The 450,980-nt window shown below is 69.9% G+C and carries 410 protein-coding genes, 3 tRNA genes, 36 pseudogenes and 1 riboswitch (2 of these 450 running past the window's edge); of the genes and pseudogenes, 235 read left to right on the top strand and 214 right to left on the bottom strand.

Annotated features, from left to right (window positions below):
* The 7 genes from M6G65_RS12940 to M6G65_RS12910 all read left to right on the top strand — a co-directional run.
* Nucleotides 1–378 carry the 3' portion of an AtzE family amidohydrolase gene (locus tag M6G65_RS12940; protein WP_238195477.1) on the top strand. 1,020 nt of this gene lie to the left of the window's left edge, so only the last 378 of its 1,398 coding nucleotides appear in the window; the start codon falls outside the window, past its left edge; the stop codon is at nt 376–378.
* Complete coding sequence (gene hpxZ, locus M6G65_RS12935; protein ID WP_250104019.1) at nt 378–761, top strand: oxalurate catabolism protein HpxZ; 384 nt, start codon at nt 378–380, stop codon at nt 759–761. Before M6G65_RS12940 ends, hpxZ begins: the two co-directional genes overlap by 1 nt.
* 110 nt (nt 762–871) lie before the next feature.
* Nucleotides 872–2,494 carry an ABC transporter substrate-binding protein gene (locus M6G65_RS12930; RefSeq protein WP_238195479.1) on the top strand — a complete coding sequence of 541 codons (1,623 nt, stop codon included), beginning with the start codon at nt 872–874 and terminating at the stop codon, nt 2,492–2,494.
* A 190-nt stretch (nt 2,495–2,684) separates the two neighbouring features.
* Nucleotides 2,685–3,638 (top strand): ABC transporter permease, encoded by a 954-nt coding sequence (locus M6G65_RS12925; protein ID WP_250104018.1) that lies wholly within the window; start codon nt 2,685–2,687, stop codon nt 3,636–3,638.
* Between the two features lie 14 nt (nt 3,639–3,652).
* Nucleotides 3,653–4,588: an ABC transporter permease gene (locus M6G65_RS12920; RefSeq protein ID WP_238195611.1), complete on the top strand. Its 936-nt coding sequence runs from the start codon at nt 3,653–3,655 to the stop codon at nt 4,586–4,588.
* On the top strand, nt 4,585–5,640 hold the full coding sequence (locus M6G65_RS12915) for an ABC transporter ATP-binding protein (protein WP_238195480.1): 1,056 nt from the start codon (nt 4,585–4,587) through the stop codon (nt 5,638–5,640). The genes M6G65_RS12920 and M6G65_RS12915 overlap by 4 nt, the downstream gene beginning before the upstream one ends.
* An 8-nt stretch (nt 5,641–5,648) precedes the next feature.
* On the top strand, nt 5,649–6,674 hold the full coding sequence (locus M6G65_RS12910; protein ID WP_250104017.1) for an ABC transporter ATP-binding protein: 1,026 nt from the start codon (nt 5,649–5,651) through the stop codon (nt 6,672–6,674).
* A 126-nt stretch (nt 6,675–6,800) separates the two neighbouring features.
* On the opposite strand, the gene speG is transcribed toward M6G65_RS12910, so the two are convergent.
* The 3 genes from speG to apaG are packed head-to-tail and all read right to left on the bottom strand — an operon-like array spanning nt 6,801 to nt 8,963.
* Nucleotides 6,801–7,370, bottom strand: a complete 570-nt coding sequence (speG, locus tag M6G65_RS12905; RefSeq protein ID WP_192708944.1) for a spermidine N1-acetyltransferase — start codon at nt 7,368–7,370, stop codon at nt 6,801–6,803.
* Nucleotides 7,367–8,536, bottom strand: coding sequence for an acetylornithine deacetylase (argE, locus tag M6G65_RS12900; protein WP_238195482.1), 1,170 nt, complete (start codon nt 8,534–8,536; stop codon nt 7,367–7,369). Before argE ends, speG begins: the two co-directional genes overlap by 4 nt.
* A gap of 34 nt (nt 8,537–8,570) precedes the next feature.
* Nucleotides 8,571–8,963 (bottom strand): Co2+/Mg2+ efflux protein ApaG, encoded by a 393-nt coding sequence (apaG, locus tag M6G65_RS12895; RefSeq protein ID WP_250104016.1) that lies wholly within the window; start codon nt 8,961–8,963, stop codon nt 8,571–8,573.
* Between the two features lie 270 nt (nt 8,964–9,233).
* Here apaG and M6G65_RS12890 point away from each other — a divergent pair, with 270 nt between their 5' ends.
* Both M6G65_RS12890 and M6G65_RS12885 read left to right on the top strand, forming a co-directional pair.
* Nucleotides 9,234–10,358, top strand: coding sequence for a 2'-deoxycytidine 5'-triphosphate deaminase (locus M6G65_RS12890; protein WP_238195483.1), 1,125 nt, complete (start codon nt 9,234–9,236; stop codon nt 10,356–10,358).
* 36 nt (nt 10,359–10,394) lie between these two features.
* The gene (locus M6G65_RS12885; RefSeq protein ID WP_192708940.1) at nt 10,395–10,856 is read left to right on the top strand and encodes an Lrp/AsnC family transcriptional regulator; all 462 of its coding nucleotides are present in this window, start codon (nt 10,395–10,397) and stop codon (nt 10,854–10,856) included.
* Nucleotides 10,857–10,908: 52 nt separating this feature from the next.
* Here the strand turns inward: M6G65_RS12885 and M6G65_RS12880 are convergent, their stop codons facing one another.
* The 8 genes from M6G65_RS12880 to M6G65_RS12845 all read right to left on the bottom strand — a co-directional run bounded on the left by M6G65_RS12880 (nt 10,909) and on the right by M6G65_RS12845 (nt 22,424).
* Complete coding sequence (locus M6G65_RS12880; RefSeq protein WP_250104015.1) at nt 10,909–11,430, bottom strand: cysteine dioxygenase family protein; 522 nt, start codon at nt 11,428–11,430, stop codon at nt 10,909–10,911.
* Nucleotides 11,431–11,658: 228 nt separating this feature from the next.
* On the bottom strand, nt 11,659–12,768 hold the full coding sequence (locus M6G65_RS12875; RefSeq protein WP_238195485.1) for an HD-GYP domain-containing protein: 1,110 nt from the start codon (nt 12,766–12,768) through the stop codon (nt 11,659–11,661).
* Nucleotides 12,769–12,822: 54 nt separating this feature from the next.
* On the bottom strand, nt 12,823–13,548 hold the full coding sequence (pgl, locus tag M6G65_RS12870; protein WP_238195486.1) for a 6-phosphogluconolactonase: 726 nt from the start codon (nt 13,546–13,548) through the stop codon (nt 12,823–12,825).
* A gap of 10 nt (nt 13,549–13,558) precedes the next feature.
* Complete coding sequence (gene gnd, locus M6G65_RS12865; RefSeq protein ID WP_238195487.1) at nt 13,559–14,536, bottom strand: phosphogluconate dehydrogenase (NAD(+)-dependent, decarboxylating); 978 nt, start codon at nt 14,534–14,536, stop codon at nt 13,559–13,561.
* Between the two features lie 291 nt (nt 14,537–14,827).
* On the bottom strand, nt 14,828–17,674 hold the full coding sequence (locus M6G65_RS12860) for a bifunctional transaldolase/phosoglucose isomerase (RefSeq protein WP_238195488.1): 2,847 nt from the start codon (nt 17,672–17,674) through the stop codon (nt 14,828–14,830).
* Between the two features lie 183 nt (nt 17,675–17,857).
* Nucleotides 17,858–19,933, bottom strand: a complete 2,076-nt coding sequence (tkt, locus tag M6G65_RS12855) for a transketolase (RefSeq protein WP_238195489.1) — start codon at nt 19,931–19,933, stop codon at nt 17,858–17,860.
* Nucleotides 19,930–21,819, bottom strand: coding sequence for a glycoside hydrolase family 15 protein (locus tag M6G65_RS12850; protein WP_238195490.1), 1,890 nt, complete (start codon nt 21,817–21,819; stop codon nt 19,930–19,932). The genes tkt and M6G65_RS12850 overlap by 4 nt, the downstream gene beginning before the upstream one ends.
* Before the next feature lie 221 nt (nt 21,820–22,040).
* On the bottom strand, nt 22,041–22,424 hold the full coding sequence (locus M6G65_RS12845) for a hypothetical protein (RefSeq protein WP_250104014.1): 384 nt from the start codon (nt 22,422–22,424) through the stop codon (nt 22,041–22,043).
* Nucleotides 22,425–23,091: 667 nt separating this feature from the next.
* On the opposite strand from M6G65_RS12845, the gene M6G65_RS12840 reads away from it, so the two are divergent.
* The 8 genes from M6G65_RS12840 to cysG all read left to right on the top strand — a co-directional run bounded on the left by M6G65_RS12840 (nt 23,092) and on the right by cysG (nt 34,709).
* Nucleotides 23,092–23,679, top strand: coding sequence for an ANTAR domain-containing response regulator (locus M6G65_RS12840; RefSeq protein WP_238195492.1), 588 nt, complete (start codon nt 23,092–23,094; stop codon nt 23,677–23,679).
* Entirely contained in the window at nt 23,676–24,671 is a 996-nt protein-coding gene (locus M6G65_RS12835) for a CmpA/NrtA family ABC transporter substrate-binding protein (RefSeq protein WP_250104013.1), read from the top strand. Before M6G65_RS12840 ends, M6G65_RS12835 begins: the two co-directional genes overlap by 4 nt.
* 145 nt (nt 24,672–24,816) lie before the next feature.
* A complete protein-coding gene (locus M6G65_RS12830) occupies nt 24,817–24,978 on the top strand; it encodes a hypothetical protein (protein ID WP_238195494.1) in 162 nt (53 codons plus the stop codon).
* A gap of 484 nt (nt 24,979–25,462) precedes the next feature.
* Nucleotides 25,463–26,731, top strand: a complete 1,269-nt coding sequence (locus tag M6G65_RS12825) for an NAD(P)/FAD-dependent oxidoreductase (RefSeq protein ID WP_238195495.1) — start codon at nt 25,463–25,465, stop codon at nt 26,729–26,731.
* Nucleotides 26,732–26,741: 10 nt separating this feature from the next.
* Nucleotides 26,742–28,559, top strand: coding sequence for a NirA family protein (locus tag M6G65_RS12820; protein WP_238195496.1), 1,818 nt, complete (start codon nt 26,742–26,744; stop codon nt 28,557–28,559).
* Nucleotides 28,556–30,160, top strand: a complete 1,605-nt coding sequence (locus M6G65_RS12815; protein ID WP_238195497.1) for a sulfite reductase subunit alpha — start codon at nt 28,556–28,558, stop codon at nt 30,158–30,160. Before M6G65_RS12820 ends, M6G65_RS12815 begins: the two co-directional genes overlap by 4 nt.
* A 176-nt stretch (nt 30,161–30,336) precedes the next feature.
* Nucleotides 30,337–33,033, top strand: a complete 2,697-nt coding sequence (locus M6G65_RS12810; protein ID WP_238195498.1) for a nitrate reductase — start codon at nt 30,337–30,339, stop codon at nt 33,031–33,033.
* Nucleotides 33,034–33,236: 203 nt separating this feature from the next.
* Nucleotides 33,237–34,709, top strand: coding sequence for a siroheme synthase CysG (gene cysG / locus M6G65_RS12805; protein ID WP_250104012.1), 1,473 nt, complete (start codon nt 33,237–33,239; stop codon nt 34,707–34,709).
* A 74-nt stretch (nt 34,710–34,783) separates the two neighbouring features.
* On the opposite strand, the gene nudC is transcribed toward cysG, so the two are convergent.
* The 5 genes from nudC to M6G65_RS12780 form a co-directional block, all read right to left on the bottom strand.
* Nucleotides 34,784–35,686 carry an NAD(+) diphosphatase gene (gene nudC, locus M6G65_RS12800; RefSeq protein WP_238195500.1) on the bottom strand — a complete coding sequence of 301 codons (903 nt, stop codon included), beginning with the start codon at nt 35,684–35,686 and terminating at the stop codon, nt 34,784–34,786.
* A 9-nt stretch (nt 35,687–35,695) separates the two neighbouring features.
* Entirely contained in the window at nt 35,696–36,115 is a 420-nt protein-coding gene (locus M6G65_RS12795) for an HIT domain-containing protein (RefSeq protein WP_250104011.1), read from the bottom strand.
* Nucleotides 36,116–36,206: 91 nt separating this feature from the next.
* Nucleotides 36,207–36,800, bottom strand: coding sequence for a hypothetical protein (locus tag M6G65_RS12790; RefSeq protein ID WP_238195502.1), 594 nt, complete (start codon nt 36,798–36,800; stop codon nt 36,207–36,209).
* Nucleotides 36,801–36,912: 112 nt separating this feature from the next.
* On the bottom strand, nt 36,913–37,776 hold the full coding sequence (locus M6G65_RS12785; RefSeq protein WP_238195503.1) for a universal stress protein: 864 nt from the start codon (nt 37,774–37,776) through the stop codon (nt 36,913–36,915).
* A 26-nt stretch (nt 37,777–37,802) separates the two neighbouring features.
* On the bottom strand, nt 37,803–38,951 hold the full coding sequence (locus M6G65_RS12780; protein ID WP_238195504.1) for an acyltransferase family protein: 1,149 nt from the start codon (nt 38,949–38,951) through the stop codon (nt 37,803–37,805).
* A gap of 295 nt (nt 38,952–39,246) precedes the next feature.
* On the opposite strand from M6G65_RS12780, the gene M6G65_RS12775 reads away from it, so the two are divergent.
* Nucleotides 39,247–39,951 carry a DUF4142 domain-containing protein gene (locus M6G65_RS12775; protein WP_238195505.1) on the top strand — a complete coding sequence of 235 codons (705 nt, stop codon included), beginning with the start codon at nt 39,247–39,249 and terminating at the stop codon, nt 39,949–39,951.
* Nucleotides 39,952–40,038: 87 nt separating this feature from the next.
* On the opposite strand, the gene M6G65_RS12770 is transcribed toward M6G65_RS12775, so the two are convergent.
* From M6G65_RS12770 to M6G65_RS12760, 3 genes are read right to left on the bottom strand one after another with little or no spacing between them, the layout of a single operon-like run.
* Nucleotides 40,039–40,704, bottom strand: a complete 666-nt coding sequence (locus M6G65_RS12770; protein ID WP_250104010.1) for a carbonic anhydrase — start codon at nt 40,702–40,704, stop codon at nt 40,039–40,041.
* 45 nt (nt 40,705–40,749) lie between these two features.
* Nucleotides 40,750–41,265: an NUDIX hydrolase gene (locus M6G65_RS12765; RefSeq protein ID WP_238195506.1), complete on the bottom strand. Its 516-nt coding sequence runs from the start codon at nt 41,263–41,265 to the stop codon at nt 40,750–40,752.
* A 54-nt stretch (nt 41,266–41,319) separates the two neighbouring features.
* A complete protein-coding gene (locus tag M6G65_RS12760; RefSeq protein WP_250104009.1) occupies nt 41,320–42,081 on the bottom strand; it encodes a DUF429 domain-containing protein in 762 nt (253 codons plus the stop codon).
* Nucleotides 42,082–42,218: 137 nt separating this feature from the next.
* Here M6G65_RS12760 and M6G65_RS12755 point away from each other — a divergent pair, with 137 nt between their 5' ends.
* Nucleotides 42,219–43,100 (top strand): HpcH/HpaI aldolase/citrate lyase family protein, encoded by an 882-nt coding sequence (locus M6G65_RS12755; RefSeq protein ID WP_238195508.1) that lies wholly within the window; start codon nt 42,219–42,221, stop codon nt 43,098–43,100.
* Nucleotides 43,097–43,566, top strand: a pseudogene (gene dut / locus M6G65_RS12750) (dUTP diphosphatase). The gene M6G65_RS12755 and the pseudogene dut overlap by 4 nt, the downstream one beginning before the upstream one ends.
* 8 nt (nt 43,567–43,574) lie before the next feature.
* On the opposite strand, the gene M6G65_RS12745 reads toward dut, so the two are convergent.
* Nucleotides 43,575–44,450 carry an ATP-binding protein gene (locus M6G65_RS12745; RefSeq protein ID WP_238195510.1) on the bottom strand — a complete coding sequence of 292 codons (876 nt, stop codon included), beginning with the start codon at nt 44,448–44,450 and terminating at the stop codon, nt 43,575–43,577.
* Between the two features lie 164 nt (nt 44,451–44,614).
* On the opposite strand from M6G65_RS12745, the gene M6G65_RS12740 reads away from it, so the two are divergent.
* From M6G65_RS12740 to M6G65_RS12720, 5 genes are all read left to right on the top strand, one after another.
* Entirely contained in the window at nt 44,615–45,058 is a 444-nt protein-coding gene (locus M6G65_RS12740; protein WP_238195511.1) for an OsmC family protein, read from the top strand.
* A gap of 78 nt (nt 45,059–45,136) precedes the next feature.
* Nucleotides 45,137–45,502: a nuclear transport factor 2 family protein gene (locus tag M6G65_RS12735; protein WP_238195512.1), complete on the top strand. Its 366-nt coding sequence runs from the start codon at nt 45,137–45,139 to the stop codon at nt 45,500–45,502.
* 252 nt (nt 45,503–45,754) lie between these two features.
* A complete protein-coding gene (gene serS, locus M6G65_RS12730; protein ID WP_238195612.1) occupies nt 45,755–47,101 on the top strand; it encodes a serine--tRNA ligase in 1,347 nt (448 codons plus the stop codon).
* A complete protein-coding gene (gene surE, locus M6G65_RS12725) occupies nt 47,101–47,865 on the top strand; it encodes a 5'/3'-nucleotidase SurE (protein ID WP_238195513.1) in 765 nt (254 codons plus the stop codon). The genes serS and surE overlap by 1 nt, the downstream gene beginning before the upstream one ends.
* Nucleotides 47,866–47,927: 62 nt before the next feature.
* Nucleotides 47,928–48,524 (top strand): protein-L-isoaspartate O-methyltransferase family protein, encoded by a 597-nt coding sequence (locus M6G65_RS12720; RefSeq protein ID WP_238195613.1) that lies wholly within the window; start codon nt 47,928–47,930, stop codon nt 48,522–48,524.
* A 110-nt stretch (nt 48,525–48,634) separates the two neighbouring features.
* Here M6G65_RS12720 and M6G65_RS12715 read toward each other — a convergent pair whose 3' ends face one another.
* The 6 genes from M6G65_RS12715 to M6G65_RS12690 form a co-directional block, all read right to left on the bottom strand.
* Complete coding sequence (locus tag M6G65_RS12715) at nt 48,635–49,513, bottom strand: phytoene/squalene synthase family protein (RefSeq protein WP_238195514.1); 879 nt, start codon at nt 49,511–49,513, stop codon at nt 48,635–48,637.
* Nucleotides 49,513–49,911: an Mth938-like domain-containing protein gene (locus M6G65_RS12710; protein WP_238195515.1), complete on the bottom strand. Its 399-nt coding sequence runs from the start codon at nt 49,909–49,911 to the stop codon at nt 49,513–49,515. Before M6G65_RS12710 ends, M6G65_RS12715 begins: the two co-directional genes overlap by 1 nt.
* Nucleotides 49,912–49,923: 12 nt before the next feature.
* The gene (gene secF, locus M6G65_RS12705) at nt 49,924–50,865 is read right to left on the bottom strand and encodes a protein translocase subunit SecF (protein ID WP_238195516.1); all 942 of its coding nucleotides are present in this window, start codon (nt 50,863–50,865) and stop codon (nt 49,924–49,926) included.
* A gap of 245 nt (nt 50,866–51,110) precedes the next feature.
* On the bottom strand, nt 51,111–52,715 hold the full coding sequence (secD, locus tag M6G65_RS12700) for a protein translocase subunit SecD (protein ID WP_192708906.1): 1,605 nt from the start codon (nt 52,713–52,715) through the stop codon (nt 51,111–51,113).
* 57 nt (nt 52,716–52,772) lie between these two features.
* Entirely contained in the window at nt 52,773–53,120 is a 348-nt protein-coding gene (yajC, locus tag M6G65_RS12695; RefSeq protein ID WP_250104008.1) for a preprotein translocase subunit YajC, read from the bottom strand.
* Nucleotides 53,121–53,236: 116 nt separating this feature from the next.
* On the bottom strand, nt 53,237–54,115 hold the full coding sequence (locus M6G65_RS12690; protein WP_238195517.1) for an alpha/beta fold hydrolase: 879 nt from the start codon (nt 54,113–54,115) through the stop codon (nt 53,237–53,239).
* A gap of 125 nt (nt 54,116–54,240) precedes the next feature.
* On the opposite strand from M6G65_RS12690, the gene M6G65_RS12685 reads away from it, so the two are divergent.
* Both M6G65_RS12685 and M6G65_RS12675 read left to right on the top strand, forming a co-directional pair.
* On the top strand, nt 54,241–54,663 hold the full coding sequence (locus M6G65_RS12685; RefSeq protein WP_238195518.1) for a YidB family protein: 423 nt from the start codon (nt 54,241–54,243) through the stop codon (nt 54,661–54,663).
* Between the two features lie 429 nt (nt 54,664–55,092).
* Nucleotides 55,093–55,422 (top strand): YidB family protein, encoded by a 330-nt coding sequence (locus tag M6G65_RS12675; RefSeq protein WP_238195520.1) that lies wholly within the window; start codon nt 55,093–55,095, stop codon nt 55,420–55,422.
* 346 nt (nt 55,423–55,768) lie between these two features.
* On the opposite strand, the gene M6G65_RS12670 is transcribed toward M6G65_RS12675, so the two are convergent.
* A complete protein-coding gene (locus M6G65_RS12670; RefSeq protein ID WP_238195521.1) occupies nt 55,769–57,256 on the bottom strand; it encodes a peptidoglycan DD-metalloendopeptidase family protein in 1,488 nt (495 codons plus the stop codon).
* Between the two features lie 190 nt (nt 57,257–57,446).
* Here M6G65_RS12670 and M6G65_RS12665 point away from each other — a divergent pair, with 190 nt between their 5' ends.
* Nucleotides 57,447–58,001 (top strand): GNAT family N-acetyltransferase, encoded by a 555-nt coding sequence (locus M6G65_RS12665; RefSeq protein WP_238195614.1) that lies wholly within the window; start codon nt 57,447–57,449, stop codon nt 57,999–58,001.
* A gap of 154 nt (nt 58,002–58,155) precedes the next feature.
* Here the strand turns inward: M6G65_RS12665 and M6G65_RS12660 are convergent.
* The 7 genes and pseudogenes from M6G65_RS12660 to M6G65_RS12625 all read right to left on the bottom strand — a co-directional run bounded on the left by M6G65_RS12660 (nt 58,156) and on the right by M6G65_RS12625 (nt 64,039).
* Nucleotides 58,156–59,432 (bottom strand): annotated as a pseudogene (locus M6G65_RS12660) (porin).
* Between the two features lie 223 nt (nt 59,433–59,655).
* Complete coding sequence (locus tag M6G65_RS12650; RefSeq protein WP_238195523.1) at nt 59,656–60,504, bottom strand: 23S rRNA (adenine(2030)-N(6))-methyltransferase RlmJ; 849 nt, start codon at nt 60,502–60,504, stop codon at nt 59,656–59,658.
* 66 nt (nt 60,505–60,570) lie between these two features.
* Complete coding sequence (locus M6G65_RS12645) at nt 60,571–61,233, bottom strand: ribonuclease T2 family protein (RefSeq protein ID WP_238195524.1); 663 nt, start codon at nt 61,231–61,233, stop codon at nt 60,571–60,573.
* Between the two features lie 2 nt (nt 61,234–61,235).
* Nucleotides 61,236–61,697: a hypothetical protein gene (locus M6G65_RS12640; protein WP_250104005.1), complete on the bottom strand. Its 462-nt coding sequence runs from the start codon at nt 61,695–61,697 to the stop codon at nt 61,236–61,238.
* Nucleotides 61,698–61,875: 178 nt separating this feature from the next.
* Nucleotides 61,876–62,133, bottom strand: coding sequence for a hypothetical protein (locus M6G65_RS12635; protein ID WP_192708896.1), 258 nt, complete (start codon nt 62,131–62,133; stop codon nt 61,876–61,878).
* A gap of 190 nt (nt 62,134–62,323) precedes the next feature.
* Nucleotides 62,324–63,616: an App1 family protein phosphatidate phosphatase gene (locus M6G65_RS12630; RefSeq protein ID WP_238195526.1), complete on the bottom strand. Its 1,293-nt coding sequence runs from the start codon at nt 63,614–63,616 to the stop codon at nt 62,324–62,326.
* A gap of 24 nt (nt 63,617–63,640) precedes the next feature.
* Nucleotides 63,641–64,039 carry a DUF3775 domain-containing protein gene (locus tag M6G65_RS12625; protein WP_250104004.1) on the bottom strand — a complete coding sequence of 133 codons (399 nt, stop codon included), beginning with the start codon at nt 64,037–64,039 and terminating at the stop codon, nt 63,641–63,643.
* 194 nt (nt 64,040–64,233) lie between these two features.
* On the opposite strand from M6G65_RS12625, the gene M6G65_RS12620 reads away from it, so the two are divergent.
* From M6G65_RS12620 to M6G65_RS12610, 3 genes are all read left to right on the top strand, one after another.
* The gene (locus M6G65_RS12620) at nt 64,234–65,517 is read left to right on the top strand and encodes a hypothetical protein (RefSeq protein WP_250104003.1); all 1,284 of its coding nucleotides are present in this window, start codon (nt 64,234–64,236) and stop codon (nt 65,515–65,517) included.
* The gene (locus M6G65_RS12615; RefSeq protein ID WP_250104002.1) at nt 65,514–65,819 is read left to right on the top strand and encodes a hypothetical protein; all 306 of its coding nucleotides are present in this window, start codon (nt 65,514–65,516) and stop codon (nt 65,817–65,819) included. Before M6G65_RS12620 ends, M6G65_RS12615 begins: the two co-directional genes overlap by 4 nt.
* 62 nt (nt 65,820–65,881) lie before the next feature.
* Nucleotides 65,882–67,204: an HlyC/CorC family transporter gene (locus M6G65_RS12610; RefSeq protein WP_238195529.1), complete on the top strand. Its 1,323-nt coding sequence runs from the start codon at nt 65,882–65,884 to the stop codon at nt 67,202–67,204.
* A 132-nt stretch (nt 67,205–67,336) separates the two neighbouring features.
* On the opposite strand, the gene M6G65_RS12605 is transcribed toward M6G65_RS12610, so the two are convergent.
* Nucleotides 67,337–68,725 (bottom strand): aminotransferase, encoded by a 1,389-nt coding sequence (locus M6G65_RS12605; RefSeq protein WP_238195530.1) that lies wholly within the window; start codon nt 68,723–68,725, stop codon nt 67,337–67,339.
* Between the two features lie 139 nt (nt 68,726–68,864).
* Between M6G65_RS12605 and M6G65_RS12600 the strand changes: the two genes are divergently transcribed.
* Entirely contained in the window at nt 68,865–69,398 is a 534-nt protein-coding gene (locus M6G65_RS12600) for a hypothetical protein (protein WP_238195531.1), read from the top strand.
* Between the two features lie 111 nt (nt 69,399–69,509).
* Here the strand turns inward: M6G65_RS12600 and M6G65_RS12595 are convergent, their stop codons facing one another.
* A complete protein-coding gene (locus M6G65_RS12595; protein WP_238195532.1) occupies nt 69,510–69,779 on the bottom strand; it encodes a DUF6894 family protein in 270 nt (89 codons plus the stop codon).
* A 246-nt stretch (nt 69,780–70,025) separates the two neighbouring features.
* On the opposite strand from M6G65_RS12595, the gene M6G65_RS12590 reads away from it, so the two are divergent.
* Entirely contained in the window at nt 70,026–70,517 is a 492-nt protein-coding gene (locus tag M6G65_RS12590) for a glutathione peroxidase (RefSeq protein ID WP_238195533.1), read from the top strand.
* A 14-nt stretch (nt 70,518–70,531) separates the two neighbouring features.
* On the opposite strand, the gene M6G65_RS12585 is transcribed toward M6G65_RS12590, so the two are convergent.
* The 4 genes from M6G65_RS12585 to M6G65_RS12570 form a co-directional block, all read right to left on the bottom strand.
* Nucleotides 70,532–70,741: a hypothetical protein gene (locus M6G65_RS12585; protein ID WP_238195534.1), complete on the bottom strand. Its 210-nt coding sequence runs from the start codon at nt 70,739–70,741 to the stop codon at nt 70,532–70,534.
* A gap of 251 nt (nt 70,742–70,992) precedes the next feature.
* Nucleotides 70,993–71,784, bottom strand: a complete 792-nt coding sequence (locus M6G65_RS12580) for an ATP12 family chaperone protein (protein WP_250104240.1) — start codon at nt 71,782–71,784, stop codon at nt 70,993–70,995.
* 66 nt (nt 71,785–71,850) lie between these two features.
* Nucleotides 71,851–72,516, bottom strand: coding sequence for an HAD-IA family hydrolase (locus M6G65_RS12575; protein WP_250104001.1), 666 nt, complete (start codon nt 72,514–72,516; stop codon nt 71,851–71,853).
* Between the two features lie 52 nt (nt 72,517–72,568).
* Nucleotides 72,569–72,952 (bottom strand): hypothetical protein, encoded by a 384-nt coding sequence (locus M6G65_RS12570; protein ID WP_238195536.1) that lies wholly within the window; start codon nt 72,950–72,952, stop codon nt 72,569–72,571.
* Between the two features lie 201 nt (nt 72,953–73,153).
* On the opposite strand from M6G65_RS12570, the gene M6G65_RS12565 reads away from it, so the two are divergent.
* Nucleotides 73,154–73,867: an alpha/beta fold hydrolase gene (locus M6G65_RS12565; protein ID WP_238195537.1), complete on the top strand. Its 714-nt coding sequence runs from the start codon at nt 73,154–73,156 to the stop codon at nt 73,865–73,867.
* On the opposite strand, the gene M6G65_RS12560 is transcribed toward M6G65_RS12565, so the two are convergent.
* Complete coding sequence (locus M6G65_RS12560) at nt 73,834–75,213, bottom strand: RluA family pseudouridine synthase (protein WP_238195538.1); 1,380 nt, start codon at nt 75,211–75,213, stop codon at nt 73,834–73,836. The genes M6G65_RS12565 and M6G65_RS12560 overlap by 34 nt on opposite strands.
* Before the next feature lie 225 nt (nt 75,214–75,438).
* The gene (locus M6G65_RS12555; protein ID WP_238195539.1) at nt 75,439–75,813 is read right to left on the bottom strand and encodes a HigA family addiction module antitoxin; all 375 of its coding nucleotides are present in this window, start codon (nt 75,811–75,813) and stop codon (nt 75,439–75,441) included.
* Between the two features lie 386 nt (nt 75,814–76,199).
* A riboswitch (cobalamin riboswitch) is annotated at nt 76,200–76,395 on the top strand.
* Between the two features lie 277 nt (nt 76,396–76,672).
* Here M6G65_RS12555 and M6G65_RS12550 point away from each other — a divergent pair.
* Nucleotides 76,673–78,859 (top strand): TonB-dependent receptor, encoded by a 2,187-nt coding sequence (locus M6G65_RS12550; protein ID WP_238195540.1) that lies wholly within the window; start codon nt 76,673–76,675, stop codon nt 78,857–78,859.
* Nucleotides 78,853–80,313 (top strand): PepSY domain-containing protein, encoded by a 1,461-nt coding sequence (locus tag M6G65_RS12545; protein ID WP_238195541.1) that lies wholly within the window; start codon nt 78,853–78,855, stop codon nt 80,311–80,313. Before M6G65_RS12550 ends, M6G65_RS12545 begins: the two co-directional genes overlap by 7 nt.
* A 216-nt stretch (nt 80,314–80,529) precedes the next feature.
* Here M6G65_RS12545 and M6G65_RS12540 read toward each other — a convergent pair whose 3' ends face one another.
* From M6G65_RS12540 to M6G65_RS12515, 6 genes are all read right to left on the bottom strand, one after another.
* Nucleotides 80,530–81,591: an HD-GYP domain-containing protein gene (locus M6G65_RS12540; protein WP_250104000.1), complete on the bottom strand. Its 1,062-nt coding sequence runs from the start codon at nt 81,589–81,591 to the stop codon at nt 80,530–80,532.
* 63 nt (nt 81,592–81,654) lie between these two features.
* The gene (locus tag M6G65_RS12535) at nt 81,655–83,382 is read right to left on the bottom strand and encodes a sensor domain-containing diguanylate cyclase (protein WP_238195543.1); all 1,728 of its coding nucleotides are present in this window, start codon (nt 83,380–83,382) and stop codon (nt 81,655–81,657) included.
* A gap of 295 nt (nt 83,383–83,677) precedes the next feature.
* A complete protein-coding gene (locus M6G65_RS12530) occupies nt 83,678–85,822 on the bottom strand; it encodes a TonB-dependent receptor (RefSeq protein WP_238195544.1) in 2,145 nt (714 codons plus the stop codon).
* A 419-nt stretch (nt 85,823–86,241) separates the two neighbouring features.
* A complete protein-coding gene (locus M6G65_RS12525; protein WP_238195545.1) occupies nt 86,242–86,868 on the bottom strand; it encodes a MarR family winged helix-turn-helix transcriptional regulator in 627 nt (208 codons plus the stop codon).
* An 83-nt stretch (nt 86,869–86,951) separates the two neighbouring features.
* Nucleotides 86,952–87,341 carry a response regulator gene (locus M6G65_RS12520; RefSeq protein ID WP_192708877.1) on the bottom strand — a complete coding sequence of 130 codons (390 nt, stop codon included), beginning with the start codon at nt 87,339–87,341 and terminating at the stop codon, nt 86,952–86,954.
* A gap of 133 nt (nt 87,342–87,474) precedes the next feature.
* Nucleotides 87,475–88,740 carry an adenosylmethionine--8-amino-7-oxononanoate transaminase gene (locus M6G65_RS12515; RefSeq protein ID WP_250104239.1) on the bottom strand — a complete coding sequence of 422 codons (1,266 nt, stop codon included), beginning with the start codon at nt 88,738–88,740 and terminating at the stop codon, nt 87,475–87,477.
* A gap of 163 nt (nt 88,741–88,903) precedes the next feature.
* On the opposite strand from M6G65_RS12515, the gene M6G65_RS12510 reads away from it, so the two are divergent.
* The 5 genes from M6G65_RS12510 (at nt 88,904) to M6G65_RS12490 (ending at nt 91,948) form a co-directional block, all read left to right on the top strand.
* On the top strand, nt 88,904–89,092 hold the full coding sequence (locus M6G65_RS12510; RefSeq protein ID WP_250103999.1) for a hypothetical protein: 189 nt from the start codon (nt 88,904–88,906) through the stop codon (nt 89,090–89,092).
* Entirely contained in the window at nt 89,089–89,256 is a 168-nt protein-coding gene (locus M6G65_RS12505; RefSeq protein ID WP_238195547.1) for a hypothetical protein, read from the top strand. The genes M6G65_RS12510 and M6G65_RS12505 overlap by 4 nt, the downstream gene beginning before the upstream one ends.
* Before the next feature lie 72 nt (nt 89,257–89,328).
* Entirely contained in the window at nt 89,329–90,453 is a 1,125-nt protein-coding gene (locus tag M6G65_RS12500) for an aminotransferase class I/II-fold pyridoxal phosphate-dependent enzyme (RefSeq protein WP_238195548.1), read from the top strand.
* A gap of 113 nt (nt 90,454–90,566) precedes the next feature.
* Nucleotides 90,567–91,076, top strand: a complete 510-nt coding sequence (locus M6G65_RS12495) for an OsmC family protein (protein ID WP_238195549.1) — start codon at nt 90,567–90,569, stop codon at nt 91,074–91,076.
* A 14-nt stretch (nt 91,077–91,090) separates the two neighbouring features.
* Nucleotides 91,091–91,948, top strand: coding sequence for a class I SAM-dependent methyltransferase (locus M6G65_RS12490; protein ID WP_238195550.1), 858 nt, complete (start codon nt 91,091–91,093; stop codon nt 91,946–91,948).
* A 119-nt stretch (nt 91,949–92,067) separates the two neighbouring features.
* On the opposite strand, the gene M6G65_RS12485 is transcribed toward M6G65_RS12490, so the two are convergent.
* Nucleotides 92,068–93,666 carry a gamma-glutamyltransferase family protein gene (locus M6G65_RS12485; protein WP_250103998.1) on the bottom strand — a complete coding sequence of 533 codons (1,599 nt, stop codon included), beginning with the start codon at nt 93,664–93,666 and terminating at the stop codon, nt 92,068–92,070.
* Between the two features lie 400 nt (nt 93,667–94,066).
* On the opposite strand from M6G65_RS12485, the pseudogene M6G65_RS12480 reads away from it, so the two are divergent.
* Nucleotides 94,067–95,456: pseudogene (locus M6G65_RS12480) on the top strand (carbohydrate porin).
* A 57-nt stretch (nt 95,457–95,513) separates the two neighbouring features.
* Nucleotides 95,514–97,049, top strand: coding sequence for a cation:proton antiporter (locus tag M6G65_RS12475; protein WP_238195553.1), 1,536 nt, complete (start codon nt 95,514–95,516; stop codon nt 97,047–97,049).
* Nucleotides 97,050–97,083: 34 nt separating this feature from the next.
* On the opposite strand, the gene gshB is transcribed toward M6G65_RS12475, so the two are convergent.
* Complete coding sequence (gene gshB, locus M6G65_RS12470; RefSeq protein ID WP_238195554.1) at nt 97,084–98,040, bottom strand: glutathione synthase; 957 nt, start codon at nt 98,038–98,040, stop codon at nt 97,084–97,086.
* Nucleotides 98,041–98,086: 46 nt separating this feature from the next.
* Nucleotides 98,087–98,377: a hypothetical protein gene (locus M6G65_RS12465; protein WP_192708869.1), complete on the bottom strand. Its 291-nt coding sequence runs from the start codon at nt 98,375–98,377 to the stop codon at nt 98,087–98,089.
* 439 nt (nt 98,378–98,816) lie between these two features.
* On the opposite strand from M6G65_RS12465, the gene M6G65_RS12460 reads away from it, so the two are divergent.
* Both M6G65_RS12460 and M6G65_RS12455 read left to right on the top strand, forming a co-directional pair.
* Nucleotides 98,817–99,029, top strand: a complete 213-nt coding sequence (locus M6G65_RS12460) for a hypothetical protein (RefSeq protein WP_238195555.1) — start codon at nt 98,817–98,819, stop codon at nt 99,027–99,029.
* A gap of 47 nt (nt 99,030–99,076) precedes the next feature.
* Nucleotides 99,077–99,895, top strand: a complete 819-nt coding sequence (locus tag M6G65_RS12455; protein ID WP_238195556.1) for a hypothetical protein — start codon at nt 99,077–99,079, stop codon at nt 99,893–99,895.
* Nucleotides 99,896–99,903: 8 nt separating this feature from the next.
* On the opposite strand, the gene M6G65_RS12450 is transcribed toward M6G65_RS12455, so the two are convergent.
* From M6G65_RS12450 to M6G65_RS12440, 3 genes are read right to left on the bottom strand one after another with little or no spacing between them, the layout of a single operon-like run.
* Nucleotides 99,904–100,527 (bottom strand): DUF1254 domain-containing protein, encoded by a 624-nt coding sequence (locus M6G65_RS12450; RefSeq protein WP_238195557.1) that lies wholly within the window; start codon nt 100,525–100,527, stop codon nt 99,904–99,906.
* The gene (locus M6G65_RS12445; protein ID WP_238195558.1) at nt 100,515–101,198 is read right to left on the bottom strand and encodes a DUF1214 domain-containing protein; all 684 of its coding nucleotides are present in this window, start codon (nt 101,196–101,198) and stop codon (nt 100,515–100,517) included. The genes M6G65_RS12450 and M6G65_RS12445 overlap by 13 nt, the downstream gene beginning before the upstream one ends.
* Nucleotides 101,199–101,202: 4 nt before the next feature.
* Nucleotides 101,203–103,497, bottom strand: a complete 2,295-nt coding sequence (locus M6G65_RS12440; protein WP_250103997.1) for a transglycosylase domain-containing protein — start codon at nt 103,495–103,497, stop codon at nt 101,203–101,205.
* Between the two features lie 478 nt (nt 103,498–103,975).
* Between M6G65_RS12440 and M6G65_RS12435 the strand changes: the two genes are divergently transcribed.
* Nucleotides 103,976–104,467, top strand: a complete 492-nt coding sequence (locus M6G65_RS12435) for a YcgN family cysteine cluster protein (RefSeq protein WP_192708863.1) — start codon at nt 103,976–103,978, stop codon at nt 104,465–104,467.
* Between the two features lie 15 nt (nt 104,468–104,482).
* On the opposite strand, the gene M6G65_RS12430 is transcribed toward M6G65_RS12435, so the two are convergent.
* From M6G65_RS12430 to M6G65_RS12405, 6 genes are all read right to left on the bottom strand, one after another.
* Nucleotides 104,483–105,163 (bottom strand): NrsF family protein, encoded by a 681-nt coding sequence (locus M6G65_RS12430; RefSeq protein ID WP_238195560.1) that lies wholly within the window; start codon nt 105,161–105,163, stop codon nt 104,483–104,485.
* On the bottom strand, nt 105,160–105,717 hold the full coding sequence (locus M6G65_RS12425) for a sigma-70 family RNA polymerase sigma factor (RefSeq protein WP_238195617.1): 558 nt from the start codon (nt 105,715–105,717) through the stop codon (nt 105,160–105,162). The genes M6G65_RS12430 and M6G65_RS12425 overlap by 4 nt, the downstream gene beginning before the upstream one ends.
* Nucleotides 105,718–105,821: 104 nt before the next feature.
* Nucleotides 105,822–106,562: a DUF1223 domain-containing protein gene (locus tag M6G65_RS12420; RefSeq protein ID WP_238195561.1), complete on the bottom strand. Its 741-nt coding sequence runs from the start codon at nt 106,560–106,562 to the stop codon at nt 105,822–105,824.
* Between the two features lie 67 nt (nt 106,563–106,629).
* Nucleotides 106,630–107,424, bottom strand: coding sequence for a creatininase family protein (locus tag M6G65_RS12415; RefSeq protein WP_238195562.1), 795 nt, complete (start codon nt 107,422–107,424; stop codon nt 106,630–106,632).
* Between the two features lie 110 nt (nt 107,425–107,534).
* Nucleotides 107,535–108,068 carry a protein phosphatase CheZ gene (locus tag M6G65_RS12410; protein ID WP_238195563.1) on the bottom strand — a complete coding sequence of 178 codons (534 nt, stop codon included), beginning with the start codon at nt 108,066–108,068 and terminating at the stop codon, nt 107,535–107,537.
* A gap of 109 nt (nt 108,069–108,177) precedes the next feature.
* Nucleotides 108,178–108,561 (bottom strand): response regulator, encoded by a 384-nt coding sequence (locus tag M6G65_RS12405; protein WP_250103996.1) that lies wholly within the window; start codon nt 108,559–108,561, stop codon nt 108,178–108,180.
* A 312-nt stretch (nt 108,562–108,873) separates the two neighbouring features.
* Here M6G65_RS12405 and M6G65_RS12400 point away from each other — a divergent pair, with 312 nt between their 5' ends.
* Entirely contained in the window at nt 108,874–109,860 is a 987-nt protein-coding gene (locus M6G65_RS12400) for a bifunctional riboflavin kinase/FAD synthetase (protein WP_250103995.1), read from the top strand.
* Between the two features lie 64 nt (nt 109,861–109,924).
* The gene (locus tag M6G65_RS12395; RefSeq protein ID WP_250103994.1) at nt 109,925–110,143 is read left to right on the top strand and encodes a DUF2093 domain-containing protein; all 219 of its coding nucleotides are present in this window, start codon (nt 109,925–109,927) and stop codon (nt 110,141–110,143) included.
* A gap of 3 nt (nt 110,144–110,146) precedes the next feature.
* On the opposite strand, the gene lpxK is transcribed toward M6G65_RS12395, so the two are convergent.
* Genes lpxK through M6G65_RS12380 form a run of 3 tightly spaced genes read right to left on the bottom strand, consistent with a single transcriptional unit; the run spans nt 110,147 to nt 113,243 of the window.
* Nucleotides 110,147–111,130 carry a tetraacyldisaccharide 4'-kinase gene (gene lpxK / locus M6G65_RS12390; protein WP_250103993.1) on the bottom strand — a complete coding sequence of 328 codons (984 nt, stop codon included), beginning with the start codon at nt 111,128–111,130 and terminating at the stop codon, nt 110,147–110,149.
* Nucleotides 111,130–112,461, bottom strand: a complete 1,332-nt coding sequence (locus M6G65_RS12385) for a 3-deoxy-D-manno-octulosonic acid transferase (protein ID WP_238195566.1) — start codon at nt 112,459–112,461, stop codon at nt 111,130–111,132. The genes lpxK and M6G65_RS12385 overlap by 1 nt, the downstream gene beginning before the upstream one ends.
* Entirely contained in the window at nt 112,458–113,243 is a 786-nt protein-coding gene (locus tag M6G65_RS12380; RefSeq protein WP_238195567.1) for a lysophospholipid acyltransferase family protein, read from the bottom strand. Before M6G65_RS12380 ends, M6G65_RS12385 begins: the two co-directional genes overlap by 4 nt.
* Before the next feature lie 300 nt (nt 113,244–113,543).
* Here M6G65_RS12380 and M6G65_RS12375 point away from each other — a divergent pair.
* Together M6G65_RS12375 and M6G65_RS12370 are read left to right on the top strand one after the other, a co-directional pair.
* Nucleotides 113,544–114,032 (top strand): annotated as a pseudogene (locus M6G65_RS12375) (VIT1/CCC1 transporter family protein); the annotation flags it as partial.
* Between the two features lie 64 nt (nt 114,033–114,096).
* Nucleotides 114,097–115,005: a metallophosphoesterase family protein gene (locus M6G65_RS12370; RefSeq protein WP_238195568.1), complete on the top strand. Its 909-nt coding sequence runs from the start codon at nt 114,097–114,099 to the stop codon at nt 115,003–115,005.
* 72 nt (nt 115,006–115,077) lie between these two features.
* Here the strand turns inward: M6G65_RS12370 and M6G65_RS12365 are convergent, their stop codons facing one another.
* Nucleotides 115,078–115,239, bottom strand: a complete 162-nt coding sequence (locus M6G65_RS12365) for a hypothetical protein (protein WP_192708853.1) — start codon at nt 115,237–115,239, stop codon at nt 115,078–115,080.
* A 307-nt stretch (nt 115,240–115,546) separates the two neighbouring features.
* Between M6G65_RS12365 and M6G65_RS12360 the strand changes: the two genes are divergently transcribed.
* Entirely contained in the window at nt 115,547–116,941 is a 1,395-nt protein-coding gene (locus M6G65_RS12360; RefSeq protein WP_250103992.1) for an amidase family protein, read from the top strand.
* A gap of 27 nt (nt 116,942–116,968) precedes the next feature.
* Here the strand turns inward: M6G65_RS12360 and M6G65_RS12355 are convergent.
* From M6G65_RS12355 to M6G65_RS12340, 4 genes and pseudogenes are all read right to left on the bottom strand, one after another.
* A pseudogene (locus tag M6G65_RS12355) lies at nt 116,969–118,110 on the bottom strand (M20/M25/M40 family metallo-hydrolase).
* On the bottom strand, nt 118,107–119,579 hold the full coding sequence (locus M6G65_RS12350; RefSeq protein WP_250103991.1) for a M81 family metallopeptidase: 1,473 nt from the start codon (nt 119,577–119,579) through the stop codon (nt 118,107–118,109). The pseudogene M6G65_RS12355 and the gene M6G65_RS12350 overlap by 4 nt, the downstream one beginning before the upstream one ends.
* A gap of 31 nt (nt 119,580–119,610) precedes the next feature.
* Nucleotides 119,611–122,067: a penicillin acylase family protein gene (locus M6G65_RS12345; protein ID WP_250103990.1), complete on the bottom strand. Its 2,457-nt coding sequence runs from the start codon at nt 122,065–122,067 to the stop codon at nt 119,611–119,613.
* Nucleotides 122,064–123,608 (bottom strand): acetolactate synthase large subunit, encoded by a 1,545-nt coding sequence (locus tag M6G65_RS12340; RefSeq protein WP_238195618.1) that lies wholly within the window; start codon nt 123,606–123,608, stop codon nt 122,064–122,066. The genes M6G65_RS12345 and M6G65_RS12340 overlap by 4 nt, the downstream gene beginning before the upstream one ends.
* A 175-nt stretch (nt 123,609–123,783) precedes the next feature.
* Between M6G65_RS12340 and M6G65_RS12335 the strand changes: the two genes are divergently transcribed.
* From M6G65_RS12335 to M6G65_RS12325, 3 genes are all read left to right on the top strand, one after another.
* Nucleotides 123,784–125,418: an ABC transporter substrate-binding protein gene (locus M6G65_RS12335; RefSeq protein ID WP_250103989.1), complete on the top strand. Its 1,635-nt coding sequence runs from the start codon at nt 123,784–123,786 to the stop codon at nt 125,416–125,418.
* Nucleotides 125,419–125,423: 5 nt separating this feature from the next.
* Nucleotides 125,424–126,818, top strand: a complete 1,395-nt coding sequence (locus M6G65_RS12330) for an amidase (RefSeq protein WP_238195574.1) — start codon at nt 125,424–125,426, stop codon at nt 126,816–126,818.
* 254 nt (nt 126,819–127,072) lie between these two features.
* Nucleotides 127,073–127,462 carry a hypothetical protein gene (locus M6G65_RS12325; protein WP_238195575.1) on the top strand — a complete coding sequence of 130 codons (390 nt, stop codon included), beginning with the start codon at nt 127,073–127,075 and terminating at the stop codon, nt 127,460–127,462.
* Between the two features lie 6 nt (nt 127,463–127,468).
* On the opposite strand, the pseudogene M6G65_RS12320 reads toward M6G65_RS12325, so the two are convergent.
* The 4 genes and pseudogenes from M6G65_RS12320 to M6G65_RS12305 all read right to left on the bottom strand — a co-directional run bounded on the left by M6G65_RS12320 (nt 127,469) and on the right by M6G65_RS12305 (nt 132,769).
* Nucleotides 127,469–127,830 (bottom strand): annotated as a pseudogene (locus M6G65_RS12320) (SpoIIAA family protein).
* Between the two features lie 175 nt (nt 127,831–128,005).
* Entirely contained in the window at nt 128,006–130,210 is a 2,205-nt protein-coding gene (locus M6G65_RS12315; protein ID WP_250103988.1) for a primosomal protein N', read from the bottom strand.
* A gap of 64 nt (nt 130,211–130,274) precedes the next feature.
* Nucleotides 130,275–131,443: pseudogene (locus M6G65_RS33975) on the bottom strand (MFS transporter).
* A gap of 339 nt (nt 131,444–131,782) precedes the next feature.
* Entirely contained in the window at nt 131,783–132,769 is a 987-nt protein-coding gene (locus M6G65_RS12305) for an extensin-like domain-containing protein (protein ID WP_238195619.1), read from the bottom strand.
* A gap of 111 nt (nt 132,770–132,880) precedes the next feature.
* On the opposite strand from M6G65_RS12305, the gene M6G65_RS12300 reads away from it, so the two are divergent.
* Complete coding sequence (locus tag M6G65_RS12300; protein ID WP_238195579.1) at nt 132,881–134,113, top strand: amidase; 1,233 nt, start codon at nt 132,881–132,883, stop codon at nt 134,111–134,113.
* A gap of 128 nt (nt 134,114–134,241) precedes the next feature.
* Here the strand turns inward: M6G65_RS12300 and M6G65_RS12295 are convergent, their stop codons facing one another.
* Nucleotides 134,242–135,390 (bottom strand): AI-2E family transporter, encoded by a 1,149-nt coding sequence (locus M6G65_RS12295; RefSeq protein ID WP_373323694.1) that lies wholly within the window; start codon nt 135,388–135,390, stop codon nt 134,242–134,244.
* Nucleotides 135,391–135,553: 163 nt separating this feature from the next.
* Here M6G65_RS12295 and M6G65_RS12290 point away from each other — a divergent pair, with 163 nt between their 5' ends.
* Nucleotides 135,554–135,703, top strand: a complete 150-nt coding sequence (locus tag M6G65_RS12290) for a hypothetical protein (RefSeq protein WP_192708839.1) — start codon at nt 135,554–135,556, stop codon at nt 135,701–135,703.
* Nucleotides 135,704–135,709: 6 nt separating this feature from the next.
* Here M6G65_RS12290 and M6G65_RS12285 read toward each other — a convergent pair whose 3' ends face one another.
* On the bottom strand, nt 135,710–136,177 hold the full coding sequence (locus tag M6G65_RS12285; protein ID WP_238195581.1) for a molybdenum cofactor biosynthesis protein MoaE: 468 nt from the start codon (nt 136,175–136,177) through the stop codon (nt 135,710–135,712).
* 201 nt (nt 136,178–136,378) lie between these two features.
* On the opposite strand from M6G65_RS12285, the gene M6G65_RS12280 reads away from it, so the two are divergent.
* Nucleotides 136,379–137,398 (top strand): gamma carbonic anhydrase family protein, encoded by a 1,020-nt coding sequence (locus tag M6G65_RS12280; RefSeq protein ID WP_238195620.1) that lies wholly within the window; start codon nt 136,379–136,381, stop codon nt 137,396–137,398.
* Nucleotides 137,399–137,431: 33 nt separating this feature from the next.
* On the opposite strand, the gene M6G65_RS12275 is transcribed toward M6G65_RS12280, so the two are convergent.
* From M6G65_RS12275 to M6G65_RS12230, 10 genes are all read right to left on the bottom strand, one after another.
* A complete protein-coding gene (locus tag M6G65_RS12275) occupies nt 137,432–138,160 on the bottom strand; it encodes an amino acid ABC transporter ATP-binding protein (protein WP_250104238.1) in 729 nt (242 codons plus the stop codon).
* Between the two features lie 152 nt (nt 138,161–138,312).
* Nucleotides 138,313–139,005: an amino acid ABC transporter permease gene (locus tag M6G65_RS12270; RefSeq protein ID WP_250103987.1), complete on the bottom strand. Its 693-nt coding sequence runs from the start codon at nt 139,003–139,005 to the stop codon at nt 138,313–138,315.
* 56 nt (nt 139,006–139,061) lie between these two features.
* Complete coding sequence (locus M6G65_RS12265) at nt 139,062–139,784, bottom strand: amino acid ABC transporter permease (protein ID WP_238195583.1); 723 nt, start codon at nt 139,782–139,784, stop codon at nt 139,062–139,064.
* An 89-nt stretch (nt 139,785–139,873) separates the two neighbouring features.
* A complete protein-coding gene (locus M6G65_RS12260) occupies nt 139,874–140,797 on the bottom strand; it encodes an amino acid ABC transporter substrate-binding protein (RefSeq protein WP_250103986.1) in 924 nt (307 codons plus the stop codon).
* A 589-nt stretch (nt 140,798–141,386) separates the two neighbouring features.
* A complete protein-coding gene (locus M6G65_RS12255) occupies nt 141,387–142,508 on the bottom strand; it encodes a branched-chain amino acid ABC transporter substrate-binding protein (RefSeq protein WP_238195585.1) in 1,122 nt (373 codons plus the stop codon).
* 49 nt (nt 142,509–142,557) lie between these two features.
* Nucleotides 142,558–142,926, bottom strand: coding sequence for a DUF6867 family protein (locus M6G65_RS12250; RefSeq protein WP_238195622.1), 369 nt, complete (start codon nt 142,924–142,926; stop codon nt 142,558–142,560).
* A gap of 5 nt (nt 142,927–142,931) precedes the next feature.
* A complete protein-coding gene (locus tag M6G65_RS12245) occupies nt 142,932–143,651 on the bottom strand; it encodes an ABC transporter ATP-binding protein (protein WP_250103985.1) in 720 nt (239 codons plus the stop codon).
* Nucleotides 143,652–143,724: 73 nt separating this feature from the next.
* On the bottom strand, nt 143,725–144,633 hold the full coding sequence (locus tag M6G65_RS12240) for an ABC transporter ATP-binding protein (RefSeq protein WP_250103984.1): 909 nt from the start codon (nt 144,631–144,633) through the stop codon (nt 143,725–143,727).
* Entirely contained in the window at nt 144,611–146,005 is a 1,395-nt protein-coding gene (gene livM / locus M6G65_RS12235) for a high-affinity branched-chain amino acid ABC transporter permease LivM (protein WP_250103983.1), read from the bottom strand. Before livM ends, M6G65_RS12240 begins: the two co-directional genes overlap by 23 nt.
* The gene (locus tag M6G65_RS12230) at nt 146,005–146,922 is read right to left on the bottom strand and encodes a branched-chain amino acid ABC transporter permease (protein ID WP_012319217.1); all 918 of its coding nucleotides are present in this window, start codon (nt 146,920–146,922) and stop codon (nt 146,005–146,007) included. Before M6G65_RS12230 ends, livM begins: the two co-directional genes overlap by 1 nt.
* A gap of 244 nt (nt 146,923–147,166) precedes the next feature.
* On the opposite strand from M6G65_RS12230, the gene M6G65_RS12225 reads away from it, so the two are divergent.
* The 5 genes from M6G65_RS12225 (at nt 147,167) to M6G65_RS12205 (ending at nt 152,306) form a co-directional block, all read left to right on the top strand.
* A complete protein-coding gene (locus M6G65_RS12225) occupies nt 147,167–148,447 on the top strand; it encodes a dicarboxylate/amino acid:cation symporter (protein ID WP_238195589.1) in 1,281 nt (426 codons plus the stop codon).
* Between the two features lie 264 nt (nt 148,448–148,711).
* Nucleotides 148,712–149,620 carry an amino acid ABC transporter substrate-binding protein gene (locus tag M6G65_RS12220; protein ID WP_238195590.1) on the top strand — a complete coding sequence of 303 codons (909 nt, stop codon included), beginning with the start codon at nt 148,712–148,714 and terminating at the stop codon, nt 149,618–149,620.
* Nucleotides 149,621–149,869: 249 nt separating this feature from the next.
* Nucleotides 149,870–150,544, top strand: coding sequence for a DUF1007 family protein (locus M6G65_RS12215; RefSeq protein ID WP_238195591.1), 675 nt, complete (start codon nt 149,870–149,872; stop codon nt 150,542–150,544).
* Complete coding sequence (locus M6G65_RS12210) at nt 150,535–151,527, top strand: nickel/cobalt transporter (protein WP_238195592.1); 993 nt, start codon at nt 150,535–150,537, stop codon at nt 151,525–151,527. The genes M6G65_RS12215 and M6G65_RS12210 overlap by 10 nt, the downstream gene beginning before the upstream one ends.
* Before the next feature lie 62 nt (nt 151,528–151,589).
* Nucleotides 151,590–152,306 carry a hypothetical protein gene (locus M6G65_RS12205; protein WP_238195593.1) on the top strand — a complete coding sequence of 239 codons (717 nt, stop codon included), beginning with the start codon at nt 151,590–151,592 and terminating at the stop codon, nt 152,304–152,306.
* Here M6G65_RS12205 and M6G65_RS12200 read toward each other — a convergent pair whose 3' ends face one another.
* A complete protein-coding gene (locus tag M6G65_RS12200) occupies nt 152,307–152,894 on the bottom strand; it encodes a histidine phosphatase family protein (RefSeq protein ID WP_250103982.1) in 588 nt (195 codons plus the stop codon). It lies immediately after the preceding gene.
* A gap of 50 nt (nt 152,895–152,944) precedes the next feature.
* Nucleotides 152,945–153,340, bottom strand: coding sequence for a VOC family protein (locus M6G65_RS12195; protein ID WP_238195595.1), 396 nt, complete (start codon nt 153,338–153,340; stop codon nt 152,945–152,947).
* 414 nt (nt 153,341–153,754) lie between these two features.
* Between M6G65_RS12195 and M6G65_RS12190 the strand changes: the two are divergent.
* A pseudogene (locus tag M6G65_RS12190) lies at nt 153,755–155,453 on the top strand (methyl-accepting chemotaxis protein).
* 113 nt (nt 155,454–155,566) lie between these two features.
* On the opposite strand, the pseudogene recF reads toward M6G65_RS12190, so the two are convergent.
* Together recF and dnaN are read right to left on the bottom strand one after the other, a co-directional pair.
* Nucleotides 155,567–156,720, bottom strand: a pseudogene (gene recF / locus M6G65_RS12185) (DNA replication/repair protein RecF).
* A gap of 209 nt (nt 156,721–156,929) precedes the next feature.
* Nucleotides 156,930–158,051: a DNA polymerase III subunit beta gene (dnaN, locus tag M6G65_RS12180; protein WP_250103981.1), complete on the bottom strand. Its 1,122-nt coding sequence runs from the start codon at nt 158,049–158,051 to the stop codon at nt 156,930–156,932.
* 219 nt (nt 158,052–158,270) lie between these two features.
* Between dnaN and M6G65_RS12175 the strand changes: the two genes are divergently transcribed.
* Nucleotides 158,271–159,575 carry an MFS transporter gene (locus M6G65_RS12175; protein WP_238195597.1) on the top strand — a complete coding sequence of 435 codons (1,305 nt, stop codon included), beginning with the start codon at nt 158,271–158,273 and terminating at the stop codon, nt 159,573–159,575.
* A gap of 284 nt (nt 159,576–159,859) precedes the next feature.
* On the opposite strand, the gene M6G65_RS12170 is transcribed toward M6G65_RS12175, so the two are convergent.
* Nucleotides 159,860–160,078, bottom strand: coding sequence for a hypothetical protein (locus tag M6G65_RS12170; protein ID WP_250103980.1), 219 nt, complete (start codon nt 160,076–160,078; stop codon nt 159,860–159,862).
* Between the two features lie 132 nt (nt 160,079–160,210).
* Nucleotides 160,211–161,431 (bottom strand): hypothetical protein, encoded by a 1,221-nt coding sequence (locus M6G65_RS12165; RefSeq protein ID WP_250103979.1) that lies wholly within the window; start codon nt 161,429–161,431, stop codon nt 160,211–160,213.
* A gap of 388 nt (nt 161,432–161,819) precedes the next feature.
* On the opposite strand from M6G65_RS12165, the gene flgB reads away from it, so the two are divergent.
* From flgB to cckA, 7 genes and pseudogenes are all read left to right on the top strand, one after another.
* Entirely contained in the window at nt 161,820–162,224 is a 405-nt protein-coding gene (gene flgB / locus M6G65_RS12160; protein ID WP_238195623.1) for a flagellar basal body rod protein FlgB, read from the top strand.
* Between the two features lie 47 nt (nt 162,225–162,271).
* Entirely contained in the window at nt 162,272–162,679 is a 408-nt protein-coding gene (gene flgC, locus M6G65_RS12155) for a flagellar basal body rod protein FlgC (RefSeq protein WP_192708815.1), read from the top strand.
* A 32-nt stretch (nt 162,680–162,711) separates the two neighbouring features.
* Nucleotides 162,712–163,025: pseudogene (fliE, locus tag M6G65_RS12150) on the top strand (flagellar hook-basal body complex protein FliE).
* Nucleotides 163,026–163,145: 120 nt separating this feature from the next.
* Nucleotides 163,146–163,412 (top strand): flagellar biosynthesis protein FliQ, encoded by a 267-nt coding sequence (fliQ, locus tag M6G65_RS12145; protein ID WP_192708813.1) that lies wholly within the window; start codon nt 163,146–163,148, stop codon nt 163,410–163,412.
* 51 nt (nt 163,413–163,463) lie between these two features.
* A complete protein-coding gene (fliR, locus tag M6G65_RS12140) occupies nt 163,464–164,225 on the top strand; it encodes a flagellar biosynthetic protein FliR (protein WP_192708812.1) in 762 nt (253 codons plus the stop codon).
* A gap of 47 nt (nt 164,226–164,272) precedes the next feature.
* Nucleotides 164,273–165,340 carry a flagellar biosynthesis protein FlhB gene (gene flhB, locus M6G65_RS12135; protein ID WP_238195600.1) on the top strand — a complete coding sequence of 356 codons (1,068 nt, stop codon included), beginning with the start codon at nt 164,273–164,275 and terminating at the stop codon, nt 165,338–165,340.
* Between the two features lie 166 nt (nt 165,341–165,506).
* Nucleotides 165,507–168,301, top strand: a pseudogene (cckA, locus tag M6G65_RS12130) (cell cycle histidine kinase CckA).
* A gap of 197 nt (nt 168,302–168,498) precedes the next feature.
* Here the strand turns inward: cckA and recA are convergent.
* The 16 genes and pseudogenes from recA to rpsL form a co-directional block, all read right to left on the bottom strand.
* Nucleotides 168,499–169,560: a recombinase RecA gene (gene recA / locus M6G65_RS12125; protein WP_430929571.1), complete on the bottom strand. Its 1,062-nt coding sequence runs from the start codon at nt 169,558–169,560 to the stop codon at nt 168,499–168,501.
* 729 nt (nt 169,561–170,289) lie between these two features.
* On the bottom strand, nt 170,290–170,556 hold the full coding sequence (rpsQ, locus tag M6G65_RS12120; RefSeq protein ID WP_238195603.1) for a 30S ribosomal protein S17: 267 nt from the start codon (nt 170,554–170,556) through the stop codon (nt 170,290–170,292).
* Between the two features lie 21 nt (nt 170,557–170,577).
* Nucleotides 170,578–170,793, bottom strand: coding sequence for a 50S ribosomal protein L29 (gene rpmC, locus M6G65_RS12115; protein WP_158169164.1), 216 nt, complete (start codon nt 170,791–170,793; stop codon nt 170,578–170,580).
* A 12-nt stretch (nt 170,794–170,805) separates the two neighbouring features.
* Nucleotides 170,806–171,219, bottom strand: coding sequence for a 50S ribosomal protein L16 (rplP, locus tag M6G65_RS12110; RefSeq protein ID WP_250103976.1), 414 nt, complete (start codon nt 171,217–171,219; stop codon nt 170,806–170,808).
* An 11-nt stretch (nt 171,220–171,230) separates the two neighbouring features.
* Nucleotides 171,231–171,977 carry a 30S ribosomal protein S3 gene (gene rpsC, locus M6G65_RS12105; protein WP_012319192.1) on the bottom strand — a complete coding sequence of 249 codons (747 nt, stop codon included), beginning with the start codon at nt 171,975–171,977 and terminating at the stop codon, nt 171,231–171,233.
* A 10-nt stretch (nt 171,978–171,987) separates the two neighbouring features.
* A complete protein-coding gene (rplV, locus tag M6G65_RS12100) occupies nt 171,988–172,374 on the bottom strand; it encodes a 50S ribosomal protein L22 (RefSeq protein WP_250103975.1) in 387 nt (128 codons plus the stop codon).
* Nucleotide 172,375: 1 nt separating this feature from the next.
* Nucleotides 172,376–172,654 carry a 30S ribosomal protein S19 gene (gene rpsS / locus M6G65_RS12095; protein WP_192708807.1) on the bottom strand — a complete coding sequence of 93 codons (279 nt, stop codon included), beginning with the start codon at nt 172,652–172,654 and terminating at the stop codon, nt 172,376–172,378.
* Nucleotides 172,655–172,659: 5 nt separating this feature from the next.
* A complete protein-coding gene (gene rplB, locus M6G65_RS12090; RefSeq protein ID WP_250103974.1) occupies nt 172,660–173,496 on the bottom strand; it encodes a 50S ribosomal protein L2 in 837 nt (278 codons plus the stop codon).
* A 25-nt stretch (nt 173,497–173,521) separates the two neighbouring features.
* Nucleotides 173,522–173,818 (bottom strand): 50S ribosomal protein L23, encoded by a 297-nt coding sequence (locus M6G65_RS12085; RefSeq protein ID WP_020094257.1) that lies wholly within the window; start codon nt 173,816–173,818, stop codon nt 173,522–173,524.
* Nucleotides 173,815–174,435, bottom strand: a complete 621-nt coding sequence (gene rplD, locus M6G65_RS12080; protein ID WP_160536267.1) for a 50S ribosomal protein L4 — start codon at nt 174,433–174,435, stop codon at nt 173,815–173,817. Before rplD ends, M6G65_RS12085 begins: the two co-directional genes overlap by 4 nt.
* The gene (gene rplC, locus M6G65_RS12075; protein ID WP_043351246.1) at nt 174,435–175,160 is read right to left on the bottom strand and encodes a 50S ribosomal protein L3; all 726 of its coding nucleotides are present in this window, start codon (nt 175,158–175,160) and stop codon (nt 174,435–174,437) included. The genes rplD and rplC overlap by 1 nt, the downstream gene beginning before the upstream one ends.
* Before the next feature lie 51 nt (nt 175,161–175,211).
* Entirely contained in the window at nt 175,212–175,520 is a 309-nt protein-coding gene (gene rpsJ / locus M6G65_RS12070) for a 30S ribosomal protein S10 (protein ID WP_043351245.1), read from the bottom strand.
* An 81-nt stretch (nt 175,521–175,601) separates the two neighbouring features.
* Nucleotides 175,602–176,791, bottom strand: a pseudogene (gene tuf / locus M6G65_RS12065) (elongation factor Tu).
* A 42-nt stretch (nt 176,792–176,833) separates the two neighbouring features.
* Nucleotides 176,834–178,909: an elongation factor G gene (gene fusA, locus M6G65_RS12060; RefSeq protein ID WP_250103973.1), complete on the bottom strand. Its 2,076-nt coding sequence runs from the start codon at nt 178,907–178,909 to the stop codon at nt 176,834–176,836.
* A 30-nt stretch (nt 178,910–178,939) separates the two neighbouring features.
* Nucleotides 178,940–179,410 (bottom strand): 30S ribosomal protein S7, encoded by a 471-nt coding sequence (gene rpsG, locus M6G65_RS12055; protein WP_250103972.1) that lies wholly within the window; start codon nt 179,408–179,410, stop codon nt 178,940–178,942.
* 110 nt (nt 179,411–179,520) lie between these two features.
* Complete coding sequence (gene rpsL, locus M6G65_RS12050) at nt 179,521–179,892, bottom strand: 30S ribosomal protein S12 (protein WP_007557568.1); 372 nt, start codon at nt 179,890–179,892, stop codon at nt 179,521–179,523.
* Nucleotides 179,893–180,708: 816 nt separating this feature from the next.
* On the opposite strand from rpsL, the gene M6G65_RS12045 reads away from it, so the two are divergent.
* The 17 genes and pseudogenes from M6G65_RS12045 to M6G65_RS11965 all read left to right on the top strand — a co-directional run bounded on the left by M6G65_RS12045 (nt 180,709) and on the right by M6G65_RS11965 (nt 191,019).
* Nucleotides 180,709–181,512 (top strand): ABC transporter substrate-binding protein, encoded by an 804-nt coding sequence (locus tag M6G65_RS12045; RefSeq protein WP_250103971.1) that lies wholly within the window; start codon nt 180,709–180,711, stop codon nt 181,510–181,512.
* Nucleotides 181,513–181,529: 17 nt separating this feature from the next.
* Nucleotides 181,530–182,279, top strand: coding sequence for an amino acid ABC transporter permease (locus M6G65_RS12040; RefSeq protein WP_238199901.1), 750 nt, complete (start codon nt 181,530–181,532; stop codon nt 182,277–182,279).
* Entirely contained in the window at nt 182,276–182,965 is a 690-nt protein-coding gene (locus M6G65_RS12035) for an amino acid ABC transporter permease (protein ID WP_238199899.1), read from the top strand. Before M6G65_RS12040 ends, M6G65_RS12035 begins: the two co-directional genes overlap by 4 nt.
* 171 nt (nt 182,966–183,136) lie before the next feature.
* Nucleotides 183,137–183,514 carry a hypothetical protein gene (locus M6G65_RS12030; protein ID WP_238199897.1) on the top strand — a complete coding sequence of 126 codons (378 nt, stop codon included), beginning with the start codon at nt 183,137–183,139 and terminating at the stop codon, nt 183,512–183,514.
* Nucleotides 183,515–183,874: 360 nt separating this feature from the next.
* Entirely contained in the window at nt 183,875–184,243 is a 369-nt protein-coding gene (gene rplN / locus M6G65_RS12025) for a 50S ribosomal protein L14 (RefSeq protein WP_010686182.1), read from the top strand.
* A pseudogene (gene rplX / locus M6G65_RS12020) lies at nt 184,243–184,556 on the top strand (50S ribosomal protein L24). The gene rplN and the pseudogene rplX overlap by 1 nt, the downstream one beginning before the upstream one ends.
* Nucleotides 184,549–185,115 carry a 50S ribosomal protein L5 gene (gene rplE, locus M6G65_RS12015; protein WP_192711551.1) on the top strand — a complete coding sequence of 189 codons (567 nt, stop codon included), beginning with the start codon at nt 184,549–184,551 and terminating at the stop codon, nt 185,113–185,115. The pseudogene rplX and the gene rplE overlap by 8 nt, the downstream one beginning before the upstream one ends.
* A gap of 40 nt (nt 185,116–185,155) precedes the next feature.
* Complete coding sequence (gene rpsN, locus M6G65_RS12010; RefSeq protein WP_010686179.1) at nt 185,156–185,461, top strand: 30S ribosomal protein S14; 306 nt, start codon at nt 185,156–185,158, stop codon at nt 185,459–185,461.
* Nucleotides 185,462–185,471: 10 nt separating this feature from the next.
* On the top strand, nt 185,472–185,867 hold the full coding sequence (gene rpsH, locus M6G65_RS12005) for a 30S ribosomal protein S8 (protein ID WP_010686178.1): 396 nt from the start codon (nt 185,472–185,474) through the stop codon (nt 185,865–185,867).
* A 22-nt stretch (nt 185,868–185,889) separates the two neighbouring features.
* On the top strand, nt 185,890–186,423 hold the full coding sequence (gene rplF, locus M6G65_RS12000) for a 50S ribosomal protein L6 (RefSeq protein ID WP_250103970.1): 534 nt from the start codon (nt 185,890–185,892) through the stop codon (nt 186,421–186,423).
* Nucleotides 186,424–186,433: 10 nt separating this feature from the next.
* Nucleotides 186,434–186,796, top strand: coding sequence for a 50S ribosomal protein L18 (gene rplR / locus M6G65_RS11995; protein WP_250103969.1), 363 nt, complete (start codon nt 186,434–186,436; stop codon nt 186,794–186,796).
* A gap of 225 nt (nt 186,797–187,021) precedes the next feature.
* Complete coding sequence (gene rpsE, locus M6G65_RS11990) at nt 187,022–187,609, top strand: 30S ribosomal protein S5 (RefSeq protein WP_012319173.1); 588 nt, start codon at nt 187,022–187,024, stop codon at nt 187,607–187,609.
* A 12-nt stretch (nt 187,610–187,621) separates the two neighbouring features.
* Entirely contained in the window at nt 187,622–187,813 is a 192-nt protein-coding gene (gene rpmD / locus M6G65_RS11985) for a 50S ribosomal protein L30 (RefSeq protein ID WP_020096280.1), read from the top strand.
* Nucleotides 187,814–187,823: 10 nt separating this feature from the next.
* Nucleotides 187,824–188,327, top strand: coding sequence for a 50S ribosomal protein L15 (gene rplO, locus M6G65_RS11980; RefSeq protein WP_238199893.1), 504 nt, complete (start codon nt 187,824–187,826; stop codon nt 188,325–188,327).
* A 156-nt stretch (nt 188,328–188,483) separates the two neighbouring features.
* Nucleotides 188,484–189,830 carry a preprotein translocase subunit SecY gene (gene secY / locus M6G65_RS11975; RefSeq protein ID WP_043387379.1) on the top strand — a complete coding sequence of 449 codons (1,347 nt, stop codon included), beginning with the start codon at nt 188,484–188,486 and terminating at the stop codon, nt 189,828–189,830.
* 168 nt (nt 189,831–189,998) lie between these two features.
* On the top strand, nt 189,999–190,601 hold the full coding sequence (locus M6G65_RS11970) for an adenylate kinase (protein ID WP_238199892.1): 603 nt from the start codon (nt 189,999–190,001) through the stop codon (nt 190,599–190,601).
* 184 nt (nt 190,602–190,785) lie between these two features.
* Nucleotides 190,786–191,019, top strand: a complete 234-nt coding sequence (locus M6G65_RS11965; protein ID WP_238199891.1) for a hypothetical protein — start codon at nt 190,786–190,788, stop codon at nt 191,017–191,019.
* 10 nt (nt 191,020–191,029) lie between these two features.
* Here the strand turns inward: M6G65_RS11965 and M6G65_RS11960 are convergent, their stop codons facing one another.
* Nucleotides 191,030–191,386 (bottom strand): hypothetical protein, encoded by a 357-nt coding sequence (locus tag M6G65_RS11960; RefSeq protein WP_238199890.1) that lies wholly within the window; start codon nt 191,384–191,386, stop codon nt 191,030–191,032.
* Nucleotides 191,387–191,638: 252 nt separating this feature from the next.
* On the opposite strand from M6G65_RS11960, the gene rpsM reads away from it, so the two are divergent.
* The 5 genes from rpsM to rplQ all read left to right on the top strand — a co-directional run bounded on the left by rpsM (nt 191,639) and on the right by rplQ (nt 195,251).
* A complete protein-coding gene (gene rpsM / locus M6G65_RS11955; protein ID WP_250103968.1) occupies nt 191,639–192,007 on the top strand; it encodes a 30S ribosomal protein S13 in 369 nt (122 codons plus the stop codon).
* 171 nt (nt 192,008–192,178) lie between these two features.
* On the top strand, nt 192,179–192,568 hold the full coding sequence (rpsK, locus tag M6G65_RS11950) for a 30S ribosomal protein S11 (RefSeq protein WP_007557606.1): 390 nt from the start codon (nt 192,179–192,181) through the stop codon (nt 192,566–192,568).
* Between the two features lie 25 nt (nt 192,569–192,593).
* Nucleotides 192,594–193,466 (top strand): MBL fold metallo-hydrolase, encoded by an 873-nt coding sequence (locus tag M6G65_RS11945; RefSeq protein ID WP_238199888.1) that lies wholly within the window; start codon nt 192,594–192,596, stop codon nt 193,464–193,466.
* A 108-nt stretch (nt 193,467–193,574) separates the two neighbouring features.
* Nucleotides 193,575–194,594, top strand: coding sequence for a DNA-directed RNA polymerase subunit alpha (locus M6G65_RS11940; protein WP_010686165.1), 1,020 nt, complete (start codon nt 193,575–193,577; stop codon nt 194,592–194,594).
* A 246-nt stretch (nt 194,595–194,840) separates the two neighbouring features.
* The gene (rplQ, locus tag M6G65_RS11935) at nt 194,841–195,251 is read left to right on the top strand and encodes a 50S ribosomal protein L17 (protein WP_250103967.1); all 411 of its coding nucleotides are present in this window, start codon (nt 194,841–194,843) and stop codon (nt 195,249–195,251) included.
* A 482-nt stretch (nt 195,252–195,733) separates the two neighbouring features.
* Here the strand turns inward: rplQ and M6G65_RS11930 are convergent, their stop codons facing one another.
* From M6G65_RS11930 to M6G65_RS11885, 10 genes and pseudogenes are all read right to left on the bottom strand, one after another.
* Nucleotides 195,734–197,620 (bottom strand): response regulator, encoded by a 1,887-nt coding sequence (locus M6G65_RS11930; protein ID WP_250103966.1) that lies wholly within the window; start codon nt 197,618–197,620, stop codon nt 195,734–195,736.
* Nucleotides 197,617–199,341 (bottom strand): response regulator, encoded by a 1,725-nt coding sequence (locus M6G65_RS11925; protein ID WP_238199885.1) that lies wholly within the window; start codon nt 199,339–199,341, stop codon nt 197,617–197,619. The genes M6G65_RS11930 and M6G65_RS11925 overlap by 4 nt, the downstream gene beginning before the upstream one ends.
* Entirely contained in the window at nt 199,338–200,405 is a 1,068-nt protein-coding gene (gene cheB, locus M6G65_RS11920) for a chemotaxis-specific protein-glutamate methyltransferase CheB (RefSeq protein ID WP_238199884.1), read from the bottom strand. The genes M6G65_RS11925 and cheB overlap by 4 nt, the downstream gene beginning before the upstream one ends.
* The gene (locus M6G65_RS11915; RefSeq protein WP_250103965.1) at nt 200,402–201,028 is read right to left on the bottom strand and encodes a response regulator; all 627 of its coding nucleotides are present in this window, start codon (nt 201,026–201,028) and stop codon (nt 200,402–200,404) included. Before M6G65_RS11915 ends, cheB begins: the two co-directional genes overlap by 4 nt.
* 293 nt (nt 201,029–201,321) lie before the next feature.
* Nucleotides 201,322–201,684, bottom strand: a pseudogene (locus M6G65_RS11910) (ATP-binding protein); the annotation flags it as partial.
* Nucleotides 201,678–202,637 (bottom strand): Hpt domain-containing protein, encoded by a 960-nt coding sequence (locus tag M6G65_RS11905; RefSeq protein WP_250103964.1) that lies wholly within the window; start codon nt 202,635–202,637, stop codon nt 201,678–201,680. The pseudogene M6G65_RS11910 and the gene M6G65_RS11905, both read right to left, overlap by 7 nt.
* A 13-nt stretch (nt 202,638–202,650) precedes the next feature.
* Nucleotides 202,651–204,342 carry a methyl-accepting chemotaxis protein gene (locus M6G65_RS11900; RefSeq protein ID WP_250103963.1) on the bottom strand — a complete coding sequence of 564 codons (1,692 nt, stop codon included), beginning with the start codon at nt 204,340–204,342 and terminating at the stop codon, nt 202,651–202,653.
* A 33-nt stretch (nt 204,343–204,375) separates the two neighbouring features.
* A complete protein-coding gene (locus M6G65_RS11895; protein WP_250103962.1) occupies nt 204,376–204,978 on the bottom strand; it encodes a chemotaxis protein CheW in 603 nt (200 codons plus the stop codon).
* Nucleotides 204,978–206,510, bottom strand: a complete 1,533-nt coding sequence (locus tag M6G65_RS11890) for a CheR family methyltransferase (protein WP_238197127.1) — start codon at nt 206,508–206,510, stop codon at nt 204,978–204,980. Before M6G65_RS11890 ends, M6G65_RS11895 begins: the two co-directional genes overlap by 1 nt.
* Before the next feature lie 7 nt (nt 206,511–206,517).
* Entirely contained in the window at nt 206,518–207,012 is a 495-nt protein-coding gene (locus tag M6G65_RS11885) for a chemotaxis protein CheW (RefSeq protein WP_238197126.1), read from the bottom strand.
* A 208-nt stretch (nt 207,013–207,220) separates the two neighbouring features.
* Here M6G65_RS11885 and M6G65_RS11880 point away from each other — a divergent pair, with 208 nt between their 5' ends.
* From M6G65_RS11880 to M6G65_RS11850, 7 genes are all read left to right on the top strand, one after another.
* On the top strand, nt 207,221–207,466 hold the full coding sequence (locus tag M6G65_RS11880) for a hypothetical protein (RefSeq protein ID WP_238197125.1): 246 nt from the start codon (nt 207,221–207,223) through the stop codon (nt 207,464–207,466).
* Between the two features lie 264 nt (nt 207,467–207,730).
* A complete protein-coding gene (locus tag M6G65_RS11875; RefSeq protein ID WP_238197124.1) occupies nt 207,731–208,552 on the top strand; it encodes a DeoR/GlpR family DNA-binding transcription regulator in 822 nt (273 codons plus the stop codon).
* Between the two features lie 84 nt (nt 208,553–208,636).
* Nucleotides 208,637–210,169 carry a glycerol-3-phosphate dehydrogenase gene (gene glpD, locus M6G65_RS11870; protein ID WP_250103961.1) on the top strand — a complete coding sequence of 511 codons (1,533 nt, stop codon included), beginning with the start codon at nt 208,637–208,639 and terminating at the stop codon, nt 210,167–210,169.
* Between the two features lie 54 nt (nt 210,170–210,223).
* Nucleotides 210,224–211,729, top strand: a complete 1,506-nt coding sequence (gene glpK / locus M6G65_RS11865) for a glycerol kinase GlpK (RefSeq protein WP_250103960.1) — start codon at nt 210,224–210,226, stop codon at nt 211,727–211,729.
* Nucleotides 211,730–212,018: 289 nt separating this feature from the next.
* On the top strand, nt 212,019–212,750 hold the full coding sequence (locus M6G65_RS11860) for an MIP/aquaporin family protein (protein WP_238197121.1): 732 nt from the start codon (nt 212,019–212,021) through the stop codon (nt 212,748–212,750).
* 125 nt (nt 212,751–212,875) lie between these two features.
* Nucleotides 212,876–213,859 (top strand): lipoyl synthase, encoded by a 984-nt coding sequence (gene lipA, locus M6G65_RS11855; protein WP_238197120.1) that lies wholly within the window; start codon nt 212,876–212,878, stop codon nt 213,857–213,859.
* 15 nt (nt 213,860–213,874) lie between these two features.
* Nucleotides 213,875–214,333, top strand: coding sequence for a type II toxin-antitoxin system RatA family toxin (locus M6G65_RS11850; protein ID WP_238197119.1), 459 nt, complete (start codon nt 213,875–213,877; stop codon nt 214,331–214,333).
* Between the two features lie 30 nt (nt 214,334–214,363).
* Here M6G65_RS11850 and M6G65_RS11845 read toward each other — a convergent pair.
* Nucleotides 214,364–215,580, bottom strand: a pseudogene (locus tag M6G65_RS11845) (FAD-dependent oxidoreductase).
* A gap of 24 nt (nt 215,581–215,604) precedes the next feature.
* A complete protein-coding gene (locus M6G65_RS11840; protein ID WP_250103959.1) occupies nt 215,605–216,102 on the bottom strand; it encodes a CinA family protein in 498 nt (165 codons plus the stop codon).
* A gap of 103 nt (nt 216,103–216,205) precedes the next feature.
* Here M6G65_RS11840 and M6G65_RS11835 point away from each other — a divergent pair, with 103 nt between their 5' ends.
* A complete protein-coding gene (locus tag M6G65_RS11835; protein WP_238197116.1) occupies nt 216,206–216,604 on the top strand; it encodes an MAPEG family protein in 399 nt (132 codons plus the stop codon).
* 27 nt (nt 216,605–216,631) lie between these two features.
* Here the strand turns inward: M6G65_RS11835 and M6G65_RS11830 are convergent, their stop codons facing one another.
* On the bottom strand, nt 216,632–217,963 hold the full coding sequence (locus tag M6G65_RS11830) for a bifunctional 2-C-methyl-D-erythritol 4-phosphate cytidylyltransferase/2-C-methyl-D-erythritol 2,4-cyclodiphosphate synthase (RefSeq protein WP_238197115.1): 1,332 nt from the start codon (nt 217,961–217,963) through the stop codon (nt 216,632–216,634).
* 168 nt (nt 217,964–218,131) lie between these two features.
* On the opposite strand from M6G65_RS11830, the gene dusB reads away from it, so the two are divergent.
* Genes dusB through ntrC form a run of 3 tightly spaced genes read left to right on the top strand, consistent with a single transcriptional unit; the run spans nt 218,132 to nt 221,810 of the window.
* Complete coding sequence (dusB, locus tag M6G65_RS11825; protein WP_238197114.1) at nt 218,132–219,157, top strand: tRNA dihydrouridine synthase DusB; 1,026 nt, start codon at nt 218,132–218,134, stop codon at nt 219,155–219,157.
* Nucleotides 219,154–220,296 (top strand): two-component system sensor histidine kinase NtrB, encoded by a 1,143-nt coding sequence (locus M6G65_RS11820; protein ID WP_250103958.1) that lies wholly within the window; start codon nt 219,154–219,156, stop codon nt 220,294–220,296. Before dusB ends, M6G65_RS11820 begins: the two co-directional genes overlap by 4 nt.
* A gap of 47 nt (nt 220,297–220,343) precedes the next feature.
* Nucleotides 220,344–221,810: a nitrogen regulation protein NR(I) gene (ntrC, locus tag M6G65_RS11815; RefSeq protein WP_238197113.1), complete on the top strand. Its 1,467-nt coding sequence runs from the start codon at nt 220,344–220,346 to the stop codon at nt 221,808–221,810.
* A gap of 174 nt (nt 221,811–221,984) precedes the next feature.
* Here ntrC and M6G65_RS11810 read toward each other — a convergent pair whose 3' ends face one another.
* Complete coding sequence (locus tag M6G65_RS11810) at nt 221,985–222,254, bottom strand: hypothetical protein (RefSeq protein ID WP_238197112.1); 270 nt, start codon at nt 222,252–222,254, stop codon at nt 221,985–221,987.
* Nucleotides 222,255–222,342: 88 nt separating this feature from the next.
* Here M6G65_RS11810 and M6G65_RS11805 point away from each other — a divergent pair, with 88 nt between their 5' ends.
* From M6G65_RS11805 to M6G65_RS11755, 11 genes and pseudogenes are all read left to right on the top strand, one after another.
* A complete protein-coding gene (locus tag M6G65_RS11805) occupies nt 222,343–222,516 on the top strand; it encodes a ribosome modulation factor (RefSeq protein ID WP_238197111.1) in 174 nt (57 codons plus the stop codon).
* 107 nt (nt 222,517–222,623) lie between these two features.
* The gene (metC, locus tag M6G65_RS11800) at nt 222,624–223,814 is read left to right on the top strand and encodes a cystathionine beta-lyase (protein WP_238197110.1); all 1,191 of its coding nucleotides are present in this window, start codon (nt 222,624–222,626) and stop codon (nt 223,812–223,814) included.
* Complete coding sequence (locus M6G65_RS11795; RefSeq protein ID WP_238197109.1) at nt 223,811–225,244, top strand: MmgE/PrpD family protein; 1,434 nt, start codon at nt 223,811–223,813, stop codon at nt 225,242–225,244. The genes metC and M6G65_RS11795 overlap by 4 nt, the downstream gene beginning before the upstream one ends.
* A 63-nt stretch (nt 225,245–225,307) precedes the next feature.
* Complete coding sequence (locus tag M6G65_RS11790) at nt 225,308–227,041, top strand: ArnT family glycosyltransferase (RefSeq protein ID WP_250103957.1); 1,734 nt, start codon at nt 225,308–225,310, stop codon at nt 227,039–227,041.
* Entirely contained in the window at nt 227,038–227,805 is a 768-nt protein-coding gene (locus M6G65_RS11785) for a glycosyltransferase (protein ID WP_238197107.1), read from the top strand. Before M6G65_RS11790 ends, M6G65_RS11785 begins: the two co-directional genes overlap by 4 nt.
* Entirely contained in the window at nt 227,799–228,131 is a 333-nt protein-coding gene (locus tag M6G65_RS11780) for a lipid-A-disaccharide synthase N-terminal domain-containing protein (RefSeq protein WP_192710524.1), read from the top strand. The genes M6G65_RS11785 and M6G65_RS11780 overlap by 7 nt, the downstream gene beginning before the upstream one ends.
* Nucleotides 228,128–228,730, top strand: coding sequence for a pyridoxamine 5'-phosphate oxidase family protein (locus M6G65_RS11775; RefSeq protein WP_238197106.1), 603 nt, complete (start codon nt 228,128–228,130; stop codon nt 228,728–228,730). Before M6G65_RS11780 ends, M6G65_RS11775 begins: the two co-directional genes overlap by 4 nt.
* A 143-nt stretch (nt 228,731–228,873) precedes the next feature.
* A complete protein-coding gene (gene rarD, locus M6G65_RS11770; protein ID WP_238197105.1) occupies nt 228,874–229,770 on the top strand; it encodes an EamA family transporter RarD in 897 nt (298 codons plus the stop codon).
* Nucleotides 229,771–229,822: 52 nt separating this feature from the next.
* Nucleotides 229,823–230,689 (top strand): annotated as a pseudogene (locus M6G65_RS11765) (PAS domain-containing protein); the annotation flags it as partial.
* Nucleotides 230,690–230,819: 130 nt separating this feature from the next.
* Complete coding sequence (locus M6G65_RS11760; RefSeq protein ID WP_250103956.1) at nt 230,820–232,214, top strand: NepR family anti-sigma factor; 1,395 nt, start codon at nt 230,820–230,822, stop codon at nt 232,212–232,214.
* Nucleotides 232,211–232,492, top strand: coding sequence for a hypothetical protein (locus tag M6G65_RS11755; protein WP_238197103.1), 282 nt, complete (start codon nt 232,211–232,213; stop codon nt 232,490–232,492). The genes M6G65_RS11760 and M6G65_RS11755 overlap by 4 nt, the downstream gene beginning before the upstream one ends.
* A 148-nt stretch (nt 232,493–232,640) precedes the next feature.
* Here M6G65_RS11755 and M6G65_RS11750 read toward each other — a convergent pair whose 3' ends face one another.
* Nucleotides 232,641–233,666 (bottom strand): P1 family peptidase, encoded by a 1,026-nt coding sequence (locus M6G65_RS11750; RefSeq protein WP_238197102.1) that lies wholly within the window; start codon nt 233,664–233,666, stop codon nt 232,641–232,643.
* Between the two features lie 109 nt (nt 233,667–233,775).
* Here M6G65_RS11750 and M6G65_RS11745 point away from each other — a divergent pair, with 109 nt between their 5' ends.
* A complete protein-coding gene (locus M6G65_RS11745) occupies nt 233,776–234,645 on the top strand; it encodes an NAD(P)-dependent oxidoreductase (RefSeq protein WP_238197101.1) in 870 nt (289 codons plus the stop codon).
* A 97-nt stretch (nt 234,646–234,742) separates the two neighbouring features.
* Nucleotides 234,743–236,461 (top strand): methyl-accepting chemotaxis protein, encoded by a 1,719-nt coding sequence (locus M6G65_RS11740; protein WP_238197100.1) that lies wholly within the window; start codon nt 234,743–234,745, stop codon nt 236,459–236,461.
* A 13-nt stretch (nt 236,462–236,474) separates the two neighbouring features.
* On the opposite strand, the gene M6G65_RS11735 is transcribed toward M6G65_RS11740, so the two are convergent.
* Entirely contained in the window at nt 236,475–237,338 is an 864-nt protein-coding gene (locus M6G65_RS11735) for a S49 family peptidase (protein WP_238197099.1), read from the bottom strand.
* A 244-nt stretch (nt 237,339–237,582) separates the two neighbouring features.
* On the opposite strand from M6G65_RS11735, the gene M6G65_RS11730 reads away from it, so the two are divergent.
* The 6 genes from M6G65_RS11730 to M6G65_RS11705 all read left to right on the top strand — a co-directional run bounded on the left by M6G65_RS11730 (nt 237,583) and on the right by M6G65_RS11705 (nt 243,057).
* The gene (locus tag M6G65_RS11730; protein WP_238197098.1) at nt 237,583–237,930 is read left to right on the top strand and encodes a hypothetical protein; all 348 of its coding nucleotides are present in this window, start codon (nt 237,583–237,585) and stop codon (nt 237,928–237,930) included.
* 213 nt (nt 237,931–238,143) lie between these two features.
* The gene (gene gyrA / locus M6G65_RS11725) at nt 238,144–240,876 is read left to right on the top strand and encodes a DNA gyrase subunit A (protein WP_250104237.1); all 2,733 of its coding nucleotides are present in this window, start codon (nt 238,144–238,146) and stop codon (nt 240,874–240,876) included.
* A gap of 71 nt (nt 240,877–240,947) precedes the next feature.
* Entirely contained in the window at nt 240,948–241,451 is a 504-nt protein-coding gene (gene coaD, locus M6G65_RS11720) for a pantetheine-phosphate adenylyltransferase (protein WP_238197097.1), read from the top strand.
* Nucleotides 241,452–241,466: 15 nt separating this feature from the next.
* On the top strand, nt 241,467–242,015 hold the full coding sequence (locus M6G65_RS11715) for a peptidylprolyl isomerase (protein WP_238197096.1): 549 nt from the start codon (nt 241,467–241,469) through the stop codon (nt 242,013–242,015).
* 7 nt (nt 242,016–242,022) lie between these two features.
* On the top strand, nt 242,023–242,520 hold the full coding sequence (locus tag M6G65_RS11710) for a hypothetical protein (RefSeq protein ID WP_238197095.1): 498 nt from the start codon (nt 242,023–242,025) through the stop codon (nt 242,518–242,520).
* A gap of 78 nt (nt 242,521–242,598) precedes the next feature.
* Nucleotides 242,599–243,057, top strand: coding sequence for a peptidylprolyl isomerase (locus M6G65_RS11705; RefSeq protein WP_091715579.1), 459 nt, complete (start codon nt 242,599–242,601; stop codon nt 243,055–243,057).
* Nucleotides 243,058–243,208: 151 nt separating this feature from the next.
* On the opposite strand, the gene mobA is transcribed toward M6G65_RS11705, so the two are convergent.
* From mobA to M6G65_RS11690, 3 genes are all read right to left on the bottom strand, one after another.
* On the bottom strand, nt 243,209–243,757 hold the full coding sequence (gene mobA, locus M6G65_RS11700; RefSeq protein WP_238197131.1) for a molybdenum cofactor guanylyltransferase MobA: 549 nt from the start codon (nt 243,755–243,757) through the stop codon (nt 243,209–243,211).
* Nucleotides 243,758–243,824: 67 nt separating this feature from the next.
* Nucleotides 243,825–244,973, bottom strand: coding sequence for an iron-sulfur cluster carrier protein ApbC (gene apbC / locus M6G65_RS11695; protein ID WP_250103955.1), 1,149 nt, complete (start codon nt 244,971–244,973; stop codon nt 243,825–243,827).
* A 136-nt stretch (nt 244,974–245,109) separates the two neighbouring features.
* Entirely contained in the window at nt 245,110–245,391 is a 282-nt protein-coding gene (locus M6G65_RS11690; RefSeq protein ID WP_238197093.1) for a hypothetical protein, read from the bottom strand.
* A gap of 129 nt (nt 245,392–245,520) precedes the next feature.
* Between M6G65_RS11690 and M6G65_RS11685 the strand changes: the two genes are divergently transcribed.
* The 8 genes and pseudogenes from M6G65_RS11685 (at nt 245,521) to M6G65_RS11650 (ending at nt 256,126) form a co-directional block, all read left to right on the top strand.
* Nucleotides 245,521–246,024: a pyridoxamine 5'-phosphate oxidase family protein gene (locus M6G65_RS11685; protein ID WP_024830124.1), complete on the top strand. Its 504-nt coding sequence runs from the start codon at nt 245,521–245,523 to the stop codon at nt 246,022–246,024.
* 388 nt (nt 246,025–246,412) lie between these two features.
* Nucleotides 246,413–247,705: a nicotinate phosphoribosyltransferase gene (gene pncB / locus M6G65_RS11680; RefSeq protein WP_238197092.1), complete on the top strand. Its 1,293-nt coding sequence runs from the start codon at nt 246,413–246,415 to the stop codon at nt 247,703–247,705.
* A 112-nt stretch (nt 247,706–247,817) separates the two neighbouring features.
* A pseudogene (locus tag M6G65_RS11675) lies at nt 247,818–249,274 on the top strand (MmgE/PrpD family protein).
* Nucleotides 249,275–249,384: 110 nt separating this feature from the next.
* Nucleotides 249,385–251,436, top strand: coding sequence for an AI-2E family transporter (locus M6G65_RS11670; protein ID WP_250103954.1), 2,052 nt, complete (start codon nt 249,385–249,387; stop codon nt 251,434–251,436).
* Between the two features lie 95 nt (nt 251,437–251,531).
* Nucleotides 251,532–252,320, top strand: coding sequence for a histidinol-phosphatase (gene hisN, locus M6G65_RS11665; protein ID WP_250103953.1), 789 nt, complete (start codon nt 251,532–251,534; stop codon nt 252,318–252,320).
* Between the two features lie 64 nt (nt 252,321–252,384).
* Nucleotides 252,385–253,535 (top strand): annotated as a pseudogene (locus tag M6G65_RS11660) (hypothetical protein).
* Between the two features lie 86 nt (nt 253,536–253,621).
* The gene (locus tag M6G65_RS11655; RefSeq protein ID WP_238197087.1) at nt 253,622–255,067 is read left to right on the top strand and encodes a YcjX family GTP-binding protein; all 1,446 of its coding nucleotides are present in this window, start codon (nt 253,622–253,624) and stop codon (nt 255,065–255,067) included.
* A 31-nt stretch (nt 255,068–255,098) separates the two neighbouring features.
* Nucleotides 255,099–256,126, top strand: a pseudogene (locus M6G65_RS11650) (YcjF family protein).
* Between the two features lie 25 nt (nt 256,127–256,151).
* On the opposite strand, the gene M6G65_RS11645 reads toward M6G65_RS11650, so the two are convergent.
* The 3 genes from M6G65_RS11645 to M6G65_RS11635 all read right to left on the bottom strand — a co-directional run bounded on the left by M6G65_RS11645 (nt 256,152) and on the right by M6G65_RS11635 (nt 258,293).
* Nucleotides 256,152–256,379, bottom strand: a complete 228-nt coding sequence (locus M6G65_RS11645; protein WP_192710546.1) for a hypothetical protein — start codon at nt 256,377–256,379, stop codon at nt 256,152–256,154.
* A 242-nt stretch (nt 256,380–256,621) separates the two neighbouring features.
* Nucleotides 256,622–257,173 (bottom strand): RBBP9/YdeN family alpha/beta hydrolase, encoded by a 552-nt coding sequence (locus M6G65_RS11640; protein ID WP_238197085.1) that lies wholly within the window; start codon nt 257,171–257,173, stop codon nt 256,622–256,624.
* Nucleotides 257,174–257,219: 46 nt separating this feature from the next.
* Nucleotides 257,220–258,293, bottom strand: coding sequence for an apurinic/apyrimidinic endonuclease family protein (locus tag M6G65_RS11635; protein ID WP_238197084.1), 1,074 nt, complete (start codon nt 258,291–258,293; stop codon nt 257,220–257,222).
* 118 nt (nt 258,294–258,411) lie between these two features.
* On the opposite strand from M6G65_RS11635, the gene M6G65_RS11630 reads away from it, so the two are divergent.
* The 3 genes from M6G65_RS11630 to M6G65_RS11620 all read left to right on the top strand — a co-directional run bounded on the left by M6G65_RS11630 (nt 258,412) and on the right by M6G65_RS11620 (nt 261,381).
* A complete protein-coding gene (locus M6G65_RS11630) occupies nt 258,412–259,602 on the top strand; it encodes a YihY/virulence factor BrkB family protein (protein ID WP_238197083.1) in 1,191 nt (396 codons plus the stop codon).
* A 62-nt stretch (nt 259,603–259,664) separates the two neighbouring features.
* Nucleotides 259,665–260,075 (top strand): peptide-methionine (R)-S-oxide reductase MsrB, encoded by a 411-nt coding sequence (gene msrB / locus M6G65_RS11625; protein WP_238197082.1) that lies wholly within the window; start codon nt 259,665–259,667, stop codon nt 260,073–260,075.
* 319 nt (nt 260,076–260,394) lie between these two features.
* Nucleotides 260,395–261,381 (top strand): hypothetical protein, encoded by a 987-nt coding sequence (locus M6G65_RS11620; RefSeq protein WP_238197081.1) that lies wholly within the window; start codon nt 260,395–260,397, stop codon nt 261,379–261,381.
* A gap of 152 nt (nt 261,382–261,533) precedes the next feature.
* On the opposite strand, the gene M6G65_RS11615 is transcribed toward M6G65_RS11620, so the two are convergent.
* Nucleotides 261,534–261,962: a L,D-transpeptidase gene (locus M6G65_RS11615; protein WP_238197080.1), complete on the bottom strand. Its 429-nt coding sequence runs from the start codon at nt 261,960–261,962 to the stop codon at nt 261,534–261,536.
* Between the two features lie 244 nt (nt 261,963–262,206).
* Between M6G65_RS11615 and M6G65_RS11610 the strand changes: the two genes are divergently transcribed.
* From M6G65_RS11610 to M6G65_RS11600, 3 genes are all read left to right on the top strand, one after another.
* Nucleotides 262,207–263,580, top strand: coding sequence for a dicarboxylate/amino acid:cation symporter (locus M6G65_RS11610; RefSeq protein ID WP_238197079.1), 1,374 nt, complete (start codon nt 262,207–262,209; stop codon nt 263,578–263,580).
* Nucleotides 263,580–264,503, top strand: a complete 924-nt coding sequence (locus tag M6G65_RS11605; RefSeq protein WP_238197078.1) for an ROK family protein — start codon at nt 263,580–263,582, stop codon at nt 264,501–264,503. The genes M6G65_RS11610 and M6G65_RS11605 overlap by 1 nt, the downstream gene beginning before the upstream one ends.
* A 94-nt stretch (nt 264,504–264,597) precedes the next feature.
* Nucleotides 264,598–265,494 carry a bestrophin family protein gene (locus tag M6G65_RS11600; RefSeq protein ID WP_238197077.1) on the top strand — a complete coding sequence of 299 codons (897 nt, stop codon included), beginning with the start codon at nt 264,598–264,600 and terminating at the stop codon, nt 265,492–265,494.
* A gap of 8 nt (nt 265,495–265,502) precedes the next feature.
* On the opposite strand, the gene M6G65_RS11595 is transcribed toward M6G65_RS11600, so the two are convergent.
* Nucleotides 265,503–266,084 (bottom strand): histidine phosphatase family protein, encoded by a 582-nt coding sequence (locus M6G65_RS11595; RefSeq protein WP_238197076.1) that lies wholly within the window; start codon nt 266,082–266,084, stop codon nt 265,503–265,505.
* A 116-nt stretch (nt 266,085–266,200) separates the two neighbouring features.
* On the opposite strand from M6G65_RS11595, the gene M6G65_RS11590 reads away from it, so the two are divergent.
* The 3 genes from M6G65_RS11590 (at nt 266,201) to metH (ending at nt 272,235) form a co-directional block, all read left to right on the top strand.
* A complete protein-coding gene (locus M6G65_RS11590) occupies nt 266,201–267,211 on the top strand; it encodes an ArsR/SmtB family transcription factor (protein ID WP_250103952.1) in 1,011 nt (336 codons plus the stop codon).
* 48 nt (nt 267,212–267,259) lie between these two features.
* On the top strand, nt 267,260–268,180 hold the full coding sequence (gene metF, locus M6G65_RS11585; protein ID WP_192710557.1) for a methylenetetrahydrofolate reductase [NAD(P)H]: 921 nt from the start codon (nt 267,260–267,262) through the stop codon (nt 268,178–268,180).
* 302 nt (nt 268,181–268,482) lie between these two features.
* Nucleotides 268,483–272,235, top strand: coding sequence for a methionine synthase (gene metH, locus M6G65_RS11580; RefSeq protein WP_238197074.1), 3,753 nt, complete (start codon nt 268,483–268,485; stop codon nt 272,233–272,235).
* 140 nt (nt 272,236–272,375) lie between these two features.
* Here metH and M6G65_RS11575 read toward each other — a convergent pair.
* The 4 genes and pseudogenes from M6G65_RS11575 to M6G65_RS11560 form a co-directional block, all read right to left on the bottom strand.
* Nucleotides 272,376–273,379: pseudogene (locus M6G65_RS11575) on the bottom strand (SMP-30/gluconolactonase/LRE family protein).
* A gap of 51 nt (nt 273,380–273,430) precedes the next feature.
* The gene (gene araD / locus M6G65_RS11570) at nt 273,431–275,161 is read right to left on the bottom strand and encodes an L-arabinonate dehydratase (protein WP_238197072.1); all 1,731 of its coding nucleotides are present in this window, start codon (nt 275,159–275,161) and stop codon (nt 273,431–273,433) included.
* Between the two features lie 16 nt (nt 275,162–275,177).
* Nucleotides 275,178–276,536 (bottom strand): MFS transporter, encoded by a 1,359-nt coding sequence (locus M6G65_RS11565; protein WP_238197071.1) that lies wholly within the window; start codon nt 276,534–276,536, stop codon nt 275,178–275,180.
* Nucleotides 276,537–276,617: 81 nt separating this feature from the next.
* Nucleotides 276,618–277,337, bottom strand: coding sequence for a ribonuclease activity regulator RraA (locus tag M6G65_RS11560; protein ID WP_238197070.1), 720 nt, complete (start codon nt 277,335–277,337; stop codon nt 276,618–276,620).
* Between the two features lie 190 nt (nt 277,338–277,527).
* Here M6G65_RS11560 and M6G65_RS11555 point away from each other — a divergent pair, with 190 nt between their 5' ends.
* The 6 genes and pseudogenes from M6G65_RS11555 to M6G65_RS11530 all read left to right on the top strand — a co-directional run bounded on the left by M6G65_RS11555 (nt 277,528) and on the right by M6G65_RS11530 (nt 284,236).
* Entirely contained in the window at nt 277,528–278,229 is a 702-nt protein-coding gene (locus M6G65_RS11555; protein WP_238197069.1) for a GntR family transcriptional regulator, read from the top strand.
* Between the two features lie 123 nt (nt 278,230–278,352).
* Entirely contained in the window at nt 278,353–280,023 is a 1,671-nt protein-coding gene (locus M6G65_RS11550) for a thiamine pyrophosphate-binding protein (protein WP_250103951.1), read from the top strand.
* A 61-nt stretch (nt 280,024–280,084) separates the two neighbouring features.
* Complete coding sequence (locus M6G65_RS11545) at nt 280,085–281,662, top strand: aldehyde dehydrogenase (NADP(+)) (RefSeq protein WP_238197067.1); 1,578 nt, start codon at nt 280,085–280,087, stop codon at nt 281,660–281,662.
* A 110-nt stretch (nt 281,663–281,772) separates the two neighbouring features.
* A tRNA-Gln gene (locus tag M6G65_RS11540) sits at nt 281,773–281,847 on the top strand.
* Nucleotides 281,848–281,967: 120 nt separating this feature from the next.
* Nucleotides 281,968–282,381, top strand: coding sequence for a DUF6538 domain-containing protein (locus M6G65_RS11535; protein WP_238197066.1), 414 nt, complete (start codon nt 281,968–281,970; stop codon nt 282,379–282,381).
* A gap of 225 nt (nt 282,382–282,606) precedes the next feature.
* Nucleotides 282,607–284,236, top strand: a pseudogene (locus M6G65_RS11530) (long-chain-fatty-acid--CoA ligase).
* Nucleotides 284,237–284,315: 79 nt separating this feature from the next.
* Here the strand turns inward: M6G65_RS11530 and M6G65_RS11525 are convergent.
* Entirely contained in the window at nt 284,316–285,014 is a 699-nt protein-coding gene (locus M6G65_RS11525; protein ID WP_238197064.1) for a glutathione S-transferase family protein, read from the bottom strand.
* A gap of 114 nt (nt 285,015–285,128) precedes the next feature.
* On the opposite strand from M6G65_RS11525, the gene M6G65_RS11520 reads away from it, so the two are divergent.
* On the top strand, nt 285,129–285,704 hold the full coding sequence (locus M6G65_RS11520; protein ID WP_250103950.1) for a TetR/AcrR family transcriptional regulator: 576 nt from the start codon (nt 285,129–285,131) through the stop codon (nt 285,702–285,704).
* Between the two features lie 202 nt (nt 285,705–285,906).
* Here the strand turns inward: M6G65_RS11520 and M6G65_RS11515 are convergent, their stop codons facing one another.
* Together M6G65_RS11515 and M6G65_RS11510 are read right to left on the bottom strand one after the other, a co-directional pair.
* Nucleotides 285,907–286,335, bottom strand: coding sequence for a GNAT family N-acetyltransferase (locus tag M6G65_RS11515; protein ID WP_238197062.1), 429 nt, complete (start codon nt 286,333–286,335; stop codon nt 285,907–285,909).
* Nucleotides 286,332–286,817, bottom strand: coding sequence for a hypothetical protein (locus tag M6G65_RS11510; RefSeq protein ID WP_238197061.1), 486 nt, complete (start codon nt 286,815–286,817; stop codon nt 286,332–286,334). The genes M6G65_RS11515 and M6G65_RS11510 overlap by 4 nt, the downstream gene beginning before the upstream one ends.
* 419 nt (nt 286,818–287,236) lie before the next feature.
* On the opposite strand from M6G65_RS11510, the gene M6G65_RS11505 reads away from it, so the two are divergent.
* The 4 genes and pseudogenes from M6G65_RS11505 (at nt 287,237) to M6G65_RS11490 (ending at nt 293,110) form a co-directional block, all read left to right on the top strand.
* Entirely contained in the window at nt 287,237–289,621 is a 2,385-nt protein-coding gene (locus M6G65_RS11505) for a sensor domain-containing protein (protein ID WP_238197060.1), read from the top strand.
* A gap of 517 nt (nt 289,622–290,138) precedes the next feature.
* Entirely contained in the window at nt 290,139–291,311 is a 1,173-nt protein-coding gene (locus M6G65_RS11500; protein WP_250103949.1) for a zinc-dependent alcohol dehydrogenase, read from the top strand.
* 74 nt (nt 291,312–291,385) lie between these two features.
* Nucleotides 291,386–291,990: pseudogene (locus tag M6G65_RS11495) on the top strand (cyclase dehydrase).
* A 22-nt stretch (nt 291,991–292,012) separates the two neighbouring features.
* A complete protein-coding gene (locus M6G65_RS11490; RefSeq protein ID WP_308445199.1) occupies nt 292,013–293,110 on the top strand; it encodes a two pore domain potassium channel family protein in 1,098 nt (365 codons plus the stop codon).
* Nucleotides 293,111–293,643: 533 nt separating this feature from the next.
* On the opposite strand, the gene M6G65_RS11485 is transcribed toward M6G65_RS11490, so the two are convergent.
* Both M6G65_RS11485 and M6G65_RS11480 read right to left on the bottom strand, forming a co-directional pair.
* A complete protein-coding gene (locus M6G65_RS11485) occupies nt 293,644–294,129 on the bottom strand; it encodes a PAS domain-containing protein (protein ID WP_250103948.1) in 486 nt (161 codons plus the stop codon).
* A 343-nt stretch (nt 294,130–294,472) separates the two neighbouring features.
* On the bottom strand, nt 294,473–295,480 hold the full coding sequence (locus tag M6G65_RS11480; RefSeq protein WP_238197055.1) for an HWE histidine kinase domain-containing protein: 1,008 nt from the start codon (nt 295,478–295,480) through the stop codon (nt 294,473–294,475).
* 241 nt (nt 295,481–295,721) lie between these two features.
* On the opposite strand from M6G65_RS11480, the gene M6G65_RS11475 reads away from it, so the two are divergent.
* Together M6G65_RS11475 and M6G65_RS11470 are read left to right on the top strand one after the other, a co-directional pair.
* Nucleotides 295,722–297,245, top strand: coding sequence for an ATPase domain-containing protein (locus tag M6G65_RS11475; RefSeq protein WP_238197054.1), 1,524 nt, complete (start codon nt 295,722–295,724; stop codon nt 297,243–297,245).
* Nucleotides 297,242–299,296: pseudogene (locus tag M6G65_RS11470) on the top strand (ATP-binding protein). Before M6G65_RS11475 ends, M6G65_RS11470 begins: the two are co-directional and overlap by 4 nt.
* Nucleotides 299,297–299,619: 323 nt before the next feature.
* Here the strand turns inward: M6G65_RS11470 and M6G65_RS11465 are convergent.
* Nucleotides 299,620–301,605, bottom strand: a complete 1,986-nt coding sequence (locus M6G65_RS11465; RefSeq protein WP_250103947.1) for a hybrid sensor histidine kinase/response regulator — start codon at nt 301,603–301,605, stop codon at nt 299,620–299,622.
* A gap of 594 nt (nt 301,606–302,199) precedes the next feature.
* Here M6G65_RS11465 and M6G65_RS11460 point away from each other — a divergent pair.
* The 3 genes from M6G65_RS11460 (at nt 302,200) to M6G65_RS11455 (ending at nt 303,210) form a co-directional block, all read left to right on the top strand.
* Complete coding sequence (locus M6G65_RS11460; RefSeq protein WP_238197051.1) at nt 302,200–302,475, top strand: hypothetical protein; 276 nt, start codon at nt 302,200–302,202, stop codon at nt 302,473–302,475.
* 43 nt (nt 302,476–302,518) lie between these two features.
* Entirely contained in the window at nt 302,519–302,650 is a 132-nt protein-coding gene (locus tag M6G65_RS33465) for a hypothetical protein (RefSeq protein WP_283214871.1), read from the top strand.
* A 308-nt stretch (nt 302,651–302,958) separates the two neighbouring features.
* Nucleotides 302,959–303,210, top strand: coding sequence for a hypothetical protein (locus M6G65_RS11455; RefSeq protein WP_238197049.1), 252 nt, complete (start codon nt 302,959–302,961; stop codon nt 303,208–303,210).
* 72 nt (nt 303,211–303,282) lie between these two features.
* On the opposite strand, the gene M6G65_RS11450 is transcribed toward M6G65_RS11455, so the two are convergent.
* The 8 genes from M6G65_RS11450 to M6G65_RS11415 form a co-directional block, all read right to left on the bottom strand.
* The gene (locus M6G65_RS11450; RefSeq protein ID WP_250103946.1) at nt 303,283–303,525 is read right to left on the bottom strand and encodes a DUF6522 family protein; all 243 of its coding nucleotides are present in this window, start codon (nt 303,523–303,525) and stop codon (nt 303,283–303,285) included.
* Between the two features lie 136 nt (nt 303,526–303,661).
* Entirely contained in the window at nt 303,662–304,030 is a 369-nt protein-coding gene (locus M6G65_RS11445; protein ID WP_238197047.1) for a hypothetical protein, read from the bottom strand.
* 164 nt (nt 304,031–304,194) lie between these two features.
* Nucleotides 304,195–304,395: a hypothetical protein gene (locus M6G65_RS11440; RefSeq protein ID WP_250103945.1), complete on the bottom strand. Its 201-nt coding sequence runs from the start codon at nt 304,393–304,395 to the stop codon at nt 304,195–304,197.
* Nucleotides 304,396–305,168: 773 nt separating this feature from the next.
* Nucleotides 305,169–305,387, bottom strand: coding sequence for a hypothetical protein (locus M6G65_RS11435; protein WP_238197045.1), 219 nt, complete (start codon nt 305,385–305,387; stop codon nt 305,169–305,171).
* 194 nt (nt 305,388–305,581) lie between these two features.
* Complete coding sequence (locus M6G65_RS11430; RefSeq protein ID WP_238197044.1) at nt 305,582–305,854, bottom strand: hypothetical protein; 273 nt, start codon at nt 305,852–305,854, stop codon at nt 305,582–305,584.
* A 121-nt stretch (nt 305,855–305,975) separates the two neighbouring features.
* The gene (locus M6G65_RS11425; protein WP_250103944.1) at nt 305,976–306,173 is read right to left on the bottom strand and encodes a hypothetical protein; all 198 of its coding nucleotides are present in this window, start codon (nt 306,171–306,173) and stop codon (nt 305,976–305,978) included.
* 43 nt (nt 306,174–306,216) lie between these two features.
* Nucleotides 306,217–306,579 (bottom strand): DUF6481 family protein, encoded by a 363-nt coding sequence (locus M6G65_RS11420; protein ID WP_238197043.1) that lies wholly within the window; start codon nt 306,577–306,579, stop codon nt 306,217–306,219.
* A gap of 106 nt (nt 306,580–306,685) precedes the next feature.
* Nucleotides 306,686–306,895 carry a cold-shock protein gene (locus M6G65_RS11415; RefSeq protein WP_091715344.1) on the bottom strand — a complete coding sequence of 70 codons (210 nt, stop codon included), beginning with the start codon at nt 306,893–306,895 and terminating at the stop codon, nt 306,686–306,688.
* A gap of 376 nt (nt 306,896–307,271) precedes the next feature.
* Between M6G65_RS11415 and M6G65_RS11410 the strand changes: the two are divergent.
* From M6G65_RS11410 to M6G65_RS11380, 7 genes and pseudogenes are all read left to right on the top strand, one after another.
* Nucleotides 307,272–307,631, top strand: a pseudogene (locus tag M6G65_RS11410) (transposase); the annotation flags it as partial.
* A 408-nt stretch (nt 307,632–308,039) separates the two neighbouring features.
* Entirely contained in the window at nt 308,040–309,098 is a 1,059-nt protein-coding gene (locus M6G65_RS11405; protein WP_238197042.1) for an HAD family hydrolase, read from the top strand.
* Nucleotides 309,099–309,486: 388 nt separating this feature from the next.
* Complete coding sequence (locus tag M6G65_RS11400) at nt 309,487–309,729, top strand: hypothetical protein (RefSeq protein WP_238197041.1); 243 nt, start codon at nt 309,487–309,489, stop codon at nt 309,727–309,729.
* Nucleotides 309,730–310,023: 294 nt separating this feature from the next.
* Nucleotides 310,024–311,115 (top strand): pilus assembly protein TadG-related protein, encoded by a 1,092-nt coding sequence (locus tag M6G65_RS11395; protein ID WP_250103943.1) that lies wholly within the window; start codon nt 310,024–310,026, stop codon nt 311,113–311,115.
* Between the two features lie 151 nt (nt 311,116–311,266).
* Nucleotides 311,267–311,779, top strand: coding sequence for a pilus assembly protein (locus tag M6G65_RS11390; RefSeq protein ID WP_238197039.1), 513 nt, complete (start codon nt 311,267–311,269; stop codon nt 311,777–311,779).
* 16 nt (nt 311,780–311,795) lie between these two features.
* Nucleotides 311,796–312,431 (top strand): TadE/TadG family type IV pilus assembly protein, encoded by a 636-nt coding sequence (locus M6G65_RS11385; protein ID WP_238197038.1) that lies wholly within the window; start codon nt 311,796–311,798, stop codon nt 312,429–312,431.
* A 94-nt stretch (nt 312,432–312,525) separates the two neighbouring features.
* A complete protein-coding gene (locus M6G65_RS11380) occupies nt 312,526–312,672 on the top strand; it encodes a hypothetical protein (RefSeq protein WP_238197037.1) in 147 nt (48 codons plus the stop codon).
* Nucleotides 312,673–312,758: 86 nt separating this feature from the next.
* Here the strand turns inward: M6G65_RS11380 and M6G65_RS11375 are convergent, their stop codons facing one another.
* Nucleotides 312,759–313,538 carry an alpha/beta fold hydrolase gene (locus M6G65_RS11375; protein WP_238197036.1) on the bottom strand — a complete coding sequence of 260 codons (780 nt, stop codon included), beginning with the start codon at nt 313,536–313,538 and terminating at the stop codon, nt 312,759–312,761.
* Nucleotides 313,539–313,781: 243 nt separating this feature from the next.
* Here M6G65_RS11375 and modA point away from each other — a divergent pair, with 243 nt between their 5' ends.
* On the top strand, nt 313,782–314,720 hold the full coding sequence (gene modA, locus M6G65_RS11370; protein WP_238197035.1) for a molybdate ABC transporter substrate-binding protein: 939 nt from the start codon (nt 313,782–313,784) through the stop codon (nt 314,718–314,720).
* A gap of 156 nt (nt 314,721–314,876) precedes the next feature.
* Here modA and M6G65_RS11365 read toward each other — a convergent pair whose 3' ends face one another.
* Nucleotides 314,877–315,425 carry a sugar O-acetyltransferase gene (locus M6G65_RS11365; RefSeq protein ID WP_238197034.1) on the bottom strand — a complete coding sequence of 183 codons (549 nt, stop codon included), beginning with the start codon at nt 315,423–315,425 and terminating at the stop codon, nt 314,877–314,879.
* Between the two features lie 167 nt (nt 315,426–315,592).
* On the opposite strand from M6G65_RS11365, the gene M6G65_RS11360 reads away from it, so the two are divergent.
* Nucleotides 315,593–316,138: a TetR/AcrR family transcriptional regulator gene (locus M6G65_RS11360; RefSeq protein WP_238197033.1), complete on the top strand. Its 546-nt coding sequence runs from the start codon at nt 315,593–315,595 to the stop codon at nt 316,136–316,138.
* Nucleotides 316,139–316,266: 128 nt separating this feature from the next.
* Here M6G65_RS11360 and M6G65_RS11355 read toward each other — a convergent pair whose 3' ends face one another.
* The 6 genes from M6G65_RS11355 to M6G65_RS11330 all read right to left on the bottom strand — a co-directional run bounded on the left by M6G65_RS11355 (nt 316,267) and on the right by M6G65_RS11330 (nt 322,558).
* Nucleotides 316,267–317,241, bottom strand: coding sequence for a helix-turn-helix domain-containing protein (locus tag M6G65_RS11355; protein WP_250103942.1), 975 nt, complete (start codon nt 317,239–317,241; stop codon nt 316,267–316,269).
* Between the two features lie 171 nt (nt 317,242–317,412).
* Entirely contained in the window at nt 317,413–318,594 is a 1,182-nt protein-coding gene (locus tag M6G65_RS11350; protein WP_238197031.1) for a DUF3095 domain-containing protein, read from the bottom strand.
* 408 nt (nt 318,595–319,002) lie between these two features.
* Nucleotides 319,003–319,347 (bottom strand): hypothetical protein, encoded by a 345-nt coding sequence (locus tag M6G65_RS11345; RefSeq protein ID WP_238197030.1) that lies wholly within the window; start codon nt 319,345–319,347, stop codon nt 319,003–319,005.
* A gap of 100 nt (nt 319,348–319,447) precedes the next feature.
* Complete coding sequence (locus tag M6G65_RS11340) at nt 319,448–321,337, bottom strand: CHASE2 domain-containing protein (RefSeq protein WP_238197029.1); 1,890 nt, start codon at nt 321,335–321,337, stop codon at nt 319,448–319,450.
* Entirely contained in the window at nt 321,334–321,855 is a 522-nt protein-coding gene (locus tag M6G65_RS11335; RefSeq protein ID WP_238197028.1) for a FecR domain-containing protein, read from the bottom strand. The genes M6G65_RS11340 and M6G65_RS11335 overlap by 4 nt, the downstream gene beginning before the upstream one ends.
* A gap of 22 nt (nt 321,856–321,877) precedes the next feature.
* The gene (locus M6G65_RS11330) at nt 321,878–322,558 is read right to left on the bottom strand and encodes a Crp/Fnr family transcriptional regulator (protein WP_238197027.1); all 681 of its coding nucleotides are present in this window, start codon (nt 322,556–322,558) and stop codon (nt 321,878–321,880) included.
* A gap of 636 nt (nt 322,559–323,194) precedes the next feature.
* On the opposite strand from M6G65_RS11330, the pseudogene M6G65_RS11325 reads away from it, so the two are divergent.
* Both M6G65_RS11325 and M6G65_RS11320 read left to right on the top strand, forming a co-directional pair.
* Nucleotides 323,195–323,881: pseudogene (locus M6G65_RS11325) on the top strand (GMC family oxidoreductase N-terminal domain-containing protein); the annotation flags it as partial.
* 914 nt (nt 323,882–324,795) lie between these two features.
* Entirely contained in the window at nt 324,796–325,473 is a 678-nt protein-coding gene (locus M6G65_RS11320; RefSeq protein ID WP_238197026.1) for an O-methyltransferase, read from the top strand.
* Between the two features lie 62 nt (nt 325,474–325,535).
* On the opposite strand, the gene M6G65_RS11315 is transcribed toward M6G65_RS11320, so the two are convergent.
* Complete coding sequence (locus M6G65_RS11315) at nt 325,536–325,886, bottom strand: hypothetical protein (RefSeq protein ID WP_250103941.1); 351 nt, start codon at nt 325,884–325,886, stop codon at nt 325,536–325,538.
* Between the two features lie 312 nt (nt 325,887–326,198).
* Here M6G65_RS11315 and M6G65_RS11310 point away from each other — a divergent pair, with 312 nt between their 5' ends.
* The 3 genes from M6G65_RS11310 (at nt 326,199) to M6G65_RS11300 (ending at nt 327,264) form a co-directional block, all read left to right on the top strand.
* The gene (locus M6G65_RS11310) at nt 326,199–326,453 is read left to right on the top strand and encodes a hypothetical protein (protein WP_238197024.1); all 255 of its coding nucleotides are present in this window, start codon (nt 326,199–326,201) and stop codon (nt 326,451–326,453) included.
* 32 nt (nt 326,454–326,485) lie between these two features.
* Nucleotides 326,486–326,725, top strand: a complete 240-nt coding sequence (locus M6G65_RS11305) for a hypothetical protein (protein WP_238197023.1) — start codon at nt 326,486–326,488, stop codon at nt 326,723–326,725.
* A gap of 215 nt (nt 326,726–326,940) precedes the next feature.
* On the top strand, nt 326,941–327,264 hold the full coding sequence (locus tag M6G65_RS11300; protein WP_250103940.1) for a hypothetical protein: 324 nt from the start codon (nt 326,941–326,943) through the stop codon (nt 327,262–327,264).
* Nucleotides 327,265–327,588: 324 nt separating this feature from the next.
* Here the strand turns inward: M6G65_RS11300 and M6G65_RS11295 are convergent, their stop codons facing one another.
* The 6 genes from M6G65_RS11295 to soxC all read right to left on the bottom strand — a co-directional run bounded on the left by M6G65_RS11295 (nt 327,589) and on the right by soxC (nt 331,221).
* Nucleotides 327,589–327,798: a CVNH domain-containing protein gene (locus M6G65_RS11295; RefSeq protein WP_238197021.1), complete on the bottom strand. Its 210-nt coding sequence runs from the start codon at nt 327,796–327,798 to the stop codon at nt 327,589–327,591.
* Between the two features lie 289 nt (nt 327,799–328,087).
* On the bottom strand, nt 328,088–328,366 hold the full coding sequence (locus M6G65_RS11290) for a hypothetical protein (protein WP_238197020.1): 279 nt from the start codon (nt 328,364–328,366) through the stop codon (nt 328,088–328,090).
* Between the two features lie 259 nt (nt 328,367–328,625).
* A complete protein-coding gene (locus tag M6G65_RS11285) occupies nt 328,626–328,796 on the bottom strand; it encodes a hypothetical protein (RefSeq protein WP_238197019.1) in 171 nt (56 codons plus the stop codon).
* Between the two features lie 230 nt (nt 328,797–329,026).
* Nucleotides 329,027–329,278, bottom strand: a complete 252-nt coding sequence (locus M6G65_RS11280) for a hypothetical protein (protein ID WP_238197018.1) — start codon at nt 329,276–329,278, stop codon at nt 329,027–329,029.
* 172 nt (nt 329,279–329,450) lie between these two features.
* Nucleotides 329,451–329,990 (bottom strand): c-type cytochrome, encoded by a 540-nt coding sequence (locus M6G65_RS11275; RefSeq protein ID WP_238197017.1) that lies wholly within the window; start codon nt 329,988–329,990, stop codon nt 329,451–329,453.
* The gene (gene soxC / locus M6G65_RS11270; RefSeq protein WP_250103939.1) at nt 329,977–331,221 is read right to left on the bottom strand and encodes a sulfite dehydrogenase; all 1,245 of its coding nucleotides are present in this window, start codon (nt 331,219–331,221) and stop codon (nt 329,977–329,979) included. The genes M6G65_RS11275 and soxC overlap by 14 nt, the downstream gene beginning before the upstream one ends.
* A gap of 443 nt (nt 331,222–331,664) precedes the next feature.
* On the opposite strand from soxC, the gene M6G65_RS11265 reads away from it, so the two are divergent.
* The 14 genes and pseudogenes from M6G65_RS11265 (at nt 331,665) to M6G65_RS11200 (ending at nt 345,870) form a co-directional block, all read left to right on the top strand.
* The gene (locus tag M6G65_RS11265; RefSeq protein WP_238197015.1) at nt 331,665–332,771 is read left to right on the top strand and encodes an ABC transporter substrate-binding protein; all 1,107 of its coding nucleotides are present in this window, start codon (nt 331,665–331,667) and stop codon (nt 332,769–332,771) included.
* A complete protein-coding gene (locus M6G65_RS11260; RefSeq protein WP_250103938.1) occupies nt 332,768–333,562 on the top strand; it encodes an ABC transporter ATP-binding protein in 795 nt (264 codons plus the stop codon). The genes M6G65_RS11265 and M6G65_RS11260 overlap by 4 nt, the downstream gene beginning before the upstream one ends.
* On the top strand, nt 333,559–334,344 hold the full coding sequence (locus tag M6G65_RS11255; RefSeq protein WP_238197013.1) for an ABC transporter permease: 786 nt from the start codon (nt 333,559–333,561) through the stop codon (nt 334,342–334,344). The genes M6G65_RS11260 and M6G65_RS11255 overlap by 4 nt, the downstream gene beginning before the upstream one ends.
* Entirely contained in the window at nt 334,341–335,825 is a 1,485-nt protein-coding gene (locus tag M6G65_RS11250; RefSeq protein ID WP_250103937.1) for an amidase, read from the top strand. The genes M6G65_RS11255 and M6G65_RS11250 overlap by 4 nt, the downstream gene beginning before the upstream one ends.
* Nucleotides 335,826–336,284: 459 nt before the next feature.
* The gene (locus M6G65_RS11245) at nt 336,285–337,001 is read left to right on the top strand and encodes a GntR family transcriptional regulator (RefSeq protein ID WP_430929559.1); all 717 of its coding nucleotides are present in this window, start codon (nt 336,285–336,287) and stop codon (nt 336,999–337,001) included.
* Nucleotides 336,998–337,765 carry an ABC transporter ATP-binding protein gene (locus M6G65_RS11240; protein WP_238197010.1) on the top strand — a complete coding sequence of 256 codons (768 nt, stop codon included), beginning with the start codon at nt 336,998–337,000 and terminating at the stop codon, nt 337,763–337,765. Before M6G65_RS11245 ends, M6G65_RS11240 begins: the two co-directional genes overlap by 4 nt.
* Nucleotides 337,759–338,574: an ABC transporter permease gene (locus M6G65_RS11235; protein ID WP_238197009.1), complete on the top strand. Its 816-nt coding sequence runs from the start codon at nt 337,759–337,761 to the stop codon at nt 338,572–338,574. Before M6G65_RS11240 ends, M6G65_RS11235 begins: the two co-directional genes overlap by 7 nt.
* Before the next feature lie 53 nt (nt 338,575–338,627).
* Nucleotides 338,628–339,608, top strand: coding sequence for an ABC transporter substrate-binding protein (locus M6G65_RS11230; protein WP_238197008.1), 981 nt, complete (start codon nt 338,628–338,630; stop codon nt 339,606–339,608).
* A gap of 112 nt (nt 339,609–339,720) precedes the next feature.
* Nucleotides 339,721–340,723 (top strand): annotated as a pseudogene (locus M6G65_RS11225) (zinc-binding dehydrogenase).
* A gap of 11 nt (nt 340,724–340,734) precedes the next feature.
* Nucleotides 340,735–341,166, top strand: a complete 432-nt coding sequence (locus tag M6G65_RS11220; RefSeq protein WP_192708180.1) for a PaaI family thioesterase — start codon at nt 340,735–340,737, stop codon at nt 341,164–341,166.
* A complete protein-coding gene (locus M6G65_RS11215) occupies nt 341,163–341,987 on the top strand; it encodes a VOC family protein (protein ID WP_238197007.1) in 825 nt (274 codons plus the stop codon). The genes M6G65_RS11220 and M6G65_RS11215 overlap by 4 nt, the downstream gene beginning before the upstream one ends.
* Entirely contained in the window at nt 341,975–343,489 is a 1,515-nt protein-coding gene (locus M6G65_RS11210) for a class I adenylate-forming enzyme family protein (RefSeq protein ID WP_238197006.1), read from the top strand. Before M6G65_RS11215 ends, M6G65_RS11210 begins: the two co-directional genes overlap by 13 nt.
* A 405-nt stretch (nt 343,490–343,894) precedes the next feature.
* Complete coding sequence (locus tag M6G65_RS11205) at nt 343,895–345,406, top strand: SUMF1/EgtB/PvdO family nonheme iron enzyme (RefSeq protein ID WP_238197005.1); 1,512 nt, start codon at nt 343,895–343,897, stop codon at nt 345,404–345,406.
* 38 nt (nt 345,407–345,444) lie between these two features.
* The gene (locus M6G65_RS11200) at nt 345,445–345,870 is read left to right on the top strand and encodes a DUF4399 domain-containing protein (protein WP_238197130.1); all 426 of its coding nucleotides are present in this window, start codon (nt 345,445–345,447) and stop codon (nt 345,868–345,870) included.
* Nucleotides 345,871–346,652: 782 nt separating this feature from the next.
* On the opposite strand, the gene M6G65_RS11195 is transcribed toward M6G65_RS11200, so the two are convergent.
* Nucleotides 346,653–347,012 carry a hypothetical protein gene (locus tag M6G65_RS11195; protein WP_238197004.1) on the bottom strand — a complete coding sequence of 120 codons (360 nt, stop codon included), beginning with the start codon at nt 347,010–347,012 and terminating at the stop codon, nt 346,653–346,655.
* A gap of 8 nt (nt 347,013–347,020) precedes the next feature.
* Nucleotides 347,021–347,242 carry a hypothetical protein gene (locus M6G65_RS11190; protein ID WP_192708186.1) on the bottom strand — a complete coding sequence of 74 codons (222 nt, stop codon included), beginning with the start codon at nt 347,240–347,242 and terminating at the stop codon, nt 347,021–347,023.
* Nucleotides 347,243–347,761: 519 nt separating this feature from the next.
* On the opposite strand from M6G65_RS11190, the gene M6G65_RS11185 reads away from it, so the two are divergent.
* On the top strand, nt 347,762–347,998 hold the full coding sequence (locus M6G65_RS11185) for a hypothetical protein (RefSeq protein ID WP_192708187.1): 237 nt from the start codon (nt 347,762–347,764) through the stop codon (nt 347,996–347,998).
* Between the two features lie 37 nt (nt 347,999–348,035).
* On the opposite strand, the gene cyoD is transcribed toward M6G65_RS11185, so the two are convergent.
* From cyoD to M6G65_RS11155, 6 genes are all read right to left on the bottom strand, one after another.
* Nucleotides 348,036–348,488 carry a cytochrome o ubiquinol oxidase subunit IV gene (cyoD, locus tag M6G65_RS11180; protein WP_238197003.1) on the bottom strand — a complete coding sequence of 151 codons (453 nt, stop codon included), beginning with the start codon at nt 348,486–348,488 and terminating at the stop codon, nt 348,036–348,038.
* A complete protein-coding gene (locus M6G65_RS11175) occupies nt 348,485–349,168 on the bottom strand; it encodes a cytochrome (ubi)quinol oxidase subunit III (protein WP_238197002.1) in 684 nt (227 codons plus the stop codon). Before M6G65_RS11175 ends, cyoD begins: the two co-directional genes overlap by 4 nt.
* A complete protein-coding gene (locus M6G65_RS11170) occupies nt 349,165–351,174 on the bottom strand; it encodes a cbb3-type cytochrome c oxidase subunit I (RefSeq protein ID WP_238197001.1) in 2,010 nt (669 codons plus the stop codon). Before M6G65_RS11170 ends, M6G65_RS11175 begins: the two co-directional genes overlap by 4 nt.
* 68 nt (nt 351,175–351,242) lie before the next feature.
* Nucleotides 351,243–352,145 carry a ubiquinol oxidase subunit II gene (gene cyoA, locus M6G65_RS11165; protein ID WP_192708191.1) on the bottom strand — a complete coding sequence of 301 codons (903 nt, stop codon included), beginning with the start codon at nt 352,143–352,145 and terminating at the stop codon, nt 351,243–351,245.
* Between the two features lie 657 nt (nt 352,146–352,802).
* A complete protein-coding gene (locus M6G65_RS11160; RefSeq protein WP_238197000.1) occupies nt 352,803–353,219 on the bottom strand; it encodes an energy transducer TonB in 417 nt (138 codons plus the stop codon).
* 80 nt (nt 353,220–353,299) lie between these two features.
* Nucleotides 353,300–354,049 (bottom strand): sigma-70 family RNA polymerase sigma factor, encoded by a 750-nt coding sequence (locus tag M6G65_RS11155; RefSeq protein ID WP_238196999.1) that lies wholly within the window; start codon nt 354,047–354,049, stop codon nt 353,300–353,302.
* 296 nt (nt 354,050–354,345) lie between these two features.
* Here M6G65_RS11155 and M6G65_RS11150 point away from each other — a divergent pair, with 296 nt between their 5' ends.
* Nucleotides 354,346–354,591 carry a hypothetical protein gene (locus M6G65_RS11150; RefSeq protein WP_192708194.1) on the top strand — a complete coding sequence of 82 codons (246 nt, stop codon included), beginning with the start codon at nt 354,346–354,348 and terminating at the stop codon, nt 354,589–354,591.
* A gap of 18 nt (nt 354,592–354,609) precedes the next feature.
* Here the strand turns inward: M6G65_RS11150 and M6G65_RS11145 are convergent, their stop codons facing one another.
* Both M6G65_RS11145 and M6G65_RS11140 read right to left on the bottom strand, forming a co-directional pair.
* A complete protein-coding gene (locus M6G65_RS11145) occupies nt 354,610–354,927 on the bottom strand; it encodes a metal-sensitive transcriptional regulator (protein WP_238196998.1) in 318 nt (105 codons plus the stop codon).
* 91 nt (nt 354,928–355,018) lie between these two features.
* The gene (locus tag M6G65_RS11140; protein WP_250103936.1) at nt 355,019–355,876 is read right to left on the bottom strand and encodes a manganese catalase family protein; all 858 of its coding nucleotides are present in this window, start codon (nt 355,874–355,876) and stop codon (nt 355,019–355,021) included.
* Between the two features lie 701 nt (nt 355,877–356,577).
* On the opposite strand from M6G65_RS11140, the gene M6G65_RS11135 reads away from it, so the two are divergent.
* On the top strand, nt 356,578–357,210 hold the full coding sequence (locus M6G65_RS11135) for a Crp/Fnr family transcriptional regulator (RefSeq protein ID WP_238196724.1): 633 nt from the start codon (nt 356,578–356,580) through the stop codon (nt 357,208–357,210).
* 27 nt (nt 357,211–357,237) lie between these two features.
* Here the strand turns inward: M6G65_RS11135 and M6G65_RS11130 are convergent, their stop codons facing one another.
* From M6G65_RS11130 to M6G65_RS11085, 10 genes are all read right to left on the bottom strand, one after another.
* Complete coding sequence (locus M6G65_RS11130; RefSeq protein WP_192708198.1) at nt 357,238–357,519, bottom strand: hypothetical protein; 282 nt, start codon at nt 357,517–357,519, stop codon at nt 357,238–357,240.
* 123 nt (nt 357,520–357,642) lie between these two features.
* Nucleotides 357,643–357,717 (bottom strand) — tRNA-Thr (locus tag M6G65_RS11125).
* 101 nt (nt 357,718–357,818) lie between these two features.
* Nucleotides 357,819–358,253 carry an NUDIX hydrolase gene (locus M6G65_RS11120; RefSeq protein ID WP_192708282.1) on the bottom strand — a complete coding sequence of 145 codons (435 nt, stop codon included), beginning with the start codon at nt 358,251–358,253 and terminating at the stop codon, nt 357,819–357,821.
* 216 nt (nt 358,254–358,469) lie between these two features.
* Nucleotides 358,470–360,026 (bottom strand): heme biosynthesis protein HemY, encoded by a 1,557-nt coding sequence (locus M6G65_RS11115; protein WP_250103935.1) that lies wholly within the window; start codon nt 360,024–360,026, stop codon nt 358,470–358,472.
* A gap of 125 nt (nt 360,027–360,151) precedes the next feature.
* Complete coding sequence (locus tag M6G65_RS11110) at nt 360,152–362,353, bottom strand: translation initiation factor 2 (RefSeq protein ID WP_238196721.1); 2,202 nt, start codon at nt 362,351–362,353, stop codon at nt 360,152–360,154.
* A gap of 105 nt (nt 362,354–362,458) precedes the next feature.
* Nucleotides 362,459–363,166, bottom strand: coding sequence for a uroporphyrinogen-III synthase (locus M6G65_RS11105; protein WP_238196720.1), 708 nt, complete (start codon nt 363,164–363,166; stop codon nt 362,459–362,461).
* 3 nt (nt 363,167–363,169) lie between these two features.
* Nucleotides 363,170–364,045, bottom strand: a complete 876-nt coding sequence (locus M6G65_RS11100) for an aldose 1-epimerase family protein (protein WP_238196719.1) — start codon at nt 364,043–364,045, stop codon at nt 363,170–363,172.
* Nucleotides 364,046–364,127: 82 nt separating this feature from the next.
* Nucleotides 364,128–365,879 (bottom strand): ABC transporter ATP-binding protein, encoded by a 1,752-nt coding sequence (locus tag M6G65_RS11095; RefSeq protein WP_250103934.1) that lies wholly within the window; start codon nt 365,877–365,879, stop codon nt 364,128–364,130.
* A 79-nt stretch (nt 365,880–365,958) separates the two neighbouring features.
* The gene (locus M6G65_RS11090) at nt 365,959–366,231 is read right to left on the bottom strand and encodes a hypothetical protein (RefSeq protein ID WP_238196716.1); all 273 of its coding nucleotides are present in this window, start codon (nt 366,229–366,231) and stop codon (nt 365,959–365,961) included.
* 109 nt (nt 366,232–366,340) lie between these two features.
* Nucleotides 366,341–367,021 carry a DNA-binding protein gene (locus M6G65_RS11085; RefSeq protein ID WP_238196714.1) on the bottom strand — a complete coding sequence of 227 codons (681 nt, stop codon included), beginning with the start codon at nt 367,019–367,021 and terminating at the stop codon, nt 366,341–366,343.
* A 472-nt stretch (nt 367,022–367,493) separates the two neighbouring features.
* On the opposite strand from M6G65_RS11085, the gene M6G65_RS11080 reads away from it, so the two are divergent.
* Together M6G65_RS11080 and M6G65_RS11075 are read left to right on the top strand one after the other, a co-directional pair.
* Entirely contained in the window at nt 367,494–368,159 is a 666-nt protein-coding gene (locus M6G65_RS11080; protein ID WP_238196712.1) for a response regulator transcription factor, read from the top strand.
* On the top strand, nt 368,159–369,484 hold the full coding sequence (locus tag M6G65_RS11075) for a sensor histidine kinase (protein WP_238196711.1): 1,326 nt from the start codon (nt 368,159–368,161) through the stop codon (nt 369,482–369,484). The genes M6G65_RS11080 and M6G65_RS11075 overlap by 1 nt, the downstream gene beginning before the upstream one ends.
* 223 nt (nt 369,485–369,707) lie before the next feature.
* On the opposite strand, the gene M6G65_RS11070 is transcribed toward M6G65_RS11075, so the two are convergent.
* On the bottom strand, nt 369,708–371,099 hold the full coding sequence (locus M6G65_RS11070; protein ID WP_238196710.1) for an aminotransferase-like domain-containing protein: 1,392 nt from the start codon (nt 371,097–371,099) through the stop codon (nt 369,708–369,710).
* 113 nt (nt 371,100–371,212) lie between these two features.
* Here M6G65_RS11070 and M6G65_RS11065 point away from each other — a divergent pair, with 113 nt between their 5' ends.
* Nucleotides 371,213–371,503 carry a DUF1127 domain-containing protein gene (locus tag M6G65_RS11065; RefSeq protein WP_238196708.1) on the top strand — a complete coding sequence of 97 codons (291 nt, stop codon included), beginning with the start codon at nt 371,213–371,215 and terminating at the stop codon, nt 371,501–371,503.
* A gap of 29 nt (nt 371,504–371,532) precedes the next feature.
* Nucleotides 371,533–372,441: an EamA family transporter gene (locus M6G65_RS11060; protein WP_238196707.1), complete on the top strand. Its 909-nt coding sequence runs from the start codon at nt 371,533–371,535 to the stop codon at nt 372,439–372,441.
* Between the two features lie 98 nt (nt 372,442–372,539).
* Here M6G65_RS11060 and M6G65_RS11055 read toward each other — a convergent pair.
* A tRNA-Asp gene (locus tag M6G65_RS11055) sits at nt 372,540–372,616 on the bottom strand.
* 327 nt (nt 372,617–372,943) lie between these two features.
* Here M6G65_RS11055 and M6G65_RS11050 point away from each other — a divergent pair.
* From M6G65_RS11050 to M6G65_RS10945, 22 genes and pseudogenes are all read left to right on the top strand, one after another.
* On the top strand, nt 372,944–373,309 hold the full coding sequence (locus M6G65_RS11050; protein ID WP_007560754.1) for an NADH-quinone oxidoreductase subunit A: 366 nt from the start codon (nt 372,944–372,946) through the stop codon (nt 373,307–373,309).
* Between the two features lie 42 nt (nt 373,310–373,351).
* Complete coding sequence (locus M6G65_RS11045; protein ID WP_010686017.1) at nt 373,352–373,939, top strand: NuoB/complex I 20 kDa subunit family protein; 588 nt, start codon at nt 373,352–373,354, stop codon at nt 373,937–373,939.
* Nucleotides 373,940–373,948: 9 nt separating this feature from the next.
* A complete protein-coding gene (locus M6G65_RS11040) occupies nt 373,949–374,596 on the top strand; it encodes an NADH-quinone oxidoreductase subunit C (protein WP_250103933.1) in 648 nt (215 codons plus the stop codon).
* A gap of 15 nt (nt 374,597–374,611) precedes the next feature.
* Nucleotides 374,612–375,802, top strand: coding sequence for an NADH-quinone oxidoreductase subunit D (locus M6G65_RS11035; protein ID WP_192708296.1), 1,191 nt, complete (start codon nt 374,612–374,614; stop codon nt 375,800–375,802).
* Nucleotides 375,803–375,812: 10 nt separating this feature from the next.
* Nucleotides 375,813–377,173, top strand: a pseudogene (gene nuoE / locus M6G65_RS11030) (NADH-quinone oxidoreductase subunit NuoE).
* A gap of 9 nt (nt 377,174–377,182) precedes the next feature.
* A complete protein-coding gene (gene nuoF, locus M6G65_RS11025) occupies nt 377,183–378,484 on the top strand; it encodes an NADH-quinone oxidoreductase subunit NuoF (RefSeq protein WP_192708298.1) in 1,302 nt (433 codons plus the stop codon).
* A 192-nt stretch (nt 378,485–378,676) separates the two neighbouring features.
* Nucleotides 378,677–380,773 (top strand): NADH-quinone oxidoreductase subunit NuoG, encoded by a 2,097-nt coding sequence (nuoG, locus tag M6G65_RS11020; protein ID WP_250103932.1) that lies wholly within the window; start codon nt 378,677–378,679, stop codon nt 380,771–380,773.
* Nucleotides 380,770–381,798 carry an NADH-quinone oxidoreductase subunit NuoH gene (gene nuoH, locus M6G65_RS11015; protein ID WP_250103931.1) on the top strand — a complete coding sequence of 343 codons (1,029 nt, stop codon included), beginning with the start codon at nt 380,770–380,772 and terminating at the stop codon, nt 381,796–381,798. The genes nuoG and nuoH overlap by 4 nt, the downstream gene beginning before the upstream one ends.
* Before the next feature lie 16 nt (nt 381,799–381,814).
* Nucleotides 381,815–382,303, top strand: a complete 489-nt coding sequence (nuoI, locus tag M6G65_RS11010) for an NADH-quinone oxidoreductase subunit NuoI (RefSeq protein WP_250103930.1) — start codon at nt 381,815–381,817, stop codon at nt 382,301–382,303.
* Between the two features lie 119 nt (nt 382,304–382,422).
* The gene (locus M6G65_RS11005; protein WP_192708302.1) at nt 382,423–383,043 is read left to right on the top strand and encodes an NADH-quinone oxidoreductase subunit J; all 621 of its coding nucleotides are present in this window, start codon (nt 382,423–382,425) and stop codon (nt 383,041–383,043) included.
* Between the two features lie 22 nt (nt 383,044–383,065).
* Entirely contained in the window at nt 383,066–383,371 is a 306-nt protein-coding gene (nuoK, locus tag M6G65_RS11000; protein ID WP_010686008.1) for an NADH-quinone oxidoreductase subunit NuoK, read from the top strand.
* An 82-nt stretch (nt 383,372–383,453) separates the two neighbouring features.
* Nucleotides 383,454–385,568: pseudogene (gene nuoL, locus M6G65_RS10995) on the top strand (NADH-quinone oxidoreductase subunit L); the annotation flags it as partial.
* 9 nt (nt 385,569–385,577) lie between these two features.
* Entirely contained in the window at nt 385,578–387,098 is a 1,521-nt protein-coding gene (locus tag M6G65_RS10990) for an NADH-quinone oxidoreductase subunit M (RefSeq protein ID WP_250104235.1), read from the top strand.
* 10 nt (nt 387,099–387,108) lie between these two features.
* Nucleotides 387,109–388,557 (top strand): NADH-quinone oxidoreductase subunit NuoN, encoded by a 1,449-nt coding sequence (nuoN, locus tag M6G65_RS10985; protein WP_250103929.1) that lies wholly within the window; start codon nt 387,109–387,111, stop codon nt 388,555–388,557.
* A 7-nt stretch (nt 388,558–388,564) separates the two neighbouring features.
* Nucleotides 388,565–389,367 (top strand): annotated as a pseudogene (locus M6G65_RS10980) (biotin--[acetyl-CoA-carboxylase] ligase).
* 16 nt (nt 389,368–389,383) lie between these two features.
* Nucleotides 389,384–391,057 carry a ribonuclease J gene (locus M6G65_RS10975; RefSeq protein WP_250103928.1) on the top strand — a complete coding sequence of 558 codons (1,674 nt, stop codon included), beginning with the start codon at nt 389,384–389,386 and terminating at the stop codon, nt 391,055–391,057.
* Between the two features lie 214 nt (nt 391,058–391,271).
* Nucleotides 391,272–391,676: a methylmalonyl-CoA epimerase gene (mce, locus tag M6G65_RS10970; protein WP_250103927.1), complete on the top strand. Its 405-nt coding sequence runs from the start codon at nt 391,272–391,274 to the stop codon at nt 391,674–391,676.
* A gap of 5 nt (nt 391,677–391,681) precedes the next feature.
* Complete coding sequence (locus M6G65_RS10965) at nt 391,682–392,008, top strand: DUF1467 family protein (protein ID WP_238196697.1); 327 nt, start codon at nt 391,682–391,684, stop codon at nt 392,006–392,008.
* 571 nt (nt 392,009–392,579) lie between these two features.
* Nucleotides 392,580–393,904, top strand: a pseudogene (gene proS / locus M6G65_RS10960) (proline--tRNA ligase).
* A gap of 9 nt (nt 393,905–393,913) precedes the next feature.
* The gene (locus tag M6G65_RS10955; RefSeq protein ID WP_250103926.1) at nt 393,914–395,209 is read left to right on the top strand and encodes a lipoprotein-releasing ABC transporter permease subunit; all 1,296 of its coding nucleotides are present in this window, start codon (nt 393,914–393,916) and stop codon (nt 395,207–395,209) included.
* A gap of 14 nt (nt 395,210–395,223) precedes the next feature.
* The gene (locus M6G65_RS10950; RefSeq protein WP_192708311.1) at nt 395,224–395,937 is read left to right on the top strand and encodes an ABC transporter ATP-binding protein; all 714 of its coding nucleotides are present in this window, start codon (nt 395,224–395,226) and stop codon (nt 395,935–395,937) included.
* Between the two features lie 258 nt (nt 395,938–396,195).
* Entirely contained in the window at nt 396,196–396,456 is a 261-nt protein-coding gene (locus M6G65_RS10945) for a hypothetical protein (RefSeq protein ID WP_238196695.1), read from the top strand.
* A gap of 161 nt (nt 396,457–396,617) precedes the next feature.
* On the opposite strand, the gene M6G65_RS10940 is transcribed toward M6G65_RS10945, so the two are convergent.
* Entirely contained in the window at nt 396,618–397,886 is a 1,269-nt protein-coding gene (locus M6G65_RS10940) for a glycosyltransferase (protein WP_238196694.1), read from the bottom strand.
* 537 nt (nt 397,887–398,423) lie between these two features.
* Here M6G65_RS10940 and dnaE point away from each other — a divergent pair.
* Together dnaE and M6G65_RS10930 are read left to right on the top strand one after the other, a co-directional pair.
* The gene (gene dnaE / locus M6G65_RS10935) at nt 398,424–401,930 is read left to right on the top strand and encodes a DNA polymerase III subunit alpha (RefSeq protein WP_250103925.1); all 3,507 of its coding nucleotides are present in this window, start codon (nt 398,424–398,426) and stop codon (nt 401,928–401,930) included.
* Nucleotides 401,931–402,173: 243 nt separating this feature from the next.
* Nucleotides 402,174–403,475 carry an Nramp family divalent metal transporter gene (locus tag M6G65_RS10930; protein WP_238196692.1) on the top strand — a complete coding sequence of 434 codons (1,302 nt, stop codon included), beginning with the start codon at nt 402,174–402,176 and terminating at the stop codon, nt 403,473–403,475.
* Between the two features lie 6 nt (nt 403,476–403,481).
* Here M6G65_RS10930 and M6G65_RS10925 read toward each other — a convergent pair whose 3' ends face one another.
* On the bottom strand, nt 403,482–404,102 hold the full coding sequence (locus M6G65_RS10925; RefSeq protein WP_238196691.1) for a hypothetical protein: 621 nt from the start codon (nt 404,100–404,102) through the stop codon (nt 403,482–403,484).
* 175 nt (nt 404,103–404,277) lie between these two features.
* Here M6G65_RS10925 and M6G65_RS10920 point away from each other — a divergent pair, with 175 nt between their 5' ends.
* A complete protein-coding gene (locus tag M6G65_RS10920; RefSeq protein WP_192708317.1) occupies nt 404,278–404,421 on the top strand; it encodes a hypothetical protein in 144 nt (47 codons plus the stop codon).
* A 52-nt stretch (nt 404,422–404,473) separates the two neighbouring features.
* Here the strand turns inward: M6G65_RS10920 and M6G65_RS10915 are convergent, their stop codons facing one another.
* Nucleotides 404,474–405,169, bottom strand: a complete 696-nt coding sequence (locus M6G65_RS10915; RefSeq protein ID WP_238196690.1) for a gamma-glutamylcyclotransferase — start codon at nt 405,167–405,169, stop codon at nt 404,474–404,476.
* A gap of 19 nt (nt 405,170–405,188) precedes the next feature.
* The gene (locus tag M6G65_RS10910) at nt 405,189–405,587 is read right to left on the bottom strand and encodes a hypothetical protein (RefSeq protein ID WP_238196689.1); all 399 of its coding nucleotides are present in this window, start codon (nt 405,585–405,587) and stop codon (nt 405,189–405,191) included.
* A 141-nt stretch (nt 405,588–405,728) separates the two neighbouring features.
* Here M6G65_RS10910 and recO point away from each other — a divergent pair, with 141 nt between their 5' ends.
* Both recO and parC read left to right on the top strand, forming a co-directional pair.
* Entirely contained in the window at nt 405,729–406,448 is a 720-nt protein-coding gene (recO, locus tag M6G65_RS10905; RefSeq protein WP_250103924.1) for a DNA repair protein RecO, read from the top strand.
* Nucleotides 406,449–406,698: 250 nt separating this feature from the next.
* Nucleotides 406,699–408,945, top strand: a complete 2,247-nt coding sequence (gene parC / locus M6G65_RS10900; RefSeq protein ID WP_250103923.1) for a DNA topoisomerase IV subunit A — start codon at nt 406,699–406,701, stop codon at nt 408,943–408,945.
* A gap of 265 nt (nt 408,946–409,210) precedes the next feature.
* On the opposite strand, the gene M6G65_RS10895 is transcribed toward parC, so the two are convergent.
* From M6G65_RS10895 to gltX, 4 genes are all read right to left on the bottom strand, one after another.
* The gene (locus M6G65_RS10895; protein WP_238196686.1) at nt 409,211–409,459 is read right to left on the bottom strand and encodes an amino acid transporter protein; all 249 of its coding nucleotides are present in this window, start codon (nt 409,457–409,459) and stop codon (nt 409,211–409,213) included.
* A gap of 73 nt (nt 409,460–409,532) precedes the next feature.
* Complete coding sequence (locus tag M6G65_RS10890; protein ID WP_238196734.1) at nt 409,533–410,366, bottom strand: DNA-3-methyladenine glycosylase family protein; 834 nt, start codon at nt 410,364–410,366, stop codon at nt 409,533–409,535.
* Nucleotides 410,367–410,479: 113 nt separating this feature from the next.
* Entirely contained in the window at nt 410,480–411,769 is a 1,290-nt protein-coding gene (gltA, locus tag M6G65_RS10885; protein WP_192708322.1) for a citrate synthase, read from the bottom strand.
* A gap of 388 nt (nt 411,770–412,157) precedes the next feature.
* On the bottom strand, nt 412,158–413,585 hold the full coding sequence (gene gltX / locus M6G65_RS10880; protein ID WP_250103922.1) for a glutamate--tRNA ligase: 1,428 nt from the start codon (nt 413,583–413,585) through the stop codon (nt 412,158–412,160).
* A 173-nt stretch (nt 413,586–413,758) separates the two neighbouring features.
* On the opposite strand from gltX, the gene M6G65_RS10875 reads away from it, so the two are divergent.
* Nucleotides 413,759–416,041: a ComEC/Rec2 family competence protein gene (locus tag M6G65_RS10875; RefSeq protein WP_238196684.1), complete on the top strand. Its 2,283-nt coding sequence runs from the start codon at nt 413,759–413,761 to the stop codon at nt 416,039–416,041.
* Here the strand turns inward: M6G65_RS10875 and lexA are convergent.
* Nucleotides 416,035–416,756: pseudogene (gene lexA, locus M6G65_RS10870) on the bottom strand (transcriptional repressor LexA). The gene M6G65_RS10875 and the pseudogene lexA overlap by 7 nt on opposite strands.
* Nucleotides 416,757–416,992: 236 nt before the next feature.
* On the opposite strand from lexA, the gene M6G65_RS10865 reads away from it, so the two are divergent.
* Nucleotides 416,993–417,463 carry a hypothetical protein gene (locus tag M6G65_RS10865; RefSeq protein ID WP_238196682.1) on the top strand — a complete coding sequence of 157 codons (471 nt, stop codon included), beginning with the start codon at nt 416,993–416,995 and terminating at the stop codon, nt 417,461–417,463.
* 18 nt (nt 417,464–417,481) lie between these two features.
* On the opposite strand, the gene M6G65_RS10860 is transcribed toward M6G65_RS10865, so the two are convergent.
* Nucleotides 417,482–417,697 (bottom strand): hypothetical protein, encoded by a 216-nt coding sequence (locus M6G65_RS10860; protein ID WP_238196681.1) that lies wholly within the window; start codon nt 417,695–417,697, stop codon nt 417,482–417,484.
* Between the two features lie 79 nt (nt 417,698–417,776).
* Between M6G65_RS10860 and M6G65_RS10855 the strand changes: the two genes are divergently transcribed.
* A complete protein-coding gene (locus tag M6G65_RS10855) occupies nt 417,777–419,018 on the top strand; it encodes an NRAMP family divalent metal transporter (RefSeq protein ID WP_250103921.1) in 1,242 nt (413 codons plus the stop codon).
* Between the two features lie 62 nt (nt 419,019–419,080).
* Entirely contained in the window at nt 419,081–419,620 is a 540-nt protein-coding gene (fae, locus tag M6G65_RS10850) for a formaldehyde-activating enzyme (RefSeq protein ID WP_012318995.1), read from the top strand.
* A gap of 39 nt (nt 419,621–419,659) precedes the next feature.
* On the opposite strand, the gene M6G65_RS10845 is transcribed toward fae, so the two are convergent.
* From M6G65_RS10845 to M6G65_RS10830, 5 genes and pseudogenes are all read right to left on the bottom strand, one after another.
* Nucleotides 419,660–420,124: a hypothetical protein gene (locus M6G65_RS10845; RefSeq protein WP_192708329.1), complete on the bottom strand. Its 465-nt coding sequence runs from the start codon at nt 420,122–420,124 to the stop codon at nt 419,660–419,662.
* 44 nt (nt 420,125–420,168) lie between these two features.
* Nucleotides 420,169–423,462 carry an error-prone DNA polymerase gene (locus tag M6G65_RS10840; protein WP_238196679.1) on the bottom strand — a complete coding sequence of 1,098 codons (3,294 nt, stop codon included), beginning with the start codon at nt 423,460–423,462 and terminating at the stop codon, nt 420,169–420,171.
* Entirely contained in the window at nt 423,459–423,731 is a 273-nt protein-coding gene (locus M6G65_RS10835) for a DUF6504 family protein (RefSeq protein ID WP_250103920.1), read from the bottom strand. Before M6G65_RS10835 ends, M6G65_RS10840 begins: the two co-directional genes overlap by 4 nt.
* Before the next feature lie 1,205 nt (nt 423,732–424,936).
* Nucleotides 424,937–425,335: pseudogene (locus tag M6G65_RS33720) on the bottom strand (Y-family DNA polymerase); the annotation flags it as partial.
* Nucleotides 425,262–426,041 carry an ImuA family protein gene (locus M6G65_RS10830; RefSeq protein WP_192708331.1) on the bottom strand — a complete coding sequence of 260 codons (780 nt, stop codon included), beginning with the start codon at nt 426,039–426,041 and terminating at the stop codon, nt 425,262–425,264. The pseudogene M6G65_RS33720 and the gene M6G65_RS10830, both read right to left, overlap by 74 nt.
* A 231-nt stretch (nt 426,042–426,272) precedes the next feature.
* Between M6G65_RS10830 and M6G65_RS10825 the strand changes: the two genes are divergently transcribed.
* On the top strand, nt 426,273–427,121 hold the full coding sequence (locus M6G65_RS10825; RefSeq protein ID WP_238196677.1) for a collagen-like protein: 849 nt from the start codon (nt 426,273–426,275) through the stop codon (nt 427,119–427,121).
* A gap of 9 nt (nt 427,122–427,130) precedes the next feature.
* Here M6G65_RS10825 and M6G65_RS10820 read toward each other — a convergent pair whose 3' ends face one another.
* Complete coding sequence (locus M6G65_RS10820) at nt 427,131–428,348, bottom strand: TIGR03862 family flavoprotein (RefSeq protein WP_238196733.1); 1,218 nt, start codon at nt 428,346–428,348, stop codon at nt 427,131–427,133.
* Between the two features lie 350 nt (nt 428,349–428,698).
* On the opposite strand from M6G65_RS10820, the gene M6G65_RS10815 reads away from it, so the two are divergent.
* A complete protein-coding gene (locus tag M6G65_RS10815) occupies nt 428,699–430,225 on the top strand; it encodes an MDR family MFS transporter (RefSeq protein ID WP_238196676.1) in 1,527 nt (508 codons plus the stop codon).
* A gap of 4 nt (nt 430,226–430,229) precedes the next feature.
* Here the strand turns inward: M6G65_RS10815 and M6G65_RS10810 are convergent, their stop codons facing one another.
* Complete coding sequence (locus M6G65_RS10810; protein WP_238196675.1) at nt 430,230–430,925, bottom strand: HD domain-containing protein; 696 nt, start codon at nt 430,923–430,925, stop codon at nt 430,230–430,232.
* 117 nt (nt 430,926–431,042) lie between these two features.
* On the opposite strand from M6G65_RS10810, the gene M6G65_RS10805 reads away from it, so the two are divergent.
* Together M6G65_RS10805 and M6G65_RS10800 are read left to right on the top strand one after the other, a co-directional pair.
* Nucleotides 431,043–432,008 (top strand): GlxA family transcriptional regulator, encoded by a 966-nt coding sequence (locus M6G65_RS10805; RefSeq protein ID WP_238196674.1) that lies wholly within the window; start codon nt 431,043–431,045, stop codon nt 432,006–432,008.
* Nucleotides 432,009–432,218: 210 nt separating this feature from the next.
* A complete protein-coding gene (locus M6G65_RS10800; RefSeq protein WP_238196673.1) occupies nt 432,219–433,253 on the top strand; it encodes a TerC family protein in 1,035 nt (344 codons plus the stop codon).
* A gap of 3 nt (nt 433,254–433,256) precedes the next feature.
* Here M6G65_RS10800 and M6G65_RS10795 read toward each other — a convergent pair whose 3' ends face one another.
* From M6G65_RS10795 to M6G65_RS10780, 4 genes and pseudogenes are all read right to left on the bottom strand, one after another.
* The gene (locus M6G65_RS10795; RefSeq protein ID WP_250104234.1) at nt 433,257–433,430 is read right to left on the bottom strand and encodes a peptidoglycan-binding domain-containing protein; all 174 of its coding nucleotides are present in this window, start codon (nt 433,428–433,430) and stop codon (nt 433,257–433,259) included.
* Nucleotides 433,431–433,613: 183 nt separating this feature from the next.
* A pseudogene (locus tag M6G65_RS10790) lies at nt 433,614–433,903 on the bottom strand (N-acetylmuramoyl-L-alanine amidase); the annotation flags it as partial.
* 104 nt (nt 433,904–434,007) lie between these two features.
* Entirely contained in the window at nt 434,008–434,748 is a 741-nt protein-coding gene (locus M6G65_RS10785) for a TerB family tellurite resistance protein (protein ID WP_250103919.1), read from the bottom strand.
* Nucleotides 434,749–434,903: 155 nt separating this feature from the next.
* On the bottom strand, nt 434,904–435,173 hold the full coding sequence (locus M6G65_RS10780) for a YMGG-like glycine zipper-containing protein (RefSeq protein ID WP_007560631.1): 270 nt from the start codon (nt 435,171–435,173) through the stop codon (nt 434,904–434,906).
* Nucleotides 435,174–435,390: 217 nt separating this feature from the next.
* Between M6G65_RS10780 and M6G65_RS10775 the strand changes: the two genes are divergently transcribed.
* A complete protein-coding gene (locus M6G65_RS10775) occupies nt 435,391–435,999 on the top strand; it encodes an urease accessory protein UreE (RefSeq protein ID WP_238196670.1) in 609 nt (202 codons plus the stop codon).
* Nucleotides 436,000–436,359: 360 nt separating this feature from the next.
* Nucleotides 436,360–437,166 carry an outer membrane protein gene (locus M6G65_RS10770; protein ID WP_238196669.1) on the top strand — a complete coding sequence of 269 codons (807 nt, stop codon included), beginning with the start codon at nt 436,360–436,362 and terminating at the stop codon, nt 437,164–437,166.
* Between the two features lie 130 nt (nt 437,167–437,296).
* On the opposite strand, the gene M6G65_RS10765 is transcribed toward M6G65_RS10770, so the two are convergent.
* Nucleotides 437,297–437,509, bottom strand: coding sequence for a hypothetical protein (locus M6G65_RS10765; RefSeq protein ID WP_192708341.1), 213 nt, complete (start codon nt 437,507–437,509; stop codon nt 437,297–437,299).
* Between the two features lie 518 nt (nt 437,510–438,027).
* On the opposite strand from M6G65_RS10765, the gene M6G65_RS10760 reads away from it, so the two are divergent.
* Nucleotides 438,028–438,903, top strand: a complete 876-nt coding sequence (locus M6G65_RS10760; protein ID WP_238196668.1) for an SDR family oxidoreductase — start codon at nt 438,028–438,030, stop codon at nt 438,901–438,903.
* Nucleotides 438,904–438,958: 55 nt separating this feature from the next.
* On the opposite strand, the gene M6G65_RS10755 is transcribed toward M6G65_RS10760, so the two are convergent.
* Both M6G65_RS10755 and M6G65_RS10750 read right to left on the bottom strand, forming a co-directional pair.
* Nucleotides 438,959–440,590, bottom strand: coding sequence for a methyl-accepting chemotaxis protein (locus tag M6G65_RS10755; protein ID WP_238196667.1), 1,632 nt, complete (start codon nt 440,588–440,590; stop codon nt 438,959–438,961).
* Between the two features lie 428 nt (nt 440,591–441,018).
* Complete coding sequence (locus M6G65_RS10750) at nt 441,019–443,286, bottom strand: CDC48 family AAA ATPase (RefSeq protein WP_250103918.1); 2,268 nt, start codon at nt 443,284–443,286, stop codon at nt 441,019–441,021.
* 312 nt (nt 443,287–443,598) lie between these two features.
* On the opposite strand from M6G65_RS10750, the gene dusA reads away from it, so the two are divergent.
* The gene (gene dusA, locus M6G65_RS10745) at nt 443,599–444,558 is read left to right on the top strand and encodes a tRNA dihydrouridine(20/20a) synthase DusA (RefSeq protein ID WP_238196732.1); all 960 of its coding nucleotides are present in this window, start codon (nt 443,599–443,601) and stop codon (nt 444,556–444,558) included.
* 7 nt (nt 444,559–444,565) lie between these two features.
* Here the strand turns inward: dusA and M6G65_RS10740 are convergent, their stop codons facing one another.
* From M6G65_RS10740 to cobS, 3 genes and pseudogenes are all read right to left on the bottom strand, one after another.
* A complete protein-coding gene (locus M6G65_RS10740) occupies nt 444,566–445,258 on the bottom strand; it encodes a retropepsin-like aspartic protease family protein (RefSeq protein WP_250103917.1) in 693 nt (230 codons plus the stop codon).
* Nucleotides 445,255–445,467, bottom strand: a complete 213-nt coding sequence (locus tag M6G65_RS10735; RefSeq protein WP_238196663.1) for a DUF1289 domain-containing protein — start codon at nt 445,465–445,467, stop codon at nt 445,255–445,257. The genes M6G65_RS10740 and M6G65_RS10735 overlap by 4 nt, the downstream gene beginning before the upstream one ends.
* 52 nt (nt 445,468–445,519) lie before the next feature.
* A pseudogene (cobS, locus tag M6G65_RS10730) lies at nt 445,520–446,342 on the bottom strand (adenosylcobinamide-GDP ribazoletransferase).
* 118 nt (nt 446,343–446,460) lie between these two features.
* On the opposite strand from cobS, the gene cobT reads away from it, so the two are divergent.
* The 3 genes and pseudogenes from cobT (at nt 446,461) to queC (ending at nt 448,801) form a co-directional block, all read left to right on the top strand.
* Nucleotides 446,461–447,513: a nicotinate-nucleotide--dimethylbenzimidazole phosphoribosyltransferase gene (gene cobT / locus M6G65_RS10725; protein WP_373323775.1), complete on the top strand. Its 1,053-nt coding sequence runs from the start codon at nt 446,461–446,463 to the stop codon at nt 447,511–447,513.
* A gap of 223 nt (nt 447,514–447,736) precedes the next feature.
* The gene (queD, locus tag M6G65_RS10720; RefSeq protein ID WP_238196659.1) at nt 447,737–448,093 is read left to right on the top strand and encodes a 6-carboxytetrahydropterin synthase QueD; all 357 of its coding nucleotides are present in this window, start codon (nt 447,737–447,739) and stop codon (nt 448,091–448,093) included.
* Nucleotides 448,083–448,801 (top strand): annotated as a pseudogene (gene queC / locus M6G65_RS10715) (7-cyano-7-deazaguanine synthase QueC). The gene queD and the pseudogene queC overlap by 11 nt, the downstream one beginning before the upstream one ends.
* Here queC and M6G65_RS10710 read toward each other — a convergent pair.
* A pseudogene (locus M6G65_RS10710) lies at nt 448,788–449,353 on the bottom strand (TetR/AcrR family transcriptional regulator). The pseudogenes queC and M6G65_RS10710 sit on opposite strands and share 14 nt — an antisense overlap.
* Before the next feature lie 126 nt (nt 449,354–449,479).
* Between M6G65_RS10710 and M6G65_RS10705 the strand changes: the two are divergent.
* Nucleotides 449,480–450,451, top strand: coding sequence for a quinoprotein relay system zinc metallohydrolase 2 (locus M6G65_RS10705; RefSeq protein ID WP_238196656.1), 972 nt, complete (start codon nt 449,480–449,482; stop codon nt 450,449–450,451).
* Between the two features lie 42 nt (nt 450,452–450,493).
* Nucleotides 450,494–450,980 carry the 5' portion of a quinoprotein dehydrogenase-associated SoxYZ-like carrier gene (locus tag M6G65_RS10700; RefSeq protein ID WP_250103916.1) on the top strand. It continues 353 nt past the right edge of the window, so the window shows 487 of its 840 coding nt (coding positions 1–487); it begins with the start codon at nt 450,494–450,496; its stop codon lies off the right edge, out of view.

Below are 450,980 nucleotides of genomic sequence, written 5' to 3'. Positions count from 1 at the left end.
GGGGCGATGCTACCCGCGCCCCATGTCGAGCGGGCGCAGCGCTTCCGCCGCTGGTACCGGGCGCGCGTGCTGGAGGTGTTCGACACCGTCGACGTGATCCTGGCCCCGACCACGCCCTGCCGGGCACCGAAGGGCGGCCAGACGCATTTCGTCCTCGACGGCGTGACGCTGCCCGTGCGGGCCAATATCGGCGTGTTCACGCAGCCGATCTCGTTCATCGGCCTGCCCGTGGTAGCGGCGCCGGTCTGGCTCGATGACGGGTTGCCGCTCGGCGTGCAGGTGATTGCTGCCCCCTGGCGCGAGGATCTCGCCCTGCGCGTCGCACGCCATCTCGAACGGACCGGCATCTGCACGGCACCCATCGCGGAGCTCGCCTGATGGTCATCGGCGATCCCGCCGTCAGGGCCGAGGTCGAGGCCGCCTTCCGGTCCTACGAGACTGCGCTCACCACCAACGACGTCCCGACCCTGGAGGCGCTGTTCCGGGACGATCCGCTGACCATCCGCTACGGGATCGGCGAGAACCTGTACGGCATGGACGCGATCCGCACCTTCCGCCGGGCCCGCTCGCCGGTGGGCCTGGAGCGCGTTCTGGCGCAGACGCAGATCACCACCTACGGGCGCGACTTCGCCACCGCCATGACGCTGTTCACCCGCACGAGCGTGCCCGGAAAGATCGGCCGGCAGAGCCAGACCTGGGTCCGCTTCCCGGAGGGCTGGCGGGTGGTCGCCGCCCATGTGAGCCTGATCGACGCCGAATAGGCGCCGGACAGCCGCGTCACGCGGTGCGGACTGACTGGCCGCGGGCTTGCATACGGTCGAGCGTATCCCGGGCCCGTCAGGTCCGGACCAACGCGAGTACCCGACCCAAGATGCTGTCCCGTTTGAGAAATCTCGGCGCCCGTGCGGCGCTGGCCGGTGTCCTGGCGCTCTCCGCGAGCACCGCCGCCCTCGCGCAGGGAACGCTGCGGATCGGCATGACCGCCTCCGACATCCCGCTGACCACCGGCCAGACCGACAATGGCGGCGAGGGCATGCGGTTCCTCGGTTACACGGTCTATGACGGCCTGATTAACTGGGACCTGTCGAGCGCCGAACGCGCCTCCGACCTCGTCCCCGGCCTCGCCAGCAGCTGGGGCGTCGACGCCGCCGACAAGACCAAGTGGACGTTCAAGCTGCGGCCGGGCGTCAAATTCCACGACGGCTCCGACTTCACCGCCGACGCGGTGGTCTGGAACCTCGACAAGCTCCTGAAGGCCGACGCGCCGCAATACGACCCGCGCCAGTCCGCGCAGGGCAAGACCCGAATCCCGGCCGTGGCCAGCTATCGCGCCGTCGACCCGCTGACCGTCGAGATCACCACCAAGGCCCCCGACGCGACGCTGCCCTACCAGATCGCCTGGATCATGATGTCGTCTCCGGCCCAGTGGGAGAAGCTCGGCAAGTCCTGGGACGCCTTCGCCAAGCAGCCCTCGGGCACCGGCCCGTGGAAGCTGACCCTGTTCGCCCCGCGCGAGCGCGCCGAGATGGTGCCGTTCAAGGACTACTGGGACACGAACCGCGTCCCGAAGCTCGACAAGCTCGTGCTGATCCCGCTGCCCGAGGCCAATGCCCGGACCGCGGCCCTGCGCTCCGGCCAGGTGGACTGGATCGAGGCGCCGGCACCCGATTCCGTGGCCTCCCTCAAGAGCGCCGGCTTCACCATCGTCACCAACGCCTATCCGCATAACTGGACGTGGCACCTGTCGCGGGTCGAGGGCTCGCCCTGGAACGACGTCCGCGTGCGCAAGGCCGCGAACCTTGCCATCGACCGCGACGGGCTGAAGGAGCTGCTCGGCGGCCTCGCCATCCCCGCCAAGGGCTTCATGCCGCCCGGCCACCAGTGGTTCGGCCACCCGACCTTCGACGTGAAGTACGATCCCGAGGCGGCCAAGAAGCTGCTCGCCGAAGCCGGCTACAGCCCCGCCAAGCCGCTGAAGCTGAAGGTCGCGATCTCGGCCTCGGGCTCGGGCCAGATGCAGCCGCTGCCGATGAACGAGTTCGTCCAGCAGAACCTCGCCGACGTGGGCATCCAGGTCGATTACGAGGTGGTCGAGTGGAACACGCTGATCAACATCTGGCGGGCCGGTGCCAAAGCCGACATCTCGCGCGGCGTCTCGGCGATCAACTACTCGTACTTCATCCAGGATCCGTTCACCGGCTTTATCCGCCACCTGCAGTGCAACTTCGCCCCGCCGAACGGCACGAACTGGGGCTATTACTGCGATCCGGCGATGGACAAGCTGTTCGACCAGGTCCGCAACACCTTCGACAAGGCCGAGCAGACGAAGGTTCTGGAGAAGATCCACGAGAAGTACGTCGACGATGCACTGTTCATCATGATCACGCACGACGTAAATCCGCGGGCAATGAGCCCCAAGGTGAAGGGCTTCGTTCAGGCGCAGAACTGGTTCCAGGATTTCTCGAAGATCACCATCGCGACGGCGGGGCGGTAGTCGGACCAGAGATCTCTCCTCCCTGGCGATCCCGGGCCTGCCCGGGTTCGCTCAAGCTTGCGGGGAGGAGCCGAAGGTGGAGGTGATGCAGGATCGCGCGATCGGGTTCCTTCTGCACCACCCCCACCCCTGACCCCTCCCCACAAGGGGGAGGGGAATAGCCTCGGCTGTGTCGACAACAGGTCCTTGAATGCTCCTCTACATCCTCAAACGACTGGTCTACGTGACCCCCGTGGCGTTCGGGGTCAGCGTCGTCTGCTTCCTCCTCGTTCACCTCGCGCCGGGCGATCCCCTGAGCGCGGTGCTGCCGGCCGACGCAACCCAGGCCACCATTGACGAGATGCGGGCCGCCTACGGCTTCGATAAGCCGCTGCCGGTCCAGTATCTGATCTGGCTGTGGCACGTGCTGCATGGCGATCTCGGCGTCTCGATCGCCACCGGACGGCCGGTGCTGGGCGAGGTCAGCCGCGCCGTGGTGAACTCGCTGATCCTCGCCTCGGTGGCGACCGTGATCGGCTTCACCTTCGGCACGCTGTTCGGCTTCGTGGCGGGCTATCACCGGAACTCGCTGGCAGACCGGGCGGCCTCGGCCCTCTCGGTCTTCGGCGTGAGCGTGCCGCACTATTGGCTCGGCATGGTGCTGGTGATCGTGTTCTCGGCCACTCTCGGCTGGTTGCCGCCGACCGGCGCCGGGCCCGACGGCTCGGGCAATTGGCGGCCCGATTTCGATCATCTGCGCTACCTGATCCTGCCCGCGGTCACGATGTCGGTGATCCCGATGGGCATCATCGCCCGCACGGTCCGGGCGCTCGTCGCCGACATCCTGTCCCAGGACTTCGCCGAGGCCCTCCGCGCCAAGGGCATGGATGAGCGCGGCGTGTTCCGGCACGTCGTGCGCAACGCCGCCCCGACGGCGCTCGCCATCATGGGCCTGCAGCTCGGCTACCTGCTCGGCGGCTCGATCCTGGTCGAGACCGTGTTCGCCTGGCCGGGCACCGGCTTCCTCCTCAACGCCGCGATCTTCCAGCGCGACCTGCCCCTGCTCCAGGGCTCGATCCTCGTGCTGGCGATGTTCTTCGTGGTCCTCAACCTCCTGGTGGACGTGATGCAGACCGCCCTCGACCCGCGCATCGAGCGCGCCTGAGCCGGAGCCCGATGATGACTGCTCCCGTCACTGCGGCCTCTGTGGCCCTCGACGGCGGCGTGCTCGCCGCCGAGGACGTGACCCACGGTCCCGAAGCCGCCTTCGCCCCCTCCCGCGGCTTCTGGGGCCATGTCGGCCACCGGCTGGTGCGCGACCCCGTCGCCATGGGCGCCGGCGCCGTGATCCTCGCCGTCGTGCTCATCGCGATCCTGTCGCCCTGGATCACCCCGATGGATCCCTACAAGGGCTCCATGCTGCGCCGGCTGAAGCATGTCGGCGACGCCACCTACTGGCTCGGTTCCGACGAGCTCGGGCGCGACATGATCAGCCGGCTGATGCTGGGCTCGCGGCTGTCGCTGTTCATCGGCGTGACCCCGGTGCTGATCGCCTTCGTGATCGGCTCGGCCATCGGCATCCTGGCCGGCTATGTCGGCGGCTGGACCAACACGATCCTGATGCGCACCATCGACGTGTTCTTCGCCTTCCCGTCGGTGCTGCTGGCGATCGCGCTGTCGGGGGCGCTCGGCGCCGGCATCTTCAACTCGATCGTCTCGCTGACCTGCGTGTTCGTGCCCCAGATCGCCCGGGTCGCCGAGAGCGTCACCACGGGCATCCGCCGCCGCGACTACATCGACGCCGCCAAGCTGTCGGGGGCCTCGGCGCTGACGATCATGCGCGTGCAGGTGCTCGGCAACGTCGTCGGCCCGATCTTCGTCTACGCGACCAGCCTGATCTCGGTCTCGATGATCCTGGCCTCGGGCCTCTCGTTCCTCGGCCTCGGCGTCCGCCCGCCCGAGCCCGAATGGGGCCTGATGCTCAACACCCTGCGCACCGCGATCTACGTCAATCCGGTCGTGGCCGCCCTTCCGGGCGTCTGCATCTTCGTCGTCTCGATCGCCTTCAACCTGTTCTCGGACGGCCTGCGCGCCGCCATGGAGATTCGCCAGTGAGCGTCATCCCGGACGCCTCCGATCCGTTCGCCCGCGACCGCGGCGGGCCCGCCCAGCCGCTCCTGTCGGTCTCAGGGCTGATCAAGCACTTCCCGGTCCGCAAGGCCGGCGGCAAGAAACAGGTCGTGCGCGCCGTCGACGGCGTCGATTTCGACGTCCTGAAGGGTGAGACGCTCGGCATCGTCGGCGAGTCCGGCTGCGGCAAGTCCACCACCGCCAAGCTGCTCATGGGCCTGATCGAGCGCGATTCCGGCCAGATGCTGTACGACGGCCAGGCAATCGGCGAGCGCGCCATGCCCTGGCGGGCCTACCGCCGCGAGGTCCAGATGGTCTTCCAGGACAGCTACGCGTCGCTCAATCCGCGCATGACCGTCGAGCAGTCGATCGCCTTCGGCCCGAAGGTCAACGGCGTCTCCAGCCGGGAAGCCGTGGAGCGCGCCCGCGCGCTTCTCGCCCGGGTCGGCCTGGAGCCGAAACGCTTCGCCGGCCGCTACCCGCACGAGATCTCCGGCGGCCAGCGCCAGCGGGTGAACATCGCCCGGTCTCTCGCCCTGGAGCCGCGGCTGGTGCTGCTCGACGAGGCCGTGTCGGCGCTGGACAAGTCCGTGGAGGCGCAGGTGCTCAACCTGCTCCTCGACCTCAAGGCCGAGTTCGGTCTGACCTACATCTTCATCAGCCACGACCTGAACGTCGTGCGCTTCATCTCGGACCGGGTGATGGTGATGTATCTCGGTCGGGTCTCCGAGATCGGCCCGTCCGACACGGTGCTCGACGCGCCGGCCCATCCCTATACCGGGGCGCTGCTCGCCTCGATGCCGTCGCTCGATCCCGACAACCGCACCCAGGCCGCGCTGCTGCAGGGCGACCCGCCGAACCCGATCGACCCGCCCACGGGGTGCCGCTTTCATCCGCGCTGCGCCCTCGCGGAGGGGATCTGCAGCCAGAAGGAGCCGCCGCTCGACGCGATCCAGCCGCTGCATCGCGTCGCCTGCCTCGCCCGGCAACCCGGCTCCGGCCATTCCGCGGCACCGACCCAGGCGCTCGCGGCATGAGCAACCCGATGTCTCCTTCAGAACCCGCTGTCGCCCTCAGGAATCTCCGGGTCGCCTTTGGCAAGGTACAGGTCGCCGACGGCGTCGATCTGACCGTCGAACGCGGGCAGGCCCTGGCGCTCATCGGCGAGTCCGGCTCGGGCAAGAGCGTGACGCTCCGCTCGATCCTCCGCCTGTTCCCGGACGGGCGCAGCCGCATCGAAGGCCAGATCCTGGCCGCCGGGAGGGACGTGCAGGCGCTGACCAAGCGCCAGCTCGCCGACTTCCGCGGCGGCGCGGTCTCGATGATATTCCAGGAGCCGTTGCTCGCCTTCGACCCGGTCTACACGGTCGGACGGCAGATCACCGAGGCGATCCTCCGCCATGAAAAGATCTCGAAGGACGAGGCCCGCAAGCGGGCGCTCGCTCTATTCGAGCGGGTGCGGATCCCCAGCCCGGAGCGGCGTCTCGACAATTACCCGCACGAGATGTCGGGCGGTATGCGCCAGCGCGCCATGATCGCCCTGGCGCTCGCCTGCCGGCCGCAGGTGCTGCTCGCCGACGAGCCGACCACGGCGCTCGACGCCACCGTGCAGATCCAGGTGCTGCTGCTCCTGCGCGAGTTGCAGCGCGACCTCGGCCTGTCGATCGTGATCGTCACGCACGATCTCGGCGCGGCCGTGGAGGTCGCCGACCGGATCGCCGTGATGTACGCCGGCAAGATCGTCGAGACCGGGACCGCCCATCAGGTGGTCCTGAACCCGCACCACCCCTACACGATCGGCCTGCTGCGCAGCCGGGCCGAGGGGGCGCTGGCCAAAGGCTCCCGCCTGCAGACGATCCCGGGGAGCCCGCCCGATCTCGCCAATCGCCCGCCGGGCTGCCCCTTCGCGCCGCGCTGCTTCCTTGCCGAAGAGCGCTGCCGCCGGGAGATGCCGCCGGTGGGCGAGATCGCCCCCGGCCATCAGGTCGCGTGCTGGCGGACCGAGGAGGCGTCGGCCGCCTACCGCGCCGGCCCGACCCCGGTCCGCGCCGCGGAGCCGGTCCCGGCCTGAGCCGCCTCGTCGCGCGGATCCGATCCAAGAACCCGGATCCGGGCGGCACGCCGTGGCCGGCGTCGTTCCAGGGCGCCGCTGGGCAGCCCCGGGATGATCCCGTAGGATCCGGCAATTCAACCGTCGTCACACCTTCAGCACGGGTTCGGCGATGTCGCCGCCGCCGCCGCGGGCCTTCAGGTAATCCGGCTGGAACAGGCACATCCGCACGGCGTCGCGATAGCGCCCGTTGACGAAGAATTCGTCCTTCAACACACCTTCGGGCCGGAAGCCGCAGCGCTCGTAGATCCGCACCGCCCGGGCATTGTCCCGGTCGACGTGCAGGTAGAGCTTGTGGATGTTGAGCACACTGAACGCGTAGTCCATGGCGATCCGGGTCGCCTGCCAGGCGTAGCCGCGCCCCTGGAAGCTCGGGTGGATCGCGATCTGGAACTCGCAGCGCCGGTGAAGGTGGTTGATCTCGACGAGCTCGATCAGCCCGGCCGGCTCGCCGCCGGGATCGGCCACGATGAAGCGGCGCTCGGTCTGGTTGTGGATGTTGCGCTCGTAGAGCTGCTGCAGTTCGGCAAAGGACTCGTAGGCCTCCTCGAACCAGTAGCGCATGATGCTGTCGTTGTTGTTGAGCTGGTGGACGAAGCGCAGGTCCTCCCGCTCAAGCGGCCGCAGCTTGATGGTGATTCCGGTCACCGCGTTCATGACGCATAGGCCTCGATCAGGTTGCGCAGGAACCGCTCGCCCCGGCCGAGGGCGTCGAGGGTGATGAACTCGTCGGGCTGGTGCGCCTGCGCGATGTCGCCCGGTCCGCAGACCACGGTCGGGATCCCTGCGGCCTGGAACTGCCCGGCTTCAGTCGCGTAGGGAACCGCGATGGTGCGGTTGCGCCCGGCCAGCCGCAGGCAGAGCCGCTCGGCCTCGGACCCCGGCTCGGGGGCGAGGCCAGGAATGTCGACCTCCTCAAGGGTCTCGATCCGCCCGAACGCGCCGTATCGGTTGAGGCGCTCGCGCGTCACCCGCTCGACCTCCGCCGCGAAGAGCCGCGGGATCTCGGCCGGGTCGAGGTCCGGCAGCCCGCGATACTCCCAGTGGAAGCGGCATTCCTTGGCCAGGATGTTCCGAGCGGTGCCGCCGTGGATCGTCCCGACATGGACCGTGGTCGAGGCCGGGTCGAACCGCCCCGATGGGTCGCCACGCTCGATCATCAGATCGGCGATCCGGTTCAGGCCGGCGACGAGCTCGCAGGCCGCCGTGACGGCGTTCGCCCCGAGGGCGGGCCGCGCCGAATGGGCCTCGTGCCCGTGGACGGTGGTGAGGCAGGTGACGATGCTCTTGTGCGCGTCCGCCACCTCCATGCCGGTGGGCTCGCCGACGATCACGGCGCCCGGCCGCGGCAGGTCGGCCCCGAAGCGGGCGATCCCGTCCATGGAGCCCAAGCAGGTCGTCTCCTCGTCGTAGGAGAGCAGGATGTGGATCGGCCGCTTCAGGTCGGTGGCCAGCATCTCGGGCACCAGCGCGAGCGCTAGGGCGTCGAAGCCCTTCATGTCGACGGCGCCCCGCCCGTAGGCCCGGCCGTCGGCGACGCGCAGGGCGAACGGGTCGCCGGTCCAGGCCTGCCCCGCAACCGGCACCACGTCGGTATGACCGGACAGGACGACACCGCCATCGACCATCGGGCCGATGGTCGCGAGAACGGCCGCCTTGTCGCCTGCGGCGTTCGGCAGGCGCAGGTACGGCACGCCCCAGCCATCCAGGTAGCCGCAGACGGACTCGATCAGCGCCAAATTGGACTTGTCGCTCTCCGTGTCGAAGGACACGAGGCGGGCCAGCATGTCGAGCGTGCTCAGCCGCTCGCCGGTCGCAGGCATGGATTCCTCCGGAGCGGGGCCCCGGGCCGGGGCCTCAGTGCAGGCTGCGGCGGACGTGCGGGCTGTCGAGGGAGAAGGCGGGGATCTCCGCCTCGAAGCTCTCACCGGCCACCGTCGCCATGGTGTAGCTGCCGGCCATCAACCCGTCGGGCGTGTTGAGCGGGCAGCCACTCGTGTAGCAGAAGGTCTCGCCCGGCTCCAGCACCGGCTGCTTGCCGACGACTCCGGTGCCGCGCACCTCCTGGCAGGCACCGTGCCCATCGATGATGCGCCAGTGGCGGGAGCGCAGCTGCACCTGTTCGCTGCCGTTATTTACGATCTCGACCGTATAAGCGAAGAAATACCGGCTCTCGTTCGGCGAGGATTCCTCCTCGGCGAAGCGGGACTGGACCGTCACGCTGATTCCCCGAGTCTCGGCCTTGTACATCGCCCTAATAGGCCCTTCTTCGGACGGTTCGATTCGCTGAAGCCGAACGGAACGCGCTTCACCCGGGGGTGGTAGTTGGCGCCGGAATCCCCGTCAATCGCGGTGGACTACCTCGCGGGACGCCGATCTGCCCAGCAGCCCCCCGCTGCGCACGGGCCGCAGGGTGCGGCACGATGGGCGATGGCGCGGGTTAAGCCCGCATTAGCCAGTCCCGGCGGAAAACGGACGAGGGACGCGGACCTGCCGGGGCGCGCGAAGGAGTCAGGCGCGATGAACGCGGGCGCACGCAGAGGAGCCGCCGATTCGGGCGTGAAAGGCCGCGCCGGGATCCTGCCGGCCCAGGCGATCGCCGAACTCGCTGCGGCGGGCGGCATCCGCACCGCCCGCGCCTTCGCGGCCGATCAGATCCAGCCGGCCAGCCTCGACCTGCGCCTCGGCGACAAGGCCTACCGCGTCCGCACGAGCTTCCTGCCGGGGTCGGGGCGCACGGTCCAGGCCTGCGTCGAGCGGCTGTCGCTCCACGCGATCGACCTCCGCCCCGGCGCGGTCCTGGAGACGGGCTGCGTCTACATCGCCGAATTGCAGGAGGGCCTCGCGCTTCCGGCCGACCTCGCGGCCGCGGCGAACCCGAAGAGCTCGACCGGGCGCATCGACGTGTTCACCCGGGTGATCACCGACCGGGGCGAGGCCTTCGACCAGGTCGAGCCCGGCTACGCCGGCCCGCTCTACGCGGAGATCTCGCCGCGCACCTTCCCGGTCCTGGTCCGCACCGGCTCGCGCCTGTCGCAGATCCGCTTCCGCCGCGGCGCGCCGCGCCTGACGGAAGCCGAGCTCGGCCTGCTCCACGCCCGCTCGGCGCTGGTCGATGCGGGCAGCCCGTCCTTCCAGGGCGGCGTCGCGGTCTCGGTCGACCTGTCCGGATTCGACGGGCTCGTCGGGTACCGGGCCAAGCGCCACACCGGCCTCGTCGACGTGGACGCCCCCGGGCGCCACCGGGCCGCGGATTTCTGGGAGCCGCTCGCCGCCGACGGCTCGGGCAGCCTGATCCTCGATCCGGGCCAGTTCTACATCCTGGCCTCGAAAGAATCGGTGCAGGTCCCGCCGGACCACGCCGCCGAGATGGTGCCGTTCGATCCCCTAGTGGGCGAGTTCCGGGTTCACTACGCGGGCTTCTTCGATCCGGGCTTCGGCTATGCCGGGGCCGGCGGCGAGGGTGCCCGCGCCGTGCTTGAGGTCCGCTCCCGCGACGTGCCGTTCCTGCTGGAGGATGGCCAGATCGTCGGCCGCCTCGTCTACGAGCGCATGCTCGACCTGCCGGAAACGCTCTACGGGGCGGGGGCCGGCTCGAACTATCAGGCCCAGGGCCTCAAGCTCTCGAAGCATTTCGTCCTGTAGGCGGGGCGCGGATCCACCGACGGGAGCCTCGATCGCATGGATGCGGTGGACCGGAAGATCCTGGACATCCTCCAGCAGGACGCGACGCTCCCGGTGGCGGAACTCGCCGAGCGGGTCGGCGTCAGCGCGGCCCCGTGCTGGCGCCGGGTGAAGAAGCTGGAAGCGTCCGGCGTCATCCGCCGCCGGGTGGCGCTGGTCGACCGCCGCAAGGTCAACGTGCCGACGACGGTCTTCGTGGCCGTGAAGGCGCCGCGCCACGCCGCCGACTGGTCCGACGCCTTCCGGCGGGTCGTCGCCGGTTTCCCCGAGATCGTCGAGGCGTGGCGCCTGACCGGCGAGATCGATTACCTGCTGCGCATCGTCGTGCCCGACATCGAGGCCTACGACGCGGTCTATCAGCGCCTGATCGCCAAGCTCGAGTTCTCGAACCTGTCCTCCTCCATCGCCATGGAAGAGATGAAGTATACGACGGCGGTCCCGACGATCTACGTGGCGTAGGCGGAGACGGGCTCGCCCCGATCTGGCGCTCGCGCCGTGGGACCCGCGGCCGTCACCCCGCTGCGACCGCGTAGGTGCGGTGGATCGGCGAGGCCTGCACCCGGTGGTCGTACCCGTAGACGTGGATCGACACGGCCGCCTCGGGCCCGTCGTTGGCGATCCGGTGCAAGTTCGGGCCGGACGGCATCATGCAGGCCACGAAGCCGGGCGTGCGGACCGCGTCCCGGGTCGCCACTGCATGCGTATCGCTGATCGCACGATACCAAGTCTCGCGGAGAGTCCCGCGGAGCAGGCCGAAGCAGCACGAGCAATGGTGGTCGTGAACCGGCGTAATGGCGCCGGGTGCCCAGACCATTGCCCAGACACTCAACGCCTCGGTGCCGAACAGCAGGTTGCGGGAGAGGCCTTCGCCGTGCGCCGTCAGCCGCGACGGGTCGAGCAGCTCCGGCCGGGCCAGGAGGCGCAGCAAGGTCGTGCGGGCCGAGGCGAGATAGGCGTCCGGTGTGCGGCGAGCCGAGACGGCAAGATCGGCCATCATCGCCGCCACTTCGGCCGAGACGGTTGGCTGCGTCATCACCACGCTCCGAGCACGCTTTGAGGCTGCGCGAAGCGTAGCGCAGAGGGACCGCCGCGCGTTTGCGAAGTTCGCCGCCATTCCGATCGCGGGCGCAATCTGGTTGCGCAGAAGAGGCGAAAAGCGAAATCGGATGCCGCGAGTCCAATAATCCGGGAAACGGTCGCTTCGACCGCCGGCGCTCGTCATCGGCGCTCAGTCAAAGGATCGGATGGGCCGCAGCCCGGCTCAGGAGCTGGCGACGGACCGCTCGAAGGCGCGCACCAGGTCGATGTCGAGCTTGCCTTCCATACCGTAGAGGATCTCCATCGCCTTCGCGGACGGCATGGGCGCCCGGTAGGGGCGGCGCTCCACGAGGGCCGCGTAGACGTCACAGACGGTGATCAGGCGGACGATGTCGCGTATGGCCTCGCCCTTCAGCCCGTCCGGGTAGCCCGAGCCGTCGAGCATCTCGTGATGGTGGCGCACCACCGTGAGGACCGTCTCGTCGAACCCGCCGGCCTTGACCAGGATCTCGTGGCCGAGGGCCGCGTGCTCGCGCATGACCGCGCGCTCGCCAGGATCGAGGGGCCCGGGCTTGTTCAGGATCGACAGGGGGATCTTGGCCTTGCCGACGTCGTGGACCAGGGCGGCGCGGACGAGGTGCTCGCGATCCGCCGTCGAGAATCCGAGGTCGATCGCGAAGGTGGCCGCGAGGCCGGCGACCAGCAGACAGTGCTGGTAGGTCGCGTCGTCGTAGGCGCGCACGGTCTCGAGCCAGGCTTTGAGGCCGCCGGTGCCGATCGCCCCGAGGATCGGCTCCAGGGTGGCGTCGATGACGGCCGCGTCGACGGTGCCGTGGTCCCGCGCCGAGTCGAGCAGGTTGGCGATGGCGGCGCTCGCTCGGCCGGCGGCCTGGACGACGACCGGGCTGCCCGTCACGGGCCGGCTCGGCGTCTGCGCCTCCGCGGGCCGGAGCTGCGTCTGCAGCGCCTCGACCACCGTCGCGATCGGCGTATCCATCGGAAGGCACAGCCGCCCGCCGAGGTTGCGCGCCACGGACAGGCTGCGCTGGCCCATGCTGCGCATCAGGAAGACGCGGGGGAGCCCAGGGTTCGCCGCAATGAGATTCCGCAGACCGGTGAGCGGCGAGGGCAGCAGGTCGAAGTCGATGATCACGCCAACGCATGGGTCTGGCGGTGGCGGCTCGGAGGCGCTGAGCACCGTGCAGGGGGCGATCTGCGCGAGCGCGTGCAGCAGATCGGCGCGGCTGTCCGGCTGGTCGGTGTAGAGGACGAGCGTGCCCGCGCGCATCTGGGTCTTGGCGAGGAAGGACACCGCCGGGTTCGGCCGGGGCATCGGGTTCCGTGTGTTAGCACACGGATCTTGCCAGAGCTTTACGGGCGCCGCGCGTCAGCCGGCAGCCGCCGCGTCGAGGAGCCACGCCACCTCGCCCGCGCTGGTCACGCGGCCCGCGGGGAGATCAGCGCCTGCGGCGAGGCGGGCGAGCGGCGCCCGCTTGCCGGCACCGGTCACGAGGAACAGCACGTGCCGGGACGAGGCGAGCGCCGGGAAGGTGAGGGTGATCCGCGGCACGAACGGCGCCAGCCCGGCCTCCGGCACGGGCGCCACGAGCCGCTTGGTCTCATCCACGGCCGGCTTGCCGGGAAACAGCGAGGCGGTGTGGCCGTCCTCGCCGAGACCGAGGAGCACGAAAACGAAGAGCGGCCGTGCGGGGTCGAGGCTGTCGGCTCCGTAGAAGTCCAGCAGCGCGCGCTCATAGGCTCGGGCGCCGGCCTCCGCGCCTGCATCCGACGGGATGAAGTGCAGGTGGGTCGGCGGGATCGACGCGCCGTGACCGAACGCCTCGCGGACCATCCGGACGTTGCTGCGCGCGTCGTCCCACGGGACAACCCGGTCGTCGCCGAAGAACCAGTGGACCCGCTCCCACGGCACCCGTGTCGCGTAGTCCGGGCCGGCGAGCAGCCCGTAGAGCACCTTGGGCGTCGAGCCGCCCGACAGGCAGACCGCGATCCGTTCGGACCGGCTCTCGCCGCAGGCCACGATCAGCCGCTCGGCCGCCTCGCGGGCGACGGCCTCGGGATCCTTCAGGACATGGGTGCCGGCGGGCAGGCTCATGGAACGCCCCCTACTTCTTCGGCTCCTGGTGGCCGCCGAAGCCCTTGCGCATCGCCGAGAGGAGCTTGTCGGCGTAGCTCTCGTGCTCGCGGGAGCGGAACCGCCGGTACAGAGCCGCGGACAGCACGGTGGCCGGCACGCTCTCCTCGATGGCGGCATTGATGGTCCAGCGCCCTTCGCCGGAATCCTCCACGTAGCCGGAGAAATCCGTGAGCTGCTCGTCGCCCGCCAGCGCCTGGGCGGTGAGGTCGAGGAGCCATGAGGAGACGACGCTGCCGCGCCGCCAGACCTCGGCGATGTCGCCCATGTTGAGGTCGAAGCGGCGCTCGGCCGGCAGCGCCTCGGAATTGGCGTGGCGGAGGATGTCGAACCCCTCCGCGTAGGCCTGCATCAGGCCGTACTCGATGCCGTTGTGGACCATCTTCACGAAATGGCCGGCGCCGGTCGGCCCGGCATGGATGTAGCCCTGCTCGGCGCGCGGGTCGCGACCGTCGCGGTTCGGAGTCTTGGGGATGTCGCCGATGCCCGGCGCCAGGGTCTTGAAGATCGGGTCGAGGCGGTCGACCGTCGCGGTGTCGCCGCCGATCATCATGCAGTAGCCGCGCTCCAGCCCCCAGACGCCGCCCGAGGTGCCGACATCGACGTAGTGCTGGCCCTTCTCCTTCAGGGCGAGGCCGCGGCGGACATCGTCGCCGTAGAAGGAGTTGCCGCCGTCGATGATGCAGTCGCCGGACTGCATCAGGCCCGAGAGGGTCTGGACGGCATCCTCGGTGATCGCGCCCGCCGGCAGCATCACCCAGGCCGCGCGCGGCACCTCCAGCTTGGAGACCAGATCCTCCAGGCTCGACGCGCCGACCGCTCCGGCCTCAACCAGGGCGGCGACCGCGGCCGGGTTCTGGTCGAACACGACAGCCGTGTGCCCGTCCCGCAGGAGGCGCCGGACGATGTTGCCGCCCATCCGGCCGAGGCCGATCATGCCGAGTTGCATCTTCGATCTCCTCAGATGTCCCTCCCGCTTGCCGGGAGGGTCAGGGGTAGGCGTGTTTCAGGGTCGCGTGGCGCAGACACTCCTGCACCACCCACTCAGTCATCCCGGGGCCGCGCAGCGGAGCCCGGGATCCAGAGCCGCCGTTGCGCTCAGACCTTGCGCCACAGGCGGTTCTGGATTCCGGGCTCGCCTTCGGCGCCCCGGAATGACAGCGGAGGTCATCACCGTGCGAGGAGATGAATTTTCCAACCTTTGTAGCCCGTAGCCGCAGGCGAGCGGAGTGGGGCGCACCTACGCCACTGCCGCCTTCAGCGCCGCCGCGACGCGCTTCAGGCCCGCCTCGAGATCGCCCTTGATGTGGACCCGCAGCGCACGACGGCCGCGCTCGGCGAGCACCGCGAAATCGCCCCGTGCCTGCGCGGCCACCACGGTGGCGAAACCGAGCTTGCGGCCGGGAATCGGCAGGTCCTGCGTCGGATCGGCGGTGATCTGGAGGAACACGCCGGTATCCGGGCCGCCCTTATAGGCCTGGCCGGTGGAGTGCAGGAACCGCGGCCCGAATTCCAGGCAGGTCGCCACCTTCCGCGCATCGCGCACCGCGATCCGCGCCTCCTGCAGGATGCCGGCGGTCGTGGCGTTGCGCGGCACGTAGGCGAGAAGGCCCAGATAATCGCCGTCCTTGAGCCGGGCGAGCTGCGCCTTGAGCGCGGCCTCCAGGCCTTCGGACGCCTGCTTCAACCCGTCCGCATTCTGCGGGTCGGCGTAGAGCGCGATCGCGTCGTCGGAGAAGAGCGGCGTCTCCGAGGGGAGGGCGCCGCTCGCCTCGGCCTCCGCGAACAGCTTCTTGGTCTCGACCTTGCTGGCCTCGACATCCGGCTGGTCGAACGGGTTGATGCCGATCACCGCGCCCGCTACCGCGGTGGCCATCTCCAGGCGGTAGAATTCCTGGGGCAGCTGCTCGATCCGGTCGAGGGTGATGCGGGCGATCGGGTGGCCCTCCCGCTCCAGGGCGCGCAGCGCTTCGTCCTGCGCCGCCTCGGCCTGACCGTCGAGGCGCAGGTAGATGAAGAACCGGTCGCGGCCGTAGACCGCCGGAACATCGACCGGCTCCCCGTCCACCGGCACGAGGCCCTTGCCCTGCTTGCCGGTCGACTCTGCGATGAGTTGCTCGGCCCAGGCGCCGAAGCTGTCGATGGCCGGCGAGGCGATGATCGTGACCTTGTCGCGCCCGGCCAGTGCCGCCGCGCCGATGGCGGTCCCGAGCAGCACGCCCGGGTTTACGGCCGGAGGCACCGCCGGGCCGCAGGAGCGGACCATGATGCGGGCGGTCTCGAGCAGCGCCTTGACATCGAGGCCCATGGCGGCCGCCGGCACGAGGCCGAAGGCCGAGAGCACCGAGTAGCGCCCGCCGATCTGCTTCACCCCGTAGAAGATCTTCTTGAAGTGATCGGCCTTGGCGGCGCGCTCCATGTCGGAGCCGGGATCGGTCACCGCCACGAAGTGTTCGCCGGCCTTCTCGCCGAGCACGTCCTTCGCCCGGGCCAGGAAGTAATCGCGGAAGACGTTGGGCTCCAACGTCGAGCCGGATTTGGACGCGACGATGAACAGGGTCTTGGCCAGATCGATGCTCGCCTCCAGGGCGCGCACCTGGTCCGGGTGGGTCGAGTCGAGGATCTGCAGCTTCGGGAAGCCCTCGCGCGGACCGTAGGTCAGGCTCAGCACCTCCGGGCCGAGGCTCGACCCGCCCATGCCCAGCACCACCGCGTCGGTGAAGCCTTCGGCCTTCACCCAGTCGGAGAAGGCGGCGTAGTCGGCGGCCTTCTCCAGCTCCTCCTCGACGATGTGCAGCCAGCCGAGCCAGTTCGCCTCGTCGTGGCCGGACCAGACCGAGGCATCCCCCGCCCAGAGCCGGCGGATCGAACCGCTGGCGCGCCAGGATTCGACGGTCTTCTTGGCCTCGGCCGAGAGGGTGTCGTCCATCGCGAGGGTCTGGCCGTCGAGGCGCTGGCCAAGCAGGGCCGCGCGCTTGCCGGCTACCGCGCCGAGCAGGTTGTCGGCCGCGTCGATGAAGAGCTGCACGCCCTCGCGCACCAGCTGCTCGGCGATCTTCTCGATGTCGATGCCGGTCCGCGCGAGCCGGGCCATCACGGCCTCGGCGCCGGGCACGTCCTCCTCGATAGTCGCCCGCACCACGCCGTGGTCGCGGAACGCGTCCATGGTGGCGGGCGGCATGGTGTTGACGGTGTTCGGGCCGATCAGCTCCTCGACGTACAGGACGTCGGAATAGGCCTTGTTCTTCACGCCCGTGGAGGCCCAGAGCAGCCGCTGCGCCTTTGCGCCCTTCTCGGCCAGAGCCGTCCACTTGGACTCGGCGAAGATCCGCTTGTAGCGCTGATAGGCGAGCTTGGCGTTGGCGATCGCCACCTTACCCTTGAGCTGCTCCAGGGCGATCTTCTCGTCGGGATCGTTGGCCTCCGCGATCTTCTCGTCGAGGAGCTTGTCGACCAGCACGTCGATGCGGCTGATGAAGAAGCTCGCCACGCTGGCAATCCGCGAGACGTCGTGGCCGGCCTTCGCGCGCGCGTCGAGCCCGTCGATGAAGGCGCGGGCCACGGCCTCGTAGGCCTCCTGCGAGAACAGCAGGGTGACGTTGATCGAGATGCCCTCGCTGGTCAGCTGCCGGATCGCCGGGATGCCCTGCGGGGTGGCCGGCACCTTGACCATCAGGTTGTCGCGCGACACCGCCTTGTGCAGGCGCCGCGCCTCCGCGAGGGTCTCCTCGGTGTCGAGGGCGAGGTAGGGCGAGACCTCCAGGCTGACGTAGCCGTCGGCGCCGTCGCTCGCCTCGTAGACCGGGCGCAGCACGTCGGCGGCCGCCTGGATGTCGGCGATGGCGAGGCCTTCGTAGAGGTCGATGACGCGGCTGTCGCCGGTCGCCTGCACGGATTTCAGGCTGTCGTCGTACTCGTCCGAGTGGCCGATCGCTTTCTCGAAGATCGACGGGTTGGAGGTGACGCCCCGCAGGCCGTCGCGCTCCACGAGCTGCTTCAGCTCGCCTTTCGCGATGAAGCCGCGGGCCACGAAGTCGAGCCAGACCGCCTGATCCTGTTCGTCGTGCAGGGCCTTGAGCGCGTTCATGTCGATTCCTCGTCTCGCGTACCGCGTCCCGGACCCGGAACGCGTGCTCCTCCCCCATGTGGGGAGGAGTTTGGGGATCGAAGATCCCGCGTGGGGGTGGCGCAAGAACGAGCGCGTCGGTGCCTTCTGCACCACCCCCACCCCTAGCCCCTCCCCACACAGGGGGAGGGGGAAACCGTTGGGCTACTTCCTGTGCTTGGCCACCTGCGCCTTGGCGGCCTCCAGCACCTTCTCGGGAGTAAAGCCGAACTTGGTCTGGAGATCCTTGATCGGCGCCGAGGCGCCGAAGGTGTGCATGCCGATGATCGCGCCCTCGGAGCCGGCGTAGCGATCCCAGCCGATGACGCTGCCCTGCTCGACGGCGACCCGCGCCTTGACCGCAGGCGGCAGCACCGAGTCGCGGTAGGCCGCGTCCTGCCGCTCGAACAGGTCCCAGGACGGCATCGACACGACCCGGGCCTTCACGCCCTCGGCCTTCAGCGCCTCGTAGGCGCCGACGCAGAGCTGCACCTCGGAGCCCGAGCCCAGCAGGATGACGTCGGGCGTGCCGTCGCAATCGGCCAGCACGTAGCCGCCCTTCGCGGTGCCCGAGGCTGCGCCGTACTTCGTACGGTCGAGCGTGGGCAGCGGCTGGCGCGACAGCGCGAGCACCGCCGGCTGGTTCCGCAGCGAGAAGATCACCCGGTAGGCCTCGGCAACCTCGTTGGCGTCGGCCGGGCGCAGGGTCACGAGGCCCGGGATGCAGCGCAGCGACAGGAGCTGCTCCACCGGCTGGTGGGTCGGCCCGTCCTCGCCCACGCCGATCGAGTCGTGGGTGAAGATGTGGAAGACCGGCAGCTCCATCAGCGCGGCGAGCCGGATCGGCGGGCGCATGTAGTCGGCGAAGACCAGGAAGGTCGCGCCGTAGGCCCGCAGCCCGGAGAGGCCGAGCCCGTTCACGACCGAGCCCATGGCGTGCTCGCGGACGCCGAAATGCAGGTTGCGGCCGCCCGGCGAGAACGGACCGAACGAGCCCGCGCCCTCGAAGGTCAGGTTCGACTTGTTGGACGGCGCCAGATCCGCCGAGCCGCCGAGCAGGAACGGCACGTGCTGGGCGATGGCGTTGAGCACCTTGCCGGAGGATTCGCGAGTGGCGAGGCCCTTGGCGTCCGGCTCGAAGACCGGGATGTCCTTGTCCCAGCCCTCCGGCAGGCGGCCCTCCAGGAAGGCGTTCAGATCCTCGGCGTGAGCAGCGTCGGCTTCCTTGGCCTTGGCGAGCAGGCCCTGCCACGCGTCGTAGAGGCCGGCGCCGCGCTTGCCGATGCCGTTCCGGAAATTCTCCTGCACGCCATCCGGCACGAGGAACTGGGCGTCCTCCGGCCAGCCATAGGCGCGCTTGGCGCCCTTGACCTCGTCCTCGCCGAGGGCGTCGGAGTGCGCCTTCGACGTGCCCTGCTTCTTGGGCGCGCCGTAGCCGATCACCGACTTGACGATGATCAGCGTCGGCCGATCATTGGTGGCGAGGAACGTTTCGATCGAGCCCGCCAGCGCGTGCACGTCGTTGGCGTCGGCGACGCGCAGCACCTGCCAGCCATAGGCCAGGAACCGGGTCGCCACCTCCTCGCCGAAGGCGAGTTCCGTGTGGCCCTCGATGGTGATGGTGTTGTCGTCGTAGATCCAGCAGAGGTTGGCGAGCCGCAGGTGGCCGGCGAGCGAGGCGGCCTCCGAGGCGACGCCTTCCATCAGGTCGCCGTCCGAGCAGACCGCGTAGACGTTGTAGTCGAACAGCGGCAGGTTCGGCCGGTTGAGGTGCTGGCCGAGGAAGCGGCTGCCCATCGCCATGCCCACCGAGTTGGCGACTCCCTGGCCGAGCGGGCCGGTGGTGGTCTCGACGCCGGTGGTGAAGTGATATTCCGGGTGGCCCGGGGTGCGGCTGTCGAGCTGGCGGAACTTCTTGATGTCCTCCAGCGACACCGCCGGGGCGTTGCCGCCATCGCTCTCGGCGACACCCGCGAGGTGCAGCAGCCCGTAGAGCAACATCGAGGCGTGGCCGCAGGACAGTACGAACCGGTCGCGGTTCGGCCAGTGCGGATGCGCCGGATCGTAGCGCAGGAAGCGGTTCCACAGGGTGTAGGCGACCGGCGCCAGGGCCATGGGCGCGCCCGCATGGCCGGAATTGGCCTTCTGCACCGCGTCGATCGCCAGCGTGCGGATCGTGTTGATGCTGAGCGTATCGATCTCAGCCAGGGCCGCCTTGGCGGGAGTGTCAGCACCGCTCATGATTTTGCGTCTTCCAGTTCGCCTCGCGCATTCCGCTTCGCGGCTTCGCGCTGCCGCAGGACGGCGGGAGGAGCTCCGTTGGCCTTACCACCCTGCCGATCCGCCGGCCCTTCGCCGCGCGTATAGCTGAGGAGCGTGTTGACGAGCGCGACGTGGGTGAATGCCTGAGGGTAATTACCCACAAGGCGTTTGGCTTGCACGTCATATTCCTCGCTGACGAGACCCAGTTCGTTGCAGATCCCGATCAGGCGCTCGATGATGGCCCGCGCCTCGTCCCGCCGGCCGAGGCCGATCAGGTTGTCGGCGTACCAGAAGGTGCAGGGCAGGAACGCACCCTCGTTGCCCGACAGGCCGTCGGTGGTCTGCCCCTCGGTTTCGTAGCGGAGGATGAAGCCGTCCCGCATCAAGCCCCGGCCGATCGCCTCCACGGTGCCGATCACCCGCGGATCGTGCTGCGGCAGGAACCCGGTATGGGCGATCAGCAGCAGGCTCGCGTCGAGCGCCTTTGATCCGTAGGACTGGACGAAACTGTTGAGTTCGGGATCGAAGCCCTTCTCGCAGACTTCGGCATGGATCTCGTCACGGACAGCGCGCCAACGCTGGGCATGTTCCTCGGTGGCGCCGGATTCGTGCATCTCGTGCATGCGCAGGGCCCGATCGAAGGCCACCCAGGCCATCACCTTCGAGTGGGTGAAATGGCGCGGGCCGCCGCGCACCTCCCAGATCCCCTCGTCGGGCCGGCGCCAGGCCTTCTCGAGATGGCCCAGGATCGCCAGACCGACCCGCAGACCGTCCTTGCTGACCGGCAGACCGCGGGCATGGGCCTGATAAAGCGCGTCGAACAGCTCGCCGTAGACGTCGAGCTGGAACTGGCTGGCGGCCGCGTTGCCGATCCGCACGGGCTTCGAGTTCTCGTAGCCGGGCAGCCAGTCGAGCTCGATCTCGGGTAGCAGCCGCTCGCCGCCGATGCCGTACAGGATGTGCGCCTGCTCGGGGTTTCCGGCCACCGCCCGCTGCAGCCAGTCCAGCCAGTTGCGGGCCTCGTCGATGTAGCCGCCGTCCATCAGGGCGATCAGCGTCAGCGTCGAGTCGCGCAGCCAGCAGAACCGGTAATCCCAGTTGCGCTCGCCGCCGAGGCCCTCGGGCAGGGAGGCGGTCGGCGCCGCCACGATGCCGCCGGTGGGCTCGTAGATCAGGGCCTTCAGCGTCAGCAGGGAGCGCTGCAGCATCCGGTCCCAGGCCGTCCCCCCGGCGCAGCGGCTCGACCACGACCGCCAGTGCTGATCCGTCGCGTCGAGAGCCCGGCGCGGCTCGATTGCCACCGGGTCGTCCTCGTGGGACGGGCCGTAGCTGAGGACGAACCGGTGCTTCTCGCCGGCATGGACGGTAAACTCGGCGACCGTGGTCTGCGCCGCCGAGCCTTTCAGATGGACGTCGGTGCGCAGCACGACCTTGTGGGGTCCCGAGACGGCCCGCAGGTCCCCGAGTTCCGAGCGGGACACCCAGGGCACCGCCGAGCCGTAATCGAAGCGGACCGCCATCTCCATCCGCATGGCGACGCGCCCGTGCACGCCCTCGACGAGTCGGACGAGGTGCGATCCGTCGCCGATCGGCATGAAGTCGGTGACCAGTACCTCTCCCTGGCGGGTGACGTGCCGCGTCTCCAGCACGAGGCTCCCCGGGCGATAGGCCCACCGGGTCTCGACCTGCTCGGCCTCGGGGAAGATCTTCCAGAAGCCGTGCGCCTCGGTCCCGAGCAGGCTGGTGAACAGGGCCGCCGCGTCGAAGCGCGGCCAGCACAGCCAGTCGATGCTGCCCTGCCGACTGACCAGCGCGGCGCTGCGGCAATCGCCGATCAGCGCGTAATCTTCGATGCGTGCAGCCATCCGGCCCTGGCTCCGGTCCGCGGACGTCTGCCCGGACCGTCCGCTGCAACGCACCTAGGACGGCGGATCGAGAGGTCCAGGGGAGCCGTGAACGGCCGGGCGCTACATCGGGACGGGGGGCCCAGCTCGGTCCCGGACCTGCTGAAGGCATGTCGCGATGAGAGGGAGGGCCGTCCGCAACCGTGGCTCGCTTCGACCGATCCGCGGAAGCCGTCCGGCGCTCAGCGGAGGCAGTCGGCCACCGCCAGGGAGACGGACCCTTTCACCGCGGCAGCACCGCTGCGCACGAGATCCGCGGCATCACCGACGACCCGCGCGGCGGGCGCCAGGGACTCGGCCACCGTCGCGACGAACGGCAGGGCCGGCTCCGGGACCGAACCCTCCCCGCCCGGCTCCGCAGCCTCCGCGTGAGCGGCGGCGAACGGGTCGACGGACCGTTGCGGAACCTCCGGGCAGCGGCGGCCCGGGCAGGAGCGGCGGTTCGCGGCGAGACGCGGCGACAGCCGCGCCGGCGTTCCCCCATGAACCGCTGCGGCCTTCACGGCCGAACCGTCGAGCGGGTAAGCTTCCGCGAAGGCCATCGAGGCCGGCAGACGACCGGGCACCGGGACGAGTGCGGCCGTCCGCGCGAAATCCGTCGGAGAGGGAGCCGCCCCGGCGGGGGCGGCAATCGACTCGGTCGTGAGGGGATCGAGTTCCGACAACACCGCCTGAGAGACGGGCGGAGCCGGATTCGGACGAGGGGCAATAGAGCGAGGCCACGCCCAGAACGGCCACGACGGCCAGCGTCGGCAGGAACGGCATCGAGACACGGCCGGTGCCGGTTTCCGTCAGGGCGGGCTGATCTGGCCTGCGCATCCGAATCACCGATCTCCATGACCGCTTCACGAATTCCAACAGCGGCCAGCATTGCGGCGGAAGCTGGACCATTTCTTTTCGCGACGATTGCAGACCGTTGCGGCGCGGCAGGGCTTCCCCAGGGCCGACGACTCGCGCCGTCGTTTTCGAACGCCGCAGACGAGCCCGGAGCCGGGCAATCCAGAACCGAGGTGGTGCAGAGGCGTGGCGCCTCGGCGTGTCTGGATCCGGCGCTCCGCTGCGCAACTCCAGGATGACAGAGCTGATATCGCCTCAACCAGCTCTCCGATTCAGGACGGGATGCGTCTGCACGGGGCTTTCCGCCACCGCATCCGGAGGGCACAGAGCTTGCTTAGCTCAGGCAGCCCGGACAGGGCTGCCCCGCCCAGACGACCCGCCCCGAACCGGGCTCCGATGACCGAAACCAACCTCACCGTCGCCGTGATCGACCCGAGCCGCGCCCGCGCGGCGATCCTGGAGGAAGGATTGCGCGCGGCCGGCGTCGGTCGCGTCGTTATCATCCCCGACACCGCGGAGTTGCTGGAGCGCGTCACCGCGCTGAAGCCCGACGTGGTGGTGATCCATCTGGAGAGCCCGAGCCGGGACATCCTGGAGCAGATGTCGGGGGTCTCGCGGCAAGTCGAGCGGCCGGTGGCGATGTTCGTCGACCGCTCGGACACAACCATGATGCAGGCCGCCGTGGATGCGGGGATCTCGGCCTACGTGGTGGACGGGCTGCGGGCCGAACGGATCAAATCGATCCTCGACATCGCGATCCTGCGCTTCAACGCCTTCGCGCGGCTCCAGCGCGAACTCTCGGAGGCGCGGGGCGAACTCGCCGATCGCAAGCTGATCGAGCGGGCCAAGGGCATCCTGATGAACCTGAAAGGTCTCAGCGAGGAGGAGGCGTACAAGCAGCTGCGCCGCAAGGCCATGAACGAGAAGCGCAAGATCGCCGACATCGCTCGGGCGATCGTCACCACGGCGGACCTGCTCGGATGAGGCTCCAGCTCGGCTACGTCCCGCTCTGCGACGCCGCACCCCTCATCGCCGCGCACGAGCTCGGCTTTGCCCGGGCCGAGGGGCTCGACCTCGACCTCACGGCCGAGCCGTCCTGGGCGACCCTGCGCGACCGGCTGGCGCTGGGGCACCTCGACGGCGCCCACATGCTGGCGCCGCTGGCGCTCGCCAGCCGGCTCGCCCTGTCGGGGCCGCCCTCCGACCTGATCGTGCCGCTGCAGCTCAGCGTCAACGGCAACGCCATCACTCTGTCGCGCGGCCTCTGGGCGGCGATGGATCCGGCGAGCGAGGACCCGACGGACGTCGCCCGCGCCTTCGCGCGGGCCGCGGAGGAGCGGGCCCGAGCCGGCCGGCTCACGCTGGGTACCGTCCATCCGTTCTCGTGCCACAGCTACCAGCTGCGGCTGTTCGCCGAGGCCGGCGGGCTCGACCCGGCAACATTCCGCACCGTGGTCGTACCGCCCCAATACAGCGTCGAAACCCTGGCGCGCGGCCTCGCCGACGGGTTCTGCGCCGGTGCTCCGTGGAACGACGTGGCGGTCGCGGCCGGGCACGGGCGCATCGCCGTGCAAGGCGGCGCGCTCGCGCCCGACGCCCCCGAGAAGGTCCTGGCCGTGTCGGAGCGGCTCGACGGTGCGATCCTGCCGCTGGTGCGGGCGGTGGCGCGCGCCGGCCGCTGGTGCGCCGATCCGGAGAACCGCGCCGAGCTGATCCACCGCCTCGCCCGCCGCGGCTATCTCGACCTCGACGCGGCTCTGGTGGGACGGGCTTTCGCGGGCGATCCCAACGCGCGATCGGAGCCCGGCCTGTTCCTGCGCTTCGGTGCCTCCGTCGAGGAGCCGCGCCTGGAAGACGCCGAGTGGCTGGTGGCGCAGATGCGCGCCGCGCAGCAGGTCAGATCGGGCGCCCTCGAAGGGTCCGCCGCGACGGTTTACAGGCCCGACCTCTACCGAGCCGCGGCGGCGGATCTTTGAGGCCGGAGACAGACGAACAGGTTCGTCATTTTCGTGCGACGGCGGGCCCGCAAATGCTGGAACGTCGGGTGGAGTTGCCCGTTGTGTCTCCGCCATGCCCGGATGCCGCAAACTCGATACTGGATCGTCGTCGTCGCATCCGCAAATGCGGGTCGAGCTTCGACGCTACGTCTGCCGGGGCGCCAAGCCGCCCCGAGCGTGCAACGACAACCGCCGTCCCGGTATCGGCCACGCGTGGTACTGGGTTCTGGCAGCCGGCGTGATGCCGACGCTGGGTCTGCTGGCGATGCTGTCCTCGATGATCTGAAGCCGCCTGACCAGCTGGGCGATCCCTCACCTCAGTAGCGGGTGATGCGGGATGCGGCCCGTATCGTCCGGGCCGCCGTTAAGCCGCCCAGGCCTGTACTGGCAACGCGCGTGAAGGCGCCCGAGCCACGGCGAAGGCCGGGCCGCGATGCGCATCCCAAACCGCATCACACGCTCGTCGCCTGCCGATTGAGCCGCCGCGCGCCTGTTTTTTGTGCAGCGCATCGTGCAGAGCCGCGCACCGTCCATCCGCATCAGTGATCGAACTTTTCTCCGTACCCTGAGGGGTTTGGCGGAGCCAATCCTGCTTGGCACGAAGCCTGCTTCCTTCCTGATGTCCGTCAACGGCGACGGACAGCGCCGTCAGCGAGGCCGCTGATCCGGTTCTCCTGAGGCAGCCCCCTGCCGAGAGACGACCGGCAGCGGCTTTTTCGTGGCGGTCCGCCAACGATCCTGCATCCGAGGTTCCAACACGCGATCGAGCGATGGCGATATCTCCTACGCACACCCGCGTCCATGAGACGGGCGCCGAGACCGGTCCACCGCGCGAGAAGCTCGTCGTGGTCGGAAACGGCATGGCATCCTTGCGCTTTCTGGAGCGCCTAACCGAGGGCTCCCCCGGTCGCTACGACGTGACCTGCATCGGCGCAGAGCCGACTGCCGCCTACAACCGGGTCCTGCTCTCCTCGCTGCTCGGTGGCGAGGTCGACGAGGCGGCCTGCGCGTTCCGCAACCTCGACTGGTACGCAGCTCACGGCATTCGCCTGATCACCGGCGCACCGGTGACGCAGGTCGACCGGGAGAGCGGGCTGGTGATCGTGGGCGAGACCCACGTCCTCCCGTTCGACAAGCTGGTGCTCGCGGTCGGATCCCTTCCCATCCGCCTGCCGAAGCCCGGCATGGACCTTCCCGGCGTCATCACCTTCCGCGACCTCGCCGACGTCGCGGCGATCCGGAAGGCCGCCGTCCAGCACGCCCGCGCCATCGTCATCGGCGGCGGCTTGCTGGGTCTTGAGGCCGCGGTCGGGCTCGCGCGCCTCGGGGTCGACACGACCCTGCTCCACGTCATGGACCGGCTGATGGAGCGCCAGCTCGATCACCACGCCGCCGGGCTGGTGAAGCGCGCCATGGAGGCGCGCGGCGTGCGGGTCATGCTCAATGCCGACACCGACCGGATCGAGGGGGACGGCCGCGTCGAGCGCCTCGTCCTGGCCGACGGTACCGTTCTCCCGGCCGATCTGGTGGTGATGTCGGTGGGCGTGCGGCCCTCGGTGGCGCTGGCGCAGGCGGCCGGGCTGACGATCGGCCGCGGCATCACGGTCGACGACCGGATGACGACCTCGGATCCGCGCATCTTCGCGCTGGGCGAGTGTGCCGAGCACCGCGGCCAGATCTACGGCCTGGTCGAGCCCGCCTACGAGCACGCCGAGACGCTGGCCCGTCATCTCGCCGGTCATCCGGCCGAGTACCGGGGAACGGCTCTGTCCACGAGCCTGAAGGTGTCGGGCCTGCCGGTCTTCTCGGCCGGGATCGTGGATACGCCCGACGATGCCGAGGCGATCGTGCTCTCCGATCCCGGTGCCGGACTCTACCGCAAGCTGCTGGTGCGCGAGGGCCGGCTGATCGGCGCGGTGTTCGTCGGCGACATCGCCGAGCAGGGCGCCTGCAAGGGGCTGATCCGCTCCGGCGATCCGATCGAGAGCGTGGACGACTTGATGTTCGGGCGCGCGGCGCCCGAGCCGCTGGCTGCTTGAGGAGGCGCGGATGTCCGAGACCACCACCCAGAGCGCCGCGGGCGCATTCGAGGCCGAGCAGAAGCGCTACCTCGAAGGCTTCGCCTCCGGCATCGCCGCCGTCCGGCTGACCGGCGGCCTCGCCGCGGGCGGGGCGGGGGCGGCCGCGCCGCCTGCCGAGCCCACCGGCCCGGACGCGATCCACATCAAGGCGCAGGACCGGACCGTCAAGGACGGCGGCAAGCTCTGCGAGCAGGAGAAGTGGAAGCGCGCCGAGAACCCGTTCGACGGCCACAACCGCCTGATCCAGGAGGCCGCCGCCGGCAAGCAGCCGAAGCCGGAGGACAATTTCCGCTGGCGCTACCACGGGATGTTCTGGGTCGCACCGAACCAAGTCTCGTACATGTGCCGGATGCGGATCCCGAACGGGATCCTGCACCATTGGCAGTTCGCGGGCGTCGCCGACCTCGCCGACCAGCATGGCGGCGGCTATGTCCACGTGACGACCCGGGCGAACCTGCAGGTGCGCGAGATCAGCCCCGAGCACGCCCAGCCCTTCCTCGACGGGCTGACCGATATCGGGCTGACCGCCCAGGGCGCGGGGGCCGACAACATCCGCAACGTCACCGGCTCGTCCACCGCCGGCATCGACGCGCAGGAACTGCTGGACACGCGCCCGCTCGCCAAGTCCTGGCACAACTGGATCCTGAACGACCGCTCGCTCTACGGCCTGCCGCGGAAGTTCAACGTCGCCTTCGACGGCAGCGGCGTGATGCCGACGCTCGAGGAAACCAACGACATCGGCTTCCAGGCGGTGGAGGTGCTGGACGGCGCATCCGTGCCGCCGGGCATCTACATGCGCCTCGTCCTCGGCGGCATTTCGGGCCACCGCGACCTCGCCCGCGACACCGGCATCGTGCTGAAGCCCGAGCAGTGCAACGCTGTGGCCGACGCGATCATCCGGGTGTTCATCGAGAACGGCGACCGGACCAACCGCAACAAGAGCCGGATGAAGTACGTCCTCGACGCCTGGGGCTTCGACAAGTACCTCGCCGCCGTCGAGGACAAGCTCGGCCGCAAGCTCGACCGGGTCGCGCCGGAGCACGTCGCGCCGCGCAAGGCCACCGACCGTTTCGCCCATGTCGGCGTTCACGCCCAGAAGCAGCCGGGCCTCAACTGGATCGGCGTGGTCCTGCCGGTCGGCAAGATGACCAGCGATCAGGTCCGGGCGCTCGCCAAGATCGCGGCCGAGTGCGGCGACGGCCAGATCCGCCTCACCGTCTGGCAGAACTTCATTTTCTCGGGCGTGCCGGACGCCAAGGTTGCGGAGGTCGAAGCCCGCGTGGACGCGCTCGGCCTGACCACGAAGGCGGCGGGCATCCGCTCCGGCCTCGTGGCCTGCACCGGCGCCCGCGGCTGCAAGTTCGCGGCCTCCGACACCAAGGGTCACGCCCTGATCATCGCCGGCCACATCGAGCAGGCGCTGCCGAACCTCGACGTGCCGGTGAACGTCCACCTCACCGGCTGTCACCACAGCTGCGCCCAGCACTACATCGGCGATATCGGGCTGATCGGCGCCAAGGTCGTCGTCTCGGAGGAGGGCGACACCGTCGAGGGCTACGACGTCGTGGTCGGCGGCGGCTTCGCCGAGAACCCGAAGATCGGCACCGAGATCTGGAAGGCCGTGAAGGCCGAGGACGCGCCCTCCCGCGTCGAGGCGCTGCTGCGCGCCTATCTCGCCCTGCGCCAGGGGCCCGAGGAGAGCTTCCAGGCCTTCACCAGCCGCACCGGCGCGGAGGCGCTCCGCGACGCCGCCGAGGACCAGCCCGCCCTGAAGGCCGCCGCATGACCCAGCACGTCTCGCCCTCCCTTGTCCTGATCCCCGAGACCGCGCCCTTCAACGAGGACCAGCGCGCCTGGCTCTCGGGCTACTTCGCGGCCCTCCTGGGCCCTGCGGTCTCGGGCGCCACCGCGCTGGCGCCGGGTGACGCGCCGGCGACCGGCCCGAAGCTCGCCGACAACGACGATGCGCCCTGGCACGACCCCTCCGTGCCGATCGGCGACCGGATGGAGATGGCCAAGGACCGGCCCGAGCCGCAGAAGCTGATGGCCGCCATGGCCCAACAGGATTGCGGCCAGTGCGGCTACAATTGCGCCGACTACGCCAACGCGATCTTCCTGAAGAACGAGGCGCGCCTGAACCTTTGCCAGCCCGGCGGCAAAGAGACCCTGCGCATGCTCAAGAAGCTGGACGAGGAGTTCGGCGCCGCCGGAGGCGCCCCGGCTGCCCCGAAGGCGCACGACGACGCCCCGAAGGCGGCGGCCGATCTGGGCCCGCTCGGCTATTGCCGCGAGAACCCGGTCGAGGCGCTGTTCCTGTCCCGCCGCCGCCTCAACGATCCGGGCGGCGAGAAGGAGACGTGGCATATCGAGATCGGGCTGGACGGCACGCCGATCCAGTACGAGGTCGGCGACTCCCTCGGCCTGTTCCCCGCCAACGCCCCGGCGCTGGTGGACGCGGTGATCGCGGAGCTCGGCGCCCGCCCCGAGCGGGTGATCGGGGAAAAAACCCTGCGCGAGCACCTGCTGATCAACTACGCATTGGGCGCGGCGCCCGACAACCTCTACCAGCTCCTGTCGCTGCTCACCTCGGGCGCGGCGCGCAAGAAGGCTCAGGCGCTCGCCTCCGGCGAGGATCCGGACGGCGACGCCGCCTATCTCGATGTGCTCGGCGCGCTGCACAAGTTCCCGGGCGCGCGGCCCGACGCCGAGGTCTTCCTCGAGGCCCTCGACGAGCTGCAGCCGCGGCTCTACTCGATCTCGTCCTCGCCGAAGATGGATGTCGGCCGCGTGTCGCTGACCGTGGACGCGGTGCGCTACAATCACCGCTCGCGGCTGCGGCTGGGCGTCGCCTCCACCCACCTGGGCGAGCGCCTGCCGGAGCAGACCAAGGTGAAGGTCTATCTCCAGAAGGCGCACGGCTTCGGGCTGCCGGCCGACCTGTCGAAGGACGTGATCATGTGCGGCCCCGGCACCGGCATCGCGCCGTTCCGGGCCTTCCTGCGCGAGCGCGCTGCCACGCAGGCGCCCGGCCGCAACTGGCTGTTCTACGGCCACCAGCGTCAGGCCAGCGACTTCTTCTACAAGGACGAGCTCAACAAGCTGAAGGACGACAAGGTGCTGACCCGCCTGTCACTGGCCTGGTCGCGGGACGGGACGGAGAAGACCTACGTCCAGGACCGGATGCGCGAGAACGGCGCCGAGCTGTGGAAGTGGCTCGAGGGCGGCGCGCATTTCTACGTCTGCGGCGATGCCAAGCGCATGGCCAAGGACGTCGAGCGGGCGATCATCGACGTGGCGGCGCAGTTCGGTGGCAAGAGCCCCGAGGATGCGGTGGCGTATCTCGCCGCGCTCAAGAAGGCCGGGCGGTATCAGGCCGACGTGTACTGAACCGGAACTTGCTCTCCTCCCCCTTGTGGGGAGGAGCCGGAGGTGGGGGTGGCGCAGGATGGGGCTCGGGCGGTGCCTTCTGCACCACCCCCACCCCTAACCCCTCCCCACGAGGAGGAGGGGAACGGCGGCGCGAAGCTTGCTCCCGCCCAGGACGACCCTGCGAGGATCCAGCCATGACCCAGCCAGTGGCGGCGCCGACGGTGCGGACCACCTGCCCCTATTGCGGGGTCGGATGCGGCGTGCTCGCGACCCCGGACGGGCAGGGCGGCGCCGCGATCGCGGGCGACACCGAGCACCCGGCCAATTTCGGCCGCCTGTGCTCGAAGGGTTCGGCTTTGGGCGAGACCCTGTCGCTGGAGAACCGCCTGCTCCACCCGCAGGTCGACGGCGCCCAGGTCTCGTGGGAGGCGGCGCTCGACACGGTCGCGGGCAAGCTCCGCGCGGTGGCGGACGAGCACGGGCCGGACGCGATCGCCTTCTACCTCTCGGGCCAGCTCCTCACCGAGGATTACTACGTCGCCAACAAGCTCGCGAAGGGCTTCATCGGCACGCCGCACGTGGACACCAATTCGCGGCTGTGCATGTCGAGCGCGGTCGCGGCCCACCGCCGGGCCTTCGGCTCCGACACGGTCCCGGGCTGCTACGAGGATCTCGACGAGGCCGATCTGATCGTGCTGGTCGGCTCGAACACGGCCTGGTGCCACCCGATCCTGTTCCGCCGCATGGCCGACGCCAAGGAGCGCCGCGGCACCAAGTTCGTAGTCATCGACCCGCGCCGGACACAGACCGCCCAGGAATCCGACCTGTTCCTCGGCATCCGGCCGGGCACCGACACCGCCCTCTTCTCCGGCCTCCTCGTCTACCTGTCCGACAACGGCTTCCGCGATCGCGCCTTCGTGGACGCCCACACGGCCGGCCTCGACGGCGCCCTCGACCGCGCCCGCCAGATCGCGCCGGATCTCGCGGCGGTCGCCGCGGTCACCGGCGTGCCGGAGGCCGACATCGCGGCCTTCTACGCCCTGTTCGCCGGCACGCGCCGGGTTGTCACGGCCTTCTCGCAGGGGGTGAACCAGTCGGCGCAGGGCACCGACAAGGGCAACAGCATCATCAACTGCCACCTGATCACCGGCCGCATCGGCGAGACCGGGATGGGACCGTTCTCCCTGACCGGCCAGCCCAACGCCATGGGCGGGCGCGAGGTCGGGGGACTGGCCAACATGCTGGCCGCCCACATGCATTTCACCCCCGAGGAGGTGGACCGGGTGCGCCGCTACTGGGGCGCCCCGCGGATCATCACCGGCGAGGGCATGAAGGCGGTGGCGCTCTACGAGGCGATCGCCCGGGGCAAGATCAAGGCCCTCTGGGTGATGGGCACCAACCCGCTGGTCTCGATGCCGCGGGCTGATACGATCCGCGAGTCGCTCGCCGGCCTCGATCTCTACGTGGTGTCCGAGGCGGTGTCGGATTCCGACACCGCAAGGGGCCGGGCCAGGACCACCGTGCTGCTGCCTGCCCAGGCCTGGGGCGAGAAGGACGGCACCGTCACCAACTCCGAGCGCCGGATCTCGCGCCAGCGCCGCTTCCTGAAGAGCCCCGGCGAGGCGCGGCCCGACTGGGCGGTGCTGGCCGATGTCGGCCGGCGCCTCGGCCACGGCCGGGCCTTCGCGTTCGATTCCGCCGCAGCGATCTTCCGGGAGCATGCCGGGCTCTCGGCCTACGAGAACAACGGCACCCGCGACTTCGACCTCGGCGCACTCGCGGACATCGGCGATGCCGCCTACGACGCGACCCTGCCGGTGCAATGGCCGATCCCGAAGCGCTCCGGCTTCCGGGGCGCGCCGCAGGGCAAGGCGCGCCTGTTCGGCGACGGCCGGTTCTACACCTTCGACCGGCGCGCCCGCTTCGTGGCCGTGCAGCCGCCGGGCCTCGCCCAGGCGGTCTCGGAGGCGTTCCCGTTCGTGCTGAACACCGGTCGGGTGCGCGACCACTGGCACACGATGACCCGCACCGGGAAGAGCCAGCGCCTGTCGGCGCACCGGGCCGTCCCGTTCGTCGAGGTGCATCCGGACGACGCGGCGATCCAAGGGCTCACGGATGGCGGGATCGCCCGTCTGACCACCGAGCACGGCGAAGCCGAGCTGGAGGTGATGGTCACCGACACGGTGGTGCCGGGCAGCCTGTTCATGCCGATGCACTGGGGTGGCGCCTTCGCGTCGCAGGCTCGGGTCGGCGCGCTGGTGCGCGGCGTGCCGGACCCGGTGTCCGGCCAACCCGAGCTGAAGGCGACCCCGGTCGCCATCGCGCCGGTGGCCTACCGGGCCAGGGGCTTCCTCCTGTCGCGGCAGCAGATGGCGCTGCCCGACGGCTGGTGGTGGGCGCGGGCGGCGGTCACGGGCGGCTGGGGCCTGCAATTCGCCACCGAGGCGAGCTCCCGTGCCGTCGCGCTGATGATCCGTGGATTGATCCAGAGCGGCGCGCTCCCGGGCGGCGATCTGGCCGAGTATGCCGATCACGCCCGGGACCGCTACCGTTGCGCCGTCTACGACGGCTCCCGGCTCGTCGCCTGTCTCGCCTACGGCCCCGCGGAGGCGCAGCCCGACTGGGAGGCGGCGAAAGCGCTGTTCGCCGCCGAGGAGCCGGAGGCCGCGGCGCGACGGGCGCTGCTCTCGGGCCGCGCGGCGACGGCCTCGGCGGGGCCGGTGGTCTGCGCCTGCCACGGCGTCGGCGCCGACGTGATCGCCGCGACCATCGCCGGGGGCGCCGGCTCCGTGGAGGCCGTGGGCGCGGCCTGCAAGGCCGGCACGAATTGCGGCTCCTGCATCCCTGAGATCCGCAAGATGCTGGTCGGGCAGACCGCCCGCGCCGCGTGATTTTCTGATACACTCGCCGGAGAGGACGGACCGGGTGCTCCCATCCGATCCCCTCATCCCGAGGTGCCCGCGTCGGCGGGCCTTGAAGGAGCCCTCCAGCCGGCCGCGCGATCCCTGGAGCCCTCCTTCGAGGCTGCTGCGCAGCACCTCAGGATGAGGGGACGGACGGGCCGGACCGACCGAGGACGATTCAGGACAGGCCCGTGACCGAGACTTCCCTGCGCGCCGCCCGCGCGCCCCGCGAGACCAAGGCTGCTGGCCTGGAGCCGCTGGCGGTGCTGCCCGTCTTCGTGCCCCTGCGCGGCAAGCGGGTGGTGCTGGCCGGCTCCTCCGGCGGCGCGCCCTGGAAGGTGAAGGTGCTGGCCGCGGCCGGGGCCCATGTCGACGTCTACGCCCCCGAGCCCAGCGAGGAGCTGCGCGCCGTGCCGGGCGAGATCGCCGACGGGCAGGTGGTGCTGCACGAGCGCACCTGGAGCCCCGACGACCTCTGGGGTGCGGCCTTCTGCATCGGTGCCATGGAGGACGAGGCCGAGTGCGTCGCCTTCGTGGCGGCGGCGCGCGGGGCCGGGGCCATCGTCAACGCAGTCGACCGGCCGCATCTCTGCGACGTGAAGTTCGGCGCCATCGTCAACCGGTCACCGCTGGTGGTCGGCATCTCGACGGAGGGCGCCGCCCCGGTCTTCGGCCAGACCGTGCGCGCCCGGATCGAGGCGATGCTGCCTCGCGGGTTCGCCCGCTGGATGGGAGCCGCCCGCGACTGGCGGGACGGCGTCACCGCGCGTTTCCACGGGTTCGCCGAGCGCCGGGCCTTCTGGGAGCGCTTCACCGACCGCGCCTTCGCGGAACCCGACCGGAGGCCGACCGAAACCGACCTCGCCGAGCTGCTCGGCGAGACCGAGGCTGCCCCGAAGGGCGGGGCGGTGACCCTGGTCGGTGCCGGCCCAGGTGACGCGGAGCTGCTGACCCTCAAGGCGCTGCGGGCGCTGCGCAACGCCGACATGATCCTGTACGACGACCTCGTCGCCCCCGAGATCCTCGACTACGCCCGCCGCGAGGCCCGCACCATGCTGGTGGGCAAGACCGGCCACGGCCCGTCCTGCCGGCAGGACGACATCAACGCGCTGATGGTGCAGCTCGCCCGCTCCGGCAAGCAGGTGGTGCGGCTGAAATCCGGCGACCCGCTGGTCTTCGGCCGGGCCGGCGAGGAGATCGAGGCCTGCCGCGCCGCCGGCATCCCGGTGACGGTGGTGCCCGGTGTCTCGGCCGCGCAGGGCGCCGCGGCGGCTCTCGGCGTGTCGCTGACCCACCGCGATGCCGCGCGCCGCCTCCAGTTCGTCACCGGCCACGACCGACGCGGGGCGCTGCCCGACGATCTGAACTGGGGTGCGTTGGCCGATCCCAGCGTCACGACCGTCGTCTACATGCCCAAGCGTACCTTGCGGGCGCTGCTCGCCCGCGCGGTCGCAGAAGGTCTGGCGCCTACGACGCCGGCGCTCCTCGTCTTCAACGCGACGCGCCCGAACCAGACGGCGCTGCGCGGCACGGCGATCGATCTCGCCGACAGGGTCGAGGCGGCGGGGCTCGACGGGCCGGCCCTGCTGATGGTGGGCGAAGCCTTCTCCGAGATGCGGGGCGCGCTTCCAGCCCAGGCAGAGCCGAATCGCGTGGCGGTCTGAGCCTGCTCTCGCCGAAGGCCACCCGCTCCGCTCGCAAGGAGGGCAGCGCCGAAGCCTTCGATCGGGGGCTGGGCTCAGGTCTCGCCGGCCACGAAGGCGCGCATCAGGTAATTGGCAATTGCCATGGGCGGCGGCGCCTGGATGCCCTCGGGATGGGTGCCGTCCAGCATCGCGGCGACGGCGGCGCGATCGAACCAGCGGGCATCCTCAAGTTCGTTCGGATCGGTGACGATGGCGCCGTCGAGGGCCTCGGCGGCGCAGCCGAGCATCAGGGACGACGGGAACGGCCAGGGCTGCGAGGTCCGGTAGGTGACCGCGCCGACGCGGATCCGCGTCTCCTCGAACACCTCGCGGCGGACCGCATCCTCGATCGTCTCGCCGGGCTCCAGGAAGCCCGCGAGACAGGAATACATGTGCGGCCGGAAGTGCGGACCGCGGCCGAGCAGGCAGGCGTCGCCCCGGCGCACCAGCATGATCACCACCGGGTCGACCCGCGGGAAGTGGTGGGCGCTGCAGTTCGGGCACTCGCGCCGGAAGCCGCCGGCCTTCACCGCGGTGGCGGTGCCGCAATTGGCACAGAAGCCGTGACGGGCATGCCAGTCGAGCATCGACTTGGCCACGGCCAGCAGCCCGAGTTCCTCGGCTTCCACGGCGGATTCGGTGGCGATGGAGCGCAGGTCGAGGGTGCGGGCCCCGTCGTCGGCGAACCGCTCCGCGGCCTCGGCCGGCGCCGCGGCGGCGAAGACCGGCTGCCCGTCCCGATGCCCCAGGAAGATCCGCATCCCGTCGGTCAGGCCGGCCGCGTCGGCGGGATCGATAAGGGCCGTCGCGCCGCGCAGGACGAGCCGGTCGCCGCAGAGCAGGACGAGGCGCGCCTCCGGCGCGTCGAGGGTGGGGACCGCTTCCTCGGGCTGCTCGGCCGAATGCCGGTCGAGACGGTTCCGGACGAAGCCGAGGGTGGCGCGGGGATCGGTCATGCGTTGAGTTCAGGCCGCGGAGAACAGGGCGCCGGCGCGCTCGATGAGCTGCGCGCGGGCGTGAAGCGGGTAGGGCGTGCGGGTCCCGACGCCCCAGACCGGGCCGGGCCAGGCCGGGTCCGAGCGGAAGCGCCCGACGACATGAACGTGAAGCTGCGCCACGACGTTGCCGAGAGCCCCGACATTCACCTTGTCGGGCCGGGACAGGGCCTGCATCACGCCGACGGCGATGCGGGTCTCCTGCCAGAGCGCCTGCGCGTCCGGCTCTGAAAGATCGGTGATCTCGGCGAGATCCGGACGGCGTGGCACGAGGATCAGCCACGGAAACCGGGCGTCATCCATCAGCAGCACGCGGCACAGGGTGAGGTCGCCGACCTCGACGGTGTCGGCGGCCAGGCGCGGGTCGAGGGTGAAGTCCGAGTCGCTCATCGCTGACCGATGTAGCGCAGCTCCGGCCGCGGCGCGCGGTCCGTTCGCCGGAACGGTGACGCAGCGCACGCGCGGCGGCGGGCCGGCCCGGTCAGAGGCCCGGCACGACGCCCTGACGCCCGACCGCGATCGTGCCGGCGTCGAGCGATCCATCCGGGGCCGAGCGGGCGAAGATGGTCACGGCTGCGCCGGGTTCGAGCAGCGCCTTCTCGCCGGGCGACAGCTGGGTGACCGGCGTGTCGCGCGGGACTTCGAAGGCGGATCGGCCGCCCGTGTAGGACAGCGCCACCCGCAGGGGCGATCCGACCTGCAGGTCGGTCACCCAGCCGGCCGTCAGGCTCGCGCCGGGCGCGGTATCCCAGGGTTGGCTTCCCGCCTCGAAGCCCCGCTCGGACGGCGAGTACAGCGTCACCGCCATGGCGCGCTGAGGCTCCGATCCGGGCGCACCGACCACGCTGATGTAACTTTCCGGCTTGATCGACCACAGGCTCGACTGGTTCACCGCGTAGATCCGGGTCCGCGGCCCCATCCGCAGGGTCAGGGTGCTGCCGCTGGACCGCCGGATCTCCAGACGGTCAGTCTCAGCCCGGATGATAGTGCCGCGGAACCGGGGCGAAATCGGCTCGGCCCGGACGGCAGTCGTGGCGGCCAAGGCCAGCACGGCGGCAAGGAGAAGGCGTTTCACGGGGCTCACGGGCTCCTTGTCGCTCAGGTCCGGGAGCCGAACGTCAGGCACCACGCCCGGTTCCCGACCGCGGACCTGTTATCCCGGAGGCCGCCGCTCAAGGTCGAGGCCGTCAATGCGCCATCAGGACCGGCATGTCGGCGTGGGCGAGCACGTGGCTGGTGACACCGCCGAAGATCATCTGGCGCAGCCGGCTCTGGGTGTAGGCGCCCTTGATCAGCAGGTCGCAGCCGAAGGCCTGCGCCTCGGTGAGGAAGGTCTCGCCGGGCGCGCGCCGACCGGCCGGCAGCGCCCGGTGCGACGCGTCCACGCCTTCGCAGGCCAGCGCCTGGGCCAGATCCTGCGCGGTCGGGCCCGGCACCATGCCGCCCTCGACGCTGAGCACCAGCACCCGCTGCGCCTTCCGCAGGAACGGCATCGCGAAGGCGACGGCGCGGGCGGTCTCGGTGGAGCCGTTCCAGGCGATCAGGATCGCCTCGCCGAGGCTCGCCGGCGGGGTCGGCGGCGCGAGCAGGATCGGCCGGCCGCTCTCGAACAGGGCGGTCTCAAAGGTGGTCATGCGCGGCGCGTTGTCGGTGGTGCCCGGACGGCCGACCACCGTGGCCGAGAACAGCCGCGCGTACTGGCCCAGGAAAGCGTCGCCGGTCGGCACGTCCTGCCGCCAGCGGAAGCGCGGTCCGGCGTCTGCGACCCGCTCCGGGATGCACAGCCCGTCACGGGCATGCCGGGGAATGCCGGCCGCATCCATGAAGGCGACGAAGCGGCCGCCCGCCTCCTCGGCCTCGGCCCGGTCGGCTTCCTCGTCGCGCAGCCACGTCATGCCCCCGACCATGTCGACCGGCACGTATTCGGCCAGCGCCGGACGCAGGGACACCCCTTCGATCAGGCTGCCGAAGCGCGAAGCCGCCAGCCGGGTCGTCTCGAACACGGAGGGCAGGGCGTCGTGCATCGCGACGGGTACGAGCAGCGTCTTCATGGCAGCGTCCTCCTCGGAGGGCGAGGCTAATCCGGGCGGCCGCTCTGTGGAACCGGGCACGGCGCGGCGCGCACACGGTTTTGCGCGTCGCCAGGATCGAGACGGGTCCGGGCCCACCGGGTGAGCGGCCGCTCGACGAGGCGGTGGACCAGCAGGGCGGCCGCGACGCTGCCCGCGAGCATGAAGGCCATCCCGCCCCAGGGGTGCACGGCCGGCGCGAGGCCGAGCCGGAGCAGCGCCTCGCGGACGAGGCGCAGCGCGAAGGGATGCACGAGATAGAGGGCATAGGACGCGTCCCCGAGGATCACGAGGCCCCGCACCGCGGCCGGTAGGCGTGAGACCTGCGCGGCGTCGCGCTCCGGCCCGAGCGCGGCCGCCACCAGCAGCGCCGCCGGCACGCCGACGAGCAGCGGGCGGAGGAACCCGTCGGCCCCGTCCAGGCCGGCGAGCCAGCGGGCCGCCAGGACAAGACCCAGGATGCCGAGCGCCGCGAGAACGAGGCGGGCCGGCAGCCCAGGCCGAAATCCGTCGCGATAGGCGAGGGCGAGGCCGGCGCCGGCCGCGAATTCCAGCACGATCGGGTCCGCCCAGAAGCGCAGCGGCACCGGCAGGTCCGGCATCAGCCTCCCGGCGGCCACCAGAAGCGCTAGGACCAGGACCAGCCACGCCACCGCACCACGTCGGCCGAAGCCGAGTCCGGCCGCGAAGAGGACGTAGAAGAACGCCTCGTAGTTCAGGGTCCAGCCCAGGCCGTAGACGGGCTGGACGGTGCCGTCGGGCCGGGCCGCCGGCCAGAACAGGAACCCGGCGACCAGCGCCCCGGGATCATGAGCCAGCGCGGCGGTCTCGCCGAGAAGCTCCGGACGCGCGAGGGCGAGGCCGAGATAGGCGAGGCTCACCAGCCAGTAGAGCGGCACCACCCGGGCAACCCGGTGCGCCAGGAAGCGCCCCCGACCGCCCGGCTGTCCGAACAGGCGCCCGGCCGCCAGGACGATGACGAGGCCGGAGATCACGAAGAACAGGTCGACCCCGCCCCACCAGGGCAGCAGCGTGCCGGGGTCGAGGGCCGGGCCGGCGCCGCGCCCGGCGAGCAGACCGGCCTCGTGCCGCGCGTGGTGCCACACGACCATCAGCGCCGCCGCGGCGCGCAGGATCTGGACAGCGACGAGGCTCATGCAGCGACCGCGGCCCGGTCGCGACGAGCTGCCCTTCCGACATCGGACGATCGCGCCATCATTCCGGCGCGCCGGGAGCGAGCCCGGAATCCATCACCCTGGTGGGTCGGTGACACGTGTCTCCGAGGCCGCCAATCCATCGTAGATCCTGCCCGGCGCGAAGCAAAAACCGCAGGAACCATAAGCCGATGGCCTCGTTGACGCACCAATTCGCGAACGCGCCGGCGTGAGGTCTGCGATCTCCGCGTGCAGCGTACCATGCCCGTTCGCGCGTCCACTTTGACAAGAGGTTCCGATGCTCAAGAATTATGCTGCTGCCTCCGCGCTCGTCCTGGCGCTGTCGACGCCGGCTCTCGCGCAGAGCGCCAACGACTTCCGCGTCCAGTCGATGCAGGCGAACGCGTTCGAGATCCAGTCCTCGCAGATCGCGCTGTCCAAGTCGCGCAACCCGCGGATCCGCTCCTACGCCCAGGAAGTCCTGCGTGACCACCGCGCCGCCAACGTCGCCCTCGCCGGCGGCCAGACTGGCCCCATGGCGGCCGGCGATCCGGGCCTCGGCGGCCTGATCACCGCCCCTGTCGCCGTGGCGGGCAGCGCGGTCGGCGCCGGTGTCGGCGCGGCGACCGGCGTGGTCGGCGGCACCCTAGCGGGCGGCCCTGTCGGCGGTCTCGAGGGCGCGGGTGCGGGCGCGGCGCGCGGTGCCGCGGCGGGCAGCCAGATCGGTCGCGGCGAGGTCATGGCCACCGGCGCCTCCACCATCGTGCCGCCGAGCCCCGAGCAGCAGGCGATGCTGTCCGAGCTGTCGGCCGCCCCGGCCGGCGCGCGCTTTGATCGCCTGTACGCGACCCAGCAGATCCAGGCGCATCAGATGAGCATCGCGATGACCCAGGCCTACGCCCAGGGCGGCCCGAACCCGGCCCTGCGCAACTACGCCCAGCAGGCCCTGCCGGCCCTGCAGATGCACCTCCAGATGGCCCAGCGTCTGCCGGGCGCGATGTAAGACACGATCCGGCACAAGGCCCGGCTTCGCGCCGGGCCTATCGGCGGCGGGTGCGAGCCCGCCGCCGTTTTCATGTCCGCGTCGCGCTCAGTCGCACGCGATGGCGGCGACCGAACGGACCGCCAGCCCGGCGGTGTCGAGGGGCGGCTTGAACTCGCCGGTCTTCGGATCGCAGACCAGCAGCGAGCCGGTGGCCACGCCGAAATGGGCGCCGTGGAGCTCGATCCGGCCGTCGCCGACCCGCTCCTTCACGAACGGGAAGGTCAGCAGGTTCTCGATGCTCTGCTTGACGACGGCGAGTTCGAGCTTGGTCAGGTAGTCCGGCGCGTCGGGATCGCCCGCCTTGGACTCGGCCTGCCCCACGAGCGAGACCCACTTGCCGATGAAGTCGCCCGGGGAGAGCGGCTTAGCCTTGTTGGCGTAGGCCTTGATGCCGCCGCAGGTGGCGTGGCCGAGCACGACGATGTGTTTCACTTCCAACGCCTGGACGGCGAATTCCAGAGCTGCCGAGGTGCCGTGGTACTGCCCGTCGGGCTGGTAGACCGGCACGATGTTGGCGACGTTGCGGATCGTGAACAGCTCGCCCGGACCGGCATTGAAGATCGCGCTGGGCGAGACCCGGCTGTCGCAGCAGCTGATGATCAGGATCTCGGGATTCTGGCTGGAGGCGAGCTGCGCGAAGCGGCGGCGCTCCGTCGGGAAGCGGTCCTGCAGGAAGGACCGGTACCCTTCGGTCAGGTAGATGGGGAACATCAAATCGTCTCCGGTTAGAGGATTCCGCGTCGCGCGGAGTGGAACTCAAGGATCCTGCCAAGTCAGAACGCGCGGCTGGACCGGAATAGTCCCGCTCGCGACTTCGGCTGCAAGCTCGGCGAGGCCTACGGGCTCGACGCGCTCGCCGCTGGCGCGCAGTTCATCGAGCGGCCACCAGCGCGTGCCGATCAGGGGATTGTCCTCAGTCTCCGCGAGGCGGCTGGTATCGACCCGGTCGTCGGGCAGGCGGACGAGGAAATAGCGCTCGCGTGCGTCCCGCGACTGGCGGAACAGGTGGAACGGGCCGTCGCAGACGGCGACCTGCGGGCCGATGGTCGCGTCGGCGCGGCCGATCTCCTCCTCGAGCTCGCGCCGGCAGGCGGTGACGTGGTCTTCGCCGGGCTCCAGACCGCCGCCGGGCATGAACCAGAACCGGAGCGGCGCCCCGTCCGGCCCCTTGGCGTGGACGGACGTGTAGGCGATCAGCAGGATCCGGTCCTGCGGATCGAGGACGATCGCCCGGGCAATATGACGGATCGGAAGCGGGGTTTCTGCGCTCATGGCGGCTGAGCTAGAGCGCGCGGTTCGCGATGAACACCGGTTCGGTGCAAATGATCACCGTTCCGGCGGGGTTCGATCGTCCGCCCGTGAGGCCGGCGCCCAGATCACCACCGGGAGCCCGTGCGCGTCGCGCTCCGGCCGCGCCGGCAGCGGCACGGCGCAGCCGTCGAGGATGTCGCGGGCGACGATCAAGGCCGCGAGGGCGTCGAGATGGTCGTCCTCCGGGACGCCTTTGACCCGGCCGGCGATCAGCGCCTCGGGCAGGCCGGCGGCAGCCAGCAGTGTCCGCCGCGAGGCGAGACCCGCCTGCGCGTTCCGGCCCTTCTTCGGCAGGCCGAGGGGCTGGTCGCCGTTGAGCGCGTGGAACGCGACCTCCGGGTGGACCTCGTGGAGCCGGTCGCGCGCCTCCGGGCGCTCCCGCAGGAGCGTATCCACCGCGCGGACGTAGCGGAAGATGTTGAAGCCCTGGATTGAGGGCGCGTAGGGCGGCTCGCTGCCGGCGCGGGAGGCCGCCTTCGCGGATTCGTAGTCCGGCGCGTACACGGCGGCCCGGGGCGGCATCGGGAAGACCGAGGATCGCGCCGGCCCCAGGCGCGCGCGGGCGGCGCGATCGGCAGACCGTCCGCCGCCGACAATCCGGTCGGGCAATCCGATCGGCACGTCGATTCCGACGATCAGCGGCTGTTCCGGCGTGTCGAGGAGCGCGGCGACGTCGGGGAACAAGGCGCAGCGGTGGCGAGCCGGGTCGCCGAGGTCGAGTAGCGCGCCCGCCCAGGCGCCCCGGCAACCGTCCAGCCCCGCGATCCAGCGCGCCATCCTCGCTCCCTCTGCCGATCCCGCGCCGCGCCTCTGGCCCGGAACCCGGAGCCCGCGATGGTCTTGTCTGCCTTGCCCGCCCGGGCGCGGAAAGCTATCCGCGCCCGGGCGGGCGCCGCAGCCCCGGGAGAAGCGTGATGAGCGAGATCCGTCCCCGCCGCAGCGTGCTGGCGATGCCCGGCTCCAACGCCCGGGCGCTGGAAAAGGCGCGGACGCTGCCCGCCGACGTGATCCTGATCGACCTTGAGGACGGCACCGCACCCGCAGTGAAGGCTCAGGCCCGCGCGCAGGTCGCCGCCGCGGTCGCGGCGCGGGGCTTCGGCCAGCGCGAGGTCGTGGTCCGCATCAACCCGCCCGAGACCGAGGACGGCGAGGCCGACCTCGTCGCGCTCGCGCCGGCCGCCCCGGACGCGATCCTGGTGCCGAAGGTCCGCGCCTCAGATGCGCTGATCGCCGTGGGCTCCCGGCTGCGCCGCCTTGGCGCGCCGCTGGCGACGCGGGTCTGGGCGATGATCGAGACGCCGATGGCGGTGGTGAACGCCGCCGAGATCGCGGGCGCGGCCCGGGACGTGGACGGGCGGCTCGGCGCCCTGGTGATCGGTCCGAATGACCTGCTGAAGGCCTCCCGGATCCGACCGCCCGGGCGGGCCGCGCTGATGCCCTGGCTAATGAACGTCCTGGCCGCCGCCCGGGCCTACGAGATCGAGGCGATCGACGGCGTCTTCACCGACCTCAAGGACGCGGCCGGGTTCGAGGCCGAGTGCGTCCAGGGGCGCGACCTCGGCTTCGACGGCAAGATGCTGATTCACCCGAGCCAGATCGGCCCGGCCAACGCGGCCTTCGGGCCGGGTGACGAGGAGATCGCGCAGGCGCGGCGGCTGATGGACGTCTTCGACGCGCCGGAGAACCGCGAGCGCGGCGTGATCGCGGTGGACGGCAAGATGGTCGAGCGCCTCCATGTCGAGGCGGCCCGGCGGACGCTCGCCATGGCCCAGGCGATCGCGCGGCTCTCCGCGTGAGCGACCTGCCCGAGGTCGGCCTGCGGCTGCTCGACCCGCGCCTGCCGGGCTGGGGCTTCCCGCGCTGGGGCTCGTCGGCCGCGGCAGGCCTCGACTTGCATGCCTGCCTCGATGCGCCTCTGGTCCTGCCGGCTCAGGGCAAGCCGGTCCTGATCCCCGCCGGCTTCGTCGTGCTGATCCGCGATCCCGCCTGGTGCGGGCTGATCTTCCCCGCTCGGGCCGCGGCCACCGGGAAGGCTTGGTGCTCGGCAACGGCACCGGGGTGATCGACGCGGATTACGAGGGCCCGCTGATGGTCTCCGCCTGGAATCGGGACGAATCCGAGCCCGTCCGGATCGAGCCGGGCGAGCGGATCGCGCAGCTCGTCTTCACCCGGATCACCCGGCCGGTGCTGACCGTGCTGGAGGGCGCGCCCGGCCCCGGCTCGGAGCGGGGCGCGGGCGGGTTCGGGTCGAGCGGACGCTAGGCCGCCCCTCAGTCCAGCGTCTTGCCGAGCCGCCCCGCCAGATCCTGGATGAACTGGAAGGCGGTGCGGCCCGAGCGCGAGCCGCGGGTGGTGGCCCATTCCAGGGACTCGGCGCGCAGCTGCTCCGGCGGGACGGCGAGGCCGTAGCGGTCGGCATAGGCGCGGATCATCGCCAGGTACTCGTCCTGGCTGCACTTGTGGAAGCCGAGCCAGAGGCCGAACCGATCCGAGAGCGAGACCTTCTCCTCCACGGCCTCGCCGGGATTGATCGCCGTCGAGCGCTCGTTCTCCATCATGTCGCGGGCGAGGAGATGCCGGCGGTTCGAGGTGGCGTAGAACAGCACGTTGCCCGGCCGCCCCTCGATGCCGCCGTCGAGGGCGGTCTTGAGCGACTTGTACGAGGTGTCGTCGGCGTCGAAGGAGAGGTCGTCGCAGTAGACCAGCCAGCGGTGCGGGTCGGGCCGCAGCAGGGCCATGAGGTCCGGCAGGGCCTCGATGTCCTCGCGGTGGATCTCCACGAGCTTCATCGGCAGGCTGCCGGCAGGCCGGCGGGCGTTGATCTCGGCATGGGCCGCCTTGACCAGCGAGGACTTGCCCATGCCGCGGGCCCCCCACAGCAGGGCGTTGTTGGCCGGCAGGCCGCGGGCGAAGCGCTCGGTGTTCTCCACCAGAGTGTCGCGCGCGCGGTCGATGCCGGTGAGCAGGCCCATCTCGACCCGGGCGACCTGCGGCACCGGGGTCAGCCGGCGCTCGGGCCCCCACAGGAAGGCGTCGGCGGCGTTCGGGTCGAAGGCCGGCGGGATTGCGGGCGCGGCCCGCTCCAGCGCGGTGGCGATGCGCTCCAGGAGCGGCATCAGGGTGTCGAGGGTCGCGGGGCTCGTCATCGGATCGGGGGGTTCGCGTGCAGGTCGGTCAGGCGGCCGGTTCTACGGGGAAGATTCCGGGAAATCATCCGTATCCGGACGCATGGCGCAGGTCTTCCGAACGCGAACCCGGATCGGACGTTGAGTCTCCCGGCGGGGTGGGCGCCATGACGCCGGGGAGCACGATGGAAACAGGACCGACGATCCGGATCACCCAGGTCGCCGATTACGTCTTCACGGTGGATTTCGGTTCGGCCCTGCCGGCGCTGATCACCGACGAGGCGCCGCCGATCGGCGGCGGGACCGGGCCGTTCCCCGAGCAGCTCCTGATCTCCGGGGTCGCGAACTGCCTCTGCGCCAGCCTCGTCTTCGCCCTGGGCAAGTTCCGCCAGGAGGCGCGGGGTGTGGCGGCCGAGGCGTCCTGCCGGGTGGAGCGCAACGCCGAAGGGCGGCTGCGGGTCACCGGGATCGGCGTCCACATTCAGCTCGGGGCCGCCGCCGCCGAGATGCCCCGGATCGACCGGGTGCTGGAGCAGTTCGAGCGGTTCTGCACCGTTTCGGAGAGCGTGAAGGCGGGGATCCCGGTCGCCGTCTCGGTGACGGACCGCGACGGGACGCGCCTGAAATGACCCAGGCGGGGGAAAAATCGGCGGCCCGGCGCATTTCCGCAGGATCAACCGGCCGCCAGGGCCGGACGAGGAGACGCCATGTCGGACCAGACGCGAGAGCCCGCCCGCGCCCCTGAGGAGCTTGCCGCCCTGTTCAACCGACGCGCCAATGCCGGCGACGTCGAGGGCCTCGTCGCCCTCTACGAGCCCGATGCGGTGCTGGCGGCCGGCCGCGTCGTCGCCACCGGCCATGCCGAGATCCGGACCTTCTACGCCGACCTGCTGGCGCGCAAATCCGACTTCCGGGCGCCGGAAACGCCGCCGCCCCTGCGCAACGGCGCGCTCGCCATGACCTTCGCGCAGCTGCCCAAGGGCGCGTTCTCGGTGGAGGTCGCCCGCGAGCAGGCGGACGGGACGTGGCTCTGGGCGATCGACCAGCTCAAGCTCGCGCCGCCGAAGGCGTGACGGCCGGCTCATAGGCATCGTCACCCCGGGGCCGCGCAGCGGAACCCGGAATCCAGACGCACCAACGCGCCCGGTTCTGGCGCGCGTCGCGGTTCTGGATTCCGGGCTCGCCTCCGGCGCCCTGGAATGCCAGGGAGAGAGAATGCCGATCCGAGTCGGACCGGTCCGACGCCCGCGCTTGTCCCACCGGACGCGATGCGGCAAAGCGGGGCCCGCGCGCTCGACGCCGCGCAGAAGACCCGAGCCGACTCGATGCACGACATCCGCGCCATCCGGGAGAACCCGGACGCCTTCGACCGCGACCTCGCCCGCCGGGGCCTCGCGCCGCTCTCGGCCGAGCTGATCGCCCTCGACGAGGCGCGGAAATCGTCGGTCTCGGCCGCGCAGGCCAATCAGGAGCGGCGCAACGCGCTGGCGAAGGAAATCGGCGGCGCCAAGAAGGCCAAGGACGAGGACCGTGCCGCGGCCCTGATGGCGGAGGTCGCGGCCCTGAAGGGCGCCGAACCCGAGCTGAAGGCCGCGCAGGACGCGGCCGACAAGACCCTGGCCGACCGGCTCGCCGCGATCCCGAACCGGCCGAAGCCTGACGTGCCCGAGGGCGCGGACGAGCACGGCAACGTCCTCTACCGCAGCCACGCCGCGACCCGCGAGCGGCTGACCGAGGGCAAGGAACATTTCGAGCTCGGCGAGGCCGCCGGCCTGATGGATTTCGAGGCGGCGGCCAAGCTGTCCGGCTCGCGCTTCGTGGTGCTCAAAGGCCAGCTCGCGCGGCTGGAGCGGGCGCTCGGCCAGTTCATGCTCGACCTGCACACGCAGGAGCACGGCTACCTGGAGGTGGCACCGCCGGTGCTTGTCCGCGACGCCGCCATGTTCGGCACCGCGCAGCTGCCGAAGTTCGAGGACGACCAGTTCTCGGTCTTCAAGGGCCTCGATTACGTCAAGGCGCTGCAGGGGCAGGCGGGCGCGGATTCCGCGCCGGTCAGCGACGAGCATTTCTGGCTCGTCCCGACCGCCGAGGTGCCGCTGACGAACCTCGTGCGCGAGTCGATCCTCCGCGAGGAAGAACTCCCTCTGCGCTTCACCGCGCTCACCCCCTGCTTTCGGGCCGAGGCCGGGGCGGCGGGGCGGGACACCCGCGGCATGCTGCGCCAACACCAGTTCAGCAAGGTCGAGCTGGTCTCGATCACGACGCCGGAGGAATCCGCGAACGAGCACGAGCGGATGCTGACCAGCGCCGAGGCGGTGCTGAAGAAGCTCGATCTGCCCTACCGGGTGATGACCCTCTGCACCGGCGACATGGGCTTCGCCAGCCAGAAGACCTACGACATCGAGGTCTGGGTGCCGGGGCAGCGCACCCACCGCGAGATCTCCTCGTGCTCGGTCTGCGGCGACTTCCAGGCGCGGCGGATGAACGCCCGCTACCGCGGCAAGGACGGCAAGCCGGCCTATGTCCACACCCTCAACGGCTCGGGCGTCGCGGTCGGCCGCGCGCTCATCGCCGTGATGGAGAACTACCAGAACCCGGACGGCAGCATCACGATCCCGTCGGTGCTCCACCCCTACATGGGCGGGCTCAATCGGATCGAGGGCACCCGCTGATGCGCATCCTGGTCACCAACGACGACGGCATCCACGCGCCGGGGCTCAGTACCCTGGAGGAGATCGCCCGGGAGCTCTCGGACGACGTCTGGGTCGTGGCGCCGGAGAGCGACCAGTCCGGCGTGTCGCACTCGCTCTCGCTCAACGACCCGCTGCGGCTGCGGCAGGTTTCGGAGCAGCGCTTCGCCGTGAAGGGCACGCCGTCGGACTGCGTGATCCTGGGCGTGCGTCACATCCTGGGCGATCACGGCCCGGACCTCGTCCTGTCGGGGGTCAACCGCGGCCAGAACGTCGCCGAGGACGTGACTTATTCGGGCACGATCGCGGCCGCCATGGAGGGGACGATCCTCGGGATCCGCTCGATCGCGCTGAGCCAGGCCTACGGCGCCGGCGGGCGCGGCGCGCTCAAGTGGGACTGCGCCCGGACACACGGCGCGAGGGTCGTCCGCAAGATCCTGGAGACCGGGATCGAGCCCGGCATCCTGGTCAACGTGAACTTTCCGGACTGCGAGCCGGCCGAGGTGCAGGGCGTCGCGGTGGCCGCACAGGGCTTCCGCAACCAGGCGCTGCTGTCGATCGACGCGCGGGTCGACGGGCGCGGCAACCCGTATTTCTGGCTGGCCTTCGCCAAGGCCCGGTTCGAGCCGGGCCACGGCTCGGATCTCAAGGCCATTGCCGAGAAGCGGATCTCGGTGACGCCGCTGCGCCTCGACCTCACCGACGAGCCGACGCTCACGCGCTTCGCGCAGGCCTTCGCCGGGTGATCGAACGGACGTCGATCGATCTGGGCAGCCTGGAGGCGGCCGCCGGCAACGCGGCCTTCGTGATGGCGCTTCGGGGCCGGGGCCTGCGGGACACCGCGGTGCTGCGGGCCATGGAGCAGGTGCCGCGGGACGCCTTCGCGCCGCAGCCGCATCGCGAGCATGCGCGGCGCGACATTGCCCTGCCGTTGCCCTGCGGCGCGTCAATGACGGCACCGTCCACGGTGGCGCTGATGCTGGCGCTGCTGCGCTTGGAGCCGGGCCAGCGCGTCCTGGAGATCGGCACGGGCTCGGGCTACGTGACCGCGTTGCTGGCCCAGCTCGGCGCCGGCGCGGTGCTGAGCCTGGAGCGCTACACGACGCTGGCCGGAATGGCGACGCGACAGCTGGCGGCCCTCGCCGAGGTGCATGTCGTCCGGGCGGACGGGCTCGCCCCGGAACTGCCCGATGGCGGCTTCGACCGGATCCTGGTCCACGGCAGCGTCGCGGCGATCCCGCCGCACTGGCGCGCGGCCCTCGAACCGGGCGGGCGGCTGGTCACGGGGCTTAGCGGCGACGGGCTTTGCCGGGCCGCCGTGCTGGCCTCGCCGGAGGCCGATGCAGAGCCGGGCGCACCGGTCCGTCTCGCGGCGCTGGTGCCGGGGCTCGCGCGCGTTCTCTGACAACGCTCCGTCATCGCGAGCGCAGCGAAGCGACCCAGGGCAGCGCGACATCGGTGACCGTGGCGCCGCTGGATTGCTTCGCTCCGCTCGCAAGGACGCCGAAGCCGCGGCTATCTCACCCGCCGCGCCGCCCGCCAGAGGCGCCACAGCCGCCGCCAGCGCGGCAGCTCTATGGGCGTGTTGAGCGGGTCATAGGACGCCCGATCCATGGCGGCGAGATAGGGCTCCACCAGGGCTACGGGCAGGAACGCCGCCCCGGCCGACGGCGCGATCGTCGGGCGCGCCGCCTCGAAAGCCTTCAGGTGCTGCCGGGCGAGGGCGCGCAGGTCGGCGCAGGCCCGGCGCAGGCCCGGCCCGCCGCGGCCCGTGACGATGTCCTCGCGGGTGACGCCGTAGCGGCCGAGGATGTCGGCCGGCAGGTAGACCTGCCCGGAGCGGGCATGCCAGGGCAGGGCGCGCAGGAGCCCGGTGATCCCGTAGGCCACCCCGGCATGGCCGGCCGCGCCCGCGCCGCCCGGCTCGGTACCGTTGGCGATCACGAGACTCGCCAGCCGGAACAGGGCCGAGGCGGTCTCGCCGCAATAGCCCTCCAGGTCGTTCACCCGGGGCATCGGGTCCTCGTAGAGGTCGAACACACGGGCATCGATCAGGTCGACGAAGGGCTGGCGCCCGAGGCGGTTCACCCGGATCGCCTCCTCAAGGGCGGCGGCCACTGGATTGGCCCGCACGTCGCCCCGCGCCTCGCCCTGGAGGGCGTCGCGCCACCATTGCAGGCGGATCTCACCGGCCATGGGGGCCGACACCGCCTCGCGCACCCGCGCGACGGTCAGGCTGAAGGCGTAGAGCGCGAAGAGGTGGGGGCGGGCGGCGGCCGGGGCGAACAGGGTCGCGTAGTAGCGGTCCGGGTCGCCGGCCCGCACGAGATCCTCGCAGTGGGACTGCGCGAAGGCGAGCCCGGTCTCCGCCGTCTTGCCGTCGGCCTCCGGCATCAGGCCACCGCAATCAGCGCGGCCGCGACCTTGCGGTTCTCGGCCACGAGGATGTTGTAGGTGCGGGCGGCGGCGCCGGTCTGCATCACGTCGAGCCCGACGCCGAAATCCTTGAGCCAGCCCCGCAGCGCCGGGTCGATCGCCGCAATGTCGAGGCCGGTGCCGACGAGAAGCAGCTCGATCCCCGCCGCCTCGGCCTGGACCGGGCGGAGCGCCGACCGATCAATCGCCCGAGGCTCGGTGACGTCCCAGGCGCGGACCCCCGAGGGCAGCATCAGGATCGAGCCGCGATGGGACATGCCGGCGAAGCGAAAGCCGCCATTGCCGTAGGTGTCGATGATGTGGCGGCCCGGCACGAAGCCGGACTCGAAGCTCTTCGGGGTCTCCCGCTCGGCCATGTCCGAAACAAACTACTCCGCCGGTTGCGGGACGCTCGACCGCTCGGCCGCCGCGCGGGCGCCCGAGAGCATCAGCCCCAGGTAGATCAACACCGGCGTCGAGATGAAGATCGCCGAGTAGGTGCAGATCAGGACGCCGCAGAGCATCACCACGGCGAAGCCCTTGATCGCCTCGCCGCCGAACAGCACCAGCGCCAGCAGCGACAGGGACGACGAGATCGACGTCATCACGGTGCGCGACATGGTCGAGTTGATCGACAGGTTGAGCAGGTCGACGGTGGGGATGGTCTTGTACCGGCGCATGAGCTCGCGGGTCCGGTCGAACACCACGACCGTTTCGTTGAGCGAGTAGCCCACGATCGTCAGGATCGCGGCGATCGAGGTCATGTTGAACTCGATGCGGGTGATGATGAACACGCCGACCGTCAGCACGATGTCGTGGAGGGTGCCGACGATGGCGCCGAGCGCCAGCTCCCGCTCGAACCGGAACCACAGGTAGAGCAGCACCGCCACGACCGAGAGCACGACGCCGAGCGTGCCGGACTGGACCAGCTCGCCGGAGACGCGTGGGCCCACGGTCTCGGTGCGGCGGAAATCGTAATCCTTGTCGAAGGCGGCGTGCGCCTTGTTCATCACCGCGGTCTGGCCCTGCTCGCCGGGCTGGAGCGGCAGGCGGACCAGCACGGTGCCCTGGTTGCCGAGTTCCTGCACCTCCGGTTCGCCGAAGCCGAAGCCCGCGGCGGTGTGCCGGATCGACGCGACGTCGGCCGTGCCGGACTTCGCCTGCAGCTCGACCAGGGTCCCGCCCTTGAAGTCAATGCCGAAGTTCAGCCCGATCGTCAGGAACAGGGCCACCGTGGCGAGCGAGAGCAGCGCCGAGAGCGGGAAGGTGAAACGCCGGAATCGCATGAAGTCGAAATGCGATTCGTCGGGCCAGAGGCGGAGCAGGCGCATGGTCGGTCTCGATAGGCGGGGCCGCTGTACGGTCTCGCTGATCCGCCGTCATTCCGGGGCGCCCGAAGGGCGAGCCCGGAAACCAGAACCGCGGCCGCGCCAGGGCCGGCGCCGTCGGCGAGTCTGGATCCCGGGCTCGCTGCGCAGCCCCGGGATGACAGGGTGGGCCGCCCGGACGGGCGATCAGACGAGAGACGCTTCGCCAACCTCCTGAAAAAGCATTTGGGTGTGCGACGACCCCGTCGTCAGAACGGCAGGGCCTTGGGCCGGAAGGTCTTGTACCACACGGCGATCATCATCCGGGTCAGCGTCACGGCGGTGATGACCGTCGTCAGGATGCCGAGGATGAAGACCACGGCGAAACCCTTCACCGGGCCCGAGCCGAGGAAGAACAGGATCAGGGCGGCGATCGCCATGGTAGAGTTCGAGTCGATGATGGTGGCGAAGGCCCGGTCGAAGCCGGCCTGGAGCGCCGAGATCAGCGAGCGTCCGGCATGGCTCTCCTCGCGCATGCGCTCGTAGATCAGCACGTTGGAATCCACCGCGGTGCCGATGGTCAGCACGATGCCGGCGATGCCCGGGAGCGTCATGGTCGCCTCCAACACCGACATCAGACCCAGGATCAGCCCGACATGGACCATCAGGGCGATGTTGGCGATGAAGCCGAAGGTCCCGTAGGTCGCGAACATGAACGCCACAACGAGGGCCGCCGCCACCAGGGTCGCGAGCTTGCCGGCCTCGATGGAATCGCGGCCGAGACCCGGTCCGACGACGCGGCGCTCGACCACGGTGAACTTGGCCGGCAGCGCGCCGGCCCGGAGCAGCACCGATAGGTCGTTGGCCTGCTGGACCGTGAAGTTGCCGGTGATCTGGCCCGAGCCGCCGGTGATCGCCGAGCGGATCACGGGCGCCGAGACCACCTCGTTGTCGAGCACGATCGCCATGCGGCGGCCGACATTCTCCGAGGTCGCCTGCCCGAAGCGCTGCGCGCCGCGCAGGTTGAACTTGAAGCTCACCATCGGCTCGTGGGATTGCTGGTCGAAGGCCGGCTGCGCGTCGGTCAGCTCGCCGCCATCGGCCATGACCCGGCGCTCGACCGGCACCTTGGCGCCCTTCTCGTCCTTCGATGGCAGCATGTCGACGTCGCCGGACGGGCTGTCGGCGAGCATGCGGAACTCGAGCTTGGCGGTGGAGCCGAGAAGCTTCTCCAGGCGCTCAGGGTTCTGCTCACCCGGCACCTGAATCAGGATCCGGTCGGCGCCCTGCTGCTGGATCGACGGCTCGGTCGTGCCGGTGGAATCGAGGCGGCGCCGGATGACCTCGATGCCCTGACTCACCGCCCGGCGGGTCCGGTCGGTGATCCCGGCATCGGTCAGCGTCAGGCGGATCACGCCGCCGGGCTGCTCGGAGACGTCGAGGGTCCGGGCCGCCGTCTGGCCGAGCGACGTGGTGATCGGCAGCGACAGTTCCTGAAGCTTCGGCAGGACCTTGGCCCGGGCCGCGTCGTCCGCGACCTTCACCTGGACGCCGCGCTGGAGCAGGCCGATGCCGCCGTCGGCACGGACGTTCTCCTGCTGAAGCACTCGGCGAACGTCGTCGCGCAGGGCCTTGGCCTGGGAGGCGATCAGCTCGTTCTGGTCGACCTCGAGCAGGAGCTGCGAGCCGCCCTGGAGGTCGAGGCCGAGCACGATGGCGCGTGTCGGCACCACCCAGCTCGGGAACCAGGAGGGCAGGCTGGCGACGAAGCCCTTGCGCTGCTCGGGCGAGAAGAAGCTCGGCACGGCGAGCATCAGCCCCACCAGGATCAGGCCCAGCGTCGCGATGATCTTCGCACGGGAGAAGCGCAGCATCGGCCGTCTTTTTCTCTTGTGGGCCGGCGCGTTACGCCGGCCAGTTCAAACGGAAGCTCAGGCGGCCTTCACCGAGCCCTTGGCGCGGACCTCGGAGATCATCGTGCGGACCACGCGCACGCGGACGTTGGGGGCGATCTCCACCTCGATCTCGGCCGCGTCATCGGCCGCCTTGGTCACGCGCCCGACGAGGCCGCCATTGGTCACGATCGTGTCGTCCCGGCGCACGGACTTGAGCAGGGTCTGGTGGTCCTTGACCCGCTTCTGCTGCGGCCGCAGGATCAGGAAGTACATGATCACGAAGATCAGGACGAACGGGATCACCTGAAAGGCGATCTCCGCTCCGCCAGCGGCCGTACCGGCCCCTTGCGCGAAGGCGGGGTGATCAACGAGCGTCTCCTGCAAATGGCGATCGGGCCTGCCGCCGGTTTTCGGCGTGGGCAGACCTGTCGAAAAGCGCGCGGACTATAGCCAGGGGCTTCCCGAAAGCAACGTCGAAGCGACGGGCATCGGCGGCGGCCTCACAGCAGGGCGCGCACCGCAGCCGCGAAGGCGTCGGGTGCCTCCTGGGGAAAGTTGTGGCCCACCCCCGCGACGATCTCACGCCGGTACGGGCCGGTGAAGTGGCGGGCCGCCGTGTCGGTCGCGGACGGCGGTGCGACGCCGTCCGCGCCGAGCAGCACGATCGACGGCACGGCGATCGCCGGCTGGGCGGCGAGCCGGGCTTCGATCTCGACCAGCGCCGGGTCGCTCGGCACCAGTCCGAAGCGGTGGCGGTAGGAATGCACCACCACGTCCACGAAGTCGGGATTGTCGAAGGACAGAGCGGTTTGCGCGTAGGTGTCCGCGTCGAAGGCCCAGGTCGGCGACCAGAGCTGCCAGAGCAGGCGGCAGAACGCGTGCCGGCCGCCCGCGAGGCCGGCGCGACCACGCTCGCCGTGCAGGTAGTACTGATACCAGAGCCGGTGCTCTGCCTCGGGCGCAACCGGCCGCCCGGAGGCCGGGATGTTCTGGATGTTGTAGCCGACGCCGCAACTCACCAGGCCCTTGGCCCGGTCCGGCCAGAGCGCCGAGACCACGCAGGCCGCCCGTCCGCCCCAATCGTAGCCGGCCAGCACGGCGCGCGCGATGCCGAGGGCGTCCAGGAAGGCCAGCAGGTCGGCCCCGAGCGCCGCCTGCTCGCCGGAGCGCGGGGTTGCCGGATCCAGGAACCGCGTCGGCCCGTAGCCGCGCAGATAGGGGACGAGACAGCGGACCCCGGCGGCGGCGAGCCGCTCGGCCGCCGCGGTGCAGGCGCGGGCGTCGTACGGGAAGCCGTGGAGCAGCACGGCGGGCGGTCCGTCCGGCGGCCCGAATTCCAGATACGCAACGTCGAGGACGCCGGCCTGCACACGCTTCATGGACGATTCCCGCGATGCCGAGACAGGGATCCTAATCACTCCCCGTGCAATTGCCGCACGCGCTTGCCGGCGCCGATCCGCGCCCGACCTTCCCGCGCGATCGACCAACGCGACGGAGGAGTTTGATGGGCCTGCTTGACGGTGCGAAGAATCTGATCGGCGACGTCGCTGCTGCAGCCGACCGGATCCTGGAGCAGACCGGAAGCGGCAAGCTAGCCCTGACGATGGCGAAATTCTATCCCGGCGGTCTCACCGCCTTTCTCGACCGCCTGCGGGAAACCGGTCACGGCGACGCCGTCGCGTCCTGGCTGGCCGCTGGGGCGGGGCCGGAGGCGCGGCAGCCGGTGCCGGCGGCCGCCATCGCAAGCTGCCTGCCGGAGGGGGTCGCGGAGCGTCTCGCCTATGACCTGGGTGTGCCGGAGGGCCGCGTGGCCGTCGTCCTGTCGGAATTCCTGCCGGCCGCCGTGGCGGAGCAGAGTGAGAACGGGCAGCTGAAACCGCAGCTGAACTTCAGCACGCAGGTGCGATCAGCGCCCGGCGCTGCTTAAGGGGTCGCGCATTTCATCAGCGGCGGCGCGGTCGCGCAGCTCAGGTAGCAGGTCTGTTTCGCGAAGCAGAACCAGGAAAGCTCACCGCTCTTGAGGCAGGCCCCGCCACAATGCCGGTACGTGCCGAAGAGCGGCCGGACAAAGACCGCGTCCGTGAGAGGACGCGCCTCCGCGAGCCGGGTCGTCTCGGGCGGCGCCGCCGGTGTCGCACCCGACCAGACCGAGGCAAGGAGGGGCAGGACCAGCGATCGGATCGGGAGTCTCATGACCGCGCGATTGTCGGACGTGTTGCGGGCCGTCATTCCGGGCCACGGCCGAACCACTGTCGATTAAATTGCGGTTCACGCAGACCGGTCGCGCCGCAGGTCTCTCGCTCTTGGGGCGATGTGCTCTAGTATCGCCGCCGACGTTGCACGACGGGAGACCCGCATGAGCCTGCTCAATTCCCTCGGGGAGATCGCGCTCAAAGCGTTGCCCGGTGTCATCCAGCAGGTTCTTCCCGGCGGTCTCAACGCGCTGGTCGATCAGCTCCGCCGCTCGGGCTACGAGAGCCAGGTCAATTCCTGGCTCGGCCGCGGACCGAATGAGCCGATCACGGCGGAGGATCTGCGCAAGGTCCTCGACAACGATCAGGTCCGCCAGATCGCGCAGAAGCTCGGCATCCCGATGGATCAGCTGTTCCCGACCCTGGCGCAGGCGTTGCCGGAGGCAGTGGACCGCCACAGCCCCGATGGCACCCTGCAGGCGCCGAACGCCTGAGCGCACCTGTTCTCGCGGCCGGTCGGGCGGATAGGCGTCGGAGATCGCGTTGACGGGTCTGCCGCCATTCCTGGGGTGATCGCTCCGGCAGCACCGTCCTTGCGAGCGGAGCGAGACAATCCAGTCGGCGCGACGACGCCTGAAGTCGTACTTCCCTGGGTCACTTCGCTGCGCTCATGACGACGAGGAGTACACCACCCGAGGTCTTCAGCCGGAAACCGTCTGGATCCGGCATCCCCTGCGCCCTGGATCGCCGACGCGAAGCGGTTTCGGTCGAGCCTGTGCCGCAAACGCGAACGGCGGCCCCTCTCGGGACCGCCGCCGGTCACAATCAGCTCCGCGCCGCTCAGTTGCTGGCGAGCTGGGACATAGGATCCACGGGCGAGCCGCCCTTGCGGATCTCGAAGTGCAGCTGCGGCGAGGTCACGTTGCCGGAGGCGCCGGATTTCGCGATCGTCTGGCCGCGCTTGACCTTCTCGCCGGGCTTCACGTCGATCTCGCCGTTATGGGCGTAGGCCGAGACGTAGCCGTTGGCGTGACGCACCAGCACGAGCTTGCCGTAGCCCTTCACGTCCGAGCCGGCATACGCGACCGTCCCCTCCTCGGCCGCCTTGACCGGCGTGCCCTCCGGCACGGCGATGTTGATGCCCTCGTTGCCGGAGCTGCCGTAGCCGGCGATCACCCGGCCCTTGGCGGGCCAGCGGAAGCTCTCCGACGGCGTCGCGTCGGCCACGGAGCTGGTGGTGGCGGGCTCGGGCTTGGCCGGGGCCGTGGGCGCCACCGCCGCAACCGGCTTCGGAGCCTCCTTGGCGGCGACCTTCTCGGCCTTCTCCGCGGCGGCCGCCTTCTGCGCAGCCTCCTTGGCGGCCTTGGCTTCCGCGAGCTTCTGCGCAGCCTCGGCCTTCGCGGCGGCCTTCGCCTCGGCCTTGGCCTCCGTCGCCTTCGCCTCCGCCTTCGCCTCAGCCTTGGCCTTCGCCTCGGCCTTCGGATCCGCCTTCTTCTCGTCGGCCTTGGCGACCTGTCCGGGGCGCACGTGCCGCGGCTTCTCGTCGTCCTTCGACGCGCTGTCCTTGCGGGTCTTGGCCTCGGCGACCTTCCGAGCCGCGGCGTCGCGGGCGAGTGCCTCCTTGCGCTCCGCCTCCTTCTCGGCGGCGGCACGCTTGGTCGCCTCTTTCGCGGCCTCCTTGGCGGCCTGCTTGGTTTCCTCGCGCTTGGCGGCTTCCTTGGCCTCCTCGCGTTTCGCGGCGAGCTTGCTCTCGACCTGCTTGGCGTCCTCGCGCTTCTCCTCGGCCGCGCGGGCCGGGCGAGCGGTCATCGGGGCCGCGGCCGGGTTCATGCCGGAGGCGTTGTAGACCGGGATCACGAGCTGCCGACCCGGGGTGATCTGGCTCGCGCTGGTCAGGCCGTTGGCAGCCAGGATCGCCGAGGCGGGCACGCCGAAGCGGGTGGACATCTGGTTCAGGCTGTCGTTCTGCGACACGGTGATCTGCGTGCCGCCCTGAGCGCTCCAGCCGACCGGGCCGGTGGAGGCGACGCGGGTCGTGGGTGCGGCGGCGTGCGTCTGAGCCGGCGTGGCGGCCGCGACCGGGCGCGGGGCGCCGGGCGGGCTCAGCGCCTCCGACTGGATGCGGCCGGTGCGGATCGCGGGCACGGACTTGAGGCTGCCATCCGGCAGGCTCCCCGTGGCAGCAGGCTCCGACTCGAACGGGTTCGAGAAGGGGTTGCTCAGGCGCGACGCGTCCGAGGAACAGGCGGCAGCTGCGCCGCCAATGATGCCGATGAGGGCGACCCGCGACAGCGTCCGCAACATCTGACCCGTACCGCGCACCCGCATCGACGCACCCGTTTGCCTGACGCAACCTGATGCGCCAATGAAGACGGATTCAGGTTAAGCAACCGTTCCCGTTCAGCATGTCTGCGACCGTGGCGCGAAGACTTCTTCGGTCTTTCGCGCAGCGCGCGGGATGATCCGACGGGCCGGCTTCGTGCCTTTTCCGTCCCGGCCGGCACCCCACATCGAGGGGATGTTCACCATCCGCGCCGCCCGCGACAGCCTTGCCGATCTGCCCGCGATCGAGACCGCGCGCCTGTCGATCGCGGGACTCCGGCCTGAGGATGCACAGGCCCTCCGTCGGCTAACGGACGATCCGGCGATCACCGCGGCGGTGGACTTCCTGCCGACCCCGTTCACCCTTCAGGATGCCGAGGATCTGATTCGCAGCGGCTCCCGCGGCCAGGACCGCTTCCTCGGCGCTTGGACGCGGGAGACCGGCGGGACCGGCGCGCCGCAGGCGTCGGCGGCGCGCGACCTCGTCGGGGTGGTCGGAACCCATCTGCGCGGCGCCGGCGTGATTGAGATCGGCTACTGGATCGGCGGCGCCGCCCGCGGGCGCGGCTACGCCTTCGAAGCGGTCTCGGCGGTCATCACCTTCCTCGGCGGGCGCTTCCCGACACGCAGTGTCGTGGCGGAGTGCCGCCCGGCCAACGTCGCGTCCTGGGGCCTTCTGGAGAAGCTCGGCTTCCGCGATACCGGGGAGGAGGGCCACCGGCCGGGGCGCCGCCTGCTCCGGCGATCCTGATCGCCGGAAGCGTCACGCAGGCCGCGGCGCGCCCGCGCAGCGGCAGACGATGCTTCTCTTGCCGAGGACCGACCGGCAAAGAAAATAAAAATGCCCTCGGCGGTGAGCCGAGGGCTTGTCCGGAACCGGCCCGAAGGCCGGCCGTCAGACCGGATCAGAAGGTGATGCCGGTCTCGACCATGTAGCGGTCCTGCGAGGTGCGGTTGCCGTCCCGGCCGAAACCGGTACCCAGCGTACCCTCCGCGAGGTTGCCGCGGGTGATGCCGCCGAGCTCAACATGCGCGTACTCCACCCGGAAGAAGTAGCGATCGAACGTGAAGGTCGGCGTGACGGTGACCGAGAACGCGTTGCTGCCGGCCCCGAAGCCCAGCAGGTTCGTCCCGCCCGAACCCCGGACGCCTGTCTGCTCGGTGTACTCGATGCGGCCGGCCAGCGAGAAATTGTCGGTGAACGAGTAGGCCGCCAGCAGGGCGCCGCCATAGGTCGAGGCCGTGTTGCCGATCCCGACGCGCAGGTCGCGCTCGACATTGGTGAACTGGAAGTACGGCGAGATGATCCAGGGGCCGTTCGCGTAGGTGTAGTTGATATTGAAGATGCCGCTGTTCTGCTGCGCGTTCGGCGTGGCGAACTGGTAGCGGGCGCTCCGGTCGAGGGCATTGGTCCGGCCGACGTTCAGGCCGCCATTGACGCCGATCGTGTTGTAGTCGTCGAGCTTGTAGGCGACGTTGCCGGTGAACCACGTGATCTCGTTGGAGAAGAACCCGTCGGTCCCGGCGAGGGAGACCGAGAGCGGGCCGCTGCTGTAATTGACCTGAACGCCCTGGTTGATGAAGTTCTCCTGCACGAACAGGAGGCCGCGGTTGATGTTCAGGTTCTGGTAGGTGAAGAGCAGCTCGGTGCCGATCAGGGTGAACATCCGTCCGCCCTGGATCGACCATTCATCGTTGATCTGGATCTTGCCGTAGGCGACCGGCACCGGGCCGAACAGCAGGTCCGTCTGGGTGAAGGTCCCGAGGGTCGGGAAGCCAAGCTGCGGGATCGAGTAGCCGCCGGCCTGGATGTAGAACTGGAACGCGCCCTCGGGCTTCTGGATGATGCCCTGGATGTTCGAGAAATCGAAGCGCGCGGACCGGTCGCGGTCGTTGGGGGCCGCCGGGGTCGAGAACGACGCGAACGGGTTGGTCTGCGTGTAGCCGTAGCCCGTGATGGCGCCGCCTACGTAAAGGTCGCCGAGCGGACCCGCGGCGAAGCAGGTCGGGTTCGGGTTGGCCTTGATCACGCCGCTGTAGACCGGGCCGAGGAGCGTAGCCTTGCACGGTTCGGCGGGGGCGGAACGGGCGTCGGAGCCGGGGCGGCCAGATCGGCCGCGAGGATGCTGGTCGAGGACAGCAGCACGGTGGCCAGGCCGGCCAGGGTGGATCGCTTCAGCATGGTGTCGCAGCTCGTTCGGGTTCGCTCACGGCCAAGCTGACATCGCGTTGCGTTTGACACAAAACTAAACATAGAGCATTTGCATATTTTTTGAGCAGATCGATATCTCGCACAACGATCGCCCAGGAAATGTGACTTTGCAGCCACATTTGCCCTGTCGGCCGCTTGCCTTGACTGCGATGAGCGCCGAACAGCTTGGCGAGACCTGTCCAATGCTGTCGCGTCAGGCCGCCGCACCGATCGGGTCGCAACGAAATCCTCCGAACTCATGGCGGGCCAATCGTTCGGCAAGAGCTGGAAGGAAGGTCGCCGCTTCCTCGGCGAGTCGCCAGGGCGGGTTGACGACGATCAGGCCGCTGCCGGTCAGACGCGTCGGGTCGTCGGGCCGGTCGATCAGCAGGTCGAGGCGCAGCGCTGGGCGGGGGAGGGCAGCATCGAGGTCCCGGACCATGCGTTCGAGGGCGGCGACGTCCTTGATCGGGTACCAGGCCAGGAACAGGCCGGTCGGCCACTTCGCCACCGCCCGGGCGAGGTGGGTCCCCAACCGCTCGATCTCGCCGGGGACCTCGTAAGGCGGATCGATCAGCACGAGGCCGCGCCGCTCGGGCGGCGGAATCTGGGCGTTGACCGCGATCCAGCCGTCGAGGTTCAGCACCTTCGTGCGCGTGTCGCGCTCGTAGCGCGCCCCGAGGGTGACCGCATCCGCCGGATGCAGCTCGACGAACACGCCCTTGTCGCCGGGGCGGAGCGCCTCGCGGATGATCGCGGGCGATCCGGGATACGCCGTCGCCCCGTAGCGTGCCTGGACCGCCGCCACCGCCGCCCGGTAGGGCGCGAGCAGCGCCTCGACGTCCGGCGCGAAGGGCGTATCCATCCGGCCCCAGCCGTCCCGCCACTCGCCGGTGCGCGACGCCTCGTCGGCCTCCAGATCGTAGACGCCGAGGCCCGCGAAGGCGTCCAGCGCCCGGAACGGCTTGTCCTTGAGGCGCAGGTGGTCGAGCACGCGCGCGAGCACGAGATGCTTGAGGACGTCGGCGTGATTGCCGGCGTGAAAGGCGTGCCGATAATTCATGGAGACCCGCTCAAGCCGATCCCGCGTCTCGGGTCCAGCGCCGCGCGCCGAAACCGCCGAAAAATCTCAGCGCGCGGCGTCGAGGGTGATCTCCGGCGCGCGGCAATTGGCACGGGCGACCTCGGGGCAGGGGGTGAAGCCGCGCAGGTCCTTGCCGAAGCAGATCCGGACCTCCTGCAGCTGGCCCCGCGTGCAGGTGACCGCCATCATGTCGGGACGCAGACCGCGATTGGCGGCCACGAATTGCCGGGCGATCTCGATGGGCGCCAGATTCTGCGCCGGGCCTCCGCCCTTGAGGCTCTCCGGGATCGTCACGGCGAGCCGGGCCTCCCGGGCCGCGTTGAAATAGGCGGCCGGGTCGAGCCCCGAGCAGGTGCCGTGCTTGCGCCACTCGTAGCGGGCGAGGCCTTCGCTCGGATAGACCTGCCCGGCCACCTCGATCGCCTGCCGGGTCGGCTGGCGCGCGACCGCCGAGCAATTCTCGGGATAGCCGCGTGCATATTGCGGCCACAGCCCGTGCAGGACGAAGCCAAGACCCCGCCCCGGCGCGCACTGGACGTCGTCACGGCGCTCGCCCGCCCCGGCGCAATAGGTCGGCGACCACGACAGGGCCAGCACGTAGAAGTCGAAATCGCCGGGCGAGCCCCGCCGGGCGAAGCCGCCGTAATCCTGCGCGGCGGCCGGGCCGGCGAGCAGCAGGCCGGCGAGGCAGGCGGCGAGGCCGCGCATGATCAGGGCCGCGCCATCCGGCAGGCCGTCGCGTAGGCGTAGGCTAGGTCGCGGTCGAGACCGTGGACGCAGAATTCCACGCCCCAGGTCGCCCCGATGATGCCGAGGCTCTCGCGCACGGAATAGTCGACCTTCCGGCGCAAGCCGTCCGACGTGGTCACGGTCGCGGTGCAGAAGCGCCGGGGATAGGTGTCGAGCCCCCAGGGCCGCCAGGCCGTGCGCTCGATCCTGTCGAAGGAGACGATCGTCATCGGCGAGTTCCAGAACTTCGCCTCCTTCTCGGCGAAGTTAGTCGAGACCCGTTCCAGCACCGACGGGTCCTGGCAGCCGGGGATCTGCGCGTCGAACGGGAATTCCCGCTCCTCGGCGGGCTCGATATCCTCGCGCGCCGAGCGGGCGAGGGCCGGCTGAGCGAGGGAGAGGAGGGCCAGCCCAAGGGCGAGGCCGTTCAGGATCGGGCGCATGGCGCGAGTCTCGGCGGGTGTGCGGTCCAGCATCCCGGAACGATGGCCTCGCAGACCCGTCAGTCAAGCGTCAGCGGCCCAAGGGCCGCCGTTGGGCCGTCGTTTGGCGGAGGGTGCGGCGCGGCCGCTACACTGGGCCGCCGGATCCGGATGCGGGGCCATATAAGGCCGCGCTCTGTCAGCTCAGGCGGCGGACCGCGTAGCGATAGCGGCGACCGTGCGCGTCCAGAAGCTCGCTGTCAGGACCTTCCTGCCAGACGACCTCGTCATCGGGTCGCGCAGCGTTGGTCAGAGTCGCGCCGCGGACGATGTCGAGGCTGAGGCCGAACCCATAATTGGTGGCGGTCGCGTCCGTGATCGCGGCCGTGATGTCGGCCTCGTCGGGCAGGCAAGCGAAGAGGACGCCGTCGGCGATCGCGAGGGTGTAGGTTTGCACGAGTGGGCTCCAGCGAACGCGACAGGCATGGACCAGCATGCGAGCGCCCGAACCTAGGCATCGCGACCGGGATGTGAACCCTTCGGATCGCGATGCTGCGTTGCACCATTTCGTGAGCGCAAGCTCGGCGCAAGTCTGCCGAGCTGTTCGCGCAAGACCGGAAGGACAACAGCGCCGATAACGGCCCAGGTCAGGATTCGAGGCCCGGGAGGACGGCCGGCTTCTCAGGCGCGACCACGACGGTCGCCGGCACGGTGCCGTCGCCCGCCAACGCGTCCGCGATCGCCTCCGGTGCGATCGGCGTGTCGACCGCGTCGCCGTCAGAGCCCGGCGGCCCCGGGATGATCCGGGCCGTCTCCCGACGCGGCCCGGTCTCGGCGTCGGCGGCGTGCTCGTCGGCGACGCCGGCCACGGCCTCAGGCGCGATCAGGCCGAGGGAGGCCGCGTGCTCGGCCACCGCGACGCTGTCGGCCGCGAGAACGAGGCTCGAGCCCGCCCGGGCCACGGCTCCGGCGAGCCGGACGATCTCCTCGATCCGGCCGGCGTCGCGCGACACGTTGCGGATATACACCGCCAGCACCCGCCCCGGATTCTCCTCGACGATCTGCGCGTAGACCTCCGGATCGTGCTGGCCGCTGTCGCCGATCAGCACGAAGGGCAGGTCGCGATAGAGGGCGAGCATGTGCCGGATCAACGCCTGCTTGTGGTCGGTCGCCCGGCGCGGCAGCGGGTGCGTCCACGACAGGCCCCATTCCCGCAGGAACAGCACCGGCCCCGCCGGGATGCCGTGGCGCTGAAAGAACTCGGACAGCATCTCGTAGAGGCCCCAGGGCGCGCGGGAGACGTAGAGCATGGGGTTGCCCTCTTCGCCGCCGGCCCCGGCATGCAATGCGCGGTAGAGGGCAGCGACTCCGGGAAACGCCACGCGGCTCTCGGCGTCCTCGACGAACAGCCGCCACAGCATCTTCAGCTTGTTGGCAACGCCGGTGCGCATGACCGTGTCATCGATGTCGCTGACGACGACGTACCGGCAGCCACTGGGCGGAATGAACACTGCGCCCTGGGCCGGGATCGGCGGGTCTGCCTCGAGCACGAGATCGACCCCATGCCACTCACCTGCACCGGTCGGGAGGCCGCGGGGATGCAGGTTCAGACGGAAATAGCCGTCGCGGTCGGTCTCGACCCGGGCGGCATCACCGCCGAACCGGGCGGTGACGGCGGCACCCGCCACCTTCCGCCGGGCGATGCGGCGGCGCAGGTCCCGCCATTGGGCCCGGAGGGATTCGGGATCCTCGCCGGGTATGCCGGGCGATTGCCGGAAGACCCGGCCGATCAGGAAGATCTCGTCGTGCGAGCCGTAGCCGCGGTAGGGCTCGACCACGAGCCCACCCCGGCCCTTGCCGCCATAGCCCTGCGCGCGCCGGACCGGCCGGATGAGGACCCGTAGCGCCTTGGTGACGCCCCTGCGCACGCGTGAGGCCATCGCATCCGCGACCCTTACGGCCGCTCAGGCCTGCGGCAGTTCGGGGCTGAGCCCCAGCGCGTCGAGGCCCTCTTCGAGCATGTCACCCGCGATCGGCGAGCCCAACAGGGTCTTCACCGTGCCCTCGCCGGCAGCCTCGCGTTCCCGGGCAAAGCGCACCGCCTCACCCCATTCCTCAGGCTCCATGTCGCCGCGCCCGACATAGAACAGGGCCAGAAGCTCCGCGCGGGAATCATCGCCGAGCCCGGTGATGAAGCTGCGAACCTCCGATTCCGTGGCATCGTCGGTGCCCGAGATCAGCACATCCGTGGCTCCGTCATCGATCGGGTTCGAGCCCGAATCCGGATCGGTGTTGCCTTCCTTCACCTCGATGGCGCGCAGCCTCATGACGATGTCGATGACGGTTTCGACGGCGATATCCATGCGCGGGTCTCCGAACGCTGACGGGGTCGGGCCGATCGGGCCCTCAAGCCGCGACAACGGACGAGCGGGGCAACGGGTTCGCCGCCTTCCCCATCGAAGGCGGGCTGCGTGGTCCGCGCCCCTTCCCGGCTCAACGACCTTCCGCTAGAGGCTGCGAGACTTCTCCGACACCCGTGTCAACACCGGCGATAGACGTGGATTCTTCAAAGAGTACCGAAGCGTCGCCTGCCGATACCGTCGAACCCGCATCACGCGACGTCCAGTCCCGGGGCGGCGCGCCGCGCGCGCTGCTGGCAGCCGGATCCGCACTCTGCGCCCTGACCGCGCTCGCGTCGGTCTCGCCGCAGCCCGCCGCGGCCCGCCCCACCACCTACGAGGGCAGCGCGCCGAGTTGCTTCATCACCGGCGGCGGCAACCTTGAGATCTGCCGCGAAGGTTCGGAGGCCGAGGGCGTCCTGATCTCGCCGGCCCCCTGCGCCTTCGCCCGCGGCGTCCAGATCCTGCGGCTCGGGCGGTCCGAGGCGCCCGGCCCGCTGCAGGCGATCTTCCAGGGCCAGACCCCGATCGCGTCCCGCCGCCGCGACGAGCCCTGCCCGGAGCGGCGCGCCACCGACAGTCGCGACGGCGGCTCGCTGCGCACCGGCCGCAACCTGGAAGCCCTCGCCACGACGCTGCCGCCCTCCGCCGACCGGTTCTGGGTCGATCTGCCGGAGGAGCGGGCGCAGACCCGCGGCTGGTCCGAGCCGACGCCCTCGGCCGAGGGGATCGGCCCGCGCGATCCGATCGCCGTCTCAGGCCGGGATTGGGCCGGGGAAGCCTACAGCTACGTCTTCCTGCTCGGGCAGGAGCGGGTGGGTGCCGCAGCCCCGGGAAACGACGCGCCGGAGGGGCGTCGGCGACGCGGCCGCCGGCAGGCCGAGGCGGACGAGGGCGGCGCGGGCCCGGCCGATGTCCGGCGCCGCGTTCAGATCGAGGCCCGGACCCTCGACTTCCAGACCTTCGAGATCCGCACCCGTACCCCCGACGGGTACGGCCTGACCTGGACGCCGTTCGAGGCCGGCTCGGGTCGCGGACGGAGCGATCCGCCCACCCCGGCCGCGGTGATCGACGAGACCGGCAAGCCGGTGGCCTCGGCCTGCACGGCGCCGGCCTTCGAGACGCACGGCCTCGCCGGCTCGATCAGCATCGCCGATCGCACCTACCACTACATCTATACCGACGTGCTCCCTGAGGATTGCGGCCTCGCGCCCGAGAAGCGCCGCACCGCGCTCTATTTGCGCACGGCCCAGGACCGGCGGGGCCAAAGGTCTGGTCCGCGGCACGGAAGCTCGCCGGTCCGCTGCCGCCCGGGACCCTCGTGCGGATGGCGCGCGGCAAGGGCATGCAGCGCTGGGCGATCGCGTATACCTGCCAGCGCCCGGCCAATGCCCCCGGCGGCCCGGTCGCCGATATCTGCCTGCAATACACGGCCGACATGAATCTCGACGGGATCGGTGCCCTCAAGCTGTACGCCGATCCCGTGGAGGCCGGTCGCTCGCCGGCCTATCTCGGGCTTCGCTCGGGCGGCGACGGCAGCGGCCGCTACGACCGGAGCGCGCATTTCTGGATGACGGATGCGGAGGGCAACCTCGACACGCCGTCGATTTACCCGGGCAAGGCCGGTTTCCTGACCTGGCTCGACCGGCTGGCGCCGACCGCCGCGGGCCGCGACACATCGAGCCTCTACGGCCGCCCGGTCTATTGGGCGACGTGGACGGTGCGCCGGATCGACGCGCAATAAGCCGCGGGACCCGCTATATGGGCGGCCGACCCGCCACAAAAGGCGCCCCCCTGACGGACCCGATGGAAACCCATATCGACCTGTGGTTCGCCGCGAGCATCGTGGTGATCTCGCTGCTGCTCTCGGCCTTCTTCGCGGGGGCCGAGACCGCCTTCACGGCCGCGTCGCGGGCGCGGATGCACGCCCTCGAACAGGCGGGCGATCCCCGGGCCGCGATCGTCAACCGCATCCTGGCGATCCGCGAGCGGTTCATCGGCGCGATGCTGATCGGCTACAACATCGTGGCGATCGGCGCCTCCGCCTTCACCACCAGCGTGCTCACCGCCCTGTTCGGCAAGAGCGGCGTGATCTACGCCACCGTCGGCATGTCGGTGCTGGTCATCGTCTTCGCCGAGGTGCTGCCGAAGACGCTGGCCATCTCCAAGCCCGACAAGGCGGCGCTGCTCACCGCCCGGCCGGTGGCCTTCGCGGTGGCGCTCATGGGCCCGCTGGCGCTCGCGATCGAGCAGGTGGTGCGGCTGATGCTGAAGCCCTTCGGGATCACCATCGGCGAGCACCAGTCGATCCTCACCGCCGCCGAGGAGCTGCGCGGGCAGGTGGCGCTGATGCACCGCGAGGGCGGTGTCGCCAAGGCCGAGCGCGACATGCTGGGCGGCCTCCTCGACCTGTCGGACCTGACGGTCTCCGACGTCATGGTCCACCGCACCAAGATGCGGGCGATCGACGCCGACCAGCCGTCCGAGGACATCGTGCGCGCGGTCCTGTCCTCGCCCTATACGCGGATGCCCCTGTGGCGCGGCACGCCGGAGAACATCGTCGGCGTGCTCCATGCCAAGGACCTGCTGCGGGCGCTCGACGCCGCCGGGGGCGACGCCTCGGGCCTCAAGGTTGAGGCGCTGGCGCTCGAGACGTGGTTCGTGCCGGGCACGACGTCGCTGCGCGCCCAGCTCAAGGCCTTCCTGACCAAGAAGACCCATTTCGCCCTGGTGGTCGACGAGTACGGCGAGGTGATGGGCCTCGTGACCCTGGAGGACATCCTGGAGGAGATCGTCGGCGACATCGCCGACGAGCACGACGTCACCGTCTCGGGCGTGCGTCCGCAGGGCGACGGCTCGGTGAACGTCGACGGCGGTGTGCCGATCCGCGACCTCAACCGCGCCATGGACTGGAACCTGCCCGACGAGGAGGCCACCACGATCGCGGGCCTCGTCATCCACGAGGCCCGCACGATCCCCGATCAGGGCACGGCCTTCAACTTCCACGGCTTCCGGTTCCAGGTGCTGCGGAAGGCCAAGAACCGGATCACGACCTTGCGCATCACGCCGCTGACCCCGGCGGGGCTCCAGGCGGCGGGCCAGCCTGAGGCGCAGCGCGACGCGATGTGAGCGCGGCCTTCTCTGCGGCCGGCTTCTTGATGCGCGTTGCCACACTGAACGCCGTCATTCCGAGGCCGCGAAGCGGAGCCCGGAATGACGGCGTTGGACTCCCCAATCTCCGAAGCGCGCGGCAGATGCCTCTTACCCCGGCATCGCCTCCAGCCCCTCGGCACGGATCCAGTCGCGGGTGCGGTCCAGCGCCCGACCGAGCCTATCGAACAGCGCGTCGATCTCGTCCGGGGTGATGATCAGCGGCGGGCAGACGGCTACACGGTCGCCGGCGAGCGCCCGCACGATCAGCCCCTCGCCTTGCGCGAAAGCAACGCATCGGGCCGCGACGCCCGCCTTCGGGTCGTATTGCCGCTTGCTGGCCTTGTCGGCGACGATCTCCAGGCCGCCGATCAGCCCGATGCCGTTGGCCTCGCCCACGATGGCGTGCTCGGCGAGGGCTGACAGGCGGCGCTGGAACTGCGGCGCCTTCTCGGCGGCGCCCTCGATCACCCGGTCGCGCCGATAGATCTCGATCGCCTTCAGCGCCACCGCGGCCGCAACCGGATGGCCCGAATAGGTCGTTCCGTGGCCGAACGTGCCGATCTTCTCGCTCTGTGCGATGAGCGCCTCGTAGAGCGGCTCGTCGATACTCACGCCGCCGAGCGGCATGTAGGCGGAGGTGAGCGCCTTTGCGAAGGAGATTGAGTCCGGCCGGACGCCCAGAGCCTCGCTGCCGAACCACGTGCCGAGCCGGCCGAAACCGCAGATCACCTCGTCGGCGATCAGGCGGACGTCATATTTCGCGAGCACCGCCTGGATGGCCGCGAAATAGCCCCGCGGCGGCACGATCGCGCCGCCCGCGCCCATCACTGGCTCGGCGATGAACGCCGCCACGGTCTCTGGTCCCTCGCGCAGGATCGTCTCCTCCAGCTCGGCGGCGAGCCGAGCCGAATAGGCCTCCTCGGTCTCACCGGGCCCGGCGCCCCGGTAATGGTGCGCGGGCGCGACGTGCAGGAAGCCCGGCAGCGGCAGGTCCCAGTCGGCGTGGTTCGCCGCGAGCCCGGTCATCGAGGCGCTGGCCACCGTGACCCCATGGTAGCCCTTCTGGCGGGCAATGATCTTCTTCTTCTTCGGCCGGCCCAGCGCGTTGTTGTAGTACCACGTGAGCTTGACCTGCGTATCGTTCGCCTCCGAACCCGAGGAGGTGAAGAAGATCTTCGAGGTCGGGACCGGCATCAGCTCCTTGAGGGTTTCGGCGAGTTCGATCCCCGGATCATGGCTGCGGCCCGAGAAGAGATGCGTGAACGGCAGCCGCGCCATCTGCGCCCGGGCCGCCTCGACGAGCTCCGCGTTCGAGTAGCCGAGCGCCGTGCACCACAGGCCGGACATGCCCTCGATGTAGGGACGGCCCTCCGTGTCGTAGACGTGAACGCCCTCGCCACGCTCCAGCACCAGCGGGCCGGTGTGCCGATGCGTGGACAGGTTCGTGTAGGGGTGGAGCAGGGTTTCGACGTCGCGGGTTGCGAGGTTCGACAACATGGATCGCACGGTCCTCTTGCGGAGGGGAGAGCGGCCGCCACACTACCGACCCGATGCCCGTGCAGGTAGTCCGGCGGATCCGCGGCCGGCCGTTGCCGGACGCATGCCGGAAGCGACTGCCTCTCGCGACGCACGAACCATGCTCAATCCCGAAGCTTTCGTCGCGCAGCCCGCGCCCGGCCGCACCTGCGGCGCCTGCACGCTCTGCTGCAAGGTCTACGACGTCCCGGCGGTCGAGAGCGTCGCGGGGCAATGGTGCCGCCATACCAAGGCCGGCCAGGGCTGCGCGATCCACGCCACCCGGCCCGACCATTGCCGGGCATTCCACTGCCTGTGGATGACGGAGGGCTGGCTCGGGCCGGAATGGAAGCCGGACCGGGCCAAGATGGTGCTGAGCCTCGATCCCGTGACCCGCAACATGAACGTGCAGGTCGATCCCGGGCAGGCCAACGCCTGGCGGCGCGAACCCTATTACGGCCAGCTCAAGCGCTGGGCCGTGGCCTCGGTGCCGCTGCGGCGGCACGTGCTGGTGCACATCAACAAGAGCACCACCGTCATCCTGCCGGACCGGGACGTCAGCCTCGGAGTGGTGGGTGCCGACGAACGCATCGTATCCCACGACAGGATGACTCCGCAGGGACCGAGCTTCGACGTACAGAAGGTTCCTGCCTGAAGGCGACGGGCGTTCGGACTCGCGCTCCCACGCCGCCCCGTTGCAGCGCACCGATGCCCGCGATCCAGACCCGGAGCGCTGGCGGATTGCGGCGACCAGCGACCAAGCCCCTCAGCTCGGCTGAGCACCGCGCACCGGCTCCCTGCGCATGGCCGGGGATTCGATCACGAGGAACGTCATCTGGAACAGGATCAGGCCGGCGCCGTCGGTCACCTCGATGCGCCAGTCCTCACCCAGGGCGATGCGGTGTGCGTCGTGCTTCAGGATGTCGCCGGCAAGGCGGATGGCCTCCAACCGGGCGGCCTGCCAGTCCGCGAACTCGGTGCCCTCGACATCCAGCGCGGAATAGCCGTCGTGGACGTGGAAGTGAAAGCGCGGCATCCACGCACCCCGGTCAAGTCTAGGCAGGGGGATGCAGCCAACCCTCACTCGCGGCCGTGCCGATAAGTGTCGCCGCGATTGTCGAGCTTGTATGCTGGATGTACCGTATCGGCTATAATCCACATTAAAATTTGATGCATCGCTCGGCTTAGACAGCCAAGGGCGCTTCGTCGGTCTTGCGGGCGCACAGGGGCGGACCGGGCCATGAACCTTGCATGCGCGGTCCCTTTGGCCAAGGGATCGGGCATGACAACACTCCACGACCTCACCGTCGCCGCCGCCGATGGCACACCCTATCCGCTCGCGCAGCATCGCGGCCAAGTGCTGCTCATCGTGAACACCGCCTCACGCTGCGGCTTCACTCCACAATATGAGGGCCTCGAGGCTCTCTGGCGCCGCCACAGAGAGGCCGGCCTGACGGTTCTGGGCTTTCCGTGCAACCAGTTCGGTGCCCAGGAACCGGGCAACGCCGCCGAGATCGAGCGCTTCTGCTCGCTCACTTACGACGTCACCTTCCCAGTGCTCGCCAAAGTTGCCGTCAACGGGCCTGGAGCCGACCCGCTCTACACCCATCTCACAAGCGCGCGTCCCGGACTGCTCGGCACGCGCGCGGTGAAGTGGAACTTCACCAAGTTCCTGGTCAGCCGGGACGGCCGGGTGCTGGCCCGCTTCGCACCGGGAACCAAGCCGGCCGCCCTGGAGGCGCGGATCGAAGCCGCCCTCGCGGCGCCCCGATAGGACGCCTGTACCCGTCAGCAATCCTCGATCTCGGCGGCCTCCGGAGCCCGGACGACCGTGCGGCCGTTCATGCGCTCACGTACGCGGAGGATCGTCCGCAGAGGCACCGTCCGGTATGGACGCACGGCCTCGCGCAGGATTCCGGTGAGGAACCGGATCTCCGCGATTTTGCGCAAGGTCAGGTCCGAGGCACCCTCCGTCCGCGCCCGGCCTTCGAGGTCCATGAGCGCGTCGAACAGCGCATGGCGGGCACGCTCGTCGCCACACGTCCGCAGAGGCGCAATAAGCGCCGCCAGCTCACCTTCGAATCTGCATTTAACGGACTGATCTCTGCGCATGGGCGACCTGAACACAACAGAGTCGGACCCTAATTCAGTCTTCGTGCAGAGTCAGCCGGCAGCGGAGGCCGCTCACCGCGAGTTCGGGATTGTTGCGCAATTGCATCTGCGCAATCGGCCCAGGCCTTGTGACCTCGTCAGCGGCGGGCACCGACGAAGTCGGCCGCAGCCTCGAATTCCGAGCGGCGGGCCTCGAGACGCGCCTCGGCCTCGGCATCCCGGCCCCAGACCTCCGCCTGGTACGTCTCGCCGACATGGGCAGCCGCCCAGGCCTCGGCCGGGGTCAGATGACCGCGCAGCACGGCCAGCGCGATCAGCAGGGATCCGGTGAGCGTCGTCAGGGTGTGCAGGCCCGCAAGCTGGAACGGATCGGTCACGGCCGCCACAGCGTCGGAGAGCGCCCGCACGGTGGCGGGCGGCTGCTCCACGTGCCGGATGCCCTCGCTCAGGATCACCTGCACGCCGAGTTCGTCCCGGGCCCAGGCGAGGATCGGGTCCCAGGCCGCCCCCTGAGCGGCCACCAGCCGCTCCGGATCCCCGGCGCGATAGGCCACGAGGTCGGTGCCCGCATAGGCGCAGAGATCGCCGACCACGGCCGCGTGCCGGGGTGCGACGCCGTCGATGGCCGTGTTCGCGAGCCGCGTAAGCGGCATCCGCGCCGGATCGATCTGCGTGTCCTGCGCCGCCCATTCGGCCGCGACCTTTTCGGCCAGCGCCCGGTTGGGCAGGCGCAGCGGATTGCGGGCCGGCGTGTTCGCCGGACGCCCGTCCAGAGTCAGGCGCAACCCGCCCGCCTCCTCGGAGAAGCCGGTCTCGGTGTAGAAGCGCCGGGGCAGGGCGGGCTTGGCATGGCCGCGGGCTGCCCGCACCGGATCCGGTCGCTCATTCTCGCCCGGTCCGCCGAGCCAGTCCGTCGTCTCATCGCTCATGGACACGAGATAGGCGTTCCCGGCCTCGCGCGCGAGCCTTCGCGTGTGCTCGCGAGCCTTGCAGTCTCAGCGGATCGTATCCGCACCGTCGAGGAGTTGCGCCTCCAGCGCGCCAGCACTCGGCACCACCGTGACGGCGCCGGCTCCATAGAGCGCTTCTGGCGGGTGATAGCCCCAGGCCACCCCCACGGCGGCGGCGCCGGCCGCCACCCCCATGGCGATGTCGAAGGTGGTGTCGCCGACCATCACGGTCGCCTCCGGTTCGCAGCCGGCCTCGCTCATGGCCTGCCGCAGCATGGCCGGATCGGGCTTGGACGGCGCATCATCGGCGCTCTGCGTCGTCACGAACCAGTCGTCCCAGCCGTGATGCGCGATCAGCCGGTCGACGCCGCGCCGCGACTTGCCGGTGGCGAGGGCGAGGAGCACGTCGTCGCGGGCTTTCAGCGTGGCGAGCAGCTCGGCCATCCCGGGAAACAGCGGTTCCTCGTAGGCAGGGTCGACCCGCAGCCGGTTGTAGGCCTCCTTGTAGCTCTCCGAAAGCGCGGCGACTGGTCCGTCCTCGCCGACGAGGCGCCGGAACGCCTGCGGCAGCGAGAGGCCGACCACCGACAGAGCCTCCCGCCGGCCGGGGGCCGGCAGGCCGTTCTCCGCAAAGGCGAGGCCCTGGGCCGCCACGATCAGGTGCTGGCTGTCGGCGAGGGTGCCGTCGACGTCGAAGACCACGAGCCTCATCGGCCGCCGGGGATTCGCGGTCGCCCTGAGGCCGCGCGCGGATTATCCGCGCTCACGGCTTGCGGGCCGGCTGCACCGGCTGGCCGGCCGGGGCGGGCTGCACCGCCTGAGCGCGCGTGCGCTCGTAGCCGAGCCGGCACCGGATCAGGAAGCGCCGACGCTTGCCGCCGCGCAGGCCGCGCTGGTGCGAGGCGCGGTTGCAAGCCGCGTAGGAGCGACGCCGACGCTCGGCCCGGCCGGCGGAGGCCGGGCGCGGACTGGCCTGCGCCGGTGCCGCGGCCTCTCCGGGACCCGTAGCCGGATGCGGGGCCGCCGCCTCGGTCGGGCGAGGGGCGGTCGCCGGGAGGGCGGGTCTGGCCTGCTCGCCCGGCGCGGCGTGCGCGATCGGCCCGGTGAGGCACAGGGCGGCGAGGCAGGCCAGCATCGCGAGCTTCATGCGTCAGGGTCTCAAACCGCGGGGAACCGGCCCCGCGACGGATCGGCGGGGCATGGCGAAGCATATGAGGTGGGGCGACCGGTTGCCAAGGCATGCGCGGCGCGAGACTCTCGGAAGATGGCGCGAACTTTACCGGCGGCAGCGTAGCGCGGTCGACCAGGCGCGCAATGGCTCTCCAGCGGCAGGGGTCGCGATCCGGCGATGAACCTCGTTCTTCTTCCCGGCTTCATGACTGATTCCGACCTCTGGACCGACATGGAGGTTCAGCTCGCGCGGGTCGGCGCGATCCACCACGCCGATCTGAGCCGTGACGCCGCGATCGACGACATGGCATCCCGGGTGGTAGCGGAGGCGCCCGAACGCTTCGCCCTGGTCGGCTTCTCTATGGGCGGCTACGTGGCCCGCGAGATCGCCCGCCTTGCGCCGGAGCGGGTGCGGGCGCTGGTCCTGATCGCCACTTCGGCCCGGGCCGATACCCGCGCCCAGGCGGCGCGGAAGGCGATCGCCGTCGCACATGTCCGCGAGCAGGGCTTCACCGGCCTCAGTCGTGGGGCGATCCTCCAGTCGGTACATCCCGAGCGGGCGGGCGACGCCGACCTGATCGGGCGTATCCGGCGAATGGGCGACCGGCTCGGCGGACCGGTCTTCCTCCGTCAGGCCGGCCAAGCCCGCGCGAGCGATTTCGACCGGCTCGGCGCGATCCGTTGCCCGACGCTGGTCGTAGCGGCGGCCCAGGACGCGCTGCGCGGCCTCGACGAGTCGCAAGAGCTTCGGGACGGGATCCCCGGCGCGACCCTGACGGTGATCGACGGGTCGGGGCACATGCTGCCGCTTGAAGCGCCCGACGCCCTCGCCGCTGCGATCGTGCCGTGGCTCCTGGCTCAGGCCTCCGGCGCCTCGACGATCGGGTCGTAGCGGGCGGCGTCGAAGCCGAGCAGGTTCCAGCTCTGGGCCATGTGGGGCGGCAGCGGCGCGCTCACGTCCACCGGCTTGCCGGTCCGCGGGTGCGGGATCACGATCCGGCGGGCGAGCAGGTGGAGCCGGTTCTGGATGCCGCCCGGCAGCTCCCAGTTCTCCACGGAGAAGTATTTCGGATCCCCGACGATCGGGTGGCCGATATGGGCTGCGTGGGCGCGCAGCTGGTGCGTGCGGCCGGTGACCGGCTTGAACGACAGCCAGGACAGCTTCTGAGCGGCCTGATCGACCATCGCGTAGTAGGTCAGGGCGTGGCTCGCGCCCTCGTCGCCGTGCTTAGCGACGCGCATGCGCGCATCGGCGTCGGTGGGCTCTTCCTTGGCGAGATAGGTCGAGACGCGGCCCTGCCGTACCCGCGGCACGCCGGCGGTGAGCGCCCAGTAGATCTTCCGCGCCGCCCGGGAGCGGAAGCTCTTGGCCAGCGTCGCGGCGGCGAGCCGGGTCTTGGCGATGATCAGGCAGCCGGCCGTGTCCTTGTCGAGCCGATGGACGAGGCGGGGCTTCTGCCCGTCCGGGCCGGTCAGCGCGGCGAGCAGGCCGTCGACGTGGCGGACCGTGCCGGATCCGCCCTGGACCGCGAGGCCGAAGGGCTTGTTGAGGATCATCATGTCAGCGTCCTCGTAGAGGATCAGCGACCGGATGAATTCGGCGTCGTCTTGCTCGCGGGCGGCGTTGCGCGGGCGCTCGGAGGGCTGGTCGAGGCGCAGCGGCGGCACGCGCACGCTCATCCCCGGCTCCAGCCGGTCGTTGGGCTTGGCGCGCTTGCCGTCGACCCGCAGCTCGCCCTTGCGGACGATGCTCTGAACCCGAGTAAAGGGGAGGAGCGGGAAGCGAGCGGTGAGAAACCGGTCGATGCGCATGCCGGCTTCGTCCGGCTCGACCGTCAGCGTCTGCACGCCGGAGGCGAGGGTCGCGGAAGCGGCGGCGCGCTGCTCGCGGCGGGTCGGGCCGGGGGTGGGGGCTGGAGCGGGTCCTTCGTGCCGCTTCGGCGCAGGTCTCGGCCCGGGCTTGGCGCTCGGCGCACCGCGCCCGGCCGGCGCCGTGTGGCGTGCCTGCGCACCCTCCGCGGCAGCACGGGGTTTTGGAGCCCGGGCAGGCGCGGCGGGTGCCGCACCGCCCCAGGGATCGCGCGCGCCGGCATCGTCGCCGCGGTTGCGGGCGGCGCGCTCGGCAGCGTCGCGGGCGCTGGTGCGCGGGCCGGTGCGGGCGCGGCCGCCCGATTGAACCTTGCCGGCCTGTGGCTTACGCCCCTTCGGGCCGCCGCTTCTGGGAGGTCGTGTGTTCATGATTCCGCCGGCACCCGTCACTGCCTCGGACGGGACGTCCGGGCGCATAGGCCGCGGCGTCGCGGACGTCGGGACCGATGGGGTTGCCCGGCTGTAGCATCGCCCCGGCGCAGCGGCAAAGGCGGAGGGAGGGACCGGGGCGGCCTGAATAAACCGGTCACGTCCGTCCGCGCCGAAAATGCGCCGATTCCGGCGGAGTCTCTGCGCCGAGGGCCGGGATGAGCCTCAGCCGAACACGTGCCCGCGTCGGATGATCGTCGGGGGCGGAGCGCTCGTTTCCTGAGCCTCCGATGCAACCAAGTGGGACCTCGCCTTGGCGGCGAGTTCGCTCTGGAGGTTCTGACAGCGCTTGCGCATGTCGGCGATGTCGAACTGGGTCTGCATCTCCATCAAGGTCTCCATTTCGACCCCGAACACCGCCTCGATCCGCAGAGCCAATTCCGGAGACAACACGGCCTCCTCATTGAGGAAATCGAACAGCGTTTGACGCGGCACATCAAGCAATCCGGCTGCGTCCATAACGGTCAAGTTGCGCGGCTCGACGATATTCCGCCGCACATACCCACCCGGGTGGCCAGGATTTTCCAATCTATAGCTCATCTCTATCGGCCCTCCTTTACTGGTCCCCGCTCGAAAGCGCTACCGATCTGCTCTGGTCCGAGACCTGTGTTCGGATGATCCCGATGCTTCCGTCGGCACGACACGCGTTCAGTACGCAGCAGCACGTAAAAAAGTTCCAAGATCATCCCGCGCGATCGAACGACTAAATTTTTAATTTGAAATGAACAAATACTCGATATGCCGCTCGTATTTGGGATAGATTGTCATTATAGACATAGTTTTACTATCAATAGGCGACTCTTCACCCTCGCGCGCCCCGCGGGCACCAAGCCCGCCATCGCCGTCTGATCTGCCCCGATGAGAATCGACGGGGGTTCTCAGACCACGCCACCACCTCGTTCGGCTTGACGCGGACGAACCATAAGGCCAAGCTTATTGGCGACGGTTCCCTTCGGGGATCAAAAGGGAACGCGGTGAGGGGCTCGCCCCGAGGCCGCGGCTGTCCCCGCAACTGTAAGCGGCGAGCCCTTCACCACCACGTCACTGGGTCGCTGGCCCGGGAAGACGGTGCGAGGGCGGCGACCCGCGAGCCAGGAGACCTGCCGTCAGCCGTGGTCACACGCGAAACGCGCTGGGCGGGGTTGTCCTGGCGGGTGTCGAGACGCCCGTGCATCCGCGCGGTCGGCGAGACCTCGTTCGCGGTGACGTGCCACAGCAAGCGCGCCCGCGACACCGCTCCCGATGCCCGTCCTCACCGTATCGATCATTGTCGCGGCCGCCGCGCGCACCCACGCGCCTGTGGCCGCCGAGCTTCCGATGCGGCCGAGCAATTGTAATGTTATTACAATGCTTGTAGGACGAGCCGGCTGGCCCGCGCCGCGCACGGACCTCCTCTGCCATGTCACCTACGAACAATCGCCCAAGATCGGGCGGGCCCGCACCGCTCTGCGGCGTGCTCGTCGCGCTCCTCGCGAGCCCGGCCGCCGCGCAGGAAACCGTTGCCCTCGACCAGCTCTCGGTTGAGGGGGAGGGTGGCGGCTCGGACCGTGCCGTCCCGAACAGCCTCAACCTGCGCATCCGTGACCGGACCGCGAGCCGGATCGGCCTGACGCCCCTGGAGACGCCGGCCAGCCTCGACATCGTGTCGGGCGAGACCGCGCGGCTGCGCGGCCAGGACACGATCGCCGAGGCCGTGACCCAGGACGCCACCGGCATCACCACGATCGCCGCCCCCGGCAATGGCAACGGCGCGTTCACGTCCCGCGGCTTCGCCGGCCCGAACTCGATCCAGCAGCTCTACGACGGCACGCGCTTCTACGTGGGCGCCAACACCGTAACCTTCCCGTTCGATACTTGGAACGTCGAGCGGATCGAGGTGCTGCGCGGGCCGTCCTCGGTGCTCTACGGCGACGGCGCCATTGGCGGCGTCATCAACGTTGTGCCCAAGAAGCCGGTCTTCGTGCCGATCAACGCCGCGCGCGCGGTGGTGGGCACCGACGGCGTCGCGCGCCTCGCCCTCGATTCCGGCGGCGCGCTTGGCCAAGCGGAGTTCGGCGACACCTTCGCGTACCGCCTCAACGTCAGCGGCAACCGCGCCGACGGCTGGATCCGCCCCGAGGGCGATTTCCGCAACCTCGCGGTCTCGGCTGCCCTGCTGTTCCAGCCGAGCCCGGACCTGACGTTCACGCTGAGCCACGATCTCGGCTACCAGGAGCCGGCCCGCTATTGGGGCACGCCGCTGGTCGAAGGGCGGATCCCGGACCTGATCCGGTTCAACAACTACAACGTCCGCGACGCGAAGATCACCTGGGCCGACAACTGGACCCAGTTCAAGACCGAGTGGTCGCCCTCGGCCGACATCACGGTGCGCAACACCGCCTACCGGCTCACCAGCCGTCGCCACTGGCTCGACGTCGAGCAGTATTCCTACAATCGCGGCACCGGGCTGGTGGACCGGGGCGACTATCTCGAGATCTACCACAGCCAGGAGCAGGTCGGGGACCGGCTCAACGCGACGTTCCGGGGCAACCTCTTCGGCTTCGCCAACCAGTTCGTCGCCGGGTTCGACGTGAACCACATCGACTTCCGGCACACCAACAATTTCTATTTCGACGCTCCGACAACCAGCGTACCGCTCACCGGCTACGATCCGGGCTTCTTCCCGCAGAACGGCCGGGCGCGTCCGGCCTATGCCACCCAGACGAGCCAGGCCTCGGTCTTCGCCGAGGACCGGGTGATCCTGTCGGAGAAGCTGTCGTTCCTCACGGGCGTGCGCCTCGACGTGCCGACGCTGCACCGGGAGGATCTGCAGACGGGCTCGCGCTTCGAGAAGACCTACCGGGCGTTGGGATACCGGTTCGGCCTCGTCTACAATCCGACGCCGGACAGCGCGCTCTACGCCCAGTACAGCTTCGCCACCGACCCGGTGAACAGCCTGATCACTCTGTCGCAGTCGCTCGCGGGGTTCCAGCTCGCCACCGGCACGCAGGTCGAGGTCGGCGCCAAGGGGCTCGCACTCGACGGCGCGCTGGAATGGACCGTTGCCGGCTACCGCATCGTCAAGGACAACCTGATCTCGGCCGTGCCAGGGCAGCCGACCCTCTCGACGCAGGTCGGCCAGCAATCGTCGCACGGGTTCGAGCTGGCGCTGGGCTGGCATTTCGCGCCGGGCTGGCGGCTCGACGGCAACCTCGCGCTCCTGCACGCGCAGTATGACAAGTTCGATCAGTCGGTGAACGGTGCCACAATCTCGTATGCCGGCAATCAGCCGATTGATGTGCCCGAACGGGTGGCCAACCTCTGGCTGACCTGGGACGTTGCGCGCGACTGGACCGCCCGTGTCGGACTCCAGAACGTCGGCCAGGTCTACAGCGACTTCGGCAACACGGCGCGGCGCCCGGCCTACAACCTCGTCAACCTCGTCCTCGACCATCAGGTCACGGCGGAATCCCGCTTGTCCCTGCGGGTCTACAACCTGTTCGACAAGGTCTACGCGATCAGCGGCAACGCCGTGAACGGGGCCGGCACCAACTGGCTGCTCGGGCGGCCGCGCTCGGTCGAGGTCGCCTACACGGTGACGTGGTGAAGCTATCGCGGCGGCTCGGGAAGGCGGGCCGGCGCTTCCTGCTGCTGTTCCATCGCTGGTCCGGGATCGCCCTGGGGCTGCTCTTCACCGTATGGATCGGCTCCGGGCTGGTGATGCTCTACGTGCCGTTCCCGACGCTCACCGAGGCCGAGCGTCTGGCGCGGCTTCCGCCGCTCGTCTGGGACCACGTCGCGGTCGCGCCGGACGAGGCGCTCCGCGCCGTCGGCCTCTCGGGCGTCCCGGCCGCCTTCGACCTGGAGATGCGGGGCGCCGAGCCGGTCTACCGCATCGCCGGCCGCGACGGCGGCCGGGCGACGATCTCAGCGCGGACCGGTGAGCGGCTCGGGCCCGTGACGCCCGAAGCGGCCTTGCAGCTCGCGGCCCCGGGATCCGCGAACGCCCGTGTTACGCCGGTCGAGCGCGACCAGTGGACCGTCACCGCCCGGTACGACCCGCTGCGGCCCTTCCTGAAGGTCGCCCTGGGCGACGCCGCTGGGACCGAGCTCTACGTCTCGGAAGTCACCGGCGCCATCGCCCTCGACACGACCCGGTCGGAGCGGGCCTGGAACTGGGTGGGTTCAGTGGCGCACTGGATCTACCTGACGCCGGTGCGCGCCCGCGCGGAGCTGTGGCGGACATTCCTGCTGTGGCTGTCGGGCTTCGCCGCCCTGGGGGCGGTGAGCGGGTTCGCGATCGGGATCTGGCGCCTGCGCCTTCGCCGACGCTATGCGGGCTGCGCGGTGACGCCCTATCGCGGGCTCGCGCGATGGCATCACCTGCTCGGCCTCGCGGGCGGGCTCGGGCTGAGCACCTTCATCCTCAGCGGCTGGATCTCGATGAACCCGAACCGCTGGTTTGCGGCGCCCAGCCCGCCCGCGGACCTGCGCGCCGCCTATGCCGACAGTCCGCCGGCGCTCAAGCTCGACCCGCCGCGCCTACGTGCCTTCGCTGCGCCGGAAACCCGCGCCCTGCGGTTTGCCGCCATCGGAGGAGCCTGGTGGGTCATCGCCGAAGCGACGGGCGGTGGCCGCGCGGTCAAGGCGGACGGTGCATCGGCGCTCGACGCCGGCACCATCGCGGCTGCAGCCGCGGAGGGCTTCGCGGATGGCCCGCTGCGCTCGATGCGCCAAATGACGGCCTACGACGCCTATTGGTATCCCCACGGCACCGATCCGCGGCCGCTCCCGGTGCTGCGCCTGCGCTTCGGCGACGCGGCTGCGACCTGGCTTCACGTCGATCCCCGGGACGGCACGATCCTCCAGCGCCTCGACCGCTCCGGCCGGATCAACCGCTGGCTGTTCGACGCCCCGCATCGGCTCGACCTGCCGGGACTTACCGGCAACCGGCCCCTGCACGATGCGGCGCAGTGGGTCCTGAATATGCTGGCGGGCGGCATCGCGATCACGGGGGTCATGGCGGGCTGGCGCAGGCTGCGGCGGACGCTGTCGGCCTGAGCCTCGCTCCGCATGTTCCGTCGAGCGGTTGAGGTCGGCACGGCGGCAGATTCCGACCCAACACAACCGCTGAGACCACGGTCCGCGCTTCTCCGAAGCGGCCCTTCGTCGGTGGGCCGGCAACGTAGGCTCAGGGTGGGATCCTGCCATCGGCTGCTGGTCCGTAAGCGGACAGGTCGTCTCTCACATCGGCGATCGAGCGGCGTGTCCACCGATTCAAGCTGCGTGAGGCACATGCCGGTGCTGCCGGCCTATCGTCAGAAAGGCCTCGATCTGGTCCCAGCGGCTGAGGAACGCCTCCACGACGCGGGGATCGAAGTGAGCACCGGCATTCTCGGCCATGTGAGCCCGGGCACGCTCCGGTGTCCAGGCCTCCTTGTAGGGGCGCTCGGTCGTGAGCGCGTCGAAGACGTCCGCCACCGCAACAATCCGGCCTGACAGCGGGATCGCCTCACCTCTGAGACGGTGCGGGTATCCTGCCCCATCCCAGCGCTCGTGATGGCTCACCGCAATCTCGGCCGCGAGCCGCATCACCGACGAGGCGCTGCCGCCCAGGATGCGCTGGCCGCGCTCGGCGTGGAGCTCCATCTCCCGGCGTTCCTCGGGCGTGAGCGCACCGGGCTTGAGCAGGATGGAATCCGGCACGGCGATCTTGCCGACGTCGTGCATGGTTGCGGCGAGACTCAGCTGCCGGCACTCAGCCGCGGACTGGCCGAGCGCCTCCGCGATCAGCCCCACATAGGCGGAGACCCGGACGATGTGGTCGCCGGTATCCGCATCCCGGTGTTCGGCCGCCCGCATCAGGGTCGAGACGATCTCGCGCTCGCGCTCCTCAACCATGGCCACAGCGGTCGCGACCTCGCGGGCGAGCTGCGCCGCGTGCTCGCGCTGAACGCGATGAGCGGTGGAGAGGGCCAGAAGGTTCGACACGCGTGCGCGGATCTCGACCGGGTCGGCGGGCTTGGCCAGGAAGTCGGTCGCCCCGGCCTCCAGCGCCGCGCGACGGAGGCTGCGCTGGTCGAAGCTCGTGACCATGACAACCGGCACGGTCGCAAGCTCCGGAATGCGCCGCAGCGCCTGGATGAACGCGATGCCGTCCATACCGGGCATCTCGTAGTCGGTGATCACCACCCCGATCTCGCAGGCGTGCGCCTCGGCGAAGGCGAGTGCCTCTTCCGGTGCGGTGAAGTCGCGCGGGGTGCACCCGGCGAGCGGCCGAAGCGCGGCCACGATCACCAGGTTGTTCATCTCCGCGTCGCCGAGAATGAGAGCTAACATGGCGGAACATGCTTCATCGTTGTTCTGTCTTCCGGTGCAATGCGTCTCTTTCTCTCGGCCGCACTACGCGGCCGCCCGTAGGCCGGGTGCTCTCGACGCCTCGAACGAGCGCACGCAGTTGCGCCCGCCAGACTTGGCCGCATAGAGGGCGCGGTCGGCCCGTTCGATCGTGTGGTCGACATCACCGTCGGTGAACTCAGCCTCGGCCATGCCGATGCTGATCGTCGCCCTGAGACACGGACCGTCAGGCTCGAACACGGTGTTTGCCACCGTCTGTCGGATCCGGTCCGCGAAGATGGCCGCGCCTTTCAGGTCGGTCTCGCGGAGCAGGACCACGAACTCCTCGCCGCCGAACCGCGCGACCTTGTCGGTGGTTCGGATCGCCTCGCTGACGATGCGTCCAACTTGGCGGATGACCTCGTCGCCCGCGGCATGCCCGTACAGGTCGTTGACGCGCTTGAAGTGATCGATGTCGATCATCAGGATGCAGATCGCACGCCGATAGCGCTTGAAGTAGCTCATCGCGTCGCTCGCCAACGGCAGGAACGCGCGTCGGTTGAGCAGGCCTGTCAGCGCGTCGGTGTCGGCCAGAACCTGCATGGCATGGAGGTCGGCCCCGATGCGTCTGACGCGGTCCTCCGCGGCATTGACTGCGTTGGTCGCCTCGGCCTCGATGAGGCGCGCATCCGCCTCAGCCGTACCAATGCGCCTCAGAAGCGATCTGACCGAGGCAGACAGACGCAAGACCTCGGGCGAGCCGTGAACATGGCGCGTCATCCGCGCATCCGGCTCGCGGCCGATGCGGTCGACGGCCTCGGTGAGCTGCGTCAAGGGACGGGAGAGGCGCGCCGCGACCCACCAGATCGCAGCAATGCCCAGTACAGCCGTGGACAGCCCGAGCAGGAGTATCAGGCCGGTCAGACGGTTCGCCCCGGCCAGTGCGGTGTCGACCGGCTGCAGCGCGACGACGATCCAGCCCAGGCCCGGGTAGTCACCCCGTCCGCGCGTGGCGGCGGCCGTAGCGAGACGATCGCCTTCAGCGCTGTGGACGATGAAATGGCCGGATGCGAGATCTGCGGCCGTGTACGGGGTCACCCCGAGCTCCGATCCGAGCAGAACCTGTCCGGTGTGATCGAGGACGATGACGTCCTCCTTCAGCTCGGGTCTGCGAGACGACAGCACCTCGCGCCGGACGACGTCGGCCCATCGCCAGCTGAGATGAGCGCCGAGAACACCGAGGGTCCGGCCCGCGGCGTCAATGACCGGAACGGCCACATCCACAAACCGGAACGGCGCGCCATCGCTGTTGGGAGGAAGCTTGGATGCCAGCAAGGCCGCCGCGTGCACGTCCTCGACCGCGGATTGCCGAAGGCCATTGATGAACCAGGGGCGCTGGCTGACGCTCGCTCCTTCAAGAAGGCCGCCGGTGGAAGCACGCACTTGGCCGTCGCGATCGGCAAACCCGATCCAGGCGTAATCCGGCAGCGTCCTCTGCATCGTCTCGAGGACTTTGCGCAGGCTGCCGGTCTTCTCCATCCAGTGCGGCTGCAGCGGCTCAAACGCACCGACGTTGCGGATTTCCCGCAGACGCTCGGCCATGTCCTGATCGAGCCGATCGGCCATCGACCGGGCGACCTGCAAAAGGGCGTTCTGGGCCATGTCGGTGGCCTGCCCGCGCGCCAGCAGGGCGGATCCGATCGTGGTCACGCCGACGATCGCGAGACTGATCGCGCCTGCGAGCAGGCTGATCTGACGCCGCAGTGAAACGCGGTCCGCGAGCCGCTTAAACATCTTGAACCATCCTCGAATAGCGAGGAATATGCGGCCCAATTCATGACGGCACGTGAAATTTGTTCGTAAATAACTCCTGATTGCATGGCTTGGCAGCAGCAGCGTGACCGCCCGTCCCTGCTGTAGATCCCTGCTTCACCAAGCAACCGACAAGCGGACGCTCCACGCTTCTGCGAAGAGTAGAGAGCGGGCGAAACAGCGATGCCCGCTTCGATGCCAACCCCGTCCGGAAGCAGACAGGCCGAAATCCACCCGTCTCGGACAACACCACAATCAAGCGGCTTGACGTCAAATCCTAGAACCGCGCGGTCAGGAACAGCCGGACGTTCCGCCCGGGCAGCAGGATCTCGTCCTTCTTGAACGAGGTCGAGTTGCGGATGTCGTCGTTGAGCAGGTTGCGGCCCTGGAGTCCGAGGGTGATCTCGCTCGCGCCGTACACCGCTGGATCGACGGCCTTGGTGTAGCTGACCTCGGCGCGCAGGTCGTCCCAGCCTGGGGTCGGGGTCTCGAACACCGCGGTTGCGAGATGGTCGAACGCGTGGAGCAGGTTCACCCGGGCGAACCACCCGTCGGCCCGCAGGTAGACGCCGCCGCCGAGGCGGTAGGGCGGGATCCGCGGCACGTTGGTGCCGTCGTCGAACTTGGCGCGAACGAAATCGAACTGGGCCTCGATCCCGGCGAAGCCGTTGCCCACCGGGACGAGATCGTACTGGCCGATGATCTCGGCGCCGTAGAAGGTGGCGTTCTGCTGCTGGTAGACGATCTGCCGGTTTTCGGTGCCGGTGCCGCAGGAGGCGAAGTCGTCGTCGCAGGTGAGCCCCGTGTAGTTGCGGTAGATGAAGCCGGTGTAGCGCGTGTAGTAGCCGGTGGCGTCGAGGCGCAGCGGTCCCTCCGCGCGCCGGATGCTGGCCTCAAGGGTGCGGGCGCGCTCCTTCTTCAGATTCGGATTGCCGATCTCGAAGGTCGCGGTGGCGTCGTGCGGCCCCTGCGAGAACAGCTCGTAGCCGGTCGGCCCGCGCTCGACATAGGAGCCGGTCAGGCTTGCCACGAACCCGTAGGGCAGGTCCTGCAGGGCGCCGAGGCTGGCGCTCTTCGGGGCGAAGCGCCGGGTCCGCGCGTATTGGAACGGCTCCTCCCCGTCGACCGGCACGTAATCGGCGGGGAATTGGGCGGCCGTGCTCGACAGCCGGTCGACCTCGTAGCGCCCGGCGGCCTGCAGCCGCGTGCCGGGGCGGAGCTCCAGCTCCTCGAACAGGTAGACCGCGTTGGCGCGGGACTCGGTCTTGGGCAGGAAGGATTCGAGCTGCGTGTTGATCACGCGCCGGTCCGACTGGAAGCCGAGCGCGCCGGTCAGCTTGCCGAACTCCGTGAAGACCGGGACGTGCTGGAGCTCCAGGCGGCCTTCCGCCTCGCGGTTCTTGAAGATCGCCTGGACGCCCTCGATCCCATCCTCGCCGAAGCCGACCTCGTTGTGGCGATAGACCGAGTAGCCCGCCCAATAGCGGATCACCTCGAACGGGCCGTCGAGCGGGCGGTACTCGCCGCGGGACAGGACGCGGTCCTGGTTCGGGGTGAGCCGGGTGCGATCCTGCTCGGCCACCCCGCCGGGAATGGCGTAGACCGCGTCGTAATGGCTGAAGGAGATGCCGACGAAGCCGCGGTCGCCGATCGCCGAGATGCCGACCGCGCCGCCCTGCGACTCGTTGTAGGAGTTGCGCTGGATCCCGCCGGGGATCGCGTAGCTGTCGTTGGCGGTCCGGAACCCATCGGCATGGACCGCGACGCCGTCGCCGCCGGCATCCACGGTGGCCGCCCCGAGCCGGCCGTTATCCACGCTGGAGAAGCCGCTGGTGACCTGCCCCTGCACCCCGTTCGCCGGGATGAAGGTCGGCACCCGATTGTTGTCGGCCGAGACGACGCCGCCGATGGCGCCCGAGCCGTAGCGCAGGGTTGCGGGGCCGCGGATCACCTCGATCCGGTCGGCGACCAGCGGGTTTACCGGGACCGCGTGGTCCTCGCCGAGATCCGACACGCCGCCATTGACGATGCCGTTCTCCTGGATGCGCACGCGGGCGTTGTCGAGGCCCCGGATGATCGGGCGGGACGCCGCGCCCGGCGCGTAGGTTGTCCCGGAGATGCCCGGGCGATCGAACAGGGCATCGCCCAGCGTCCGCGGCTGGTCGCGGGCGATCTGGTCCTGCGTCACCACGGTGACCGGCGAGAACGTGTTGGTCGCCACCGGCAGGATCCCGACCGGTACCGAGGGATCCGGAATCGGCGCCGTGCGTGGGGCCTGGATCGGGCTCGGACTGGTGACGCTGATCTCGTCGAGCGCGACGGCTTGCTGCGCCCGCGCAGCGGACGAGGCCATGAGGCCGATGCCGACGGTCGAGGACAGGACCGTACCGGCCAGGAAGCCGAAGGAGCGCGCGAGAGGCATCGAGACTCACAGAGTGTTATATCGTTTCATTGTTCTGGCGCTCTGATCCGACGCAAGGGACAATCCGGCCGGACATCGATGGCGTGAAGAAACGTTACATCGTTGCAACAAGGGGTGCTTGGCGGAGGGGCGATCGGATCGGTCGAGCACCGCGATATGCGGGTCCGATGGCTTCGACGCCGGATCGTCTGACGCGGTCTCGGCGCGTCACCCCAAGGCCGCCGAGCGGAGTCCGTTAATCCAGACTCGCCGGGCGCACGATGTCGTGGCGCGTCGTCGGCTCCGGATGGCCTGCCTTCGGTGGATCGCTTCGGGTCCGGCCACGCCTGCGGCGTCCCGGAATGACGGCGTGGGACGCCGATCCTGCCGGCGGTGTCTGGCCGCTGCGGCGCGGAGCCGGCCCGGCTTGGCGGCGCCGGTCAGGCCGGCAGCCCCTCCGTCTCGTCCTCGGCCTCGATCTCGGCGTCGGCCTCGGTCACCTGACCGGACGCACCCGCCGCCTCCGCCAGACCGCGGGCGGCCTTGCGCAGGAGCTTGCGGAGACGGCGACGGTCGGTCTTGTCGAGATGGTCGAGCAGCTCGGCCTCGACCTCCTCCTGGATCCGCTCGATCGCCTCGGCCTTCGCCAAGCCCGCCTCGGTGAGCTGGACCCGCACCACGCGGCCGTCGCCCGACTCGGCCCGGCGCTCGACGATGCCGAGGGCGGCGAGCCGGGTCACGGTCTTCGAGGCGGTGGGGGGTCGCACGCGCAGCAGCGCCGCGAGGTCGCCCATGGTCATCGTGCCGGCCGCGGCCAGAGCCTGAACCACCTGCTCCTGCCCGGCGAACAGGCCGAGCTTGGCCAGCCGGTCGCCGGTGCGGGCTCGGTGCAGGCGCGCCGCCTGCACGAGCGCCCAGCCGATGGAGCGGACGCCCGGCGGCCGCATCCGCTTGGAGGACAGATCCGGGGTCGCCCCATCCCCATCCTGACGATCGCGTTTATGCTTGTCGCCCACCGGAGCGCCCGAGTTCGTGCCGGCGGCCGCCGGATGATCCTGAATCTGCACCGTCCGCCCCCGTCACCGGCCGCCCCAGACCCTGTGGCGACGACCGGTGACGCTGCGATGACGGGACCGGACCAGCCGGCCGTTCAGCAGTGCATGAGGCGCTGGAGCCGGTCCAGGATATCCTCGCCCGTGCAGGGCCGGGCGATGAAATCGGCGTGCTCGGGCATGCGGGCCGGGTCCGGTGCCGCCCGCCCCGAGACGATCAGGATCGGCAATTGCGGGCGCGCTTCCGCCACCGAGCTGGCGAGGTCGAAGCCGTCCGTCTTGCCCGAGAGCTGCACGTCGGTGACCAGCCCGCAGATATCCGGGCGCGCCTGCAGGATGCTGAGCGCCCGCTCGGCGGAGGCGCACTGAACGGTGTCGTAGCCGCCTTCCTCCAAAACGTCCCCGAGGTCCATGATCGTCAGCGCCTCGTCCTCGACGAGGAGGATGACCGGCCGATCGCCGCTTGAACCCGTCTGCTCGCTCGCCACTGTGTACTCCCTCTGGCAGCGTCCGGCCGCGCGGGCCGCCGCACGCGTCTTCAGCCGTAGGCCCAACGGCAGAAACGGTCCCGGGTTGCAGCCGAGTCCGGCGCCCGCACCCCATCGATGGAACAATCCGACGTCAGGCCATTGCGGAAGCCTGCTCGGTCACGACCGCCGCGACCGCGTCGATCAGCCGGTCGAGATCGGCGCCCGGAATGGTGAGCGCCGGCGTGAGGTAGACGATGTCGCCGAACGGCCGCACCCAGACGCCCCTGTCGAGGAGCCGGGCCTTCAGGAGCGCGAGTTCGGGCGGGCGCGCGAACTGCACCGCCCCGATCGCCCCGAGAACCCGGACCTCGGCCACGCCGGGCACCTGCCGCAGCGGCGACAGACCGTCCCGCAGCCGGGCCTCGATGGCGCGGGCCTGATCCAGGCGCGGCTCGGTCTCGAACAGGTCGAGGCTGGCATTGGCCGCCGCGCAGGCGAGGGGATTGGCCATGAAGGTCGGCCCGTGCATGAGCGCGGCCGCCGGATCGTCGGACCAGAACGCCTCGAACACCTCCGTGCGGGCGATCGTGGCGGCGAGCGCCATCGTGCCGCCGGTGAGCGCCTTCGACAGGCACAGGATGTCGGGCACGATCCCGGCCTGCCCGCAGGCGAACAGGGTGCCGGTGCGCCCGAAGCCGGTGAAGATCTCGTCGGCGATGAGCGGCAGACCGTGGGCGCGGGCGAGCCGGGCCACGGTGGCGAGCACCTCCGGGGGGTGCGTGCGCATCCCGCCCGCGCCCTGGACCAGTGGCTCGATGATCACGGCCGCCAGGGTCTCGCGATGCGCCGCCAGCGCCGCATCGAGCGCCTCGGTCTGCACCCGAGTCCGCGGAAGGTCGCAGAACAGCTGCGTCGGCAGGTAGGCGCCGAACCGGCGGTGCATGCCCTCCTCGGGATCGCAGACCGACATCGCCCCCATCGTGTCGCCGTGATAGCCGCCGCGGAAGCTCAGCACCTTCGTCCGTCCGCTCACGCCGCGGTTGAGCCACATCTGCGCGGCCATCTTCAGGGCGACCTCCACGGCCACCGATCCCGAATCGCTGAGGAAGACATGGTCGAGGTCGCCGGGCAGAAGCGCGGCCAGCCGTGCCGCCAGCCGCTCGGCCGGCGCATGGGTCAGGCCACCGAACATCACGTGGGGCATGCGCGCGAGCTGGTCAGCCACCGCGCCGGCTATGTGCGGGTGGTTGTATCCGTGCACCGCGGTCCACCAGGAGGCGATGCCGTCGGCGAGTTCGCGGCCGTCGGCGAGCACGACGCGGCTGCCGTGCGTGGCCACCGCCTCCAGGGGCGGGGCGGCGACGCGCATCTGGGTGTAGGGCCGCCAGAGATGGGTGCGAGACGAATCGAGCGCCATGACCTGGGGATGCGCGGCTTGAGCAGCATCGGTCAAGCAGGCCTCAATGGCTCCCGCCTACCGACGGATCCGCTACGATCCGGAGCGTGAGGTCTGATTCCCGGTCGCATCATCAGCGATGAGCTTGATCCACAATGAGCGCACGAAACTCTCGGCCACGGCGTTGAACGGCACGGCCGTCGCGTCGATCGCGGCCGGCTTCATCACGCCGCTGGCCGCAGTGTCGTTCGGCGTGCCCGGCGCGGGCGCCCGCGGGGCATTCACGACCACGCTGTTCGCGTTCGCTTGGCTTGCCGTTGGCGGCATCCTACATCTGACAGCGCGATACCTGCTCGGGAGCCTGCGGGAATGAGCTGGTCCGATCTTTATCTGATGGCCCTCGGGCCGATCCTCGCCCTGGCGGCCGGCCTCTTCATCTACCTGTCGGCGACGATGGGCCCGTCGAATCGCGACCCGACCTCGATCGGAACCGGCGAGGGGCGGGGAGGCGTGCCGCGGCCAGGAAGACGTCGCTAGCGCCCATGCGGCCACGGGAGGAGGGCCGGTCACCTTGACATCCGCCGACGCGCGCGGCCCATCGCCCATCCAATGGACAGCCTCGACGCCTTCGCCCGCGGGAAACTCGACGCCCTTGAAGCCGGCAGCCTGCGGCGTCGCCTGACGCCGACCGAGCGCGGCCCCGGCGCCGCGGCGGCGCGCGGCGGCCGGACGCTCGTGTCGTTCTCCTGCAACGACTATCTCGGCCTCTCGCACCATCCCCGCGTGATCGCCGCCGCCCAGGCGGCGGTCGCGGCCCACGGCGCGGGCGCCGGCGGCTCACGGCTCGTGACCGGCGATCATCCGTATCTCGGCGCGCTGGAGGCGGGGCTCGCGCGCCACAAGGGCGCCGAGGCCGCCCTGGTCTTCGGCAGCGGCTATCTCGCCAATCTCGGCATCACCCCGGCGCTCGCCGGGCGGGGCGACCTCGTCCTGCTGGACGACCTCTCCCATGCCTGCATGTGGGCCGGGGCGCGGCTCTCCGGGGCGCGGGTGCTGACCTTCCGCCACAACGATCCCGGCGACCTCGCGCGGACGCTCGCCGAGCACCGCGCCCAGCATGGACGCGCCCTCGTGCTCACCGAGCGGGTGTTCAGCATGGACGGCGACCGGGCGCCGCTCGGCGACATCCTGGGCGTCGCGCAGGATTTCGACGCCTGGACGCTGGTCGACGACGCGCACGGGATCGGGGTGGTCGAGGACGGGCCGCGGGCGCCGCTCGAGATGGGAACCCTGTCGAAGGCGCTGGGCTCCTACGGCGGCTACCTCTGCGCCTCGCGCCCGGTGATCGAGCTGCTGACGAGCCGCGCCCGCAGCTTCGTCTACACCACGGGCCTGCCCCCGGCCTCGGCCGCCGCCGCCCTGGAGGCGCTGGCGATCCTGGAGGCGGAGCCCGAGCGGCGTGCCCGGCCCCTGGCCCTCGCCCGACGCTTCACCGCCCGGCTGGGCCTGCCCGAGGCCGAGAGCGCGGTGGTGCCGGTCCTGATCGGGGAGGCCCAAGCCGCGCTCGAGATCTCGGCGGCCTTGGAGGCCGCCGGCTTCCTCGTCGTGGCGATCCGCCCGCCGACCGTGCCGACGGGGACCGCGCGGCTGCGGGTCGCCTTCTCGGCGGCCCACGACGAGACACAGGTCGATGCCCTCGCGGCGGCGGTGGCGGCCCTCACCGGCCGCGCCTGACGGCCGCTTCCCGTCAGCCCCGCCGGCACCTATACCGGGCTCCGGCGGAGCGCGCGGCGTTCCGCAACACCCGTCACCGACGAACGGGCGAGCAGGATCGAGAGGACGACGCCATGGATGCCAGCGCGCTGCGGGCCCTTCAGGCTCCGATCAAGGACAAGTACCGCACCGCGCCGGATTCCGCGGTCATCACCCTGAAGGCCAAGGGCACGCTGGACGACACCAAGATCGCCTGCAAGGTCGAGACCGGCCGCGCCCTCGCGGAGGCGGGCCTGCATCCGGCCACCGGCGGATCGGGCGCGGAACTGTGCTCGGGCGACATGCTGCTTGAGGCGCTGGTCGCCTGCGCGGGCGTGACGCTCAAGGCGGTGGCGACCGCCCTGGAGATCCCGCTGCGCGCCGGCACGGTCAGCGCCGAGGGCGACCTCGATTTCCGCGGCACTCTCGGGGTCGACAAGGAGGCGCCGGTGGGCTTCCGCAGCATCCGGCTGTTCTTCGAACTCGACACCGACGCACCGGAGGACAAGCTCGCGCAGCTCCTCAAGCTTACCGAACGCTACTGCGTGGTGTTCCAGACCCTGAACCACAAGCCCGAGCTGTCGGTGGCCACGACCACGACCTGAGAGCGGAGGGCATCATGGCGGGCGGCATCACCCAGACCGAGTACTGGAACGGCGAGGTCGGCACCCGCTGGGCGCGCAACCAGGCGGTCCTCGACGCGATGTTCGTCCCGTTGACCGAGGCCCTGTTCGCGCCGCTGGCGCTACGCGAAGGGGCGTCGGTCCTCGACATCGGCTGCGGCGCGGGGGCGACGACCCTGGAGGTCGCGCGCCGGGTCGGGCCCGGCGGCCGCGTGACCGGCGCCGACATCTCGGCGCCCCTGCTGGCCGTGGCGCGGGATCGCGCGGCGGCCGAGGCCCCCGGAGGCGCCGCAATCCAGTTCATCGAGGCCGATGTCGAGACCGTCGATCTCGGCCGCTTCGATCATAGTCTTTCGCGCTTCGGCATTATGTTCTTTCCCGATTCAGCCCGCGCCTTCGCGAACGTTCGCCGGATGCTCAAGCCGGGCGGCCGGCTGACCTTCCTGTGCTGGCGCACCCTGCCCGAGAACCTGTGGGTGAGCGTGCCGCGCGACGCGGTGCTGCCGCTGCTGGCGGAGATCCCGCCGCCGCCGGAGCACGACACGCCGGGGCCGTTCCGCTTCGCCGATCCCGACCCGCTGGTCGCCCTGCTGCGCGGCACCGGTTTCGACAGCGTGACCTGCGATGCGGTCGACCGGGACATCGTCCTCGGACAGGGCGAGACCGACGCGGCGGCGACAGCGGCCGCCACCCACGTCTCCCTGAACCTCGGTCCGAACTCGCACCTCGTCCGCGAGGCCGCGCCGGATCTGCGGGCGCGGGCCGAAGCGGCGGTGACCGAAATCCTCCGCGGTCACGCTGCAGGCGGGACCGTGCGCCTGCGCGCCGCCTGCTGGCTCGTTCAGGCCGAATAGATTCTGCGCTGCTAATTCATTCGGTCTGGGCCGTTGCGTCGAGCCGACCGTCTTTGCGAGCGGAACGACGTGATGACGGAGCGCGTGACACGCGCCGAAGGAACCGACCGGAAACGGTCTCAGAGCCCCAGCGCGCCGCCGTCCGAGCGTGGATCGTGGGTCGCCTCGATCCGCCCGTCGCGGGGATGCCGGACCAGCATCCCCGCATGCCCGAGGGAGTCGATGTAGGAGCCGCCCAGTTCCTCGATGTCATGGCCGAGGCGGCCGAGCGCCGCGATGCAGGCCGGATCGAACCGGTCCTCCACCTTCACGCTGAGCGAGGGCGCGCCCCAGGTCCGACCGTAGAGGAGGCGCGGCGCGTCGACGGCATCGGCGACCGACATCCCGTAATCGGCGTAGCGGGTGAAGATCTGGGCCTGGAATTGCGGCTGCCCGTCACCGCCCATGCTGCCGTAGCTCATCACCCGTCCGTCGTCGAAGGCGGCGATGGCGGGAATCAGGGTGTGGAACGGCCGCCGGCCCGGCTCCAGCGGGTTCACGGCCTTCGGGTCGAGGGAGAACGACATGCCGCGGTTCTGCCAGCAGATGCCGGTGGCCGGCAGCACCGTGCCGGAGCCGTACTCCCAGTAGACCGACTGGATGTAGGAGACGGCGAGGCCACCCCGGTCGATCGCCCCCATCCAGACCGTGTCGCCGTGGCCCGGATCGGGCAGGGGCACGCGGGCGGCGCGGCCCATATCGGCGAGCGCCGCCTCGCGGGCGAGCCGCTCCGGGGTCAGGAAGGCGGCCGGGTCGTGCCGCAGGCGGCCGAAATCGGTGACCACCCGGTCGCGGATCGCGAAGGCCCGCTTCGTCGCCTCGATCAGGCCGTGATAGTGGGCGGTGGTCTCGGGCTCCGTGACGTTCAGCCGGTCGAAGATCCCGAGGATCAGCAGCGCCGCGAGCCCCTGGGTCGGGGGCGGGAAGTTGTAGAGCGTCGCGTCGCGGCGGCGGATCGACAGGGGCGCCCGCTCGGCCGCCGCGAAGGCCTCGAGATCCGCCCGGGTCACCGGCGCGCCGAGGCGTTCGAGATCGGCGGCGATCTCCCGGCCGATATCGCCGCGGTAGAAATCGCCGAGGCCCGCATGGGCGAGCTGTTCCAGGGTGGCGGCGAGCCGGGGAAGGGTCCGGATCTCTCCGGCCGGGTAGGGTTTTCCGTCCTTCAGGAAGGTTTTCGAAAAATTCGGCGCGTCGTGGAGGGTGTCGAGTTCCTGGGGCACGTAGCGCGCCTCGGAGGGTGAAACCGGGACGCCGTCCCGCGCCTGCTTGATGGCATCTGCGAGAAGCGTCTCCAGGGGCAGCCGGCCGCCGAGCGCCCGGGCCAGCTCCAGGGCGAGGCGCCAGCCGCCGACCGCGCCGGCCACCGTCACCATGGCGTCGGGGCCGCGCGCGGGGATCGCGTCGTACTGCTTCTCACGGTAGCGCTGCATCGTGGCGAGGCGCCCGGCCGGGCCGCAGGCCTCGATGCCGCGCACCCGGCCGCCGCGTTCGCGCACCAGCCAGAAACCGTCGCCGCCGATGCCGTTCATGTGCGGGTAGACCACCGCAATCGAGGCGGCCATCGCCACCATCGCCTCGATGGCGTTGCCGCCCTGGGCCAGCACCGTCTGGCCGGCCTGGGCGGCCAGGCTGTGCGGCGCGGCGACGGCGGCGGTGGAGAAGACGGGGGTCTCGGGCATCGGCGGTCCTGTGGTGTACCAGCCGCAGGGTTAGGCGAGCTTGTGCATCCTGCAAAGTCCGGACGTATCCGGGCTGTGCACCGTGCTATGCTGTGCTCATGTCGGGATCGATTGCCGAAGCGGCGGAGCGTGGGGTGTCGATCCGTCCAACCCGCTCGCTCATCCTGAGGTGCCGCGCAGCGGCCTCGAAGAAGGGCTTCAAGGATCGCTCCGCCGTCCGGACGTCTCCTGCGAGGCTTCCGCTGCGCCGCGGCACCCCAGGATGAAGGGGTGGACTGGATCCGCCGGCTCCCTCACCGGCGAAGCTCGCATCGCGGAGTCCAGCAACGCGCGCCGGAACAGCGCCCGCACGCTCCCGACCCGTCTCGCGGTTGGCCTTGGCCTTCTGGTCACGCCGGCCATGGCCCAGCAGCAGGTCCGGACCGCGTTCGAGGGCGCGGGCGCCGATCCGCGCGTCTCGGTCTCCCAGCCGGAGACCACCAGCCGCCTCCGGCGGCTATGTCCGCTCGGTCGAGCCTTATCTCGGGCCGCTCGGCGACCCGCTGGGGATCCGCCCCGTTCTGAAGGAACGCGGCATCGAGTACAGCCTGACCTACATCGCCGACGTGCTCGGCAACCCGGTCGGCGGAGTCCGGCAAGGTGCGATCGTCGAGGACCGCCTCAACCTGCGGCTCAACCTAGACCTCGACCGGCTCGCGGGCTGGCAGGGCGCCACAATCCACGCCAACGCCTATTTCATCCACGGCACCGGCCTGTCGCGCTACTATGTGGGCAACCTGCTCACCACCAGCGTCATCGAGGCACTCCCGTCGAGCCGGCTCTACGTGCTCTGGATCGACCAGAGCCTGATGGACGGCCAGCTCGGAATCCGGATCGGCCAGCAGGCCGCCGATACCGAGTTCTTCGTCAGCCAGACCGCGACCCTGTTCGTGAACTCCACCTTCGGTTGGCCGGCCATCACCGGGCTCAACCTGCCGAGCGGCGGCCCGGCCTATCCGCTCGCGGCGCCGGCGATCCGCGCCAAGTACGTGCCCGGCAACGGCTTCTCGCTGCAGGTCGGGCTCTACGACGGAGATCCGGCCGGCGCGAACCGTCCGGGGGACGACCCGGAGGCGCAGCGCCTCGACCGGACGGGCACCAATTTCCGCCTCCACGACCCGGCCCTGCTGATCGCCGAGGCGACCTACGCGTACAACATCGCCCCCGAATCCAGGGGCCTGCCGGGCGACATCACCCTGGGCGGCTGGCAGCATTTCGGCCGGTTCGACAGCCTGCGCTTCGACATCACCGGCGTGCCGCTCGCGGACCCGAACGCCACCGGGATCGGGCGGCCGGTGCGCGGCAATGCCGGCCTCTACGCGATCTACGACCAGACGCTCTATCGGGAATCGGGCAAGGACGACGAGGGCCTGGGCTTCTTCGTGCGGGCCGCATGGTCGCCGACCCGCTCCAGCCTGATCGACGCCTACCTGGATACCGGCCTCGCCTATAAGGGCCTGTTCGACGGCCGCGACGACGACACCATCGGCATCAGCCTCGCCTACGCCCGCATCAGCGACGAGGCCCAGCGGGCCGACCGGGACACGATCCTCTATACGGGCCTGCCAATGCCCCGCCGCCGCGCCGAGGCGGTGATCGAAGCGACCTATCAGGCCGTCGTGGTCCCGGGCTTCACGGTGCAGCCGGATGCTCAATACGTCATCCGCCCGGGCGCCGGCATTGCCGGTCCGGACGGCCGGCGGCTGCGCAACGCGGCGGTGCTCGGCCTGCGCGCGACCGTCCAGTACTGAGCCGGCCTGCGACGGCTCGACCGGGAACGCTCGCACGACCCCGCCTCTTTCAGAGGCATGTTGATCTTCGAGTGGGTCGTCGGCGTGCTGTTCGGCGCGGTCCTGTTGGCCGGGTTGGCGCGGCGGCTCGGGGCGCCCTATCCGGCCTTCCTGGCGCTCGGGGGCGTCGCCCTCGCCTTCGTCCCAGGCGTACCCAACCTGCAGCTCGATCCCGAGCTGGCGCTGGCGCTGTTCCTCGCGCCGGTGCTGCTCGATGCCGGTTTCGACGCCTCCGTCCGGGACATGAAGGAGAACTGGCGGGCGGTGCTCGGGCTCGCGGTCGGCGCCGTGGTGGTGACGACGCTCGCCGTGGCCTTCGTGGCGCGGCTCGTCGTGCCCGACATGCCGCTCTCCGCCTGCATCGTGCTCGGGGCCGTGGTCGCCCCGCCCGACGCGGTGGCGGCCCTGGCCGTGCTCAAGCATGCGCCGATGCCCCATCGCCTCGCCACGATCCTGCGCGGCGAGAGCCTGCTCAACGACGCGGCCTCGCTGCTGATCTACCGGCTCGGCGTCGCGGCGGCGATGGCCGGCAGCTTCCACCCGGCCGAGGTGGCGCCGATCTTCCTGCTCGGCGTGGTGGCGAGCCTCATCGTCGGCCCCTGTCTCGGCCTCCTGTTCGTGGCCGTCACGCGGCGCGTCACGGACCCGGCGAGCGCGATCGTGCTGCAATTCGTGGTCGCCTTCGGGATCTGGCTCGCCGCGGAGCGGCTGGAACTGTCCGGGGTGCTGACCATCGTCAGCTTCGCGGTCACGGTCGCCCGACGGGCGCCGGGCACCACGGCGCCGCGCGCCCGAGTGATCTCCTACGCGGTCTGGGACACGGCGGTCTTCGTGCTCAACGTCCTGGCCTTCGTGCTGATCGGCATCCAGATCGACCCGATCCGGGACCGGCTGACCGGCGGGGACGCGTGGCAGGCCCTGATCCTCGCGGCCGCGACCTTCGCCACCGTGGTGGTGACGCGCCTCGCCTGGGTGCTGCCGACCACCCGGATGCGCGGCCTCGGCATCCGCCAGGCGGGGGCTCCGGCGCGCCTCGGGCCCGGGCTCGCGATGTCCTGGGCGGGCATGCGCGGCATCGTCACCGTCGCGGCCGCCCTGGCACTGCCCGCCGAATTCCCGCACCGGGATCTCGTGGTGTTCACCGCCTTCTTCACCGTGCTCGGCACCCTGATCGTCCAGGGACTGACCCTGCGGCCGCTGCTGGCCCACCTGCGGCTGGAAGACGACGATCCGGTGGGCCGCGAGACCGGCCGCGCCCGGGCCGCCGCCTACAAGGCCGCCCTGGACAGCCTCGCGGACGCCGAGGACGAGCCGGCGACCGATGCGCTGCGCGCCGAATTCCGGGCGGCGCTCGCCGAGGCCGAAGAACACGAGGAAGGCTTGGCGCCCGAAAGCCTGCCGGCCGATGCCGCCCGGCGCCGAGCGGTCGAGGCGGCCCGCGACGCGGTGCTGGCCCTGCGCCGGAAGGGCCGGATCGGCGACGACGCCTATTTCCTGCTGGAGGAGGAGTTCGATTGGGCCGAGCTCAGCGCGACGCCGCGCGCGGAGACGTGAGGGCGGCGCGGATCGATCGCGCAGCGCAGGGCGATCAAACGCCCTTTCGGGCCGCGACCCGCGCCTCGATCGCATCCCATACCGCCACCGACAGGTCTGGGCCGCCGAGCCGCTGGATCGCCCGGATGCCGGTGGGGGAGGTCACGTTGATCTCGGTGAGGTGGCCGTCGATCACGTCGATCCCCACCAGGATCAGGCCGCGGCGCGCCAGCGCGGGGCCGATCGTCGCGCAGATCTCGCGCTCGCGCTCGGTCAGTTCCGACGCCGAGGCGGCGCCGCCCCGGACCATGTTCGAGCGGATGTCGTTGGCGGCCGGGACGCGGTTGACCGCGCCCATGGGGACGCCATCCACCAGGATGATGCGCTTGTCGCCCTCGGTGACCCGGTCGAGGTAGCGCTGCACCACCCAGGCCTCCCGGAAGGTCGTGGCGAACAGGTCGAACATGGACCCGAAGTTCGGATCCTTCTCGGTGACCTTGAAGACGGCCGCGCCGCCGTGCCCATGGAGCGGCTTCATCGCCACGGTGCCGTGCTCCAGCCGGAACGCCTCGATCTCCGCCTTGTCGCGGCTGATCAGGGTCGGCGGCATCAGCTCGGGGAAGTCGAGGACGAACAGCTTCTCGGGGGCGTTGCGGACCTCGAACGGATCGTTGACGACCAGCGTCTCCGGATGGATCCGCTCCAGCATGTGGGTGGCCGTGATGTAGGCCATGTCGAAGGGCGGATCCTGGCGCATCAGCACCACGTCCGTCTCCGCAAGGTCGATCCGCTCCGGCGGCGTCAGGGTGAAATGCGCGCCCTCGACGTCCTGGACGGTCAGCCGCTCGACCCGCGCGGTCACGCGCCGGCCCTGCATCGAGAGCCGGTCAGGCGTGTAGTACACGAGGGAATGACCCCGCCGCTGGGCTTCCAGCAGCAGGGCGAAGGTGGTGTCACCCGCGATCCGGATATTCTGGATCGGGTCCATCTGAACGGCGACGGTCAGGCTCATCCAATACGCCCCTTGCCGGCGGCGGGATCCTCGACCGCGCGCCGCCTCAATCGTCGGACAGCGACTTGCTGCCCGTGCGCTTGTCGTAGTCGCCGATGGCGGAGCGGCATTCGGGCGAGAGGCGCTTACGGTTGCGCATCATGCAGCGGTCCGCGTCCTGGCTGTTCGGGTCGACGCCGGCGCAGAGGCGGAAGTAGTCATTCGCACAGCCAAGCTGCAAGCCCTGGTCCTCGCGTTGGGCGTAGGCGGGGCCGGCGCTGAGCGCGAGCAGCGCCAGCGCCGCCGTGGCCAGGCCGCGGCGGGAGAAGCGCAGGGATCGTTCCGGAACCAGTCGCATCCAGCGGTGTCCTCAAATTTCGCTCGGGCGGAGAACCGACGTGGCGGTCCCCCCTCCACCCGCGTCCGGCATATCGGTCGCGACAGGCGCTAGGCAAGCACCGGAGGTCCACAGGGGTTCCGCACGAGGCCGTTGCGGCCGCGGCTCGCCGGGCTGTGCCCTCCAGGACGCAGGATGGTTCGCGCCGGCGAGAAAAAGGCCCCGCCCGGGACCGGGCAGGGCCTTGAAGTCGAAGGGAGGAAACGCCCGCCATGGGCAGATCCACAGTCGCAAGTCGCGCGCCAACTCGCCTGCACGCCCGTCTGGACCCTGGTCCGAGCCGTCGAGCCCCGGAAAGACTCCGTTAACCATGGCGTGCTGGATTGTTTCCGTAGCCCTTGCCGACGCCCTCCGCAGGGCCCGGGCCGGATGCTCGGACCGCCGACAGGAGCCGGAGACCATGACGCTTTTCAAACCACAGGAGATCGGCTGCCCCCGTCTGCCCGCACAGGCGATCGGCCCGATGCGCGAATCGACCGCAGCCGCCTCGGCGGTCCTCATCCCGTTTCCCGGCCCGGAGGCGCGACGGACCTGCCGCATCCCGCGCTCCGGCGAGCGGCGCGGCGAGATCCTGCTGTTCCTCGGCGTGCGCTACGAGCGCCTCGCCTCCTGAGCGGGCGGATGCCCGGACGGCCGCGCGACGTCTCCCACGGTTCTCTCATGCCAGTCCCGGACAGAAGGCGTATCACCCGCTTCCGCACGGCAGCCTGCCTCCTGCCGACCGGCATAGCCCTGGCCCTGCTCGCGGCCTGCACGCAGAGCGGCGATTTCGGGCGGCCGCGGACGGGCGTCTGGAACGGCCTCATCGACACCACGGGCAGCTTCAGCACCCATGACCGCGGACGCCTGCTGCTGGACTCGGGCCTGACCGACGACGAGCAGGCGCTGCGCGACCGCGCCTGGCGCTTCGTGCAGCCCGCCAGCACCTTCTCGGCCTTCCAGGACGCCGTGCTCGGCCTCGCGAGCGCCCATGCGACGCCGGCCACGTGGCGCGTCGAGGAGGTCGGCGCCTATTACGCGACGCTGACCGCCGCGCCGTCCCGCTCGCCCGTTTCCCGCTATCGCCAGCTCGGCGACGACGCCACCGCGGATGCCCGCCTGATCCCGATCTTCACGGCGCTCGCGGCCCGGGTCATCGACGCGGATGCCGCCCGGCTGCGCAGCCTGCCCTTCGCCAAGACCTTGAACGATGCCGACATCCGGCTGGCCGCGCAGCGCGTCGCCGAGAACCGCTGCCTCATCGCCTGGGTGCGGGTCGAGGCCGGGCTTCGGCTCGCGCGTTACCGGTTCGCCCTGGAGCACCTGTTCGCCGAGGCGCCGGCCGCCGAGTCGGTCGGGGCGGAGCGGTCGCTGACGATGCTGGCGGCCCGCCGCAACCTGCTCGACCCGCTCCTGCCGCCCGACGCCGCGGCGCGATGCGGCCTGGAACCTGTCCCGCTCCCGGTCGCCCAGGCCGGCCCGCTTGTCGTGAAGGACTGAAGCCGCCGCTAGCGGCCGGTGCCCTTGCCGGACGTGTCCTTCGACGTGTCATCCGTCGCCGTGTCGGTCGAGCAGGAGACGGCCTGGACCGCGGCATTGGCGGCCGGGCGCTGGCTCGGCAGGCCGGCGATCACCCGCACCACCACGAAGCCGCGATTGTCCGGCGCGACGATGCGCACGTCGCGGCTCGGGTCGTTCTCGTCATCGTCGGCGAGCGCCTCGTCGAACTGCGCGCGGGTGAGGATCACGAGGTCGAGGGCGCCGCGGACCGCCGCCTGATCGGTCACCGCATAGAAGGCGCCGCGCCGCGCATGGGCGGCGAGCGACAGCGACAGCGGACCGGTTCGGGCCGAGACGCGCATGGGACCGTCGGTCAGGTCGTAGGCGCAGACGCCCACCGCCACCGCCGGATCCGGGATCGGCAGCCAGGCCTCTGGCGGGGAGGGGTCGTCGCCGGTGGCGACCGTGTAGATCGGCTGCGGATGCTCCAGACTCTCGCTGGTGCGGGCGCGCGAGACGGCATCCGTCTCCGACAGGTGCGGGATGGCCAGGACCGCCGCGATGTGGACGATGCCGGCGATCACGAGCCCGAGCAGCGTGGCGTAGACGAAGCGCAGGCTCACGAGGCGCATCCCAGGCGGGTGATGGCCGGCACCGAGGTGCGGTCGAGGGATCCGACGCTCGCGGCGGCCGGTGTGTCGTAGAGGCGCAGCGCCAGCCGCACCGGGCCGCTCGCCCGGGGGCTCGGGAGCCAGTTCCCGGGCTGGACATCGGGCCCGAGCATCACGGTGAATCGTCCATCGGGCGTCCGCAGGACCTCCGTCGAGGTGAAACCCTCGCGCACCGGCGGACGACCGGGCTCGCGCGGGCCGCGGCCCGCCACCGTGAGCGTCCAGGCGCGGGCCGGGGGCGTCGCGCCGCCGATCTGGTAGGTGCAGGTGGCATCGAGGGCTCGGCCCGTATCGTCCACCGCCGCCGTCATCAGCAGGCCCTCGCCGACCGCGAGCGGGATCTCGCCCCGCCGGGCATTCACTGCCCGCGTGTACGGATCGGCATTCGCCGCGCCGGCCCGGGGCCATGCGGTCCAGGCGCCCACCTGTACGCCGCCGAACGGATAGCCGCCGCTCGTGGCCCAGTCGGCTGTGGCGAGGCCGAGGGCGCCGCCGAGCGCCAGGGCGTAGACGGCCAGTCCCGCCACGGAGCTCTTGCGCCAGAGGCGGGCGACGAGCCGCACGGCGCCGCTACGCCGGGGCCCCTCGACCGCCGACATGCGGCCGAGGGCTTCGGGAATCGCGAGCTTCATGCGCTCACCGCATCTCGATGAAGCCGCCGGCCGAGCGGCCGCCCTCGGCGACCGCACGCGGCTGGCCCACCGGCCCGGCCGATGCCCGGTCGTCGGGCTTCTTTCCGGACTTCGGATCCGCGGCGCCGGACCGAGCTGCGGGATCCGCGGCGGGCGCACGGTCGACCGTGCGGAACAGGCCGTTCAGGCCGCTGATGACCTCGAAGGAGCGGCGCGAGAGCTTGCCGTAGGCGCTGGCATTCGGGTCGGTCGGGGCCGTCGGGCCGCCGGAGGCCTGCTGCTGGGCGGCGCGCGGGCTGTCCTTCAGGCCCGGCAGCCCCTTGATCTCGATGCCCTGGTGGGCCGGCTCCATCACATCGTGCCAGGTCTGGGCCGGGAGCGAGCCGCCGGTCAGCTTGTTGGTCGAGGTGTGGTCGTCGTTCCCGAACCAGACCGCGCCGACGTAATTGCCGGTGTAGCCGACGAACCACGCGTCCCGGTAGGCGTTCGTGGTGCCGGACTTGCCCGCGACCTTCACGCCCTCGAGCTGCGCCCGCTTGCCGGTGCCTTCCTCGACGACCTTGTTGAGCATGAAGTTCATGTCGGCCACGACCTGAGGCGAGAGCACCCGCTCGGGCGCCTCGTCGGCGTGCCGGTAAATCACCTCGCCCGAGGAGTTCTTCACCTCCATGGCCGCGTAGGGCTTGGCCCGGAAGCCGCCGTTGGCGAACACCGCGTATCCGGCCGCCTGATCGATCACCGTCACCTCGTCCGAGCCGATCGGCATCGAGACCGTGTCGATCAGGTTCGAGGTAATGCCCATCTTGTGGGCCAGTTCGGTGATCTTCGCGCGCCCGGCCTTGGCGGCCCGGGCCTCGTGGCTGATGCCCATCGCCTTGCCCAGCGCGATCGAGATCTTGATCGGGATGGTGTTGATCGACTTCGCCACGGCGAGCCACATCGGCACTCGGCCGGCGTAGGAGCGGCCGTAATTCTGCGGGCACCAGTTGCCAATGCAGACCGGGCTGTCGACGACCGTCGTGTCGGGCTTGAACAGGCCCGAGGCCAGGGCTGCGGAATAGACGTAGGGCTTGAACGATGAGCCGGGCTGGCGCAGCGCGTCCGTGGCACGGTTGAACTGGCTCTCGCCGTAATCGGCGCCGCCGACCATGGCGCGCAGCGCCCCGTCGGGGTCGAGGATGACCATGGCGGCCTCGCCGACATCCATGGCGTCGCCGGACTTGCGCAGGATGTCGGCCACCACCTCGTCGGCGCGCTTCTGGACCGCGAGGTCGAGGGGCGTCTTCACCGTCAGCACGCGGTCGTTGCGCAGCTTTCCGGCGTCGGCCATGCCCTTGATCTCGCCGAAGGCCCAGTCGAGGTAGTAGTCTGCGGTGATGTCGCGGGTGCGGGTCACCGGTGTCGCCGGGTTGCGCAGGGCCGTCTGGATCTGGCCCTCGGTGACGAAGCCGGCCTCGACCATGTTATGCAGCACGTCCGCCGCCCGGGCGCGGGCCGCCGGCAGGTTGACGTGCGGGGCGTACTTGGTCGGCGCCTTGAACAGGCCCGCCAGCATGGCGGCCTCGGCGAGGCTGATGTCCTTGAGCGGCTTGCCGAAATAGTAATCCGCCGCCGCCACCGCGCCGAAGGTGCCGCCGCCCATATAGGCCCGGTCGAGGTAGAGCTTCAGGATCTCGTTCTTGGTCAGATGGCTCTCGAGCCAGAGCGCCAGGAACGCCTCATTCACTTTTCTTTCGAGCGAGCGCTCGTTCGTCAAAAACAGGTTCTTGGCGAGCTGCTGGGTGATCGAGGAGCCGCCCTGCGTGCCGCCGCCGCCCTTCGAGTTGTTCACGAGCGCCCGGAGGGTGCCGATCGGGTCGATGCCCCAATGCTCGTAGAAGCGCCGGTCTTCCGTTGAGACCAGGGCCTTGATCATGATGTCGGGAAACTCGCCGAGTTTGAGCGAGTCATCGTGCTTGATGCCGCGGCGCCCGACCTCGGTACCGTAGCGGTCGAGGAAGGTGACGGCGAGGTCCTGCTGCTTCAGCCAGTTCTCGCTGGTGAGCTGGAAGGCGGGCTGCGCCAGTGCCAGCATCAGTACGGCGCCTCCAGTGCCGATGGTGACGGCCTCGCTGGTGAGGTCGAGGGCGACGCGCTTCCAACCGCGCACCGCGAAGCGGCTCATGACACGCTGGAAGCGCTCGTAGGCCTCGCCGGTGGACTGGCCGCCGTCGTACAGGCTGGCATTGACCCAGGCGTCGAACGCGAGGGCGGCGCGTTCGAAGCGGATCTTGATCTCGGTGAGCGTCGGCAGGCGCACGATGTCGAACCCGGCTTGTCGAGCGCCTCTGCGGCGGATGGTGACGCACCCGCGCCGCCGGCGCGAAGCCTGCGCCCGGACCACCGCGCGGCGCTCCCGTCCATAGCAGGATCCGGAACCGTCGGCGAGGCTCTGCGCAGTCTCGCGAATTGCCGCGGACGAGCTTGGGCATAACGCGCCAGGGTGCGATCGGGTCGCACCGCTGTGCCGAACGGGCTTGGAGCCCATCGACCCCCGTCGGTCCGGGACGCCGAAGGCGAGCCCGGAACCCAGAACCGCCGACGGCCGCCTCTATGGCTCCGGCTGCGGCTCTGGATTCCGGGCCCTGCTCCGCAGTCCCGAAATGACGGCGTTGGTCGTGAAAGGCGCGGCCACACGCATCGCCGGAAATCCGCACCCTCGTGAGCCGGCGGCTACGCTTGCAGCGGTCCCGCGGCTCGGGCAGAGAGACGCACCTCCCAATCGAGAGACCTGAAAGATGCCCAAGCCCGAGGCGCCGCGCCGCGGGGCCGTCGAGCCGTTCTGGCGGACCAAGACCCTCGACGCCATGAGCCCCTCCGAATGGGAGAGCCTGTGCGACGGGTGCGGCCGGTGCTGTCTGATGAAGCTCGAGGACGAGGATACCGGCGAGGTCCACCACACGGATGTCGGCTGCACGCTCCTCGACGGGCTCACCTGCCGCTGCCGCGACTACCCGCGCCGCCAGAAGCGGGTGCCGGACTGCGTCCGTTTGACACCCGAGGCGGTGCGCACGATCGCGTGGCTGCCGCCGACCTGCGCCTACCGACTCGTGCGGGACGGTGAGCCGCTGTACCCGTGGCACCCCCTGATCTCGGGACGGGCCTCGAGCGTCCACGAGGCCGGCATCTCGGTCCGCGGCCGGCTCTCCGGCAACGAGGAGGAATTTTCCGAGGACGAGCTGCCGGACCGGATCGTGGACTGGCCGGCCCGCGATCCCTACGGGGATTGAGGCCGGGACAGGCGCTCAGCCGGTTCCGGCATCGCGGCCGATCAGCCTGCCCCCGGCCAGCCCGTTCAGGGCGATGACGATGGCGACCGCCGCCGCGTGGATCAGGAGGTCGGTCGCCGTCGCGTCGTGCGGATGAACCGGCATCAGCAGCGCCGCCGCCGCCGCGGCCACCGCGAGGCCGCCCAGGGCCGCCGTGAGATTCGGCCGCAGAGGGCAGGCGCGTCGCAGCATCACGACGATCAGAGCCGAGAGGGGCACCGACACGCAGATCAGGAAGCTGAAGCAGCCCGTCACCGTGTGGGCGCCCGGAATGTCGGATCCCGGCGCGACCCACTCGCGCAGGCAGCCGAGACCGCTCGCCCCGATCCACAGGGCCAGCGGCGGCACGGGCAGGAACGCCCAGCCGGCCGAGCGACCCGGCACGCTGGTGGCGAACGCCGCGAACGCGGCCGCAGCGGCGGTCAGCAGGGCGCCCACAGCCGCCAGGGCGAGATCGGGGACGCGCATCCGCAGCATGAACCCGCCGGTGCCGAACCAGGCCGCCAGCCCAAGGCCGATCAGCAGGGCCGAGCCGAGCCACAGGGCCGCGCGCAGGCCCGGAGCCGGGAGCGGCCGCACGGGTTCGAGGTCGCCCGCGAGGTCTTCGACGAGCTGCTCGTGGCGGGACAGGCTGCAGCCGACGCGTTCGGGCATCATTCCCTCTCCTGCGTCAGGCTGGCCCGGAGCGCCTTCAGCGCGCGGTGTAGATTGACCTTGAGCGCGCCCTTGCTCCGGCCGGTGAGCGCCGCGGTCTCATCGAGCGAGAGTTCGCGCAGGCCGAGATGCTCCACCGCCTGCCGCTGCCCCTCGGGGAGGGACGCCACCGCGCGCGCCAGGGCGGCGGCGCGGTCCCGGGCCTCGAGGCCGTGGCCGGGGGCGGGGGCGGGATCGACCTCGGCCTCGTAGGCCAGGGGATCGTTGACCTCCCGCGGCCGGCGCCCCGAACGGCGCAGGCGGTCGATCACCCGCCGCTGGGTGATTGCGCGCAGCCAGGGCAGGAACGGGCGCGTAGGATCGTAGCTCGCCCGCGCCCGGTGGACCGTCATCAGCGTATCCTGCACGACGTCGTCCACCGCCTCGCCGCGCACGCCCTGACCCCTGGCGATCGCCGACACGACCGGCAGGCAGGCCTTTAGCAGGGCGCGATAGGCGGCCGCGTCGCCGCCCTGCGCCGCCGCCATCAGAGCTGCAAGATCCTCTTCGAGCGCCATCCGGGCTCCGCCGTTCCGTCCGCCGGCACGCGCCGTCTTTTGCCCGCGTTCGGGTCCCGGCGCCAGCGCCCAGCTGCAGGCATCGGCGCCCGGCAGGGTCAGCATCATCGCAGCGCCTCCCGGTCCGCCGCGGTGCCGGGCCGATCCAGGCGGGCGGCCCCGAGGATGCGCCCGTCCTCCGCCTGCACGAGCAGGGCCGCGGTCTCGCCCTCCGGCAGGGCGGCCGTGAAGGTCGCGGCCGTGCCGGACCAGGGACCGAGTTCGCGGATCGAGCGGACGATGTTGGCCTGCTCGATGGTGCGCCCGGCATTCTCGCCGTGCAGCACCCGGGTGGTGTGGCTCGGATCGTATCCGATCAGCAGGACCCGGGCCGTGCCGCGGCCGGCCCCGACCTGGGCGGCGACGCGGTCGCCGTCGCGGTACAGCGTCGCCGGGATCGCCGGCCCGGCCTCCCGGGCCTGAGCGATCGCGCCGCGCAGGCCGGGCTCGTCGGAGCCGACGAGCCCGGTCCGGCCGTCGATCACCGCTTCCGGCGTGTAGGCGCCGCCGCCGAGCCGGGCCGCGTAGGCCTCCTGGCGCGCGGTGGCAGCGGGCAGGGCGTAGGGATCGCGCCAGTTCAGGTGGTTCCAGTAGGTGACGTGGAAGGCGAGCGGCAGGATGTCGGCGTGCTCCCGCGCCAGCCGGCCGAGCAGCGCCTCGGCGGGCGGGCAGGAGGAGCAGCTCTGCGAGGTGAACAGCTCGACCACGACGGGACGCGCCTCCGCCGCGGTCGGGACGGCGGCCGCGCACATCAGGGCGGCGATCAGCGCCGCAGGACGCCAGATTGGACCGATGACAGGACGCATGGCCGGGGCTCCCGCGCCGGCCCTCAGGCCCGGCGTACCGGCTCTTTCGGCGGCACGGTGGCGGCGGTTACGCCGGTTCCTGCCCGTCGAGTTCGAACGCGTCGACGTCGCGCAGGAGCGCCACGAAAGCCTGCGCCCCGTATTCCAGCGCGGCGTGGCCGGCTTCGGCCGTGCCGAGCCGCGCGTCGCCGATGGCGCCGGAGGGGTGGAGATCCTCGGCTTTCCAGGCGAAAGCGGCCGGGCGGCCGGCGCGCAGGTGAGTGAAATCGCGGACCATCGCGCGGGTCCGCGGCGGGAAATCGGCGATCCGGTCGGTCCGCACGAGATCGGGGCGCAGCGCCAGCATCAGCGCGGTCTCGATGCCGCCGGCATGGATGCCGTGGGCGATCTCCTCGGCCGGGAACAGGCCGTCCGGATAGCCGAACCGCGCCCAGGAGGTCGTCACCGCGACCATGCCGAAGCGCGACCGCAGCTCACCCGCCACCAAGTCGATGAGCGGGCTGTTGCCGCCATGGCTCGTGACGATCACCAGCTTGCGGCAGCCGGCGCGGCTGATCGCAGCGCCGAGCCCCGTCCAGGCCGCGAGCGCTGTCCCGGTGTCCAGGGACAGCGTCCCCGGGAAGGCGTCGTGCTCGTCGGACTTGCCGACTGCCTGCACGGGCAGCAGCAGCACGTCGAGATCCGCCGGCACCAGCGCGCGCACGCGGGCGAGGTAGCCCTCGGCGATGTCGCAATCGGTCGAGAGCGGCAGGTGGGGACCATGCTGCTCGATGGCGGCCACCGGCAGCACCGCGATCGCCCGCCGCATGTCGCGACGGGCGAAGTCGTTCGTGGTGAGGTCGGACCAGAGCCGCGCCGCCATACCCTGCAGAGGCCTCCTGCCGGCGCCGTGCGGCAACCGGTTACGGATGGCGATCTAACCGGAGCGTGGCCACCGAGTCGACGCCCGGACCGGCGATCCGGCGCGGCGCATCAGGCGAAGAGCGCGTCGATGTCGTCCTGGGAGGGTGTCGCCTCGACCGCTTGGGGGCCGTTGAGCAGCAGATCCTCGGCCCGGGCGCGGCGGGCGCGCTCGGCCGGGTCCAGGGCGCCCGTGTCGCGGGCCTTCACGGCCCCGACGAACCGAGCCAGGCGCTGCTCGAACAGCCTGAGCGATTCCACCACCTTGGCGATCCGCTGGCCGGTGATGTCCTGAAACGCGCAGGCCTCGAAGATCGTGTTGATCCGCTCTTCGACTGCGTCCCGGTAGCCGGGGCCGTCCGGGAGCCCGAGCATCGCTTCCGCGGCTTCCATGATGGTGTTGGTGGCGCCGGCAGTCGCCGCGACGACGCTGCCGAGCTCCTCATGCGCCATGGGGATCCGGTCGCGACTCATCTCGTTCGCCCGCAACGCGCCGATCTCTTCGCGCAGGTGGGCGATATAATCCGCGATCTCGATCAACTCGGCGATGACGGCCTGCGGCTCCCGCATCCGCAAATCGGCCTGCCGCGCGACGGCTAACGACATGCTCTCCTCCTGGGATCGATGACCGTCCTGGCCGACCGTGCCGGTCCCGCGCGCCTTGCGGCGCGTCGGTGATCCGGCGGGTCGGCGCGGGGGCGCTGCATGGGGCCGATCAGCTCCCGCAGACCGCCTCGATCTTCGACTTCAGCGTGGCGGCGTTGAAGGGCTTGACGATATAATTGTTCACGCCGGCCTTCTTGGCGGCGATGACGTTCTCGGTCTTCGATTCGGCCGTCACCATGATAAACGGCGTCGTCCGAAGATTTTCATCCGCGCGCACGTGCCGGAGCAGCTCGTACCCGGTCATCGGCTCCATGTTCCAGTCGGAGATCACGAGGCCGTACTTGCGACCCTTGAGGCGCGCAAGAGCTTCGGTGCCGTCCGAAGCATCATCGACTTCCTCGAATCCGAGCTGCTTCAGAAGATTACGGATAATGCGGACCATCGTCTGGTAATCGCCGACAACGAGGATCGGCATGCTCAGATCGAGAGCCATCGAACAACTGCTCCGTATTGCCCGGCGGGAAGCCGCGCCGGCTCCCGGATAGATTAACGCTTCGCTAACGCGGCAATTTAGCTGCGCTGCTCGTCATTTTAAATAGCGCACGCGCATTGCGAAGCCGTTAATCGGCGCGGTCGGCGCATGGCCCGGCGTCACGGCCGCGTTCCATGGTCGGGTCGCAGGGGCCCGCTTCAAGGCCTCGCTTGACCCTCCGGGCGCCTTTGGGCAGGGTCCGGCCGCGTCGGGCCCCTCGCGGACATGTCAGGCGAACCCATCCGACCCTTCCCAGCATCCGACCCCGGAACGATGGCCTCAGGCGACGCAACGGCCGCGCGGCCCTTCACGATCTGCCGCGCCGATGCGCCGGTGCCGCCGGCCCTGGCGGGGGCCGTGGCGGCGATCGGCAACTTCGACGGCGTCCATCTCGGTCACCGGGTGCTCGCCGAGAGCGTGCGCCTAGCCGCCGCCGAGGCCGGACGGCCGGCGGCGGTGCTCACCTTCGAGCCGCATCCGCGGGCCTATTTCATGCCGGACGCGCCGATGTTCCGCCTCACCGGGCTCGCCGCCAAGGAGATCGTGTTCGCCCATCTCGGCCTCGACGGGCTGATCGTGCGCCGGTTCGACGGCGCCCTGGCGGCCACGGGCGCGCGCGCCTTCGTGCTCGATTTCCTCAAAGGGGCGCTCGGCCTGTCCGGCGTGGTCGTCGGTCACGATTTCCATTTCGGCTGTGGCCGCGAAGGCACGCCCACGATCCTGGCCGAACTCTGCCGCGAGGCCGGGATGAGCTGCCGGATCGTCGACCCGGTCGCCCTCGGGGGCGAGACCGAGCCGGTCTCGCCGAGCGCGATCCGCGCCGCCCTCGGCGCCGGCGACGTGACCCGCGCCAACGCGCTGCTCGGCTATCGCTGGTTCGTCCTCGGCCCGGTCCAGCACGGCGACAAGCGCGGCCGCCAGCTCGGCTTTCCGACCGCCAATGTCCGGCTGCCGGATTGCGGGCTGGCCCACGGGATCTACGCGGTCCGGGTCCGCCTCGGGTCCGGTCAGTTCTACGATGGCGTTGCGAGCTACGGGCGCCGCCCGACCTTCGACGACGGCGCCCCGCTCCTGGAGACCTACCTGTTCGACTTCTCCGGCGATCTCTACGGGCAGGAGATCGCCGTGGAATTCGTCGGCTACATCCGCGGCGAGGAACGGTTCGACAGCGCCGACGCCCTGGTCGCGCGCATGCACATCGATGCATCCGCCGCGCGGGCCCTGCTGGCGAGCGATGAAACCCGGTCGATGCTGACCTGATTCTCCAGAGGCAGCGCGGCCGGCGCGGATCGTGTAGAAGGCCGACATCGATCGGGAGGCGGATGTGCTGGGTCGTTACGAACGCGCGAACAACGGCGAGGCGGTCGCCGAGTACGGCGACGGCACCATGCGGGTGGTCAAGCCGGGCAGCTTCGTGCGCTGCGCGGTGACCGGCGAGCCGATCCCGCTCGACGCCCTGCGCTACTGGAGCGCGGTCCGGCAGGAGGCCTACATCTCCCCCGAGGCGATCTTGAAGCGGCTCAAGGAAACCGGCCGCCCCTGACCGTCACGGCGCGCCGGCGAGCGCGCCCTGAACCTGTCGGCGCAGAGCCCCCGCGTCGCCGAAGGCGAGCCGGACGCGCAGCACGCGCACCTGAGCCGCGAAGTTGGGCGGCAGGCGCGCCGCATCCTTCTCGGTGGTGACGAGTTCGGCGCCGAGCCGCTGCGCCTCGGCGGCCAGGGTGGCCAGCTCGCCGGCCCGATAGCGATGATGATCGGGAAAGGGGCGCGTCGCCGCGATCACCGCCCCCGCCGCGGCGAGCGTTGCGAAGAACTTGTCCGGTCGGCCGATCCCCGCGAAGGCGAGACAGCGGCGGCCCGCCAGATCGTCCGTCTCCCGGACGAGGCGCGCCCGGTGGACCGGCAGCCCGCGGGCCTCCGCCGCGCGGGCGACCGCCTCGCCCGGCGGCCCGTCGCCGACCAGGATTAGCCCGGCGACGTGTCGCCACTGGCGGTCGAGCGGCGCGCGCAGCGGGCCGGCCGGGACCGGCAGACCGTTGCCGAGGCCGGCGGGACCATCGATCACGGCGAGGCCGAGATCCTTCACGAGGCTCGGGTTCTGCAGCCCGTCATCCATCACGATGGTGTCGGCCCCGAGCGCCCGGCACAGGGCGGCTCCGGCCGGCCGGTCACGGGACACCACCGTCGGCGCCCGGCGCGCCAGGAGCAGCGGCTCGTCGCCGACCGCGTCCGCATCGTGCCGGCCGAGATCGACCTGCACCGGGCCGGCCGTTCGGCCGCCATAGCCGCGGGACAGGAAGGCGGGCGTGCGGCCGAGGGCGGCGAGCAGGGCGGCCAGGGCCAAGGCGGCCGGCGTCTTGCCGGCGCCGCCGAGGGTGAAGTTCCCCAGGCACAGGATCGGGCAGCCCGCCCGCGCGCCGGGCCGGTCCATGCGCCGGGCCACGAGCGCCCCGTAGGCGGCCCCCAGCGGCGCGAGGCAGCGGGCGGCCGGATGATCCGGCCCCGCCGCCCAGAAGGCCGGCGGCCGCATCAGACCCGCGCGAGCGGCCGCACGGGACCGCCGCGGTCGAGACGCTGAAGCTTCATCTGCGCGACGAACGGATCGAGCACCGCGAGGGTGCGCGCGACCGCGCCCTCGAAGGGCTGCAGGGCACTCTGCCCGGCCTGCATCATGCCGCCGAAGCGTCCCGGATCGCCCAGGAGTTCGCCGGCGACCGCCGCCAGCTCGACGCCGTCGCGCACCGGCAGCGCGCCGCCGGCCCGGTCGAGGGCGCTGTAGATCACCGCGAAGTTCTCGGTGTGCGGGCCGTGCAGGACGACCGTGTCCAGACGCACCGGCTCGATCGGGTTCTGGCCGCCGCGCGACACCAGGGAGCCGCCGAGGAACACCAGAGGGGCCAGGCGATAGAACAGGCCGAGTTCGCCGATCGTGTCGGCGACGTAGACCTCCACGGAGGGGTGGGGCCGTCCACCGGTGGAGCGCCGGGCGCTTCGCAGGCCGAGGGCGTCCGCGCACGCGACCACCTCGGCGCCCCGGGCCGGATGCCGCGGGGCGATGATGGTCAGGAGTTGCGGGAACCGGGCTTTCAGCACCGCGTGCGCGTAGGCGACCATCGCCTCCTCGCCGGGATGCGTGCTCGCCGCCACCCAGACCGGGCGGCCGGCGAGCATGGCGCCGAGATAGGCGAGCTGCTGCGGGTCGGCCGGCGGCACCGGCGCGTCGAACTTCAGGTTCCCCGCGATGCTCACCCGCGGCGCGCCGAGCTTGGCGAAGCGCTCGCCATCCTCCTGCGTCTGAGTCAGGCAGATCGCGATCCGCGACAGAAGCGCCTTGGCGGTGCGGGGGCAGCGTTCCCAGCCATGGAAGGAGCGCTCCGACATGCGCCCATTGACCAGGATCAGCGGGATCTCGCGGTCGTCCAGGGCGAGGATGGTGTTGGGCCAGATCTCCGACTCGGCGATCACCGCCAGGTCCGGCTGCCAATGGTCGAGGAAGCGCGCCATCCAGCGCGGGGCGTCGAGGGGCATGTACTGATGCACCGCGCCGGATGGCAGGCGGGAGCCGATCAGTTCGGCGGCCGCGCGCGTGCCCGTGGTCACCAGCACGGAGAAGCCGCGGGCGATCATGCCCTCGACGAGGCCGATCAGCGACAGCGCCTCGCCGACGCTGGCTCCGTGCATCCAGGCCAGCGGCCCGACCGGGCGCGCCCGGCCCGGCAGCCCGCGCCGCTCGGGCAGGCGCAGCGGATCCTCCTTGCCGCGCTGCGCCCGCCACGCGAGGAGCCCGGTCAGCGCCGGCTCGCCGATCCGCAGGCCCGCCCGGTAGGCCTGGAGCGGCAGGGTCACCGAGGGACGCCTCACGCGACGTCTCCCACCGAGGCCGGGGCGGCCGTCGGGGCCGGATCCCGGTAGAGCGCCGCGCGGTCGGCGCGCCCGACCAGCGCGTAGGCGCGCGCATGCACGCGATTCATCTCGGCCTCGACGAAGCGGCGCAGCGTCTCGAAGGCGTCTCCCTCGCTGTCGCGGGGCACGTAGATGGGATCGCCGAGCACGATCGCGCCGCGCCCGAACGGCAGGCCGAGACAGGCGCGGTCCCAGGATCCGAATCGCAGGTGCCGGCTCGTGACCACGGCGGCCGGGACGATGGGACGGCCGGAAAGGCGTGCCAGCGTCAGGATCCCGGCGTCGCAGCGACGCGAGATCTTCGGCACGTCCGCGCTGAAAGCGACCGACTCACCGTCCTTCAGGGCCCGGAGCATGCCCCGTAATCCTTCGGCCCCGCCTTTGGCGCGGTGGTCGGTCGCCCGGTTCCGGCCCCGGGCGCCGGACGCCCGCATCACCCGCACGCCGAGGTGCTCCAACGCGATGGTGTTGATGTTGCCGTCCGGATTCTTCGAGATGATCGTGGCCACCCGATCTTTCGGACGGCTCATGAACGGCATCATGATGTGCTGGCCGTGCCACATCCCGGCGATGAGCGGGATGTGGGCATCCATCCAGGCATCCACGCCCCCCTGAGGCGCGCTCCCGGCATGGATCTCGAAGCGGTTCGTGCGCTGCACCAGCCGGAGATAGGAGGCCGCGAGGCGCCCGAGACCGCGCTGCACGAGGGGATGTCGGAGAAAACGCTTGCCGAGGCTCATGTCACGCCTGGGGCGGCCGGAAAGCCGGCGCCCGATCGGTTCCGGATCGAATTTGACCGCGCATGGTCTAGCTCCCGCGCCGAAGCCGAAACAACCGGCCTCGTCCACAACCAGACGTTTGTGACCGGCCCGCCGGGGCGGCCGTCCCGGGGCAGCGCTTGCTCCCGCCGCACGGCAAAAACACGGCACGGCCCCTTGTTTAGATAAGTTCCAAACTATAGATTGGAATTGATATAAACAGGAATCCCTTCCATGGCAGCCGTTCTCGAAAGCTCCGGCGGCGCGGCCGCGGACGCCCATCGCACCTTCGTCCTGCGCTACGTCCAGCCCGGCCTCGCCGGCTTGATCGACGGCTCCGTGTCGACCCTCGCGCCGATCTTCGCGGCGGCCTTTGCCACGGGTCACAATGGCGCGACCTTCTTGGTCGGCCTGGCCGCCTCGGTGGGCGCCGGGATCAGCATGGGATTCACGGAAGCCCTGTCGGACGACGGCAGCGTCACCGGGCGGGGCGACCCGCTGATGCGCGGTCTCGTCTGCGGGGCCATGACGACACTCGGCGGCCTCGGCCACACCGTGCCTTACGCGATCCCCGACACGCTTCCCGCCGGCTGGCCGAATCCGTTTCTCCTCGCCACGACGCTCGCCGTGCTGGTGGTGGCCGTCGAGCTCGTCGTCATCGCGGCGATCCGCACGCGCTTCATGGCGACGCCGTTCTGGCGGGCCGCGATGCAGGTGATGCTCGGCGGCGCGTTGGTGCTGGCTGCCGGGATCCTCATCGGTAGCGCTTGACGACGGGCCCCGCGCCCGCGATGCGGAGCGCGTCCCGTGGCCGTCTCGAGGGTGACCTCCGGCGTTGACCTTCCGCCTCGCCCATCTCAGCGACCCGCATGTCGGCCCCCTCGGTCGCGTGCGCCTGCACCAGCTCATCGGCAAGCGCGCCACCGGCTACGCGAACTGGCGGCGCGGCCGCTCGCGCAGTCACGACATGACCGTCCTGGAGGCCCTGGTCGCCGACCTGAAAGGGCAGGGGGCGGGTCACGTCGCCTGCACGGGCGACCTGTGCAACATCGGCCTGCCGAGCGAGTGGGAGACGGCGCGGACCTTCCTCGAAGCCCTGGGCCCTCCCGAAACGGTGAGCTTCGTCCCGGGCAACCACGACGCCTATGTCCGCGGCTCCCTGGAGGGGTTGCTCGCCGCCTGCGGCCGCTACACGGGCGACGATACCGGGTCTTCGGGACGCTTCCCCTATCTTCGGCGCCGCGGGCCGCTCGCCCTCGTCGGCCTCTCCAGCGCGATCCCGACCAAGCCCTTCGTGGCCACCGGACGGCTCGGCGCACCGCAGCTCGCCGCCGCCGAGGTGCTGCTGCGGGCGCTGGCCACGGAGCCGGGCCGGCCGTTCCGCGTGGTGATGATCCATCACCCGCCGCAACCGGGAGGGGCCTCGCCGGGGCGTGAGCTGAAGGACGCGGCCGCCTTCACGGCGATGATCGGGCGGGCCGGCGCGGACCTGATCCTGCACGGCCATAACCACGTCACCAGCAGCGCCGTCATCCCGGGTCCGGACGGGCGCGGCGTGCCGGTCGTCGGCGCGCCTTCGGCCTCGGCCCGCCCGGACGGACACGGGGCGATCGCCGCGCGCCGGGCCTCTTATCTGCTGTACGAGATCGCTCCGGCCGGAAACGGCTACGCGGTCAGTGCCCGGCGCCGGGGCCTCGATGCAGCGGGGGCGATGGGTGACCTTGGGCCCGTCGACCTCGCCTGAGATGATCGGCCGGCACGGCTCCCGTCCTCGGTCGCGCCGGCCTGATGATCGCCGATGGTCGTCCGTGGGAGATCAGACGCCGACCGCCGCGAGATCGGCGCGCTGTTGCCGGCTGAGACTCGCTTCGTAGCGCTCGGCCTGAAGACGTGTCAGGCCGCAGATCAGCGCGAGTGCCCCGCGATACACGGTGTAAGTGCCGTCATGTGTCGGCTTGACGCGAATCACCTCTGCCATGGGAGCCTGCCTTTGTTGGAGGTTGCCTGCCTTCGTCTGAGGAGATCGTCCTTTTTGCTGGATTGGCGGGTCGAACGCGCGAACGACGACTAGGTTAGCCGTCGTTTACGGGCTGGCAAGGGCTCGATCCGGACGAATGCTTAGGTAATTCTGCTGCAGCGCGGCAAACCCTTGCGGGCCCTGACGATCCCCAGATGCATAAAAAAGCGGCCGCTCGCTTGCATATTGAATTAGGTTCGCGGAGCGCCCGAGGCGCCGCGAATCGCAGGATGGATCGGCCCTGTCGGGCCAGGCGAAAGGAACCCCCATGCAGCTCTGGCGTCTGACGGCGACCGATCTCGCGGCCCTGATCCGCGCCGGCCAAGTCTCGGCCCGGGAAGCCGCGCAGGATGCCCTCGCGCGGCTCGACGCGGTCAATGGCCGGATCAACGCCGTGGTCGAGCATCGTCCCGAGGACGTGCTGAAGCAGGCGGATGCCGTCGACGCGGCGCGGGCGCGCGGTGCGGAAGCAGGGATGCTCGCGGGCGTGCCGGTGACCGTCAAGGTGAACGTCGACCAGCGCGGCTTCGCGACGACGAACGGCCTGCGCCTGCAGCGGGATCTGGTCGCCCAGAACGACAATCCCGTGGTGGCCAATCTCCGGCGTGCCGGCGCGGTGCTGCTCGGGCGGACCAACACGCCGGCCTTCTCGCTGCGCTGGTTCACCACCAACCAGCTGCACGGCGAGACCAAGAACCCGCGCGATCCGGCACTGACGCCGGGGGGCTCGTCGGGCGGGGCGGGCGCCGCCGTCGCTGCTGGAATTGGAGCGATCGCCCACGGCACCGACATCGCCGGCTCGGTGCGCTATCCTGCCTATGCCTGTGGGGTCCATGGCCTTCGGCCGAGCCTCGGCCGCATCCCGGCCTGGAATCCGTCCTCACCCGAGCGCGGGATCGGGCCGCAGCTCATGGCGGTGTCGGGACCGCTCGCCCGCAGCATCGCGGATATCCGCCTCGGCCTGGAGGTCATGGCAGCGCCCGATCCGCGCGACCCCTGGTGGGTCCCCGCACCCCTCGTGGGCCCGGAATGCCCGCGGCGGGCCACGCTCTGCGTCCGGCCGGGCGGTCTCGCCGTGGTCCCGGAGGTCGAGGCAGCGCTGCGGGACGCCGCGCGCCGCCTGACCGAGGCCGGCTGGACGGTGACGGAGATCGCCGACACGCCGCCGATCCGCGAGGCGAGCGAGCTCCAGCTCCAGCTCTGGCTGGGCGACGGCTACGCGGCCGTCCGTGCCGCCGCGGAGCGCGAGGGCGACCCGGCCGCGATCGGCCTTCTGGAAAGCTTCCGGACGCGGGCGGAGACGATGACGCCCGACGCGATCGCCCTGGCCCTCACCCGGCGGGCGACCCTCGCCCGGGACTGGTCCCTGTTCCTCGCCGAGAACCCGGTGCTGCTCGTGCCGGTCTCCGGCGAGCTGCCGTTCCCGGACGGGCTCGATCGCACCGGCGATGCCGGCATCGCCCGGGCCTTCGAGGCGAACCTGCTGCAGGTCGGCCTGGCCCCACTCGGCATCCCGGCGCTCACCGTCACCACGGGCCTCGTCGGGCGCACGCCCGTGGGCGTGCAGCTCGTCGCCGCGCGCTACCGGGAGGATCTGTGTCTCGCGGCGGGCGCGGCGATCGAGGCCGGCGGGGTGCCGGACATGCCGGTGGATCCCGCCTGACGGGAGCGGGCCGCAGCGGACGCGGGCTCAGGCCTGCGCCGCTGCACCCAGATCCGTCAGCAGAGCCGCGAACAGCTGCGCCCGCTGGGCCAGCGTGTCGATCAGCAGGTGCTCCTCCAGGGTATGATAGCCCTGGCCGAGCGGCCCGAGGCCGTCCAGCGTCGGGATGCCGTTGGCGCCGGTGAAGTTGCCGTCGGAGCCGCCGCCGGCGCTGCGGTGGGGCAGGGAGTGGCCGAGCGCCTCGCTCAAGCGGCGCGCCCGCTCATAGAGCGCCAGGCCGCCGGCATCCGGCTCCCAGACCGGCCGGGTCACGCCCCGGGTCACGGTGAAGCGGACGCCGTCCGCCTCACCCGACAGGGCCAGCATCCGCGCGACGCCGCGGTCGAGGTCGGCCGGCGCTTGGCCATGCTGAGCGCCTGCCCGCGGCAGACGGTCGGAACGCAATTCACCCATTGCCCGCCCGAGACCACGCCCGTGGAGAAGGTGCAGTCGGCATCCGACATGGCGTCGATCGCGAGGATCATGCGGGCCATCGCGCGGATGGCCGAGCGGCCCTCGTGCGGCGAGGATCCGGCGTGGCTCGGCCGGCCCAGAGCCTCCAGATCGAAGCGCGCGATGGCATAGCGTCCGGTGACGACGCCGTTCTCGGGCTGACCCGGCTCCGGCACCAGCACGAAGGCGTGCCGGGCGGCCTCGGCCTCGATCAGGTCCCGGGTCGAGGGGCTGCCGACCTCCTCATCGCCGGTGAACAGGACGGTCACCGGCAGGGGCGTCGCGATGCCGGCGGCCGCCAGGGCGCGGAGCGCCGCCAGCGCGATCACGTTTCCGCCCTTCATGTCGAGGATGCCCGGCCCGTAGGCGCGGTTGCCTTCGATCCGCCAGGGCAGGCTCCCGAGCGTGCCGACCGGATGCACCGTATCGAGATGGCCGAGCACCAAGATGCCCGGCACGTCCGGCCGCGGGTGCGGGAACCGTGCGCGGACGCAGTCGCTCAGCCCCATCCGGCCCGGGATCGTCTCGACGGCGGCTCCCAGGAGAGCGAGGTCGCGGGCGGCCACGCCCATCATCCGGTTCACCGCCGCCGCATCGTGGGTCGGGCTCTCGCACTCAACCCAGGGGCGCAGGGTCGCGAGGATCTCGCGCGCGTCGAAGTGGAGGTCCGGGATCATCGGGCTTTCTCCTCGGCGAACGGATCGGCGACCCGCGGCCAGTAGGTGCCCGACCGCTTGGTGTAGGGGATGGCCCCGTAATCCGGCGGCACCGCCCCGGGCGCCGCGACGTAGCGCACCTCGCTCGCGATCGGCGCGAAGGCGGCGTAGAAATGCTGCATCGACTTCACCACGACGATGCGCTTGTCGTCGAGGCTGAGGCCGAGGCCCGTGAAGGCGTCGGGCGCGAAGGCCTGCTGGCGCTTGTGGGTCAGCACGACGTGGATCCCGTCCGCCTCCACCCAGGCCGCGGGGCCGAGATGGGCCCGGCCGCCGCTGAGCCCGGTCTGGCTGTGATCCTCCGAGAGGCCGCGCACGGTGACGCGCAGGTCCACGGGGTTACCCGAGGTGACGCCGCACTTGCCGCCGATCCGGAGCGTGAAGGTCGCCCCGAGCCCGGCCTCGTGGCAGATGCCAACCGCGCCGGGATCCCAGATCAAGCCTAGCGCCGCGTCCTTGACGCCCCGCTCGGCGAGGCGTGCGAGGATCGCGGTGTTGTCCGAGGGCGCGCCCGCCCCGGCATTGTCGGCGAAGTCGGCGAGCACCATCGGGCGCGGGTCGTCGGAGGCGAGGGCGAGATCGATCGCTGCGTCGATCGTGTCGCAGCGGCTCGCCGCCTCCTCGCGCATGGCCCAGACGGCGCCGGCGAGTTCGTCCGCGAGCGCCTGCGCCTTGCCGGCATCGCCGTCGGCGACGACCAGCATCTTGGCGCCGACATCGGCCACGTCGCCCCACGGGAAGCCGTGCCCGAAGGAGACCGACAGGATCCCGTCGCGACCCTCCAGCGCCTCCATCCGGCGCACGAAGCCCGCCACCGGCTCGCGGCTGGTGCGCCACATGTTGATGATCCGGCAATCGGCATAGGCCATGACCGGCCGGATCTCCTTCGACACCGTCCGCACCACCAGCGGGTAGAGGTCGCGAGCGCGGTCGGCGATGTCGGTGTGGGGGTATTCCTTGTAGATCACGATGACGTCGGCGCTGGTCCGCATCGTCTCGGTGAGATGGCAGTGCAGGTCGAGCTCGACGCCGATCGTGGCGTCCGGCCCGACGATGGCGCGGACCCGCTCCAGCGTGTCGCCCTCGCAATCGTCATAGCCCTCGGCGACCATGGCGCCGTGCATGAACAGCAGCACCGCGTCGACCGGCATCGCGGCCTTCAGATCCTCCAGCAGCGCGTCGCGCAGCTCCTCGTAGACCGCCCGCAGGGTGATCCCGCCGGGCTGCGCGAAGGTCGAGAGGCTCTCGGCGACTGCGTGCCCGTCCGCCTCGGCCATGTCGCGCCAGGCCTTGAGGCCGATATTGCTGAGGCTCGGCGGCTTCCGGGTCCCGTCGCGGCGCGCGTAATCGGCCCGGAACGCCGCTCGGCCCGTGGGCAGCGGCGCGAAGGTGTTGGTCTCGGTGGCGAGGCCCGCGATGAAGATCTTCAAGGGTCTGTCCCAATCCGTCCCGACGGCCCGGTCAGGACGCGCACGGGCTCAAGGTGATGATCGTCTCGGTCGCTGCATCCACGGCCGCGCGGCCGTAGAGCATCGGCACATGGTCCTGGGCGCCCCAGATCGGGGCGAGGTCCGCGTAGTGCGGGCTTCGCGGGTCTCCCGACTGACCCGGGACGTTGATGAAGACCGACTTGTCCCAGTCCCCCACGTCCACGACCATGCGGAACGAGGCGCCGTGGGTGAGCCGGAACGAGTCGGTCCGGTACTCTGCGTGCATGACTGATGCCGCGGATCCGCCCACGGGCAGCGGCCCGACATCCCAGCGGGTTTCGGGCTTCAGCGCGGTGAGGGGATGGGCGAACAGCGCGTGGTGCAGGCGGCCCCAGGACCAGCCGGCGCGGGGTTCGGGACGCGCGGTCGTCCCCACATCACTCTCGCCCCCCTCTGCGGGTGAGAGCGTGACAGGGCCTGCCGCCTCCGGTGCGAGCCTGTCCATGGGATCCGGCCCCATCCGTTCCAGGCAGTCGCGGAACGCGGCACCCAAAGCCTCCGCCAAAAGCGCGTCGCGCACCGCCGGGTCGAGACTGGTCTCCAGCCGCTCGATCAGGCTATGCGTGTCGCCCGGCGGCAGCAGGCGGCGCGTTCGGGCATCGGGCACCAGCGCGCCGAGCAGCGCCGGGCGCAGGTGGTGGACCCACAGGACCTCGATCAGGGCGGCCGCAGCGGAGTCATGATGCAGCGCCCCGTCGAACGCGGCCAGCAAAGCCCGGGCGGAGGCGATATCGGGATCCGAGGGCGCCGGCAGCGCCCGGATCAGATCGGCGAGACGCAGGGCCGGCTCGGAGACGACGTCGGCCTGGAGCGCCTGCGAGTCGGCGAGGCTGTGTCGTGTCTGCCCGCCGAGCACCGCCCGGATGCGGCGGGCGCGCCAGGGCTCGGCCCACTCGAACCCGACCTTGCGATCCTCGGCCGGAAAGTCCGGCGGCAGGTTCATCTCGTTGGCGGTGGCGAGCCAGCCCGCGTCCGGGTCGAGGCTGCGGGGCAGGGCGGCTGGATCGTGGAAGCCGGCCCAGTCGTAGCGGCCATCGCCCGGCACCGGCAGCAGGCCGTCATGGGCCGGCCGGACGGGCGCCTTGCCGGCCATGAACCACGCGATCCGGCCGGTCGCGTCGGCGTAGAGCTGGTTGACCGAGGGCGCCGACCAGTGATGCAGGGCCGCGCCGAAGGCCTCGGGGCTGGTGGCGTCGAGATAGGCGAGGCTGCCGAGATAGGCGGCAGCGCCCGGTTCCGACCAGACGGTCCGCAGCGCGAAGGCGCGGCCCCCCGCCTCGCGGATGATCGGCCCGTGCCGGGTGAAGCCCAGCACCACGGTCTCGTCCGGCCCGCCGCGCACCGGGATGTTCTCCGTGATGCGCGCGATCCTCTCCCAGCCATCGCCAGACCGGTAGCGATCGGGATCGGCCGGGTCGGTCTCACACACAAAGAGATCCTCCTGATCCATCGGCGCGATGGTCAGGCTGAAGGCCGCATGGCCGTTATGGCCGATGGAGATGCCCGGGAGCGCCGGCTCGCCGGCCCCGATTACGTCGAGCCCCGGGGCGGTGAGGTGGACCGCGTAGCGCAGGGACGGCTGCAGGTAGACCCGGTGTGGGTCGCTCGCGAGGATCGGGCGGCCGGTCTCGGTGCGGGCGGGCCCGACCACCCAGTTGTTCGAGCCCTCGGCCGGCTCCTTCGGGGCGGCGCGCGGACCGCGGGTGACGGCGCCGTGCGCATCGACCTTGCTCCAGGCCCAGGCATCGTCGCGGGCGGCCGCCAGGCGCTCGGGGGAGAACCCGACCGCCGCCGTGGCGAGTCGGAAATCGCCGAGGAGGTCGTCCGGCCAGTCCGCCGCGTCGAGCCCGTCCGGGATGACCGGTTCGTGCAGCGGGCTGACGCGCTTGCGCAGATCGTCGGCGGCAAGCCCGGCCTCCCAGGATTCCGCGCAGGCCAGCACCCTGGCGCGGGCGACCTCGGAGAGGACGTTCCGGACCAGGCCGTGGCTGCGGATGCGCACCACGTCCTCCGGCCGCCAGCGGCCCGGGCGCGTATCCGTCAGGTCGAATTCCGGCGGTAGCAGCTCGGGCTGTGCCTCGGTGAGCGCCACGTAGGCGTTCAGCCCCTCCACGAAGGCCGTGACGATCGCCTGCGTGTCCTGCGGCCCGTAGGCGGCCCATTCCGCCGCCATATCGCCGCGGTAGAGGAACAGCCGGGCGGCGCGGTCCTGGGCGAGGTAGCCGGGCCCGAAATCCGCCGCCAGCAGGCCGAGGCCGCGCTTGCGCCACAGGTCGAGCTGCCAGAGCCGGTCCCGGCCGGCGTTGAACCCCTGCGCCCGAAAGGCGTCGAGGGCAGTGCCGGCCCGGATATGCGCCAGCCCCCAGCGATCGACCCGGATCTCGACCGGGCCATCCAGCCCGGGGAGCGGGTAGCGTGTCCCGCTCACAGAGCCACTTCGATGAGGTGCGGCCCCGGATTGGCCAGAGCGTGCTCGAACGCCGCGATGAAGTCGGTGAGCGTTGCGACCCGCCGTCCCTCGACCCCGAACCCTTTGGCGAGGCTCACCCAATCCACCGCCGGCTCGTCGAGGCTCAGCATGCCGAGCGCCTTCGGGCCGGGATTGAGGGCGCCGACATTGGCGAGCTCGGCCCGCAGGATCGCGTAGGACCGGTTCGACCAGACCAGAGTCACCACGTCGAGGCGCTCGCGGGCCTGGGTCCAGAGCGCCTGCACCGTGTAGAGCCCGCTGCCATCGGCCTGGAGGTTGATCACCTTGCGGTCCGGGCAGGCGATTGCCGCGCCGGTCGCCATCGGGATGCCGAGGCCGATCGAGCCGCCGCTGAGCTGGAGCCAAGTGTGGGGCGCCGCGTCCCGGGTGAGGGCGAAGAAGTTGCGGCCCGTGGTGATCGACTCGTCGCAGATCACCGCGCCCTCCGGGATTAGCGCGCCGAGCACCTGCCCGATCGTATCCTGGTCGAGAGGGCCGGCGGTCGGGAGCTTCGGGCGGGGCCCGACGGCGACCGGCTCGGCCGGCGGGGCCGCGACGGCCTCGGCCAGCCGCTCCAGGGCGTCGATCTGGTCCTCCTCAGGTGTCGCCAGCGTGATCGTCGTGCTGCCCTCCGGCGCCAGCAGGCTCGGCTTGCCGGGATAGGCGAAGAAGCCCACCGGCGGGGTCGCGCCGATCAGGATGATGTGGCGGAAATCCTTCAGCGCCGCGATGCCCTGGTCGATCGGGTAGGGCAGGCGCTCGATCGGCACGGTGCCGGCGCCACGGTCGATCCGGGCATTGGAGGTCATCGCCAGCATCTGCGCGCCGGTCTTGCGGGCGATCCGGTCGGCGAGCACCCGGCCCTCGCTCCGCACGGCCCGGTCGCCGAGATGAAGGAGCACCTTCTCGCCGCTTTGCAGCGCCTTCACGGCGGCCGCGATCGCGTCGTCGCCGGCCTTCGCCCGCGCGGGGACGTCGGGCACGGGCGCCGGACCGGTGCCGGGATCCCAGGCGGTGTTGGCCGGCAGGATCAGGGTCGCGACCTGACCCGGGGCGGTGCGGGCGGCCGCGATGGCGGCGGCGCCGTCCGGGCCGATCTCGCCGGCGCTCATCCCGGTCCGCACCCAGGACGACATCGGGTGGGCCAGACCCTCGATGTCGGAGGTCAGCGGCGCGTTGTACTCCCGATGATAGGTCGCGTGCTCGCCGACGATGTTGACGACGGGGGTGCGCGCCTTCTTGGCGTTGTGGAGATTGGCGAGCCCGTTGGCGAGGCCGGGCCCGAGATGGAGCAGCGTCGAGGCCGGCTTGTCGGCCATTCGGGCGTAGCCGTCCGCCGCGCCGGTCGCTCCGCCCTCGAACAGGAACAGGACGCAGCGCATGCCCTCGACCCGGTCGAGGGCGGCGACGAAGTGCATCTCCGAGGTGCCGGGATTGGTGAAGCAGACCTCGACCCCGCCCTCCACGAGGGTCCGGACGAGGCTCTCGGCTCCGTTCATGGTGCTCGGCGTTCCATCGCTCACGGGCAGCTCCCTCGCGCGCCGGCCCAGCCGGCCGGTGACTCGCATTTTGTATTACCGTGGCGCAGCCGGCGCCACGCGCAAGGGGCGACGTCCGGCCTCTTCTGTTCGCCGGACGCAGGGCCTAAGCCTGAGCGTGGCGCGGGATTTGCGGTTGGCGCGCCGCAACTTCGACGAATGGAAGCACATGACAATTCGCCGCCTGATTGCCGCCGCCCTGGCCGGTACCGTTGCTCTGACCGCGCCGGCCAGCGCCGAGAGCGTGCTGCGCATCGCCATGACGGCGTCCGACATCCCCACGACCACGGGCATGCCGAACAACGGCTTCGAGGGCATGCGCTTCCTCGGCTACCCGATCTTCGAGGGGCTGGTGCAGTGGGATCTCAAAAGTACCACCAAGCTCGCCGGCATCGTCCCGGCGCTCGCCGAAAGCTGGGAGCAGGATCCGAACGACAAGGCTGTCTGGACCTTCCACCTGCGCCAGGGGGTCAAATTCCATGATGGCACGCCGTTCAACGCCGATGCGGTGATCTGGAACCTCGACCGCTACTTCAAGAACGACAGCCCGCAATTCGAGGCGCAGGGCGCCGGCATCTCCCGCGCCCGGGCGCCGCTGGTCGGATCGTACAAGAAGATCGACGACGCGACGGTCCAGATCACCACCACGCAGGTGGCGTCCTACTTCCCCTACATGGTGGTCTACCTGCTGTTCACCTCGCCGGCCTCGTTCGAGAAGGCCGGCCGCGACTGGAGCAAGGTGGCCGCGCTGCCGGCGGCCGGCACCGGCCCGTTCAGGATCACCCGCGTCGCGCCGCGGGAGGCTGTCGATCTTGCCAAAAACGACGGCTACTGGGACCCGAACCGGATGGCCAAGGTCGACAAGGTCCGGCTGATGCCGATCCCGGAGGCCAACGCCCGGGTGGCGGCGCTCCGCGCCGGTCAGGTCGACTGGATCGAGGTCCCGGCGCCCGACGCGATCCCGTCGCTGAAGCAGGCGGGCTTCACCATCACCACGGGCTCGTACCCGCATGTCTGGCCGTATTTCTTCAACATCGGCGCCAAGGACAGCCCTCTGAAGGACGTGCGCGTCCGGCAGGGCCTGAATTACTGCATCGACCGGGCCGGCATCGCCGAACTGCTCAACGGCACGGCCGAGCCAGCCTCGGGCTGGCTCAACGACAAGGACCCGAATTTCGGCAGCCCGAAGAATCACTACACGTTCGACGCCGCCAAGGGGAAAGCGCTTCTGGCCGAGGCCGGCTACACCGACAAGAAGCCGCTCAGCCTCAAGGTGATGATCTCCTCGTCCGGCTCGGGCCAGATGCTGCCGATGCCGATGAACGAGTACCTTCAGGAGAACCTGAAGCAGGCTTGCAACGTCGATGTCAGCTTCAACGTGGTCGAGTGGCAGGTGCTGCTGAACGGCGGCCGGGCACTGCCCGACGCGCCGAGCCTCCAGGGCGCGATGGCGCTCAACGTGTCCTCGCCCTCGTCGGACGCCGCCGTCATGGCGCGCTACTTCGCGGGCGACCGGTTCCCGCCGAACGGCTTCAACTTCCCGACCTGGAAGGACGACCAGTTCGACGCCGCCCTCAAGGCGCTCGCCGAGACCACCGACGCCAAGGTGATCGACGCGCAGACCAAGATCGCCCACGAGCGCCTCGTGGACAATCCGCCGTGGCTGTTCGTCGTCCACGACCTCAATCCCCGCGGGATGTCGAAGAAGATCCACGGCTTCGTCTCGCCGCAATCCTGGTTCGTCGACCTCACCCTCGTCAGCGTGCAGTAAGTCCGATGCCCGATATCGATCCCATCCACGCCTCCGCGGCCGAGCTCGGCCAAGCAATCCGGTCGCGCAGCCTCTCGCCGGTCGACGCGGTCGACGCGCTGCTCAGCCGGGTTGAACAGCTGGAACCGAAGCTCCAGGCCTTCACGGAAGTCTTCGGCGCCGATGCGCGCCTCGCCGCCGAAGGCGCCGACCGGGCGATCCGGTCGGGCCACGCGGTGGGACCGCTTCACGGCGTCCCGGTGGTGCTCAAGGACCTGATCGACCTGGACGGCCGGATCACCATGGGCGGCTCCGCCGCCCACCGGGCGCGCCGGGCCGAGCGCACGGCCACGATCGCCCGGCGGCTGATCGGCCAGGGCATGATCGTCCTCGGCAAGACCCACACGGTGGAGTTCGCCTACGGTGGCTGGGGCACCAACCAGCATCTCGGAACGCCCTGGAACCCCTGGGATTTCGAGACGCCGCGCACGCCCGGCGGGTCGAGCAGCGGCACCGGCGTCGCGGTCGCGGCCCGGATGGCGCCCTGGGGCATCGGCACCGATACCGGCGGCTCGGTGCGCCTGCCCTCGGCCTTCTGCGGGCTGACGGGCCTCAAGGTGACGGTCGGGCGCGTCTCGACCTGGGGGATCGTGCCGCTCTCGACCACCCTGGACTCGCCCGGTCCGCTGGCCCGCACCGTGGAGGACGCCGCACTCCTCTACGAGGCGATCTCCGGACCCGATCCCCTCGATCCGTCTACCCGCGGCATCCAGCCGGACGCGCCTTGGGCGACGCTCAACCGCGGCGTGCGCGGCCTGCGGCTCGGGCGCATGCCGGCGGCCGAGCGGGAGGGCGTCGCCGCCGATATGCTGGCCGCCTACGACGCGGCTCTGGAGATCCTGGCCGCACAGGGGGCCGAGATCGTCGATGTCGCGCTGCCGTTCCGGTTCAGCGACTGCGTGGCGATGAGCGGCATCACCAATGCCGAGGCCTATTTCGTCAACGGCGCGCTGGCCGAGGATCCGGCCGCGCAGCTCGGTGACGCCGTCCGGGCCCGGATCCTGGCCGGCGCCAAGGTCTCGGCGCAGGAATACCTCGGCACGCTCCACCGCCGCGCCGCGATGAAGCTGCACTACGCGGCCGCCCTGGACGGGATCGACGCCCTGCTGACGCCGACGACCGAATGCGCGGCCGTGGCTCTGTCCGAGGTCGACGAGGCGCATCTGCCGTCCCGTTTCACCCGGTTCGGCAACCTGCTCGATCTCTGCGCCCTGGCTCTGCCGGACGGCTTCACCGCCTCCGGCCTGCCGCTCTCGCTCCAGATCGTCTGCCGGGGCTACGACGAGGCCATGGCCCTGCGGATCGGGCAGGCCTACCAGCGCGCGACCGACTGGCACCTGCGCCGGCCGCCGGTGGGATAGGGCCGGCCGCGCTTCAGATGAGAAGCCGGGGCGCGGTGGAAGAACGTCCGGCTTCCGAGATCAAGTCCCAGCATCGGCCGACGCGAGCTTGACTATTCATCGCGTCATCGCGCCGGCCGATGCCAGTCGTCATCGAACCGCTCGCGGTCATACTCTCGCCGTTTCTTTCGTTCAGGCTCGCGTCATCCTTCATCAACGAGACTGACCACGCGCGCTGCACGAGGCGGCGCGCACAACGTCGAGAGTTTTCCCGCATGATCAAGCTGACCGCGGTCGCGGCCCTCGCCGCCGGCCTGACCCTTCCGACATGCCTGCCCGCCAGCGCGGAGCCGAGCACGCATAACGGGCGTTGGTCGGTGGAGCTGGTGACGGAAAGCGGCCTGTGCAGCGCCCGGTACACCTACGCGCTCGCCATCCGCGAGGGGCAGGTGCAGCTCATCTCGGGCGGCGCGGGCGCCCGGGTGAACGGGCATGTCGGCGCCGACGGCAGCGTCGGGCTGACCGTCAGCAACGGGACGGCGAGCGGCACCGGGACCGGGCGGCTCCAGTCCGGCAGCGGCGCGGGCACCTGGAAGGTGTCGTCGCTCTGCTCCGGCCACTGGACCGCGTGGCGCAGCGATACCCGCACCGCGCAGGCCGATTGACGGCGCTCAGGCCGCCGCGGCGAGCCGGTGCGCGCCTCGTCGAGGCGGGCGCGCTCGAACACCTTGATCTGAGTCGGCGAGACGAAGTTGAACGTCTCGGCAAGTGCCTTCAGCCACGGTGCGTCCGTCACCAGGGCGACGTGGCTGACGCTCTTCATCATCGAGAAGCCGACGCGGGGGTCCTTGAAGAAGGCCGCCGGCTCCATGCCCTCGAAGGCGCGGATATCCTCCAGCAGCTTGATCTTGCCGCCCTTGTCGAGGTCGGCCTTCATGGCGGTCATCGCCGCGTTCATCTCCTCGTCGGTGATCTTCCCGTCGACCACGATCTCGGCGACATTGGAATCCGGCGTCTTGGTGTAGGTCAGCACTGATCGCTCCTCCGGGAACCGCCCGCGTCCCGTCGCCGGTCTCCGGCCAGGGTCCGCCGCCCGTGGCAAGAGCCATACCCGATCGCGCCGCGATCGGACACGGCTCTGAACCCCTGCTCTCATACTTCCGGCGGGCGATCCGGATTCGGCTTCGCCGGGAAGCCCGCGAAGTCTCCTACAAAAAGCTCTGCGGGTCGACATCGATGGCGACCCGGACGTTGCCGCGCACCTTCGGGCCGCGGGCGATCCAGGCGCGCAGGTAGCCTTGCAGGTCGACGTTGCGCTCGGTCTTCACCAGCAGCCGGAACCGGTATCGCCCGCGCACCAGGGCCAGCGGCGCCTCGGCGGGCCCCAGGACCATCACGCCCTCGGGCGGCTCGGCGGCGCGGGCCAGCGCCTGCCCGTGCGCCTCCGCCACCTCGCGCTCGCTGGCCGAGACGATCAGCGCCGCGAGCCGCCCGAACGGCGGCAGGCCGGCCGCCTCGCGGGCCTCGATCTCCTCGGCGTAGAAGCGCTCGGCGTCGCCCGACAGCAGGGCCGCGATCACCGGATGGTCCGGCTGGTAGGTCTGGACGAGGGCCCGGCCGGGCTTCTCGCCGCGACCGGCGCGGCCGGTCACCTGCTGGAGCAGTTGGAAGGTCCGCTCCGCCGCCCGCGGGTCGCCCGAGGTCAGGCCGATATCGGCGTCGAGCACGCCGACCAGGGTCAGGAACGGGAAATTGTGGCCCTTCGCCACGAGCTGCGTGCCGATGACGACATCGCATTCCCCGGCCGCCACCGCGTCGAGTTCCTGCCGCAGGCGCTCGGCGCCGCCGGGAAAGTCGCTCGACAGCACGACGACGCGCCGGTCCGGAAACAGCGCAGCGGCTTCCTCGGCGATCCGCTCGACGCCCGGCCCGCAGGCGGTGAGGTTGTCGAAGGTACCGCACTCGGTGCAGGCCTCCGGCCGGCGCTCAGCGTAGCCGCACTGGTGGCAGACGAGCGCCCGGCGGAACCGGTGCTCCACCAGCCAGGTCGAGCAGTTCTTGCACTGGTAGCGGTGCCCGCAGGCCCGGCACAGGGTCAGCGGCGCGTAGCCCCGCCGGTTGAGGAACAGCAGCGCCTGCTCGCCACGCTCCAGGGTGTGCTTCACGGCGCTGACCAGCGGCGGGCTCAGGAAGCGGCCGCGCTCGGGCTGGTCGAGGCGCATGTCGATGGCGGCGATGTCGGGCAGCCGCCGTCCGCCGAATCGCTCGGGCAGCCGCACGTGCCGGTAGCGCCCCCGGGCAGCATTGACCCGGGTCTCGATGGCGGGCGTCGCCGAGGTCAGCACCACCGGGCAGCCCTCCAGCCGCCCGCGCACCACCGCCATGTCGCGGGCGTGATAGTGGACGCCGTCCTCCTGCTTGTAGGCGGTCTCGTGCTCCTCATCGACCACGATCAGGCCGAGGCTGGCGAAGGGCAGGAACAGGGCCGAGCGCGCGCCCACCACCACGAGTGCCTCGCCCTCGGCCACCGCGGCCCGCAGGCGCTCGCGCCGCTTGCCGCCGATCCCGGAATGCCACGCCGCCGGCCGCACCCCGAACCGGGCCGCGAACCGGTCAAGGAACTGCGCCGTCAGGGCGATCTCCGGCATCAGGATCAGCGCCTGCCGGCCCGCCCGGATGCAGGCGGCGACCGCCTCGAAATAGACCTCGGTCTTGCCGGAGCCGGTGACGCCCTCCAGCAGGACCGGCCTGAGGTCGGTTTCCGCGGGCTCGGCGCGATCTGCGGACAGGGACGGCGGCCAGGGGAACGGTTCGATGAGGGCCGCCACGGCCTCGGCCTGGGCTGGGGAGAGCGGCGTCCGCGGGGAGTCGGGGTCGGGCGGCGGCGCGACCGGCTCGGGCTCCACGGCCACGGTCTCCAGGACGCCGTCATCGATGAGGCCGTCGACCACAGAGAGCGAGACGCCCGCCTCCTTGGCCAGCGCGCTCTTCCCGCGCAGGGCGCCATCCACGGCGACGGCCAGCACCTTGGTCCGGGCCGGCGTGGGCCGGGACGGGGGCTTGTCGGTGATCCGCACGGCGACCCGGACGGTCTCGGCGGCGGCCGCCTCGTCGGGCAGGCGCAGCACCATGGCGAGCGCCGAGCCCTTCGGCGCCAGCGTGTAGCGGGCGATCCAGTCGGCGAGGCTGCGCAGCGGCTCCGAGAGCGGCGGGTAGGGCAGGCGGCCGGTCACCGGGCGCAGGTTCGAGCCGCCGGCGGTCTCGGCCAGCCCCCAGACGACCCCGACGATCTCGCGCGGACCCAGCGGGACCTGGACGACGTCGCCGGCGGCAAGCTCCAGCCCGGCCGGGACCACGTAGCTGTAGGGCGTATCGAGGGCCAGCGGGATCAGGATCTCGGCGACGATGGGCATGCAGGGCTTTTCGGGCGGCTCCGTTCCGGGTCCGTACCACAGGCTCGGGAAAAGAACCCCCGCCTCAGCGACGCCGCAACCCGGGGACCAGCGGCAGCGCGGCGAGGCTCAGGGCGGCCATCGCCCAGAAGGCCCGGCCGCCGAAGGATCCGTAGAGCGCCCCGGAGGCAAGGGTCGCCAGCACGCCCGACAGGCCGAGGCCGAAGGTGCCGTAGAGCGCGAGCGCGGTCGCGCGCAGGTGGGACGGCGTCGACTCCTCGATCAGGCCGAGGCAGGCGAGGTGCAGCAGCGCGAAGCTCAAGCCGTGCAGCGCTTCCGCGGCGGCCAGCCACGGCACGGCGACGGTCGAGCCCAGCACCGCCCAGCGCAGCGCGCCGGCGCAGGCCGCCACCGCGACGCCGGCCGGGAGTCCGATCCGCGCCAGCAGGAGCGGCCCGACCAACAGGAAGACCAGCACCTCGGCCGCCACCGACACCGACCAGAGCAGGCCGGCCGTGCCGGCCCCGATCCCGGACGCGCGCCACAGGATCATGGCGAAGCCGTCATGCAGGGCGTGGGCGCCGATCACCAGGGCGGCCGCCAGCACGGTCCGGCGGAAGCGCGGGCGCCGGACCAGGTCGGCGAAGCCGCGCAGGGGCGGCCGGGTCTCGGCCGGCGCGGCCGAAACCGCCGGCAGGGCCAGCGCCGCCGCGGCGGCGGCCAGGAACAGGATTCCGCTCGCCGCCAGGGCGGCGGCGAGATCCACGATCCCGATCAGCCAGCCCGCGGCGCCGGTCCCGACGATGAAGGCGGCCGAGCCGGCGGCGCGGACCCAGCCGTACTGGAACGCGGTCCCGCCCGCCGCGCGGCGGCGAGCGCGAGCGCGTCGGCCAGCGGCGCCGGGGCGGCCGTCCCCGCCGCGTAGAGGAGGGCCGGGCCGATCAGCTGGGCGAACCCGGTGCCCGGGAGATGGGCCAGGGTGGCCAGGCCCGCCAGCGCGAGGCTCGCCGCCAGGATCGGACGGCCCGCGCCGCGCCGGTCCGCGACCGACCCGGCCAGCGGGCCGATCACGAGGCGCAGGGCGCCCGCGGCGGCGAGCAGGACGCCGATCGCGCCGGGATCCAGGCCGCGCGCCGCCAGGAACGCCGGAAGGATCGGCGACAGGCCGCCATAGGCTCCGTAGAGCGCCGCGTACAGGAGCAGGAAGCGGGCAAGTCCGCCGCGCCGTCCCGCCCAGTTCACCCCCGCCCGCATGCGCGGAGCGTAGCATTGCGGGGCCCGTGGGCGTCAGTGTCTCGAGATCCTTCTGCGTCCTTCAGGGCCGTTCCCGATCACGTGGGGATGGCCGACGGCAGGAAACTGGTTGCTGGAGCCCGGTCGCATCACCCCTCCGCGACCTCATCCTGAGGTGCGGCGAAGCCGCCTCGAAGGAGGGCTCCAGCCAGCCGCGCGATCCCTGGAGGCCTCCTTCGAGGCCTCCGCTGCGCTCCGTCACCTCAGGATGAGGGCGGAGATGGGACAGACGCTCCTTATCGCAGCCCGCCAGCATGCGTCCCGCTCGCGAAGCAAGGCGCAACCCGGACGGACGCGGCCCTAGTAGATCGGCCCGTTGCTCGGCGGCGCGCCGAGCTGGAGCGGCTCGTCGGACACCTCCTCGGGTTCCTCGGGGGCGACGGTCGCGACCCGCGGCGCCGGCCGGGCCGGGGGCGCCGCGGTGTAGGCCGAGGCCGCCGGCAGGCGCGCCGGGGCGCGGGCGACCTGGGTCGGGCTCGCGGCCCGCGACATCGGCGAGACGCCGTACGGATCGTCCTCCTCGACATCCACGGGCGCCTGCGGGGCGGCCGGCTGGCGCGGGGGCGGGACCGGACGGGACAAGGGCCGCTCGACGCCGGTGCCGAGCTGCGGCGTGAACTTGATCAGCGGCTGGCAGATCCGCTTCAGCCCGCGCGGGTCGTGCCGGGCGAGGTCCACGTGAATGTGATCGTAGTGAAAGACGTTCGAGCCGGGCGCCAGCACCGTGGTGAAGCGCTGGCAGGCGCCGAGGAAAATCTCGCGCAGGAAGCCCTGCTCGGCTTCCGTGCCGCGCCAGCCACCCTTGACGGTGATCACGTGACCGTCGGCGAGCTTGATCGACATCACGTCTATGGCATTGCCGAAGCCGTGCTCGGAGAGCTTGGCGCCGGGCTGGTTGTTGCGGCCGCGGCAGGAATAGGAGCCGGCGTTGATCTCGGCCACGGGCACGCCGAAATAGAGGTTGGCGGCCGGCTGGATCGTATCGGCGAGCCACGCCTCGGCCTCGGCCAGCGCCGGGCAGCCGAGCGTCATCCGCTGCTTCAACACCACGGAACCGCCGGCGAGCCGCGTCACCCGGAAGGGCTGCTGCATCCCGCAGGGTCCCGGACCGTCCATCGCCGCAATGGGCGTGATGAACTCCGACGGCTCGACGAGCTTCTTTGCCAGGCAGACCTGCTCCGCCTGATCGCGCCACGGGTCGCGTCGCTCGAAACGGTTGATCGAGCACGCGGTGAGGCCCGCGCCGAACAGCGCCAGGGCCGAGAACAGGGATACGCCACGCCACATGACACGGACGATGCGCACTTTCGCGTAAAGCGTTCGTCAACGGCGTTTTTGGAATGACGCGGCCTGTGGCGGCTCGGTTGACAGCGCGCCGGACCGCGGACTGAATGCATTATGCTTTCGCTCCTCGACCTTCGCGCCCGCATCGCAGCCGGCACCCTGACGCCCGCGGGCGCGATCGACCTGTGTCGCGCCGCGATCGCCGCGCGGGAGCCGGACCTGCACGCCCTGGTCACACTCGATCCGGCGCCCGCGATCCCGGAGGCCGGCCCCCTCGCCGGCATCGCGGTCGGCGTGAAGGACATCATCGACAGCGCCGGCCTGCCGAGCCAGATGGGCTCGTCGATCTACGCGGGCTGGACGCCCCGGGGCGATGCCGCCGTGGTCAGCCGGCTGAAGCGGCTCGGCGCGGTGGCGCTCGCCAAGACGACCACCACGGCCTTCGCCAGCAGCGATCCGACCGAGACGGTCAACCCGCACGATCCCGGCCACACGCCGGGCGGCTCCTCGGCGGGTTCGGCCGCCGCCGTCGGGGCCGGGATGCTGCCCCTGGCGCTGGGCACGCAGACGGCGGGCTCGGTGATCCGCCCGGCGAGCTATTGCGGCTGCGCGGCGGTGAAGCCGTCGTTCCGGCTGATCCCGACCGTCGGGGTGAAGACCTATTCCTGGGCGCTCGACACGGTCGGCCTGTTCGCCGCCGGGGTCGCGGACGTCGCCCACGCCCTGGCGCTGGTGACCGGCCGGCCGGAGATCGAGGGCGCCGAGGCCGGCTCGGCGCCCCGCATCGGTCTCGTACGCCAGGACTTCGCCGAAGCCCCTGAGCCCGCCGCCGAGGCCGCGCTGGCGCGGGCTCGGCAGGCGGCCGAGCGGGCGGGCGCGCGGGTCACGGACCTCGCGCTGCCGGCGGAGCTGGCGCAGGCCTGGGAGCGCCACCGGATCATCCAGAACTACGAGGGCCGGCTGGCGCTCGCCTGGGAGTACGACACCCAGGCCGACGCGCTGCCGCCGCGGGTTCGGGAGCATCTCGATGCGGGCGAGGCGTTCAGCCCCGCCCAGTACGACGATGCCCGTCGCCACGCCCATCGCGCCCGGCGGGTGCTCAAGAGCCTGTTCGCGGATTACGACGCGATCCTGACCTTCTCGGCCCCTGGCCCGGCGCCCGCGACGCTCGCCTTCACCGGCGATCCCCGCTTCAACCAGCTGTGGACGCTGATGGGCGTGCCGTGCGTGAACGTGCCGGTGCCGGGCCATCGGCTGCCGGTGGGCGTGCAAGTGATCGGCCGGTTCGGCGACGACGGCCGGGCCCTGGCGGTCGCCCGCATGATCGAGGACGCCCTGCGCGGCTGACCGGCCGCGCCCGTCATTCCGGGGCCGCGAAGCGGAGCCCGGAATCCAGACGCACGGGTGGTTCGCGCCGTGATCCGTCAGCGGCTCTGGGTTCCGGGCTCGCCTGCGGCGCCCCGGAACGACGGCGCTCAGCTGCTCGGCTGCTCGTGGAGGGTGTCCTCCACGTAGAGCTGCTCCAGCAGGACCTTGATCACCGCCATCAGCGGCAGGGCGAGGGCGATCCCCCACAGGCCGAAGATCACGCCCAGGATCAGCTGCCCGGCGAAGATCGTCGCCGGCGGGATGTCCAGCGCCCGCTTCTGGATGAACGGCGTCAGGCCGTAGCTCTCCAGGCACTGCACGGCGAGGTATACGCCCACGGCGCCGATCACCGCCTTGGTACCCGAGGCGAGGGCGGCGAGCACGATCACGATGCCCGCCACCAAGGGCCCGACCGTGGGCACGAAGGCGAGCAGGCCCGCCTGCAGCCCCAGGATCAGCGCCCCGCCGATCCCCAGGAAGGCCAGACCCGCCCAGGTGCACACGAAGATCACCGCCATGATGATCAGCTGGCCGAACAGCCAGTGCCGCAAGGTCTCGCCGGCCCCGTCGAGGACCTGCGTCGCCCGCCAGCGCCCCTGCGGCGGCACGAACCGGACCGCCCCGTCGCGGTAGGCCTTCGGATCGGCCGCGAAGGCGAGCCCGAGGAAGGCGATCACCAGGACGTTGCCCAAAGCGTCGAACAGCCCGAGGATCACCGTGGCCGCCGGGCCCAGGACGCTGCCCGCGTCGGAGACGAACGAGCTGCCGCCCTTGAGCAAACCGTTGGCGAGGCCGCCGAGGCCACCCTCGCGCTGGCCGGATTCCGTCGAGCCGTCCTTGCCGCCGCCCTGCTGCGACAGGTTCGGGACGTCGATGCCGCGCTCGGCGAGCCAGCCGGTCACCGTGCCGGCCTGATCCTTGATCGTCGTGCCGAGGTCGCGCCCCTGCTGCACGATCGTGGCGCCGCCGTAGCTGGCGAAGCCGATTACCGCGACCGCGACCGCGAGGCTGGCGATGGTCAGCCGCGCGCCCCGGGGCAGGGGCAGGACGCGGCCGAGCCCGCGCGTCAGGCCGTCGAGGAAGACCCCGAGGAGCACGCCGGCGAAGATCAGCAGGAGCGTGCCCACCGACATCCAGGCGAGCGCCAGCGCCGCCACGAAGCAGACGACCGCGATGCCCGACACGGCGAGCGGCGCCGCGCCGCGCCAGGGCCCGACCGGGCCCTCGAAATCCTGAATCTTTCCGTCTGACATCATCGCTCCTGCGCCGCGGGCTCACGAACGCCGCGGACCCGCCGGGGTCAAGTGCGGTCGGCGCGCGGCCTGTGCGCAGAGGCGGCGGGACCGGACGGCCCGTCGCGCGTTGTCCGCCCGCGTGACGGCCGGCCCGATGGGGGTTGGTCCCTCAGGAGAGCCCGACATGAGCAGCCCGTACGGCGAGACCCCGACCCGCTCCCTCGGCCCCGGCCGCACCGTCGATAACGGCGACCAGCTCAGCAGCGTGATCATCCTGGGTATCGCGGTCGCCGGCGCGGCCGTGGCCGTGCTGCTGAACGCCCTGATCGTGTAGGCCGCCTCAGCCCCACCGGCCGGCCGCCGCGTCGTCCTGGGCGGTCGCCGCGACCCAGCTGCCGGTGGTGCCGTCGGCCAAGTGCTCGCGCTTCCAGAACGGGGCGCGGGTCTTGAGGTAGTCCATCAGGAAGTCCGCCGCCTCGAAGGCGGCGACCCGGTGGCTGGAGGCGGTGACCACCAGCACGATCCCGTCGCCCGGGCGCACCCGCCCGTGCCGGTGGATCACCCGCAGGGCCTGGAGCGGCCAGCGCGCCACGGCTTCCTCGGCGACCCGGAGGATCTCCGCCTCGGCCATGCCGGGATAATGCTCCAGTTCGAGCGCCGCCAAGCGCCCGTCCTCGTCCCGGCACAGGCCCGTGAAGGTCACGACGGCGCCGGCGCGGCCGCCAAGTTCGGCACCGATCCGGGCGATCTCGGCCGCGGTGTCGAAGGGCTCGGCCTGGATGTCGATGCTCGGAACGGTCGCGCTCATGGTGCGATCCATAGGTTTTCGCGGCTTTGTGGGCCAGCCCCGCGCCTGTCACGCCGGGCCGTGCCCCTATATGACACGGTCTGCCGCGCCCTGCCGCCCCGCAGGACGCCGTCCCATGCGGTCCCCGCGTGTCCGGCGCGTCGTGCGCGGTTGTCCGGATCACCGCGCGTGATCCGGCCGGCGGTGGAGAAGGATATCCGTGTGACTCCCGACCTGATCCTGCCCTACGACGGCGTCCAGCCCGATTTCGCCAGCCGACCCGTCTGGTGCGGCCGCGGCAGCACGGTGATCGGCGCGGCCCGGATCGGCGCGCAGGCCTGGATCGGCGACGAGGCGGTGATCCGGGCCGACGGGCAGAGCGTCGTCCTGGGGGACCGCTTCTGGCTCGGCCACCGCTCGACCGTCCACATCGCCACCTTCGCGCAGGGGACGCAGGTCGGCGACCGGGTGACGGTCGGGCGCAACAGCGTCGTGCATGCCTGCACGGTCGGCTCCGACGTGGTGATCGAGGACGACGTGGTGATCCTCGACGGCGCGATGATCGGCGACGGGACGGTGATCGAGGCGGGATCGACCGTCTTCCCGCGGGCGAACCTAGCCGGCGGCCACGCCTATGCCGGCAGCCCCGCGCGGCAGAGCCGGCCGGTGGGGCCGGACGAGGTTGCCGAGCGCGCCGAGCGGCTGCGCGAGCGGATGGGCGACGGTCCCACGCTCCCGGCCGGAGAGGCGCCGGAAATCGAGGCCAGCGTGTTCGTGGCGCGCACCGCCCATCTGCGCGGGCGCGTCAGCCTGGGGGCGGGCACGAGCGTGCTGTTCTGCTGCGATCTCAACGCCGAGGTCGGGCCGATCGTGGTCGGCGCCGACACCAACATCCAGGACAACACGGTGATCCGCACCCGGGGCGAGGGCGTCGTGATCGGGCGGGACACGACGATCGCCCACAATGTCCGCATGGCCGATTGCCGGATCGGCGCGCGCTCCCTGATCGGCATCGGCGCGAGCATCACGTCCGGCACCCTGATCGCCGACGACGTCATGCTGGCGGCCGGCGCCACCACCGATCCCGGCCAGATCCTGGAGGCCGGCTATCTCTGGGGCGGCCGCCCCGCGCGGATCCTCGCGCCCCTCGATGCCGAGAAGCGCGCGATGATGATCCGCATCGTCGAGGGCTATTGCCAGCACGGCCGGGAATACCGGGCCGCGCAGGAGGCGCTGACCTAGCACCCGGCCGTCTTCGGCCCCCCACCCGCACCCTCAGTGCTGCAGGATCTTCGACAGGAAGGTCTGGGCCCGCTCGGAGCGCGGGCTGCCGAAGAACTCGTCCTTCCGGGCGTCCTCGACGATCTCGCCGCGATCCATGAAGATCACCCGGTCGGCGACCTTGCGGGCGAAGCCCATCTCGTGGGTCACGACCATCATGGTCATGCCCTCCTTGGCGAGTTCCACCATCACGTCGAGCACTTCCCCGACCATCTCGGGGTCGAGCGCCGAGGTCGGCTCGCCGAACAGCATCACCACCGGGTTCATGGCCAGCGCCCGGGCGATCGCCACGCGCTGCTGCTGGCCGCCCGAGAGCTGGCCCGGGAACTTATTCGCGTGGGCGCCGAGGCCGACCCGGGCGAGCAGGTCGAGGCCGCGCTTCTTCGCGTCCTCGGCGCCGCGGCCCAGAACCTTGCGCTGGGCGATGGTGAGGTTCTCGGTGATCGACAGGTGCGGGAACAGCTCGAAGTGCTGGAACACCATGCCGACCCGGGAGCGGAGCTTCGGCAGGTTGGTCGCCTTGTCGGCGACCTTGGTGCCCGCCACCGTGATCTGGCCCTTCTGGAACGGCTCCAGGGCGTTGACGCACTTGATCAGGGTCGACTTGCCGGAGCCCGACGGGCCGCAGACGACCACGACCTCGCCCTTGGCGACCTTCGTGGTGCAGTTGGTCAGCACCTGGAAGTCGCCGTACCATTTGCTGATGTTGTCGATGGCGATCATCGTCTCGCCGGGCTCCGCGACGGGCGCGCCGGAGATCAGACTGCCGGACTGCAGGCCGGCATCCTTCGGCGCGTGGGCCGCATCGGCGACGGGTTCGGCGGCGGTGGGGGCCGGCATCGGGGACGAGGTCATGACACGGTCTCCAGTGTCGGTCAGCGGATGATGGCCACGCGGCGCTGCAGGCGGCGCACCAGGAACGAGGCCGAGAAGCAGATCGCAAAATAGACCACGGCCGCGAAGATATACATCTCGACGAGACGGCCGTCGCGCTGGGCCACCTTCGAGGCGGCGCCCATGAAGTCTGTGAGCGACAGGACGTAGACCAAGGACGTGTCCTGGAACAGCACGATTGTCTGGGTCAGCAGCAGCGGCAGCATGTTGCGGAAGGCCTGGGGCAGGACGACGTTGCCCATGGTCTGCCAGTAGTTCATCCCCAGCGCCTGCGCGGCGGCGGTCTGCCCCTTCGGGATCGACTGGATGCCCGCCCGCATGATCTCCGAGAAGTAGGCGGCCTCGAAGGCCATGAAGGTGATCAGCGCCGACGGGAAGGCGCCCACCTGGATCGGCGTCGCCGATCCGGTCACGTAGGCGCCGATATACGGCACTAGGAAGTAGAACCAGAAGATCACCAGCACGAGCGGCAGCGAGCGGCACAGCTCGACATAGCCCTTGGCGAGATGGCTGACGCCGGGAATGCCCGAGAGCCGCGCCATCGCCAGAAGCGTGCCGATGATCACGCCGCCCAAGGCCGCCATGGCAGTGAGCGTCACGGTGAAGACCATGCCCTGACCGAACAGGTAGGGCAGGGACGAGACGATGACGGAGAAATCGAAATTCGAGAGCATCGGGGCCTGTTACCGGTGGCCGTCGGGCGGGGTGGCGGGGCGGAAGCGGGCGGCCGTCAGCGCTGGCCGGGGATCGCCACCGCCTTCTCCAGGAAGGTCGCCGCCGTGACGACCACGAGGTTGATGATCACGTAGAGGATCGTCGCCGCCGTGAACGCCTCGAACACCTGGAAGGAGAATTCCTGCATCGAGCGCGCGCGGGCGGTCAGCTCGAGAAGGCCGATGGTCAGCGCCACCGACGTGTTCTTCAGGTTGTTGAGGAATTCCGAGGTCATCGGCGGCAGGATGATCCGGTAGGCGTTGGGCAGCAGGACGTAGCGGTAGGTCTGGTAGGTCGTGAAGCCCATGGCGGTGCCGGCCATGCGCTGGCCTCGCGGCAGCGACTGGATGCCGGCGCGGACCTGCTCGGCGACGCGCGAGGCGGTGAAGAACCCGAGGCAGACCACCGCCGTGTAGAACGGCGCGTCGGGCAGCTGCTTGATCGCGTCGCCGATCCGGGTCGGGATCACTTCGGGCAGCACGAAGTACCAGAGGAACATCTGCACCAGCAGCGGCACGTTGCGGAACAGTTCCACGTAGGCGGTGCCGATGGCGTTCGCGGGCTTCGACGGCAGGGTCCGCAGCACGCCGATCAGGGACCCTAAGAAGAACGCGATCACCCAGGAGCAGAGCGCGGTCGTGATCGTCCACATGAGCCCCGAGAGCAGCATGTCGAGATACGTGCCGTTGCCCTCCGGCGAGGCGTCGAAGAAGATCCGCCAGTTCCAGTTGTAGTTCATCGCGCCGCTTCTACTGTGAACTTATAGAGACGCACCGCAGGCCGGAGCCCGCGGTGCGCATCATGGCATGAAAGCGTACCGAACGGATCTCAGTAGGCCGCCGGATCGGGGCTGGAGATCGGCGTCGTGAACTGCTTCTTCATCTCCGCGCTCATCGGCAGGTTGAGGTTGATGTTGCGCGGCGGGATCGGCTTGGTGAACCACTTGTCGTAGAGGGCCTTGCCCTCGGCGCTCGTGTAGAGCTTGGCGGTGGCGTCGTCCGCGACCTTCTTGAACTCCGTGTCGTCCTTGCGCAGCATGATGCCGTAGGGCTCGGGCTTCGACAGGGCCTCGGTGGAGATCTCGTAGGCCGACGGGTCCTTCGGCGAGGCGGCGAGCGAGGCGAGCAGCACGTCGTCCATGACGAAGGCGGCGGCGCGGCCGGTCTCGACCATCAGGAACGCCTCGGCGTGGTCCTTGGCCGGCAGGATCGTCAGGCCGAGCTTCCGCTCCGTGTTGGCCTCGTTGATCTGCTTGATGTTCGTGGTGCCTGAGGTCGACACGACGGTCTTGCCCTTCAGGTCCTCGATCGTGTGCAGGTTGGCCGACTTCTTCGAGACGTAGCGGGTCGCGGTCAGGAAGTGCGAGTTGGTGAACCACACCTGCTTCTCGCGCTCGGCATTGTTGGTGGTCGAGCCGCACTCGAGGTCGATCGTGCCGTTCGCCATCAGCGGGATGCGGGTGGCGGAGGTGACCGGGTTCAGCTTCACCTCGAGATTCGGGAGGTTGAGCTTGGCCTTCACGGCGTCGGCGATCTTGAAGCAGATGTCCATCGCGTAGCCGACCGGCTTCTGGTCGGCACCGAGATACGAGAACGGCACGGACGCGTCGCGGTAGCCGATGACGATGGCGTTGGAATCCTTCACCTTCTTGAGGGTGCCGGTCAGCTCCTGCGCCTGCAGGCCCATCGGGGCCAGGGCGAAGGTCAGGCCCAGCGCCGCGGCAACGCCGCGGCGAGTGAAATCAGACTGCATCGGTACGGAACTCCTGGATCAGGCCGAACAGTGTCGGCTGGCGGCGGCGCACGCGGGCCCGCCCGCTCGGGCGACGCCTTTGCAATGATGGTGCCGGGAGACGGGTCGAGGGGCCGCGCGGCGCTGCGGCCGAGTACGGAGAGGGCGCGGCCAAGCTCGTGCGCACGTCCGCAGACGCGATCCCCGCCGTCCTCATGGCCTCCTCCCAGGCGTCGAGCCGGCCCATCGCCCACGCCGCCGGCATCATGCACACTTCTTAGGCGTACGCACGCGGTGTAGAGGACCGATCCGCCAACTTGGCTGACGAATCCACGGCATAGAAAACGACAGTGCCGCCCCGCACAGTCCTGCGAGGCGAAAACGGACTGAGACTTACAGAACGACAGCGCGCCGAGACTCACCGATCCCGGAACTTCACTTATCCGATTGGCGCGTGATCGGACCAAACGACCACCCCGTCATTCCGGGGCCGCGCAGCGGAACCCGGGATCCATGGCCGCCGGCGCGCAAGCCCTGGCGATGACGGCGGCTCTGGATTCCGGACCCGCCTGCGGCGTCCCGGAATGACGGTGGTCGCGGCCCGTGCGGCTTACTTCGTCAGCTCGTTGCCGCTGTAGTCGATCTTGCCGTCGGCGCCCTTCTTCCACTCGTACATGACGTAGTCGGGCCGGGTGATGTCGCCCTTCTTGTCGTAGGCGATCGGGCCGACCACCGTGTCCACCGGCTTGCCCTGGTGCAGCCACTCGGCGAGCTTCTTGCCGTCGCTGGAGCCGGTCTCGGCCATGGCCTTGGCCAGGACCTGAACGGCCGCGTACGAGTAGAGGGTGTAGCCCTCGGGATCGATGTTCTTGGCCTTGAAGGCGGCCAGCGCGCCCTTGGCGTTCGGGTTCTTGCGGGCGTCCGGCGGGAAGGTGGTCAGCGTGCCCTCGGCGGCCGGACCCGCGATCGCCACGAGCTCGCGGTCGACCATGCCGTCGCCGCCCATCATCGGCGCCTTCAGGCCCTGGTCGCGCATCTGGCGCAGGATCAGCCCGGCCTCGGTGTAGTAGCCGCCGAAATAGACGACATCGACGTTGGCCGACTTCAGCTTGGACACGAGCGCGGAATAATCCTTCTCGCCCGGGTTGATGCCCTCGTACATCGCCTCCTTGCCGCCCTTGGCCTTGAGGGCCTTCAGGGTCTCGTCGGCGAGACCCTTGCCGTAGGGGGTCTTGTCGTGGACGAAGGCGATCTTCTTGCCCTTGAAGTGCTCGGCCAGGTAGGTGCCGGCCACCGCGCCCTGCTGGTCGTCGCGACCGCAGGTGCGGAACGTGTTCCACATGCCGCGCTCGGTGAACTTCACGTTCGTGGAGGCGGGGGTGACCTGGATGATGCCGGCATCGAGATAGACGTCGGAGGCCGGGATCGAGACGCCGGAATTGTAGTCGCCGACGACCATCTTCACGCCTTCGCTGGCGAACTTGTTGGCGACCGACACGCCCTGCTTCGGGTCGGAGGCGTCGTCGCCGACCGTGACGGTGAGCGTCGTGCCCTTGAGGGTGCCGGCCTTGTTGAGGTCCTCGACCGCCTGGCTGGCGCCGTTCTTGAGCTGCGCGCCGATGGCGGCGCTGTTGCCGGTGATCGGCGCGGCGACGCCGAGCTTGACCTCGGCGGCCTGCGCGGCCGCCACCATCGCGCCGAGGGCGAGCCCCGCCAGCAGAATCGATCTCATCGCGTACTTCCCCTTAGTGTCAGGACCGCACGTGCGGATCCGGCCGCACTCATCGGACCTCGCCCGCCGCAGGCGCCCGTGCACGCCAGGTCAGCGGTGAGGTCTTCTCGTAGAGCCAGCGGTACTGGCTCGTCATCTGGCGCGTCCGCGTGTAGCGGAAGCCCGCCGCGCCGATGATCATGACGACGGCCGCGTCGACCGCATAGTAGTGCAGCGACAGCAGCGTGCCCGAAAACAGGGCGTAGTGGATGAAGCGCACGGCAGCCGCCACCAGGAGCAGCGCCAGGGCGCAGTGCCAGAACGGCCGCCAGCCCCGGGCGATGCCGCGGGCCGCCATCCAGCCGGCCCAGCCGCCCATCACGACGGTGACGAGCAGGAACAGCCAGGCCGACGGCTCCTCGTACAGGATCCCCTGCAACACGCTCATGCCCCGACCGGGCCGGCATGGCCCCCCTCCAGATAGGCGGCCTTGACGTTCGGATCGTCCAAGAGCGCGCGCCCGGTGCCGCTCATGGTCACCCGGCCGTTGACCAGCACGTAGCCGCGATGGGCGAGCTTCAGGGCGTGGTAGGCGTTCTGCTCCACGAGGAAGATCGTCATGCCATCGGTCCGGTTCAGCTCGCGGATCGCGTCGAAGATGCCCTTCACCACCAGCGGCGCGAGGCCGAGCGACGGCTCGTCGAGGAGCAGCAGCCGCGGACGGCTCATCAGCGCCCGGGCGATGGCCAGCATCTGCTGCTCGCCGCCCGACATGGTGCCGGCGCGCTGGTTCAGGCGCTCCTTCACCCGCGGGAACAGGACGCAGACCTTCTCCAGATCCTCGGCGAAGAAGCGCCCGTCGTGGAGCGCGGCGCCCATCTGGAGATTTTCGTAGACGCTCATGCGCGGGAAGACCCGGCGGCCCTCCGGCGACTGGGCGATGCCGAGCCGGGCGATGGCGTGGGTCGGCAGCCGGGTGATGTCCCGCCCGTCGTAGGTGATCGTCCCCGAGCGCGCTTGGGGGCTGCCGAAGATCGTCATCATCAGGGTCGACTTGCCGGCGCCGTTGGCGCCGATCAGCGTGACGATCTCGCCCTCGGCGACGTCGAGATCGACCCCGCGCAGGGCCGCGACGCTGCCGTAATAGGTCGAGACGTCGCGCACCGCGAGGAGCGGGGCTTGCCCCCCGCCTGGATCGCCCGGGTCTCCTCGACCAGGACGTTGATGCCGGCGACGCTCATGCCGGGGCTCCCGTCTGGGCGTCGGCGTGCGGCACGGTGATCCCGACCTCGGCCTCCACGGCCTCGACCTCCTCGTCCTCGACGCCGAGATAGGCGGCGATCACCTTCGGGTCGGCCCGGACCTCGGCGGGGGATCCGTCGGCGATCTTCACGCCGTAATCGAGCACGACCACGTGGTCGGAGATCTCCATCACCACCGACATGTCGTGCTCGATCAGCAGCACCGAGGTGTCGTGTTCGTCGCGGATGTGGCGCAGGAGGCCGTTCAGCTCGGCCGATTCCCGCGGATTGAGGCCGGCGGCCGGCTCGTCGAGGCAGAGCAGCACCGGGTCGGTGCACATCGCCCGGGCGATCTCCAGGCGCCTTTGCGCGCCGTAGGGCAGGGCGCCGGCCGGGTCGTCGGCGCGCCTCATCAGGTCGATCCGCTCGAGCCACGCCTTGGCGCGTTCGATCGCGGCTCCTTGCGCGTCCCGGTAGGTCTTGAGGCCGAGGAGCCCCAGGATCGTGTAGCCCGAGGCCCGCATCAGCGGCGCGTGCTGCGCGACCAGCAGGTTCTCCAGCACGGTCATGCCCTGGAACAGGCGGATGTTCTGGAAGGTCCGGGCCACCCGGGCGGTGCGGTTGACCTTGTGGTTAGGCAGCCGCTCCAGCAGGTGCGTGGTGCCATCCGTATGCGACAGCGTCAGCATGCCCTCGGTCGGCTTGTAGAAGCCGGTGATGCAGTTGAACACCGTGGTCTTGCCGGCCCCGTTCGGGCCGATCAGCGCGGTGATGTCGCCGCGGCGCGCCTCGAACGACAGGTCGGACACGGCGGTCAGGCCGCCGAACCGCATGGTCAGGTGCTCGACCGCGAGCACCGGCGGGGCGAGGATGACGTCGCCATCAGCCGTGCCCCTCGCTGACATGGGCGCCCGAGACGGCGCGACGCTCGCCCAGCGACACCGAGGGCAACCGCACCGAGATCAGCCCGCGCGGGCGCCAGACCATCATGGCCACCATGGCGAGGCCGAACAGGAGCAGGCGGTACTCGCTCGGGTCGAAACCCTCGCCGAACACGGCCTTCAGGAAGCCGAGGTTGCGCAGCATCTCCGGCCCGCCGACCATCGCCACCGCGGCGATCGCAACGCCGACCTGGCTGCCCATGCCGCCGAGCACCACGATCGCCAGGATGATGGCGCTCTCCAGGAAGTTGAAGCTCTCCGGGCTGATGAAGCCCTGGCGCACGGCGAAGAACGAGCCGGCCACGCCCCCGAAGGCCGCGCCGAGCGCGAAGGCCGTGAGCTTCGTGGCTGTGGTGTCGATGCCGAGCGAGCGGCACGCAATCTCGTCCTCGCGCAGGGCCTCCCAGGCGCGGCCGATCGGCAGGCGGCGCAGGCGCAGGGTGACGAAGTTGGTGATGAGGGCGAGCGCGAGGATCAGGTAATAGAGAAACACGAGCCGGTGCATCGAGTCGTACGGGATGCCGAAGGTGGCCGCGAAGCCGTCATCGCCGGCGGTGAACGGGATCCCGAAGAAGGTCGCCCGGGGGATCGGCGAGATGCCGGCGCCGCCGCCGGTCACGTCGGTCCAGTTGATCAGGACGAGGCGGATGATCTCGCCGAAGGCCAGCGTCACGATGGCGAGGTAGTCGCCGCGCAGGCGCAGGACCGGGAAGCCGAGGATCATCCCCCACAGGCCGGCGAACAGGCCGGCCAGCGGCAGGCAGATCCAGAACGACAGGCCGAAGGTGGTCGACAGCAGCGCGTAGGAATAGGCGCCGACCGCGTAGAAGGCGACGTAGCCGAGATCGAGCAGGCCCGCGAGACCGACCACGATGTTCAGGCCCCAGCCGAGCATCACGTAGGTGAGGATCAGGATGCCGAGGTCGATCCAGTAGCGGGCCGAGGACAGGTCGCCGGTGGCGAGCGCCGCGAGAATCGGCAGGGTCAGGGCGATGATGATGAAGCTGTAGAGCCCGACCTTCGAGGTCTTCTGGCCGGCGTCGGGCTCGCCGTGAACCGCCTCGGTGGCCTGGACCGGGGAGGGGGTCAGCGCCCGCCGGGCGTCCCGGCGCAGGAGCACGAGCCGCTGCACGATGCGGGCGACGAAGATCGCCAGGCAGAGCGCCGCAACCAGACCCCAGCGCGGCACGAGCACCAGCTCGCTCCCCGGCCCGGGATCGGTGCGGTAGGCGATGATCGGCACGCAGAGGCCGAAAGTGACGAGGGCGTAGAGGGCGGCGTCGCGCAGGATGCCGGCCATCGCGGAGCCCGGGAGCGCAGTCTGGGAACCGGCCATCAGACTTTCTCGACCTCGGGCCGGCCCAGGATGCCCGAGGGCATGAAGATCAGCACGATCGCCAGGATCGAGAAGGCGGCGACGTCCTTGTACTCGATGGAGAAGTAGGCGGACCAGAAGGTCTCGATCAGCCCGATGATCAGGCCGCCGAGCACGGCGCCCGGCAGGGAGCCGATGCCGCCGAGCACCGCGGCGGTGAACGCCTTCACGCCGGGCACGAACCCGTCGGAGAAGGACACGACGCCGTAATACATGAGGTAGAGGACCCCCGCGACCGCGGCCAGCGCGGCGCCGAGCACGAAGGTCAGCGAGATCGTGCGGTCGACGTCGATGCCGAGCAAAGCCGCCATCTTGCGGTCCTGCTCGCAGGCGCGCTGCGCCCGCCCGAAGGGCGTGCGCTGCACGAGGTACCAGAAGCCGGTGAGCAGCACGGCGGTGACCGCCATGATCAGCACCTGCTTCCAGGCCAGGAACACCGCGTAGCCGTCCCGCTCGAACAGGGTGATGCCGCCCGACAGCATCGGCGGCGTCGGCTTGTTGCGGGCGCCCTGAACGACCTGCACGAAGTTCGACAGGAAGATCGAGACGCCGATCGCCGAGATCAGCGGCGCCAGCCGGAACGAGCCGCGCAGCGGCCGGTAGGCCACCCGCTCGATCGCCCAGCCCCACAGGGCGGTGAGCGCCATGGCGACCACCAGCACCACCAGGAAGGCCAGCGCGATGGAGCTGACGCCGAGCCAGACAGTCAAAAGCAGGAAGGTGATCAGCGCGATGAAGCAGGAGACCATGAAGACGTCGCCGTGGGCGAAGTTCACCATGCCGATGATGCCGAACACCATGGTGTAGCCGATGGCGATCAGGCCGTAGATCGAACCGAGCGTCAGCCCGTTGATCAACTGCTGTACGAAAACGTCCATGGACTCCCGCGCGCGCTCGTTTTTTGTGCTGCCCGCGCCGAGCGCGGGCGGATCGTCGCCGCAAGTCTCGTACCGCAAGCGTAGCCAACCGGCCACCGGTTTCATCGCCGCCCGAGCGTCGCGTGAAAACAGTCGACCGCACCAGTAACCGGGCCTGAATGGGCTTGCGTCTGGCGTAGTTCGTGCTTCACGTTAACGAACTTTAATGCTCGCTCATCCCGGGCGCTGGCGAGGAGCAGTACCGATGGCAGGTTCACGGCTCACGACGATGATCTTCGTCGGCATGCTCCTCGGGATCGCGGTGGGCTACGCCTGCAGTATCACCTGGCCGGATCCGCAGACCGCCAAGGAGATCGCCGGCTATATCGCGCTGATCTCCGACGTGTTCCTGCGGCTGATCAAGATGATCATCGCGCCGCTGGTGTTCTCGACGCTGGTCGTCGGCATCGCGCATCTCGGCGACACCGCCGCGGTCGGCCGCGTCGGCGGCAAGGCGCTGCTCTGGTTCGTCGGCGCCTCGTTCTGCTCGCTGATGCTCGGCCTGATCCTGGTCAACATCATGCAGCCGGGCGTGAACCTGAACCTGCCGCTGCCCGATGTCGGCGCCGGCACAGGCCTGAAGACCGCCTCGCTCTCGCTCAAGGAATTCGTGACCCACCTGGTGCCCAAGAGCGCCGTGGAGGCCATGGCCAACAACGAGATCCTGCAGATCGTGGTCTTCTCGATCTTCTTCGGCGTCGCGCTCGCGGCTCTCGGCGAGAAGGGCCACTTCCTCGCCAAGGGGATCGAGGGCGTGGCCGACGTCATGCTGAAGGTGACGGGCTACGTGATGCTGTTCGCTCCCGTAGCGGTGTTCGCCGCCATCGCGGCGACGATCACCACGCAGGGCATCGGTGTGCTCATCACCTACGGCAAGTTCCTGATCGAGTTCTACATCGGCCTCGCGGTGCTCTGGGCGCTGCTGATGGGTGTCGGCTTCCTGCTGCTCGGCGGCGGCGGCATCATGCGGCTGATCAACCTGATCAAGGAGCCCTTCGTGCTCGCCTTCTCGACCGCGTCGAGCGAGGCGGCCTACCCGAAGATGCTGACCAACCTCGAGCAGTTCGGCGTTCCCAACCGGATCACCTCGTTCGTGCTGCCGATGGGCTACTCGTTCAACCTCGACGGCTCGATGATGTACTGCACCTTCGCGGTTATGTTCATCGCTCAGGCCTACAACATCCCGCTGACCTGGGGTCAGCAGCTCACGATGCTGTTCCTGCTGATGGTCACCTCGAAGGGCATGGCCGGCGTGCCGCGCGCCTCGCTGGTGGTGATCTCGGCGACGCTGACGCAGTTCAACATCCCGGAGGCCGGCCTGCTGCTGATCATCGGCATCGACCAGTTCCTCGACATGGGCCGCTCGGCCACCAACGTGCTTGGCAACAGCGTCGCCACGGTGGCGGTCGCCAAGTGGGAGGGCCAGCTCAGCACGACCGACCAGCGCCTCGACCATGTCGGCACCGTGCCCTCGCCGGCGGAGTAGGGGAGAGTCCTCGTGGTGGGGGCTGATCCACAGGCTAAGATGGTTGCAGATCGTCGGCGGTGACGCGCTCTCCTCCCCCTTGCGGGGAGGAGTTGGAGGTGGGGGTCGCGCAAGATCGAGCGATGCGGTGCCGTCTGCACCACCCCCACCCCTGACCCCTCCCCACAAGGGGGAGGGGAAAAGTGTCTGTTCTCAAGGCGTTGGCGTCAGACCGCGATGCGTGACTTTGCTGGCACCCAAAGGTGCGCCTCGAAAGGGCGGGTGATGACGATGCGGCTCGTCTCGTTTCTGGTCCTGGCGCTGGCTGGCGCGTCGCCGGCTTCCGCCATCGAGGTGCTCACCGGCACGCTCAAGAGCGTCGCCGAGCGCGGCGAGATCGTGCTCGGCTACCGGGAGAGTTCGGTGCCGTTCTCCTTCGTGGAAGGCAAGCAGCCGGACGGCAGCCCGCGGCCGATCGGCTACGCCATCGACCTCTGCGGCGAGATCGCCGACGACGTCCAGGCGGCGATCGGCCGCCCGGTGAAGATCCGCTACGCGCCGGTCACCGCCGAGACCCGCATCGACGCGGTGGCCTCGGGCAAGATCGACCTCGAATGCGGCTCGACCACCGCCAATGCCGAGCGCCGCCGGCAGGTCGCCTTCTCGCCGGTGGATTACATCAGCGCGACCCAACTCCTGGTAAAGCGCGGATCGGGCATCGCGTCCTACCGGGATCTCGGCGGCAAGACCGTGGTGGTCACCGCAGGCACCACCAACGAGAAGGCCGTGCGCGACCAGCTCACCCGGCTGAAGATCGCCGCCCAGCTGGTGACCGCCCCCGACCACGCCGCCTCCTACGCCATGGTCAAGGCCGGCAAGGCCGACGCCTTCGCCACCGACGACGTGCTCCTCTACGGGCTGATCGCCACCGACGCGCAGGACGGGGCGAACTACACGGTGCTGCCCGACAAGCTCTCCTACGAGCCCTACGGCATCATGTTCCGCAAGGACGACCCGGAACTCGCCGGCCTCGTGCAGCAGACCTTCACGCGCCTCGCCGAGTCCCGCGCGCTGCGCTGGACCTACGAGCGCTGGTTCCTCAAGCGCCTGCCCAACGGCGAGCGCCTCGACATCCCGATGTCGAACGACCTGCGGGTGAGCTTCCAGCTGATGGGTCTCGACGCGGGCGAGTGAGCGCCGCATCCACGGCGTCATCCCGGGGCCGCGCAGCGGAGCCCGGGATTCAGACACGCCGAGGCTCCAAGAATAAGCACTGACAGTGCGTCTGGATTCCGGGTCCGCCTCCGGCGTCCCGGAATGACGGAGCGGATGGCGCGGCTCACTGCCGGGCGCGATCGCCCGCGCGCCTCGCTTTCGCCCAACCGGCACGCGAGGAAGACCCGCCCTGACCGCTTCCCTCCCGCCGCGAGCGTGCCTCCGCCCATGCTGATCGCCGCGCACTGCCCGAAGCCGCGCGCCCTGGCGCTGGCCGCCCTCCTCGCCTGCGCCGCCTCGGAGGCGTCCGCGCACCCGCACGTCTGGGTGACCGCGAAGGCGCAGCTCGTCTACGAGGGCGGCAAGCTCGTCGGCGTGCGCGACACGTGGAGCTTCGACCCCGAATACACCGCCTACGTCACGCAGGGCCTCGACACCAACAAGGACGGCACGCTCAGCCCCGACGAACTCGCCGGGCTCGCGGCCGAGAACACCGCCAACCTCGCCGAATTCGGCTACTTCACGAAGCTGAAGGTCGGCGGCAAGGAGCAGGCCTTCGCCGATCCCAGGGAGCCGGCGGCCCGCATGGAGGACAAGGCTCTGGTCATGACCTTCCTGCTGCCGCTCAAGACGCCGGTCCTGCAGGGGCGGGGAGTCGCCGCCCTGGAGGTCTACGACCCGACCTACTTCGTGGCCTTCTCGTTCGCGGACGGACCCGAAGCCGCGACCCTCGCGGGCGCGCCGCAGGGCTGCGCCGCCACCGTCACCCGCCCGAAGACCGAGCAGCCGAAGACGGCGGAGGCCGGCTCCTCGGGAATGACCGAGGCGTTCTTCGAGGCGCTGACCGCGGCCTCCAGCTACGGGGTCCAGTTCGCCAGCCGGGTTCTCGTGGCATGTCCGTAGGCATCGGGATCGCCGCGCCGGCCCAACCGGGTCGGCTGGGATTGCGGCTCGGCCTCATGGTACTGGCCATCGGGCTCGCCGCCCTGCTGGCGGCCGCGATCGCGTGGCTCGTCGCGCCCGGCATCGTCGCGCCGCCGCCGCGCTCGCCGTTCGGGATCGGCTTCCGGGAGGCTGCCCCGGCCGCGACGGGGATCGGCGGCGTGATCCTGGCTCTGCAGGCGAGCTTCTCGCGCAGCCTCAACGCCGCGGTGAGCGCGCTCCGGAGCGGCGGCAGCTGGAGCCCGCTGGTCGGGCTCGCCTTCGCGTACGGCGTGTTCCACGCCGCCGGCCCCGGCCACGGCAAGGCGGTGATCGCGGGCTATATCCTGGCGGGCGAGCGGGCGATCCGGCGCGGCGCGATGCTGAGCGTCTGCGCCGCGTTGCTCCAGGCCTGCATGGCCGGGGCGATCGTCGGCCTCGGCACGTTGGTCCTCAACGCCACGGCAGCGAGCATCACCCGGGCCGGCACGCTGATCGAGACGGTGAGCTTCGCCCTCGTCGCCCTGATCGGGCTGGTGCTGACGTGGCGCAAGGCCGGGCGCCTCGCGCATCTCGGCGCCGGCTGCGGCCCCGGCTGCAGCCACCTGCCCGAGCCGCAGGCCCTCGACACCCACGACACGTGGCGCGAGCGGGCCGGTGTGGTGCTGGCGGCGGGCACGCGCCCCTGTGCGGGCGCGGTGCTGGTCCTGGTCTTCGCGGTGTCGCAGGGCGTGCCCGGGGCGGGCGTGCTGGCGATCCTGGCGATGGCGCTGGGCACCGCGCTCACCACGACGGCGCTGGCCTGTCTGGCGGTCTTCGCCAAGCGCGCGGCCCTGCGCCTCGCGGGCGGCCGGGGCAAGGCGGGGCTCCTGGCGCTCGGTGGCCTGGAACTTGTTGCCGCAGCCTTCGTGCTGGTCCTCGGCACCGCGATGCTCTCGGGCCTCGCGCCCGGGCTCGGCGGCTGAGGGGGCCTCGCCTTCCGGAACGCGGCGTGCCACGCTGCGCACCCGAGACGGAGAGCGCGCCCATGCATCCCGACTTCGAGCCGATCCTGAACTGGCGCCTGCTCGCCGGGTCTCACCCGTTCCCCGGCCCCGATGGCGGAACCTGTATCAACGAGGCCGCGATCGTGGCGGCCGGTCTGCCGTACCGGGCGATCCGCTCCAGCGCGGATTGCCCGCCCTGCTTCTCGCGGCCGATCGCCGCCTACGCCCTCGGCCTCAACGACGCCATGCCGGACGACATCCGGCCGCAGCTCATGGCCTTCGTGCTGCGGCTCTCGGGCAGCGCCGACACGCCGGAGGTCGAGGCCGCACGCACAGCGCGGCTGGCGCTGGAGAGCGTGCGGCGCATCCTGGCGCCGCTCTGCACCCTCGCCGGCATGGCCGAGGATGCCGAGGCCTGCGCCGGGGCCCCGGACTGGTCCATCGCGCTGGCGGCCGCGAAGGCAGCGGCCTGGCGGGGCGGGGCGCTCGCGCAGGCGGCGGCCCGGGGGCGGCGCTGGCGCGAGGGCGCGCTGACCGCGGCGGTGTCTCGGACGGCGACGGCCGCGCAGCGCTCCGGCGACGATGCGCGCTGCGCCGCCGAGGTCGCCGAAGGGGCCGCGCCCTTCGTGGCCGGGACCTGGAGCCAAGCCTGCGCGATCCTCGACGCGGCCCTCAGTCTCGGCCGGCAGGCGCCGGAGATCGCCCTGGCCGGAGCCCGGGAGCGGCTCGACGCGGCGCGCGCCCTGGCCCCGGCCTGATCAGGCCGCCACGGGCGCGGCGTCGAGATCGAGCTCGATCGTACCGCAATTCTCCAGGAACGTGCCGGTGAGGTGATAGAAGAACGTGCCGTGCCCGACCACCGCAATGGTCCGTTCCGGCCGGGTGCGCAGCCAGTCGCGGAACGCCGCGACCCGGGCGTCGAACAGGTGGCGCGGCTCGACCGGGTAGCCGCCGACCTCGCAACCGGCTTCCGCGTGCCACCAGATCTCGGGCAGGTGGCCGACGTCGAGATGCGGGAATTCGGCCGCGATCTCCGAGGCCGCACGGCCGACGTCGCAGCTGCTCTCCTGGCATTCCCGATGCAGCACCTCGACCAGAACGCGGGGCTCGCTCGGATGATCGCCGAACACGATCGCGGCGGTCTCGATCGCGCGGGTCAACGGCGACACCACCACCAGATCGAACGGGACCGACCGCAGCCGCTCCCGCGCGTCCCGGGCCTGGGCACGGCCGCGCGGGGTCAGCCGGGCGTCGGGCAGCCCGGGATCGCCGCGCCCGAGCTTGTGCGCGGCGTTGAACGTCGATTCGCCGTGGCGGAGGCAGACGATTCGGGTCTTGTCCTGCATGGAACTCGGATGTGTCTATCGAGGGGCCGGCTGCGTCGGTTCCGGGCGTGTCAGGCGAAACGCCCGCCGCGCTGGATGACCTCGATCTTGTAGCCGTCCGGATCCGTGGCGAAGAAGAACCGGGCCAGCACGTCCTCGCCGTGCTTGAGCGTCTTCAGATCCGTGACCGTGAAGCCCTCGCGCCGGTGCCGCGCATGCTCGGCCTCCACGTCATCGACCACGAAGGCGATGTGCCCGTAGCCGTCGCCCAGATCGTAGGGCGTGTCGCGCCCCTTGTTGACCGTGAGTTCCAGCTCGAACGGCGAGGCCGGGTCGCGCAGGTAGATCAGCGTGAAGTCGGGAAAGTCGTAGCGGTCGGACACCTCAAGGCCGAAGGCGCGGGCGTAGTAGTCACGCGCGCGCTGCTCCTCAAGGACCCGGATCATGGCGTGGACGGGCTTGGACATGCGTCTCCGGTTCCGTGTGAGCAGGCGACAGGTGGAGGATCCACCCCATGTGGCGCTCCGACCCGTCCCTGAAAAGACCGAGCGCCGCGAAGACCTGCGCGACAGCGACGCGCGGCGCGACGAACCAGCTCCGGTCGACCGGCTTCTCCTGCGAACCGACGCTTGCGCTTGAGCGCAATAGCACGTCGTCCAATACAAATTTCCAAGGACAAATTCTGAGGTCAAATTCCCGAATATGAGTATTATTTATTCAAATATACCACTTGATAAGCCGATACATATCAAACAAGTCGACTTGTAAAATCGAGGTTTATACGTCATAACAGACAAGAGAGATTAATTCGTTTTTTACTTCTCACAGTCAATCCTTCGAACGACCATCCAGAACGGCCATATCGATTTTCAATCCGGGACATGAAGACTGTGGTAAGGCTGTCAAATCTTAAGGTTCTGCCCAAGCTGATCGCCGTCATTGCTGTCATCAGAGATTGTCGGCGCCTGTGTCTGGTATGGACAGGGCCGAATGCGCGAGATCGACCAAGCCTACAGCGACTTTCTCAGCAACGAGACGGTGGCGGCGGTCGAGGCCCGGCGCCTCAACCGCCTCATGTTCGAGCTCAATTACTGGGTCTACCGGATCATCGCGGAGACCGAGGAGGCGCAGATGCAGAGCGCCAACCGAGGCTTCGAGGCCGCTCTTCCGAAGGTGAGGCCGACAATCGAGGCTCTCCGCGCGCATGCGCCGGCCTTCGCGACCGCGATCAACGCGCAGGGCGAGCGCATCGAACGCTTTGTTCAGAACGTCGGCGAAGTGCGCCGGCTCGGGACCACCAACCAGAACGACAAGGCCCTCGTGCTGGTCCATTCGGCGATCGACCCGACCTTCTCGGCGATGATCGAGGCCGGCAACAAGATCGCCGACGACATCGGCGCTTATGTCGCCAAGGCGTCGGACGAGTTGACCGACAAGACCAACGCGACCCGCTACAGCCTGATCCTGTTCAGCGCCCTGGGCATGCTCGCCGGGCTCGCCGCGGCGGTGTTCATCGCGGTGGCGGGGATCACGCGCCCGCTCTCGCGCCTCGTGTCGGTCCTGCAGCGTATGGCGCAGGGCGAGATCGACGCCGAGATCAAGGAGGCCGTCCGTCGGGACGAGGTCGGCGCGGTCGGGAAGGCGGTCGAGGGCATCAAGGCCATGGTGGCCCGCAAGGCCGCCGAGGAGGCCGAGGTCCGGCGCATCGCCGACGAGGCCGCCCAGGCCGAGCGCAAGCGCACCATGCTGGAGCTGGCCGACGGGTTCGAGCAGGCGGTCGGGAGCATCGTCGGGATGGTCTCGTCCTCGGCCACGGAACTGCAGGCCACCGCCCAGACCATGACGGCCAGCGCCACCGAGACGGCCAACCAATCCACCGCCGTGGCGTCGGCCGCCGAGGAGGCCTCCGCCAACGTTCAGACCGTGGCGGCCGCGGCCGAGGAACTCGGCTCGTCGGTGCAGGAGATTGGCCGGCAGGTGCTCGGCTCGGCCAGCCTCGCGCAGACGGCGGTCGGCGAGGCCGACGAGACCCAGCACCTCGTCCAGGCGCTGACCCAGGCGGCCACGCGCATCGGCGACATGGTCGGGCTGATCTCGAGCATCGCCGGACAGACCAACCTGCTGGCTCTGAATGCCACGATCGAGGCGGCCCGCGCCGGAGAGGCGGGTCGGGGCTTCGCGGTGGTCGCCGCCGAAGTGAAGGAGCTCGCAGCGCAGACGGCGAAGGCCACCGAGGAGATCGGCCAGCAGATCGGCCAGATCCAGGGCGTGACCGGCCAAGCGGTCTCGGCCATCGACACGATCGCGGCGCGGATCCGCGAGATCGACGGGGTCGCGACCACCATTGCCGCGGCCGTGGAGCAGCAGGGCGCGGCCACACAGGAGATCGTCCGCAACGTCGCGCAGGCGGCGACCGGCACCGACGAGGTGACGAGCAACATCACCGGCGTGGCCCGGGCCTCCGAGGAGACCGGCGCGGCCGCCGCCCAGGTGCTGGGCGCCGCCGGCGAGCTGTCGCGCCAGTCCGAGCATCTCGGCGCGGAGGTGTCCCGTTTCCTCGCGACGGTCCGGGCGGCCTGAGGGCGGCTTCGCAGAGGGCCCGGACGTGCCGGGCCGTCTCTGCGCGCACAGCCAAGCCATCCGCGCGGGCAAAGCCGATCGCGGCCTTCAACCGGCTCCTGTCAGAGCCCCGCTCAGGCCCCGACCCGCACCACCTCGGTCCGGTCGCCGGTCTGCGCGAAGGCGGCCGGATCGGCGCCCGTCATCCAGACCTGACCGGGCAGGGCCTCCAGAGCCTCGAACAAGCCCGCACGCCGGCGCGGGTCGAGATGGGCGGCCACCTCGTCGAGGAGGATCACCGGGGCGATCCCGCTCATGGCCCGCACCAGGCGGGCATGGGCCAGGACGAGGCCGATCAGCAGCGCCTTCTGCTCGCCCGTGGACGCCGTCCCGGCCGGCACGTCCTTGGGACCGTGGCGGACCACGAGGTCGCTGGTCTGCGGCCCGATCAGGGTGCGGCCGGCGGCCCTGTCGCGGTGGCGGCCATTGCGCAGGGCCAGCCGGAACCGGTCCTCCGCCTCGATGGCGGGCCAGACCGCGACGAGATCATCGAGGTCCCCCTCCAGGCGGATGGAGGCCCAGGGGAAGGGCTGCGCATCGTCCCGGGTCTCGGCGATCAGCCGGTCGAGCCGCTCGGCGGTCTCGCGCCGGGCCAGCGCCACCGCGACGCCGAGCTCGGCCACCTCCCGCTCCACCGCGTCGAGCCAGCGGTCGTCGTCGGGGCGATCCTCCAGGAGGCGGTTCCGCGAGCGCAGGGCCCGCTCCATCGCGGAGACCCGCGCCCCGTGCCCGGCATCGACCGCCAGAACGAGGCGGTCGAGGAACCGGCGCCGGTCGCCGGCCGCGCCGCGGAACAGCCCGTCGAGGTCGGGCGTCAGCCAGACCACCCGGAGGAACTCGCTGAAGGCCACCGGCGAGGAGGCCGGCGCGCCGTCGATGCGGCAGAGCCGGCCTGCCCGCCCGTCCGGCCCGGGGGTTCCAGCCCGGTGCCGAGCCGGTGCTCGGCGCCGTCCCGGTCGAGGGTGATCGAGACGGCGAAGCCGCCCGGTCCCTCGGTCCGCGCCATGGAGGCGAAGTCCGCCCGCCGCAGGCCCCGGCCCGGCACGAACAGGGAGATGGCTTCGAGCAGGTTGGTCTTGCCGGCGCCGTTCTCGCCGACCAGCGCGACGAACCGGGCCTCGGGCGCGAGTTCGAGGTCGGCGTGGTTGCGGAAGTCGCGGGCGATCAGGCGGGTGATGCGCTGGACCGGCTCGTTCGACCCGATCTCCGGATCGAGTGGAGTGCTCATCGGCGATCCGGAGGACTGAGCCGAACGGCGCTCAACACTCCCCTCTCATCTGCCATCCCGTACAACCACCGCGTCCTGAGGTGCCCGCATCGGCGGGCCTCGAAGGCGGGCTCCAGAATCCGTGGCGCCACCTGAAGGCCTCCTTCGAGGCCTCCGCGATGCTCCGGCACCTCAGGACGAGGGCGGGAGCTGGAAGGGCCGACGCAGTCCTAAACCCGCATCGGCATCAGCACGTAGAGCGCGGCGGCACCCTCGCGGTCCTGAATCAGCGTCGGCGAGCCCGGATCAGCGAGCTTGAACAGGGCGGTGTCGCCCTCGAGCTGCGCCGTGATGTCGAGCAGATAGCGGGCATTGAAGCCGATATCGAGGTTGGCCGCCTCGTAATCGACGTCGAGCTCCTCCGTGGCGCTGCCCGAATCCGGGTTGTTCACCGAGAGGGCGAGACGGCCCTCGGCCAGCCCCAGCTTCACTGCGCGGCCGCGCTCGGACGAGATGGTCGAGACCCGGTCGACCGCCTTGGCGAAGGCGTCGCGCTCCACGGTCAGCCGCTTGTCGTTGTTGGCCGGGATCACCCGCTGATAATCCGGGAAGGTCCCGTCGATCAGCTTGGAAATCAGGGTCAGTCCGCCAGCGAAGCGCAGACGGATCTTGGCGGGCGAAAGGTCGACCGCGACGGTCTCGCCGCCGTCGTCGAGGAGCTTCTGGATCTCCGCCACCGCCTTGCGGGGCACGATCACGCCGGGCATGCCGACGCTGCCCTGCGGCGCCGGGATCTCGACCCGGGCGAGCCGGTGGCCGTCGGTGGCCACGGCCCGCATCACCGGGCCGGCCTCGGTCTCCAGCGTGTGCAGGTAGATGCCGTTGAGATAGTAGCGCGTCTCCTCGGTGGAGATCGCGAATTGCGTCTTGTCGATCAGGCGCTTGAGATCCGCGCTCGCGATCTCGAAGCCGTGGGGCATCTCACCGGCGGCGAGGTCCGGGAAATCGCCTTCCGGCAGGGCCCCGAGGGCGAAGCGAGAGCGGCCGGAGCGGATCGTCATCTGGCCGGCCTCGCCGCCGGTCTCCAGGGAGACCTGCGCGCCGTCGGGGAGCTTGCGCACGATGTCGTAGATCACGTGCGCCGGCACCGTGGTGGCGCCCGCATCGGCGACGTCGGCCGGAACCCCCTCGGTGACCTCGATGTCGAGATCGGTGGCCCGGAGCTGGAGGCTCGCGCCTTCCGAGCGCAGCAGGACGTTCGACAGGATCGGGATCGTGTTGCGGCGCTCGGCGACCCGGTGCACGTGGCCGAGCGACCTGAGCAGGGCCGCGCGCTCGACAGTGACTCTCATCGCAATACTCGAATGGTGTGGACGGCGCCGCGGCCGGCAGCCGTCGCGGAATATGGCCGTTCAGCTTGGCGAAGGGGACTCGGGAACGCAAGGCCGCCATGGGTGCGCCGCACAGCGACCTCGACCATCCCGTCGGCACCATGTCGGATTCAGGGTTTCCGTCCGGGCCGCCCCGTGCGAAAGCGCCGCAATCGAACCGAGACCGTCCCCGTCCAGATCATGCTGCAGACCGTCGAGACCGCAGGCGCCACAGGCACCGCACCGAGCGCTGGGAGGATCCTGGCCGCGAGCTTCGTCGGGACGGCGATCGAGTTCTTCGATTTCTACATCTACGCCACGGCCACCGCCCTGGTGATCGGACCGGTCTTCTTCCCCGCCGGCGCGCCGGGCGTGCAGCAGCTCAGCGCCTTCGCGACCTTCGCCATCGCGTTCATCGCGCGGCCGGTGGGTGCGGCCCTGTTCGGGCATTTCGGCGACCGGGTCGGCCGCAAGGCGACGCTGGTGGCGTCCCTGCTGATCATGGGCCTGTCCACCGTCCTGATCGGCTGCCTGCCGACCTACGCCACGGCCGGCTGGTGGGCCCCGGCGGCGCTCTGCATCCTGCGCTGCGGCCAGGGCATCGGGTTCGGCGGGGAATGGGGCGGGGCGGCTCTGCTGGCGGTGGAGAACGCACCGCCGGGCAAGCGCGCGTGGTACGGGATCTTCCCGCAACTCGGCGCGCCGGTCGGCTTCATTCTGGCCAATCTCGGCTTCCTGGCGCTGAGCTTCGGCCTGTCGCCCGAGAACTTCCAGGCCTGGGGTTGGCGGCTGCCATTCCTGGCCTCCGCCGCCCTGGTCGGCGTCGGGCTCTACGTGCGCCTGAAGCTCACCGAGACGCCCGCCTTCAAGGCCGCGCTGAGCCAGGCCCGCCCGGAGCGCGTGCCGTTCGCCACCATGCTGACGCAGCACGGGCGCGCGGTCCTGATGGGCACCTTCGCCATGGTGGCGGTCTACGCGGTGTTCTACCTGTCGACCGTGTTCGCCCTGGGCTACGGCACCGGCACGCTCGGCTACACGCGGCCGAGCTTCCTGCTGTTCGAGTGCATCGCCGTCTGCTTCATGGCGCTGGGCACCGTGATCTCGGGCGCCGCCGCCGACCGGTTCGGGCGCCGGCCGGTGCTGCTCTCCGGCATGGCCGCGGTGTTCCTGCTGGGCTTCCTCATGGGGCCGATGCTAGGGACGGCCGCCGGCACCGGGACGTGGCCGCCGGTCCTCGGCTTCCTGTGCCTCAGCCTCCTGGCCATGGGCTGGGTGTTCGGCCCGATGGGCGCCCTGCTGCCGGAGCTGTTCCCGACCCGGGTGCGCTACACCGGCGCCTCGGTCACGTACAATCTCGCGGGAATCCTGGGCGCATCCGGAGCGCCCTACATCGCCCAGGAACTCGCGGCCTATGGCGGGATCGGCTTCGTCGGGATCTACCTGGCGGTCGCCGCGACCCTCAGCTTCATCGCCGTCCTGGCGATGCCGGAAACGTCGGGCCGCTAGAGCCGTTCCGGATCGGATCGGGACGGGGTCGATGAACATACCCGTGCCGGACGAGGCGTAGGGTCCCTCTCCCGTGCGGGAGCGGTGTGCCCGCGCAGAGAGCCGGGTGAGGCATCAGGTCTGCCCAGGCGAGGCGCAACCAGGCCCCGCGGCGCGGGCGCCTCACCGTGAAGCCTCCTAGCCCTCACCCCAACCCTCTCCCGCACGGGAGAAGGGGCATGGCGCGGCTGTCTCGGCAGGAGACGCTTGTCGTCCAGGCCGTTGCAACCCGATCGGGAACGGCGCTAGGCCCGGCCGGCTTCCGGCTCGAACCGGCCGAGGAACCGCGTCCGCTCCCACAGCTCGATCGTGTTGCGCTCCAGCATCACGCGCACTTGGCGCTTCGCACGGCTGTCATCCTCGGCCGACACGACCTCGGCCGAGAAGACGCGTCCGGCGCGGTCGAGCTTGAACGCCCGGTAGGCGCGGCTGCGACGGGCGGTATCGGCGTTCAGGGCAAGCATCGGGACCTCCTCTGCGGCCGAACGTTCCAGCAGAGGGTTAACGGCACGTAAACGGCGCGCGGGCCGGGCGTTAAGCCTCGTCACAGCGCACATCCTGGCCGGAGCGACGGGCCGGGACCGAATCCGGAGCGCTCAGCTCCGCTTGTCGAGGGGTCGGCCCAGCAATCGGGCGAACTCGGCCTCGATCTCCTCCACCGAGAACGGATTGCCGGCTGATTTCGCGTCGGACCGGGCGACCGGCGGCTCGAACGTCGGAGCGGCCTTCGGCAGCACCGGCTGGGCCGGCGGCGGCGCGGGCGGCTGCGGAGCCGGGACCGGCTCCGGCGCTGTCGACGGTGCGGGCGGCACGACCGGAGGTTTCGGCGTGACCGGAGCCGCCGGCCTGTCCGGGATCGCAGCCGCAGGCATCGGCTCAGGCGCGGGCGCCGGCGGGGTGGAGGCCATGGCGGCCGCCACCGGATCAACACCCTCCGGCGCGGCGGGCACCGGGGCGGGCGTGACGGCGGAGGACGGGCGCGAGAGCGCGGCCTGAAGCTGCCGGGCCATGTCGGACAGGATCGCCGGATCGACCGAGCGGCGTTCGGACGGGACGGCGAGGCTCGGGGCTTGCGCCGCTCCCGACTCGGCCGGCTCGGCCTCGGCCTTCCGCTCGGAGGCGGGGCGCGGCGGGGACTCAGCGAGCGGCGGCGCGGTCCGGCTCAGGATCCGCCGCGGGGTCGTCGACTCGCGTGGCGCCCGAGGCGGCGCGATGGGTGCCTCCGCGACCGGATCCGGCGCCAGGGGCGCGGAGACATCCTGGCCGGGCTCATCACCGCCGAGCAGGGCGGCGTCGAGCGGCAGGGTCACGGGCGGTGCGGCTGCGGAGCGCGGCACGGGTGGCGGCACGACCACCGGCATCGCGAAGCCCGGATCGAACAGGGGCTCGGCGCGGCGACCGGCCGTCTCGGCCAGGGCGCGCGGCGGCTCGGGCAGGCGCCCGCCCTGGACCAGGGGATCGGGTAGCGGCTCGTCAAGGGCATCCGGGGCCGGCTCGGACCGGAGGCTCGCCTCCGGCAGCGGGCGCTGGGTGCGCTGGATGTTGCGCTCGACCACCACGTCGTTGGGGCCGCCCACCAGGAGCAGGTGCTCGACATTGTCCCGGCGCAGCAGGATCAGCTGGCGTGCGCGGTCAAGCTCGTAGACATCGGCGATCCCGAGCCGGGGCTGCCGACCGCGGCCGCCCGCGCGCCCCGGCAACGCGAGGTTGCGTCCCGTGAGCCGCCGGACCGTGAAGACGATGGCCGCAAGCGCCGTGAAGATGACGGCGAAAATCACGACGTACTGGACGATGGGGGAGCCGTCAGAACCGAACACGGATTGCAGCCATCGCAAAATTACGCACTCGCACGTTCCGGCCGCCGCTGGTCCGCGACCGGCACGGCTTGTCCATACCACGCCGGCAGGGCTGCAAGGCAAATGACGTTAAGAGTTCGTTAACAGACCTTTTAAACCAACGCTATCAAGACAATAGGTTGTGAAGTGGGTCTCGCGCGGGCCCATCGGGAACCGGATTGCCGCAGCCTGCACATGCCGGCCCGCGACCGCACCATCAGAGGCGATCAGGCAAGGGGCGGCCTGACCGGTCGGCGGCGTGGCCACCCGTCGTTGCTGGCCCACCCACATCTTTAACGCACCGTTAACCATGCACGCGGCAGATTTTGCCGAGCCCGCCGGCTTCGGCGCGGCCCTGCCGGAGGCGACCTTGGCCCTCACAGATCTGCCCGTGCTCGGCATGCTGCGCACCCGGATGCAATGGGCCCAGGCGCGCCAGGGCGTGATTGCCGAGAACGTGGCCAATGCCGACATGCCGGGCTTCAAGCCCCGCGATCTCGTGGAGCCCCGCATGGACCGGGCAACCGGCACCCTGGTCTCATCGTCGACGACCCTGGCGCTGACCAGCCCGGCCCACATCGCTCCGGCCGGGCAGGGGGCGGACGACGCCGCGTCGAAGCGCGCGAAGGGCTTCGAGACGCGCCCGAGCGGCAACGCCGTCAACCTCGAGGACGAGATGATGAAGGCCGGCGACAACCAGTCGGACTACCAGCTCGCCGCCTCGCTCTATCAGCACAGCCTGACCACCCTGAAGATCGCAGTCGGCAAGAGCTGAGCATCCGGGACAAAGGCTATTCGGTCACGGCGCGGAGGGCCTGAACCATGGAATTCAGCAAGTCGCTCACGGTGGCGGCGGCCGGCCTCAAGGCCCAGTCGGGCCGGATGCGGATCATCGCCGAGAACATCGCCAACGCCGATTCCGCGCCCGCATCGCCCGGAGCGGAGCCCTATCGGCGCAAGATCCCGACCTTCACCAGCCATCTCGACGGCGAGACCGGGGCCCGGCTCGTGGAGGCCGGCCGCATCCGGCGCGACCCGTCGGCATTCCGGACCAAGCACGAGCCTGGAAACCCGGCGGCCAACGCCCGGGGCGAGGTGCAGATGCCCAACGTCAACGCGCTCATCGAGAACATGGATCTGCGCGAGGCCCAGCGCTCCTACGAGGCCAATCTCAACATGGTCACGTCCACCCGCAAGATGCTGGCGCAGACGCTGGCGATCCTGAAGTGACCGCGTAGGGACGCACAGCAAGGACTCTGGCCATGGCTTCGAGCAACTTCGCGGCGGGCGCCTACGCCGCCGTCCAGGGCACGGCCTCCGGTCGGCCCACCCCCGGGTGCAGCCGGCCGCGGAGGCGGGCGGCGACTTCATGCAGCTTCTCGGACAGACGCTGGACAGCGTCGGCGATGCCGGGCGGCGGGCCGACGCGCAGGCCGTCTCGGCCGCGTCCGGCAAGGCCAACGTGGTCGACGTGGTCACCGCGGTGGCCGAGAGCGAGACCGCCCTCCAGACCATGGTCGCGGTGCGCGACCGGATGATCTCCGCCTACGAGGAGATCATGCGGATGCAGATCTGACGCGGATCCGTTCTGCGTCCGATCGATCGGACCGTCCAAACCGCTCGCCGGCGAGCCCCCGCGCCGCGCGGGGACTGCATCGGCCGTCCCGCTCCAGAACCCCGGTACCAACGGCCCCCAATGACCGGCCTCGCCATTCTCGACATCGCCCGCGACGGCATCTTCGTCTTCCTGAAGATCGCCGGACCGCTGATGCTCGTCTCCCTCGCCGTCGGACTCGCCGTCTCGCTCGTCCAGGCCCTGACCCAGGTCCAGGAGCAGACCCTGATCTACGTGCCCAAGATCGTCGCGGTGTTCGCCGCGCTGCTGCTGATGCTGCCCTTCATCGGTGACGCCATGGCCGGCTACATGGTCCGCATCGCCGCCCGGATCGCGGCGGGCGGCTGATGCACAATCCCGCCGCGACAGGGGCCAGATTCGCGTGCCATAGGGGCGGCGATGAACCTGCTCGTGCCCGGGATCGCGTCGGCCTTTCTGATCACCTTCGCGCGCGTCGGCACGCTGATCATGCTGATGCCCGGGATCGGCGAGCAGACGGTGTCGCCGCGGCTGCGTCTCGCCTTCGCGGTGCTCACGACGCTGGTGCTGTTTCCGACCGTGCGCCCGCTGCTCGGCGGCACGGAGGGGCTGGCCGGGCCCCGGCTGATCGGGCTGCTGTTCGGGGAGACGATCGTCGGGCTGGTGCTCGGCCTCACGGTGCGGATGGTGCTCGCCGCCCTGCAGACCGCCGGGGTGATCATCTCGGCGCAGCTCGGCCTGTCCTACGCGATGACGGTGGATCCGAGCCAGGGCGGCCAGCAGGTGGCGATCGGCAACTTCCTGTCGCTGCTCGGCATCACGCTGATCTTCGCCGCCGACCTGCACCATCTGGCCATCGAGGGCTTGGCCCGCAGCTACGTCGTGCTGCCGCCGGACGGTGTGCCGGCCTTCTCGGACGCGCTGATGCTGGCGACCCGGGCGCTCGCCCGTGGCTTCACGCTGGCGGTCCAGATCTCCGGGCCGTTCATCGCCTTCGGTCTCCTGTTCAATCTCGGGCTCGGCGTGCTGTCGCGCCTGATGCCGCAATTGCAGGTGTTCTTCCTGGCGGTCCCGGCCTCAGTTCTGGCCGGAATGGTCATCCTGATGGGCGCCCTCGGCGTCATGATGGGAGTCTTTCTGGACGATATCGGCCGGTATCTCGGCGCGTATGTCGGCCGATGACCGTGCCCGCCCCCCGCCGCTTCGGCACGCGCTGAGGTCGATGCGCGATGGCTGACGGCGCGGATGACGAGGACAAGACCGAGGAGCCGTCCCAACGGCGCCTCGATCAGGCGATCGAGCGCGGCGACGTCGCGAGCAGCACCGAGATCAACACCTTCGCGTTGCTGGCCGCCTTCACCCTCGCCCTGATGGTCGCGGGCCCGAGCATCGCGCAGAACCTCCTGTACGGGTTGAAGGCCTATCTGGCGAACGCCCACACCCTCCCGGACGACGCCACCGCCATGAAGGCCGCCGCGACGCGGGGGCTCTGGCTGTGGCTCCAGGCGGTGGCCGTGCCGGTGGGCCTCGCCATCGTCGCGGGTCTCGCCGCGGGCCTGCTCCAACACCCGCTGGTGTTCAGCACCGAATCGCTGATGCCGAAATTCGAGCGGCTGTCACCGATGGCAGGCCTGAAGCGCCTGCTCGGCATCGAGGCCTGGTTCCAGTTCGGCAAGGGACTGGCGAAGATCACGATCGTGGGCGTGGTCGGCGCCGTGCTCCTGTGGAACGACCGCGACCGGCTCGAGGTGTTCGTTCAGCTCGACCCCACCGCGTGCCTGCCGGCGATCCTGTCCCTGAGCCTGCGGCTGCTCGCCGGCATGCTGTGCATGCACCTCGCGATCACCCTGGGCGACGCGCTCTACGCGCGGTTCCGCTGGCGCAAGCGCCACCGCATGACGAAGGAAGAGCTGAAGCAGGAGATGAAGGAGTCGGACGGCAATCCGGAGGTCAAGGGCCGCATGAAGCAGCTGCGCATGGCGCGGGTGAAGAAGCGGATGATGGCCGCCGTTCCGACCGCCACCGTGGTGGTGACCAACCCGACCCACTACGCGGTGGCCCTCCGATACGAAGCCGGCATGGCCGCGCCGATCTGCGTCGCCAAGGGCGTCGACGCGCTGGCTCTGCGGATCCGCACGGTGGCGGCCGAGCACGGCGTCGCGGTGATCGAGAACCCGCCGCTGGCCCGGGCGCTGCACGCCACCGTGGAGATCGACCGCGAGATCCCCGCCGAGCATTACCGGGCGGTGGCCGAGGTGATCGGGTTCGTCCTGCGCCTGCGCCGGAGGGCCGCGTAAGCCCCGGCCGCAGCGGCGGCCGGACGATCGGCCGGGAAAGCCACGCTTCGTCCACCTTTTTTCGCGAGGCTGTGCCGAGGCTTGGCGCGACGTCAGTGGTGCCGCGCTGCCCTTGCCCTGATATGGCCGGCAGGCCTAACCGGGGGATCGTTCTGGAATGAAGCCGATGGCCGACGTCACTGGACCTCCGGCGCCCGCCGGGGGCCCGCAGAATTCTGGACTGCCGATCTCCGGCGCCCAGGGTCCGGTCCCGCAGGGGACGGGGTCGATCGACCGCTCGGAGCAGCCGGGCCGGGTCGGGTTGCTGCTGGTCCTGGCGGGCCTGCTGGTCGGGGCTGCCATCGGCCTGTCGTTCGTGGCGAACGAGCAGGCCCAGTCGCTGATCGTGTGGCTGCTGGCGCTGCTGGCCATGGCCGGCGTGTTCTTCCTGTTCGCCCTGGCGATCGGCGCGCTCCAGCTCAGCGGCAGCGCCGCCCGGGACGACATCACCAAGGGCATCGCCGACGCCTCGCCGGACGGCGCGCTGGTCGCCGAGGATAGCGGCCGGCTGATATACGCCAACGAAGCCTACCTGCGAATCGCCGGCGGCGAGACCTTCTCGAACCTCGTCCCGGTGGAGCGCATCCTGGTCGGCTCGCCGGAGGTCTCCGAAGCGGTCTACCGCCTGTCGCAGGCCTCGCGCGACGCCCGCGCCCATACCGAGGAAGTGCGGATGTCGCCGCCGCTCGGCCCGATCGCCGGCGAGCGCAGCTTCGGCTGGTACCGGGTCTCGGTCCGTCCGCTCCTGCGCCCGCGCCGGGCCGCCGCGCTCTGGACGGTCGCCGACATCACCGCCGAGCGCGAGCGCCAGGAGAACGTCTTCCAGGAACTCCAGCACGCGATCGACTATCTCGACCATGCCCCGGCAGGCTTCCTGTCGATCGATCCGGCCGGCGCCATCGTCTACATGAACGCGACGCTTGCCGCCTGGCTCGGCTACGACCGGCGAGCGTCGGCCCCGGGGGCCCGCACCTCACCGAGATCGCCCCCGAAGCGGACGTCCTGGTGCGCACCGCCGGGCTGCCGGGCGAGGTGCGCACCGACCGGTTCGACCTCGACCTGCGCCGCCGCAACGGCCACACCCTGCCGGTGCGGCTCTATCATCGCGTCGCCTTCGGGAAGGACGGCAAGCCGGGCTCCTCGCGCACCTTCGTGATCAACCGCTCCGCCGGCGCCGAGACCGACGAGCCGCAGCGCGCCGCCGAGGTGCGCCTCGCCCGCTTCCTCAACAACTCGCCCATCGCCATTGCGACCCTCGACCGGACCGGCCGGATCGCCCGGGCCAATGCCTCCTTCACCCGGCTGTTCGGCACGGTGCCGCGCCAGGTCGAGGACGGCGCGATCGGCGTCGAGGGCGCGACGCGGGCCGAGCCCAACGTCGCGGATTCGGTCGCCGACCGCACCGCCCTGGAGGCCGGCCTCGCCCGCGCGACAAGCGGCCTGACCGATCCCGAGCCCATCGAGGTCCAGCTGAACGGCCCGGGCGGCCGCTCGGCGCGGGTGTGGCTCAGCCCGGCCGACGGCGGCGACCCGGTTCAGCAGACCGACGAGGCCGAGCGCGTCATCCTCTACGCCCTTGATACCACGGCGCAGCGGCAGCTGGAGCAGCAGGTCGCGCAGGCGCAGAAGATGAACGCCGTGGGCCAGCTCGCGGGCGGGATCGCGCACGACTTCAACAACGTGCTGCAGGCGATCATCGGCTACTCGGACCTGCTGCTGGCCAGCCACCGGCCGACCGACCCGGCCTTCCAGGACATCATGCAGATCAAGCAGAACGCCAACCGGGCGGCGGGCCTCGTCCGCCAGCTCCTGGCGTTCTCACGGCGGCAGACGCTGCGTCCGGAGGTGATGAATGTTGGGGAGGCGCTCTCCGAGCTGACCCTGCTGCTGAAGCGCCTGCTCGGCGAGCGCGTCGCCCTGGAGTTGAAGCACGGCCGCGAGGTCTGGCCGGTGAAGGCCGACGTCAACCAGTTCGAGCAGGTGATCGTCAACCTCGCGGTCAATGCCCGCGACGCCATGCCGGACGGCGGCAAGCTGATGATCCGGACCGAGAACGTGACCGATCCGGGCCCTGCGGCGGTGGCGGACGGGCGCGGCGGCGCGCCGGCAGGCGATCATATCCTCATCGAGGTTCGCGACACCGGGCAGGGCATCCCGCCCGAGCTGATGGAGAAGATCTTCGAACCGTTCTTTACCACCAAGGAGATCGGCAAGGGCACGGGGCTCGGCCTCTCGACGGTGTTCGGTATCGTCAAGCAGTCCGGCGGCACCATCGACGTGCAATCGACCGTCGGGGAGGGGACCGCCTTCCGCATCTACCTGCCGCGGCACGTCCCCGTCGCCGAGCACGAGGAGGCGCCGCTCGTAACCGCCACACCGGCCCTGCCGCGGACCGAAGCGGCCGCTCTGCCGTCGCCGTCCGGGCAGGATCGGGCCGGCGGCGCAGCGCCCCCCGCGGGCGAGTCGGCCGCGCGCGCCGAGGCCAAATCCGAGGCCAAGCCCCAAGCGAAGATCGACGCACCGGCGCCGCGCAAGCCGGCGGCCGACCATACGGGGCAGGGGACCATCCTGCTCGTGGAGGACGAGGATCCGGTCCGGGCGGTCAACAGCCGGGCGCTCTCGGCGCGCGGCTACACGGTGCTGGAGGCCGCTTCGGGCCTCGAGGCCCTGGCGATCGTGCGCGAGGGGGCTCAAGAGATCGACCTCGTCGTCTCCGACGTCGTCATGCCCGAGATGGACGGCCCGACCCTGCTGCGGGAGGTGCGCAAGCATCAGCCCGACCTGAAGGTGATCTTCGTCTCCGGCTACGCCGAGGATGCGTTCCGCAAGAACCTGCCGGAGGGTGAGACCTTCAACTTCCTCCCCAAGCCCTTCAGCCTGAAGCAACTCGTCGAGACGGTGAAGAAGACGATGGCGGATTGAGGCGGCGGCAGTTTGCCGGCGACCTGCCCGGCACGAGGGGTTCGGCGGCGTGCTGCGGACGCCTGCGACGGCCGCATTGAGCAGGTCGGACTGTGGGGCAGCTCCGGAACGGCAGACGGCCCCGGAGAAGCTCCGGGGCCGCCAAATGTCTCGCGTCGATGAACCAGCCGCGCCCGTTCTGGCCGCGGTGGGGAGGCTTACGCCTCGCCCTCGCCGAGGTCGTCCGCTGTGGGCGTGGCGTTCTCCAGGATCTTCTCGGCGACCAAGCCTGAATTCTGGCGGATCGAGGCCTCGATCTTGGACGCGATCTCCGGGTTGTCGCGCAGGAACCCCTTCGAGTTCTCGCGGCCCTGACCGAGGCGCTGGCTGTTGTACGAGAACCAGGCGCCCGACTTCTCGACGATCCCGGCCTTGACGCCGAGGTCGATCAGCTCGCCGACCTTCGACACGCCCTCGCCGAACATGATGTCGAACTCGACCTGCTTGAACGGCGGCGCGACCTTGTTCTTCACCACCTTCACGCGGACCTGATTGCCGATCGCCTCGTCGCGGTCCTTCAGGGTCGAGATCCGGCGGATGTCGAGGCGCACCGAGGCGTAGAACTTCAGGGCGTTACCGCCCGTGGTGGTCTCGGGGCTGCCGTACATCACGCCGATCTTCATCCGGATCTGGTTGATGAAGATGACCATGCAGTTCGAGCGCGAGATCGAGCCGGTGAGCTTGCGCAGGGCACGGCTCATCAGGCGTGCCTGGAGGCCGGGCTGGCTCTCGCCCATCTCGCCCTCGATCTCGGCCCGCGGGGTCAGCGCGGCGACCGAATCGACCACCAGCACGTCGATGGCGCCGGAGCGCACCAGCGTGTCGGTGATCTCCAGGGCCTGCTCGCCCGTGTCGGGCTGCGAGATCAGCAGGTCGCCGAGGTTCACGCCGAGCTTGCGGGCGTAGACCGGATCGAGCGCGTGCTCGGCATCCACGAAGGCGCAGACGCCGCCCTTCTTCTGGGCTTCGGCGATCGTATGAAGCGCCAGCGTCGTCTTGCCGGACGATTCAGGACCGTAGATCTCGATGACGCGGCCGCGGGGCAGGCCGCCGACGCCGAGGGCGATGTCGAGCCCGAGCGAACCGGTGGAGACGGTCTCGACCTCCTGCACCTTGTCGTTCTTGCCGAGCCGCATGATCGAGCCCTTGCCGAAGGCACGCTCGATCTGGGCCAGGGCGGCGTCAATGGCCTTGGACTTGTCCTTGTCCACCGGGGGCATGTCGACCACTTTCAATGCGGGCTGGGCCATCTGGCGGGCTCCTTATGAAGGGGTTGGGCGCCGTTCACAACGCGCTTCAACACCCGCCTTATGTACCTGTTTTGTTCTCATCCGGCAAGTGCGAGGGAACGGTTTGGGGCGGATCGCTCCAGAGTTGAGACAGCCCGGCGTTCCCTTGGCCAACCGGCCGCGCCGCAAGCCTAGCCGCTGACGGCGCCCGGTACGGTTGCCAGTTGAAGGCTTCGGTCAGCGGGTCCCGCGTCATCAAGAGCGCAGCGCAGGAACCCAGGGCAGCGCGCGCCACGTCAACGTGGCGCTATCCCGGCGGCCGTCCCAGCCACCAGCTCATCCTGAGGTGCCGGAGCGAAGCGGAGGCTTCGAAGGAGCCCTCCAGGGATCGCAGGGCTGGCTGGAGCCCTCCTTCGAGGCCCGCAGCGCGGTCATCTCAGAATGAGGAAGATGGGATGGATGCCCGAACAACGTGCCGACACGTGCTATCGCGTGTAGCGATCGGCACCTTCCTGGATCCCGGAACGGTCCCTGGCTTCGCCACCACCACCGGTGCAGACGGAGCGATCCGAAAGCCCCGCGCCGTGCGAGGCAGACATCGAACCATCCTGGCGGCGAAAACGCGAAAGCCCCGCGTTGCCGCGAGGCTCCCAGCGATCAGACAGGACCCAACGTCGGCCCGGGATGCGCCAGGATCCTTAGACCCCGACCGCCGCCCAATCAGGCAGCCTCGCCGGCCTCGGCCTGCACCGTCGCGTCGCCCTCGACCAGCTTCCAGGTCTTGGTCTTCGAGAACGGGCGGCACTCCTCGATGAACACCGTCTGGCCGACCTTGGCGACATTCGCCTCGTCGTGCGCGTGGTAGTTCTTCGAGCGACGCACGGTCTTCTTCATCACCGGGTGGGTGAAGCGACGCTCCACTTTCACCACGATGGTCTTCTCACCCTTGTCGCTGACGACGGTGCCCTGCAGGATGCGCTTCGGCATGGTTGTCTCCTAAAACCCGCCTCAGCCCTTGGCCTGCTGCAGCGTCTTGGCACGCTGCAGAGTCCGGACACGGGCGATGTCGCGGCGGACCTCACGGACGCGGGCGACGTTCTCGAGCTGGCCGGTGGCCCCCTGAAAGCGCAGGTTGAACTGCTCCTTCTTGAGGTTGATCAACTCGTCATTCAGCTGATCCGGCGACAGGGCCTTGAGATCAGACACTCGTTGGGTCGACTTCACGATATCCTCCGTTCAGTCGGCGATGCGCTGGACGACCCGCGTGCGGATCGGGAGCTTCGCGGCGCCGAGGCGGAGCGCCTCCTTGGCGATGTTCTCGGCAACGCCGTCGACCTCGAACATGATCCGGCCGGGATGGACCCGGGCCGCCCAATAATCCGGGGCGCCCTTACCGGAGCCCATGCGGACCTCGGTCGGCTTCGGCGAGACCGGCACGTCCGGGAACACCCGGATCCAGACGCGGCCTTGGCGCTTCATCTCGCGGGTGATCGCGCGGCGGGCCGCCTCGATCTGGCGGGCGGTGACGCGCTCGGGCTCCACCGCCTTCAGACCGAACTGGCCGAAGTTCAGCTCGAAGCCGCCCTTGGCCGCACCGTGGATGCGGCCCTTGAACTGCTTGCGGAAGCGGGTCTTTTTCGGTTGCAGCATGGCTTCCTACCTTACGCGTGCTCGCGCTCGCGGCGTCCGCGCTCGCGGCCGCCCTCGCCATCGCGCTCACGGCGTCCGCCGGAGCGGCCGCCCTCTTCCTGGGCCTTCTTGTCCTGGGCCATCGGGTCGTGCTCAAGGATCTCGCCCTTGAACACCCACACCTTGATGCCGCAGGTGCCGTAGGTCGTGAACGCCGTAGCGGTGCCGTAATCGACGTCGGCGCGCAGCGTGTGCAGCGGGACGCGACCCTCGCGGTACCATTCCTGGCGGGCGATCTCGGCGCCGCCGAGACGGCCCGAGCAGTTGATCCGGATGCCCTCGGCGCCCAGACGCATGGCCGACTGGACGGCCCGCTTCATGGCGCGCCGGAAGGCGACGCGGCGCTCGAGCTGCTGGGCGATCGAGTCGGCCACCAGTGTGGCGTCGATCTCGGGCTTGCGCACCTCGACGATGTTGATGGTCACGTCGGCCTTGGTCATGGTGCCGACGAGCTTGCGCAGCTTCTCGATATCCGCGCCCTTCTTGCCGATCACCACGCCCGGACGACCCGAGTGGATGGTGACGCGGCACTTCCGGTGCGGGCGCTCGATGACGATCTTGGAGACCGCCGCCTGCTTGAGCTGCTTCATGAGGGCGGCGCGGATCGCGACGTCCTCGTGCATGAGCTTCGCGTAGTCGCCCTTGTTGGCGAACCAGCGGGAATCCCAGGTCCGGTTGATGCCGAGCCGGAGACCGATCGGGTTGACTTTCTGGCCCATCAGTTCCTCCTCAAGCCGCTTCGGCACGGCGGACTTCACGAACCACGATGGTGAGGTTCGAGAAGGGCTTCAGGATACGCGCGCCGCGGCCGCGGGCGCGGGCGTGGAAGCGCTTGAGAACCAGCGCCTTGCCCACGAAGGCCTGGGAGACGACGAGGTCGTCGACATCCAGATCGTGGTTGTTCTCGGCGTTGGCAATGGCGCTCTCGAGGCACTTCTTGACCTCGGTCGAGATCCGCTTGCGCGAGAACTGGAGCTCGGCCAGCGCCGTGTCGACCTTCTTGCCGCGGATCATCTGCGCCACGAGGTTGAGCTTCTGCGGGCTGACGCGCAGCATGCGCGCGACGGCCTTCGCCTCGTTCTCGGGGAGCGCGCGGGGGGTGGCTTGCTTGCCCATCTCAGCGCCTCTTCGCCTTCTTGTCGGCCGCGTGGCCCGGGAAGGTGCGGGTCGGCGAGAACTCGCCGAACTTGTGACCGACCATCTCCTCGGACACGTAGACCGGGATGTGCTTCTGCCCGTTGTGCACACCGAAGGTGAGCCCGACGAACTGCGGGAGGATCGTGGAGCGGCGGCTCCAGATCTTGATGACCTCGGAGCGCGAGGATCCCCGCGCCGCCTCGGCCTTCTTGAAGAGGTAGCCGTCGACGAACGGCCCCTTCCAGAGAGAGCGTGCCATAGCGATTACTTCTTGCGGTTGTGGCGGCTGGACAGGATGAACACGTCGGTCCGCTTGTTGGACCGGGTCTTCTTCCCCTTGGTGGGCACACCCCAGGGCGTGACCGGGTTGCGGCCGCCCGAGGTGCGACCCTCGCCGCCGCCGTGCGGATGGTCGACCGGGTTCATCGCCACGCCGCGGTTGTGCGGGCGCTTGCCGAGCCAACGGTTGCGCCCGGCCTTGCCGAGCGAGATGTTCATGTGGTCCGGGTTGGAAACCGCGCCGACGCTGGCGAAGCACTGACCATGGACCAGGCGCTGCTCGCCCGAGTTCAGGCGGAGCGTCACGTAGCCCTGGTCGCGGCCGACGATCTGCGCGTAGTTGCCGGCCGAGCGGGCGATCGCGCCGCCCTTGCCGATCTTCAGCTCGACGTTGTGGACGATCGTGCCCACCGGCATCGAGCCGACCGGAGCGGCGTTGCCCGGCTTGATGTCGACGCTCTCGCCGGCCACCACCTTGTCGCCCGGCTGCAGGCGCTGGGGGGCCAGGATGTAGCTCTGCTTCCCGTCGGGGAAGTTGATCAGCGCGATGAACGCAGTGCGGTTCGGATCGTACTCGATCCGCTCCACCGTGGCGGCCACGCCGAGCTGCTCGCGACGCTTGAAGTCGACGTTGCGCAGCACGCGCTTGTGGCCGCCGCCCCGGAAGCGGACGGTGATGCGGCCGAGGTTGTTCCGGCCGCCGGAGGACGACTTGCCCTCCGTCAGCGCCTTCACCGGCTTGCCCTTGTAGAGCTCACGGCGGTCGGCGAGCACGAGCTGGCGCAGGCTCGGCGTGACCGGTTTGAATGTCTTCAAGGCCATCGGCTTGGATCCCTAAATCCCGTCCTCAGAGCCCGGTCGTGACGTCGATCGAGTGGCCCTCGGCCAGGGTCACGATCGCCTTCTTCACGTCGGAGCGCTGTCCGCGGAGGCCGCGGAAAATCTTCTTCTTTCCCTTGGTGACAAGGGTGTTCACGGCCGTGACCTTCACGTCGAACAGCTTCTCAACCGCCTCCTTGATCTGAGGCTTGGTCGCCTTGGGGGCGACGCGGAAGACGACCTTGTTCTGCTCGGTCAGGTTCGTCGCCTTCTCGGTGATCACCGGGGAGACGACGATGTCGTAGTGGCGCGGATCGGCACTCATTTGAAACGCTCCTCCAGCGCGTCGACGGCAGCCTTCGTCAGGACGAGCGTGTCGCGGCGCAGGATGTCGTAGACGTTGATGCCCTGCACGGGCAGCACGTCGATCTGCGGGATGGCGCGGGCGGCCCGGCCGAAATTCACGTCGACCTCGGCACCGCCGATGATCAGCGCGTTCGAGAGGCCCATCTTGCCGAAGCGCTCGACGAGACCCTTGGTCTTGTGATCCTCGATCTTGATGTCGTCGACGACGATCAGGGTCGAGGCCTTGGCCTTGGCCGACAGGGCGTGACGCAGGGCCAGCGCACGGACCTTCTTGGGCAGGTCGTGGCTGTGGTCGCGCACGACCGGACCGAAGGCCCGGCCACCGCCTCGGAACTGCGGCGCCGAGGCCGCGCCGTGGCGGGCGTTACCGGTGCCCTTCTGCTTGTAGGCCTTCTTGCGGGTCCGGTTCACGTCCGAGCGGTTCTGCACGGCATGGGTGCCGGCGCGACGCTTGGCGAGCTGCCAGCGAACCATGCGCTGCAGCAGATCGGCGCGGGGCTCCAGGCCGAAGATCTCTTCGTTCAGCTCGACCGAGCCGGCACCGGCGCCGTCGAGGGTTTTGACATCGAGCTTCATCACGCGGTCTCCTCAGCCGCAGCGGCCTCAGGAGCCGGGGCGGACGCGCCGTTCTCACGGAACTTGCCCGGCAGCGGAACGTCGGCGGGGAGCTTGCGCTTCACCGCGTCGCGGATCTGGATCCAGCCGCCGGCGACGCCCGGCACCGCACCCTCGACCAGGATCAGGCCGCGCTCGGGATCGGTGCGCACGACGCGCAGGTTCTGGGTAGTGACCCGCTCGACGCCGAGGTGACCCGGCATCTTCTTGTTCTTGAAGGTCTTGCCCGGGTCCTGACGGCCGCCGGTCGAACCGATCGAACGGTGCGAGATCGACACGCCGTGGGTGGCGCGCAGGCCGCCGAAGTTCCAGCGCTTGATACCACCGGCGAAGCCCTTACCGGTCGTGGTGCCGGTGACATCCACGAACTGGCCGGGGATGAAGTGGTCCGCGGTGATCTCGGCGCCGACCGGGATCAGCGCGTCCTCGGACACGCGGAACTCGGCGAGCTTCTTCTTCGGCTCGACCTTTGCGACCGCAAATCGGCCGCGCTCGGCCGCCGAGACGTTCTTGACCTTGGCCTTGCCGACGCCGACCTGCAGCGCGACGTAGCCGTTCTTCTCGACGGTGCGGTGGGCAACCACCTGGCACTGATCGATCTTGAGCACGGTGACGGGGACATGCTCCCCCGCGTCCGTAAAGACGCGGGTCATGCCGACCTTCTGTGCGATGACGCCTGAGCGCATAGGTTCTCTCCCTCGCGCGATGAAACGGGAAGCTCTAAGTCCTCAACGGACTCAGAGCTTGATCTCCACGTCCACGCCAGCGGCGAGGTCGAGCTTCATCAGCGCGTCCACGGTCTGCGGCGTCGGATCGACGATATCGAGCACGCGCTTGTGCGTGCGCATCTCGAACTGCTCGCGCGACTTCTTGTCGATGTGCGGCGAGCGGTTCACGGTGAACTTCTCGATATGCGTCGGGAGCGGGATCGGACCCCGGATGGTCGCGCCGGTGCGACGAGCCGTGGAGACAATCTCCTTGGTCGACGCATCGAGGATGCGGTGATCGAACGCCTTCAGGCGAATACGGATGTTCTGACCGTTCATGATCCTGGAACCTTGAGAGGGACGGCGGGGTGTGCGGGGCCTGTACCCCGCCGCGCCCTGCTAAGGATGCTTCTCTTGAGCTCAGTCGTTGATGGCGGCGACGACGCCGGCACCGACGGTGCGGCCGCCCTCGCGGATGGCGAAGCGCAGCTTCTCCTCCATGGCCACCGGCACGATCAGCACCACGTCCATGGTCACGTTGTCGCCCGGCATCACCATCTCGGTGCCCTCGGGCAGCGTCACGATCCCGGTCACGTCCGTCGTGCGGAAGTAGAACTGCGGCCGGTAGTTCGTGAAGAACGGCGTGTGACGGCCGCCCTCTTCCTTGGTCAGGATGTACGCCTCGGCCTTGAACTTGGCGTGCGGCTTCACCGAACCCGGCTTGCACACGACCGGCCGCGCTCCACGTCCTCGCGCTTCGTGCCGCGCAGCAGCACGCCGACGTTGTCGCCCGCCTGACCCTGGTCGAGCAGCTTGCGGAACATCTCCACGCCCGTGACCGTCGTGGTCTGCGTGTCGCGGATGCCGACGATCTCCACCGTCTCGCCGACCTTCACGATCCCGCGCTCGACGCGGCCCGTCACCACCGTGCCGCGGCCCGAGATCGAGAACACGTCCTCGATCGGCATCAGGAACGGCAGGTCGATCGGACGCTCCGGCTGCGGGATGTAGCTGTCCACCGTCGCCATCAGCGCCAGAACCGCGTCCCGGCCGATCTTCGGCTCCTTGTCCTCCAGCGCCATCAGCGCCGAGCCCTTGGTGATCGGGATGTCGTCACCGGGGAAGTCGTACTTCGACAGGAGCTCGCGCACCTCCAGCTCGACCAGCTCCAGGAGCTCCTCGTCGTCGACCATGTCGACCTTGTTGAGGAACACCACCAGCGCCGGAACGCCGACCTGACGCGCCAGCAGGATGTGCTCGCGGGTCTGCGGCATCGGGCCGTCAGCCGCCGACACCACCAGGATCGCGCCGTCCATCTGCGCCGCGCCCGTGATCATGTTCTTCACGTAGTCGGCGTGGCCGGGGCAGTCCACGTGCGCGTAGTGCCGGTTCTGCGTCTCGTACTCCACGTGCGCCGTCGAGATCGTGATCCCGCGCGCCTTCTCCTCCGGTGCCTTGTCGATCTGGTCGTAGGCCGTGAACGTCGCGCCGCCCGACTCCGCCAGAACCTTCGTGATCGCCGCCGTCAGCGACGTCTTGCCGTGGTCAACGTGGCCAATCGTGCCAATGTTGCAGTGCGGCTTGGTGCGGGAGAACTTTTCCTTGCCCATCAGAGCCTCTAATTCGAATTCGCGTTGTGGAAGAAGAGATACTTAGGCGTACTTGGCGATGACCTTATCGGCCTCGCCGCGCGGCACCTCTTCGTAGTGGTCGAACTGCATCGTGAAGTTGGCGCGGCCCTGCGAGAAGGAGCGCAGCTGGTTCACGTAGCCGAACATGTTGGCCAGCGGCACCATCGCGTTGATGACGTTGGCGTTGCCGCGCATGTCCTGGCCCTGGATCTGGCCACGGCGGGAATTCAGGTCGCCGATGACCGAGCCGGTGTACTCTTCCGGCGAGACGACCTCGACCTTCATCACCGGCTCGAGCAGAACCGAGCCGCCCTTCTGCAGCGCCTCACGGAAGGCGGCGCGGGAGGCGATCTCGAAGGCCAGCGCCGACGAGTCGACATCATGGTATGCGCCGTCGACCAGCTCCACCTTCACGTCGACCACCGGGAAGCCGGCGAGCACGCCCGCGCCGAGGACCGAGTTCAGGCCCTTCTCGACGCCCGGGATGTACTCCTTCGGCACCGCACCACCGACGATCTTCGACTCGAACGAGAAGCCGGCACCCGGCTCGTTCGGCTCAACGACGAACTTCACGCGAGCGAACTGGCCGGTACCGCCGGTCTGCTTCTTGTGCGTGTAGTCGATCTCCTGACGGCGGGTCAGCTTCTCGCGGTACGCCACCTGCGGCTGGCCGATATTGGCGTCGACCTTGTAGGTGCGGCGCAGGATGTCGACCTTGATGTCCAGGTGGAGCTCGCCCATCCCCTTGAGGATGGTCTGGCCCGATTCCTGGTCGGTGGAGACGCGGAAGGACGGGTCCTCGGCGGCGAGCTTCGAGAGCGCAATGCCGAGCTTCTCCTGATCGGCCTTCGACTTCGGCTCGACGGCGATCTCGATCACCGGCTCGGGGAACTCCATCTTCTCGAGGATGACGGCCTTCTGCGAGTCGCAGAGGGTGTCGCCCGTGCGGGTGTCCTTGAGGCCGGCCAGCGCGACGATGTCGCCGGCATAGGCTTCCTTGATGTCCTCGCGGTTGTTGGCGTGCATCAGGAGCATGCGGCCGACGCGCTCCTTCTTGTCGCGCGAGGAGTTGAGCACGTTCGCGCCCGACTCGACCTTGCCCGAGTACACGCGGCAGAAGGTGATAGTGCCGACGTGGGGATCGTCCATGATCTTGAAGGCGAGCATGGAGAAGGGATCCGAATCCGACGGGTGCCGGACGGTCTCTTCCTCGGTCTTGAAGTCGATGCCCTTGATCTCGCCGCGATCGGCCGGGGAGGGCAGGTAGTCCACGACGGCGTCGAGGAGCGGCTGCACGCCCTTGTTCTTGAAGGCCGAGCCGCAGAGCACCGGGTGGAAGGCGCGCAGCTGCACGGCCTTGCGCACCAGGAGGCGCATCTGGGCCTCGTCCGGCTCGGTGCCGTCGAGGTAGGCGGACATGGCGTCGTCGCCGAGCTCGACGCAGGCCTCGACCAGCTTGGTGCGGTACTCGACCGCCTGATCCTTCAGCTCAGCCGGGATCTCGACCTCGTCGAAATTGGCGCCGAGCGCCTCGCCCGACCAGACAATCGCCTTCATCTTGATGAGGTCGATGACGCCCTGGAAGTTGGACTCGGCCCCGATCGGCAGCTGCAGGCACACGGGCTTGCCGGCGACGCGGTCGATGATGTCGGCCACGCACTTGAAGAAGTCGGCGCCGATCTTGTCCATCTTGTTGACGAAGACGACGCGCGGCACGTCGTACTTGTCGGCCTGGCGCCACACGGTCTCGGTCTGCGGCTCGACGCCCTGGTTGCCGTCGAGCACGCACACGGCGCCGTCGAGCACGCGGAGGGAGCGCTCCACCTCGATGGTGAAGTCGACGTGGCCGGGGGTGTCGATGATGTTCAGGCGCTTGTCGCGCCAGAAGCAGGTGGTGGCAGCCGAGGTGATCGTGATGCCACGCTCCTGCTCCTGCTCCATCCAGTCCATGGTGGCGGCGCCCTCATGGACCTCGCCGATCTTGTGGGACTTTCCGGTGTAGTAGAGGATCCGCTCGGTCGTCGTGGTCTTGCCGGCATCGATGTGGGCCATGATGCCGAAGTTGCGGTAGTCCTCGATCGCGTGCGTGCGGGGCATCGAATTGCTCCTGAGAGACGGCGGAACCGCTTACCAGCGGTAGTGCGAGAAGGCGCGGTTGGCTTCCGCCATCCGGTGCGTGTCTTCCCGCTTCTTGACGGCGTTGCCGCGGTTGTTGGCGGCGTCGAGCAGCTCTGCGGAGAGGCGCTCAATCATGGTGCGGTCGTTGCGCGAGCGAGCCGCCTGGATCAGCCAGCGGATGGCCAGCGCCTGGCGACGCTCGGTGCGGACCTCGACCGGGACCTGGTAGGTCGCGCCGCCGACGCGGCGAGAGCGGACCTCGATCATCGGGGCGACGTTGTCGAGGGCAGCGCGGAACACCTCGATCGGGTTGGCGCGGGCGCGGTTCTCGGCGATGTCGAAGGCGCCGTAGACGATCCGCTCGGCGGTGGACTTCTTGCCCTCGTACATGATCGAATTCATGAACTTCGTCAGCACCACATCCCCGTACTTCGGATCGGGGATGATCTCGCGCTTCTCGGCTGAGTGACGACGGGACATTGGGTTCTGCTCTCGAACAATATGGTCTTAAGCGCCCCGCGCAGGCCGCCTGAGCCCTGAGGCCGGCGGCATCCTTACGAGGCCGTGGAAATATCCGACCGAAGCGAAACTTACTTCGGACGCTTGGCGCCGTACTTCGACCGGCGCTGCTTGCGGTTCTTCACGCCCTGCGTGTCGAGCACGCCGCGCAGGATGTGGTAGCGCACGCCCGGAAGGTCCTTCACGCGGCCGCCGCGGATCATGACCACGGAGTGCTCCTGAAGGTTGTGGCCCTCACCCGGGATGTAGCCGATCACCTCGAAGCCGTTGGTCAGACGGACCTTGGCCACCTTACGAAGCGCCGAGTTCGGCTTCTTCGGGGTCGTCGTATAAACGCGGGTGCAGACGCCGCGCTTCTGCGGGCAAGCGTCGAGCGCCGGAACCTTGTTGCGGCTCCGCTGGATCTTCCGCGGCTGGGCGATCAGCTGGTTGATCGTCGGCATCCTGTGCCCTCTTCCTCGGTCACCTAGTCCGGACCGCGAAGAGCAGTCCGCAAAGCGAATATGCGCCGGAGGGCCAGTCACGGACCCTCGGCGCGGTGTGGGCAGAGGAGCACGTTCGACAACGAACGCGCTCGTACCTACGGATCTGACTTAGAGCGTCAGGCGATTTGAACCCTCGGAGCGCGCGGGGCGATGGCGGCGGCGTCCGGGGGTATGCCCAAGGGCCGTCGGCAGCCGATGGCCGTCCGAAGTGTCGCGCTTCTAGACGCGGTTGCCCCGCAGGTCAATGCGTTCGCGGCAGAAAACTGCGCCGCGCCGGAGGTTAAGGATCGGTCAAGGCGCGGTTCCACGCGGGCGGGATCCCAGGGGCTCCGGGCGGCGCCGGCACGCCTGACGAGACGGCGTGTGTCGAACAGGGCTTCTCGGGGCGGTTCGACGCGCGGCGCTCCCAGCGGTGACCATCGGTCGCGGGGATCATCGTCCGGGACTCGGAGGTCACGGGATCGTCGAAATGGGGCCCGTGATCGCCGGAAAAGATTTGCTCAGTGCCGCGCAGATTTTCTGCAGCAACATGCTCGCCCTGCCCGCAAGAAGGGAATTCTTGCCTGTTGCTTCGGCATGGGCACCCAGATGATGATACAGATGATCGGCAATGCTCCATGCAACCTGAATGCTCCAAGCCTCAGATCAGCACGCGCGCTAAGAGATCTGCCGATCGATGACTATATAAAGTACTTTGATTTCATCATCTCTGACCGCGGTGAACTTGGTGGCCGCGGATGCAGTCGGCTGTGGATCGCTCTGATGGAGATACCTGTGCGTCGCCTCTTCGCCTTTGCCCTTGCAACGCTTCTGTCGGTGGGCGCCGCTCAGGCCGACCGGCTGGACGACATCAGACAGGCCGGAATCCTCCGGGTCGCCGCCTTCGACAGCAATCCGCCCTTCGGGTTCGCCGATCCCGCGACCAAGCAGATCGCCGGGCTCGACGTCGACTACGCGCGCGCGCTCGCGGACAAGCTGGGCGTGAAGCTCGAGGTCAGGCCGACGAATCCGGCGAATCGCATCCCGCTGCTGACCTCCGGCAAGGTTGATCTGGTGCTGGCAAACTTCACCATCACGGAGGAGCGGGCCAAGCAGCTCGACTTCAGCATTCCGTACTTCGCGTCCGGGCAGCAGTTCCTGGCCAAGAAAGGGACGCTGTCCTCGCCCGAGCAGCTGAATGGCCTGCGCATCGGCGCCGACAAGGGAACCACTAATGAGATCGTGCTACGCCGAGACTTCCCGAAGGCCACCGTCGTCGCCTTCGACGACACGCCGTTCGCATTTACGGCCCTGCGCAACGGCAACGTCCAAGCCATCACGCAGGATGGACCGAAGCTCATCGGCCTGTTGGCGAAGGTGCCGGATCGCGGAAACTACGAGATCCCCGCCTTCACGATCTCCAACGACTATATCGGCGTCGGCATCCCCAAAGGTGAGACCCGGCTGCGGGAGTTCGTGAACGAGACCCTGCGTGGCCTGGAGACGAGTGGCAAGGCGGCGGCAATCTATGACCGGTGGTTCGGGCCGAACACCGAGCAGCCGCTGCCGCGCCTGTTCCGGATCGGAGACCACAGCTGATCGAATCGGCGGTAGAGGTGACCCAGCTCTCCGCTGAACTGTTCGGCGACCTCCTGGCGCCGCACTATCTCGTATGGCTGCTGCAGGGCTTCGGGGTCACCCTGGCCCTGTCGGCCGCCGTGTGCGTTGCCGGCACGGTCCTGGGCCTCTCGGCGTGCTGCCTGCGGGAAGCGGGCAGCCCGTCGGCACGGTGGGTCGTGTCCGCCGGCACCGGCCTCATTCGCAACACGCCGCTGCTCGTTCAACTCTTCGTCTGGTACTTCGCGGTCGCCGCTCTCCTGCCGCTCAGGCTGACCGTCTGGCTGAACACGCCGCACCGCCTGGAGCTGGGCGTCGGCGCACTGCACTGGCCCACCTACGAGACGGTGGCCGGGTCCTGCGGGCTGACGCTCTACGCGGCCGCCTACATCGCCGAAGAGGGCCGCGCCGGCATCAACGGCGTCCGTCCCGGCCAGCGGGAGGCGGCCCTCGCCCTCGGCTTCACGCCGGTCCAGGCGTTCCGCCACATCGTGCTGCCGCAGGCCCTGCGCATCGCGTGGCTGCCGATCGTCGGCCAGTATCTCAACACGATCAAGAACACGTCGTTGACCATGACGATCGGCCTTGCCGAGCTGTCCTACGCGTCCCGGCAAGTCGAGACCGAGACGTTCAAGACGTTCCAGGCCTTCGGCCTCGCGACGCTGCTCTATGTCGGCGCCGTCGCCGCGGTGGAAGCGGCGGGGCAGGTTCTGGCCCGACGCCATCATCCGGCGGGACGGCGCCGGTGAACCTCGCGATCATCGGCGACAATCTCGGCTACCTGCTGCTCGGCGCGTGGCCCTACGGGCCGGTCGGCGGACTGGCGCTGACGCTGATTCTCTCCGGCCTGTCCGGTCTCGCCTCGGCTGGGCTCGGACTCGTCCTGGGAATCGGCTTGGCGATGAGCACGGGGACGGCCCGAGGCGCGCTCACCCTGGCCCTCGGGTTCTTCCGCGCCGTGCCGATCGTGATGCTGATCTTCTGGAGCTACTTCCTTCTGCCGATCCTGTTCGGTGTCTCGGTTCCCGAGATGGGCACCGTTGTCGTGGCGCTGTCGCTGGTCGGGGGTGCCTACTTGTCCTACGGGGTTGCGGCGGGCATCGAGAGCATCGGCCGCAGCCAGTGGGAGGCAGGCCTGGCGCTCGGCTTCGGCCGCTGGCGGATCCTGCGCTTCATCGTATTGCCGCAGGCGCTGCGCGCCATGGCGCCGTCCTTCGTCAATCAATGGACCGCGCTCATCAAGGACACGTCGCTCGCCTACGTGATCGGCGTGCCCGAGCTGTCCCTCGTGGCCGCGCAGGTGAACAATCGCGCCATGGTCTACCCGGCCGAGATCTTCCTCTTCGTCGGGGCCGTCTACGCCGGCCTGTGCGCCGCCCTCGACGCGTTGGCGTCCCGGCTGGCGCGGGGCTCGCGTTCCGTCACCAAAGCCTGACCGGCCAGAAACGCGACTCGGCACATCCTGCCGAGCTGGCGCGAAGCGGCGTGCCGGATCGGGGCAGGGGGGCGCCGTCACGGTCTACGGAAGATTAAAGCGAACCGTCGAAACGTCGCGATCATCGGGTGGCCGGCAGGTCGCCATGGGTTCGGGTCGAGGATGTTGCGTATGGGTTGCGTCGCGGTCAGCAACGTCGTGCCGTTCCGACGGGCGGTTCCCGTCCAGGCGCCCGGCGAGCGCGAGGCGCGCAACCGCCGTCGCAGCGAGCAGCGTTCGCTCCTCGACGCGGTCTACGCCACCGGCAGCCTGATCGTCGCGGCGGAGGATCGCACGATGAAGCTGACGGCTTCGCGCCTGCAGGTCTACGGCTTCCTGGCGATCGAGGAGATGGCCGACGACGGCACCGTGCGCCGGCTCCGTCCGTCCGAGGCGATCCGGGCCCGCGCGGAGCGCCCCTGGCGCCTGTCGAAGCCCGCCTGCGGCGGAGCCGTCACCATCCCGAGCCTCGACGGCTTCCTGTTCGAATCTGCCGGCCAGCCGGCCTGATTCCAGCCTCTTCGTGCGGCTTGCGACCGGCGTGCCGAGAGGCGCGCCGGTCGTTCTGCGTGAGAGCAGCCTTTCCGTGCCGTCCCAGACGGCCCTCGAGCGCCCCCGTTTCGCACCTGTGGCTATGAGAAATCGCGCCGCTCGGCTTGCCATTGCCGACGGTCCGTAGTATCCGCCCGGCCTTCGCGACATTCCCGATGGGTGCTCGCACCCTGTGAACGCGGTGACCGCGCCGGTGTCCCAAGACACCGCCAGCGCGGTCGAACACATGAGCCGGGGACATCAGGTCCCCATCAGGCGTCGTCCGCCGGGCAATACCGCCCGTGTGCGGAAACCCGCCTGAAACAAGGAGTCACGCACGTGATCCAGATGCAGACGAATCTGGACGTCGCCGACAACTCGGGTGCACGCCGTGTGATGTGCATCAAGGTTCTCGGCGGGTCGAAGCGCAAGTATGCCGGCGTGGGCGACGTCATCGTCGTCTCCGTCAAGGAGGCGATCCCGCGCGGTCGCGTCAAGAAGGGCGACGTCATGAAGGCGGTCGTCGTCCGCACCGCCAAGGACGTGAAACGCGCCGACGGTTCGGTCATCCGTTTCGACAAGAACGCGGCCGTTCTGATCAACAATCAGAAGGAGCCGATCGGCACCCGCATCTTCGGACCGGTGCCGCGCGAGCTGCGCGCCCGCAACCACATGAAGATCATCTCCCTGGCTCCGGAGGTGCTGTAATGGCTGCCAAAATCAAGAAGGGCGACACGGTCGTCGTGCTCACCGGCCGCGACTCGGGTCGCTCCGGCGAGGTCATCCAGGTTGTGCCGAAGGAAGGCCGGGCCTTCGTGCGCGGCATCAACCGGTTAAGAAGCACCAGAAGCAGACCCAGAACCAGGAAGGCGGCATCATCTCCAAGGAGGCCGCCATCCAGCTCTCGAACATCGCGGTCGCCGACGCCAATGGCAAGCCGACCCGCGTGGGTTTCCGCATCCTCGAAGACGGGCGCAAGGTCCGGTTCGCCAAGACCACGGGGGATCAGATCGATGGCTGAGGCCGACAAGAACGCCTACACCCCTCGTCTGCGCAAGCATTACGAGGAAGTGGTTCGCCAGAAGCTGATCGAAGAGTTCGGCTACAAGAACCCCATGGAAGTGCCGCAGATCACCAAGATCGTGATCAACATGGGCGTAGGCGAGTCCACCGCGGACTCGAAGAAGGCCTCCGTGGCTGCGGGGGACCTCGCCCTCATCGCCGGCCAGAAGCCGGTCATCACCAAGGCCCGCAAGGCCATCGCGACCTTCAAGGTCCGCGAGGGCATGCCGATCGGCTGCAAGGTGACCCTGCGCAAGCAGCGCATGTACGAGTTCATGGACCGGCTGATCACCATCGCGCTGCCGCGCGTGCGTGACTTCCGCGGCCTGAACCCGCGCTCGTTCGACGGCCGCGGCAACTACGCGCTGGGTCTCAAGGAGCACCTCGTGTTCCCGGAGATTTCCTACGACAAGGCCGAGCAGACCTGGGGCATGGACATCGTCGTGGCGACCACCGCCAAGACCGATGCCGAGGCCAAGGCCCTTCTCGCCGCCTTCAAGTTCCCGTTCCGGCAGTGAAGCTTTCGGGCTTCAGACGCGGACACCGGAGATAGACCACATGTCGAAGAAAAGCTCAGTCGAGAAGAACGAGGCCCGCAAGGCGCTGGTGAAGCGCTTCGCGGCCAAGCGGAAGGCGCTCCTCGAGATCGCCAACAACGACGCCCTCGAGATGGAGGAGCGCTTCGAGGCGCGCCTCAAGCTCGCGGAACTGCCGCGCAACTCGTCGGCCACCCGCATCCGCAATCGCTGCGGCATGACCGGCCGTCCGCGCGCCTACTACCGCAAGATGGGCATCTCGCGCGTGGCGCTGCGCGAGCTTGGCAACCGGGGCCTGATCCCCGGCCTGGTCAAGTCGAGCTGGTAAGGAGGTCCCCATGGTTAACGATCCCGTGGGCGACATGCTCACCCGCATCCGCAACGGCCAGCTGCGCCGTCGCAACGTCGTCCAGACGCCCGGCTCGCGCCTGCGCGCCAGCGTCCTCGACGTGCTGAAGTCTGAGGGCTACATCCGCGATTACGCGGCGACCGACCTCGGCAACGGCCGCACCGAGTTCGCCATCGAGCTCAAGTACTATGACGGGCGCCCGGTGATCCGCGAGATCAAGCGCGTCTCGAAGCCGGGCCGCCGGGTCTACTCGTCGGTCGGCGAGCTGCCGCACGTGGCCGACGGCCTCGGCGTCACCATCGTCTCCACCCCGCAGGGCGTCATGGCCGACCACGAGGCGCGCGAGCGCAACGTCGGCGGTGAAGTGCTCTGCACCGTGTTCTGATCGGGACGGAGGAGGTTATCCCATGTCTCGCGTAGGCAAGAAGCCGGTCCCCGTACCGGCGGGCGTTACCGCCACCGTCACGGGTCAAACCGTGAAGATGAAGGGTTCGAAGGGCGAGCTGTCGTTCGTCGTTCCCGCCCTCGTCAACGTGGCCCTGAAGGACGGCGCGATCTCGGTCGAGCCGATCAACCAGTCCAAGCCGGCGCGCTCCCTCTGGGGCACGTCGCGGGCGCAGATCGCCAACATCGCCGAGGGTGTGTCGAAGGGCTTCGAGAAGAAGCTCGAGATCACGGGCGTCGGCTATCGTGCGGCGATGGCCGGCAAGGCCCTCAAGCTGTCGCTCGGCTACAGCCACGACATCGAGTACGAGATCCCGGCCGGGATCACGATCGCGACCCCGAAGCCCACCGAGATCACGATCTCCGGGATCAACCGCCAGCAGGTCGGTCAGGTCGCCGCCGAGATCCGTGATTACCGCGGACCCGAGCCCTACAAGGGCAAGGGCGTGCGGTATGCGGGCGAGTTCATCTTCCGCAAGGAAGGCAAGAAGAAGTAAGGAGGGCATCATGTCTCGCAAGCTCGAAGCCCTCGATCGCCGCAAGGCGCGCGTCCGCCGCGCGCTGCGGGCGGCCGCCAATGGCCGTCCGCGGCTCTCGGTGTTCCGCTCGCCGAAGCAGATCTACGTGCAGGTCATCGACGACGTCGCCGGCAAGACGCTGGCCTCCGCCTCGCCGATCGACAAGGCGCTCAAGGGCGAACTGAAGACCGGCGCCGACGTCTCCGCCGCCAAGGCGGTGGGCAAGCTGGTCGCCGAGCGCGCCAAGGCCGCGGGCGTCACGAAGGTGATCTTCGACCGCTCCGGCTACATCTACCACGGCCGCGTCGCTGCCGTGGCGGAGGCCGCCCGCGAGGGTGGCCTGGAGTTCTGATCGGGTTCCACCGAACCCCGTCATTCCGGGGCGCCGCAGGCGAGCCCGGAAACCAGACCCTCGGCGCGGCAGGATCTGCACCGCCGAGGGTCTGGATCTCGGGCTCCGCTGCGCGGACCCGGGATGACGACAGAAACGGCGGAGGAGAGCGGTGCGCCGCTTTCCGCAGACGAAATCGAGCGAGCAGGCCCGCCGCCTGCGCCAGTGAGATGAACAGGTAGAAACATGGCACGTGAACGTGAAGGCGGGGGCCGCGGCCGCCGCGAGGATCGCGAGGAGCGCGACAGCGAGTTCGTGGACAAGCTCGTCCACATCAACCGCGTCGCGAAGGTGGTGAAGGGTGGCCGTCGCTTCGGCTTCGCTGCCCTCGTCGTCGTCGGCGACCAGAAGGGCCGCGTCGGCTTCGGCCACGGCAAGGCCCGTGAGGTGCCGGAAGCGATCCGCAAGGCGACCGAGGCTGCGAAGCGCGGCCTGATCCGGGTGTCGCTCCGCGAGGGCCGGACCCTGCACCACGACGTCAACGGTCGTCATGGCGCCGGCAAGGTGATCCTCCGCGCGGCCCCGCAGGGTACCGGCATCATCGCCGGCGGCCCGATGCGCGCCGTGTTCGAGACGCTCGGCATGCAGGACGTCGTCGCCAAGTCGCTGGGTTCCTCGAACCCCTACAACCTCGTGCGCGCCACCTTCGAGGCGCTCAAGAACGAGGACAGCCCGCGCTCCGTGGCGGCCCGCCGCGGCATCAAGGTGTCGACGCTCCAGTCGCGTCGCCGCGATGCCGACCCGGCCGACCAGTCCGAAGCCGCAGTCGCGTAAGGGGAGGGTCCGATGGCACAGAAGACCGTCCGCATCGAGCAGATCGGCTCGCCGATCCGCCGCGAGGCCAGCCAGCGCCAGACGCTGATCGGCCTCAAGCTCAACAAGCTCCACCGCGTGTCCGAGCTGGAGGATACCCCCTCCGTGCGCGGCATGATCCGCAAGGTTGCGCACCTCGTGCGCGTCCACGGCGACGTGGCGTGAGGAGGTCCCGATGAAGCTCAACCAGATCAGCGACAATCCCGGCGCCACCAAGGACCGGATGCGCGTTGGCCGGGGCATCGGCTCCGGCAAGGGCAAGACCGCAGGCCGCGGCGTGAAGGGTCAGAAGGCCCGGACCGGCGTTGCCATCAAGGGCTTCGAGGGCGGTCAGATGCCGCTGCATCGTCGCCTGCCGAAGCGCGGCTTCAACAACCTCTACGCTCAGGATCTGAACGAGGTGAACCTCGGCCGGATCCAGGAGGCGGTCGACGCCGGCAAGCTCGACAAGGCTGCCACCGTGACGGTGCAGAGCCTGGTCGATGCCGGCATCATCGCCCGTCCCCGCGACGGCGTGAAGCTGCTCGGCGTCGGCGAGCTCACCGCGAAGCTCAGCTTCGAGGTCACCCGCGCCTCCAAGTCCGCCGTCGAGGCGGTCGAGAAGGCCGGCGGCTCGGTCAGCACCGTCTACGCCCAGGGTGCCTCCACCCGCGGCGGCAGCGAGGCGGCCACGGCCTGACGGGAGCGCGGAGGGTGCGATCTCGGGGACCCGTTGCACGGGCTCCGCGCACCCTTTAAGCCGATCCTTCGAGCGGCGGCCCTGCGACCACGCGGGCCGCCGTTTTTCGTTTCATCCGGGCCCGACCGCCCGGCACATGTCCAGGACGCGACGCTTATGGCCTCAGCCGCCGAGCAGCTTGCCGCCAACCTCAACTTCGGTGCGATCGCCAAGGCCGATGAGCTGAAGAAGCGCATCTGGTTCACGCTCGGCGCCCTCGTGGTGTTCCGGCTGGGCACGTACATCCCGATTCCCGGCATCGATCCGGAGCAGTTCGCTCGGAACTTCCAGCAGCAGTCGGGCGGCGTGCTGGGCCTGTTCAACATGTTCTCGGGCGGCGCCGTCGAGCGCATGGCGATCTTCGCCCTGAACATCATGCCGTACATCTCGGCCTCGATCATCGTGCAACTCCTGACCTCGGTGATCCCGAGCCTGGAGGCGCTGAAGAAGGAGGGTGAGTCCGGCCGCAAGGTCATCAACCAGTACACCCGCTACCTGACGGTGGTGCTGGCGCTGGTCCAGTCCTGGGGCATCGCGATCGGACTGCAGGGCTCCTCGGCCGCCATCGATCCGGGCCCGTTCTTCTTGGCCTCGACGGTGATCACGCTGACCGGCGGGACCCTGTTCCTGATGTGGCTCGGCGAGCAGATCACCTCGCGCGGCATCGGTAACGGTTCGTCGCTGATCATCTTTGCCGGCATCGTCGCCCACCTGCCGGTGGCGATCGCGGGCGCACTCGAGCTCGGCCGCACCGGCGCGCTGTCGCCGGCGATCATCCTGGGTGTCGGCGTCGCCGCGGTGGCGCTGGTCTACTTCATCGTGTTCATGGAGCGGGCCCAGCGCCGGCTGCTGATCAACTACCCGAAGCGCCAGGTCGGCAACCGCATGTACGAGGGACAGACCTCGTTCCTGCCGCTCAAGCTCAACACGTCCGGCGTGATCCCGCCGATCTTCGCCTCCTCGCTGCTGCTCCTGCCGGCCACGGCCGCGAGCTTCTCCGCCAATGGCGGCGCGACCGGCTGGCTCGGCACGGTCACGGCCTATCTCGGCCACGGCACGCCCCTGTTCATGGTGCTGTACGCGGCGCTGATCATCTTCTTCACGTTCTTCTACACCGCCGTCGTCTTCAATCCGCAGGAGACGGCCGACAACCTGAAGAAGCATGGCGGCTTCATCCCGGGCATCCGTCCGGGCGAGCGCACCGCGGCCTTCATCGACAAGGTGCTGACCCGCATCACGGTGATCGGCGCCTTGTACCTGACGCTCGTCTGCCTGTGCCCGGAGATCCTCTCGTCCTACGCGGCCGCGAGCCTCGGCTTCGGCGGCACGTCGCTGCTGATCGTGGTCTCGGTCACGATGGACACGGTGGCGCAGATCCACGGGCACCTGATGGCCCACCAGTACGAGGGCCTCGTGAAGAAGGCCAAGCTGCGTGGCGCGTCGACCACGCAACGCCGCCGTTGAGGCTGATACAGAGGCGGGACGAAGCCAAGCATCCTCCCGTCTCTGGCCCAAAGGTCCGAGTGTTTCCGCGCTCGGGACCAGCTAGAAATTCTTAAATCCGGCGATGCCAGGGAGGCTTCGCCACCGCGGCTTGAGCCCGAAGCGACCGGGCCGAACGAGGACAACGCCATGCGTATCATTCTGCTCGGGCCGCCCGGTGCGGGGAAGGGGACGCAATCCGAGCGGATCGTGCAGCGCTTCGGCATCCCGCAGCTCTCGACCGGCGACATGCTCCGGGCGGCGGTGGCGGCGGGCACGCCGGTCGGCCTTGAGGCCAAGGCCGTGATGGAATCGGGCGGCCTCGTTTCGGACCGGATCGTGGTCGGCATCGTGGCCGACCGGATCGAGGAACCCGATGCCCGCCGCGGCTTCATCCTCGACGGCTTCCCGCGCACGGTCGCTCAAGCCGAGGCATTGTCCGAGATGCTCGCCAGCAAGGGCTTGAGCCTCTCCACCGTCATCGAGCTGAAGGTGGACGAGAACGCCCTCGTCGGCCGGATCGAGAAGCGCGCGGCAGAGACCCTGGCCCGTGGCCAGGCCGTGCGGAAGGACGATACCCCGGAAGTGTTCAAGCAGCGCCTGGAAGCCTATCGCGCCCAGACCGCGCCGCTCTCGGCCTACTATGCCCAGAAGGGCATGCTGAAGACCGTCGACGGCATGCAGCCGATCGACAAGGTCACGGCCGACCTGATGTCGGTGCTCGAGCCGCACGAGGAGCGTGTGACGTCCTGAGCACCTGTTGAGGTGCCGGTCCGCTGCGGGCCGGATGGGGGCGCAACGCTGGATTGGGAGGCGAAGCTCTCCTTGCGGCGGGCGCCGTCAGGATGATCGCGGCCGGCGGCGATTGGATCGCTCTCAATCCTGAACCTCTCGCGGGCTCGGCCGGTTGATTGGCGCAGCACCGATCGGAAGGACCATGACCCTGCGCCTCGTCGTCACGACGGTTGTCCTCAGCCTCGCGGTCGCGCTGCCGGCCCTTCCGGCCGCGGCGCAGAGCCCAGCCCAGTCCTTCGTGTACGGGCAGAAGCGGTTCCGTCACGCCTGCCGGCCGCCCCTCAAGTTCGCTGCCGGCGCCTGCGTCCGCCGCTGCCCGGGCGGCTACCAGGATCTGGGCAGCTACTGCCGGTTTCGGAATCAGGGCTTCCGCTGAGAGGTGCGGTTCAGAGCCGTCCCTCGCGGCGCAGGGTGCCGAAGAAGTTGACCACGTCCATCGCCAGGGAGCGATGGCCGAACAGACGGAGCGGATAGCCCTCGGGAGTGTCCTCGCGCAGCTCGATCATGGCGGTCATGACGTTGTAGCGGAACACCATGCGGCGGCCCGCGAACGTGGCCCAGAGCAGGACCGGCCCGTGATCCGCGCCCTGCACCGCGACGGATCCGGGCTCTGCTTCGGCGAGCACGCCGCCGATCACCGCCAGCGTCACGGGGACGACCTCGTCCAGGGTCTCGGCGGCTTCCCGCAGGACGGCATCGGCGAAGGCCCGCAGGGTCGCACCATCGCTGGTCAGCAGGGACATCCAAACTCCTCGATCGCGCGCCTCCGGGCCCGGGGCGTGACGCAGGGCGGCACGTCGAACCGAGCATACCACGTTGACATCGGGCCTTCCGCGCGCTAGCAGGCCCTCCTTCGTCCAACCGAACGATGGTCCGAGGTGCCCTGTCCAGGGCCGCCCGCGGGCCGCGTCGTCGTTTCACGTGCGCAGGGGCCGGCCTCCACCGGACGCGCACGACACCGGCCCGGATCCTCGGGCCCGACATGGAGAGTGATCGTGGCCCGTATTGCAGGCGTCAATATCCCGACCAACAAGCGCGTCGTCATCGCGCTTCAGTACATTCACGGCATCGGTGCCAAGAAGGCCGAGGAGATCGCCCAGAAGGTGAACATCCCCGCCGAGCGCCGGGTCAACCAGCTGACCGACGCCGAGGTTCTCTCGATCCGCGAGACGATCGACCGCGACTACATCGCCGAGGGCGACCTGCGCCGCGAAGTCTCGATGAACATCAAGCGCCTGATGGATCTCGGCGCTTATCGCGGCCTGCGTCACCGCAAGCAGCTCCCGGTCCGCGGCCAGCGCACCCACACCAACGCCCGCACCCGCAAGGGTAAGGCGAAGCCGATCGCCGGCAAGAAGAAGTAATTTTTTGGAACTGGGAGGCCGTGCTCAGCTCGGCCTCCTTCCCATCGCGCCAGGTGTCCCACAACGGACCCGGCGCCGGCCCGACCGCCCCGAACGGGCGCTCCGGCCAAGTCCCAAAAGAATCCCGAGCGCCTGGTGTTACGGGCGTGCCTGAAGGAAGAGTGAGAACAGATGGCCAAGGAACCGCAACGCGTCCGCCGCCGCGAGCGCAAGAACATCGTGTCGGGCGTCGCTCACGTGAACGCCTCGTTCAACAACACGATGATCACCATCACGGATGCGCAGGGCAACACGATCTCGTGGTCGTCCGCCGGCGCGATGGGCTTCAAGGGCTCGCGCAAGTCGACGCCGTACGCCGCTCAGGTCGCCGCCGAGGATGCCGCCCGCAAGGCGTCCGAGCACGGCATGCGCACCCTCGAGGTCGAGGTGTCGGGTCCGGGTTCGGGCCGTGAGTCGGCGCTCCGCGCCCTCCAGGCCGCGGGCTTCACGGTGACCTCGATCCGCGACGTGACGTCGATCCCGCATAACGGCTGCCGGCCGCGCAAGCGCCGCCGCGTCTGATCGAAGCCTTGTGACGGAGAAGCTTATGACGGGATCGAAGCCGCTTCCGGGCGTGCTGCGTTGGAACCTCGGCGACCTCACGGTCACCGCGCTCAACGACGGCTGGTTTCAGGCCAGCCTCGATCTCGTCACGGGCATCTCCAAGGAAGAGGCCGGGCGGCTTCAGCTGGCGGGCTTCCGCACCGAGCAGCCCAAGATCACGCTGAACGCCTTCCTGATCACGGGTCCCGGCCTCAAGCCGACCCTGATCGACACGGGCTACGGCGACCTCGCGCCGGCACCGACCCTCGGCCGGGCCGGCGCGGCGCTGGCGCTCACCGGCGTCAAGCCGGAGGAGATCGGCACGGTGCTCGTCAGCCACCTGCACCCCGACCATGTCGGCGGTCTCGTGAAGGACGGCGCGGCGCGCTACCCGAATGCCGAGATCGTGCTGCACGCCGACGAGGCGGCGCACTGGCTTCCGGACGAGGCCCTGGCCCAAGCGCCGGACGCCGCGAAGCCCTATTTCGAGGGCGCCCGCAAGGCGCTCGCGCCCTATGCCGGCAAGGTGCGCGAGCACCGAGGCGGCGAGGTTCTTCCGGGGATCACGGCGGTCCCTCTGCCCGGCCACACGCCGGGCCATTGCGGTTTCCGCATCGTCTCCGGTGGACAGTCGCTGATGATGTGGACCGACGTGGTGCACCTGCCGGCGATCCAGTTCAAGAACCCGGAGGCCGGCGTCGGCTTCGACGTCGACGGCGACCAAGCACGGGAGACGCGCAAGCGGATCCTGGACGAGGTGGCAAGCGAGCGGACGCTCATCGCCGGCGGCCATCTCGAATTCCCGGCGCTCGGCTACGTGGACCGGGACGGGGCTGGCTACAGCTTCGTGCCGGTGCTGTGGGTCGGCGGCGAGTAGCGGCGGACAGACATTCAGGGACCGTTCGGGGCGCCAGGGGGCGGCGCCGGACGGCCGAAGCGCGGGGACGGTCGTCGCGGATCCCGGGCAAGGACGAGAGGTAGGATCGTGGTCATTCAGAAGAATTGGCAGGAACTGATCAAGCCGAACAAGCTGCAGGTCACGACCGGCGACGACCCCAAGCGGGTCGCCACGGTCGTCGCCGAGCCGCTGGAGCGCGGCTTCGGCACGACGCTGGGCAACGCCCTGCGCCGGGTGCTCCTGTCGTCGCTCCAGGGCGCGGCCGTGACCTCGGTGCAGATCGACGGCGTGCTGCACGAGTTCTCATCGATCCCGGGCGTGCGCGAGGACGTCACCGACATCGTCCTCAACATCAAGACCATCGCGATCCGCTCGCAGACGGACGCGCCGAAGCGCATGACCCTGCGCAAGACCGGCCCGGGCCTCGTCACCGCCGGTGACATCGGTACGGTCGGCGACATCCAGATCCTGAATCCCGACCTCGTGATCTGCACGCTGGACGACGGCGCCGAGATCCGGATGGAGTTCACGGTCGCCACCGGCAAGGGCTACGTCCCGGCCGAGCGCAACCGTCCCGAGGACGCCCCGATCGGCCTGATCCCGGTTGACTCGCTGTTCTCCCCGGTGACCAAGGTCAGCTACCGCGTCGAGACGACCCGCGAGGGCCAGGACCTCGACAAGGACAAGCTGACCATGACGGTCGAGACCAACGGCGCGGTCTCGCCGGAGGATGCGCTGGCCTACGCGGCGCGCATCATCCAGGACCAGCTGCAGGTCTTCGTGAACTTCGAGGATCCGCGCAAGGAAGAGGCCGCGCCGCTCGCGCCGCAGCTGCCCTTCAACCCGGCGCTGCTCAAGAAGGTCGACGAGCTGGAGCTGTCGGTCCGTTCGGCGAACTGCCTGAAGAACGACAACATCGTCTACATCGGCGACCTCATCCAGAAGTCCGAGGGCGAGATGCTGCGGACCCCGAACTTCGGCCGCAAGTCGCTCAACGAGATCAAGGAAGTGCTCGCCGGCATGGGCCTGCACCTCGGCATGGACATCCCCGGCTGGCCGCCGGAGAACATCGAGGACCTCGCCAAGCGCTTCGAGGAGCATTACTAGGTCGCTCGTTCCCCCGCTCCGCCCTCATCCTGAGGTGCCGGAGCGCAGCGGAGGCCCCGAAGGGAGCCTCCAGGGATCGCAGCACCTTCCGGAGCCCTCCTTCGAGGCCCGCTGACGCGGTCACCTCAGGATGAGGGTTTCGGGTTGGAGTCCCCGCCGCGGGGTCATTCGGAATCAACCGCCCTGCGCTCAGGGCACCCGGCCGTACCGTGGCACGGCGGCCGAGACCAGAAGGAAGCCAGCACCATGCGTCACGGTTATCGCGGCCGTCGTTTCAACCGCACCGCCGAACACCGCAAGGCGATGTTCGCCAACATGTCCGCCGCGCTGATCAAGCACGAGCAGATCATCACCACGCTGCCGAAGGCCAAGGACCTGCGTCCGGTCGCCGAGAAGCTGATCACGCTTGGCCGGATCGACAGCGTGCACACCCGCCGTCTGGCGATGGCGCAGCTGCGCGACGCCGACATGGTCAAGAAGCTCTTCACGGTGCTCGGCCCGCGCTACAAGGGCCGCCCGGGCGGTTACTGCCGCATCATGAAGGCCGGCTTCCGTCAGGGTGACAATGCCCCGCTCGCCGTGATCGAGTTCGCCGACCGCGACGTCGAGGCCCGCGGCAAGGATTCCGGCCCGAGCCAGGTCGCCGAAGCCGCCTGATCCCGACCGGGCGTTCCTACGTCCCTGTCGTTTGAGAAGCCGTCCCGGATCCTCCGGGGCGGCTTCTCGCTTTTTGGCTTCTCGTCTGTGCGCGGGCCGCGAAGCAATCCAGCCATCGCCATGCCGACTGACTGTGCGGATCGCCTGGTCGCCTCCTGCGCTCGCGATGACGGTGCGCTGATCACAAAAAACCCGTCGGCTCGCGCCGACGGGTCTGCAGCAGGGTCCACGTCTTGGATGGTTGCGGGAGCTCGCCCTGGCGGCCCGTATCGGACGGGCCGGGAACTCGACCGCGCCGCGCTCCGAAAACCCCTATCCCTGCTGATACGCGTCCGGTGGACCGTCCTGGTCCGGGTCATTGTCACGCCTGCGGCGCGGGAAGATGCCGTGATTGCTCATGGTCCACCTCCTCATCGTAACCCGGGGCCCGCGGGCCCCACGTAGGTTCAATGAGCCGGCAACCGGTCGGTTCCCGGGCCCGGTCAGCCAGCTTGCCCGGTTGAGCCGTCGAGCAACGTGGCCACCCGGGCGGCCAGATCGGCCGAGCGGAACGGCTTGGAGAGAACCGGCAGATCCTCGGGGATCTGCATGGCCTCGGCATGACCGGTCAGGATCAGGACGGGAAGACCCGGCAGCCTGCCGCGGATCTCGGCCGCCAGCTCGATCCCGCTCATGCCGGGCATGGCCAGATCGGCCACGACCATGTCGAAGCGGTCGTGCCGGAGACTTCTGAGCGCGGCCTCGCCGTCGGCCGCCTCGGTGGTGCTGTGCCCGAAGCCCGTCAGGAACGAGGCCGTCACGTGCCGCACCTGCGGATCGTCATCGGCGATGAGGATGCGGGCCCGGCGCCCGGCGACCGGAGCTGCGCCGGCCTCCTCGGCAGCCTGCTCGGGAGCTTGGTCGGCGAAGGGCAGGGCCAGCTCGACGCGCGTCCCCTTGCCGACCTCGCTGTCGATCACCAGCCGACCTTTCGACTGTTGCGCCAGCCCGAAGACCATGGCGAGGCCGAGCCCGGTTCCCTGGCCCACGGCCTTGGTCGTGAAGAACGGTTCGCAGACCCGGCGCAGGATGTCTTCGGGGATGCCGGTGCCCTCATCGGTGACGCTGATGCCGAGATAGCTGCCGTCGGCGATTTCCGGATCGCCGCTGATGTTGAGCCGCCGCGTCGCCACCGTGATGGTGCCGCCGTCCGGCATCGCGTCCCGGGCGTTGATGCAGAGGTTGAGCACGGCGAGTTCGAGCTGGTCCGGATCGACCTGAACCGCCAAGAGGCCGTCCTCCAGGTCGGTTCGCACGGTGACGAGGCCGCCGAGGCTGCGTCCGAACAGGTCGCTCATCCCGGTGATCAGGCCGTTCACGTCCACGGCCCGGGCCTGCAGGTCGTGCGCACGGCTGAAGCTGAGGAGACGCTTCGTCAAGGACGCGCCGCGCTCCGCGGCCCCGCGGGCGTTCTCGATCAGGCGCTGGACCCGCGGCTGATCGGCAATCTTCGGACCGGCGAGTTCCAGGCTGCCGAGGATCGCGGTCAGCAGGTTGTTGAAGTCGTGCGCGATGCCGCCCGCCAGCGTTCCGAGGGCCTGCATCTTGTCGGATTGGCGCAGGCGCGCCTCAAGAGTCCGCTGCTCGGTCACGTCGCGCTCGATCACCGCGAGATGGCTGATCGCGCCGCTCGCGTCGCGAATCGGCACCCGCGTCACGTGGCTCCACTGCTCGGCGCCCGTCGGGCCGTCGCTGATCAGGCTCTCGGCCACCGCGCCGGAGCGGATCGCGGCCTCGTCCGCCGCCGTCACCGGCCCGGCCTTCGCGCCGAGCAGCTCGGCCTCGCGCCGTCCCAGACAGGCGGCGATGTCGTGATGGAGGAGGGCTGCCTTGCGGGCGTTCAGCCGCACGAACCGGCCGTCCGCGTCCTTGAAGCTGATCGCGTCCTGAGCGTGGTCGAGCAGACCCCGGAGAAGCGCCCGCTCGGTGGCGAGGTCCCGTCCGAGTTGGTGCCGCTCGAAGGCCTGCCGAACCGTGGAGCGCAGCAGGCCCGCATCCCAGGGTTTCGTCACGTATCCGACGATCCCGCCGCGATTGAGGGCGGCGATCACCGCCGTGATGTCGGCGTAGCCGGTGAGCAGGATCGCCTGCGCATCGTGGAAGGTGCGCGCTTCGGCGAGCAGCGCGTCGCCGGTCAGGCCCGGCATGCGCTGGTCGGACACCACCACGGCGATGTCGGGCTCCGCGCGCAGGATCTCCAGCGCCTCGGCAGGGCGCGAGGTCGTCAGCACCCGGTAGGACTCCTCGAACAGGTCCTCCAGGGCGATCAGGATATCCGGCTCGTCATCGACGGCCAGGATCGTCCCTACACCTGCCGTACTGTCACTCATGCACTGGCCGCCTGCCGCGGAATCCCGATCACGAAGCAGGCTCCCCCACCCGGGGCCGTCTCCACGGTGAGCGAGCCGCTATGCGCCTGAACGACGCTGTAGGCAATCGCAAGACCAAGTCCAGTTCCCGATCCCACCGGCTTTGTCGTGAAGAAGGGCTCAAAGATCTTCTCGCGTAACGTCTCCGGTATGCCAGGACCAGTATCGCTGATGCGGATCTCGTCAACATCCGGGGCCGATTCGGTGACGATGCGAATCGTGCCGCCCTCCGGCATCGCGTCGGCGGCATTGCCCAGGATGTTCATCACCACCTGATTGAGCAGTGCCGGGGTGCAGTGGATCTCGGGCCTGCCCGCGAAGGTACGCTCGACAACAATCCGGTCGCCGAGCTTGTGCTGGATCAGGGCCAGCACGGTGTCGATCGCCTCCGGCACGTTGACGAGAGCACGCTCGCCCTCGTCGAGGCGCGAGAACTTCCGGAGGTTCAGAACGAGGTCCTGGATGCGGGTCAGCCCCATCCGCATCGAGCCCACCCGCTGCCGGGCCTTGTCGATGGCGCGGGCGGCCGCGTCCGGCGCCGCGTCGGGCAACTCGCCGAGCAGACGCTCCACCGTGCCCTGATGGGCCAGGATGAAGGCGAGAGGATTGTTGATCTCGTGGGCGATGCCGGCGACCAGCTCGCCCAGCGAGGCCATCTTGGCGGCCTGGACGAGCTTGGACTGCGCGTCGGTCAGCTGGCGGTTGGCGTCGGCGAGGTCGCGGTTCGCCTGCTCCAGGGCGTCGGCGAGCCGCGCCCGGGCCTCGGCCGCCTCGGCCTCGGCGCGGGCCCGCTCCACGGCGCGCTCCCGCTCGCCGAACTGGCCGGCAATGCGCCGGTCATCCTCTTCCAGGAGCCGGCGGCGTACGAACCCGCGCACCCGGAGCGCAAGGACCTCGGCATCGGTCTTCGAGACGACGTCATCCGCCCCCGCCGCGTAGGCCTGGACGAGGAAATCCTTGGCCGGATCGCTCCCGGCGATGGCCACGAGGTGGAAACCGGCGCCCGCCGCCTGCCCCGCGCGCCGCTGGCTGATCGCAAGACACAGGGCGAGCCCGTCATAGGCGTGGCCGAGAAGATCGACCGTCACGCAGTCGAACGCGTCAGTCCCGTCGGCCGCGTCCAGCGCGGCCAGGGCCGCCTCCGGCCCGTCGGCCGTGGCGACGTGATGCCCGTCCTGGCCGAGCAGGCCGGACAGGAAGGTCCGGTAGGTGGCGCTGCCGTCGATCACCAGGATGCGCCCGCGGCGGAAGGCGGCCGCGCCCGGCCCTTCGCCGTCGCTCGCCGAGCGGCGCTCGCGCATCAGGGCACGGATGCGCAGGATCATCAGGTCGCGGTCGGCGGATTTCGGCAGATAGGCGTCGGCGCCGCTCTCCAGCCCCTGACGCTCGCCGCCGCTGCCGCCGGTCAGCATCAGGACCGGCAGGGCCCGGGTGCGCAGCGACAGGCGCATCTGCCGGATCAGCTCGTCGCCGTTCATGCCCGGCAGGTGGTAATCCGCCACGACGAGATCGGGCTGGCTGCGGTTGAGGTGATCGAGGGCCGTCTCGGCGGAGGGACAGCGCTCCACCGCGAAACCGTGCGCCTCGAGCAGGAGTCGCAGTTCGAGCGCCTGCGTCTCCGAATCCTCGACCAGCAGGATCCGGGCGGGCCCCTCGGGGGCGCCGGCCTCGGCCGCCGTCACGGACGCGCCCCCGGTTCCACCAGGCGCAGGACGTGGTCGGCGATCCGGTCCAGCGGAAGGACCGACCGGGCCGCGCCGAGCCGTACCGCGGCCGCAGGCATGCCATAGACGACCGCGGTGCTCTCGTGCTCCGCGACCGTCTGCGCGCCGGCCCGGTGCATGTCTGCGAGACCTGCGGCGCCGTCCTCGCCCATGCCGGTCAGGAGCACGCCGATTCCGGCCGCTCCGGCCTGCCGTGCCATGGAGCGGAACAGGATGGTGGCGGCCGGCCGCTGGCCTGAGACGGGCGCAGCGTCGATCACCCGGAGAATCCGGCCCGACCCGATCTCGAGGTGCCGATCCCCCGGTGCGACGTAGACGCGGCCGGGCTCGGCCCGCTCGCCATCCCGCGCCAAGCCGACCGGCAGCGTCACGACGCTGTCGAGCCAGCTGGCGAACCCGTCCATGAAGGCCGGCCCCATGTGCTGGACAACCAGAACCGGCAGGGGAAAGTCCTTGGGCAGCGCGCCGATCACCCGCGCCAGGGCCGGGGGGCCGCCCGTGGAAGCCCCGATCCCCAGAAGGCTCGGCGCCTGCCCGGGGATCTCGACCGGGGTCGCCTGCGCGACGGAGGCGGTGCGGCCGGCCCACTCGGTGCCGATCGGGCGGCGGCGGATCACCGGAACCTGGGCCATGATCCGCAGCTGCGTGCAGATCTCGCCCGCCACGGCCTCGTAGCCGGCATGGGTCGTGGCTACGGGCTTCTCCACCACCGACAGGGCGCCGGCCCGCAGCGCGTTCATGGAGATGCGGAGGGACGAGTCCTCCACGGAATCCGCCACCACCACGATCGGGGTCGGCTGCTCGGCCATGATCCGGCGCGTCGTCTCCAGCCCATCGATCCCCGGGAGGCGGATATCCATCGAGATCACGTCCGGACGTACGGTCCGGAGCTTGTCCAGCGCTTCCTCGCCGGACGCGACGGCCGCCACGATCTCGAGCCGGGGATCGCGGGAGACGATGTGGCGCAGCAGCTCGCGTACCACGAGGCTGTCCTCCACGAGCATCACGCGAACTGGCGTCATAGGAGTTGCCCGATCGTGTCGAGCAGCTGGCGCTGATCGAACTTCTGCTTGGTCAGGTACGCATCCGCGCCGAGATCAAGCCCCCGTGCCACGTCGGCGGCGTCGCCGCGGGATGTCATCAGGATGGCCGGAAGGCGGGCGAATCGCGGGTCGGCCCGCAGCGCCTGGATCAGGCCGAACCCGTCGAGGCGGGGCATCTCCACGTCGGCGAGGACGAGGTCCACGGGCTCGATCTCGGCGCGCAGCCGGTCGAGGGCATCCTGCCCGTCGACGCAGACGACCACGCGGTAGCCGGCGGCTTCCAAGATTCCCTTCTCCAAGGTCCGGGTGGTGATCGAATCATCGGCGACCAGGATCGTCGCGCGCGCGGATGCGCGCGGCGCTTCGTGAGTCGCCGAACGTGGAGCCTGCCCCATCGTTCCGGCAGAAGGTGCGACAGCCGCGCGCGCCGCGAGACCGTCCGGGTCGAGGACCAGCACCGGGACGTCTCCGGGCAGCACCGCGGTACCCGCGATGAGCTCGGGATCGGCTCCGAAATCGGGGGCCGGCAGGACCAGGAGCGGGCGCACGTCGTGCAGGCGGTCGACCGCCAGCGCCAGGCGGGTGCCCCCGGCCCGCAGCACCGCGGCCGTGAGGATCTCGGGGTCGGCCGGATCACCGGCCGGCCAAGGATCTCAGCGAGGCCGACGACTGGGTGGCTCGTCGCGGCCTTGCCCTCGCCGAGCCGGAGCATCGTACGGCCCATCGCGACCGGCAGCTCCGTCCGTCGCAGGCGCAGAAGGCGCTCCACGGCGCCGCCCGGCAGCGCGTAGACACGCCCGGCCGCCTCGACCAGGAGCAGGCTGCGCCGGGCCGCCGACAGCGGCAGGCTGAAGACCAGGGCGGTGCCGGCCGGCTCGCGCGGCTCGAGGCGCACGCTGCCGGCGAGCTGGCGCGCCGCGTCCGCCGCCACCGACAGGCCGTATCCGCGCCCGGACAGAGTATCGACGGCGTCCGCCGTCGAGAAGCCGGGCTCGAACACGAGGCGCAGCAAGTGCTCCGCACCGACGGCACTCTCGGGAGCGAGGAGGCCGCGCTCCCGCGCCACGGCCTCGATCCGGGCGAGATCGGGCCCTGGCCCGTCGCCGAACACCGTGACCTGCAGGCGCGAGCCGCGGACGGCGAGATCGAGTCCCAGGCCCAGCGCCTCGGGTTTGCCGGCGGCGCGGCGGGCCTCCGGCGTCTGCCAGCCATGGCTCAGGGCATTGCGCAGGGCGTGCAGCAACGGATCCTTCAGCACCTGCAGCGTGCCGCGCTCCACCGGCAGATCGAGGCCCTGCAGGTCGAGATCCACCTCGCGTCCCTGCTCGCGGGCGGTCTCGCGGAGCGATCGGGCGAGGGGCGCAAGCACCGTCTCGGCCGGCACCAGGGCCAAGCGTTCGGCCGCCGCGCGGACGCGGGACGCGGCACCCTCGATCGCGCTGGTGGCGGCCGCTTGGCGGCGAGACAGCTCCGCAGCCTCCCGGGCGAAGGAACCGACCTCAGCCGCGAAGGCGCGCAATCCCGGCTGCTCCGTGGGCGCCTCGGCGGCGAGCGCCTCCGCGCCGGCGCGCAGGTCGCGAGCCGGCGAGCGAGGCGGGCGAGGCTTTCGGCTGCGGGAGCCCGGGCCGCCAGGGTGCTCGCGAGGTCGTGGCTCGCACGGGCCATCGCGTCTACGGCTTCGCCGGGAACGCGCAGGAAGGCCGTGCCCGGATCGGCCGGCTCGGCCGCGGCCTTCTGGACAGCCGGCGCGCTCGCGGTGGCCGCAACCGGCGCCGCGGCCGGTACATCGACGGCCGGTCTGGACGGCTCGGCGGCAGCCGGGGCGCTCTCTTGCGCCGCGCCGGGCGGATCGAGGACCCGGCCGAGCGCTGTCAGGGCGTCCGACGGCATCTCCGGGCCGGCCCCATCCTTGAGCCCGGCGACGTAAGCCTCGACGCGATCGAGGGCGAGGTGGACGGCGTTCGCCGCATCGCGGTCGAGGGCCGTCGCGCCGGTCCGCACCCTCTCGAACAGGGTCTCAAGCCGGTGGGCGACCGCCTCCACGGCCGGCAGATCGACGGCCCGGGACGCCCCTTTCAGGCTGTGGGCACGGCGAAAGACGTCGTTCCAATCCGGCGTGGCGCTGCCGAGCGCCCCGCGGATCGCCGTGACGTGCTCGCGATGCTCGACGTCGAAGGCGGCGAGCAGGAGCTGGCGGATGTCCTCGGCCAAGACGCAGCCGGCCTCAGTGCCGGTAGCGTTCGGCGAGGGCCATGAGCGCCTGGGCCAGCTCCGTCAGGTTGGCCGAGGCGGTCTCAACCTGCCGCGTGCCGGCCGCCGTCTGTTGGCTGGCCTGCCGGATGTTCTGGAGCGCGCCCATCACCTGCTCGATGCCGAGCTGCTGCTGGTTCGTCGATGCGATGATCTGCTGGAAGGTCTGGACATTCTCCTCCACCCGGGCGGTGATCTCCTCGATGGTCCGCTGCGTCGTGTCCGAGCGCGTCTTGCCGGCGGCGGCGCGCTTGACCGCCTCCTCGGTGAGCATCACCGACGTGTTGATGCCCCGCTGGATCTCGCCCAGGATCCCGCGCACCTGGCCGGTCGCCGCCTTCGCCTGGTCGGCCAGCAGCTTCATCTCCGAGGCCACCACCGCGAAGCTGCGCCCGCTCTCGCCGGCCGCCGCCGCCTCGATCGCGGCGTTGAGCGCCAAGAGGTGCGTGCGCTCCGAGATGTCGTTGACCGTCTCGATGATGTCGCCGATCGTCTGGGTCTTCTCCGACAGGCTGACGATGTTGCCGGCCACCGCCTCGGCCTGCTCGCGGATCGCGTCCATGGCTTTGGCAGTGTCCGAGACGGCGCGCAGCCCCTGCCGGGAGGTCTGGGCGGTGGCCTGGGCGGTGGCGATCACCTCGGTGGCGCGCTTGCTGATCTGCGCGCCCGAATGGGTGATCTCGTCGACCGTGGCGGCGGTCTCCTGCACGGCGGCGAATTGCTGCTCGACCGAGGCCGCCTGCTCCTGCGCCGAGGCGCGGATCTCGGCCGCGGCTGCGTTCAGGTCGGCGGTGGCGGCCCGGTTGGTGCGCGCGAGATCCGACAGCCCCGCCACCATCGCGTTCAGCGTCGTGCCGAGGCGGCCGATCTCGTCACCACCGCGCGCGTCGAGCTGCCCCGACAGATCGCCCTCGCCGACACGGGCCACGAACGCCATGACCGTCTCCAGCGGGCGCACCACCGCGCGGCTGATCAGCCACGTGACGATGATCGCGAGGAGAACGGCGGCCGCCAGTGTCAGATAGATCGAGAGGCGGGAGCGGTCGTAGACGTCCTGTGCCGCGCGCTGGCCCAGGGCCATGCCGCCGTCCAGCAGGGTTCTCAGGTTCTTGATCCCCTCCAGGAAGGGCACCTGGAGGCGCGTGATCTCGTCGTTGCGCGCCTCGACGGCGGCCGTGTCCTGCTTGAGGATGGCGGCGAACTGGGCCTCGCTCAGGTTTCGGACCTCGCGGAAGGCGCGCTGGACCTCGCCCGCCGCCGCGGCGATGCGGTCCCAGGCGGCGATGCGGTCGGCGGAGGGCGAGAAGGCCCTGTACTCGTTGGAGAGCTGAATCGTGGCGGCGAGGCGGTTCTCCACCTGGGTCGCGGTCTGGCGCCACTTCGCCAGCGTGTCCTCCGTGCGGGTCAGCTGCCCCTGAGGCTGAGGCTGAGACTGAGACTGCGTCAGCATCGCGATCACCGCAGTGCGGCGCAGGATCCCGAGATCCCGGGCCTCGTTCCCGAGATCGTCGAGCTGGCGCAGCACCGTCATGTCACGCCGCACGATCGCGTCCGTGGTGTCGCGCACCGCCCCGATCTGCTCCAGCGCGTAGAGGCCGAGCGCCACGATCACCACCGTGACGGCAAAGAAGCCGAGGAGGATTCGTCGTCCGATCGAGAGCGTCACGGTCGCGGGTGGCTCCAGTGAAAACAGTGCCCGTCAGGGCAGGACGCGGCGCAGAAGGCGGGGGAGATCGATGACGACGAAGTCGGGACGGCCGTCGCTCGTTGCCCCGGGGGCATAACCCGAAGCGGCCTCGTTGCCCAATCCGTCAGGATCCGCGATCCCCGACGACGCTGCGGAAGATCCGGCGGCGCGGACGATGCCGAGCACCCGGTCGACCGCGAAGGCGAGCGGCTGGGCAAGACCTTGGTGATGGGGCTGTGCGTGGGACAGCGCGCTCCGCAGCACGACCAAGTGCCCCCCGTCGGCCTCTGGATCGGGCGCGGCGTCCGGGCGTCCGAGCGCGCGCGCCGTGCTGAGCACCCCGACAATCCGGCCCGAGAGGGCGACGAGCCCGATGAGGGCCGGCACCGCGCCAGGCATGGGTGTACACGGGCGCATCGGCAGGATCTGCGCGACGGCGGTCACCGGCAGTCCGTAGCGCTCGGACCCGCAGGCGCAGACGAGATGGTCGACGCCGGTCTCGGCTTCCCCTGCGGCCGCGCCGCGCCGGGCGAGGGCGGCGGCGCGTTCGCTGCGCAGGTCCCGGTCCGTCCGGACGCGCTGATGGCCCTTCGGTCCGCTCGATGTTGCCTCCATCAGGAACTCCTGCGGTCGGCGCCGCGGCCACGTACGAGACCGGCGCGGGCTGCCGCCGCGCCGGCCGCGACCTCGCCGGCGGACGCGCCGTCCCCCTCGGGCAGCTCGGTATCCGGCCCGAGGGCTTGGCTCAGGGCAATGGCATTGTCGAGGGCGCGGGCGGCCTCGTCGGGGCGGCCCAAGCCGAGGAGCAACAGGCCGAGATGGTAATGGGCCATCACGAAGGCCCGGTCGAGATAGAGCGCCGCCCGCAGCGCGCGCTCGGCCTCCGCGTCACGCCCGAGGGTGCGGGCGAGCAGGCCCTCGTAGAAGCGCAGGGCCGGATCGGTGGGATCTCGATCGAGGGCGGCGCGCAGCGCCCGCCAGGCTGCGCCGGTCTCGCCCGCATCCGCCAGGGCGCGGATCGTGTCGATATCGCTTGAAGACGCCGTCTCGGCGCGAGGATCCGCTTCCTCCGGGGCCTCGCCGGCCGGCTCGCTCGTCGGCTTCGCGCGCGAGGCCGGCGCGCGGCCCTGGCCGGGCGGACGTGCGTCTTCCAGAGCAAGCGCGGCCGCGTCATCCGGGCTGGCGGGGGCGCGTCCATGCGGCACCGCCGGTGCTTCGACGATGATCGGGATCGGAGCGGCTGGGGGTGGCGGCAGCGCCTCGACGAGGCGGCGGTAGACCACCGTGCCGGGCAAGCTGACGGGTGCGAGGAAGGACGCGAAAGCCGGGCTCGGCTCGGCATGGCCGAGCAGCAGCCAGCCATCGTCCCGCAGCCTGCTGCTGAGGCCGCGCACCACGGCGCTGACGGTACGGGCGTCGAAATAGATCAGCACGTTCCGGCACAGGATAAGATCGAACACTTCGCCCTGCGGTGGTCCGGGCTCGGTGAGCGTCAGGAGGTTGCCGCGCTCGAACCGCACCAATGTGCGAAATTCCGGCCTCAGGGCATAGCCGCCCTCGCGCCGGATCCCGGGGGCAGGCGGAAGCCGGGTGAAGTAGCGCAGCCGGTCCTCCGGCGGCATCGTGCGCAGGGCCCAGCGGCCGTACTCGGCGGCGCGCGCCGTCGCCAGCGCCTCCGTGCTGATATCGGTGCCGAGGATCGCGATCCGCCAGTCGGGCAGCGCCTCCCCGAGAAGCTCCCGCACCAGGATCGCCAGGGAATAGGGCTCGGCCCCCGTGGAGCAGCCCGCGCTCCAGATCCGCAGCGAGCGCTCGGAAGCCCGTGCGTCGATCAGCGCCGGCAGGATCGTCTCCCGCAACGCCTGGAACTGCTCGGCGTAGCGGAAGAAGAAGGTCTCCCCGACGGTGATCTCCGCCTCGAGACGCGCCCATTCCGCCTCGCCCTGGGCGCCATCCGACAGGAGGGCGGCATAGGCGGCGCAGTCGGTGGCGCCGGATGCGCGGAAGCGCCGGCGCAGGCGCTCGATCAGCAGATCGTCCTTGTCGATGTAGTAATGGTGGCCGGTGCGCGCGATGATCCGTGCCTTCAGCGCGGCATAGGCCGGGTCGGCACCCGGATCGGGGCGGGGCGTACCCGAACGTGGCATCGGGCGGTCAGGCGGTCTGCGGCAGCGCGGCGAGCCGTTCGGCGGCGGCCTGCGACAGCGCGGTGACCCGGGCCTGTTCCTGCGCGGTCAGGAGCCGCTCCGGCGCGAGCGCGTGGATGAGGCGGTCGCCGAGGACGAGTTCGGCCGCGACACAGCCGTTGAGCGTCTCCTCCGCCTCGACCGGCCGGATCGCGGCCTCGGGGACGGTCACGAGGTCGGCGGCCCGATCCACGAGATAGGCGTGCGGCGCGGCGCGGGTGAGGACGAGGTGCGCGTAGAGGCCGGCCGCCGACACGGCCGGGCGCAGGCCGAGCAGAGCGGCCAAGTCGATGACCGGGACGGGCGCGCCGCCGAGATTAAGGAAACCGATGAGCCATCCCCCGGCAGCGGGCGGATTGTGCAGATCCGGAAGCGGCAGAACCTCGGCCACGGCCGCACGGGGCAGGGCGCAGGGCGTGCCGGCAACGTCGAGGACGAGATAGGCCGAACCGTTGCTGGCCACCGCCACTCGCTCCCCCCTTATCCGGTCGCGGCCGAACCGGGACGGCTCGCGACATAGGCCGTGTTAACGCTCCCGGCAATGATCGGGTCCGAGGCGCATGTTCAGGCGGAACCAAGTCTTGTCTGAGCCGCTTATTTTCCGACGCAGCGGAATCGCACCTGACGAGGTGCGCGGCCTCGCCTGCGCCGGTCTACGCCAGGGATTGACGATGAAGAAACTTCTGATCGCTGCCGCGTCGCTGACGCTGCTCGCGGGCTCCGCCTACGCCCAGGGCAACTCGCCCTACAATTCCTCCGGCTCGCAGGCCGGTGGCCCGCGCGGCGGCATGGAGCGGGCAGCGGAAGGCGCCGCGATGGAGCAGGGTGCCGCCCCGACGGCCCGGCCGATGATGCGCAAGCGCATGAAGCACAAGCGGATGATGAAGCATCACCGCCGGATGCGCCATCACATGTAATCACCGTCGGGCCTCGTCGCGCTGAGCGGCGCCGCCCATACGGTTTGGCCTGTCGCGACTGCGGCAGGCCTTTTTTGTGCCTGTTCACAGGCCAGAAGCCGGCGGAGCAGCCAAGCAGCATAATGCAACCCGCTCGCCGGTTGCCGGACACGACAGGGGGTTCAAGCTCCTGCGAACCCGGCATCGACCGAAGGATGTTCGGAAACGAACACGGTTCGATCAGCGGTAGGGTACTTGGGGAGCGGGGAACCGCTGGGAGGATCGATGTCACGACCGCTCGACCGGAGATCCGAGGACAGGATCGAGGCGACCGGTGTCGAGGGGCGGCGCAGCGCCATCGTGGCGTCGGTACGCCAGCGGGGCTTTGTCACCATCGAGGCCTTGGCGGCGCAGTTCGGCGTCACCGTCCAGACGATCCGGCGCGACCTCAACGAATTGAGCGCCGAGGGCCGCCTCGAACGCTACCGGGGCGGCGGCGGCCTGCCGTCGAGCGTCGAGAACATCGACTATGCCGACCGGCGCGTGACCCTGCTGCCGGAGAAGACCCGGATCGGTCGCTTGGCGGCAAGCCGGATCCCGTCGCACTGCTCAGTCTTCATCAACATCGGCACGACGCCGGAGGCGGTCGCCCGAGAGCTGACCCGTCACGACGATCTCAGCATCATCACCAACAACCTCAACGTCGCGATCTCGTTGGCGGAATTGACGGAGTTCCGCATCGTGGTGGCCGGCGGCACCGTGCGCAACCGCGACGGCGCGGTGCTCGGCCAGCTCACCTGCGACACGCTCAGCCAGTTCCGCGTCGACGTGGCGGTGATCGGGATCAGCGGCATCGACGCCGACGGGGCGCTCCTCGACTACGATTACGAAGAGGTTCGCGCGACGAAGACCATCCTGGCGCATGCGCGGAAAACCTTCCTGGTCGCCGACCACACCAAGTTCACCCGCCGTCCGATGGTCCAGGTCGGGCGGCTGGACCAGGTCGACACCTTCTTCACCGACCGGACGCCGCCCGCCGAGATCGTCGCATTGATGGAGCGCCAGGGCGTCACGCTGGCCGTGGCCGAGAGCGGTCGCGAACCCTAACGAACACTCGTTTTTTCGCTTGCGAAAATCCGTGGCAGGCTCAATATATCTCCAACCCGCCGCCAGGGCGGGAGAGGAGGAACCATGGCGGCAGCAACGCGCCAGCCCGAGCCGTCCGACGCCTACGATCTTCTGGTCGTCGGCGGCGGCATCAACGGCACAGGCATCGCCCGGGATGCGGCCGGCCGCGGCCTGTCGGTCCTGCTGGCCGAGCGCGGCGATCTGGCCGGCTTCACCTCCTCATCCTCGGCGAAGCTGATTCACGGCGGCCTCCGCTACCTCGAATATTACGAGTTCCGCCTCGTCCGGGAGGCGCTGGCCGAGCGCGAGCGGCTGCTGCGGCTCGCCCCGCACGTGATCTGGCCGCTGCGCTTCGTCCTGCCCCATGACGAGGGCCTGCGCCCGGCCTGGATGCTGCGGCTCGGCCTGTTCCTCTACGACCATCTCGCGCGGCTGCGGACCCTGCCGGGCTCGCATGGAATCGACCTGCGCAGTTCCGCCTACGGCGCCCCGCTGCAGAAGCGCCTGAACCGGGGCTTCGTCTATTCCGACTGCTGGGTGGAGGACAGCCGCCTCGTGGTGCTGAACGCCATGGATGCCCGCGAGCGCGGTGCCACGGTGCTGACCCGCACCGGCGTCGTCTCGGCGCGGCGCGAGGGTGACGGCTGGGTCGCGACGCTGCGCGATGAGCGCGGCGGGGCCGAGCGGACCATCCGGGCGAAGGCCGTGGTCAACGCCGCCGGCCCCTGGGTGAGCGCCACGCTCGGAGGCACGCTCGGGATCAACAGCCGCGCGGCGGTGCGTCTGATCAAGGGCAGCCACATCGTGGTGAAGCGCCTGTTCGAGGGCGATCAGGCCTACATCCTGCAGCAGCCCGACAAGCGCATCATCTTCGCGATCCCCTACGAGCGGGACTTCACGCTGATCGGCACCACCGACGTGCCCTACGACGGAGAGCCCGGCCCGGTCTCGATCTCGGACGCCGAGACCGACTACCTCTGCGGCTGCATCAACCGCTCGTTCGACACCAAGATCACGCCAGCCGACGTGGTCTGGAGCTACTCGGGCGTGCGCCCGCTCTACGACGACGCGGCCGAGAACGCCTCCGCGGTGACCCGCGACTACGTCCTCGACGTCGAGGACCAGGGCGGGAAGGCCGCGGTGCTCTCGGTCTTCGGCGGCAAGATCACGACCTACCGGCGGCTCGCCGAGCACGCGCTGGAGAAGCTGAAGCCGTATTTCCCGCATCTGAAGAAGGCCTGGACCGGGGACGCGGTCCTGCCCGGCGGCGCCATGAAGGACGCCGACTTCGACCAGTTCCTCGCCAAGTTGAAGGCCGAGAAGCCGTTCCTGCCCGACGAGACCGCCCGGCGCCTCGCCCGCGCCTACGGCACCCGGGCCCGGGACATCGTCGGAACGGCGCAGTCCATGGCGGATCTCGGCGAGGCCTTCGACGGCGGGCTGACGGCGGCCGAGGTCGATTACCTGCGCACCGAGGAATGGGCGGTCACCGCCGACGACATCCTGTGGCGCCGCTCGAAGCTCGGCTTGCGCACGAGCCCGGAGAGCGCCGCGCGCCTGGCCGCCTATCTCGATCGCAGGGCCGAGGCGGCCTGACGATTTCGGACCCGTTCCGGCGCAGACCGGCCGGGCATAACAGGGGAGGGAACGATGAGCCGTTACGTCGGGGCCATCGACCAGGGCACAACCAGCAGCCGCTTCATCGTGTTCGACCGGGAGGGCAGCGTGATCGCGCTCGCCCAGGCCGAGCACGCGCAGATCTACCCGGCGCCCGGCCATGTCGAGCATGACGCCACGGAGATCTGGACAAAGACGCAGAGCGTGATGCGCGAGGCGCTGGAGAAGGGCGGGCTCCAGCCCTCGGATCTCGCGGCGGTCGGCATCACCAACCAGCGCGAAACGACGCTGATCTGGGACCGGACGACCGGCAAGCCGCTGCACAACGCGCTGGTCTGGCAGGATACCCGCAACGACCGGCTGGTGGCCGAGTTCGCCCGCGACGGCGGCCGCGACCGGTTCCGCGACCTCACCGGCCTGCCGCTGGCGAGCTACTTCTCCGGGCTCAAGCTCCGCTGGCTGCTCGATCATGTCGAGGGCGCCCGCGCGAAGGCCGAGGCCGGCGACGTGCTGTTCGGCAACATCGACACGTGGCTCGTCTGGAACCTCACCGGCGGCACCGAGGGCGGCCTCCACGTCACCGACGTGACCAACGCGAGCCGCACGCAACTCATGTCGCTCAAGACCCTGGAATGGGACGACGGCATGCTGAAGACCTTCGGCATCCCGAAGGCGATGCTGCCGAAGATCGTCTCGCCGAGCGAGGTCTACGGTGAGACCAAGGCGCCGTTCGCGGGCGTGCCGATCGCCGGCATCCTGGGGGACCAGCAGGCCGCCCTGTTCGGCCAGACCTGCTTCGCGCCGGGCGAGGCCAAGAACACCTACGGCACCGGCTGCTTCGCGCTGATGAACACCGGCGAGGAGCCGGTTCCCTCGAAGGCCGGCCTCGTCACCACGCTGGCCTATCGCCTCGACGGTCAGAAGCCGGCCTACGCGCTCGAAGGCTCCATTGCCATCACCGGCGCCCTGGTGCAGTGGCTGCGCGACAACCTGCACATGATCAAGGATTCGGCCGAGGTCGAGACGCTCGCCACCACGGTCGAGGACAATGGCGGCGTCTACTTCGTGCCGGCCTTCTCGGGCCTCTACGCGCCGCACTGGAACGAGGGCGCCCGCGGCCTGATCATCGGCCTGACCCGCTACGTCAACCGCGGCCACATCGCCCGCTCGGTGCTAGAGGCGACCGCCTTCCAGACTCACGAGGTGCTGGACGCGATGGCCAAGGATTCCGGCATCCCCGTCAAGGAGTTGCGCGCCGACGGCGGCATGGTTGCCAACAACACGCTGATGCAGTTCCAGGCCGACATGCTCGACGTGCCGGTGGTGCGCCCGAAGGTGGCCGAGACCACCGCGCTCGGCGCCGCCTACGCGGCGGGTCTCGCGGTCGGCTACTGGAAGGGGCTCGACGACCTCAAGCGCAACTGGGGCGTCGACAAGCGCTGGACGCCGAAGATGGATGCCGGCCGGCGCGAGACCATCGCCGCCGCCTGGAGCCGGGCGGTGCAGCGCTCCTTCGACTGGAAGACAGACGAAGATTGACGGCGCCGCCCTCGGGCCCGTGTGCACGGCGTGCGGGCCCGGGGCCGCGTGACCACCTCCATCACACCCGCGACCTCATCCTGAGGTGCGGCGAAGCCGCCTCGAAGGAGGGCTTCAGCCAGCCGCGCGATCCCTGGGGCTCGCCTTCGAGGCCTCCGCTGCGCTTCGGCGCCTCACGATGAGGGAGGTGGATGGGATCCGCGCAGATATCAGTGACCGCCTCCGGCGATCACACGCTCGCACAAGCTTTGGACTCTTACAAAAAGCAGCGAACGGGGGAGACAGGACGATGACATCACCCTTCCTGGGCGAATTCCTGGGCACGATGACCTTGATCGTGCTCGGCGACGGCGTCGTGGCCGGCGCCCTGCTCAAGCATTCCAAGGGCGAGAATGCCGGCTGGATCGCCATCACGGCGGGCTGGGCCTTCGCGGTCCTCGCCGGCGTGTTCGTGGCCAACGCCGCCGGCAGCGCCGATGCCCACATCAACCCGGCGGTCACTGTGGCGGGCGCGGTCAGCTCCGGCGATTACAGCAAGCTCGCCACCTACATCCCGGCCCAGATGCTCGGCGCCTTCGTAGGCGCCGTGATCGTCTGGCTCCACTACCTGCCGCACTGGGGCGCGACCCAGGATCCCGGCCTCAAGCTCGCCTGCTTCTGCACCGGCCCGGCGATCCGGGACGCGAAGGCCAACTGGCTCTCCGAGATCATCGCGACCTTCTTCCTGATCCTGACCATCTCCGCCCTCGTGACCACCACGCTGGGCTCAACCAGCGCGATCCCGCGGGCCGTCGCGCCCTACATGGTCGGCATGCTGGTCTGGGGCATCGGCCTGTCGCTCGGCGGCACCACCGGCTACGCCATCAACCCCGCCCGCGACCTGGGGCCGCGCGTGGCCCACGCGGTGCTGCCGATCGCCGGAAAGGGCACCTCCGACTGGGGCTACGCGCTGATCCCCGTCGCCGCACCGCTGGTCGGGGCGGTGCTGGCCGGACTGTTCGTCCGGACGCTCGGGATCTGACGGAACGACCACACCCTCAACCGCCGCGGGGCGGCCCGGCGTCGCGGTGGTTTGCGGCGCGCGGCCTTGGGCCTTAAGTCAGGGCGATCCCGACCGCGCCCCCGGGCGCTTCCCCGCGGTGTGGCATGGCCATCGTCCTCGACATTCTGAAGAACGATCCGCGCGCCGCGCGCCTGCGCCATCCCGAGAAGGCGCACCGGCCCGACCAGCCGGTCCAGGCCAAGAAGCCGGACTGGATCCGCGTGAAGGCGCCGGGCTCCAAGGCCTGGAGCGAGACGCAGAAGATCGTGCGCGAGCACGGGCTCGTTACCGTCTGCGAGGAGGCCGGCTGCCCGAATATCGGCGAGTGCTGGGAGAAGCGGCACGCCACCTTCATGATCATGGGCGACACCTGCACGCGGGCCTGCGCCTTCTGCAACGTGCGCACCGGCCTGCCCGACGCCCTCGACCTGGGCGAGCCGGACAAGATCGCCGATTCGGTGGCCAAGCTCGGCCTGCACCACGTGGTCATCACCTCGGTGGACCGGGACGACCTGAAGGATGGCGGCGCCGAGCACTTCGCCCGCACCATCGCGGCGATCCGGCGGGCGAGCCCCGGCACGACCGTGGAGATCCTGACCCCCGACTTCCTGCGCAAGGACGGCGCGCTCGAGGTCGTGGTCGCCGCCAAGCCCGACGTGTTCAACCACAACCTCGAGACCGTGCCGGCCAAGTACCTCACGGTGCGGCCCGGCGCCCGCTACTTCCACTCGGTGCGCCTGCTGCAGCGGGTGAAGGAGCTCGACCCGGCGATCTTCACCAAGTCCGGAATCATGGTCGGGCTCGGCGAGGAGCGGAACGAGGTGGTCCAGCTCATGGACGACCTGCGCTCGGCCGATGTCGACTTCCTGACCATCGGCCAGTACCTGCAGCCCTCGAAGAAGCACCACGAGGTCGTGCGCTTCGTCCCGCCCGACGAATTCAAGGCCTACGAGACCACCGCCTACGCCAAGGGCTTCCTGCTGGTCTCGGCCACGCCCCTGACGCGTTCGTCGCACCATGCGGGCGAGGACTTTTCGCGACTTCAGGCGGCGCGTCTGGCCAAACTGTCGCCCGCGCTCTCGGCCTGAGGAAACCCGAACACGATGCCGTCCTTCCGGGTCACCCGCGCGGTGAAGCATTCGCCGCAGCAGATGTACGACCTCGTCGCCGACGTGGAGCGCTACCCCGAGTTCCTGCCGCTCTGCGAATCCCTGCGGGTGATCCGCCGGCAGGACATGCCGGACGGCGGGCAGGTCCTGATCGCCGAGATGGGCGTGGGCTACAAGGCGATCCGCGAGCGCTTCACCACCCGGGTCACCCTCGATCCGGCGAACCTCAAGATCGTCGCCGAGTATATCGACGGCCCGTTCCGGCACCTTGAGAACCGCTGGCTGTTCAAGGACGGCCCGAACGGCGGCTGCAACGTCGACTTCTTCATCACCTACGAGTTCAAGAGCCGCACCCTCGGGCTCCTCATGGGCACGATGTTCGATCGGGCCTTCCGCAAGTTCACCGACGCCTTCGAGGGGCGGGCGGACCGGATGTACGGGGCGCGGGCGTAGCGCCCCGAAGGCGCGGGCGCCGCGACGGTCTCAGGCTCGCGCCGGCATCCGCACGTGCTCGGGCCGCACGCCCATCCCGATCATCCGCGCCGGCAGGACTTGGAGCCGCGGCAGGGCGTCGAGGAGGCGCAGGGCCAGCGGCGCCCGGAACGGCGCGTCGGCCGCCAGCGACGCGGCGATGACGCGGGACTGGATCACCCGCTGCAGCGCCTGCGTGGCCCGCACCGGAAACATCCGCCGGGCCTGGACCCGGGCGAGGTCGGCCTCCGTGGGTCGACCGGCCCGCAGAGGCTCGGCCAGGAGGTTGGCCGCCGCCACCGCGTCCTGGATCGCGAGGTTGATCCCGACGCCGCCCACCGGCGACATGGCGTGCGCGGCGTCGCCGATGCAGAGCAGCCCCGGGCGATGCCAGCGGTCGAGCCGGTCGACCGTGACGGTCAGGAGCTTGACGTCGTCCCAGTCGGCGATGGCCTCGGTGCGGTCGGCCAGGAACGGCGCGAGCTGCGCCACAGCGGCCCGGAAGGCCGGCAGGCCCTTCGCCCGGAGCGCGGCGTCGCCGCCCTTCGGCACCACGTAGGCGCATTGCCACGTGTCGCCCCGGTCGAGGGTGATGAGGATCCGTCCCGGCCCGAACCGCCCGGCCGCCGCCTCCGGGTCGCCGTCCCGGCGCGGCAGGCGGAACCACAGCACGTCGATCGGCGCGCCGAAGGCCCGGGGGTAAATCCCGCCTGCGCCCTCATCCGCGAATGACGGCCATCCGCGCAGAGCACGAGATCGGACCGGATCTCGACCGGGCCGTCCGGCCCGGCGGCGCGCACGCCCGCGACGCGACCCTCCGCCTCAATTAGGTCCTGCGCCTCGGTGCGGCGGATCAGGCGGAACGCCGGGTAGCGGGCGGCCTCGGTGGCCAGGAAATCCAGGAAGTCCCATTGCGGCATGAACGACAGGAAGCGGTTCCGGGTCGGCAGCCGGCTGAAATCGGCGATCCGGTAGCTGCGCCCGTCGGCGACGCCGGAGAAGTTCTCGACGCGGCGCTGGGGGAGGGCGCGGAAGCGCTCGGTGAAGCCGAGCTCGTCCATCAGGTCGAGGGTCGAGGGGTGGATCGTGTCGCCGCGGAAGTCGCGCAGGAAATCCGCGTGCTTCTCCAGCACGGTGACGTCGATGCCCGCACGGGCGAAGAGCAGTCCGGCCATCATCCCGGCGGGGCCACCGCCGACGATGCAGAGGCGCGTCGTCACCGTGTCCATGGGCCGTCCTTTCCCGTGCCGTGATCAGTCGCCGAGGGCGTCCTCCAAGAGGCCGAGCGCGTCGGCCACGGCGGCGCGGCGGATGCCCGCGCGCCCGAGATCGCCGTAGCGCCGCTCCAGATGGCGCGTCTCGCCGCCCCGCCGGCCGAGGCCGAAATGCACCAGCCCGACGGGCTTCTCAGCACTCCCGCCTCCGGGGCCAGCAATGCCGGTAATCGCCACCGCGACGGAGGCCCGCGACGCGGCCAGCGCCCCGGCGGCCATCGCCCGGGCCACAGGCTCGCTGACCGCGCCGTGCCGGCGGATCAGGTCCATGGGCACGCCGATCGCTTCGGCCTTGGCCTCGTTCGAGTAGGTGACGAAGCCGCGCTCCAGGACGGCCGACGAGCCCGGCACCGCGGTGAGCAGGCCTGCGACGAGGCCGCCCGTGCAGGATTCGGCCGTGGCGATGCTGCGCCCGGCCGCCGCGTAGGCCGCGACGAGCGCCTCGGCGCGGGCGAGAAGCTCTGCGTCGCCGATCATCGCGAACGGGCTCCCCTCGGGCGGCGGCGCCCTATCTCATGTTGTGACGCAAGGCCGAGCCCGGCTCAAGGAGCGGCGGGCCCCGATCGGAGACACCCTTTCCATGATCTTCCCCGCGACCACGGCCTTCTACGCCGGGCTGCTCGCCCTCGTATATCTGGGACTCTCGGGATGGGTGATCGGGGCCCGCGTCTCCGAGAACGTGCTGTTCGGCGACGGGGGCGACGACACGGTGCTCAAGCGCGTGCGCTCGCACGCCAACTTCGCGGAATACGTCCCGCTGGCCCTGATCGTCATCGGCCTGCTGGAGGCGAGCGGCGGCAGTCACGGGCTGGTCCAGGCACTGCTGATCGCGCTGCTGGTCGCCCGGATCCTGCATCCGATCGGGATGTTCGCGCCGCCGAACTCGCCGCGCCAGTTCGCCTGCCGCGGTGGCGGCATCATCGTAACGATGGCGGCCCTGGGCGTCGCGGCAATCGCGCTGCTGGTGCGAGTGGCCTGAGGCCGACCGCGCCCGGCCCGAAACCGCTCAGCCCTGTCGCATCGCGGTCTCGGCCTGCGCGTCGAGGGCGGGGCCGTCCTCCTCGGGCAGCCGGACCGTGGCGGCCGCCTGAGCCGCAAGACCCTCGGCTCGCCCGACGAAGCCGAGCTTCTCGGTGGTCGTCGCCTTGATGGAGACCGCCGAAAGCGGCACGCCCGCGATGGCGGCGATGCGCGCGCGGATCTCCTCGCGGTGCTTGCCGATGCGCGGCGCCTCGGCGAGCACCGTGATGTCGAGGTGATCGATGCGGCCGCCGCGGGCGCGGACCAGATCGCAGGCATGGGCCAGGAACTGGTCCGAGGCGGCGCCGCGCCAGCGCTCGTCGGAGGGCGGGAAGTGGGTGCCGATATCGCCGTCCGCGATGGCGCCGAGCAGGGCGTCGGTCAGGGCGTGCAGTGCCACGTCCCCGTCCGAATGGGCGAGCACGCCGCGATCGGCCGGGATCTTCACGCCGCCGAGCCAGACATGGTCGCCGGTGGTGAAGGCGTGCACGTCGAAGCCGGTGCCGAGGCGGGTCACGTAGGTGGTCATGGCGCGGGCTCCCGGCGCTGGCAATTCGGTGGTGGCGGTCGCGAAGGCGCGGTCCGCCTCGATCAGGTCGGCGGGCTGGGTGATCTTGCGGTTGGCGACGTCGCCCGCGAACACCACCACCGGCAGGCCGGCCCATTCGGCGAGGGCGCCGTCGTCGGTGAATCCGTCGAGGCCCTGCGCGGCGGCGTCCCGGTGGCCCTTGAGCAGCGGGCCGAAGGCGAAGGCCTGGGGGGTCTGGACCGCGCGCAGGTGCTCCCGCGGCGGGGTCTCGTGCACCCGGCCGATGCCGGGCGCGATGTCGACGACGCGCTTGACCGTGTCGGTCACCGGCACGCCGGGAACGGCCGCGCCGTGGTCGCGCCCGGCCGCGATCGCCCGGGCGATCAGCGCGGAATCCACGTAGGGGCGGGCGGCATCGTGGACAAGCACGATCTCGGGCGCATCGCCGGCGGCCAGCGCCTCCAGACCAGCGCGCACGGAGAGTTGGCGCGTCGCGCCGCCCTCGACCGGCGCGGTGATCTTGGCGCGAAGCGCGGGCGCGAGTTCCTCCAGGCAGCTCCGGAAGAAGTCCGCTGCGTCGGCGGCGATCACCGGCTGGATCCGCGCGATCGCGTCGTCCGTCGCGAGCGCCGCCAGGGTGCGGGTCAGGACCGCCTGTCCGCCGACCCGGCGGTACTGCTTGGGCGTGCCGCCGCCGATGCGGATGCCGCGGCCGGCTGCCACCACCACCGCGGCGACGCCGGCTCCCGCGCTGGCGGGTCCGGTGGCTGGCGTGCCGGTGGCGGGCATGGGCGACGAACTCGTGAAGTCCTGAGGGGCGGAGGGACGGCCAGCGCGGGCCAGCAGTGCCGGCGCAACCCTGCCGCGGAGGGTGCCCGTCGTTTAAGCGGGGAGGGCCCGAAATCAACGCGCGGTCCCGCTTGCCAGCGGACCGGCCTTGCCTCATTGTTGTGCAGAATGACGACTGATCATTATTTGAGCGCGCTGCGCCGCGACGGTGCGAAGGCTGAAGCGGCAGACCCTGCGCCGCTCTGCCTGCTCGCCCCTCTTTCGGGCGTCACCGACCTGCACATGCGCCGCATCGCCCGCCGCTGCGGTGCCGACGCGGTGATCTCCGAGATGGTGGCGGCCCGGGAATTCACCCGCGGATCCGGCGAGGCCACGCTGCGTGCCGAGGGTTCCGGTGTCGACCTGCACGTTGTCCAGCTCGCGGGCTGCGAGGCGGCCCCGATGGCGGAGGCCGCCCGATTGGCCGAGGCTGGGGGCGCTCACGTGATCGACGTGAACATGGGCTGCCCGGCCAAGATCGTGACGGGGATCGCATCGGGCTCAGCGCTGATGCGCGATCTCGACCATGCCGAGCGCCTGCTCGCGGCGGTGCGGGGCGCGGTCTCGGTCCCGGTGACCGTGAAGATGCGCCTCGGCTGGGACGATGCGAGCCGCAACGCCGCCGATCTCGCCACCCGCGCCGAGCGTCTGGGCCTGAACGCCGTGACGGTCCACGGGCGGACCCGCCAGCAATTCTACAAGGGCAGCGCCGACTGGACGGCGATCCGCGCTGTCGTCGCGGCGGTGTCGATCCCGGTGATCGCCAATGGCGACGTGACCGACCTCGCGAGCGCCCGCGCCTGCCTGGACGCTTCGGGCGCCGCGGGGGTCATGATCGGCCGTGCGGCGACCGGCCGCCCCTGGCTGGTCGGGCAGGTCGCCGCCGCGCTCGCCGGCCGGCCGGCCGCGGAGCCGTCCCGGGCCGAGCAGGCCGCCCTGGCCGCGGAGCATTACGCCGGGCTGCTGTCGCTCTACGGCCGTGACATGGGCGTGCGCCACGCGCGCAAGCACCTCGCCGCCTATGCCGAGACCGGCGGCGCGCTGGGCCCGGCGGAGCGCGCGACCCTTCTCACCACAACCGATCCGGAGACCGTGCTGACCTTGCTGGCACGAGCCTTCGCGGGCGCGGCGAACCCCGTCCAGGAGGCCGCGTGAGCGACGAGTCCCTCCCGAAAGAGTCCGGCAACCGGCGCGACACCGCCGCCGAGGCCGTGCTCAACGCCCTGCCGCTGCCGGTCCTGACCATCGGCGCCGACGAGCAGATCCTCCACTGCAACCACGCCGCGGAGGCGTTCTTCGACTACTCGGCGCGGCTGATGCAGCGCCGGCGGCTCCGCGACATCATCCCGTTCGCCTCGCCGATCATCGCCCTGGTGGCCGAGGTCCGGCGGCGCCGCGCCAGCGTCAGCGAGTACCGGGTGGAGCTGACCCAGCCGCGCCTTGGTCTGGAGCGCAGCGTCGACGTGTTCGCGACGCCGCTCGGCGACGACGGCGACGCCGTGGTGATGATGCTCCAGGAGCGCACGATTGCCGACAAGATGAACCGCCAGCTCACCCATCGCGGCGCGGCGCGCTCGATGGTGGCGCTCGGCGCGATGCTGGCCCACGAGATCAAGAACCCGCTCGCCGGCATCCGCGGCGCGGCGCAGCTCCTCGAGAGCACCGGCGCCGAGGAGGACCGGCTGCTCACCCGCCTGATCTGCGACGAATCCGACCGGATCGTCCGCATCGCCGAGCGCATGGAGCTGTTCGGCGACGAGCGCCCCTCGGATCGCGGCGCCGTCAACGTCCACGGGGTGCTCGATCAGGTGAAGCGCTCGGCGCAGTCGGGCTTCGCGCGGCATATCCGGTTCATCGAGACCTACGACCCGTCGCTGCCGCCGGTGCTCGGCAACCGCGACCAGCTGATCCAGGTGATCCTGAACCTCGTGAAGAACGCCGCCGAGGCGATCGGCCCGGACGCGGTCGAGGGCGAGATCACTCTGTCGACCGCCTTCCGCACCGGCCTGCGCCTTCAGGTTCCGGGCTCCCGCGAACGGGTCAGCCTGCCGATCGAGGTGGCGGTGCGCGACAACGGCCCGGGCATCTCGGCCGAGCTGCTGCCGGACCTGTTCGACCCGTTCGTCACCACCAAGGCGCAGGGATCCGGCCTCGGTCTTGCATTGGTGGCCAAGATCGTCGGCGATCACGGCGGGATCGCCGAATGCGATCCCGCCCCGCGCCGCACGGCGTTCCGCATCCTTCTGCCGATGTCGAGTGCCCGGGACGGGCGCGAATCGGCGGTCGATCCGTGATGTCGATCCCCAAATCCGGCCCCCGTCGGAGGTCTGAGTAGAGAGTCATGCCGAACGGCCACATCATCGTCGCCGACGACGACGCCGCAATCCGCACCGTGCTCAACCAAGCGCTGTCACGGGCGGGCTACGAGGTCCGCTCGACGGGCAATTGCGCCACCCTCTGGCGCTGGGTCGCGCAGGGGGAGGGCGACCTCGTCATCACCGACGTGGTCATGCCCGACGAGAACGTGTTCGACCTGCTGCCGCGCATCAAGCGGGTGCGGCCCGAGCTGCCGATCATCGTCATGAGCGCGCAGAACACCTTCATGACGGCGATCCGCGCCTCGGAGCGGGGCGCCTACGAGTACCTGCCGAAGCCCTTCGACCTGAAGGAGCTGATCGCCATCGTGGGCCGGGCGCTCTCGCGCCCCCGCGGCGCGGCGCCGGCCGGCGCGCCCCCCGAGAACGAGGACATTCCGCTGGTCGGCCGCTCGCCGGCCATGCAGGAGATCTACCGGGCGCTCGCCCGGCTGATGCCGACCGACCTCACCGTGATGATCACCGGCGAGTCCGGCACCGGCAAGGAGCTGGTGGCCCGGGCGCTGCACGATTACGGCCGCCGCCGCACCGGGCCGTTCGTGCCGGTCAACATGGCGGCGATCCCGCGCGACCTGATCGAGTCCGAGCTGTTCGGCCACGAGAAGGGCGCCTTCACGGGCGCGCTCCAGCGCTCCGCGGGCCGGTTCGAGCAGGCCGAGGGCGGCACGCTGTTCCTCGACGAGATCGGCGACATGCCGATGGAGGCGCAGACAAGGCTGCTGCGCGTGCTCCAGCAGGGCGAGTACACGACGGTGGGCGGACGGGTCCCGATCAAGACCAACGTCCGGATCATCGCGGCGACCAACAAGGACCTGCGGATCTCGATCCAGCAGGGCATCTTCCGCGAGGATCTGTTCTTCCGGCTGAACGTGGTGCCGCTGCGCCTGCCGGCCCTGCGCGAGCGCTCGGAGGACGTGCCGGATCTCGTCCGCCACTTCTTCGTGCTGGTCGAGCGCGAGGGCCTGACCCGGAAGTCCCTCGACGGCGACGCGATGGAGCGGCTCAAGCGCTACCGCTGGCCCGGCAACGTCCGCGAGCTGGAGAACCTCGTCCGGCGGCTCGCCGCGCTGTACCCGCAGGAGACGATCACCGGCCCGGTGATCGAGGCCGAGCTCGACACGCTGCCGCTCGCGGCCCCCGCCGCCTCGAACGGCAACGGCGCCGCCCGCAAGGCCGGCGGGGAGTCGGAGAGCCTGTCGAGCGCGGTCGAGCGGCACCTCTCGGACTACTTCTCCGGTTATCGCGACACGCTGCCGCCGCCCGGGCTCTATCACCGGATCCTGCGCGAGATTGAAGGCCCGCTGATCGGCGCGGCGCTGGCGGCCACCCGCGGCAACCAGATCCGCGCGGCGGAACTCCTCGGGGTCAACCGCAACACCCTGCGCAAGAAGGTGCGGGACCTGGACCTGCAGGTTTTCCGGACGGCACGGTAGGACGTCCGGACCGATCCCGCCCATCCCGCTCATCCTGAGGTGCCCGCGTCAGCGGGCCTCGAAGGACGGCGCCAGGGATCGCAGCACTGACCGGAGGACTCCTTCGAGGCCTCCGCGACGCTCCGGCACCTCAGGATGAGGTCCCGGATGGGATGAGCGCGATCCTGTGAGTCCTCAGCGGCCCGGCAGGATCGGGTCGCCGCGCATCAGCGCGTGGAGCCGCTCGGTGTCGAAGCCGTTCGGAATGCTGGGCAGCGGCGCCTTCGGTGCGGGCGCGGCCTTCGCGGGGGCCGGGAGCGACCCGGTTGCGGACGGCTCGGCCTGAGCGGCGCGGACCACCGGCGCCGGCGCCAGATGCGCGAGCCGGTCGGCGCTGACGAGAGCGACGGTCGCCGTCGAGATGAGGACGAGGACGGCGCCGAGGAGGGAACGCAGGATACGCACGCGACGACCCGGAAGGCGACTTGAGACGGCAACAGATTAGCGGCGCGGCCGTTAACGAAGCCCCACTCCAAGTCTTCGGGAGGCGATATTGACCAACGCCCAGGCCACCGCGAGCGACAGCCCGTTCATCCAGGGTCGTAATGCCCGCCTCTACGGCAAGCCCGTCAGCGAATGCCCCTATCCGGAAGGCTCCCAGGAGCGCACCGCCTGGATGGAGGCTTACGATGAAGCCGTGAATTCGGATTCGCCCGAGAAGCCCTGATCGTGGGACAGGCCTCGCTCCGAGACCGCGGATCGGGGCATCCGGCTTGACCTCGCCGGGTGGGCGGCGCTTCGTGCGCCGCAGCGCAACGCGATCCGCGAGACCCGATGTCCCTGAAGCCTTCGCCCGACGCCCAGCAGACCTTCGCGCCCGCGACGCGCCTCGTCCATGCGGGCCGGGATCCGGGTGAGCAGCACGGCTTCGTCAACACGCCGATCTATCGCGGCTCCACGGTCCTCTATCCGACCTACGACGCCATCAAGCACCGGCGCGGGCGCTACAATTACGGCACCTCGGCCACGCCCACCATGGACGCGCTGACGAGCGCCTGGACGGAGCTCGCCGGCGCCGCCGGGACGGTGGTGACGCCCTCCGGCCTCGCGGCGCTCACCGTGGCGCTGATGGCCGCGGTCTCGGCGGGCGACCACCTCCTCGTCACCGATTCCGCCTACCGGCCGACCCGCCAATTCTGCGACGGCGTGCTGGCCCGCTACGGCGTCGCGGTCACCTACTATGACCCGACCATCGGCGCCGGCATCGCCGAGCTGATGCGGCCGAACACCCGGGCCGTGCTGGTCGAGGCTCCCGGCTCGCAGAGCTTCGAGATGCAGGACATCCCGGCCATCGCCGCGGTCGCGCACGCCAACGATGCCTGTGTGATCATGGACAACACCTGGGCGACGCCGCTGCTGTTCCCGCCGCACGAGCGGGGGGTCGACATCGCCGTGGAGGCCGGGACCAAGTACCTGAGCGGCGGCTCGGACCTGCTGATCGGCCTGACCTCGGCCAATGCCCGGTACTTCCCGGCGGTGCGTCGGACCTTCGACCATTTCGCCATGTGCGCCGGCGCGGAGGACATCTTCCTGGCTCTGCGCGGCATGCGCACCATGGCGTTGCGGCTGCGCGAGCACGGCCGCGCCGGGCTCGAGATGGCCCAGTGGCTCCAGGCCCGGCCGGAGGTGCTGCGCGTTCTCCATCCCGGCCTGCCGGAGGATCCCGGCCACGCGATCTGGAAGCGCGACTTCTCCGGCGCTTCCGGTCTGTTCGGCGTGATCCTCAAGCCGGTGCCCGAGGCGGCGGTCGCCGCCATGCTGGATGGCCTGCAGCTCTTCGGGATGGGCTTCTCCTGGGGCGGCTTCGAGAGCCTCGTGATCCCGTTCGACTGCGCCGGCTACCGCACCGCCACGCAATGGTCGCCGGGCGGACCGGCCCTGCGCTTCCACATCGGCCTCGAGGACACGGCCGACCTCAAGGCCGATCTCGACGCCGGCTTCGCCCGCCTGCGGGCCGCTTCGTGACCGCGCCGAGCCGGCGCCGTCTCATCCAGGGCGCGGGTGCCCTCGCCCTCGCCGGGACCCTGCCGGCCGCGGCCGCCGACGCGGACGTCACGGGCCGGCTCGCCCGCTACATGGCCTCAGCCGGGGCACAGACGCTGCCTCCTGAGGTGCTGACCGCCTGCAAGCACCGCGTCCTCGACACCCTGGCCGCCATGGTCTCCGGCGCGCGGATGCGGCCGGGGGAGATGGCGCTCACCTACGTGCGGGGCCTGGGCGGCACCGAGCAAGCCGGCGTCGTGGCCTCCGGTTTCCGGACCACCACTGTCAACGCCGCGCTCGCCAACGCCATGTTCGCCCATGCCGACGAGACCGACGACTTCGAGCCGGTCACCAAGGCCCATCCCGGCTGCGCCACCGTGCCGGCGGCCCTGGCCATGGCCGAGTTGCACGGCAATTCCGGCGCGGAGTTCATCCGCGCCGTGGCGCTGGGCTACGATCTCTGCTGCCGCCTGCTCCTGGCCCTCGGACCGGACCACGTGCGCGGCACCCACCGCAGCGCCGAGGGCACGAGCGCGACCTTCGGGGCGCTCGGGGCCGCCGCGGCGCTCGCCCGCCTCGACGAGCAGGGCATGCGCTTCGCGCTGTCCTACGCCGCCCAGCAGGTCTCCGGCCTGTGGAGCTGGGTGCGCGACAAGGACCACGTGGAGAAGGCCTTCGACTTCGCCGGCATGGGCGCGCGCAACGGCGTCACGGCGGTCGGCATGGTTGAGGCGGGGCTCACCGGCGTCGCCGACGTGCTCGACGGCCGGCACAACCTGCTGAATGCGCTCTCGACCGCGCCGAAGCCGGACCTGATGCTCGACGGTCTCGGCAGCCGCTTCTTCGTCACCGAGACGGCGATCAAGACCTTCTCGGTGGGCTACCCGATCCAGTCGCCCCTCGACGCCACCCTGACGCTCCGCAAGCAGTACGGGCTGACGCCGGAGGCCGTGCGGCACATCCTGGTCAAGGTCCCCACCGACGCCGTCGGCATCGTCGGATCGAGCGCCATGCCGGATGTGAGCTGCCAGCACCTCGTGGCGCTGGCGCTCGTGAAGGGCGCGGTCTCCTTCGCCGACAGCCACGATGCCGGCCTGATGCACGATCCCGCGATCGCGGCCGAACGGGCCAAGGTCGAGCTGGTGGGCGACGCCGCGCTGATGGATCCCGCCGCCCCGCGCGGCGCCGTCGTGACGATGACCCTCGCGGACGGCCGGATTGTCGAGCATCACACCCGGCATCCGCCCGGCACGAAGGAAAATCCGCTGAGCACCGAGGCGGTGAACGCCAAGGCGCGGGACCTGATGGCGCCGGTGCTCGGACCGGACGCCACCGAGCGCCTGATCGCGCGCATCAACACCCTGGAATCGGTCGCCGACATGCGCGAGCTGCGCCCGCTCCTCACCGCCTGACGCATGGCCTTCGCACCGTCGCGGATTTGACCTGCCCGCTCGATCCTGATTGACCGGCCCGACATGACCACGAGCCTCTCCGCCGGCGGAACGCCGCGCCTCGCCGCTGCCGATCGGATCGGCCGGGGGCTCGACGCGCTGAGCGTCGGCCACGGCCGGGCGATGGCCGCCCTCCTGGCGCTCTGCCTCCTCCTGTTCCTGCCCGGCCAGATCTCGCTGCAGCCGATGGACCGGGACGAGCCGCGCTTCGCCCAGGCCTCCAAGCAGATGCTGGAGACCGGCGACCTCGCCGACATCCGCTTCCAGGGCGAGGCGCGGCACAAGAAGCCGGTGGGGATCTACTGGGCGCAGGCCGCCGCCGTCGCGGCCGGCGAGGCGCTGGGCGTCCCGCACGCCCGCACGCAGATCGCCCTCTACCGCATCCCGTCGCTGATCGGCGCCATCGCCTCGGTGCTGCTGGCCTACTGGGCGGCCCTGGCCTTCCTGCCGCGCCGCGCCGCGCTGCTCGCCGCCGCCCTCTACGGCGCCTGCCTGATGCTCTCGGCCGAGGCGCATCTCGCCAAGACCGACGCGCTGCTCGCCGCCTGCGCCACCGCGAGCCTCGGCGCGCTGGCCCGGACCTGGCTGGCCTTCCGCGATGGTCGGCCTCCGACGGGCTCGGTCTTCGCGGCCTTCTGGCTGGGTCTGGCGCTCGGGATCCTGGTCAAGGGTCCGATGGTGCCGCTGTTCGTCGTCCTGCCGGCCCTGATCCTGTCGGTGATGGCACGCTCCGGACGCTGGCTCCTGGCCCTTCGGCCGCTCCCGGGCCTCGCCCTGACCCTCCTTCTGGTCGCGCCCTGGTTCGCCGCCATCGCGTGGAAGAGCGGCGGCGCCTTCTACGCCGAGGCGGTCGGGCACGACATGCTGGGCAAGGTCGGCGCCGGCGCCGAGCGGCACTGGGGGCCGCCGGGCGCCTACGCGCTCGCCTTCTTCGCGACCTTCTGGCCCGGCGCCGCCTTCGCGGCCATGAGCCTGCCCTTCGCGTGGCGGGCACGGCGCGAACCCGGCGTGGCCTTCCTGATCGCCGCGGTGCTGCCGGCGTGGCTGATCTTCGAGGCGGTGCCGACGAAGCTGCCCCATTACGTCCTGCCGCTGATGCCGTGGCTCGCGATTCTCACCGTCCTGGCGATGACGCGGGGGGCGCTCGATCCCCGCCTGCGCGGCGCGCGCCTGACCGCTCTGCTGGTGCCGGCCATCCCGGTGGCGCTCACGCTCGGCCTCTGCCTCGCCGGCTGGCGCCTGGATGCCCACACGATCCCGTGGCCGGCGCTGCCGCTGCTCGCCGCCGCCTGCGGCGTCGCGGCCCTCGCCTGGATGGCGTTCGCCCGGGGGCCTGTGGCGGGCGCCGCCGAGCGGGCCCTGGTGCTCGGCGTCCTGGCCTCCTGCCTGCTCGGGCCGGCGGTGCTGGGCGTGGCCCAGCGCGCGCTGCCCGCCCTCAAGGTCTCGCCCCGGCTCGCTTCCCTCCGCGACCGGATGCCCTGCGCGGATCCGCAGGTGGCGAGCCTCGGCTACCGGGAGCCGAGCCTCGTGTTCCTCGTCGGCACCGGCCTCGCCCTGCCGCCGGACGGCGCCGCCGCGCGGCAATTCCTGGAAGCGGGCGGCTGCCGGCTGCTGTTCGTGGAGGCTCGCGACCGGGATGATTTCAACGCGGCCTGGCCGGTCGGACGCGGCGTGCCCGCGCCGCTGGCCGAGATCGAGGGCTTCAATCTGAATACCGGCCGGCGGGTCTTCGTCACGGCCTACGCGGTGGCCCCGTGAGCGGCGCCCCGGTCCTCAGCGTGGTCGTGCCGGTGAAGAACGAGGCCGGCAACATCACGCCCCTCGTAGCCGAGATCGAGGCCGCCTGCGCGGGCCTCGCCTTCGAGCTGATCTACGTCGATGACGGCTCCACCGACGGCACGCCGGCCGCCCTCGCGGCCGCCCGTGCCGGCCGGCCCTGGCTGCGGGTGCTGCGCCATGCCCGCAGCGGCGGCCAGTCGGCCGCGGTGCGCAGCGGCGTCCTGGCGGCCCGGGGCGCGATCATCGCCACCCTCGACGGCGACGGCCAGAACGATCCTGCCTTCATCCCCGCCCTCCTGTCGGCCCTGGAGACGGCCGGTCCCGGTGCCGGTCTCGCGCAAGGGCAGCGGCGCGGGCGCAAGGACGGACGCTTCAAGATGCTGCAGTCGCGGATCGCCAACGGCGTGCGCGGGCGGATCCTGAAGGACGCCACCCGCGACACCGGCTGCGGCCTCAAGGTCTTCCGGCGTGGGGTCTATCTCCGCCTGCCGTATTTCGACGCCCTCCACCGCTTCATGCCGGCGCTCGTCGTCCGCGAAGGCTTCGCGGTGGTCCACCGCGACGTGATCGACCGCCCGCGGCTCACCGGCACGTCGAATTACGGGCTGTTCGACCGTCTCTGGGTGGGGCTTCTCGATCTCGCCGGCGTCTGGTGGCTGATCCGGCGCAAGCGCGCCGATCCGCAGCCTCAGGAGATCACGAGCCCGGTGCCCGCGCCGGCAGACCAGGATGTCGGATGCTGATCCAGCTCGCCCACGATCTGCCGGCCTATTTCTACGACGTCTTCGTCACGCGGCTCGATTTCTGGCTGGTCTTCGGCATCGTCGCCCAGCTGGTGTTCGGCTCGCGCTTCATCCTGCAGTGGATCGCCAGCGAGCGCGCGGGGCGGAGCGTCATGCCGCTCTCGTTCTGGTTCCTGTCGATCCTCGGCGGGATGATGACCCTGGTCTACGGCTTCGTGCGGCGCGAGCCGGTGATCATCATCGGCCAGGGCCTCTCGACCGGGATCTACCTGCGCAACCTCGCGCTGATCTTCCGCGAGCGGCGGCGGAAGCGGAGCGGCGCATGACCCGCGCGCCGCTGCCCGGCTTCTACGACGATCTGGACGCCACGTTCCGCGAAGCGTGGCGCCTGCTCGCCGACGGGGCCGAGCAGGGCCGGAGCGGGTTCCACCTGCCGACCCTGGCGACGCGCGGCACGGACGGCGGCCCGCGGGCCCGGACCGTGGTGTTGCGCGCGGCCGACGGCGCGGCCGGCAGCCTCCGGTTCCACTGCGACCGCCGCTCCGACAAGGCCGCGGAGATCCTGGCGCACCCGGCCTGCGCGCTCGCCGCCTACGACGCCGCCGCGAAGGTCCAGATCCGCGTCGAGGGTCGCGCCACGCTCCACACCGACGATCCCGTGGCGGAGGCGGCCTGGGCCCAGTCCCGGGCGATGAGCCGGGTCTGCTACGGCGCCGAGCCGGCGCCGGGAACCGTTCTGCCCGAGGGGGGTGCCTACAGCTTGCCGGACGAGGCCGCGGCCCCAACGCTGGGGCGTCCGCATTTCGCCGCCGTGCTGGTCCGGGCCGAGCGCCTGGACTTCCTCTACCTCGATCGCCGCGGTCACCGGCGGGCCGCGTGGCGGCGGGCGGAACCCGGATGGTCCGGCGCATGGATCGCGCCCTGATCGTGGGTTTGGCGCCGCGGCCGCGCAGCCGCCGCCTTGACTTCGGGGATGGCAGCCTTGCGTCGCTCCCTCTGACGCGCACCGTGCTCCCGGGCTAAAGCCTCCTCGCCCGGCCGCCCATCCGGGTCGACCGGGAGGAACCCGTGGGCCTCGTCTACGCGCTCGCCGCCTACCTGAGCTGGGGCCTCCTGGTCCCGGTGCATTTCCGGTTGCTCGGGGCCTACAGCCCGAACCACATCCTGGCCGAGCGTATCGTCTGGTCGAGCCTGTTCGCGGGCGCGCTGGCGCTGATCCTCGCGGCCCGGCACCGCCTGAACCTGCCGCGGCCGCTGCGCCGGCGCCACGCCCTGTTGCTGCTCTCGGCGGCGATGATCGCGGTGAACTGGCTGCTCTACCTCTACGCGATCAGCGGCGGCCACCTGCTCGATGCGAGCCTGGGCTACTACATCAACCCGCTGGTCAGCGTCGCGCTCGGGCGGGTCGTGCTCGGCGAGCGCCTCAGGCCGATGCAGGCGGCGGCCGTCGGCGTCGCGGCCGCAGGTGTGGCGATCGCGGTGGGCTGGGCCGGCGAGCTGCCGCTGTTGTCGCTCTCCCTGGCGGTGACCTTCGCGCTCTACGGGCTCGCGCGGAAGGTCGCCGCGGTCGACGCCCTCGTGGGCTTCCTGGCCGAGACGCTGCTGCTCCTGCCCGGGGCGATCCTCTGGCTCGTCCTGACCGCCGAGCCGTTTCTCCCCGCGGAGCCGACGAGCCGGGCACTGCTGATGCTGACGGGCCTCACCACAGCCCTGCCGCTGATCTGGTTCGCCGCCGCGGCGGTCCGCCTGAAGCTCACGACCCTCGGCCTGTTGCAATACGTGGCGCCGACCTGCCTGCTCGGCCTGAGCGTGCTGGCCTACGGCGAGCGCGTCGAGCCGCACCGGGCCCTGATGCTCGCGCTGATCTGGGTCGCGCTCGCCCTTTACACCGTCGACGCCCTGCGCCTCCGGCGCAGCCAGGAGACCGCCCCGGCCCGGTCGGATCCCGACGCGATGCGTGTATAAGGCATACCGATATAAGCCGCCGCGGGGCGGATGACAGGACAGCGCGTGGCCGATGAGCGAGACTGAGGGCGGCGCGCAGGCCGTCACGGATACCGATTACCGGAACCTCGCCGATGCGCTGCCGCAGCTCGCCTGGATCGCCGAGGCCGACGGCACCATCATCTGGTACAATCAGCGCTGGTACGACTACACGGGCACGACGCTGGAGGAGATGCGCGGCTGGGGCTGGCGCACCGTCCATCACCCCGACCACGTGGCGGCCGTGACCGAGCGCTACCAGGCGGCGATCGCGCTGGGCCGGTCCTGGGAGGACACCTTCCCGCTGCGCGGCCGTGACGGGTCCTATCACTGGTTCCTCTCGAAGGCGCTGCCGCACCACGACGCGTCGGGACGGATCCTGCGCTGGTACGGCACCAACACCGACATCACCGGCCGCCGCACCGTCGAGGAGCGCCTGCGCCATTCCGAGCAGCGGTTCCGGGCGCTGGTGGACGCCTCGGCGGCGGTGATCTGGAACACCAACGCGGCCGGCGAGCTGATGCCGCCCCAGGTCCGGTGGAGCACCTATACCGGCCAGACCGAGGAGGCCTACCAGGGCTGGGGCTGGCTCGACGCGGTCCATCCCGACGACCAGGGTCACGCCGCCGACGCCTGGGCCGCCTGCGTGGAGGCGCGCCAGACCTACGAGGTCGAGTACCGCCTGCGCCGCCACGACGGCGCGTGGCGCGCGATGGAGGTGCGCGGCGTGCCGGTTCTCGCCGAGGACGGCAGCCTGCGCGAATGGGTCGGCACCTGCGTCGACGTCACCGAGCGGAAGGAGGCCGAGGAGGCGGTGGAGCGCGCCCGGCAGGCCGCCGAGGCGGCCAACCGCGCCAAGAGCCAGTTCATCGCCAACATGAGCCACGAGCTGCGCACGCCGCTCTCGGCGGTGATCGGCTATTCCGAGATGCTCGGCGAGGAGCTGGAGGATATCGGCCAGTGCCGCGCTCCTGCCGGACCTGCGGAAGATCGAGGCGGCGGCGCGCCACCTCCTGTCGCTGATCAACGACGTGCTGGACATCTCGAAGATCGAGGCCGGCCGCATGACCGCCTCGGCCGAGACCTTCACGGTGGCGGACCTGCTCCGGGACGTGTCCGATTCCACCGGCTCCCTGGTGGAGAAGAAGGGCAACCGCTTCGTCCTCGACGCGGGGGCCGGGGCGGGCGCCGCGCTCGGGTCCATGCACCAGGACCAGACCAAGATCCGCCAGTGCCTCCTGAACCTCATCGGCAATGCCGCCAAGTTCACCGAGACCGGGACGATCACCCTGGCGGTGCGCCGGCACCGGGAGGAGGCCGCGGACTGGCTGTCCTTCGCGGTCACCGACACCGGCATCGGCATGAGCGAGGAGCAGATCGGGCGCCTGTTCGAACGCTTCGTCCAGGCGGACGATTCGACCACGCGCCAGTTCGGCGGCACCGGCCTCGGGCTCGCCATCACCCGCGCCTTCTGCCAGACGATGGGCGGCGACATCAGCGTCACCAGCACGCCGGGCGCGGGCGCGACCTTCACGATCCGCCTGCCCGCCATGCTCCGACCCGAGGACGCGGCGCCGACCGAAGCCGAACCGCACACGCCGGTCGAGCCGCACGAGCAGCACGAGACGGTGCTGCTGGTCGACGACGACCCGGCCGCCCGCGAGCTGCTCCAGCGTTTCCTGGAGCGCGAGGGTTTCCACGTGCGCAGCGCCAATGACGGCCGCGCCGGCCTGACGCTCGCCCGGGCGCTCCGGCCGCGGGCGATCCTGCTCGATGTCGAGATGCCGCGCATGGACGGCTGGGCGGTGCTGCACGCGGTGCGCAACGACCCCGACCTCGCCGGGACGCCGGTGATCATGACCTCGGTCGTGGCCGAGCAGGGGCTCGGCCAGGCGCTCGGCGCCACCGACTACTTCGTCAAGCCGATCGACTGGGACAGGCTCAAGGGTCTGATGGAGCGCTACCGGCCGGAGGCGCCCGGCGAGGCCCGCATCCTCGTGGTCGACGACGACGCGGACGCCCGCGAGCGCCTGCGCCGGTCCCTGGGCCGCGAGGGCTGGACCGTCGACGAGGCGGAGAACGGCCGGATCGCCCTGGAGCGCGTCAGCCGTGCACGGCCGAGCCTGATCCTCCTCGACCTGATGATGCCCGAGATGGACGGGTTCGGCTTCCTGCGGGCCCTGCGGTCGCGGCCCGACGGCGACGTGCCCGTGGTGGTGCTCACCGCCAAGGAGATCACCAGGGCCGAGAAGGAGAGCCTGAACGTCCAGGCCGACCGGGTGATCGCCAAGGGCTCCATGAGCCTCGCGGAGATCGGCCGGCAACTGCGGGTGCTCTACGCGCGTTCGGCGAGCGAGCCGGTGCCGGGGCGCCTCCAGGGCCTGATCGACCAGCTGGCGGAGCAGGATGCGGGGGACAGACCATGAGCGATGACGGCATCGACGCGGACAAGGCGGCGGCACTCCGCCTGCGAGCCCGGCTGGCGGTGGTGGAACGGGCGGCGTGGTTCGGCATCGTCCATGCCATGCGGACGCGGCCGGCCGAGACCGAGGCCTACATCACCTCGGAGCGGGCGCGGTGCACGGAGGGGTTCGGCAGCGGCGCCTGGGCCAAGGACCTCACCGACGCCGAGCGGAAGATGCTCGCCGACGAGGTGGATTCCGGGCTGGCGCAGCTGCTGGAGGATGCGCGCGGGGAGGTGTGAGGCGCCGTCCTCCATGACCCCTTCGGTCATCACGCGCGCAGCGAAGTGACCCAGGGCCAAGCGACATCAGCCGTCGTGGGGCCGCCTGGATTGCTTCGCTCCGCTCGCAAGGACGGCGTTCAACCCGAAATGGGATGAGCGCGCACCGCTACGCATCACCGAACAGATCGCCCCAAGCCGGCGGCAGGCCGGTCCAGGATAACGACGGCGCGACCGCATGCCCCGGCAAGCTCGTCGCTGAGAACACGCCGCGCGCCACGGCCCGGGCCAGCACCCGCGCGGCGGCATCGCCCAGACGCGCCATCCCGACCACCGGGTCGGCCAGCGGCACGGCGCCGGTGGCGACGGCGAAGACCAGATCGCCGTCCAGCGGCGTGTGCGCCGGCACGAGCGCGCGGGCCAGCCCGTCCTGCGCCGCCACCGCGAGGCGCCGGCACTGCGCCTTGGTCAGCGCCGCGTCGGTCGCCACCACGGCGAGGGTCGTGGCGGCGCCCGGGAGCGCGCGCGCGGGGAAGGCGAGGGCCTCAGGGGGCACCCGGGCCGGAGAGCCCAGACCGCCGAACTCGTCGGCCTCCTCGAAGGGCGCCGCCCAGAAATGCGGCCCGTCACCGATCGTCGCGTTGCCGAAGGCGTTCACGGCGGCGAGCGCGCCGACCCGGAAACCCGTGCCTGCGACGCGGGCGGACGCCGACCCGATCCCGCCCTTGAGCCTGCCGGTGCGGGCGCCGGTCCCGGCCCCCACGGAGCCCAGGGCGAAATCCTCGGCCGCGGCCGCTGCGGCCTGGAAGCCCAGCTCGCGATAGGGCGGGTAGCGGCCCCAATCCTTGTCGCCGCCGTTCAGGAGGTCGAACAGGATCGCCCCGGGGACGATCGGAACCCGCATGGTGCCGACCGGGAAGCCGCGCCCGGTCTCGGCGAGCCATGCCGTTACCCCGGACGCCGCGTCGAGCCCGAAGGCCGAGCCGCCGGAGAGGACGAGGGCGTCGATCCGCTCCACGGTGCGCTCGGGATCGAGCAGATCGGTCTCGCGGGTGCCGGGCCCGCCGCCGCGCACATCGACGGAGGCGACCACGGGCGCATCGAACACGAGGGCGGTGACGCCGCTGGCGACCGCCACGTCGCTCGCGTGGCCGACCCGCAGGCCGGGAATGTCGGTGATGCGGTTGCGCAGCATACGCCGACTCTGCCACGCCGCGGGAGCGCCGCAAATCCGGCGCCGCCGTTGACCCCCGGCGCGGGTTTCCCAGGTTGGCGAGCGACACATCAGCGTCGAGGAGCACGGCATGGACGTCGGATTTATCGGAATGGGGCGGATGGGCCGGGCGATGGCCGCAAGCCTGGCGCGGGCGGGCCACACGGTCCGAGCCTGGAACCGGACGCCGGAGGGCGCCCGCGGGATCGACGGGGTCACCCCGGTGGCGAGCGCCGCGGAGGCTTTCGCCGGAGAGGCGGTGATCACGATGCTGGCCGACGATGCGGCGCTGGAGGCCGTGATCGTCGCCGGCGGCCTGCTCGACCGGGCCGAGCGCCCGGGTCTGCATATCGGCATGAGCACGGTCTCGGTGGCCCTGGCCCGGCAGCTCACCGCCGTGCACGGGCGGGCGGGCGTCCCCTACATCTCCGCCCCGGTCTTCGGACGGCCGGACGTGGCGGAAGCCGGCAAGCTCAATATCGTGGCGGCGGGCGAGGCGGCCCTCCTCGACCGGGCGGCGCCCTTGCTGGACGCCATGGGCGCCAAGACCTGGCGCTTCGGCGCGGAACCCGTCCGGGCCAATGCCGTGAAGCTCGCCGGCAACTTCATGCTGATCTCGGCCATCGAGGCGATGGCCGAGGCCTGCGCCCTCACGCAGGGCCACGGCGTCGCCGGCGCCGATTTCCTCGACCTGATGACCAACACCCTGTTCGCATCGCCGGTCTACAAGGGCTACGGCGCCTCGATCGCCCAGAACCGCTACGAACCGCCGGGCTTCGGCCTCAAGCTCGGCGCCAAGGACGTGCGGCTGGCTCTCCAGGCCGGGGAGGGCGCGGGCGTGCCGCTGCCGTTCGCCAGCGTTCTGCGCGACAACCTGATCGAGGCGATCAGCCACGGCGACGGCGAGAAGGATCTCTCCGCCCTGGCCCGCGTCTCTGCGCGACGTGCAGGGCAGAGTTGAGGATGGACGCCAACCGTCGCGTTCTCGGCGAAGATTAACACTCCTTTTAACCTCACGAAACAGTGTCCGTGTGAGCTATAAGCACGGATACAAGTAGATGCGCAGATATTCCTACTCGCTACGCAAGGCGACCCTGTCCACGAAGGTCATCATGCTGGCGATGCTCGCGGTGACACTCACCGCGGGCGCCATCTGGATTACCGTGTCGCGCCAGACATGGTCGCAGATGGAGGAGCGGCAGCACAGCAACGGCGAGCGCAACCTGCGAACTCTGGCCCTCGTCCTGGCTGCGCGTGTCGAGGGCGCAAAGGCCGACCTCGCCGGCACCCGCGTCGTCAAGGTTGCGACGCCGAGCCTGTCGGGCTTCGCCGATACCGGCGTGGTGGACGACGCCGTCGCCTATTCCGGCGGCTTGGCCACGGTGTTCAGCTACGAGCCTGCCACCGACAGCTTCGTGCGGCGTCAGACCACCGTGCGCCGGGACGACGGCGCGCGCGCGGTCGGCACGGCGCTCGCCGCCGACAGCCCGGCGCAGGCCGCCGTGCGCGCCGGTCAGACCTACGAAGGGCCGGCGGTGCTGTTCGGGCGGCGCTACTACACGGTCTATCATCCGACGGTCGACGCCGCCGGAAAGGTCAACGGCATCCTGTTCGTCGGGCTGCCGATCGAGATGTATTTCGACGCCCATGCCCGGACGATGACGAGCCTCAGCGTCGCCGCCCTGATCATCGCGGTGCTGGCCTGCGCCCTCGTCGGGCTGGCGGCCGCGCGCCTGTTCCGGCCCTTCTCGGCGATCTCGACCCGGATCGAGGCTCTGGCGGCCGGCGACCTCGAATCCCCGATTCCCCATGCGAGCCGCGGCGATGAGATCGGCACGGTGGCCCGCGCCCTGGAGGTGCTGCGCACCGCCGGCCTGCGGACACGGGAACTGGAAGGCCTGCAGAGTGCGGGCGCGGCCGACGAGACGCGGCGGCGGGCCGCCCTCGACCGCGCCATCGCGGCATTCCGCGGGCAGGTGGTCGTTCTGAAGGGCGCCCTGACCGCCAGCACCGGCGCGATGCGCGACCGGGCCGGCGAGATGGCGGCCAGTTCCGCAGAGGCGGAGGTTGCCGTCGCCGAGACCGAGCGCGGCTCCCACGAGACTTCGGCCAGCGTCCAGACCGTGGCGAGCGCCGCCGAGGAACTCTCTGCCTCGATCGGCGAGATCGGCACCCAGCTCGACCAGGCCGAGGCTCTGGTCGCCACGGCCGCCGCGGAGTCGGACGCCATGAACACCGAGATCGGCGAGCTTGCCGAGGCCGCAGGGCGCATCGGCGACGTGGTCGGGCTCATCCGCCAGATCGCCGAGCAGACCAACCTGCTGGCGCTCAACGCCACCATCGAGTCGGCGCGGGCCGGCGCGGCCGGCAAGGGCTTCGCCGTGGTGGCCTCGGAGGTGAAGGCGCTGGCCGCGCAGACCGCGCGGGCGACCGAGGAGATCAGCGGGCAGATCGCCGGCGTGCAGACCTCGACGACTTCGGCCGTGGCGGCGATCGGCCGGATGGGCGAGCGGATGCGGGCGGTCAGCGCCACCACGGGCGGCATCGCCGCGGCGGTCTCGGCGCAGGGCGCGGCCACCGCCGAGATCTCCCGCAACGTCGCCGAGACGGCCGGGGCCACCGAGGCCATCGCCAGCGGGCTGACCACAGTGGCCGGCGCCGCCCGGCGCTCGGCGCGCATGGCCGCCACCGTCACCGAAGCGGCTCAGACCGTGGACAGCGTGGCGGCCGACCTGGAAGGCGAGATCGAGCGCTTCCTGGGGCAGGTCGCGGCCTGAGCCCTCAGGCCTCTCAGAGCCCGAAGCGGGCGAAGGCCGCACGCTCCTCGAGGGCGGCCATCGCCCCCTCCGCGAGCCCGCTCCCGATGCCGCCCGGGGCACCGCCGCGGCGCAGCAGGCGGGACAGGAAGCCGCCGCGCGCCTCGGCCACGAGGCGCAGATCGACCTTGTCGCCGTAGCGCGCCCGCATCGCGGTGCGCACGTCGCCGAGGGCATCGACCAGGCCGAGACCGAGCGCCTGCCGCCCGGTCCAGACCGCGCCGGTGAACAGGTTCTCGGTCTGCGACAGGGTCGGGCGGCGGGCCGTGACCAGGCTCGTGAACAGGTCCTGGACGTCGGCCTGGATGCGCTTCAGACGCTCCACGTCAGTCGGATCCTCGGGGCGGAACGGGTCGAGCATCGACTTCGCCTCGCCCTGCGTGTGCACCCGGCGCTCGACGCCGAGCTTCTCGAGCAGGCCGTGGAAGCCGAACCCCGCCGAGACGACCCCGATCGAGCCGACGATCGAGGTCGGGTCGGCGACGATCTCGTCGGCCGCGCAGGCGATCATGTAGCCGCCGGAGGCGGCGACATCCTCCACGAAGGCGATGACCGGCAGCCGTTTCTCGTCGGCCAGCGCCCGGATGCGGCGGTGGATCAGGTGCGACTGCGCCGGCGAGCCGCCGGGCGAGTTGATCACGATCGCCACCGCCTTGGCCCCGGGCATCCCGAAGGCCCGCTCCAGGCTGCCGGCCACGCCTCCGATCGAGAGCCCCGGGCGGATCGGCGAGACCGCTCCGATCGTCCCGGACAGGCGGACCACGGCGACCCGCGGGCGTCGATCCCGGAAGCGGCGCGGCAGGAAGGCACGGAGTGTGTCGGGAAACGCGAGCGGCATGGGGATCGGACACAGACTCGTCGGAGGGCCCGGCCGGAAGCGGCACGGTGCGGCCTTCCGAAACTGGGCCTTCCGCCGCCGCACGCAAGGGCGACACGTGGGCCGGGCCGGGCAGGGCCGGCCATCTGCGCAGTCACGACGGATCGAACCGTTTGCCGACCTTGGCGGTTTCTGGCGACGGCGCGAGCCTCGTGCCGGCCCGGACCCGCTGGACTCGGCCGGGCGCTCACATGGGAGAGAAACGATGCGACCCTGGCCTATCCTGGTCCTTCTCGCCGCGCTGCTCGGCGGCTTGGCGAGCGCGCCGGCCCGCGCGGCGCCCCTGCCGGTCCCGGCGACCGCCGAGGCCGCAGCACCCGCCCCGGTCATCCAGCAGGCCCGCTGGCACTACCGTCGCCACTGGCACCGCCGCCATCATTGGCACCGTCACTGGCATCACCGCCGCCACTGGCACCATCGCCATCACTGGCGCCGGCACCATTGGCATCGCCATTACGGCTACCGCCGCCACTACGGACACCGCCATCACGGCTACCGTCACCACGCGTTCCGCGGCCGCGCCGTGGGTCATCGCCACCTCACGTTCTACTGAGCAGACTGCCCCGCATCCCGGCCCGATCCGGCCGGGACGCGGCCCTGCCGGCGCACCTGTCGGCGACCGCGCTACGACCTTGCGGCCGGCCTCGGAAAACCTTATTTAACCGTCTGATATCACTGCTCTTCCGAGAGGCCGTTCCGGCGCATCGTGCGCCACCCGGGAGCGGTCGTGAGCACCGCCCGTCCGGGCCTCAGAACGGAAATCGACTTGGCCGAGAACGATCCGACTGGCGCAGCCCCGCCCGCCAGCGACATCCGCCCCGTCTCCATCACCGACGAGATGCGCCGCTCCTACCTCGATTACGCGATGAGCGTGATCGTGAGCCGGGCGCTTCCCGACGCCCGGGACGGCCTCAAGCCGGTGCACCGGCGCATCCTCTACTCCGCCTTCGAATCCGGGCACCTGCCCGAGCGGAAATACGTCAAGTCGGCGCGCATCGTCGGCGACGTGATCGGTCTGTACCACCCGCACGGCGACCAATCGATCTACGACGCCCTCGTGCGGATGGCGCAGGACTTCTCCATGCGCCTGATGCTCATCGACGGGCAGGGCAATTTCGGCTCGGTGGACGGCGATCCGCCGGCCGCCATGCGCTACACCGAATCGCGGCTGGCCAAGCCCGCGACCGCGCTGCTGACCGACATCGACAAGAACACCGTCGATTTCCAGCCGAACTACGACGAGTCGCGCGAGGAGCCGACCGTCCTGCCGGCCCGGTTCCCGAACCTGCTGGTCAACGGCGCCGGCGGCATCGCGGTCGGCATGGCGACCAACATCCCGCCGCACAATCTGGGCGAGCTGATCGACGCCTGCGTGGCGCTGATCGACGAGCCGGGGCTGACCATCGAGCAGCTCACCGAGATCGTGCCCGGCCCGGACTTCCCGACCGGCGGCATGATCCTCGGCCGCGCCGGCACGCGCCAAGCCTACGCCACCGGCCGCGGCTCCGTGATCATGCGCGCCAAGTCGCATGTCGAGGAGCTGCGCAAGGAGCGCGAGGCGCTGATCTTCACCGAGATCCCCTATCAGGTGAACAAGGCGACGCTGGTCGAGAAGATCGCCGAGCTGGTGAAGGAGAAGCGGGTCGAGGGCATCTCGGACCTGCGCGACGAATCCGACCGCTCCGGCATGCGCATCGTCGCCGAGATCAAGCGCGACGCCATGGCGGACGTGGTGCTGAACCAGCTCTACCGGTTCACGCCGCTGCAATCCTCCTTCGGCTGCAACATGGTGGCGCTGAACGGCGGCCGCCCCGAGCTGATGAACCTGAAGGACCTGCTCCAGGCCTTCGCCGACTTCCGCGAGGAGGTCGTCTCCCGGCGGACCAAGTTCCTCCTCGGCAAGGCCCGCGAGCGCGCCCACGTGTTGTGCGGCCTCGCCATCGCGGTCGCCAACATCGACGAGGTGATCCGGCTGATCCGGACCTCGCCGGACCCGAACTCGGCGCGCGAAGCCCTGATGGCCCGCGACTGGCCGGCCCACGACATCGCGCCGCTCATCGCCCTGGTGGACGACCCGCGCCACCGCGTCGCCGAGGACGGCACCTATCGTCTGTCCGAGACCCAGGCCCGCGCCATCCTCGACCTGCGCCTGCAGCGCCTCACGGCTCTCGGCCGCGACGAGGTCGGGGACGAGCTGAAGACGCTGGCCGACGAGATCGCCGACTACCTCGACATCCTGCGCTCGCGCGCCCGCATCCAGGGCATCGTCAAGGGCGAGCTCGCCGAGGTCCGGGAACAGTTCGCCACGCCGCGCCGGACCGAGATCGCCGACTTCGACGGCAGCGTCGAGGACGAGGACCTGATCGCCCGCGAGGACATGGTGGTGACCGTGTCGCACGCCGGCTACGTCAAGCGCGTGCCGCTCTCGACCTACCGGGCCCAGCGTCGCGGCGGCAAGGGCCGCTCCGGCATGGCGACCCGCGACGAGGATTTCGTCACCCGCCTGTTCGTGGCCAACACCCACACGCCGGTGCTGTTCTTCTCCAGCCAGGGCCAGGCCTACAAGGAGAAGGTCTGGCGCCTGCCGATGGCCGCCCCGAACGCCCGCGGCAAGGCGCTGGTCAATATCCTGCAATTGCAGGATACCTCCGAGCGCATCACCACGATCATGCCGCTGCCCGAGGACGAGTCATCCTGGGAGACGCTCGACGTGATGTTCGCGACCGCCAGCGGCAATGTCCGGCGCAACAAGCTGTCCGACTTCACCACGGTGAACCGCAACGGCAAGATCGCCATGAAGCTCGATCCGGGCGACCACATCGTCCATGTCGAGATCTGCCGTCCGGACCAGAACGTCCTGCTCACCACCGCTCTGGGTCAGTGCATCCGCTTCCCCGTCGAGGACGTGCGCGTCTTCAAGGGCCGCGACTCCACCGGCGTGCGCGGCATCCTGCTCGGAAAGGACGACAAGGTCATCTCGATGACCATCCTCAACGCCTTCGACGCCACCGCGGAGGAGCGGGCCGGCTACCTGAAGATGCGGCGCGCCGTGACCGGCGAGGCCGAGGAGAACGGCGACGCGGAGGCCGAGGACGGCGCCGAGGCGGCGGCGATCTCGCTGGACCGCTACAACGAGATGGGGGCGGCCGAGCAGTACGTCCTCACCCTGTCGGAGCGGGGCTTCGGCAAGCGCTCCTCGTCGTTCGAGTACCGGACATCGGGACGCGGCGGAAAGGGCATCACGGCGATGCGGGTCAACGCCCGCAACGGCAGCCTGATCGCGTCCTTCCCGGTGGAGGCCTCGGACCAGATCATGCTGGTCACGAATGGCGGCCAGCTGATCCGCGTGCCGGTGGACGACATCCGCATCGTCGGCCGCGCCTCGCAGGGCGTGACGGTGTTCAACACCGCCAAGGACGAGAAGGTCGTCTCGGTGGAGCACATCGAGGGTGAGGACGAGGGTGCCGAAGCCGGCCCGGAGGGCGGCGAGGAGGCGTGAGACGCGTGCCGGACGGGGCGGCTACGGCCTGAGGTTCCGTCCGGCGCGAAAATGCTCTAGGTCGGGCCTCAATGACCCGCACCGCCCTCTATGCCGGCTCGTTCGATCCGGTCACGAACGGCCATCTCGACGTGATCCGCCAAGCCTGCCGGCTGGTGGATCGCCTCGTGATCGCCATCGGTGTGCATCCCGGCAAGGCGCCGCTGTTCTCCGCCGAGGAGCGCGCCGCCCTGCTCACCGAGACCTGCGGGCCGGTGGCGCAGGCCGAAGGCGCGGCGCTGGAGATCGTCACGTTCAACGATCTCGCCGTCTCGGCTGCCCGGCGCTGCGGCGCCGCGATCTTCATTCGCGGCCTGCGGGACGGTACGGATCTCGATTACGAGATGCAGCTCGCCGGCATGAACGGCGCCATGGCGCCCGAGGTGCAGACCGTGTTCCTGCCCGCCTCGACGCAGGCCCGCCCGATCACCGCGACGCTGGTGCGTCAGATCGCCGGCATGGGGGGCGACGTCTCGCCCTTCGTGCCCGCCGCCGTGGCCGCGCGCCTCCGGCAGCGCTTCGCCGCCCATTCCTGACTTGGAAGGACCCAGATGAACCGACGCCACGCCCTCCTCGCGCTCGCCCTCACGCTCGGCACGGCCCAAACGGCCTGGGCTGCCGATGCCAACACGGTCTATCTCCAGACCAAGGACGGGCGGATCACCATCGAGCTGCGGCCCGACCTGGCGCCCAAGCACGTCAAGCAGATCAAGACGCTGGTCTCCCAGGGCTTCTACAACGGCCTGAAGTTCCACCGCGTCATCGACGGCTTCATGGCCCAGACCGGAGACCCGAAGGGCAACGGCACCGGCGGCTCCAGCCTGCCGAACATCCCGGCGGAGTTCTCGCAATCGGCCCAGTTCCGCCGCGGCACCGTGGGCATGGCCCGCTCGCAGGATCCGAACTCGGCGAATTCCCAGTTTTTCATCTGCCTCGCCGACGCACCGAACCTGAACGGTCAGTACACGATCGTCGGCAACGTCACCGACGGGCTCGACGTCCTCGACAAGATCAAGAAGGCCGCGCCCGGCGCGCCCGGCGGCACGGTCCAGGACCCCGACAAGATCGTCAGCATGACGCTCGCCGAGAAGGCCAAGTAGCGGCCGCATGCCGGGCCGGCGCGCCGCCTCGATCCTGCTGCTGAGCCTGATCCCGGCGGCCGCGGCGGCCTATGACGGCAGCCCGTTCTACGGCTACGCCATCGAGCCCGGCGGCGCTTATCCGTTGAGCCTGCCGCAGACCCTGCGGGCGACGATCGCGGTGCCGGTCCCCCGGATGGCAACCAAGCCCGCCGACACCCTGGCCGAGCTCTATCCGGCGCTCGCCGCCTGCTGGCAGGCGCCCGCGGGTCTCGGGGCGCCGAGCGCGGGGTCGGACGACATCGAGATCACCCTCAGGCTGTCGCTGCGCCGCGATGGCAGCCTGATCGGGCCGCCGCGCGTCACCTACGCGGCGGGCGTCTCCGGGCCGCAGCGGACCACCCTGGTCCGCGGGACCCTCGACGCCCTGGCGCGCTGCACCCCGGCCCACATCACGCCGGGCCTGGGCCGGGCGATCGCGGGCCGGCCGGTGGCGCTCCGCTTCGTCTACCGCCCGCCGGCCTGAACGCCGGCGACCCCGTCACGGGCGCTGGCCGGATCCGGCGTGCGCCGATACAGTTCCCTCAACCGGAAGGACAGACCTATGGCTGACAACGAAACCATCGTGCTGGAGACCACCAAGGGCCGCGTCGTGATCGCGCTGCGCCCCGACCTGGCGCCGGGCCATGTCGAGCGGATCAAGACCCTCGCCGCCCAGGGCTTCTATGACGGCGTGCCGTTTCACCGGGTGATCGACGGCTTCATGGCCCAGACGGGCGACCCGACCGGCACCGGCTCGGGCGGCTCGGACCTGCCGGACCTCAAGGCCGAGTTCAACGCCGAGCCGCACGTGCGCGGCACCTGCTCGATGGCGCGGACGAACTTCCCGCACTCGGCGAACTCGCAGTTCTTCATTTGCTTCGACGACGCCCGCTTCCTCGACAAGCAGTACACGGTGTGGGGCAAGGTCGTGGAAGGCATGGACGTGGTCGACACGATCAACAAGGGCGAGCCGCCGCGCTCGCCGGACAAGATCGTGAAGGCGACCGTCGCGGAAGCCTGAACTCGGATTAAGCCTGACGTCTGAAGCCATCTCTCGATGGCTTCGGCTCCGCCGTCCTTGCGAGCGGAGTGAAGCAATCCAGTCAGCACGACGCCCTCAGTCGCGCTGCCCTGGGTCACTTCGCTTCGCTCATGATGACGGCGGAACCGCATCACCCTCGGTCCAGGGCTTCCGCCGCCGCCAGATCCGCCGGCGTGTTGACGTTAAGGAACGGATCCACCGGCTCCGCCGGCCAGGACGCCACGGCCGCTCCGTGGCGCGCGATGAACGCGCCGACCCGCCGCTCGCCCCTTTCGAGATAGTCCCGAAGCGCATCGCGCAGCGCCGTCGGCCAGAGCGCGATCGTGTAGTGCTGCCGCGCCCCTGAGGCCGCGAGGGCGATACCGGCCTCTGATCCCGCAGCCTCAAGCCGCGCCACCAGATCGCCCGGCAGGAACGGCGCGTCGCCCGACACGCTCACGACCCGCGCGACACCCTGCGCGGCGGCGTGCTCCAGCCCGGCGAGGATGCCGGCCAGCGGCCCCGGCTGCCCCGGCAGCGGATCCGGCAGGACCGGTCCGGGGAACCCAGAAAACCGCGCCGGGTCGCCGTTGGCGCTGAGCGCCAGTCCCGCCCCGCATTGCGGCCCCAGCCGCTCGACCACCCGTTCCAGCAGGGTCCGCCCGCCGAGCCGCAGCAGCGGCTTGTCGCCGCCGCCCATCCGCCGCGCCTGCCCGCCGGCCAGGATCAGGCCCAGGACTGGCGGAGGAACAGGCGGCGCCACGGCCTCACTCGAAGACGATCTTCGGCGCCGTCCGCCCGGCCGGCGCGCCGGACAGGTTCGCCCAGAGCTGGGCGGCGATGTCCCGATAGACCTTGGCGTGCGGCCCATCCGGATCGGTCGCGACCACCGGCCGGCCCGCATCCGAGGTCTCGCGGATGGTCATGTTCAGCGGCACCTCGCCGAGGAACGGCACGCCGAGCCGCTGCGCCTCGTTCCGCGCACCGCCATGCCCGAAGATGTGCGAGGCGTGGCCGCAATTCGGGCAGACGAAGGTCGCCATGTTCTCGATCACGCCGAGGATCGGCACCGCAACCTTCTTGAACATGGTCACACCGCGCCGCGCGTCGATCAGCGCGAGGTCCTGCGGGGTCGAGACGATCACGGCGCCGGACAGCGGCGTCGCCTGCGCCATGGTGAGCTGCGCGTCGCCGGTGCCGGGCGGCATGTCGACCAAAAGCACGTCGAGCTCGCCCCAGAGCACGTCGCGCAGCATCTGGGTGATCGCCGACTGAACCATCGGGCCGCGCCAGATCATGGCGGTCTCGGGCTCGATCAGGAAGCCGATCGACATGACCTTGAGCCCGTAGCCGACCATCGGCTCCATGGCCTTGTTGTCGGCGACGTTGGGCTTGCCCGAGAGGCCGAACAGCTTCGGAACGGACGGGCCGTAGATGTCGGCGTCGAGAAGGCCGACCTTCAGCCCCTGCGCCTGAAGCGCCAGGGCGAGGTTGCAGGCGGTGGTGGACTTGCCGACGCCGCCCTTGCCGGAGGCGACCGCCACGATGTGGCGCACGCCCGCGATCTGCGGGCCCTGGTTCGGCGGCGCGCCGGGCCGGGGCGGCGCCACCGGCGGCGGCGTCACGGGCCGCGGGGCGGCACTGCTCTGGGCCGGGTGGCTCTGGTTCCGCTCCGACGTGAGGCTCGCGAACACGCCCGAGACGCCCGGCATCTGCAGGACGCGCCCCTCCGCCTGCCGCCGCACCGGCTCGAACCGCTCGGCCTCGCTGGGATCGACCAGGATCGAGAACATCACCCGGTTGTTCGGATCGACCACGACCTGGGAGAGCCGGCCCGAGCCGGGCAGGGTGGTGCCGGCGGCATCGACCGTGATGCCGGCGAGCGCCTTCAGCACGTCGTCGCGGGTGATCGCCAAGATGTCCTCCAGCGGGGCAAGCAGGTATGCCAGTGCATGTAACCGAGCGGGCCGAGAACACCAGACCCCGGGCCCGCAATCGGCGTCGCCACCGGCGGCCTGCGTCCCCGTGGCCGTCCCGGCCGAGCGGTTCGCGTCAGTGCGGGCGGGCGATGAGGTTGCATTCCTCCATGGGTCCGCGCACCACGGTCCCGTCGCCGCGCCGGTAGACCCCGTGGCGAAGGCGCCGGCAGCCGAGCGGGCCGCGCAGGCGCTTCACGCGCTCGATATGGACGCTGCCGTAGCGCCGGTTCGAGAAGTCGTGGCCGCCGATGCGCACGCCCGGGCCGAAGCGCACCTCGGCGGCGGCCGGCCGCACGCAGAGGCCGAGGGCGACCAGCGCCGCCGCTGCGCGGCTCAGCACCCGAGCCCGATTCATCCGAACCTCCGTCCTCGCGCGGACAAGCTGAACCAACGGGAGACTGATCCGTTGTCGGGGCAGCCTTCGGCCGGGGGCCCTCTCCGGGGGCCCCGCCGAGACCGAAACGACGCGTAGGAGACCATTTTCATGCATCAGGGCAACCACCGCGACCACGAGGGCGCGAAGAAGCTGTTCGAGCTCATCAAGGACGTGAAGATCGCCATGATGACCACCGTCGACTCCGACGGCACGCTCAACAGCCGCCCGATGTGGAACAACGACGCCGACGAGAACGGCGACCTGTGGTTCTTCACCAAGCTGCACTCGCCAAAGACGGCCGAGATCAGCAAGGACAACCAGATCAATCTCGCCTATTCCGACCCGTCGAGCCAGAACTACGTCTCGGTGGCCGGCAAGGCCGAGATCGTCCGCGACCAGTCGATCATCGACGCGAAGTGGAATGAGAGCCTGAAGACCTGGTTCCCGAACGGCAAGGACGATCCGGAGGTGGCGCTGATCCGCGTCCACCCGGAGAAGGGCGAGTACTGGGACAGCCCGAACAGCACGATGCTCCACCTCTACGGCTACGTGAAGGCCTCGCTCACTGGCGAGAGCCCGAAGACCGAGACCAAGAAGGTCGACCTCGCCTGAGCGTCCGAGGCTGACGCACGGGGATCCCGGAGAAGGTTTTCCGGTCTCTGACGTCGGATCACTGAGCGCATGCTCTTGATCCGACGTCGTTGAATGTCAGCCCCGTCATTCCGGGACTGCGGAACAGGGCCCGGAATCCAGAACCGCACCGCGTGCTAAATTGGGCGCTGTCGGCGGCTCTGGATTGCCCGCCTCCCGGCGTGCCCCTCCGGGTCCGGGCACGCCTGCGGCGCCCCGGAATGACGGCCGGGAGGCTATGCAGCCAGGGCGGGAATAGCCTGGCCCCGTGAAGCTGAGTTCCAGGTCCGAGTGGCTGCCCGTCTCCTTGACGGGGCCGCGCTCGGCATGCGCTCTGCGTGAAAGAGGCGCGCGGTCGAGTTCCGAGAGCATGCTGGATCTGGCGAAGCGAGTCTACGACCACAGCTTCCGCATCGACCCGATCGTGCGGTCGCTGCTCGATACCGATTTCTACAAGCTCCTGATGGCGCAGACGATCCTGCGCCGGCATCCCGACATCCAGACCACCTTCGGCATCACCAACCGCACGCGGCGCATCCGGATCGCCGACGAGGTCGATGCCGGGCTGCTACGCGAGCAGCTGGACCACGCCCGCACGCTCCGCCTCAGCAAGGGCGAGGTCACGTGGCTGCGCGGCAACGTGTTCCGCGGCCAGGGCCGCATCCTCGGCCCCGAATTCGTCACGTGGTTCGAGAACTTCCGGCTGCCCGACTACGAACTGGCCGTCCATGACGGGCAGTACGAGCTGACCTTCCACGGACCGTGGATCGAGACCACCATGTGGGAGGTCCCGGCGCTCGCGATCCTTAACGAATTGCGGGCGCGCGCCGTGCTGCGGGGTCTCGGCAAGCTCGACCTGCAGGTGCTCTACGCCCGCGCCATGACTCGGGTCTGGGAGAAGATCCAGCGGCTGCAGAAGCTGCCCGACCTGTCGGTGGCCGATTTCGGCACGCGCCGCCGCCACGGCTTCCTGTGGCAGGATTGGTGCGTGCAGGCCATGGCGGAGGGCCTCGGCGGCGCGTTCCTCGGCACCTCGAACTGCCTGATCGCGGCCCGGCAGGAGGTCGAGCCGGTGGGCACGAACGCCCACGAATTGCCGATGGTCTACGCGGCGCTCGCCGAGGACGACGCGGCGCTCGCCCGCGCCCCCTACGCGGTGCTGTCCGACTGGCAGGAGGATTACGGCGGCAATCTGCTGGTGATCCTGCCCGACACCTACGGCACCACCGGTTTCCTGGCGAACGCTCCCGACTGGGTGAGCGACTGGACCGGGATCCGCATCGACTCGAAGGACCCGATCGAGGGCGGCGAGGAAGTGATCCGCTTCTGGCAGGAACGTGGGCACGATCCGCGGGACAAGCTCGCGATCTTCTCCGACGGGCTCGACATCGACGAGATCGAGCGCATCCACGCGCGGTTCCACGGGCGCATGCGCATCGGTTACGGCTGGGGCACGCTGCTGACCAACGACTTCCGCGGGCTGCTGCCGGACGGCAAGCTCGATCCGGTCTCCATCGTCTGCAAGGTCACGGAGGCGGATGGGCGCCCGACCGTGAAGCTCTCCGACAATCCCACCAAGGCGCAGGGACCGGCCGACGAGGTCGCCCGGTATCGGCGGGTGTTCGGTGTGGGCGAACAGGAGGTGCTGCCGGTGGTGGTGTGAAGGGGTGTCAGAGCCGGCAGGGTGAAACACGGAGGCTGACGGCCGGCAACTGAATTCATTATCATGCGCGGCAATCGGAGCCGCCGCGGGCGGCTCTGTCCGGGAGAACGCCATGTCGATGAATCGCCGCTCGCTCATCGGGGCCGCGGGCCTCGCCCTTACGGCTCCGGCCCTGCAGGGCGCGCAGGCGGCCGAGACCGCGAAGCCGGCCGCGAAGGCTCCCCCCCACCGCCCGTCACGAAGATCCTCGCGCAGTGGATCCTGAGCTCCTCCTACGACACCCTGCCGGAGAACGTCCGCCGCGAGGGCGTGCGCAGCTTCCTCAACTGGGTGGGCGTGGCGATCGGCGGATCGCATCACGAGACCGTGGACGTCGCGGTCTCGGCGCTGCAGCCCTTCTCCGGGCCGCCCCAGGCCGGGCTGTTCGGCCGGACCGAGCGGTTCGACATCATGAACGCCGCCTTCCTCAACGGCGTGTCGAGCCACATCTTCGACTTCGACGACACCCACCTGAAGACGATCATCCACCCGGCCGGCCCGGTCGCCTCGGCGATCTTGGCCTATGCCGAGATGAAGCCGGTTTCGGGCAAGGACTTCCTCGACGCCCTGGTGGTCGGGATCGAGGCCGAGTGCCGGATCGGCAATGCGGTCTACCCGAACCATTACGACGCGGGCTGGCACATCACCGGTACCTGCGGGCCGTTCGGCGCCGCGGCGGCGGCCGGCAAGCTGATGGGGCTGACCGAGCAGCAGATGGTCTACGCCCTCGGGCTCGCCGCCTCGCAGCCGGTCGGCCTGCGCGAGTCCTTCGGCTCGATGAACAAGAGCTTCAACCCGGGCCGGGCCGCATCCAACGGCCTGTTCGCCGCGATCCTGGCGTCCAAGGGCTACACCTCGTCCGACGGGATGATCGAGGCCAAGCGCGGCTGGGCCAACACGATCTCCACCAAGCAGGACTGGTCCGAGATCACCGACGGCCTCGGCACCCGCTACGAATCCGCGCTCAACACCTACAAGCCGTTCGCCTGCGGCATCGTCATGCATCCGACGATCGACGCCGCGATCCAGATCCGCGACGAGGACCGGGTCAAGCCGGAAGACATCAAGCGCGTCGACCTCAAGGTCCACCCGCTGGTGCTGGAACTGACCGGCAAGACCGCCCCGAAGACCGGCCTTGAGGGCAAGTTCAGCATCTACCACGCGGCCGCGGTGGCCTTCGTGGAGGGGGCGGGCGGCGAGAAGCAGTTCAGCGATCGGGCGGTGAACGACCCGCGCGTGGTGGCGCTCCGCCAGAAGGTGGTGCCGGTGATCACGCCCGGCATCGACGCCGCGCAGGTCGACATGACCGTGACCCTCAACGACGGGCGGACCGTCCACCGGCGGATCGAGCACGCCATCGGCAGCGTCGAGAAGCCGATGTCCGATCAACAGCTGGAGGCGAAGTTCGCCGACCTCGCCGCGGGCGTGCTGCCGGAGGCGCAGGCCAAGCGCGTGATACAGCTGTGCTGGTCGCTCCCGGACCTCAAGGATGCGGGCGACGTGACCCGGGCCGGGGTGCAGGGCGCGTAGCCGGCCGCGGCGGCGGGATCGTTTTCGGGCCCTGTGCCGTTCCCCATCCGCAAGGCGCCCCGAGACCCCGGCGGGCGCCCGCGCGTGGCGTTCGGGGTGCGGATCACGGTATGGGCACGAGAACCCCGGTCGGGGTCGAGGTGGCGGCGCGACCCGGAACCCCGCCGCGACCGGCCCGCGTCGCCGCGGCCGAGACGCCGCGGGCGGCGATGGCCTCGCCGGTCGTGGTCGGGGCCACCATCATCGCGGCCCTGTATTTCGGCCGCGAGATCTTCATCCCGATCGCGATCGCGCTGCTCCTGTCCTTCGTGCTGACGCCGCTGGTGAACCGCCTGCGGCGCCTGCGCCTGCCGCGGCTGGTGGCCGTAGGCCTGGGCGTGTTCCTGACCCTGGGCATCGTGGCGGCCCTCGCGACCCTGATCGGCATCCAGGCGGCCGACCTGGCCGGCGACGTCCCGCGCTACCGGTCGACGATCGAGCGCAAGGTCGAGGGGCTGCGCGACTCACCCGTCGGCCATCTCACCGCCTATGTCGCCAATATCGGCCGGGCCCTGCATGTCGGCGGCAAGGAGGCGGGCCACGAGCAAGCGCCGCAGGCCGCCGCGCCGCCCGCCGAGCCGGCGCCCGCTCCGGGCCAGGGGCCGGCGGCCCCGAAGCCCGTCCTGGTCGAGATTGCCGCCTCGCAGCCGGGGTCGCTGGAGATGCTCTCGACCGTGCTGTCGCCGGTCATGCATCCGCTCGCCACGGTGGGCATCATCTTCGTGGTGCTGCTCTTCGTGCTGATGCAACGCGAGGACCTGCGCGACCGCATGATCCGGCTGGCGGGATCGAGCGACCTGCATCGCACGACCGTGGCGATCGGCGACGCCGCGCGGCGGCTCAGCCGCTACTTCGTGGTGCAGCTCGCCCTCAACGCCGCCTTCGGCGTCGTGATCGGTATCGGGCTCTACGTCATCGGCGTACCGAACCCAGTGCTCTGGGCGATCTTCTCGGCCCTGATGCGTTTCGTGCCCTATCTCGGGGCCGTCGTGTCGGCGCTCCTGCCGATGGCGCTCGCCGCCGCGGTCGATCCCGGCTGGAACATGATGATCGCGGTGGCGATCCTGTTCATCGTCTTGGAGCCGCTGACCGGCCAGGTGTTCGAGCCGATCGTCTACGGGCAATCCACCGGGCTCTCGCCCTTCGCCGTGCTGGTCTCGGCCCTGTTCTGGACCTGGCTGTGGGGCCCCGTCGGCCTGCTCCTGTCGACGCCGCTCACCGTCTGTCTCGTGGTGCTCGGACGCCACGTGGAGCACCTGGAATTCCTCGACGTGCTGTTCGGTGACCGCCCGGCCCTCACGCCCGTGCAGAATTTCTACCAACGGATCCTGGCGGGCGATGCCGAGGAGGTGCTGGGCCATGCCGAGCTGATCCTGCAGCAATGCTCGCTCTCGTCCTACTACGACGATGTGGTTCTCAAGGCCCTCGAACTCGCAGCCCGCGACGCGGCCCGGGGCGTTCTGACGGCGCGCCAGAAGGCGGCGATGCGCACGGCCCTCGGCGAGTTGATCGCGGACCTCTCCGAGCGCAGCGACGCAGTCACCGATGCCGCCGGCGAGACTGCCGACAGCGCCTGCAGCCCGATGCCCGTGGGACCGGCGCCCGATGCTCTGTCCCAGGCCTGGACGCGGCAGGGAGCAGTCCTGTGCGTGTCCGGCCGCGGCTTCCTGGACGAGGCCGCCGCCGCAATCCTCGCGCAGATCCTGGAGAAGCGCGGTCTCGGTGTCCGCACGGTCCCGTTTGCCGAGGCGGCCTCGGCGCGAATCGCGCGCTTCGAGCCGGGCCCGGCCCAGATGGCCTGCGTGGTTTCCCTGGCGCTGGACGGCGAGCCGACCCATCTGCGCCGGCTGATTCGCCGCCTGAAGGGCCGGATGCCGGGCGTGCCGATCCTGCTCGGCCTCTGGCTCACGCAGGACGAGGGGCAGGGTCGGGCCACGGAACAGTCGACCGGTGCCGACGGCCGCGTGGTCTCGCTTCGCGAAGCCGTCGAGGCGGTGCTCGCCGCCGCAGAGCGCAAAGCCGAGCCGCAGGCGGACGATCACGCCGGGACGCCCTCGCCATCGGATCACGGCGCGGAAGCCGGGGAGGGCACCTCCCGCAAGCCGGCGCGAGCCGATGCATGAGCCGGGGGGCTTGACGGCCGGGGGTGCACCCCGATTTCGTCACGCATTGTCCGGACGATCGAACCGACCGCGGACGGAACCAGGGACATGATCCGATGAGCGTCGCCGAACTCGGACGGTTCATGGACGACCTCGCGGACGCGTCCGGCAAGGCGATCCTGCCGTTCTTCCGGGCCCAGTTCGGCCTGGATGACAAGGCCCGCGGAGGCGCCCCCTTCGACCCCGTGACCGAGGCCGACCGGGCCGCCGAGGTCGTGCTTCGGGCGATGATCGGCCAGACCTTCCCGGGCCACGGCATCCTCGGCGAGGAGTTCGGCTCGGAACGCACCGATGCAGAATGTGTCTGGGTTCTCGATCCGATCGACGGCACCCGGGCCTTCATCGCGGGTCTGCCGACCTGGGGCACCCTGATCGGGCTGACCCGCAATGGCGTGCCGGTGCGCGGGATGATGCATCAGCCCTACCTGGCGGAGCGCTTCACCGGGGATGGGCGCAACGCCCGCCTGCGCACGCCCTCGGGCGAGCGGACCCTGCGCGCGCGCCGCTGCGGGGATCTCGCCCAGGCGATCCTGGCCACCACGGATCCGCGGCTGTTCGCGGCGGACGAGGAGGCCGAGCGCTTCCGGTCGCTCGAGGGTCAGGTGCGGATGTCCCGCTACGGTGCCGATTGCTACGCCTATTGCATGCTGGCGGCGGGACAGATCGACCTCGTCGCCGAGGCGGGGCTGAAGCCCTACGACATCGTCGCGCTGATCCCGATCGTGGAAGGTGCGGGCGGCCGGGTCACGGCCTGGGACGGAGGCTCCGCCGCGTCGGGCGGCCGGGTCGTGGCGGCGGGCGACCCGCGGCTGCACGAGGCGGCGCTTAAGGTGTTGAACCCGTGAGGGCAGGACCTTTTCCCGCGCCTGAGAGCCCGTTTCCCGCGGACCACCGCGGAGGCCTGTCCGCGTGCTGCTGAACGCCCTCGTCCTGCTCACGAGCTTGGTTCCCCGGGCGGAGACGGGCGCGGAAACCATTCTGCACGCCCTGCCGGCCCCTGTCGTGACGGCCGCCCCCGCGGAGACGGCGCCGCCGCGCTTCGACCCTGCGACCCGCTCCGTCTCCAACTGGCACGCGCAGACCGGCGCGCAGCTGCTGCCGCGGGCGCTCGCGGTCACGGCCTCCCTGGCGGAGGACCCGCCCTACGTCGCGCGCTGCGTGCGCCTCAACAACGGCTGGTGCATCAAGTCCGCCCGCTGGCCCGGCGAGATCGGCGCGGACGCCGAGGGCCACACCGCCTTCGCCACCCTCGACGACGGGGCCGACGCGGCGGCGAGCCTGCTGCGGCGCTACTATCGCGACTACGGCCGGCACACGGCCTTGGCCATCGTGCGCCGCTGGGCCCCCGCCGAGTGCCGGTCCGTCGCCGCGCCCGCGCGCGCGGGACGTCCGGTGGCGGCCCCCACGGTCTCGGCCGCGCTCGCGCCCCGGGGGCTCGGGCGCACGCTGCGCGCCCGCTTCCTTGCCACGCACCGGCCCGGCGGAGCCCCCGCGGCCGGGCGGCCCTGCGGGTCCAGCCCTGGTCGCCGCTGGCCCGGATGGCCGGCCATGCGGGCCGGCGCCGGGCCCCCGTGCCGCACGTGGCCACGCTCCAGCCGATCCCCGACATCGCCACCGGCCTCACGGCGCCGGCCGACCCGGCCGGACAGACTGCGCGCCGACCGGCCCGGGGCGTCGCGAACCCGGCCGCGCTCCTCGACCGGACGACGGATCGCCGGGTGCCGAGCCCCGAGCGGATGGTGGCCGAGTCGGCGCTCCTCCCGGCGATCGCGACCGGGCTGCCGGTCCTCGACCTGCGCCTGCCGGCCCCGCTCTGCACCGGCGACGAGGTGCGCATCCAGGCCTACGCCGCGCGGATCAGCGGCAGCGTCGGGCTGAAGCCCGGCGACGACCTCGACCTGTTCGGGCCTGACGGCGCACCCCGCGCCAATCTCGCACCCGTGATGTTGGCGATGTCGGCGGTGGAACTCGGCACGCTCCGGGCCGGCCCGGATCTCGTCGCGGGGGCGATCGCCCGGTTGCGACCGATGACGCCGGCCGCCAATAACGCCACTCCGTAGCGTCAAGCCTTGCGGTTCGGCCCGAGTCGCGCCACCTCTGCCGCGCCACCTCTGCCCGGCCTGTTCCCCTCACGACGAGCCCGCCCGTGCCCCTGACCGACCTTGCCGCGCGCGCCGGCTCGGCCGTCAAAGCCTTCGCCGAAGCCTCGCACGACCTGCTGGTCCAGCCGACCCTGCGGCTCGGCGTGACCGGGCTCGCGCGCGCGGGCAAGACCGTCTTCACCACGGCGCTGATCCACCATCTCGTGGAGACGCACGCGCTGCCGGCCTTCGCCCCGGCGCAGGAGGGCCGCCTGCGCCGCGCCCGCCTCGTGCCGCAGCCCGACGACGACGTGCCGCGCTTTCCCTTCGAGGAGCATTTCGGCACGCTGACCGAGGCCCGGCGCTGGCCGCGCTCGACCGACCGGATCAGCCAGTTCCGCCTGGAGATCGCCTACGAGCGCACCGCCGGCTGGCGCACCGGTCCCGCGACCCTGATGCTCGACGTGGTCGATTATCCCGGCGAGTGGCTGCTCGACCTGGCGCTGATCGAGACGAGCTACACCGCTTGGTCGCGGGCCACGATCAACGGCACGCGCCGGCCGGGGCGCGCCGCCGTGGCGGTGCCCTGGCTCGCGGCGCTCAAGGGCTTCGACCCGAACGGGCCGCTCGACGAGGTCGCGGCCGAGCGGGCGAGCGACGCGTTCAAGGCCTACCTCGCGGGCCTGCGCGCCGGTCCGGAGTCGGTCGCCACGACGCCGCCGGGCCGGTTCCTGATGCCCGGCGACCTCGCCGGCTCGCCCGCGCTGACCTTCGCGCCGCTCGACGAGCTCACCGAGACCATCGCGCCCGACAGCCTCGCCGGCCTGATGGAGCGGCGCTTCGAGGCCTACAAGACCAAGGTCGTGACGCCGTTCTTCCGCGACCATTTCCAGCGGGTCGACCGGCAGATCGTGCTGGTCGACGTGCTCTCCGCGGTCGATGCCGGGCCGACCGCCCTGGCGGAGCTGGAAGAGGCGCTGGACGCGGTGCTGCTCAGCCTCAACATCGGCCGCAACACCGTCCTGTCCCGGCTGTTCGCCCCCCGGGCCGACCGGGTGCTGTTCGCCGCCACGAAGGCCGACCATCTCCACCAGACGAGCCACGACCGGCTCGACGCGCTGCTGCGGCTGCTGGTGTCCCGCGCCATGCGGCGGACCGAGGCGGCCGGCGCCCGGGTCGGCACCGTGGCGCTCGCCTCGGTGCGCGCCACGCGCGAGACCACGGTCCATGACGGCGGCGAGACGCTGCGCGCCGTGGCCGGGACTCCGGAGGCCGGCGAGGTGGTCGGCGACGAGGTGTTCGACGGCAACAGCGAGGCCGCGATCTTCCCGGGCGAGCTGCCCGCGCGCGCCGAGGCCGTGCTGGAAGGCGCGGTCGAGCCGGGCTCGCTGCGCTTCCCGCGCTTCCGGCCACCCCTGGTGCGGCCCGACGGCTTCGGCCGCCCCGGGCACCTGCCGCAGATCCGGCTGGACCGGGCGATGCAGTTCCTGATCGGCGACAAGCTGGCGTGACGATGTTGGTGAGCCTGCGGAGTATCCAGCCATGACCTCCGGCCAGAAACCCCGCGCCTTCCGGATCACGCCCGAGCGGGACGTCGAGCCGGACGTCGCCACCACGCCGCTCGCCGCCCGGCCGCCGCAGGCCCGGATCGTCGAGGAGCCCTTCGAGATCGTCGACGCCGCCGACGGCGTCGCCGTGCCGGTCGCCCCGCGCCGCCGCTCGCCGTGGGGGCGCTGTTCCTGTCGGCGGTCGGCGCCCTGGTCTCGCTGGGGATCGGCCTGTCCGTCGAGCGGATGATCGCCGACCTGTTCCAGGCGGCGCCCTGGCTCGGCTGGGTAGCGCTCGCCCTGCTGGGCCTCGCCGCCCTGGCGCTCCTGGCGATCGTGGTGCGGGAACTCGCCGGCCTGCGCCGCGAGCGCAAGATCGAGCGCCTCCGCCAGTCGGCCCTCGACGCCCTCGGAACCCGCGACCACACCGGCGCGCAGGCGGTGGTGCAGGCGCTCTCAGCCTTCTACGCCGACCGCGAGTCCCTGTCGGCGGGCCGTGCCCGGATCGACGCCGCCGCCGACGCGATCCTCGACGTGGACGACCGGATCGGTCTGGCCGAGCACGAATTGCTCGCGGGCCTGGACCGTCAGGCGCGCAACGCCATCGCGACGGCGGCCAAGCAGGTCTCGGCGGTGACGGCCTTGAGCCCGCGGGCGATCGTGGACGTCGCCTTCGTGGTCTTCGCCGCCGTCCGGCTGCTGCGCCGGATCGCGGCGATCTACGGCGGACGCCCGGGCTTCCTCGGCTTCCTCCGGCTCGCGCGCGCCGCGCTCGCGCATCTCACCGTCACCGGCGGGATGGCGGTGGGCGAGAGCGTGATGCAGCAGGTGCTGGGGCTGGGGATCGCCGCCCGCGTGTCGGCCAAGCTGGGCGAGGGGGTGCTCAACGGGCTGATGACCGCCCGGTTCGGGCTAGCGGCCCTCAATGTCTGCCGCCCGCTGCCGTTCGTGCGGGAGGCGCCGCCGCGGCTCGCCGACGTTGCCGGCGAGTTGCTGCGCTCGGCCGAGGCCGAGTCGAAATAGCAGGGTCGCTCCTGGCCGCGCGGCGCTACTTGCCGCCCGCGGCGGCGCGGCGGTTGGCGATGCGGGAGAACATGTTGCCGGTGTAGTCGGCGCTCTTGGGCTTCTCGGGCTCGCCGAGCTTGGCCTCGAAGGCCTCGATGCGCTTCAAGAGCGTCACGTCGTTGAACAGCGAGCTGTTGAAGTTGGACTGGGCCCGCGGCCCGAGGGCGGTCTGCACCGCGTCGAGTCGTTCCAGAAGCTCTTTACGCGTCACGGTGATCTCCAGGGGCGCCTTCGGGGCGAAGGACCGCCCGAGACGCCACTGGACGGGTCGAGGGTAAACGGAGCGTTAACGAGATCCGGCGGCCCGTCGCGCGGGTTGGCTGCCGCGATCTTTGCGAGCGGAGCGATGTAATCCAGGCGGCGCCACGACCATCCCGGTCGCGCCGCCCCGGGGCCGTTTCGCTGCGCTCGCGAAGACGTCAGGCGCGACCAGGGCGTTCAAGCGACGCAGGCTCACAGCCCCTTCAGAAAGCCGGCCAGACGCATCAGCCCCTCGGGCCAGGGGCCGTGCCCGCTCGCCACGTTGATGTGGCCGGACTCGCCGGCATCGACCGTGAGCGCCCCCCAGGCATGCGCGAAATCGTCGGCGCGCGCGTAGCGGCAATGCGGGTCGGTGCGACTGGCGACGAGGAGCGACGGGAAGGGCAGGGGGTCGCGCGGGACCGGCGCGAAGGCGCGCACCGAATCCGGCAGGCCCGGCGCCTCCTCCACGTCCGGGAAAGCCACCAGCAGGGCGCCGCGCACGACGCCCGGGGTGAAGCGCGGCGCCGCCTCGACGCTGGCCACCACGCCGAGACTGTGGGCGATCAGGATCACCGGCCGGGTCGCGGCGGCGACCGCCGCGGCGATCGTTCCGCACCACGCCTCCGGCGTCGGCGCGTGCCAATCGTCCTGCTCGACCACGTGGGCCGTGGCGAGCCGGCCGGCCCAGCGGGCCTGCCAATGGTCCTCCTCGGACCCTCCGAGCCCCGGAACGATGAGGATGTCGCAATCGGCGGTCTTCATGCCCGGATGCCTAAAGCCGTCTCGCGGATGCGTCGAGACCACCGTGTCATTCGGCGGCGATCGGCCCCGCGCGTTCCAGCTCGGTGATGTAGCGGGCAATCTGTACCGACGCGCGGTTCTTCGCCTTGGCCTCGATCTCGAAATCCGCCCAGACGAGGTGACGGGCGACGAGGCTGTTGACCGCCCGGTTCCACATCATGTCGGAATGCGCCGCGAGGTCCCGGACCGCGTGGCCGGCATTGCGCAGGGCCGGGAAGTCGGGCAGGGCGTCCGGATCGCACTCTTCCGCGACCGCCTCGCGCGACACGCTGATATGGGCCACGGGCCGCACGCCGCGCCAGGACGCCTGCACCTGCGCGATCCGGGGATCGTCCGGCTCGAGATACTCGCCGCCGCTCTGGACCCAGTGGTGGTGCAGGTCGAGCACCACCGGCACGATGTCGGCGAGCCGCAGCACCGCGTCGAGGCCGAAGACGTTCTCGTCGTTCTCCACCGTGACGAGGTCGCGCGCCACCTGGCTCGCCCGCGGCAGGGTCGCGCGGAAGCCGTCGACCCCGGGGTCGCCGGCGCCGACATGGATGTTGATATGGGCGCCGTGCGGATGCCAGCCGCCGCCATAGCCCATGCGGTCGAAGATCTCGGCGTGATAGTCGAGTTCCGACAGGCCGTTCTCGATCGCCGCCGGATTGCGGCTCGCCAGGAGGCAGAACGGGCCCGGGTGGAAGCTCAGGCGGACCTCGAGGCGGCGCGCCAGCGCTCCCGCCTCGGCGAGGCCGCGCTCGACGAGGGCCGCCATCTCGGGCTCCGCGTAGATCGCCTGGGCGATCGGATGGGTGTAGCCGGGCAGGACGTTGCTCGCCATGCGCAGCAGGCGCTCCAGCGGCGGCCGGGCTCCGACCCAGGCGATCTGGCGCGCGAGGGCGTCGAGATTGTGCGCCACGAGGCCGGAGAGCTTCGTCCGCCGGGCGGCGGGTTCCAGCTTGGCCAGATAGGCCATCGTGACGCTGGTGAGATTCATGTGAAGCGTCGCGTCGCGCTCCGCCTTGAGGGTGGCGTGCGTGCCGGGGGGCTCGTCGAGGACGAACTTGCAACAGAAGCCGAGACGGGGATGATCGCGCATAAATGGCACAACGCGCGGAAGCCCGACCCGTCCCCGCGCCGTTGCGGAACGGGCGCTTCGCGGGGACGTTTGAAGTCCCGAGCGCGGCAGTTCCGCGTGTACGGCACTTACCCAACCCATGCCCCCGTCGCCCTCGCGCCCGAGTGGACAGCCGGATACCGGCTCCATCCTGTGGATCCTGATGCTCGGTTCGGCGCTGGTCGCCCTCGCTGCGGCGCCGGGGCGGCGCGGGGTGCCGGTGCTCGCTCGGGACGACGGACCGCCGCGCGACCCCGAGCCGCCGCAGGACACGGGGGCGGCGAATAAAGGCGTTGCCGCCGGGGCGCGCTCGATCTCGGGCCGCGCCGCGCAGCTCACGGCGGCCACGCAGCCGGAGCGCGGCCGCGCCGCCAACAGTCCCGCCGAGATGACGCGATCCGGCTGGAAGGACATCGCGGTTCGGGTCTACCTCGAGTTCAACAAGGACCGGGTGCTGGCGGTCGCCGCCGGCGTCACCTTCTACACGCTGCTGTCGCTGTTCCCGGCGATCGCCGCACTCGTGACCTGCTACGGCCTGTTCGCCGACGTGACCGTGATCAACGACCACCTCGCGCAGCTGCACGCCGTGCTTCCGTCCGGGGCGGTCGAGCTGATCGGCGATCAGGTCAAGCGCATCGCGTCCCGGGGCACCGGCTCGCTCAGCGTGACCTTCTTCACCAGCCTGCTGCTGTCGATCTGGAGCGCCAACGCCGCCATGAAGGCGATGTTCGACGCGCTGAACGTGGTCTACGAGGAGGAGGAGAAGCGCAATTTCTTCTGGCTGAACCTCCGCTCCCTGACCTTCACGGTGGGTGCGCTCCTGTTCATCATCATCGCGCTCAACGCGATCGTGGTGGTCCCGGTGGTGCTGAACTATCTGGGCCTCGGCTCGACCGCCTGGCTGCTCGCGGCCCTCCGCTGGCCGGCCATCCTGATCGTGCTGCTCGGCGGCCTCTCGGTGCTCTACCGCTTCGGCCCGAGCCGGGAGCACGCCCGGTGGCGCTGGGTCGGGGTCGGCAGTGTGATCGCGGGCCTGCTCTGGCTCCTCGCCTCGCTGCTGTTCTCCTGGTACGTCGCCAATTTCGGCACCTACAACGAGACCTATGGCTCGCTCGGCGCCGTGATCGGCTTCATGACCTGGATCTGGATCTCCTCGACGATCGTCCTGCTCGGGGGCGAGATCAACGCGGAGCTGGAGCATCAGACCGCCCGCGACACGACCACGGGCGCGCCCCTGCCGATGGGCCGCCGGCAGGCGCGGATGGCCGACACGGTCGGCGCGGCGGCCTGAGGGCGGGACTGCTGAAGATCGCCGACGCCGCGTATCGTGCGGCTCCAGAACGGGAGAACGTCATGGCGGATACGCAGACCACCGGTCGCGAGACCCGCAGCGACGCCGCGTGGCGCGCGGCGCTCACGCCGGACCAGTACCGGGTGCTGCGCGAGCACGGCACGGAGCGGGCCGGCACGAGCAATCTGCTCGCCGAGAAGCGTCCCGGCACCTTCACCTGCGCGGGCTGCGGACAACCCCTGTTCGAGCAGGAGACCAAGTTCGAGTCCGGGACGGGCTGGCCCAGCTTCTTCGCGCCGATCGAGGGCGCCGTCGCCACGTCGGTCGATCGCAGCCACTGGATGGTGCGTACCGAGGTGCACTGTGCCCGCTGCCAGGGACATCTCGGCCACGTCTTCGAGGACGGCCCCGCCCCCACCGGTCTGCGCTACTGCATGAACGGCGTGGCGATGCAGTTCGAGCCGGCGGCATGACGCGATCCGAGATTTAACCTGGGTTCAAAAAATCGTGCCGCGAGCCGGGATATCGGGGACAGAAGGCGCCGAGGTCGTATCTTCACCGCGGTCCGGTCTTGATTTCGTCGCGTTTTTGCTTAGCGCTCTATAGTCTCATGTTGTCGCTGTCCGGTGATTGGCGGCGGAAGCGGTCAGGTGCGGGTGAATACGGCGTTGCGATCCAGCTTTTACGCCGTCCTCCCCGGTTCCACTTGATCCGGTCCGCCCGATCCGGCGGACCAAGAGGCTGTCCGCCCGAGCGGCGCACCGCCGACCAACCGGGAGGGGTTTTGAGTTCATGAGCACCGTTCGCCGATTCCTGGTCGCCCCGTCCCTGGTCCGCCTGATCCGCAAGGAGCGGGGCGGGGCGCGCATCACCGAAGGACATTTCGCGCCGCAGGGCGGTCGCGCCTCCTACGTGCGGGTCGACGGGCAGAACTGCCAGCTCGTGCTCGTCAACAAGGGTGCCGACGGCATTCCGGTCGAGGAGCGCACCGATGTGCCGCGCGCCCACGGCGACGCGCTGCTCGATGTCTGCCCCGGAAAGGCCGCCTACGATCGGACGACCGTGAACGTCGGCGGACGCGAGGTGGCGATCGACCGCTACGTCACGCCCGGAAGCCTGGACCTGATCAGTGTCGTCTTCGAGCACGACGGCGATGCGGCCGGCTTCCAGGCGCCGAGCTGGTTCGGGCGCGAGGTCAGCGGCGAGCCCGCGTTCGAGCGGCAGGCCCTGGCCATCCAGGGCGTGCCGGCCGCCGAGGAGGTCTCCCTGAGCAACGCCGCGCTGGACGCCGTGCTCGACCTGATCGAGCCGCGGTTCGGCTTCGGCCGCTACGGCAGCAGCAATCGACCGTCCGAATCCGACGACGGCGCGCTCAACGCGATGCGCCGCATCGTGACGCCCCCTGCGCCCGCCGCACCCGTGGCGCCCGCGCCCGCGCCGGAGCCGGTCCACCACGCGGAGCCTGCGGCGCCCGCCGCGGCAGCCCCCGCCGAGCCGGCCCCCGAGCACCACGCCGATCCGGAGCCGGCTCCGGAGCCCGTCCATCACGCGGAGCCTGCGGCGCCCGAGGCGCCTGCGGCTCAGGCCGGCTCGCCTGAGGCCCTGCACGGCGATGCCCGGATCGACGACGTGATCGAGAGCCTGTCCCAGGCGCTCGGCGCGGCGATCCACCAGCAGCCGGAACCGGCCTCCGAATCCAAGGATGCGAAGAGCGAGGATCCGGCGTCGATGTTCGAGCGCTGGACCGTGCGCCCCCGCCGGACGCAGCAGCAGAACTGAACCGGCCGCCGGCTCGCGCCGGCGCAGATCCGCGAACACACCGGGCCGCCGCGCAGACCGCACGGCGGCCCGTCTGCTGCGTGTTGCGCCCGCGCGGTTCCGGCACGGCCGTCCGCGGCGGGGAAGGCCGGGTTGCCGCGACCAGGACGCGTTCAGTTGCGGATGACCACCGCCGCCCCGCCGCGGCTGCGGGCCAGGCTGAACAGGGCGGCCGCATGTCCCGGCGACAGGCGGATGCAGCCATGGCTCGCCCGGCGCCCGAGCGACCCGGTCGCGTAGGTGCCGTGGATCGCGTAGCCGCCCCGGAAGAACATGGCGTGCGGCATCGGCGAACCGTGATACTTGTGCGAGCGCCACATCGGTGCCATCAGACCGACCCGGAAACGGCCGTTCGGCGTAAAATAGCCGCGTCGGGCGGTGGACACCGGCCAATCATAGGCCGGAGTGCCGTCGACGAAGACGCGCATGCGCTGGCGCGACTGGTCGATCTGCGCGACGACCCCTGCGGACGCCGGAGCGACCAGCGCGCTGGCCAAGATTCCGCCGAGGACCGCGACCCCGGCCCAGTTGAGTACAGCCACGCGTCACCCCGGAATTAGACTGGAAGCCGTTGATCGGACGGCGAAATCCGGCGGCGGCTTGAAACAGCCGCGTTTATCGGGATGAGCCCAATTGTCAGACTAGAGAAGTCTTTCCGGCGGGAATCGACAGGTTTTTGTCACGAGGGGTTCGCCGCAGATTACCGAGCTACCGTTGAGGCGCGGATCGATAATCGCTAGCGTGCCGGCAAATCGGGAGGGTGCGCGGTCGTCGCACGGGATGGACATGGCACAAGCAATCCACGCGACGAGTGCGGCCGCAGCGCCCCGGGAGCCCTGGTACAAGGTGCTCTATATCCAGGTCCTGATCGCCATCGCGCTCGGTGTCCTTCTCGGCTGGTACGACCCCGCCACCGGCAAGGCCATGAAGTGGCTCGGCGACGCCTTCATCGGCCTGATCAAGATGATGATTGCGCCGATCATCTTCTGCACCATCGTGCACGGCATCGCGTCGATCGGCGACCTGAAGAAGGTCGGCCGCGTCGGACTGAAGGCCCTGGTCTACTTCGAGGTGGTCTCCACCGTCGCGCTGCTCATCGGCGTGCTGGTCGGCGAGGTGATCCGGCCGGGCGCAGGCTTCAACGCCGATCCGTCGAAGCTCGACGCCAGCAAGGTCGCGACCTACGCCAGCAAGGCCGCGGCCGATTCCACCGTCGCCCACATCCTGGCCATCATCCCCAAGAGCTTCTTCGATCCCTTCGCCACCGGCGACCTGCTGCAGGTGCTGCTGATCTCGATCCTCACCGGCGTCGTGGTCACGAGCCTTGGCGAGCGGGCGGCTTCGGTGAACCACGCGATCGACACCGCCGGCCAGATCTTCTTCAAGATCATCGGCATCGTGGTGAAGCTCGCGCCGCTCGGCGCCTTCGGCGCCATGGCGTTCACCATCGGCGAGTACGGCATCCAGAAGGTTTACGACCTCGCGTGGCTGGTCGGCACCTTCTACGTCACCGCGCTCCTGTTCGTGGTTGTGGTGCTCGGCGCGATCGCCCGGGTCGCCGGCTTCTCGATCCTGCGCTTCCTCGCCTACATCAAGGACGAGTTGCTGATCGTGGTCGGCACCTCCTCGTCCGAGACGGTGTTGCCGCAGTTGATGACCAAGATGCGCCGGCTCGGCGCGTCGGATTCCGTGGTCGGCCTCGTCGTGCCGACGGGCTACTCGTTCAACCTCGACGGCACCAACATCTACATGACGCTCGCGACCCTGTTCCTCGCGCAGGCGGTGGGCGTGGACCTGAGCATCACGCAGTACGCCACCATCATCCTGGTCGCGATGCTGACCTCGAAGGGCGCCTCGGGCGTCACCGGCGCGGGCTTCATCACCCTGGCGGCGACCCTCTCGGCGATCCCGAACAGCCCGGTCCCGGTGGCCGCCATGACCCTCGTTCTCGGCATCGACAAGTTCATGTCCGAGTGCCGCGCGCTGACCAACCTCGTCGGCAACGGCGTCGCCTGCGTGGTCGTCAGCCGCTGGGAGGGCGAGCTCGACGTGGCCAAGCTCAACGAGGTCATGGCCCACCCGGTCTCCATCGGCACCCACATCGCCGACGAGACACCGCAGCCGATGGCGACCGACGGCAAGGTCGCCGCCGCGGAGTGATGGGCCGGCCCGCAGGCACGCGCCTCGGCATCGATCTCGGCGGCACCAAGATCGCCGGGATCGTGCTGGACCGGGACGGCCGCACGGTGGCCGATACCCGGGTCGCCGCCCCGCGCGGCGATTATGGCGCCACCGTCGAGGCGGTGGCGGCCCTCGTGCTGGAGCTCGAGGGGATGGCCGGGACGCCTTGCACGGTCGGCATCGGCATGCCGGGCAGCCTGTCGCCCGCGACCGGCCTCGTGCGCAATGCCAATTCCCACTGGCTCAATGGGCAGCCCTTCGGCGCCGACCTGACGCGGCGGCTGGGTCGGCCGCTGCGGATCGAGAACGACGCGAATTGCCTTGCGGTCTCGGAGGCGATCGACGGCGCTGGCGCCGGCGCACGGGTCGTCTGGGCGGTGATCCTGGGCACCGGGGTCGGATCGGGCATCGCCATCGACGGGCGGGTGCTCACGGGCCGCACCGGCATCGCCGGTGAATGGGGCCACGGCCCGCTGCCCTATCCGCGCGACGACGAGCGTCCGGGCCCCGACTGCTATTGCGGTCGCCGGGGCTGCATCGAGACGTGGCTGGCCGGCCCCGGCCTCGCGGCCGATTACGGTCGGCGGCACGGCGCGCCGCTGTCCGCAGAGGCGATCGTCTCCGCCGCCCGGGCGGGCGCTGCGGAGGCGCAGGAGACGCTCGCACGCCATCTCGACCGGCTCGGGCGCGCGGCCGCCCAGGTGATCAACCTCCTCGACCCGGACGTCGTCGTGATCGGCGGCGGCCTGTCGCGCATTCCCGAGCTGATCGACGGTCTGCCCGCCGCGATCGCCCCTCACATCTTCTCCGACGCCTTCGACACACCGGTGCGGGCGAGCCTCCACGGGGATGCGTCGGGCGTCCGCGGCGCGGCGTGGCTGTGGGAAGCGGAGCCGGTCTGAGCGACCGCCCGTCCGGCGGCCTCCTCACGGAGACGTCTCTTGCCGGCGTGCAGGGGGCAGGGCAGGACGGCGACGCTCCAGCCTCGATAGCCCGATGATCGTCCGCACCCGGCCCAACCTGCTCACCCTGCTGTTCACCCTGCGCGGGTCGATCCTGCCGCGGGTGGCGCCGAAGCTCGCCGGGATCGTGGCGGTCTCCTGCGCGGTGGTCTGGGCCGAGGCGCGCTGGCCCGCGGTCTTCCCAATGACGGCCGGCGTCACGCCCTTCACCCTGGTGGGCCTCGCCCTCTCGATCTTCCTGAGCTTCCGCAACAACGCCTGCTACGAGCGCTGGTGGGAGGCCCGGAAGCTCTGGGGCAGCCTGATCGGCGAGGTCCGCAACCTCGCACGCGCCCTGCCGGCGCTGCTGCCGGATGCGGACGCGGCCCCCCAGCTCCGGCGGCTCTCCGGCTTCGCGCACGGTCTTCGGGCGCGGCTGCGCGGTCTCGATGAAGCCGCGGCCATCGACGGAAGGGTGCCGGGTTCGGACAGGACCGGCCCCAACCCAACCGACTCGGTCCTGGCCGCGATCACGCGCGACCTGGCGGCTGCGGTGCGGGCGGGACGGCTCACCGACATCCAGTTCGGCATCCTGGAATCGCGGATCGAGGCGCTGTCGGCGGTGCACACCGCCTGCGAGCGCATCGCCAACACGCCGCTGCCCTTCGCCTACACGCTGCTGGTCTACCGCACCGCCTGGCTCTACTGCCTGCTCCTGCCGGTGGGGCTCACCGGCTCCCTCGGCTGGGCGACGCCGGTCGTCGTGGCGCTGGTCGGCTACACCTTCTTCGGCCTCGACGCTCTCGGAGACGAGTTGGAGGAGCCGTTCGGAACCGAGCCGAACGATCTGCCTCTCGACGCGATGGTCCGCGCCGTCGACCGGATCGTGCATCACGCGCTCGGCGAGCCGATGCCGGACGCGCTGACCCCGGACGGATACTGGCTGCGATAGGGCAGGGCCTAACCGTTCCAGGCCCGCAGGACCGGCTCGGTACGATCGTGCTCGTAGCCGAGCACCGAGACGCTCGCGGTGCCGAGAACGAGGAGTGCTCCGGCCTCCGGCGGCAGGCCGATCCAGCGCGCGGCGAGCACCCGCAGACAATGCGCGCTCGAGAACACGAGGAGGTCGGCATCGAGGGCCCGGGCCCGCGCGATGACCCGGTCCGCCCGGATCCCGACATCGGCGGCCGTCTCGCCGCCCGGGCAGCCATCGCGGAACAGGCGCCAACCCGGACGCTCGGCCAAGATTGCCGGCGTCGTCCGCCCCTCGTAGGCGCCGTAATTCCACTCGGCCAGATCCGGGTCGATCGCGCGCTGATCGCCGAAACCCGCAAGTTCGCAGGTGGTGGCTGCCCGGCCCGATGGGCTCGACCACACCGCCGAGTAGGAGCGCATCTCGAGACGCGGCGCAAGGGCCCGCGCGGCGGCCTCGCCGGTCGGCGTGAGCGGGATGTCGCTGCGCCCGGTATGCCGACCGGAACGGCTCCACTCGGTCTCGCCGTGGCGGACGAGCATGATCTGCGGATAGGGGCTGTCGGGCATGCGCGCCTCCACGGGCCTGCGTTCAACGCCGTCGTCGCGCTCGGGTCCCATGATTCGGCAGAGCAGGGTCAAGATCGCGCTTGCACGGCGCTCGAAACGCACATAAACATATCTTTATGTCTATCGAACGCAGGCAAGAGGCGGGTTCGATCCCATTTCCGGAGGCGCTCGGCGTTCTCCGGGCGGCCGCCGAGGAGACGCGCCTGCGCATCCTGGCGCTGCTCGCGGAGGGCGAGTTGTCGGTCTCGGACCTCACCGACATTCTGGGCCAGTCGCAGCCGCGGATCTCGCGGCATCTCAAGCTTCTGGTGGAGGCCGGGCTCGCCGAGCGCCACCGTGAGGGCGCCTGGGCGTTCTTCCGGCTGTCCGAAGCCCGCGCCGGGCTTGCGGATCCGCTGCTGTCCGGTCTCGACCGGACCGCGCCGCCTCTCTCGGAGGATCGCGCCCGGCTCGACGCCGTCCGGGCGCAGCGGGCTGAGACAGCCGAGACTTTCTTCGCGCGGCTGGCACCCAAATGGGACGAGCTGCGCTCCCTGCACGTGCCTGAGGCGACCGTCGAGGCGGCGGTTCTCGTCGCTCTGGGCGACCGTCCGATCGGCAGCCTGATCGATCTCGGTACCGGCACGGGCCGGATGCTCGGCCTGCTCGCGCCGCGCGCCGGGCGCGCTACCGGGCTCGATTCGAGCCATGCCATGCTGTCGGTCGCCCGAGCCAACCTGGAACGGCAGGGCCTGACGCGGGTCGACCTCCGACAGGGCGACATCCACGCGCCGCCCTTCGCGCGCGCGAGCTTCGACCTCGTGGTGGTGCATCAGGTGCTGCATTATCTCGATGACCCGGCCCGGGCGCTGCGCGCCGCCGCCCGGCTCGTGGCGCCGGGGGGCCGCCTCCTGGTGGTAGACTTCGCACCGCACGAGCTGGAGTTCCTGCGCACGAGCCAAGCCCACCGCCGCCTCGGCTTCTCCAGCGATCAGGTGTCCGGCTGGCTCGCAGAGACCGGCCTCGACACGGTCGCCACGCGCGATCTGGCACCGCGCGAAGCGGGCCAGCTCACCGTCACCCTCTGGCTGGCTCAGGATGGGCTGGCCAACGAGACAACCGAACAGCCCCAGCGCGCCTTCGCCTGAGGCTCAACCCCATCGTCTGAACCGACCGACATAGAGGACGAGACCCCGATGCGACGCTCCACTCACCGCGCCAGCCGCGACGGCTACCACCCGATCCGTGTCTCGATCGAGTTCTTCCCGCCGAAGACCGAGGAGATGGAGAAGATCCTCTGGGGTTCGATCGAGCGCCTCGCGCCACTCCAGCCGAGCTTCGTGTCGGTGACCTACGGGGCCGGCGGCTCGACCCGCGAGCGCACCCACAACACCGTGGCCCGGATGGTCCGCGAGACCAGCCTGAAGCCGGCCGCGCACCTCACCTGCGTGGACGCCACCCGCGAGGAGATCGACGCGGTGGTCCAGTCCTACTGGGACGCGGGCGTGCGTCACATCGTGGCGTTGCGCGGCGACCCGGCCGAGGGCGTCGGCCACGCCTACCGGCCGCATCCGGAGGGCTACGCCTCGACCGCCGAGCTGGTCGAGGGGATCAAGCGGATCGGCGACTTCAAGGTGTCGGTCTCGGCCTATCCCGAGAAGCACCCGGAGGCGGCGTCGCTCGAGGCGGACATCGACGCTCTGAAGGCCAAGGTCGATGCCGGCGCCGATCAGGCGATCACCCAGTTCTTCTTCGAGAACGAGATCTACCTGCGCTACCTGGACAAGGTCCGGGCCGCCGGGATCACGATCCCGATCATCCCGGGCATCCTGCCGGTGCAGAACTTCAAGCAGGCGGCGAACTTCGCCCGCCGCACCGGCGCCTCGGTGCCGTACTGGCTGGCCGCCCGGTTCGAGGGCCTGGAGAACGATGTCGAGACCCGCCGGCTCGTCGCCGCCGCGGTGGCGGCCGAGCAGGTGCTCGACCTCGTGGACGAGGGCGTCAACGACTTCCACTTCTACTCGATGAACCGCTCGGATCTGGTCTACGCGATCTGCCACCTGCTCGGCCTGCGCGCTCAGGCGCCGAAGCTGGCGGCGGCGAAGGCGGCGGCCTAATTTTCGGGTCCGCGCTTGACGCTCCCGACCCGTCATCGCGAGCGCAGCGAAGCGACCCAGGGCAGCGCGACATCCTTTAGCGTGGCGCTGCTGGATTGCTCCGCTTCGCTCGCAAAGACGAGGACGCTTCCACGCCCATGGCACGGAAGCGTCTGAGTGGACAAAATTTTTCTCCCTCCTGAGGTGCCGCGCGAGCGGCCTCGAAGGCGGGTTCCGACGATCGCCACAACATCTGGAGGGCTCCTTCGAGGCCTCCGCTTCGCTTCGGCACCTCAGGATGAGGTGATCTGACAGGACGCACGATGACCGATTTTGCCCCCGTCGACGGCACCGCGATCGCGAAGGCCCTGCGCCAGCGCGCGGCGGAGAAGATCCTCGTCCTCGACGGGGCGATGGGCACCGTGATCCAGCGGCTCAAGTACTCGGAAGAAGACTTTCGTGGCGACCGCTTCAAGGATCACGGCCACGATCAGAAGGGCAACAACGACCTCCTGATCCTGACCCAGCCCGACGCGATCCGGCAGATCCACCTCGACTACTTCCTGGCCGGCGCCGACGTCTGCGAGACCAACACCTTCTCGGGCACCACCATCGCCCAGGCCGATTACGGCATGGAGTCGATCATCCACGAGCTGAACGCCGAGGGCGCGCGGCTCGCCCGCGAGGCCGCCAAGCTCGCCGAAGAGAAGGACGGCCGCCGCCGCTTCGTGGCCGGCGCCATCGGCCCGACGAACCGCACGCTCTCAATCTCGCCGGACGTGAACAACCCGGGCTTCCGGGCCGTCACCTTCGATCAGGTGAAGCAGGCCTACGTGGAGCAGGTCCGCGGCCTGATCGACGGCGGCGCCGAGCTGATCCTGATCGAGACCATCTTCGACACGCTCAACGCAAAGGCCGCGGTGGCGGCGGCATGGCAGGTCTTCGACGAGACCGGCATCCGCCTGCCGATCCAGATCTCCGGCACGATCACGGATCTCTCGGGCCGCACCCTGTCGGGCCAGACCCCGGCGGCCTTCTGGCACTCCCTGCGGCATTCCGAGCCGCTGACCTTCGGCCTCAACTGCGCGCTCGGTGCCCGCGAGATGCGCGGCCACATCGCCGAGCTGTCGCGGATCTGCGACACGCTCGTCTGCGCCTACCCGAATGCCGGCCTGCCGAATGAGTTCGGCCTCTACGACGAGAGCCCGGAGGCGATGGGCAAGCTTGTCGGCGAGTTCGCCGAAAGCGGCCTCGTCAACATGGTCGGTGGCTGCTGCGGCACCACGCCGGACCATATCCGCGCCATCGCGCAGGCGGTCGCCGGCAAGGCGCCGCGGCCGATCCCCGAGATCCCGCGCCTGATGCGGCTCTCCGGCCTCGAGCCCTTCGTGCTCACGCCGGAAATCCCCTTCGTGAACGTCGGCGAGCGCACGAATGTCACCGGCTCGGCCAAGTTCCGCAAGCTGATCACCAACGGCGACTACGCGGCGGCGCTCGACGTCGCCCGCGATCAGGTCGCGGCCGGCGCCCAGGTGATCGACGTCAACATGGACGAGGGCCTGCTCGACTCCCAGAAGGCGATGGTCGAGTTCCTGAACCTCGTCGCCGCCGAGCCCGACATCGCCCGGGTGCCCGTGATGGTCGATTCCTCGAAGTTCGAGGTGATCGAGGCCGGGCTGAAGTGCATCCAGGGCAAGCCGATCGTGAACTCGATCTCCATGAAGGAGGGCGAGGAGAAGTTCATCGAGGCCGCCAAGATCTGTCGCTCCTACGGAGCCGCCGTGGTGGTGATGGCCTTTGACGAGCAGGGTCAGGCGGATTCCTACGAGCGCAAGGTCGAGATCTGCACCAAGGCCTACCGAATCCTGACCGAGCAGGTCGGCTTCCCGCCCGAGGACATCATCTTCGACCCGAATATCTTCGCCGTCGCCACCGGTATCGAGGAACACAATCCGTATGGCGTGGCCTTCATCGAGGCGACCCGCACGATCCGCGAGACCCTGCCGCACGCCCACATCTCGGGCGGCGTCTCGAACCTGTCCTTCGCATTTCGCGGCAATGAGCCGGTGCGCGAGGCGATGCACGCGGTGTTCCTGTTCCACTGCATCAAGGCCGGCATGGATATGGGCATCGTCAATGCCGGCCAGCTCGCCGTCTACGACGAGATCCCCGCGGAACTCCGCGAACTCTGCGAGGACGTGGTTCTCAACCGCCGCGATGATTCCACCGAGCGCCTGCTGGAGGCGGCCGAGCGGTTCAAGACTGGCGCCTCGGCGCAGGCCAAGACCGCCGACCTGACCTGGCGCGAAGCTCCGGTCGCGAAGCGCATCGAGCACGCGCTGGTCAACGGCATCACCGAATACATCGTGGCCGACACCGAGGAGGCACGGAAGCAGGCCGAGCGCCCGCTCCACGTCATCGAGGGCCCGCTGATGGCGGGCATGAACGTGGTCGGCGACCTGTTCGGCTCCGGCAAGATGTTCCTGCCGCAGGTGGTGAAGTCGGCTCGCGTGATGAAGCAGGCGGTGGCCTATCTCGAGCCCTTCATGGAGGAGGAGAAGCGCGCCAACGGCGGCGATGGCAAGCGCCAGGCCGCCGGCAAGGTGCTGATGGCCACCGTGAAGGGCGACGTCCACGACATCGGCAAGAACATCGTCGGCGTCGTGCTGGCCTGCAACAACTACGAGATCATCGATCTCGGCGTGATGGTGCCGGCCGCCAAGATCCTGGAGACCGCCAAGCGCGAGCAGGTCGACATCGTCGGCCTGTCGGGCCTGATCACCCCGTCGCTCGACGAGATGGTCCACGTGGCCGGCGAGATGGAGCGCGAGGGGCTCGACGTGCCGCTGCTGATCGGCGGCGCCACCACGAGCCGCGTCCACACGGCGGTGAAGATCCACCCGGCCTACGCCAAGGGGCAGGCGGTCTACGTCACCGACGCGAGCCGCGCGGTCGGCGTGGTGTCGAGCCTGATCTCCAAGGAGACCCGCGGGCCCACGATCGAGAAGGTCCGGGCCGAGTACGCCAAGGTTGCCGACGCCCATAAGCGCTCGGAGGCCGACAAGCAGCGGCTGCCGTTGCCCAAGGCGCGGGCCAACGCGTTCAAGATCGACTGGTCGGGCTACAAGCCGGCGAAGCCCAGCTTCACCGGCACGAGGGTCTACGGCTCCTACGAGGTCGCCGACCTCGTGCCCTACATCGACTGGACGCCGTTCCTGCAGACCTACGAGTTCAAGGGCCGCTTCCCGGCGCTCCTGGACGACCCCGAGCAGGGCCCGGCCGCCCGCGCCCTCTACGAGGACGCGCAAGAGATGCTGAAGCAGATCGTGGCGGAGCGCTGGTTCAACCCGAAGGCGGTGATCGGCTTCTGGCCGGCCAACAGCGTCGGCGACGACATCGCGCTCTACACCGGCGAGAGCCGGTCGGAGCGGCTCGCCACCTTCCACGGCCTGCGCCAGCAGCTCTCGAAGCGCGACGGGCGGTCGAACACCTGCCTGTCGGACTTCGTGGCGCCTTCCGAGACCGGCATCGCCGACTATGTCGGCGGCTTCGTGGTCACGGCCGGCCTGGAGGAAGTGCGCATCGCCGAGCGCTTCGAGCGGGCGAACGACGATTACCGGGCGATCCTGGTGAAGGCGCTGGCCGATCGCATCGCCGAGGCCTTCGCCGAGCGGATGCACGAGCGGGTGCGCAAGGAGTTCTGGGGCTACGCTTCCGACGAGGCCTACGCCCCCGAGGATCTGGTGCTGGAGAAGTATGACGGCATCCGTCCGGCCCCGGGCTACCCGGCCCAGCCCGACCACACCGAGAAGACCACGCTGTTCGACCTGCTGAAGGCCGAGAGCCGCATCGGCGTGAAGCTCACCGAGTCCTACGCCATGTGGCCGGGCTCGTCGGTGTCGGGGATCTACATCGCCCACCCGGAGGCGCACTATTTCGGCGTCGCCAAGGTGGAGCGGGATCAGGTCGAGGATTACGCCGCCCGCAAGGGGATGGACATCCGCGAGGTCGAGCGCTGGCTCGGGCCGATCCTGAACTACGACCCGGCGCGGTATCTCGCGCAGGCGGCGGAGTAGGGGCGGGGGCTTGCGCCCCCGTCATCGCGAGTGGAGCGAAGCGAGCCAGGGCAGCGCGACATCGGTCAGCGTGGCGCTATCTTGGATTGCTTCGCTCCGCTCGCAAGGACGGCACTGCGGCGCGAACCGCCCGTCCAACCTCAGCAGGTCCCCGCACCCCGCGTATTCACGTACAGCGCGTAGACCGAGTGCGACGCCGTCATCAGCAGCAGGTTGCGGTTGACGCCGCCGAAGCACAGGTTGGCGCAGCGCTCCGGCAAGCGGATCCGGCCGATCAGCTTGGCCTGCGGCGACAGCACGATGACCCCGTCCTCGGCCCGCTCATCCCCCAGCCGCACCAGAGATTGCCGTCGACATCGACGCGGAACCCGTCCGGCGTGCCGGTGCCGGCATCGTAGAACACCCGCCCGTTCGCGGTCTTGGTGCCGCTCTCGACCACATCGTAGATGCGGATCAGCCGGTTCGGCTTCGCCCGCGCCTCGATGACGTAGAGCTTGGACTCGTCCGGCGAGAAGCAGAGCCCGTTCGGACCCGCCACGCCCTCGACCACGACGCTGGCCTGCCCCGTCCTGGGATCGATCCGGTAGACGTTGCCGGGAAGCTCCGGTGCGGCCATCGACTCGTGCGGGTTCGGCCCGAAGGCCGGATCGGTGAACCAGACCGCGCCGTCGGAGTGGCAGACCACGTCGTTGGGCGAGTTCAGCGGCTTGCCGTCGAACCGGTCCATCAGCGTGGTGACGGTGCCGTCGTACTCGGTCCGGGTCACGCTGCGGGTCTTGTGCTGGCAGGTGATCAGGCGGCCCTGCCGGTCGCGGGTGTTGCCGTTGGCGTAGTTCGACGGCTTGCGGAACACCGAGAGCGCGCCCGAGGCCTCCTCCCATTTCATGATCCGGTCGTTGACCACGTCGCTGAACAGCAGCGATCCCATGTCGCCGAACCAGACCGGCCCCTCGGCCCAGCGGAAGCCGGTAGCGACCCGCTCCACCGTCGCCGACGCGAGCCTGTACTTGGCGAAGGCTGGGTCGAGGATCTCCACCGCCGGGTCCGGCACCCGCTGCGACGGCTCCCAGCCGGCCCCGGCCGCCCGCGCGGCACCGAGCAGGGCCGCTCCGGCGAGCAGCCCCCTGCGTGCGATCATGACCATGATACCTCCCTGTCATGTGGCCCGCCGCCTGTTGCCGACGGCTCGGGCCGGTCAGTGAATCTCGGGTTCCGGGATCCCCCCGGCGCCCTCCAGAAAGTCGAAATCGCAGCCCTCGTTGGCCTGCCGCACGTGCTGGGCGAACAGCCGGTTGTAGCCCCGTGGATAGGCCCGGTCCGGCGGCACGAAGGCTTTCACGCGCGCCGCGATCTCGGCATCGTCGAGGTGCAGGTGAATCCGGCGCCCGGGCACGTCCACCGTGATCAGGTCGCCATTGCGTACCGCCGCGAGCGGGCCGCCCGCAGCCGATTCCGGCGCCACGTGCAGGATGCAGGCGCCGTAGCTGGTCCCGCTCATTCGGGCGTCCGAGATGCGGACCATGTCGCGCACGCCCTGCCGGAGCAGGACCTTGGGGATCGGCAGCATGCCCCATTCCGGCATGCCGGGGCCGCCGATCGGGCCGGCATTGCGCAGGATCATGACGTGGTCGGGGGTGACGTCGAGATCGAGGTCGTTCACCGCCGCGTTCATCGCATCGTAGCTGTCGAAGACCAGCGCGGGCCCGGTATGGTTCAGGAAACGCGGGTCGGCGGCCGGCGGCTTGATCACGCAGCCGTCCGGGGCGAGGTTGCCGTACAGGATCGCGGTCCCGCCCATGGAGACGATCGGCCGGTCGAGCGGGCGGATCACGTCGTCGTTGAACACCTTCATACCGGCGAGCCCGTCGCCGATCGTGCCGCCGGTGACCGAGCGGGCATCGAGGTGGAGCAGGGGGGACAGGCGCACCATCAGGGCGCGGATGCCGCCCGCGATGTGGAAATCCTCCATCAGCCACTGCCCCGAGGGCCGAAGGTTGGCGATCACCGGCACCTTCTGGGCGAACTCGTCGAACTCGGTGAGCTTGACCGGGATACCGGCGCGCCCCGCCATGGCCACGAGGTGGATCATCGCGTTGGTGGAGCCGGCCAGCGCGTTGTGGACCACCAGGGCGTTGTCGATCGAGCGGCGGTCCAGGATGTCGGAGGGCTTCAGGTCCTCCCAGATCATCTCGACGATCCGCCGGCCGCAGGCGCCGGCCATGCGGGGGTGGTCGGCGTCCGCCGCCGGGATCGAGGCCGAGCCGGGCAGGGACAGCCCCAAGGCCTCGGTGATCGACGTCATGGTCGAGGCCGTGCCCATGGTCATGCAGGTGCCGGCGGAGCGGGCGATGCCCGCCTCCATGTCGTTCCATTCCTGCGTGGTGATGTTCCCGGCCTCCTTCTCGGCCCAGTACTTCCAGACATCCGAGCCGGAGCCCAGGATCGTGCCGCCGAAATGCCCGCGCATCATCGGTCCGGCCGGGAGGAAGATCATCGGCAGGTTCATGGAGATCCCGCCCATGACGGTGCCGGGCGTGGTCTTGTCGCAGCCGCCCATCAGCACCGCGCCGTCGACGGGATGCTGGCGCAGCAGCTCCTCCACCTCCATGGCCAGGAGGTTGCGGTAGAGCATCGTGGTCGGCTTGACGAAATTCTCGGACAGCGAGAGCGCCGGCAGCTCGATTGGGAAGCCGCCCGCCTGCCAGACGCCGCGCTTCACGTGCTCCACGCGCTCGCGGAAATGCTGGTGGCAGGGGTTGATGTCGCTCCAGGTGTTGATGATGCCGACGATCGGCTTGCCGGTGAAATCCGCGCGCTCGTAGCCCATCTGGAGCATGCGGGAGCGGTGGCCGAAGCTGCGCAGGTCGGTGGCGCCGAACCAGCGCTGGCTGCGCAGGTCGTCCAGGGTCTTCTTGCGCGCGGTCATCGCTCTGTCTCCGGTCTCACGGGTTCGGACGGGCCGGCTGGACTGCCCCCTCCGCGTCGAACCGCCGATCCGCCGACATCCTGCCCGGCCGGACTGCGACCCATGTGATGGCTCCGGACGCGACGGCACAAGCCGCCAGGAAGTAAAGTCCGGCCTCGTAAGTGCCGGTGTAATCCTTGAGCCAGCCCAGCACGTAGGGACCGACGAACCCGCCGAGATTGCCGATCGCGTTGATCAGCGCGATGCCGCCGGCCGCCGCCGGCCCCGACAGGAACTCCCCCGGCATCGCCCAGAAGGCCGGCTTGCTCCCGTAGAGCCCGATCGTCGCCACCGACATCGCCGTGAGCGCCCAGAGGCTGCCCAGCATCGGACCGGAGGCGATCAGGCCCAGGGCGGCGACCAGCGCGGCGATCACGAAGTGCCAGCGCCGCTCGTCGCGCCGGTCCGACGAGCAGCTCCAGGCGATCATGCCGACGGTCCCGACGACGTAGGGCACCGCCGTGGCCACGCCGGTCTCCCAGTCGGTGAGGTGCAGGCTCTTCAGGATCGGCGGCAGGAAGAAGGTGATGCCGTAGGTGGCGGTGCCGATGTTGAAGTAGATCGCCCCAAGCGCGAGCACCCGCCGGTCGGTGAGGACCTGCCAGAGCGTGAAATGCCCATGGGTCCGGAGCGTCGCCGCGCGCTCCGCCGCCAGCGTCTCTGCCAGCCAAGCACGGTCCTCCGCACTCAGCCAGGTCGCCTGGGCCGGCCGGTCCGTCATCAGCGCCAGAACCGCGAAGGCCAGCAGGATCGAGGGCACCGCCTCGAGGATGAACAGCCACTGCCAGCCGTGCAGCCCCCATGTTCCGTCGAGCTGCAGGATCGCCCCCGAGATCACCGCGGTGAGGACGTTCGAGCCCGGCACGGCCAGGAACAGGGCGGCCACCACCCGAGCCCGGTACCGCTGCGGAAACCAGTAGGTGAAGTAGAGGATCATGCCGGGGAAGAAGCCGGCTTCGGCGACGCCGAGCAGGAAGCGCAGGGTGAGGAAGCTCACCGGGCCGGTGATGAAGGCCATGCTGCCCGCGACCAGTCCCCAGGTGACCATGATCCGGGCGATCCAGAGCCGCGCCCCGGCCCGCTCCAGGAGGACGTTGCTCGGCACCTCGAAGATGACGTAGCCGAGAAAGAAGATGCCGGCCGCCCAGCCGTAGACCGTGGCGGAGAACCCGAATTCCCGGTTCAGGCCGAACGAGGCGAAGCCCACGTTGGTCCGGTCCATGTAGGCGACGAAGTAGATCAGGACGATCAGCGGCAGGAGACGCCACGATACCTTGGCGATCGTGCGCCGCTCGATCTCTGGCGCTGCCGTAACCGTGGGAATGCCCGCCGCCATGGCGCCCTCCGAGCCGAAACCGTGACGTCACGGCCCGGCACCGATCGGCGTCCGCACCCGGAGCGGGCGGAAGCGGCCCGCTCAGCGTCCGGTCCGCTGCCGCCAGGCGGCGAAGTCGGTCAGGCTCTGTTCGTCGGTCGCAGGATAGAGGCCGAGGATTGTGCGGCCCTTGCGTACCTCCTCGGTCACGAAATCCTCGTAGGCGGTCATCTCGACGGCCTCGTCGGCGATCGCGTCGGCGAGGTGAGCCGGGATCACCGCCACACCGTCGCCGTCGCCCACGATCACGTCGCCGGGGAAGACGGGGGCATCGCCGCAGCCGATCGGCACGTTGATGTCGATGGCCTGATGGATGGTGAGGTTGGTCGGCGCCGAAGGCCGTACGTGGTAGCTCGGCATGGCGAGCTGGGCGATCTCGTCGGCATCGCGGAAGCCGCCATCGGTGACGAGCCCCGCGCAACCCCGCACCATCAGCCGCGTGGCCAGGATCGAGCCGGCGGAGGCCGCCCGCGCATCCTTCCGGCTGTCGATTACCATCACGGCGCCGGGCGGGCATTCCTCAACGGCCTTGCGCTGCGGGTGGGCGCGGTCCCGGAACACCGTGATCGAGTTCAGGTCCTCGCGGGCCGGGATGTAGCGCAGGGTGAAGGCCTCGCCGACCATCATGCCGCCGCCGGGCTTCAGCGGCCGCACCTCCTGGATCATCTGGTTCCGGAAGCCGCGCTTGAAGAGGGCGGTCATCAGGGTCGCCGTGCTGACGGTCTTCAGCTTGGCGCGCGTCTCAGGGGACAACCCGGCCATCCGCTCCTCCTCCCGGGCCTCGGTCTCGGCGCCCGCCGACGGTGACAATCACGCGTCGCTTGCACCGGCCTTGGCTCCCGTCCGCGCTGCGCACGAACTGATATCCCAGGTCTTGAGTAACACGGCGCGCCGCGCCATTGTCAACCGCGCAGGTCGCGGCAGACACGGCCTGACATCGACGGGGAAGCCCTTGGCCGGATTGGGATTTGCGGGCGACGGGAGCACGGCGCCGGCCGAGGCGCAGAGGCCGCGCTCGCTGGCCGAAACCGCCTACGACGCCATCGAGCAGATGATCATCAGTCGCCGCCTGACCCCGGGCGCGATGGTTTCCGAGGGCGAACTCGGCGCGGAACTGGCGCTCGGGCGGACCCCGGTCCGCGAGGCGCTGGCGCGTCTGAAATCGATCGGCTTCGTTGAGGTTCACCCGCGGCGCGGCGTGCTCGTCACGCCGGTCGACATCCTCAAGCATCTCGAGCTTCTCGAGGTCCGGCGCCCCCTGGACGAGACCGTGGCGCGCTGCGTGATCGCGCGCGGCTCGGACGACGACATGGCGCGACTGCAAGCCTGCGTCGCCGCCCTGCTGGCGGCTGCCGAAGCGCGGGACCGCGAGGTCTATTTCCGGACCAAGCGGTCCTTGCACGAGACCTTGGTCGGGGCGGCCTACAACACCACCCTCGCCAGCACCATGACGGCCCTCCACGCCCAGTCCCGGCGGTTCTGGTACACCCACGAGCCGACCGCCAGCTTCCTCGATTGCGCCGGCCTCCACGCCGCCATCGTCTCGGGCATCACGGCCCGCGATCCCGAGACGGCGCTTGCCGGCATCGGCCGGCTGTTCGACTTTCTCGATCAAATGACCCGGCGCGCCCTCGACCGCAGGCCGCGCGTCTGACAGGCTGACGCGCATCGGGATGCCCGCAACCCGCACTGGGATATCAGACGTATCTCAGGAGGTGGCGGGCGGCATGACCCGCAAGAGGCTTCGGGCGCGGCTCGATCGCCAGGGAGGAACGGCTTGAGCGGATTGCCCTCACGCACCGGCGCGCAGGTGCTCGTCGACCAGCTGCTCGCGCAGGGCGTCGAGCGCGTGACCTGCGTACCCGGCGAGAGCTACCCGGCGGTTCTGGACGCCCTGCGCGACAGCGGGATCGACGTCCTGGTCTGCCGGCAGGAGGGCGGCGCGGCGATCATGGCGGAGGCCGCCGGCAAGCTCACCGGCCGGCCCGGCATCTGCTTCGTCACGCGGGGGCCGGGCGCCACCAACGCCTCGGCGGGAATCCATATCGCCCGCCAGGATTCGACGCCGATGATCCTGTTCGTCGGCCAGATCGCTCGGCGGATGCGGGACCGCGAGGCGTTTCAGGAGATCGATTACCGGCAGATGTTCGGCGGCGTCGCCAAGTGGGCCGTGGAGATCGGCGACGCGGCGCGCATCCCGGAGATCCTCGCCCGGGCGTTCCGGGTTGCCCTCCAGGGCCGCCCGGGGCCGGTGGTGATCGCCCTGCCGGAGGACATGCTCGGCGATGTCGTGGCCGCGACCGACGCGCCACGCGTGGTCCCGACCGAGCCCGCCCCGTCCCCGGGCGACGCGCAGCGCCTGCGGACGATGCTGGCGGAGGCGCGGCGGCCGGTGGCGCTTCTCGGCGGCTCGCGCTGGACCGCCGGGGCGGTGGCCGCGTTCGCGGCCTGGGCCGAGCGCCACGACATCCCGGTCGCGGTTTCGTTCCGGCGGGCGCAGCTGTTTCCCGCCGATCACCCGAACTTCGCGGGCGAGCTCGGCATCGGGCCCAACCCGGCCCTTCTGGCCCGGATCAAGGAGGCCGACCTGCTGCTGATGGTGGGCGGGCGCCTCTCCGAGATGCCCGCGCAATCCTACGGCCTGCTCGGGATCCCCGATCCCGGCCTGCCCCTGGTCCATGTCCATCCCGACGCGGCGGAGCTCGGCCGGGTCTACCAGCCCGCCCTCGCCATCGAGGCGACCCCGGACACCTTCTGCGCGGCGCTGCCGGACTTCGCGCCGACCGGTCAGGGGCGCGCCGCCGAGGCCCACGCCGCCTATCGCGCTTGGTCGGAGACGCCGGAACCGAAGCCGGGCGCCTTCCAGTACGGGCAGGCAATCACGTGGCTGCGCGAGCGGCTGCCGCCGGACGCGGTGATCTGCAACGGCGCCGGCAACTTCGCCACCTGGGTCCACCGCTACTACCGGTTCCGCGCCTTCGGCACGCAGCTCGCGCCGACATCGGGCTCAATGGGCTACGGCCTGCCGGCCGCCGTGATGGCCAAGCGCAGCCACCCCGAGCGGATCGTCGTGGCGCTCGCGGGCGACGGCGACGTGATGATGACGGTGCAGGAATTCGCCACGGCCGTGCAGTACGGCGTCGCCGTCGTGGTCGTCGTGCTCGACAACGGCATGTACGGCACGATCCGGATGCACCAGGAGCGCGAGTATCCCGGCCGGGTCTCAGCGACGGAGTTGCGCAATCCCGACTTCGCGGCGCTGGCCCGCGCCTGCGGCGGCCACGGCGAGCGGGTCGAGCGAACCGAAGCGTTCGCCCCCGCCTTCGAGCGCAGCCTCGCCTCCGGCCTGCCGGCGATGATCCACTGCCTCGCCGATCCGGAGGCGCTGACCCCGACCATGACTCTCGCGGCGATCCGCGAGAAGGCGTTCGCGGCGCAGCGGGGCTGACGGGCCCCGCCATGGCCGTCCCGGTGCGGCGCGGTCGCACCCTTATGAAGAGGAGCAGCTCATGACCGTGCGCGGCGAGAACCTGATCGGGACCGAGGCCCGGCGCGGCCGGGAGGCTGCGTTCCGGGCGGTGGCGGCGGCCACCGGCGAACCAATGGAGCCCGATTTCCCGGGGGCGAGCCTCGCCGACCTCGACCGGGCCTGCGCGCTGGCCGAGGCCGCCTTCGACACCTATCGCGAGACCGATCCGGAAGCCCGGGCCGGCTTCCTCGAGGCGATCGCCGCGAACATCCTGGAGATCGGCGACGATCTCGTCACCCGCTGCATGGCCGAGACCGGGCTTCCCCGCCCGCGGATCGAGGGCGAGCGCGCCCGGACCGTCGGCCAGCTGCGCCTCTTCGCCAGCGTGGTGCGCGACGGCAGCTATGTCGCGGCGCGCATCGACCCGGCGCTGCCGGACCGCAAGCCGCTGCCGCGGCCGGACCTGCGCCTGCGCCGCATCGCGGTGGGGCCCGTGGCGGTGTTCGGGGCGTCGAACTTCCCGCTCGCCTTCTCGGTCGCGGGCGGTGACACCGCCTCGGCCCTGGCGGCCGGCTGCCCGGTGATCGTCAAGGCCCATCCGGCCCATCCCGGGACCTCGGAACTCGTCGGCCGCGCCGTTCAGAAGGCGGTCTCATCCTGCGGCCTGCCCGAGGGGACCTTCTCGCTCCTGTTCGATGCCGGTCAGTCCATCGGCCAGGCGCTGGTCGCCGATCCCCGGATCGCGGCCGTGGGGTTCACCGGCTCGCGCCGGGGCGGCACGGCCCTGATGGCGATCGCGGCCGGGCGCCCGACGCCGATTCCGGTCTACGCCGAGATGAGCAGCATCAACCCGGTGTTGCTGTTCCCGGCCGCGCTGGACGCGCGCGGTGCGGCGATCGGCAAGGCTTTCGCGGCCTCGCTGACCCTGGGTGCCGGCCAGTTCTGCACCAATCCCGGCCTGATCCTGGCCCTGCCCGGGCCGGGCCTGGACGCCTTCCTCGACGCGGCCGCGGCGGCGCTTCGGGAGAGCCCGGCCGCGACCATGCTGACGCCGGGAATCCAGCGCGCCTACCGCGAGGGCGTCGCCCGGGTCGCGGGCCACAACGCCGTCACCCTGCTGGCCGAGGGGCCGGAGGGTGCGGCGACGCAGGGGCGGGCGACCCTGTTCGCCACCGACTCGGACGCCTTCCTGGCGGATCCCGCGCTGCAGGAGGAGATGTTCGGGGCCTCCGCCCTCGTCGTCCGCTGCCCGGACTTCGCGGCGATGCGGGCGGTGCTGGAGCATCTCGAAGGCCAGCTGACGGCCTCGCTGCACCTCGCTGCCGCGGACCATGCGGCGGCGCGCGATCTGCTTCCGCTCCTGGAGCGGCGGGTCGGCCGCATCCTGGTCGATGGGTTCGGGACCGGGGTCGAGGTGGCGCATGCCATGGTGCATGGCGGACCGTACCCGGCGACCTCGGACGGGCGCACGACCTCCGTGGGCAGCCTTGCGATCGACCGGTTCCTGCGGCCGGTGAGCTATCAGGACGTCCCGGACGCCCTGCTGCCAGCCGCGCTCCGCGCCGCAAACCCTCTCGGCCTGCCGCGGCGCATCGACGGCGCCCCCGAGCGCGCCTGAGACCGTCTTCGGGCGAAGGGTCTTCGGACGCGGGGCTGGAACGGCTCCGCGTCCGCGATCTGAGCGCTTGCCACGTGCCCCACTGGCGTCTAGACAGCGACCGCCCACCTTGGGGCGTCGCCAAGTGGTAAGGCAGCGGTTTTTGGTACCGCCATTCCCAGGTTCGAATCCTGGCGCCCCAGCCAAAGGCTCGAGATTCTCAGCCGACCGTTGATTCTCCGGCTGTTTCCGGACCTGCCCGGTCCGACCGCAACGTCCAGGCCCACTCGGGATGTCCGCAGTTCTGGACGGCAGGGAATCACGCCTTGCCCCGCACCAACATCCGCAGCCGCGGACAGACGATCCTGTTTCGTCGTATCATCCCCCACGATCTGCGCCCACGGTTCGGCCAGCGTGAGATCCTGCGCTCCCTCGGCCACGCCACACCCAGCCAGGTCCGGCGAATGGCGCAGCGTTTGTGGGAGAGGACAGGGACCTTGTTCACCCTCGTCCGCTTCAACCGATCACTTACACCCGCAGACATCGAACGGCTCGCCGAGCAAGACCTCGACTCTGAGTCCCTTAGGCACGACGGTCTGATCGCGACCATCGGGCACTATCCCGAACGCGAGGATCTGCCCGCCGCCGACACAGTTTTTGGGCTCGCCCCAGTCTACGGCGGCGATCCAGCCGAGCTGGCCGTCATTGGACGGCCGCCCGATAGCCGACATTCAGTTTGAGATCTGATGCCGCTCTGTCGTTGAACTTGGCAGCACCTCGGAAGCAGACGCTGACGCAATCGAGTTTGAGCGTCTGGGTGATGACACAAGATCGCGCGCCACCCGAATCCCTTCCGACACGAAATGCACTAAGCTCGGCGCCAGCGGACCTCGATGCCCGCTTGCAAGTCCGCGTCGGAAGAGGCCGGGTGCCTCCGCGCGGCCAAAGGGAGGCACAGGCGCGCCATGCTCGGCCAGATGCAGGACTGGCCCCTGCTCATTCACCGCATCCTCGACTATGCCGAGGCCCAGCACCCTCATCGGGCCGTGATCTCGCGCTCCGTTGAGGGACCGATGCACCGCACGACCTATGCGGAGATCCACGAGCGAGCGCGGCGGCTCGCCAAGAGGCTGGAGCGGGACAGCATCCGTGCGGGCGACCGCGTGGCGACGCTGGCCTGGAACACGTGGCGCCACTTGGAGGCGTGGTACGGCATCACCGGTGTCGGTGCGGTCTACCACACGGTCAACCCTCGCTTGTTCGAGGATCAGATCGCCTACATCATCAATCATGCGGAGGATCGGATCCTCCTCCTCGACCTGACGTTCGTGCCGCTGGTCGAGCGGCTGGCCGAAGACCTGCCCACGATCGAGCGCTTCGTCATCCTCACCGACGCGGCTCACATGCCGCAGGACGAACCTGCGCGACGCGGTCGCCTACGAGGCGTGGATTGCAGAGGCGGACGCGGACTTCGCCTGGGCGCGCCTCGGCGAGAACGCGGCGGCAGGCCTCTGCTATACCTCCGGCACTACGGGCAAGCCGAAGGGCGTGCTCTACTCGCACCGGTCGAACGTGCTGCACGCAATGGCCAACAACAGCCCGGACTACATCGGGCTCAGGAGCCGCGACGTCGCGATGCCGGTGGTGCCGCTGTTCCATGCCAACAGCTGGTCGCTCGCCTTCTTGGCTCCGATGACGGGTGCGGGCTTGGTTCTACCCGGCCCCCGGCTCGACGGCGCATCGCTGCACGAGTTGCTGGAGCGGGCGGACGTCACTGTGACGGCGGGGGTGCCGACGGTTTGGCTCGGGCTGCTTCAGCACCTAGACGCCACGGGGCGCAGGCTCGCTCACCTGCGGCGTATCCTGATCGGCGGGTCGGCCTGTCCGCGCGCTATGATTGAGCGCTTCGAGCGTCGCGACTACGGGGTCGCCGTGATGCACGCCTGGGGGATGACCGAGATGAGCCCGATCGGCTCGTTCTGCGCGCTCAAACCCGAGGTCGAGCGCCTGGACGAGGCGTCGAGCCTCGACCTCAAGACGAAGCAGGGATACCCGCCCTTCGGGGTCGAGTTTCGCCTGACCGACGATTCGGGCAGCGATCTGCCTTGGGACGGCACCACGCTCGGCCGCCTCAAGGTTGCAGGCCCAGCGGTGGCCAAGGCCTACTTCCGGGACGGCACGCCGATCCTCGGCGACCGCGGGTTCTTCGATACCGGTGACATCGTCACCATCGACCCGAATGGCTACATGTCGATCACCGACCGCTCCAAGGACGTGATCAAGTCGGGCGGCGAATGGATCTCCTCGATCGAACTGGAGAATCTCGCGGTCGGCCACCCCGACGTGGCGGAAGCGGCGGTGATCGGCATCGCCCATCCCAAATGGGACGAGCGCCCGCTGCTCGTCGTCGTGCCAAAGGCCGGCCGCACGCCTGAGAAGGCTGAGATCCTCGCGTTCATGCGCCCGAGCATCGCCAAATGGTGGTTGCCGGATGATGTCGTTCTGGTCGAGGAGATCCCGCACACGGCGACGGGGAAGATCCAGAAGACGACGCTGCGGGATCAGTTCCGGGACTATCAGTGGCCGGGCGTGTGATGCTCCAAGGCAGCTATCGCAGTACGCCGCTCGAAGCAGCCTTGCGGTCGGACGGTTGCCACGCCCGACCGCCTGACGCTCATGTGCGATTGTCGATCTCCGGCACACCGCTGCTACGATCAGCATACGCGGCGATGAAGGCCGGTCGAGCCTGCCAGCGCCGCCAGAAGGCATCGAGATGTTCGAACCGCTCATCGAGCGGGGTGGCGTTGACGGGGAACTTGGAGAACGCGATGGCCGTCGCCAACGTGATGTCCGAGAACGTCGGCTGATCGCCTCCCAGCAGCCACGCACGGCCGTCGGAGAGATGCTGGTCGACCAAACCGGCATGCGCCAGGGCCACCTTGCGGGAATGCTCGCCCCAGGCCGGATTGCTGGTCAGTTCGAGCTTCGGGCCCAGACCCTGATGCAGGACGTGGAATGCCGTGACGATGGGATAGAGGATGTGGACCCACACCCGATTGTCCCACATCTGATCGAGGCCACGCTCGTGCGCCGTCCCGCCCATGATCTTGCGGCCTTCGAACGTGTCGTCGAGGTAGCGGGCAATGGCGGAGGTCTCGCTCAGGTAAGAGCCGTCGGCGAGCGCGAGCGTCGGTGTCTCGCCCCAAGCGTTCATCTTCAGGTGCTTCCAACCCCGCTGCTCGCCCACCGGTGACATGTCGTAGACCGTCTCGTCGAAGTGACCGGCGATGCCCTTCTCATGCATGAAGATCCGCAAGCGCTGCGGGTTCGGGAAGGCCGAGGGTGAGGTGAAGAGCTTGAGCTTGTCGGACATCGTCGGCTCGCTTTCCTGAGGAATTTGTCTGTCTGTCATATGACAGGTTGCAAGCTAGGACCGTCATCTTGTGCCGTCAACCCCTGTCTGCCATATGACAGGTGGAGGTTGAACATGGCAGCGACGTCAAAGGGGAATGTGAGAGAGGCCATCCTCGTGGCCGCCAGGGAGGCGGCGATGGCCTATGGCTACGGCGGCCTCAACTTCCGCGACATCGCGGAGACCGTCGGCATCAAGGCTGCCAGCATCAACTACCACTTCGCCACTAAGGCTCTCCTCGGCGAGGCGGTTGCACGGCGCTACTGGGAAGATATCGCCCGCGATCTCGAAGCCATCTCGGCGAATGCCCGAAGCCCAACCGAAGCGTTGCAGCGATACCCGAGCATCTTCCGGCTATCTCTGGAGCGCGACAATCGCATGTGCCTGAGCAGCTTCATGGCGACAGAACATGACGAGCTGCCCGAGCCAGTGTTGAAGGAGGTGCATACTTTCGCCGACGTGAACATTGCTTGGCTATGCGAACATTTGATCGCGGCCAAACTCGCCTCGCCAGCCGAGGGTGAGTTAAGGGCCCGCGCCATTTATGCTGCTGTCGCCGGGGCGCAGATCATCGCTCGCAGCCGTTCGGACGTGAAAGTGTTCGATAACTTGATCGAAAGCTACCAACGAATGGGATTGCTCCCAAGCTAGTTAAGCTTTGTATCTGGAAATTGCGAGTTTGGGTGCTTCCGCCGGATCAGATCCACGCCGGACGACCGGTTCAGCGCATATCTCATCCAGACGCAGACCAGGTGTTTTCCACCCTGTGCGGTCGTTCCACAACCTCCCCGTTCCGGCCTCCGGCGAGGACGACGAGCACGAGAACTCGCCAACGTAACGCCGACGGGCGAAGTCAATCCGCCAGTGTCTTGGACATCCATATGTACGCATGGCCGGGAGGCACATCGAGCAACCGACACTCCTCCGCATATCCCGACTTCCTGTAGAACTCCGGGGCCTGAAACGTCATCGTCGCCAGCCTGACCCTGCGGCACCCATGTTTGCGCGCCGCGTCTTCGGCCTTCCGTAGCAGACGCTGTCCGATCCCCTGCCGCCGTCTTTCCTCCTCCACCCAGAGAATCAAGACGACGAACCAGTCCCACTGTATCAGGCCCTTGAGACCGCCCAACACCTGTCCCTGGTCGTCACGGCATACAAGCCATAGGGGCTTGGTCGGGTCGGGGCCGTTGTGAAGTTCGTTAGAGCGGTCCAGCCCATCCTCGACAATCTTCGCCGTTTCCGCATCGATGTCAGCACTGACCGTAATGCGTTCGCGCGTCATGGGCGGTCTCCAGGTCGGTCCGCTCCGCCGTAGGGCGGCATTGAGGCGTTGGCCGCGGCATCAGATGTTCGACAACGTGCGCCCGCGCCGGGGCCACCGGGTCCTTTGCCCGGCCTAGGCCCGGCGGTCATGCTGACAGTGACACAATCACCGGGCGTCGGCGCAGTGACACTGCCCATGAGGGAGTCCTTGATCCCCGGGCAGCCCGTCGTGACCGGCGGCGCGAAGTTGGCGCGGTTGGTGCTCGCCCCGCCGACGGAACAGATCATGTCGGCTCTGGCGGTGGCGTTGTTGTCGCCCTGGATGGCCTTCGCATCGGTTGAGTTCGCGTACAGCGAGCAGGCGGTTGCCGACAAGTTGGCGTTCTTCTCCAGGTGCAGGCTGCCCTTGGCTGCGGGATCGAGGGTGAGCAGGCACAGGCGCATCTTGCCCATGATGGTGACGGTCGAGCGCACCGTGATCGGCAGGATCTTGATCCCCACGAAGGCGCCGAAGGCGAGCTTGAAATTGTCGGTTGCAGTCACCTACCCCGAAACGCCATTCCGGTCGCGGCTCATGCGTTGCACGGTCGCGTGGGGAGAACGCCTCAGCTCACCAACGCAATATGAATTGCTAAGTACAACGCGGTAACCATTCCTTGAGAAAAGTAGATATTGCACTGCACATGCCGAACATGGCCGCGATTGCTTAACGGATCAGCCTCTATGATTGCCCTGATCTAGTAGGGGTCGTAATGCATCCGGTCTCAGCTGAGGGAGCGGGCATCCCATTTGGAAATGATACGGTCGGAGATGCCGCCGCGGCGTCCGACTACGATGCTCAGCGTCTTGCTGAGATCGCTGCCCAGTTCGGCCGCTGGCGCATCAACGTAGCCGACCGGACCATTCGCTGGACGGAGGGCGTGGCTTCGATCTTCGGCGTTGCCATGCCCGATCGTGGCTTGATGCCACTCGATGAGCACCTGCGCTTCTACCATCCGGACGAACGCGACGCGGTCCGCACGCGCATCGAGGCCGTGATCCATGGAACAGAGCCGAGCCTGCAGGGTACCTACAACGGACAAGCTCGCATCGTTCGACCGGATGGCGCAGAGCGCACCGTCATCATCCGCGGCGTGCCAAAACGCGACGCTGCGGGCGCGGTCACCGCTATCGTCGGCATCCTCCTGGATGTCACCGAGCAGGCATGGATGCAGGAGAAGTTGCGCGAGACGAGCGAGCTTCTGCGCACCACACTGGAGAATATGGATCAGGGGCTGATCCTGTACGGCCCAGACATGCGCGTGCGCCTGCACAATAGGCGCGCGAGGGAGCTCCTCGACCTGCCGGAAAGCGTTCTGTGCGAGGGCAGCCCCTACGACGTCATCAACGCCTATCAGGTCGCCCGTGGCGAGTATCAGACGAGCCCGGACTCGCTGATGGGCGCTCTCGATGCCGCCGACCTCGCCAGCTTGCCCGACGTGTACGAGCGGGCGCGACCAAACGGAACAAGCCTTGAGGTGCGCGTCGTACGGCTTCCGGACGGGGGCTATGTGCGCACGTACAGTGATACGACACGACGGGCCGAGAGCGAGCGCGCGCTCTTGGCGAGTGAGGCTCGGCTGCGCGCGAGCGAGGATCGCCTCGCCCATGCCTTGGACAGCGGCAACGACGGCCTCTGGGACTGGAACCTGGTGACGGGCGAAGCGTGGTTCTCCGACCGCTGGTTCCGGATGATTGGGTACGAGCGGGGCGAGTTGAGGCCGAACCTCGAACTGTGGCCGCAGGTCGCCCATCCCGAGGATGGCGAGCGCGCTGTCAGCGCCATGCGCGACCACCTGCGCGGCCTGACAGCGACGTATGAATGCGAGTACCGGCTCCTGACGAAGAGCGGTGGCCAAATCTGGGTTCTCACACGCGGCAAGGTCGTCGGTCGCGACGCGAGCGGTCGCGCGCTCCGGGTCGTTGGCACGCAGATCGACATCACGCGGCGCAAGGAGGCCGAGCAGCAGGTGGCCCACATGGCCACGCACGACGGCCTGACCGGACTGCCCAATCGAGCGCTGTTCCGCGACCGGCTCGAACAGGCGTTCGCGGCTTCACGGCGCCACGGCGACGGTTTCGCCCTGCTGGTCTGTGATCTGGACCGCTTCAAGGTCGTGAACGACACGCTCGGCCACTTGGCGGGGGACGCAGTCCTACAGGTCGTCGCCGAACGGTTGCGAGGTGCCGTGCGCGACGGCGACACGGTCGCGCGACTTGGCGGAGACGAGTTCGCGATCATCGTCAGCCGCCTCGATGGTTCACAGAGCGCCGGTGTGGTTGCTCGCCGCGCGATCCAGTCGTTGGAGCAGCCGATCGAGCTTGACGGACGACGGATGAGCGTCGGCATCAGCATCGGCATTGCCCTGGCACCACAGGATGGCTTCGACGGCCAGAGCCTGTTCAACCACGCTGACATGGCGCTCTACATCGCCAAGACGGCCACGCACAGCGAGTGCTGCTTCTACGATCCCAGCATGCGCACGATGGTTGCGGTGCAGGGCGAACGCGAGCAGACATTGTTGGAAGCGCTGTGGCGCGACGAGTTCACGCTGCACTACCAGCCGATCGTGTGTGCCGCGGATGAAGCGGTCAGCGGGTTCGAGGCGTTGCTGCGTTGGCAAAATCCGACGCGCGGCTTGATACCGCCCTCTGAGTTCATCCCGCTGGCCGAGGAAACGGGCCTGATCGTCGCGCTGGGTGAATGGGCCCTGCGCGCCGCCTGTCGCGAGGCCGTTTCGTGGCCGGATGACTTGCGTGTGGCGGTCAACGTCTCGGCCGTGCAGTTCCAGCAGCCCGGGTTGGAGCAGGCCGTCCTGGGGGCGTTGCTCACGTCGGGACTGGCGCCGCACCGGCTTGAGCTTGAGATCACCGAGAGCGTGTTGATGCGGGACAGCGAGGCGGTGATCGCCTGTCTGCACCGGCTGAAGGCTCTCGGCGTCCGCATAGCGCTGGACGATTTCGGCACCGGTTTTTCATCCTTGAGCTACTTGCGCAGGTTTCCGTTCGACAAGATCAAGATCGACCGCACGTTCATCCGTGACATCACTGACCCGGATACGGCCTCGATCGTGCGAGCGATTGTCGGCATTGGCTCTCGACGGGGAGCTATTATTACGGCTGAAGGTGTCGAGACGCAGGATCAGTCCGAGAAGGTGCAACAGGAAGGCTGCACCGAGATGCAGGGCTTCCTGTACAGCAAGCCCGTGACCGCGTCCGACGCTCTAAGCTTCATACGAACGCACCGGAGCAGGCACGCGGCCTGATGTCACGAGCAACATCGCAGATCCTGAGCGGTCATGCCGTTTTCGACCCAACCCGGCCACCCGAACAGGCGTCGGCGCTTCTCGAAAGCGGCCGTTCGTCAAATCTCCGGCAACTTCGGCTCGGGCGGCAACTGAACCTTGGCCGTTCGTCCCGAAGCGGACGCTCTACTTCCGGCTTGCGGCGGTCGCTTTCGTGATCGCAGCATACGCCGAACCAGACTTCGCCAGCGCTCGGCTTGCTCCAACAGGGCCGTATTGATTCACATCGCCAGATAAGCTCGGCGGCTGCCGACCTTACTCACTAAATAGTTTTGCCAAACTTGCTTGCTCCCAATTGGTATAACGTTCAAAATCCGTCAGCGAAATCTATCACTGCCAAGGTAAAATGTTGAGGTGAGTGCCATTTCGCTCAAACTTTGTGCAGTTAGGGCATGAAACCTTTCAATTTGAAGCCCGTTCGGATCAGTAGATCTAAAATTGGGGGACTAAAAACTTCATACATGTTAGGAGATGTTCCATGAGGGCGCTGGTTTGGCACGGCACTGAGGACATCCGCTGCGACACGGTCCCGGACCCCAAGATCGAGGATGACCGCGACGCGATCATCAAGGTCACAGCCTGCGCGATCTGCGGCTCGGACCTGCACCTCTACGACCACTTCATGCCCGGCATGGAGAAGGGCGACGTCATGGGCCACGAGTTCATGGGCGAAGTCGTCGAGACCGGCAAAGGCGTCAATGGCGCGCTCAAGAAAGGGGAGCGCATCGTCGTGCCGTTCACGATTATCTGCGGCGAGTGCGACCAGTGTAAGCGCGGCTACTTCTCCGTCTGCGAACGCTCGAACCGCAACAAGGACATCGCCGACAAAGCTTTCGGGCACACCACCGCGGGACTGTTCGGGTACACCCACCTCACGGGCGGGTACCAGGGCGGGCAGGCCGAGTACGTCCGCGTGCCGTTTGCCGACAAGACGCACATCAAGGTGCCGGAGAACCTGAGCGACGAGCAGGTGCTGTTCCTCGGCGACATCTTCCCCACCGGCTGGCAGGCGGCCGTACAGGCCGATATCCAACCGACCGATACCGTCGCGATCTGGGGCGCTGGTCCCGTCGGTCAGATGACGCTGCGCTCCGCGCTGCTGCTCGGGGCAAAGCAGGTGGTCTGCATCGACAGCGTGCCCGAGCGCCTGGAGATGGCGCGCGCGGGCGGTGCGATCACCATCGACAATAGCCAGGACAGCACGGTCGAGCGGCTGAACGAACTCACGGGCGGCAAGGGCCCAGAGAAGTGCATCGATGCCGTCGGCATGGAGGCGCATTCACCGCGCGCGCTCGAACACGCCTACGACCGCGTCAAACAGGCGGTGATGCTGGAGAGCGACCGCGCTTCAGTGCTGCGCGAGATGATCTATGTCTGCCGGCCCGCCGGCATCCTCTCGATCCCGGGCGTCTATGGCGGGCTCATCGACAAGGTGCCGATGGGAGCCCTCATGAACAAGGGACTGACCATCCGCACGGGGCAGACCCACGTGAATCGATGGACCGATGACCTCGTCAAGCGCATCGGCGACGGTCAGATCGACCCGTCCTTCGTCATCACCCATCGGGCCAAGCTCGAACAAGGGCCCGAGATGTACAAGACATTCCGCGACAAGAAGGACAACTGCATCAAGGTGGTGCTCAGACCCTGAGTGGCTCCGCGGCCCGTCGAGCTATAGCGGGCCTGCTTACTTCGCCTCTCCCCAGCAGCAGCGAGGAAGTCAGCATGTCCGAGGCTATGACTCAACGCCGCCGGAGCGGCCCTCCTGATCGCTCTGAGTTGCCGGGCTACCTCGTTTCAGACCCGCGCCGCAGGCCAGATCCCGCAACCAGAGAGCTTGCCCAAGGCTTAGGTTGGTTCTCGATCGGCCTTGGGCTTACCGAGGTGGCGTGCGGTGGCGCCATCGCTCGCTGGCTTGGAATGCCGCGCTCGGCCACAATCATCCGAGCCTACGGCGTGCGCGAACTCCTGCAGGGGATCGGTATCTTGGGTGCACGCGACCCGACCCCGTGGATCTCGGCGCGTGTGGCCGGAGACGCGCTCGATATCGCCACGGTGCTGCCAGGGCTTGAGGGCCATAATCCGCGCAAGGACAATGTGGTGATCGCCCTTGTGGCTTTGGCCGGCGTCACCGCAGCCGACGTGATCTGTGCGCGGAGCCTCTCGGAAGCCCCCTTGCTCCGTCTGAGAAGGTCCGACGCGATTACCGCCAGCGCAGCGGCTTCCGCCGTCGTGCCGAGGCGATGCGGGGCGCGGCACGCGGCTTCAAACCGCCGCCCGACATCATCGGCCCAGAAGCGATGCGTCCTTGGGCCCTGACCAACGCTTGAGGTCGGAAGGATGGCTGGCCTGATCCTGCCCGTCCTCGAACAGGCATCGGGCGTGCTCGTCATGGGCGTCGTCCTCGCCGACATCTTCCTGACGGTTCTCTACGCGCGCATCGGGACAGGCCTGATCGCGGACAGGGTCGCCCATCTCACCTGGGCGATCTTCCGCGCCGCCGCCGATGCGGTCGGGCAGAAGCGGGGCGCCGTGCTGTCCTTCTGCGGCCCGGTCATCCTCATCGTCTACGTCCTGCTCTGGGCCTTGGGGCTGACCCTCGGAGCCGGTCTGATCATCCATCCCGCGCTCGGTGTGGCCGTCCGGGCGAGCAGCGGCGAGACGCCGACTGACTTCATGACCGCCCTCTACGCGGGCGGCAGCAGCATGGCGATCGTGGGGGCCAGCGACTTCAAACCTGTCACCGATAGCTACCGCGTTCTTTATCTCGTGAACTCCCTCGTCGGTATGTCGGCGACGTCTCTGGTCCTGACCTACGTGATGCAGGTCTACAGCGCGCTCCGGCAGCGCAATGCCCTGGGGCTCAAGCTCCATCTCTTGACGGGTGAGAGCGCTGATGCAGCCGAGTTTCTGGCGCGGCTCGGGCCGCAGGGACAGTTTAGTTCAGGCTATACCCACCTGGCCGATCTGGCGGAGTCCTTGTCCGAGATGAAGGAGGCGCATCATTTCTATCCTGTGCTGTTCTACTTCCGGTTCCGTCAGCCCTTTTATTCGGTCTCGGCACAGGTCTTCGTCGCCCTCGATACGGTGTCGCTGATCCGCAGCGGGATCGGAGGCCGTCAGGCGGCATGGTTGAAGGAGGCCGCCGCCGTCGACGCAATCTGGCGCGTTGCCATGCTGCTCGTAGTCACGCTCGAAACGACATTTTTGCGCGGAGACCTGCCGACGCCAGCCGACGTCAGCAGCGCTGAAAGCGAGGCATGGCGCACGCGCTTCGCAGAAGCTGTCAGGCAACTCTCTTCGGCGGGGATCGAGGCGATGGCCAGCGAGGCAGGCGCGGAGCTTTATCTCGCGCAACGGGCACGATGGCAGCCGCACATCGCGCGACTGGCACCCTTGATGGCTTACCACATCGACGAACTTAAACCCGGCGGAGACAAGCGCCGATGATATTTTCCCTTCCTGTGAGGGCGCCGACGATCTCCGCTTCGATGCAACCGCTGTCCAGAAGCGGACGGGCGGGAAAGCACCCAACTCAGCCATTCAGCTGACTACGGCGGAATCCCGTAAGCAGACGCGACCTACAGCGTCGATGTGGCCGATGAAATCGAGCGTTCAATCGATGGCCTTGAGCTGGGCATCGACTGTCCCGATCGGAACCGCCGCGGGCGCGGCTGGCTGCCTCCAAGCAAGAAGCTCAAGCGCGCAACCCAACAACCGGGGGCACCAGGAAGGGAAAAAGCGGATCATGGCGGTCACATACGCGCCGCACGTTTCGCGTGCCGGCGCGCCCTCCTGACAATTCCGAAGCGCGTTGCTTGAGCGAAAAGGACAGGTACCTCGGGAGCGTGGCGTCCTGTCTGTGGCCTGGTTGGGCAAGGCTGGCGCAGCCAGCATCAGCTGGCGAAAGGGAGACTGCGCGACGACGCCGGTCCCCACGCAGGCACGGCGTTCCGCTCGTGCGCGCGCCCACACGCTCAGGCCTACGGGTGCGGGCCTGACAGAACCGATGCGTGGAGTAGCGCTTGCTGACGCTGGCGCTCGGATGCGGCCTGCCGCTCGGCGAGAACCTGACGGGTCATCTCGGTGCAGGCGCAGAACAGGCCGGTCATTGCTCCGTCATCCCCTGGCACGGGCGTGTAGGAGAAAGCGAAGTGCGTCTCCTCGGGATAGCCGTTGCGATGGAGGGTGAGAGCCAGGTCGTTCTTGTGCACGGGGTCGCCAGCGTACACACGATCCATCAGCGCACCGACCTCTCCCCGCACCTCGGGCCAAGTCTCGAAGAACGGGCGACCCAGGGCCGCGGGGTGGCGCTCACCCAGCATGGGCGCGTAGGTGTCGTTGTAGATCAGCGTGCGGTCCGCGCCCCAGGCGATGAACATGGGCTGGCGCGAGTTGAGCATGATCCGCACGAGGGTCAGCAGCGAGGGGGCCAGCGCTCCTGCGGCCCCAAAGACGTGGTCGTCCAATCGAAGGCACGCACGCGTGCGCCCATGAGGCCACCGCCGTGGAAAGCCGACGTCTCCGAAGCCACGGGCTCAGCCCCGAGCCCGACCGGGCCGCGGGAGCGGCGAGAGAGACCGCGCGGCCGTACAGACCGGGCCGCCGGTGGCGCCGCCTCCACCGATGGCACGCTGACTGTCGTTCCCGAGGAGTGGGGTTCGCGTCGAGGTGCTATCGAGGGCGTATTCGAGGTGCATACGAGCCTCCTAGCACATGCGGTATCGCGGGTGTTTCCCGCTGATGCGCCGGATTGCGGCCTTTCGCATCAAGGTCGGACGAAGGCGTGAAGGCTCGCCACGAGAGAGGCTGCTACTCGGTGCCGGGCAACGGCATGCGCACGGACACTCTTAGTCCGTCTGGCGCGAAGTCGACATCCACTTCCGCCCCGGTCTGGGTGGCCAAGACCTTGTTGAGGAGCCGGTGGCCGAAGCCCTGGCGCGTGGGATGCGCGGCAGGGGGCCCGTCATGCTCGGCCCAGTCCCAGCGAAGGGCTCGGCCGGACTTGCCATCCTCGACCCACCATGTGACCTGGAGGCGGCCGTCCGGATCGGCAAGCGACCCGTGCCGCAGGGCGTTGGTGGTCAACTCGTGCAGGGCCATGCCGACCGGCACGGCGAGCTCGGACGGCAGCACCACCTTCGGCCCGTCCAGGGTCAGGCGGCCCCGTTCGCCGTACGGGTCGAGCTCGGCCCGCAGCAGCCCCTCAAACGAGGCGGCCTGGGCAAGGTCCTCGGTGATCAGCGCGTGCGTGCGGGCCAGCGAGGCGATCCGGCCCGAGAAGGCGCGGATGAACTCGGAGATCGAGAGGCGGGAGCGCGCGGTGGCGTTGAGCACGGCCTGGACGGTGGCCAGCGTGTTCTTCACCCGGTGGTGCAGCTCACGCACCATGAACGCCTGACGGTCCTCGTGGGCGCGCCGCCCCGTCACGTCCCTCTGCGTCGCGACCCAGTGCGTGAGGCGCCCGTCGGCCTCCCGCACCGGCGTGATCAGCCACTCGACCACGTAGGTCGAGCCATCCTTGCGGTAGTTGACCGCCTCGGCCTGCGTGGCTTCTCCGGCTTCAAGGGCGGAGCGCAGGGCGTCCAGGACGGTCCGGTCCGTGAGGGGTCCCTGCAGGATGCGCGGCGACAGGCCAACGATCTCGTGCGCCTCGTAGCCGGTCATCCGGGTGAAGGCGGGGTTGGCGTACTCGATCAGCGGGCCCGGCACGTCGAGGTTGGCGGAGGTGATCAGGATGGCCTCGCCGGACGCCTCGACCGCTGCGCGCAGGAGCCTGGGATCCGGTGCCTCCGTCCTCGCATTGTCCTGAGCCTTCAAGGTCGTCTCCCGACCCAGCTGAAAACCGCGGGGTTGCCCAGCAAACCTATGACGCAGCGGCAGGTTGCGCGCCTGTGTAACTGGCGCTGAGCGACGTCCCGCACCCGTCGCCGCAGACCGACAGTATAGGGACCTCCGGGATCCCTACGATGCGGTGCCGCGAGCGCTGACAAGGACTTGGCAAGCCGCTACCGTGCCGGCTCGCCAAGGTCCGCCCCTCCCCACGGAGCCTCGACCGACGATGACCAACACCACGACGAGCCGCCCGACCGGCGAGGCGTCCCGTATCTCGACCGGGGTGACCGGGCTCGACGAGGTCCTTTGCGGCGGCCTCACGCCGAGCCGGCTTTACCTGCTGGAGGGCACGCCCGGCACCGGCAAGACGACGCTGGCCCTGCAGTTCCTGCGGGAGGGTGTCGCCCGCGGCGAGCGCGCCCTCTACGTCACCCTGTCGGAGACGGCCGACGAGCTCGGCGCGGCCGCGGCGACGCACGGATGGGACCTCGACGGCATCGACGTTTACGAGCTTGTCGACGAGGACGGCCTCGACCCCGACAGCGAGCAGTCGATCCTGCACCCGTCCGAAATCGAGCTCGGCGAAACCGTCAGGGAGGTCATCGCGCGCGTCGAGGAGACGAAGCCGGACCGGGTCGTGTTCGACAGCCTGTCCGAGCTGCGCCTGCTGGCCCAGAACCCGCTGCGCTACCGACGCCAGATCCTCGCGCTCAAGCGCTTCTTCGCCAAGCGCGCCTGCACCGTGCTGATGCTGGACGACAAGACCTCCGAGACCGGGGACGTGCAGCTCCACAGCATCGCGCACGGGGTGATCTCGCTGGAGCAGGCGCCGCGTGAATACGGCTCCGAGCGGCGCCGGGCACGCATCGTCAAGATGCGGGGCATCAAGTTCCGCGGCGGCTACCACGACTTCGTCCTGGAGACCGGCGGCATCCAGGTGTTCCCGCGCCTGATCGCTGCCGAGCACCACGCGAGCTTCGATGCGCGGGGCAAATCCACCGGCTCGCCCGAGCTCGACCTGCTGCTCGGCGCCGGGCTTGTGCCGGGCACCAATACGCTGCTGCTCGGACCTTCCGGCGTCGGCAAGACCACGACCGCCGTCCGCTGCATGGTAGCCGCCTTGGAGCGCGGCGAGAGCGCGACCTACTACCTGTTCGACGAAGGGCTCGCGACGCTGCTCGCCCGATCCGCCATGCTCGGGATGGACCTCGCGCCCCACGTTGAGGCGGGGCGACTGACCATCACGCAGATCGACCCGGCCGAACTCTCGCCCGGGGAGTTCTCCAGCCTGGCCCGACAGGCGGTCGAGGAGCGGGGGGCCAGCTTCATCGTGGTCGACAGCCTCAACGCCTACCTGCACGCGATGCCGGGCGAGGAGTTCCTCATCCTGCAGATGCACGAGCTCCTGAGCTACCTGAACCAGCAGGGCGTCACCACGCTCCTGGTTCTGGGCCAGCACGGCGTCGTCGGTGAGGTTCGCACGGATGTCGACCTGAGCTATCTCAGCGACAGCATCCTTTTGTTCCGCTTCTTCGAGGCCAAGGGCGAGGTCCGTACTGCCCTCTCGGTGGTGAAGAGCCGCGTCAACGCGCACGAGCGCAGCATCCGCGAGATGAAGCTGACGACGGGCGGAATCCAGGTCGGGGAGGCGCTCACCGACTTCGAGGGCGTGCTGACCGGGTTGCCCTCCTATCGCGGGGAGATGGCGATGCTGACGGGCCAGGGCCCCACCGAGGGCGAGCGCCGGTGACCGCGCCGGGCACGCACGAGGAACGCATCCTCATCCTGGCGCCGCGCGGGCGCGACGCCCAGGTCGTGGAGCAGGTGCTCGCCCGGGCAGGCACACGCGCCGAGGCTTGCTCCGACATCTCGGGCTGGCTCGCCTGCCTCCAGACCGGGGCGGGCGCCGCCCTGATCACCGAGGAGGCGCTGGCCGAGGCCGGCAAGCCGGACGACCTATTCGCCGGCTTGACGCGCAGCCGCCCTGGTCCGACTTCCCGTTCATCGTGCTGGCGACCCGCCGGCCGGGCGCCGCTCCGAGCGCGCCTCGCGCCTGCTCGCCCGCCTCGGCAACGTCGTCCTGCTGGAACGGCCGGTCAACGCCGAGACGCTCGCCAGCGCCGCGGCCTCGGCCCTGCGGGCACGCCACCGCCAGTACCAGGCCCGCGAGCACCTCTTGGAGCGGGAGCGGGTGCAAGAGCAGCTCCGGCTCGCGAACGAGGACCTGGAGCGGCGCGTGGCCGAGCGCACCCGCGAGGTCGAGGCCGCGCACGAAACCCTGGCTTTCGCGCTCGACGCGGCCGGTATGGCCTCGTGGGACCTGGACTACCGCACCGGCGCCTCCCGGCGCTCGCCCCGCTTCGACGCCGTCTTCGGCTATGACGGGAATGGCGCGCGCTGGGACCGGGAGAGCCTCCTCGCCCACGTCGTCGCGGAGGACCGCGACACCGCGGAACGCGCGTTCGCTACGACGCTCGAGACCGGCATCCTCGACCTGGAGTGCCGCATCCGCCGCGCCGACGGGCAGGTTCGCTGGATCGCGATGAGGGGTCAGATCAAGCGTGACGAAGCCGGCCTGCCGCTGCGCATCGCCGGCATTCTGATGGACCGCACCGACCAGCGCCTGACCGAGGAAGCCTTGCGCCAGGCCCAGAAGATGGAGGCCATCGGACAGCTCACCGGCGGCGTGGCCCACGACTTCAACAACCTGCTCACCGTCATCGTCGGCGGTCTCGACATGATCCTCCGGAGGCCCGAGCACCTCGACCGTGTGAAGCGGCTGGCCGAGGCGGCGATGGGTGCCGCGCGGCGTGGTGAGCAGCTGACCCAGCAACTCCTCGCCTTCTCGCGGCGGCAGATGCTGCGGCCCCAGACGCTCAACCCGAACCGTCTGCTCATCGACTTCAAGCCGCTCGCCGAGCGCGCGGCGGGCGGGGCCGTCGAGCTCGTCTTTGACCTCGACCCGGCGCTTGACCCGATCCGCATCGACCCGGCCCAGTTCGAGGCGGCGGTGCTGAACCTCATCGTCAACGCGCGCGACGCCTTGGAGGGTCATGACCGCCACGCCCGCATCGTGGTGACGAGCCGCAACGTCCACCTCGGGACGGCAGCCGTCGCCGACAAGGGCGTGGCGCACGGCCCCTACGTGGCGGTGTCGGTCAGCGACACAGGCAGCGGCATCCCGCCCGAGGTGCTGGGACGGATCTTCGAGCCGTTCTTCACGACCAAGGAGGTCGGCAAGGGGACCGGGCTGGGGTTGAGCAGGTCTACGGCTTCACGCGCAGCGCCAAGGGATTCGCGCAGATCGAGTCCGAGGTCGGCGGGGGCACCACGGTCAGCCTGTACTTCCCGCGCTCGACTGACCCGGCCGGCGAGGAAGTCGGGACGGGTCCGGGGGCGGCCATCCCGCTTCGCCGCGCCGGGGACGGCGAGACGGTCCTGCTGGTCGAGGACGACGAGCAGGTGCTCGGCATGGCGGTCGAGAGCCTGGAGGAGCTGCGTTACCGGGTCGTCGTCGCCCGCAACGCCGCCGAGGCTCTGGAGCATCTGACGGGCGTGGAGCGCATCGACATCCTGTTCTCGGACGTGGTGATGCCGGGCGGCATGAACGGCTCGCAACTGGCCGTCGAGGCGCAGAGACTACGTCCCGGCATCAAGGTGCTGCTCACCTCGGGCTATGTGGCGAACCTCGATGAGGGGCAGGTGATCGGCCGGGGAGACCTGCCGGTGCTGAACAAGCCGTACCGACGCGACGAACTCGCACGGTCCCTGCGCTTGGTGCTGGCCGGCGAAGGGCGCTGAACGGATGAGAGCAAGCGGCCCCGACTGGTTCAGCGCATCGCGATCGCCGTCCCTCAGGGTGACGAGCGAATTGGCCGCGCAGGATGTCCATTTCCCGAAGATTCGGGTCTAGGAGCGTACTGGCCGCAGTCGGCGAAATGGCGGCACGCCTGACCGCCAATGCCGGCAAGACCGGAGGTTTGGATTTGCGCCCGACCCGGTCATCCAGCTGGTCAGGGCCGCATCCCGCGGGCGGACGCTGCCAATCCTGATGCCCTCGTTGCCGATCGCTTTGTCCGAGGTGGAGGCATTGAAGAGGCCTCGGACCAAGATGAGGCAGTGCTTCAGGTCTCGCCTGCAATCACTTTTGCCGTGCGAGGCACACGAACAACATCAGCCGGCAGCGCAGCAGCGACGGGCGCCGAAGCAGTCCCCTCGAGGGCGAGCAGCAGCGCCGCAGGTTGGTAGGGCTTGGAGATCAGCGGGAAGCCCGCTTTGATCGCCCGGGCTGCCTGCTCGCTGTAGCCGGTGGCCAACAACACCGGTAACGCGGGCCAGCGTTCGCGAACGCGCAGGGCGAGATCAAACCCGTTCATCGCCCCTGGCATCACGAGGTCTGACAGGATCACATCGAACGACTGACCCCCGTCCAGCACGTGCAGAGCCTCCGACGCATTGGCGCTGCTCACGACCCTGTGGCCGCGCTCAGCCAGGATCGAGACGGCGACCTCCGCCACCTGCGCGTTGTCCTCGACCACAAGAACGCGAAGGGAGCGCCCCGGATCGTCAGGCTTCAGGCTCTCTCTTCGAGCCTCGGCGACCGGCGCATGCGTGCGCGGCAGTGAGATCGTGAAGGTCGTGCCGCGGTTGACCTCGCTCGTGATCCGGACGGAACCGCGTGACTGCTGTACGAAAGCGTAGACCTGCGGCAGGCCGAGCCCGGTGCCCTTGCCGACCTCCTTCGTGGTAAAGAACGGCTCGAAAGCACGGGCAACCACCTCGGGCGGCATGCCGGACCCAGTGTCAGCCACCGCAATCGCGATGCTCTGTTCAAGTTCGCTGCCAGGCGCGGTGACGTTCTCGGTTCTGATCCGAAACTCACCACCTCTGGGCATAGCGTCACGCGCATTCACCGCGAGATTGATCAGCGCGATCTGTAGCTGGGCCGGATCGACCTCTACAGGCCAAAGCCCTTGCGCGAGATCGAACGCCACGCGGATGTCGCCGCGCAGGGACTGCTTGAGCATGTCGTCCATACCGAGGATCAGCCGGTTCAGATCCAGGACTTCGGGCTGGTGCAGGTGCCGACGTCCGAAGGCGAGCAACTGCTGAGTCAGTTTGCGGCCCTGCTCCACAGCTTGCACCGCGTTGTTGATCAGGCGCTCTCGCCGCTGCTCGGGCGCGCGGCGGAGGAGATCGAGATTGCCGAGCACGACGGTGAGGATGTTGTTGAAATCGTGCGCGATTCCAGAGCTGAGCCCCCCGAGCGCCTCCATCTTCTGCGCCTGAAATAGGGACGCCCGGGCCTTCTCCAGTGCTTCCTGCGTGTTCTGCCGCTCGGTGATGTCGCGGGTGACTTTGGCGAAGCCGATAAGCCGGCCGGTCTCGTCGCGGATGGCGTCGATGACCACGCTCGCCCAGAAGCGGGTGCCGTCCTTGCGCACCCGCCAGCCCTCGGCCTCGAACCTGCCTTCTCGCGTAGCCGTCTCCAAAGCTCTGGCAGGCTTGCCTGCTGCACGGTCCTCCGCGTTGTAGAAGCGGGAGAAGTGCTGCCCGACGATCTCGGCTTCCGTGTAGCCCTTGATCCGAGCCGCGCCTGAGTTCCAGTTCGTTACCACACCCTCTGGGTCGAGCATGAAGATGGCGTAGTCGGTGACCCCCTGTACCAGCAGCCGGAACCGCTCCTCGCTCTGGCGTAACGCTTCACGGGCGGCCTTCTGAGCGCTGATGTCCCGCGTGATCTTGGCGAAGCCGACGAGCGTACCGGACGGGTCGCGGATGGGGTCGATGATCACGTGGGCCCACATCCGGGCGCCGTCCTTGCGGACGCGCCAGCCTTCCTGCTCGAACCGCCCCTCATTGACTGCGGTCGCAAGCGCCCGGTGCGGCAAACGGGTCTGACGATCCTCCTCGGTGTAGAAGCGGGAGAAGTGCTGACCGATGATCTCGGCTTCCGTGTAGCCCTTGAAGCGCTCTGCCCCAGGGTTCCAGCTTGTCACGATGCCGGTGGGATCGAGCATGTAGATGGCGTAGTCGGTCACCGACTGGACCAGAAGCCGGAAGCGCTGTTCGTCTGCGCTCTCGGTGGCGGACCCAGACTGGGATGCCATGCGTGTTCCTTCCTGCACGGGCAGGCCCCGAGCGAGGGGCTGCCCAGTGACGCGCGTCGCGCTTAGCCAAGGCTGTGTATCGGGTCTTGGTTCCTATGCTCGGCCAGCGGCGCGGCCGGTAGATGCGCGAGCGACACACAGCACTTCTGGATCGAAGGCGGACATGATTTTAAAGTTGCGCCGGCACACATCTCGAAAGCGATCCTTGACAACCTTGTCGAGGGTGCCGATTGCTGCACGCGGGTGAGCGAGTACAACACTGGGTGGAAGTCATGCGCTCCCGCGCCAGATCGTCAGCGCCCACAGGACTGAACCTTCGGGTTGGCGCCTGCCCCGGTCGTTTGAAGAGCCTCAGGCGCTGTTTCTGAGCGGACATCCAGCGTCTCGCGCCGGCTCGGTCGCCCAGTCGATTATGGCAAGGCCTTCAGATGCTGACGTAGGTCCCGAGACCTTGGCAGACCGCCGGGAATACCCATGCCCGTCAGGGCTATCTTTGTCGGTCGCGAAAGCGCAGAGTGCCGACATCACCGGATCGACTGATCCAGGCTCCGGTGGCTGAGGGTCCATGCCCCCGCCTGCAACGGACAGGCGCGCATGGCGGACATCATCACGTTCTCCACCAAGCCCCGCTCGCGGCACGCGCGCCGTACCTATCAGGTGCATCGGTTCGCTCAGGGCGGCGGCGTGCTCAGGTCCTGCATCATCACCGCCCGCGACGACGGTGACGCCAGGCGGCAGGCGGCGCGGCTGATCGACGGCCATCGCACCGAGCTCTGGGCCAGCAATCGCCTCGTCGCCGTTTTCGGTTCGGTCAGAAGTCCGCTCGCGACCGCGATCCAGCCTGCGGACCAGCCCACGATCGGACGGTGAAGACGGTTCCGTCCGGCCTCTCAGCACAGCCAGGAGCAAGACCATGGCGACGGAAAAGAAGCGCGGAAATCGCGAGACCAAGAAGCCGAAGAAGCCCGTGCCCAAGACCAACGCGGCGGCGCCCTCGAACAAGGGCACGGTCGCGGCTGCCATGAAGACCAGCGGTCGAGGCTGAGGCGATGTCCGACCACCATGGCTGCTCGGTATGGTAGAGCCCGTTCGACCCCGGATGTGCCCGGTGATGCGGAAGTTGATCGGGACGATCGTCCGCATGTCGCAGCGCCCCGGCCTTCAGGAGCGGGGGCAGCTGATTGATCAGCTCACGGAGCTCGAAAGCGAGGGCCTAGCCCAGGGTGTTCCGTGGCGGACCGTGGAGGCAATCCGAGCCACCCGGTTGAAGCTGCGCGTCGAGGGCCTGATGCCCAGGACGCCTCTCCCGCGCGGTCACTGATGGCTCGGTGCATGATCGGACACGAAGCGTGCTTGAGCGAGCTTCGCGCATTCGTCAGCCGGGCAGACCGGGACGATTTCGCCGCCGCCCAGCAAATCCTGCTGCAATTTATCTTGCACGCGGACGGTGGGGAACAACGGCAGAAGGCACTCGACGGGCTGCTCACCGAGCTCAGGCGCGATGATCACGCGGGCGCGTGCTCGCGGGAGCAGCACGCCTTCCGCACGGTGCTGCTTGCGATGGTTGAGCGGACCCGTGAGATGGCAGGATCGGCGAAGGGGTGACGCCCGCCGCGGGACGGACCTCTTGGAAGCCGCACCTTGCCGCCTCGGGCGGTTCGTTGGCCCAGACGGGCTTTACCACATCTCTTCGCTGACGAGCGCGCCGCTCGCGTCGAAGATGCCGCGCCAGCCCCTGTCATGCAGCCGGACGGTCACGCGAGTCAGACAGACGCCGTCGCCTTCGCTGGACACGACACGGGCATCGAGCCGTCCCTGCCGGTTCGTGCGCTTCAGGTCTGCGGTGCTCACCCCGAGTCGAGGCGCCAGTTCGCGGGGATCGGCGAGCCAGTCACCCATGCGGCCGAATGCGAGCTTCACGGAGCAGGTCTCCATCAGCGCGGCAGCAGTTTCCGGGGCTGAGACCGACCATAGCACCCTTCCTTCTCGTCCGTACGCCCGCGTCGAGCGACGATACGGCCGAGCCGTGGAGGAGCCTGGCGCTCCCGGATCTCGATCAGATGCCGATGCTGGCAGCCCCCGCCGTGGCGGCCTGTTGAACGGTGGCACCGTTCCGCAGCGCCATGGCTATGGCGATCGACATGGTGTCGATGGCGAGGGCACGGTCCTGTCCGTAATCGTACGAGCTGTTCCGACCCGAGCTCAGCCTCGCATAGTAGGCATCGGGAAACTCCTGATCGATCCGAGTCCTGAGGAGGCGTGCAGCCGCGGCGTAGTTTTCCTCGAACTTCCGATCCTTGCTCGCAGACGCGCCCTCGAAAGCTCCGTTTTCCTTCCGCTTGGCGATCGCATCGGACTTGCGCTCCTGCGCGCTGCCCAGGAAAAACTGGATCGTTTTGGAGATCAGCCACCGGATGACGGGCATCGGAATCTCCTGAGTGGGCAGCGACAGGCGCACCCTGACGGACTTGATAGCACATCCCGAGGGTCTTGAGCTTCCAAATGCCGTCAGCGTTCAGCGCCACGTCACCTCTCTGCGCGGCTCACCGCTGAGCAAGAGCCGGCTTGCTCCAGTCCCGGCGGCGCAATCTACAGACCCGGATGCACGAGGAAGGCCCCGCGCTCGGAGACCTTCCACACCGGAAAGGATCCCTCGCGAACGAACATGGCAAAAGCTTCGACCGTCTCAGGTCGATCGAAGTCCCGGTCGTCATGCACGGCGCGGCCGACGATACAGGCCGCATCCGGCGCATCGGCCGTCGGAGAGCGGCTATCCAGCGAGTACATCACGCCGGAACGATCAGGCCTGAGTGTGTCCGGCAGCGCGTTGATCCTGCGCCATAGGCAATGCCATCGGGCGCAGGTCTCCGGACGCTTGGGGTATATCCCGCAGCCCGTTCCGGTGTTGTGCCGGCACAGGACCCCCGCGGGTTTGTTGAGGGCCTGGATCTCCAGTACACGACAACACAGCGTGCAGGAGCCGCAAGATCGATCCAGGTCGGGAGGATCGGCGGACAGAGGGGCCACTTCTCGTGCCCCGCCTTGGACGCGTGTGTCGCTCGTCATCGATCTGTCCTCGCGGATACGTCGGTGACTTTTGCGGTGCGCCGGCTCCCCGCCCGAAGCGATGCCAAGGGCCCGCTGCCGGGAAGCATCGCTGGGCTCTCGCCTCGCACCCGGGCGGGCCCGGAATAGGACCGGGACTGGTCGACGCCCGCATGCGGCAGACGCCCCCGGACCTGTGCCCTCAAGCCTTCTGGGGTGGCCTGCCGGTCCTGTTTCTGATCTTCGGCTCTGGGGGAGAGGTTCAGGTTTGTTGGCCAAGAGGCGCTTTACACGCTCGTTGAAGTCCTCGGGCGTGACCGCCTGTGCTTTGCCGGTCGTAAATTCGCGCGCCATGTCTGTCAGTCTCCGCTTCGTCGCCCAGAGCACGGGATTGCGCGGAGGGAGTACGGTGCTATGCGCCTTCTCGGATCAAAGTACCACTGCCAATTCTTGGATCGGGCGGCGGGGCACCGGAATTTGCTGGCGTTTGGACGTGGTGGCCTGCTCACGCGATCGGCTCACGCCGCCGGACGCCTGACGTGCCGCCACGCCGCGATCGCGCTCCGTCTCGCCTCGAAGGTCGTGCGCAGCCGCGTGCCGGGCGCACCCTGACGCTCGGCGCCGAAGCCGTGGAGCAGAACCGCATCCGGTCCAAAAACCCGCCGCATCTCGGTGCGCCAGAGGCGGTCCGCGACGGTGAGGGTGCTCTCGGTCTCCGCGAGGTGATCAAGGTCCACAGCCGATCTCCTCGGTTAATCGCTTCCCATCACAACGCACTGTCCCGTCCGAAGGTCCGACTCGACGGCGAAGACAGTCCGGGCCGCGGCTCGGATCCGCGCGCACAGTGGCCGGTCACGTCGCGCAAGAAAGAGCGTGCTGCCATGCGGGTGCCTGTCGGAGCTTGGCCGCATTGCGGGATGAAGGGGTCGGATCAGAGGGCCCGTGCGAGACCTGCCTCCAGATCGAGTGCGCTGGCCGTCTGCTGGGAAAGGCGGACACCCGTCGGCTCGACGGTCGCGTCCTCCTTCACCGCGCGACGCACGATGGAGAGCGCCTCGTTCTCGGATGTGGTGATCGCGACGTAGAACATCACCAACTGCCCGGACAACTCCGCCTCATCAGGCCGCGTCACCTTGAGGATAAAGGCCGTCTGATTGGGTTCGATCATCGCCGCTTCGGACGAATGGGCAGGCGTGTTCATCATCGCAGGATTCAACGGCCTTGATCTCCGGCTGCCCGTCACATCTCCGCCGAACCAACACGCCTCAGCGGATGCACGTTGCAGCACGCCATCTCCGTGAGAACGGCCGGTCGGCCGACCACGCTCAGGACGCGTGCGTGAGCTCACCCTCCCGCACCGCACGCTCACCGCCCGCGGACCTGATCCGATATGTCGGCTCGCCGGAACGGTCGTCCGGCGTCAGGCGAACCACTTCGAAGAGACCGTCGGCGATGCTCTTCCCGCCGGCATAGCTGATCCCCAGCTGCCGGACCTGTTGGCCGATCTTGAACTTGTGCGACATGATGCGTTCTCCAGGGTGATGACGCGTGCAGGCTGAGGCCGACCTACCGGCGGGCCCGCGCCTTGCGCGCCGCAAAACGCGCATCGCGCGCGGCCTTCTGTTCGCCCGCAAGGGCAGCCTGCCGCTCCGCCTTTTCCGCAGCCTGACGGGAGCGCTCGGCGGCGGCATCTGCCTCCGCAGCCAGAACCTCAGCCTCGTGCTCAGCCTGCGCGGCGAGACGCGCCGCTTCCCGCTCGGTCGACCGCTCTTCCCGGGCCTGAGCGACCGCCTGCCGCGTGGCCTGGCGGGCGAGGACGGCCGGATCATCGGCCGCCGGGCGCGCCCGAAAGCGGGCCAGCGTGTCCTGCCGCGCTTTGGCCGTCGCTTCGAGACGTTCAACGAGCTGGTTGCTTTTGAAGGGCTTCACATACGCTCCTGAGGCGCACCAGAGTTCAGCCCTGGTGGCGAAAAACAGTAAAGCCGTTCCGCGATGGGAACGGCTTCGAAGCGCGTCACGGGCGGACGCGCAACGCTCAAGCGGCCTGGAGGCTGCCGGCAGATTGTTTGCCGCTCCGGCGATCGGTCTCCATCTCGTAGGAAACCTTCTGGCCTTCACTCAGGCCCTGCATGCCAGCGCGCTCGACGGCCGAGATGTGGACGAATACGTCCTTGCCGCCGTCATCCGGCTGGATGAAGCCGAAGCCTTTGGTGTCGTTGAACCATTTAACGGTGCCGATGGTCATCAGTAATCCATATCAAGTTAGGCAAGCAATAAGGCCGGGCGCGCGAATCGTACGCGCCCGGTCGCAGATCGTCGAAAATGGGAGAGATGCAGAACGCTCGCCCTGTTGAGGCGATACGGCCGGATGTCTGGCCAAAAGTCGATGGATCATCTGTACGCTATCGGTGCGACGAACACAACCGCGCGGAAAAATCATGTAATTCGTGCTGGGCCGCGCGGAAAATATTTATCCTGCACGTCCCTCTAGGGCACTCGCGCGGACAACTCGGACGAGGAGTGAAATCGGCTCCCAGCTTGCCCCGTCGCAGAACTGACCTGACCGGCTGGCTTTGGACCGGGCCGATTGAGAGGATCAGCCAGGACCAGAGGCGTCGGACATGCGGCGAGGTCAGAAGACGAGCGCGGAGCAGGTCGTGCTGAAGCTGCGCCAGATCGAGGTGCAGACGGCCCAGGGCAAACGCTTGGTGCTGGCGTGCAAGGAGGCGGAGATCTCCGAGCAGAGCTATGACCGCTGACGCAAGGAGTACGGCGGCCTGCCGGTCAATCAGGCGCGGACGATGAAGGACCTGGAGCGCGAGAACGCTCGATTGCGGCGGCTGGTGGCCGATCTGTCTCTGGCGGGTCAGGTGCTGGCGGACGTTGCCTCGGGAAACTTGCCGCCCCCGAACGGCGCCGGCAGGCGGTTGCTGGCATCCGGGATGCAGAACGGCCTCTCGGAACGTCACGCAAGGAAGCTCAGATCGTGATCGGGCTGGGGAAGAACACCGACAACCGCGTCCGGCCGCACTCGTCCCTGGGCTACCGGACCCCCGCGCCTGTCAGCTTCCCAGATCTGGCCTTCCGGCTCCCCATGGCCGCGACCATGCAGTCGCCTCCCACTCGGCGGCCCAAAATATTGGTCAGGTCATCGGCACAGAGCGCGCTCTTACGCCGAACCGAGCCGCTGTCCCATTCAATCAAGCTTTCCTGCTCAGCCTCTGTACGCTGCCGCGCGCCGCTATCTCATGGGGTTCTCGAAACTGCCCCTGTCGTTCCGAGGGTTGGCAAAACCGATCGGGCGAGGGGGCGCTACATCCGGAGCGTCATAGGGAATCGGGATCTGTCCTGAAGCCGCCGGCCTGAGCGCGCATTTCCAGGAGGCAGACTTGAGGGGAATTCAGAGCCTGAACGGCATCGACCGACGCACGTTGCTGCCGACGCTAGCTCTGCTGCCAGCTCTGCCGGGAACCCTCATCACTGCTGCCGCACAAGCAGGAGCACCGGGCGGCTTGCTGCCGTCTTGGAGCGACGGGCCGGCGAAGCAGGCGATCTTCGATTTCGTCCGCGCCACAACGGAGCAGTCGAGCCCGACCTACGTGGCTCCAGACGACCGGATCGCGGTGTTCGACCAAGACGGAACCCTCTGGGTCGAGCAGCCGACCTACGCGCAGGTCGCCTATTGCCTGGACCGTGTCCCGGCGGTGGTCGCGAAGAAGCCCGAGCTGCGAATCGTCGACCCCTTCAAGACTGTGCTGTCCGGCAACCGCGAGGCGATGGAAGAGCTCTCCTTGGAAGATCTTGAGACGATCCTCGCTGCCACGCTCACGGGTATGACGGTGGAGGCGTTCCAGTCCGAGGTGTCAAATTGGCTTGAGACCGCCCGGCATCCACGCTGGAACCGCCCTTATACCGAGCTGAGTTTTCAGCCGATGCAGGAGGTCCTGCGATACCTGCAGAGCAACGCTTTCAAGACCTACATCGTCACCGGCGGCGGTCAGGACTTCGTGCGCGTCTACGCCGCGAAAACCTATGGCATCCCGCCCGAGCAGGTGGTCGGCACCGCGGGCACGACGAAGTTCGGCTACGGCCAGGACGGCAAGCCGCTCCTGACCAAGGAGCCGAAGCTACTGCTCAACGACGACAAGGCCGGCAAGGCCGAAGGCATTCACTTCATGATCGGCCGACGTCCGTTGGCCGCCTTTGGCAATTCCATCGGTGACCGCGAGATGCTGGAATACACGTGCGCAGGCCGGGGCGCCCGCTTGGCGATGCTGGTGCTCCACGACGACGCCGCGCGCGAATATGCCTACGGTCCCGCGGCCGGCCTGCCCGACGGCAAGATCGGCACCTTCACCCCAGAGCTTTACGAAGAGGCGCGAGAGCAGGGCTGGACGGTGATCAGCATGAAGAATGACTGGAACCGAGTTTTTGCCTTCGAGGCATAAAAAGAATGCAGACTTGAGAACTTCGGCCGGCTCCCTTCATGCCTCACCAGCAGACAGGCAAAACAGAATGCCACGGAGCAGACATCGTGAGGGTCCGCTCAGGATGGAAAGCGGACCCGCGCTTCCAAGCCAAAAGCGGACATTTTATCTCCGATTGATGACAAGCATAAGCGAAGTAAATTCATTTTTAACTGCATTATGAATTGAATTCGTGGTCGGCAAACCCATACCTATGTTATTGCATCCGGGATCTGACGAGTTAAAACCATCTTTCTGAAGATTGTTCTTGACCACGAGCGCCAATTAGCAAATGGCCACACGGTTTTACGGATAAGATTATAGCCATTCCAGACATAAGCACGGTGATGACGCCGGAGCGGCAATCGAAATGCGTGAGCTAGGGCAATGGATCATCGCTTTTCTGATCATCAAAGTGGTTTGGATTATCTACCTCTTTATGGCCTTTTCTGCAGCGGATGTTGCGGTTGATCAGCAAGCTGCAACGGCAGAACTTGGGCCGTTTTACGCGATGCCGCTTCTGACGCTTCTGTTCGTCAGCATGGGATTATGGCTGATGGCGGCAATAGCTCGCGTGTTGACTATCTTAGCTCGCTCAACTGTGCGATTCTGAACAACTCCGATTGTGTTATGGGCACTGGAGCCGAATTTTAACGGCAATCTCTATCAAAATCATTCCTCAAGGCAAAAAGCGTCGAAAATTCGACGGATTGAAGTTTTGGTGCGCAGTTCATGCCCTGATTTGCTTCAGAAAACATTAACTTCGAACTAAATCGCTCCGTAAATAGCCGCCCCCTAGCGGCATCGTTCCAGCTGTTTCAACGTAAAATTAAGGCTGCACGACCAGATGTAAACTAGAATGTTGCGCAGAGGCGAGGTCCTCAGAAGAGCGCGCTGAGAGGTTTCGATGCGGCGAGATATTCGGCGCTGGCTGGCCTCCCCGGGAAAGGGCGAGGGCGGCAATGTCGTGATTATTTTCGGTCTGGGACTACCTCTGCTCCTTGGTGCAGGCGGCCTGGTGATCGATTACGGCAATGCCGTGCGCATCCGCTCTGTCGAGTCCAGTGTCGCCGACGCGACCGCTCTGCTGGTCGCCAACGCCGACACCGTCGCTGCCGCCACTGAGGGTCTGCGCCTCGCCAATGCCCAGCTCACCTCGCGGCTGGGCTCGGCCAGCACGACCAACGGTTTTCAGGTCAATGGCGCGTGGATCGACGGCGCGAACTACCGGGTGACGATCTCGGCGACGCTGAAGACGAACCTCTTGCACTTCCTGCCCGGCATGCCAAGGCAGATCACGATCGGGACCGCCACGACCGTCAATCGCGTCGCCCCCGTCTACCAGACCAGCCCGCCGACGTTCAGCCAGCTGTCGCCCGAGGCCGCCGACTACAACCGGATCTACATGTACTGCTACTCGTCCGATCCCAAGCGCCAGGCTGAGGCCGACAAGGGTCGCCGAGGCATCGTCGCAATCGCCGACAACGGAACACCTCCGACAGACTACTCCAAGGCCATTCTGCCAACCTGCGGCGCCAACGAGGCGCCGAGCTATATGCTGCACAATGTCCGAAACGCCCGCAGCAACCCATCCGCCTGGAACGACAAAAATCAGGAGACGTACGAATACTACACTGACACAACGATTGACACAGGATCGCGCGTGCAATCGATGAGCATGAAGGGTTACCGTGTCTACAACGGCAGCACCTTGTCTCCGATCAGCATGGTCTCAAATCCGATCTTGGAGACGATCGTCTGCGATAACCTGAGCCAATGCAAGAACAAGTCGGACGGAGGCATCCTGCCGAACAGCCATACGACCCATAACCCCGCCACGGCGACCACAGGCTGCAGTGATGGGAAGTATATGTACTATGGCTGGGAGGATCGCCCGCCGAATGCCGGCAGCGACATGGACTACGACGACATCCGGGTCATCGTATCCTGTCCGACCTTGGTGAAGGTTTCCGATAAGAAGCTGCGGATCGTGGAGTAGCGCGGAAAGACGTCGATCGACCATGCCGCCTGTCCGAACGCCTCGTATGGCTCCTCCCTTCCGGCCTCCTCGACTGGTACATGCTTGCGTACTTCCCGCTCGCAGAATTGCTGACGCGCGGGAGGGCGCGACCGCCGTCGAGTTCGCGCTGGTGGCCTTGCCGTTCCTGAGCCTGCTCGCGGTGATCGTTCAGACCGCGATCATGGTCTGGACGGCACGTAATCTCGATGATGCCCTCCAGCGCGCCGGGCGGACGATCTACACGGGCCAGTTCCAAAAGGCGAACACCGGGCAATCCGACTCCACCACCCTGCTCGCCGCCATGAAGACTTCCATGTGTGGAACGAACGCTTCGCGAGTGGCGGGCCTGTTCGACTGCAGTTCGCTCAAGCTTAATGTCGCCGTGAGCAGCACCTTCGCCAGCGGTGTCGTGCCGACGCCACTGGACGCGAAGACGGGAGATTGGTCTAAAGGCTTCGGCACGAATTACAGTTGCGCAAAGCCTGGAGACATTGTTGTTTTCACCGCGGCGGTCAAATACCGGCTTGCCTTCAGCTTCCTCTACGCGGGCGTGCCCGGCTTCAGCGACGGGTCGAGACTTCTTCAGTCCACAGCGGTGTTCCGGACCGAACCCTACGACACCTCCTCCGGACAGGGATGCTGAGGTGATGAGGCCGGCGATGGACATAGTTATCGGGCGTGATCGAGTAGCCTCGCAATTGCGAGATGATGCGCAGGGTGTGGCGGCGATCGAGTTCGCGCTCATCCTGCCGATTATGCTGGCGCTGCTTTTCGGCACGACGGAGTTTGGGCGCGCGATCGACCATTACCGCAGAGTGACGCTTCTGGCGCGCGCGGTGGCGGACCTCACCTCCCAAGGAGACGGACAGGCCACGATGGCGGCGGCGTCGTTGACCGATATCGTGGCTGCGGCCAAACTGGTGCTCACGCCTTATCCCAGCAGCGGAGCCACAATCGTCATCAGCGCGCTCAGCGTTCCCGCTGACGGTGCCGGTCAGCAGCCGCGCGTGTGTTCCAGCTACGCCACCAGCAACGGGACAGCGCGGACGGTTGGAGCAGCGAGCGACCTCAAGGTACCCGAGGGCTTCCAACTCGCCGGGATGCGCTACGTGCTGGCCGAAGTGAGTGTGCCGTATCCTGCGATTTTCGGCAGCAGCGTCATGCGGCTCGTGGGTGGGGCAAACAACCAGTTCACATTTAAGGCAAGTGTTCCCTGGCCAGTTCGGGCGGGACAGACCTATAAATCAACTTACAACGAGATCGTTTTGCCGAACGGGAAGGCGTGCACTTCCTGAATGCTGCCTACAAAAACTCTGAAATACTCAGCGGGCCCTTGAACCCTCGCCTGCGCGCGATCCAAGGTTCGGAACAGAGAAGCCACAGCCAGCGATGCTCGGTGCAGCGCGGCTGCCTGCGTCAGACGGCGGGCCGGATGCATCGCTGGAGATCGTCGGCGATCCCGACCTGTTGCATCTGGCCGTCAGCAACCTGCTGTCGAATGGGTTCAAGGACGCGTCGGACAGCGATCCCGTCTAGCTGCGGGCATGGATCAGACATGCGACGGTCCTTGCCGTCAGCCCGGAGAAGCTCTGGCCTGGATCAGCATACGAGGGCCTGTCCGGTCAGCGACGTGCTTGTGGTTGGCCGGCAGCCTCAAGGATGAGGGCCGCGACGTCCTGGGCCTGCGAGATCAGGGACAGGTGGCTTGCCTTGAGTTCCACGGTCCTCGCGTTCATGCGCTTGGCCATGAACCGTTCGAGGTCCGGATTGATGGTCCGGTCCTCGGTCGACACCGCGTAGAAGCTCGGCTTCAATCGCCAGGCTGCCTGGGTCGTCCTCCCGGCCAACAACGCCTTGTGGAACGGCTGCTGGACTGCGAACAGAACCTTGGCCCGGTCGACCGGCAGGTCGCCCGCGAAGTCCCTCAGGAAGGCCGTCTCGCTCAGACGCCCCTCGTCGCCGTCGAACACGATCCCCGCTGAGGCGGGCGGTGCCGGATAGGTCTTGGCCAGCGCCGTGTAATCCTCGCCGGCATCGGGCGCCCGGGCCGCGACGTAGACGAGGGCGGACACTTTCGGGTCGACGCCGGCCTCGGTCACGATCATGCCGGAGAACGAGTGGCCCACGAGGACGGTCGGTCCCTCCTGCCGGGCCAGAACGCGCTGTGCGGACGCGACGGCCTCCTCGAAGGTGGTCAGCGGGTTCTGCACGGAGGTGACGTTCAGGCCCTTCTCCTGGAGCCGCGGGATCACCTCCGACCAGCACGACCCGTCGGCAAACAGTCCGTGGACGAGGACGACGTTGCGCGCACGCGGCAGATCCTGGGCCGAGGCCGTCCCGGGCAGCAGCGCGGTGACCGCGCCAGCGAGGAGGGTATGGCCGAGCATTCTCCGGGTCATCATGGTGGGCATCTCCGTTCCGGGCCGGCAGGTGCAGGACGCGCCGTCCCAGTTCGCCGGCGGCGCGGGAAGGATACATCCGGGACCGCCGGGCTGCGCCCGGGTGCGGGCCGGCAGGCGTCCAGTCGTGCCGCCCCCAGGCGCAGCCCGGCGCATGGACAGGACGCGGCCCCCTGATCGGCGGACTCCCTGTCGAGCCCATTGCGAGCCCATGGCGGAATGTCCGCTTCCATTCACGGAGCGTCCGTGAGCGGGCCAGCCGCAACCACCACGCAGACCTGCGGGCGCGTTTCGGAAAGGTGGAAAGCGGTCTCCCGCCTCGCGGCTGAAACCGGGGGGCGCTCTCATGAGAAATGCGTCCGCGTGCCATTGATGCGCGCAGCGGATGCGGAGCTAATAGGGCCGACGTTGAGGGGGGGCACGATGGTCAGGCTCGCAGGACGGCTCCGCAGGCTCTGTCTGCTCGCGATCTCCGTCTGGAGCCTCGCAACCAATGCCCATGCGGCGGATGTCACCGTCCTCTGCTCGCAGGCCCTGAAGACCGCTCTGGACGAACTCATCCCGCACTTCGAGCGCGCGAGCGGTAATCGCCTCGTCGCCACCTACGATACCTCCGCCATCCTCAAGGCGCAGATCGAGACGGGCAAGCCGTTCGACGTCGTGGTCCTGACCCCGCCTCTGATCCTGGCCCTCATCCAGCAGGGCAAGGTTGTCGACGGCAGCGCCACCACGCTCGCGCGAACAGGCGTCGGTCTGGCCGTGAGGAAGGGTGCAGCGAGGCCTGACATCGGTTCCGCCGAAGCGCTCAAGCAGGCGCTCACCCGGGCTGAGTCGGTGGCCTACAGCACGTCCGGCGCGAGCGGAGCCGTCTTCGCTGCCGCGCTGCAGAAGCTCGGGATCGCCGACGCGGTGAAGGCCAGAGGCAGAGCCATCCCGAGCGGCCTGACCGGCGATGTCGTCGCTCGGGGCGAGGCGGACCTCGCCGTGCAGCTAATGCCCGAGTTGATGGCGGTCTCCGGGGTGGACGTGGTCGGTCCGTTCCCGCCGGAGCTTCAGTCCTCCGTGGTGCTGACTGGGGGAATCTCGGCCACCGCCGACAAGGCTCGGGCTGAGGCGTTCCTCGCGTTCCTCAGATCCCCTGCCGCGGCCGCGATCATGCGCGCCAGAGGTCTGGAGCCCGGCTGATGGATCCGTTTGGCTGTCGACCGCAGAGGCGCGGGCCACGCACAAGTCCGGACTGGCCAGACATCGCATGATTCTCAGGGCAGCGATCGGACCTTGGCCCCCTCATCCGGACGCAGACGTTCCACGTCCGGCCGGCAGCGGAGATGGGCCGGGCCCTCACGCCCTCAGCCGAGCGGGATTTCCGACAGCGGTTGCGCCGGGTGGGATGTCGCGCGTGACCACGCTGCCCGCACCGATGATGGCGTCATCGCCGATTGTCACGCCCGGCAGGATGATGGCTCCACTGCCGATCCAGACGTTCGCGCCGATTACGATAGGGCGGCCGTACTCGAGCATCTGCCGACGCTGAACCGGATCGCGCGGATGATCGGGCGTCATGATCTGCACACCGGAGCCGATCTGGGTCAGGTCGCCGATGGTGACCTGCACCACGTCCAAGATGCAGCAATTGAAGTTCAGGAACACGCCACGGCCCAGGCTGATGTTGTAGCCGTAGTCGCAGTGGAAGGGCGGACGGATGTTGCAGCCCTCGCCGACACGGGCGAAGGCTTCCTCCAGGAGTGCCTGCCGCTCCGGCTGGCTCTTGGTGTTCGTGGCGTTGTAGCGATCCAGCCATTCGGAAATGCGCCGGTTGTCGGCGGCAAGCTCGGGGTCGTCGGCGATGTACAACTCACCGGCCAGCATCTTCTGCTTCTGGGTCTTCATGGTTGTGGAGTTCTCCTCGCGACCGCTGCTCCCCCTGGACTCGCGGCCCAGGCCCGCGGACGGGATGAACGCCGCGCCCGCCTGAGCTATGCGTACATACGTACACATCAAGGCCAGAAGCCGATCCTTCCGGCTGACGGTATGCCGAGCCTCTGAGGAGATCCTGCTTGCCCAGCGCTCAGCGCCGCCACGACCCGGGGCGCCGGGCGCGCATCATCCAGTCCACGCTCGATGTCATCGCCGAGCACGGCGTGGCCGGTACGACGCACCGCCGCGTCGCGGCGGCGGCCGATGTCCCACTCGGCTCCATGACCTACCATTTCAAGGACATGGACGAGCTTCTGACCGCGGCGTTCACGCGCCTGGCCGATACGGTCGCGGCACGGTTCACCGCGCGTCTGTCCGCCGCGTCAACCGTCGATGAAGCCTGTGAGGCGGTGGTCGATCTCGTCCTGAACGACGAGTGGGCAACGCCGCGCACCATGCTGCTGAGCTACGAGCTCTACGCCTTCGCCGCCCGGAACCCGCCTCTGCGCCAAGTCATGCGGAACTGGATGGCGAACAGCCGTGCCGCACTCGCGCAACATTTCGCGCCCGACACGGCCAAGGCGCTGGACGCCATGATCGAGGGGCTCACCATCCACCGATCGGTCGATCCGCAACCTGCGGATCGACGGGAGGTGCGCGCGATTGTCGAGCGGCTCATCCGCTAGCGCGCGTTGAGACGGTCGGCGACGGTTCACAGGTCGTTCCGTCAGGTCGGGTCATCCTCCCCGCACCCTCATCCTGAGGGTCGGATTCCGGCCACCCTGATGCGGCGATCCCGCGATCCGCCTCGGGTTCAGAGATCCGCCTTGGCACTGGATCCGCTCATCGCGGAGGCGATCCTGTATTCGCGCGGGGCCAGGCCATGACGCGCTTTGAAGCGGCGGGCGAAATGGGCCTGGCTTGCGAAACCGCAGCCGTAAGCCAGCATGCCGATCGACAGGTGGGCGCAGGCCGGATCGGCCAAGCGTCTGGCGGCCGCCTCCAGCCGGCGCTCCCAGATGTAATCGGAGATGTGCCGGCCGCGCTCGTGGAACAGCTCCTGCAGCCGGCGCAGCGACACGCCCATCGCGGCGGCGAGCTGAGGTGGGTCCAAGGTCGGGTCGCTCAGGTTTGCCTCGACATAGGCCTTGGCGCGCTGGACCGTGACGTTGCCGTGGACGGAACCCGGCACCTCCTGCGCCATCCGTTCGGCGAGGCTCGCTATGATCAGGTCCGTTCCGATCGACGCCATGCGCGCGGCCGCGTCGGGCGTGAGCTGATCGCCCACGCGCACCAGTTCCTGGATGAAGGTGTTGGCCAGGATCGTGGAGGCGAGGTCCGCTCCGACCGTGAGTGCACAGAACAGCCGGGACGGGCCCAGCATGGCCTCGAAGCGCTCGCGCGGCAGATCGGCGACAAGGGAAATACCCGTGTTTGCCTCGCAGACGGCCGGGCGTGCGTCGATAACGACGAAGTCGCCCGTCCGGGTCACAGCCTCCCGATCGCCTTGCTGGAGGGTGTCGTGTCCGGAGAGCTTCATGGACGCGTAGAGGCGGTCGGGCTGCCCATGGCGCCGGATCGCGTCGGCCGTCGCTTCGGTCCGCATGGCTGTGTGAGCCATTCTAGAGATCGGCACGGGCCCAATGCTGGTGACGTCCAGCCTGCCCTGAAACGGAATTTCATGAAGGGGTTGCTGGTCGATGGGGATCAATCGCTCACAGACCATCTCCCGCCATTGGCGGAATGCGTTCCTTGGATGGATCCCGTCCGTCGAGAAAAGCGGTTGCATCGGGTCGTGGCACGAAGCTCGCCAGTCGCTGGCGAAAACTGATCGCCCGGCCGTCTATTGTATATAATCTAACGACTCAAGCTTTGCGTTCCGAGGACAGGCGCGGCGATACGGTAGGTCGTCTTGAGCGCCCGCGCTCCATCCGGCAGCGGCCACGCCTCACAGCCTGCCTCACGGGCTGGTCGGAGCCACGGCATCGACAGCCGCCCGATGCTTCAGCCTTCCGGCGGCTGCGGCGTAGCCTCCGCCAGCGCCATCGATGAAGTGCATGTGCCCGCTGCCGGGCACCGGAGGGCTGATGCAGGTCAACTGCGCAGCCGATTGTCGTTCCAGGCCGAAATGGCAGATCCCCTGCGCCTCTGCAGCGGCGAGCTGCGCCTCCAGCTGATCCGCGAAGGCCTCGGTGCAGTCCAGTGTCATCCGCAGCGCATCATCGTACTTGCGAAAGTCCGTATTCCCGACGATCTCGTGCCGAAGCACGGCGGGATCGAACGCTCCGACCCGCAAGCCTGTGCGATAGATCAGGTATTCAGGGATCGATCGTGCCACGAGACGGAGTTTGCGCCAGAGGCGGCTCTGACGAGAGCCCGGCACGGCGCGCAGTTCAAGATCCAGCCCCGCCCACGGTCCGTGCATCTGCGGTCCCTCATCCTGCATCGGACGTGCGACCTCGGCACTGATCTCCACACTGTGCAGAATCTCTTGCACGAGTTGCCGGAAGGCCGGCGCGTCGCCGCCGTGCTGCGGCACGAGCATGAGCGAGAGCATCAACGCGTGGTGGGGGCGGATCTCCTGCCAGCGGCAGGAAAGGCCGGTCAGGTCAGGCTGGCTGCCGGGCTCGGCCGGCGCGACGGCGTAGTCGCCGGCCTTCATGGCGGCCTCCGCCCAGGGCAGGCCGCCTCCGCTGAACATGGCGTAGGACACGTGAGCACTGGGCGCGTAGCGCGCGACGCGCACGTCCAGCCCGCGATCGCGCACGGCCGAGACCGGCACCAGAGCGGTGCGCAGCTCGAGTTGCAGCGCCTCACGGACCCAGACGGCCGTTGCCGCCAGCGCGTCTCTGGCTGTGTCGACGTCCTCCGGGGCAATGGCGAAGCTGGCCCCGTCGCCGCCGAAGGCGAAGGGGAACGCGCGCCGGCCGAGGGCATTCGAAACGGCCGCGATGGTGGCTGCGCCGGCCGCGTTGACCGCCTTGTAGCGGCCGAGCCCGATCTGTTGCTGGGAGCCGACGACATCGGCCACACCGAGCCACCAGGTCGTGGGCAGGGGCCGATAGAGGCCTGGATCCATGAGGCTGGAGAAGGCGGTGAACCGGGGCAGGCTCTCATAGAAATCAGGGGCCGTGCGGCGCATGGCGGGCTCGCCCTGCCGAGCTGATCCTGCCGGTTTCCGCGTCGCCGCCATCGCCCTGCTCCCCGGCCCAGCCTCCGGCCGCGTGACGCGCCCGGATCTCGGCACCGGCATCATCCCCGGTGGAACCACCATCACCACGGTCACGTGCACGCCTTCAGGCGAACGCGCTACGGCGGCGACACACTCGCGACCGCTCCGCACAGGAGCGAGCCACACCTCTAACGCGGTTGCGGCTCGCGTTTCGATAGTCGCGCGGCGTCTTCGGGACGATCGGGGCGGGGGTGCCGTCACTCAGTCCGTCGTCACAGCAAGCGGCGGTGTCACGCGATGGGCCAGCCGGCCGCCGCTGCATGTGCAGCGGCGGCCGGTCTGTGGTCGAGGGCTCAATGAGCCGGAACGGATGCTCGGTCAGCTACAGACGCGCTCGTGTCCGAAGAACAAGGGGTTGTAGACGAAGCGGCAATCCCCGAACTCCGAGCTGAGGAAATAGCCGCCCGTGGGATAACCCCAGTTGAACCCGCCGAAGTGCCGACGGTAGCCGCGGTGGTGGAAGTATCGATGGTGGCCGAACCCGCCGTACCCGAAGCGGCCGCATCCGAATCCGCGATGGCCGAAGCCGCCATGATGGCCGAAGCCGCCGTGACCAAACCCGCCGTGACCGAACCCGCGGGCGTCGGCGCTGGCGGCACCGCCGGCCAGTGTCGCGAGCGCGAGACCCGCGACCATCATCGTCTTCGTCGAAGTCGTCTTCATCGTGCTTCTCCCTGTTGGGGTGACAGCACTCTGCGCCCGGCGGTGGCCGGCCGCTGTGACCCCGGTCACAGAGGCCGGGACGGTCGGCGTGGCGCGGAATCTACGGCAGCGGCGCAGGCTCGCGCCTCAACCAAACCTCGATGGGTTGGGACCGTCCGCGAATGGACGCCGTCCGCCGCTCGTCGAAGAGGCCGCCCGGCTCAACGATGCCGGCAGCCGTCAGGAGATCGGCGCTGACGGCGAGGCGGGCCTTGGCCTCCGACGCCACGGCCAGCAGGCGGCTCGCAACGTTGACGGTATCGCCCGTCGCCGTGACCTGCTGATTGGTGTCGCTGCCGAGACGCGAGAGGATCGCCGGTCCGGAATGCGCGCCGATCCGCACGTCGAGCGCACGTCCGGCGCCTGCCAGTTCGGGATCGCGCGCGATCCAGTCGCGGGTGCGGACGATGAGATCGCCGGCTGCCCGCACGGCGTTTTCCGCCTGCGCGGGATCGGGGTCCAGCGCGCCGAACACGACCATCGCGCCGTCGCCCATGAAGTTGACGACGAGACCTTTGTGCGACGAGGCGGTCTCATCCACGAGATCGTGGAACGTCTTGAGGAGGGCGCGGGTGCGGACCGGGCCGAGGCGCTCACTCTGGCCGGTGAAGCCGGTCAGATCGATGAAGAGCACCGGGATCTCGCGCGTGAGCGGCGCAGCCAGATAGGTCGGGTCCCAGGCGAGCCGTTCCGCGAGCGCGGCGGGCTGAAGCCGGCGCAGGGCCTGCTCCGATCGCGCGAGCCTCAGGCCCTGGCGGCGATCCAGCGTCTGGCGGGCCACCGCGCACAGGAGCGTCGGCAGGCCAGCGGCTGCGAGCGGCAGGGCGGCGCTCAGCCAGATGCCCTGGCTGAAGGCGACGATGCCCAGAGCGAACCAGGCGGCCAGGAGGAGGAGCACGAGGATGGCTGCTGGGAGTGGAGGGGCCAGCGCGATCAGGAGCACGGCAGCGCCCGCGAGAACCACGGACGCCACCCCGTCGAGCCGCCGAACGCGCGCATCGCGCACGAGTCCGTCGCCCGTGGTCAGATGGGCGATGCCGGTCGCCAGCAGTTCGACGCCGGGCATCACGGGATCGAACGCCGTCGCGAAGGTGTCGCTGCCCCCGAGTGCCGTCGCGCCGATCACGACGATACGGTCCGTCAGAGCGGCGACCGGAACCGTCCCGTCGAGAAGTGCGGCGGCGCTCACGGTCTGGATCGTGCGCCGCGGCCCGTAGGGACGGAGCGGAAGGTGATAGCCGAGGTCGAGCCGGACGACGGCAGACCCGATCCGGACCTGTCCCTCGCTCAGAACCGGATCACTTCGGACCGCCAGGGCCGCTGTGCGCAGGACGAAAGCGGCCGCAACGCCCTCATCCGTTCGGGCAACAAGGGGAAGGTGCCGCGGCACGCCGGCGGCGTCCTCGGACAGGTTGACGAGGCCCGACAGCGCGGCCGCGCCGATCGCCGGGATCGGGCGATGCACGGCGGTGGCGACCGGGATGCCCCCCTCGTTCGTCGCCTCGTCGAACACGGCTGCCGCCGCGAGGACGGCAGGCAGCTTGCGGAGGGCGGCGGCGAGGGCACGATCCGCCTCCGGCTGGCGCCCGTCTTCCAGGAACAGGACATCGACGGCGAGCGCGCGGGGTTGGGCCGTGGCGATCGCTTCGATCAGCCGCGCCATCGTCGCGCGCGAGACGGGAAAGCCGCCTTCCCGGCGGACGATCGCGTCGTCGATGGCGACGATCACGACATCGTTGGGCGGCGTGCGTGGACCGGCCAGCCGCATGCGCAGGTCCGTCGCCGCCGCCTCCAGGTAATCGAGCGGCGTCGCCTGTCCGGCGATGTGCAGGTGAGCGAGCCAGCCGCTCCACCCCAGCGCGGCCACGAACACGAGGAGGGCGAAGCGTCGCCTGGTCCGCCGGGAGGTCGGGATCGCCTCAGGCCCCGGCTTCAGACCCGCGGCTCTCACCGCCCGAAGCGCTCGAGCAGGCTTCTGACGCGCTCCTGCGGCCACCGTCGCACGTCCAGAGGGCCCTGATCCTCACCGACATCGACACCCTCGCCCGGGCCCAGCGTGACGGACACGGCCGGGGCGTTCCGGCGCGCGACGGCGACGCGGCCTCGGGCCACGAAAACCGCAGTCTTGGCCGTGGTCACATCGACGGCGTAGATCGTGCCGCGCACGGACGCGATGGCGTGGGGGGTGAGGATCTGGAAGCCGCCCCGGCGGGTGTTCGCGCGCGGCGGCAGGGTCACGAGGACGGCGCTGCCGTCGATCTCCGCCCCCTCGAGCTGCCCGTCGCCGTCCCGATCCACGGGCCGTAACCGGGCCGCCCGCTCGGCTTCGAGGGTGAGACCGTCGGTGCATCGCAGGATCCGCAGAGGCGGATCGAAGCGGGTCGTTTCCGTGCAGCGCGTCTGGGCGTGGGCGGTGACCGGGACGACGACGGCCGCGAATGCGGCCGCGACTCGCGCGAGAGGGCTCATGTGGTGGATCCCTTCTGTCGCCTCAGATCCGTGAGGGTTCGCCGAGGGCCGCCAGACGCGGCGCGACCTTCACACGCACGCGTGAGCGCCCAAGATCGATAATGCCGGATCGACGCCAATCCTGAAGGACACGATTGACGCTTTCCCGCGCCGCACCAACGTAAGCGGCGAGCTCTTGCTGTGTCACCTGGATTTCTGCGCCGTAATGCTCGGACAGCATAATCAGACGCCGCGCCAGCCGGGCATCGAGGGGAAGGAGCGTGGCCTCCTCCATGCGCTCGCTCATCCAGCGCAGCCGTCGGCAGAGGAAGCCGATGATCCGCGCCGCCAGGGTCGCGTCGTGCGCCAGAAGTTCGAGGAAATCCCGCCGGTCGATGACGAAGAGGTCCGTCGCCTCGAGCGCGATGGCCTCCGCGGTGCGGGCATCGCCATCGAGGAGGGCGATCTCGCCGAAGACGTCGCCCGGGCCGAGGAGGTTGAGCGTCACGGACCGGCCATCCTCGGTGCCGGTGGCGATGCGGATCTGCCCACGACGGATCGCGTAGAGGGCATCGCCGGGATCCCCCTTCTGGAACAGGATCTCGTGCCGCGCGACGCTCCGCATCCGGCACAGGCCGGCGATGGCTTGAAGGGCGTCCTGGCCCAGCGCGGCGAAGAACGCGTTGGCGGCCAGGAGCCCGGCGAGCCTGTTCGGCGTGCTCACGACATCATCTCTCGACTGCGCCGACCCGGGCTCGTGTGCGCGCCGCAAGGGGCTCCGTGGCGCAGCCTCGTGTCAGCACGATGCCCCACCGTGTCGCCCCCGACCGGTCGGCGCGTCCGTGACAAATCTCACAGGCCGGCATGGCCTCGCCGTCCCATGGGGCCCGGCTATCGGCGTATGGCCGCCACAGCCTCTCGGGCGGCCTCGATCCAGGCTGCCCGCTTAAACCCGCCGGACGATCCTGCTTGGAAGGAGGTTCCCACAGCCTGGATGCGGCTGTGACCGAGGGATCGATCCGCCACGAGGCTTCGCGGAAGGCTGGACCGGGACGCATCCGCGTCCGCACGATCGACAACTCTGTCGTGTCGGCGAACGGAGCCTCTTGCGAGAAGCGCGGCATGTAGATCCGCGATCAATCTCCGTAACGCCCTCAAGGATCGGTGCGAACAGGCCCTCGCAAACTTCAGCCCGCGCCTTCGGTGTGACCTCGATCACAGTCGCGGAAGTCGAGGGCATGGAACATCCACGCGAATCCCAGCGACTCAGGAGCTTTGTCGCGGGACCCGCAATGATGGCAGGAAAAGCCGTACTGATCCTCAGCAACGGCAGCACCGCAGAAGAAGGGCGTTGTATGTCATGAGCCTGTCTCGTCTCGAAGACCGCAATTCATTGCGGCGCGCGCAGGAGAACCAGCGGCGCCTGGTCACCGAGTTGCGGTCGCAATACGACGTCATCATTTGCGGCGCCGGCTCCTCGGGCTCGGTCGTGGCGCGGCGCCTTGCGGAGAACGCCGGCCTGCGCGTGCTGCTGATCGAAGCCGGGGGCAGCGACGAGGCCGAGACGGTGCTCGACCCGGCGCAATGGCCGGCCAACCTGGGCAGCGAGCGGGATTGGGGATTTCAGGCGCAGCCGAACCCGCACCTGAACGGTCGGGCCCTGTCGATGGCGATGGGCAAGGGTCTCGGGGGCGGCTCCAGCATCAACGTGATGATCTGGGCGCGCGGGCACCGCAGCGACTGGGACTACTTCGCGGCGGAGGCCGGCGATGCCGGGTGGAGCTACGTCAACGTTCTCCAGATCTATCGTCGAATCGAGAACTGGCAGGGTACGCCGGATCCCCGGTACCGCGGCGATTCCGGGCCGGTCTGGGTCCAGCCTGCCGCGGATCCCAGCCCCATCGCGCACGCGATGCTCGATGCGGCCCGCGAGGTCGGCATCCCGACCTTCGCGCATCCGAACGGCGTGATGATGGAGGGGCCGGGCGGCGCCTCGATCTCGGACACGCTGGTTCGCGACGGCCGGCGCCAATCGCTCTACCGGGCCTAGGGCAGGTCGGCGCCGCTCATGCAGGCCGACGCGCACGTGAGCCACGAAGCGGGGCAAGGATCACGTGATCTTGCGGGCCCATCCAGGGAAGGCGCGATGCCCGGGGGCGCGCTCCCGCGGCGATCGTCTCTGATGTGTGCGGGGCCGGGGAGGTGTGGCTACCGTCCAGAAACGTCCTGCCCATCTCAACATGAAGCCCGAGCGGCCTCGATCCGACCTTGCGCCCGGCACAACGCGTCCTGGACGTGCCTTATTTCGCCCATGATCCCGCCAGCCACATGGCTGCTGGGCCGCCACCGTTGAGACGTCACGCTGCTGCCGGTCTTCCTCACTGCGCTGAATCGTTGCCGCCCTCTCGGCCGAGTAAAGGGGCAGATCGGCGCGAACCGTGGGCTCGCATCTGCGACCAGCCGGGATGAAACTGCACCGATCACGCTCAGTTCTGACTGGAAGTCCAGGACGGATAATTTGATTAAACCAACAATATCAATTTATTTTGCTTCATAAATCTTCTAAACCACTGACAACATCTAGGTTAAATAGTACCGATAATCGGATCGTACGTCTTAGCACTGCACTGATGTGCACCTGCGAGATGATGTAGGCCGGAGATACGAAAAACATTGATTTTATTGACATTTGTCAAGCTACTTTGTTTCTGAAACTATAAATCAATACTGAATTAACAAGGGTTATCCGGCTGAGGCAAGCTTTCGCCCAAATCGACGCCTGGTTCGAGATCACGACACACGCCAGTCGGCCTCGGAACAGCGCGAGGGCCAGAACCAGCCCCATGCCCGTGCGACAAAAGCAAACTTCAAATACAAGCAAAGTAAGAAGCGAGGGAGGCTATGCTCAATTTACCGCAATTCCCCGCATTCCGGCACGCAACCAGTGCAACCCGAAAGATCATGCATCGTTTCGAGCGCTCGTTCCAAGACGAGAGACGCTATCGAGAATGGCTGTCGAGCCATGAGACGACCTTCGATCGGTGGGCGGACGGCTTATCGCGGGACCTTTGCCGCGAGGCGATGGCATTCGAGAAAGACCTGTACGCCTTCGCGCAAACTCAAGATTTCCCCGTCCACATGGGCGGGAATGCATATGTCAGGCTCCTGTACTTCCTGGCCAGATACCTTCAGCCCGAAACCGTTGTCGAGACGGGAGTTTCGATCGGATATTCCAGCCAAGCCATATTGAGCGCCCTGGCCATGAACGGGAAAGGGCAACTCTACTCAAGCGAGCTGCAATACCTTCATGATAACCAGTCCCATAAATACATTGGTCTACTGGTCAGCCCCGAATTTCGAGATCGATGGACGTTGCTGACAGAGGGAGACCGCATCAACCTGGCGCAGATCGCACAGCGGGTGGGCCGCATCAATCTCTTTCACTACGACTCCGACAAGAGCATTTCCGGGCGCGTTTTCGCCTGCAATATCGCTCTCGAGCGGATGTCGAAGGGCGACGTTCTCGTCCTGGATGATGTCAATGACAACGATCATCTGCTGTCTCTATCCAACCAGATCGGTCGCGCTCCGACCGTGTTCACCACGAAGTACAAATCGATCGGCCTCTTCATGATGTGATAATGACGACTCGCCGCCAGGGCGGCCTGCGCATGCGATCGCGCGCGGGCGGAACGCGGTGACTACGCGTGGGCGACCGGTCGCTCACGCACCTGCGTCGTGGAGCGGGGCGTGCGCATCTCGAAATGGGTGGTCCCGTCGCGCCGGCTCACCAGCCCCGCCCGGGCCGGCACAGCGGCGCGACGGACGTTGCACGCGCCCATCGCCGCCATCAGCGGCCGCGGTCGCCCCCGTGCGGCGCGCCGATCAGGGCCCGCGGGCTGCGCGGCAGCCGCACGGGGGTCGATGGTGGCGAAGCCGGCTTTCGCGTCGCGCCACGGCCGCTCGCCAGTCTCCCGCCAGCTCCTGGCTACGCTGTGCCCCGCGGGCCTGATCAGCGCCAGCGTGTCGGACGGGTGCCGCGGCCGTTGCACGGTGTTCGAGACCGCGCGCCGGCCCGCCCCGGTCGTGCCCGCCCGTAAGGTCGAAGACCCGGCACCCGGATCGCGTCGAGGCTCTGAACCGGCAGCGCGTCGATCCGGCTGAGGTGCACCCCGCGCTCCGCCATGCTAGAACGGAGGCAGAACAAACCCGACGGGCCGGGTCGGTTCAATCTGCGGGCGGGCGGGGTCTTCCGCGGCGGATGGATGTGAACGCGGCTCGAAGATGCCAAGCGCGGTGCGGCCCTCGACGGCGCCCGTGATTGGCGGTGAATCTGCGGCCGACCTGGGCGACGAGAGACGACGATGGCGATGAAGACGGCGTTCGTGGTGCAGCCGTTCGAGGTGCACCGGAAGCGGTTGCGGCCGGGCCGGCAGGAGCCGGCGCAGACCGAGAGCGGGGCGGTGAAGAAGGCCGAGAACTTGGCCAAGCGGATGCCGGGCGCGGCGGCGCTGAAGGTGGTGGCCGACGACGAGACGGGCGAGCTGGAAGGCGTCACCATCCTCGGACAGTGGGGCGAAATCCCGGACGACTTCGCCGAGAGCCTGCAGGGCACGTAGGCCAGCGTTTACCAGCGGGGCGGGAGAGCGCCATGGCGGCCGTTCGGCGGGTCGGGAACTTCCTCCAGGTGCAGGACGGTGACGGCTGCCGCCACCTGCTGCGCGTGACGAGCGTTCAGGCGCTCAGCGACACGGACCTGATGCGCAACGAGACGTTCATCACGGCGGCCGGGCGAACGATCCGCGTGACGCAGCCGCTCGACGAGATCGTGGAGCTGGTGGCGCCGGGCGAGCGAACGGCGTCGGAATCGGAGGAGGCGTGGCCGTTCTGACGCGGCGTCCTGCCGATCGCGTCATCTGCTCGGTCCCGCCCCGATCGGCTCCGGAGCGAGGACGCGTCCGATCTCGCCGGCGTCGGTCGAGCCGAGACGCGACGCGACCGCCCCACTCGAGAGCGCGCCGATGCAGGAATCGGCGCAGCGCGCGCGGCCACCAATGGCCGGCTCGCGCGTTGGCTGCACGGTTCGATCTCGCTTGTCGATCTCGTTTGGAGCGCCTGATGCTCGCCCGATCCGCGTTGTTGCTCGTGATTCTCACATCGAGCGCCCAAGCCGCCGCCTTCGGCGACCTGAAGGGCTATCTGGCTTCCTGCCTGCGGTTCGAGATGGGAGGCTCCGCCGCGCAACGGGGCACGCCCCTGTCATCCCGGGTCCACGACGCGCTGGATCGTTGCTCCGACGACGTCGCCCGGCTCGAACGCGCGGACGGGCGCCGCCTGCGCGGCGATGGTGGGATCAGCCCATCGACCAAGGAGGTGATCCAGAGCGTCGTGGGTCGCGGCGGTAGCGGCATCCGCAATGTCGGGTACTGAACGCCGCGATCGAAGCCCTCCGTGCCACAGGCTCTGAAAAAGCCCGCACCGGCGGACCGGGCGGGCTGACGTGATCGCGTCATGGGGGCGCTCTGAATGGCGCGATTTCGGACCCGCGCGCCTCGTCTGTTCGGATGACGCCGGCGAGACAGTCGCGTGCAGCGCCGGGGGCGCGGGTGGTCTCGTCTTCAGAACAGAGACTGCGGCCGCGCCGAGCATTCAAAACGCAGGGCGCCCGGAGCCGTTTGAAAGCAGAGGGCGACGCTGGGCTGACCGCCCGCCCGGCTCCGATCCGCTCACGCGGCAGACCAGCGTCCGATCGGCTTACCGGTAGTAGCCACCGCACACGAGATGGCCGTGCTGGTTGCTAACGCCCGTGCCGCCGCAACGGGACGCGAAGATCCGGCTCCAGCGGGCCCCACCGTACCCGTCACCGCAGAGCGCCGTGAGGTAGGGGCCTTCCATGTGGATGCGATGGCAGCTCGCCGCGTACGAGCCGCCGGGGAAGGCGAGAGCCGGAACACAGCCGAGCAATGAGAATATCGCACCTGCAACAAGCTGTTTGCGCATCTGAGCAGACTCACTCTAATGTTTTTGGATCCACAACATGAGGATCTGTCCGGGACTCAGAGCTGTACAGCGCTCTGTTTTGGGCGTCTCCTGCTATCGTGTTGCGATCGTAACCTTGCGATTCATCCATCTATAGACCACGAGCACGAAAAAGCCCGCGCCGGCGGACCGGGCGGGCCAAGGAGGTTCGTGGTCTCAGGAACGAACTAGAAGCTCCTCTGGCAAGGTGCGTTCCAAAGGTGTGCCCGGCAGATCACTTCGAGCCGCCGCTGCCGGTCGAGCCGACGCGAGAGGGCTGACCCTTGTTGCCGGCCGCTGCAGAGTCGGTTGCGATGCTGTCCGCGGCGCGACCCGTCGGCGAGTAGGCCGCCGCAGCGGCATCGCCGGTCGATCCGGGCTGGCGGGTCACGACGCCGGGCGCGCCGGGCGGCACGATGACGGTCGTGCTGGTCGGAGTCTCGATGACGGCCTGAGCGAAGGCTGGGGTCGCCAGAGCTGTGGCTAAGGCAGCGGCGAGGGCGAACTTGGTCACGTTGATCTCCTGTCGGGATTGATGCGGCAGGAAACTCCTGAAGCGTTCGCCAACAAGGACCGCGTGCAATCGATCCAAATCTCAGCACATGACGGAACGCCCGTGTGTGCAGGCGCACGCGAGACATAACGAGAAACAGACTTCGTCTTGCGCTCGGCGACCGGATTGAAAGAAGCCCGCCGCGGCGAAGCGGACGGACTGGGAGTAAGTCTCGGGCTGAGCGCCGCGTGAACGTGTTGATCACGCGCCGCTCCAACACTCACCCCATGCTCAACGCGAGCACGAGCTGCTGGGCGGCGAAGGCCAGACCGGTCAGGAGCCCACCGACCACGAACACGTCGGCGAGGCCGCGCTCCGGCCGGCGTCTGGCAACAATTCGGCTCGGCGCGCGCGGCTCGCGCAGCCACACCACGTTGCCCGATTGTCTCATGACCGCCTCCAGCATCATTGCTGGATCGTATCTGGGTCCGGTGGCGACCGCCCGGCATGCGCCAGCGCACATGCGAGGCGCGCGCGGGAGTGGCAGCATCACCCGAACGGCGGCTTCGCGCGGGTCCACGGCCGCCAAGCGCGCCTTGCGCGCCTCGACTGCGCTCTCGGCCTTCCCGGACGGCAGATCTCTTGGGCGGCATGGCGGAGCGCCATAGGTCAGCGTGCCACTCAACGGGCGTACACGAGACCAATCTTGCGGCCGTTCTGCCAGGCGACCCTGCAGGGCTGGTCGACGCGCAGTGCTGCCGAGATCAGCCGCACCTCTCTGGGCAACATCAGGTCTGAAGCGACTTCGATCGTCGCACCGGATTTGTTGCGATCCCATACGACGCAATCGCGACGTTCCAGGGGTTCGCCAAAATAGACCTGTCCGGTTTTCAGGGCGGCCCTGTGTAGCGGGTCTGTGCAATCCTCAGACATCGCCCGGCTCTGCATTCAAGATTCAGCTGGGGCTAAAGAGTCCGCACGGCCCGATTCCGTTCCAAAATTTCCACGCTCGGCGCGCGCGGCAGCGCGGGGACGGCCGAGGACGGTGGACGTCCCCGTGACCGGCGTATCGCCAGGGGCCCACGAGACCGTCGATCCGGTTCGGTCAGGGCCTCACATCCGGCCTGGGATCCGGGACGAACCCATCGCGGTTCGGCATGCGGATGGCCGCCAAGGATCGCGCGTCCAGCACCGCCCCGTCCGGGACCAGCCCGTTCAGGTGAAGCACATAGCCCGAGACGGCGTAGACATCGTCATCGCTGAGCGATTGCGGGGCGTTCATCGGCATCGCGCGGCGGATATAGTCGAACAGGGTCGGCGCGTAGGGCCAGAAGCTGCCGACGGTCTTGACCGGCTTTGCCGAGGCGAGGGTGCCCTGTCCGCCGGCGAGCCGTTCCCCGGTCCCACCTTCGCCCCGGGCGCCGTGGCAGGACGCGCAGTGCGCCTCGAACACGGCGCGGCCCTGGGCGACGCTGCCGCTGCCCGGCGGCAGCTTCCGTCCGTCGCGATCGACGTCGATGTTCCAGGCGGCAATCTCGGCCTCGGTCGCCGGCCGGCCGAGGCCGAAGCGCTCCGCGGGCCGCGCCGCGCCGGCGGTCCCGAGCAGGAGGACGGCGGCGAGCGCCCGGGCGTTACGCGTAGCCATTGACGACCTCGCCGTCCGCGGCGATGCGCCAGGGCACGACCGCGTTGTTGTGGTAGAAGGATTTGAGGCCGCGCACGGCGGTCAGATCGGAAAAGCTCGGCTGGACGTACCCGGTCTCGTCGATCGCCCGGCTCGCGATGGTCGTCGGCGTCCCGTCCCAGGTCCAGGGCAGGCGGAAACGGGTCAGCGCCCGGGACAGGACCGGCGCCTGCAGGGCCGCGTCCTGCCAGGTCCGGCCGGCATCGGTCGAGACCTGCACGTCGCGGATCCGCCCGCGCCCGCTCCAGGCAAGGCCCGTGATCTCGTGGAAGCCGGGGGCGATCCGCTGGGTGCCGGAGGGCCGCGTGACGATCGACTTCGCCTCCATGACGAAGGTGAATTGCCGCGCGGTGCCGTCGGGCATCAGGTCGGTGTATTTCGCGGTCTCCTCGCGGGAATAGGCCGGTTCCGCCGTCACGTTGAGGCGGCGCAGCCATTTCACGCTCATGTTGCCCTCGAAACCGGGCAGCAACACCCGGAGCGGATAGCCCTGCTGCGGGCGCAGCCGCTCGCCGTTCTGGCTGTAGACCAGCAGGGCGTCGTCGAGGCACTTCGCGATCGGGATGCTGCGGGTCATCGCGGCGGAGTCGGCGCCCTCGGCGACGACCCAGCGGGCCTCCGGTCTCAGGCCGGCCTCCGCCAGGACCGTTGCGAGCCGGACGCCGGTCCATTCGGCGCAGCTGACGAGGCCGACGAGATCGGACGCGGTCCGGCCCTTGATCGCCTCGAAGCCCGGATTGCCCGAGCATTCGAGGAAGTAGATATGCGATTCCGACGGGAAGCGGCGGAGGTCGTCCATGGTGAGGACCAGGGGCCTGTCGGCGAGGCCGTGGATCATCAGCCGGTGACGGGCCGGGTCGATGTCCGGGATGCCGCCGTGGTGGCGCTCGTAGAACAGGCCGTTCGGCGTGAGGATGCCGTCGAGATCCTGAAGCGGCGTGCGGCTCGAGGCCGAGATGTATTGCGGCAGGCCCTTCGGCACGTTGCGGATGACGCCCGCCTCGAAGCGCGAGGGCAGGCCGTAGGTCTGGCTGCCGACATCGGCGCCCGGCGTCTTCATCCACTCGGGAATGCCCGGCGGGGCCGCCTCGTCCGATCGGGCCTGACCACCCGCCAGGAGCGCCGCCGCAGCCGCCGCGCCCTGCGCGAGGAAGCGGCGCCGCGCCGCCGGCGGTTCATCGTCGTGGCTCATCGCATCGAACTCCGGCCTGCTCCCGTTCCAGACCGCCCCTGAAGGCGCGTGACCCTGGGATCGATCAGTTGTTCATCGATCACAAGCCGCAATGCAACAATCAAGGATTTTTAGAAGTATATTTTGCCCCCAATTGGAACGTTAATACGTTTACCTCCCGTAGATCGATTGCAGAGAAACGCAGTCCGTGTCTCGGATCCGCAGGCGCCGGATGGCCGTCAATGGGCGACGAGACGACGTGAATGGATCGACATTCGCCGCCCGTGATTGGCGCGGCCGCAGGCCGTGCTGTGTCCAGCATGGGAACGGAAACGGCATTGTTCGTCTAAAAATTGGACGAACAAGCTATAAAATCAGCTGTAAATGAAAGCAATTTCCTCCTCGATGAAATTGTGTTTCGTATATACCGGCCGGGCTCGACGGGCAGCCAGGTATATGTGCTTGTGACATCTCGCTTTCGGACGCGCCTCAGCGCCTCGCCACTGCTCCGAGCGGCTTTCGCGACGCTCGCCCTGAGCCTTTGCCTCTCGGCGCCGGCCCAGGCCCTCGACAGCGTCAAGGTCGGCCTCGCCATACCGCCGACGGTCACCGACGGCAGCGTTCAGGCGATCGCCGAGGAACTCGGGTTCTTCAAGCAGGAAGATCTGGACGTCGCCTACGTGGTTCTTCCCGGGGCCGGCGCGTTGCTGCCGCAGCTGCTGCAGAAGACCATCACGGTCGCCCTGCCGCTGCCCGAGACCCTGCTGGCCGCACACAAGGCCGGCGAGAAGCCGCTGCCGGTCGCCTATTTCTACAATGCCGGGCCCCGCAACACGCTCGAACTCGCCGTCCGGGCCGATTCCGACATCCGCAGCCTCGCCGACCTGAAGGGCAAGCGGATCGGCGTCGGCGCCCTGACCTGGGGCACGATCCCCCAGACGCGCGCCCTGATGCGCTCGGTCGGCCTGGAGCCCGGACGGGATGTCAGCATCGTGGCGGCCGGGGTGCTCGGGGCCGGCTTCCACGCGCTCCGGGAGGATCGGGTCCAGGCGCTGAACTTCAACAGCTCCTGGATCGACATCATGGAGGACCAGGGCATTCCGGCGCGCCGGCTGGATTATCCGCCCGTGTTCCGGCGCATGGTCGTCAACGGCTTCCTCGCGCACCGGTCAACGCTGGAGCAGAACCCCGCGCTTCTCGAGCGCTTCGGACGGGCGTGGACGAAGGCGCTCGCCGTCTGCGACCTGAATCCGAAAGCCTGCATCGCGGCGTTCTGGCGCAAGAACCCGTCCGTGGCGCCGCAGGCGGACCGCGACAAGGCCCTGGATGCGAGCACGCGGCTGCTCAAGCGGTGGATCGAGCCGGTGATGCGGGACGAGGCCGGTGCCGCCCGCGTGCCGGGCGCCTTCGATCTCACGATCATCGCCGCCTATGTCCGCGAGATGCATCGCTACGGCGAGTTCGCGACGGCCGACCTGCCCCTGGACGCCTATTTCTCGAACGCCCTCGTGCCGGGCTTCGCACGCTTCGACCGCGCGGCCCTCGAGGCGCAGGCGCGCGCGCTGCCATGACGGCCGCGCCCAAGTCCGACCATGTCCGCCTCGAGGCCGTCCGCTTCGCCTATGGCGGGTCGGCGGGAGCCCCTGTCCTCGAGAACATGTCGCTGTCGGTGGAGGAGGGGGCCTTCGTGGCGATCCTCGGGCCGTCGGGCGGCGGCAAGTCCACGGTGCTGAAGCTCCTGTCCGGCTTGGTCCGGCCGCAGGGCGGGACCATCCGGATCGGCGGCACGCCGGTGACCGGCCCGCGCCGGGACGTCGGCATGGTGTTCCAGAAGCCGATGCTCCTGCCGTGGCGGAACGTGCGCGACAACGTCCTGCTGCCGGCCGGCTTCGCGCGCGCGGCGTCCGCGCGCGAGGTCGCGCGCGCCGACGCGTTGCTGGCGACCGTCGGCCTCTCCGACAGCGTGACGCTCTATCCGGGCCAGCTCTCCGGCGGCATGGCGCAGCGGGTCGGGCTGGCCCGGATGCTCCTGCACGATCCGCGGCTCCTGCTGCTCGGCGAGCCCTTCTCGGCCCTGGACGCGATGACCCGGGAGCACCTCTCCCTGGAGCTGCAGCGGCTCTGGATGGAGGAGCGCCGCACGGCCCTGTTCGTCACCCACTCGATCCCCGAGGCGCTACTCCTGGCCGACCGGGTCGTCGTGCTCGCGGGGCGGCCGGGCCGCATCCTCGCCGACATGCCGGTGCCCCTGCCGCGGCCGCGCACCCTCGAGACGCTCAGCGGCGCGCAGTTCGGGACCCTCGCGCTCGAACTCCGCCGGTTGTTCGACGCGGCGGCCCGGCCCGGAGCCCAAGCCGCATGACCCTCCTGCGCAACATTGTCCCGCCTCTGATCACGCTGGCCCTGGTGCTGGCACTCTGGGCCTACGTCACCGGACCGGGCGGGCTGCCGAGCTACCTGCTGCCGGACCCGGTCTCGGTCGGCCGGGCGCTGTGGACCGGGCTCGTCAGCGGCGAGTACGGGCCGCACATCCAGTTCACCCTGACCTCGACGCTCCTCGGCTACGCCATCGGCTCCGTCGCGGCCGTGATTGCGGGCGTCCTGGTGGCCGAGAGCCGGACCTTCGAGCGCTTCGTCTTCCCCTACATCGTGGCGATCCAGGCGATGCCGAAGGTCGCGCTCGCACCGCTGATCCTCGTCTGGTTCGGCTTCGGGCTCGCCTCCAAGGTCGTGCTGGTCGCGCTGATCTGCTTCTTCCCGCTCCTCGTGAACACGATCGCGGGCATCCGCCGGGCCGATCCCGAGCTCATCGACATGGCCCGGTCGTTCTCCCGGCCGGCCTGGTGGATCTTCCTGCACGTGAAGCTTCCGGCGGCCGCGGGGGCGATCTGCGCGGGCCTCGAGATCGGGATCGTGCTGGCGCTGATCGGCGCGATCGTCGGCGAGTTCGTCGCCGCCGAGAAGGGGGTCGGCTACCTGATCGGCTCCGCGACGGTGAACATGAACGTCGCCACCATGTTCGCGGGCGTCCTGCTGCTCGCCGGGTTCGGCATCGCGGGCAGCGCGCTCGTGCGCTTCGCTCAGAGGCGGATCGTGTTCTGGGAACGGGCGCCGGATCCATCGACGCGGGGAGAGCGCGCATGAGCCTGGATGCAACGCTGCCGGAGGCGCTCGCCTTCGCGTCGGCCACCGAACTGGTGCGGCGCCTGAAGGCGCGAGAGTTCACGGCACGCGCGCTGCTCGAATTCCAGCTCGCGCGCGTGGCGCGGCTCAATCCCGAGATCAACGCGATCGTCTACACCGACCTTCCGGCCGCGCGGGAGCGCGCCGACCAGGCCGACGCGGCTCTGGCCCGGGGCGAGGATTGGGGGCCGCTCCACGGGCTGCCGATGACCGTGAAGGAGACGAACAACGTCGCCGGCTGGCCGACCACCTACGGTGATCCCGCCTTGGCCGAGGCGATCCCGACGCACAGCGCCGTGATCGTCGAGCGGCTGCTTGCGGCCGGCGCGATCCTCTTCGGCAAGACCAACGTGCCGATCAACGCCCTCGACTGGCAGAGCTACAACGCGATCTACGGCACGACGCGCAATCCCTGGGATCTCGACCGCACGCCGGGCGGCTCGTCCGGCGGCTCAAGCGCGGCCTTGGCCGCTGGGCTCGTGCCCCTCGAACTCGGGAGCGACGCCGGCGGCTCGATCCGCTTCCCGGCCCATTTCTGCGGGGTCTACGGCCACAAGCCGACCCCCGGCATCGTCCCCGTCGCCGGCAACGAGCGCGGGACAAGCCTCCTCGACAACGACCTCGTGGTGAGCGGCCCGCTCGCCCGGACGGTGGCCGACCTCACCTGCGCGTTCGACGTCCTCGCGGGACCGGCGGGGCCGGCCGCCAAGGCCTGGCGCCTGGACCTCCCGGCGCCGCGGGCGACGCGCCTCGCCGCATTCCGGGTGGCCTACGTGACCGACTCGCCCGTCGCCGAGGTGGACGAGCCGGTCCGGGCCGCGATCCGGGCCCTGGCCGAGCGCCTCGCGGGCTTGGGCGCCCGGGTCACGGCCGACGCGCTTCCCTTCGGCGATCACGCCGCGCACCACGCGACCTATCTCCAGCTGCTGCGCGGATCGGCGTCGGCCCGCCTCCCGCAGGCGGTGTTCGAGGAGGCCGTCCAGCGCCTCACGGAGCCGGGCACGAACGCGACGCCCTACGTGGCGCGGATGGCGCAGGCGCACGCGCAGCGCCACCGCGACTGGATCCTGGCCGAGGAGCGCCGGGCCGCGCTGAAGCGGGATTGGGCAACCTTCTTCGAGGACTACGACGTGCTCCTCGCCCCCGTCACGGTCTGCGCGGCCTTCCCGATCGGCGAGGCGCGGCCGCGGGAGGAGCGCGTCCTGCAGATCAACGGGCACGCGGTCGACTACAACGACCAGCTGTTCTGGGCCGGTCTGGCGACGCTGCCGTCCCTGCCGGCGACGGCGGTCCCGATCGGCTATGACGGCCCCCTGCCGGTCGGCATCCAGGTGATCGGGCCGCATCTCGAAGACCGGACGACGCTCGCTTTCGCGGCCGAACTCGAACGTCTGCATCCGTTCGCGCCGCCCCCGCGCTACGCGCCGGCCGCCGGCCCGTGACAGGGAAATCGAGTCGCGCGGCCGGCTGCCTGCACCCGTCTCCGTAGTAACGGGGGCACGTTGCCGGTTTGGCGCGAGAGTTATCTGCTTCCGGACCGCTCAGCGCAGGCAGAAACGTCTGCCGACATCCGGCAGCAGAGCATGAATCAATCAAACACCCGGCGCGCGCCGCGACAGGCCGGCAAAGGCCTGGCACGGACCATGCCTCTGTGGGATGCTCACCAGGCCCGGTAAGCGTCTCATCCGCTCTCGGTTGATGCGTTCGCCGCGGCCATCCTTGCGAGCGGAGCGAAGCAATCCAGAGGGTTCGCGATCGTTGAGGTCGCGCGGCCCTGGGTCATGTCGCTGCGCTCGTGATGATGGCGGGAAATGCATCGAGCGATGCGCTCAAATGGAAACCGTCTCAGGGGAACTATGCGGAAGCCGCACGGCGATCTGGCATCCATTCAGCCGATGAGCGTGGTCGGCCTGCCATCGGCCACGCTGAAGGCGAACCAGGCCTACGACACCCTGCGACGGGAGATCGTCTCCTGCCGCCTGCTGCCGGGCACGCGCTTCACCGAGACGCAGCTGATGGAGCGCTTCGCGCTGGGCAAGGCCAGCTGCCGGATCGCGCTCCAGCGCCTCACGCAGGACGGCTTCGTCGCCTCCATGCCGCGGCACGGCTACCGGGTCGCGCCGGTCACCGTGAAGGATGTGGACGAGATCTTCGCCCTGCGCACCGAGCTGGAGCCGCTGGCGGCCCGCGGCGCGGCCGGGCGGGTGAACCGGGGGCAGCTGGAGCGGCTCGAACAGGCCTGCCGGCGGCGCATCGACGTCGATGTCGGCAACCAGATCGACTTCTTCCTGGAGGCCAACCGCAGCTTCCACATGGCGATCGCCGTCGCGTCCGGGAACCAGCGCCTCTGCCGCGCCCTCTCGGGCCTCCTCGGCGAGATGACCCGCCTCGTGGCGCTCGGCTTCGGCGTGCAGGGCGTGCGGCCCAACATCGAGAACGACCACGCCGCCATGATCGAGCATCTCGTGGCGGGGGACGCCGAGAGCGCCGCCCAGGTGGCGCGCCGCCACGTCGAGACCTTCCGCGCCATGACCCTGGAGAAGGTGATCGCGAGCCTGCGCGACACCGCCGTGATCGGACCGGCCGCGCCGGTCCAGGCGGACGGGAGCGCGCGGTGAACGCGGTCGAGATCGATCATGTCGGCAAGTGGTTCGGCCAGCGCGAGGGCGCGCCGCTCCACGTCCTCCAGGACATCGCCCTGACGGTGCCGCAGCGGGCGGTGGTGGCGATCGTCGGCGCGTCAGGCTGCGGGAAGAGCACGCTGCTCAACATCATCGCCGGGCTGATCGAGCCGGATGCCGGTGGCGTGCGCCTGTTCGGCACGGCGGCCCGGGAATTCCGCGACTGGCGCGCCATGACCTACATGTTCCAGGAGGACCGGCTCCTGCCGTGGCGCACGGCGGCGCAGAACGTCGCCTTCGGGCTGGAGGCCGGCAGCATGCCGGCCGCCGAGCGCCGCCGGCGCGTCGATGAGACCCTCGACCTCGTCGGCCTGTCGCGCTTCCGCGATGCCTTCCCGCACGAGCTTTCCGGCGGCATGCGCAGCCGGGTCGCCCTGGCCCGCAGCCTCGTCACCGAGCCGAGCCTCCTGCTCCTCGACGAGCCGTTCTCGAAGCTCGATCCGACGATCCGCGCTCAGATGCATTCCGAGCTGCTGCGCATCGCGGCCTTGCGGGCGATGACCCTGATCTTCGTCACCCACGACGTCGAGGAGGCGGTGGTGCTGGCCGACCGGATCGTCGTGCTGCAGCCGCATCCCGGCCGCGTGCGCCTCGTCCAGGAGGTGGCCCTCGACCGCCCGCGGGATCCGCTCTCGGAGGCGGTGACCGACCAGGTCCGCCGCCTGCGCCTCGCCCTCTCGGAGGAGCCGGTCCCATGCTAGTCCGGACGCCCGAGGCCATGCTGCGCCGTCCGCGAGCCGGCGTCGTCCGCACCCATGGCGGCACGCTCCTGCAGCGTCTGGCCCTGATCGGGCTGGCGCTCGCCGCCTGGCAGATCGGCGCCCTCCACGCGCCGAGCTTCGTCCTGCCGAGCCCGGCCCGCGTCTGGACGGCCTGGACCGGCCTCGTCGCGACGCCGAGCTTCGCTGCCGATCTCGGCATCACCCTCGGCCGCGTCGCGGCGGGCTTCGCGCTGGCCGCCCTGGTCGGCCTGCCGCTGGGCCTCGCGCTGGGCGCAAGCCGGGCGCTCGGCGGGTTCTTCGAGCCGGTGCTCACGGTGATGAACACCGTCTCGTCGGCGATCTGGGCGATCTTCGCGCTGATCTGGTTCGGGCTGTCGAACTGGACCACGATCTTCGTGGTGTTCATGACCGCGATGCCGCTGATCCTGACCAATGTCTGGCAGGGCACCCGGACGGTCAGCGCCGAGCATCTCGAACTCGCCCGCACCTTCCGCATGCCCCGGCGGAAGGTGCTGACCAAGATCTACCTGCCGACCATCCTGCCGGCCTTCTTCTCGGGCGCCCGGCTCGCCATCGGCTTCGGTGCCCGCGTGGTGCTGGTGGCCGAGAGCCTCGGGGCGAGCAGCGGCATCGGATACCGGCTGCGGCAGGCCGCCGACCTCGTGCAGACCGATCAGGTCTTCGCCTGGACCCTCACCCTCGTCGCCCTGATGATCGGCCTGGAGACCCTGGTCCTCAAGCCGGCGGAGCGGCGCCTGTTCGCCTGGAAGAAGGCGAGCCCGGCATGAGCGCGGCCCCCGATGGTCCCCGTCGCCCCGCTACCAGAGTTCAGGAGGCCGCGTTGAAACGGATCGGTGCCCTTCTCGTCTGCGCGCTGCTCGCGGCGGCGCTGCCAGGCCGCGCCCAGGCCCAAACGGTCCGCATCGGCTACTGGAGCTCGGGCATCAGCCTCGGCTTCGGCGCGGTGCTCGAAGCCGGGCAGTTCATGGAGAAGCAGGGGCTGACGCCGGAATACGTCAAGTTCCCCGACGTCAACGCGCCCACCAAGGCGATGGCGGCCGGCGCCATCGATTTCGCCATCGCGGCGAGCGCCGGGACCTCGCTGAGCGTCACCGCCAACGGCCTGCCGCTCAGCATCGTGCTGGCGACGCAGGTGGCCGATCTCGACTTCGTCGTGCCGGAGGATTCCCCGATCCGCACGATGGCGGATCTCAAGGGCAAGAAGATCGGCACGTCCCCGGCCGGCAGCGGCACCGCCGCCATCGCGGCCGCCATCCTCGAAGGCAATCACGGCCTCAAGCCCGCCGATTATCAGGCGGTGCCGGGCAACGACTCGCGGCTGGCGCAATTCCTCGTCCAGAAGGACATCGACGCGGCCGCGTTGCGGACCGTGACCCTGGCGCTCCTGCCGGACGTCAAGATGCGCCGGCTCGGGACGTTTCGCGAGGAATGGAAGCGCCTCACCCGGCAGGACGCCCCGCCCGTGCTCGGCGTCGGCCTGATGCGCAAGGCCTGGATGGCGCAGAATCCGGACGGCCCCGCCAAGGTGGTCGCGGCCATGCGCAAGGCCTTCGAGTACGGCAAGGCCGACAAGCCCGGCGTGGCCAAGATCCTGATGGCCTCCGCCAATCTGAACGCCACCGATGCCGCGGCCTACGCGGCGCTCTGGGACGGCATCTACACCGTCAGCCTGGAACCCGCCGACATCGCGTCGCTCAAGCGGGAATTCGAGGTGTTCAAGGCGGTCGGCGCCGTCCAGGGCAGCCTGCCCGAGGGGGCCCTCGTGCCGGGACCCTACGAGCAGTCGAAGGCCATCCCCTAGAGCCGTGCTCGATTGCGCCGAGCCGAAGTCCACTCCGGCGGAGAGCGCTCACACCGTCGGCAAGAACACCCAACACTTCGTCGAGAGGAAACAGGTCCCCATGGCAGACACGATGCGAGCCCTCGTGCTGGAGGCGCACGGCGACATCGATACGCTGAAGGTCGTCGCCGACTACCCGAAGCCCGCTCCGGGCCCCGACGAGGTCCTCATCCGGGTGGGCGCCTCCTCGTTCAACTACCACGACGTGTTCACCGTGAAGGGCATGCCCGGCATCAAGGTGCCGATGCCGGTGGTGATCGGCCTCGACATGGCCGGCCAGATCGTCGAGCTCGGCGCGGGCGTCGCGGATTGGCGCGTCGGCGACCGGGTGCTGGTCAATCCGCTGAACAAGGCCAAGGGCCTGATGGGCGAGATGCTCGACGGCGGCATGGCCGAGTATTGCCGGGTCTCGGAGCCAGCTGATCGCGATGCCGCCCGACGTGAGCTACGCGGACGCCGCCTCGCTGCCCGTGGCCTACGGCACCGCCCACCGGATGCTGATCACCCACAACACCGTGAAGGCCGGCGACAAGGTCCTGATCCTGGGCGCCAGCGGCGGCGTCGGCACCGGCTGCGTGATGCTGGCCAAGCAGCTCGGCGCCGAGGTGATCGCCTGCGCGGGCAGCGCCGAGAAGATGGAGGCGCTGAAGGCGCTCGGGGCCGATCACGTGGTCAATTACCGCGAGACCGACTTCTCGAAATGGGCGATCCAGACCTACGGCAAGCCGCAGCGCCGGACCTACGAGGGCGGCGTTGACGTGGTGATCAACTTCACCGGCGGCGACACCTGGGTGCCCTCGCTCAAATGCCTGAAGCGCGGCGGCACGCTGCTCGTCTGCGGCGCCACCGCGGGGCACGATCCGAAGGAGGATCTCCGCTACATCTGGAGCTTCGAGCTGAAGGTGATCGGCTCGAACAGCTTCTACGACGACAATCTCGCGGCCCTGATGGACATGATCCAGGCCGGCACCCTCAAGCCCACGATCGACAGGGTCCTGCCCCTGGAGGAGGCCGCCGAGGGCCTGCGGATGATCCGCGACCGCGAGGTCATGGGCAAGATCGTCGTCACGCCGTAGGAGCACCTGCCATGTCGGATACCCAGACGCCCGCGCCCCTGAGCCGGGAAGACGTGGAGGCCCTGCTCCTGCGCGGCCCGTTCCACCAGTGGCTCGGCCTGTCCGTCGTCTCGGTCGGCGCGGGCACGATCGAGCTGAAGGCGACGTGGCGTCCCGAATGGGTCGTCAACGCCGAGCGCGGCTACGTCCATGGCGGCATCCTGGCGACCCTGGTCGACCTGACCGCCGACTGGGCGCTTGTGTCCAAGACCGGCCGCGGCGTGCCGACCGTGGACCTGCGCGTCGATTATCACCGCCCGGCGATGCAGGGCGACCTGACCTGCCGGGGCAATGTGGTGAAGTTCGGCGGCCAGCTCTCGGTGGCCGAGGCGCAGATCCTCGATTCCGAGGGCCGGCTGCTCGCCAGCGGCCGCGGCGTCTACATGACCGCGCCGCCGAAATGAGCGACGCCGCGGGGAGGGCGGTCCGGCCGGGTCCCGCCCTCGACCACGTGGTGATCAACGTCCTCCGCCGCATGGATGCGGCGGCGGCCCTGTTCACCGAGCTCGGCTTCCAGCTGACGCCGCGCGGGCGCCATTCGCTCGGGTCCATCAACCACCTGATGATGACGCCCGGCGCCTATCTGGAGCTGGTCGGCGTGCCCGAGGACGGTCCGCAGCGCCAGGACGTGCTCGACAGCCCGTTCGGGCTGAACGGTCTCGTCGTGGCGAGCGCCGACGCGGACGAGACCTTCGCGCGCCTCTCGGCGGCCGGCCTGCCGGTCGGGCCGCCGGCGGCGTTCTCGCGGCCGGTCACCCTGGGGGACAGGACCGAGGAGGCCCGGTTCCGGACCGTACGCCTGCCGACGTCGCTGTTTCCGGCCGGCCGGATCTACCATTGCCAGCACCTGACCCCGGACCTGGTCTGGCGGGAGCCCTGGTTCGCACACCCGAACGGGTTCTGCGGAATCGGCGGTTTTGCCGTGGCAAGCCCGGAGCCCGATGTTGAAGCGCCGCGCTACGCCGCCGCCTGCGGCGCGGCGGCCGAGCGGGACGGGGCGGCGTGGACCTTCCGTCTGGGCGAGACCCGCGTGACGATCGAGCCGGGCCCGGCGGCGCGCTTCGCCGGCCTCGAATTGCACTTCACCGACCTGACCGCGCTCGAGGCTCGGGCCCGCGCCGTACCGGACGCGGACTGGACCCGACTCTCCTCCGAGGAGGCTGAGCTGGCGCTGCCGGACTTCCAGCTCACGCTGCGCTGCAGGAGCGCCCGATGCGCCCGGTGACCAATCTCGGCGCCCTCGTCGACCGCGCCGGCGATCCCGACGCCCCCATGATCATCGGACTGCGTCCGGGCGCCGAGCCGACGATCCTGTCCCGCGCGGCGCTCGACGCGATGGCCGACGCCTTCGCCCGCGGGCTGCTCCGCGGCGGCCTGCGGCGGGGCGAGCGCATTGCGATCCTGTCGGCCAACCGGCCCGAGTCTGTCGCGCTCCTGCTCGGGGCGATGCGCGCCGGGATCGTCCCGACGCCCGTGAACCACAAGTTCCCCGCGGCCACGATCCGGAACGTGCTCGTCGATTGCGGCGCGCGCCTCGTCGTCTGCGATGCGCTGCGGCGCGCGCAGCTTCCCGCCGACCTGCCGCCGGATCTGCGCGTCGCCGCGTTCGATGCCGCGGGTGCGGACGGGATCGGGCCGTGGCTCGATCCGGGCCCGTTCGACCCGATCGACCCGCACCCGGACGAGATGGGCCTGCTCCTGTACACGTCCGGCTCGACCGGCCGTCCGAAGGGCGTGATGCTCTCGCATGCGAGCCACCTCTGGGTGGTGCGCACGCGCATGGCGGAGGACGACCTGCGGCAGGACCGCGTCCTGATCGCGGCGCCGCTCTACCACATGAACGCGCTGGCCCTGGCGCTCCTGGTCTGCGCGTCCGGCGCCACCATGGTGCTGCTGCCGCAATTCGAGGCTCGCGCCTATATCGAGGCCATCAGCCGGCACCGCTGCACGTGGCTCACCGCCGTGCCGCCGATGATCGCCATGATGCTGCGGGAGAGTGACGCGCTCGCGCAGGCCGATCTGACGAGCGTGCGCGCGGTGCGGATGGGCTCCGCCCCGGTCAACGACACCCTGGCGCACCAGATCCGGGCCCTCCTGCCCAATGCCCGCATCATCAACGCCTACGGCACCACCGAGGGCGGTCCGATCGTGTTCACGCAGCACCCGGACGGGCTGCCGACGCCGATCGCCTCCGTGGGCTATCCCCATCCGGGCGTCTCGGTGCGTCTCGTCGGTCCGAAGGCTCCGGAGACCGGGGTGCTGCAGATCCGCAGCCCGGCCCTCATGCTGGGCTACCACAACAGGCCGGAGACGCCGTCGCCGATCACCGCGGATGGCTACTACGACACCGGCGACATCTTCCGCCGGGATGAGCACGGCTTCCATACCGTCCTGGGCCGGACCGACGACATGTTCGTCTCCGGCGGCGAGAACATCTTCCCGGGCGAGGTCGAACTCGTCATCGAGAGCCACCCGGACGTGCTGCAGGCCTGCGTGGTCCCGGTCGAGGACGCGATCAAGGGCACCAAGCCGGTGGCCTTCGTCGTGCTGCGCCCGGGCGCTGCGGCCGACGAGGCCGCGATCAAGCAGCACGTCCTCGCCAACGCCCCGGCCTATCAGCATCCCCGGCGGGTCTGGTTCCTCGATGCGATGCTGCTCGCCTCGACCAACAAGATCGACCGGAACGGATTGCGGCAGCGGGCGGCGGCGGCGGTTCGGGCCGTGTGAGCCAGGCCGCGTCAGCCGTCGCGCCGATCACGTCCGTCGGGCGCACGGGATGAATCGTACGCTGCAGATCATCCATTTGCAGGATCGAGATTCTGCCCGCGTCGTCCATTGACAGGAACGCGACAGCAAGATCGCAACCAACACTTCCTGACCGGTCCGCCATCGGACGATGACTGTGAACGGCACCCATCCGAAGACAGCCGTCGAATATTGCAATCAATGCGCTAGAATAGTACGTTTTGGCGCGTCAATAGAGATCATCGAACCGGTTAGGATTTTGGTCTGCGCCATTGCGGGTCTGTCCTGGAGGTTTCCCGCATGCTCAGGGATGCGTCATCTCATTCTGCGGCAAGTACACGCCGGCTCTGCGCGATCATGAGCGCCGATATAGCCGGATACAGCCGCATGATGGGACATGACGAGGAGGGAACACATGCGCGGATGAGCCGGTATCGACGGGACATCGTCGAGCCGACCGTTCTGGAGCACAGCGGCACGATCATCAAACACATGGGCGACGGATTTCTGGCCGTCTTCGACAGCCCGCTCGAAGCGACGCGCTGCGCGATCGTCATTCAACAAACCATTGCCGCCCGCAACGCCGCGGTATCGGACAAATCCAGCTGGCTGCAGTATCGCATCGGCATCAATCTTGGCGATATCATATGCGAAGAGCACGATGTCTTCGGTGACGGCGTGAACGTCGCCGCGCGCCTGCAGACCGCAGCAAGACCCGGCGACGTCAACATCTCGGGCGGCGTCTACGAGCAGATCAAGAACAAGCTCGTCTGTGGTTACCAATCTCTCGGTGATGAGCGCCTGAAGAATATTACCGATCCCGTCCGGATCTACCGCGTCCTGCCCGATCCGTCGGCCGTCATCCGCGCCGAGCACGGGGTCAAGCGCGCTGTCCGCACGCTCCTTCCGATCGTCGGCGCCTGCGGGGCGACCTTTGCCATCGGCGTCTGGTTCGCCGCCCACAAGACGACGGACCGCCCTGAGCCGGTCGGCATCGTCATCGGCCCCGGCGAGGTGCCCGCGCCTGAGGCCGCTCCACGGCGTGGGACCAGCACGGCCCAGGTTCCGATACCCGCCCCCGTGATCGACACGGCGAAACCCGAGATGGCCGCCGCAGCCCCGCCCGCGCCCAGTCCCGAACCCGTGCCGGTCGCGTTCGCCGTACCGCCGCCGCCGGCCCAGAAACCGGAGCCGCCCGCGCCGTCCGGTGCGTTGAAGGACTGCGCAGACTGCCCCGAGATGCTCAAGCTGACCGGCGGGGTCTTCCGGATGGGGGGCTCGTCGGATGCGTCCGAGAAGCCGGTGCATCAGGTCGTCATCGCGCCGTTCGCGCTCAGCCGCCTGCCAGTCACGAAGGCGCAGTGGCAGGCCTGTGTCCGCGCGGGTGCCTGCACATACCGGCCGGACGGCCCCGACGACCTGCCGGTGCGCAACGTGAGCTGGAACGACGCCCAGCAATACGTGGCGTGGCTGTCGAAGCTGACGTCCAAGCCGTACCGCCTGCCGAGCGAGGCCGAGTGGGAATATGCGGCGCGGGCCGGGACGGCAACCGCCTACTGGTGGGGCGCACAGATGGTGCCCGGCTTCGCCAACTGTAAGGGTTGCGGCACGCCGCACGACCTGGAGAAGCCGATTCAGATCGGCCTGCTGCCGCCGAATGCCTTCGGGTTGCAGGGCATGGGCGGGGGCGTCGCGGAATGGGTCCAGGATTGCTGGCACAGTAATTACCAGGGTGCCCCGCGCGTCGGCGCCTGGACCTCCCCGAAGTGCCGCGAGCACGTCCTGCGCGGCGGATCCTGGTTGAGCGAGCCTGCCGATATTCAAGTCAGCAGTCGCGAACACTACGACACCAACGTCCGGTACCCGGCGCACGGGTTCCGGGTCGCTCTGGGCGAGTGAGGAGGCGGGCAGTGAGGACGACACTCCATGGTGCATGCCTGATCGGCATTGTTCTGGCCTCGACACCCTGCTCGGCCCAGACCCCCGCGCCGGAGGATGCGGAACTCTACTTCATCTCACCGCGCGACGGCGCGAAGCTCAGAGGCCCGATCACGGTCCGCTTCGGCCTGAAGCATATGGGCGTGACCCACGCGGGCGACACGACGCCCAATATGGGCCACCATCATCTTCTGGTTGATGTCACGGAGCCGACCAGCCCAACCGAGCCGCTTCCGTCGAACAAGCGGTACCTCCATTTCGGATCCGGCCAGACCGAAACTCAGGTGGATCTTCCGCCGGGACCGCACACGCTGCAATTGGTCTTGGGAGATGCCAACCACAAACCCTTCAAACCGCTGGTCGCGTCGAAGACCATTCACATCAGGGTTCTGCGGCCGAATACGAACACCGCAACGAAAAATTAGAGCCCAAGTCAGAGTTTGCGATCCCGGCAGACCGGCTTTCGTCGGGATGGCCGCGCGCCAACAGACAGATCAAGCTATTCCAAGCGCGGCGCCGGGCCACAGACCGGGTTTCTGACTTCTCCATCCCAGGACGGGTGGTGCTTCAGGCCATGATGAAAGCGGCTCACGGTGGAGACCACGTCTCCTGGATGCAGCCCTATGTCTTCAAGGCATCGGCAATCGAGCCGGCACAGATCGCGGCCGCAGGCTTTGGTAGCGAACAGAGAGCGTAGGGAAACGGCTATGTGACTCAGCATCGGTGCCTCCCCATCCAGCCAGGGGAGAACGATGCCCCGTCGCGGCCCCGCAAGTCGGTGCTGATCCGCACGTCCGGCACGGACGTTTGTGCGTCGGCGTCGTCAATGATCCGCGGTCGATCAATCGATGTCGTGATCTTCTGAAGCGCTCGAGCACCTGGCCTGCGGACGTCGGACGGCGAGCAGCGATCACGCGTTTATCTTGGCCGTCTGTCTTGCAGCACCGGCCGCGACGTGCCCGCCCAGTGGAACTGGCGCTGTCTGAGACCGTCCCGGTGGCCCTCAACGCGCGCGCGACGGCGCGCTCCGGGCCGAGAGACGCAGGCGCTGGCCGCCAGGCCCAGCCAGCATCGATTTCCACCAGCGGCGAATAGCCGTGCCGTACACGCGATCGTCCGGCTCGGGCGGTTCGGCCGCATGGTCGTCCGGCCTCGTCGGAGATGATGCCATGGGGCGCTCCGGATACGGGCCGCGGGAAGCCCGGTGCTACACGCCGAGGCTTTCAGGCTGCTCTGTGCAGGTGAACACGACGTCCCCGGTTCGCTCGCAGGTCACGCTCACGGAGGTCGCGCCACTCTGGTCGCGCTGAAGCGGCAGCTGTGCCCTGGCATGGGCAATGGCGGCTTCGAGGTCGCAGGGCCACAGCTTTGTGGCGCTGACCCGTTTTCCCTTTCGGAAGGTGATCTTGTAGGCCATCGTCTCCTCCATTTTGGCGGAGGATACACCTTCCGTCGAAGAGGACACGCCCGCGGTGGGCATGGCAACGATGCGCCGTCGGCGGGGAGCGCAGACCCGGCGGTATTGGCGTTGCGGGCTTTGAAATCCGCCCGCAACGCGTTCGATCATGGCCTGTCTTACCGGGTCGGCACCGCTGTGGCGACGACCCGCGGGGTGGCCGGGGCGGTCGGAACGAGACGCGGCGTCGTGGTCAGCTCGGAAGCCGGGCGCAGGGTGGCCGTCGAACGGGCCTGCGCCCGATAGAGCGGCGGTGTCAGGCTGATGGTCTCGTCAGCCAGCGCAGGACCGACCAGCGAACCAGCAGCGAGGGTGGCGAGAACGAAGGAGCGAAGGGTCATGATGTGCAATCCTCTCGATGGCCGGTCTCACCCGGCGTCGAGGCGTTATCTACGCTGCACAGCAACATGATCCAAACAGATGCGATCGATAATCCATATCGATGACGTCAATGATCGTCAGCGTCGGAAGACGCACGGAGCGAACGCCATGCGGGACGGACGGGGGCTCCGCGGTGTTTGCACGTTATGCGCACGATTCTCGTCGGTCTCATCGTCTTGGTCCGGTTCGGTCCGGACATCGTCTACGCGGCAAGCCTGTCGATGACACCGGCGCCCTCTTCAGTCAGGGCCACCGCGCCGGACGAGCTCATTAGCCCGCCCGCTTCCGTCCTGGTTCGCCCGGCCCATTGACCTGAGCCCGCCGCTCCCGCGGCAGGATCGACGGCGAGCGCCGTGACCGGGCGGGTTAATGCAAAATTAATTTCCGACCCGGAGAGTCTTGCGCACAGTCGCCGGGCTTTACGCTCACGAAAATCGGATACCTGAATCTGATCTTCTCTCGCGAATGGAGGCCGAATATTGCTGATTGCGGCCCTCCTTTTCGCGCTGGGCATGGCCGAAGGCTGGAATTACCGGGCGACGGCCCTGATGGCGAGTTCGATGCTCGTCAGCCTGGGCTGGCTGGCCCTCTGGGCGTTCGTCTGGACGACGCTCGATATCGAGAAGATCCTGCTGCTGTTCGCCGACCTCGCCGCGCACCAGGCCGGCTACCTCGTCGGCGCCTATTGGAACGGCGCGACCGACGAGGATCGCTGAGCACTGGGCCCCCGGCGCCTTTCCGCCCGGCCGCGCATCAGTGATGCATCGGCTGGGTCATCGGCGGCTGGGGTGTCGCCGAGTGCGGCATGGCCGATTGGGGCATGGCCGGCATCATGTTGGAATTCATGTTGCTCATGATCCAGACCGAGCCGCCGACCACCAGCACCACGAACAGCACGCCGAAGGCCAGCGACATGACGTTGTTGGTGTTGTCCGGCCCCGTGGTGATGTGGAGGAAGAACACGAGGTGCACGCCCATCTGGGCGATAGCGAAGACCAGGATCGCCACCGGCACGGCCGGCGCCCAGACGAATTTGGCGTGCACGATCGCGAAGGAGCAGATCGTCAGGAGCGTCGCCAGGGCGAGGCCGATCAGATAGCCTCGGACACCCTTGCCGATATCCTCTTCGCCGTATTCCTCGCCCGGAGCGAGGTCGGCCTGGTGCCGGTCGAGACCGTCCGCGCCGGCGTGATCCGCGTGGCTCATGTGATCGACCCCATCAGGTAGACGATGCTGAAGACCCCGACCCAGACGATGTCGAGGGCGTGCCAGAACAGGGCGAAGCACAGGGTCCGCCGCACGATGTCGGACCGGAACCCCTTGGCCAGCACCTGGGCCATCATGGTCAGCAGCCACAGAAGGCCGATCGTGACGTGCAGCCCGTGGCAGCCCACCAGCGTGAAGAAGCTCGACAGGAAGGCGCTGCGCGACGGGACGATGCCCCGACTGACGAGGTCGTAGAACTCCATCACCTCCAGGGCGACGAAGCCCGCGCCCAGGAGGAAGGTCACCGCCATCGCCACCTGGAAATACATCATCCGGCGGGCGCCCAGCGCGAGACTCGCCATGCCGCAGGCGAAGCTCGACAGGAGCAACAGTCCCGTCTCGAGGGCGGTGTTGGTGAGGTCGAAAATCTCAGGGCCCGTCGGCCCGTCCGAGACGCCGCCCTGCAGCACCGCGTAGCTCGCGAAGAACGACGCGAACATCACGATGTCGCTGAGGATGAAGATCCAAAACCCGTAGGCGACGACGATGCGCTTCGGCGAGGGACCGCCGGTCCCGCGGCCGGTGGCCCGGGACTCGCCGTGCCCGCCCGGACCGTGACCGAGGTGGTTGGGATCGCCGCGGAACGCGGTGACCGAGCCGGGGGCAGCGGTGCTGGTCATGCCGCCCTCCGCTGCCCGACGCCCTGGAGCGCCTCAAGCCGGGTCGCGCGGTTCGCGCGGTTGACCTTCGCCACCTCGGAGGCCGGGATCTCGTACTCGACCGTGTCGCGCCACGCGAAGACCACGAAGGTCAGGAAGGCGCCGACGAGGCCGGCGGCGGCGAGCCACCAGATGTACCAGATCATCGCGAAGCCGATCAGCGTCGCGAAGAAGGCGCAGATGAAGCCGGTCGGGCTGTTGAGCGGCATCTCGATCGGCTCGTAGGTCGGCTCGTCGCGCAGGCGCAGCTGCTCGCGGGCGCGGCTCTTGATCGCCCAGTACGCCTCCTCGCCGTGGACCTCCGGCAGGGCCGCGAAGTTGAAGACCGGGGGCGGCGAGGCGGTCGCCCATTCCAGCGAGCGGCCGTCCCAGGGGTCGCCGGTGACGTCGCGCAGTTCCTCGCGGCGGCGGATCGAGACCACGAGCTGGATCACTTGGCAGACGACGCCCGCGATCATCACCACGGCGCCGAAGGCCGAGACCAGGATCCAGGGCCGCCAGTCGGCCACGTCGTAGTGCTGCATCCGGCGCGTCATGCCGAGGAGCCCCAGCCAGTAGAACGCCCCGAAGACGATGACGAAGCCCGTGATGCCGAACCAGAAAGCGGCCTTGCCCCACCACTCGTCGAGCCGGAAGCCGAAGGCCTTCGGGAACCAATAGGTGTAGCCGGCGAACGCCGCGAACAGCACGGCCGAGACCATGACGTTGTGGAAGTGGGCCACCAGGAACATGCTGTTGTGGAGCACGAAGTCGGCCGGCGGGATCGCGAGCAGCACGCCGGTGGCGCCGCCGACCACGAAGGTCACCATGAAGCCCAGCGACCACAGCATCGCGGTGGTGAGCCGGACCCGGCCGCCATACATGGTGAACAGCCAGTCGAAGATCTTCACGCCGGTGGGCACCGCGATGATCATCGACGTGATGGCGAAGACGCCGTTGACGTCGCCGCCCGGGCCCATGGTGAAGAAGTGGTGCAGCCACACCGTGAACGAGAGCAGGCAGATCGACATCGTCGCCAGCACCATCGACCGGTAGGCGAAGAGCGGCTTGCCGGAGAAGGTCGAGATCACTTCCGAGAACACCCCGTAGGCCGGCAGCGCCAGGATGTAGACCTCCGGGTGCCCCCAGGCCCAGAACAGGTTCATGAACATCATCGAATTCCCGCCGTGGGAATCCGTGAAGAAGTGGAAGCCGAGATAGCGGTCGAGCGACAGCATCGCGAGCGTCGCGGTCAGGATCGGGAAGGCCGCGACGATCAGCAGGCTGGAGGCCAGCGCGGTCCAGCAGAACATCGGCATGCGCAGGTAGCTCATGCCGGGGGCGCGCATCTTCAGGATGGTCGCGACGAAGTTCACCCCGGTCATCAGCGTGCCGACGCCGGAGATCTGGATCGCCCAGAGATAGTAATCGACGCCGACACCGGGCGAGTAGGTGATCTCGCTGAGCGGCGGCGCCGGCCACCAGCCGGTGCGGGCGAACTCGCCCACAACCAGCGAGACGTTGACCAGCAGCGCCCCCGAGGCGGTGAGCCAGAAGCTGACGGAGTTGAGCGTCGGGAACGCCACGTCGCGCACGCCGAGCTGGAGCGGCACCGCGAAGTTCATCAGCCCGATCATGAACGGCATCGCGCCGAAGAAGATCATGATCACGCCGTGGGCGGAGAAGATCTGGTCGTAGTGCTCGGGCGGGAGATAGCCGGCGGCCTTGTAGGCGAAGGCCTGCTGGGACCGCATCAGCAGCGCGTCCGAGAAGCCCCGGATCAGCATCACCAGCGCGAGGAGGCAGTACATGACGCCGATCCGCTTGTGATCGACGCTCGTGATCCACTCCCGCCAGAGATAGGGCAGGTGGCCGGCCAGCACGATCCAGGCGACGACCCCGAGGACGATGGCCACGACCACCGCCCCCGCGATCAGCGGGATCGGCTGGTGAAGCGGGATCGCTTCGAGGGTGAGCTTACCCAGCATGGAGTGATGTCCTCGGGTCTGGAACCGCTGCCGGTCGGGGAGGGGGCTCGGACAGGAGCCGCCCCTGATTAGGATCCGCCTTTGGGCCGCACGCCCTCGACGCCGCCCGCGGCCGGGCCCGGCCCCGGGGGGACCGTCTGCGCGACGATGCCGTCGAACAGGCCCGGCTCGACGGAGCCGAAGCTGCGCGGCGCATCGGCGATGCTCTGCTTGGCGACCTCCGCGTAGGCCGCCCGGTCGAGGGCCTTCCCCGAGCCCTTCGCGCCGTTGACCCAGTCGGCGAAGGCCGCGTCCGAGACCGAACGCACGGGGAAGTTCATGTCGGAGAAGCCGTCGCCGCTGAAATGCGTCGACAGGCCGTAGAGCTCACCCTCCTGGTCGGCCATGAGGTTGAGCCGCGTGACCATGCCCCGCATCGTGTAGATCATGCTGCCGAGCTTCGGCACGAAGAACGAATTCCAGACGCTGCTGGAGGTCAGCCGGAAATTGACCGGCGTGGCGGCCGGCACGACCAGCTCGTTGACGCTGGCCACGCCCTGATCGGGGTAGATGAACAGCCACTTCCAATCGAGCGAGACGACCTGCACCTCCAGGGGCTTCTTGTCGGAGGCGAGCGGCGTGGCCGGGTCGAGCTGATGCGCGCCGATCCACGCAATGCCGCCCAGGAACGCGATGGTCAGGAACGGCACCGACCAGACGACGAGCTCGATCCGCCCCGAGAAGGCCCAGTCGGGCCGGTAGAGCGCCTTCGGGTTGGATTCCCGGTACCAGAGCGCGAAGACCACCGTGGCGATCATCGTCGGCAGGATGATCGCCAGCATGATGACCGTGGCGATGATCAGGATGTTCGCCTCGGCCGATCCGACGGGACCTTTCCCGTCGAGGATGTTGTGCTGCTGGCACCCGGAGAGCAGGGGCAAGGCTGCGGCGAGAAGCACCGCGCGGAGTGGAAGGCCGGGACGACGGCGCATCGTGCCGGTCAGGCGGCCGGAGGGCGGACGGCGCGCGAACGCACGGGTCGAAGAGTGCTCATTCGAAGCCTCCGGTCGGTCTCTGCCCCGCTAGACCAATCCCGAAGTACATCAGCGGGTTTCGTCCTAAAATAACATCATTTGTCCTGCGGCGATGTTTTTTCGTAACATAGGTTGCCTCTGGCCCTTCCTGATCTTATCCCCGGTCAGGAATGCTTTCATGCGGCAAATACTAACATGAACGAAGGCAAGGCTGCCGGGAACGCGCGAACGTCGCGACCTGTCCGTCATCGCGTTCGTGCCGCATGCAGCCGTCCCGTCGCCCGGCCGAGAACCCGGCCCGATCCGCGAAGAGCGCCGCAGAAGGCGGCGTCTCGGGATGCCGCGCGTGACCGGGCAGGGCAGCGCGCTGCTGCTGGCGGCCTGCTTCACGTTCGGCTGCGCGGCGATCTACGAGATGCGCGCCGGAGCCCAGGTCCTGACCGGCATCCTGATCCGCGTGGCGCTCTGCCTCGGGCCCATCGTGGTCGTCGTCGCGCTCGCGCGCTGGCCCGGGGAGCCCGCAAGGCAACCGGCTCCTCCGACAAACGCGGCAGCCCTGCCGCTCGAGCGACGGCCGGTCCCGGTCGCCCGGGGAGCCGAGCGGCTGCCGGACGCTCAGCGGCCGAGATCGACCGGGATGCTGAGGTCGGCGACGCCCGCCCCGCCGAGCAGCGCGGCCGGCGGCGGAGCCAGCGGGCCGGCGCCCTGAACCGAGCCTGCGGCCTTGCCCTGCACAGCTCCCTGGACGGCGCGCAGCGCCCGCTGATCGAGGTCCGGCACGCCGGAACTCCGCTCGACCTCGATCCGCTGCAGTGACCCGTCCGCGGCGATCTCCACGTGAACCACCACGGTACCGGCGCGCCGGCCCGGCCGCGGCCGGGCGCCAGCGCGGTCCACGGCATCGATCCGCGTGACGAGGTCCGAGAGCCAGGCGCGCACCGTCGGGCCCTCAGCCCCGCGCGCCGGTGCGGCCCAGGGAACCAGAAGCAGACCGACCGCGACAATCCCCGGGGCGAGCATTCGTGACGGCATGGGGACGGCGCTCCGGGCGCGTGGCGACCGGCCCGACACGCGCCGGCCGGCCTCTCGCGCTCCCGGTTAGCCGGGTGCGCTCAGGAAACCGTTACCGCTTTCCGGCCCTTCGGCCCGGCCGCGGCCAGCATGACGTCGTCGCTGCCGACCTCCAGGCCGGTGTAGCCCAGCATCTCGGCGAGCTGTGTCCGAGCGCGCCAGACGCGGCTCTTCACCGTGCCGATCCGGCAGTTCATCACGGCCGCCGTCTCTTCGTAGGTGAGGTTCTCGATCGCCACGAGAACCAGGGCCTGCCGCATCAACGGCGCGAGGCGGTCGAGGGCGGTGCGCACGTCGCTCAGGTCCAGGTGGCCGCCCTGCTCGGGCAGCGACACCATCCGCTCGGCCTGCGTGCCGTCCTCGTCCTGCACCTCGCGGCCGCGCTTGCGGTGCTCGTTGTAGAACTGGTTGCGCATGATCGTGAACAGCCACGCCTCCAGGTTGGTGCCCGGAGCGAAGCTGGCGCGCGACCGCCACGCCCGCAGAAGCGTGTTTTGCAGGAGGTCGTCGGCCCCGACATGGTTGCGCAGCAGCGAGCGCGCGAAGCGCTGCAGGTTCGGCACCATGGCGAGCAGGGAGGTCTGAAACGCCTTCTCGCGACCGTCCTGCGCCTTGCCGAACGCGGCATCGAGCAGCGTCAGCAATTCGGCGAAGCGGTCCGCGATGGAAGGCTCGACCGAATCCTGCGCGTAGGTCGCCGCCAGAAGATGGCCGAGGTGATACTGCACGCTGTCGGGGAGCCGGGGCGCCTGCGTGTCGATTGTATCACCGTCGAGCGAGAGTTCGAGCATGACAGCCGATCACCTGAGAGGGATGAAAGAGCGGGTTCGGTTATTAATCCCCAGGCACCGGCATGTTGCCGCAACATAGATCAGCGGATGGGCAGATCATAAGACTGATCTATGATACAAAGCATGATCAACGCGGCAGATATGCGGAGCGGGACAACGTCTTTGATGAGAGAATTTCCAATCCAAATCTGGCCGCCGCCACGCCGAGTCTGCGGCAACGCACGGAAGATCCTCGCGACTGCGAGATCCCAGCCGCGCCGCCGCCTTCACCTGGACCGCAGCTCAGGACGACACCCATGAACCGACTGACCGACCTCGAAGACGATCCGGCGTTCCAGCAGGCCGTCCTGGCCGTGCGCGGAGCGGCCAGCACGCTCAGCGGCCGAGCCGTGACCGTGGAGGAGGCCCGCTTCCTCGTCGGCATCGCGCTGACCACCTTCGCTCATGCCGGCGGCCTGAACGAGCCGAGCCGGAGCCGGCTGGCCCGCTTCTCCGAGACGGTCGGGCAGGGCGCGGTCGTCGAGACGCTCACGAAGCATTGAGCCCGAGCCGCCCGATGCCTAGCCGGCCTCCGCCATGGCGGCGCGCAGGACGCGCTCGAGGTCCGCCAGCACCGCCGCCCGATCCGCCGCGTGAAGCGCGAGATCGAGCCCGACCGTCACGTGCTGACCGATGATCAGGAGGCCGACTTCGCGCAGGGCGGCCGTGGCGGCCCGGATCTGCTGGATCTCGTCGAGACAGTGCCGATCCGCCTCGACCATCGCCCGCAGGCCGCGCACTTGGCCCTCGATCCGCCCCAGCCGCCGAACCAGCGGAGCGCGCTCCGCGTCGGTTCGGGCGAGGCAGACACGACCATCGATGACTGTGCCGCTTGTCACCGCCCTGCGACCCCCTGTTCCGACCCGGTGTCGGGCCCTGGGAAGGGACGGCGCTCCGGAGGATCGTCCGCCTCCGGAGCACCGCGCGCCGTCAGCCGATCTGCTGGGACTGAGCCCCGCTGTCGGGCCGTGCCGGACCGAGCACCGGCTCCTCGCCCATGGGCTGGTTCTGGACCACGCTGAACTCGCCCTTGCCGTCGAGGGACGGGCCCTGCGTCCAGCGGCCGGCCGGGGGCGGCGAGCCGTCCGCCGACGTCGAGAAGAAGTTGTAGTTGAACTTCTGGTTCTCCTCGCTCTGCGGGAAGGAGTTCGGGATCGGCAGCGTGCCCGCGTGCCCCCCGAGTTCCTCGATCACCGACAGCCATTGCTGCTGATGCATCGTGTCCCGGGCGATGAGGAAGCTCCACATGTCGCGCATGCCGGCATCGTTGGTGGCGTTGTAGAGCCGGACCGCCAGGATCCGTCCGGTCGCCTCGGCGGCGACGTTGCAGTACATGTCGGCCGCGATGTTGCCGCTGGCGTAGATGTGGCTCATGTCGAACGGCAGGCCGTCGGAATTGCCCGGGAAGGCCGCCATGCCGGTGGACAGCAGCGTCTTGTGCAGCATGCCTTCGGCGATGTGGCGCGGATTCTCCCCGCCCATCACGGCTCCGACGAGCGCGTCGGCGGCCCCGGCCTCCTGCACCTTGGTCGGCGCGGTCTCGAGGTTCATCGCGACGGCGGTCGCGAGCATCTCGATATGCCCGATCTCCTCGGTCGCGGTGTTGAGCAGCATGTCGCGGTACTTCGTGGTCGGAGCGCGGTTGCCCCAAGCCTGGAAGAAGTACTGGAAGCAGACCCGGATCTCGCCCTCGATCCCGCCGATCGCCTGCTGGAGCATGCGGGCATAGATCGGGTCCGGGCTGTCGACCTTGACCGGGTACTGAAGTCGCTTGTCGTGATAATACATGGTGTCTGTCCCTCGTGAGAGGCACGGCGCGCCCTAGCCCACCGCACGATCGGCCGCGGGCTCGGTACTCCCTGGGAGCATGAGCCTTCGCATCTTGACCAACCCGCCTTCAGGACCTCGGTTCGATGTTCCAACACATTTAGAACGATTAAGACGCCCGCGATCCGATTTTTCGCTGATTAATCAGGCTACAAGGCCCAAAAATATTTCCTGCCGCCGCGCTTGATCACCGAAATGCGGCACCAACACATGTTAACATGCCTCAACGCAGGTTAGTATTTTGCGGGAGCCGCGCCCTCACCACGCAGAAGCTTGACGGGCGGTCGATCGGGACGGCGGCGAAGACGCTCCCGGGCGGATCGACCCGCGCAATCCGACCCGCATGCCAGCGCTTAACAGGCCCGCACCATCGTCAAGCTTGGCATGTATTCGACACGTGGCGACACGATGTTAAACGGCATTCGCTGTCGGTACGGTAGCGTACATATAATATAAACTTGGATCTGCCGTTACCCGGAATACATCGATCGGACTTATACTTGAAAATGCGTCATCTTATAATGCGCGTCTAATCCGCGGTCGGCGCGGGGCCAACGGCTTGGAGTGCATGGATGCTCACCGTCCAGATCGCCGATTTGGCAGACCTCCTGGAGGCCCGCCCGCTCACCCCGGACGGCTTCGCGAGAACCTTCGATCTGCCCGTGCGCGAGCGCTCGATCCCGAAGCAGCACGACCTGCTGCTGCCCGGTGCCGAGCCGGAAGTCGCGCACCTGCTGTTGGCTGGTCACGCCTGCCGCTATCGCATGCTGCGGGACGGCCGCAGGCAGATCACCGCCATCCTGGTTCCGGGCGACCTCTGCGACCTGGGTGCGATCCTCGCGAGCCGCGCAGACTACGCGGTCAACACGCTCACCCGCTGCACGGTCGGCGAGATCCCGATCGCCCGGCTCTCCGCCCGCGACAGCCCGGACCTCGCCGCAGCGTTGGGCCGCCGCCTGCGGCGCGACGAGGCCGTCGCCCGCGAATGGATCGTCAGCCTGGGCCGGCGCGTCGGTATCGAGCGGATGGCGCATCTACTCTGCGAGTTGCGCTGGCGACTGGCGACCGTCGGCTTGGTCACCGACGACAGTTTCGAGATGCGGATCACGCAGAACGATTTTGCGGACGCGCTCGGGCTGACGTCGGTGCACGTCAACCGCGTGCTGAAATACCTGCGTGACAGCCAGTTGATCCACCTGAAGAGCGGACGGCTCACGCTCCTCGACCGTCCGCGGCTGGAACGACTCGCGCAGTTCGATCCGGCCTATCTGGAGATCTGGTCCGACGCCCTTTGAGTCCGCCCCGTCGTCCGGGCCGCGCGATCAGAGGTACCCGGTCCGGCGGGCGAGCATCATCCCGAAGGCGAGGCAGGCGGCCAAGCTGACGGCCAGCATGGCGACGTTCGTCCAGAACCTCACGGGCCGGCTGGAGCCATCGAGACCGCTGGCGCGCAGGCGCACCCACGGTACGTAGAGGTAGAGGGCGGTCAGGGTCAGGATCAGGAAGGCCAGGGTGGCGAACCGGCCGGTGACCACAGCGGCGCCGGCGAGGATGGCCCATCCGATGACGAGGCCCAGCATCGTAATCAGGGCTGTCGAATTCACGTCCGCACGATCCCTTCAGCGCATGGATTCGGCAGGGCGGCCGCAGCGGAAACTCAGACTGCGACGAACTCCCTCACGGAACACATAGCATCAGCGAACCGGCTACAAGATCGGAGAGAGTGCTGGTGCTGCGAGAGAGGATTGAACTCTCGACCTCTTCATTACCAATGAAGTGCTCTACCACTGAGCTACCGCAGCAGGTGACCGGGGCGCCCCCGCGGGGGCGTGTCCGTCCGGCTGAGTGGGGCCATAACGGATCGCCGACGCGTTGGCAACGCCGCGTTGCGCATCCGCGTGCTTTACGTGCGGCACGCAGCGCGAATGATGGCGGCGAGCCCCGGCTCGGACACAGCCTCGGCCGCCTCCGCGGGCGTGAACCATCGCAGCTCCCGCTGATGCTCCTCGGGAAAATGCTTGAGCTGCTTGCGCACCTTGAGCGGGAACACCTTCACCTGACACAGGACCGCGTCGAGGTTCTTCAGCCGCTTCTGATAGAGGTAGTGGCCAATCGGCCGCTTGCCGACCGCACCGCGCAGGCCCGCCTCCTCGTAGGCCTCGCGGGCGGCGGCCTGGAACGGCTTGCGGCCCTTCATGGGCCAGCCTTTCGGGATGACCCAGCGTCGGCTCTCCCGCGACGTCACGAGCAGGATCTTGGGCTTCCCGTCCCGCCCGAGCCGGAACGGCAGGGCGCCGACCTGCCGCCGCGGCTCGTTGTCGTCGTCGAGAAGCGTCACGGCCGCACCGCGCTACGCGGCATCCGCCCCGAATCCGACCGGGGCGGGGACGTGTCCGGGGCGGGTACGGTGCGGCGGATGATCGGACCCTCGGTCGGTGACGCTACGCACAAGCTACACGGTACCGCGGGTCCGGCAACTCATAGTGGTTCAACCGAACACCACGAACCTCTGTTCGCGGCGTCGCGGCAGCACCCTGCGCGCCGGACAGACCGGTCACCCGATCCTGCGCACGGCGCGCTCGGCCCCGGAGGCCGGCAGCGCGGCGGCCGCCATGCCGGCCGAAACGGGGTCCGGCCCGTCAGCCTTGTCCCCGCTCGTGGGGGCCGGCACGAGAGTCGGCAGCGGGGCCGCCTTCGATTCGCTCGCGTTCTGATCCGTTACGCTTGCGCGCGGCGGGTTGAGGCCGTCACTTGGACCGGCCGGCGCCAGGACGGGCGCGGAGGGCTTGGGCTCCGGCTCCGGATCCACGGCGGGCGCGGCCACCAAGGTGTTCGGCGGCTCGCGCCACGCGAACGCGTCGAGACGTCCGGTGACCGGCGAGACGGGGGCCCAGGTGTCGGAGGCGACGCCGTCGGCAATCCAGACGGGATCGCGCGGCGCCCGGGCGGCGCGGGCGAGCCACTCGCGGGCCTGCCCGGAAGCGGCGCCGTGCTCGGCCTCCTCGATCGCCGCCATCATCAGGCAGGCGCGCACGGTCGGTCGGTCGGCGAGAAGCGGCTTCGCGGCCTCGCGGGCGCGACCGTAATCCCGCGCGTCGAGGGCGGCCTGCGCCACGGCGAGCCGGGCCTCCGGATCCCAGGAGGACAGCTTGGCCAGGGTCTCGGCACGGGCGAGTCGGTCGCGGACCGAATCGCCGGGCCGGAGGCCGAGATAGACCTTGGCGAGATCGGGATGCGGGTTGGCTTTCCAGGCCGCCTCGGCGATGCGGGCGGCCTTCTTGAGGTCGCCGCGGCGGGCGAGGAGCCGGCCGGCGATGCAGGCCGCTGGTACGAGGTCGGGCGCGAGCTTGACCGCCTGCAGCACGCGCTCGCCGGCCAGTTCCGGCTCGCCGGCCTCGCGCTCGCCCGCGATGGCCGTGAGGAGGACGGCCCTCTGACGGCGGGCAGTCGCCTTATCGATCAGGCCCAGGGAGGAGCGCCGCTCGATGGTCTCCAGGGCCGCAGCCCAGTCGCCGTCGGCGCTCTGCGCCTCGAGCAGCGCCTCGTTGGCCCAGGTGACGCTCGGGGCGAGGCGCGCGGCCTCCGTGGCGTAGGCGCGGGCGGCGGTCTCGTCCTCCCGGCGCCGGGCCTCCACGAACAGCCCGCGCAGGCCCAGCACCCGCGTCTCCGGATCGTCGACCATGCGCTGGAAGGCGCTCTCGGCGGCGTCGCGGTCGCCGGAGATCTGCGCTGCCTGCGCCTTGAGCAGCAGGGTCAGCGGCTCGCTGCCGAGGAGGCGCTCGGCGTCGCCCGCGTAGCGGCGCGCCGCCAGGGGATCGCCCGAGCCGACCGCCACCATGCCGCGGGAGAGGGCCGAGAGACCCTTGGCCCGGCGCCGCTCCGCGGAGCCCCGGACCAGGGCCTCGGGCAGGCCGATCACGCCGCGCACGATCGCCCAGAGCAGACCGAGAACGATCGCGGCCGCGATCACGCCGACGAGGGCGACCGCCAGGCTGGTACCGATCTGGTAGCCGTTCCAGACGACGGTGACGGTACCGGGCCTGTCGGCGATCCAGACCGCGCCGAAGGCGGCGAGTGCGAGCAGGGCCAGGAAGGCGAGGGCGCGCCACATGGGGTCAAAGTCTCCTGTCGACGGCCGCCTGGCGGCCGCCGCGGGGTGCGGGAGAGGCGGGGCGCCTGTGCGCCCGCCCGGAGAGGTTGCAGCCGCGCACGGCGCGGGTTGGGACCGTCACAATCCTATCGCCCCGGTACCGCGGCGGGCGTGGCCGGCGCCGCCGCATTGCCGGCCGGCAGGGCCCTGAAAGCGGTGTCCAGCAGCGTCCGCGCGGCCGTCTCGGCGGCGGCCCGCGCCTTCAGCTTGGCGCCGAAATCGCCCGCCTCGTCCTGCGCCGCGGCCGGCAGGGCCGCGAAGGCCGCATCGGCCGCCGGCAGGTCGCCGCGGTCGAGGGCAGCCTGAACCTTGGCTTCTGGATCGTCGGGGGCTTCGGGGGCCGGCGCGTCGACCTTGCGCACCTGCACGATGCCGTCGGCCATGCTCAGGAGCTTGGAGCGGAAATCGCCGGTCTCGGCCGCGCTCCTGGCCCGCTGCGCCCGGCTCTTGGCGGCGATTCGCTCGCCGATCGGGCGGAAGCCGTCGGCGAGCCGGCCGGCCGTGGGAGCGCCCGATGCCGCGAAGGGCGCGAGCGCCTTGGTCTGCGCCTCGGTCGCCGGATCGAGCTTGCGCAGGGTGGCCAGCGGCTCGGCATAGGGCATCCCGGATTCCAGGGCGGACACCACGCGATCGGCCGCGACCACCCTCAGGGCGGCCTGGACGGTCCCGACCTCGGCGCGCTGGGCGACGCTCTTGTCGAGCGCGGCGATCTGATCGGCCTGCTCCTGCAGACGCCGGTCGACCGCCTTCGCGGCCTCGGCGGCCTGGGCCTGTCCGGCCTCGGCGGCCGTGCGGCTCGCCTGCGTGGCGGCCTGGACCGCCTCGGTGGCGGCCTTCACCCGCGCGTCAAGATTCTGCTGGAGCGCGTCGAGCCGCTGACCGAGGGCGGCGTCGGCATCGGCATTCGCCTTCGTCTTCTGCTCCACCTCGCTCTGCAGCGCGGCGACCTTCTTGGACGCGTCTTCCGCCGCCGTCTTGTTCGCGCCGTTCTCTTCCAGGGCCTTCAGGCGCGCATCGAGGTCGGCGACCTGCTTGGTGGTGTCCTGGAGCGCGTTGAGCTTGGCCCCCGCCGGCTGGTCGCGGCCGGGCTCCTGGCCGGGCTCCTCCTGAAGGGCAGCCACGCGCTGGTCCAGGCTGTCGAGGCGCGCCACCAGATCGGCCGGGATGGACTGCGCCTGCCCGGCCGCTTGCCCGTCCGTCGGAGCCGCGGCCGGCGTCGGCGCACCGGACGCCTTGTCGAGCGCCTGCTTGGCGGTCGATTCGGCGGAGGCGACCCGCTTGTCGAGGGCCGCGAGGGCGTCGCGCGGGGCGAGCCCGTCGAGGCGCTTGTCGAGGGAGGCGAGCTGGCTGGACAGCCTCTGGTCGAGGGCGTTCAAGCGCGGATCCGGCCCGATTCCGGCCTTCTCGGCCCCGAACAGCAGACCCGCCCCGATCACGCCGCCGAGCAGTCCGGCCGCCGCGATCGAGCCGAACCCGGCCCGGGCGCGGGTCGCGGGCGGGGTCAACGGCGGGGTCGTGGCCTTCGACGCATCGGTGGGAATCGGCCCCCTCGGCGGCTCCTTGGCCGCATCCTTGACGCCGTCCTTCGACGGCTCCTTGCCGCCGGGCGTCGGGTCGGGGACGCGCTTGGCCTTCAGGTCGATGATGGGCCCAGCCGTCACGGCGCTCGCAGCCGCCGCGCCGGCGGCCCCAGCCGCAGGTCCGCCCGGCCGATTGCCGGGCTGCGGGCCGGAACCGGGCTGGCCCACCTTCGGCGGCTCGGCCTTGGTGGCGTCGGGCTTTGTCGGATCAGGCTTCGCGCCGGTCGCGGCCTTCGCGACGTCCGGCGGCGCGGAGGTCGGGCCGCCCGCCTTGGCAGGCTCGATCTTGCCCGGATCAGCCTTGCTCGGATCGACTTTGCCTGGCTCAGTCCTGACGGCGTCGGGTTTTGCAGCCGCCGGCTGGGCGCCGGTGCTCCCCGCCGGCTTCGGCGCGTCCGCGATGACGGCGCTGGAGCCCGGCTTGCTGGTCTCTGGCTTGCCGATCTCGGGCTTCGTCTCGGTCGTGCCCGGCTTGGCGGCCACCACCGGCTCGGTCGCCGGCTTGGGCGGCGTGACGGACGCCGGATTCGGCTTGGCGCTTTCGGAGGGCGCCGGTGCAATCGGCTTCCCGCCGGCGACCGGGGCGGCCGCGGAGCGGTTGTCCGTCGCGGACGGATTCGCCTGGCCGGGCTTTGCGGCCGCGGGGTCCGGCTTCCGGCCGCCGGGGCCGGGGCCGGGCTTGTCGGCGTCGCTGGGCGGTGGCGTCACGGGCAAGTCCTCCAACTCTACGGCGTCGCCGCGCCCCCCTAGCACCGCGGCGGCCTCCGGCGCGAGGGCGAGATACGGCGGCCCGGTCTCCCTGTCACCGCACGGTCAGGTGCGGCTTGGCGTAAGGGCGTCGAGCAAGTCCGCTTCACGCGGGCGCGCCGCCACGAAATGGATCGGGACGCCAACCGCTTCCAGAGGGGCGGCGACGTCCACCGACAGGCAGTAATGCTTCAGGGCGCGGAAAGCTCCGCCGTGACCCGCAGCATCCGCCAAGGCGAGAGCGACGGCGGCGCTGCGCCGGGAATAGTGGAGGGCCGCGTCGAGTTGGCCGGACGCGAGCGCGCCGTCGGCCGCATCGGGCAGGGCGGGCAGGGCCTCCGCGGCGTAGGCCACGACGGTCGCGATCCGGAATCCGGCCGCGCTCAGCGTCGCCTCCGGCTCGCGCTTGCGCTCGGCGCCGGCCCTGTGGAGCAGGCGCGCGCCCGGCGGCAGCAGGCCGGCCGCGAGCGCGGCGAGCCCTGCCGCGTCGCCCGGTCCCTCGCGCACCGGCCCGAGCCCGGCCTCCGCGGCCAGCGCGGCCGTCCGCGCCCCGACCGCGAAGACCGGCAGGCCCCGCAGGGACGCGGCCTCCCGCGGCTCCGGCACCGCGTTGGCGCTGGTCAGGAGCACACCGTCGAACGGCCCGTCGGGCGGGGCGGCACCGGTCGGTCGCACCACCAGCACCGGGGCCACGAGCGGCGCGTGGCCGCGCGCCGTAAGGGCCGCGCCGGTGCGCGTCGCACCCGGCTCGGGCCGCGCCACCCAGATGCGCAACGGTCAGCCTTCCAGCGTCAGGCGAACGCCGTGGCGCGCCTCGGCGCCCGGAGCGAGCAGCCGTTGCGCGTCGCGCTCCGTGAGTTCCCCGGAGAAGTCGGCCCAGTCGGCGTAGCCCGTCCAGCATTCCAGCGACAGGAACGGCGCCGTCGGCTTGGTCCAGACCGCGAGATGGGGGAAATCCGCCATCTCCATGCGGATCGCCTTGCCGGGCCCGGTGAAGCGCATCCGGCGGCTGCGGGCGTTCCGGATCACGAAGGCCTCGGTGAAGATCGCCGGGTCGAGGGGCAAGATATCGCCCGAGAGCGGGATCGGCTGCTCGTCGCGCAGCAGCAGGCCGCCGGGGCCCACCTGCGGGGCGAAGGGGCGCTCCGCCTGCTCGAATTCCACCGCGTAGCCGCCGTCCCGGGCGCGGGTGCCCCCCGCGAAGGGCCACGGGAAGGCCGGATGGAAGCCGAGGGCGTAGGGCAGGGGCTCGGTGCCGGAATTGCCGACGGTCACGTCGAGATCGAGTCCGCCCGGCCGCACCCGGGCGGCGACGTCGAGCTGGAAGGCGAACGGGTAGTGCGCCCGGGTCTCGGGCCCGTCGGTCAGGCGCAGGGTCACGGCATCGGCACGCTGCTCGATGACCTGGAAAGGGAGGTCGCGGGCGAAGCCGTGCTGGCCCATCGGGTAGCGCGCGGAGCCGACCTTCACGTGGCCGCCGGCCGAGGCGCCGACCACCGGGAAAAGCCAGGGGGCGTGGCGGTTCCAGTGCTCCGGGTCGCCGCTCCAGAGATACTCGGTCCCGCCGACCCGCCAGGAGACCGGCTCGGCGCCGTGGGTCGAGAGCGCGGCGGAGGTACCGTCCGGGGCGGTCAGGTCGATGCGCGTGCTCACAGGGGTCTCCCGCTGATCCTCGGAGAGCCGAGGTAACGGATGCGGGGCAGGGGGCAAGGGCCGCCTCTCATCGGGCCGCGCCTCATGCGGCCGTGCCAAGTCCCGGCAGCACTGCCTCGGGCGGCCCGGAGGCGACGAGCCGTCCGGCCTCCAGCACGTGGACCGCGTCGGCGCCCTCCAGGGTCGAGAGGCGGTGGGCGATCAGGATCAGGGTCCGCCGGCCCGACAGGGCGCGCAGCGCCCGCATCACCGCCGCCTGCGTCTCGTCGCCGAGAGCCGAGGTCGCCTCGTCGAACACGATCACGTCCGGGTCGTGGTAGAGCGCCCGGGCGATGCCGATGCGCTGGCGCTGGCCGCCGGACAGCCGCGCGCCCCGCTCTCCGACCCGCTCACCGTAGCCATGCGGCAGGGCCGCGACGAAATCGTGGGCGCCGGCGAGCCGTGCCGCCCGCTCGACCGTCGCGAGGTCGGGCGCGTCGAGCCCGAGGGCGATGTTCTCCGCCACCGTGCCGTCCACCAGGAACACCTCCTGCGGCACGTAGCCGATCCGGTTCTGCCAGGCCGGCAGGGTGGCGCGATCGAGGGCGACGCCGTCCACGGTGATCCGCCCCGCGCCGGGGCTCAGCACCCCGAGGAGCAGGCCCGCGAGCGTCGTCTTGCCCGAACCGGTGCGGCCCGCGAGCCCGACCGTGGTGTTGACCGGGATCGTCAGGTCGATGCCGGCGAGCGCCGGCCGGCCGGTGCCGTAATCGAAGCCGAGCCCCTCGAGCCGGATCGCCGTCGTGAACGGCAGCCGCTCTGCGGTGCGGGGCTGGGGCGCCCGCTCGTCGGCGAGCTCGTCGACGATCGCCTGCACCGCCGGCAGGGTGAAGCGCATCAGCGCCACCGAGGTGAAGATGTTCTGGAAGGCCGGGAGCATCCGGTAGCCCGCGAAGGCGAACAGGCCGAGCAGCGGCAGGATCCCGGCCACGTCCAGGCCCTGGGCCAGCGCGAACAGCACCACCACGATCACCCCGCCGAAGGCCAGGGCCTCGATGACGAAGCGCGGCATCTGGCCGGTGAGCTGGCTCGCCGCTGTGGCGATCGCGTAGGCGCGCGCCGGGGCGTCGAACCGACCCGCGAAAGCCTCCGCGCGCCCGTAGAGCTTCAGCTCGGTGAGCGCCCCGAAGGTCTCCTGGACGATGCGGAAGCGCGCCTCGTTGTCGGCCACCGTGCGGGCGCCGAGCCGCGCGAGGCGGGCCCGCATCACCATGTAGATCCCGACATAGAGGCCGCCGAAGCCGCCTCCGAGGATTAGCGCGAGCTGCGGCGCGTAGGCCAGCAGGAAGGCAATCACCGCGAGGGCTGAACTCGCCCGGGAGGCGAGCACGGTGGCGGGCGTCAGGGCGCCGATCACCAGCCGGTCGGTCTCGGACAGCACGTTCTTGGCGAGCTCGGCGCTGTTGGCTTGCGTGAAGAACAGCCGCTCCCGGTCGAGGTAGCGGAACAGCAGCCGCCGGCTGAGGCTGTAGCCGGCCAGATGGGTGAAGCGGAGCTGCGCGTAGGTCAGCCCGGCATTGACCAGGGCCGTGACCAGGATCGCCGCCAGCGCCGCACCGCCGGTCACCAGCAGGAAGCTGCGCTCGTCGGCGAGCCCGAGGAACGCCCGGGTCTGCGCGAGGTAGGGGATGCGGGTCGCCGCCGACGGGTCGCCGACCAGCGTCAGGAACGGGATCACCGCGGCGACCCCCACCACCTCGAGAAGGGCCGCCACGGCGAGGCCGAGGGCGATCATGGCGAGGCGCCGCCGGTCGGGGGCCCGCAGGGCGCGGACGAGGTCGATCAGCGCGCGCATGGCGTCGGACAGGTCGGCGGGGCGGCTCGCATGGCGGGCCCGGGCTTAAGGGTGCCGCCCCGGCCTGTCCACGCCGGGCTCAGCCGAGCTTCTTCAGCGAGCCGAGATCGACGTCGCCGTCCTGGCTGGCGAAGGTCAGCGTCTTCGAGGATCCATCCGCCTGCGACACGCCGCCGATCCGGTGGTCGCCGCTGTCGTAGGTCGAGACCTGCCCGTCGCGCTCGATCAGCAGGCGCTTCTTGTCGGGGAAGACGGCGTATTTCATCCCGTTCTGCGCGCCGCTGGTCGCGGGCTCGCCAAGATCCTTCGGCCACCAGGGCTCCATGCCCTTCATCGGCTTCATGGGCTTCATGGGTTCCATCGGTTTCATCGGCTCCACGGCGCCACCTCCTGCCGGCTGAGAGACAGGAGGACGCGGCAGGGCGGGAAGGGTTGCATGCCACCCCGCCCCGGGCGCGGGATCAGACCGGCGGCCGCGCGGACTTCTCCCGGACCTGCCCGTCGAAGCCGACATGAAGCTGATGCTCGCGCCCGTCGCGATCCTTCGCGGCGACGTCGAGGTGGCGCGGGCCGCGGCCGGTGACGCGCACGTCGCTGTAGCCGGCCGCCTGCACGGAGGCCGTCAGGGCGGGCAGGTCGGGCTTCGGCCCGAGGCCGATCCGGTCCTTGGCCCAGTCCAGGCTGCCCATGGCCGGACCGCCGGCCGGGCCGAGCACGATCGTGCGCCCGTCGCCATGGGTCAGGACCCGCGCGTGCAGGAAGCCCGTCTCGAACCGGCCCTGCACCGTGATGGCCTCGCCCTTGGCGACGAGCGTGCCGTCCTCGCCCTCGCGGCCGGTCTCGACCAGGGCGCGGCCGGTCGGATCCTGGACCACGAACTTGTTGCCGAAGATCTCGGCCACCGTGCCCTTGATGGCGGTCGCCCCGGAGGGCGCCAGCGCCTGGATCGCCACCGGCTCGACTGGCGTCGGCTGGAAGGCCGTGCCCTGCGCCAGGGACAGGCCCACCGCGCCCACCGCGAGCGGGGTCGCCAATGCACCCACCACCCAGGTCCGCCGGGGGATCGCCCGGCGCGCCGGGCCGGCGGGCTCGGGATCGCGGATTTCCCGCGCAGTGCCGTCGATCGTCTTGTCGTCGCTCATGGTTCGGTCCTTCGAGAGGTCCGGATCCGTTCGATCCGATGTCCCTTCGTAAGGCGCCCTTGGCAATCCGGACTGAACCGCCCGGTTCAGCCCCGGTTAAACCCGGCCGCCTAGAGCGTGACGCACGGAACCCGTGCGAACGCAAAGACTTGGCAGCGCGGGCTGATGTTGGTCGGCTGGTTGGAGCCTGCACGCGTCCCCTCGGCCGGGCCGCATGAGAACACGACGCCAAGGCCCGATCCGGGTTGGATTTGCCGCCGCGACGTGGTGGCAAGGCGAGAGGAACCAGATGGCTTCGCCACCGCCGTCTTTGCGAGCGGAACGCAGCAATCCCGTTAGCGCCACGTGTCCGGGTGTCGCGCTGCCCTGGGTCACTTCGCTCCGCTCGTGATGACGTGCGGATCAACGCCCTCTCGGAAGCGGAGCGCGACAATCAACGGAAGGCGTGAGCGCCTGAGCGAGGAGGGGACGGGTGAAGATCCTGCTGGTGGAGGACGACGCGGCCCTCGCAGCCGAGGTGGCCAAGGTGCTGCGGGCGGAGAATTTCGTCCTCGACCACGCCGCCACCGGCGAGGATGCCCAGCATCTCGGCGAGACCGAGGGCTACGACGCGGTCGTGCTCGACCTCGGCCTGCCGAAGGGCGACGGGATGTCGGTGCTGCGGGCGTGGCGGACGGCCGGACGGACCCTGCCGGTGCTGGTGCTCACGGCGCGCGATGGCTGGAGCGACAAGGTCGCGGCGTTCAAGGCGGGGGCGGACGATTACCTCGTCAAGCCGGTCCGCGTGGAGGAGCTGGTGATCCGCCTGCGCGCGCTGGTGCGCCGGTCGCAGGGCGGCGGGGCGAGCCGCATCGTCTGCGGCCCCCTGAGCTTCGATCCGGGGCTCGGCGCCTTCGAGCACGAGGGCCTGCCGCTCAAGCTCACGGGCCTCGAATGGCGGGTGCTGTCCTGCCTGGCGCTGAACCGCGCGGCCGTGGTGCCGCGCCTGCACCTGATCGAACGGGTCTACGAGGGCGATGCCGACGTCGATTCGAACTCCGTCGAGGTGATCATCACGCGGTTGCGGCGGAAGATCGCCCCGGCCCGGATCGAGAACGTGCGCGGCCATGGCTACCGCCTGCACGCGGATCCCGCCTGATGGCGGACGCGACGCCGCGCCGGTCGCTCCGCGGCCGCCTGCTCGCCGCCGCCCTGGTGCTGGTGCTGGCGGCCCTGGTGGTGGCGGGCCTCGCCATCGGGGTGATCCTGCATCGGTTCGTGCGCGGGCAGCTCGACGGGCGGCTGGACGCGCAGATCACCGCCCTGCGGGCCGGGCTCGAAGCCGGAATCCTGCCCGGGAGCCTCGACGCGCCGCCGTTCGACCGGCCCGGTCCCGGCTGGGCCTGGGAGGTGCGCCGCGGGCCCGAGACGATCCGCTCCGGATCCCTGCGGGGCGGCGACATCCACCTGTCCGATCCGGGGCCGGAGGACGCGTCCGACCGGCCCCACCCGGCTTCCGCGACGGGGCCGCGGGGCGAGCCCCTCGTCGCCCGCGTGCTCACCCTGCCGGGGCCGCCGGCCGCGACCATCGTGGTGGCCGCGCCGGAGGGCGAATTGCGCGGCCCCCTGCGCGAGGCGCTGTCGAGCCTCGCCCTGGCGCTCGGGATCCTCGGCCTGTGCCTGCTCGCCGGACTGGCGTTCCAGGTGCGGCTCGGCCTCGCGCCGCTGACGCGCCTGCGGGTCGACCTCGCGGCCGTACGGGCCGGCCGGCGCGAGCGCGTGCCGGACGACCAGCCCGCCGAGATCGCGCCCGTGGTGGCGGAACTCAACGCACTCCTCGACCAGAACGCGCAGAATCTGGAGCGGGCTCGCGGCCACGTCGCCAACCTCGCCCATGCCCTCAAGACACCGCTCGCCACCCTGTCGATGGCGCTGGCCGACCCCGCCCGCGACCCGGACGGGGCGCTGCGCCGGCAGGTGGACGACATGGACCGGCGGGTGCGCCATCATCTGCGCCGGGCCCGGGCCGCGGCGCTGGCGGGCTCGGCCCGGCGCCGCACGCCGCTGGCGCCGCGCCTCTCGGACCTGCGCGACGCGCTGGCGCGGCTCTACGCCGAGAAGGGCGCGGCGATCGATCTCGCCGTGCCGGAGGACCTTTCCGTACTCTGCGAGGGCCAGGATCTCGACGAGATGCTCGGCAACCTCGTGGACAATGCCTGCCGCTGGTGCCGCAGCCGCGTCCGGATCAGCGTGGCCGCCCGTGACGATGGCGTCCGCGTGCGGGTGGAGGATGACGGGCCGGGCCTCGACGCCGAGGCCGCCGCCTCCGTCATGGCGCGCGGCCGGCGCCTCGATGAGGGCGTCCCGGGCCACGGCTTCGGACTGCCGATCACCTTGGAACTCGCCGAACTCTACGGCGGCGGGCTGAGCCTTGCACGATCGGATCTCGGCGGATTGCGGGCGGAGCTGGCGCTGCCGGCGTGATCCGGAACAACCCGGATCCCGCGTATGCCGGACGCTCGAGCCTCCACCCCGTCGTCCCGGGGCGCCGAAGGCGAGCCCGGGACCCAGAGCCGCCGACGGCGCACATCCTGGGCTCCACGATGGTTCTGGATCCCGGGCTCCGCTGCGCGGCCCCGGGATGACGTGTCCTCGAAGCGGCCCGGGCAAAGGCCTGGTCCGAGCCTCCGCTCAGGAACCCCTTTGGTCAGCCCAGTGCCTCCCGCAGGATCGGGCGGATGCGCGGGTCGATGCAGTGGGCGACGTTGAAGCGCATGTAGCCGTTCCAGGCATCCGACAGGCTGAACGAGGTGCCCGGCGCCAGCACCATGCCGCGGGCGAGCGCCCGGCGGGCGACGTCGGCCCCGTCGCGCCCGTCCGGCAGGCGCATCCACAGGAAGAACCCGCCCCTGGGCTGCGACCAGGGCTCCAGGCCGCAGGCGCGCAATTCCGCGGAGGCCTGCACCATCGCCCCGGCGATGCGGCGGCGGGTTTCGGCGAGGTGGCGCCGATAGGCACCCTCGCTGATCAGCGTGTGCACCAGCGCCGCCGTGACATGGCCGTTGCCGAGGCTCAGCGCCAGCTTGAGATCGACCAGCGGCTCGACCCAGTCGGCCCGGAGCGCGATCCAGCCGCAGCGGGCGGCGGCCGAGAGGGTCTTGGAGAAGCTGCCGATCTGGATCACCCGCTCCAGCCCGTCAAACCCGGCGAGCCGCGGCGCCGCCTCGGGTTCGAGGTCGCCGAAGATCTCGTCCTCGACGATGAGCGTGTCGTGCGCCTCGCACAGCTTCAGGAGCCGGTGCGCCACGTTCGGCGCGAGGCTCGCCCCGGTCGGGTTCTGCAGCGCCGCATTGGTCAGGTAGAAGCGCGGCCGGTGCCGCTCCAGCAGGATCGCGAGCGCCCGCAGGTCCGGGCCCTCCGGCGTCATCGGCACCCCGACCACCGCGACCCGCTGCGCGCGCAGCAGCGCCAGGAAGTTGAAGTAGCAGGGATCGTCCACCAGCACGGTGTCGCCCGGCTGGAGCAGGAAGCGGCAGACGAGATCGAGCGCCTGGGTGGCCGATTCGACCAGCACGATCTGGTCGGGCTCGGCGCCGACGCCCTTCTCGCCGACCTTGCGGGCGATCTGGTTGCGCAGGGGCTCATAGCCGAGCGGCCGGTCGTAATTGGTCATCTCGGCCAGATCGGCCCGGGCCACCCGGCGCAGGCCCCGCCGGATCGCCTCGTGGGGCAACCAGGAATCGGGCAGCCAGCCCGCGCCCGGCTTGAGCTGGTCGGACCCGGCCTGCTGCGCCTGCCGGGTGATCCAGAGCGGATCGACGATCCGGTCGAGCCGCGGCCCCATCGCTTGCAGCGAGAGCGGCCGCGTCTTGCCGGCGACGTAGAAGCCGGAGCCCGGCCGGGCCACCACGGCGCCCTCGGCGGCGAGCCGCTCGTAGGCCTCCACGACGGTCGATTTCGACACCCCCATCGTGTCCGCGAAAGCGCGCACCGACGGGATCCGCACGCCTGGGACGAGCCGCCGCGCCGCGATCCGCTCGCGGATCTCGCCGATCACGGCCTCGACTCGGGTCCCGGGACTTCTGACTGCGATCGGCATCCGTACTGCTCATTCGTCCGGACAATTCTTCCAAACCGTACCGAAGTGTTCCTGTCGCCGCCAGCCCCGGACAGCCAGGATCGCCCGGCCCCAGAGAGACGGAGGAGGGGATCATGGACCAGTGCCTATCCGAGACTGCCAAGGCGCAGACCTCGTGGATTACCCGCGCGGCCACGCTGTTCGCCGCATGGGCGGCCGAGGTGCGGGCCGGCCTGTCCCGCGCGGCCATGAACCGCCGCGTCCTGCAGCGACTCTCGACGCTGTCGGAGCGCGAACTGAAGGATATCGGGCTGACGCCCCAGGACGTGGCGGATGCCTGCGCGCCGGGCGCCAGCGATGCCATTCACCTGCTCGTCGGCCGCCGCGACGAGCGCCGGACGGCGCGGGCGGCGCGCCGGTGGTGACTGCGCGGGCGGGATCGTAAGATCCGCCCATGACGCTGCGCGACGTGCTGGCCGCCCTCTTGGTGGTTACGATCCTCGGGCTGGCCTTCGTGGCCATCAAGGCCGGCCTGGAAACGGTCCCGCCGCTGATGCTGTGCGCCCTGCGCTTCGCCTTCGCGGCGGTGCCGGCGGCTTTTGTGATCCGGCCGCCCCGCGCGCCCGGCGTGCTGGTGGCGGCGTTCGGGCTTGCCCTCGGCATCGGCCAGTTCGGGCTGCTGCTGAGCGGGATCCGGCTCGGGATGCCGGCCGGCCTGTCGTCACTGCTGATCCAGATCCAGGCGCCGTTCACCGTGGCGCTCGCCTGGGCCGTGCTGGAGGAGCGCCCGCGGGTCCTTCAGGTGCTGGGCGGCGCGGTCGCGCTCCTCGGCGTCGTCGCGGTCGCGCTCGGGCGGGGCGGAGCCGCCCCGCTGGGGCCATTGCTGATGGTCGTCGGCGCGGCCCTGGGCTGGGCCAGCGCGAACATCATCGTGAAGCGGATCGGCCGGGTCGACATGCTGGCGCTGATGGTCTGGGGCAGCCTCGCCACCGCGCCGCCGCTCTTCATCCTGTCGCTGATCGTGGAAGGGCCCGCCGCCCTCACGGCGCTGACGCACCCAAGCTGGGCGGCGATCGGATCCGTCGTCTTCCAGGCCTACCCGACGACGCTCCTCGCCTTCGGTCTCTGGAACCGGCTCCTGACCCGCTACCCCGCGGCCACCGTCACGCCCTTCGCCCTGCTGGTGCCGGTGGCGGGAATCCTGAGCACGCATGTCGTGCTGGGCGAGCCGCTGAGCGCCGACATCCTGGCCGGGGGCGGGCTCATCCTGATGGGCATCGCGCTGAGCCTGCGGGGCGGGCGACGGTCCGGATCCGACGGAGCGTCGCGGCCGGGAACGGCGCCGCCAGCGCAGGCCGCGTAGATCGGCCCACCGGCATGGCACTTCGCGGCACCGGAAAGCCGGACGCAGCGATGCCTGCAGGTCGGGGACCGAATCTGGCTTGAAGGAAGAAGGGGACGTGGCGCGGGCGACGGGGCTCGAACCCGCGACCTCCGGCGTGACAGGCCGGCACTCTAACCAACTGAGCTACGCCCGCACGGCGTGGTCGCCTCGAAGGGGCGTTTCGCCCGGCGACGGGGCGGGGTTTATGGGGCGCTTCGGGACCTGTCAAGCGCATCCGCGCCGGATTCGGCTGACCCGCGACACGCGGCACCTGCGCGCTTCCGTCGTGTTGCAGGCATGCCGCCTATTCCCATTTCAGGGGAGCACTGACAGCGCGCTTTGTGCGACGCGACAAGCCATTGTCACGGGCCGGCGGCTCGACTAAGCCTCCGGCCGCGCGCATCCTGGCATAAGAACAATTCCACGGGCGAGTCCGGGTCGGCGTCGCACCGCGGTTTCCTACGTCTCGCGAGGCCCTGGCATGACCGGATTGTTGGCGGATTACCTGCCGCTCATCGTGTTCATCGGCGTGGCGCTGTTCATCGCCACAGCTCTGCTGGTCGTACCGTTCCTCGTGGCGTTCAAAAGCCCCGACCCGGAGAAGCTGTCGGCCTACGAGTGCGGCTTCAACGCGTTCGACGACGCCCGCATGAAGTTCGACGTGCGCTTCTACCTCGTCGCCATTCTGTTCATCATCTTCGACCTTGAGGTCGCGTTCCTGTTTCCCTGGGCGATCACCTTCGGGGATCTGGGCTGGTTCGGCTTCTGGTCGATGATCGTCTTCCTGGGCGTGCTGACCGTCGGCTTCGTCTACGAGTGGCGCAAGGGCGCCCTCGAATGGGACTGAGATCTCGCCGCTCGCTGCCCGCACAGAATTCTTGAGTCGCCGATGGCCCTGATCACCGATACCAATCGCGCTCCCGCGATCGCGCCCCAGCCGAAGGGGATCATCGATCCCAACACCGGCCGCCCGATCGGCGCGGACGACCCGACCTTCCTGTCGATCAGCGACGAGCTGGCCGATCGGGGCTTCCTGCTCACCACCACGGACGAGCTGATCAACTGGGCCCGCACGGGCTCGCTGATGTGGATGACCTTCGGTCTCGCCTGCTGCGCGGTCGAGATGATGCAGATGTCGATGCCGCGCTACGATTGCGAGCGATTCGGCTTCGCGCCCCGCGGCTCGCCGCGTCAGTCCGACGTGATGATCGTCGCCGGCACCCTGACCAACAAGATGGCCCCGGCGCTGCGCAAGGTCTACGACCAGATGCCGGAGCCCCGCTACGTCATCTCGATGGGCTCCTGCGCCAACGGCGGCGGCTACTATCACTATTCCTACTCTGTCGTGCGCGGCTGCGACCGGGTGGTGCCGGTGGACATCTACGTGCCCGGCTGCCCGCCCACCGCGGAGGCGCTGCTCTACGGTGTGCTGCTGCTGCAGAAGAAGATCCGCCGGACCGGCACGATCGAGCGCTGAGGAGCGGCCATGACGAACGGCATCTCGATCCTCCCCCACACCCAGCCGGTCTACGGCGAGGACGCGGTCGCGGCCATGGCCGAGCGCGTCGTCGGCGCCCTGGGGCCGGCGGTGGTGTCGCACACCACCGCGTTCGGCGAGCTGACGCTGGTGATCCAGGCGTCCGACATCGTCTACGCGCTCACCTACCTGCGCGACGATCCGGCCTGCGCGTTCCGCAACTTCATCGACATTTGCGGCGTGGACTACCCGCAGCGCGAGAAGCGGTTCGACGTGGTCTACCACCTGCTGTCGCTGCGCCATAACCTGCGCATCCGCGTGAAGGTGCAGACCGACGAGGTGACGCCCGTCCCCTCGGTGATCGAGGTCTTCCCGGCGGCGAACTGGTACGAGCGCGAGACCTACGACCTCTACGGGATCCTGTTCTCGGGCCATCCCGACCTGCGCCGCCTGCTCACCGATTACGGGTTCGAGGGGCATCCCCTGCGCAAGGACTTCCCGCTCACCGGCTTCGCCGAGGTCCGCTACGACCAGGATCAGGCGCGGGTCGTCTACGAGCCGGTGAAGCTGACGCAGGAATTCCGGAACTTCGATTTCCTCTCGCCCTGGGAAGGCACGGATTACGTGCTGCCGGGCGACGAGAAGAAGTCGGCCTGAGAACGGGGCCGTCCGATGACCGAACACAACATCCGAAACTTCGCGATCAACTTCGGCCCGCAGCACCCGGCGGCGCACGGCGTGCTGCGCCTCGTGCTGGAACTCGACGGCGAGGTGGTCGAGCGGGTCGATCCGCATATCGGGCTGCTTCACCGCGGCACCGAGAAGCTGATCGAGTACAAGACCTACCTGCAGGCGACGCCCTACTTCGACCGGCTCGACTACGTGTCGCCGATGAACCAGGAGCACGCCTTCTGCCTGGCGATCGAGAAGCTCGCCGGAATCGAGGTGCCGCGCCGGGCCAAGCTGATCCGCACGCTCTACTGCGAGATCGGCCGGCTCCTGTCGCACCTGCTCAACGTCACCACGCAGGCGATGGATGTCGGCGCCCTCACGCCCCCGCTCTGGGGCTTCGAGGAGCGCGAGAAGCTGATGATCTTCTACGAGCGGGCCTCCGGCGCCCGGCTCCACGCCAACTACTTCCGGCCGGGCGGCGTCCACCAGGACCTGCCGCCGAAGCTCATCGACGACATCGACGCGTTCTGCGACCCGTTCCTGCAGGTCGTCCAGGATCTCGACGACCTCGTCATGGCCAACCGGATCTTCAAGCAGCGCAACGTCGATATCGGCATCGTGTCGGTGGACGAGGCGATGGAGTGGGGCTTCTCGGGCGTGATGGTCCGCGGCTCCGGCATCCCGTGGGACCTGCGCAAGGCGCAGCCCTACGAATGCTACGAGGAGATGGAATTCGACATTCCCGTGGGGAAGAACGGCGACACCTACGATCGCCAAGTGATCCGCATGGAGGAGATGCGCCAGTCGGTGCGCATCATGAAGCAGTGCATCGCCAAGCTGCGCGAGCCCGCCGGCCAGGGGCCGATCGCGGCGCTCGACGGCAAGTTCGCGCCGCCGCCGCGCCGGGAGATGAAGCGCTCGATGGAGGCGCTCATCCACCACTTCAAGCTCTACACCGAGGGCTTCCACGTGCCCGAGGGCGAGGTCTACGCGGCGGTCGAGGCGCCGAAAGGCGAGTTCGGCGTCTATCTGGTGTCGGACGGGACCAACAAGCCGTATCGCTGCAAGATCCGCGCGCCGGGCTTCGCGCATCTTCAGGCGATGGACTGGATGTGCCGCGGGCACCTCTTAGCCGACGTGTCCTGCGTGCTCGGCACGCTCGACATCGTGTTCGGCGAAGTGGATCGGTAAGACAGAAGCGATGGCAAACCGCAGACTCGCCCCCGCCTCGGAGCAGCCCCAGAGCTTCGCGTTCTCGCCCGAGAATGCCGAGTGGGCGAAGACCCAGATCGCCAAGTACCGGAAGGACGGCAGGCCTCCGCGGTGATCCCGCTCCTGTGGAAGGCGCAGGAGCAGAACGGCGGCTGGCTGCCGCGCGCGGCCATCGAGGCGGTGGCAGCGGAACTCGGCATGCCGAACATCCGCGTGCTGGAGGTCGCGACCTTCTACACGATGTTCGCGCTCGAGCCGGTCGGGCGCTTCTGGATCCAGGTCTGCGGCACGGTGCCGTGCGATTCCTGCGGCGCGCGCGGGCTGAAGGAGATGCTCCAGGCACGGCTCGGCGCGCCCGGCCACGTCACGCCGGACGGCAACTTCTCCTGGCTCGAGGTCGAGTGCCTAGGCGCGTGCTGCAACGCTCCGATGGTGCAAATCAACCAGGATTACTACGAGGACCTGACGCCCGAGTCGCTCGGCCAGCTGATGGACGACCTTGCCGCCGGCCGGCCGGTGAAGATCGGCTCGCAGACCGGACGCGTCTCGTCCGAGCCGCTCGGTGGCGCCGACACGCTGACCGATCCGACGCTCTACGACGGCTCCCGCGTGGGCGCTTGGCGGAAGCGTTTCGAGGAGGCCGGCAAGAGCGAGGAGCCGGCCGCCAAGACCGGTGAAGCCGCGTCCAGCACACAGCAGGCCGCGGAGAACCCGAAGCCGGCGCGGCCCGATGCCGGTCGCCCGGTGGAGCGCACGGTCACCGATGCGCCGGCGCAGCGCGCCGCCGACGGCGAGACGCCGGTCAAGCCCGAGGATCGCGCCGACGCGGCCGAGCGCGGCCGCTCCACCGCCAAGCACGGCGCCGCGCGCCAGGGCGACGCGGACGTGCTCGACTCGACGGCCAAGCGCGTCGCCGAGGGCGAGCCCGCCGCCGGCGAGCAGGGCCATCAGGAAACGCCGGCCCGCGACGCGGTTCCGCAGCAGCCCGAGGGCTCCGGCGCCAACGAGGGCGAGGTCGCCGCCGAGGCCGAGGAGGCGCGCGTCGCCGGTGCGCTCGCGGCCCTGCCGAAGGATGCAAGCCCCGAGCAGAAGGCCGACGCGGTCGGCAAGCGCCCCGCCGGACTGGACGCGGCGCGCGCCGGGCAGCCGGACGACCTGACGCGTATCAGGGGCATCGGCCCGGGCAACAGCCAGCGCCTGAACGGGCTCGGCATCTACCATTTCGACCAGATCGCCGCCTGGTCCCGCGACGAGATCACCTGGGTCGGCACCTACCTCGCGTTCCCGGGTCGCATCGACCGGGAGAACTGGGTGGGGCAGGCCAAGGCCCTGTCGGCGCCGGCTCAGTGAGGACCTGACATGCTGTCGGATCAGGATCGCATCTTCACCAACCTGTACGGGCTCCAGTCACCGGGCCTCGAGGCCGCCAAGAAGCGTGGCGCCTGGGACGGGACCAAGTTCCTGCTGGAGCAGGGCCGTGACTGGATCATCGAGGAGATGAAGGCCTCGGGGCTCCGCGGCCGCGGCGGTGCGGGCTTCCCGACCGGCCTCAAGTGGTCGTTCATGCCCAAGAAGTCGGACGGGCGTCCGCACTACCTCGTGGTCAACGCCGACGAGTCGGAGCCGGGCACCTGCAAGGACCGGGAGATTATGCGGCACGACCCGCATCTCCTGATCGAGGGCTGCATGCTGGCCTGCTTCGCGATGAACGCGCATGCCTGCTACGTCTACATCCGCGGCGAGTACGTCGCCGAGAAGCACGCGCTCCAGAAGGCGGTGGATGAGGCCTACGCGGCCCGCCTTGTCGGCCAGTCGAACGTCCACGACTACCCGTTCGACATCTACGTTCACCACGGCGCTGGCGCCTATATCTGCGGCGAGGAGACGGCCCTCATCGAGAGCCTGGAGGGCAAGAAGGGGATGCCGCGGCTCAAGCCGCCATTCCCGGCCAATATGGGCCTCTACGGCTGCCCCACCACGGTGAACAACGTCGAATCGATCGCGGTCGCCGGCACGATCCTGCGCCGGGGCGGCGCGTGGTTCGCCGGGCTCGGCGGCAAGAACAACACCGGCACCAAGCTCTTCTGCGTCTCCGGCCACGTCAACAAGCCGTGCAACGTCGAGGAGGAGATGGGCATCACCTTCCGCGAACTCATCGACCGCCATTGCGGCGGCATGCGCGGCGGCTGGGACAACCTCCTGTGCTCGATCCCTGGCGGCTCCTCGGTGCCGCTGGTGCCGGGCGAGCAGATCATCGACGCCAAGATGGATTTCGACACCCTGCGCAACCTCGGCTCGGGCCTGGGCACCGCGGCCGTGATCGTGCTCGACAAGTCGACCGACATCGTCGCGGCGATCACCCGCATCTCGTACTTCTACAAGCACGAGTCTTGCGGCCAGTGCACGCCCTGTCGCGAGGGCACCGGCTGGATGTGGCGCGTCATGCAGCGCATGACCGAGGGCCGTGCGCAGAAGCGCGAGATCGATATGCTGTTCGAGGTGACCAAGCAGATCGAGGGTCACACGATCTGCGCGCTCGGCGACGCGGCGGCCTGGCCGATCCAGGGCCTGATCCGGCACTTCCGCCCCGAGATCGAGAAGCGCATCGACCGCTACACCGCCAACCCGCACAGCGAGCCTGTGCCGATGGCCGCGGAGTAGAGGCGCAATGCCGGTGTCCAACCCACAGCCTCATCCTGAGGTGCTCGCGTCAGCGGGCCTCGAAGGAGGCCTCCAGAGATCGCGAGGCGGGCTGGACATCTCCTTCGAGGCTCGGCTGCGCCTCGCACCTCAGGATGAGGGCGTGGGCGGGATCCGGCCTCGCGCGTTTGGGCCAGTTTACGAGACGATCCGATGACAAAAATCCTCGCCGACGGCATCGAGGTCGACGTCCCCGCCGATTACACGCTGCTCCAGGCCTGCGAGGCCGCGGGGGCCGAGATCCCGCGCTTCTGTTTCCACGAGCGCCTGTCGATCGCCGGCAATTGCCGCATGTGCCTCGTCGAGCTGAAGGGCGCGCCGAAGCCGGTGGCCTCCTGCGCCTACGCGGTGAAGGATTGCCGCCCCGGCCCGAACGGCGAGCCGCCGGAGGTGCTGACGCGCTCGCAGGGCACCAAGAAGGCGCGGGAAGGGGTGATGGAGTTCCTCCTCATCAACCACCCGCTCGACTGCCCGATCTGCGACCAGGGCGGCCACTGCGACCTGCAGGACCAGGCCATGGCTTACGGAGTCGATTCGACCCGCTACAAGGAGAACAAGCGCGCGGTCGAAGAGAAGCATATCGGCCCGCTGGTGCGGACCGCGATGAACCGCTGCATCCACTGCACCCGCTGCGTGCGCTTCCTCGCCGAGGTGGCGGGCGTGCCGGACCTCGGCGCCATCGGTCGCGGCGAGGACATGGAGATCACCAGCTACCTCGAGCAGTCGATGGCCTCGGAGCTCCAGGGCAACGTCGCCGACCTCTGCCCGGTGGGCGCCCTCGTGCACAGGCCGCAGAGCTACAACGTCCGGCCGTGGGAGCTGAACAAGACCGAGTCGGTCGACGTGATGGACGCGGTCGGCTCCTCGATCCGCATCGACACCCGCGGCCGCGAGGTCATGCAGATCGAGCCGCGGATCAGCGAGGAGATCAACGAGGAGTGGATCTCCGACAAGACGCGCTACCACATCGATGGCTTGCGGATGCAGCGCCTCGACCGGCCCTACCTGCGCGAGAACGGTCGGCTGCGGCCTGCCTCCTGGGGTGAGGCGTTCCAGGCCGTCGCCGCCCGGGTGAAGGGCGCGGATCCGAAGCGTGTCGGCGCGATCGTCGGTGACCTCGCGGGCGTCGAGGAGATTTTTGCGCTCCGTGAGCTGATCAAGAGCCTTGGCTCGCCGAACCTCGACTGCCGCCAGACCGATGCCGGCCTCGACCCGGCGCTGGGCCGCGCATCGTACATCTTCAACCCGACCATTCCGGGGATCGAGGCCGCGGACGCGATCCTGATCGTCGGCGCCAACCCGCGCACCGAGGCCTCGCTGCTGAACGTGCGCATCCGCAAGCGCTGGCGCATGGCGCCGCTGGCGGTGGGCGTGATCGGCGAGCCGGTCGATCTGACCTATCCGAGCCACTACATCGGCGCCGGCCCCGATTCTCTCGCTGCGCTCGCCCGCGGTGAGCACAGCTTCCTCGACGTTCTCAAGGAGGCGAAGGCGCCGCTCGTGATCGTCGGCGCGAGTGCCGAGCCGGGCGTCCTGGCCGCGGCGGCCACGCTCGCCAAGGCGATCGGCGCGGTCTCGGCCGAGTGGAACGGCTTCGGCGTGCTGCACACGGCCGCCGCCCGCGTCGGGGCGCTGGATCTCGGCTTCGTGCCGGGGGAGGGTGGCCTGACCTTCGCGCAGATGCTGGAGCCGGGCGCGCTGGACGTCCTGTTCAATCTCGGCGCCGACGAGCGCGACGTCGCCCCGGGCGCCTTCGTGATCTACCAGGGCAGCCACGGCGACCGTGGGGCCTCCCGCGCCGACGTGATCCTGCCCGGCGCCGCCTACAGCGAGAAGTCGGCGACCTGGGTGAACACGGAAGGCCGGGTCCAGATGGGCAACCGCGCCGCGTTCCCGCCGGGCGACGCCCGCGAGGATTGGGCGATCCTGCGCGCCCTCTCGGACGTGCTGGGCAAGCGCCTGCCGTTCGATTCGCTCACCGCGCTCCGCCGGGCGCTCTACGCCGCCCACCCGCATTTCGCGGCGATCGGGGCCGTCGAGCCCGGCACCGTCGCCGAGGCGGTCGACCGGCTCGCGGGCCTCGGCGGCTCCGCGACCGGACCAGCCTTCGCGTCGTCGGTGACCGACTTCTACCTCACCAACCCGATCGCCCGCGCCTCGCGGATCCTCGCGGAGTGCTCGCGCCTCGCCCGGGAGCGCGCCGCCGAGGCGGCCCCTGGCGGCGGCCGAGTAGGAGCTCAAGACCGATGACGCCGCTCGAAATCCTCGGGACCGTGCTCCTGATCGTGCTGAAGAGCTTCGTGCTCCTCTCGGCGCTGCTCGTGTTCATCGCCTACGCGCTGCTCGCCGACCGGAAGATCTGGGCGGCGGTGCAGCTCCGGCGCGGCCCGAACGTGGTCGGGCCGTTCGGCCTGTTCCAGTCCTTCGCCGACCTGATCAAGTTCGTGATCAAGGAGCCGGTGATCCCGGCGGGCGCCAACAAGGCGATCTACCTGCTGGCGCCGCTCGTCTTCGCGATGCTCGCCCTGTCGAGCTGGGCGGTCATCCCGCTTGCCGACGGCTGGGCAATCGCCGACATCAACGTCGGCATCACCTACATCTTCGCGATCTCGTCGCTCGGCGTGTACGGCGTCATCATGGGCGGCTGGGCGTCGAACTCGAAATACGCCTTCCTCGGCGCGCTGCGCTCGGCGGCCCAGATGATCTCCTACGAGGTCTCGCTCGGCTTCGTGATCATCTGCGTGCTGCTCTGCGCCGGCTCGCTCAACCTCTCGCGCATCGTCATGGCGCAGGACACCAGCCTCGGCATCTTCGGCTGGTACTGGCTGTGGCTGTTCCCGATGTTCGTGGTGTTCTTCGTCTCGGCGCTGGCCGAGACGAACCGCCCGCCCTTCGACCTGCCGGAGGCCGAGTCGGAGCTCGTGGCCGGCTACATGGTCGAGTATTCCTCGACCCCGTACCTGCTGTTCATGCTCGGCGAGTACGTCGCCATCATGAGCATGTGCGCCCTCGGGACCATCCTGTTCATGGGCGGCTGGCTGTCCCCGATCCCGTTCGCGCCGTTCACCTGGGTGCCGGGCGTGATCTGGTTCACCCTGAAGGCCAGCTTCCTGTTCTTCCTGTTCGCCATGGTGAAGTCGATCGTGCCGCGCTACCGCTACGATCAGCTCATGCGCCTCGGCTGGAAGGTCTTTCTGCCCATTTCGCTCATCTCGGTGGTGGTCGTGGCCTTCGTCCTGAAGCTCACCGGCCGGCCCCGGGCGCCTGACGCATGAAACCGGAGATCGCGGCATGAAGCTCGATCAGATTGCGAAGAGCCTTCTCCTGAAGGAGTTCGTGTCGGGGATGGTCCTCGGCATGCGCTACTTCTTCAAGCCGAAGGCCACGATCAACTACCCCTTCGAGATGGGCCATCGCGGGCCGCGCTTCCGCGGCGAGCACGCGCTGCGTCGCTACCCGAACGGCGAGGAGCGCTGCATCGCCTGCAAGCTCTGCGAGGCGATCTGCCCGGCGCAGGCGATCACCATCGAGGCGGGCCCCCGCCGCAACGATGGCACCCGCCGCACGACGCGCTACGACATCGACATGGTGAAGTGCATCTATTGCGGCATGTGCCAGGAGGCCTGCCCGGTGGATGCCATCGCCGAGGGGCCGAACTTCGAATTCTCGGTGGAGACCCGGGAGGAGCTTCTCTACGACAAGCAGAAGCTCCTGCTGAACGGCGACCGCTGGGAGCGCGAGATCGCCCGCAACATCGCGATGGACGCGCCTTACCGCTGACTCATACCGGGGGCGCGGTTGTGCCCCCGTCGACCGGGTTCTATAGACGGGCCGCCCGCTGCGGACCGTCTCCACGCACGGCAGAAGGGGCCGCTCCGGCGGCCGATCCCGACCAGCGCATGACCGCAGCAGCCGCCTTCTTCTATCTGTTCGCGAGCATCACGGTCGCGTCGGGCTTCATGGTGATCGCCGCGCGCAATCCCGTCGCCTCGGTGCTGTTCCTGATCCTCGCCTTCGTGAACGCCGCCGGCCTGTTCGTCCTGATGGGCGCCGAGTTCCTCGCGATGATCCTGGTGGTCGTCTACGTGGGCGCGGTGGCGGTCCTGTTCCTGTTCGTGGTGATGATGCTCGACGTCGACTTCGCCGAGCTGCGCCAGGGCTTCCAGCAATACCTGCCGGTCGGCGCCCTGATCGGCGCGATCTTCCTGGTCGAGCTGCTGCTGGTGGTGGGCTCCTGGAGCATCGATCCGGGCCTCGTGCAGGCACCGCTCGGCAACGTCGCGGCCGCCGAGAACCTCACCAACGCCCAGGCTCTGGGGCGCGTGATCTACACGGACTACGCCTACTTCTTCCAGCTCGCCGGCCTGATCCTGCTGGTCGCCATGATCGGCGCGATCGTGCTGACGCTGCGCGACCGGCCCGGCGTCAAGCGCCAGAACATCGCGGTCCAGAACGCCCGCACCCAGGCCATGGCGGTGGAGACCCGCAAGGTCCCGTCGCGCCAGGGTGTCGAGGTCTGATGATCGCCCGGAGATTCGAACGATGATCGGCCTGAGCCACTACCTCACCGTCGCGGCGATCCTGTTCACGCTCGGCGTGCTCGGCATCTTCATCAACCGCAAGAACATCATCGTCATCCTGATGTCGGTCGAGCTGATCCTGCTCTCGGTCAACATCAACCTCGTCGCCTTCTCGACGCAGCTGAACGACATCACCGGACAGGTCTTCGCCCTGTTCGTGCTGACGGTCGCGGCCGCCGAATCGGCGATCGGCCTCGCCATCCTGGTGGTGTTCTTCCGCAACCGCGGCTCCATCGCGGTGGAAGACGTGAGCATGATGAAGGGCTAGGGCCTCCTCACCCCGCCGCCCCGATTCACATCCGGACGCCGCCGCATCGCGGCCGGCCCGGAGGACGGACTGCAAGAGAGCGATGTATCACGCGATCGTCTTCTTCCCGCTCATCGGCTTCCTGATCGCCGGCCTGTTCGGCCGGTACATCGGGGCGCGGGCCTGCGAGTACATCACCACGGCGTTCCTCGCCTTCACGGCGCTGATCGCCTGGGGCGTGTTCCTCGACGGCGGCCACGCCGAGCGGGTGCAGGTCGCGTCGTGGTTCTCGGCCGGCGACCTCCAGGTCGACTGGGCCTTCAAGGTCGACACCCTGACCCGGGTGATGCTCGTTGTGGTCACCACGGTCTCGACCCTCGTGCACCTCTACTCCGTGGGCTACATGGAGGAGGATCCGCACCGGCCGCGCTTCTTCGCCTACCTGTCGCTGTTCACCTTCGCCATGCTGATGCTGGTGACGGCCGACAACCTCGTGCAGATGTTCTTCGGCTGGGAAGGCGTGGGCCTCGCCTCCTACCTGCTGATCGGCTTCTGGTACGAGAAGCCCTCGGCCAACGCCGCAGCCATGAAGGCGTTCATCGTCAACCGCGTCGGCGATTTCGGCTTCTCGCTCGGCATCTTCCTGACCTTCGTGCTCACCGGGTCGGTGGCGTTCGATGCGATCTTCGACAAGGTCGACGCGATCAAGACGCTCTCGTTCCACTTCCTCGGCTACGACTGGAACGCCCTGACGCTCGCCTGCCTGCTGCTGTTCATGGGCGCCATGGGCAAGTCGGCGCAGTTCCTGCTGCACACCTGGCTGCCGGACGCCATGGAGGGCCCGACCCCGGTCTCGGCGCTGATCCACGCCGCCACCATGGTGACCGCCGGCGTGTTCATGGTCGCCCGCCTGTCGCCGCTGTTCGAGGAGGCGCCGAACGCGCTGATCGTCGTGACGGTGATCGGCGGCATCACGGCCTTTTTCGCCGCCACAATCGGGCTGGTGCAGAACGACATCAAGCGGGTGATCGCCTACTCGACCTGCTCGCAGCTCGGCTACATGTTCGTGGCGCTCGGCGTCGGCGCCTACTCGGCCGGCGTGTTCCACCTGTTCACCCACGCCTTCTTCAAGGCGCTGCTGTTCCTCGGCGCCGGCTCGGTCATCCACGCGATGCACCACGAGCAGGACATGCGGAACATGGGCGGCCTGCGCCGCTACATCCCCTACACCAGCGCCATGATGGCGATCGGCTCCCTGGCGCTGATCGGCTTCCCTTACACGGCCGGCTACTACTCGAAGGACGCGATCATCGAGGCGGCCTACGCCTCCACCCGGCCCGGGCACACGCTCGCCTTCCTGTGCGTCGTGGTGGCGGCGTTCTTCACCTCGTTCTACTCCTGGCGCCTGTTCTTCATGACCTTCGAGGGTCCGGCCCGCTGGGGCGCCCACGGGTCACACGATCACGCGGCGCACGATCACCACGACGCCCCCGCCGTGGCGCACTCGACCATGGCGCACGAGGCCGACGGCGCACCGGGCCACACCGAGGGCGTCGCCCACGACGACAAGGGCCACGACATCGAGCCGGCGCACAGGAGCGACCTCGTCGCCGACGATCATCACGGACACGGCCACCACGGCGACCACACGCCCCACGAGAGCCCGCTGGTGATGACGGTCCCGCTGGCGATCCTCGCCTTCGGCGCGCTGTTCGCCGGGATCATCTTCCACGACCGCTTCATCGGCGAGGGGATGGACGCGTTCTGGGGCCACGCCCTGGCGCACGGACCGAACAACCACATCATGCACGAGATCCACGAGGTCCCGGCGCTGGTCTCCTACTCGCCGCTGATCATGCTGATCCTCGGCTTCGTGCTGGCCTTCTGGATGTACATCCGCCGGCCGGAACTGCCGGGCGCGCTCGCCGCCCAGCAGCCGTCGCTGTACCGGTTCCTGCTGAACAAGTGGTACTTCGACGAGATCTACGACCGGATCTTCGTCCGCCCCGCCAAGGATTTCGGCCTGTTCCTCTGGAAGCAGGGTGACGGCCGGATCATCGACGGCCTCGGGCCGAACGGCATCGCGGCCCGCGTCGCCGACGTGACCCGCGGGGTGGTCCGCCTCCAGACCGGTTACCTCTACCACTACGCCTTCGTGATGCTCATCGGCGTCGCCGGCCTGATCAGCTGGTACCTGATGTCCGGCCTGCCCAAGGGGCTCACTGACATGCTCGGCCTCGGCATCCTCTCCGGCCTGCTGATCGTGCCGCTCTGCGGCGCGGCCTTCATCCTGACGCTGAACGGCGACGAGGAATCGGTCGCGCGCAACAGCCGCTGGGCCGCGCTCGCCACCACGGTGGTCACCTTCCTGCTCTCCCTGGTGGCCTGGAACCGCTACGACGCCGCCTCGCCGAGCTTCCAGCTGGTCGAGAGCCACGCGTGGCTCACCGAGACGATCCGGTTCAAGCTCGGCGTCGACGGCTTCTCGATGCCGCTGATCCTGCTGACCACGTTCCTGATGCCGTTCTGCATCGGCGCCTCGTGGCATTCGATCCACTTCCGCGTGAAGGAGTACTTCGTCGCCTTCCTCGTCCTCGAGACGACGATGATCGGCGTGTTCGCCTCCCTCGACCTGCTGCTGTTCTACCTGTTCTTCGAGGCCGGCCTGATCCCGATGTTCCTGATCATCGGCATCTGGGGCGGGCAGCGCCGGATCTACGCCAGCTTCAAGTTCTTCCTCTACACCCTGCTCGGCTCGGTGCTGATGCTGCTCGCCGTCATGGCGATGTACTGGCAGGCCGGCACCACCGACATCCCGACCCTGCTGCAGTACCGCTTCCCGGCGCAGATGCAGACCTGGCTGTGGCTCGCCTTCTTCGCCTCGTTCGCGGTGAAGATGCCGATGTGGCCGGTCCATACCTGGCTGCCCGACGCCCACGTGGAGGCGCCGACCGCGGGCTCGGTGATCCTGGCCGGCATCCTCCTGAAGATGGGCGGCTACGGCTTCATCCGGATCTCGCTGCCGATGCTGCCGGTGGCGAGCCAGGAGTTCGCGCCGTTCGTCTTCGCCCTGTCGGTGATCGCGATCATCTTCACCTCGCTCACCGCGATGATGCAGACCGACATCAAGAAGCTGATCGCCTACTCGTCGGTGGCCCATATGGGCTTCGTGACGCTCGGCCTGTTCACGCTGAACGAGCAGGGCATCCAGGGCGCGCTGTTCCTGATGATCTCCCACGGCATCGTGTCGGGCGCGCTGTTCCTCTGCGTCGGCGTCGTCTACGACCGGATGCACACCCGCGAGATCGCCGCCTATGGCGGCCTCGTGAAGCGGATGCCGCTCTACGCGGTGGCCATGCTGATCTTCACCATGGCCAATGTCGGCCTGCCGGGCACGTCCGGCTTCGTCGGCGAGTTTCTGGCGATGCTCGGCGCCTTCAAGGCGAACCCGAACGTGGCGTTCTTCTCGACCTTCGGCATCATCCTGTCGGCGGCCTACGCCCTGTGGCTCTACGCCCGGGTGATCTACGGCAAGCTGGAGAAGCCGAACCTCCAGGGCATCCTCGACCTGGATCTCCGGGAGAAGATCATCCTGGCGCCGCTGGTGGCCCTGACGATCTATTACGGCGTGCACCCGGCCCCCGTGCTCGATGTGTTCGCGCCCTCGACCGACGCGCTGATGACCAGCATGAAGGCCGCCCTGTCCAACACCCAGACCGCGGCCGCCGCGCTGCCGGTCCCGCGCTGAGACGGACACCATGCCCACCGTCCACTCCGTCCTGCCCTCGCTGGCGCCGCTCCTGCCCGAGCTGATCCTCGGCATCGGCGTCATGGTCCTGATCCTCTACGGCGCGTGGCGCGGCGACCGCTCTGCCGAGACCGTGAGCCTCGGCGCGCTGGTCCTGCTGCTCGTCGCCCTGTCGGTGGTGATCTCCCAGCCGGTCCACGGCCGAGTCACGACCCTGTCGGGAGCGTTCGTCTCGGACGCCTTCTCTAAGGTGATGAAGTCGCTGGTGCTGCTCGGCTCCTCGGCGACGATCCTGCTGGCGCACGACTTCTTCAAGCGCGAGCGCATTGATCGGTTCGAATTCCCCGTGCTGATCGTGCTCTGCACCATCGGCATGATGGTCATGGTCTCGGCCAACGACCTGATCGCGCTGTATCTCGGCCTCGAGCTGCAGTCGCTCGCCGCCTACGTGATCGCGGCGTTCCACCGTGACGACGTGAAATCCACCGAGGCCGGCCTCAAGTACTTCGTGCTCGGCGCGCTCTCGTCCGGCATGCTGCTCTACGGCGCCTCGCTGGTCTACGGATTCACCGGCACCGTCTCGTTCCCCGGCATCGTCTCGGCGCTGAACGAGAACGCGGGCCTCGGCATCGTGCTGGGCATCGTGTTCCTGGCGGCCGGCGTGTGCTTCAAGCTGGCGGCCGTGCCGTTCCACATGTGGACGCCCGACGTCTACGAGGGCTCGCCGACCCCGGTAACGGCCTTCTTCGCCTCGGCGCCCAAGATGGCCGCGGTGGCGATGACCGTGCGGGTCTTCATCGGCGCCATGCCGGACGTGACGGCGATCTGGCAGCAGATCTTCATCTTCGTCTCGGTGGTGTCGATGGCGCTGGGCTCCTTCGCGGCGATCGGCCAGACCTCGATCAAGCGCCTGATGGCCTACTCGTCGATCGCCAATATCGGCTACGCGCTGATCGGCCTGGCCTGCGGCTCGGAGGAGGGGATCAGCGGGCTCGTCACCTACATGATCATCTACCTCGCGATGACGCTTGGCACCTTCGCGATCATCCTGTCGCTCCGGCGCCGGGACGTGATGTTCGAGAAGATCGAGGACCTGTCGGGCCTGTCGCGCACGCATCCGTGGCTGGCCTTCTGCCTCGCCGCGATGATGTTCTCGCTGGCCGGCATCCCGCCGCTCGCCGGGTTCTTCGCGAAGTTCTACGTCTTCGCCGCCGCCATCAAGGCCGGACTCGTGACGCTGGCGGTGATCGGCGTGGTGACCAGCGTGGTCGGCGCCTACTACTACCTGCGCGTCGTGCGGATCATGTATTTCGACGGCGAGCCGAAGGAGCCCTACGAGGCGATGGCGCCGGGCCTGCGCGTGGTGCTCGCCCTGTCGAGCGTCGTGGTGGTGCTCTTCTTCCTGCTGCCCGGCCCGCTGGTCGGCGCCGCCGGCCGGGCCGCCAAGTCGCTGTTCTAGGACGGCCTTGAGCTACCGACTCGGGCCCGCGGCGCGCGCCGCAGGCCACCGCCTGCACGTCCATGACAGCCTCGGCTCCACCAACACGGAGGCGATGGCTCAGGCGCGGGCAGGGGAGACCGGCCCCCTCTGGGTGGTGACCCACCGTCAGGAGGCGGGCCGCGGCCGCCGGGGCAACAGCTGGGCCTCGCTGCCGGGCAACCTCGCGGCAAGCGTGCTCTGGCCGGTGGCCGGCGTCGCGCCCGAGCATCTCGCCGAGCTCGGCTTCGTGGCGGGCCTCGCGCTGGTCGAGGCGCTGGAGGCGGCCTGCGGCACCCTGCCGGATACCGCTTCCGGCAGCGGCACCCGATCTGTGAAGCTGAAATGGCCGAACGACGTGCTGCTCGGCGGCGCGAAGCTGGCCGGCCTGCTCCTGGAGGCCGAGACGCTGCCGGGCGGCCGGCGGGCCGTGGTGGTCGGCTTCGGCGTCAACGTCGCGGCGGCCCCGGAGGGCTTACCCGCCACGAGCTTGGCCGCGACGGGTTACGCGGGCGGCGCCGAGGCGCTACTGGAACACCTCTCGGACCGGATGGCCGCGCGGGCGCGCCTCTGGGACCGGGGACAGAATTTCGCTGCCCTGCGCGCCGACTGGCTGGCGCGGGCCGCGGGTCTCGGATCGGAGATCGCGGTGCACAGCGGCGGACACATCCTGCGGGGCGTGTTCGAGACGATCGGCGAGGGGGGCGGCTCGTGATCCTCGCCCCCGATGGGAACCGGCATACCGTGACGGCGGGCGAGGTGCATTTCGGATCGGCCGCGACGGCGGCCTGAGTTTGGACGACGACAGATGGGAATGGGACAGGAGGAGCTGGTCTTCCTGCCGCTCGGCGGCGTGGGCGAGATCGGGATGAATGCGGCGCTCTACGGCTTCGGCCCGGAGAAGGGCCGGAAGTGGATCATGGTCGATTGCGGCATGGGCTTCGCCAGCGAAGAGAAGATGCCGGGCGTCGACCTGATGTATCCGGACCTCGCCTTCATCGAGGAGCGGCGCAAGGACCTGCTGGGGATCTTCATCACCCACGCGCACGAGGATCATATCGGGGCGATCTCGGAGCTGTGGCCTAAACTCAAGGCCCCGGTCTACGCGACCCGCTTCGCCAAGAACCTGCTGGAGACCCGGCGCCTCTCCGAGCCCGGCGCCCCCAAGGTCGACCTGCGCGAGGTGAAGCCCGGCCGGCGCGTGACCGTCGGGCCGTTCGAGCTCGAATACGTGCCGGTCTCGCATTCCATCCCGGAATCGAACGCCATCGCGATCCGCACCGCGGCGGGCCTCGTGCTCCACACCGGCGACTGGAAGATCGACCCGACGCCGGTGGCCGGCTCGGTGACATCCCCGGAGGCGTTCACGGCGCTCGGTGACGAGGGCGTCCTCGCCATCGTCTGCGACTCGACCAACGTCGTGCGCGAGGGCTTCTCGCCGAGCGAGAAGACCGTCGCCGAGACCCTCAAGACGCTGATCGCCGACGCGCCCCACCGGGTCGCGGTGACCACCTTCGCGTCGAACGTCGCCCGCATCCGCGCGGTCGCCGAGGCGGCGGCCGCCTGCGGCCGTGAGGTCATCGCGGTCGGCCGGGCCATGGACCGGGTGATCGATGTCGCCCGCGAATGCGGCTACCTCGACGGGCTGCCCGAATTCCGGCGTTCGGATTCGTGGAAGAGTCTGCCGCGCGAGCGGGTCGTGGCCCTGCTCACCGGCTCGCAGGGCGAGCCGCGGGCGGCGCTGGCCCGGGTGTCCCGCCGGGACCACCCGGATATCAGCCTCGCCCCGGGCGATCAGGTGATCTTCTCCTCGCGCGCCATCCCCGGCAACGAGCGCGATGTCGGGTCGATCATCAACGACCTGATCGAGCAGGGCGTCGAGGTGATCACCGACCGCACCGAGCTGGTCCACGTCTCGGGCCACCCGCGCCGCGACGAGATGGTCGAGATGTACCGGTGGACCCGTCCCGGCACCGCGATCCCGGTCCACGGCGAGGCGCTTCACCTCGGCGAGCATGCCCGCTTCGCCCGGGCGCAGGGCGTGCAGAACGTCGTCAAGGCCCGCAACGGCAGCCTCATCCGCCTGAGCCCCGGCACGCCGGCGGTGATCGACAACGTCAAGGCCGGCCGCCTGTTCAAGGACGGCGACGTCCTGATCGACGAGAAGGACCGGGCGATCCCGGAGCGGCGCAAGCTCATGCAGGCGGGCCTCGTCTCGGTGGCGATCGCCATCGGCGAGGACGGCGTCGTGCTGGGCGAGCCGGCGGTGGACATCATCGGCCTGCCGAACCGTGGCCGGTCGGGCGAGCCGCTGATCGAGACGGTGGTCGATGCCGTGTCCCGGACCCTGTCGGGCATGTCTCGGGGCAAGCTCAAGGACTCGGAGAGCGTCGAGAAGACGGTCGACCGAGCGGTGCGCACCGCGGTCAACGAGGTCTGGGGCAAGAAGCCCGCCTGCCACGTGCAGGTCGCCGAGGTTTAGGGTACGAAACCGCACGACGCATCACGGCAGATCCCGCCCAAATCCCTCATCCTGAGGTGCCCGCGTCAGCGGGTCTCGAAGGAGCCCTCCAGCCGGTCGCGCGATCCCTGGAGCCCTCCTTCGAGGCCTCCGCTGCGCTCCGGCACCTCAGGAGGAGGTCAGCGACTGGGAGGGAGCGACCTGCCGATCGGTGCGCGAATGGGGAGGAACAACCATGATCGGCCGTCTCAATCACGTGGCCATCGCCGTGCAGGATCTCGACGCCGCCTGCGCGGTCTATCGCGACACGCTGGGCGCCACGATCACGCCGCCGCTGCCGCAGCCCGAGCACGGCGTCACGGTCGTGTTCGTCGAACTGCCGAACAGCAAGATCGAGCTGATGGCACCGCTCGGCGAGGGCTCGCCGATCGAGGCCTTCGTGGCCCGCAATCCCGGCGGCGGCATCCACCACGTCTGCTACGAGGTCGGCGACATCCTGGCGGCGCGTGACAAGCTCAAGGCCCAGGGCGCCCGGGTGCTCGGCACCGGCGAGCCGCGGATCGGCGCCCACGGCAAGCCGGTCCTGTTCCTGCATCCGAAGGACTTCCTGGGCACGCTCGTCGAGCTGGAACAGGTCTGAACCGGATGATGGCGACGCTCACCCGCTCGACGCCGATCACGCTGGCCGTCATCACCGTGCTGGTCGCCGCCTTCGTAGCGGCGGGGGTGGGCCTGTTCAAGCTGACGGTGGGCGGCGCGATCGCCCTCTACTTCGTCGTCTGGTGGACTCTGCTCTTCGCGGTCCTGCCCCTGCGCAACCAGCCGGAGACGCGGCCGAGCCACGTGGTTCCGGGGCAGGACCCGGGTGCGCCGGTGGCGCCGCGTCTGCGCGAGAAGGCCATCTGGACGACGCTGGTGGCGGGCGCCGCCTTCCTGATCGCCCTGGCGGTGTTCCCGCTCACCGGGCTGTAGGACGGCTCGGAGCGGCAGTCCTGCGCTGCCCGGACGCCGGCCGGCTCACGGCTTTGGCCCGACCCGTTCGACACAGGGCCGAACGGGCGGGTGCTCCGCATCGGCCGCGCGCGACGCGCTGCGCCGACGGGCCAGGATGGATCCGGCGAAGGCGGTGATCCCAGCGACCGCCAAGAATAAAAAAAGCAAGGCCAGAGGCCTTGCTTTTCAAGCTTCAATGGCTCGACCTTTATAGATCCCACGCATTGGCTGCGGGGCGGTCGCTTTTCCTCCCGAGACTCGGACCTTGCGCCACCTCTTCCGGGCGTCGCAAACATCGCGGGACGCTTATAGGAACAACAATTCGTGTTGTCACCGGGTCTGCGAGAAAAATCTGCGCTTTCTTGCCGGCAAATAGGCAGAGCGCTTTTCGCGTGGGCAACCCACCGTCCGGTCAGGTCCAACGCCTCGGCTTCGCCGCGATTACGCCGCGCCGTGGTCGCGCAGTGCTTGTAATTTGCGGCTCCGGCGTGTTGTGTGCCGGCGTGCCGCGGCTCCCCCGGCCGGCCCCCAATTCCAAGATTTCGGCGACATGCGTCTCTCCCGCTACTTCATGCCGACCTTGCGCGAGACGCCCAAGGAAGCCGAGATCGTCTCGCACCGGCTGATGCTGCGTGCCGGCTGGTCCGTCAGGAATCGGCCGGCATCTACGCGTGGCTGCCGCTGGGCCTGCGGGTCTTGGAGCGCGTCTGCGCGGTGATCCGACGGGAGCAGGATCGCTCCGGCGCCATCGAGATCCTGATGCCGACGGTGCAATCCGCCGAGCTGTGGCGCGAATCCGGCCGCTACGATGCCTACGGCAAGGAGATGCTGCGCCTGAAGGATCGGCACGACCGCGAGATGCTCTACGGCCCCACCGCCGAGGAGATGGTCACCGAGATCTTTCGCGCGAGCGTCCGGTCGTACAAGGATCTCCCGAAGAACCTCTACCAGATCTCGTGGAAGTTCCGCGACGAGGTGCGCCCGCGCTTCGGCACGATGCGCTCGCGCGAGTTCCTGATGAAGGACGCCTACTCGTTCGATTTCGACCAGGCCGGCGCGCGCCACGCCTACAACCGGATGTTCGTGGCGTATCTGCGCACCTTCGCGGGCCTCGGCCTGAAGGCGATCCCGATGCGCGCCGATACCGGCCCGATCGGCGGCGACCTGTCCCACGAGTTCATCATCCTGGCCAAGACCGGCGAGAGCGAGGTCTTCTGCGACAAGGCCTATCTCGATTTCGACATCCCGCCGGCGACCGTCGATTTCGGCGACGTAGCCGGCCTCCAGGGCATCGTCGATGCCTGGACCTCGCACTACGCCGCCACCGAGGAGATGCACGAGCCGGAGGCTTTCGCGGAGGTGCCGGAGGAGAGCCGGCTGGCCGCCCGCGGCATCGAGGTCGGCCACATCTTCTACTTCGGCACGAAGTATTCCGAGCCGATGGGCGCCAAGGTCGCCGGGCCGGACGGGATCGAGCGGCCGGTCCATATGGGCTCCTACGGCATCGGCCCGAGCCGGCTGGTTGCGGCGATCATCGAGGCGAGCCACGACGAGGCCGGCATCATCTGGCCGGATTCGGTCGCGCCCTTCGACGTGGCGCTGATCAACCTCAAGGTCGGCGATGCTGCCACCGACGCCGCCTGCGCGCAGATCCAGTCGGATCTCGAGACCGCCGGCCTGTCGGTGCTCTACGATGACCGGGACGAGCGTCCCGGCGCCAAGTTCGCGACCGCCGACCTGATCGGCCTGCCCTGGCAGGTGATCGTCGGGCCGAAGGGCCTGGCGGAGGGCAAGGTCGAGCTGAAGCGGCGCGCCGGGGGCGAGCGCGAGAGCCTCGCGACCGTCGACCTGCTGGCGCGCATCCGGCGCGTCTGAGCCGTGCCGATGGCGGCATCAGCGGCGCTGGACCGGGCCAGGATCTTCGCGGCCTCGTTCCGCCAGGGCACCGCACCCTTCGCACCGTTCGAGTGGATCCTCGCCGGCCGCTACCTGCGCGCGCGCCGGGGCGGCGGCGTCTCGGTGGTAGCGTTCTTCTCGGTGCTCGGCATCGCGCTCGGCGTCGCCACGCTGATCATCGTGCTCTCGGTGATGAACGGATTCCGGGCGGAGCTGCTGTCGAAGATCGTCGGCATCAACGGACACCTGTTCGCGACGCCGATCGACCGGCCGCTCAACGACTGGACCGACCTCTCGGAGCGCCTGTCGAAGGTGGCGGGCGTGCGCGCCGCGGTGCCGCTGGTGGAGGGGCAGGCCTTCGCCTCGTCGCAATATGGCGGCTCCGGCGTCATCATCCGCGGCGTGCGCGCCGCCGATCTCGACGCCCTGGCAGCCGTGTCGTCCTCGATCCGCGGCGGCACCCTGGAGGGCTTCGGCGACGGCACCGGCGTGCTGATCGGCCGGCGGCTCGCCGACACGCTGGGCCTCCAGGCCGGCGACACGATCACGCTGGTCACGCCCAAGGGATCGTCGACGCCGTTCGGGACGGCCCCGCGCACCAAGAGCTACACGGTCAAGGCGGTCTTCGAGGTCGGCATGACCGAGTTCGACCAGACCTTCGTGTTCATGCCGCTCGCCGAGGCCCAGGCCTTCTTCAACAAGGACGGCGACGTCAGCATGATCGAGATCTACGTCGGCGATCCCGACCATGTCGGCGACATGCGCGAGCCCCTGGAGATGGCGGCCGAGCGCCCGATCCTGCTCACCGACTGGCGCCAGCGCAACCGGACCTTCTTCGGCGCGCTGGAGGTCGAGCGGAACGTGATGTTCCTGATCCTCAGCCTGATCGTCGTGGTGGCGACGCTCAACATCGTCTCCGGCCTGATCCTGCTGGTTCGCGACAAGTCGAGCGACATCGCGATCCTGCGCACCATGGGGGCGACGCCCGGCACGATCATGCGGGTGTTCCTGATCAACGGCGCGCTGATCGGCGTCGTCGGGACGCTCAGCGGGCTGGGGCTCGGCATCCTGATCACCCTGAACATCAAGCCGATCCAGCACGTGCTGTTTCCGGGTGCCTGGGACCCGACCGTGCGGTTCCTCGCCGAGATCCCGGCCCAGATGAACCCGAAGGAGATCACCGCCGTGGTGGTCACCTCCCTGCTGCTGTCGCTCGCCGCGACGCTGTATCCCTCCTGGCGCGCCGCCCGGCTCGATCCGGTGCAGGCCCTCCGCTACGGCTGACGGGCCGCCCACCGATGAGCGATTCCAGCCAGACGGCCGGCGACCAGCCGGTCCCGGCCCTGTTCTTCTCCCGCGTCGAGCGGCGCTATCCCCAGGCCGAGGGCGCCCTGGAGATCCTGCGCGGGGCCGACCTCGCGATCTGGCCGGGGGAGCTGGTGGCGCTGGTGGCGCCGTCGGGCGCGGGCAAGTCGACCCTGCTGCACCTCGCCGGCCTCCTGGAGCGGCCGGACGGCGGCGAGGTCTATATCGGCGGCCAGCCGACCGCCGCGATGCCCGATGCCGAGCGCACCCGCCTCCGGCGCGAGGAGATGGGCTTCGTCTACCAATTCCACCATCTGCTGCCGGAATTCTCGGCGCTCGAGAATGTGGTGATGCCGCAGCTGATCCGCGGGCTGAAGAGCGCGGAAGCGAAGGCCCGCGCCACCGAGTTGCTCAGCTTTCTCGGCCTCAAGGAGCGCCTGCCGCACCGTCCGGCCGAGCTCTCGGGCGGCGAGCAGCAGCGCGTCGCCATCGCCCGGGCGGTCGCCAACGGCCCGCGGCTGCTCCTGGCCGACGAGCCCACCGGCAACCTCGACCCCGGCACGGCCGGCCACGTCTTCTCGGTGCTGCTCGCCCTGGTCCGCGCCTCGGGTCTCGCCGCGCTGGTGGCGACCCACAATCTGGACCTCGCCGCCCGCATGGACCGGCGGGTGACCATCCGCGACGGGCTGATCACGCAGCTCGACTGAGGGCTGCCACAGGCCCACGGGACGGTCCGAGCCACCTGGCCAAGGTGTGGGTGCTCCCTGACGGGCCTGCGCGTCCGGCCGCGCCGCATGACGTCGTGACCGCCTCCGAAACACGCCGAAGACCACGCGCATTTTAATCCACCCCGCCGCGTGCGGGGAGGCACGCCACAAAAGACGTCAGCTCCCTATATTGCAATCACGCAAGACAAAACAGAGCCGATCAACCGGCCTGTACTGCGTTATCTCTGGAGCGACGCCGTGAAGAACCGTATTATTATTGCCGTGACTGCTCTGATGCTTGGCGCCGCCCCGCTCTCGTCCGCCCTGGCGGCCAACGAGGGCCGGTGGACCGGCTTCGCCCCGTACACACCCGAGACCACCGGCGCGCTCGGCCTCGGGGTCCAGGACGCCCCCTTCTACGAGGGCTGCCCGATGAGCTCGGCGGCCGAGGGCAACGCCAATCAGCAGACCCGACCCATCAAGCAGTACGGCCAGACTGCCGGCGGGTACCGCTGCTGATCCGGCGGGGAGGCGGATGAAGCTCAAGGCTCTGTCCTACGCGATGATCGGCGCTTTCGTGAGCGGCCTTCTCGTGACGCTCGTCGGCTCGGCCAACGTCCTGCTGAGCCACTGACAGACCGGCGCCGCCCCGCGTGGGCGGCGCTTCGGCGTTCCGCCCCTCAGCGTGCCGTCGCGGATCCGGCCCGGGCGTCCGGCGCGGCGAGGGCCTCCACGTAATCACAGGCCTGCGCGATCGCGTCGCGACTCTCCATCATGCGCGCCCGGGCCGTCGCGCAGGCCTGCGCCACCGCCGGATCTGCGAGCAGCCGCCCCAGGACGCGGGCGGCGCGGGCGGGCCGGAAGCCGCGGCGGCTCAGGGTGGTGCCGAGATTGCGGTCCTTCAGGCGCCGCCCCTCGTCGAAATGGTCGAACGCCACCGGCACCACGAGCTGCGGGATGCCCGCGGCCAGCGCCTGCGCCACCGTCCCGACGCCGCCGTGATGGACCAGCGCGGCGCTGCGCGGCAGCAGCCGGCTCAGAGGCGCGTAGGGCAGGTGGATGATCCCGGGCGGTAGCGGCCGGGGAATCTGCCCGTCCTGCGGGGCGAGCAGAACGCCGCGACGGCCCATCCGCCGGCACAATTCCACCGCGGTGTCGAAGAAGGCCGCGCCCTGGCGCATGGCCGAACCGTAGGTGAACACGAGCGGCGCGTCGCCCGAGTCCAGGAAGGCCTCCAGCTCCGGCGGCAGGGCGGCGACGTCGCCGAAGCGGTCGACCAGCGGGAAGCCGAGCTGGACCGCCTGCGCCGGCCAGTCCACCTGCGGCGCCGCGTACCAATCCGGGAACATGAGCAGCATGCGCGTCGGGCTGTTCCACCAATGCCGCAGCCGGTAGACCGGATCGAGGCCGAGGCGTGCGCGCAGGGCGTTGAGCGGCGGCAGCGTGAACGGGCCGACCGCGACCTTGTCGACGCCGAGATTCACGTAGGCGCGCAGCGTAGCCGGCAGGAAGCGCGGCATCTGCAGGCCTGGGAGCCGCGGCGGATCGAACCGGCTCTCGATCAGGAACGGCATCACGTGCAGCGTGGCGGTCGGGAGATCGTAGAGATCCTGGGCAAGGCGCGCGCCCCAGGCCAGGGGCGAGGCGACCACCACGAGGTCGATGCCGCGCGCCCGGGTCGCCCCGAGCCATAGGCAGGCGGGCTCGGCCACCTGCAGGGCATAGTCGAACATCGGCCGGAAGCCCTGCTGCGGGTGCCACAGGTCCGGCTGGCGGATCACGGCCTCGTAATCGGCCACCGTCCCGAGCGGCTGAAAGGCGAGGCCGGCGCGGCGCGCCATCGCTTCGAACGGCGCCGGCGCCGCCAGCGACACCCCGTGGCCGCGCTTGAGGAGTTCGTGGCCGAGCGCGATGAACGGCAGCACGTCGCCGTGTGTGCCGACGGCCACAAGGGCGACGTCGACCTGTTCGACCGTCCGGTGCGCGGGAATGGCTTGCTCCTTCGAACCCCCCGGTCAGAAATCGAGTTCGTCTGGGCGCCGGCCATGCCAGCCTGCCCGCTCCGCATCAAGACACTTTTTACCATGACCGGACGTCACGGCCGCCCCGGGCCAGCAGACGCTTCCATTAGAACAAAACATGAACATACTGGGGCGCGAAACCAGGAGGCACGGCGATGCTGAAGCGATTGGTCCTGACTGGAATGGCAGAGCTCATGGCGTTCGGAATGCTGTTCGCGGCGGTGGGTGCGTGGGCCATAGCCTTGGCACCGGTCCGTTAGCCGGTTTTTGCCGGAGGCCGCTCGGTTCCCGCCTGGAACGGCTTATACACAGGCGATCAGCCTCCGGACGCCGATTGTCCACAGGGGCGCCGCGGAGTGGTGCTCCCGGGGCACGACCGGTGGATATCGTCCCCGAAGGGCCCGGCGCACGTCGACTTGAAGCCGGCAAGCGGGGATGCTGGACGACCCCGGAACAAGGTCGGCCATGCCACGCCAGCTCAAGGAGGTCGGATTCGTCCACCTCCATGTCCACTCCTCCTATTCCCTCCTCGAAGGGGCGCTGAAGGTCGGCTCCCTGATCAAGGCCGCGGCCGCCGACCGGCAGCCGGCCCTGGCGCTCACCGACACCAACAACCTGTTCGGGGCGCTGGAATTCTCCGAGAAGGCGGCCGGGGAGGGCATCCAGCCGATCGCCGGCGTTCAGCTCTCGGTGGCGTTCGAGGCCGCGGATCCGCACCAGCGGCAGGCGCCGACAAGTCACGGAATCGTGCTCCTCGCCCAGGACGAGACCGGCTACGCCAACCTGCTGCGGCTGGCGAGCCGCGCCTATTTCGACACGGCGCTCGGCGAAGCCCCCCGCCTCGACGCGGCGGCCCTCGTCGGATCCTCCGATGGGCTGATCGCGCTCACCGGCGGGCTGTCGGGCCCCCTCGACACGGCGTTCCGGGCCGGCCGTCCCGAGCTGGCGCTCGCCCGCCTGAAGCGGCTCAAGGAGGCCTTCGGCGAGGAGCGGCTCTACGTCGAGCTGCAGCGCCACGGCCTGCCCGAGGAAGGGCGGATCGAGACCGCGCTCCTCGACCTCGCCGGCCGGCACGGTCTCGGGATCGCGGCGACCAACGAGCCCTACTTCGCCAAGCCCGACGATTACGACGCCCACGATGCCCTGCTCGCCATCGCGGAAGGCCGCGTCGTCTCGGACGAGCGCCGCCGCCGGCTGACGCCGACCCACGCCTTCAAGACCCGCGCCGAGATGGCCGAGCTGTTCCGCGACCTGCCGGACGCGCTCCAGGCCACCGTCGAGATTGCCATGCGCTGCGCCGTGCGGGCGCGGACCCGCAAGCCGATCCTGCCGAACTTTTCGCAGGTCGCGGCAGGCGAGACATCGCCCATGGCGGAGGCCGCAGATACCGGCATGCAGGCGGTCTCGGCCGACGAGCCGACCGAGCTGCGCCGGCAGGCCGAGGCCGGGCTGGAGCTGCGCCTGAAGCAGCACGGCACGGCGCCGGGCTTCTCCGAGGAGGATTACCGCAAGCGCCTCGCCTTCGAGCTCGACGTCATCGTCAAGATGAAGTTCCCGGGCTACTTCCTGATCGTCTCGGACTTCATCAAGTGGGCCAAGGACCACGACATCCCGGTGGGCCCGGGCCGCGGCTCCGGCGCCGGCTCGCTGGTGGCGTGGTCGCTGCTGATCACCGACCTCGACCCGCTCCGGTTCGGCCTGCTGTTCGAGCGCTTCCTCAACCCCGAGCGCGTCTCGATGCCGGATTTCGACATCGACTTCTGCGTCGAAGGCCGCGAGCGGGTGATCAAGTACGTGCAGCAGCGCTACGGCGAGGGGCAGGTCGGGCAGATCATCACCTTCGGTACGCTGCTCGCCCGCGGCGTGCTGCGCGACGTCGGCCGCGTCCTCGAGATGCCCTACGGGCAGGTCGACAAGCTGACCAAGCTCGTGCCGCAGAACCCCGCCAACCCCGTGACGCTCGCCCAGGCGATCGAGGGCGAGCCCAAGCTGCAGCAGGCCATGGAGGAGGAGCCGATCGTCGGCCGGCTCATCGACATCTCCAAGAAGCTCGAAGGCTTGCACCGCCACGCCTCGACCCACGCCGCCGGTGTGGTGATCGGCGACCGGCCCTTGGAGGAGCTGGTCCCGCTTTACCGAGACCCGAAGACCGGGATGCGGGTCACCCAGTTCAACATGAAGTGGGTCGAGCAGGCGGGGCTGGTGAAGTTCGACTTCCTGGGCCTCAAGACCCTGACGATGCTGCGTTGCTGCACGGATCTCCTGAAGCAGCGCGGCATCGACATCGACCTCGCCTCGCTGCCGCTCGACGACCCGAACACCTACGGGCCCATGGGCCGCGGCGAGACGGTCGGCGTGTTCCAGGTGGAATCGGCCGGCATGCGCAAGGCGCTCTGCGAGATGCAGGCCGACCGGCTGGAGGACATCATCGCCCTGGTGGCGCTCTACCGGCCGGGCCCGATGGCCAACATCCCGGTCTATTGTGAGCGCAAGCTCGGCCGCGACGCCGGCAACGAGGCGTCCTGGTACCCGGACCCGAAGCTGGAGCCGATGCTGAAGGAGACCTTCGGCATCATCGTCTACCAGGAACAGGTGATGGAGATCGCCAAGGTCCTCGCCGGCTACTCGCTCGGCGAGGCCGACATGCTCCGGCGCGCCATGGGCAAGAAGATCCGCGCCGAGATGGACGCGCAGCGCGACCGGTTCCTCAAAGGTTGCACCGAGCGCGGGCTGACCAAGGCCAAGGCCAACGAGATCTTCGACCTGCTCGCCAAGTTCGCCGATTACGGCTTCAACAAGAGCCACGCGGCGGCCTACGCGCTGCTCACCTACCAGACCGCCTACCTGAAGGCGAACTATCCGGTCGAGTTCCTGGCCGCCGCCATGACCCTCGACATCGACAACACCGACAAGCTCGCCGAATTCCGCCAGGACGCGCAGCGCCTGAAGATCGTGGTCGAGCCGCCCTCGATCAACACCTCCGGCGAGGTGTTCGAGGTGCGCGACGGCAAGATCTTCTACGCGCTGGCCGCCATCAAGGGCGTCGGCCGCGAGGCGGTGCGGGCACTGGTGGAGGCCCGCGGCGACCGGCCGTTCAAGGACCTCGCCTGCCTCGCGCGCCGGCTGAACCCGCGGATGATCAACAAGCGCACCCTGGAGAGCCTTGTCCAGGCCGGGGCGCTGGACTGCATCGAGCCGGACCGGGCGCGCGCCTTCGCGGCGGTGGAGCCGATGATGAAGCTCGCCGCCAGCGCGGTGGAGGCCGAGACCGCCGGCGTCACCGACATGTTCGGCGGTGTGGTGGCGGACGACGTGTCCCTGCGGATCCCGCCCCACGAGATCTGGCCCATGGCCGACACGCTCAAGCGCGAATACGCGGCGATCGGATTCTTCATCTCGGGCCACCCTCTCGGCGAGTACGGCGACCTGCTCGACAAGCTGCGGGTCCAGAGCTGGGCCGATTTCTGCCGCGCGGTGCGGGCCGGGACCTCGAGCGTCGGCCGGGTCGCGGCCTCGGTGCTCGACCGGGCGGAGCGGCGGACCAAGACCGGCAACAAGATGGGCATCGTCACCCTTTCGGACCGGACGGCGCATTTCGAGGCGATCATCTTCTCCGAGGGGCTCGGCCAGTACCGCGACATCCTTGAGCCGGGCCGGCCGCTGGTGCTCCAGCTCCAGGCCAACCTGGAGGGCGAGGACGTGCGCGCCCGCATCCTCACCGCGGAACCCCTCGACCAAGCGGTGGCCCGCCACCAGAAGGGGATCCGGATTCATCTCAGCGACCCGCGCGGCGTCGCGCCCGTGCAGCAGCGGCTGTCGATGCGCGGTGAGAGCGAGGTCTCGCTGATCCTCAAGCTCGACGGCGGCGGGCGCGAGGTGGAAATCCGGCTGCCGGGCAAATTCCAGGCGACGCCGACGCTCGCCGGCCAGCTCCGGACCGTGCCGGGGGTGGTTCAGGTCGAGGTGAGCTAGCCTCCCCCAGCGTGCGGGAAGACCGGCCCGTCATTCCGGGACTGCGGAGCAGGGCCCGGAATCCAGAACCGCCGGTGTTTGCCTGGTCTCGTCGGGAGGACTGCCCCCATCGATCCGCGCCGGAGGCTCTGGATTCCAGGCTCCCGCCCGAGGCGAGCCCCGGGATGACGGCGCGGGTGCCTGAGTGAGAACACTCTCGAAACCCGGCCGGTTGGACCTCGGCGCACCCTGCGACGAGGATCCATGGACCAGCCCCGCCCGAAGCCCGACACCGACGATCCGACCAGGCCGCGCGAGGGCGGCAGCTTCCTCCACGCCCTCGGCACCGGCGTGATCACCGGCGCGGCCGACGACGATCCCTCCGCCATCGGCACCTACGCGAGCGCCGGCGCCCGATACGGCCTTGCGTTCCTCTGGATCGCGCCCGTCGTCCTGCCGATGATGGTCGTGGTCGTCTACGTCTCGGCCAAGCTCGGGCAGGTCTACGGCAAGGGCCTGTTCGCCATCGTGCGCGACCGGTACCCGCGCTGGATCCTCTATCCGCTCGTGCTCGGCGCCTTCACGGGCAACGTCATTGAGGCGGCGGCCAATCTCGGCGGGATCGGCGCGGCCCTCAACCTGCTGGTGCCGGTGCCGATCCCCATCATCGTGGTCGCCGCCGCCGCGGCGATCCTCGGCCTCCAGATCTTCGGCTCCTACGCGCTCCTGCGCGACATCTTCCGCTGGCTGGCGCTTGCCCTGTTCGCCTACGTGGCGGCCGCGATCCTGGCCAAGCCCGATCCCGCCGAGATCCTGCGCGGCACCCTCGTGCCGCAGATCCGGTTCGATGCCGACTTCCTGTCGATGATCGTCGCCTGCATCGGCACCTCGCTCTCGGCCTACATCTACACGTGGCAGTCGAACCAGGAGGTCGAGGAGGAGATCGCCCTCGGGCGCCATACGCTGCGGCAGCGCAAGGGGGCGACCGACGCCGAGCTGCGCAAGACCCGCCGGGACGTGGTGATCGGGATGCTGTTCTCGAACATGATCCTCTACTTCATCATCCTGTCCACGGGCGCGACGCTGCATCAGGCCGGACAGACCGAGATCGAGAGCGCCGCCCAGGCGGCGGCCGCGCTGGAGCCGCTGGCGGGGGCAGGCGCCAAGTATCTCTTCGCGCTGGGCGTCGTCGGGGTCGGCTTCCTGGCGGTGCCGGTGATGACCACCGGCGCGGCCTATGACCTCGTGCAGGGGATCGGCCGGAAGGGCAGCCTCCACGCCCGCCCGAGCGAGGCCAAGCTGTTCTACGGCACCATCGCGGCCGTGACCGTGGTGGCGGTCGGGCTGAACTTCCTCGGCTTCAACCCGATGCGGGCGCTGGTCTGGTCCGGCATCGTCCAGGGCTTCTCGGTGCCGCCGCTCCTGCTCCTGATGATGCTGATGACCAACGACCGGGCCGTGATGGGCGGTCGCGTCAACGGCCGCCTGACGAACGGGCTCGGCTGGATCACCACCGCGGCGACGTTCCTGGCCACGGCCTGCCTCGTCGTAACGTGGGTCCTGTGAGGCGCCTCAGAACGGTGCCGCGAGGCAGCCGGCCAGCGCGCCCTTCAGCGCCGCGGCATCGGCTTCCGCCACCGTGACCGTCGCCGTCAGGGCCGGATCCTCGCTCCGCGGGCTCGCCTGCGTCCAGGTGAGCTTGGTCCCGGGCTGGGTGAGGGCCAGGGCGACGCCGCGCAGCGGATCCTCGCCGCGGTGGGCTCCCGCCACCGTCAGGGTGAAGCCTGCATCCGCCCCGGCCGCCGCGCCCTGAACCGGCATCCGCACCGAGCGGACGCTGCCAGCGCTGGAGACCAGGATCCCGGTGAGCGGCGCCGTGCTGCCGCCTTCAAGCCCCGCGAAGTCGAAGCGCGGCGCCAGCTCGGCGAAGCGGGGCACGATCAGCGCCGCCGACAGGCCGGCGCCGCCCGGATCACAGGCGACGTGCAGGGTCACCGGACGCTGGTCCGTCCCGAGGGCCGCCGTGCCGGACAGGTCCGCACTGCCCCCGGACGCCCGGTTGGCGCCGGCCAACAGCGGCGTCCGCCCGGTGACGATGTCCGACAGCCTGTCGCCGCGGCTCAGCGGTCCCGCCAGGAGGGCTGCGACGGCGATCACCACGACCGCCAGGGCCACGCCGATCCGGAGCCGCATCCCATCCTCCGCCTGTGGACATCCCGGGCCGGCGGCATAGACGATCGCGGCCCTGCCGCAACCCTCCGTTCACCACAAATGCGAGAACCGCATCGCGACAGCGTCCGCGTGCGTTGCAGCAACTCCGTAAAAACCGATCGATTCTATGCACCGTCGCTCAAGCTTGAGCGTCGCCATGCGCACGAAGATCCTGCTCGCCCTCACCCTTCTGGTCTACGTCACCACCGGCCGCGCCCCCGGCATCCGGGAGCCGCGCAATCCGGATGCCGAGCATGGCGGTAGCCGTGTCGTGATCGCGATGAAGCGGGCCTGGGCCTGAGCCGCTGCGCGCGCGATGACGGCTGCACCGACGCCACCGACGGGAGACGGGCTCACGCCGCCGGTGCGCAGGCCCTGAGCCGCGCGGCCACCAGGGCCTGAAGGCTCCAGAGATGCCGGTCGCGGATGCCGAGGCGCTCGCAGGCCTCGACGGTCCGGAACAGGTATTCGGCGCTCGGCCCCTTATGCCCGCAGGCGGCGGCGATCTTCTCGGCGATCTCGGCGTCCGACAGGCGGCCGGCGTAGCGGTCGCTGGCGCGGTTGGCCAGGAAGGTCAGGGCCGAGACGGTTCCGGCCTCGGTGGCGACCGGCAGCCAGCGGGCGACGTAGCCCCGGCCGCGCATCTCCCGCCGCCAGACCGGCATCAGCGCCTCGCGGATCTCCATGCCGGGCAGGCGGAAGGCCACACCCCGGCACAGGCCGCCGCGGTCCAGGGCCAGGACGAAGCCCGGCCGCTCCGGCGTGCCGCGGAACCGGCGCTGGAGCAGGCAGAACCGGCGGTGGAAGCCGCGCACCGTCCCGATCCGGCGCTCGGCCACTGGAAATTCCGGGTTCCACATCAGCGAGCCGTAGGCGAAGACCCACAGGTCGCTGCCCTCGCGCCCGGCGACGATCGCATCGAGCCCCGGGCGCAGCTCCGCATCCGAGAGAACTTCGAGGGCGCTCGGGTCGTCCGGGATCGGGACGGAATGGGCGCGGGCGATCAGGTCGAGGCTGAGGTCGAGGGTGCGGGCGGGCGCGGAGGGCATGGCCCTCAACGCGGCGGCCTCAGGGCTTGTTGCCCAGCGCGTCGAGCTCCGGGAAGGGGCGGGTGCGGTGACCCGTGCAGACCTCGTCATCATCGAGCACCGTGAGCCGGTCGCTCGCGTAGCGCAACGCCACCTTCGGGCGCTCGGGCTTGCCGAAGGTCCGGCCGTACATCCGGCCCGACACGCAGTAGATCACCCGGCCGCCATCCTCGATCGGCCCGGCGATCCGGCTGCCCTCGAACCGCACCGGCAGCAGCGAGATCGAACCGAACTCGACCTGCTTCAGCGCCAGGGCGGCGATCCGCTGGAGGAGGGCCGGGGACGGCGCAGCCTCCGCCGCGAGCTTCGGTGCCCGCGGCGCGGCCTCGGCACCGACGGCGACGAGGGCAAGGAGACCGGCGAGGGCGAGACGGGGCATCGCTCATCGCTAGCGGGCCAAGGCTGCCCGAGGCTGGAGAGCGGGCGGGCAGCGCCGGACGCCGCGGCTTCCTATATGGAAGAGACCAAGCGGTACGCGTCCGGCGCGCCGCACCCCTCTCACTCCGCGACGCGACGCTCGATGCAATGGACCGACGACGCCCTGGTGCTCGGCCTGCGCCGGCACGGGGAGACCGGCGTCATCCTGGAGGCGATGACCGAGTCCCATGGGCGCCATCTCGGCCTCGTGCATGGCGGCCGCTCGCGCCGGATGCAGCCGGTGCTGCAGCCCGGCAACCGGGTGCGCCTGACGTGGCGGGCACGCCTCGGCGACGGCCTCGGCTCCTACGCGGTGGAACCCCTCGAGTCGCAGCTCTCCCGGCTGATCGGGTCGAGCCTCGCCCTCTACGGCATGAACCACATGGCGGCCCTGCTGCGGCTCCTCCCCGAGCGCGACCCGCATCCGGCGCTCTACGAGGCGGCCGGGATCCTCGTGGAGCATCTGGACGACCCGGCGATCGCCCCGCCCCTGATGGTACGCTTCGAGCTGGCGATCCTGTCGGAACTCGGCTTCGGCCTTGACCTGACCGCCTGCGCGGCCACCGGTGGCAACGATGCCCTGGCCTATGTCTCGCCGAAGAGCGGCCGGGCGGTCAGCGCCTCGGCGGGCGAGCCCTACCGGGACCGCCTGCTGGCGCTCCCGACCTTCCTGCACGCGGGCGGGTCCCCGGGTCCGGACGGCGTTGCACAAGGGTTTACCTTGACGGGGTACTTCCTCGACCGGCACGTCTGGGGGCCCCGCGGCCTCGGGCCGCCCGAGGAGCGGGCGCGATTCGTTGCGCTCGGCCGCGAGGCCGAGTAATGTTCGCGTTCTGTTCTAAATACGTCCGGGCTTGAGCGCCGCTCGACCCGAGACAAACAAACCCGTCATTCCGGGGCGCGGGAGGCGAGCCCGGAATCCAGACGCGCACGCGGCCCGGCAGGATCGTCCGTCTCCTCCGGCAGGGCAGGCGGGTCTGGATTCCGGGCTCGCCTCCCGCGCCCCGGAATGACGGATTGCTGCATGAGGTGGCGCGGCCGTTCGGCGGCCCCGCCCTGAGACAGGAGCCGTCATGGGCCAGCCCTTCGAGCCGCCGTCCGGCGACGGGATCGAGAGCGTCGAGCTGAAATCCGCGCTGGAGGAGCGCTACCTCGCCTACGCGCTCTCCACGATCATGCACCGCGCCCTGCCGGATGCCCGCGACGGGCTGAAACCCGTGCACCGGCGCATCCTGTACGGCATGCGGCTGCTGCGCCTCGACCCGACCACCGCGCACAAAAAATGCGCCAAGATCGTCGGCGACGTGATGGGCGATTTCCATCCGCACGGCGACCAGGCGATCTACGACGCGCTGGTGCGGCTCTCCCAGGACTTCGCCCAGCGCTACCCGCTGGTCGACGGCCAGGGCAATTTCGGCAACATCGACGGCGATGGGCCCGCCGCCTACCGCTACACCGAAGCGCGGCTCACCGAGGTCGCCCGCCTGCTCCTCGACGGGATCGGCGAGGACACGGTCGATTTCCGCCCGTCGTACAACGGCGAGAAGGAGGAGCCGATCGTTCTGCCGGCGGCCTTCCCGAACCTCTTGGCCAATGGCAGCCAGGGCATCGCGGTCGGCATGGCGACCTCGATCCCGCCGCACAACGCCGCCGAGCTGTGCGACGCGGCGCTCTACCTGATCAACCACCCCGAGGCGACGTCGGGGCAGCTCGCGAAGTTCGTCCAGGGGCCGGACTTTCCCACCGGCGGCATCCTGGTCGACTCGGCCGAGTCGATCGCCGAGGCCTACCGGACCGGCCGCGGCGCCTTCCGGGTCCGCGCCCGCTGGGCCAAGGAGGATCTCGGCCGCGGCACCTGGAACATCGTCGTCACCGAGATTCCGTACGGCATCCCGAAAGGCCGGCTGATCGAGAAGATGGCCGAGCTTCTCCAGGAGAAGAAGCTGCCGCTGCTCGCCGACGTGCGCGACGAGTCGGCCGAGGACGTGCGCGTGGTGCTGGAGCCGCGCTCGCGGACGGTCGACCCGGTCATCCTGATGGAATCGCTGTTCCGGCTCACCGAGCTGGAGGCGCGGATCCCCCTCAACCTCAACGTCCTGGTCGGCGGCCTCGTGCCGAAGGTGATCGGGCTCGCCGAGTGCCTGCGCGAGTGGGTCGACCACCGCCGCGTGGTCCTGCAGCGCCGCTCGCGCTACCGCCTGGGCCAAATCGACCGGCGCCTGGAGATCCTCGGCGGCCTGCTCATCGTCTACCTCGACCTCGGCGAGGTGATCCGCATCATCCGTGAGGAGGACGAGCCGAAGGCCGCCCTTATGGCCCGGTTCGAGCTGACCGAGATCCAGGCCAACGCCATCCTCGACACCCGCCTGCGCTCCCTGCGCAAGCTCGAGGAGATGGAGCTGAAGCGCGAGTTCGACGCGCTGACCGCCGAGAAGGCCGAGATCGACGCGCTGCTCGCCTCCGAGCCGGCGCAGTGGAAGGCGATCCAGGCGCAGATCCGCGCCGTGAAGAAGACCTTCGGGCCCGAGACGAAGCTCGGCAAGCGCCGCACGACGCTGGCGAGCCCGCCGGATGTCGGCGGCATCGACTTCACCGCGGCGCTGGTCGAGCGCGAGCCGATCACCGTGATCGTCTCCACCAAGGGCTGGATCCGGGCGCTCAAGGGCCACGTGGCGGACCTGTCCGGGGTGGCGTTCAAGGGCGACGACACCCTGAAGATCGCCTTCCCGACCGAGACCACGCAGAAGATCCTGCTGCTCGCCACCAACGGCAAGGTGTTCACGCTGGAGGCCTCGAAGCTGCCGGGCGGTCGCGGTTTCGGCGACCCGGTGCGGCTGATGGCCGACCTCGGCGACGGCACCGAGATCGTGGCGGCGCTGCCCTACCGGCCGGAGACCAAGCTGCTGATCGCGGGTTCTGACGGGCGCGGCTTCGTGGCGCCCGCCGACGCGCTGGTGGCCAACACCCGCAAGGGCAAGAGCGTGCTCGGCCTCGACGGCGACGCCACCGCGGCCGTGCTGGTGCCGGCCGACGGCGACCACGTGGCGGTGGTCAACACCGAGAAGCTGCTCTTGATCTTCCCGATCTCCGAGGTGGCCGAACTCGCCCGCGGCAAGGGCGTCCGGCTCCAGCGCTGCCGCAGCGGCGGGCTCTTGGACGCGCACGTGTTCAAGCTGGCGGACGGTCTGCCCTGGCAGGACGGCTCAGCCGAAGGCCGGCTCGCCAACGTGTCGGTGCTGGAGAAGTGGCTCGGCCACCGGGCCGAGGTCGGGCTGATGATGGCGCGCAGCTTCCCGAAATTCGAGCGGTTCGGGCGGTGAGGCGGGGTTAGGAAGGGACGGACTTCCAACCCACCGCCTTATCCTGAGGTGCCCGCGTCAGCGGGCCTCGAAGGAGGACTTCAGGGATCGCGCGGCCGGCTGGAGGCCTCCTCCAAGGCCTCCGCTACGCTCCGGCACCTCAGGACGAGGGCGCGGGCGGGACAAACCCTGTCTCAGTGCGAACGCTGATCGAGCCAGAGCGCACCAAGAGCCAGGATGCCGCCACCGATCGGGACAGCGAGCAGGAGGAGAAACTGAGCTGTCGTCATGGGCGAAGGTTCCGCAAGGCGTGCCTTACCACCCGATGTATGACGCCACTCATGATCCAGCAAACTGCCATCGTGACGAGTACGGGCTCGAAGTGCGGACGGTCCGATAGAGCGGTCGAGATGAACGGTGCGAAACCACCCACGGCAAAGATCGCGACGGCGAGACCATTGGCATAGGTTGCTGTGAACTTGATGCGCTCGTTCGCGACGAGCTTGTCGCGCGCTTCCTCGTCCACGTCCGACATCGAATCCAAGCCCCCGGCCGGCAACGTAATTGACCCGTCTTGACGGTGCGGGGAACGATTGTCGCCACTCGCTTTACTGTGCTTTCACAGCCGCCTCGTCCGCCGCCCAGAGGTGCTGCGCCGCGTAGGCCCGGTACGGCCGCCAGGCCTCGGCCCGGGCCAGAAGCTCCGCCGCGGTCGGCCTCCCGGTGGCGGTCGCGAGCGCCCGCAGCAGCCCGACATCGCCCACCGGCAGGGCGTCCGGCAGCTTGAGCGCCCGCATGGCGATATACTGCGCCGTCCAGGGACCGATCCCGCGGATCGCCGTGAAGCGGAGCACCGCAGCCTCCAGCGACTCTACCGGCGCGAACAGATCCGGGTCGGCGAGCGCCGCCGCGGCCAGTGCCCGGATCGCCGTGCCGCGGGCCCGCGGCATGTTAAGCGCCAGGGCGATATCCGCCTCGACCAGATCCGCCGGCGCCGGGAAGACGTGGGTCAGGCCGTCCATCGGCTCCGCCAGCGGCGTCCCGAACGCCGCCACCAGCCTGCCCGCGAGGCCGATCGCGGCCGCCACCGACACCTGCTGGCCGAGGATCGCCCGGCAGCCGGTCTCGAACGGGTCCCAGGCCCCCGGCAGGCGCAAGCCCGGCCGCGCGGCCACGAGCGGGGCCAGGACCGGATCGCCGGCGAGGCAGGTCGCGATGGCGCCGGGATCCGCCTCGCAGTCGAACAGCCGGCGCAGGCGCCCCGCGACGGCCTCGGCGTGCCTAGCCTCGACGCCGCGCAGCGTGACGCGCAGGCTGTCCGCGCCGGGCGCCACTGTCAGGAGCCCGTGCCGCCCCGCGACGCTGACCGTACGCGCGTAGGAAGCCGCAGGATCCGTCGTCTCGACGCCCGGGATCGCCCGCTTGGCCAGGAACGCGCGGATCGCCGCCCAGTCGTAGGGCGGTCGATAGGGCAGGCGGAGATCGATCGCCTCCGCAAATACGAAGGGCGGCCTCTCGGCCGCCCCACTGGTCGCGTCCCGCGACAGGTCCCGCCTCAGCCGCGCTGGTCCACCGCCACGTAGTCGCGCTGCGCCGGCCCCACGTAGAGCTGGCGCGGGCGGCCGATCTTCTGCGACGGGTCCTCGATCATCTCGGCCCACTGGGCGATCCAGCCGACCGTGCGGGCCACCGCGAACAGCACGGTGAACATGTCGGTCGGGAAACCCATCGCCTTGAGGGTGATGCCCGAGTAGAAATCGATGTTCGGGTAGAGCTTCTTCTCGATGAAGTACTCGTCCTTGAGGGCGATCTGCTCCAACTCCATGGCGACGTGGAGCAGCGGATCGTCGGTCTTGCCGAGCTCCTTCAGCACCTGGTGGGTGGTGCTCTGCATGATCCGGGCACGCGGGTCGTAGTTCTTGTAGACCCGGTGGCCGAAGCCCATCAGGCGGAACGGGTCGTTCTTGTCCTTGGCCTTGGCGACGTACTTCCCGACGTTCTCCGGGGTGCCGATCTCCATCAGCATCTTGAGCGCCGCCTCGTTGGCGCCGCCATGGGCCGGGCCCCACAGGCAGGCGATGCCGGCCGCGATGCAGGCGAAGGGATTGGCGCCGGACGAGCCCGCGAGCCGCACCGTCGAGGTCGAGGCATTCTGCTCGTGGTCGGCGTGCAGGATGAAGATCTTGTCGAGCGCCCGGGCGAAGACCGGGTTCACCTCGTACTCCTCGCACGGCACTGCATAGCACATGCGCAGGAAGTTCGACGTATAGTCGAGGTCGTTCTTCGGGTACACGAACGGCTGGCCGATCGAGTACTTGTAGGCCATCGCGGCGAGCGTCGGCATCTTGGCGATCATGCGGATCGACGCGATCAGCCGCTGGCTCTCGTCCGTGATGTCGGTCGAGTCGTGGTAGAAGGCCGAGAGGGCGCCCACCGAGGCGACCATGACGGCCATCGGGTGCGCGTCGCGGCGAAAGCCGGTGAAGAACCGGTTCATCTGGTCGTGCACCATGGTGTGGCGCGTGACCCGGTACTCGAAATCGGCCCGCTGGGCGGCGGTCGGCAGGGCGCCGAACAGCATCAGGTAGCAGGTCTCGAGGAAGTCGCCCTTCTCGGCGAGCTGCTCGATCGGGTAGCCGCGGTAGAGCAGCACGCCCTCGTCACCGTCGATGTAGGTGATCTTCGATTCGCACGAAGCGGTCGAGGTGAAGCCCGGATCGAAGGTGAAGGCGCCGGTCTGGGCGTAGAGCTTGCCGATATCGATCACGTCCGGCCCGATCGTGCCGGTTTTCACCGGCAGTTCGATCGACTTGCCGTCCACGGTGATGGTGCTGGGTGCGCTCATGGATCGTGGACCCTTCTCTGGCGACGTGGCGGATGCCGGCCTCGGGCTCCCCTGAGTCGGTCCGGGGGCCTGAGCACCACGCATTATGCTGCGGGTGCTCACAGGCATGGGTTACCCAAACGGCACTGCAGCAGCAACGGGGTCGGTGACAACCGGACCCCGACGCCAAGCAAATTCCACCAAGCGAAATCCGGGCCGGGGCACAGGGTTCCCGAGCGTGCGTGGAGACCGGGCTGCGGGCTCGCGGCGGCGCGGCCGATTACGGCATGCAACAGCCGCCCGGTCATCCGGAGTGCCGAAGGCGAACCCTGCTGGGCGCGGCTTGATTCTCGGTTCCGGGCCCTGCGGCGCAGTCGTCGCCCCGCGACCGCGCGTCTCCCCGCGCACCTCAGCTCTGCGGCGCCTGATCGCCGAGGCGCGCGAGGGTTTCGTCCCGACCGAGCACCGCCATCACGTCGAACAGGGGCGGGGAGGTGGTGCGGCCGGTGAGCGCCGCGCGCAGGGGCTGGGCGACCTGCCCGAGCTTGCAGCCGGCCTTCTCGGCGTACTGACGCACCGCGTCCTCGGTCGACGCCGCGCTCCACGCGGGCAGGGCCTCGAGCGCCGGGCGCACCCCGGCGAGCCGCGCGCGGCCCTCGTCGGTGAGGAGGGCGCGGGCCTTGTCGTCCAGCGCCAGGGGGCGCTGCGCGTACAGATAGTAGGCGCTGTCGAGGAGCTCGATCAGCGTCTTCGCCCGCTCCTTCAGCCCCGGCATGGCCTGGGTGAGCTTGTCCTTGAGATCGGGCTGCAGCGGCGCCGACAGGCCGCGCTCGGCGCCGACATTCGGCAGGATGGTCTCGATCGCCGCCACGAGGTCGGAATCGGCACTGGTGCGGATGTAGAGGCCGTTGAGGTTGGCGAGCTTGGCGAAATCGAACCGCGCCGCGGAGCGCCCGACCGATCCCAGGTCGAAGGCCGCGATCATCTCGTCCGTGGAGAAGACTTCCTGGTCGCCGTGGCTCCAGCCCAGCCGCACGAGGTAGTTGCGCAGGGCCGCCGGCAGGTAGCCGAGATCGCGGTAGGCCTCGACGCCCAATGCACCGTGGCGCTTCGAGAGCTTGGCCCCATCGGCCCCGTGGATCAGCGGGATATGGGCCATCCGGGGAATGTCCCAGCCGAGCGCCGAGAAGATCTGGCTCTGGCGGGCCGCGTTGGTGAGGTGGTCGTCGCCGCGGATGATCTGCGTGACGCCCATGTCGTGGTCATCGACCACGACGGCGAGCATGTAGGTCGGCGTCCCGTCCGAGCGCAGCAGGACGAGATCGCCGAGGTCCTTGTTGGCCCAGGTCACCCGGCCCTGGACGGCGTCCTCGACCACGGTCTCGCCTTCGATCGGCGCGCGCAGGCGGATCACCGGCTTCACCCCGGCGGGCGCCTCCGACGGATCGCGGTCGCGCCAGCGGCCGTCGTAGCGGGGCGCGCGGCCCTCCGCGCGGGCGGTCTCGCGCATCTGCGTGAGTTCCTCGGCGGTGGCGTAGCAATGATAGGCGCGGCCGGCCGCCAGCAGTTCCTCGGCGACGGCACGATGGCGCTCGGCGCGGGCGAACTGGAAGACCACGTCGCCGTCCCAGTCGAGGCCGAGCCACGTGAGTCCGTCGAGGATCGCGTCGATCGCGCCCTTGGTGGAGCGTTCGCGATCGGTGTCCTCGATGCGCAGCAGCATCGTGCCGCCCGTGTGGCGGGCATAGAGCCAGTTGAACAACGCCGTGCGGGCTCCGCCGATATGGAGGTAGCCGGTGGGCGAGGGGGCGAAGCGCGTGACGACGGCTGAGGACATCGGTCCGGTGTGTTCGGGGGCGGGTCGCGGAGCGGAGGCGGAGAGCGGCGAGGGCTCGACACGGCGCCCGTAGCACGAAGCACCGGCTGTAGCACGAGGCCGGCAGTGCGTTAAGAATCGTCGGAGGAATCGCTCGACCGTCCGCACAGGTCGCGCGGATCGGGGCGGCGGCAATGCGGCGGATCGGCGCGAGGGCAGCGGGGAGCGCGGTGGCGCTGCCGGGCCCGCGCGCCCTGGCCGGGCCGGCGATCGGCGCCTGGATCGCCGGGGGCCTCCGCCGGGAAGCCGAGCAGCGCCGTCTGTTCCCCTGGCTGGCGGTGGCCTTCGGCACCGGCATCCTGGTCTATTTCGCGGCCGTCGACGGCACGCCGGTTCTGGCCGCACCGCTGGCCGGGGCGGCGCTCGCGGCGGCGCCGATCCCGTTTCTCGGCGCGCGACCGGCGGCGCTGGCGCTGGCCCTCGCAGTGGCGGCCGGATTCCTCGGCTTCGCGGCGGCAACCTGGCGGGTCTCGCAGGTGGCCGCCCCGATCCTCGCCCGGACGACGATCGGGCCGCTCACCGGGATGATCGAGGCCCTGGATGAGCGCGAGGTCGGAGCCCGGCTGATCGTCCGGGTCGAGACCTTCGCGGGCCTCGCGCCGGATCTGCGGCCCACCCGCGTGCGGGTCTCGTTCCGCAAGGCGCCGCCCCTGCGCCCTGGAGATGTCATCGCCGCCACCGCGCGCTTGCTGCCGCCGCCCGAATCGGCCCGCCCGGGCGGCTACGACTTCGCCCGGGACGCCTATTTCCAGGGGATCGGCGCGGTGGGTTCGCTGCTCGGCGCGATCCGGATCGAGACGCCGTCGGTCGCACCGCCCTTGCGCCTCAGGCTCGCCGCCATGCTGGACGAGGCCCGCAATGCGCTCACCCGGCGGATCGCCCAGGCCGAGGGCGGCCAGGCGGGCGCGGTGGCGGCGGCCCTGGTGACGGGCAAGCGCGGCCTGATCGGCCCGGCGACCAACGACGCGCTGCGTGCCGCCGGCATCTACCACGTGGTCTCGATCTCGGGGCTGCACATGGTGCTGGCCGCCGGCGTGGTGTTCTGGCTGGTGCGGGCGGCCCTGGCGCTGATCCCCCATTGCGCGCTGGTCTGGCCGATCAAGAAGATCGCGGCCGGCTTCGCGATGATCGGGGTCACCGCCTACTGCGCCTTCTCGGGCTGGGACATCGCGGCCGAGCGCTCGCTGATCATGACCCTGATCATGCTGGGCGCGATCCTGGTGGACCGGCCGGCCCTGTCGATGCGCAACCTCGCGCTCGCCGCGCTGATCGCTCTGGCCCGCGAGCCCGAGGGCCTGCTCGGCCCGAGCTTCCAGATGTCGTTCGGCGCGGTGGCGGGGCTGATCGCCTGCGCGCGGCTGATCGACGGGCGGCTGTTCGTGCGCCCCGGGGCGGGACGGCTCGGGCGGATCGCCGGCACCGGCCTGTCGGCGGTCACCGGGACCCTGGCGACGACCCTGGTGGCGCAGATCGCCACCGCCCCCTTCGCCACCTACCATTTCCAGACGATCCAGCCGTTCGGGCTGATCGGCAACGCGCTGACACTGCCCCTCGTCTCCCTGGTGGTGATGCCCTCCGCGGTGATCGGGATCCTTGCCTACCCGTTCGCCCTCGACCGGCCAATCTGGTGGCTCATGGGCCAGGCGGTCGGCGGTATGCTGGCGATCTCCGAATGGATTGCCGGGTTCGAGCGGGCAACGCTGGTACTGCCGGCGTTCGGAACCGGGACACTGGGACTGCTCACGGCCGGGCTGCTGCTGGCGACGCTGCCGGTCTCGCGGCTGCGCTGGCTCGCCCTACCGCCGCTCCTGCTCGGCCTCGGCCTCGCGGCCTTGCCGGAGCGCTACGATCTCTACGTCGACCGGCAGGGCGCAGGCGCCGCGGTGCGGGGTCCCGACGGACGCCTTTCGGCGCTCGGACATCCCTCCGGCTTCGTCCTGGAACAATGGCTGAAGGCGGACGGCGATAACCGCACGCCTGAGCCGCGGAGCCGCCCCTCCGTGGGCGGGCGCTGCGACCGGCTCGGCTGCACCGCGATCCTGCCGGACGGCCGGGCGGTCGCCCTGGTCCGCGACCAGCGCGCCTTCCCGGAGGATTGCGCCCGAGCCGCCGTGCTGATCACGGGCCTTGCGGCGCCCCCGACCTGTACGGGCCCGCTGGTCATCGACCGACGCTTCCTCGCCAGCCACGGGGCCGTGGCCCTGCGCGCCGGACCGGATGGCTTCGCGATTCAAGGCGCCCGGACCGACGACCGAACGATACCCTGGCGTGCGCGTGCGGTGCCTGGCCTACCGAACTCTACGCGGACCGGGACGGATTCCCCTGTTGAAGCCTCCGGCGGGATGGCCGCGACGGAGGACGATCCGGCAGGCGCCAACCCCGCCCCGAGCGACGCGCCGGCCGACCCGCTTCAGTAGCGGCGGACGAGGCTGACGAGCCGGCCCTGGATCTGGACGCGGTCAGGACCCAGGACGCGGGTCTCGTAGGCCGGGTTGGCGGCTTCCAGGGCGATCGAGGAGCCGCGGCGGCGCAGGCGCTTGAGCGTCGCCTCCTCGTCGCCGATCAGGGCCACGATGATGTCGCCCGTATTGGCGGTGTCCTGCTTGCGGATCACCACGAGGTCGCCGTCGAGGATGCCGGCCTCCACCATCGAGTCGCCGCGCACCTCCAGGGCGTAGTGCTCGCCGCCGGCCAGGAAGTCGGGCGAGAGGGTGATGGCGTGGCTCTGGTTCTGGATCGCCGAGACCGGTGTACCGGCCGCGATCCGGCCCATAACGGGGATCGACACGGCGCGGCCGGCCTCGTCGATCATGCGGGCATTGGCGGGCAGCGGCGGCTGCTTGGACTTGCCGCCCTCGACCACGCTCGGCGTGAAGCGGCGCGGCTCCGCCGGCGCCGCGGCAACCGGGGACGTCAGGCTCTCGGGAATGCGGATCACCTCGATGGCCCGCGCCCGGTTCGGAAGGCGCCGCAGGAAGCCGCGCTCCTCCAGAGCCGTGATCAGACGGTGGATGCCCGATTTCGACTTGAGGTCGAGCGCATCCTTCATCTCGCCGAAGGAGGGGGAACGCCGCATTCCTGCATGCGACTCTGGATGAATCGCAGGAGGTCCAGCTGCTTGCGCGTGAGCATCGACGGGGGCCTCGCGGCTTGGCGGACCGCCTCGGGACGGTCTCTGAAACAAATCACGAACAGGTTAAACGTTCCGCAAGTGTTCCGCAAGCGTCATACGGCCACGCTTTCGATGGCTCCGCGGTCCGAGGCAGAAACGAATTGACGGCGCAAGCGGAGCCGTTTCAATGCACCCACACGCCGCCGGACAGGGCGGCGGAGCCGGGGCGGGCTGAGATCGGGCTGGGATGACGAGGATGCGACGACCCGCGGCTCTGCTGCCTCCCGCCTTGACGGCCCTGACTCTGGCCTCACTCGGTCTGGCGCTCGCGGGCTGCACCACGGGGTTCTCGTACATCTCCCGCAACTACGTCGCGCTCACCCCGCAGGTGGTCACGATCGGCTGCAAGGAGCCCTATGAGGTCTACGACAACCGGCAGCTGCGCCGGATGCTCATCGTCTCCAATGCCCTGCGTGAATATGCCGGGTGCAACCTGAGCGAGGTCCGGATCGATCCCGAGCCGGCGGCGAGCCGGGTGAACCGCTTCCGCACCGCGGCCCGCGCCTATCTCGACGAGACCGTTCGGGAGGATTGCCGGATTACGGGCGAAACCGTGTTCGATCCGCTGAAGACCGAATTTGCCTATGCGTGCGACGCGCCGATCGAGAAGCGGGGCACGGTGGTGCCGCGCCTTCCGGGTCGCAACCCGGGCCTCGGCCCGCGCTGATCCGTCGGCGGCGGGCTCTCAAACGCCCGGCTTCGGGAAGGTCCGTTCCGCCGCATCTCCGGCGGCGGCCAGCAGCGCGCGGGCGAAGGCCCGGGCCTCCGCCCGGTCGAGCACGATCGCGGCGGTGACCGGACCTCCGCCCAGGTCGGACAGGGCGAGTTCCAGACGCACCCCATCGGGTACGGCGCTCGCCTGAAGGCTCCAGCCGGAGCCTCGATCCGCGCTCTCCGCCATTTCACGTTCCTCCCGCCTGCCCGGGAAAACGCCGCAGGCGCCCGCCGGAACCGGCCGTGCCCGGGCCTGTTCCCGAGCCGTGCCAAGCGCTTCCCTGCCTCGCCTGAACGCGTTCCTCAAGACCGCGGGCCCCGGACTCGTCGTGATGCTCGCCGACACGGATGTCGGCAGCCTGATCACGGCGGCCCAGAGCGGCGCACGCTGGAGCTACTCCCTGCTGCTTCTGCAGATCCTGCTGGTGCCGATTCTCTACGTCGTCCAGGAGCTGACCGTACGGCTCGGCACCACCACGGGCCGCGGCCACGGAGAGCTGATCCGGGCGCATTACGGACCAGTCTGGGCCTGGATCTCCTACGGCGGCCTCGTGGTCGCCGGGATCGGCGCCATCGTGACGGAATTCTCCGGCATTGCCGGCATCGGCGACCTGTTCGGGGTGCCCCGGCTCGTGAGCCTCGGACTGCCGGCGGTCCTGCTGCTCGGGCTGGTCTTCACCGGGAGCTACCGGCGGGTCGAGGTGGTGGCGATCGTCGTCGGCCTGTTCGAGCTGGTCTTCCTCGGCCTCGCCATCGCGGCGCGGCCAAACGTGGCCGAGATCGTCGCCTCCTTCGGGCACATGCCGCTCGGGGACGGCCAGTACCGGGTCCTGATCGCCGCTAATATCGGCGCGGTGATCATGCCGTGGATGATCTTCTACCAGCAATCGGCGATCGCCGACAAAGGCCTCGGCTGGGACCACGCACGGAGCTCGCGGCTCGACACGCTCGTGGGTGCCGTGATCTCGCAATGCGTGATGGGGGCGATCCTGATCGCGGCCGCCGCCACGATCGGCAAGGCCGGCCAGGGCACGAAGGAGGGCCTGCAGACCGTGGGCGACCTCGCGGGCGCCTTCACGCCGGCGCTGGGGCCCTGGCTCGGGCAGGTGGTGTTCGGGATCGGCATCATCGCGGCGGCCTTCGTGGCGCTCAACGTCGTGGCGCTGGCGCTGGCCTGGGGCTTCGGCGACGTGACAGGCAAGCCGCATTCCCTCGCGCAGTCGCCCCGGGAGGCGCCGGCCTTCTACGGCGCCTTCGCGCTCGTGGTCGCCGCGGGCGCCTTCGCCGTGCAGCTCGTGCCGAACCTCGTGGCGCTCAACATTGCCGTGGAGGTGATGAATGCCCTGCTCCTACCCTTGGCGCTCGGCCTGCTGATCCTGCTCGCAACCCGCGCCCTGCCGGCGGGACGGCGGGTGGAGGGCACCTACAAATGGGTGGTCTACGCCGTCTCGGGGCTCACCATCGCCTTCGCGCTGGTCGGCGTGCTCGACGGGGTCGGTCTGCTCTGAGGCGATTGACGCAAGCCCTCCGATGATGTCTCCCGCGGGCTCCGATCAGGTGGAGTTCGAACATGCAAGAGATCTGGTTCCGCGCGGGCGAGGCCACGGTGCTGGCGGCCGAGGGCCAGTACACCGACGCCATGCCGGAGGTGCTGATCGGCTCGGTGCGCGGTCCGGTGGGTCAGGCCTTCGCATCGATGATGGGGCAGGTGCAGGGCCACACGCGGATGTTCGTAGTGCGCGACCTCAACCAGCTGGTGCGCCCGGCCACGATGATGACCACCAAGGCCACGATCCACACGGCCGAGTACGTCGAACTCCTCGGCGGCGTGGTCCAGGCCGCCACCGGCGACGCGATCGTGGACTGCATCATCGAGGGCATCCTGCCCAAGGACGGGCTCGACGAGCTGTGCATGATCATCATGATCTGGCTCGACCCGCGCTGCGCCGAGGACGACAACCTCGACCAGAAGGACCTCTACCGGACCAACTACGAGGCGACGAAGCTCGCCATCGCCCGCGCTCTCAAGGGCGAGCCGACGGTGGACGAGCTGATCGCCAACCGGAAGACCGTGAAGCACTACGCGCTCGACGGCGTGATCGAGTACTGATCAGGCCCGCGCCACGCATCCTGCCGGCTCAGGTCCGCCTCAGCCCGGCGGGATGCGCCCCACCGAGCAGAGGGTCCGCATCGTGCTGCTGCCCGGGTCGGTGTAGCAGGAGGCCGACCAACCGTTCTGCTGGATGAACGACTTGCGCCGCTCCGCCAGCGAGGTCCGGTAGGCGTTGGTGATGATCGGCTCGACGGTGGCGGCGGACTCGCCGATCAGGATCTCCGAGGCCACCGACAGATCGCGGAAGAAGGTCGCCGAGGGGGCGGGCTCGGCGGAGGTCGCCTGCACGATCGGCTCGGCCCGGCAGGTGACGTCGAACTTGATCGGCCCGGCCATGCGGATGTCGATGCTCGGGCCGGCGCGCTTGCCCACCTTGCCGCCGATCGCGCCGGCGATCTGGCGGGTGAGATCGTCGCAGCTGTCGGCCCGGGCGGCCTCCGCCAGGAGGGGCAGGGCCGCGCAGGCGGCGAGGAGAAGGCGCGGAACGGCGAAGCTCGACATCCCCGCACTCTACGCGCGGCGCGGGGCCTGTCGAGGGGCGGGTCTCAGTGGAAATCCCGGCTTCGATACACGCGCCGGTCCGGGGGCACGCCGAAATCCGTGGTCTCGGGCGGCAGCTTCAGGCCGGCCTCGCGCAGGTCGCGGAGCGATGCGGTGAGGTCGCGAAACCCCTCTGCCACGAGGTGGACCACCCCGTCCGCCCGCTGGATCCGGCCGCGCACGGCGAGGAACCGGGCCTGCATGGCGGCCCGGCGGTTGGCCTCGAACACCGCCTTCCAGACGATCACGTTGGCGATGCCGGTCTCATCCTCCAGGGTCAGGAAGACCACGCCCTTGGCGGTGCCCGGCCGCTGACGGATCAGCACGAGACCCGCCACCGTGACCCGCGCCCCCTGGGGCAGGGCCGGATCGAGATGGGCCCGGGCCGGGATCGCGCCGATCCGGGCGAGGCGCCCCCGGAAGAACGCGACCGGGTGCCCCTGCAGGGACAGGCCGGTGGCGGCGTAATCCTCGGCCACCGCCTCGGACGGGGCCAGGGACGGCAGCTCCACCGCCGGCTCGTGCCGGAACAGGCCGTCATCGGCGTGCCAAGCGAAGAGCGGCAGGGGCGCGTCCAGCAGATGAGCCCGGCGCGCGCTGCCATCGGCCTTCGCGGCCTTGCGGGCCGAGGTCCCTTCCAGGGTGCGGACCATCCACAGGGCGGCGCGCCGGTCGAGGCCGAGCGAGCGGAACGCATCGGCCTCGGCCAGGCGCTCCAGGGTGTTGCGGGGCAGGGCGAGGGCGGCCTGAAGGCCCTCGATGCTGGCATAGCCGTTGGCCCGCAGCCGCACGAGCCGGCGCATCGCGGCCTCGGGCAGGCCGCGCACCACGCGCAGGCCGATCCGCACGGCGTGCAGCGCGGGATTCCCGGCCGGCTCCAGGGTGCAGTCCCAGTCGCTGGCGTTGACGCAGACGCCCCGCACCTCGACCCCGTGGGCCCGGGCGTCGCGCACCAGCTGGGCCGGCTGGTAGAAGCCCATCGGCTGGGCGTTGAGGATCGCGGCCAGGAAGACGTCGGGGTGCCGGCACTTCATCCAGGCCGAGGCGTAGACGAGCAGCGCGAAGCTCGCCGCGTGGCTCTCCGGGAAGCCGTAGGTCGAGAAGCCGCGGATCTGGGCGAAGCAGCGCTCGGCGAAGTCCGTCGGGTAGCCCCGGCGGGTCATGCCGCCGACGAACTTCTCCGCGAAGCCGCCGATCGAGCCGACATGGCGGAAGGTCGCCATCGCCCGGCGCAGGCCATCGGCCTCGGCCGGGGTGAAGCCCGCCGCCGTGATGGCGATCTGCATGGCGTGCTCCTGGAACAGCGGCACCCCGTAGGTCTTCTGCAGGACCTCCTTCAGCTCGTCCGCCGGGCCGTGCTCCGGATGCGGCGCGGGGTACTCGACCGGGTCGATCCCGGAGCGGCGGCGCAGGTAGGGATGGACCATGTCACCCTGGATCGGGCCGGGACGCACGATCGCCACCTGCACCACGAGGTCGTAGAACTCCTTGGGCTTGAGGCGCGGCAGCATCGACATCTGTGCCCGGCTCTCGACCTGGAACACGCCGACGGAATCGGCCTTCGCCAGCATCGCGTAGGTCTCGGGATCGTCCTGCGGCAGGTCGGCCAGGGTCGCGTAGAAGGTGCCGTGATCCTTCTCCAAAAAATCGAGGCCGCGCTTGAGGCAGGTCAGCATGCCGAGCGCCAGCACGTCGACCTTCATCAGGCCGATCGCGTCGATGTCGTCCTTGTCCCACTCGATGAAGGTGCGGTCCGCCATGGCGCCGTTGCCCACCGGCACGGTCTCGTCGAGGCGCCCGCGGGTCAGCACGAAGCCGCCGACATGCTGCGACAGGTGGCGGGGGAAGCCGATCAGCTGGTGGGCGAGGTCGAGCGCCTGCCGGATCGCGGGGTTCTCCGGGTCGAGGCCGGCCTCGCGGACGTGCTGGTCCGGCATGCCGGTGCCCCAGGAACCCCAGACCGTGTCGGCGATCGCCGCGGTCACGTCCTCGGTCAGGCCCAGGACCTTGCCGACCTCGCGGATCGCCATGCGCGGGCGATAGTGGATCACCGTGGCGCAGAGGGCGGCGCGCTCGCGGCCGTAGCGGGCGTAGAGGTGCTGGATCACCTCCTCGCGGCGCTCGTGCTCGAAATCGACGTCGATGTCGGGGGGCTCGCCGCGATTCTCCGAGATGAAGCGGGCGAAGAGCAGTCGGTGCTTCGACGGGTCCACCGCGGTGATGCCGAGGCAGAAGCACACGGCGGAATTGGCCGCCGAGCCCCGGCCCTGGCAGAGGATGCCCTGTCCGCGGGCGAACTCGACCACGTCGAACAGGGTCAGGAAGTAGCGGGCGTAGTTCATCGTCGCGATGAGCCGCAGCTCGTCGCGCAGCGTCTTCGCGACGGGATCCGGGATGTCGCCGGCATAGCGCCAGCGCGCCCGCTCCCAGGTCTTCTCCTCCAGATATTCCTGCGGCGTGCGCCCGGGGGGCACGGGCTCTTCCGGATACTCGTAATGCAGCTGCGACAGGCTGAAGTCGCAGGCCTCGGCGATCTCGACGGTGCGGGCGAGCGCTTCAGGATAATCGGCGAACAGCCGCGCCATCTCGGCGGCGGGCTTGAGGTGGCGCTCGGCATTGGCCTCCAGGCGGTAGCCGGCGTCCTCGATCCGGCAGCCTTCGCGGATGCAGGTGACCACGTCCTGCAACGGGCGCCTTTCGGGATGGTGGTAGAGCGCGTCCGAAACCGCGACCATCGGGGCGCCCGAGGCCGCGCCGAGCTCCGCGAGCAGCCCCAGGCGCCGCCGCTCGTCGCCGCGCCGCGTGTGGCTCGCTCCGAGAAAGGTCCGGCCCGGCGCCGCGGCGGCGAGCGCCTCCAGCCGCGCCCGAAAACCCTCCGGCAGGCGCCGCGCCGGGGGCATGGCGATGAACATCTGCCCCTCGGCAGCCTCCAGCAACTCGGCGAAGGAGAAGCGGCAGTCGCCCTTGCGGACACGGCGGTTGCCGAGCGTGAGCAGCCGGCACAGGCGCCCCCAGGCCGCCCGGTCCATCGGGTAGGTGACGGCCTCGAACCCCTCCTCGGTGACGAGGCGCACCCCCGGCAGGACCCGGATCTTCGGGCCCTCCGCTTCGAGCGCCCGCGCTGCCGCGTGCGCCCGCACAACGCCAGCCACGGTGTTGCGGTCGGCGATGCCGATAGCCCTGAGGCCGTAGGAAGCCGCCTGCACCACGAATTCCTGCGGGTGCGCGGCGCCGTGCAGGAAGGAGAAGTTCGTGGTGACGGCGAGTTCGGCGTAGGGGACGTTTTCCGAGCCGCTCACGCGAACAGCCCGTGGACGTACCACGCGGCCGGTCGGTCGGGCGCGTGCGGGCCGTCGCGGTAGAGCCAGAGCCGGTGCCCGGCCTCGCACTCGATGCGGTAATAGTCGCGGTCTTTTCCAGGCTCGCGCCACCATTCGGCGGCGATCCGCTCCGGCCCCTCGGCATGGGTGACCTGGTGGATCTGCGCGCGCCAGCGAAAGCGCCTGGGCGGCCCCTCCGGGACGGTCGAGAGCACGTCGCAGGCGGCCTCGCCCCGGGGGAACAGCACCAGGGGGCGAGGTGGGAGGTGGTCGGGCCAGGGGGAGGGGATAGCAGGCGCCTTCCCTGCCACCTCTGCGCAGCGATGTTCACCCATCTCGGTCGGGCGCCGACCTTGGTGAAGGAGCGCGACCGGCCCCCTCTCCCGTGCGGGAGAGGGTTGGGGTGAGGGACGAGAAGGCACAGAACGGCGCACGCCATCACCGCACTGAGAGGGTGCGCCTTTTCCGGACCGTTCTCGATCCGGACCCTGTCCCTCTCCCCCACGGGAGAGGGGACCTGTGAGCGATCCTGACGCCGCCCTGCCGGCCCCGATGTCGGAATCCACCAGTCCCGCGGCGGCAGAGGGGGAAGGAGACGCGCCCGTGGCCGGCCGACGCCTTGATCGGCCGACGATCCGTGCCCCTCTCCGGCAACCCAGACGCGGCCCCGGTCGGCCCGCTCCGGCAGATGGCTCGCCCGAGGCTCGAGCCGGAGCAGCGCCCGCCCGAGACGCTGTGCCAGGGCGTCGGCCAGGTAGCCGACCCCGTCGCCCGCGGCTTCCGCATCGAATTCCGTCTGACGGGCCGACATGGCCCCCGTCACCGTCACGGCGAGCGCCACGGTCTCGAAGCCGAAGCCGGCATCGAGGGCGGAGCCCAGCCGGTCGAGGCGCAGGGAAACGAGGGCGGCGACCCGCTCAGGATCGCGCTCGGGTCGGGACAGGCCGAGATCGAGGGCGCGCACCGCGCCGTCGACCCGGTGCAGGGCGAGGCGCAGGGCGCAGGCGCCGAGGCCGTCCCGTTCCAGCCGGGGGGCGATCTCGGCCATCAGGTCCCGGGCGGTCCGGACGATGTCCGATTGACGGCCGATCGGGTCGAGGAAGCCGCGGGCGGCGGCGTAAGCGGCGGCGTCCGACAGGGGCGCCAGCGGCTCAGGACGGCGCGCCAGGGCCTGGTCGAGGCGCAGCAGCAGGGTCTCGCCGAAGCGGCGGGCGAGGGGGCCGCGAGGCAGGGCGTCGAGCGCGCCGACCCGGCGCAGGCCGAGCCGCCGGAGGCCCGCGGCCATGTCGGGATCGAGGCGCAGGGCCTCCACGGGCAGGTCCCGCAGGGCCTCGGCAGCGCCGCCCGGCGGAACGACGATCCGGTCGGCCTCGCCATGGCGGGCCAGCGCGAAGGCGGCACCGGGCGTGTCGGCCAGGGCGATCCGCGCCGGGATGTTCCCCCGCGCGAGCCGGGCGGCCAGATCCGCGACGAGGTTCGCCTCGCCGCCGCGCAGGTGGCTCGCCCCGGCGACGTCGATGTAGAGCCCGTCCGCCGCCTCGGCCGGCCCGAACGGCGCCACCTGGGGCGCGTAGGCCGACGCCCAGCGGCAGAGCCGGAGCAGGGACTCCCGATCGGCGGCCGGGTCGGCAGGGTGAATCTGGAGCGGCACGCCGATCCGCGCCCGGACCCGGCCGAGGGGCTCGCCGGGGTTCAGGCCCAGGGCGCGGGCCTCCGGATCGAGGGCCACGAGCCGCAGGCCGCCAGGGCCCTCGGCCGCCACCGCAAGCGGGCCGCGCTCAGGCGCGAGACCGGCCCGTCGCAGCCGCGTCACCGGCCAGTGGCTCAGGCAGATGCAGACGATGCGCGGCATGGTCCCACTCCAGAAGCCAGTCGCCGCCGCGCCCGTTGCGGCAGCGTTCGAGCCGCGCCCGCCAGCGCGGCCGGTCGAGGGTGCCGAACCGGTCCCGCGCCGCGGGTGCCGCGGCGATCCGCCAGCGGGTTGCGGCCCCGTTGGGCAGCCCGGCGGGTGCCGGCCGCAGGATCAACAGGAGGGGCGGCGCGGATCCTTCTGCGGCGAGTTGCAGGCGCCGGCCCGGCTTCAGCGGCATCCCGTCCCGCAGGAGGCCGATCAGGGCCGTGAGCGCCCGCGCGTGCAGGGCCGCCTCCAGGGCGCGGAACACCTCGGCATCGCTGCCGGCCTCCAGAAGCAGCAGACGGCCAGGGTCGAGGCCGAGGCCGGCCAGGCCGTGCCCGTAGGGCAGGGGCTGGCCGGGCGCGGCGGCGATCAGCGCCTCGCCCGGCTCCAGGGCGAGATGGCGAGCGCAGAGCGCCAGGGCGAAGCCCAGGGCCGCGATCGCGTCCGCGGGCTCGGCCGGCGCGATCTCGTGGGGCGGCCCGAGGACGAGGCCGCCGCCGGGCAGGTGCGTATCGAGGGCGGGCAGGCCCAGGGGCAGGACCGGTCGTCGGTCCCGGCCGTCGACCGGCGGTGCGAGGCGCGCCCGCAGGGCTGCCAGCCGCTCTCGGGACTCGCTGCGCGCGGGCTGCCGCTCGGCTTCGTCCGCAGGGTCCAGCCCCATCTCCGTCGGCTCCGATCATGCTGGACGATAGGAACATAACAGGAACACAAACAAACCGTTTCCGGGCGGCCGCGGAATTGCGCACCGCCGCAGGGGCTTGGCCTGTGGATGGCTGTGGACGTGTGTGGAATCACCGCGACGAGCGGTTTCGACGGCCACGGTTGACCCCAACCGTGGCGCGAGACCAATAGGCGGCCGCCGCGTGCTTGACGCGGTCGATATGGACCGCGCATGCGCCCAGCCCTCGCCCTGATGATCCTGCTCACCCTGTCGGGGGCAGCACTCGGCCAGCAGCCGGATCCGCCGGGGGCCGCAGGCCCGGACCCGGCCGCCGCCGCGCGGTCGCGCCCGGCCCGGCCGAAGGTGCGGCGCCCGCAGGTCCCCAGCCAGCCGATCATGGTCTACGACGCGCGGATCGAGGCCGGTGACCTGCGCATCTCCGGCTCGGTGCGCAAGCCGGGCGCGATCGTGGTGATGGACGACGACATCTCGATTCAGGCCGACCGGCGCGGACGCTTCACCTTCCGGCTGCCCTACCGGCCGTCGACCTGCGTGGTGACGCTGAAATCCGATCCGGACGAGCGGGAGGCCGCCATCGCGAACTGCGCCCCCGAGGGTCCTCCGGGACCGCCCGGCCCTCAGGGCGCCGCGGGGCCGCCCGGCGAGACCGGCCCCAAAGGGGATCAGGGTCCGAAGGGCGATCAAGGACCCAAGGGTGAGACGGGGCCTCAGGGCGAGACCGGCGCGAAGGGAGATGCCGGTTCTCAGGGTCCGGTCGGTCCGCAGGGCGCACCGGGTCCGAAGGGTGAGCCGGGGACCCCGGGCCTCCAGGGGCCCCCGGGTTCCAGGGGCCAAGCCGGACCGCAGGGTGGGCCGGGCCCGAAGGGCGAAGCCGCGGCCTCCACGCTGCGGCCGGTGCGCAAGCCCGACTGCGCGGGCGGCTGCATGATCACCTGCGAGGCCGGTGAGGCGCTCGTCACCGCCCATTGCCTCAAGGCCGGCACGCCGGTCTACGACGGAGAGGGCGCCAGCTGCCCGGCCGAGGCTTCGGGGATCGTCGGCTTCTGTACGCGGCCCTGAGACGAGGCCTCAGCCGCCGGTGTCGCGCAGCCAGTCGCACATCCCGGCGGCGGCCGCGCGGCCGCCCGCGAAGGCGCCCTGGAGCAGGTAGCCGCCGGTCGGGGCCTCCCAGTCGAGCATCTCGCCGGCCAGGAACAGGCCGGGATGGTCGCGCAGCATGGACCGCCCGTCGAGGGCGTCGAGCCGGACCCCGCCCGCCGTCGAGATCGCCCGCTCGATCGGCGCGGAGGCGGTGAGTGTGAGCGGCGCGGCCTTGATCAGCCCGGCGAGCGCCCCGGGATCCGCCGGAAGGGCGGCGCCGGCCGCCTCGCGCAGCAGCCCCGCCGCGACGGGGGCGAGGCCCGCGGCCTTGCGCAGCCGGGTCGCGGCCGAGTCCCCCGGCCGAGCGCCGGACAGGCGGCGGGCGAGGGCCTCCTGGGTCAGGTCCGGGCGGAGATCCACGACGAGCCGCGCGCTGCCTCCGGCCGCGATCGCCTCGCGCAGGGGGCGCGAGAGCGCGTAGATGGCCCCGCCCTCGAGGCCGGCTTCCGTGACCACGGCCTCGCCCCGCACCGCGGCGCCGTCGCAGGCCAGCGCGACCCGCTTCAGCGGCGTGCCCGAAAAGCGCTCCCGGAACAGGTCGGACCACGCCACCGCGAACCCGGCATTGGCCGGGCGCAGGGGCGCCACCGCCACGCCGAGCCCTTCGAGGAGCGGCACCCAGCGTCCGTCAGAGCCGAGCCGCGGCCAGCTCGCCCCGCCGAGCGCCAGGAGAGTCGCCCGCGGCCGGATCGCCAGGGGACCATCCGGCGTCTCGAACTGAAGCGCCTCGGCGATCCCCGTGAGACGGTGGCGGGTGCGGATCCGGACGCCGAGGCGGTCGAGACGCGCCAGCCACGCCCGCAGCAGCGGCGAGGCCTTGAAGCTCTGCGGGAAGACGCGCCCGCTCGACCCGACGAAGGTCGGCTCGCCGAGTTCCGCGCACCAAGCCCGCAACGCCTCGGGCGGGAAGGCCGCGATGGCGGCGTCCAGGGCGCCGGCCGGATGATAGCGCGCGAGGAAATCGGCCCGCGGCTCGCTGTGGGTGAGGTTGAGGCCGCCCCGGCCGGCGATCAGCAGCTTGCGGGCCACGGAGGGCATACGCTCGTAGACCGTGACCGCGCGGCCGGCCTGCGCCAGCACCTCGGCCGCCGCCAGACCGGCGGGACCGCCACCCACGATGGCGATGTCTGTCGTGTAATCCGGCATCCGACCGGAGAGCGGCAGGCCGTGGGTCCCTGTCAAGGCGGATGGTCCGAAACGGCAGGCCCGCGCGTCACGATGTCGGGCCGCGGGATCTGCCCCGGACGAACCGCCTCCTGTGTCCGGTCCGTCCCGGCCGGGAGGAGCCGTGCGCTGCGCGCTCGGCAGGTTCCTCAACGATGCGATGGGAACTCAGGCGCCCCGCAGATACGTTCTTCTCCGCTCTCCAGCTTGCGTAGATCGGTTATTCCCTCGATCGAGGGCCCATCGACGCATCCCTTCTCGCTTGCCGCCCAGCATCGCCCTCCGCCCCGGATGGCGGGCCGGGTCTGCGGCCCGGACTGAGGTAGACACACGTGGGCAGCCCCATCGCCGTCCCCGGGATCCCCGCGCAGCCGGCTGCCCCCGCCCCGCAGGACCGCCTCAGCCACAGCGAGATCCGCGCGATCGTCTTCGGGCTGATGACCGCGATGCTGCTCGCGGCCCTCGACCAGACGATCGTGGCGACCGCGATGCCGACCATCGGGCTCGATCTCGGCGACGCCGCGAACCTCCCCTGGATCGTCACCGCCTACCTGCTGGCCTCCACGGCGGTGACCCCGCTCTACGGCAAGCTCAGCGACATCCACGGCCGGCGGATCATGCTGCTGATCGCCATCACGACCTTCGTGATCGGGTCGGTCGCCTGCGCCCTCGCCCCCACGATGGTGACTCTGGCGCTCGCCCGAGGCCTCCAGGGCATCGGCGGCGGCGGGCTGATCGCGCTATCGCAGACGATCCTCGCCGACATCATGTCGCCCAAGGAGCGGGCGCGCTACCAAGTGGTGATCGCGGGGGTGTTCGTGATGGCCTCGGTGGCGGGGCCGCTGCTCGGGGGCTTCTTCGCCCAGCACCTGCACTGGTCGCTGATCTTCTGGATCAATCTGCCGATCGGCGTCCTCGCCTTCGCGCTGACAAACGCCAACCTGAAGCGCCTGCCGCGTCACGACCGCCAGCACCGGCTCGACTGGCCCGGGGCCGCCCTGATGGTCGCGGGCTCGATCGCCCTGCTGCTGGCCCTGAGCTGGGGCGGCGTGCGCTATCCCTGGACCTCCGCACCTGTCCTCGGTCTCCTCGTCCTGGCGGCTTTTCTGGGCGCCGGCTTCGCGGCGCGGCTCGCCACGGCGGCCGAGCCGCTGATCCCCACGGAGGTGCTCAGGAATCAAGTGGTCTACAGCGCGACGCTCGCCGCCTGCTTCGCCATGGGCACGTTCATCGGGCTCACGATCTACGTGCCGATCTTCCTCGAAGGGGTGATCGGATTGTCGGCGAGCGAGTCCGGCGTGGCGCTCGTGCCGCTGATGGTCGGCACCGTCACGGGCGCAACCCTGTCGGGCCGGTCGATGATCTATTTCCGGCACTACAAGCGCGTGCCGCTGGCGATGATGAGCGTCAGCCTCGCCTGCTGCGCGGTCATCGCGTGGCAGGGGCGGGCGCTGCCCTTCTGGCTGATGGAGCTGCTGTTCGCGCTGCTCTCCATGGGGATCGGGACGATCCTGCCGCTCTCCACCATCGCGATCCAGAACGCGGTGGCGCGGCACCAACTCGGGATCGCCACCGCCTCCATGAACTTCTTCCGGTCCCTCGGCGGGGCGCTGATCGTGGCGGCCTTCGGCACGATCGTGCTCGGCGGCGCCGCGGATGGCGCAGGCGGGCACGACGTGGAGAGCCTGATCCGCGGCGCCGACCCGGCGCAGCTCGCCCTGACCTTCCGGTTCGTGTTCCTGGCCGCCTGCCTGGGACTCCTGCTGGCCTTCACGTTCCTGTCGCTCATGGAAGAGCGCCCCCTCGGCGGGCGCAGCTCGCCGAGGATGGACGGTCGGGGGCCGGATAAGCCGGCCTGAGGGGTCACACCGGGCCTGCTCCGTCGCCGTGCTGGCCGCAGCTGCAGCCCGCCGCATGCGCGCCGCCGGGCCAGCGGGAGGCGCGGATTACGCTGCAGAAATTCCCCTTGCGGAAGCCCGGCTCCTTGTCGGCGATGACATCGGCCTTCACGTTGCCGAAGGTGGTGTCCGGCTTGTGCCGGATGCCGTCGTAGAAGGCCTGGATGATGTCCTCCTTGAAATCCGCCGTGCGGGGAAAGGCGGCGACGACCGCCTCCCGCTCGGCATCGGAATACTGGCTGTAGGTCAGCCCCAGCACATCCATCTCGACGCCGGCCGTGACCAGGGCGACCACCGGATGCATGTGAACCGGAATGCCGGGCGTGGTGTGGAGCGCGATGGCCGTCCAGACGGTGTAGACCTCCGCCTCGGGCACGCCGTGCGCCTTCAGGAAGTCGCGCGCGGCGTTGGCCCCATCGACCTCGAAGCGTTCCTCGGCACTGCTGTGCTCGGGCATCAGACCGAGATCGTGGAACATGGCGCCCGCGTAGAGCAGCTCGCGGTCGAAGGTCAGGCCGCGATGCGCGCCGGCGAGCGCGCCGAACTGATAGACGCGGCTCGAATGGTTGAAGAGCAGCTCGGTCTCGCTGTCGCGGACGAATTCGGTGATCGCCCGAGCGAGGGTGCTGTCGGGGATGGCGGCCTCGGAACGGATGCTCATGGAGGGATTCCTTTGCGCTGGCGGTCCCCATGAGCTACGTGGCCACCCTCGTGGCATCAATCGTCGTGTCACGACGATTTCTGCCAACCTGCCTGCATCCCCGGCCACGGAGTTCGCATGGAGCCCCGATCGATCGCCCTCCTCGCCCTGCCCGACGTCCAGCTCCTCGACGTGGCCGGTCCGCTGGACGTCTTCGCCGAGGCGAATGCGCAGAGCGGCCGCGCCGCCTACAGCCTGTCGCTCATCGGGACGGAGCGGGGCCCGATCACGACCTCGTCGGGCCGGCGCCTGATCGCCGACCTCGTGGCGCCCGCCGAGGCCGGCGCGGCCTTCGACACGCTCCTCGTCGCCGGCGCGCCCCGGATCCACGAGGCCGCCCTTGCGCCGGATCTCCTCGCCTGGCTCGCCGACGCGGCGGCACGGAGCCGGCGCTATGGCTCGGTCTGCAGCGGCGCCTTCCTGCTCGGGCAGGCCGGTCTCCTCGACGGGCGGCGGGTGACGACACACTGGGCCGTGGCGGAGATGCTGGCCGCGCGCTACCCCGGAGCGCGGATCGAGCCCGACGCGATCTGTCTGTTCGACGGGCCGCTCCGGACCGCGGCCGGCGTCACGGCGGGGCTCGACCTCGCCCTGGCGCTCGTGGAGGAGGATCTGGGTGTCGAGATCGCCCGCCGGGTGGCGGCTCAGCTCGTCATGTTCTTCAAGCGCGGCGGCGGCCAGATGCAGTTCAGCCGCCGCGGCGTCAGCGCGCCGAGCGGCCGCTCCGCCCTTCAGGAGGTACAGCGCTGGGTCGCCGCCCACCCGGCGGAGGACCACGGCGTCGAGCGGCTCGCCGCCAGGACCGGGATGAGCCCGCGCCATTTCGCGCGCGTGTTCCGCACCGAGACGGGCCTGACCCCGGCCGCCTATGTCGAGACCGTGCGGATCGAGGCGGTGCGCCGCCTCCTCGAGACCCGGGACATCGCTCTGAAGCAGGTCGCGGGCGCCTGCGGGTTCCGGGATGCCGACACGCTCCGGCGCGCCTTCACCCGGCGGGTCGGCACGAGTCCGGCCGAGTACCGGCGGCGGCACGCCCGCGGTTGACGCGCGCCGCGTTCCCGGCCCTCCGGACGCGATCGCCACCGGCGACGCGAAGGGCCGGGACCAGGCCGCCCGGGGGTCTGCCCTTGATTCGCCCGGTTCCCCCGCTTAACTCGCCCCTATCGGCTGCGGGCCCCTCTGGCGGGCGCTGTTTCAGCGCCCGTGATGTCGGAGCCGATGCTTTCCGTCCGGAATCAGCATCAGGTCCCGCATATGATGGATGTTCTCACCATCGAATGGCTCGGCAAGCCATTGTGGATGTGGCTCGGGTTCCACGTCCTGATCGCGTGCCTGCTCGCCTTCGACCTCGGGCTGCTGCATCGGGACAAGGAGCACGAGATCGGCGTCCGGGAGAGCTTGGCGCTCACCGGCTTCTATCTCACCCTCGGCCTCGCCTTCGGCGGCTGGGTCTGGTGGTATCTCGGGCCCCAGGCCGGCGAGGAATACGTCACCGGCCTCGTGGTCGAGAAGTCGCTGTCGATGGACAACGTCTTCGTCATCGCCATGATCCTGACGGCCCTGGGCATCCCCCGGGCCGCCCAGCACCGGGTCCTGCTGTGGGGCATCCTGGCGGCGGTGGTGCTGCGCGGCCTGATGATCGGGCTCGGCGCCGCCCTGGTGCATCAGGTTCACTGGGTGCTGTCGCTGTTTGCCGCCTTCCTGATCTACGCGGGCCTGAAGATCCTGCTCTCCGGCGACGAGGAGGAGGGCGACTTCCAGAACAGCGCCGTCGTGCGCTGGTTCAAGACCACATTCCGGGTCACGCCCGACCTGCACGGCCAGCGCTTCACCGTGCGCAAGACCGATTCGAAGACCGGCAAAGTCGCCCGATACTTCACCCCGCTGGCCCTGGCCCTGGTTCTGGTGAACGGCGCCGACGTGATCTTCGCGGTCGACAGCGTGCCGGCGATCTTCGCGATCACCACCGACACGTTCGTGGTCTACACCTCCAACATCTTCGCGATCCTGGGCCTGCGCGCCCTCTATTTCGCCCTCGCCGCGATGGTGGATCGGTTCGCCTATCTCAAGACCGCGCTGGCCTTCATCCTGATGTTCATCGGCGCCAAGATCGTGGTCGCCGACACGTTCGAGCTCGTGACCGTGCCGCCCTGGGTCTCGCTGGTCGTAACCCTGACGCTGCTGGCCGCGGGCGTCGCCTACAGCCTGTGGCGCACGCGGTCCGACGCGCACGCCCAGGTCGCCCCGGAACCCGGGCATCCGCACGAGGCCCGGGCCCACCGGGCCTGACGATCAGGCCGCCGGCAGGGCCGCGATCAGGTCGCGCAGGGTGGTGATGGTCGACGCATCGGCCACGCCGTCCACCCGCGCCTGCCGGAAATGGCGCTGGAACGCGGTGACGACCGCGTGCGTGCGCGCATCGAACAGCCCGGTGACCGGCAGGTCGTACCCGTAGAGGGCGAACATCGCCTGCAGGGCCTCCACGGGCTGGCCGGCATCGCCCTGCGCGAAGAAGCGGCCGTCCCGGATGGCGGCGGGCGGTACGAGATGGCCGATCCCCGCCGCGGCGAGGCGGTCCCACGGAAAGGTCTCGCCCGGATCCTCCTTGCGCTCCGGGGCGATGTCGGAATGGGCAAGCACCCGTTCCGGCGGGATCGGCCAGCGGGACAGGACGTCCCGCGCCAGCGCGATCACCGCTTCGATCTGCGCGTCCGGGTAGGGCGGCAGCCCGCCGGCATGACCCGGGTGGACGATCTCGATCCCGATCGCCCGGGAGTTGATGTCGGTCTCGCCCTTCCAGGACCCCGCGCCCGCATGCCGGCTCGCCGGACCTCCGGCACCATCTGGACGATGCCGCCATCCTCGAACACGAGGTAGTGGGCCGAGACCTCGCTCAGCGGGTCGCGCAGGCGCGCCAGGGCGGCGGCCCCGCTCTCCATGCCGGTGTAGTGCAGGACCAGCATGTCGGGCCGGCCGGTCCGGCGCTCGCCGTGGTTCGGCGAGGGCGCGACGCGGCGGGCGAGGGGGCTGTCCGGGACGAGACTCACCGCAGCCCCCGCTCCTGCGCGATCCGATCGTAGGCCGCGTTGATCGCGGCCAGACGCCGCGTGGCGATCGCCACCGCCTCGGCGGGCAGGCCACGGGCCAGCGCCCGGTCGGGGTGGTGCTCGGCGACGAGCGCCCGGTGGCGCGTCTTCAACGTCGCGTCGCCGACGTCGCGGTCCAGCCCGAGCACGATGTAGGGATCGTCCGGCAGGCGGACATGCCGGGCGGCGATGCGCTGGAACGCGGCCTCGCCGAAGCCGAAGATGCCGGAGACGGCGCGCAGGTAGCGTTCCTCCGCCTCGTGGAGCGCCCCGTCGGCGCCCGCGATCTGGAACAGGCCGTCGAGCACGTCCTCGAGCAAAGCGGGCTCATCGCCGAAGGTCGTGGCGAGCTGACGGGCGTAGGCCTCGAAGCCGTTGGTGGTCTTCTTGGCGAGGTCGAACAGGCGCTCGACGCCGGGGCGCGCGGCCGGATCGACCTGCACGACGCGGCCGAACGCCTCGACCTCGGACGGAAGCACGACGCCGTCGGATTTGGCCATCTTGGCCGCCAGCGCCACGAGGCCCGTGGTGAACACCACGTCCCGGGGCGTCCGGCCGAAAGGCGCGCCGACGCGGTCGAGCAGGAAATGCCCGGCGACGCCGCCGACCAGCGCCCCGAGCGGACCGCCGATGGCCAGACCGAGACCGGCCCCGCCGATCTTGCCCCAGACGCCCTGAGCCCGGTCGCCCTGGTTCATGGGCGGCGCGGCCCCGGTGCGACGGGTAGAAGTGGTGCAATCATTGGCGGCGGCGTGCGTCCGTCACCGGGGACGCGCCCGGCCGAGCGCCGGGATAGCCGCTCCTCACGCGGCGCGGAAGGGCCGGGACGCGCCCGGCCCCCGACGCAGCCGGCTCAGCGGCAGTAGATGTTGCCGTAGGCGTCGCGGTAGGTGCCGTAGGGGCAGCGCGGCGCGGTCGAGGCGCCCACGATGGCGCCGCCGGCGCCGCCGATCGCCGCGCCCGCGAGGGCGCCGCCGGCCCGCCCCGTGGCGGCCGCGCCGATCGCCGCACCGGTGAGCGCGCCGAGGCCGGCGCCGCCGAGCGCCCGGTCCTCCGGCGTGTTGCAGGCGCCCAGCGAGAGGGCGGCGATGGTGGCGAGGGCCGCGGCAGTCAGCTTCTTCATGGTCCCCAGAACTCCCTTGTGCATCGGATCCGGCCGCTGGCCGTGACCGCGGCGGATCGCGCCGAGCTTAGCAGGAAGGGAATGTCGACTATATGGCTAAGGTTCCACCCGGGTCGTCCGGAGTTGCGCCGGGCTCGCGTCTCGCCTTATGCCTCGGGCCTGAGGCGGCGCCCGGACGGGGCCGCAGCGCCAGATCCGGCCTCCATCCGAGGGTCCCATGCCGACAGCCACCACGATCGTCCGCCGCGCCGCGGTGCGCGCCGACCGCATCGCCGACACGGTGAGCCTCGACCACGCTGGCCGGGAGGCCGTCGCGGGGTCGCTCGTTGCCGAGGGCGGCCTCGACTTCGCGGTGGCGCTCACCAAGGCCGCGCCCCTCGAGGATGGCGACGCCCTGCGCCTCGACGACGGCCGGCTGGTCGCGGTGCGCGCCGCCACGGAGGATCTCCTCGAGGTGCGCGCGGAAAACCCCGCCCGGCTGATGCGCCTGGCCTGGCAGCTCGGCGGCAGCCACGTGCCCGCCGAGATCGCCGCCGACGTGCTCTACGTCCCGGCAACGCCTGCGACGGCCGAGCTGGTGCGCGGCCAGGGCTGCCACGCGAGCCCGGTCTCCCGCGCCTTCCGTCCCGAACGCGCGGCCCACGATCACAGCACCTGCGGCCACGATCACAGTCATGACCATCACGGCCATGACCATCATGGGCACGATCATCACCATGCGGGTGATCCTGGACACGATCACGCCCACGATCATGTCCACCAACACAGCCACCACGATCATGGTCATGGGCACGTGCACGGTCCCGGCTGCAGCCACGACCACTAGAGAACGCTTGACCGGAGCCTGGACGCTCCGGCTTGAGGCGGCATGAAGCAGGTTCCGGAGCGGCGCCCGATCGAAGTCCGATCGGGCGCCGCTCTTCTTTCCAGTCCGTGCCGAACAGAGCGCGGCAGCTCCCCGCCGCATTCGAAATGAAACACAAGATTACATGTAACTCAATCGGCCATTTATCGTACATGCCCGCAGAAAAACATCGTACTGCGTGATTTAAAAGTCAGATAAACGCGAATATTATCCGAATATTCTATCAATAGACTTGATTTTTTCTGTTGTAACACGGACACAGACAGACCAATTGGACTGAGATACGTCGGCACCGGCATCGAATTCTCGGAACCGACCGACATGAAGAACATCCTCACATCCGCAGTTATCCTCGCCACCCTAACGGCGGCTGCCTCGGCGGCAGATCTGCCCCGCCGCGCGCTTCCGCCGGCCCCGGTCCCGCTGCCGGTCTTCACCTGGACCGGCGCTTACTTCGGCATCAACGCCGGTTACATCACGTCAACCAAGGATGTCACCAATACCGCGGGCGTGATCCGGACGAGCACTGGTATCCCGCTTGGCAACTATTCAATCTCGGTGCCGTTGCAGCGGGACGGTTTCACGGGCGGCGGCCAGGTCGGCTACAATCACCAGTTCACGCCGGGATCCGGTTTCGTCGTCGGCGTTGAGGCCGATGCGGCCTATACCGATCTGCGCGGTCGTAACAGCTACAAGAGCAATCTCGCCGGAACCAACAGCTTCCGCCAGTCGGGCGACTACCTCGGGACCGTGCGCGGCCGCGTCGGCTATGCCTTCGACCGTACCCTGGTCTACGCGACGGGCGGTTTCGCCTATGCGGGCCAGACCTACCGCGCCAGCCTCTTCCAGACGGACATCCAGCCGAACTACTACGGGAGCCGCTCGCGCACCGAGACCGGCTACGCGGTCGGTGGCGGCGTCGAGTACGCCCTCCCGACCGATTCCTTCCTGAACTTCTTCCGCTCCAGCGCGGTGACGGTGAAGGGTGAGGCGCTCTACTACGACCTCGGCACCCGCACGATCCCGGTCCTCCCGACCTACCGGAACGTCAACGCCTTCGCGACGCGCTTCCAGAACGAAGGCGTGCTCGGCCGTGTGGGTGTGAATTACAAGTTCGGCAGCTACTGAGCGGCCCGGCTCTGGCCTTCGGCTGAGCCTCCCCAGCCCGATCAGACTGGTCGCCCCGTCGAAGGCCGCCCCAGGACTCAGCTCCTGGGGCGCTTCGCGTTCATGGATCGGGCGTGTCGCGTCCGAGCGATCAGAGGCGCTTCGGCACGGGCCGCCGGCAATAGGCCCGGGCGTCCGCGGACGAGAGACCGTTCTGCGCGGCGGCGCATTGGTCGAGAGTCAGCCCGATGCTGGCTGCGTAGGGCTCGTTGGGCGACAAGGCCTCGCGGGCGAGGTTTGCGAGGTAGAGGAGGAATGCCGCCGCTGCGAAGACCAGGGCGGCCACCACGGCACGGTTCAGCATCGCGTCCAGTCCCCGGTGGGAGCGGCCGATCTGCTCCGACCCTTCACGGTATACCCCCGAGCAGGAGCGCGCGTGCGAGAATCGCGAGACCGATTCCGATCAGCGCCGCAGCGGTTCGGTCGAACCCGGGCCGGCGCATCGCAGGGGCCCCGACCCGGATCAGGCATCGCGAACCGAAGCGGCATGGCGCGTCCGGCTCACTGCAGCAGCCCCCACAGGCCCGTGGCCAGGCCGAAGGTGAGCGAGAGCATCGCCGCGCCGAGCAGCGCGCGATCGATGACGCGGGCGGTTCGATCCTCAGGTCGAATATCGATCATTGGGGCGCCTCCTCTCCGCCAAGATTGACGAGCCCCTGTTGCTGACCTGTGTCGGCGCAGCGCCCGCCGCTGTAGTCCCACATTCCGAACCGGATGAGCGTATCTGATCCCCGGGACTCGATCGAACCGAACGCGTGGACGCGGACCCGGAACACCCCGGACGCGGGGCAGTTGGACCGGCACCCCACCCGGAGACCACGCGTGACCACTGATCCGCTCAGCAAGTATCCCCGTCCGCCCTTCGAGGCGCAGCCCCAGAGCTTTCCGGGCAAGACCGGCCGCATGGCGCCCGAGCCCGACCACGGCGAGGCGAGCTACACGGGCTCGGGCAAGCTCACCGGCCAGGCCGCGCTGATCACCGGCGGCGACAGCGGCATCGGCCGCGCCGTTGCCATCGCGTTCGCCCGGGAAGGGGCCGACGTCGCCATCTCCTACCTGCCGGAGGAGCAGGCGGACGCCGAGGCGGTGGCCGGCTGGATCGAGAAGGCGGGCCGGCGCGCGCTGCTCCTGCCGGGCGACCTCAAGGACGCGGCCTACGGGCGCCAGATCGTCGCCCGCACGGTGGAGACGTTCGGGCGCCTCGACGTTCTGGTCAACAACGGCGCGTTCCAGCAGCCAAACGAGGACCTCGCCGCCATCGAGGATTCCATCTTCGAGGACCATTTCCGCACCAACGTGTTCGGGCCGTTCTACGTGACCAAGGCGGCGCTGGCGCATCTCAAGCCCGGCGCTTCGGTGATCTTCACCTCCTCGGTGAACTCCAAGCACCCGATGCCGTCGCTCATGGCCTACAGCGCCACCAAGGGTGCGCTGAGCAACATGGTGCTGAGCCTCGCCCAGCTCCTCGCCGAGAAGGGCGTGCGCGTGAACGGCGTGCTGCCGGGTCCGATCTGGACGCCGTTCATCCCGTCCGGGATGAGCCAGGATTCGGTGAAGACGTTCGGCAGCCAGGTTCCGTTCGGGCGCCCCGGCCAGCCGGCCGAGCTCGCCTCAGCCTACGTGATGCTGGCTTCCGAGGAGAGCAGCTACACGTCCGGCGCCCTCGTCACCGTCGCGGGCGCGATGCCGGTCTTCTGAGCGGCACCGGTCGCGCCGGGCCCAAGTCCGAGCCTTGAAACGGCGGGTTGCCCCCTCAAGCCGCGCGCATATCGGCGAGGAAGCGCACCACTTCGGCCCGCAGCGCCTCCGCGCTGCGGCTCACACCGCCGGCCGCCTCGCCCACGTCATGCGCCAGGCGGCGCGTCTCGTCGGCGGCGGCTGAGGCCGACACCACCGTGTTGCTCACCGCGTCGGTGCCCTGGGACGCCTCCTCGATGTTGCGCGAGATGTCGCCCGTGGCGGCGCGCTGCTGCTCGACCGCCGCCGCGATCACGCTGGCGATCGCGTTCATCGACTCCACCGTCCGGCCGATCGACTGGACCGCGCCCACGGCCACGGAGGACTCGCGCTGGATGGCGCCGATCTGCGCGGTGATCTCCTCAGTTGCCTTCGCGGTCTGCCCGGCCAAGCCTTTCACCTCGGCCGCCACCACGGCGAAGCCGCGCCCGGCCTCGCCGGCCCGCGCCGCCTCGATCGTGGCGTTGAGGGCCAGCAGGTTCGTCTGCGCGGCAATCGCCGAGATGATCCGCACGACCTCGCCGATCCGTTCCGCCGCGCCCGCGAGCCCGCGGATCTGATGGTCGGTGAGCCCGGCCTCGCTCACCGCCTGGCCGGCGATCTCCGCCGATTTGAGGGCTTGGCCGCCGATCTCCGCGATCGAGGCGGTCAGCTCCTCGGTGGCCGCCGCCACGGTCTGCACGTTGGCCGAGGCCTGCCGGACCGAGAGCGCCGCCGAGCCGGCCTGCTTGGCGGTCTCGACGGCGGTCTCCGACATGGCGCGGCAGGCCTCCCGCATCCCGGACGCCGCGCTGTCGACCTGCTGCAGCAGCGCGCTCGCGCTCCGGTCGAAGCTGCGCGTGAGATCCTCCATCCAGCGGCCGCGCTCCTCCCGCTTGGCCTGCTCGGCCAGCCGTTCGGCGGTCAGCGCGCGCTCCTTCAGCATGCTGTCGCGGAACACCTCGGCCGCCTCGGCCATGCGGCCGATCTCGTCGTGCCGACCCGCTCCCGGAATCGCCAGGGTCAATTCACCGCCGGCCAGCCGGCGCAGGGCGCCCGTGAAGGCCGCCAGCGGCGTGGTGATGCTGCGGACCAGCAGGATGCTGCCCGCGACGATCGCCAGACAGAGCGGGCCCAGCCACAGCAAGGACCGCAGAACCCGCGCTTGGCCCGCCGCCTGGATGTCGTCCACGTAGAGGGCCGAGGATATGACCCACTGCCAGGGCTCATAGGCCAGCGAGTATGCGACCTTCGGTGCCGGCTCGGTTTCGCCGAGCCGCGGCCAGCGATATGCGGTGAAGCCGCCGCCTGCCCGACCCTGCTCGATCATCCGTCCGACGAAGGTCCTCATCATGGCCGCGTCGTCGCGGCTCTTGGTGCCCTCGATCTTCGGATCCGGGTGGACGACATTGCGGCCCAGATCGCCCGGCGTCGTGCCGTAGACGAAGACGTAATCGCCACCATTGTAGCGGATCGCGCGCAGGACCTCGGCGGCTTTCCGCTTCGCCGCATCCTGGGAGATCGTCCCGGCCTCCGCCTGCTTACCGAAAGCGAGGACGATGCTGTGCGCGGCCTCGACCTGATGGCGGATTGCAGCCTTGCGCCCGTCCATCATCAGATCAAGACTCGAAAAGCTTTCGAAGCCCAGGATGACCGCAGATGCCAGCACAATGCTCGCTGCGAGAACATAGATCTTTGCCCTGATGGTCGAACTCGAACGCTTCGTCGCATCGATCGCGCGGATGAGACCGCGCCTGTTCTTTGAAAAAAATTTCCCATCACCCCTGACTCCCAAGAAATGGATGATGAGCCTCCTTAATCTCTCAGGAACGATTTCACAACGGCGTGATTCAACAATAACTTCTAGTTTTGATCTTTATTCCAAGAACATTACTTTAATTTATAGACATGCGTGTTGAGGCCATATTGAAACTCGCTGAATAGAATTTGTATCTCCGTAAGTCGACAACAACGGAGCAGCAATTCTCGGACGTGAAGATCAATGACACCGGGCGGCCCGGCAGGTCCGGCCGCGCCGCTCGAGGGCGTGCCGCCAAAGTCTGGCCAGGCCGGCCAGAGGCCGACCTGGGCCCGGGATCAACGCTGCGCGAGGAAGCCGATCGGCTGCCGCTGCGGTCCCTCCTGCTTCAGGGTGCGCAGCATCTCCTCGTATTCCCGCTCCATCTCGGGCGTCACCGAGGGCCGGGTCTCCCGCGCCGCCTGCTCGAAATGGGCGCGCCGCACCTGGGTGGCCTCGAGGGATTCCCGCAAGGCCAGCAGGCCGGCCCGGCGGGTGAGGTCCTCCAGATCGGCGCCGGTGAAGCGGGCCGTGCGCTCGGCCACGGCGTCGAGGTCGACATCCTCAGCGAGCGGCATGCCCTTGGTGTGGATCGCCAGGATCCGGCGGCGGCCGGCCGCGTCCGGCACCGGCACGTAGACCAACTCGCCGAACCGCCCGGGGCGCAGCAGCGCCGGGTCGAGAAGATTCGGGCGGTTGGTCGCCGCCATGACCACGACGCCCTGCAATTCCTCCAGCCCGTCCATCTCGGCGAGGATCGTGTTGACCACCCGCTCGGTGACGGCCGGCTCGCCCAGGCCGCCGCCACGTGCCGGGGCGAGGCTGTCGATCTCGCCGATGAACACCACCGTCGGGGCGACCTGCCGGGCGCGCTGGAACAGCCGCGAGACCTGCTGCTCGGATTCGCCGTACCATTTCGACAGGAGGTCGGAGGATTTGGTGGCCACGAAATTCGCCTCCGCCTCCCGGGCGACCGCCTTGGCGAGCAGGGTCTTGCCGGTGCCGGGCGGTCCGAACAGCAGGAAGCCCTTGGCCGGGCGGATGCCCAGGCGCCGGAAGGCCTGCGGCGAGCGCAAGGGCAGCTCGACGCCCTCGCGCAGGCGCATCTGCGCCTCGGCGAGACCGCCGACATCGTCCCAGGTGACATCGGGCACCTGGATCATGATCTCGCGCAGCGCCGAGGGCTGGATCCGCTTCATCGCCGAGAGGAAGTCGTCCCGCCCGACGCTGAGTCCCTCCAGCACCTCGGCCGGGATGCCTTCGCGCAGGTTCACCGCCGGCAGGATGCGGCGGACCGCATCCATCGCGGCCTCGCGGGCCAGGGCGCCGAGATCGGCCCCGACGAAGCCGTAGGTGGTGCGGGCGATGGCATCGAGGTCGACATCCGGAGCGAGCGGCATGCCGCGGGTATGGATGCCCAGGATCTCGCGCCGGCCCGGCTGGTCGGGCACGCCGATGATGATCTCGCGGTCGAAGCGGCCGGGGCGGCGCAGGGCCTCGCCGATGGCGTCGCGCCGGTTGGTGGCGCCGATCACCACGACGTTCTGGCGCGGCTCCAGCCCGTCCATCAGGGTCAGGAGCTGGGCCACGATCCGTCGTTCGACCTCGCCGGTGACCTGCTCGCGCTTCGGGGCGATCGAGTCGATCTCGCCGATGAAGATGATGGCGGGCGCATTCTGGGCGGCCTCCTGGAAGACCTCGCGCAGGCGCTGCTCGGATTCCCCGTAGCGGCTGCCCATGATCTCGGGCCCGGCGATGTGGAAGAACCGGGCCTCGGTCTCGTTGGCCACCGCCCGGGCCAGCCGGGTCTTGCCGGTGCCGGGCGGGCCGTGCAGCAGCACGCCCTTGGGCGGATCGATCCCGAGACGCTGGAACAGCTCGGGGTGCCGCAGGGGCAACTCGACCATCTCGCGGATCTGGTCGACCGTGTCGCCGAGACCGCCGATATCGTCGTAAGTCACGTCGGCTCGGTGGCCGTCGCGGGGTTCCTCGTAGAGCGGGCGCAGCTCGATCTCGGTCCCTTCCGCCACGTAGACGATGCCGCGCGGCTGGGTCGCCACGACGCTGAGGCGGATCTCCTGGAGGCCGTAGGCGGGCAGGTCGAGGTAGGAGCGCAGCTGCGGCGGCAGCCGCGGATCGGGACCGCCGCTGCGCTGGGTCGCGGTGGCGATGACGTCGCCGGCGATCAGGGGCCGGCGGAAGAAGGTCCGCCGCAGGGCCTCGCCCGAGCCCTGGAGGCGGACGTTCTTCTGCGCCGGGGCGACCACCACGCGGGTGGCCGGCCGGATCTCGGCCCGGCGCACCTCCACATGATCGCCGCTCGACGCGCCGGCATTGACGCGCTGCAGGCCGTCGAGGCGGATCAGGCTGAGGCCCTGGTCCTCCTCGTAGGGCCCGACCGCCACCGCGGCCGTGTGGCGCTTCCCGACGATCTCGATGATGTCGCCCTCGTGCAAGCCGAGTTCGTCCAGCGACGCCTGCGGCAGGCGGGCAATGCCGCGGCCGCCGTCCTGCGGCCGCGCGTTGGCGACCTGGAGCTTGAGGGGCTGTCCGTCGGGCTCCGCCATCCGGTTCTCCATCGGCCGCGCGAAGCTCCGCGCCGCCCGTCCACTGGGCATTCCTCAGGCAACCCGCGCCGCGGCCGACCGGTTCGGTCGACCGGTTCGGAAGAGGGCCGGCCGGGCGAACCTTTTCGGGGATCCCCGTCCCGTGATAGTGAGCCGCCTTCCTCCCTCATCGCCGGCTCGCAGGCGCGACGGCGTTCCCGGCAGCACCGCTCTGTCGGCGCGCAGGGACCTCGGGACAGGACGGATCTGGCACACGTGACGGCGGCTGACGAACGCGGCGCACTGGCGGGCTGGCGCTTCTCCATCGCACCGATGATGGACTGGACGGATCGCCATTGCCGGGCGTTTCATCGGACCTTGTCGGCGCGGGCGCGGCTCTACACCGAGATGGTCACCACCGGGGCGGTGCTGCACGGTCCGCGCGAGCGCCTGCTCGGCTTCTCGGACCTCGAACACCCGGTGGCGCTCCAGCTCGGCGGCTCGGACCCGGCGGAGCTGGCCCAGGCCGCGCGGATCGCTACGGATTTCGGCTACGACGAGGTCAACCTCAATGTCGGCTGCCCCTCGGACCGGGTGCAGGAGGGCCGCTTCGGCGCCTGCCTGATGCGCGAGCCGGCGCTGGTCGGCGGCTGCGTGGCGGCCATGAAGGCCGCCGTCTCCGTGCCGGTGACGGTGAAGTGCCGGATCGGCGTCGACGATCAGGACCCCGAGGCGGCGCTCGACAGCCTCGCGGATGCGGTGGTGGCGGCCGGCGTCGATGGCCTCATCGTCCACGCCCGCAAGGCCTGGCTTCAGGGTCTCTCGCCCAAGGAGAACCGGGACGTGCCGCCCCTCGATTACGGCCGGGCGGCGCGGCTGAAGCGGCGGCTCCCCGGGCTTCCGGTCTCGGTCAACGGCGGCCTGCGCGACCTCGCGGCGGTGCGGTCGCAGCTCGACGCGGTCGACGGCGTGATGGTCGGCCGGGCCGCCTATACCGAGCCGGCGCTGCTGCTCGACGTCGATCCCGCCTTGTTCGGCGTCCCCGCGCCGGCCGCCGACGCCTTCGCGGCGGTGGCGGCGTTCGAGCCATATGTCGCTTCGGTCCTGGCCCGGGGTGAGCGCCTGCACGCGGTCACCCGCCACATGCTCGGGCTGTTCAACGGCCGGCCCGGGGCCCGGGCCTACCGGCGCCACCTCTCGACCTACGGGATGCGGCCGGAGGCCGACCTCGCGACCCTGCGCGACGCGGTGGCGCTGGTCGCCCGCGCGGCCCCGGAAGCGCGGGCCGCCTGAACGGGGCTCAGGGCCGCCGGAGGATCAGCCGGTCGCCCCGGACCTCGTAGCCCGAGAGCCGCGACAGGAAGCTCTGGCCCAGGAGGTTCGCCGAGAGCGCGCCGGGCACGGCCACCATGGCGTTCACCCGCCGCTCGGTGATCGTGCCGACCGTGAGCGCATCGAGCTGGATCGGCGCCGCGTAGGTGATGCCGTTGGCGGTGGAGACGCGGGCGGTGAATTCGGACGGCGCCGGCGTGAGGCCGAGGGCGGCGGCGTTCTCGGCGGTCAGCACCACGCTGCTCGCGCCCGTGTCGAACAGGAACGGCTGGACCCGGCCGTTGACCTCGGCCTCCACCCGGAAGTCGCCGTCCGCCCGCCGGGTGATGGTGACGGCGCCGTCGGCCCCGGAGGTCGCGGTCCCGGGCCGAAGCTCGCCGACCACCCGCGACGTGATCCCCTGGATCCGGTCGCGGTAGCTGTAGCCGATGACCAGGGCGAGGCCGATCAGCGCCCAGGCCAGGAACGCCCGCAGGTTCGCGCCGAGCCGGGCGGTGAATTGCCGCCAGAACCCGGCCACCACGAGGATCAGGATCATGCCCGTCCAGGCGAGGCTGGCAAGCTGGTCGGGCTCGATCACGCCGCCGACGCTGTCGCTGCCGTCGCTGAGGACCAGGGCGACGAGGACGAGCGCGATCGCGGCCAGCCCGAGATAGATCATGACGGCAGCGGCTCCTCCAGGGGCATGAGGCCGGCACCGCGCATCCGGGCTTCGAGCCCGGCCATGATGGTCCGGCGCTGCGCCTCCGACAGCGAGCCCCAGGCGCCGATCTCGTCGCGGGTCCGCCCGCAGCCGCAGCACAGCCCGGTCGCGGCGTCGAGCACGCAGACCTTGGTGCAGGGCGAGGAGGGCTTCTGGGCGGGCAACATCGGGAAACCTTGGCCGGGGGATCGTGGCCGGGTCATGACCGCGGGCGAACCGTCACGCCGCCACCGCCGCGACCAGCGCCACCAGAGCGGCGATCTCCGAGACCTGCTGGCAGGCGCCGATCACGTCCCCGGTCTGGCCGCCGATCCGGGCGCGCGCGAGCCTGACCAGGGCCAGCGCCGCGAGGCCCGCGCACAGGATCATCAGCGCCACACCGCCGAACGGCAGGCCGAGCGGCACCGCCAGGACCGCCAGCACCGCGCCGAGGACGAGGGCGGTGGCGGCTCGCCCGGTCCGGACGCCCCACCGAGGCCGAGAGCCCGCCCGGGCGGGCCGGCGGCAGCAGCACCATCGGAGCGAGGGCGGCGACCCGCGACAGGGCCGCGGCCAGGATCAGGCCGGTTGCGGCGGCGTAGCCGGTCCGGTCGAGGAGCGTCGCCAAGGCGCCGATCCGCAGGGCCAGCGCCAGGACCAGGGCCGCGCCGCCGTAGGCGCCGATCCGGCTGTCGTGCATGATCTCCAGGCGGCGCTCCCGGGTCGTGCCGCCGCCGAAGCCGTCCGCGACGTCGGCGAGCCCGTCCTCGTGGAGCGCGCCGGTCGCCACCACCAGGACCGCGATGGCGAGCGTCGCGGCCAGGAACGGCCCGAGCCCGATCCGCCAGCCGGCCGCCAGCACCAGCGCGGCCGGCAGCGCGAGGATCAGGCCGGCCAGCGGCAGCATCCGCGGCAGTGTGGTGAAGTCGGGGCTCCGATGCGGGTCCGGCTCGCCGGGCAGTTGCGGCACCGGCAGGCGGGAGTAGAAGCGCAGGCACCCGGCGAGGTCGTAGAGGGCGCCGCGCCCGGGCCAGTCGGCCTCCCCGCCGGTCTGCCTGTCCATCGCGGTCTCTCGCTTCCGCCCGCAATCGCGCTCCGGTGGAGCGAGCCGGTCCAGTATAGTCGCCCCGATCCGGCTTCGTCTCCCCGTCGGGGGGCGCCCACAGGAAATCATCGCCGCCATGTCCGACCCGGTGACCGACCCGATGACCGCTCCCGAACCCGGTCCCTTCGACGACATCCGCAACCTGCTGAAGGCCATGCCCGGCCCGGACCGGGACGCGCAGGCCGCCGTCGCGGCCCGAGACGCGACCCTGACCAAGCCCGCGGGCTCCCTCGGGCGCCTGGAGAGCCTCGTGTCCTGGCTGGCGGCGTGGCAGGGCAAGGCGCCGCCGACCTTCGACCGGCCGCTGGTCTGCGTCTTCGCCGGCAGCCACGGAGTCACACGCCGAGGGGTCTCGGCCTTCCCGGACGCGGTCAACCGGCAGATGCTCGACAATTTCGCGGCCGGGGGCGGGGCGATCAACCAGATCTGCGCGGCCTACGGGCTCGGCTTCAAGGTGTTCGACCTCGCCCTCGACATGCCGACCGGCGACATCACGGAAGCGCCGGCCCTCGATGAGCGCGCCACGGTCGCCACGATGGCGTTCGGCATGGAGGCGGTGGCCGCCGGCACCGACTGCCTCGGCATTGGCGAGATGGGCATCGGCAACACCACCGTGGCGGCCGCCCTCTACGCCGCCCTGTTCGGCGGCGACCCCGCCCACTGGGTCGGGCGCGGCACCGGCGTGGACCGGGATGGCCTCGACCGGAAGGTCGCCGCCGTGGAGGCGGCGCTCGCCCACCATGCCGGGCATCTCGACGACCCGCTCCAGGTGCTAGCGCGCCTCGGCGGCCGGGAGATCGCCGCCATGGCGGGGGCGATCCTGGCGGCCCGGCTGCAGCGCATCCCGGTGGTGATCGACGGCTACGTGGCGACCGCCGCGGCCGCCGTGCTGCACGCCGCCGACCCGAGCGCCCTCGACCATTGCCTGGCCGGCCACGTCTCGGCGGAGGGGGTCCACGCGGAGGTGCTGGAGCGGCTGGGCCTCGTGCCGCTGCTGGCGCTCGGCATGCGGCTCGGCGAGGCCTCGGGCGCCGGCATGGCCATGGGCCTGCTCAAGGGCGCGCTCGCCTGCCACACCGGCATGGCGACCTTCGCGCAGGCCGGGGTTTCCGAGAAGGCATCCGACTAGGCGGGCACAGGGATTGATTCGGTGCTATGAGGGTCCCGACCCGATAACGGATCCGACGATCCCGCATCCTCCCACCAGATCACCTCATCCCGAGGTGGCGCGGCGCAGCGAAGCTCTCGAAGGAGGGCTCCAGCAACCGCCGCGCGCTGGAGGGCTCCTTCGAGGCCCGCTCGCGCGGGCACCTCAGGATGAGGGTGCGGGTGGGATCGCTGCGACGAAACCGATGAGAATCACCCAAGCCTTCACCTTCGAAGCGGCCCACCGGCTGCCGAACGTGCCCGAGACCCACCGCTGCCACCGGATGCACGGGCATTCCTACCGGGTCGAGCTGACCGTCGCCGGGCCCGTCGATCCCCAGACCGGCTGGGTGATCGATTTCTACGACATCGAGTCGATCTTCGGCCCGCTGCTGGCGCGGCTCGACCACCATTGCCTCAACGAGATCGAGGGGCTGGAGAACCCGACCGCCGAGAACATCGCGGCCTGGATCTGGCATCGGTTGCGACCGGACCTGCCGGGGCTCGCCCTGGTTCGGGTCGCCGAGACCCCGATGTCCTGGGCGGAGTACGATGGCGAATGACCCTGTCGGCCCCGGAGACCGCGCCGCGCTGGTGCTGTTCTCCGGCGGCCAGGATTCGGCCACCTGCCGGCCTGGGCGCTCGACCGGTTCGACCGGGTCGAGACCCTGGGGTTCGATTACGGCCAGCGCCACCGGGTCGAGCTCGACCGGCGCGCCGCCCTGCGAGAGGGGCTGACGCGCATCGTCCCCGCCTGGGCGAGCCGGCTCGGCGATGACCATACGCTCGCCCTCGACGCCCTCGGGCAGGTGTCCGAGACGGCGCTGACCCGAGACGCTGCGATCGGCTACGAGGCGTCCGGCCTGCCCAACACTTTCGTGCCCGGCCGCAACATCGTGTTCCTGACCTTCGCGGCGGCGCTCGCCTACCGGCGAGGCCTCCGCCACGTGGTCGGCGGTATGTGCGAGACCGACTATTCCGGCTATCCCGATTGCCGCGACGACACGATCAAGGCGCTGCAGGTCGCGCTCAACCTCGGCATGGAGCGCCGCTTCGTACTGCACACGCCGCTGATGTGGCTCGACAAGGCGCAGACCTGGGGGCTCGCCGAGTCCCTGGGCGGCCGGCCGCTGGTCGACCTGATCGCCGAGGAGAGCCACACCTGCTACCTCGGCGAGCGCGGCCAGCGCCATCCCTGGGGCTACGGCTGCGGCACCTGCCCGGCCTGCCGGCTGCGGGCGGACGGCTACGCCCGCTTCACCGCGGCCTGAGACCCTCGACCAGCACGGCCAGCGTCCCCTCGAAGGAGGCAGGGCTCGCGAACAGGCGCTCCATCAGCAGCGCGCCCTCCAGGGTGGCGATGACGTAGCGGGCGAGCACCGCGGCCTCCGCGCCGTCGCGGACGGTCCCGTCGGCCGGCCCTCGCGCAGGATCGCCTCCAGCCAGGCGAGATGCCCCTCGAAGAACGTCGCGATGTCCCGGCGCAGGCGCTCGGGCAGGGCCTCGCCCTCGATGGCCAGCGCCGCGCAGAGGCAGCCGAGCCCCTGCTCGACGCCGCCGAGATACAGCTTCCCGTAGGCCGCGACCCGGCCCGGCCCGTCCGCCACCGTGGTGCGGATCGTGTCGAGGGCGGCGGCGTAGCGGGCCGCGTAGGCCGCGACCAGGGCGGCCCCGAGATCGACCTTGGTGGGGAAATGGTGGTGGATGCTGGCCTTGCGGATCCCCACCGCCTCGGAGAGGTCGGCGTAGCTGAAACCGGCATAGCCGCGCCCCCGAACCAGGGTCTCGGCCTGAATCAGCAATTCGGCGCGGGTATCCCTCATCGCGGCCCTCTTCCCTCCGGCTCACACGAACGTGCGCCCCGCCGGCTCCTCACCGACTGTCTGACACTTGACGGCGCAAAAATCTACCTACTTAATGGTAGACAATAAGAACAGGGAGGTTTCGGCATGACGGCGACCGCCGTCCATCCACGGGAGTCGTCTGGCGCGGGGCGCACCCTGTCGCGGCGGCATGCCCTGTTCGCCGGCCTGTGCCTGTGTTGCCTGCCGACCCTCGGCCGGGCCGCGGACTCGTTCACGATGGAGGAGGTCGGCCCCGGCCTGTTCGTGCGCAAGGGCTTAATCGCCGACGCCACGCCCGACAACGCCGACGCCATCGCCAATATCGGCTTCCTCATCGGCCGGGACGGCGTGCTGGTCACGGAATCGGGCGGCAGCCTCGCCGACGGCCAGTGGCTGCGCGCCGAGATCGTCAAGCGCACGCAGAAGCCAATCACCCACGTGGTCCTGACCCATGTCCACCCGGACCACGTCTTCGGAGCGGGGGCGTTCGTGCAGGACAAGCCGGTCTTCATCGGTCACGCCAAGCTCGCCGAGGCGCTCTCCGCGCGGGGCGAGTTCTACCGCAAGCGCCTGATCGACCTCCTGGGCGAGGACCGGACCGGACCGGTGGTCTACCCGACGATGACGGTGGCCGACACGGCCGAGATCGACCTCGGCGACCGCCGGCTGACCTTCACGGCCCATGGGCCGGCACACACCACCTCGGACCTGTCGATGCTGGATTCCGGCAGCGGCCTGCTCTTCCCCGCCGACCTGCTGTTCGTGAACCGGATCCCGTCGCTCGACGGCAGCCTCCGGGGCTGGCTGAAGGAAGCCGAGCGGCTGAAGGGCCTGGGCGCCACCCGCGCCGTGCCGGGCCACGGGCCGGTGACGGTCGATCTCGGCCCGGCGCTCGCCGACCTCACCGGCTACCTGACCGACTTGCGCGACGGCACCCGCGCGGCGATCGCCAAGGACGTTCCGATCGAGAAGGCGGTCATGACCGTCGCGGCGGACCAGAAGGACAAGTGGGCCCTGTTCGACACCTATAACGGCCGCAACGTCACCGTGGCCTACCAGGAACTCGAGTGGGAATAGGCTTTTAAGTTCCCCATATCCGACATCATCGGGAGGCACGCCATGACGCTCAGGACCGGAAAAACGCTCTCCAGCCTCGCCCTCGGTGTCGTCCTCGCGACGACCGCTCTGTCGGGACCGCTGGCCCTCTCGGCCCGGGCCGCCGGCGCCTCCGACACCGATCAGGAGCGGGCGGCCCGCTGGCAGGAGATCGCCAAGTCGATCTTCGGCGACCGCCAGATCGCCCCGACCGACAGCCTCGTGAAGATCGAGGCCCCCGCTCGCGCGCTCGACGCCGCCCTGGTGCCGATCACCCTGACCATGCCTCAGGCCGGGCAGATCAAGGCGGTCTCGCTGATCATCGGCGACAACCCGGCGCCCTACGCCGCCAAGTTCGAGTTCGGCCCCGCCGCGGATCCGGCGGAACTGAAGCTGCGCGTAAGGGTCAACAATTACACGGACATGCACGCCGTGGTGGAGACGCAGGACGGCAAGCTCTACGAGGCCAAGCAGTTCGTGAAGGCGTCCGGCGGCTGCTCGGCCCCGATGG

Source organism: Methylobacterium tardum (genome assembly GCF_023546765.1).
GTDB lineage: Bacteria > Pseudomonadota > Alphaproteobacteria > Rhizobiales > Beijerinckiaceae > Methylobacterium > Methylobacterium tardum.
The sequence above is the reverse complement of the archived record's forward strand: the minus strand, read 5'-3'. Positions and strand labels throughout refer to the sequence as shown.

Excerpts from the sequence above, each read along its gene's own strand:
- hpxZ (WP_250104019.1), top strand. The coding sequence starts at position 378 with ATGGTCATCGGCGATCCCGCCGTCAGGGCCGAGGTCGAGGCCGCCTTC.
- M6G65_RS12930 (WP_238195479.1), top strand. The coding sequence starts at position 872 with ATGCTGTCCCGTTTGAGAAATCTCGGCGCCCGTGCGGCGCTGGCCGGT.
- M6G65_RS12925 (WP_250104018.1), top strand. The coding sequence starts at position 2,685 with ATGCTCCTCTACATCCTCAAACGACTGGTCTACGTGACCCCCGTGGCG.
- M6G65_RS12920 (WP_238195611.1), top strand. The coding sequence starts at position 3,653 with ATGACTGCTCCCGTCACTGCGGCCTCTGTGGCCCTCGACGGCGGCGTG.
- M6G65_RS12910 (WP_250104017.1), top strand. The coding sequence starts at position 5,649 with ATGTCTCCTTCAGAACCCGCTGTCGCCCTCAGGAATCTCCGGGTCGCC.
- speG (WP_192708944.1), bottom strand. The coding sequence starts at position 7,370 with ATGAACGCGGTGACCGGAATCACCATCAAGCTGCGGCCGCTTGAGCGG.
- argE (WP_238195482.1), bottom strand. The coding sequence starts at position 8,536 with ATGCCTGCGACCGGCGAGCGGCTGAGCACGCTCGACATGCTGGCCCGC.
- apaG (WP_250104016.1), bottom strand. The coding sequence starts at position 8,963 with ATGTACAAGGCCGAGACTCGGGGAATCAGCGTGACGGTCCAGTCCCGC.
- M6G65_RS12890 (WP_238195483.1), top strand. The coding sequence starts at position 9,234 with ATGAACGCGGGCGCACGCAGAGGAGCCGCCGATTCGGGCGTGAAAGGC.
- M6G65_RS12885 (WP_192708940.1), top strand. The coding sequence starts at position 10,395 with ATGGATGCGGTGGACCGGAAGATCCTGGACATCCTCCAGCAGGACGCG.
- M6G65_RS12880 (WP_250104015.1), bottom strand. The coding sequence starts at position 11,430 with ATGACGCAGCCAACCGTCTCGGCCGAAGTGGCGGCGATGATGGCCGAT.
- M6G65_RS12875 (WP_238195485.1), bottom strand. The coding sequence starts at position 12,768 with ATGCCCCGGCCGAACCCGGCGGTGTCCTTCCTCGCCAAGACCCAGATG.
- pgl (WP_238195486.1), bottom strand. The coding sequence starts at position 13,548 with ATGAGCCTGCCCGCCGGCACCCATGTCCTGAAGGATCCCGAGGCCGTC.
- gnd (WP_238195487.1), bottom strand. The coding sequence starts at position 14,536 with ATGCAACTCGGCATGATCGGCCTCGGCCGGATGGGCGGCAACATCGTC.
- M6G65_RS12860 (WP_238195488.1), bottom strand. The coding sequence starts at position 17,674 with ATGAACGCGCTCAAGGCCCTGCACGACGAACAGGATCAGGCGGTCTGG.
- tkt (WP_238195489.1), bottom strand. The coding sequence starts at position 19,933 with ATGAGCGGTGCTGACACTCCCGCCAAGGCGGCCCTGGCTGAGATCGAT.
- M6G65_RS12850 (WP_238195490.1), bottom strand. The coding sequence starts at position 21,819 with ATGGCTGCACGCATCGAAGATTACGCGCTGATCGGCGATTGCCGCAGC.
- M6G65_RS12840 (WP_238195492.1), top strand. The coding sequence starts at position 23,092 with ATGACCGAAACCAACCTCACCGTCGCCGTGATCGACCCGAGCCGCGCC.
- M6G65_RS12835 (WP_250104013.1), top strand. The coding sequence starts at position 23,676 with ATGAGGCTCCAGCTCGGCTACGTCCCGCTCTGCGACGCCGCACCCCTC.
- M6G65_RS12830 (WP_238195494.1), top strand. The coding sequence starts at position 24,817 with ATGCGGGTCGAGCTTCGACGCTACGTCTGCCGGGGCGCCAAGCCGCCC.
- M6G65_RS12825 (WP_238195495.1), top strand. The coding sequence starts at position 25,463 with ATGGCGATATCTCCTACGCACACCCGCGTCCATGAGACGGGCGCCGAG.
- M6G65_RS12820 (WP_238195496.1), top strand. The coding sequence starts at position 26,742 with ATGTCCGAGACCACCACCCAGAGCGCCGCGGGCGCATTCGAGGCCGAG.
- M6G65_RS12815 (WP_238195497.1), top strand. The coding sequence starts at position 28,556 with ATGACCCAGCACGTCTCGCCCTCCCTTGTCCTGATCCCCGAGACCGCG.
- M6G65_RS12810 (WP_238195498.1), top strand. The coding sequence starts at position 30,337 with ATGACCCAGCCAGTGGCGGCGCCGACGGTGCGGACCACCTGCCCCTAT.
- nudC (WP_238195500.1), bottom strand. The coding sequence starts at position 35,686 with ATGACCGATCCCCGCGCCACCCTCGGCTTCGTCCGGAACCGTCTCGAC.
- M6G65_RS12795 (WP_250104011.1), bottom strand. The coding sequence starts at position 36,115 with ATGAGCGACTCGGACTTCACCCTCGACCCGCGCCTGGCCGCCGACACC.
- M6G65_RS12785 (WP_238195503.1), bottom strand. The coding sequence starts at position 37,776 with ATGAAGACGCTGCTCGTACCCGTCGCGATGCACGACGCCCTGCCCTCC.
- M6G65_RS12780 (WP_238195504.1), bottom strand. The coding sequence starts at position 38,951 with ATGAGCCTCGTCGCTGTCCAGATCCTGCGCGCCGCGGCGGCGCTGATG.
- M6G65_RS12775 (WP_238195505.1), top strand. The coding sequence starts at position 39,247 with ATGCTCAAGAATTATGCTGCTGCCTCCGCGCTCGTCCTGGCGCTGTCG.
- M6G65_RS12770 (WP_250104010.1), bottom strand. The coding sequence starts at position 40,704 with ATGTTCCCCATCTACCTGACCGAAGGGTACCGGTCCTTCCTGCAGGAC.
- M6G65_RS12765 (WP_238195506.1), bottom strand. The coding sequence starts at position 41,265 with ATGAGCGCAGAAACCCCGCTTCCGATCCGTCATATTGCCCGGGCGATC.
- M6G65_RS12760 (WP_250104009.1), bottom strand. The coding sequence starts at position 42,081 with ATGGCGCGCTGGATCGCGGGGCTGGACGGTTGCCGGGGCGCCTGGGCG.
- M6G65_RS12755 (WP_238195508.1), top strand. The coding sequence starts at position 42,219 with ATGAGCGAGATCCGTCCCCGCCGCAGCGTGCTGGCGATGCCCGGCTCC.
- M6G65_RS12745 (WP_238195510.1), bottom strand. The coding sequence starts at position 44,450 with ATGACGAGCCCCGCGACCCTCGACACCCTGATGCCGCTCCTGGAGCGC.
- M6G65_RS12740 (WP_238195511.1), top strand. The coding sequence starts at position 44,615 with ATGGAAACAGGACCGACGATCCGGATCACCCAGGTCGCCGATTACGTC.
- M6G65_RS12735 (WP_238195512.1), top strand. The coding sequence starts at position 45,137 with ATGTCGGACCAGACGCGAGAGCCCGCCCGCGCCCCTGAGGAGCTTGCC.
- serS (WP_238195612.1), top strand. The coding sequence starts at position 45,755 with ATGCACGACATCCGCGCCATCCGGGAGAACCCGGACGCCTTCGACCGC.
- surE (WP_238195513.1), top strand. The coding sequence starts at position 47,101 with ATGCGCATCCTGGTCACCAACGACGACGGCATCCACGCGCCGGGGCTC.
- M6G65_RS12720 (WP_238195613.1), top strand. The coding sequence starts at position 47,928 with ATGGCGCTTCGGGGCCGGGGCCTGCGGGACACCGCGGTGCTGCGGGCC.
- M6G65_RS12715 (WP_238195514.1), bottom strand. The coding sequence starts at position 49,513 with ATGCCGGAGGCCGACGGCAAGACGGCGGAGACCGGGCTCGCCTTCGCG.
- M6G65_RS12710 (WP_238195515.1), bottom strand. The coding sequence starts at position 49,911 with ATGGCCGAGCGGGAGACCCCGAAGAGCTTCGAGTCCGGCTTCGTGCCG.
- secF (WP_238195516.1), bottom strand. The coding sequence starts at position 50,865 with ATGCGCCTGCTCCGCCTCTGGCCCGACGAATCGCATTTCGACTTCATG.
- secD (WP_192708906.1), bottom strand. The coding sequence starts at position 52,715 with ATGCTGCGCTTCTCCCGTGCGAAGATCATCGCGACGCTGGGCCTGATC.
- M6G65_RS12690 (WP_238195517.1), bottom strand. The coding sequence starts at position 54,115 with ATGAAGCGTGTGCAGGCCGGCGTCCTCGACGTTGCGTATCTGGAATTC.
- M6G65_RS12685 (WP_238195518.1), top strand. The coding sequence starts at position 54,241 with ATGGGCCTGCTTGACGGTGCGAAGAATCTGATCGGCGACGTCGCTGCT.
- M6G65_RS12675 (WP_238195520.1), top strand. The coding sequence starts at position 55,093 with ATGAGCCTGCTCAATTCCCTCGGGGAGATCGCGCTCAAAGCGTTGCCC.
- M6G65_RS12670 (WP_238195521.1), bottom strand. The coding sequence starts at position 57,256 with ATGCGGGTGCGCGGTACGGGTCAGATGTTGCGGACGCTGTCGCGGGTC.
- M6G65_RS12665 (WP_238195614.1), top strand. The coding sequence starts at position 57,447 with ATGTTCACCATCCGCGCCGCCCGCGACAGCCTTGCCGATCTGCCCGCG.
- M6G65_RS12650 (WP_238195523.1), bottom strand. The coding sequence starts at position 60,504 with ATGAATTATCGGCACGCCTTTCACGCCGGCAATCACGCCGACGTCCTC.
- M6G65_RS12645 (WP_238195524.1), bottom strand. The coding sequence starts at position 61,233 with ATGCGCGGCCTCGCCGCCTGCCTCGCCGGCCTGCTGCTCGCCGGCCCG.
- M6G65_RS12640 (WP_250104005.1), bottom strand. The coding sequence starts at position 61,697 with ATGCGCCCGATCCTGAACGGCCTCGCCCTTGGGCTGGCCCTCCTCTCC.
- M6G65_RS12630 (WP_238195526.1), bottom strand. The coding sequence starts at position 63,616 with ATGGCCTCACGCGTGCGCAGGGGCGTCACCAAGGCGCTACGGGTCCTC.
- M6G65_RS12625 (WP_250104004.1), bottom strand. The coding sequence starts at position 64,039 with ATGGATATCGCCGTCGAAACCGTCATCGACATCGTCATGAGGCTGCGC.
- M6G65_RS12615 (WP_250104002.1), top strand. The coding sequence starts at position 65,514 with ATGAATCTCGACGGGATCGGTGCCCTCAAGCTGTACGCCGATCCCGTG.
- M6G65_RS12610 (WP_238195529.1), top strand. The coding sequence starts at position 65,882 with ATGGAAACCCATATCGACCTGTGGTTCGCCGCGAGCATCGTGGTGATC.
- M6G65_RS12605 (WP_238195530.1), bottom strand. The coding sequence starts at position 68,725 with ATGTTGTCGAACCTCGCAACCCGCGACGTCGAAACCCTGCTCCACCCC.
- M6G65_RS12600 (WP_238195531.1), top strand. The coding sequence starts at position 68,865 with ATGCTCAATCCCGAAGCTTTCGTCGCGCAGCCCGCGCCCGGCCGCACC.
- M6G65_RS12595 (WP_238195532.1), bottom strand. The coding sequence starts at position 69,779 with ATGCCGCGCTTTCACTTCCACGTCCACGACGGCTATTCCGCGCTGGAT.
- M6G65_RS12590 (WP_238195533.1), top strand. The coding sequence starts at position 70,026 with ATGACAACACTCCACGACCTCACCGTCGCCGCCGCCGATGGCACACCC.
- M6G65_RS12585 (WP_238195534.1), bottom strand. The coding sequence starts at position 70,741 with ATGGACCTCGAAGGCCGGGCGCGGACGGAGGGTGCCTCGGACCTGACC.
- M6G65_RS12580 (WP_250104240.1), bottom strand. The coding sequence starts at position 71,784 with ATGAGCGATGAGACGACGGACTGGCTCGGCGGACCGGGCGAGAATGAG.
- M6G65_RS12575 (WP_250104001.1), bottom strand. The coding sequence starts at position 72,516 with ATGAGGCTCGTGGTCTTCGACGTCGACGGCACCCTCGCCGACAGCCAG.
- M6G65_RS12570 (WP_238195536.1), bottom strand. The coding sequence starts at position 72,952 with ATGAAGCTCGCGATGCTGGCCTGCCTCGCCGCCCTGTGCCTCACCGGG.
- M6G65_RS12565 (WP_238195537.1), top strand. The coding sequence starts at position 73,154 with ATGAACCTCGTTCTTCTTCCCGGCTTCATGACTGATTCCGACCTCTGG.
- M6G65_RS12560 (WP_238195538.1), bottom strand. The coding sequence starts at position 75,213 with ATGAACACACGACCTCCCAGAAGCGGCGGCCCGAAGGGGCGTAAGCCA.
- M6G65_RS12555 (WP_238195539.1), bottom strand. The coding sequence starts at position 75,813 with ATGAGCTATAGATTGGAAAATCCTGGCCACCCGGGTGGGTATGTGCGG.
- M6G65_RS12550 (WP_238195540.1), top strand. The coding sequence starts at position 76,673 with ATGTCACCTACGAACAATCGCCCAAGATCGGGCGGGCCCGCACCGCTC.
- M6G65_RS12540 (WP_250104000.1), bottom strand. The coding sequence starts at position 81,591 with ATGTTAGCTCTCATTCTCGGCGACGCGGAGATGAACAACCTGGTGATC.
- M6G65_RS12535 (WP_238195543.1), bottom strand. The coding sequence starts at position 83,382 with ATGTTTAAGCGGCTCGCGGACCGCGTTTCACTGCGGCGTCAGATCAGC.
- M6G65_RS12530 (WP_238195544.1), bottom strand. The coding sequence starts at position 85,822 with ATGCCTCTCGCGCGCTCCTTCGGCTTCCTGGCCGGTACGGTCCTGTCC.
- M6G65_RS12515 (WP_250104239.1), bottom strand. The coding sequence starts at position 88,740 with ATGGCGCTCGATTCGTCTCGCACCCATCTCTGGCGGCCCTACACCCAG.
- M6G65_RS12505 (WP_238195547.1), top strand. The coding sequence starts at position 89,089 with ATGAGCTGGTCCGATCTTTATCTGATGGCCCTCGGGCCGATCCTCGCC.
- M6G65_RS12500 (WP_238195548.1), top strand. The coding sequence starts at position 89,329 with ATGGACAGCCTCGACGCCTTCGCCCGCGGGAAACTCGACGCCCTTGAA.
- M6G65_RS12495 (WP_238195549.1), top strand. The coding sequence starts at position 90,567 with ATGGATGCCAGCGCGCTGCGGGCCCTTCAGGCTCCGATCAAGGACAAG.
- M6G65_RS12490 (WP_238195550.1), top strand. The coding sequence starts at position 91,091 with ATGGCGGGCGGCATCACCCAGACCGAGTACTGGAACGGCGAGGTCGGC.
- M6G65_RS12485 (WP_250103998.1), bottom strand. The coding sequence starts at position 93,666 with ATGCCCGAGACCCCCGTCTTCTCCACCGCCGCCGTCGCCGCGCCGCAC.
- M6G65_RS12475 (WP_238195553.1), top strand. The coding sequence starts at position 95,514 with ATGTTGATCTTCGAGTGGGTCGTCGGCGTGCTGTTCGGCGCGGTCCTG.
- gshB (WP_238195554.1), bottom strand. The coding sequence starts at position 98,040 with ATGAGCCTGACCGTCGCCGTTCAGATGGACCCGATCCAGAATATCCGG.
- M6G65_RS12465 (WP_192708869.1), bottom strand. The coding sequence starts at position 98,377 with ATGCGACTGGTTCCGGAACGATCCCTGCGCTTCTCCCGCCGCGGCCTG.
- M6G65_RS12460 (WP_238195555.1), top strand. The coding sequence starts at position 98,817 with ATGACGCTTTTCAAACCACAGGAGATCGGCTGCCCCCGTCTGCCCGCA.
- M6G65_RS12455 (WP_238195556.1), top strand. The coding sequence starts at position 99,077 with ATGCCAGTCCCGGACAGAAGGCGTATCACCCGCTTCCGCACGGCAGCC.
- M6G65_RS12450 (WP_238195557.1), bottom strand. The coding sequence starts at position 100,527 with ATGCGCCTCGTGAGCCTGCGCTTCGTCTACGCCACGCTGCTCGGGCTC.
- M6G65_RS12445 (WP_238195558.1), bottom strand. The coding sequence starts at position 101,198 with ATGAAGCTCGCGATTCCCGAAGCCCTCGGCCGCATGTCGGCGGTCGAG.
- M6G65_RS12435 (WP_192708863.1), top strand. The coding sequence starts at position 103,976 with ATGCCCAAGCCCGAGGCGCCGCGCCGCGGGGCCGTCGAGCCGTTCTGG.
- M6G65_RS12430 (WP_238195560.1), bottom strand. The coding sequence starts at position 105,163 with ATGATGCCCGAACGCGTCGGCTGCAGCCTGTCCCGCCACGAGCAGCTC.
- M6G65_RS12425 (WP_238195617.1), bottom strand. The coding sequence starts at position 105,717 with ATGGCGCTCGAAGAGGATCTTGCAGCTCTGATGGCGGCGGCGCAGGGC.
- M6G65_RS12420 (WP_238195561.1), bottom strand. The coding sequence starts at position 106,562 with ATGCGTCCTGTCATCGGTCCAATCTGGCGTCCTGCGGCGCTGATCGCC.
- M6G65_RS12415 (WP_238195562.1), bottom strand. The coding sequence starts at position 107,424 with ATGGCGGCGCGGCTCTGGTCCGACCTCACCACGAACGACTTCGCCCGT.
- M6G65_RS12410 (WP_238195563.1), bottom strand. The coding sequence starts at position 108,068 with ATGTCGTTAGCCGTCGCGCGGCAGGCCGATTTGCGGATGCGGGAGCCG.
- M6G65_RS12405 (WP_250103996.1), bottom strand. The coding sequence starts at position 108,561 with ATGGCTCTCGATCTGAGCATGCCGATCCTCGTTGTCGGCGATTACCAG.
- M6G65_RS12400 (WP_250103995.1), top strand. The coding sequence starts at position 108,874 with ATGGCCTCAGGCGACGCAACGGCCGCGCGGCCCTTCACGATCTGCCGC.
- lpxK (WP_250103993.1), bottom strand. The coding sequence starts at position 111,130 with ATGCGGCCGCCGGCCTTCTGGGCGGCGGGGCCGGATCATCCGGCCGCC.
- M6G65_RS12380 (WP_238195567.1), bottom strand. The coding sequence starts at position 113,243 with ATGAGCCTCGGCAAGCGTTTTCTCCGACATCCCCTCGTGCAGCGCGGT.
- M6G65_RS12365 (WP_192708853.1), bottom strand. The coding sequence starts at position 115,239 with ATGGCAGAGGTGATTCGCGTCAAGCCGACACATGACGGCACTTACACC.
- M6G65_RS12360 (WP_250103992.1), top strand. The coding sequence starts at position 115,547 with ATGCAGCTCTGGCGTCTGACGGCGACCGATCTCGCGGCCCTGATCCGC.
- M6G65_RS12340 (WP_238195618.1), bottom strand. The coding sequence starts at position 123,608 with ATGAACGGAGCCGAGAGCCTCGTCCGGACCCTCGTGGAGGGCGGGGTC.
- M6G65_RS12330 (WP_238195574.1), top strand. The coding sequence starts at position 125,424 with ATGCCCGATATCGATCCCATCCACGCCTCCGCGGCCGAGCTCGGCCAA.
- M6G65_RS12325 (WP_238195575.1), top strand. The coding sequence starts at position 127,073 with ATGATCAAGCTGACCGCGGTCGCGGCCCTCGCCGCCGGCCTGACCCTT.
- M6G65_RS12315 (WP_250103988.1), bottom strand. The coding sequence starts at position 130,210 with ATGCCCATCGTCGCCGAGATCCTGATCCCGCTGGCCCTCGATACGCCC.
- M6G65_RS12305 (WP_238195619.1), bottom strand. The coding sequence starts at position 132,769 with ATGTGGCGTGGCGTATCCCTGTTCTCGGCCCTGGCGCTGTTCGGCGCG.
- M6G65_RS12300 (WP_238195579.1), top strand. The coding sequence starts at position 132,881 with ATGCTTTCGCTCCTCGACCTTCGCGCCCGCATCGCAGCCGGCACCCTG.
- M6G65_RS12295 (WP_373323694.1), bottom strand. The coding sequence starts at position 135,390 with ATGATGTCAGACGGAAAGATTCAGGATTTCGAGGGCCCGGTCGGGCCC.
- M6G65_RS12290 (WP_192708839.1), top strand. The coding sequence starts at position 135,554 with ATGAGCAGCCCGTACGGCGAGACCCCGACCCGCTCCCTCGGCCCCGGC.
- M6G65_RS12285 (WP_238195581.1), bottom strand. The coding sequence starts at position 136,177 with ATGAGCGCGACCGTTCCGAGCATCGACATCCAGGCCGAGCCCTTCGAC.
- M6G65_RS12275 (WP_250104238.1), bottom strand. The coding sequence starts at position 138,160 with ATGATCGCCATCGACAACATCAGCAAATGGTACGGCGACTTCCAGGTG.
- M6G65_RS12270 (WP_250103987.1), bottom strand. The coding sequence starts at position 139,005 with ATGCTCTCGAATTTCGATTTCTCCGTCATCGTCTCGTCCCTGCCCTAC.
- M6G65_RS12265 (WP_238195583.1), bottom strand. The coding sequence starts at position 139,784 with ATGAACTACAACTGGAACTGGCGGATCTTCTTCGACGCCTCGCCGGAG.
- M6G65_RS12260 (WP_250103986.1), bottom strand. The coding sequence starts at position 140,797 with ATGCAGTCTGATTTCACTCGCCGCGGCGTTGCCGCGGCGCTGGGCCTG.
- M6G65_RS12255 (WP_238195585.1), bottom strand. The coding sequence starts at position 142,508 with ATGAGATCGATTCTGCTGGCGGGGCTCGCCCTCGGCGCGATGGTGGCG.
- M6G65_RS12240 (WP_250103984.1), bottom strand. The coding sequence starts at position 144,633 with ATGTCAGCGAGGGGCACGGCTGATGGCGACGTCATCCTCGCCCCGCCG.
- livM (WP_250103983.1), bottom strand. The coding sequence starts at position 146,005 with ATGGCCGGTTCCCAGACTGCGCTCCCGGGCTCCGCGATGGCCGGCATC.
- M6G65_RS12230 (WP_012319217.1), bottom strand. The coding sequence starts at position 146,922 with ATGGACGTTTTCGTACAGCAGTTGATCAACGGGCTGACGCTCGGTTCG.
- M6G65_RS12225 (WP_238195589.1), top strand. The coding sequence starts at position 147,167 with ATGGCAGGTTCACGGCTCACGACGATGATCTTCGTCGGCATGCTCCTC.
- M6G65_RS12220 (WP_238195590.1), top strand. The coding sequence starts at position 148,712 with ATGACGATGCGGCTCGTCTCGTTTCTGGTCCTGGCGCTGGCTGGCGCG.
- M6G65_RS12215 (WP_238195591.1), top strand. The coding sequence starts at position 149,870 with ATGCTGATCGCCGCGCACTGCCCGAAGCCGCGCGCCCTGGCGCTGGCC.
- M6G65_RS12210 (WP_238195592.1), top strand. The coding sequence starts at position 150,535 with ATGTCCGTAGGCATCGGGATCGCCGCGCCGGCCCAACCGGGTCGGCTG.
- M6G65_RS12205 (WP_238195593.1), top strand. The coding sequence starts at position 151,590 with ATGCATCCCGACTTCGAGCCGATCCTGAACTGGCGCCTGCTCGCCGGG.
- M6G65_RS12200 (WP_250103982.1), bottom strand. The coding sequence starts at position 152,894 with ATGCAGGACAAGACCCGAATCGTCTGCCTCCGCCACGGCGAATCGACG.
- M6G65_RS12195 (WP_238195595.1), bottom strand. The coding sequence starts at position 153,340 with ATGTCCAAGCCCGTCCACGCCATGATCCGGGTCCTTGAGGAGCAGCGC.
- dnaN (WP_250103981.1), bottom strand. The coding sequence starts at position 158,051 with ATGAGAGTCACTGTCGAGCGCGCGGCCCTGCTCAGGTCGCTCGGCCAC.
- M6G65_RS12175 (WP_238195597.1), top strand. The coding sequence starts at position 158,271 with ATGCTGCAGACCGTCGAGACCGCAGGCGCCACAGGCACCGCACCGAGC.
- M6G65_RS12170 (WP_250103980.1), bottom strand. The coding sequence starts at position 160,078 with ATGCTTGCCCTGAACGCCGATACCGCCCGTCGCAGCCGCGCCTACCGG.
- flgC (WP_192708815.1), top strand. The coding sequence starts at position 162,272 with ATGGAATTCAGCAAGTCGCTCACGGTGGCGGCGGCCGGCCTCAAGGCC.
- fliQ (WP_192708813.1), top strand. The coding sequence starts at position 163,146 with ATGACCGGCCTCGCCATTCTCGACATCGCCCGCGACGGCATCTTCGTC.
- fliR (WP_192708812.1), top strand. The coding sequence starts at position 163,464 with ATGAACCTGCTCGTGCCCGGGATCGCGTCGGCCTTTCTGATCACCTTC.
- flhB (WP_238195600.1), top strand. The coding sequence starts at position 164,273 with ATGGCTGACGGCGCGGATGACGAGGACAAGACCGAGGAGCCGTCCCAA.
- recA (WP_430929571.1), bottom strand. The coding sequence starts at position 169,560 with ATGCCCCCGGTGGACAAGGACAAGTCCAAGGCCATTGACGCCGCCCTG.
- rpsQ (WP_238195603.1), bottom strand. The coding sequence starts at position 170,556 with ATGCCGAAGCGCATCCTGCAGGGCACCGTCGTCAGCGACAAGGGTGAG.
- rplP (WP_250103976.1), bottom strand. The coding sequence starts at position 171,219 with ATGCTGCAACCGAAAAAGACCCGCTTCCGCAAGCAGTTCAAGGGCCGC.
- rpsC (WP_012319192.1), bottom strand. The coding sequence starts at position 171,977 with ATGGGCCAGAAAGTCAACCCGATCGGTCTCCGGCTCGGCATCAACCGG.
- rplV (WP_250103975.1), bottom strand. The coding sequence starts at position 172,374 with ATGGGCAAGCAAGCCACCCCCCGCGCGCTCCCCGAGAACGAGGCGAAG.
- rpsS (WP_192708807.1), bottom strand. The coding sequence starts at position 172,654 with ATGGCACGCTCTCTCTGGAAGGGGCCGTTCGTCGACGGCTACCTCTTC.
- rplB (WP_250103974.1), bottom strand. The coding sequence starts at position 173,496 with ATGGCCTTGAAGACATTCAAACCGGTCACGCCGAGCCTGCGCCAGCTC.
- M6G65_RS12085 (WP_020094257.1), bottom strand. The coding sequence starts at position 173,818 with ATGAGTGCCGATCCGCGCCACTACGACATCGTCGTCTCCCCGGTGATC.
- rplD (WP_160536267.1), bottom strand. The coding sequence starts at position 174,435 with ATGAAGCTCGATGTCAAAACCCTCGACGGCGCCGGTGCCGGCTCGGTC.
- rplC (WP_043351246.1), bottom strand. The coding sequence starts at position 175,160 with ATGCGCTCAGGCGTCATCGCACAGAAGGTCGGCATGACCCGCGTCTTT.
- rpsJ (WP_043351245.1), bottom strand. The coding sequence starts at position 175,520 with ATGAACGGTCAGAACATCCGTATTCGCCTGAAGGCGTTCGATCACCGC.
- fusA (WP_250103973.1), bottom strand. The coding sequence starts at position 178,909 with ATGCCCCGCACGCACGCGATCGAGGACTACCGCAACTTCGGCATCATG.
- rpsG (WP_250103972.1), bottom strand. The coding sequence starts at position 179,410 with ATGTCCCGTCGTCACTCAGCCGAGAAGCGCGAGATCATCCCCGATCCG.
- rpsL (WP_007557568.1), bottom strand. The coding sequence starts at position 179,892 with ATGCCGACGATCAACCAGCTGATCGCCCAGCCGCGGAAGATCCAGCGG.
- M6G65_RS12030 (WP_238199897.1), top strand. The coding sequence starts at position 183,137 with ATGGGTTGCGTCGCGGTCAGCAACGTCGTGCCGTTCCGACGGGCGGTT.
- rplE (WP_192711551.1), top strand. The coding sequence starts at position 184,549 with ATGGCTGAGGCCGACAAGAACGCCTACACCCCTCGTCTGCGCAAGCAT.
- rpsN (WP_010686179.1), top strand. The coding sequence starts at position 185,156 with ATGTCGAAGAAAAGCTCAGTCGAGAAGAACGAGGCCCGCAAGGCGCTG.
- rpsH (WP_010686178.1), top strand. The coding sequence starts at position 185,472 with ATGGTTAACGATCCCGTGGGCGACATGCTCACCCGCATCCGCAACGGC.
- rplF (WP_250103970.1), top strand. The coding sequence starts at position 185,890 with ATGTCTCGCGTAGGCAAGAAGCCGGTCCCCGTACCGGCGGGCGTTACC.
- rplR (WP_250103969.1), top strand. The coding sequence starts at position 186,434 with ATGTCTCGCAAGCTCGAAGCCCTCGATCGCCGCAAGGCGCGCGTCCGC.
- rpsE (WP_012319173.1), top strand. The coding sequence starts at position 187,022 with ATGGCACGTGAACGTGAAGGCGGGGGCCGCGGCCGCCGCGAGGATCGC.
- rpmD (WP_020096280.1), top strand. The coding sequence starts at position 187,622 with ATGGCACAGAAGACCGTCCGCATCGAGCAGATCGGCTCGCCGATCCGC.
- rplO (WP_238199893.1), top strand. The coding sequence starts at position 187,824 with ATGAAGCTCAACCAGATCAGCGACAATCCCGGCGCCACCAAGGACCGG.
- secY (WP_043387379.1), top strand. The coding sequence starts at position 188,484 with ATGGCCTCAGCCGCCGAGCAGCTTGCCGCCAACCTCAACTTCGGTGCG.
- M6G65_RS11970 (WP_238199892.1), top strand. The coding sequence starts at position 189,999 with ATGCGTATCATTCTGCTCGGGCCGCCCGGTGCGGGGAAGGGGACGCAA.
- M6G65_RS11965 (WP_238199891.1), top strand. The coding sequence starts at position 190,786 with ATGACCCTGCGCCTCGTCGTCACGACGGTTGTCCTCAGCCTCGCGGTC.
- M6G65_RS11960 (WP_238199890.1), bottom strand. The coding sequence starts at position 191,386 with ATGTCCCTGCTGACCAGCGATGGTGCGACCCTGCGGGCCTTCGCCGAT.
- rpsK (WP_007557606.1), top strand. The coding sequence starts at position 192,179 with ATGGCCAAGGAACCGCAACGCGTCCGCCGCCGCGAGCGCAAGAACATC.
- M6G65_RS11945 (WP_238199888.1), top strand. The coding sequence starts at position 192,594 with ATGACGGGATCGAAGCCGCTTCCGGGCGTGCTGCGTTGGAACCTCGGC.
- rplQ (WP_250103967.1), top strand. The coding sequence starts at position 194,841 with ATGCGTCACGGTTATCGCGGCCGTCGTTTCAACCGCACCGCCGAACAC.
- M6G65_RS11930 (WP_250103966.1), bottom strand. The coding sequence starts at position 197,620 with ATGAGTGACAGTACGGCAGGTGTAGGGACGATCCTGGCCGTCGATGAC.
- cheB (WP_238199884.1), bottom strand. The coding sequence starts at position 200,405 with ATGACGCCAGTTCGCGTGATGCTCGTGGAGGACAGCCTCGTGGTACGC.
- M6G65_RS11895 (WP_250103962.1), bottom strand. The coding sequence starts at position 204,978 with ATGGAGGCAACATCGAGCGGACCGAAGGGCCATCAGCGCGTCCGGACG.
- M6G65_RS11890 (WP_238197127.1), bottom strand. The coding sequence starts at position 206,510 with ATGCCACGTTCGGGTACGCCCCGCCCCGATCCGGGTGCCGACCCGGCC.
- M6G65_RS11880 (WP_238197125.1), top strand. The coding sequence starts at position 207,221 with ATGAAGAAACTTCTGATCGCTGCCGCGTCGCTGACGCTGCTCGCGGGC.
- M6G65_RS11875 (WP_238197124.1), top strand. The coding sequence starts at position 207,731 with ATGTCACGACCGCTCGACCGGAGATCCGAGGACAGGATCGAGGCGACC.
- glpD (WP_250103961.1), top strand. The coding sequence starts at position 208,637 with ATGGCGGCAGCAACGCGCCAGCCCGAGCCGTCCGACGCCTACGATCTT.
- glpK (WP_250103960.1), top strand. The coding sequence starts at position 210,224 with ATGAGCCGTTACGTCGGGGCCATCGACCAGGGCACAACCAGCAGCCGC.
- M6G65_RS11860 (WP_238197121.1), top strand. The coding sequence starts at position 212,019 with ATGACATCACCCTTCCTGGGCGAATTCCTGGGCACGATGACCTTGATC.
- lipA (WP_238197120.1), top strand. The coding sequence starts at position 212,876 with ATGGCCATCGTCCTCGACATTCTGAAGAACGATCCGCGCGCCGCGCGC.
- M6G65_RS11850 (WP_238197119.1), top strand. The coding sequence starts at position 213,875 with ATGCCGTCCTTCCGGGTCACCCGCGCGGTGAAGCATTCGCCGCAGCAG.
- M6G65_RS11840 (WP_250103959.1), bottom strand. The coding sequence starts at position 216,102 with ATGATCGGCGACGCAGAGCTTCTCGCCCGCGCCGAGGCGCTCGTCGCG.
- M6G65_RS11835 (WP_238197116.1), top strand. The coding sequence starts at position 216,206 with ATGATCTTCCCCGCGACCACGGCCTTCTACGCCGGGCTGCTCGCCCTC.
- M6G65_RS11830 (WP_238197115.1), bottom strand. The coding sequence starts at position 217,963 with ATGCCCGCCACCGGCACGCCAGCCACCGGACCCGCCAGCGCGGGAGCC.
- dusB (WP_238197114.1), top strand. The coding sequence starts at position 218,132 with ATGACGACTGATCATTATTTGAGCGCGCTGCGCCGCGACGGTGCGAAG.
- ntrC (WP_238197113.1), top strand. The coding sequence starts at position 220,344 with ATGCCGAACGGCCACATCATCGTCGCCGACGACGACGCCGCAATCCGC.
- metC (WP_238197110.1), top strand. The coding sequence starts at position 222,624 with ATGTCCCTGAAGCCTTCGCCCGACGCCCAGCAGACCTTCGCGCCCGCG.
- M6G65_RS11790 (WP_250103957.1), top strand. The coding sequence starts at position 225,308 with ATGACCACGAGCCTCTCCGCCGGCGGAACGCCGCGCCTCGCCGCTGCC.
- M6G65_RS11780 (WP_192710524.1), top strand. The coding sequence starts at position 227,799 with ATGCTGATCCAGCTCGCCCACGATCTGCCGGCCTATTTCTACGACGTC.
- M6G65_RS11775 (WP_238197106.1), top strand. The coding sequence starts at position 228,128 with ATGACCCGCGCGCCGCTGCCCGGCTTCTACGACGATCTGGACGCCACG.
- M6G65_RS11755 (WP_238197103.1), top strand. The coding sequence starts at position 232,211 with ATGAGCGATGACGGCATCGACGCGGACAAGGCGGCGGCACTCCGCCTG.
- M6G65_RS11750 (WP_238197102.1), bottom strand. The coding sequence starts at position 233,666 with ATGCTGCGCAACCGCATCACCGACATTCCCGGCCTGCGGGTCGGCCAC.
- M6G65_RS11745 (WP_238197101.1), top strand. The coding sequence starts at position 233,776 with ATGGACGTCGGATTTATCGGAATGGGGCGGATGGGCCGGGCGATGGCC.
- M6G65_RS11740 (WP_238197100.1), top strand. The coding sequence starts at position 234,743 with ATGCGCAGATATTCCTACTCGCTACGCAAGGCGACCCTGTCCACGAAG.
- M6G65_RS11735 (WP_238197099.1), bottom strand. The coding sequence starts at position 237,338 with ATGCCGCTCGCGTTTCCCGACACACTCCGTGCCTTCCTGCCGCGCCGC.
- M6G65_RS11730 (WP_238197098.1), top strand. The coding sequence starts at position 237,583 with ATGCGACCCTGGCCTATCCTGGTCCTTCTCGCCGCGCTGCTCGGCGGC.
- coaD (WP_238197097.1), top strand. The coding sequence starts at position 240,948 with ATGACCCGCACCGCCCTCTATGCCGGCTCGTTCGATCCGGTCACGAAC.
- M6G65_RS11715 (WP_238197096.1), top strand. The coding sequence starts at position 241,467 with ATGAACCGACGCCACGCCCTCCTCGCGCTCGCCCTCACGCTCGGCACG.
- M6G65_RS11710 (WP_238197095.1), top strand. The coding sequence starts at position 242,023 with ATGCCGGGCCGGCGCGCCGCCTCGATCCTGCTGCTGAGCCTGATCCCG.
- M6G65_RS11705 (WP_091715579.1), top strand. The coding sequence starts at position 242,599 with ATGGCTGACAACGAAACCATCGTGCTGGAGACCACCAAGGGCCGCGTC.
- mobA (WP_238197131.1), bottom strand. The coding sequence starts at position 243,757 with ATGGGCGGCGGCGACAAGCCGCTGCTGCGGCTCGGCGGGCGGACCCTG.
- M6G65_RS11690 (WP_238197093.1), bottom strand. The coding sequence starts at position 245,391 with ATGAATCGGGCTCGGGTGCTGAGCCGCGCAGCGGCGGCGCTGGTCGCC.
- M6G65_RS11685 (WP_024830124.1), top strand. The coding sequence starts at position 245,521 with ATGCATCAGGGCAACCACCGCGACCACGAGGGCGCGAAGAAGCTGTTC.
- pncB (WP_238197092.1), top strand. The coding sequence starts at position 246,413 with ATGCTGGATCTGGCGAAGCGAGTCTACGACCACAGCTTCCGCATCGAC.
- M6G65_RS11670 (WP_250103954.1), top strand. The coding sequence starts at position 249,385 with ATGGGCACGAGAACCCCGGTCGGGGTCGAGGTGGCGGCGCGACCCGGA.
- hisN (WP_250103953.1), top strand. The coding sequence starts at position 251,532 with ATGAGCGTCGCCGAACTCGGACGGTTCATGGACGACCTCGCGGACGCG.
- M6G65_RS11640 (WP_238197085.1), bottom strand. The coding sequence starts at position 257,173 with ATGAAGACCGCCGATTGCGACATCCTCATCGTTCCGGGGCTCGGAGGG.
- M6G65_RS11635 (WP_238197084.1), bottom strand. The coding sequence starts at position 258,293 with ATGCGCGATCATCCCCGTCTCGGCTTCTGTTGCAAGTTCGTCCTCGAC.
- M6G65_RS11630 (WP_238197083.1), top strand. The coding sequence starts at position 258,412 with ATGCCCCCGTCGCCCTCGCGCCCGAGTGGACAGCCGGATACCGGCTCC.
- msrB (WP_238197082.1), top strand. The coding sequence starts at position 259,665 with ATGGCGGATACGCAGACCACCGGTCGCGAGACCCGCAGCGACGCCGCG.
- M6G65_RS11620 (WP_238197081.1), top strand. The coding sequence starts at position 260,395 with ATGAGCACCGTTCGCCGATTCCTGGTCGCCCCGTCCCTGGTCCGCCTG.
- M6G65_RS11610 (WP_238197079.1), top strand. The coding sequence starts at position 262,207 with ATGGCACAAGCAATCCACGCGACGAGTGCGGCCGCAGCGCCCCGGGAG.
- M6G65_RS11605 (WP_238197078.1), top strand. The coding sequence starts at position 263,580 with ATGGGCCGGCCCGCAGGCACGCGCCTCGGCATCGATCTCGGCGGCACC.
- M6G65_RS11600 (WP_238197077.1), top strand. The coding sequence starts at position 264,598 with ATGATCGTCCGCACCCGGCCCAACCTGCTCACCCTGCTGTTCACCCTG.
- M6G65_RS11595 (WP_238197076.1), bottom strand. The coding sequence starts at position 266,084 with ATGCCCGACAGCCCCTATCCGCAGATCATGCTCGTCCGCCACGGCGAG.
- M6G65_RS11590 (WP_250103952.1), top strand. The coding sequence starts at position 266,201 with ATGTCTATCGAACGCAGGCAAGAGGCGGGTTCGATCCCATTTCCGGAG.
- metF (WP_192710557.1), top strand. The coding sequence starts at position 267,260 with ATGCGACGCTCCACTCACCGCGCCAGCCGCGACGGCTACCACCCGATC.
- metH (WP_238197074.1), top strand. The coding sequence starts at position 268,483 with ATGACCGATTTTGCCCCCGTCGACGGCACCGCGATCGCGAAGGCCCTG.
- araD (WP_238197072.1), bottom strand. The coding sequence starts at position 275,161 with ATGACCGCGCGCAAGAAGACCCTGGACGACCTGCGCAGCCAGCGCTGG.
- M6G65_RS11565 (WP_238197071.1), bottom strand. The coding sequence starts at position 276,536 with ATGGCGGCGGGCATTCCCACGGTTACGGCAGCGCCAGAGATCGAGCGG.
- M6G65_RS11560 (WP_238197070.1), bottom strand. The coding sequence starts at position 277,337 with ATGGCCGGGTTGTCCCCTGAGACGCGCGCCAAGCTGAAGACCGTCAGC.
- M6G65_RS11545 (WP_238197067.1), top strand. The coding sequence starts at position 280,085 with ATGACCGTGCGCGGCGAGAACCTGATCGGGACCGAGGCCCGGCGCGGC.
- M6G65_RS11525 (WP_238197064.1), bottom strand. The coding sequence starts at position 285,014 with ATGTCCGACAAGCTCAAGCTCTTCACCTCACCCTCGGCCTTCCCGAAC.
- M6G65_RS11520 (WP_250103950.1), top strand. The coding sequence starts at position 285,129 with ATGGCAGCGACGTCAAAGGGGAATGTGAGAGAGGCCATCCTCGTGGCC.
- M6G65_RS11515 (WP_238197062.1), bottom strand. The coding sequence starts at position 286,335 with ATGACGCGCGAACGCATTACGGTCAGTGCTGACATCGATGCGGAAACG.
- M6G65_RS11500 (WP_250103949.1), top strand. The coding sequence starts at position 290,139 with ATGAGGGCGCTGGTTTGGCACGGCACTGAGGACATCCGCTGCGACACG.
- M6G65_RS11475 (WP_238197054.1), top strand. The coding sequence starts at position 295,722 with ATGACCAACACCACGACGAGCCGCCCGACCGGCGAGGCGTCCCGTATC.
- M6G65_RS11465 (WP_250103947.1), bottom strand. The coding sequence starts at position 301,605 with ATGGCATCCCAGTCTGGGTCCGCCACCGAGAGCGCAGACGAACAGCGC.
- M6G65_RS11460 (WP_238197051.1), top strand. The coding sequence starts at position 302,200 with ATGGCGGACATCATCACGTTCTCCACCAAGCCCCGCTCGCGGCACGCG.
- M6G65_RS33465 (WP_283214871.1), top strand. The coding sequence starts at position 302,519 with ATGGCGACGGAAAAGAAGCGCGGAAATCGCGAGACCAAGAAGCCGAAG.
- M6G65_RS11445 (WP_238197047.1), bottom strand. The coding sequence starts at position 304,030 with ATGCCCGTCATCCGGTGGCTGATCTCCAAAACGATCCAGTTTTTCCTG.
- M6G65_RS11430 (WP_238197044.1), bottom strand. The coding sequence starts at position 305,854 with ATGATGAACACGCCTGCCCATTCGTCCGAAGCGGCGATGATCGAACCC.
- M6G65_RS11425 (WP_250103944.1), bottom strand. The coding sequence starts at position 306,173 with ATGTCGCACAAGTTCAAGATCGGCCAACAGGTCCGGCAGCTGGGGATC.
- M6G65_RS11415 (WP_091715344.1), bottom strand. The coding sequence starts at position 306,895 with ATGACCATCGGCACCGTTAAATGGTTCAACGACACCAAAGGCTTCGGC.
- M6G65_RS11400 (WP_238197041.1), top strand. The coding sequence starts at position 309,487 with ATGCGTGAGCTAGGGCAATGGATCATCGCTTTTCTGATCATCAAAGTG.
- M6G65_RS11395 (WP_250103943.1), top strand. The coding sequence starts at position 310,024 with ATGCGGCGAGATATTCGGCGCTGGCTGGCCTCCCCGGGAAAGGGCGAG.
- M6G65_RS11385 (WP_238197038.1), top strand. The coding sequence starts at position 311,796 with ATGGACATAGTTATCGGGCGTGATCGAGTAGCCTCGCAATTGCGAGAT.
- M6G65_RS11380 (WP_238197037.1), top strand. The coding sequence starts at position 312,526 with ATGCTCGGTGCAGCGCGGCTGCCTGCGTCAGACGGCGGGCCGGATGCA.
- M6G65_RS11375 (WP_238197036.1), bottom strand. The coding sequence starts at position 313,538 with ATGATGACCCGGAGAATGCTCGGCCATACCCTCCTCGCTGGCGCGGTC.
- M6G65_RS11365 (WP_238197034.1), bottom strand. The coding sequence starts at position 315,425 with ATGAAGACCCAGAAGCAGAAGATGCTGGCCGGTGAGTTGTACATCGCC.
- M6G65_RS11355 (WP_250103942.1), bottom strand. The coding sequence starts at position 317,241 with ATGCAACCGCTTTTCTCGACGGACGGGATCCATCCAAGGAACGCATTC.
- M6G65_RS11350 (WP_238197031.1), bottom strand. The coding sequence starts at position 318,594 with ATGCGCCGCACGGCCCCTGATTTCTATGAGAGCCTGCCCCGGTTCACC.
- M6G65_RS11345 (WP_238197030.1), bottom strand. The coding sequence starts at position 319,347 with ATGAAGACGACTTCGACGAAGACGATGATGGTCGCGGGTCTCGCGCTC.
- M6G65_RS11335 (WP_238197028.1), bottom strand. The coding sequence starts at position 321,855 with ATGAGCCCTCTCGCGCGAGTCGCGGCCGCATTCGCGGCCGTCGTCGTC.
- M6G65_RS11320 (WP_238197026.1), top strand. The coding sequence starts at position 324,796 with ATGCATCGTTTCGAGCGCTCGTTCCAAGACGAGAGACGCTATCGAGAA.
- M6G65_RS11310 (WP_238197024.1), top strand. The coding sequence starts at position 326,199 with ATGGCGATGAAGACGGCGTTCGTGGTGCAGCCGTTCGAGGTGCACCGG.
- M6G65_RS11305 (WP_238197023.1), top strand. The coding sequence starts at position 326,486 with ATGGCGGCCGTTCGGCGGGTCGGGAACTTCCTCCAGGTGCAGGACGGT.
- M6G65_RS11285 (WP_238197019.1), bottom strand. The coding sequence starts at position 328,796 with ATGAGACAATCGGGCAACGTGGTGTGGCTGCGCGAGCCGCGCGCGCCG.
- M6G65_RS11280 (WP_238197018.1), bottom strand. The coding sequence starts at position 329,278 with ATGTCTGAGGATTGCACAGACCCGCTACACAGGGCCGCCCTGAAAACC.
- M6G65_RS11275 (WP_238197017.1), bottom strand. The coding sequence starts at position 329,990 with ATGGCTACGCGTAACGCCCGGGCGCTCGCCGCCGTCCTCCTGCTCGGG.
- soxC (WP_250103939.1), bottom strand. The coding sequence starts at position 331,221 with ATGAGCCACGACGATGAACCGCCGGCGGCGCGGCGCCGCTTCCTCGCG.
- M6G65_RS11260 (WP_250103938.1), top strand. The coding sequence starts at position 332,768 with ATGACGGCCGCGCCCAAGTCCGACCATGTCCGCCTCGAGGCCGTCCGC.
- M6G65_RS11255 (WP_238197013.1), top strand. The coding sequence starts at position 333,559 with ATGACCCTCCTGCGCAACATTGTCCCGCCTCTGATCACGCTGGCCCTG.
- M6G65_RS11250 (WP_250103937.1), top strand. The coding sequence starts at position 334,341 with ATGAGCCTGGATGCAACGCTGCCGGAGGCGCTCGCCTTCGCGTCGGCC.
- M6G65_RS11235 (WP_238197009.1), top strand. The coding sequence starts at position 337,759 with ATGCTAGTCCGGACGCCCGAGGCCATGCTGCGCCGTCCGCGAGCCGGC.
- M6G65_RS11220 (WP_192708180.1), top strand. The coding sequence starts at position 340,735 with ATGTCGGATACCCAGACGCCCGCGCCCCTGAGCCGGGAAGACGTGGAG.
- M6G65_RS11215 (WP_238197007.1), top strand. The coding sequence starts at position 341,163 with ATGAGCGACGCCGCGGGGAGGGCGGTCCGGCCGGGTCCCGCCCTCGAC.
- M6G65_RS11210 (WP_238197006.1), top strand. The coding sequence starts at position 341,975 with ATGCGCCCGGTGACCAATCTCGGCGCCCTCGTCGACCGCGCCGGCGAT.
- M6G65_RS11205 (WP_238197005.1), top strand. The coding sequence starts at position 343,895 with ATGATGGGACATGACGAGGAGGGAACACATGCGCGGATGAGCCGGTAT.
- M6G65_RS11195 (WP_238197004.1), bottom strand. The coding sequence starts at position 347,012 with ATGATCGAACGCGTTGCGGGCGGATTTCAAAGCCCGCAACGCCAATAC.
- M6G65_RS11190 (WP_192708186.1), bottom strand. The coding sequence starts at position 347,242 with ATGACCCTTCGCTCCTTCGTTCTCGCCACCCTCGCTGCTGGTTCGCTG.
- cyoD (WP_238197003.1), bottom strand. The coding sequence starts at position 348,488 with ATGAGCCACGCGGATCACGCCGGCGCGGACGGTCTCGACCGGCACCAG.
- M6G65_RS11175 (WP_238197002.1), bottom strand. The coding sequence starts at position 349,168 with ATGACCAGCACCGCTGCCCCCGGCTCGGTCACCGCGTTCCGCGGCGAT.
- M6G65_RS11170 (WP_238197001.1), bottom strand. The coding sequence starts at position 351,174 with ATGCTGGGTAAGCTCACCCTCGAAGCGATCCCGCTTCACCAGCCGATC.
- cyoA (WP_192708191.1), bottom strand. The coding sequence starts at position 352,145 with ATGCGCCGTCGTCCCGGCCTTCCACTCCGCGCGGTGCTTCTCGCCGCA.
- M6G65_RS11160 (WP_238197000.1), bottom strand. The coding sequence starts at position 353,219 with ATGCCGTCACGAATGCTCGCCCCGGGGATTGTCGCGGTCGGTCTGCTT.
- M6G65_RS11155 (WP_238196999.1), bottom strand. The coding sequence starts at position 354,049 with ATGCTCGAACTCTCGCTCGACGGTGATACAATCGACACGCAGGCGCCC.
- M6G65_RS11150 (WP_192708194.1), top strand. The coding sequence starts at position 354,346 with ATGAACCGACTGACCGACCTCGAAGACGATCCGGCGTTCCAGCAGGCC.
- M6G65_RS11140 (WP_250103936.1), bottom strand. The coding sequence starts at position 355,876 with ATGTATTATCACGACAAGCGACTTCAGTACCCGGTCAAGGTCGACAGC.
- M6G65_RS11115 (WP_250103935.1), bottom strand. The coding sequence starts at position 360,026 with ATGTGGCGCGCCCTCGCCTTCCTGGCCCTGCTCGCACTCGCCGCCTTC.
- M6G65_RS11095 (WP_250103934.1), bottom strand. The coding sequence starts at position 365,879 with ATGCGCGCGCTGATCGACCTCGTCCGCGCCCTGCGGGCCCCCGACCGG.
- M6G65_RS11090 (WP_238196716.1), bottom strand. The coding sequence starts at position 366,231 with ATGAAGCCCATGAAGCCGATGAAGGGCATGGAGCCCTGGTGGCCGAAG.
- M6G65_RS11085 (WP_238196714.1), bottom strand. The coding sequence starts at position 367,021 with ATGAGCGACGACAAGACGATCGACGGCACTGCGCGGGAAATCCGCGAT.
- M6G65_RS11075 (WP_238196711.1), top strand. The coding sequence starts at position 368,159 with ATGGCGGACGCGACGCCGCGCCGGTCGCTCCGCGGCCGCCTGCTCGCC.
- M6G65_RS11070 (WP_238196710.1), bottom strand. The coding sequence starts at position 371,099 with ATGCCGATCGCAGTCAGAAGTCCCGGGACCCGAGTCGAGGCCGTGATC.
- M6G65_RS11065 (WP_238196708.1), top strand. The coding sequence starts at position 371,213 with ATGGACCAGTGCCTATCCGAGACTGCCAAGGCGCAGACCTCGTGGATT.
- M6G65_RS11060 (WP_238196707.1), top strand. The coding sequence starts at position 371,533 with ATGACGCTGCGCGACGTGCTGGCCGCCCTCTTGGTGGTTACGATCCTC.
- M6G65_RS11050 (WP_007560754.1), top strand. The coding sequence starts at position 372,944 with ATGACCGGATTGTTGGCGGATTACCTGCCGCTCATCGTGTTCATCGGC.
- M6G65_RS11045 (WP_010686017.1), top strand. The coding sequence starts at position 373,352 with ATGGCCCTGATCACCGATACCAATCGCGCTCCCGCGATCGCGCCCCAG.
- M6G65_RS11040 (WP_250103933.1), top strand. The coding sequence starts at position 373,949 with ATGACGAACGGCATCTCGATCCTCCCCCACACCCAGCCGGTCTACGGC.
- M6G65_RS11035 (WP_192708296.1), top strand. The coding sequence starts at position 374,612 with ATGACCGAACACAACATCCGAAACTTCGCGATCAACTTCGGCCCGCAG.
- nuoF (WP_192708298.1), top strand. The coding sequence starts at position 377,183 with ATGCTGTCGGATCAGGATCGCATCTTCACCAACCTGTACGGGCTCCAG.
- nuoG (WP_250103932.1), top strand. The coding sequence starts at position 378,677 with ATGACAAAAATCCTCGCCGACGGCATCGAGGTCGACGTCCCCGCCGAT.
- nuoH (WP_250103931.1), top strand. The coding sequence starts at position 380,770 with ATGACGCCGCTCGAAATCCTCGGGACCGTGCTCCTGATCGTGCTGAAG.
- nuoI (WP_250103930.1), top strand. The coding sequence starts at position 381,815 with ATGAAGCTCGATCAGATTGCGAAGAGCCTTCTCCTGAAGGAGTTCGTG.
- M6G65_RS11005 (WP_192708302.1), top strand. The coding sequence starts at position 382,423 with ATGACCGCAGCAGCCGCCTTCTTCTATCTGTTCGCGAGCATCACGGTC.
- nuoK (WP_010686008.1), top strand. The coding sequence starts at position 383,066 with ATGATCGGCCTGAGCCACTACCTCACCGTCGCGGCGATCCTGTTCACG.
- M6G65_RS10990 (WP_250104235.1), top strand. The coding sequence starts at position 385,578 with ATGCTCGGCCTCGGCATCCTCTCCGGCCTGCTGATCGTGCCGCTCTGC.
- nuoN (WP_250103929.1), top strand. The coding sequence starts at position 387,109 with ATGCCCACCGTCCACTCCGTCCTGCCCTCGCTGGCGCCGCTCCTGCCC.
- M6G65_RS10975 (WP_250103928.1), top strand. The coding sequence starts at position 389,384 with ATGGGAATGGGACAGGAGGAGCTGGTCTTCCTGCCGCTCGGCGGCGTG.
- mce (WP_250103927.1), top strand. The coding sequence starts at position 391,272 with ATGATCGGCCGTCTCAATCACGTGGCCATCGCCGTGCAGGATCTCGAC.
- M6G65_RS10965 (WP_238196697.1), top strand. The coding sequence starts at position 391,682 with ATGATGGCGACGCTCACCCGCTCGACGCCGATCACGCTGGCCGTCATC.
- M6G65_RS10955 (WP_250103926.1), top strand. The coding sequence starts at position 393,914 with ATGGCGGCATCAGCGGCGCTGGACCGGGCCAGGATCTTCGCGGCCTCG.
- M6G65_RS10950 (WP_192708311.1), top strand. The coding sequence starts at position 395,224 with ATGAGCGATTCCAGCCAGACGGCCGGCGACCAGCCGGTCCCGGCCCTG.
- dnaE (WP_250103925.1), top strand. The coding sequence starts at position 398,424 with ATGCCACGCCAGCTCAAGGAGGTCGGATTCGTCCACCTCCATGTCCAC.
- M6G65_RS10930 (WP_238196692.1), top strand. The coding sequence starts at position 402,174 with ATGGACCAGCCCCGCCCGAAGCCCGACACCGACGATCCGACCAGGCCG.
- M6G65_RS10925 (WP_238196691.1), bottom strand. The coding sequence starts at position 404,102 with ATGCGGCTCCGGATCGGCGTGGCCCTGGCGGTCGTGGTGATCGCCGTC.
- M6G65_RS10920 (WP_192708317.1), top strand. The coding sequence starts at position 404,278 with ATGCGCACGAAGATCCTGCTCGCCCTCACCCTTCTGGTCTACGTCACC.
- M6G65_RS10915 (WP_238196690.1), bottom strand. The coding sequence starts at position 405,169 with ATGCCCTCCGCGCCCGCCCGCACCCTCGACCTCAGCCTCGACCTGATC.
- M6G65_RS10910 (WP_238196689.1), bottom strand. The coding sequence starts at position 405,587 with ATGCCCCGTCTCGCCCTCGCCGGTCTCCTTGCCCTCGTCGCCGTCGGT.
- recO (WP_250103924.1), top strand. The coding sequence starts at position 405,729 with ATGCAATGGACCGACGACGCCCTGGTGCTCGGCCTGCGCCGGCACGGG.
- parC (WP_250103923.1), top strand. The coding sequence starts at position 406,699 with ATGGGCCAGCCCTTCGAGCCGCCGTCCGGCGACGGGATCGAGAGCGTC.
- M6G65_RS10895 (WP_238196686.1), bottom strand. The coding sequence starts at position 409,459 with ATGTCGGACGTGGACGAGGAAGCGCGCGACAAGCTCGTCGCGAACGAG.
- gltA (WP_192708322.1), bottom strand. The coding sequence starts at position 411,769 with ATGAGCGCACCCAGCACCATCACCGTGGACGGCAAGTCGATCGAACTG.
- gltX (WP_250103922.1), bottom strand. The coding sequence starts at position 413,585 with ATGTCCTCAGCCGTCGTCACGCGCTTCGCCCCCTCGCCCACCGGCTAC.
- M6G65_RS10875 (WP_238196684.1), top strand. The coding sequence starts at position 413,759 with ATGCGGCGGATCGGCGCGAGGGCAGCGGGGAGCGCGGTGGCGCTGCCG.
- M6G65_RS10865 (WP_238196682.1), top strand. The coding sequence starts at position 416,993 with ATGCGACGACCCGCGGCTCTGCTGCCTCCCGCCTTGACGGCCCTGACT.
- M6G65_RS10860 (WP_238196681.1), bottom strand. The coding sequence starts at position 417,697 with ATGGCGGAGAGCGCGGATCGAGGCTCCGGCTGGAGCCTTCAGGCGAGC.
- fae (WP_012318995.1), top strand. The coding sequence starts at position 419,081 with ATGCAAGAGATCTGGTTCCGCGCGGGCGAGGCCACGGTGCTGGCGGCC.
- M6G65_RS10845 (WP_192708329.1), bottom strand. The coding sequence starts at position 420,124 with ATGTCGAGCTTCGCCGTTCCGCGCCTTCTCCTCGCCGCCTGCGCGGCC.
- M6G65_RS10830 (WP_192708331.1), bottom strand. The coding sequence starts at position 426,041 with ATGGGGCTGGACCCTGCGGACGAAGCCGAGCGGCAGCCCGCGCGCAGC.
- M6G65_RS10825 (WP_238196677.1), top strand. The coding sequence starts at position 426,273 with ATGCGCCCAGCCCTCGCCCTGATGATCCTGCTCACCCTGTCGGGGGCA.
- M6G65_RS10820 (WP_238196733.1), bottom strand. The coding sequence starts at position 428,348 with ATGCCGGATTACACGACAGACATCGCCATCGTGGGTGGCGGTCCCGCC.
- M6G65_RS10810 (WP_238196675.1), bottom strand. The coding sequence starts at position 430,925 with ATGAGCATCCGTTCCGAGGCCGCCATCCCCGACAGCACCCTCGCTCGG.
- M6G65_RS10805 (WP_238196674.1), top strand. The coding sequence starts at position 431,043 with ATGGAGCCCCGATCGATCGCCCTCCTCGCCCTGCCCGACGTCCAGCTC.
- M6G65_RS10800 (WP_238196673.1), top strand. The coding sequence starts at position 432,219 with ATGATGGATGTTCTCACCATCGAATGGCTCGGCAAGCCATTGTGGATG.
- M6G65_RS10795 (WP_250104234.1), bottom strand. The coding sequence starts at position 433,430 with ATGTTCGCCCTCTACGGGTACGACCTGCCGGTCACCGGGCTGTTCGAT.
- M6G65_RS10785 (WP_250103919.1), bottom strand. The coding sequence starts at position 434,748 with ATGAACCAGGGCGACCGGGCTCAGGGCGTCTGGGGCAAGATCGGCGGG.
- M6G65_RS10780 (WP_007560631.1), bottom strand. The coding sequence starts at position 435,173 with ATGAAGAAGCTGACTGCCGCGGCCCTCGCCACCATCGCCGCCCTCTCG.
- M6G65_RS10775 (WP_238196670.1), top strand. The coding sequence starts at position 435,391 with ATGCCGACAGCCACCACGATCGTCCGCCGCGCCGCGGTGCGCGCCGAC.
- M6G65_RS10770 (WP_238196669.1), top strand. The coding sequence starts at position 436,360 with ATGAAGAACATCCTCACATCCGCAGTTATCCTCGCCACCCTAACGGCG.
- M6G65_RS10765 (WP_192708341.1), bottom strand. The coding sequence starts at position 437,509 with ATGCTGAACCGTGCCGTGGTGGCCGCCCTGGTCTTCGCAGCGGCGGCA.
- M6G65_RS10750 (WP_250103918.1), bottom strand. The coding sequence starts at position 443,286 with ATGGCGGAGCCCGACGGACAGCCCCTCAAGCTCCAGGTCGCCAACGCG.
- dusA (WP_238196732.1), top strand. The coding sequence starts at position 443,599 with ATGATGGACTGGACGGATCGCCATTGCCGGGCGTTTCATCGGACCTTG.
- M6G65_RS10740 (WP_250103917.1), bottom strand. The coding sequence starts at position 445,258 with ATGATCTATCTCGGGCTGGCCGCGATCGCGCTCGTCCTCGTCGCCCTG.
- M6G65_RS10735 (WP_238196663.1), bottom strand. The coding sequence starts at position 445,467 with ATGTTGCCCGCCCAGAAGCCCTCCTCGCCCTGCACCAAGGTCTGCGTG.
- cobT (WP_373323775.1), top strand. The coding sequence starts at position 446,461 with ATGTCCGACCCGGTGACCGACCCGATGACCGCTCCCGAACCCGGTCCC.
- queD (WP_238196659.1), top strand. The coding sequence starts at position 447,737 with ATGAGAATCACCCAAGCCTTCACCTTCGAAGCGGCCCACCGGCTGCCG.
- M6G65_RS10705 (WP_238196656.1), top strand. The coding sequence starts at position 449,480 with ATGACGGCGACCGCCGTCCATCCACGGGAGTCGTCTGGCGCGGGGCGC.